Below are 461,373 nucleotides of genomic sequence, written 5' to 3'. Positions count from 1 at the left end.
TATGGTAGTATTTGATTTGCTGAATCTCCACCCGAAATATCAAAGATGGCTTTAATGTTTTTATTTGTAAAAAGCTTCATTAACTCATGTGCTCTCTCCTGTGCTGTTCCACTAAGTTCTGCCTGTACTCTAAAAATCGTTTTAGCTAACTCTATTTTTAAACCTATATTGCTTAATTGCTTAATTACATTTGTCAATATGATTCTTTGATTTTCCTTCATTCCGTCGGAGCAAGCTATTATGCCCACTGTGTCTCCTGTTGTTAGTAGTGGCTTAATCATAAATTCCCCTCCATTAATTAGGTATTTGTATTGTAGCATACAACAGGAAGCTTGAAACCAATAAGGTTGAACTGACTTTTTGAGTGGGAGGTTCTTTACTATAATTTCAAGTAGTTCAAGACACAGGCGAACACGAGATTCGCCCCTACAAAGTTGTGCCTATGACTTACTACAAGCCTTAAGGAAATACATCTTGAGGCTTATGGATTAACACAGCCTTGTTAATAATTGTAATATAATTCACAATTCACTAATATTTTTAATTATAATTGCTAAACATAAATAGCTGCGTTTTTATCTTAGCTTGTAAATACCTATTCAGCCCGTCTAGTTAATTCCTCCACTAGTTGAGGTAAAAAATCATCTATGGCTAGATATTTATCTCTGTCTTTTTCATAATTACTTAGCATGTTATAAATTTCACCTAATCTCTCAAATCCCCCAAATTCAATTTCTTTATTAATAATTGTTTTTTTAGCATATTCCTCCCCAAACGTTTGACTGTAGATTCTACCTTCAATAGCTCTCACTATATATTCATCTATCTGTCTAGTTAGTGGCATACTACTATACATTTTGTTATTAACGATACTAGTATAGTATTTGCTTATATCTTTGCAATTACTGATTGTTATATTATATATTGGTTCGTTTATGTATGAATGAAGAAATTCGTGAATGACATTTTCAACGAAATTGCAAATATCTAGTTTGTATGGGTTTTGAGAAATATCATTTGGTGATTGAAAAGATATTATTTTAAATCCATTCTTTGTCTCATATGAATAAAAACTTGCCATTGACGGTCTAAAAATTGTTAGTACTGTTTCATACGCTACAGGTAATTCTCCAAAGTATTTATTTTTAGTATTTACATATTCTTCTGTAGATTTTATTAATTCAATTATTTTACTCTCTTTAGTATTCTTTTGAATATAGGTTTTTACTTTTCTATCCAATGCTTTATTACAACTAAAAAATTTATTTGCATTGCTATCTTTATAAAAGTCTTTAAGACCTCTTATAAAAATTTCAATGTCTTTATCTTCCTTAAATAAGTACCTTTTATACTTATCATCAACATTATGTAGTTTATTTAAAGAGGCTGTAGGACTATAGGACAATAAAACTCCAATAACATCTCCATTCACATCGCCATTATTAACATATTTATGCATAGACTTAATAAAACTGTGATTTTTATATGGTATAAAGAATTCTTTGGCTTTTTTATAGATTGAATGTTCTTCGGTATTAGGCAGTATTATTCTACTATCAAAATCCAGGTATAATGCGCTAGCAATAATATACGTATCTATCATTTTATTAATGCTAATTGTGTAATTAACTTCATCACTACTCTTGCTAGTTTGAAATAAGATAGTTGGATTTATATCTTTACTAGATGTAGCAGAGTAGTTGATGTTATTAGCTACAATCACTAATAAAACTATAATAATGATTATTGCTCCGATAACGAATTTCTTATTAAACATTTGCACACACTCCTTAAATATAAAATATCCCTAAAGTGAATAATTTAGGGGTTGTACTGTTCAAAATTTTTCCTAAGCAATTTGTTTATTACAGATAACTATTTATGATACTCTAAGAGTTCTATTATGTATTTAATTAGTTTATGCTCTACAAATATTGGCAAGAAGCCATTAAGCCAGTTGCCTTTGATAACCATATTAGTGTATTTCAACTTAACTTTTATTTAAGATATTTTTCTATAATTTACTAATCATTTAAACATAACTAATGATTTTATGATGCACAGTTCCTCGGCTCAAAAGGCTAAAACCAATAGTAAAAAACCCCGTAACTATATAGTTTCGGGGTTTTGTTATATTTGAAATCTTAACGCTTAGAGAACTGTGGAGCACGACGAGCCTTTTTAAGACCAGGCTTTTTACGCTCTTTCATGCGTGAATCTCTTGTTAAGAAGCCAGCTTTTTTAAGAGGCTTTCTATAACTCTCTTTGTCAGCTACAATTAACGCACGAGCTATTCCGTGACGAATTGCACCAGCTTGACCAGAGAATCCACCGCCATGAACATTAACAAATACATCATACATACCAGATGTTTTTGTTAACTCTAATGGTTGACGAGAGATAACTTTTAATGTCTCTAAACCAAAGTAATCATTGATATCTTTGCCGTTAATAACAATTTTTCCACTACCAGGAACTAAACGAACTCTAGCAACAGCTTTTTTTCTTCGGCCGGTTCCCCAATATTGTAATTGTTGTGCCATTATTAGCTTCCCCTCCTATCCTATTGTCGACGCAGTTCCCAAGCTTCGGGCTGCTGCGCTTGGTGAGGATGCTCCGCACCAGCGTAAACTTTTAATTTTTTAATCATTTTGCGACCTAATTTGTTCTTAGGTAACATACCTTTTACTGCTTTTTCTACTGCTCTTTCAGGTGTCTTTTCCATTATTTCAGCATACTTAATTCTCTTAAGTCCGCCTGGATATCCTGAGTATCGTTGGAATTCTTTTTGCTCTAACTTATTACCAGTTAAAACAACTTTATCTGCGTTAATTACTATTACAAAATCCCCAGTATCGATATGGGGGGTATATTCAGGTTTGTGCTTGCCGCGTAAAATAACAGCAATCTCACTGGCCACACGACCAAGAGTTTGCCCGGCAACGTCCACAACATACCACTTATGCTCAACCTCAGCTGGTTTAGCCATATAAGTACGCATGGTCGTCCCTCCTTTATTTCTTCAATTATATTTTCACTACAATTGCAACGGGGCAAGTAACAATTGCAATAAAAGACACTCCAATTATTTTAATAGAAACTTGAGCTCACGTCAAGTTTTTTTAACGATTTTTTGTTACAATTATAAATCTTTTTTATATTAGTTTTACAAAGCACCTAAAATTAGATTAGCTATTATGAACTATTTACAGTTACATTAATCAATAGCGGCATCACTTAGTCCACTGCTATATCTATTTATATTCAATATTCTTTAGGCATAATCCCTTGGCAGGGGCAGTAGTCGTGGCATTATCTCTACACTTAGAGAGGATGATATTAGGTAAATCGGTGGATTTAATTTTGCCTAAACCTACATTCACTAAGCTACCAACCATAATTCTTACCATTTTATATAAAAAACCATTGCCTTCAATTGTAAATTTCAATTTATTGTTTTCTATTACAGTCAGTTCAGCTTTAGAGACAGTGCGAACTCGATTTATGACCTTGCTACCAGCGGCACAAAAGGTTGAAAAGTCGTGTTCACCTATAAAATAGCTGCACGCCTTTTGCATTTCAGCAATATTTAGCTGTTGTGTTATATGCCAACAATATCTTAAATCTCTTATGTCTATGGCTAAGCTATTTTGAATAAGGTACTCATATTGTTTACTTTTTGCCTCATGGCGAGGGTGAAAATTTATGTCTACTTCTTCACAGTTTGTAATTAAAATATCATTGGGAAGTTCGGCATTTAAAACTAACGCAAATTTATTGGTTGGTATATTGCAGATTGTTTTAAATGTTGCCTTTTGGTCAAGGGCATGAACTCCTGCATCTGTTCTACTGCATCCTGTTATAGTGACTTTTTCCTTACATACTCGGCTTAAGTTATCTTCGATAACTTGCTGAACAGTTCTATCTTTGCTTTGCCTTTGCCAGCCACAAAAATCAGTGCCATCATAGCTTATAGATATTAATATACTTCTCATATAGCATACGATTTCAGATAGAGTATTAAGGTACATAAAGCTATCATCACTGCAAACGAAACAAAATCTATAAATCTTAGCTTTAGGATCTTCATTCGGGTTCTACCCTCTCCCCCTTGGTAACACCTTGCTTCCATAGCCATTGCCAAATCATCTGCTCTTCTAAAAGCGCTCACAAAAAGTGGCACTAAAAGTGGTATTAAGGCTTTGGCTCTTTCAACTAATTTACCTGTTTCAAAATCTGCACCTCGAGACTGCTGGGCTTTCATTATTTTTTGAGCCTCTTCTAACAAAGTTGGTATAAATCTTAAGGCTATGGTCATCATCATTGCTAGCTCATGAGCGGGTAAACCAATGCGTTTAAATGGCGATAACAATCGCTCTATACCATCAGTTAAAGCAATCGGTGATGTTGTAAGTGTTAACAGTGAAGTAAAGGTTATTAGTAGTATTAATCTGCTTGCCATTAGCAAACCAAAGTAAAGACCCTCGGAGTATATTTTAAGAGGACCAATGCTCCATAATAGCTCACCATTTTTATTAAATAAAGCATGTAGTATTACTGTTAAGCCAATTATTATAACTAAAGGCTTTAAGCCCTTTAGTATTACTTTTATACCTACCCTTGAGATTGCTATAATTGCCATTGTAAAGAGCGCAATAGTTAAGTACGAATAAAAACCCTTGGCAATAAATAGAACCACTACAAAGAAGATTGTTAGCAGTATTTTCACTCTAGGGTCAATTTTATGCACAGCTGAATTACCGGGAATATACTGTCCAATTGTAATATTATTCAGCATTGCTTTTCACCCCGATATTCTTTAGTATTATTTCCTTAGCCTCGCTAATGGTTAAAGGTAGCTGTGGTACTTTATAACCTAGCTGCTTGAGCTTGTAACACAAAAGGGTTACAGGAGGTACATCCAAGCCTAACTCTTTAAGTTCATTTATGTTTTTAAATACCTCTCTTGGTTTTCCGTCGTATACAATAGTTCCGTTATTCATTACCACCACTCTACTAGCATAAGCTGCGGCCTGCTCCATATCGTGGGTAACTAAAATAATTGTTATTTTATGCTTTTGGTGTATTTTATTTATCATTTGTAATATAGCATGTCTGGCCTTTGGGTCAAGCCCAGCAGTAGGCTCATCTAACACTAATATTTTAGGACTCATAGCTAACACTCCAGCAATTGCAACCCTTCGCATTTGCCCTCCGCTTAAATCGAAGGGTGATTCTTCAAGTAAGTCTTCACTTAATCCTACAGCTTTAAGAGAGCTTATTACAGCCTTTTCAATTTCGTTTTTACTCATACCCATGTTTGTGGGTCCAAAAGCTATATCTTTAAATACAGTTTCCTCGAATAGCTGATGCTCAGGGTACTGAAATACTATGCCAACGTCTTTTCTTATTTGGCGTCTATTTTTTTTATCACTCATAGCTAGTTGATTTACTGTAACTGAACCAGAACTTGGCAATATTAGTCCATTAAAATGCTGTATTAAGGTAGATTTACCCGAACCTGTTTGCCCAATTATGGCTACATAAGAGCCATCACTTATTTCTAAATCTATTTCTTTTAAGGCATATACTTCAAAGGGTGTTTTGGGGTTATATATACAGCTTACGTTTTTTAGTTTAATTGGCATAAGGCATTTACCATCTCTTCTATAGTTAGGATTCCTGTATTAATGTTTAAGCCGTTCTCTTTTAGGCTTACTGCTAAGGATGCTATTTGGGGCAAATCTAAACCATAATTTTTTAGCTTTCGACCTAAGCTAAATACGTTTACAGGGTTATCATCTATTTGAATTTCTCCACCAGACATCACTAAAACTCTATCTGCATTTACAACCTCATCCATATGATGGGTTATTAAAATAACGGTTATGTTTTTTTCTTTATGCAATTGTTTAATGGTCTCCATTACTTCTTTTCGTCCATTTGGATCTAACATGGCTGTTGCTTCATCTAGTATTATTACCTGCGGGGTTATTGCTAACACCCCTGCAATAGCAATACGTTGCTTTTGACCACCCGACAATAAATGGGGTGCATGCATACGGTAATTATACATACCCACTGTTTTAAGTGATTCGTTTACTCGTTCTCTTATCTCTAGTGGAGGTATGCCTAGGTTTTCAGGACCAAAAGCAACATCTTCTTCTACTATAGTTGCTACTATTTGGTTATCTGGATTTTGAAAAACCATACCAACTTTTTGCCGTATCTTTTGAGTATTTGCTTCGTCGCTAGTTTTATAACCTACTACGTTCACTTCACCGGAATCTGGCAATAGCAAAGCATTAAACATTTTAGCTAAGGTTGATTTACCAGAGCCATTTGCTCCAACTATACAAACAAATTCACCCTCATTAATTGTAAGATTTATGTTGTTAAGAACTTTGTTCTGTTCTTCTTTATCGTATTTAAAGTTAATGTTTTTACACTCTATAATTAAATTGCTCATTTTTTTAACCCCTATTATTTAGCTCCTAATTAAACATTATATATTATAAAGAAAATTTGTTTTGAATACAATTTTTAAATTGTTTATATTTGTGGGCAGAAGTATTAGTGTAAAAATCATTGGGAGTAAGTGTTTGACATACCGATTGCTAATGCCAATGTTCGCTGCTGGGACACATCATTCGGATTGTGGCTCTCACAACGGTGCAAAGTATCTAACCGTATCATGCAAATTGTTCCCATGTAGGGGATGGCCTTGTGTCATCCCGTATTTGTTTTTATGGAAACCCATCATAAAATCCTCGTTTTGACTAACACAGAGTATATTGAAATATATTCCGCAAAGCCTTTGGCTTGCTGGTTTTTAAGTAAGCAACGGTTTGCAAATACCAGTGTGCGACGCTGGAACATATCATTCGGATTGTGGCTCTCACCACGGTGCAAAGTATCTAACCGTATCATACAAATTGTTCCCATGTAGGGGATGGCCTTGTGTCATCCCGTATTTGTTTTTATGGAAACCCATCATAAAATCCTCGTTTTGACTAATACAGAGTATATTGAAAATCTATTCCGCAGAGCCTTTGATTGCTAATGTTTGCGTAAGCCACGGTTGCGATTGCCAGTTTTAAATACAGGACACATCATTCGGTTACAGCCTCCTACCATGGTGCAATGTATCTAACGGTTTCATACAAATTGTTCCCATGTAGGGGATGTCCTTGTGTCATCCCGTGTTTGTTTTTATGGAAATCCATCATAAAATCCTTGTTTTGACTAACACAGAGTATATTGAAATCTATTCCGCAAAGCCTTTGGCTTGCTGGTTTTTAAGTAAGCAACGGTTTGCAAATACCAGTGTTCGAGCTGGAACATATCATTCGGATTGTGGCTCTCACCACGTGCAAAGTATCTAACCGTATCATGCAAATTGTTCCCATGTAGGGGATGGCCTTGTGTCATCCCGTGTTTGTTTTTATGGAAACCCATCATAAAATCCTCGTTTTGACTAATACAGAGTATATTGAAAATCTATTCCGCAGAGCCTTTGATTGCTAATGTTTGCGTAAGCCACGGTTGCGATTGCCAGTTTTAATACAGGACACATCATTCGGTTACAGCCTCCTACCACGTTGCAAAGTAAAATTAACATAAAGCTGTAAATTTACTTAGCCTTTTTCAAGTCAAGAAATGTCCCGACTTAGTGTTTGGCTTGGTGTTTTTAGTGTGAGCTTTTAAAGATACTATCAGCTGGCTACTTGAACGACACAGAGGTCGTTCACTACACTTAAATCTTGTATCTAGTAAACATCAACCCCAAACGTCTGGCTAACCTCACAGTGGGGTCTGGCCTCAACAGGGCTACCTTTCTCTAAATCAATTAGTTAAGTTTACACTGAAAGCAATAACTTTCTTACAAGCAAGAGGCCTGACCCCTGTTGTAATTAATGTGGAAATTAGCTAACAGAATCTTATGTATTAAAAAAGTGGCTTCTCAGTATTCGTGAGTAGCCACTTATTTATTTATACTAACTCAATAATTGCTCTAGGAGCTGAGTCACCTCTACGTAAATTACCTTTAATGATACGTGTATATCCACCATTTACTTCTGCATATTTTGGAGCAATTTCCTCGAATAAACGAGAAACTACTGCTTCATCATAAATATATGCTAAGGCTTGACGGCGAGCGTGTAAATCCCCACGTTTGCCTAACGTAATCATTTTTTCTGCTATTCGACGTAATTCTTTAGCACGTGTTTCAGTCGTTTCAATACGACCGTGTCGCAAAAAGTCAGTTGTTAAATTTCTTAACATAGATCTACGATGCGATGAACGACGCCCTAGTTTACGATAGCCCATGATCACTTACCCTCCTTTTTGCTTTACTCCGAATCACGCATGCTTAAGTTTAATTCAACTAGCTTGTGTTTTACTTCGGTTAAGGACTTCTTACCTAAGTTTCGTACCTTAAGCATTTCATCTTCAGAGCGCTGTATAAGCTCTTGTACTGTATTTATGCCTGCTCGTTTTAAACAATTGTATGATCTAACAGAGAGATCAAGTTCTTCGATTGGCATTTCAAGTACACGATTCATTGTATCTTCTTCTTGCTCCACGAGAACTTCTGCGTCTCTTGCTGTATCAGACATATTGATAAACAATGCTAGGTGCTCACTCATAATGCGTGCGCCTAAACCTAAAGCTTCATCTGGAGATAATCTTCCATCTGTCCACAATTCTATTGTAAGCTTATGTTTATTAATGTCTTGCCCAACACGAGTGTTTTCTACGTTGTAACTTACACGTCTTACTGGAGAGAAAATTGAGTCAACAGGAATAACACCAATTGGTTGGTCTTCAGCTTTGTTCATAACAGCTGATACATATCCTCTGCCCATCTCAACATCTACTTCCATGAATAAACGTCCACCACGCTCAAGAGTTGCAATATGCAGGTCTGGGTTGAGTATAGTTATATCACTATCTGATGTAAAATCATTAGCTGTAACTACCCCAGGACCTTCGGCTGCAATATTGATACGTACAACGTCTTCAACTCCATGTAAATGCAAACGCAATTGTTTTAGATTCAGCATAATTTCTGTAACGTCCTCTACAACACCTTCGATTGTTGAAAACTCATGAAGCACACTATCAATACGAACTCTAGATACTGCTGCTCCGGGTAAAGAAGACAGTAATATCCTACGTAAAGAATTGCCTAATGTTGTACCATAACCTCTCTCGAGTGGTTCTATAACATAGCAAGCGTAATTTTCTTCAATATTTTCATTCACTTTGGTAATAGACGGCTTTGTCATTTCAATCACAGCATACCCTCCTGAATCACAATATGTGTTGCCTACCAATGTGAGGGTGTTAACACATTAACGTGAATAACGCTCTACAATGAGATGTTCTTCCACAGGTATGTTAATTTCTGCGCGTTCTGGCAAGCGTACTACCTTACATGCCAACTGTGCCTTGTCAACATCTAACCATTCAGGAATAGTTCTATCCTGAAGAGCCTCGGCAATATCTTTCATTATTACAGAACTTCTGCTCTTTTCACGTACGTCAATTACATCTTCAGCTTTCATACGATACGAAGGAATGTTAACCTTTTTACCATTTACTGTAAAATGTCCATGTCGTACAAGTTGTCTAGCTTGACTTCTAGAGGCGGCAAAACCAGCTCTAAATACCATATTATCTAAACGACTTTCGAGAATCTGTATTAATACTTCACCAGTAACTCCACGTACCTTAGCAGCCTCTTCATAATAAGCACGGAACTGCTTCTCTAAAACACCATATATGCGACGTGCTTTTTGTTTAGCACGAAGCTGTAAACCATAATCACTAACCTTGATTCTGCCTTTTCCATGTTGACCTGGGGCATAAGCACGTCTTTCAAAAGCGCATTTTGCTGTATAGCAACGATCACCTTTAAGATATAACTTTGTGCCTTCACGTCGACATAATCGACAAACTGGTCCTGTATATTTAGCCATTGTTAGCCTCCTTAATTACACACGGCGTCGTTTAGGTGGACGACAACCGTTGTGTGGAATGGGAGTTACATCAGCAATGGAATTAACTTCCAAGCCAGCAGCCTGCAAAGATCTAATTGCAGCCTCACGACCTGGTCCAGGGCCTTTAACGCGGACGTCTACAGTACGCATTCCATGCTCCATTGATGCCTTTGCTGCCACTTCTGCAGCTACACCTGCAGCAAATGGAGTCGATTTTCTAGAACCCTTAAAACCTTGAGCTCCAGCACTCGACCAAGACAGAGCATTACCAGATTTATCTGTTATCGTAACAATTGTATTGTTAAATGTCGATACGATATGCGCTATACCTGAGTCGACATTTTTGCGTTCGCGTCGACGTCGACGATTATTTCCTCGACTTCTTCTTGCCATAACACCCTTCCTCCTTACTTTTTACGTCGAATGCCTACAGTCTTTTTATGACCTTTACGGGTTCGAGCGTTTGTTTTTGTACGTTGTCCACGTACCGGTAAACCACGTCTATGACGTAAGCCACGGTAGCAACCAATTTCCATTAAACGCTTTACGCTCTGCGTAACATCACGCCGTAAATCACCTTCAACAACATAATTTACATCTATAAAATCACGTATTTTATTAACTTCTTCCTCAGTTAAATCACGTACGCGAGTAGAAGGATCTACTCCTGTGCTTTCTAATATATCCTCAGCACGAGATCTACCAATACCATATATATAGGTAAGACCAATTACAACCCGCTTTTCACGTGGTAGGTCAACCCCTGATATACGAGCCATTCTTACACCTCCACTTTAACCCTGGCGTTGTTTATGCTTTGGGTTTTCACATATAACCATTACCCTACCTTTACGGCGGATAATTTTGCATTTTTCACAAAACTTCTTTACCGACGGTCTTACTTTCACCGACAGCACCTCCTGTGACGTTACTACTTGTAACGATATGTTATCCGACCTTGTGTCAAATCGTAAGGCGATAATTCAATCTTTACACGGTCCCCTGTAAGAATACGAATATAATTCATTCTTATTTTACCTGAGATTGTTGCTAATACTTCATGACCGTTTTCTAGTTTTACTCTAAAACGGGCATTAGGCATAGCTTCCACTACTCTACCTTCAACTTCTATTGCTTTTTGATTAGCCATTTTACATAACCCTCCCCTGGATTCTCTCATTTAACTTCCGAAGCATCAGCGTTTTGTCAGGATTTCTGCCTGACCCTCGCGAACACATATGGTATGCTCAAAGTGAGCGCAGAGACTTCCGTCGACTGATACAACAGTCCAACCATCATCAAGTTCTTTAACACGATAGTCACCTGCAATTACCATTGGTTCGATTGCTAACGTTAGCCCAGGCTTTAGTTTTATACCTCTACCGGGTGGACCGTAATTAAGAACCTGGGGATCCTCATGCATTTCTTGACCAATACCATGCCCTGTATATTCACGTGGTACAGAGTAATTATGACTCTCTACTTCAACCTGAACGGCATGTGATATATCTGATAGACGTGCTCCGGAGGTAGCAGCCGCGATACCATCCATTAGCGCCTTTTCAGTAATCTGTAATAAATGTTTAGCTTCATCTGTAATATCGCCTACTGCAAAGGTTTTAGCGGCATCTCCATGATAACCCTTAACTTCTGCACCAACATCAATACTACAAATATCGCCTTCACGCAGTATTTTATCTCGCCTTGGTATGCCATGAACTAATTCTTCATTAACTGACGCACAAATTGCGGCGGGAAAACCTTGATACCCTTTGAAAGAGGGCCTAGCCCCTACTTTTTCCATAAAATCTGTAACGATATCGTCCAGTTCTTTTGTGGAAATTCCGGGTTTAACATTCTCTTTCATTAAGTCTAAGGCTTGTGCGACCACTTCACCAGCTTCACGCATATATGATAATTCACGTTCTGATTTAATAGTGATCACTACTATTATCCCTCCAAGACTTCACAGATTTCTTCGAAAACTTTAGCTAGGCTTTGTTCGCCATTAATGTCTCGAAGTAAGTTGCGTTTTTGGTAATAATTTAGTAATGGCTCAGTCTGCTTTTTATAAACATTAAGCCTATTAACTACTGTCTCTTCGTTATCATCTTTTCGTTGTACTAACTCATGACCACATATGTCACATAAACTATCCTTTTTAGGAGGGTTAAATAACATATGGTATACAGCTCCACACTCAAGGCAGGATCTGCGTCCGGTTAACCGAGCAACTACAACTTTATCTGATGAAGATATATTAATAACATGATCGAGTTGGCTATTCCATGATGTTAACAACTTTTCAAGCGCATCTGCCTGAGCAATTGTGCGAGGATAACCATCTAACATATAACCATTTTGGCAATCTGCTTCTGATAATCTCTCTTTTACTAAACCAATAGTTACATCATCAGGAACTAATTCTCCTCGATCCATATATAATTTAGCTTTTTGACCCATTGGTGTTTGTTCACGTAAAGCTTTACGGAACATATCTCCAGTTGATATGTGAGGTATATTATATTTTTCTGCGATACTCTTTGCTTGAGTACCTTTACCGGCCCCAGGGGGACCAACTAAAATTATTCTCATAGTTGTTTACCTCTTATTTAAGAAATCCACCATAATGGCGCATCATAAGCTGATTTTCAATCTGTTTAACAGTGTCTAACGCTACACCTACCATAATAATTAAACTAGTACCAGCAATTCCAATTTGAATATTGAAAGCACTACTTATAACTATAGGAATAATTACTAATGCACATAAGAATGTAGCACCTACAAATGTTAACCTTCCTGAAACTCGTGATAAATAATCTGTTGTTGGTTTACCAGGTCTAATACCAGGTACAAAACCACCCTGCTGCTTTAGATTATCTGAAATATCACGAGGATTAAACTGTACTGATGTATAGAAATAGGTAAATCCAAAGATGAATAACATGTAAAGTATGGTATGCAACCAACCACCCATTTGTAAAGCTTCGCCAACTTTCTTTAACCAAGCAGCCTTACTAAAAGTAGCAATAGTGGCTGGGAACATTAAGATTGATGAAGCAAAAATTACAGGGATAACACCCGCTTGGTTAATACGTAAAGGAATGTGGGTACTCTGTCCACCAACAACTTTACGACCAACTACTCTACGAGCATACTGCACTGGAATTCTTCTTTGTCCTTCTTGTATTAAGATAACTGCTGCAATCATTACTACTACACCTAAAACAATAGCAATTACAGTAAAGATACTCATTTCATTTAGCCTAACTTTACGAATCATATTCACTACAGACATAGGCAAACGTGAAATAATACCTGTGAAAATAATTAAAGAAATACCATTTCCTATTCCATGCTCTTGTATCTTTTCACCTAGCCACATTAAGAACGCTGTACCAGCAGCTAATGTTAAGGCAATGAGTAGATATGATGACCATGATTGTTTTAACAAGTAACTGCGAATACCTAATGTAACAGCTAAAGCTTGAATAAACGCTAAAATAACAGTTGCATATCTGGTATATCGCATTTGCTTTTTACGACCCTCTTGGCCACCTTCTTTAATCATTCTCTCCCAAGAAGGAATAATTAAAGTTAATAGCTGAATTACAATAGATGCCGTGATATAAGGTGTTACCGACATTGCAAATATTGTAAAGTCTTTAAGCGCACCACCTGCTACTACATCAAAAAAACCAAGTAGATTGCCTTGACTAAACAAATCTTTTAATGCCTCATTATTTACTCCAGGCACAGGTATATGAGCACCTAGCCTGAATACAAATAACATCCCTAGTGTGAATAAAAGACGTTTACGTAAATCAGGAATCTTCCAGGCATTGCGTAATGTCTTAATCACTTATATCACCTCTGCTTCTCCACCAGCAGCCTTTATAGCTTCTGTGGCAGATTTTGAGAATGCGTGAACCTTCACTGTTAACTTCTTATCAAGTTTGCCTCTGCCTAAGATTTTCACCCCATGCTTTACATTCTTGACCAAGCCACTAGATTTTAATACCTCAACATCTACAACAGTGCCATTCTCAAAGATGTTTAGTTGATCTAAATTAATAGCAGCATATTCTTTACGGAATATATTTGTAAACCCACGCTTTGGTAACAAACGTGATAGTGGCATTTGACCACCTTCAAATCCTACTGATACTCCACCACCTGAGCGTGAATTTTGACCATTCATACCGCGTCCAGCAGTTGTACCATAACCTGAACCAGGACCTCTTCCAACACGCTTTTGCTTGCCACGAGAGCCCTTAGCAGGCTTTAACTGATGTAATTTCATCGTTTACACCTCCCGCTGCTCTAGTTAATCTCTTCTACTGTAACTAAATGAGCAACCTTGTGAATCATTCCGCGAATCTGTGGTGTATCATTATGAATCACAGATTGGCGGATTTTTTTTAAACCAAGTGCTTTTACAGTATCTTTTTGTTTTTGTATATTACCAATCAGGCTACGTTTCAGCGTGATTTTTAATTGAGTTGACATATCACTACCTCCCGCTATACCTTAATGTAAACTCTCAATATCTTTATTGCGAAGTGCTGAAACTTGCTCAGCAGTTTGAAGTTCTTTCAAACCTTGCATAGTTGCATACGCAATATTAATCTTGTTAGGTGAGCCTAGAGACTTTGTTAAAATATCTCTTACACCAACTAATTCTAAGATAGCACGAGCAGCACTTCCGGCAATAACTCCTGTACCTTCAGAGGCTGGTTTTAAGAGAACTTTTCCTGCACCGTAAACACCTAATACCTGGTGAGGTATTGTGGTACCAACAAGTGGGATAGCCACCATGTTTTTACGAGCAGTATCAATTGCTTTACGTACAGCATCAGGTACACCACGAGCTTTGCCTAAGCCAACTCCTACTTTACCTTTACCATCACCAACAGCAACAATAGCGCTAAAGCTTCTAACTCTACCACCTTTTACGGTTTTAGATACAGGCTTTATCTCTATAACCTTTTCTAAAAGATCACTTTTAACTTTATCGTTTCTTCTACGTTTATTTTGGCGCTTTTCCATCTTATATCCTCCCGCTGTTAAAACTCAAGACCAGCTTCGCGCGCAGCACTTGCTAGGTTAGCTACACGACCATGGTATTTATATCCACCACGATCAAATACTACTTTGCTCACACCAAGCGCTACAGCTTTCTCGCCAATCAGTTTACCTACCATACGGGCTGCCTCTACGTTACCACCATTATTACATACAGACGCAATTTCAGGGCTTAATGTTGATACCGATAATAATGTTTTACCTACTTCATCATCGATGATTTGAGCATAGATATGTTTATTACTACGGTATACATTTAACCGTGGACGCTCAGGATTACCGAAAACGCGATTGCGTATACGATAATGGCGCTTCTTACGAAGTTTATTACGATCCGCTTTTTGTAGCATAATACACTACTCCTTTCCGTCGCCACGGATTAATTAGCCAGTCTTACCGACTTTTTGACGTACATACTCACCTTCGTAACGAATACCTTTGCCTTTATATGGCTCAGGTGCGCGTACGGAGCGAACTTCTGCCGCAAATTGGCCAACTACCTGTTTATTTATTCCTTTTACTACGATCTTTGTGTTAGATGGAACCTCAACTTCAATCCCAGCTGGTGGATCCATTTCAACTGGATGAGAGTAACCTACTGTTAAAACAAGTTTTTTACCTTGTTTAGCAGCACGATAACCAACACCTCTTAGCTCTAGTGATTTTTCGAAACCTTTTGTAACACCTTCAACCATATTAGCAATTAAGCTTCTTGTTAAACCATGTAAAGCACGGTTTTTAACTTGGTCATTAGGACGTTTAACTGAAATTATATTCTCTTCAATAACAATCTCCATATCAGGGTTAAATGTGTCTTTTAGAACACCTTTAGGTCCTTTTATTTCAAGTGTATTACCATCTTTTTTAACCTCTACACCTTTTGGTATGGTGATAGGTTTTCTTCCTATACGTGACATATCGACACCCCCCTACCAAACATAGCAAACTACTTCTCCGCCTAAGCGAAGTTCGCGTGCCTTATTGTCTGTAACTAAACCTTGAGATGTTGATATCAAAGCTATACCTAAGCCACCAAGTACTCTTGGAATTTCATTTTTACGACTGTAAATTCTTAAGCCAGGCTTAGAAATTCTTTTAATTCCGTGAATAACCTGAGTACGGTTAGGTCCATATTTTAAGGCAATACGAATAGTGCCTTGGTTGTTATTATCTAATACTTCAAAACCCTTAATATATCCTTCTTGTAACAGTAGTTCAGCTATCGCCTTCTTCATGTTTGATGCAGGAACATCAACACTATTATGAAGAGCAGAAGCTGCATTACGTATTCTAGTTAACATATCAGCAATAGGGTCAGTCATTACCATGGTAACAGCCTCCTTTTCTATGCTCCTACCAACTGGCCTTTTTCACGCCAGGGATCATACCCTGATGTGCCAGCTTACGGAAACAGATTCGGCAGATACCGAATTTACGCATATAACCACGCGGTCTACCACATATTCTACAGCGATTGTATTCCCGGGTAGTGAATTTTTGCTTACGCTTTTGCTTGGCGATCATTGATTTCTTAGCCACGAGTCTACCCCCTTATCTCTTAAACGGCATACCCATTAAGGTTAACAACTCATGAGCTTCCTCATCAGATTTCGCTGTAGTTACGATTGTAATATTCATACCTTGTACATGTTGTACTTGATCGTAACGGATTTCTGGGAATATGAGTTGCTCTTTTACACCAAGAGTATAGTTTCCTCGACCATCAAAGGCCTCAGGAGAAATACCACGAAAATCTCTTACACGTGGTAAGTTAATACTAATTAGTTTATCTAAAAAGTCATACATTCGCTTACCGCGAAGTGTAACTTTACATCCAATTGGCATACCAGCACGAAGCTTAAAGTTTGATACAGATCGTCTTGCATTGTTAACAACAGGTTTTTGACCAGTGATTGTTGCTAAATCTGCAACAGCATAGTCAATTAACTTTTTGTCTTCAACAGCTCTACCTACACCCATATTTACAGAAATCTTTTCAATCTTAGGAATTTCCATAACATTGTCGTAGTTAAACTTCTCTTGCATTGCTGGTTTAACTTCAGAAATATATTTTTCTTTTAGCCTAGACACGGATGATCCTCCTTTCCGTCATTTACTACTTATCAATCGTTTGACCGCATTTTTTGCAGTAACGTACTTTGGCACCATCTTCTAGGATTTTCATGCCTGTGCGACTAGCTTCTTTGCAGCTAGGGCAAACAAGCATAACGTTTGATACATTTAGTGGAGCTTCTCTTTCAATAATTCCACTATCTTGACCCATTTTACCTGGTCAACAATAACACGGTTCTCTGCTGGCACTTTCAACAATAACACGGTTCTCTGCTGGCATAGCTTTTAACACTTTACCAGATTTGCCCTTATCTTTGCCTGCCAAAATAAGAACTTTATCATCTTTTTTGACATGAAGTTTTTTCTGACTCATCGCTTTCCCTCCTAGCAATTAAAATACTTCGGGGGCGAGTGAAACAATTTTCATGAAATTCTTTTCTCGAATTTCACGTGCCACAGGCCCAAATATACGTGTGCCACGTGGGTTATGATTGTCGTCAAGAATAACGACTGCGTTATCGTCAAATCTAATTAGACTTCCGTCTGTTCGACTAACACCGTACTTAGTACGGACTACAACCGCCTTAACTACTTCACCTTTCTTAACAACTCCGCCGGGTGTTGCTTCCTTAACGGTAGCGACAATAATATCACCGATGCTTGCGTACCGACGTTTAGAGCCTCCAAGTACACGAATACATAATACTTCTTTAGCTCCGGAGTTATCTGCAACACGCAGTCTGCTTTCGCTTTGAATCACAGCGTGTTCCTCCCTTCAACCTACTCGGCTTTTTTAACAATGCGGACAACACGCCAACGCTTAGTTTTACTCAATGGTCGTGTTTCCATTATTTCAACTATATCACCTTGACGACAAACATTCTCAACATCATGAGCATGATACTTCTTACTACGCTTCATTTTCTTGCCGTACAAAGGATGACGGGTAATCCGTTCAACATTGACAACAACGGTTTTATCCATCTTATCGCTTAATACAACTCCCTGTCGCACCTTACGATTATTTCTTTCCATTATCGGGTCGGCCTCCCTTCAACTACTGGTTGATTCCCAGTTCACGCTCGCGCATAACAGTTTTAATACGAGCAATAGACTTTCTCACTGTGCGAATGCGCATTGGGTTTTCTAATTGCCCAACGGCTGAACGAAACCGTAAATTGAACAATTCCTCTTTTAAATCATCAAGTTTCTTTCCTAGGTCTTGATCACTTAATACGCGAATTTCATTTACTCGCATTATTCTTCACCACCCAGTTCTTCACGTTTAACAAACTTACACTTTATTGGCAACTTATGAGATGCCAATCTAATCGCTTCGCGAGCTATCTCCTCAGGAACTCCGCTTAGCTCAAACATAACTCTGTTTGGCTTAACAACAGCTACCCAGTACTCTGGAGCACCCTTACCACTACCCATACGAGTTTCAGCAGGTTTAGCTGTAACAGGTTTATGAGGGAATATATTTATCCACACTTGACCACCACGTTTTATGGATCTAGTTAAAGCTACACGAGCTGCCTCTATTTGACGACTGGTAATCCAACCAGGCTCTTGAGCTTGTAAACCATATTCACCATGTGCAACAGTGGTTCCGCCTTTGGCTTTGCCTTTCATGCGGCCGCGGTGATGTCGGCGATACTTTACGCGTTTTGGCATTAACATAATGGCGACCTCCTTTTTTGAAGCTACGGTCTTTTATTTACGAGGTAAAACCTCACCTTTATAAATCCACACTTTGATACCAAGTTGACCATATGTGGTATATGCAGTAGCCACACCGTAATCGATATCAGCGCGTAAGGTCTGTAGGGGAATACGTCCCATACGATCCCACTCACATCGAGCTATTTCTGCACCATTTAATCTTCCAGAAATCATAACCTTAATTCCTTGAGCATTAGCACGCATAGCTCTAGTCATAACTTGACGCATTGCTCTTCTATAAGTAATGCGACGCTCAAGCTGACTAGCAATATTCTCTGCTACTAAAGCGGCATCTATTTCTGGTTTTTTAATTTCTACAACATTTATGAAAATCTGCTTACCAGTCATTTTGGTTAACTGCGCGCGAAGAGCATCTACTCCTGCACCATTTTTACCAATAATCATTCCTGGCTTAGCTGTATTTAGAGAAAGTCTAATAATATTAGCTGTTCTCTCAATTATTACTTTTGCAATTCCAGCATCGTAAAATGACTTCTTAACAAATTTACGAATTTTATCATCTTCTACTAAATAGTTAGCAAAGTCTTTTTCTGCATACCATTTAGAATCCCAATCACGAATAATGCCTATGCGTAATCCGTTTGGATTTACTTTTTGACCCAATTTTTTGCCCCTCCTTATGAACGCTCTTTAACTACCACTGTGATGTGGCTGGTTCTCTTTAGTATCGGATAGGCGCGTCCTTGAGCTCGTGCTTTAAATCTTTTTAATACCGGACCACCATCAACGAACGCCTCAGCAATATATAGGCTGTCTTTGTTCATTTCAAAGTTGTGCTCAGCGTTTGATGCTGCAGAGGCAACCACTTTATAAATGATGTCGGCAGATTTACGACGAGTAAAGCGTAGAACGGCCAGGGCTTCGGCAACATCTTTGCCACGAATTTCATCGATAACTTGACGCGCTTTTCGTGGAGTAACGCGCACGAAACGTGCTTTAGCTTTTGCTTCCATGCTGCTATACCTCCCTGATTTATCTTACCGAACTGCTACGGCCGCTTTTATCATCATGGCCGCGGTATGTTCTAGTTGGTGCAAATTCACCTAATTTGTGACCAACCATATCTTCGGTAACGTATACAGGTACATGTTTACGACCATCGTGAACTGCAATTGTATGTCCAACCATTTGTGGAAAAATTGTTGAAGCTCTTGACCAAGTCTTAAGTACCTTTTTCTCGTTCTTTTCATTCATATCTTCAATGCGTTTAAGCAATTTAACATCTACAAAGGGCCCTTTTTTGGTAGAACGACTCACCTTGTGGCCTCCTTTCCTTGTGAAGCAAAATTATTTATCATGCCTACGTCGCACAATATATTTATCGCTTTGCTTACGCTTACGTGTTTTAGCGCCAAGCGCTGGTTTACCCCATGGTGTCATTGGTGATTTACGTCCGATAGGAGCGCGACCTTCACCACCACCGTGTGGGTGATCTACTGGGTTCATTACACTACCACGTACTGTTGGGCGTTTACCTAACCAACGATTACGTCCAGCTTTACCAATAGATATTATCTCATGCTCTACATTACCAACCTGACCAATAGTTGCTCTACACTCTAAGTGAATTAAGCGAACTTCGCCACTTGGAAGACGAATATGAGCGTAACTTCCTTCTTTAGCCATAACCTGCGCAGATGAACCAGCAGATCTTACTAATTGGCCGCCTTTTCCAGGCTTTAACTCTAGGTTATGAACAACTGTACCTAATGGTATATCCTTAAGCTTTAAAGAGTTTCCTGGTATAATGTCTGCTTTAGGGCCAGACATAACCATTTGACCAACTTCTAAACCTACAGGTGCAATAATATATCGCTTTTCTCCATCAACATAGTGTAATAACGCAATTCGAGCTGAACGATTTGGATCATATTCAATATGAGCAACTCTTGCAGGAATATCGTCTTTACTACGCTTAAAGTCAATTATTCTATAACGGCGCTTATGTCCACCACCACGGTGACGTACTGTAACACGACCTTTATTGTTTCTGCCACCAGTCTTCTTTAGTGTAACTGTTAAAGACTTCTCCGGTGCTGTTCGTGTAATTTCTTCAAAAGTTGAAACCGTCATAGTACGACGACCTGGAGAGGTTGGCTTAAACTTTTTAAGTGCCACGGTAGTTTCCCTCCTTTATCTAAGAGGCTTATACGCCTTCAAAAATCTCAATAGTTTTACTGTCTGGGGTTAATGTAACAATTGCTTTTTTCCAGTCAGCTCTGCGGCCAACGTGAACGCCCATGCGCTTTTTCTTACCTTGCATGTTCATTGTGTTTACGCTTGCTACTTTAACGCCAAAGACTTCTTCTATTGCATTCTTAATTTGAATTTTATTAGCGTTCTTTGCCACTTGAAATGTGTATTTGTTTTCTTCCATTAACTCAGATGTGCGCTCAGTTACGATAGGTTTAATTATAATGTCGCGTACATGCATTATGCGAACACCTCCTCAACCTTCTGAACTGCTTCTTTTGTCATAACTAGTGAATCACAGTTTAATACCTGGTAAACATTCACCATTGAAGCTGCCGCTGTGTAAACACTAGGAATATTACGAGCTGATAATACTACATTCTCATGGCCAATTGGAGTTACCACTAATACTTTTTTACCAGCCTTAATGTTTTGTAAAACTCCAACCATTTCTTTTGTTTTTGGCTTATCAAATTGTAGTTCATCTACAACGATTAACTCGCCAGCTGCTACTTTAGCAGATAAAGCTGAACGAATTGCTTGACGTCTGGCTTTTTTGTTCATCTTCTTAGTGTAATCGCGTGGAGTTGGTCCGAATACAGTACCACCACCGGTCCAATGTGGAGCACGGATAGTACCGATACGGGCACGACCTGTTCCCTTTTGTCTCCAAGGTTTACGGCCGCCTCCCCTTACTTCACCGCGTGTTTTTACACTTGCAGTGCCACGACGCTGTGCTGCCAAATACATAACAACAGCTTGATGCATTAAACTTTGATTTACTTCTGCGCCAAATACAGCTTCTGTTAAATCAACATTGCCGATTTGGTCCCCTTTAGTATTGTATAAAGCCACTGCAGGCATTTGCTACGCCTCCTTCCTGTACACCAACAGGTTAAACAAGGCTTTTAACCGCGTTACGGATGCATACCTTAGCACCGCGTGGACCCGGAACTGCCCCTTTAACTAAGATAAGGTTTTTATCGATATCAACACGAACGATAGTTAAGTTTTGAGTAGTGATACGCTCTCCGCCCATGCGGCCAGCCATCTTTTTACCCTTCATAACATGACTAATTCCAGCTGAAGCTCCTAATGAACCTACTCCGCGGTGGTACTTAGAACCATGTGACATAGGTCCTCTTGAGAAACCATGACGCTTAATTGGTCCTTGGTAACCCTTACCTTTAGAAGTAGCTGTTACATCAATAAAATCTCCCGAACTGAAAATGTCAGCTTTCACTTCGCTACCAACTTCGTAACCTTTGATATCATCCAATCGAAATTCTGTCAGATGACGCTTAGGCTTAACTCCAGCTTTTGCAAAATGACCTTTTAATGGTTTGTTAGTTTTGCGTTCTGGCATATCAATGAAACCTACTTGAATGGCGTCATAGCCATCATTCTCAACTGTTTTCACTTGAGTGACAACACATGGACCAGCCTGAATAACTGTTACTGGAACTAAGCTGCCATCTTCAGTAAACACTTGGGTCATGCCTATCTTTTTTCCAAGAATAGCTTTTTTCATTGCACTGGCACCTCCCGTCTATCCTTTACAATTTTATCTCAATGTCTACACCAGCTGGTAAGTCAAGGCGCATTAAAGCGTCAACTGTTTGTGGTGTAGGCTCGATAATATCTATTAGTCTCTTGTGTGTGCGCATTTCAAACTGCTCACGACTGTCTTTACTCTTAAATGTTGATCTTAAGATTGTAAATAGGTGTCTCTCTGTCGGTAGTGGTACTGGACCAGAAACCGAAGCACCAGTTCTTGTTGCAGTATCAACAATTTTAGTTGCAGATGCATCTAACACTGTGTGATCAAATGCTTTTAAACGAATACGAATAACTTGTTTAGGCATTTTTCTCCTCCTTGTCCTTAAGTGGGACTATGCTCCACAGAAATTCCCCACAAATAAAGGGTGGCAACCTTCTGCTTCATAGCATTTAGGTTAATATGACTCAAATTTGAGCCTTAGTAGAGTTATTACTACTCAATAATAGAAGTAACAATTCCAGCACCAACAGTTCTTCCACCCTCACGGATAGCAAAACTTGTACCTTGCTCAATAGCGATTGGTGTGATTAATTTAATTGTCATTTGTACGTTATCTCCAGGCATAACCATTTCTACGCCTTCTGGCAATTCAATAATACCTGTAACGTCTGTTGTACTAAAGAAAAACTGTGGACGGTATCCTGCGAAGAATGGCTTATGACGTCCGCCCTCTTCTTTTTTTAATACGTATACCTCTCCGTTAAAATGAGTATGAGGATTAATACTACCTGGTTTAGCTAATACTTGACCACGCTCAATCTCAGTACGACCAATACCACGTAATAAACAACCTACGTTGTCTCCAGCCATACCTTCGTCCATTAATTTACGGAACATTTCAACACCTGTACAGGTTGTTTTGCGAGGCTGATCCATCATACCTACGATTTCTACTTCATCACCTACGTGAACAATTCCACGTTCGATTCTGCCTGTAGCTACTGTACCACGACCTGTAATTGAGAATACATCCTCAATTGGCATTAAGAATGGCTTATCTACAGCACGCTCTGGCAATGGAATGTAGGCATCTACTTCATCCATTAATTTTAGAATTTGACCACACCACTCACAGTCACGACTTCCACAACCACATTCTAAAGCCTTTAAGGCTGATCCTGCTACGAATGGAGTGTCATCTCCTGGGAATTTGTATTGGTCTAATAATTCACGTACTTCCATTTCTACTAATTCAATAAGCTCTTCATCATCTACCATGTCTGCCTTATTCATAAATACTACGATATAAGGTACGTTTACTTGGTGACTTAAAAGAATGTGCTCACGTGTTTGAGGCATTGGGCCATCAGCAGCTGATACTACTAAAATAGCTCCATCCATTTGGGCTGCACCTGTGATCATGTTTTTAACATAGTCAGCATGGCCTGGGCAGTCTACGTGGGCGTAATGCCTGTCAGCTGTTTCATATTCAACGTGAGCTGTGTTAATTGTAATACCGCGTTCTCTCTCTTCTGGAGCCTTATCGATATCTTCAAATTTAACTTCTTCTGAAGTTCCAGCTGCTGCTAAAACTTTTGTAATTGCAGCTGTTAAAGTTGTTTTACCGTGGTCAATGTGACCAATTGTTCCGATATTAACGTGTGGTTTATTACGTTCAAACTTCTGTTTAGCCATTATCGTGACCTCCTGAGATATTTTTCATCAAATATGTTTGATAATTTTTTCAGCTACTTGGGTTGGCACTGGATCATACTGAGCAAACTCCATACTATAAGATCCGCGTCCTTGTGTGCGTGATCGCATGTCTGTGGCATAACCAAACATACATGCTAAAGGCACCATTGCATTCACTACTCTTGCGCCTGAGCGTTCGTCCATTCCTTCAATTCGACCACGTCTAGAGTTAATATCTCCAATGACGTCACCTAGATACTCTTCAGGAACCACTACTTCAACTTTCATAATTGGCTCAAGCAACTGTGAGTGAGCTTTATGCAATGCATCTTTAATAGCCATAGAACCAGCAACTTTAAAGGCAATCTCAGATGAATCCACCTCATGATAGCTACCATCTATTAATGTTACCTTTACTCCGCTTACTGGATATCCTGCTATACTTCCGTTAACCATTGCGTCTTGAATACCTTGATCAACTGCTGCCCAGTATTCTCGTGGTATTGCTCCACCTACAATTTTAGACTCAAATTCATAACCAACATAACCTTCAATTGGCTCAACATCAATAACTACATGACCATATTGACCACGACCACCACTTTGACGAGCAAACTTTGCTTCAGCCCTTGCTGGCTTCATAATAGTCTCTCTATAAGCTACCTGTGGTTTACCAATACTAGCCTTTACACCAAACTCTCTTAATAAACGATCTGCAATAATTTCTAAGTGCAACTCACCCATACCCGAGATAATTGTTTGGCCTGTATCATGGTTTGTATAGGCCTTAAATGTTGGATCTTCTTCAGATAACCTAACAAGTGCTGCTGTCAACTTGTCTTCATCATTTCGTGTTTTAGGCTCAATTGCCTGCTCAATTACAGGCTCAGGAAACTCCATTGACTCTAAAATAACTGGATTATCTTCCACACAAAGGGTATCACCCGTTGCTGTATTTTTAAGTCCTACTATAGCAATTATGTCTCCAGCTGTTACCTTACTTATCTCTTCACGGCGATTAGCATGCATTCTTAAAATTCTTCCTACACGCTCACGCTTTCCTTTGGTAGAGTTATAGACATAAGAACCTGACTCCAACACACCTGAGTAAACTCGACAAAAGGCTAGTTTACCTACATAGTTGTCAGCCATTATTTTAAACGCCAATGCTGCAAAAGGTTCATCATTATCTGCTTTGCGAACAACCTCTTCACCACTATCTGGAGATGTACCAGTTACAGGTATTACTTCCAGCGGAGAAGGTAAATAATCTACAATAGCGTCTAGGATTAACTGTACACCTTTGTTTTTATAAGATGAACCGCAAAAAACTGGTACGATCTTGCTAGCTAAAGTCACCTTGCGAATTATATCTTTAAGAACTTCTTCAGAAACTTCTTCACCCTCGAGATAAGTCATCATTAGCTCATCATCGAACTCAGCTACAGCTTCGATCATCTCGATTCTTCTTATTTCTGCTTCATCTTTGTATTCTTCAGGTATGCTGATTACTTCAATTTCTTTACCAAGATCATCTTTATAAGAAATCATCTTGTTAGCTACCAAATCAATAATACCAGAGAAACTGTCCTCAGCACCTATTGGCATCTGTAAAGGCACTGCATTAGCGCTTAGTCGGTCTCGCATCATTTCTACTACATTGTAGAAATCGGCTCCTAGTGTATCCATCTTATTTACATAAGCTATTATTGGAACATTATATCTAGTTGCCTGTCGCCATACCGTCTCTGATTGAGGCTCTACTCCGCCTTTAGCACAAAAAACAGCTACGGAGCCATCTAGTACGCGCAACGAACGTTCTACCTCTACAGTAAAATCCACGTGTCCGGGTGTATCAATAATATTTACTGTTTTCCCTTTCCAATGACAAGTAGTTGCAGCAGAAGTTATGGTAATTCCTCTTTCCTGCTCTTGAACCATCCAGTCCATAGTAGCAGAACCTTCATGCACTTCCCCTAATCTATGAACGCGTCCAGTATAAAACAAAATACGTTCAGTTGTAGTAGTTTTGCCAGCATCAATGTGAGCCATAATTCCAATATTTCGAACATTATTTAGTGCATTACTTGCAGACATACAGAAGCCCCCTTTCTCTTAATATTTATTTATGTTTAATTTATACTACCAACGGTAGTGTGCGAAAGCTCTATTTGCTTCTGCCATACGGTGAGTATCTTCTCTCTTCTTAATAGCGCCACCTTGGTTATTAGAGGCATCTAAGATTTCACCTGACAAACGCTCGACCATGGTTCTTTCACCACGCGACCGGGCGTACGATACTAACCAACGAATAGAAAGCATTAACTGACGGCGAGAACTAACTTCTGTTGGTACCTGATAAGTAGCACCACCAACACGACGAGATTTTACCTCTAGAATTGGAGAAACGTTCTTGATTGCTGTCTCAAATACTTCTAAAGCAGGTTTTCCGCTTTTTTGCTCTACTATTTCCATAGCACCATAAAAAATGCGTTGAGCAACACCACGTTTACCATCAAGCATTAATTTATTTATAAAACGTGTCACCAATTTGCTCTTATAAATTGGATCTGGTAATACATCGCGTTTTGGAACGGGACCTTTACGGGGCATTTTGCAACCTCCTTTACGATAGACTACACAATTAATCTTTTACTTAGGGCGTCTAGCACCGTATTTAGAACGGCTTTGCTTACGTCCTTCAACACCAGCTGTGTCAAGAGTACCTCTTACGATGTGAAAACGTACACCAGGTAAATCTTTAACACGACCACCACGCACTAAAACTACTGAGTGCTCCTGTAAATTGTGACCAATTCCAGGGATGTAAGCTGTAACCTCTTCACCATTAGTTAACCTTACCCTAGCAATTTTACGAATCGCTGAGTTTGGTTTTTTTGGATTCATAGTACGGACCTGAACACACATTCCCCTACGTTGTGGAGAACCACCTAACTTACGAGAAGCAGACTTCTTCTTTGAAGTATGACGTCCTTTACGTACTAATTGATTAATGGTCGGCATCATTGCACCTCCCTCGGTTGTACCGAATTTCTTTTTAGCAATAGAATATGACCGCGCGGCAACGTCACCCGGTCAAAAAGCCACATTTTCAATGTGACTACAAGCAGCGTAAATACATTGTAGTATTTTACAGACTCGCTCATTTTAACACTATAATAACGTTATGTCAACAATATTTTTAAGAATTTTTTGTTAAGTACAGTAACAGACGTACAAGCATTAGTAAGAATGAAAAAATGCAGTGTTTTTAGCTGTTTGATACTTAAAATTATTATCTTAGTATTTATTTTTGCCTTTTGGGTGTGATTTTACTCATAGATGATGATATGAGTAGTAATTAAACCCCTCACCCCTAGGCTTTTTGCATACTCGGCTAGTTTAACAGGTTAGGTTTAGATAGTCAACAGTTTTTTTTAGTTTGTAGTTTTTTCCACCGATTGAACAAAGTTGACGTTTTATCAAATTCATTTTTAAATATCGTGTGCCTTAATTCCTAGCGCTTTGATTGTAACAGGGGTCAGGCCTCTTGCTGATTGAGACTTATTGCTTTCAGTTCTATGTTAACTAAATAATTAAGCCATAGTTAGTCATGTTGAGGCCAGACCCCACCGTGAGGCTAGCTAGGCGTTTTTGTTGGAGGTTTTTTACTAATTTGACGTTTTATCAAATTCTTTTTTAATTATCGTGTCCCTTAATTCCTAACGCTTTGATTGTAACAGGGGTCAGGCCTCTTGCTGGTATGAAACTTATTGCTTTCAGTTCTATGTTAACTAAATAATTAATTCATAGTTAGTCATGTTGAGGCCAGACCCCACCGTGAGGTTAGCCACACGTTTTTGTTGGAGGTTTTCTACTAAGTAGACGTTTTATCAAATTCTTTTTTAATTATCGTGTGCCTTAATTCCTAACGCTTTGATTGTAACAGGGGTCAGGCCTCTTGCTGATTGAGACTTATTGCTTTCAGTTCTATGTTAACTAAATAATTAATTCATAGTTAATCATGTTGAGGCCAGACCCCACCATGAGGTTAACCAGACGTTTTTGTTGGAGGTTTTCTACTAAGTAGACGTTTTATCAAATTCTTTTTTAATTATCGTGTGCCTTAATTCCTAACGCTTTGATTGTAACAGGGGTCAGGCCTCTTGCTGGTATGAAACTTATTGCTTTCAGTTCTATGTTAACTAAATAATTAATTCATAGTTAGTCATGTTGAGGCCAGACCCCACTGTCAGGTTAGCCAGGCGTTTAGTTGAAGAATTTTTTTGGTAGATTTATGTTATAACAGACACAGGCGAACACAAGGTTCGCCCTACGAAAGTCGTTTTTTACATAATACACAGGATTCGTCCATAGAAAAGGTTTAGCCGTGAGTCTATGTTGTTACCTTTAAATAGTAAAAAAATGCCTTACAGAGCGAATTTAAAGGCATACCGTTACTACATTTTGTTACATATATGTAATTTATTTTAAATTATATCATTTGCAGTATTTTACTTGGCTATAAGTACTGTCTATCGAAAAAGCTCACCCTATTAGGTAAGCTTTTTGACTTTATAGATTTTAGGGTTATTTAATAGGCACATGAAAATACATGTCTTTTTTACCGGTCTCTTCAAAATCATAATTACTACTAATTATTAATCCTTCTTTAGGTAGAACTTCTTTATATATATGTTGAACTATATTATCGTAATTAGGATACTCATTATAGTTCTCAATTTTGAATATTGCATATTTATTAGCAGGGATTTTTATTAGATCCATTCCAGCCGGAACGCATGAATCATCTGCCACTTTAACTGCTGCATAATAGGTAAACTTGCCATTGGTATTTATCTCTGCTGTCCAAGTATCATATCCATAGTGAATATCCACATCAACTCTATTTCTTATTTCTCCAATTCTGGCTACGAAGTTATCCCAAAGTTTTCCTATTTCATTTGAGTTATTCCCGTAGTACTTCATACCAACTAACATAAAACCCTTTTTCTCTCCAATTGTATAGTTCATACTATCGTCTCACTTTCTTAAGATTATATCTTAATTATGTAGGAGTAATACTGACAGCAGTATGTCATGGTTAACAGTTTTTACTTAGTCCCTTATTTAGTCTATCTTTATATTCTATTTTAAGGTGAGATGGCTCTATTATCTCAACATATGGGGTTAGTGAAAGTATAGTTGCAAATAACCATTCATCCAGTTTTGCATTTATGTTTATTAGTATATAGTCCTCTCGTATATCACAGGTATGGTATTTGAATATTTCAGCAACCCTACCAAGCAGGTTTATGTCAACCTTTAGAATGATGCTTTCTAAATCACTATTTCCTTCACCACTTGTCTGCCAAGGTTTCACCTCAGGCAGTTCAATTTTATTAAATTTCTCTTTCAAGACTTCAACTGAGATAATTCTATTGAGCTTAAATAATCTAAAGTCTTTTCGTAGTTCACAATACGCGTATACATACCATTTTGTAGTAGTCATAAGCAGTGTGTATGGATTAATTATTCTATGAGTCTCCTTAAAATTAACATCATAGTATTTAATGTGTACCTTATTCAATGAATCCCTAGCTGAAGACAGGCATTTAAGGTTTTCTTTAAAGAACTCATCACTGATTAAGGGGTTTAATTGAATAACCAGCTTTTCATCGTCTTCAATACTATTTGTAAGTTGGATTTTATTGTAAATAGAACTGATTTCTTTTGATGCACCAATGTTACTGAGGTCTTCTAAGAATTTTATAAGTATATTTGCTTCATTTTTGCTGAGAAAGCTTTTATCAAGTCTATAGTTATCAAGCAGTGCATAACCACCATTTTTTCCAACATCACCGTACAGCGGAATTCCAGCCATATTAAGTGTCTCCATATCTCTATGAATAGTTCTTACAGATACCTCATAATAATCTGCCAATTGTTTAGCAGTAATCTTTTTTTTGTTTATTAGTTGCATAAGAATTCCTAGAAGTCTATCTATTTTCATTATTTCACCTCTTTTTATAGTATACCATGTAAGGCTGATTCAATCAGAAAGTATAACATTGTTGGTGGCAGTTATATTTCGTTGGACTTTTAGTCGGGACATTTCTTGAGGCATTAACTTACGCGTCTTTACAACTTATTGTTTCATTTAACTTTACACAGTGGTAGGAGCTATAAACCGAATGATGTGTCCCAGTGGCAAACATTGGCATTAGCAACCGCTGATTACCTTAAAAATTAGCAAGCCATAAGGCTTGCGGAGTAGAGTTTTGATTGAGCAGTGATATGTTAAGCAAGTATAACCAAAACCTTCTTAATGCCTAACGGTTTAATTATAACAGGGGTCAGGCCTCTTGCTGGTAAGAAAGTCACTGCTTTTAGATTTATATTATACAAAGAATACAGATATTGCTTATTATGTTGAGGCCAGACCCCACTGGGTGGTTTACCAAACGTTTTGAATGGGAGGTTTTTTGTAGGTTTAACACCTAACACAGAATGGCACAAAGCCATCCCCTACGTTAATTATTATGAAAAGTACATACTAAAAAAGACTCACTCTTACGAGTGAGCCTTTTAATTATTTTAGTTTTCTTCAAGAGATACTGCTATAGCATCATCTTCAACTTCTAGTATATCTTCTTCGATATTACTTACTACTAAATCGCGGTACTTAGCTAAGCCTGTTCCGGCTGGTATTAGCTTACCGATTATTACGTTTTCTTTTAGACCTAATAATGGATCACGTTTACCTTTTATAGCTGCGTCTGTAAGAACTCTTGTTGTTTCTTGGAATGAAGCAGCTGATAAGAATGAATCGGTAGCTAATGATGCTTTAGTAATACCTAGCAACACAGGTCTTGCGGTTGCTGGCAAGCCACCTTTCATTAAAGCCTCTTCATTTGCATCCTCAAAAGCAAAGATATCTACTAAACTACCAGGAAGCAATCTTGAATCACAGGCCTCTTCGACTTTAACTTTACGTAACATTTGACGTACAATAACCTCAATATGTTTATCATTAATGTCTACACCCTGCATTCTATATACTTTTTGCACCTCACTTAATAGATAAAGCTGAACAGCTCTTAAACCACTAATATCTAATAATTCATGTGGATTAATTGAACCCTCTGTTAATGGCTGACCTGCTTCGACCTCTACATTTTCTTTAACTTTTAAGCGCATACTATATGGAACTTTATAACTTTGAGCCTCACCCTCTTCTGTTATTACAGAAATTAAACGATGCTCACGTTCTTCTTCTATATGAATTCTACCATCAACTTCAGTTATTATTGCTTGACCCTTTGGATTACGGGCTTCAAATAATTCTTCTACACGTGGCAAACCTTGGGTAATATCATTACCAGCTACACCACCAGTATGGAATGTACGCATTGTTAACTGAGTACCAGGCTCACCAATTGATTGAGCAGCCACAGTACCAATAGCCTCACCAACTGTTACATGGTTACCTGTAGCCATATCACGACCATAACACTTAGCACACACACCCTGCTTACTACGGCAGTTTAGTACAGTTCTAATATATACGCCATGAATCAAGCGACTTGTTAATTTATCTCCAGCAGATACTTCATCGTTATTTTTTACTAAAACTTCGTGATCTGGTGAAATATATCTTATTTCAGTACCACCGTCACCTTTAATTTCTAATCTATCTGCTTTAACTTTAATTTTTCCTGATATAGGAGCTTTGATGATACCAAATGTTTGAATTAACTCTGCATCTGCGTAGCTAACCATTTCATTCTCATCAACAATAATCTTTTCATTATCGTTAAGCTCTCCTGTAATAGGATCAACATAAACTGGATAACAAATATCTTCAGCAGCTGTTCTACCTTGAATACGCTCACTTATAGGAACAATTACGGTAGAGTCACTGTATATATCCTCAGTATAAGTTCCACTAGTTGTATTACAGTCTATATCTCTTACAATTACATCTTGAGACACATCTACTAAACGTCTGGTTAAATAACCTGAGTCAGCTGTTCGTAAAGCTGTATCTGCAAGACCTTTACGTGTTCCGTGGGTTGATGTGAAATACTCTAATACATCTAGTCCCTCTCGGAAGTTGGCTTTTATTGGCAACTCAATTTCTCGGCCGGATGGGTCTGCCATTAGCCCACGCATTCCGCCCATCTGAGTTAACTGAGATATGTTACCCCTCGCACCTGAGACATGCATAATACCTAAAGTATTAAACTCAGGTATAGCGCTCTGTAAAGCCTTAGTAACATCAGCTTTTACACCATGCCATATTTCTATAATACGCTTATAACGTTCTTCTTCACTTAAAAGACCACGTCTAAAAGCACGTTTAATTCTTTCTACTTCAATATCGGCTTTCTCAATAATCTCGTGTTTTTCTTTAGGTATAATAATATCATTAACACCAATTGAAATCCCAGATAACGTTGAGTTCTGAAAACCTAAACGTTTTAAATCATCAAGAACACCAGCTGTAATAGTATTACCATGACATCTGTAACACTGGTCTACTATTTTACCTAGTTGCTTTTTGGCAACCTTAAAGTTTATTTCTGGTAAACATTCATTACTCGGAATACTACGGTCTACAAATCCTAAATCCTGAGGAATAAACTCATTAAGAATTAAGCGCCCAATAGTTGTATCCACTAACTGACGTTTTCCGTTTGCTTTTAAATAAACTTTAATACCAGCCTGTAAACCAATATTATTTGTTTGGTAAGCCATTAAGGCTTCTTCATATGAACTAAAGATTTTACCCTCGCCTAAATCACCAGGTCTTAACATAGTCATAAAGTAGATACCCAATACCATGTCTTTGGCTGGTACGGACTCAGGGCTACCATCCTTAGGGTTTAATAAGTTATGGGCTGATAATAGAAGTATTCTACACTCAGCTTGTGCTTCAGCAGATAATGGTACATGTACAGCCATTTGGTCACCATCAAAGTCAGCATTATAACCAGAACACACTAGTGGATGTACTTGTATGGCTTTTCCTTCAACCAACTTTGGCTCAAAGGCCTGGATACCTAATCTGTGTAAAGTAGGTGCACGGTTTAACAGCACAGGGTGATCTTTAATAACATACTCCAATACATCCCATACCTCATCATGCATCCGCTCTACTTTCTTTTTAGCTGATTTAATATTTGTGGCACTGCCATTTTCAACAAGCTCTTTCATTACAAAAGGCTTAAATAGCTCAAGAGCCATTTCTTTAGGTAGCCCGCACTGATACAACTTTAGCTCAGGACCAACTACAATAACTGAACGACCAGAGTAGTCAACACGCTTACCAAGTAGGTTTTGACGGAAACGACCCTGTTTACCTTTAAGCATATCACTTAAAGACTTTAGAGCACGGTTTCCGGGACCTGTAACAGGTCTTCCTCGACGACCGTTATCGATTAAAGCATCTACAGCCTCTTGTAACATACGTTTTTCGTTACGTACAATTATGTCTGGAGCACCTAAATCTAATAATCTCTTTAAACGGTTGTTTCGGTTAATTACTCTTCTATATAAATCGTTTAAATCGCATGTAGCGAATCTACCACCATCTAATTGAACCATTGGTCTTAAGTCAGGCGGTATAACAGGAATTACATCTAATATCATCCACTCAGGATTATTGCCAGATTTTGAGAAGGCATCGATAATCTCCAGTCTTCTCATGGCTCGTTTTTTTCTTTGGCCTGAGGTATCGGCTATTTCTTGTCTCAAAGCGGTAGCTTCTTTGCCTAGCTCCACTTCACTCAATAATACTTTAATAGCCTCTGCACCCATGCCAACAGTAAATGCTTGACCATATTTATCTCTGGCTTCGCGATATTCTACTTCGGTTAATACTTGTTTTTTTGTCAACGCTGTATCACCAGCATCTAGTACAACATATGAAGCAAAATACAGCACTTTTTCGAGCAAACGTGGAGACATACCTAATACATATCCTATACGACTAGGAACCCCTTTAAAGTACCAAATATGCGATACTGGAGCTGCTAACTCAATATGTCCCATTCGTTCACGGCGCACTCGTGATCTTGTAACTTCAACGCCACAGCGATCACATACTACACCTTTATATCTAATTCTCTTATATTTTCCACAATGACATTCCCAGTCTTTTTGTGGTCCAAATATACGCTCACAAAACAAACCATCACGTTCCGGCTTAAGGGTTCGGTAATTTATTGTTTCAGGCTTCTTTACTTCACCTTTTGACCAAGATCGAATCTTCTCTGGAGAAGCTAATCCTATTAACATTGCATCAAATTTGTTGTGGTCTATCAAAAGGGGCACGCTCCCTTCAATTTTTTAGATACTAATTCATCCATATTTTAGTTTAGATCATCTCGTGGTCTAATTAATTCACTAAGTTTGGCAATTCGCTCTTCAAGAGTCATTTCTTTATCTTCAACTTCACTTTCAGCACTTGCTATAGCAATAGCCTCTGATTCTGCTTCATCTTCATTAGAATATGCTTCACTTTCATCATTCTCAGCTTCATAATCTTGTGGATCCTGTTCTTGAGTTTTAGGCTCTGGAGTAGGAACATTCTTTAGCTCGTTTTCAATCTCTACATCATTGTTGGCATTATCTTCGAACTCTGCTTCTACCACATCTTCACCTGAAGTAATTCTAACGTCTAAACCTAAGCTTTGCATTTCTTTTATTAGTACCTTAAACGATTCGGGTATTCCAGGCTCAGGTATGTTTTCGCCTTTTACAATTGCCTCATAGGTTTTAACACGACCTACAACGTCATCTGACTTAACAGTTAACATTTCCTGCAAGGTGTAAGCCGCACCATAAGCCTCTAATGCCCATACTTCCATCTCACCAAAACGCTGTCCACCGAACTGCGCTTTACCACCTAGTGGTTGTTGGGTTACTAAAGAGTAAGGACCAGTTGAACGCGCGTGAATTTTATCGTCTACTAAATGGAATAACTTAAGCATATAAATGTATCCCACAGTTACTTCATTTTGGAATCTTTCACCAGTACGACCATCATAAAGTACTGTTTTACCTTTTTCGGGTAAGCCAGCTCTTTTAAGCCATTCTCTAATTTGATCTTCTGTAGCACCATCAAAAACTGGAGTTGCTATATGCACACCTAACTCACTGGCTGCCCAGCCTAAGTGGGTCTCAAAGAGCTGACCAATATTCATACGAGAAGGAATTCCTAGTGGTGTTAACACTATGTCAAGTGGTCTTCCATCTGGTAAGAATGGCATATCTTCTTCTGGTACAATACGTGCAACAATACCTTTATTACCATGGCGTCCAGCCATTTTGTCACCAACAGAGATTTTACGCTTTTGAGCAACGTATACTCTAACTAGTTGGTCTACCCCTGGTGGCAGTTCATCACCGTTCTCACGGGTAAATACGTTAACATCAACAACCATACCCTCAGCACCATTAGGTACTCGAGTAGAGGTATCTCTTACTTCACGAGCTTTTTCACCAAAAATGGCTCTTAACAAACGCTCTTCAGCAGTTAACTCTGTTTCTCCTTTAGGAGTAACCTTACCTACTAAAATATCTCCAGACTTAACTTCCGCACCAATCCTAACTATTCCACGTTCGTCAAGATCTTTTAAGGCATCTTCACCTACGTTAGGAATGTCTCGAGTAATTTCCTCTGGACCTAGCTTAGTGTCACGGGCTTCAGCCTCGTATTCTTCTATATGAATAGATGTTAATACATCGTCTTTTACAATGTTCTCATTAATAATGATAGCATCCTCATAGTTATAACCATTCCAGGTTAAAAATCCAACTAACATATTACGACCTAAAGCTAATTCTCCCTTATCTACAGAAGGACCATCAGCAATAATGTCACCTTTATTAATTTCTTCATTAAAGGCTACTAAAGGTCTTTGATTGATACATGTACCTTGATTAGATCTCTCAAATTTCTTTAGTTTATATTTATCTACTCTACCATTCTCGGTAGTTATTTCTATTCTTCTGCCAGAAACATAGCTTACTCTGCCTTTATTTTTAGCAATAATAACATGGCCAGAGTCTTTTGCGGCTTTATGCTCCATGCCAGTACCTACTATAGGGGCCTGGGGCACTAAAAGCGGTACAGCCTGCTTCTGCATGTTTGCTCCCATTAGGGCTCTACTCGCATCATCATTCTCTAAGAATGGTATTAAGGCTGTGGCTATACTAAAGATTTGCTTTGGTGAAACATCAATAAAGTCAACTTTATCAGGCCTCACTGCCCTTACGTCTTTATTTACACGAACTGGCACCTGCTCATCTAAAATACGCCCTGTTTCTGAATCTAAGTTTACATCTGATTGACCAAAGAAATATCCTTCCTCTTCATCAGCTGTAAAATACCTTATTTCATCTGTTACGGAATGTGTCTCTTTATCTACTACTCGATAAGGAGTTTGCATAAAACCGTACTCATTAACTCTAGTATAGGTACCTAAACGGCCTATTAAACCAATGTTAGGACCCTCAGGTGTTTCAATTGGACAAATTCTGCCAAAGTGTGAGTGATGTACATCACGAACGTCAAAACTTGCCCGATCACGATTTAATCCACCAGGACCTAAGGCACTTAGAGTTCTTTTGTTAGATAACTCTGCTAGTGGGTTTGTTTGATCCATAAATTGACTTAACTGACTACTGCCAAAGAATTCTTTAACTTTAGCAACTACAGGTCTTATATTTATAAGCGCCTGTGGTGTTACAGATTCAGTATCCTGAATGGTCATACGTTCTCTTACAACACGCTCCATACGAGATAAACCTGTACGGAATTCGTTTTGTAATAGTTCACCTACACAGCGTAGTCTTCTATTACCTAAATGGTCTATATCATCAAATCTACCTATTCCCTCAAGGAGGTTAAAGATATAACTAATTGTAGCAATGATATCTGCTTTTACTAAACACTTGGCATTATTAGGCAAATATTCATCTGCCAATACTACTTGTACTGTTTGTTCCTTCAATGTTTTCAATGTAACTAAAGCACCATATAATTCTTCTAAATTACTTTCTACGAGCTTTAATTGGTCTTCATCTATATAAGTATTTTTAGGAATAATTACTTCATCGTTAACAAGAATAGGCTCTGTAATAGTTCTTTTTAAGAGCTTATCTTGCCATGTTTTTTTATCAAAGCCATTACCAATAATTCTTATAATTCTATTATCCTCTAAAGTCACGCATAAACTGTTAATTCCAGATTTTTGTAGTTTAATAATAATCTCATCAGTAATCTTTTGACCCGATTCAACTAAAACTTCACCTTTGGCAACAATTAGTTCTCCAATTTGAGAAATAATCTCACCTGTATCTTGATTAACAACCGTTTTTCCTTGGTAAATATCTTCTGTAGCTAATATTGTTTCAGCTGAGATACATCCCTTAATGCGTTTAGATAGAGCAAGTTTTTTATTAAATTTATATCTTCCAACCTTAGCTAAATCGTATCTTTTATTTTGGAAAAACATAGCATTTAACAAAGATTTAGATGTTTCAACTGTGGGTGGCTCACCTGGTCTAATTTTACGATATACTTCGAGTAAACCTTCTTCTTCACTCTTAGTAGAATCTTTTTCTAATGTTGCTGCCACTCTAGCACCCTGACCTAATAAATCATAAATCTGGGCATCTGAACCATAACCTAAAGCTCTAATAAAAGTGGTTACTGGTACTTTTCTACTACGGTCTATTCTTACCGTAACAATTCCACGTCTGTCATAATTATATTCTATCCATGCACCTCTATTAGGTATAACCTTTGCTTCAACTAGTTGGTTTCCATTTTTATCAACAGGATTCTTGTAATAGGCTCCTGGAGAACGCACTAATTGACTAACAATTACTCGTTCAGCTCCATTGTAAATAAATGTACCTGTTTCAGTCATTATTGGGAAATCTCCCATAAAGACCTCTTGCTCTTTAACCTCACCAGTTTCTTGATTAATAAGTCTAACCTTACCTCTTAATGGTCTAGAGTAAGTTACATCTCTTTCTCTGGCTTCATCAACAGAATATTTTGGCTTACCAAAATAGTAATCTAAAAACTCAAGCTTTAGATTTCCTGTAAAATCTTGAATTGGAGAAATACCATCAAATGCTTCTCTTAATCCTACCTGTTCAAACCAACGATAAGATTCTCGTTGAATTTCGATAAGATCTGGCATTTCCAAAACTTCTTGTGTACGAGCAAATGTGTGTCTGGTACGGCGTCCTAGCCTAACCTTTTGGGTCGTCATACAGATCTTCACCCCTTGGTTGTTTTTTTTCAGCAAAAGCAAAAAAGAGGGAATCCCCCTCATCAGCAAACGATTGCTAATTCGACAATTTTCTGCCATATATTATGAATCTCAAACGTTAATCAACCTGTTTTTAGACTCATTTTCATAAACACTATAATTAGCTTTAATCGCTTGTCTTTACAAAATCATAGCAATAAAAAATGATAACAAATTATTGATGATTTGTCAAATTATTTGATAAAAAAAAAGCACTTTAAGTGCTTTTTTATTTTTTTTATACTATTACTTAAGTTCTACTTCAGCGCCAGCTTCCACTAGCTGCTTCTTGAACTCTTCAGCTTCCTCTTTAGAGACAGCTTCTTTAATTGTAGATGGGCACTCGTCTACTAATTTCTTAGCATCAACAAGACCTAAACCTGTGATTCCACGAACAGCTTTAACTACAGCAATCTTCTTAGCACCAAAGCTCTTTAAGATTACGTCAAATTCTGTTTGCTCTTCAACTTCAGCAGCAGCACCAGCACCAGGCATAGCCATAGCCATAGGAGCAGAAGCAGAAACACCAAAAATTTCTTCCATCTCTTTAACTAACTCAGATAACTCCATAACAGTCATATTCTTAATAGCTTCAATAATTTGCTCTTTATTCATAATTGTACCTCCACAATTTTTTTTATTTTAAGATGCTTGTTCTTTCTGTTCACGAACAGCATTTAATGCATATACTAAACTTGAGATAATACCGTTTGATGCACGTACAAAACCAGTAATAGGAGCCTGCATACCACTTAAAACCATAGAAAGTAATACCTCTCTTGATGGAAGGTCTGCTAAAGCTGTAACACCAGCGGTATCAATTACTTTACCTTCTAAAATACCGGCTTTAACAACAGGTAAATTGTTTTCGTGGTTTTTACTGAAATCACTTAAAATTTTAGCTGCTGTAACAGGATCATCATATCCAAATGCTAAAGCTGTTGGGCCTTGTAAAGAGTCTTTTATTTCATCAACCTCTTTACCCTCTAAAGCAATTTTAACTAATGTATTTTTCAATACCTTATACTCAATACCTGCTTCACGTAATTGCTTTCGAAGTTCAGTCATATCCGCTACGTTAATTCCACGGTAATCGGTTAGAATTACTGATTTAGCTTTCTCAAATCTCTCACGAATTTCTGAAACTTGACGCTGCTTATCTTCACGCATACTCATTTTTCCACCTCCTTAACAAATGTGCGATTTGTATAATCAAATTGTTACGATAAAAATTTATATAAATTAAAAAGCCTCTATGGTATAGACATAGAGGCAGGTATAACAAACGCATCATAGCGTAATTAATTAACCTAAGAACCTCGGTAGGATATTAAGCCAAAGGCTCCTACTGTCTACAGCCAAAAAGTATTTTACTATATAATTTTTAATCTGTCAATAAATAATTTTACAATAGTGTTTATTAGGTTAATCGGTTATTAATGCAATTACTCTGAAGCTTTTTGTTGGTTAATCTTGATGCCAGGTCCCATTGTAGATGATACAGCTACGCTTTTAACGTATTGACCTTTAGCAGCCGCAGGGCGAGCACGCATAAGAGCTCCCATTAAAGCATTAAAGTTTGATTTCAAATCTTCTACGCTGAATGACGCTTTACCGATTGGAGCATGTACAATACCAGCACGCTCAACACGGTACTCAATTTTACCAGCCTTAAACTCTTTAACCGCATTAGCGATATCAGCAGTTACAGTACCAGCTTTAGGGTTAGGCATTAAACCACGAGGACCCAATACTCTACCTAAACGACCAACTACTCTCATCATATCTGGTGTCGCTAATACTAAATCAAAATCCATCCAGCCGCCTTGAATTTTTTTAGCTACTTCTTCGTCACCGATCATATCAGCACCAGCTGCTTTAGCTGCCTCTGCCGCATCATCTTTAGCAAAAACTACCATGCGTACTGTACGGCCTAAACCAGCAGGCATTGTTACAGCACCACGAACTTGTTGATCAGCATGACGTGGGTTAACACCCAGCTTAACAGCTAATTCAATTGTCTCGTCAAATTTTGCAGTAGCATTCTTTTTAACTAATTCTAGCGCTTCTAGTGGATCATACAAACGATCACGATCCACAAGCTCTTTAGCTGCTGAATAGCGTTTTCCTTGTTTTGCCATTTCTATACCTCCTAGTGGTTCAAACGATAATTCTCTCCCACATTAAATAATTCAATTAGTTTTCTTTAACTACGAATCCCATGCTGCGAGCTGTACCTTCAATCATACGCATAGCTGACTCAATGTTAGCTGCGTTTAAATCAGGCATTTTTTGCTCAGCAATTTCTTTAACCTGTTGTTTTGTAACAGTTGCAACTTTTGTTCGATTAGGCTCACCAGAACCAGACTCAACGCCAGCCGCTTTCTTTAATAATACTGCTGCAGGTGGTGTTTTAGTGATAAATGTAAAACTTCTATCCTGATATACAGTAATTACTACAGGAATAATTAAACCATTATCCTTTTGAGTGCGGGCATTAAACTCTTTACAAAATTGCATTATGTTAACGCCAGCCTGACCTAATGCTGGTCCAACTGGAGGAGCTGGATTAGCTTTACCTGCAGGTATTTGCAATTTAACTAAATTAATAACTTTTTTAGCCATGTTTGCACCTCCTTAAATCCTTTAATTAATTTTTTTTACTTGATTAAAATCGAGTTCCAAAGGTGTATTTCTACCAAACATAGAAACACGTACTTTTAGGCGTTGTCTTGGAGCTGACACTTCTTCAATAACTCCACTAAAGTTTTTGAATGGTCCGTCTGTAACAACAACGACTTCACCAACTTCATAACTAACCTTTAGCACTACGTCTTCTAATTCAGCTTCGCCCAATAAATTATCCACCTCGTGATCCTCTAATGGCACAGGACGTGATCCTGGTCCAACAAAACCAGTAACACCAGGCGTGTTACGTACAACGTACCATGAATGATCTGTCATAATCATTTGCACAAGAACATACCCAGGAAATATTTTACGTTCGACAGTACGGGTTTGCCCGTTCTTGACTTCCGTAACTTCCTCAGTAGGTACCTCTACGCGAAAAATCTTATCAGATACTTCCATAGACTCTATACGTTTTTCCATATTAGTTTTTACCTTATTCTCATAACCAGAATAAGTATGAACGACATACCATCTTTTATCTGACATTCTTACCGGTTAAACCGTTCCCTCCTCGTTACTCATTATAAAACTAGTTGTAAGAGTTGAGAGAAAGCAGAATCAAACAATAGTACGAGCATAGCTACACCCGCTACAGTTGCTATTACAACTCCTGTAGCTGTAACTAACTCAGATCGTCCAGGCCAATTAACTTTTCTTAACTCGGCACGAACTTCCTTAAAAAACTTAAATCTCGACTTCTTTTTTTGGGGTTGAGCTTTTGTAGACATAAGTGACACATCCTTTTTTATTGCCTATCTGGTCTCCCGATGCAGGGTATGCTTTCGGCAAAACTTGCAATATTTGTTTAACTCAATACGGTTATTATGGGTTCGACGGTTCTTACTTGTCCTATAATTACGTTGCTTACACTCTGTACAAGCCAAAGTAATTCCCACGCGCATAACGGGCACCTCCATCTATATTTATATCTTAAGGTATACTAAACCTCGATGCACTCATAAGGGTACCCAATAAAACTACCACATATTAAAATACATGTCAATAAAACTATTTTAATTTACAATAAAAAAAGCTGTAATTAAAGCCGAAAACAAGCTCAAGGCTTTTTAACTGCTTTGTACAACTACCTTAATGCCAAATTGCATTACTAATTCGCCCTCATAGTTTCATGAAATTAGCCTTAATTTACATAGGTATACTTTGGAATAATACACCTATGCATATTATTATTTACCTAATTTAATATACCTTTAAAGTCAAATGAATATTATTGCTAATGTATATTGGTATATTGAGTTGTGTTAACAACTCAATATACCTATTATTTTAAATTGTTAGTTATTTTGCGATTTACTACTCAATAATAGAAGTAACAATTCCAGCACCAACAGTTCTTCCACCCTCACGGATAGCAAAACTTGTACCTTGCTCAATAGCAATTGGGGTGATTAATTTAATTGTCATTTGTACGTTATCTCCAGGCATAACCATTTCTACACCTTCTGGTAACTCAATAACGCCTGTAACATCTGTTGTGCTAAAGAAAAACTGTGGACGGTATCCTGCGAAGAATGGTTTATGACGTCCGCCCTCTTCTTTTTTTAATACGTATACCTCTCCGTTAAAATGAGTATGTGGATTAATACTACCTGGTTTAGCTAATACTTGACCACGCTCAATCTCAGCACGACCAATACCACGTAATAAACAACCTACGTTGTCTCCAGCCATACCTTCGTCCATTAATTTACGGAACATTTCAACACCTGTACAGGTTGTTTTGCGAGGCTGATCCATCATACCTACGATTTCTACTTCATCACCTACGTGAACAATTCCACGTTCGATTCTGCCTGTAGCTACTGTACCACGGCCTGTAATTGAGAATACGTCCTCAATTGGCATTAAGAATGGCTTATCTACAGCACGCTCTGGCAATGGAATGTAGGCATCTACTTCATCCATTAATTTTAGAATTTGACCACACCACTCACAGTCACGACTTCCACAACCACATTCTAAAGCCTTTAAGGCTGATCCTGCTACGAATGGAGTGTCATCTCCTGGGAATTTGTATTGGTCTAATAATTCACGTACTTCCATTTCTACTAATTCAATAAGCTCTTCATCATCTACCATGTCTGCCTTATTCATAAATACTACGATATAAGGTACGTTTACTTGGTGACTTAAAAGAATGTGCTCACGTGTTTGAGGCATTGGGCCATCAGCAGCTGATACTACTAAAATAGCTCCATCCATTTGTGCTGCACCAGTAATCATGTTTTTAACGTAGTCAGCGTGACCTGGGCAGTCTACATGAGCGTAATGCCTGTCAGCTGTTTCATATTCAACGTGAGCTGTATTAATTGTAATACCGCGCTCTCTCTCTTCTGGAGCCTTATCGATATCTTCAAATTTAACTTCTTCTGAAGTTCCTGCTGCTGCTAAAACTTTTGTAATAGCCGCTGTTAAAGTTGTTTTACCGTGGTCAATGTGACCTATTGTTCCGATATTAACGTGTGGTTTATTGCGTTCAAACTTCTGTTTAGCCATTTCCTGACCTCCTTAGAAATATAATTACCATTGGATTTCATCGACATTTTACCAGTATGTACTTAGTTAGTCAATAATATATACTGTAGTAACATAATTTTTGTTATACTTTCTTTCCACTGACGCTTTCATAATTGAGCTATCTCTTACTGTAGCTTAAATCCTGACGGGTTAATTGTAACAGGGGTCAGGCCTCGTGCTGGTAAAGTAGTTATTTCTTTCAGCCATATGCTTACTAAATGATTAAGGTAAAATTAGTCCTGTTGAGGCCAGACCCCGCCGTGAGGTTATGTCATGCCGTTTGGGGTAGGAGTTTTTTGGTGGGGTTACATAATGTCAAACACAAGCGAACACAAGGTTAGCCCCTACGTTGGTAATTTAATGCACAAAAAAACTGCCTAAACGGCAGTTCTTTATATGGAGCTCTCAACCGGCGTTGAACCGGTGACCTCGTCCTTACCAAGGACGCGCTCTACCTCCTGAGCTATGAGAGCATAATTTATAGGTAAAAAAAAACACCCCATTTAAATAAATGGAGCGGGTGAAGGGAATCGAACCCTCATGACCAGCTTGGAAGGCTGGGGCTCTACCATTGAGCTACACCCGCGTATTGGTGGAGAGAACTGGATTCGAACCAGTGTAAGCTTCGCTAACGGATTTACAGTCCGCCCCCTTTAGCCACTCGGGCATCTCTCCTAAACACCCTATGGATTCAGGACGCGTAATAAATTATATATAAGTCACCTGCAAATGTCAATAGCTTTTTAGTTTTTTTATTCTCTATCTTCCAAGTATTTTTCTAGCTTTCTTTTTACCCTCTGTAAAGCGTTATCTACAGACTTAACATGTCGGTTTAAATCTACAGCAATTTCTTGATACGATTTACCATCAAGATAAAACATTAACACTTGCCATTCGAGTTCACTAAGAATTTCTGTTAGCTTATGTTCTATGGCTTGATAGGCTTCTAAGTTTATCACTAATTGCTCAGGATTAGTTATTTTACTTCCTTTTAACACATCTAATAAAGTTCGGTCTGATTCTTCGTCATATACGGGTTTATTCAGTGATACATATGAGTTTAATGGTATGTGCTTTTGGCGTGTTGCAGTTTTTATTGCGGTAATTATTTGACGAGTAACACACAGCTCAGCAAAGGCTCTAAATGAGGCAAGCTTATCTGTTCTATAGTCACGGATAGCTTTATACAAACCTATCATTCCCTCTTGAACTATATCTTCTCTATCTGCTCCTATTAAAAAGTAAGAGCGCGCCTTAGCTCTAACAAAGCCTCGATAGCGACTAAAAATAAACTCATATGCATAATGGCTACCATCTTTTGCTGCTTCAACAATCTTCTCTTCGGGTAGAAACTCAAACGGAGATGCTACCTCTCTTTGGCACATCATATCCACATATATCGCCCCCATTATACATAATTCGACCTGTTACAACGTAACTAATATTATACTGGTATATTGTTTAATCGTCAAATTGGGGGGTATTTTCTTTCCACGGACGCTTTGGAAATTGCTTTTTATGCTTACACATATCTTAATACCTAACGGGTTAATTGTCACAGTCCTAAAGTGTGCTTTAGCACATGAAGACACTTCGCAAATGAAGTACCTCTTAGGGATGAAGTATGCTTTACGGCATATGAAGTGTGCCTTTGGTACATAAGGCGTATTGCCATACGCCGCTACGAAGACTGATGACCAAACGTACCGACAGCCTGAAACTCGGGACATTTCTTGAGGCAATATCCTACGTAGCTTTACAGCTTAAAGTTTCATTTAACTAACAAAGTGGTAAAAACCACAACCCGAATGATGTGTCCCAGCAGCATATACTGGCATTTGCATACGGTTTCTTACTTAAAAACTAGCAAGCCGTAAGGCTCTGCGGAATAACGTTTGATTAAGCTGTGATGTGTTAAACAGGTTTTATCAGAGCTTTTATTAATGCCTAACAGTTTAATTGTAACAGGGGTCAGGCCTCGTGCTGGTGATATAGTTATTTATTCCATCCAAGAGGGTTTTTGGTGGGTTTGCTTTATATTAATCATAGGATGGCACAAGGCCATTCAGTGGCGAACATTGGCAGTTGAACCATAGCTTACTTAAAAACTAATAAGACGTGAGCTCTGCTAAACAAACTGTTTATTTCAAGTAAGCTTGTTAAATACGCATGCAAAAAAGACACAATGCGTGAGAACAATTACCTTGTAATCGTAAGGTATTTTCAAATTTATAATAAATGTTGTTAGGAGTGATTTATGTTCTAACATTAAACAGACCTACTTCCTATTACCTACTATTTTATCAAATATCTTTTTCTTGTTGTTTGCCTCCATAAATAAAGGAAAATACAAAGCGTAATACTCACCATTAAATGAGTAATTTTCATAATACTTTTCCCAAGAATAATCATTAGTTTTTACTAAATCTAAGCCATTGAAAATCATACTATCTTCAATTTTTGGAAATCCATTATTAGTTAAATAACTATTTACACCAGAGAATGAAAACTCCTTAAGTTATCTTTTGCTAAATCATTAGCTAATACATAGTTGAAAGAAATTATGTCACCATTAAAATTTTCACCGTCAAAGCTACTATCCTTAATAAACACCCATTCTTCATAAACCTTTCTTTCTGGAAATTTATGTAATATTTGATATCCTGCAACTATTGCATCTGCTATTTTTTCTTTAATCATTATATTAAGAAACTCATTATTCATTCCCTTAATATCACTCATATATTTACTGAAAATATTGAGAATATCTAAATCATCTATGTTCATTTTCACTAACTCTTTTTTCAAAGGATTTTGAATACCCAAATGGTCATTTAAATATTCATTCTTAGAAAGTAATATATTAATTCCATTTTTATTTTTAAGTATCGTAAATGCTTGATGTCCTGTATGTTGACAATAATTTCTCATATTATAAGTTAACCTATATTCAAAACTAGAGTCATAAATTTTCATTGTTATTTCCAAATATATTTTCTCACCTTCTTTTATGTTCTTATTTTTCGTTCTTTTTATAATGTGAGAAGGAGTAGGTATCTCATTGGGAAATGTTTTTATTAATATTCTTTTAACCTTATCCAGATATTTCTGAGATGATGATAAAAAGGAATTTAATGTATTAATAATATCATGTTTTACTTGCATAGGCTTTTTATAGTTACTTTGCTTTATATTTTCAAGAAAATGACTATATGAACGACATATTAATTGATAAGGTTCATTCATACTTTTGAAATCTGTTAATATTTCATTATATGAGTATAATTCTTTAACTAATAATTCACTGATATCTTTTACGTCAAAATGATTCTCTCTGGTTACTGTTGCGATTTTCAATAATAGCACCCTCTTTTATATGAAATATTAAATAAATACAATATGATATATCAAATATGTAATCAAACATGTTCAATTATTCAATCAAAGTTATATTATCTCCTAAATAGAAACTTCAGAAATATACATCAACCAAGGCACTAGCAATTTTTATATAACTAGCAAGCAATTTGTTAATACTCTAATGTGGTAAAATCAAACTCAAATCTATGTTGACTCGAATTTCTTGAACATATAAAATAGTACTTATCTTCATTCTCGTTATAGTAAAAATTTAGCTTACCGCCACAATTTTGTTTTGGACAGCTACTAGCTATCTTTAACCTAGCTACTGTCCCATCTTTAAACAACCCTAATTGAAAGCCAAATATATACTTTGAAAATATGCTAACTATTCTTTTTTTCCTCAATTTAATACTGAAGAATAAAACTAGTATTCCAATGAGTAATGAAATAAAATAATAATTACTAATGGGGGTTAACTCCAAAAATTGTCCGTCTTTTATACCTCCAACTATTGTAAATATACTTGATATAAACCCTAGTAATCCTACTAAAGAGAATGACCCACCTACTATTGAAATCACATTTTTGTTAAGTCTTAACTTTCCTTGCTTTATTTCATATTTAATTTCATCTTGCTTTTGAGTTGGATTATTAATAATTTGTGTGCCAATTACAAAGTTATCAATACTTTCTTTATTTTTTATGTCTCCTTCAAAAATATTTATAGTATTACTCTCACCTTTAATGTCTCTCATATCTCACCTCTACATTTTTACCTATATTTTAACATATAATTTAATAATTACTCAACAACACTGACATCTTTTTGCAAATGGTTTATTATTGCCTAACGCTTTAATTGTAACAGGGGTCAGGCCTCGTGCTGTAAGATAGTTATTTCTTTTAGCCATAATGTTTACTAGATAATTAGGTAAAGTTAGTCCTGTTGAGGCCAGACCCCACCTTGTGGTTAGTCACTTGTTTTTGGGGAAAGTGTTTTTGTTGGGTTTAACTTTATAATTAACATAGGATGGCACAAGGCCATCCCCTACATTGGGTATTGCATTTATGCATTAATTATCATGTAAATTGTACATACTGATATCTTATTGCCTAACAGTTTAATTGTAACAGGGGTCAGGCCTCGTGCTGGTGATATAGTTATTTCTTTCAGCCATAATGTTTACTAGATAATTAGGTAAAGTTAGTCCTGTTGAGGCCAGACCCCACTTTGAGGTTGGTCAAACGTTTTGGGAGGGAGGTTTTTTGTTGGGTTTAACTTTATAATTAACATAGGATGGCACAAGGCCATCCCTTACATTGGATATTGCATTTATGCATTAATTATCATGTAAATTGTACATACTGATATCTTATTGCCTAACGGGTTAATTGTAACAGGGGTCAGGCCTCGTGCTGTAAGATAGTTATTTCTTTCAGCCATAATGTTTACTAGATAATTAGGTAAAGTTAGTCCTGTTGAGGCCAGACCCCACCTTGTGGTTAGTCACTTGTTTTTGGGGAAAGTGTTTTTGTTGGGTTTAACTTTATAATTAACATAGGATGGCACAAGGCCATCCCCTATATTGGGCATTGCAGATACATAAGACAACAAGAGGCTGCTCTATCGAACAGCCTCTTGTTGTCTTACTACCTCAAACATACAAATCCCTGCCGCTACTGAGGCGTTTAGGGATGATACGTGTCCTTTCATGGGTAGCTTTACTAAAAAGTCACACTTGTCTTTTATAGGTTTACCTAATCCTTTGCCCTCACTACCTATTAGCATTACTATGGGCATTTTTAGGTCTACATCATAAATCATTTTATCGGTATTGGCATCGGTACCAACTACCCAAAAACCTTGTTTTTTAAGGTCTTGAAGTACATTGTTAAGCTTTGTTACCTTTACAATTGGTACGTTGGTTATTGCACCTGCACTAACCTTCATTACTACCTCGGTTATGCCAACACTTCTGCGGTGTGGAATTATTATACCATCTACTCCAGCAGCATCGGCAGTTCTTATTATAGAACCGAAGTTATGGGGGTCATTTAAGTGGTCGAGCATAAGTAAAAATGGATAACCATCTTTTTTGGAGCATTTTGTCAGTACATCATCTAATTCGCTATACTGCCATGTTGGTAATATAGCTATGACACCTTGATGATTATTGGTTTTACTTATGGAATTTAGTTTTTGTCGCTCTACCCTAATTATTGGTACCCTTTTATCTTTAGCTAGTTTGTATATTTCATTAATTATATCGCCCGAAGCATTTCGTAACATTTGTATTTTTTCAATTTGTTTGTTTTCCTTTAAGGCACTTATCACTAATTGTCTGCCTTCAAGTTGCATATGACTACCTCCTTAGACTGCTAAAATAGTTTGCTCTCTGCGTTCTACAAACTTCCACAACCAAAAACATACTAATGTACTACCTTTGCCTGTAAAAGTTTAGAGCCTTAACAGCAAACATTTTAATTGTCTATTAAATATTGATTAGTATTACTTCACTATTTTAGCTCGTCCACAGGTTAATTTACCCTCATAACATACACCCTCTGTTACACATGAGGGTCCTGCTACTTCAAAAAGATTGGGTGCTACTTCTTTAACTAAAGCTAACATTTTGTCTGCCAGTTCTCTTATTTCTGTTTGGGCTCTTAAGCAGCAACGTTTGCTAAAGAAATGCAATAAAGTACGAGCATTCATTGTTACTACTATTTTAGTCTCTGTAGCATTAGGCAATACATAACGGGCGTCTTCTTTATGGACTAATTGCATTAGTTTAACATATGATTCATGTGCTGATTGCATTTGTTTTTCATAGATTTTTAGGGCTTCTTGGTTTTCAGCAATTGCCTTTGGCACTATATACTCAAAATCCTTTTCGGTTACATAACGCTGAGATTTTTGGCTATAAGAGGCTATTCTATGACGAACTAATTGATGAGTTAATACTCTACTTACTCCCTCTATGGCAAAGGTAAATGAGGCATGCTCAAAAGTAGAGGTGTGTCCCATTGATCCTAGTTTTTTTATTAGGTTTTTCACTTGTTTTTCAGATAAGTCTTTGTGTAAATCTTCAGCACCAACAGCTGAATAACACAAACGTGCAGCTGCTGCTACTGTTCTCTCTGGGTTGGGGGTATGAGCAAGCAAGTTAACTTTTATCATTTTAGTTCCTCCACTTTATTTTTTTTATTTTCTATTAAGATGTTTATAAGCTCCTCTAAACGTTCCATATCTTCACTAAAATAAATATAACCAATAAGGGTCTCTAGTCCTGTGCTGAATCTATAGCTTACTGGATCAGTGTTTTTGGGCACATTACCACCCCTTGAGTTTCTACCCCAGCGCCAAACATCATGCTCTTTTTCAGTAAGCAAGTGCATATTATCTTTAATCATTTGGGCTTGGGCTTTAGCTGACACAAATTCTAAGGCTAATTTTTGGAGCTGGGCACCTTTCTTTACTCCCCTTGATAAAAGATACCTTCTTACATAAAGCTCTAAAACAGCATCACCCATATAGGCAAGTGCCATAGGAGTTAATTTTTTATAGTCTACTTTATAGTCTAGTTTTTTTTTATTATTTGTTTGTTCAAATATTGTTACAGTAGCCGTTGCCATTATGCCTTCTTTTCTACCTATAAAACCTATTTTTTCAGCAGTAGTTGCTTTAACACTAACAGAGTTAAAATTTACTCTTAATAGACTAGCTAGGTTCTCTCTTATTGCAACAACATAAGGGGCAATTTTAGGCTTTTCAGCTACTATATTTATATCTATATGGTTAATTATATAGTTTTTTTGGCCGAGGGTATTTACAACTTCTGTAAGTAAAATTGCACTATCAATATCTTTATATTTATCATCTGTATCTGGAAACCACTGCCCAATATCACCAAGAGCCGTAGCACCTAATAATCCATCTATTAGCGCATGAATTACTACATCTGCATCTGAATGTCCATATGGTCCAATATCTGAGGGTATTTCAATTCCCCCTAAAATGCATTTTCTACCTTGCTTTAGCTGGTGAATATCTATGCCAAATCCCGTTTTTACCATTTTAGATGTTCAACCTTTCTTATAACTGCCTCGGCAAATAAAAGATCCTCTGGAGTAGTTATTTTTTTATTATAATAACTTCCAGGAAAAATTGTAACAGGGTAATTACCCTCAATTAATGAAGCGTCATCAGTTACAGCTATTTGTTTGTTTTGATGTATTAAAAATGTTTTAAGTTTAAAAATTTGTGGGGTTTGTACAGCATAGAGTTTTTTCCGCTCTAAGGTACCTATAACTTTATTGTTTTCAACCATTTTAATTGTATCTTTCACAGGTAACGCAGGTATCACAGCACCTGTTTCAATGGCTTTAATTAGTATATCATTAAGAAAATCAACTGATATAAAGGGGCGTGCCCCATCGTGAATTGCTATATATTCACAGCTGTTATCTACGGCTTTTATTCCGTTTTGAACAGACTCTTGGCGTGATTTACCTCCTAAAACATACTTTACTGGTTTAACAAAGTTAATTTCTTTGAGACTTTCTATTAAATGTTTTTTTTCATTTAAGGCATGTACAATTATTATTTCGTTTATTTTTTCGGCTTTATTAAAAATATTAACGCTATAAGATAAAAGAGAATGTCCACCAAGAGTTAAGAGTATCTTATTACTCGAGGTGTTCATTCTAGTTCCTTTACCAGCTGCTAATATTATTGAGCTTACATTCATTATTTTTTAACTCGCTTTCTCAGAGAGCTTTGTAAATATCATACGTCCAGCAGCTGTTTGCAATACACTTGTTACAACTACTTTAACAGCTTCATTTATGAACTTTCTGCCACCTTCTACTACAATCATAGTACCGTCATCGAGATAACCAATACCCTGACTGTTTTCTTTTCCATCTTTGATAATTAAAACCGACATCTCTTCACCAGGCAATACTACTGGTTTTACCGAGTTGGCTAATTCGTTAATATTAAGAACCTCAACACTTTGTACTCTACATACTTTATTAAGGTTATAGTCATTTGTAATTATTGTAGCATTTAGATCTTGTGCTAAGCTTATTAGTTTGCTATCTACCTCAGTTATATCTGGATAATCTCTCTCAAATATCTTTACTTGGGTCCCAAGTTCTTTTTGCATTCGATTTAAAACATCTAAACCTCTACGTCCACGGTTTCGCCTTAATGCATCTGCAGAATCAGCTATGTATTGAAGCTCCTGCAATACAAATATAGGTATTCCTATTGTGCCTTCAATTATTCCAGTACTACAGATGTCTGCGATTCTTCCATCAATAATTACACTAGTGTCTAGCACTTTTATGGCAGCCATTTGAGCATTTTTTGATGTAGATCTATTTTTATTTAAGGCCAATAAAATTGCCAGTTCATCTCGTTTTCGCCAAGCTATCATCAAGCCCAAGTAGCCAAGTAACACATTAGCTACTACAGGCAGATAAGATCCTATAAAAGGTATTTTCACTAATGGTATAGTTAATAAATTAGCTAATATAAGTCCAGACACTAAACCAACTATACACACAACTATGTCTTGAGCAGGGGTTTTCTGAAAACGAATATTCACTGAGTCAACATAGTATACCATTCTACGGAAGATGTAGGGAGTAATAATAAAAAATATAATTGCAAAGATTAAGCTACTAAATATTGTTATGATATTTTGTGTTGATTTATCAGCTGTAACGTTAAAGAAATTAAGCACTGTTGGCAAGGCATCAAATGTTAACTGATACCCAATTAAAAGTGCTACTATGGCTATTACCCAACGCATTAATTTCACTAGCTACACCCCCCTCTTTCGTATACAATGCACATTATAAAGTATCTACGCCAATAATTAAAGAGTATTCATTAATATTAAGTTATAGTTTATATTTTAACATAATCTTATAGTTAAAAAAAATTATTCTGTTAGTGTAATTAAACAAATATATCTTTATACATATATTTAAAAAGTCCACCTTAAATTATCAAAAATTCTACACATATGATACATATTTTAGTTACTTTACACACAGCGACAAATTTTATTTAATTTTTATTCAAATAAATTTGACATTATACAAGATAGATAAGTATAATTTTAGTGTGAAATTGAGACGAGAGGTGAACGGCATGGAAAATTCACAATTCTCTAAATTCCAGGAGTCTGTTGATGAAAACTTAATACGTCACCGCAGTATTCTGGATATTACTTCTAAACTTCAAGAATCTAATGCCCGTCTTAACCGTGCCATTGCTAAAGCAGTGACCAGTTGTGGCTGTGTAACTATTAAGGGCGAATGTCAAAACATACCTAACAATATTACATCATACCACGAAGTTAAAGAGCACATGAGCAATCACCTTTCTGGTGAGTTATGTAACTCTTGTAAAGATGCTATTGAGAACGAGCTTGGTAGATGTCTATTCTATATGTCGGCATTATTAAATATTTTTGGATTAAAATTAGATAATATTATTGCAAAAGAACAAAATAGAATTGATACTTTTGGTATTTACAGATTATCGTAGTTACGTATTATTATTATATTATTATGGTTATTTTTTAATGCTGACCACTTAATTTAGTGGTCAGTTTTATATTTTTCGTAATGCCTCATTAATATTTTTAACTGCAATAACCTCTATTACATATTTTTGTTTAAGGTTTTTTAGGCTTTGTTTAGGAACTATTATTGATTTAAAACCCATTTTTTCAGCCTCTGCAACCCGTAAAGATAACTGAGAAATTGCCCTTACTTCTCCTGTTAAACCTACCTCACCAACCGCCAAAAGGCTTGGTGATACTTCATTATTGTTTAAGCTAGAGTAGATTGATAAACAAATAGCTAAATCTGCTGCTGGCTCATTAACTCTTATACCTCCAATAGCGTTTACATAGGCATCTTGCTGACTTAAATAGAGGCCTGCTCTTTTCTGTAAAACGGCCATCAACATTGCTGTTCTATTATAGTCTACGCCATTAGTCATTCTACGAGGTGTTCCATAATTAGTGTCTGTTAGCAGTGATTGAATCTCCACCAAAACAGGTCGAGTTCCCTCCATTGTTGCAGTTACAACAGATCCTATGGCAGAAGACTCTCGCTCTCTTAATAAATGAGCAGAGGGATTACTAACCTCTTCTAAACCATGACCTTCCATAGTAAATACTCCTATTTCATTAGTGGAACCAAAGCGATTTTTAACTGCCCTTAATATTCTAAAAGAGTTATAATTATCTCCCTCAAAGTATAATACACAATCTACCATGTGCTCTAGTACCCGTGGTCCAGCAATTGAACCCTCTTTAGTAACATGACCAACTAAAAATACCGCTATTTCTTTGGCTTTAGCTATTTTTAGTAATCTACCAGCACACTCTCTAACCTGACTAACACTACCTGGAGCTGACCCTATCTCACTAGTTACTAAAGTTTGGATAGAATCTATGATAACTATTTGCGGATTAATTTGATGGATATTTTGAATTATTAAATCCACATCTGTTTCAGCCATTAAATAAATATCTTCATTCTCTCCAGCTAATCGTTCAGCTCTCATTTTAACCTGCTGAACAGATTCCTCACCCGTAACATAAAAAACCTTAATTCCATTTTGGGTAAGTTTAATGGCCATTTGTAGTAGTAGGGTAGATTTACCTATGCCTGGATCTCCTCCTATAAGAGCCATTTCACCAGGAACTATACCACCACCTAATACTCTATTAAGCTCCTTAATACCACTGCTAAATCTAATTTCATTTCCTGAAACAATTTTATTTAATAAAACTGGCTTACTTGTTTGACCAGCCATATGCTTATTAGTAGATGCCTTACTTTTTTTATTGACTATAACTTCAACTAAAGTGTTCCATGCTCCACATGAGGTACATTTACCAGACCAACGCGGGGTCTCGGAGCCACACTCATTACAAACAAACACTGTTTTATTTTTAGACATACCTTCACCCTCTTTTCTCTATTATAGCTAAAAAAGAGCTCTTGTTAGTGGATCTATTGAGATTTTTACAAAAATTTATATCTTTTTACTCAATTTTTATGGTAGAGAACAAAAACAGAAATTAGCTTACAGCACATCTTGAGTTTAACTCTTAGCTATATTTCTGTTTTAATAGATATTTTTTTGTTTTAATATTATAACCCTTGTAGAGGTGCACCAATAGGTACACCTGGCTATGTGGAGGAAATATCGGCTTTTTACATTTTCTCTACAAGGGTATAATTCTTTGTTAGTTTATTTAACTAATTATGCTTAAATAGTTTTTATACTCATCCTTAGTGCAATGAACATAATGATTAGTAGTTATTTCTCTTAGTTCACTAGCCATATTTTCATTTTCTAAGTGTTTATAAGTTATTCTCTTACGTTTTTTTTCATAGTCTGGATCTGGCACTGGAATCGCTGATAATAGTGATTTTGTATACGGATGTATTGGGTTACTGTACAGTTCATTAGATTTAGCTTTTTCAACAATTTTTCCTTTATGCATTACTGCTATTGTATCGCAGAAGTATTTAACTACTGATAGGTCATGGGCAATGAATAAAATAGTTAATCCTAATTTACGCTTCAACTCATTTAACAAGTTTAGAACCTGAGCCTGTATTGATACATCTAAAGCAGATATAGGTTCATCTGCAATTATTAATTTAGGCTTTGAAATTATTGCCCTAGCAATTCCAATTCTTTGTCTCTGCCCTCCAGAAAATTCGTGTGGATACCTTGTGGCATGTTCTGAGGTTAAGCCAACTAACTCTAATGCTTCATATACCTTTTTATCAATTTCTTGTTTACTATCACATAGCTTGTTAATTTTTAATCCCTCAGCGATTATTTCTTTTACAGTCATTCTGGGATTAAGTGACGCTATAGGGTCTTGAAAAATCATTTGTATTCCACTAGTTACTAATTTACGTGTTACTTTATTTAATTTTGAAGATATTATCTCTTGTTTAAACTCTACCGTTCCAGAGGTCGGCTTGTATAGTCTAATTATAGTTCTACCTGTAGTTGTTTTACCGCAACCAGATTCTCCAACCAAACCAAATGTTTCACCTTTTTTAATATCAAAACTAATGCCATCCACAGCTTTAACGGTTATTTTTTTCTTACCTCTGCCTGCGGAAAAATATTGCTTTAAATCTGTTACAGATAACACAACTTCATTGCTTTGCTTATTATCTATAGTATTTTTATAGTGCTGTTTAATTGGTTCTAACTTTCGTGTTATTCTATCTTGCAATATTTTAGGCATTTCAACTTTTGGAGCATAGTCATGTAATAACCAAGTTGAGGCATAATGGGTATCCGACACCTTAAACATAGGTGGTTCTTTTTTATAATCTATTTCTAAGGCGTATTCATTTCGCGAAGCAAATGCATCGCCTATTGGTGGATAAAGCATATTAGGAGGTGTTCCTTTTATTGTATAAAGATCTACATTTGAGCTCATATTAACATCAGGCATTGAAGATAGTAAGGCCCAAGTATATGGTGATTTTGGGTTATAAAAAACCTCTTTTGTTAAACCTTTTTCAATTATTTTTCCAGCATACATAACACAAACTCTATCTGCTATACTAGCAACTACTCCTAAATCATGAGTAATGAAAATTACAGACAAATTTCTTTTCTGCTGTATATCTTTTATTAGGTCTAGTATTTGGGCTTGAATTGTTACATCTAAAGCTGTAGTAGGTTCATCACAAATTAAAACATTAGGATCACCAGCCAAAGCTATGGCAATTACAATTCTTTGTCTCATGCCACCAGAAAATTGAAAAGGAAATTGCTCAAATCTTTTTTCAACTTGATCGATTCCTACGGATTTCATTAATTCTATAGCTTTTATTCTTGCTTCTTCCTTACTACACTCTTTTCTTAAGATTATTGCCTCAGTTATTTGTTTCCCAATTTTCATGATAGGGTCAAGCGATGACATAGGATCTTGAAAAATCATACCAATTTTAGAGCCTCTTAACTTGACCATTTGATCTTCACTATGTAATAAGATATTCTTATCTTCATATATAATTTTACCATTTTCAATATTCGCATTTTTAGCCAGTAGTCCCATTATAGTTTTTGCTGTTACCGATTTACCAGACCCTGACTCACCTACAATTGCTAAAGTTTCACCCTCAAAGAGATTAAAGCTGACATCTCTTACAGCTTTTACTACTCCCGAATATGTATTAAATGTTATATCTATGTTCTTTACTTCTAATATTTTCTTGCGGCTCATTATTCAACACCTCTTAATGTAGGATCAAACGCATCTCTTAAACCATTACCAAATAAATTAAATGAAACCATTAGCAATGATATTAAAATGGCTGGATATATAGTCATAAATGGATATTCTAAAAGAACTTCCTGACCAGCTGCTAATAATACACCAATTGATGGCTCTGGAGCCTGTAGACCTAAACCAATATAGGCCAAAAATGCTTCACTAAAAATAGCCCCAGGTATCGCCAAGGTAGTCTTTGTAATAATTGGACCAATTGCGTTTGGTAATATATGCCTAAAAATTAAGAGCTTATTAGAGGCCCCCATAGTTCTTGAAGCCAAAACATATTCCATATTTTTATACCTAAAAAACTGGGCTCTTATCATTCTACTCATTCCTATCCATCCCTTAATAACAAAGGATAAAGCAATAGGCACTATACCTGGCCCAACATAAAAAACAAACAAAACAACAATTACTATTCGAGGTATTCCGTTTAAAATCTCAATAAATCGTTGCATAAAAAGATCAATTGTTCCCCCAAAATAGCCGGAAATTGAGCCATAAGTTACGCCAATACACATATTAACACTTACTGCTAACAGTGCAATAATAAAAGATATTCGTGCTCCCCTCCAGAGCCTAGTCCATTGATCTCTTCCTAATGAATCGGTACCAAACCAAAAATATTTACCTTCTGCACCTTTATACTTATACATATCAAGTTGAACTGTTGCCATTTCTTTGTTCTTTTTAGTATATTCCTTAATAACTTTAACAATTGAACCTTTATATTTAGTTTCCATATTACTCTTTAAAATCTCTTTGTTTGCATAACCATTAAACCATGGCGTTTTTTCTAACATTTTAATTTTAGGAGGTAAATAAGACCACTCAACATTCTGTTGCCTAAAAGTATAGGCATTCATACTAGGTCCAATTAAAGACATTAATACAATAAATGATATAACACAAAATGCTATTATTGAGGCTTTATTTTTAATAAATCTTTGTAAGGCATCTCTAAAAAAACCTATCGCTTTACCTTGCATCTTGTCATCTTTAATCTCATTCTTTCTTTCTACAAGCTTAAAGTCACTTTTATCAATTTTATATTCTGGAATTGTGTTGTTACTCATTTTTACTACCACCTATTCTAATTCTAGGATCAATTACTCCATATGATAAATCTACAATTAAAACTGTTAATAAGGTAATTAACGAATACCAAAATAATATACCTACAGTAACTGAATGGTCATTGGTATTAATCGCTTCAATAAGAAGACCTCCCATACCTGGTACTCCAAATATCTTCTCTATAACTAATGAACCTCCCAAAATTGAAGTAAACATTGGAATTATTATATTAGCTAAAGGAATAAAAGAATTACGTATTGCATGCCTAACCACAGCTTGAAAATTAGAAAGTCCTTTAGCTCTAGCTAATAACATATATTCAGAATTTATTGCATCACATAGTTCCGCTCTCAAATACCTCGTGATTACTGCAATACCCCAGAATGATAATGCTAAAACAGGTAGTATAATTGAATAGAGCTTATTCAATGTTAAGCCCGGATCTGTTGATAGTAGTATTGGAAACAATTTAAGTTTAAATGCTAAAAAGTATTGTAATAGGCTTGCGAAAATAAATGATGGCACTGATATAAACAATATAACCATAATAGAAATCAAATGATCTGGTATTTTGTTCTTTTTTATCGCAGCAATAATGCCAAACAATATTCCAAATGGTATAGTAAGTAATAATGAGAATATATTTAACTGCATTGATACAGGAATTTTCTTTTTTAATATTTCATTAACAGGTACTTTCTTTTGGATTGCTACAGAAACTCCAAAGTCTAATTTAATAAAGTCTTTTAGAAAATAACCATATTGAACATAAAGTGGGTCGTTAAGATGATACTTATCTTCAATAGCCTTTTTAACATCCTCAGTCATTAGGGGGTCATCAATAAAGCTTCCCGGCATAAATCTAATTGTAACAAAAGCTAAGCTAACAATAATTAATAAAGTAATGCCTAAAGCAATGATTCTCTTTAATAGGTATCTACCCATTTTTCTCCTCCTGTTTATTTATAGGTTCATAAAAAAATCATTTACGGCTGATAGTTTAAATTTCTATCAGCCATAATTGTATTTATTAATTTATTTTTAAAACTAATCTAGTTCAGCAAAATCTGATTGTAAAACACCAAAGCCTACGCCAGGAACATATCTGCCATCGGTTATCAGTGTTATTCTGTCGTGAATCATACTTGCATATCTATCTTCATATATAGGAATCTTAGGTAACTCACTTAACATAATTTTTTCTAATTCTGCTAAAGCCTCTATTCTCTCTTGAGATTTAAGTAATAAATCACCAGTAAGACATCTTTCTAATAATAAATCGAACTCTTTATTTCTCATTCTATCTAGTTTTCCTGTATGGTCTGAGGTATGAATTGTTAAGAATGACCAAGGATTAAACCTTCCAGCATTCCATCTACCAAATGCCATCTCATATTTACCATCTCGCATGTTTTGATACACACTACTTGTAGGAACCGCTCTTAACTTAATATCAAGCTTGTCTGGTCCAAATAAATTTTGGAAACTTTCTTCAACATACTCCGCCATATTTTTCATAGAGTCACTGCCTTCAAAATACTGTAACTCTACAACCATTTGTTTACCATATTTTTTGTAAGCTTTATTAAAATACTCTACAGCCTTATCTTGATTAAATCCATTGTCTTGTACTAAAACACTCTTTGCAGGTTCTGTATCTCGATATCTTAAACCATTATCAATATCAACTATGCCACCTGTTGCTATTATGTATGTAGCTGGTATAGCTGTTTTATAAATATTCTTAGCAATTGATTCACGATTCATGGCCCAAAACATAGCTTGTCTAAAGTTTATATCAGTCAAGAATGGCTTTTCTTGATTCTCCATATTAATATACATACATCGAACACCTGTAGCCTCAGAGAATATTACACGAGGATCATCAGAGTATTTATCATAATTTTTACCACTTAGAGATACATAATCTGTCTCATTGTTCTCAAATAGTTGAAGTTTTGTAGATGAAGAATTAACAATTCTTACGGTAACTTTATCTACTGTTATATAGTCACTTAAAGGTGTTTTTAATCTCTTATCAAACTCTTTATTTTGATCTCTTATCCATTCTGTCATAACAAATATACCAGAAGACGATATAGTTTCTAAACTTGTAGCATAGTTGGTTTCTGTTTTATCATCATTCATACCACCACTATATAATCGTTCATTTACTGGTGAAAGTGGTCCTGAGTATGAAAATGCACTCATCACATCTATTTTAGGAGTAGGATATTTAAAAGTTAGTTGAAGTGTATTGTCTATAGCTTTTATTCCAACTTTGTCCCACGTTACTTCACCTTTCCAGTACTGCTCTGCATTTTTTATAACTAAAGCTCCACCAAATAAAGAAGTAGCACGAGAGTTTTTAAGCTTAGGATCTAATAACATTTTATATGAATATTCATAGTCATTTGCATCTAAAACATCTCCATCTTCCCATAAAAGATCTTTTTTAATTTTAAATGACCAAACACTAGAATCCTCATTAATTACAGGCTCTTCTGCTGCATCATACGGCACAAATTTTAAATTTTTAGTTTCAGGATCTACAATAGCAAAGTATAAGCTACTATAAATTCTATCCATATCAGTTCTTTCAGCAGATAACTGGTATACATGTGGATTTAGGGTAGAAATCTTACTACCAGTTGTTCGATATACAACAGGTTTGTTAACATCGTTATCTGCTGGCTGAACATTAGATGAACATGCAGTAAAAAAAACAGATATTAACGTAAGCAATGCAACAAATAAAAAAACAGGCTTTTTCAACATCATTTTTCCTCCTAATATTTATATAATAACGTAATAATTATATTGTATTTACTATTCCATGTAAAGCATTTACTATATTAATATATCCATAATACACGTTTTAAAATAAAAAAACTCCCAATTTTAGAAATCTAAAGTTAGGAGTTTTCCTATTTTATACTAAATTAAAGTTTATTAATAACAATCATGCAAAAAGCTATTAATTACTTGGGCTTTCTTTTCAGTATTTTCAAATCTATCTTTTATAACTATAGCTAAACTTGATATAAGTATATTAGCTAATGCAATTGGGGGATTCATAGAGTTATAAAAAACTGATGTATCTGTTATACAACGAAAGGTTACAAAGCTATTCTCCGCTATTGGAGATGTTAACTTATCCGTAAATGCTATTACTTTAACTTTACGCTCTCTTAAATAGTTAAACACCCTTACAGTTCTCCCTGAGTATCTCGGGAAACAACTAAGAATAAAAACATCATCTGAGTTTACATCTAACAATTGGTGGCTTATATCTGTGTAAGTCGATAGATCATATGTTATTGCATTGATGCCCAAACTTCTTAACCTGACTTGCAAATATTTTACTACAGTTTTAGAAACCATATCTCCAACCAAGAAAATTCTTGGGGCATCTCTAATACACTTAACAGCTCTATCTATATCATTTACATTTAATAGCTTGGTAGTATTAACAAGAGCTTGAATCTCTGAATCTATAATTTCTAAATAGTTATCTTTTACATCTTTTTTAATATCTTTTACAGCAACAACAAGCCTTTCATTGGGTGAAAGTTTATTTTGAATATATTTTTGTAGCTCTTTTTTAAGTTCTAGAAAACTAGCATATCCAAGTTTCTTAGCAAATTTGAGTATAGTAACTTCTGTAACATTAACTTTTTCGCTCATCTCTTTTAGGGAGCAAAAACATGCTACTTCTGGTTTATTAATAATAAAATCTGCAATTGTTTTTTGAGTTTGACTCAAGTTTTTAAAATTATATTTTATATTATCTATTACAGACAACTTCATCATCCTTTACATTCATTTAATAATATAATTATACCTAAATATATTATTAAAATAAAACTGTTAGTTTTCTGTCTGCTTTTAGTGCAAAAACAAAACTACACACTAACATGCAAAACATGCTAATGTGTAGCTATTAGATTAAGAAAACTACAAACTATTTTAACCTGTTTAACTGCTTATTACTCATCTGTAGCTAATTAGTCATTACTATTCTGAAATACTTTAAAGGTAAATTGGTTATCTCTTGCACCAACGGTAACCTTCATGCCAGACTCAATTTCCTTACTAAGCAGTTTTTCAGATAATTCATCTTCTATGCTTCTTCTTATAACCCTACGCAAAGGCCTTGCACCATACTCCGGGTCATATCCAAGGCTAGCTAATAGTTTTTTAGCATTAGCTGTAAACTTAATTGTAATAGACATATCGGCCAAACGCTCTATTACCTCTTTTAACATAATGTCTACTATTTCACTAATATGCTCTTCATTAAGAGAATGAAAGACTATTGTTTCATCAACTCTATTTATAAACTCCGGCCTAAAGGTTCTACGCATTTCAGCCAATACATTTGTTTTCATTTCTTTATATTGACTTTTACTATCTTCTTCACCCGACTGGAATCCTAAACCACCTTTTTTATTCATAGCTCTAGCACCAACATTAGAGGTCATTATTATTACAGTGTTTCTAAAGTCTACAGTGCGACCCTGTGAATCTGTTAAGCGACCATCATCTAACACCTGTAGTAAAATATTAAACACTTCTGGGTGAGCTTTTTCTATTTCATCTAATAATACAACTGAATAAGGTTTGCGTCTTACACTCTCTGTTAGCTGACCACCCTCATCATAACCTACGTAGCCAGGGGGGGCTCCCACTAAACGAGATACATTAAACCTATCCATATATTCTGACATATCTATTCTTACAACTGCATCTTCATCGCCAAATAATACCTCAGCTAAAGTCTTTACTAGCTCAGTTTTACCAACACCAGTAGGACCTAAAAAGATAAATGAACCTATTGGTCGGCTAGGATCTTTTAGACCTGCTCTAGCTCGCCTTACTGCCTTAGAAACAGCGCCAATGGCTTCATGCTGGCCAATAACTCTTTCATGTAATACTTCTTCTAATTTTAAGAGTCTTTCACTTTCACTTTCAGCCAATTTATTTAACGGAATACCTGTCCAGTCGGAAACAATGTCTGCAATATCTTCTGCACCAACAACCACACTACGTGAGAATTTTTCTGTCTCCCAGTCTTTTTTAAGATTACGTTGTTTTTGAATTAGCTCAGTCTCTTTGTCTCTTATATTGGCTGCTTTTTCGAAGTCTTGCTCTTCTATTGCCGCCATTTTTTCTGCTTTGTACTTCTCCAGCTTTTGCTGAATACCTTTTAAATCTGGAGGCAGTATGGCATGTTTTAGTCTTACCTTTGAGGCTGCTTCATCTATTAAATCAATAGCTTTATCTGGCAAAAATCGATCTGAAATATATCTATCAGATAAAACAGCTGCCTGCTCTAAGGCTTTATCAGAAATTTTAACCTTATGATGAGCCTCATATTTATCTCTAATACCTTTTAGGATAGCAATTGTTTCTTCTACAGAGGGTTCATCCACATCTATTGGCTGAAAACGTCTTTCTAAAGCAGCGTCTTTTTCTACATACTTACGATATTCATCTAAAGTTGTTGCACCAATAACCTGTAGCTCACCTCTTGCAAGGGCTGGTTTTAACATGTTTGAGGCATCTATTGCGCCTTCAGCACCTCCAGCACCCACTATTGTGTGTAGTTCATCAACAAATAAAATGGTATCCTTTTGCTCCGAAAGTTCCTTTATAACATTTTTAAGACGATCTTCAAACTCTCCTCTGTATTTAGTGCCAGCAACTAAAGAACCCATATCTAATGAAAAGAGTCTTTTATTCTGTAATAGTTCTGGGACTTTTCCATCAACTATACTTTGAGCTAATCCTTCGGCAATTGCTGTTTTTCCAACTCCGGGTTCACCAATTAATACTGGATTATTTTTTGTTCTACGTGTTAGTATTTGCACTACTCTTTGAATTTCTTTACTTCTACCTATTACAGGGTCTATGTCGCCTTTACGAGCTAAATCAGTAAGATCTCTGCCATACTGCTCCAGTACATCTTTTGATCCCTCATTATTGCCTGTTTTAGAACTCATATTTTTATTATTTGGTGAATTCTGTAAAAGCTTTAGTATTTCATTTTGAATCCTAGTTTTACTTAAACCCAAATCTACAATAACCCTAATAGCAACACCTTCACCTTCTCGTATTAAACCAATAAGCAGATGCTCTGTTCCTATATAGTTGTGGCCTAAGTCTCTAGCAGCTATCATCGCTAATTCAATAATACGCTTAACACGTGGTGTTATAGCGACAGATTGGGCTGGTAAGTTTTGAAGCATTTGATTTGGCATTGGCTTTACTATTTCAGTAATACGTTGCTTTATTTTTTCAGAACTTAAACCAGCATTCTTTAATGCCTTAGCTGCTAGTCCTTCATCTATAGCTATTAATCCTAAGAGCAGGTGTTCTGTACCTACTAAATTATGACCTAAATCAATTGATTCTTCTTGGGCTTTCATAATAGCTTTTCTGGCTGTACTTGAAAAACGATCAAACATATAAAATCCCCCCTTATTATTGTAAACGCTGTCTCAATATTGTTGCTCTCATAATATCTCTATTATCCGCATTTAGTCGTTCATTTACAGTATGCTGTAATGAAGCAGGTTGTATCTCTAACATTATTTTATTTAACTCTTGAGCAGTAATTTTAACAACAAGATCTCTTTCTGCCCCTAATCTTAAATTAGACAATAACTTCATTGCTTCTTCACTGCTCATTTTACGAGCTCCAGTCATTATGCCCCAGGCTCTACCAATGCTATCTTCTAGCTCTAATTGATAATGTTCTACTAAATATTTGCGAGCATTTATTTCATAATCTACTAATTGTTTAACAAGGTTAGAAAGACTATTAATAATATCTTCCTCTGACCTACCAAGCGTTATTTGATTACTGATTTGAAACATGTTGCCTAGTCCCTCTGTTCCTTCACCATAAATACCTCTTGCTACAAAACCAAACTTAGCAGCTGTATCAAAAGCTTTAGCAATATTCTTGGTTTTAACTAAGGCTGGTAAGTGAAGCATAACTGATGCTCTCATTCCGGTACCTATATTAGTAGGGCAAGATGTTAAATAGCCTAATTGTGAATCGTAAGCATAATTTAACTCTTTTTCAAAACTCTCATCTATTTCATTAACTTTGTTATAACACTCATTTAAGTTAAGTCCAGGTAAAATACATTGTAGCCTTAAATGATCCTCTTCATTTACCATTATGCTAATACTACCCTCATTATTAATTAAAACAGCTCCATCTCTATTAGTCACATTAGCAAACTGAGGGCTAATAAGATGTTTTTCTACTAAAACTAGTTTAGATAGGTTGTTTAAATCAGATAATTTATAGTAATTAAACTGCTCATTTTTAGTAATTATTTCTTTTAGTTTATTCACTACTTTTTGGGAGTCTTGCAAGTTTATATTTGTAGGAAATACAAACTCTTGTAGATTACGTGCTAACCTAACCCTACTACTTACAACAATATAGTCTGTGGCTTTGGCTTCATTAATCCAAGCACAATTAATATTATTAACTGGCTTATTCATTTTTAATACCCTCTATTTCGTGTTCTATTGTTTTTATTTCATCTCTAAATTTAGCGGCATCTTCATATCGTTCTTCTAGTATTGCCTCTTGCAATTTTATTTTTTTATCTTTTAATTGCTTTTTCTTGAGCAAATCAGGTTGTTTTGTTTTAGGTATTTGCCCTTGATGAAGAGCATTACCATGCATTCTTCGAATTAACGGTAAGAGCTGATCTTTAAATGTGTTGTAACATTCACTACATCCTAATCTACTATGCTCCTGAAAGCCTCGCCATGATAAACCACATTTACTGCACTTTAATTCGTTATTCTGTAAGGCATTAAATTGTGGTGTTGAAAAACTTGAACTAAAAAAGTCAGAGATTAAATTAGACAAGTTAAAACCCTGCTGATTAAAGGTTAGATCTCCATGATTTTTAGCACAATCCTCACATAAATGGATAACTGTTTTTTCACCATTAATAACCTTAACTATTTTTACATTGGCTTCTTTTTGACCACAAACATTACATTTCATTTTATCACCCCTTCTACTTTACTAACATAATGTTAAACAAAGATCTCAATAGTCTACTACGCAACTTGTCTGCTTCCGTACCACTAAAGCCAAAGGTATGATTGCTTGTAGTGGTTCTTAATATTAAATGTTGCTCTGTATCTATATATCTTTGATTGTATAGTGAATCTATTAACAACTGAGCTGATTTTTCACTAATAGCATCTTCAATAATAGGTAAAGCTTTATGATCTACTACTCTTTTAAATATCCGAATATATCCGCCTCCACCACGAACACTAACTACGCGATAACCATTTCTCGGCGTGAAACGAGTTTGCAGCACATATGTTATTTGAGAAGGTACACAATCAAAATAATCTGCTAATTCTTTTCTACTAACCTCTATATAATTACTACTATCTTGCAACTGTTCCTGTAAATAAATGGCTATAATGTCTGCCATACTAGCCATATTATCACCTCACTATTTGACCTTAACTAACTTTTTGACCTTCCTTGACATTATATTAAACAATGATTTAATTGTTGTCAATAGTATTTTTGACTTTTCTTGACTATTATGCACTTTTAGTTCCTGAGGTATACGTCTCTTTCTATGGACGCTTTCATAATTGCTTTTAAGTGAGCTGCTTCTTATGCCTAACGGTTTGATTGTAACAAGGGTCAGACCTGTGCCTTAATTTTTAGGGTTGCCTATGTAAAATTGATTTAACTAAATAAGTTAGGTCAAGCTTGTGTAAAAGAGGTCAGACTCCACCGTGAAGTATGCCCAACGTTTGGAGGTTTTAATGTGGTTTACGTTGTTCCAGACACGGGAGTATTGCCATACGGCCCTACGAAGGCTGCAACCAAAACATATCTTCAAGCCTCTACGGAGGGACACATCTTGAGGCATTTACTTCAGGTAACTTTACATCTTTCAGTAAATCTTTCTTTGCACAGTGGTGGGTGGCTTTACCCGAATGACATGTCCTGTTATAACAACTGGCATTTGTAAACATGAGTTACTTAAAATTAGCAAGCCGTGAGGTTTGCGATATCGATTATTTTATTAAGCGTTCTGTTTCTTAAACACCTTACAAAAAGACGCGCAATGCGCGCCCCTTGGGAATTTGGGTTAAAAAAAAACGCCCAGTGGGCGTTCACACTAATTATAACTTATTTTACTCAAACTGGAATAATGGACACTTTTTCTTCCATGGGCAGAATGGATCTGATTGAATTTCAGACTTAGGTAATTTTATAAATGTCATACTATTTCACCACCTTAAGTTTTCTTACTACAAAACAATTATACAACAACACCAGTAAAAAATGTCATATCATTTCATAAAATGACATTTTGGTTTTCTCAAGCTATTTTTCATGCTCAATCTTCCACTTTGGATGAGCGAATTATTGCAATGATATAACCAAAATCTTAATAGATATTATTTAATCATGATCACCCCTATAAGGGGTTGATACGGACAAGCTCCTTAAGACGCTGGCTTTCACTCAAGCCACATTATCTTTAACACTTGTGCAAACCAGACCCTAAAGAGGCTTTATGTTGTCAGCTGTGCAGTAAAATCATTACCTTAAAAATATCATTCTACACTTAGAGGTAAGTTCTATTCTCTGTATAACTTTCGTTTCCTCGCCGCATAGTGGGTGGTTTATTATTTCGTAGTTCCACGTTCTCAACTGGCTAAAGCCAATAAACCAAAAAAGCGCCCAATGGGCGCCTATACAAGGAATTAGTGTTTATACTATTACTCATAATCTGCTTTAATTACCTTACCTTCTTCTACTTTATACTCTTTCCATTCTTTCTGTTCTTCACCCTTATATAGTACAGTGTTGCCTACAATTTTATACTTTAATCTCCATGCTTCAGCTATAAATTTAAACCTCTTTTTATTAGCATCGTATATATGTAGATAAGTTGGATATTCCCTGAATTCATTACCATTTGTTATTATGTAGTAATCAACCCATACGTCATTGCCTTCGGTAAAAATCATTGATTCATGAATACTTGTTTTAGATAGTGAAGTCTCCATATATTGCCAAGATGTGTATATAAAATCATTATAAACAGCTAGCAGAAAGCAGTTATAAGATTCATCAATTGGTATCATTGTTTTATCTAAAGGACTATATTTAACTAAGAAATCACTATAATTAAAGTATAAATAATCTTTATGCCATATGAAATCACCACCATCAAAAGTATCAATTATTTTAAGTGTTTTTTTATTAATTATTTTAATTTCTTTACTATTTTTAGATGCTAAAGCAATATAATTATCCCCTAACTCAAATTTTACTGGTAGATTCTTTAGTTTTAGTTGAGAGGATGTTCCTGCGATAATATCGTACTTTATTAGACTATTTCCATCGCTATTAGTAACGGTAAAATAGGCATAATTATCTTTGAGCACTAAATCATGTACTAGGCCTTCACTGTAAAGGGTAGTTATTCTTTGCTGATTATAATCATAAAAGTACAATAATGACTCTTTTCCATAACCAGAAAACAAAATTCCTTTTTCAGATATATCATATACCCTTATTGCCATATCTATAGGTTTAGTAACTGCGTTTTCAGTAATTTTTACAAGTTGATTTGTTTCAAATTGTTTTATAACAGTATGAGTAGGCATTTCTTTACAATCAATAACATTAAATACCCCATAATCCGATTCATATTGAACAAACTTATAGTCAATTAATTTAAAATCACTTTCGTCCTCATCAACATAACCGTCCTCATCCAAACAACTGTAACCTTCAACGTACATTACCCCATTTAATTTAAAATAATTAAATGGCATATCAGTTTGTTGATAATAAGGCTTAAAGCACAGAGTATCTTCATTAAAAACATACAGCAACTCAGGTACAGAATCCTCTTTGTAATAAACCCCTAACTCATTAACAAAAAGACTATGTTCAGCTGTAATAGTATTCCATACTTTATTAGCAAAGCCATAATAATATATAGTACGATTATTACCTTGGCCTAGCAAGGCTACTCCTTGATTACTTGCATAGAATATTATCCATTTACCAGTGGAATCTTCTTGAATTGTATCTTTCCACTTATCTCCAGGGATATTTAACACCAGCTGTTTGTTTCTATTCTCATCAATACTGTACAAGGCTTTTTCTTGCTTATTGATGTAGTAAAGTTTATTATTATTTGGGTTTTTAAAAATCTCCCCAAAGCCAATAGATTCTCCCATAAATTGCTCATTTAGAACCTCATCTTGATAGTTAGGGTCAATATAACATATTTTATTTTCCTCATTTAATCCTACATAATAATCATCTATCTTTAAATAATCATAAACATCATTACTCTGCTCGGTAATAAAATAGGCTGTATTATACACTAACGCAGTTTTAATAATAAAATCATTAGTCGTTCTATAATAGCCATATCCTAAGTGTTTTTCTAATTGAATATCTTTATAAATACCATTTTCAAAGATTAATTCTCTATCGTAGATGATATAATGCTTTTCAAAAAGTGGATTGTACTTAGATTCTTTATTTTCTACTACTGTATGACTAAATAATTTGTTATAATTATTTTCTTGAGGTATCAAGCATTTTTTTATAACATTATCTGCTGCACTATAATACATATGTAAAAACGACTTGTTTTTATCTTTATCTTGGCAATACTTTATATCTAAAATTTCATAATCTTTCTCTAAAGAGATTATGTCTAAAGCAGCTAACTCCTTGTTCACAATATCTAAATAATGTTTATCTCCATTTTTTCTTTCTAGAAAAATAGTATTTTTGCTAGAAAAAATATTTACCACATCAGCTCTCAGTTTATTTCTTTGTTCTAAAAGTACTTTGCTAATCTCACCATTGCTAACTATCTTAAATGTATCTACATAATAATTATTATTTAGCTTATAGGTAAGGTATAACTCATCTTTATCACTTACTATTATTTTATAGTCAGTACCTAATTCATAATTATCAAATTCATCACTTGCTATTTTTTTATAATCAGTGCCTAATTGATAATTATCAAACTCATTAATACTATATTTAACTCCATCATACCTATGTTTAACTTCAGATGAGCTCTTATAAGAGTCAAATCTTAGTTTATTGTTAGCATATGTTACAAGAAAAACATCTCGATAATTTACAAAACCTGTTAGTAAACTTTCATTTACATTTATATCATAGTTTTTTTTAGGATTTGCAAAATCAGTTCCATATACTAAAAAAGCTCTATTGTCTTTACCAATATGTAGTGCAATATCATCATAAACAATTGTTTCTTTTACCTTAAAACCAGTTGGTAACTTTATATTATAGTTATTATAAGGCTTGTAATCATCAACAACCTCTCCATTTTGCATATTAAGTTGTTTTGTTGCTGTTAAGGTAGTTACCTCAACAGCTTTTTCTTTATTAAATTCACAACTGGTACAAAAAATTGTGCAAAAAACTAAAAAAATACACAGAAAAATAGTCTTACTTTTAAACATAAAAACCTCCGAATTAGTGTAATATTCATTATTTTATAGTATTAAATAAACCTAAACAATTTTCAAAAAAAATCCCATTTATTCAAAGTACTTTTACAAATTTTAAATAATCAATTAGCTATTCTTAATTTCTTAATTACTTTTTCTTTTTCTACTTTATAGTTATGATTTATCCATTTGCCAAAATATTGATTTTTTACTTGATACTTAATAGTATTTTTATCAATTTGATATTTTATTTTTGTACCACTTTTGATAAAATTCAATCTTTTATTGTTAATATCATAAATTGATAAATCTGCTAAAAAATCTGTTTCTGCTTTAATAATATAAAAATCTATATTTTTTTCTTGTGGTAGCTTAATTTCCTTTATATCATACTTAAGCAAAGCCCATCCTGCATCACCAGGAGAATAACAACAGTATAAACTATTCTGATGATAGACACAGGGATATGAATACTGCCAAGACCTAAGTATAATGGCAGTTTTACTTTGGGTACTATACTTTACTAAAAGGCCTCCACAAGCATAATATAACTCATTATCATGCCAAGTAAAATCAGAACCATCAATTGTATCAACTATTTTAAATTTGTTTATATCAACAATATCTATTGTATAGCTATTTGATAGGCTAACTGCTAAATAATTACCTGAAAGTTTAAACTCAGAAGGTACCTCTTTTATTTTTAACTGCAATACTTCTCCAGTATTAAAGTTGTATTTATTGAGGTAATTATCTCCTTTGTATAGTGAGGTGAAAATTGCAAAATTATCATTTAAGGCTAATTCTGTAATTAAACCCTTGTCACTTAGAGTAGCTACTTTTTTTGTGTTGTAATCATAGTAATACAAAATAGCATCTTGTTTATAGCCAGAAAATAAAATGCCTTTTTTAGATACATCGAATAATCTAACCGACATATCAATGGGCTTAGTTATACCTTCATTGGTTAGCTTTATAAGCGTATTAGTTTGGTATTCTTTTAACACACTGTGATCTTTTTCATTTTTTGCATCAGTAATATTATAGATCCCGTATTTTGAATTATAAAGTATATATTGCGAATTACATATTTTAAAGCTTGAGTCATTTTTTATGTTGTGATGATAACCATAAACATATAATATATTATCTAATATAAAGGTATTAAAATATTTTTGATTGTTTATATAACAGGGCTCAAATGAGAGAGTTGCTCCATTAAAAATATAAACTAATTCTCCTATGCCATTATAAGTAAGTCCTAATTCACTAATATATATCTCTGATTTTTTAGTTATAGTTTTCCACTCTTTTTTATGTAAGTTATAATAATGCATTTTATGAATGTCATTTTTCCAATCAGAATTTCCTATTATGGATACTGCATTATTATCTACATAATATGATATATGTTCACCATAACCCTTTTTCATTGCATCTTGCCACTTATCCTCTGGTATCTTTAACACCAACTGTTTGATTCTATTAGCATCAATACTGTAGAGTGCTTTTTCTTGCTCATTAATGTAGTAAAGTTTATTATCATTTGGGTTTTTAAAAATTTCCCCAAAGCCAATAGTTTCTCCTATAAATTCCTGATTTAGAATCTCATCTTGATAGCTAGGGTCAATATAACATATTTTATTTTCCTCATTTAATCCCACATAATAATCATCTATCTTTAGATACTCGTTAGTACCATTACTCTGCTCTGTAATAAAATAAACAGTTTTAAATTCTAAATCAGTTTTAATAATAGAATCATCAGACATTCTATAATAACCATACCCTATACTTTTTTGCAACTGAGTATCTTTATAAACTCCATTTACGAATACAGATTTTTTGTCATAAATAAGATAGTGTTTTTCATAAAGAGTATTATATTTAAATTTTTTATTTTCTATTACAGTATGACTAGCTAAGCTTTTATAATTGTTTTCTTGTGGTATTACGCATTTTTTCACAGTATTATTTGCTGATTTATAGTACATATGTAATAAAGATTCATTATCTTCTTGAGAGTAGTTTAGTTTTAAAATTTCATTGTCTTCTTCTAAAGAAATAATATCTAAAACAGCTAGTTTTTTATTGAGGATATCGAGATAATGTTTATTACCATTCTTTCTCTCTAAGAATATGGTATTTTTATCAGCGAATATCTTGACCACATCTGCGCGAAATTTATTACTCTCCTCTAAAATAACTTTGTTTTCTGCTAGTTTAAATGTGTCTATATGATAAACATTATTTAGTTGATAGGTAAGATAAAATTGATTTTTGTCTTTAGTAATTATTCTATAATCACTGCCCAAATTATAATCTTTAAACTCACTAATAATATGTTTTGCTCCATCATAACAGCTGTAAGAGTTAAATCTAAGTTTGTTATTAGTATATGTTACAAGAAAAACATCTCGGTAATTTACAAAACCTGTTAATAGGTTTTCATCTATTTTTAGATCATAGGTTTCTTGAGGGTCAGTAAAGTCAGCTCCAAATACTATAAAGGCTCTATTATCCTCCCCTATATGCAGTACTGTCTTATCATCCATTTTCATATCTTTTACCTTAAAACCAGTTGGCATCTTTATATTATAGTCATTATAAGGCTTGTAATCATTAACAAGCTCTCCATTTTGCATATTAAGATGTTTTGTAGGTTTTAAGGCAGTCACCTTAAAGCCTTTTTCTTTATTAAACTCACAACCCGTACAAAAAATTGTACATAAAACTAAAAATATACACAGAAAAATAGTCTTACTTTTAACCATAATAACCTCCGAATTATGTATGTAATATTTTTTTAATAAATACTAACAAACCCTTTATAACGTTATAAGACAAAAAAAACATTCTAGGGACGGTTCTTTTTGTGCTAATTTAATTAATGTTTAGACTTACTAGGTCAAAATATTATATCATACGATTAGAAATTATGCTTCTATTTAAATCTTAATACCATACTGGAGCCTTGTGTAATAACTTAGATTAATACTTATATTTATTTATGATGCTAAAAAGTAGACATGATTTTTTCATGCCTACTTTTATTCTACTACTTACTAAAGTTGTTTTTAGTTAAATTTATTCAATTATTATACTGTTTCAAATAATGGGCACTTTCTTTTCCAATAACAAAATTCAAGAGTAATTGGATTCTTGTTAGGTAATTTTAAAAATGTCATAGTATTGACCTCCTTGAATATTAATTTCATTCAAATTATATCATAAACTTACACAATATTACAATATTTTTATAAATTAAAATTTATGTTATTTTATAATTTCAATACATTATTTTTAATTAATCATTTACTAATTAAAATTGCTATAAATTTTTTCTCATTGTTTACATTTAAATCATTACACTCTTTACTTATCTTTAAGTTAATAACACTAATATTACTAATTAAATTAGCTAAATGCATTTCCTATTTCTTTAATCACTTAATAAAAAAATCTAGAAAAATAGTTCTAACTATTTTCCTAGATTAAATAAGTTGTTGTACTACCTTTAATAAATATCATTTATTGATGCTTCTTTGATTACTTTATTGCTTTCAACCTTATACTCGTTCCATTCTTGCTGCCATTTGTTATTTTCGTAGTCATATTTTTTGTACTTAACACAATTGTTATTAATTTGATATTTTATTCTAGCACCACTTACAATCAAATTAAGTCTGTTGTGATTATTATCATACATAATTAAATTTGATGTGTAGTTTGTATCAGACTTAATTAAAATATAATCTACATCTTTAACTATTGGTAAATTAATTTTATTAGTTAGGGAAATTTTGCTTATTGGTCTTTCCTCTTTACCATTTAAGTAGTAATAGACGTTTTCTTTGTGGATAACAAAGGGACTTGCGTGTCCAATATGTTTAATTATTATCATTTGTTTAGTTAGTGGATTATAACTAACTAAATATCCCCCACATTCATATATTAACTTATTGTCATGCCAAATAAAACTATTCCCATCTATAATATCTGTAACAGCAAATTCATTGATATCTACTATTTTAATTTTGTTATTTCTCATGCTAGAAATTGCAAGATAGTTACCAGCTAGTTTAAAAGTGATATCTTTATCATTAATCGGTATTTCTAAAGACTTACCAGTAGTTATGTTAAGTTTTATTAGCCTCTTATTTTCTGCTAATGAAACAAAATAAGCATAATTATCTTTTATAGCTAAATCAGCTATTAAACCCTTATTATATAATGTTGAAACTTCAGCAAATTTAAAATTATAGTAATATAGAATAGCTTCATCACCAAATCCTGTGTACAAAATACCATCTTTAGATAAATCATATGCTCTTACCGCAGTACTAAAAGGATTTACGAAACCGCTGTTAGTTAGGTTTAAAAGTTGAGCAGTGTAATACTGCTTCATTACTGTATGAGATTCTGTTTTTTTTATATCAATAATACGATATGTATTATTGTTTGTTTTATATTTAACATAGTTTGCTTGCATATCAATATTCTTATCATTTTCATAACAGACATTGTTATTTACATATAAAATATCGTTTACGATTAAGCTTTTATAATACTCATGGTATTTGCGATAATATCGCTCAAACTTATTGGTTTTAGGGTTTAATTTATAAGATACTCTACCTTTGTTATACAATATACCCTGACCTTCTTGGTAATAAATTTCAAAATCACTAACAATGTAATGCCAACTTTTAGTTTTTAGATTATAGTAATTAATGCTACTTTGAATTGTATCGAATGTATTTAATAGTACAACCATATTATTATCAGCAAATATTAATGAGTTTGTATTTTCATTTATTGTTTTTTGCCAAATATCAGAAGGTATTTGGCTTACTAATTGTTTATTTCTATTACTATCAATACTATAAACTGCTTGATCTGCTTTATTTAAGTAATAGAGCTTATTATTTTGTTTATTAACAAACACAAATCCGTTTTCGAATTTCTCACCTAAAAATTTTTCATTTAAGACTTCTGAACTAAATTTTGCATAAACATCACATATCTCATTGTTTTCATTGAGTCCAACATAATAGTCATTTACTCTCATAAACTTATCTACATCAGCATTATTTGTTAATAAATAGCTTACATCATAGTTATGATTAGTAATAATATAGCCACATGATTCAATTTTATAAAAATTCATTGTGCTATAACTATCTTCGTAAACATCGTCATATTTTAAGTCACATTTTATGCCATTCTCAAAAATACCATAATAACTATCATAAATAACAAAGTGTTTTTGATACCTATCATCTTGTTTTATTATTTTGCTTTCAAGAATGGTGTGGGTGCACAGCTTATAGTAGTTATTTTCTTGCTTTATTTCATACTCTTTTATTTTGTTTAACTCTCTTAAGTAAAGCTTAAGCTTTGATTCTTCTCCGTGACGCTGATATTTAATAGCAGAGATTTCAGCATTCTTATTTACTTTTAAAATATCAATAACTGCAAGCTGTTTGTTTGTTATATCTAAATAAAAGCCTTTGTTAGTTTTCCTTTTTAAAAATATAGTACTCTTATCACTTAAAACTTCTACAATATCTGTTCGAAACTTATTTTTTTCAACTAAGGTAATACTTTTATCATTTATTTTAAATGTATCAATATGTATTTGATTATTAAGTTTGTAGGTTAGGTAAAAGGCATATATATCACAAGAAATAGTTTGATAATCTGTAGCTGATACATGATTAAACTTGTATTCAGCCCTTTTATCACCGTAGTAGCTATAACACTCAATTATTAGTTTATTATTATCAGCTCTTGTTATTAGCAGTACATTATTACTATCATATATATAGCCAGTTAAGATAGTATTAGCTGTTGTTATTTCTATGTTTTCTTTTTGATTATCTAGATTAGTGCAAAAAGATATAATGGCATTATTTTGCTTACCAATAGCCAAACTAAGATTAGTAGTAGTATAATATCCATGCCAATCAATCAAAACATTATTTTGCTTAATAAGCTCTTTAACCTCAAAATTTTTAGGTAAGCTTGGTTCATTTATAGTTTTTGTAGCATCACCAACTATATTTCCTTGACTTAAATCTATCTCTTTAGTTGCCTCTAAAGTAATTACATTTTTAAGTGTTTTATTTTCACATCCAGTTGTTAAAACTAAAATAATGATAAGTAAACAGGCAATAAGATACCTTTTTTTCATAAGCCTAACTCTCTCCCTTATTTTATAAAACTATTTTTATATTTGCTGATTATACCACATTAAAAGAGTATATACCGATTAATTTTATTATAGTGGTAATAAATCTAATAAAACCACCTTAAATAATGTTGATTTTCATAAATACCAGAAGAGTTTAATAGTACCAATACTCTAACAAACCTAGACATACTAATATGTTAATATACAAAGACGCCCACTGGGCGCCCCTACATGCTTTAGTAAAGTATTTTATGGTATTTGTATTATTGAGCAAACTATATCACATCTATATAATGGACTAACTTTTACAGGTGGTTTAAGAAATTTCATTTTGCACCTCCTTTTTTACTCATATATAAATAATACCATAATATTATTTTTTTTCATATATTTAACATAATAACTTTATTTGCCTAAGAATAATACTTATCGGTCTTGACCACAAAGTTCGCCCTACAACAGTATTACTTTGTAACATGAAGTCACTTTGTTAATACGCCGATCCAAAGAAAACTGTTATTAGTCAAATACCTTAATAAAAAAAGACGCCCACTGGGCGCCTTAAGCTAAGTTCGGTTATATTAGTATTCTTTAGTTCTTGATAAATCCTTTTTATCTACAATGGTAATAACACTACCCTCTTTTAGTTTTAGTTGTTGCCAGTCATTATTTTCATTATAACCCTTACCTTTATAGTGAATAGTGCTTCCCTTAATTTTATAATCAACACTTCTACTACAAATGATTTCAGATATCCGCTTTTCTTTAACATTATAAAGCAATAATCTTTGAAGATAATCTGTTTCCATCTCAATCAATAAGTAATCTGTTTTAGTTCTTGGTAAGATAATTTCTTTATTTAGGTTTGTTCTACACAAAGGTACGTCTGCATCGTAAAAACATAGATAATAGAGATAATTATCTTTTATAGTTAAGGTAAATGGATAAGTTATATAATCAATTAAAGTCATAGTTTTTTTTAAGGCATTATACCTCACTAAATATCCACCACAGCTATAGTATAATTTATCTTCTGACCAGATAAAGTAAAAGCCATCTATAGTATCCACAAGCTCTAAATCACTCAAGCTAAATATCTTAATATAATTAAAATCTTTTGAACTAAGTGCTAAATAATTATCGCCTATTTGAAAACTTAACTCAGTATCACTGAGCTTTGATACTTGTTTTTGACCATTAGTAATATTAAGCTTAACTAGTTTATTTTTATCCTCAATGGCTATGAAATAAGCAAAGTTATTCTTGAGAGCTAAATCATACACCAAACCCTCGTATAGTATATTTAACTGCTTTGTCTCAAAATCATAATAATACAGATTAACATCATTTTCAAATCCAGTGTATAATATTCCCTGCTCAGAAATGCTATACCTTCTCACTGCTGTATCAATAAGCTTTTGATAACTGTCATCTTCAATACTATAAATGTTTGCTGTTTTATATTGCTTAACTATAGTATGATTAGCTATTGTCTGATAATCAGTGATTTTGAAATTCTCATTACCAATTTTATACTCTATATATGGAGAATTATATAAGATACAATTTGAATCGTTTTCAATACTACTATATTCTGCATCTACATATATCTTATCGTCTATAGTTAAACAGTTATAGTATTCTTTACCCTGGAAGATCATAGGCTCAAATAGCTTTGTCTCTTGGTTAAAGCAGTATTGTAAATCTCCAATCTCATAGTATATTTTGCTTTTATCCTTTCTTATTTCAGTATCTTTTTTAAAAATCTGCCACTTCTTTGTAGTAAAATCATAGTAACACATTCTGTATCCATAGGTGTTCTCAGTTAATAAAGCTACTCCTAGATCATTAGCAAAAAATTTATATGGCATAGTTTTCACATTAACTGCTAACCTCCAAATATTATCTGGAATATCTAAGACTAGCTCAGTTTCTCGACTACTATTTATACTATATAGATACATAGAATTATTCTGGATCTTAAAGTAATATACCTTATTAGTTTCTTTATTGAAAAAAACCTGACCAAAAGTTAACTTCACACCAATAAAAGTTTCATTTAATATGCAATCTTTAAAATCTGGGTCAATATAAGTTACCTCATCTTGCCTATTTAAACCTATATAGTAATTATCTATTTTTAACATTTTAGCTATATCATTATCTTTAGCTATCAATAAAGAACAATAATCATATTCTTCGTTTGTTTTTACAACTTTACCATTTGGAAGTTGTAAGTAGTTTATATCACCATAATTGTTATCTAAGATAAATGGAAAATTCATCTCTACTATACAACCATTTTCAAAAACACCTCTATAATAATCAAAAACTATGTAGTGTAGCTCATTTTTAGAATTGTATTCAAGCTCCTTATTCTCGAATACTGTATGGGTATAAAGGGTATTATAGTTATTGCGCTGAGGAATGGTTTGCTTCATTACCTTATCTTCATTTTGCAGGTAGATATTTAAGTTGCTAACACTTTTAAAATCATTCTTTGTATCAAACTCATACTTAATATCAAGTACCTCATTATCACTACCAATCTTTACTATGTCTAACACAGCTAATTTTTTATTTAAGATATCAATACAATCCCCTTTCTTAGCTTGCCGTTGCAGAAAGATTGTGTTTTTATCGCTAAAAATATTAACTATATCTGGCCTAAGTTTATCTCGACTGATAAGGCTTAATTCTTGATTATTGATTTTAAAAGAATCAATATGTATTTGCTTATTGAGACTGTAAGTTAAGTAAAAGCTATCTACATCACTGGCAATAATTTTATAATCTTCACCCTGTTTAAAATTATTAAACTCATAATTCTTTGTGTTTTTACCAAAATAATTATAGCTTTTTAATAGAAGCTTATCATTAGCGTGGCTAACTAAGAATATGTTATTTTCATCATAAATATAGCCTGTCATTATAGGGTTATCGCTTTTCAATGTATGCATAACTCTATCCTGTCGATTACGAAATGACAATATTGCTCTACTATCTTCTCCAATCAATAGTTCTAGTGAACACCTATAATCCCTTCCATCCCACTCAACACGGGAATTCTCCTTTTTAATTACTTGTTTTATGGTAAAATCTTTAGGTAAATCAAACTGCTTAACTTTGGGTGTGGGTGTGACTGCTTCCTCACTATTACGAAGATCAATAACTTGTGTAGCCTCCATAGTTATTCCTGTAAATGCGTTATTAGCGCATGATAACATTAGAACTGACATAATCATAAGAGTTGTTAATAGTATTATTTTTTTCATACTTACACCTCGTCTCGCTATTAACCTTATTTTACTATGTTTTTCAATTTAATAATATGCTAAATCTTATTATTCTGGCTAGAACATTGTATCATATGAACTTAATAGTTTAATACTTTAATAAAATAATCATAAAATAAAAACAACTCCCTAAATAGGAGTTGTTTTTTTATCATAATATTTAACTATTTACTCTTCTTTTTGACTCTCTTGAATAATCTTTTCAGCTAACATAGCTGGAACTTCTTCATAACGAGCAAAATTGGCTTTAAATAAACCTCTACCTTGAGTCATAGAGCGTAAATCTGTAGCATAACTTGACATTTCAGCTAATGGAACTTGAGCTTTAATGATTTGTTTGCGTCCTGATGGTTCCATACCCATGATGCGACCACGTTTTTTATTTAAGTCACCCATGATATCTCCCATGTACTCTTCAGGAACAGTTACCTCTAAATCATAGATAGGCTCTAATAATATAGGACTAGCATTTAAGAATCCTTTTTTAAATGCATAACTACCTGCAATTTTAAATGCCATCTCTGAAGAATCTACGTCATGGTAAGAGCCATCTTTTAAGTTAATTTTCACTTTAACTACAGGGTAACCAGCAACAGGACCCTCGCCCAATGATTCTTGAATTCCTTTATCTACTGCAGGAATATATTGACGTGGAACTGAACCACCAAAGATAGAATCTACAAATTCGTAGTCTTTATCTTCACTGTGTAAAGGCTCTAAATCAATTACTACATGACCATATTGACCTTTACCACCTGATTGTTTCTTATGTTTATGCATTGATTCAACTTTTTTCTTAACTGTTTCACGGTAAGGAATCCTTGGAGCCTTAAGTGTTACAGCTACTTCAAACTTGTCAGCTAAACGACTTTTAATAACTTGTAAGTGCATATCTCCCATACCAGAGATAACTGTTTCACTTGTTTCAGTATTACGTTCAGCAGTAAATGTAGGATCTTCTTCTTGTAGCCTAGCTAAGCCAGTACCTATTTTTTCTTCAGCACCTTTAGCATCTGCCTCTACAGCCCTAGAGATGATTGGGTCTGGGAATTGAATAGGGTCAATTATAAAATCAGAGCCCTTAACAGATAAGGTATCATTGGTGTCTGTATCATTGAGTTTAGCAACACCACCTATATCACCTACACATAATTCTTTAACATTTATTTGGTTTTTACCACATACCAAGAAAATTGAACCTAAACGCTCATTATTTCCTTTATTAACATTGTAGTATTGTGTATCGGCAGTAATTCCACCAGAGAATACACGGAAAATGTTGATTTTACCTACATATGGGTCAGCCATAGTTTTAAATATTAAGGCAGCTGGTTGACCATTGGCATCTTCATTAGCTACTGGTGCTGGCAATAAATCAACAATTGAATTCATAATTGGCTGAATACCAATATTTTTTGTAGCAGCCGCTGCTAATACTGGAACAACAGAGCCAGCCTTAACACTTGATTGTAAGCCACTAATTAAATCCGCATCGGGAATTTCTTCTCCCTCAAGGTATAACATCATTAGCTCATCATCTTGCTCTACAACAGCCTCAATAAGCTGTGTGCGGTATTCTTCCATTTGATCTATCAAATCGCTTGGAGCCTCAATTTCTTTAACCTCACGGCCATTTCCACTAAACTCATAAGCTTTATTAGTTAAGATGTTTAACACACCATTAAAATTATCTTCTTTTCCTATAGGAACATAAAGTGGAGCTACGCTTGTTCCAAACTCATCACGTAATTGCTCAACTACTTTAAAGAAGTTTGCATTTTCACGATTTAGTTTATTAACTATTACAATTTTGGGTAGTTTATTCTCATTAGCATATTGCCATACTAATTCAGTACCTACCTGAATTCCTGAAACACCACAAACTACTACTGCTGCAGCATCAGCAACTCTTAAAGCAGCTTTAACTTCACCAACAAAGTCAAAGTAACCAGGGGTATCTAGCACGTTAATTTTTTTACCATTCCATTCACAAGGCACAATTCCTGTGTTAATAGAAATAGTTCGTTTTGTTTCTTCAGAATCAAAGTCAGAAACTGTATTTCCATCTTCAACTCTACCTAGTCTAGTTACAGCTCCTGTATTATAATACATAGCTTCTGCTAAAGATGTTTTTCCAGCACTACTATGTGATATTAGAGCAATATTACGAATGTTTTCTGTGGAATAATTCTTCACTCCGTTTGCCTCCCTTTATTCAATAACAGATAAAATACATACCTATTTATTTTCAACAAACTTTGCTTTATTCCTGCATGATTTTTTTAGTAATTAAAATTAGATGCTGTAATTTGGGGCTTCTTTGGTAATTTGAACATCATGTGGGTGGCTTTCCCTTAAGCCAGCTGCTGTTATACGAACAAACTTAGCTTTTTCTTGCAGGTCTTTAACTGTTTTACAGCCGCAGTAACCCATACCAGCTCGTAAGCCACCAATAAGTTGATAAATTGTATCTGAAATAAGACCTTTATATGGTACCCTTCCCTCAATTCCTTCTGGAACAAATTTTTGGGTATCGTTTTGAAAATAACGGTCTTTACTACCCTCTTTCATGGCTCCTAATGAACCCATGCCACGGTAAACCTTAAATGTTCTACCTTGGTATATAACTGTTTCCCCAGGACTTTCTTCAGCACCAGCTAATAAGCTACCTAACATTACGGTATCTCCACCTGCTGCTAAGGCCTTAACTACATCTCCACTATATTTGATTCCACCATCTGCAATAATAGGTACTCCATGTTTATGGGCCTCTTGTGAACAATCAAAAATAGCTGTAATTTGAGGAACCCCAATACCAGCAACTACTCTGGTTGTGCAAATTGAACCTGGGCCAATGCCAACCTTTACGGCATCAACACCCGCCTCAATTAGCGCCTTTGTTGCTTCAGCTGTAGCTACGTTACCAGCAATAATATCTACCTCTTTAAATAAACTCCTGATATGTGCTACTTGATTAATTACGTTTTGGTTATGGCCATGTGCTGTATCAATAACTAAGACATCAACACCTGCCTCTACAAGTGCTTTAGCTCTTTCTAATGAATCTCCACTAACGCCAATTGCAGCTCCTACACATAACCTACCTTGTTTATCTTTTGTTGCTAGGGGATATTTTTTAGCTTTTTCTATGTCTTTTATTGTAATTAAACCTTTAAGATTATAGTCCTCATCAACCAAAGGTAGTTTCTCAATTTTGTTGGTTTGTAGTATTTGTTTAGCTTCAAGTAGTGTCGTGCCCATTCCGGCAGTAATTAAGTTCTCTTTGGTCATAACATCAGAAATAAGCTTGCTCATATCTTCTTCAAAACGCATATCACGATTGGTTATAATCCCTATTAGCTTTTTACCCTCAGTAATAGGAACGCCTGAAATTCTATACTTACTCATTAACATCTCAGCATCTCCTAAAGTATGCTCAGCTGTTAAGTAAACAGGGTCAACTATAACACCATGCTCAGATCGTTTCACCTTGTCAACTTCTTCTGCTTGTCTTGCTATAGTCATATTTTTGTGAATTATTCCCAAACCGCCTTCACGAGCCATAGCAACTGCCATACGTGAAGTGGTAACTGTATCCATTGCTGCACTTACAATGGGTATATGCAGTTTAATATTTCTAGTTAAACGCGTAGTAGTAACTGCTTCATTTGGTAATACCTCCGAGTGATCCGGAACTAATAATACATCGTCAAAAGTTAATGCTTCTTTACCAAATTTATCATTAAAGTTCACCTTTACATGCCCCTTCCCTGGTTAATTGATTTATTATAACACAAACAATAACAACGACAAATAGTAATTATATAGCAAAATGTCGTAATGTTACCCCTGCTTCAGTTAATAATTGTTTGGATAATTCGTCTGTGTAGGTAGTTAAGTAGATTACCTCTTTTATACCTGCATTTATTAACATCTTTGCACAAAGCACACAGGGATATGTTGTAGTATAAATTGAGCTATTGTTAATACTAACACCAGCTAAAGCTGCCTGAATAATAGCATTTTGCTCTGCATGAAGCCCTCTACAGAGTTCATGCCTTTGCCCAGAGGGCACATTTCGTTGCTCTCTAATACAGCCAACTTCACTGCAATGCTTTAAGCCCGATGGAGCACCATTGTAGCCAGTAGCTAATATTCTTTTTTCTTTAACCAGTATTGCCCCAACTTTGCGACGTAAACAGGTACTTCTTTTGGCAACAAGTTGAGTTATCTCAGCAAAATAGGTATCCCAATCTGGTCGATTTGTCATTATTTTGTTCCAAATAAACGATCACCAGCATCACCTAAACCAGGTACAATATAACCATGATCATTTAACATTTCATCTACACATGCCACATAAATCTCAGCTTCTGGACAGGCCTCATTTACTGCTTTAATGCCCTCAGGAGCTGCAATTAAACACATAAGTTTAACTGATTTTGCTTGCAATTTTAGTAATTCTTTAATGGCTGCAATAGCTGAGCCACCAGTAGCTAACATTGGATCTACTATAATAAAATCTCTTTCAGTTATATCTGAAGGAAACTTACTGTAATAGGTAACTGGCTGTAGGGTTTCAGGGTCGCGGTACAGCCCAATATGTCCAACTCTAGCATGTGGAACAAGCTTAAGTATGCCATCTACCATACCAATACCAGCCCGTAAAATGGGTACAACTCCCAGCTTTTTACCAGCAATAACTTTTGTTTTTGCCATTGACACTGGGGTCTGTACCTCATGGTCTTTAAGTGGCAAATCTCTTGTAACTTCGTATGCCATAAGCGTTGCTACTTCATCTACCAATTCTCTAAAATCTTTATTGCCTGTATTAATGTCTCTAATATATGTTAGCTTATGTTGAATTAAGGGATGATTTAGTACATGAACTTTCATTTAATACACCTCTTTTTAGTTATTAATATAATACCCACCATAGTATGATGGGTATATTACTACTATTTACAGTTACATTATAATTAAAATTGTTGCAATATATAAGTTAGTTTAAGTGCCTAACTATCTTAATAGCCCACCTTACAAGGTGGGCTATTTTAGATTATTATTTTAAGCATACAATGGGAAACGAGCACATAAATTGCTTACTCTCTTAGAAACGTTTGCTAAAGCAACACTATCATCTAAGTTTTCTATAGCATCTGCAATTAAGTTTGCAACTTCCTTCATTTCTGCAACACCCATGCCACGAGTTGTAACTGCAGGTGTACCAATTCTAATACCACTAGTTACAAATGGACTCTCAGGGTCGTCCGGAATAGTATTTTTATTTACAGTAATACCAACCTGATCTAGGGCTTTTTCAACTACCTTACCAGTTACACCTTTACTACGAAGATCAACAAGCATTAAGTGGTTATCTGTACCATGAGATACAATATTAAAGCCACGCTCCATTAACCCCTCTGCTAAGGCACTAGCATTATCAATTACACGTTGAGCGTATTCTTTAAACTCTGGCTGTAATGCCTCTTGGAAACAAACAGCCTTGGCTGAAATTACATGCATTAAAGGACCGCCTTGAATACCAGGGAAAATGCATTTATTAATTTTTTTAGCATATTTCTTTTTGCATAAAATCATACCACCACGAGGGCCTCTTAATGTTTTATGGGTAGTTGTAGTAACAAAATCAGCATACTCTACTGGATTTGGATGTAAACCAGCAGCTACTAAGCCAGCAATATGAGCCATATCTACCATAAAGTAGGCTCCAACTTCATCCGCAATATCTTTAAACTTTTTAAAATCGATTGTTCTTGAATAGGCACTAGCACCTGCTAAAATCATTTTTGGTTTATGCTCTAGGGCTTTTTCACGTACATCTTCGTAATCAATCATACCAGATTCTGGATTAACACCATAAGCTACAATATTGTAAAGTGTTCCAGAGAAGTTCACTGGAGAACCGTGTGTTAAGTGTCCACCATGGTCTAAGCTCATACCTAAAATTGTATCACCAGGCTTTAATACAGCCATATACACGCCCATGTTTGCTTGAGAACCAGAGTGAGGCTGAACATTAGCAAACTCAGCTCCAAACAGTTCTTTAGCACGATCTCTTGCCAAGTTTTCAGCTATATCTACTACTTCACAACCACCATAATATCTTCTTCCGGGATAACCTTCGGCATATTTGTTGGTCATAATTGAACCTTGAGCCTCTAAGACTGCACGACTTACAAAGTTTTCTGAAGCAATTAGCTCAATGTTTCCACGCTGTCGATTTAGCTCCTCTTCGATTGCCTTAGCAATAGCTGGATCTACTTGTTGCAAAATACTCATTTCATAATCCTCCCTGTTTATAATAGTTTAGTTTTTTGATTCTAATGCCATTATTTTATCAACTCTTCTTGTATGCCTACCACCTGCAAAAGAGGCATTTAAAAATGACAGTATTATATCCTTAGCTAACTCATCACCTAAAACTCTTGCACCTAGGCATATTACATTACCGTTATTATGTTCTTTAAACATTCTAGCTGAAAAGGTATCTGAAACATTAGCAGCTCTTACACCCTTTACCTTGTTGGCAGAGATTGCCATGCCAATACCTGTTCCACATATTAGTATACCCAAGTCAGTCGAGCCTTCAGCCACAGCTTTAGAAACTTTTTGGGCGTAGTCTGGGTAATCTACAGATTCATCACTGAATGTGCCATAATCTTCTACTTGATAGTTTATACTTTGTAACCACTGGATTATCTTTTTCTTTAATATAATTCCTCCATGGTCACTACCAATTGCTATCATATCTTCACCTCGGTTAAAGATTTCTTTAACTATTAAAAATACGTGTTAATTATAACGTAAGTAATAGCTACAGGCAAACCTAGTTAATTGTAAATTTTTAATTTTTTATGCCATATTTCAGTTAAATATTTTTTTAATTGAGTAGCAGTATCTCTGTATATTTGCAAAGAACCACCATATGGATCAATAATATCTAAATCCTGCTCTTCTCCAGCAAGCTCTTTTAGGGTAAATGTTCTATCCTCTAGTTCTTTATTATAACCTATTAACATTTGTTTGTGTCTATTAGTCATGGTAATTATTAAGTCAACTTTTAATATATCTGGACTGATTTGTCTACTTTTATGTTTTAGTAAGTCAAGTTCATGCTCTTTCATAATCTCAATAGCATTTTTTGCAGCAGGCATTCCAGCTATAGCAGCCAATCCAGCTGAAGATATCTCAAATTCACTGCTTAAGCCATTTTCAGCAATTATTTGTTTCAGTAATACCTCTGCCATACTACTTCTACAGGTGTTTCCTGTACACACAAGTAATACTTTCACCTATGTTCCTCCTTACAACACTTGGTTTGCAGCCTTATTTATTCTATTCATTAAGGCCAGTCCCATATTTTTTATATCTACCTCATGTAGAATTATATGGTCGATGTTTTGTTTATCACAGTCTCTAAAAAAACTATACAAACGCTCTGCGTAGCTGCTAGTGTTTTCTTTTTTCTCGATCATTATTGCGCCTTTAATCTCTGTATCTGTTAGCACATTTGCTAATCCTAATACTGCGTAATTAGATAAATCATTAGCTAATTTTTTTAACTTGTGTTTAATTATAGTAGCTGTTTGACCCTTTATTAGTATTACATTTGCATCTGGCTTATAATGAGGGTGCTTCATGCCTGGAGATAATACCTTTCCATCGTTAAGGTTAGTAGCTATTTCTACCTCACAAATCTCACTTAACATTTCATAGGTTACGGCACCGGGCCTAAGTATTTTAATTGGGGTTGATGTTCCATCTATAACGGTGCTTTCAAGTCCAAACTCACAGGTATCTGCCTCAATAACTGCAGAAATCCTGCCATTAAAATCTCTAATAACATGTTCAGCTTTAGTAGCGCTGGGTTTGCCAGATATATTGGCACTAGGGGCCGCAATTACACAGCCTGACTCGCTTATTAAGCTTAAAGCAATATCATTATTAGGATATCGAATTGCAACGGTATTTAAGCCTGCTGTTACAATTTTAGGAACACAAGGTTTAGCGTTTAAAACTATGGAGATAGGTCCTGGCCAAAACTTTTCTATTATGCTCTTAACACATTCACTAGGCTCATAAACTAGCTTATGCAATTGGTTAATATTAGCTATATGAACTATAAGGGGATTATCTGCTGGTCTATTTTTGGCAATAAATATTTTTTTACAGGCCTCTTCACTTAAAGCATTTGCCCCCAAACCATACACTGTTTCTGTGGGAAATGCTACCACCTCATTATTAGCTATTAATAAAGCTGCTTTTTCTATTCCTTGTTTGTTTGCTCTATATATATTAGTTTTCATTTTATGCACCCAAATATTTCTCTACTTTTTTATTCTTACTGATACATCTGCTGCAAAGACTGTTTTAAGCTCATTGTTTAAGTCTTTGATTATTAGAGCTCCATTTTCATCTATATTTATGGCTGTACCTACATAGGGTTCTTTACCTGCCACAGGATATACATCTACAGTACTGCCTAAGGTTATATCGTATTTACGCCACTCATTTAGAGCATCTGCTTCATCCGTTTGTAATTTTTTTAGATTAAGCATTAAATTTTCAATTATTAATACTAGTAGACTAGCTCTATTGTGCTGTTTACCTGTTTCATTAGTGATACTTGTAGCTATATCTTTAACATCTTTGGGTAAACAATTTGTATCAACATTAACGTTTAAACCTATTCCTAACAATATCCAGGGCTTAAATTTACTATCAAAAACTAAATCTAAGGCTATTCCACAGAGTTTTTTATTGTTATACAAAATATCATTAGGCCATTTTATAGAAACTGTTATACCTGTAATATCTTTTATTGCTTGCACCACAGAGACTGCAGACATCAAAGCAATTAAAGGGTTTTTACCCGCTGTAAGGGGTGGATTTAGTACAACTGTAAACCATAAACCGCCACTTGGAGAGGACCATAAACGTCCTCTTCTACCTCTACCACCTTGTTGATGTTCTGCTAGAATTACATCTCCATGATCCGCTTTATTATTTTTCACTAAATCCTTACCTATATCCATTGTAGATGAAGCATTATCGTAATAAAAAAGTTGGCTACTTAATTTCTGATTTTGCAGCTCTTTTATATACTGGGGTACTTTTTTTTGATCTTGTACATTTAAAGTTAGTATCATTCTTCATCTCCATAGGCTATGTCTAGGCTTATATCAAGTGATTCATAACTATGTGTTAAGCTACCTAGTGCTATATATTGAACACCAGTTCTCGCTACGTCTACCACCATATCTTCTGTTATATTACCAGATGCTTCGATTATTGCTTTATTACCTATTAGTATAACTGCTTCTTTTATATCTTCAAGTCCCATATTATCCAGTAATATTATATCAGCAGCAGATTCTAGGGCATCTTGAACTTGTGGTAAGGTAGTTGCCTCAACTTCAATTTTTACGGTATGGCCTATACTTCTTCTAGCCTTAGCTACAGCAGTTTTAATACCACCACATATTTTTATGTGATTATCTTTGATTAAAAGGTTATCTGCTAAGCTAAATCTATGGTTTACACCACCACCAACTCGTATGGCATACTTTTGTAAATCTCTGAGTCCAGGAGTTGTTTTACGCGTATCAGTAATATGGCAGTTGTAAAACTGAAGCATGTCCACCATTTTTTTTGTTTTGGTTGCAATACCCGATAAACGTTGAATAAAATTTAGCGCTACCCTTTCTCCAGTGAGAATTGCTCTGGCTGGTCCAACTACTTCTGCTACAGTTGTTCCAGCTTTAACTTCACTACCTTCTCCTTGTAAAATTTTAACTGTTATTTTGGGATCTAATAATTGATATACAAGTTTAACTACCGGCATACCTGCTAAAACACCATCTTCTTTAACTCTTATAACTGCTTTTGCCCTCATATCGACTGGTATACATGCTGTAGTTGTTATATCTAAATTACCAATGTCTTCATAAAGAGCCCTTTCAACAACTGGTTTTATCATAAAATTATTTAATTCCATTTTATCCTCCTAAATTATATCAAAATACTTTGTTTAAATAGTTATCTTACTAATTGTTTGCTTTACTTATATTATTATCAAGAAAATTGTTTTTTTGCAACATATAAGTAAAGATATTAGTGTAAATACAAAAAATTTACGTTTATCTGTTTATTAGGTTATGTTATTTGTAATTTTCTGCAAAACATTTTAGCATACCTTTGTATAAAGTCAATTAAACTAATTATAAAAATTTTTTTTACGTTTTTTTTTATTAACTTTAAGTAATTTGCAGGAAAATTGCATATGTTCTCGAATTTTCCCATTTGATAATTAATAAGGGAGAAAACAATTGCTAGTTAAAAGATGTTTAAGTCTAAGACAAACTCTAATTCTTATTGCACTCACATTATTTTTATTGATAACTGGTACTATTTTACTATTATTGCCTATTTCAGAAACCGGCTATTCACGAGAGCAAATCACCCTAGATACACCACGCCATTTTTCTGACTTAACTTACACTATAGATAATAATAATGTTTCATTTTCTGATGGTGGTTATTTAGTACCAATTTTACATAAAAGTGAACCTATGGCACTTGCTATTTATGGTTACGGCAAAATTGTAACTAAAGGCAGTGTGTATGAAACAAAAGACTGTTTGTTAATAATGCCCCAAAGTATGTATTACGATTTAATGAATCAATTATATCTGCAAACTAGTGACGAAACTGTATTTATAGATAAAACTAATGATGCTTTAACAAAAATGTACAATTACATGCCTTTTATTGTTACACCTACAGGAAAGAAATTTTTCTCTTTTCCAAATAATTTTAAAGCTATTATGTTGTTAGATAATAATGCCCCCATAAAGGGCTTAATTAAAAACAATAGCCATTCTTTAAAGTCTTTTAGTTTTGCTTTAATAACTTTAGGCTATTGTATGATATTCTTAGCTGTTTTAGGAATTATTATTTTATTGACAAACAAACGACATCAAAAAGTTGAAAAAGAAAGTTTTTATTTTTGCAAACCATCTCCTAGTGACTTTAGATTTCATATGGCATTTATAATTTTAATTTGGATAGGTTTAGCCTGTACAACTACTGATAGTTATATAAAATCTGCCTATTTAGTTGGTTCATTAGTTTATAGTTTAGTTTATTTATTATTAAATAGAGATATCTACTCAGGTCATTTAAGGGTTCAGTTCAGTAAATTTGTTAAGTATTTGCCCTTAAATGCTTTATTTGGTTTAATACTTTTTATCATAAGCACCACAGCTTTACCTGTTAAATATAATAGTTTTAGTTCCTGGTTTAATGGCAATATAATCTATAAGTATGTGTTAATCATATGGATTAGTTTTTTAGTATTTTCTTACTTGTTGTATGAAATTGAAAGACATTTATCAATGAAAAAGTGTTTAATAATATTATTAGTTTTAAGTAATATAGCTATGTTTACAATTTTATATATAAGCGGTGTTACACTTGCATTTAGTATTCTTAACGCCTTGTTATTTACAAGTCTTTATTTTGTAATTGCAGCGGCTTTGGTTCTACGCACAGGCAATGCTTTTTCAGTAGCCTTTGCTTTAATTATTGCTTTAACGTTAACAATGATGTTTTTGTAAAATAAAAATGAGTCTTCGGACTCTTTTTTATTTTGTGGTGGGCTCGTCGTCATCTCGCGGTTTGGGTATTTTGCCTTGCAAAATACGGGGTGGGCTTCATTTCATTTCGTGGGTGGGATACCTGCGGTATCGGAGTATATACATTGCGCTATGCTTACGTGATAGTCCTGTAGTGACTTAGGCAATAAACCACAACGGAGCGAACTATACGAGCAAAATGAGTACCCCACAAAAAATAAGCTTTAAAATCTAACAGGCTCACCATCACATTATGCAGTGGCTTCTAGAGTTGAGCTTAGATAAAGGCGGAGAGAAAATCTGCAACAATGATAATACGATATAGTATATCTTTGAGAGATTTTACTCGTATGACGCAGCAGATGGGTTGGATTCTAAAAGCGTCCGTGGAAAAAAAGAAAAAAGCACTGATATCTCATCAATGCTTTTTGATTAACTTATTAGAATAAGCCTACAATAGTGCCGTCTTCTAAAATATCCATATTTTCAGCAGCAGGTTTTTTTGGCAAACCAGGCATAGTCATAATATCACCGGTTAAAGCTACTACAAATCCTGCACCAGCTGAAACTCTTACGTCTCTAATTTTTAGGGTGAATCCTTCTGGAGCACCTAATTTTTTAGGATCATCAGAGAACGAGTATTGAGTTTTAGCCATACAAACTGGGAAGTGGCCGTAGCCCATTTCTTCGTAATTTTTTAGTTTACGGCGGACTTTTTTACTAATAACAACTTTTTCAGCTCTATAAATTTCTTTAGCTACTGTTTCAATCTTTTTACGTAAAGATAAGTCATTAGGGTATAGTACGTTAAAATTAGCTTCGCCAGCTTCAACAACTTCAATAACCTTTTTAGCTAACTCAATTCCACCGTCTCCCCCTTTAGTAAATACCTCAGATAAAGCAACACTAGCTCCATATTCGTTGCAACGCTCTTCAAGAAGCTTTAATTCTGCTTCTGTATCGGTTGGGAATCTATTAATAGCTACTACTGGTTGAATACCAAACTTCTTTATATTCTCAATGTGACGAGCTAAGTTAACAAATCCTGCTGCCAAAGCCTCAATGTTTTCAGCACCTAAGTCTTGCTTTTTAACTCCACCATTCATTTTTAAAGCTCTTATTGTTGCCACTAACACAACTGCATCTGGTTTAAATCCTGTGAAACGACATTTTATATCAAAGAATTTCTCTGCCCCTAAATCAGCCCCAAAACCAGCCTCTGTTACAAAATAATCAGCTAATTTAACGCCAAAACGAGATGCCATTACACTGTTACAACCATGAGCAATATTAGCAAATGGACCACCATGAATAAATACAGGTACATGTTCAAGAGTTTGTACAAGGTTAGGTTTAATTGCATCTTTAAGTAATAATGCCATTGCACCTTGTGCATTTAAGTCTCCACAAGTAACAGGGTCTCCATCTTTATTAAAGGCAACAATGATTCTACTTAAACGTTTCTTTAAGTCTTCTAAATCAGTTGCTAAGCAGAAAATAGCCATAACTTCGGATGCTACTGTAATATCAAACCCATCTTCTCTTGGTACACCATTGCCATTAAGACCTACAACAGTACTACGTAAAGCACGTTCATTCATATCCATAACTCTTCTAATAGCAATACGTCTGGTATCAATATTAAGTTCGTTGCCATGGTATAAATGATTATCTACTAGTGCACATAAAAGATTATGAGCTGTTTGAATTGCAGGAATATCACCTGTAAATTGGAGGTTGATGTCTTCCATAGGAACTACCTGAGAATATCCACCACCAGCAGCTCCTCCTTTAACTCCCATACAAGGGCCTAAAGAGGGCTCTCGTAAAGCCATTACTGTTTTTTTACCAAGCTGTGTTAAGGCCTGTCCTAAACCAACTGTGGTTGTTGTTTTACCTTCACCTGCAGGTGTTGGATTAATTGCAGTTACTAGTATTACTTTAGCGTCTGGGTTATTCTTTACTCTATCCCATAATTTTAAATCAACCTTAGCTTTGTGGTTACCATATAGCTCTAGTTCTTCAGGCTTAATACCTAATTTAGCCGCGATATCTACAATAGGTTGCATTTTAGCTTCTTGTGCAATTTGTACATCACTCTTCATAAGTTAAATCCTCCTTATATTGCTTATCTGCCAAAGTTATTATAGCATGTTTAAGATAGCTGTAAAACATATCAGTTTACCAACTAGATATTATAACTATAATCATTCCTAAAAGAATGCCTGCTATATACCAAGTTCCACACCAAATAACTTTGTTTTCTCTCAATTATTTTCCACCTTACATTTTTCGAATTATGCCTAATGGGGTTTGCTCATCAGTTTGACCCAATGGATTATCATCAATAATCTTTTCCACTTTTTTTCGGTCAACATCGCTTGAAGCTCCAATAACCCAGGCTCCAGCAATATCATTAACATCTACAATACAGGCATTTGCTCCTGCTGCTGCTGCCATTTTTGCAGCTACCCCTTCTGGATCTTTTGGCCCCAATACCACCATTTTATTAAAAGGTGGCAGAGCATACTTTACAGGTCCATCAATTAAAGCTGCTTGCATACCTGCAACGCGATAAAAGTCGCCTTCTCGCCTTAATATGTATTTACTTATTACATGAACACCTGCTGCAAAAAGTATTCTTAGTAAACCACACTCACGTATTGCCATTTCCATTGTATAAGGGCTACCTAAACCAATACCCCAAGGAACTTTTTTTACATACTTTGCTAAAAACTTAGCCCACCAACCAGGGTTTATATCTTTTAAGTGATATGCTCTACCTTGGCTTGCCGCAGTAGCTTTTTCACTAACAAATATAATATCATCACTTTTTATTATGTCTTTTGTGTATTTCACTATTACATCTACAATATCGTCCTGTGGAGATATTAAATGTGTTTTAATAGGAATTCGAGCATACTGCTCACCTTTAACTTCAACTGTAGTATATTCTAAAGACAAAGCTTTATCCATGAGTTCACCTCATTGTTGTTTTATAATGAATATATATATTATATCAGAATATCCTACTAAGATTAAAACTAGTCGTAAATTTAATATTTTTTTTATTTACATAGGGCTGGACTCACCTTTGGTATCGCGGCTTGAATAATTGCCATTACAAATTTCATAAGGTAACGATTTTATTCCACTACGTTATATAAAACGTATAAATTATGGTGTGGGTAACAATTTGGGTTACAGGATGGGCTAACGCGGATTTTATGATAAATTAACGTTATAAAGCTATGTTAAAAAAAGCGTCCAAACGGACGCTTTTTGCTAATCTTGTAGATATTTATTTTGAATTTGAGGTCTTTCTCCTACTAATTCTCCAAACTGTTCTGCTTTAAGAGTCTCTTTATCAAGTAACTCTTTAGCAACTGCATGTAATTCATCAATATGGTCTTGAAGTACTTTTTCGGCTTGTTTATAACCTACTTCTATTAACTTGTGTACTTCATCATCTATTAATGCTGCTATATCATCACTATAATTAGGGTCTTTAGCAATGTCTCTACCTAAAAATACTTCTCCGCTTCGATGACCAAAAGCAATTGGTCCTAATTTTTCACTCATACCGTACTCAGTAACCATACTTCTGGCTATAGCACTTACTTGTTTAATATCATTACTAGCACCAGTTGTAATATCATCAAATATAATTGCTTCAGCTATTCTACCACCTAAAGCAAATGCTATTCTTTCTAACATTTCTGTTCTGCTGTAGAAAAAGGTATCTTCTTTTGGTAAAGCAGCTGTAAAACCACCTGCAGCACCTCTAGGAATTATTGTGACTGTATGAATAGGATCCATATGGGGCATATAATGGCCCACTAAAGCATGCCCAGCCTCATGATAAGCAGCAATTCTACGAGATTTTTTGCTATCAACACGAGCTTTTTTAGCTGGACCAGCTAAAACTCTGTTTATTGCCTCTTCTAAATCTACCATTTCAATTAGGTTTTTATGGTAACGGGCAGCAAACAAAGCGCCCTCATTCAATAAGTTCTCTAAATCTGCCGCTGTAAATCCTGGGGTACTACGAGCAAGTATTTCTAAATCTACATCATCAGACAGTGGTTTACCTCTTGAATGAATTTTTAGAATTGCTTCTCGTTCTTTAATATTTGGTTTACCAACAACTACTTGTCTATCAAAACGTCCAGGTCTTAGTAATGCAGGGTCAAGTATATCTGGTCTATTAGTAGCTGCCATTACAATGACTCTTTCTGTCATTTCGAAGCCATCCATCTCCACAAGTAATTGGTTAAGGGTTTGCTCTCTTTCGTCATGCCCTCCACCTAAACCAGCTCCACGATGGCGTCCTACTGCATCAATTTCATCAATAAATAAAATACATGGGGCACTTTTTTTTGCGTTCTCGAACATATCCCTAACTCGAGATGCACCTACACCTACAAACATCTCAACAAAGTCAGAACCACTAATGCTAAAGAATGGTACTTTTGCTTCACCAGCAACTGCTCTTGCTAAGAATGTTTTACCAGTACCTGGAGGTCCAAATAAAAGCACTCCTTTAGGTATTCTAGCTCCCATTTGAATAAAACGACGAGAATCCTTTAAGAACTCTACAATCTCAATTAACTCTTCTTTCACCTCTTCGTAACCCGCAACATCATCAAATGTTACTTGTTTACGATTTTGCTCGTGGAGCTTAGCTCTACTCTTGCCAAAAGACATAGCTCTATTGCCACCACCCTGGGTTTGGTTAAAGAAAAAGAACCAAATACCTAGGATTAGTGCAAATGGTATTAAGTATGTCAGTAAAGCAGTCCACCAAGGTGCAGTAGGAACAGGTCTATATTTAAGGTCAGGTATATGAGCCTTCATTAGCTGTCTTAATTCTTCGTCCTCAGCAGGAAGAAAGATTTCAAATTTTGCTCCATCTGCATACTCACCTTTACCATTATTACCCTCTACGACCAAAGATTTAACCATACCGCTTTCTACCTGTTTTTGAAAGGTATTAATATCGGGTTTAGCAATCTGATCATCGCCATTGGAGAAGTAACTAATTAATGATAAAGCAATAATAATTAGTAATATATAAACACTGGCTGCGCGTACACGTTTATTCAACCACGTTGGCCTCCTCTCTGCTGCCAAAAAATCATATTATATTGTATCATACGTTTTTAGTGTATTCAATTACATCTAGAAAACTATTCCAGATTATTGATATACCTCTGGTTTAAGAACCCCTATATAAGGCAACTGCCTATAATATTCGCCGTAATCCATGCCATATCCTATTACAAATTCATTAGGTATTATAAAACCAGCATAGTCTGGAATTACATTAGACATACGTCTTTCGCGTTTATCTAATAAAGTACATACCTTAACGGATGCCGGATTACGCTGCTTAAGCATGTTAATTAGATATTGAAGGGTAAGTCCACTATCAATGATGTCTTCTACAATAAGAACATGTACATCTTTAATAGTTTCATCGAGGTCCTTTATTAATCTCACTACACCACTTGATTCTGTAGAGTTTCCATAACTGCTTACGGCAATGGTATCTACCTTTACAGGAATACTTATTTCTCTAATCAAATCAGCAGTGAAAATTATTGAACCCCTTAATACACATACGAGTAATACATCTTTGCTTTGATAATCAACACTTATTTGGGCTGCTATCTCGCTTACTCTTTTTTTTATTTGTTCTTCGCTGTACATTACATACTTAATACTATTGTCCAACTATTCTCCCTCCATTATCCTCAAAGCCAAAACTTTTTTAGTTTTATTGGTTATTTTTGCATATTGGCTTCTTCTTAAACCTGTTATCCAAAGTATTTTACCACTATTATCGACAATTAAAACCAAATGATTACGTGAATTTTTAGGTATTTTTTTATCTATAAAAAAATCTTTAAGCTTTTTTTTACCAGGCGCCCCCTCCGGAAAGAATTTATCACCATTTTGTCTAGTTCTTGCTATTATTGGCATAGCAACTTTATCTAAATCAAAATAAGCTACATCTCTTAGTTTAAGCTTATATGCCTCACTATGATTATAGTCTTTAATTTCAATTTTAAGATATTTATTGTCTGGCAATTCTATTGTTGTTGGGGATTCAATAGCTATGCTCGATAAGTTAACGCTTTCATTCCAGTTGTCTTTATAATATAAATATAACCTATCATACACTTTCTCACAAGTAACCTCTTTGGGCAATGATATTGAATCACCATGGCGAGAATTTATTAACTTACTAAGTTTTAAACTATGCTCAAAACTTAGGTTGTCTGTTGTGCCAGTTAATAAACGATAAGCATATCTCATTACTCTAGTACATAAAGCTAAGTGGATTGATTTCAATATTTCAATTTCAACTACTACTGCTTTTGGTGTTTCTTTTAATGCTCGTTGAGCAAGCAGTAAAGCCTGTTCATTTAAGTAGTCTTCATCCTGCTTAAGTACTTTGCTCATATCTGAAATTCTATCAATTACTTGTGGATTATAGTTATCCTCGATAAAAGGTATTAAATTGTGTCTAATATGGTTTCTCTGGTACTTATCTGTTTTATTTGAAGCATCCTGTCGATATGTTAACTGAAAAGCATCCAGCATTTCAAGTATTTCACCCCTAGTTTTTTGAATTAAGGGTCGAATTATTGCTAATTTGTCGTTATTTTTTTCAATTATTTGCATTCCAGTTAATCCTGCAAGACCACTACCCCTAATTAAGTGCTGTAAAATAGTCTCAGCTTGGTCACCTTTATTATGGCCAAAAGCTATGCCAAAGGCTTTAACTTTTTTAGCAACTCTTTGCAAAAATTTCATTCTCACATCACGACATACCTGTTGCATAGATCCCTGAGTTTCTTCGTAAATGAGATTAAGATTAGCTTTTTCTATAGTGTAATCCCATTTAAACATGTGTGCTAATGATTTCACATACTCGGCATCTTTATCCGAATGCTCACCCCGTAAACAATGGTCGAGATGTGCTAAGTGCAGTTTAAAATCATGATTTAGGGCTAAGTCATGCAAGACCCTCATGGCACAAGTAGAATCAGGACCTCCACTTATTGCTACTATTAGGGTCTTACCACTTGGCCACTGATATGTATTTGTTAGCATTTTAATGAATTCATGATACTTATGTGTGGACATTACTTCACCCCTTTTGTTGTTTATTATATTATCTACTTTATTATGCTAAATCAATACTTTATTTAATTAAAAAATCTGCTAAATTAAATAGTTGGCTTATAATCTCCTCAAAACAAAAAAAAAGGCACCCTTATGGTGCCAAGTATGGAGGAATGAGCTATCAACGGAATACCGTTATAGTCAAAGATTAAACAATTTTAAGTACTACTACGGTCATGTCATCTTTTATTTCAACATTACAATGACGCTTTGCTATTTTAATTATGTAGTCTGCTATTTCATTTGCAGTAATTTTAGGCAATTCTTTTATAATGTTTATTAGCCATTTTTCGCTGTCTACAATTCTTTGATTATCTACAATACCATCAGATAACATTATTAGAATATCATCTTTTTGCAGACTTATATCATACTGGTCTATATCTATCTCTGGAAACACTCCTACTGGCAAGGTTGATGATTTCCAAAGTTTAACATCTCTATCTCTTTTTAAACAGGTGTAACTTGCACCAATTTTTATTAATTGAGCACAGCCTTTAAAGCAATCTACTAAAACACCATCTATTGTAACAAAAGAGTCCTGTTGTATTCCTAAAGCTAACGCTGTATTTAGTAGTTTAATAAGGCTTTTAATATCTAAGCCTGTTTTAAGGAGTTTTTGCAGCAAATCTATGGCGTACTTACTATCTTTACGGGCAACATATCCGCTACCCATACCATCACTTAATAACGCTATAAATCGTCCATCAGTTAAATGATCTAGCCAGTAAGAATCACCTGATATACCACTAGGAGATAAGCTAGCTACTCCATACTCAACCTCCACTGATGGGGCATATTCTAGTTCGCAACTACATGATAAGCTTTTAGTATGTTTAGAGCAGTTATACAAGCTATTTACAAGTTTTCCACCTATAATTTTGTTTACTGTAGGTACTATTATATTAGAACAAGATTTATAATCATAACAAGAACCCATAGTTAAACTTATTATCCTCTTTCTATTGTTACAGCGTATATTTATTTTATTAAGGTTAACTGCTTGTTCCTGTAACTCTCTTTTTATTTGAGCTATTAATTCTTTTTCAAGCTCTTTTTTTTGGTTTGAACCGGTGGCTAAAGACCTTGCCATATCAGAAAAATCACTTAATCTATCAACAGCTAGGCTACTACACTCTTGTAGTTTATTTCGCCAAAAAAGTTCTACTCTAATTAAGTTTAAGTGTTGATCAAAGACATCAACAAGCTTATTTTTACTAGGACAATGTTGAGGCAATACCTGATAAATACTATTGATATTATCTTTATTTTGATCGAGACTTATTAAAAAGTCTTTCCATTTATGATAGGTTAAAAATAAATCCTGTGACCAACATTGCTCATAATACGCACAGTTTTGACATAAAGATACCCCTGTCCATTCAATTATTTGTAACAGATGGGTGTTTTCTATAGGCTCATATTCAGAAGTGCTTAAAACTACAGCAATTTCATCACATACCTGCGCTATTTGCACCCAACTATCTTCTACTTTTTGGGGTTTTTCTTTAACAGGTATAGGGCTTGTTTTAAAAGGCTCAAAGATTAAACTCTTAGGCATAAATTTTTTAATAACTAGCCAAATAATACTAGCTAAAGTCATTTCTAATAGGGAAATTTTTATATCCATAAAACTACCTTGATTCAACCATATTATATTGGAGGCTATAGCAACTGCTACGTATGTAAGTTTAGAGTAATCCTTACAAACTCCCAAGATAAAACCTAAAAAACAGGCTTGTCCTGCAGATATTGCATTAAATGATCCAGATAATAATCCACTTCCTAATACTATTCCAAGCAAAGCTGCAGGATAACAACCTGCTTGAGCTACAATCATAATACTTAGGAACTTAATAATATTGACCACAGAAAGATTTAAGATTACTAGGGGACCTACCCCACTTATGGCAGCAGCTAAAAATATTATTTTGCATATTAAACGCCAATCATTATTGCTGTATTTAGTTATTTTAAGAACACTATCGTTTAGAGCAATAAAAAAAATTTGAGTTAAAAATAAAGTTGATAACACATAAATAGGAAGATGAATTACATGAATATCACCCAAAACTTTAATAGAGTATGCAATTACGGCACTAACAACTACTAAAAACGCTTTTGGGATTGATTTTTTTTTTATTTTAAGCTTTTTTAAAATACTAAAGCACATGCAAAATGCCCAAAAACCGATTATAGCTTTGGTATTACCAGTACTACCTAAACCAATTGAAGCCCCTAAGAAAATAGGAATTAAATATTTGTACTTAAGAATAACCAAGGTTGCCCAAAGAGCACTTACCATTCCTAAGGTAGCTGTGAAGCTTTCATTACGGGCTATTAGAATAGCACCAATAAAAATAATGAAATCTGTATATGACACAGTTGATACAACATTTTTATTGAGCTTTATAAAGGGTTTCATATATTTTTTAAAGAAGTCTCTTTTCCTAAAGTTATGACTAATTTGATTCAAAAACCTCAACCCCTCCAGAGCCTCTTTTATTACATTTTCTGTATTTTGATTATAATACCGCATATATGCACAAGGTGTTGAAATATGTCTTGGCTGGTTAAGAAGATTTCGACGGATTTTGCAAAATCACTTTAGCACTATGTAGCAAAGTCGTTTCTGCGGATTAGATTTTGAGTATGCTCTGTGTTTTAACAAACATCTATTACAGCAGGGTTCAGATCTCTTGCTGATAAGATAGTTATTTCTTTCGCCTTAATGTTACACTAAGATTAAGGTGGAGTTAATCAGATTGAGGCCAGACCCCACCGTGAGATAGGCCAGACTTCTTTTGTGAGAGGTATAATGGTAGGTTACGTAATGCTAATCACGGAATAACACAAGAACATCCCCTACATGGATCTTTTCTGTGAAATACCGTTTAAACAAAAAAAGAATTGCAACGCAATTCTAACATATTTACAATAATGTTCTTTATTTTCTTCGAAAAAAAGCTATTGTTATTTTTTAATTCGTAATTAAAAAAAACTTGCCAAAGCAAGTATTGTGGTGGTGGCGACTGGAGTCGAACCAGTGACCTTTCGGGTATGAACCGAATGCTCTAGCCAGCTGAGCTACGCCACCTTGTTTTTGGTGGCGGGGGCAGGACTCGAACCTACGACCTCCGGGTTATGAGCCCGACGAGCTACCAACTGCTCCACCCCGCGATGTTTTATGCCCATCAGCGTTACGCTTTCAGTGACGAGTTATAATATAACATAGGATTATAGCCTTGTCAATAATTTATTTAATAATTTTATCAAAAATCACACCTTGCAATAAAGAATTGTCTCTAATCTCTAACTCACTCTGCTGCCAATACTCTAAGGTTGCTAATAAAATTGCCGTTCCCGCAACAATTATTTCGGCTCTCTTTTTAGATTTTAAGCCAGTTAGCTTTAACCGTTGTTCTACAGTAAGATCATTTAATTTATTATATAAACCCAAGATTTGATTATAAGTTAATGATGAACCGTTTATTCTGTTTGGCTCATATTGCTCCATTTTAAGCTTTATAGCAGATAATGTAGTTATTGTACCGGCAACCCCTATAAAACGGCTTATAGGCAGTTTTTTGTTATTCCAGTAACTATGCCATAAGTCTTTCACATATTGTTTGAGTTTTAGAAATTCGTTTAGCTGAATTTGCTTGTTATTATCAGCAAACATATTGGTTAAACGCACTGATCCAGCTTTTATACTAGAGCTAAGTATTTTTTCTTTAGTAGTTATGGCAACTTCGGTACTGCCACCACCAATATCTAACACTGCTACACCTGCGATTAGCTTTTTGCTTTCTGTTGCACCACAATAACTGTACCAAGCCTCTTGTTCGCCTCTAATTACTTTAATATTTATTCCTGTTTTAAATGATACAGCTTGGCAAAAGTCTAAAGAGTTACTAGCAGACCTTAAGGCACTTGTACCTACACAATAAATCTCCTGACAGGCATAGTTTATTGCCATATTTTTAAACTCTTGTAGTGCCAAAATGCATCTTTCTTCAGTGTCCTTATTAATAATGCCACCAGAGGCTGTTAAATCAGCTCCTAGCTGAACCATCTTTAAGTCTCTATATAATTCCACTATTTTATTATTTATTACCTCTACAACTACCATTCTAAATGAATTACTTCCACAATCTATTACACTATATCTCATATCTTTATCTTTCTTTTGAGGTTCTTGCTGGTACAAAAACTTTATCTTCTTTGCCTACCATTCCATACTCTTTTCTGGCAACGATCTTAATATATTCGGGATCATCGAGTTTACTAACCTCTTGATGAAGCTCGGCTGTATTTTCTTGTATACCAGCTATTTCAGTCTCTAACTCTTTCTTTTGAGACAATAAGGAATTCAATTGTGTCCTTTGCATTAAGAACATTTTTCCACAGAATAAGATAGCCACCAGAATTACTCCTGCAGCTAAAATCCTTTTATACTTATTTTTTGGTTTCTTTGATTTTTTTAATCCAGAGACCTTTTGTCCCCTTAACTTTGCCCGTGAATAAACTTTTTTGGGGCGAGAATTTTTCTTTCGCATTTCATATCATCCTATGTAGTATTTAGCTAGTTATCTCTTTATTTTCATAATACAGGTAAAACCATTAGCAATGCAAGTAGTAATTTTAAAAACTGCCTCGAGGGGCCAAGTTATTATTCGACCTATAACGTAACAAACTCTCACTATAAAGCCAACAATTTTAAAGACCACTCTCTTTAACATTATTATAAATCTCTTAAGAACATTTTGAATCCTCTTACCCCAAATTAAATAATAGAAAATAATTCCAACAATAATTGAGATAAGATAGATAGGCCTTAAAGTTCCTGATGTTAACCAAACCATAACAGCGCTTACAAAAATAAAAACTACAAAGGCAAAGATAATTTCTGCAACAGCAAATACAATACCTTTAATACGCATTGCTTTGATAAGTGCTCTATAAATATCATGTATAAATGCTACTACTAATCCGGTAACTAATAGGCTTATGATAGAAATAAATTGCCATGCTGTATCGATGCTAATCACCTGCTTTATAAAGTTTTGAAAATCAGTATATTATTATATGCAATATTTATTACAGTAGTGATACATATCAAAAAGATTTTTCTCATATACATAAGTGAGCCAATGGCTAAAAGGTTTTTAGCTATAAAATCAAGGAGGGGACAAAATGGAACAAAACAATAAAGAGCATCGCATGATTATTACTAATAGAGAGCAACTTCTAATACAAGGCGTTCTTCATATTAGTAGCTTCAATGATGAAGAAATTATTTTAGAAACTGACTTAGGCATGTTATTAGTTCAAGGTGAAGAGCTACATATAAAGCAACTAAATTTAGACGATAGCCACATAGAAATAGAGGGTGTAGTTAAAACTCTTGATTACCTTGAAGATGTAGGTCCAGAGGGCTTTAGTCGTAAAAAACAAGGTCTTATTGCTAGATTATTCAAGTAGACTTGTTTTATAGAACAAAATAATCTTAAAAAAGTAGGGTAATTTTACCCTACTTTTAATCTTTGAACTTATAACTAGTTTTTTATTTTTAGGTAAGTTAAATTTAAACTGACCTTTTTACTGCCACATTTTAACTAAGGTAACGTCTTTAAAAAAGTACTTTACTATTTCTTCTGCATTTTTTCCAGAGTCAGCCATTGACTTTGCACCCCACTGTGACATTCCTACCCCATGACCATATCCTTGTCCTACCATTTTTACAGTATCTCCTTCTACTGTTATGCTTTTAAAAAAAGTTGATTTAACAATTTTGCTATCAAGCGCTAATCTAAATTGAGCAGCTGATACAACAACTCCACCTATATCAACTTTAATAGCCCTGCCAGATGGACCACTCTCTGCTATTTTTATTTCGCTAAAATCTGGTATTGTAGAGCCTGTTTTGGCACTTACTTTTTCTCTTATAGTTGCTTTTTTAATAGCTGCATTCCAGTCACTTATCTCTTGGGGAACTATTGATTTTCCAGGATCCTCTACGGTCTGTATATAGGGTGTTGGTACTTTATCGTAATCTAAACCCTCTATTGCTGTAGCTGTATAGCCACCACTATAAGCATGAAACCAAGATTTTATGAACTTATTATCATTAGCTAATACTTGTCCTCTTGTTTCTTCAACTGCTTTTTTAACACTGTCATTTACTTTACTAACATCGTATGCTTGAAACTCTTCTATAAGGGTTGAGGCATGGGCACCTCTAGCTGGAACTCCTCCAGTATCAGCAATTTTCTCTAAGGTAAAGGTTCTAGCTAAAATGGCCTGAGCTTTAAGTGCCTCTACTGACCAGTTTACATCCATTTCAGCAGCTACAACACCCTCTATGTATTTCTCGAATTTAACGTCTGTTATTTTTCCAGTTTTATCATCATACAACTTAATTGTTGGCTCAGTATTGTCAGCTGTTTTAATAGCCTCAGGGATTTCAGGCTTATTAGATTCAGCACCATTAGAGCAGCCAACAAACAGCAAACACATTGCTATAAAAACTATTATTGTTTTTCTCAACAAAAAAACCTCCCACTTTTTCTTAGTATCACCTACGTGGGAGGTTTCATGTATTATATTACGTGACTTTCTTTTAAAACCTCATACATTGCTGAGGCATCTGCCTTATTAGCATGAGCTAAAATTTGCAAAACTTTAAACGTAACTATTTTACTACCAAAATCAATCTCCAAAATATCTTCCAAAGTCACATCACTACCTGCTTTTGCGGGTCTGTCGTTTATTTTAACTCGACCTTGATCACAAATTTCTTTAGCTAATGTTCGTCTTTTAATAATTCTAGAAATTTTAAGGTACTTGTCTAGTCTTATTGTTGCTAGTTCATTATTCAACTGTCTTTTTAACAATCTCCTTTAAGTTTTTACCAGCTTTAAAAGATGGTACATAGTGTGCAGGTATATAAACCTTTTCCTCAGGTTTACGAGGATTATGTCCCTCACGACCACGTCTAATTCTTCTTTCAAATGTTCCAAAACCAACTAAACGTACGTTAACGCCATCTGCAATAGATTTAGAAATCTCATCTAAAAACATTGATACAACCTTGTCTACATCCTTGTTTGTTAACGCTGTTTTCTCTGCAATAGCTTTAACTAATGCGCTCTTGTTAATAACAGGATTTTTCATTTCCATTCCATTTTTGCTCATAAGAGCACCTCCTACAGTCTATAACCTATTTTTTTTAGCCTCTTCCCAGAAGGCATCAAGTTCTGATAGCGTAAACTCAGTTATCTGTTTTCCGCTAAGTTCAACTTGTTTTTCAATATATTTAAACCGTCGTTTAAACTTTTGCACAGTTTGCAGTAGCGCTACTTCACTATCTACATCCATAAAGCGTGACAAATTAACAACGGCAAAAAGCACATCACCAAGTTCTTCTGCTTTTTCAGTATCACCTTTTGCTTCTTGTAACTCATTTATTTCTTCAAATAGTTTGTCCCATACTTGGCTTATATCATCCCAATCAAATCCTACTCGTGCTGCTTTCTCTTGTACTTTGGCTGCCTGCATTAATGCTGGCAGGGTGACTGTCACATTATCAAGTAAGCCAATAGGACCATTTTGTTTAGATGATTTTTCTTTCATCTTTATTTGTTCCCAATTATGTAGAACTTCACTAGTATTATTGACAATTTTATCAGCAAATACATGCGGATGACGTCTAATCATCTTCTCATTTATGCTTTTTATTACATTTTTTAAACAAAAATCGTTATTTTCTTTGGCAATTTGAGAATGAAAAACTATTTGCAATAATAAATCTCCCAGTTCTTCACATAACATATCCATGTTTTTTAGTTCTAACGCCTCTAAAACTTCATATGTTTCTTCAAGCAATGAAGTTTTTAAGCTACTATGAGTCTGCTCTCTATCCCATGGACAACCATGGGGTGACCTTAGTATTTCAAGTATATCCTCTAACCTACTTATAGCATTTAAAGAAGCGCTTTTATCTGCAGGTACATATACAGAAGTAAGATGATCAAACTCATGCCAATCTAATTGATATAGGGGAACATTAATTACTGTTTCAGCACTGGCTATACCAATAGATTTAAGTATTTTTATTTGATGTTCTGCGTCATATTCTTCTAATAATACTAATTTTAAATCACCAGCTGTTAGTTTATTATAAACTTGCGTAATTAGCAACTCTTTACCTGACCAAATTGATTTAGAAGGTAAATTTAAGGCATCTAAAGCAATAATACCATTTGAAGGGTCTGTTTTTAGATAGCTATAGATTACATCTAGTGAGCTAATACCAGATACAATTTCTACCTCTATCTCTTTCTCTCTACATAATTCTATTAACTGCTTAACTGTTTTCTCTAAAACTAATGGATGCCCTGGTACAGCATAATGTACCAAGTTATTATCCTTAAAGTTTGATATGACATGCTTACATATATTATCATAAACATCCGTAAATGTGTTAACTTCGTCATAAAAATTATCACATGTACTAAATTTTATTCCTTGTTGTGACATGGTTTTTACCATTGGATGATGTTTGGTTCGTAAAATAAGGCACTTACTATTCTCTACTTCATGCTTTGCTTTTAGGGTAAGTTGATTCCAAGACCCTGGTCCCAAACCAATTATTCTTAGTTGATTACTCAATTTAATCTCTCCTTAGTAGCCTTAGTTTACCTGCAACTCTTATTATAATTGGACCAACATAAGGTATTGACTCTAATTCTGACTTTGAAAAACATTTAGTTAGCAACACAGCTATCGCATAACAAACTACACCAATCATAACAGAAGCCAAAGCCGATATCGAATTAGCAAACTCTGCCTTTACAAATACACTGTAACTTCCGTATACAAATATTCCCATTATTCCGGTAGCTATTAACGGTCTTACAATCATATCAAATATGTCAAATCTTAAGCCAGTGTGTTTACATACTGATCTTACATTTAAGATAGAAGCTACTGCATAGGCCAATACACTTGAAATTGCAGCCCCTCGTATATTGAGCACTGGTATTGCTATTAAGGTATAGTTAAGTACAATTTTAACCACGCCACCTATTAACAGGTTTCTTACTGGTAATCCAGTATACCCTAAACCCTGTAAAATACCTGTACAACATTGGTGCAACGTTAAAAAGATAACAGCAAATGCTAATATCTGCAACACCTTAGCTGAATTTGTAAAACCGAATAACATTCCTGTAACAGGTGTAGCAAGTATACTTAATCCTAAAGCAGCAGGCAAACCAATCATTAAAATTAGTTTTATTGCCAGTTTAGAACGCGATCTTACCTCTCTCCACTTACCAGATGAACTAGCCATAGAAATAGCCGGTACTAAACTTGCAGCTAAAGCGTAGGCTAACATAGATGGTAGGTTGATTAAAGGGATAACAGTAGTTAAATCACCATATAAGCTAAGAGCCTCTGTTGATTCAATTCCTGCATCTAACAATCTACTTTTTACTAATACTGTATCAATACCGTTCATTAATGGTAATACCATAGCTCCAATAGTAATAGGGATTGCAAAAACTAGGATTCTTTTAATAATTTGATTTGTTGATCTTTTACTTACTCTTGGGCTTTGCCTTGTTAGCTTATTAAGAAAAGGTTTGCTTCTTAAATATATAAATATTATAACAATCAAGCCAACTAATGATCCAATCACAGCACCAAATGAAGCTCCAGCGGCTGTTATTTCAAGCTTAGAATTAATGCTCACTAAATACCAAGATAATACTAAAACTGTTATTATTCTACCAAATTGCTCCGATAATTGAGCAATTGCTGTAGGCCACATCATTTGTAAACCTTGAAAAAATCCTTTTATTGAGGCCATCAGGGCTACAATAAATATAGCTGGAGCAACTGCTAACATTGGATACAAGGCCCTCGGTTCTTTAACAATTTTATTTGAAATGAATGGCGCAGTTAACATAAAACCTACTGTAAAGACTAGGCCAATCGAAGTTAATAGAATTGTTGCAACCTTAAATATACGCCTTGCTTCACCCATTCTGTTTTTAGTAGCTTCTTCTGAAACTAGTTTAGAGATTGCTACGGGTATTCCTGTTGCTGATACAGCAAGCAATAGAGCATATATGCTATAACCCATTTGGTATAGACCCATACCTTCTCTACCAATTAATCTTGTTAAAGGTATTCTATAAATCGCACCAAGCATTCGTGAAAATATACCAGCAAAAGATAATATTGCTGCGTTTTTTACAAAAGAGGCTTGTTTTTGTTTTCGCATCTTAATCCCCACTTTCCGACAACGACATTAATTATTATAACAAATAGTGCTTATACTTAAAACAAAAAAATAAAAAAAGAGCTGTAATATAATTCAATACAACTCTTTAAACTACTATAAATATTTAGTTAACTCATTTTTTAGTGCATGTTACTCTTTTCTTAGCAGTTTTAGCTTACTAGCTATAGCTATTATCGTATTTCCTACATACGGTATCATATTAAGTTCGGACTCTGTAAAACACTTTGTTAGAATAACACCTATTCCAAAAAAACCAACCCCAAGCCCCACAGATAATAATGTAGCTATAAGGTTTGATATTCCTAAAGAAGAGACATAATTATAACTAAATGACGTTACTAATGTCATTAACGCTGTTGCCAATAGAGGCCTTATGATCATGTCTTTCCACTTAATTTTCAACCCAACCATTTTAGTAACAGACCTAAAGTTTAATATAGAGGCAACACCATAAGCTATAATAGTTGATATTGCAGCTCCTTTAATATTAATTGCAGGAATTGCTATTAAAAAATAATTAAGTACAAGCTTAATAATGGCACCAATTGTTAGATTAATTACTGGAATTTTTGTGTGACCAAGGCCTTGTAATATACCAGTACAGGCCTGTTGCAGTGTTAAAAATACTACAGCAAAGGCAGCTAATTCTAAAAGTATGCCAGGAGCAATATTTTTATATAACATCATTGAAATAGGTTTAGATAATAAGCTTAGGCCTGCCGCAGCAGGTAACCCAACTATTAAAATTAGCTTAATTGCTAGCTCTGATTTAGCTTTTACTTCTTTTTTTCTACCATGCAGATTAGCAATTGAAATAGCAGGTACTAAGCTTGCGGCAAGCCCATTAGCTATGGTAGAAGGCAAGTTTACTAAAGGCATGGCTCCACCAGATAAGTTTCCATACATTTTAGTAGCATCTTTTATAGTATATCCAATACTAATTAGTCTATTTTTAACTAATATAGTATCAATACCGTTCATTACAGGGATTATCATTGCTCCTAAGGTAATTGGAATGGCGTATGCTAAAATTCGTTTAATAAGTTGTTTGTTTGAGAGTTTACTTGTTTTAGGGTTGCCTTTAATTCTTTTATTAATTTTAGATTTATAAACAAAATAGATAACTACTATCACAATAAGTCCAAATAGCGAACCTATAGTTGAGCCAAAAGTAGCAGATGCGGCTGTTATCTCTATACTGGAATTTAGCTTAATGGTGTACCATGCCAATAATAGCACAGCTATAATTCGTACTACTTGTTCTACAATTTGGGAAATTGCAGTTGGCCACATAATTTGCAGACCTTGAAAAAAACCTCTTATTGATGCCATTAAAGCCACTAAAAATATCGCAGGGGCTATTGCCACCAAGGGATAGACAACTCTGGGGTCTCCATTTAATTTTGCTATTAAAGGAGCAGTTATTATGAGTGCAATTGTTACTACAAAACCAATCGTGGTTATTAAAATTGTGGCTAAGCTAAATATTCTTTTTACTTCGCCCATTCTGTTTTTAGATGTCTCTTCTGATACTAACTTAGAAATTGCTACAGGTATACCCGTTGCTGAAATAGCAAATAACATGGCATATATACTATATCCTGTCGCATACAAGCCAATACCTTCTGCATTGATAAGTCTATATAAAGGTATTCTATAAAGAGCGCCCAATACTCTACAAAATAACGCTCCAAATGATAGAATAGCTGCATTTCTTACTAGTGATTTTTTTGTTTGTTTACTCAAGCCTCACCCTCCCTTATGGTTATTGACTTATTATAGCAATAATCATATGTTAAATAAAGTAAAAAATCCCTATAAAAAATAAATAGAGGCAGTACAAAGGTACTACCTCAAGTATATGATGCAATATTAAATTTAATTAGTTAATCGGCCATTTGTTTTCCTAAAAATGCTGCAGCTGTTTCGGCTAATTTAAGTTCAATTTCAGTTAGTTGACTTTGTTTATCTCGGGTAAAGAAAATTACTGATCCAACAGGTTGTCCTTGTGAGACAATAGGTACTAATAATGCTTGGTAGTATGTATACTCATTACTTACATGTTGTAGTAAACCACCATTAAACTCATAGGCATCATTAGCTACTTTTATCTCTAGTTTTTTTCTGTTCTCCATAGCTGCATCGGCCTGTGGACCTATTCGTTTACCTTTTAGGTCTTTAACTCCACCTGCTACAGCAATTACAGAGTCTCTATCTGTTATCATAACTGGCTTACCAGTTGTTTCAAATAATGCCTCACCATACTCTAATGAAAATTCAGATAATTCGCCTATTGGTGAGTATTTTCTTAAAATTACGGATCCTTCTCGATCTACAAAAACCTCTAGAGGATCTCCCTCACGAATACGCATGGTACGGCGAATTTCTTTAGGAATAACTACCCGGCCTAAATCATCAATACGACGTACTATCCCAGTTGCTTTCATTAATATCCCCCTTTTGCCTTTCCATTAAATGTTCAGCGCCAAACAATTATTCTTGTTTTAGCACGAAGTTGAGTAATATATTCTTTCCATTTGCTAATTACATAGAGCTCTTTTATGTCGGCTTTAACTATATCTTTAACTGCCTCAAACTCCAGCAACTGTGATTTAACTACATTCTCAACTTTAATAATATGATACCCTTCACCTGTGGTAACAATTCCTCTTTTTTCTCCTATCTCCATGTCAAATATTGCCTTTTCCAAATTAATATCAAGTTGACCTTTCTTAACCCATAGTTTTAGAGTATTATCTGCTAAGGAAAATTGCTTATTATACTTAACTAAAACTTCAAAAAAATCACTGCCACTTTTGATATCATTCCAAACTATTTGAGCTTGATCTTGATTTTTAAGAGTAATTATTACTGCTTGAACTTTGGGGGGAGTTATATATTGATTTTGGTTGTCAATATAGAATTTATGAGCCTCCTCGTCATTAACTTGCTTTTCACCAAGCATGTTTTTAGCTAATCTTAAAATTGCTTGTTTATGCAAGCATGATTTTAATTCATCTTCATTAGTTTTATGTTTTTTATATAAGTCCGTTAACTGTATATTTTTTCTTTTAGCTTGTTCCATAACTAATAAAAATAATTTTTCTTGTTCATTAGTAATTTCTTTTTGGGATAATAGATTATTTGCAATAGTGTCCGCTTCTACCAATATAGAGTTAAGATATTCCTGAAATATTTGCACAGTTGTATCTCTTTTTTGGTTTATAGGATCTTTAAGCAGTAAATCATAAAATACGTTATAGCATTTTTCGATACTTTGTCTATTAGAGCGACTTATTAATAAGCCTCCTAAATTTAGTTGCTCATCATGAGATTTAGTATAGGCTACTATATCATTATTATTAATATAGGCAACCCATTTAATTCCCATAATTAAAGATACAATAACTAGCATAAGTAAAATAGCCGTTAATGTTAAAGCTATAATGTTCTTTTTAGCAAAATCTATTATCATTACAGAGTCCTCTTTTATTCTTCTTTCTCAAACTCAATTAGCTTATATAATATTCGACTTAGCTCTTTAAGCTGTTGTTCCGGTTCTTCTGATTTGACACATAATTTTAATATTACTGTTGAGCCGGTAGTTAATTGTATTTGAGATCCATATGTTTTCCATAAATTTTGGAAAGAATCTGGTTTTATTGCAGCATTATTGGCAAATACAGCCTTAAAGGTATTTTTTGTTCTTTTAAGTGATTGTATTTTTAGTATCTCTAGTAGTGACTTAATCTCTGTTATTAATAAAAGATTTCTAACAGGCAATGGTGGATTACCAAATCTATCTAAAAGTTCATCAGTGATATCATGAATATCGTTAACATGCCTGCAAGAAACAATTTTTTTATACATTTCTATTTTAAGCTTATTGTCTTTAATATATCTATTAGGAATATAAGCATCTATAGCAACCTCAATTTCGCACTCGAACTTTTGCTCTGGTAGCTCTCCCTTTAATTCTCTAATAGACTGTTCTAATAGGTTAACATACATGTCATAGCCTACCTGCATCATAAATCCACTCTGTTCCGGCCCTAATACATTACCTGCTCCCCGAATTTGTAAATCTCTAAGCGCAATTTTAAAACCTGCCCCTAACTCCGTAAATTCCCGAATTGCATTAAGACGCTTCTCAGCTATTTCACTAAGTACCTTATCTTTTCTATAGGTTAAATAAGCATATGCCATTCTATTAGCTCTCCCAACCCTACCTCGCAATTGATATAGTTGTGATAATCCAAATTTATCAGCATCTTCAACTATTAGGGTATTTACATTAGGGATATCTAAACCACTCTCTATTATGGTTGTACTTACTAAAACATCGTACTCGTGATTAAAAAAATCTAACATAATCTGCTCAAGTTTTCGCTCTGACATTTGCCCATGTCCTACAGCTATTCTGGCCTCTGGTAATATTTTTTGTAGCTTTTCGGCGGTGTATTCTATATCTTTGACTCTATTGTGTAAAAAATATACCTGACCTTCACGCTCAAGCTCTCGTTTTATACATTCAGCAATAAGATTTGCTTCATATTCTACAACATAGGTTTGAACTGGATAGCGATTTTCTGGGGGTGTTTCAATTAAACTCAAATCTCTCATACCCACCATAGACATATGTAGGGTTCTTGGGATTGGAGTTGCACTTAAGGTTAATACATCTACATTAGACTTAAGCTGTTTGATTTTTTCTTTATGGGCTACCCCAAAACGCTGCTCTTCATCAATAACCAATAATCCTAAATCTTTAAATTTAACTTTATCTTGTAATATTGCGTGGGTTCCGACTACAACATCTACCAATCCTTGATTTAATCTTTCAATAGTTTTTAAGTTCTCTTTACGAGACCTAAACCTACTTAACATAGCCACATTAAGTGGGTATTTTGTTAATCGTGATTTAAATGTTCTATAGTGTTGATGAGCCAAGATAGTTGTTGGAACTAATATAGCTACCTGTTTACCAAACATAGCTGCCTTAAACACTGCCCTCAGTGCTACCTCAGTTTTGCCATAACCTACATCACCACATAGTAGTCTATCCATTGGGGTATGATTTATCATGTCTTGCTTAATATCATGGATTGCCTTTAGCTGATCTTCGGTTTCATTAAATGGAAAAGCATTTTCAAATTCATCTTGCCATTTATCATCTGTAGGGTAAGAAATACCACCTACAGCTTCTCGTTTGGCATAGAGCTTTAGCAACTCACTTGCCATCTCCTGAACAGAAGCCTTTACTCGCTTTTTAACTTTTTGCCATTCACTATTTCCTAGGGCATAAAGCCTTGGAGCATTACCCTCAGAACCTACGTATTTTTGAACTAATTGAATTTGATCTACAGGTACATAGAGACGATCTTCGCCCTTATATTTAATTGTAAGGTAATCACGATGTACATTATTAATCTCCATAGTTTTTAAGCCTTGGTAAACACCAATACCATGAGAAACATGTACTACATAGTCTCCTACATTTAATTCTCGATAATCTAGTAGTTTTTTACGACTATCTTTTTGTCCAGTAGTTTTTCTTCGGGCTCTTTTCACTGTTCCAAAGATATCATGCTCGGTTATCATTATGAGCTGTAGTTCGGGTATTTCAAATCCTTTTTTTAGACTGCCTTGGGTTAACAAAACCTGACCTCCAGCTAAGTTATCTGGAAATTTATCCACAACTAAGGATTCAATACCACAGCCTTTTATTTGATCTGCTAAAGCCTTAAGTTTACTGCTGTCATTACAGGTTATTAAAACCCGATAGTTTTGCTTTACTCTATGTTTTATTTCCTCAATTAATAAGTCTATTTGGCCATGAAATACTGGAACTTGCCTTGCTGCAAAAGTATGTAAGGCAGTTGGTTTATGGGGCTTAACTTGTCTTGATAATAGTGATAGTGTTAATGATTTTTTAGTTTTAGTTGAGTCATCAACCAAACTACTATAACTATGTAAAGTAGCCTGTTGTCTTGGTAACAAGTTATTATCGTTAAATATTTCTGTTAAGAGTAATCTAGCCCTATCTGCTAATCTAGCTGGTTCATCCCATATAATAAGTGGTTGTTGTTCACAGTAACTTAGTAGTGAATAATTGAGTGAAGTAAAATATGCTGAATACTGTTCATAACCAGCTACCCCATTGCCTTGCTTTAATATTGCCAAATCCTCAAGCCATCGATTTTTCATTTGACTATCTGGAATAGCTTTTATATTTCTATTAATATCTGACTCTAGTAGTTTAAGTCCACTGTTCATTTTATTCATATTAAAGCTATACTCAGATGCAGGCATCAGGGTTACGTTATCTACTACTTTTACGGTACGTTGATCATTTACATCAAAGTACCTAATAGAATCTACCTCATCACCAAAAAACTCTATTCTTATCGGGTATTCATGTAGCAACGTAAAAATATCTATAATATCGCCTCTGACACTAAACTGGGCGTATGCCTCTACTTGATTGGTCCTTTTATAACCAGAAGATATTAATTCTTTAATTAAATCGTTCTGATCAATTATTCCGCCACTTTGTACTTTAATTGCTAGTTGCCAGAGTGATTCTGGTTTAGGTAATGCCTCCATTATCGCCTCTATGGTAGTTAAAACCACAACTTGATGATTAGTTTTTAGAGCTTGCATTACCTGTAATCTTAATTTCGTTGCATCGTGGCTATCTGCCAACAATAAACGCTGTAGCTTGATATCCTTTTTAGGATAAAAAAGAACATTATAATCAGGTAAAAGTGTTTGTAAATCTTCTTGCCAGCTTAGGGCTTGTTTCTCTTCACTAGCAATTATAATTGATGCACATTGTAAATCATTTAGTAGTGAAGATATTAAAGCAGTTTTTTGGGTTCCCATTAAACCAAAGGCCGCCTGCTCACCTTTACTGTTATTTAAGTTATTTTTTAAGTCATCATAAGCAGATAGTTTTCGAATATGTTCTAGCAAATTATGCATATTATCACCTCACATTTAAAACGAGAAAAAGCCCCAATATTGTAATGGGGGGTCCTCTAAACTTATTTTGTTAACATAATTTTATTATAAATCATATGAGCTACTGAGCTTGCTGCAAGTGACCATAATAGCCCTAAATGACTATAAACATAGGTTGCTAATAAACCAAAAAAAGTGTGAGAAGCTATGCTAAGTATAGCAGCTAATTTTTCACCAGCGTAAAAATCTGTTATAGCTTCTACAATACCAAATATTAGATGATCATAAAGTATTGGTATATTAAATTGCACAGCAGAATAGGTCTTTAAAAACTCTTCTATGATAGGTATTAAATCAGTTAAAACAGCCAGCCCTATTTTTCTTATAATAATTGAGTTGAAAACATAGGCTAAACTCGCTGCAAATAATGATACTAGTATAATGCGCAAGTTTGTCCTCCTATTTTCTTTTTAGTATACCCAAAATTTAAATTGCCCTATTCTATATTAATGTTAAATTTATTCATTGCTTTATCAATACCTTCTTTAGCAAAACATAGTATACTATTAACAGCCTCTTCTATTACCTTATCAATGATTATCTGTTCATCCTCACTGAATTTACCTAACACAAAATCTATTTGACTATATCCTGGTTTATCTATACCTATACGTAATCTAGGAAAATCACTACTTCCTAAACTATTTATAATTGATTTCATACCATTATGACCACCAGCACTGCCTTGCTTTCTAAGTCTCATTTTACCAACCTCAAAATCAAAATCATCATATACAATGAGAATATCACTTAAATCACATTTATAAAAGGATTTTAAAGCAGCTACACTAAGACCACTATTATTCATAAATGTTAAGGGCTGTAGTAATACTATATCTTCACCCTCGTAAACTGTTTTTGCAAATAATCCTTTAAATTTCTGCTGGGTGGTTTTTACATTTAATCTTTCAGCCAATTTGGCAATAACTGCAAAACCTAAGTTGTGGCGTGTATTTTCGTATTTACGACCCGGATTTCCAAGCCCTACAATATATTTCATATAATCACCTTAAAGCATAATTTTTACCCAAAATTACAAAGGGGCTACTCTAATAGACTTAACCTATTTGAGTCACCCCTTATAGTATGTTTTTCTCAGTGGACTGCTAGGGTTAGCTATCTACTAATATAGTTAAGACTAGTCCAAGTTAAATAATTCTGAAACAGAACGGTGCTCATAAATTCTTTTAATAGCCTTAGAGAATAAATCTCCCACAGATAATACTTTAATATTATCTAATGCTCTGGCTTGCTTAGCTAGTGGAACAGTATTAGTAACAACTAATTCTTTTAAAACACTAGCAGCAATTCTATCTACAGCTGGGCCTGAAAGGATTGGATGTACACAACCTGCATAAACCTCTCTAGCTCCCATCTTCATTAGTGCTTCTGCACCGCGTGTAATAGTTCCTGCTGTATCGATAATATCATCTGTCATAACAGCAATTTTGCCTTCTATTTCACCTATTACATTCATTACTTCCATTTCATTTGCTCTTGGACGTCTTTTATCAATAATTGCCAAAGGAGCATTTAATGCAACCGCTAAGTGTCTAGCGCGAGTAATTCCGCCATTATCTGGAGATACAACTACTATATCATCTCTACCTTTAAAACCAAGGCTTACAAAATATTCAGCTAAAATATTATTAGCTTCTAAGTTATCAACTGGAATATCGAAAAAGCCTTGAATTTGCCTTGCATGTAAGTCCATTGTTAAAACTCTATCTGCGCCGGCAACAGTAAATAGATTAGCTACCAATTTTGCTGTAATAGGATCTCTGGCTTTAGACTTTCTGTCTTGTCTAGCATATCCAAAGTATGGTATAACAGCAGTAATTGAACGAGCAGATGCTCTACGTAAAGCGTCAATATAAATTAACACTTCCATAAGATTCTCAGCTGTTGGTGAACAGGTAGGTTGAATAATAAAAGCATCACAACCGCGAACACTTTCATCTATACGTACAGATTTTTCACCGTCACTAAAAACAACCAAACTACTTTCCGCTAAAGATGTACCACATGCTTTAGCAATCTCTTCAGCTAACTCTACATGAGCTGAACCAGTAAACAGCTTTAATTTGCTCATTTCCTCCATGATAAATCCTCCCCTGTAGTAACTCTACTAGTGCTTATTTGTACTTTCCTTAACTCTTTTTCGGCGTGATACCCAATCTTCTTTATTAATCTGCCTACTTCTTGCAATAGCAAGTGCGTTAGATGGTACATTATCTGTTACAGTAGAACCTGCTGCAACATATGCTCCTTTTTCTATTTTTACAGGAGCAACAAGGTTTGAATTACAACCTACAAAAGCATTATCTTCAACTGTGGTACGATGTTTATTTACTCCATCATAATTCACAACTATAGCACCTGCTCCGAGATTAACCTTTTCGCCTACATCTGTATCGCCAACATAGCTTAAATGATTCACTTTGCTTTCTTTTCCTATGGTAGAGTTTTTAACCTCCACAAAAGTTCCTATTTTACCTTTGGTTTTAACTAAGGTATTAGGACGTAAATAAGCAAACGGGCCTATTTTAACATTGCTATGCACCGTTGAATCGCGTAAAGTTGAACGTTCTATTACAGCATTATCTGCAATTTCACAGTTCGTAATATGTGTATATGGCCCTATTACGCAATCACTACCTATTGTACTATTTCCGGTTAAATAAGTAAAAGGTAAAATTGTAGTATCGCTTGCAATTTTAACGCTTGGCTCAATAAAAGTTGTTTCTGGACTAACAATTGTTACTCCGTTTTTCATTAATTTAGTTAATGTGTTATTATTTAAATATTTTTCAGCCTCAGCTAATGATACTCTATCATTAACATTAAGAGTTTCTAAATCGGTTAATGCTTTTACAGCAGACACTACTTTTTCTTTTTTTATTAAGTATTTAAAGGTATCAGGCATGTAATACTCACCTTGGGCATTGTTGTTATTTAATCCCTTAAAGCTCTCTAATAAATCCTCTGCTTCGTAACAACAAATACCTGCCCATACTTCTTTAATAAGTTTTTCTCGTTCATTAGCATCTTTTTCTTCAACAGTGTAAGCAACTCTACCGTCTTCGTTTCTAACTATTCTGCCAAAGCCAAATGGTTTATCTTTAATAGAAGTCATAAGTGTTGCACTCGCTCTATCTGTATAGTGTTTATGCAATAACAACTCTAATGACTCTTTAGTTATTAATGGTCCATCTGCTAAAAATACTAATATAGTACAATCTCTATGCTGATGTATAAAATCATTAGCTTGTAATAAGGCATGACCTGTTCCTAACAACTCTTTTTGATAAATATAATTATATCCCTCACCTAAGTTTTGCTTAACTTTTTCAGCATCATTTCCTATTACAACAGCTATATCTTTAACATTAATTTCTTTTACTGTATCTATTAAATGGTTTATTATTGGTTTCCCAGCTAAGGGATGTAGATTTTTTATTAATTTTGACTTCATTCTTTTACCCTTGCCAGCGGTAAGAAGAATGGCAACTAAATCTTTATTCATGGTGTTCCCTCCTTATCGGAACTAGCTACTTTGATGTTAATATATTAACATGTTACATGCAAGTTAATTTAATATTATTATACTACCCATTATAAATAAATTTGTTCCAATAAAACAAAAAAGAGAGGATTCCTCTCTAAAAATACCCAAAATATTAAATATGTAGACACTACTTCGTAACGCTAATAAAAACACATAAAAGGGTTAACAGAAATTAACTAAAGACTAATTATGAATCACCAATATGTATGTATATAATAATATAATTTCTTAAAATTTGTGGTGATTTATTAATAGCTTTTACGACTACAATCCTAGGGGTAGAGTACCACCCCTACTCTTATGCACTTTTACTGCTCTGAAGCATTCTCACGTTCATATTCAGCCATGATCTGATCATGAATATGTTGCCTCATTTCGGTACAAATAGGATGTGCAATATCTTTGAATTCGCCATTAGATGTTTTACGACTTGGCATTGCAACAAATAATCCATTGTTACCTTCTATGATTCGCAAATCATGAACCACAAACTGATCGTCGATTGTTATAGAAGCTATTGCACGCATTCTGCCTGTATTATTTACCCTGCGAATTCGAACTTCTGTAACTTGCATGAGGACACCTCCTTCTTGATGCTAACGTTTTAGCTGTTCAATTCTTCTATGTAAAACGTATTTTTCCTGCCTAAAAACGTGATTTTATAACAATTTTTTAATTATTTTCGCAAAAAGGGGATACATTCATGATTATTTTATTATTTACAGTATCAACATCTTCTAAAACTAACATCGAAATGTAGTTATTTATTAATTTTTTAGTAGGACTAGAAGTTGTTAATAATACACCTACTCCTACAACTGTAGCCTCAAATTCTGACATTAATTCCTTTAATCCTTTAATAGTACCACCAGCTCTCATAAAGTCGTCAATAATTAAAATCCTTTTTCCTGGTGATAATGAGCGTCTTGCCAATGACATGGTTTGAATACTTCGGGATGAACCAGAAACATAATTAATACTAACTGATGTTCCCTCTGTAATTAGATGATCTCTTCTCGCTGCAATAACAGGAACATTTAGATAGTAGGCAGTTGCCATAGCTAAGGGAATACCTTTTGTTTCTACAGTAACAACAGCATCAGGGGCATTATCATAAAAGTAAGAAGCAAATATTTCACCAAGTATATTGCAAACTTTAGGGTCATATATACAATCAGTCATATAAATATAGTTTCCTGGCAATATTCGTTCAGGATTAGTAAGTTGTTCTCTTAGCCTATTTAAAAGCTCTGTTCTACGCCATTCTGCTACTTCTGGTAAATATTTAACTCCCCCTGCTGGCCCAGCAATAGTTTCGATATGTCCTCTTCCTATTTTTCTTAAAACCTGCCTAGTTAAAGTTAAATCCTCACTAATAGTTGACCTAGCAGCATTAAAAAAATCTGAGAACTGTCCTAAAGAGAACAACTTGCCTGGAGATGTTGTAAGCATTTCAATTAATGCCCCAACTCGCTCACTTCTTTTCCATTTATCTGTGTTCAAATCATCAACCCCTGTGCTTCAAAATAATGCTTATTTTACTTTTTTCCTTGATTGTTACGTACTACGTTTAACAAACTATCTTCAGCATTTGCAATATGCTCTTCTACTAAACGCTGTGACCTATTGTCATCTCTTTCAGCAATTGCTTCTAAGATTTGTCGATGCTCACCCAAAATAAGACTTTGTCTACCTAAAGTAGAAAGGCTAGCTCTTCTAAATCTTTTTATTTGCTCTCTTAACAAACTTATCATTTGAGTTAATCTTTCATTACGACTAGCTCTAACTAAAATATCGTGAAATTCTTCATCAATGTCTATGAGTTCTGTTAAATCACCACTATCAATACACTTACTCATTCTAAGCACTGTTAACTCCATCGCTTCTAACTCATCTGTTGTAATTTTTTCAACAGCTAACTTAGCTGCCAAACCCTCTAGTGCTGCCCTAATTTCAAATGTTTCTGAGATATCTCTAACACTCATACTAGCTACATAAGCACCTCTTCGGGGAACCATTACAACTAGTCCTTCTAGTTCTAACTTACGAATAGCCTCTCTTACAGGAGTTCTACTCACACCAAGCTCCTCAGCTAACTGGGTTTCCATTAGCCTCTCACCTGGGGCAAAACGACCGTTTAAAATAGACTCTCTAATTACTTCAAAAACTATCTCTCTTAAGGGTTTATAACTGTTTAGTTCTAAATGAAGTTTTTTTTCTGACATATTAATACCTCCGATACCACTCTATTATATATTAAATACTTTTTGGATAATTCCTTTATATTGTGTAAAGTTTTGCTTTAGGCAATATAGGCAGTAAATTACAAACTATTACCTTACCATTATAATATTTATTAAGTTTTATTATATCATTTTCAGAACTAAGTACTAGATACAAAGTACTACCACTACCAGTCATTTGTACATTTAGCCCATAATTTCTAAGGTTTTTTAGTATAGTTAGAAGGCTTGGTTCTATACTAGATACTGCAAGTTCTAAAGAATTGCCAAGTTTTTCATTAAGTTTTTTTACATCTTGTTTTAAAATTGCCTCTTTTATAGCACTTACATTTATATTTTGCTTTATTTTCAAGTTATCATACGCCTTAAATACAGCTGCGGTATTAAAAGACCACGGTTGAGGCAAAATAGCCAGCTTTAGTGATATATTGCTATTAATAGAAGTTAATTCGCTACCAATACCTTGCCCTCTTTGGATACCACCTATATAACAATACCAAACATCAGCTCCAAGAGACAGGGCTATTTGTTTCAATTGTATTATATCAACATTTATATTCCACAAAAGTGGTAAAGCACGCAACACAGCGGCGGCATTAGAGCTACCCCCTGCCATACCTCCACCCACTGGAATTTTTTTGTCTATAATTATTTCAACACCCTTGTTTACTGAGTATTGTTTTCTTAATAGTTCAGCAGCTTTATAGGCTATGTTATTACTATCATTAGGAACCAAGCAGTGTTTACATTTAACTGATATTTTATCACTTAATGTTAATTTAATACTGTCGTATAAATCTACCGATATAAAGATTGTATCAATTGTATGGTATTGATTTTCTATTATCCCCGTAATATTTAATCCCAAATTCAGTTTTGCTGGTGCTTTAATGTTTACATACTTAGCCATTTTTCTACCTCTTTTTTGCTGCTACCGGTTATTATTTGTGTTATTAAATTAATCATAAAATATTAACTATTTTACCAACTTATAAGTCAATCACGTTATTAGTTTTATAAGTTTATAAAATTATGGTTATAACATAAACAAAAAACTAACTAAAAGGGGCATACATTAACTGTGGTTAATGTACAGCCCCTAAAATTATAACATAAGCATTACCTTTACTCTATGCACCTGCTATTAAGTTTTTTTGCTTTTTATCATAAATACGGTTATACGCGATATTGATAGACTTAAGGCAATCTGCCAATTTTTCATAATTAATAATAATTAAGTCGTTTTTACTAGCAAGGTTTATAGCATGCTCTATTGCTTTTGTCTCCTCTTCAATGATATTAGCAAATCCATTTGGCTTCTCTAAATAATACCCTTCAAGTAGTAAAGCAGCTGTATCGCCTTGTTTTCTACCTCTATTATCCTTATCTTCTTTAAATACTACCTTATCGAAGCCCTTAGCAACTATTCTACCCATTTCAATCAGCTGTTCTGCCGTTCTATCTCCTGGTCCACAAATAACACCTATTATTTTATTGTAATTAAGGTTTTTAGCAAAACTAGCAAGTGATTCTAATCCAAGCTGATTATGAGCGTAGTCAATCATTATAGTTTTACCATCAGGCATTTCAATAATAGTTTGCCTACCAGGATTATTGATTATATTTGGTTTAAAGCTGCGAATAGCCTTTATCATTTCTGTATCTGTTAAGTTTAATGATATACCAACGGCTACAGCAGCTAAAATATTAGCAATATTGTGTTTAGCTTTTCCATTAAACGTAATCGGAATGCTCTTAACATCTACCAGAGTTCTCTCTTCTCTATTACTATAATAAATGATTTTATTATCCTTTACAATTACAGCTCTTTCACCACAGTTTATATGTTCTACAACAACACTGTTATTAGATTTGAGACTAAAATATATTATTTTACACCTACTAGATTTTGTCATAGTAGTCTCAAAAGCATCATCGGCGTTAATAACTGCATAACCATTTTGATTAACAGCTTCTAGTGTCAATGCTTTTAAGTCTGCTAACTCCCAGCGTGACAGGATTCCATCTTGCCCAATATGGTCATAACCTACATTGGTAACAACAGCTACATCACTATAGTCATAAGCCAAACCACCTCTTAAAATACCGCCTCTAGCTAACTCTAGTACTGCTGCATTTATTTCCTTGCGTTCTAAGAGGTTTTTTGTGCTGATAGGGCCCGTTGTATCTCCAGTAAGAATCCGCTGTTCATTAATATATATTCCATCAGATGTTGTATAACCAACTTTGTCATATTTATTAGCTAACATATGAGCAATTAATCTTACTGTTGTTGTTTTACCATTGGTACCCGTAACAGAGACCAAGGGAATTCTACCTGTTTCTTTATTAGGAAATAAGTAATCAACTATAGCCGAAGCAACATCACGAGATTCACCTTTTGCTGGGTAATGGTGCATTCTTAAACCTGGGGCTGCATTTATTTCAATAATAGCCCCTCCATACTCTTCATAGGAGTTTTCTATATCATCTAATACAATATCTATTCCTGCTACATCTAGTCCAATAATTTTTACAGCGGATTCTACTAATCTCTTATTATCAGGGTGTATCATATCAGTTACATCATAAGCGATGCCACCAGTACTTAGATTAGCATTCTCTCTTAAAAAGACCTGCTTACCTTTTTCAGGAACACTTTTAATGTTTAGCTTTTGTCTTTTAAGTACTTGTTTTACAATTGGATCGTATTTTAATTTAGTAAGTGGTTTTTCATGGTAATTACCTCGCAAAGGATTAAGATTTTCAATATCTATAAGCTCTGTTATACTATGTAGTCCGTCTCCAATAACATGGGCTGGTATTCTCCATGAAACAGCAATAAGTTTTCCATCTACAACTGCACATCGATAATGATTGCCCTCAATATACTTCTCTACCAATACCTCATTACAGTATTTTTTAGCTAGTTTAAAAGCCTCAGTAATAGCTTGACTAGTGGTTAAATTTAGGCTGACCCCTTTACCTTGATTGCCATCAACTGGCTTAATAACAATAGGCTGTAATAGATTATTATGAAAATCTAGAGCTTGTTCAACATTCTCACACACAGCCCCATAAGGAACAGGTAATCCAGCATACCTTAAGCGTTTTTTTGTAAGGTCCTTATCACAAGCAATATCCACAGCAATACATGAAGTTTTTTCTGTTAAAGTAGCCTGAATTTTAACTGATTTAGCCCCATATCCTAACTGAATTAAGCTATTATTATCTAAACGAGTAACAGGAATATTGCGTTTTTGAGCAGCAGTAACTATTGCTTTAGTACTTGGCCCTAACTCTGTTTTTTCTATAATATCCTTTAACTCGTTTATAATGTTATTAATATTAGGTTCATCATTTTTTAACAGTCTCTTAACAATGTCTACTGAAACATAGGCTATTTTTTCGGCAGCAACGGCAGCTTTATACTCATATATAATATTATAAATACCTTGTGAGACTCTTCTGGTTTTACCATAGTAAGTACCCACACCTAACATTTCCTGCAATTCTAAAGCGATGTGTTCAACAACATGGCCTAATAGAGTACCTTCTTGTAGCCTTTCAACAAATCCACCTACATAACCTTTACTGCATTTATGTTCATTTAATCCTGGTAATAGCTTTACAAGCCTATTAATGAAGCTGACACCAATATCTTTAGTTGTAACCTCAGCATATTCCTCGAGATTTAGTTGCATAACTACTACTGGAAAATGGCTATCTATGTTCTTTCCTTCAATTAAAGAAACTGATTCAATCCTCACTAGTTATCCTCCTTCAAATGCCTAGTATTAATAGCTTTTCGTGATCTTAGATCAAAATGATATTTACAAGGTAACGTGTAAAGTTTACAACCAGCAACTGCCAAGGTTTGACTTGCTGATACTGTTGCTACATTTGAAAACTCAATGTCTTTACCATCTAAAATTGTCACAGCACCCTCACCAATAACTTTCATTTCACCACTAACATCATCTACTATTACCGCTGTATTTTCGTCTATCCCAATACCTAAAATATGGGGGTTATAGGCTACAATCGATAATAGGCGACCTAATCGCCCCCTTTGGGCGAAATGTTGATCAATTACAATTCCCTCTAACAGACCTAGTCCGGGAGATAGACTTACTGTTTGTTTTGTTGGAGGTTTATCACTCTCACCATCCAATATCATTATCTCACTCATTACTGAGGCACCTGCACTTGTGCCGGCAATAATAGTGCCTTTGGCATGTAGCTCATGTAATGCATAATAAAGGTTTGTTCCTCCTAACATAGTTGTAATTCTTAGCTGGTCTCCACCCGTAATAAAAATGCCATCTATATGCTCTAATTCACTTTGTAAGTCATAAGTATTAGCATCACTTCTATCTAGAATATGAAGGGCTTTGCAACTTCCCGCACCAAGTTTTCTAAATATATGACTATACATATGCTCTGATCTTAACTGGTTTTGGGTAGCAACTGCTAAAATAGCAATATTAGCACCTCTACCCCCTGCGAGCCTAATAAATTCTTTTAAAATAACGCACTCACCTTTGTGGTCTTCCGCACCACCAATAATAAGCAACAGTCCACTATCGTTCATATTGATATCCTCTCATTATGTGTAAAAATAATCTCTATTTCAGTATTGACAGATATACCTAGAACTTATACAATTTTATGCTTAATGAATACCATAATAACAAGTTTTGCATATGATGTAGAAACACAGCAAGGAGAAGTGATGTGATGGTAATAGTTGCTATTAGAAGCTGGCGGCGTTTATACGTTTACATAGGTAACAAGATAACGCAATCCTACCCAATAGCTGTAGGAAAGCCTAGTACACCAACACCTTTAGGAGTTTATAGAATTATAAACAAAGCAGAAGATCCTGGTGGACCATATGGATCTCGGTGGATGGGTCTTAGTATTAGTGGTTATGGCATTCATGGCACAAATAATAATACCTCTATAGGAAAAAGTATTTCTATGGGATGTATTAGAATGTACAATACTGATGTAGAGTATTTATATAATTCAACGGCAATTAATACAAAAGTTGGTATAATAAAAACACCTGAAGATTTACCTTCTGGTTATGAAATGCCACCAGGTCAACCCTATAGGGTAAAATCTGGTGATACCTTGGCTTATCTAGCTAATAAATTTAATACCACAATAGAAAGCATAGTCACTTATAATCATTTACATAACACTAAAAATGAAATTTACGTTGGTCAGTCACTCATCATAGTATAGGAGATGAACCTCTTATACTTATTTTTTTATAGTAATAAACAAAAAAAAGACCGAATGGTCTTTTTTGTACCTACTAATTATCTAAATATTCTAATTCAATACTTGATGTCAATATGTCAATATAACTATACGATACGCGGGGAATAGATGAATTGTTTTCATCCAAACGTACAGTGAACACATGCGGGTAGGTTCGTTCTAGTATACCTTCGCGAACTATTGTTTTTTTACGTCCACGATTTGCTTTTAGTTTTATCCTGCTTCCTAGATGGTTTTCTAAATCCAATCGTATGTCCTTAAGTGCCATAGCCAAATACCATCCCCCCTGTCCAGAATATCATTATTATTATAACACAAATGAAACCCAATGGCAAAAAAATACCATCACTGTAAGAAAGAGATACTTAATATTATTTAATTAGTTGTTGAAGCCTATTTACATAATATGGGGCTACTTCATCACTACTTAAAATGACTAATACAGTATTGTCTCCAGCTAAAGATCCTAATACAGTGTTATCCTCTAAGCTATCTAAAGCCTCTGCTGCTGCATTAGCAGTACCTGTAATAGTTTTTACTACTACCATATTCCTCACATAATCAACACTAATTATTGAGCTTCTTAATAATCTCAGTAATCTATCAGTTACATTGCCTGGTTGCTGGTCAGTTACTTGTGAGTAGTAGTATCTACCCGTACTTCCTTTAAGTTTTACTAAACCTAACTCTTTAATATCTCTACTTACAGTTGCCTGAGTAACTATACAACCTCTATTATGTAACTCTGTTAATAAACCTTCTTGAGTTTCAATTTCTTTTTCTCTTATTATCTCTAAAATTGTTGTTTGCCGTTTGCCTTTCACCTTTAATCCCCCATAAATATTAGTTTTGTGAACTAGCCACACATTTTGCTAACTCTATAAACTTATCTACCGTAAGTTGCTCGGCTCTTACCGACTCTTCTATATTACATTGCAGAAAGATATTTCTCCATAACTCTTTTGTAAGGACTAATTCTCCTTTAGTAGATAAGGAGTTAAATAATTTTTTACGTCTTTGAGAAAAGGCCTTTTGAACTACAGATTTAAGCAATTTAAAATCTAGTTGTGGGTCTAATAGCTCTTTTTTGGGCTCAATAACAATTATAGCAGAATCTACCTTTGGACGTGGTATAAAACAACCAGGTTTTACAATTCCTGAAATAAATACTTTAGCTCTTGCTTGAATATTAACCGAAGATGCACCATATAGTTTTGATCCGTGTTTAGCTGCTAATCTTTCAGCTACTTCTCTCTGAACTAAAAAAACCATTCTATCCCAACTTATTTCACTCTCTAACAATCGAAAAATAGTTGGTGTCGTTATATAATATGGAAGGTTTGCAATAACTTTTAATGGTTCATGTGATGAATAGCTTATTAACCCTCTTAAGTCTGTTTTTAAAATGTCTCCTAAGTGAACTTTAACATTATTGAAATCAGCTAATGTTTCAGCTAATATGGGCATTAATCGCTGGTCTATTTCAACAGCATATACCTGTTTTACCTGTTTACATAACTCATTAGTAAGGGTTCCAACACCAGGCCCTATTTCTAAAACAATGTCTTCCGGCTGGGGATTGGCACTCTTAACTATTTTTTGTAAGGCAGGTCTATCCACGAGAAAGTTTTGCCCCAAACCCTTACTAAACTTCATCTCATGCCGTTGCATTAAATCTTTTACAGTGTTAATAGACAATAAATTAGGCATTAATTTTTTCATCCAATCTAAAGAGCTTATAGGCATTTTCTGTAGTATTACTTGCAACTGCATCAAGTTCTATGCCTTTTATTTGAGCTATTTTTTTTGCTACTTCTAAAACATATACAGGTTCATTTCGTTTACCTCTATAAGGAACTGGTGCTAAATAGGGACTATCTGTTTCAATTAATAGTCTATCTAGCGGCACAAACTTAACTACGTCTGGTAACTTACGTGCATTTTTAAAGGTAAGTGGTCCAGCTAGAGAAATGTACATTCCTAAATCCAATATTTGTTTAGCCATTTCTACAGAGCCAGAAAAACAATGCATAACTCCAGTTATTGGTTTTTGCCTGCTGTTTAGTATCTTAATCATATCTTCATGAGATTCTCTATTGTGTATAATTACTGGATATTTATACATCTCTGCAATATCCAACTGAGTTATAAATGATTCTCTCTGTTTACTTCTAGGTGAAAAATCATAGTGGTAATCAAGACCAATTTCTCCCCAGGCTACTACTTTTTTATTTGGTAATAGCTCTATTAGTTCTGTTAGAGTTTCATCATTTGAGCTACTTGCACTATGAGGATGTATGCCCACTGCTGCATAAACACCACAATAATCATTTGCTTGTTTTACTGCGAGTTTAGAAGAAAAAACGTCTGAGCCAACATTTATCATATGCTTAATGCCAGCACCCTGTGCTCGCTCGATTACTTCCCTAACATCGCCTTGAAATCTTTTGTCGTTTAAATGTAAATGAGTGTCTATTAAAACCATGTTTTCACCTTTTTATCTTTATTATTGACTGCATTTCTTGTAATTGACAATACAAACCATGTACTTCCTTTTCAGTAAAAGGATATTGACACATCTTGTGATACGATGTATAATTATGTCGAGATTTGGTTAATTAGCCAGAATTAAAGGAGAGATTGACATGAAAGCAACAGGAATCGTTCGTCGTATTGATGATTTAGGTCGTCTAGTATTACCAATCGAATTACGTCGTGTTATGGGTATTGAAATTAAAGACTACGTTGAAATTTACGTAGACGATGAGAGCATTATACTTAAGAAATACGCTCCAGCGTGCATCTTCTGTGGTTCTGCTGACAACATGGAAAACTACATGGGTCGCAGAGTTTGTAAAGATTGTATTGCTAAGATGTCTGAAAATCTATAAGATTTTTTATAAAGAGCTAATCCCTAGGGTTAGCTCTTTTTACATAACCTAGTTTTTAAACAAAATATCATATACTTCGCTTCGCTTTAATGCTCTATCTTTTGCAACCTGCTTTATGGCTTGTTTTCTCTCCATTCCCCTATTTATATAAGACTCATAGTGGTCTAACACAGTTAAGTTGTTTAAGGGATTTTGCTCTATATCTGTTTTACTCTCTAAACTACCTGATACAACTAAACAAATTTCTCCTTTAGGCCTGTAATTCAAAACAGCTTCGCTACCAATTTTATCTCTTAAAAATGTTTCATATACTTTTGTTAATTCTCGAGCCACAACAGCATCTCTTTGTTTATCCCAACATTTCACAATATCTTTTATCACATCATTATAGCGATGGGGACTAACATAAAAAATTGTTGTATACTCATTGTATTTCAACTTGCTCAATAGCTCTTGTCTTAATTTAGATTTTCTTGGTAAAAATCCAGCAAAGAAAAATCCTTCTGTGTTTAATCCAGAGGCTATTAAGGCTGAAGTAAATGCTGTAGGTCCAGGTATAGGAATAATTTTTATTCCGTTAGTTATAGCTGCTTTTACAATAACTGTTCCTGGATCACTTATAGCAGGGGTTCCTGCATCACTAACAACTGCTATATTTTCACCATCTACTAACTTGCTAATTAATAAATCTACTCTGTCACGCTCATTATGTTCATGGTAACTTAATAATGGGGTTTTTATATCATAGTAATTGCAAAGTTGTTTGGTTCTTCGGGTATCCTCGCAGGCAATAAGATTAACTTCTTTTAATATTCTCAAAGCCCTAAAACTAATATCTTCTAAATTACCGATTGGAGTTGCTACTAAATAAAGTTGACCATCACTCATTTTTATCCTCCGAAAAACATAGCTTTTTCATTTGGTCTGTATAATTCTCACCATCATCATATATAACTAGGGTTGGTAAAATCTTGATACCAGATTTTGCACCCTTTACAGCCTCTACTAAAAAAATATGTGATTCAGAATTCTGGCGTGATTGTACTAGTTGTAATCGTTTAGGCTCAAGCTTATGCTCTCTTAACATAGTAATTAACTCTACCAGTCTTGAAGATTTATAAACAAAGTTAACCTTACCACCATATTTTACAACTGCTTTACTCGCTTTTACTACATCACTTAAGGTACAATGCACCTCATGACGAGCAATTGCATATGAATTTTGAGGAGAAATATCTCCAACACCTAAAGGCATATAAGGAGGATTACTTACAACTACATCAAACTTTTCATGACCATATAGTAAAACGCTATTTTTTAAATCCTCATTAACAATATCTATTGTTTGGGATAAATTATTAAGTTCAACATTTCTTAAAGCTAAAGCAGCAACTTCAGGTTGAATTTCTAAGGCTTTAATCTTTAAATGAGTTTGCCTAGTACTTAACATTAAGGGGATAACCCCTACTCCTGTACCAAAATCAACAACTTTATCTCCACGCTTTAATCTTACAAACATAGATAGCAAAACGGCATCTATACCAAATGAAAAATACTTATCATCTTGTATAATGTTTAAGCCAGTATGCATTAAATTATCTATTCGTTCCATTACTCTTTAGTACTATTTTCATGGCAATTTGTTTTATGAGCACACTTATTACCATTTTTTTTCTTTATCTCTTTAAGTAAATATTCTTTACGAACATTATCATCTTCTAACTCTACAAGTACATTTTCTTTTATAGCACTACTAGATATAACTTTTCCTGGCCCATCTGGAGTGTATACGTACTGACCAATATTGGGTATTATTTTTTCCATGGCCTCATAGTGTTCACTCTCATATCTTAAACAACACATTAATCTACTACAAATACCAGATATTTTTGATGGGTTAAGTGTTAGGTTTTGCTGTTTTGCCATTTTAATTGATACTGGGGCAAAATCCCCTAGATGAGTAGCACAACACAGAGGTCTGCCACATGGACCAATTCCCCCAAACATCTTGGCTTCATCTCTAACCCCAATTTGTCTTAACTCTATTCTAGTTCTAAACACTGTTGCTAAATCTTTAACTAACTCTCTAAAATCTACTCTACCATCAGAAGTAAAATAGAAAATAATTTTACTGCCATCAAAGGCATATTCAACATTAACTAAACTCATATCTAGCTTATGATTCTGTATTTTCTCTTCGCAAATTTTTGTTGCATCTGCTTCTTTTTCTTTATTTTTCTTTAAAACTAAACAATCTTCTTCAGTTGCAATCCTCATTACTTTGCGTAATGGCGAAACTATTTCTTCATCTGTTACCTCTTTAACAGTAGAAACAACTTCGCCGAATTCCAAACCCCTTGCAGTTTCAACTATAACAGCTGTTCCTAATTCAGTTTCTATATCATTAGGATCAAAATAATAAATTTTACCTGCAGGTCTAAATCTTACTCCTACAACTTTAGTCATTTATGTCCTCCAATATATATAACAGTAACGTTTCCAAAACAAGCTGTTTGTTTTGGTACTGTTGAATTTGTTTTTGAGCATTAATAATATGTTTACAATCTTGTTTTAAAACCCATATAGGTCTTTTCATTATTTTTGCGCTATTATCTATTATATCATTAATTCTATTGTCTTGCCTTAAAGCCATTGCCCAAATGGTCTCTAACATTAAAAGAATTATTTCAACTTCGTTTTCTTTTTTTATAATATCTGCTACAACTACAAACATTTTATCAATATTATTATTATTTAACAAATCACATATTTTATTTAGCTGATCTCTAACTTGCTTTATATCTAGCTTTTCGTTTAAACTAAGTGCTTGTCCTGGGCTACCTTTAGTTAAGTAAAATAAAAACTTGAGTAGCTTGTCATCAGTAATCTCAGAACATAAAATTTTTTCAAAGCTATTAGCCTTTAAATTATTAAATCTTACTTTTCTACATCTTGATTGAATAGTGGTTAATATATTAGATGTATCACAGCAGGTGAGAATAAAAACAATATTAGATGGGGGTTCTTCAAGCAGTTTTAATAAAGCATTTTGAGCTTGTAAAGTAAGTTTTTCTGCTTCATCTATTATTGTAACTTTATAACTTGCTAAAGTAGGGGGTAACCATAAGTCTTTTTGCCAACTTCTTATTTCTTTAACACTAAAGCTTTTTTTTTCTGTTTGCCAAATTCTTAAGTCAGGATGAATAGCTTTTTGAACTCTTTCTTCACAACTTAAAGGTTGTATAGTTTTTAAATCGTCTTTACAAAGCACCTTTGAAGCAAAAGCCCTAGCAACTAACTTTTTACCTATTCCATGTGTGCCAACAAAAAGATAGGCATGGCCTATTCGACCTGCCTCTATTTGATGCATTAGAGAATTTTTAACATCTTGATGCCCTTCTATCTTATCCCATAACATAATAAAACCTTAAGCTCTATGGAAGTCTTCTACATTCAAAACAAAAATTGTAGCTCCCCCTACAACAACTTCTACAGGGTACGGTAAAAATGACTCTGAACCTGATGTACCTATAGGAGACATAGGTGTAACTAGCTGCTCACGTGAATGACAGGTTTCTTTAATAATATCAATAACTGTGTTTACTTTTTCCTCTTCCACACCAATTAAGAGAGTAGTGTTACCAGCTTTTAAAAAACCGCCGCTACTAGCTAGCTTGGTTGCTCGATAACCTTGCTCAATAAGACTCTCTATGAGTCTTATACTGTCTTTGTCTTGCACAACAGCAACAATCATTTTCATATTTAACACTCCTTAATGAAGTAACTTTAATATACTATTTTACAATTTTAATATACAGTTTGTTATCAATTAAAACTAGTCCAACAAAATTACTGCCATGATACTCTTGTAGCAGATACTCTATTATCTCGGAAGTTAACTTTTCCCCAGGTAAAACTATTGGTACCCCTGGAGGATATTTAAGAACTGGCTCAGCGGCAACTAAAGAATGTGACTCACTCACTAAGACTAACTCTTTATTCATATAAAGTATTTCTCTTGGTTTATAGATATTTTCCCCATTTTGGGGCAATTGTAACACAGCTGAATCATCATTAATTATACTGACTTCATTTTGCTGTTTAGAGTATGCTAATAACCCGTTAAATAACGCCTTTAAACTGTTTTCTGTTGTTCCTAGTGTAGCTAAAAATAAAAAATTATTTCCGTTACTTTTTTCAAACATTATACCATATTTTTTTAACGTATTTACAAAATTAGTAGTACTATTAGAGTAAATATTACAATTTATCTTTGTAAAATCAAGGTTTTTAGTAGCTAGCTGTAAAAACCTTACTGCTTTTAAATCCTTTATATTATTATAAAACTGGTTTAAAAGACTATATAAATTATTATACTCTCTTATTGCATTATTGTATAGAAACTGCTGAACTGCATCAAGAGAAGCCAAAATTAAATATGATGGACTACTAGAGTGAACTATTCTTCTAAAGCGCTTTAGCTTTTCAACACTCACTAACTTACCCTGCTGATGAAGATAAGCTCCCCCAGTGATAACGGGTAAGGTTTTATGTGCAGACTGAATAATTAGGTCTGCGCCAGCATCAACAGCTGAAAGGGGTAAGTGCTTACTAAAATGCCAGTGAGCTCCATGAGCCTCATCTACAATTAGCGGAATATTATACTTGTGTACACAGTCAACAATCTTCCTTAGTTCACCAGCTAAACCTTCATAGGTTGGATTTTGAATTATCACAGCTACTGTATCTGGATGTTTCTTTAATTTAGCTTCTATTTCACAACATGCTACGGGCTCTGGTATACCCCATATATTATATGTATTAGTTAGCCAAACAGGGTTAGCTCCACTTAAAATTAAAGAATTCCATACCGATAAATGAGAATTTCTTTGTACTAAAACCTTCTCACCAGGCTTTACACAAGCCATAATCGCAATTTGAATACCTGCTGTTGAACCCTGGGTTAAATAGAGAGTATGAGCTACAGAATACAACTTTGCGGTCAAAGATTGAGATTCTTGAATGACACCTGCTTCGTTTAGTAGATTATCTAAACCATTCACTTCAGTAGCATCATAACTCCATAAATCTTTTGTCCACTTTGTTAATGCTTGAGGGGTTATATAACCTCCTGCATGCCCGGGAGTATGGTAACGATATTTATATTTAGCTTTATATAAAGCCAAAGCATCACATATTGGAGTTTGCATATTATAGTTTTTCCTTAGTTATTTACTAATATAATTATACAATACAATAGCCCTAAATTAAAAATCACCTAAATTTTATGTGTTAGTAACAAGAAATATAATTTAACTTGCCGCTACGTTAATTGATTATATAAATTATAACAAAATAAAAAACCTAACATAATCATTATGTTAGGCCTAATTAAAAGCTATTGCTGTAAAGTGGAATATGTTTGTAAAAAATCGTTTATTTGTTGTACTTCTTCCCAAAATTTTCATGAATCTAAAGTCATATCTAAACCCTCAGTATCTGAGCTAATCCAAATTTGCTTAAGACTTTCTTTAATGATGTTATAGTCTGGGTGGTCTACTGTAAGTGCTACAATCTTATCTTCACACGCTGGGCATATGTATTTTTCTCGTACCATTATACCGTTTGGGTTATGTTGTCCACAAACAATGCACTTGTTGATATTATTCATTAGCATACCTCCTCGTACATTATGATGTCCAAAACTGAAATTAGCTATACCTTATTGTACGCTAAGGGTTTGTTTAAGGTTCCAAAATTGTTTATTATAGTAAAAACCAATAACAAAAATAATAATTGATAATACAGCTAATATAAGCTGTATTATCAGTATCCACTTAAACTATTACATGTTTTTATGCTCAGAAAGACTAAAATAATGAAACTCAATGATATATTATTAATTAGAGATATTTTGGGGTAGGTCTTTTTAGATAATAATGAAATAAACTCTCTAACGATTCTCCACAAAAATAAACAATAATTGAAATTACCATAGCTTTATAAAATGGCACACTACTAAGAAAATTATAATAATAAGAAGCCAAAAATAAGAGTCCAAAAAGCAGAAGTGTGAAAATAGAAACGCGTGAATTTTGGGTGTTTGATTTAAGCTTTAGTTCTGTAAACCAATAGAAAAAACAAGCCAAAGCATAAGATATAAACAAAAATGAACTAACAGGTACACTTTTAGATGAAATGAAACCTAAAGGTAAGGCAACCACTGTGAAAGCAAATTTACTAATATTACTCTTATTCATTTTACACCTCATTAATTAAATTACTATTATATTAATTATACATATTGAATGAATAGTTGAAAAGAAAAGAAAAGAAAAGAAAAGAAAACAACTGCAGTGATAGCTTTATAGATTTTAGTCTGGCTCTTTAAACTAAATTTAGTATGACAGCACCCTAAGCCAGTTGTTTATAAGACCCATTTTAGTTATGCCAAACAACGGGACGCATGCAATGCGTATGGAAGCGTAATTGTTGTTTTGCTTTATAAGGTAAGATATTTTGTTCCAAAAATCATTCGTGGGAATAATGAAAAAAGAGTATTAGCATATGCAAATACTCTTTTAAGAAATTTAATATGGCAGCGTCCTACTCTCCCAGGCCGTCACCAGCCAAGTGACCATCGGTGCTAAAGGGCTTAACGGGAATCACTGAAAATGCTCTCTCTCTTCGTTGCAATAAAATTTATCAACTGCACGCATACGCTATGTATTACGCACAGCTGTTAAATTTTAAGCGCCTTGACAGAAAACATTTTCAGCAATTCCCACTTTTCAATTGCTAATACTATTTTAGAATGTATAGTTTAAATTGGATACAAGTATAGATTGTTGTTCTTAGGATACTTGGTGGAGTAAAAGCAGGTATTACGGAGTAGAGGTATTTAATTTATAGTAGTTTTCGTAATGCCTAACAGCGGTACGCATGCAATGCGTACCCTACCTTGTTTGTTTAATCAATATAAAAAAGAACTGTGCAATATTGCACAGTTCTTTTAGAAATTTAATATGGCAGCGTCCTACTCTCCCAGGCCGTCACCAGCCAAGTACCATCGGCGCTAAAGGGCTTAACTTCTGTGTTCGGTAAGGGAACAGGTGTGACCCCTTTGCCATCGCCGCCATAAACTTTATTCATACTCTGTTTATCAACAGAGCATTCAAAACTACATAGATCTTTGAGGTCAAGTCCTCGGCTTATTAGTACCAGTCAGCTGAATGTGTCACCACACTTACACCTCTGGCCTATCTACCACGTCTTCTTCATGGTGCCTTACCCTTTCGGTGGGAAAACTAGTCTTAAAGGAGGCTTCACGCTTAGATGCTTTCAGCGTTTATCCCTTCCGAACTTAGCTACTCAGCGGTGCCTCTGGCGAGACAACTGATACACCAGCGGTTCGTCCATCCCGGTCCTCTCGTACTAGGGACAGCTCTCTTCAATTTTCCTACGCCCGCGACGGATATGGACCGAACTGTCTCACGACGTTCTGAACCCAGCTCACGTACCACTTTAATGGGCGAACAGCCCAACCCTTGGAACCTGCTTCAGCTCCAGGATGTGATGAGCCGACATCGAGGTGCCAAACCTCGCCGTCGATATGGACTCTTGGGCGAGATAAGCCTGTTATCCCCGGAGTAGCTTTTATCCGTTTAGCGACGGCCCTTCCACTCGGTACCGCCGGATCACTAAGTCCAACTTTCGTTCCTGCTCGACCTGTATGTCTTACAGTCAAGCTCCCTTATGCCTTTGCACTCTTCGCGCGATTTCCATCCGCGCTGAGGGAACCTTGGAGCGCCTCCGTTACTCTTTAGGAGGCGACCGCCCCAGTCAAACTACCCACCTGACACTGTCCCCTGCCCGGCTTACGGACACGGGTTAGAATTTCAGCACTACAAGGGTGGTATCCCAACATTGACTCCACTAAGACTGACGTCCTAGCTTCACAGTCTCCCACCTATCCTGTACATGTAGTACCGAAACCCAATATCAAGCTGTAGTAAAGCTTCACGGGGTCTTTCTGTCCAGTCGCGGGTAGCACGCATCTTCACGTGCATTGCAATTTCACCAGGCCCCCTGTTGAGACAGCGCTCAAACCGTTACGCCTTTCGTGCGGGTCGGAACTTACCCGACAAGGAATTTCGCTACCTTAGGACCGTTATAGTTACGGCCGCCGTTCACTGGGGCTTCAGTTCTGTGCTTCGCTTACGCTAACACTTCCCCTTAACCTTCCAGCACCGGGCAGGCGTCAGCCCCTATACTTCAGCTTTCGCTTTAGCAGAGACCTGTGTTTTTGGTAAACAGTCGCTTGAGCCTCTCATCTGCAACTCTTTCTTGCTCCATTCGCTAGGAACTTCACAATATTAGAGCACTCCTTCTCCCGAAGTTACGGAGTCATTTTGCCGAGTTCCTTAACAGGGGTTCTCCTGCGCGTCTTAGGATTCTCTCCTTGCCTACCTGTGTCGGTTTACGGTACGGGCACCTTCTATCTCACTAGCAACTTTTCTCGACAGCGTAGGATCAGGCCGTTCGCTACTTCATTTCGCTCCCCATCATGCCTCAGCATATGTGACTGCGGACTTACCTGCAATCACTGCCTACACATTTGGACGCACCTCCAACAGTGCGCGGTCCCTACCTTCCTGTGTCATTGCTTCACTCAAACAATATTAGGTGGTACTAGAATCTCAACTAGTTATCCATCGCCTACGCCTTTCGGCCTCGGCTTAGGCCCCGACTTACCCTGAGTGGACGAGCCTTCCTCAGGAAACCTTGGGCTTTCGACGGGAAAGATTCTCACTTTCCTTCTCGCTACTCATACCGGCATTCTCTCTTCCATGCGCTCCACCATGCCTTACAGCACAGCTTCTCCGCCCATGCAATGCTCTCCTACCCCAGATATTACTATCTAGCCACTGCTTCGGTGCATAACTTTAGCCCCGTTCATTTTCGGCGCAGGATCACTTGACCAGTGAGCTATTACGCACTCTTTAAATGTATGGCTGCTTCTAAGCCAACATCCTGGTTGTCTATGCAATCCCACCTCCTTCTCCACTTAGTTATGACTTGGGGACCTTAGCAGGTGGTCTGGGTTGTTTCCCTCTCGACTACGGATCTTATCATTCGCAGTCTGACTCCCAATCTAAAGTCAGTCGGACTTCGGAGTTTGACAGAAGTTGGTAGACGGTGAAGTCCCCTTATTCCATCAGTGCTCTACGCCCCTGACTCACCGATTGAGGCTAGCCCTAAAGCTATTTCGGAGAGTACCAGCTATCTCCGCGTTCGATTGGCATTTCACCCCTACACACAACTCATCCCCTGAATTTTCAACTTCAGTGGGTTCGAGCCTCCACGTACTCTTACATACGCTTCACTCTGGTCATGCGTAGATCACGCGGTTTCGGGTCTACCACCAATAACTCTATTCGCCCTATTCAGACTCGCTTTCGCTGCGGCTCCAGAACTTTATTCCTTAACCTTGCTATTCATGGTAACTCGCCGGTCCGTTCTACAAAGTACACTCTCACACCGTAGTGCTCGAATTCATTGTAAGCATATGGTTTCAGGTTCTATTTCACTCCCCTCCCGGGGTGCTTTTCACCTTTCCCTCACGGTACTGCTTCACTATCGGTCGCCAAGGAGTATTTAGCCTTGGGGGTGGTCCCCCTGCTTCATACAGGGTTTCACGTGTCCTGCACTACTCTGGATACTCCACTCTTGCTTCCTCTTTCATTTACGCGGCTATCACGCTCTACGGCTGGGCTTCCCTTCCCATTCAATTAGATTCCACTCGATTATTGGAGTCCTCAACCCCAAGTACAAGTACTTGGTTTGGGCTCTTCCCCTTCCGCTCGCCGCTACTCAGGGAATCGATGTTTCTTTCTCTTCCTCAGGATACTTAGATGGTTCAGTTCTCCTGGTTGCCTCCTACTAAGCTATTTTGTTCACTTAGCGGTAGTGGGCCTTCTACCCACTGGGTTTCCCCATTCGGAAATCTGTGGATTTAACGCTTGCTTGCAGCTCCCCACAGCTTATCGTTGCTGGCTACGTCCTTCTTCGACTCTTGGCGCCTAGGCATCCGCCATATGCTCTTTTTTACTTGACCTCTCTATGCAGTTTTCAATGTTCTGTAAAATAAAGAGGGTACAACCCTCAGAATTAAATAGTGTAGAATAGTTTTCTTAGTCTCCTTAGAAAGGAGGTGATCCAGCCGCACCTTCCGATACGGCTACCTTGTTACGACTTCACCCCAATCGCTGATCCCACCTTAGACAGCTCCTTCCTTACGGTTAGGTCACCGGCTTCGGGTGTTACCAACTCTCGTGGTGTGACGGGCGGTGTGTACAAGGCCCGGGAACGCATTCACCGTAGTATTGCTGACCTACGATTACTAGCAACTCCAACTTCATGTAGGCGAGTTTCAGCCTACAATCCGAACTGAGATCTGCTTTATGAGATCCGCTCCACCTCGCGGTTTCGCTTCTCTTTGTACAGACCATTGTAGCACGTGTGTAGCCCAAGGCATAAAGGGCATGCTGATTTGACGTCATCCCCACCTTCCTCCGGTTTGTCACCGGCAGTCTGTCTAGAGTCCCCAACTTAATGATGGCAACTAAACACAAGGGTTGCGCTCGTTGCGGGACTTAACCCAACATCTCACGACACGAGCTGACGACAACCGTGCACCACCTGTCTCTCTGCCCCGTAGGGAAACCTATCTCTAGGTACGTCAGAGGATGTCAAGCCTTGGTAAGGTTCTTCGCGTTGCGTCGAATTAAACCACATGCTCCGCTGCTTGTGCGGGCCCCCGTCAATTCCTTTGAGTTTCAATCTTGCGATCGTACTCCCCAGGCGGAATGCTTATTGCGTTAACTGCAGCACCGAAGGTATCTAAACCCCGACACCTAGCATTCATCGTTTACAGCGTGGACTACCAGGGTATCTAATCCTGTTTGCTCCCCACGCTTTCGAGCCTCAGTGTCAGTTACAGCCCAGTAAGCCGCCTTCGCCACTGGTGTTCCTCCTAATATCTACGCATTTCACCGCTACACTAGGAATTCCGCTTACCTCTACTGCACTCAAGTTATACAGTTTATCTAGCTTACATCGGTTAAGCCCATGCCTTTTACTAAATACTTGTATAACCACCTACGCTCCCTTTACGCCCAGTGATTCCGGACAACGCTTGCACCCTACGTATTACCGCGGCTGCTGGCACGTAGTTAGCCGGTGCTTGCTGGTGAGATACCGTCACTTTCTTCGTCTCTCACATCAGAATTTTACGACCCGAAGGCCTTCATCATTCACGCGGCGTCGCTGCATCAGAGTTTCCTCCATTGTGCAATATCCCCGACTGCTGCCCCCGTAGGAGTCAGGACCGTGTCTCAGTTCCTGTGTGGCCGTTCACCCTCTCAGGCCGGCTATTCATCGTCGCCTTGGTAAGCCGTTACCTTACCAACTAGCTAATGAAGCGCGAGTTCATCCTTCAGCACAATGCTTTTCATCTGTCCGCCATGTGACGGTCAGATAATATCTGGTATTAGCAGCAGTTTCCCGCTGTTATCCCAGTCTGAAGGGCAGATTACTCACGTGTTACTCACCCGTTCGCCGCTAAGTCATTTGGTAGCAAGCTACCAAATCCTTCGCTCGACTTGCATGTATGAGGCACGCCGCCAGCGTTCGTCCTGAGCCAGGATCAAACTCTCCGTTAAAACTTTTAACGTTACTGACTTTGTTACTTTTTTAAGAGCCCTATTCTACTACTATTTAATTCTCAATGTTCTACTCTCTTTTTTCGTCCCCGCTTTCGGCGACTTGTATATAATATCACCCGCCACCACTATTGTCAAGGATTAATTAATGTTTTTTATAAATTAATTCATATAACCTTAAGTTAACCTGAATTATGTTTATATCACACTGGTTTAGCTTAATCTATAGGCAATAATATTTGGCTATTCTATACTAGTATTTGTTTAAGATTAAGAAATTATTTATTTATAATTTTTAATTATTATCTTTAAGGGGTATGGGCTATTATAAGCAGTTCACTATTATATAAACTATAGCTAATTACCTACTATATAAGCTAGTCTCTTATAATATAACAGATAGAGTATAGAGATTTCATTACCAACTACAAAAGGTTATGTTTAAAAACACATTAGCAGTAGCTTAATAGTACTAAGTAGAGATAACAGAGATAAGACAGTAATCTACAAACTGCCTTGTCTATCATTCTCAAATAATACTTTTACAAAATCCCTTCTACTATGAATTACTCTATAAATAGAAATAAACTCTTTTTCTACTTTATAAAACAGTAAATATGACCCTGCCACTAAATAACGATAATCTGTCGCCATATCTATTTTGGCTTTTAAGCTATTACCCATTAACGGCAAGTTCTCCAATAATAAGGCCTTGCTTAAGATGTTATTTAGAGTTTTGTTAGCAACACGCTCATCACAGGTATCTTCTATTATATATTGATTAATCTCGTTTAAATCTTTACTAGCTAGTGGGCTAAAGCGCAATTTAAGCATTTTAGACCTCTAAGTCTTTTTTTACTTGATTTAATGTTAACCACTCATCACCATTCTTTACTGATTCTTCGCTCTCTTGAAGCATAGCCAAGAGCTTAAGCTTTGCCTCTTGTTTTTCATATTCTTTTATATCAACAATTACGTAACGACCTCTGCCATTTTTAGTTAAAAAAACAGGTGAATCTACATCTACATTTTTTAATACATCGGTATAATTACGAAGATCAGATACAGGCATTATATTAGGCATGTTAAATCCCTCCTCTTTATTTATATTATATACAAACTTGCTGTAAAATAAAACGTTAAATTTTACAGCAAAATGCATAACATAAGATTCGGTAACTGATATGTTTTCGTAATATCTGAACTAGGCTGGTTTTTCTACGAATGTAATGTATTTAGGACATAGCTAATATTAGCATAGTTGCCGTTATACCAGACAACATAACTACACAAGCTAACTACCTAGAAGTTCTATATGCATTATATTATTATAATCTGGAGGGAGCCCCCCTTTTGTGTTAACTAAACAACATGACTTATGGCTGACTATTGATTAAAAAAATTATATCACGAGGAGAAGTGTTTTCTTAAAGCTGTGAAGAAGCTACTATCTAAGGTAAGTCCTCATAAAATGTACCACCAGAGAGGTATAGGGATGTTCTTTTGATTAGCTCCTGCTTGGTACGTTTAGGTAATGCCAAACATGGAACGGCACGGAGGCACATTCCCTACATAGGTACAGTTAGTATGGTATTTCTATACTCTCAACAGCCTTAAAGCTATCATTATGCGATGACTTACAAGCTAGATTCAGGAATAGAGAGAATTCTCTACAAAGATTATACGTTGCAGTATTTTTTAGAAAATTAGCTCGTATGACGCAGAGCTAGCGTTAATTATAGATGGGTAAAGGTAAGATATTTTGTTCCAAAAATCATTCGTGGAAATAACGAAAAAAGAGTATTAGCATATGCAAATACTCTTTTAAGAAATTTAATATGGCAGCGTCCTACTCTCCCAGGCCGTCACCAGCCAAGTGACCATCGGCGCTAAAGTACTTAACGGAAACCGCTGAAAATGCTCTCTCTCCGCGTTGCAAAAAAATTTATCAACTGCACGCATACGCTATGTATTACGCACAGCTGTTAAATTTTAAGCGCCTTGACAGAAAACATTTTCAGCAATTCCCACACCAGAGCCAACTAGAAAAAAGACTGCACATATCGTACAGTCTTTTTCTAAATTTAATATGGCAGCGTCCTACTCTCCCAGGCCGTCACCAGCCAAGTACCATCGGCGCTAAAGGGCTTAACTTCTGTGTTCGGTAAGGGAACAGGTGTGACCCCTTTGCCATCGCCGCCATAAACTTGTTAATGCTCTAAGTTGAAAATTGTTGAAAATGTATGCTGTCAAGGCGCTAGATTGTTTATGAAATAAAGCTATACAAGTTGTATGCTGAATGAATAAACAATCGTACAACGCAGAGAGCGTGCATTTTCAGCGGTTTTCATAGAACACTGAAAACTACATAGAAATTTGAGGTCAAGTCCTCGGCTTATTAGTACCAGTCAGCTGAATGTGTCACCACACTTACACCTCTGGCCTATCTACCACGTCTTCTTCATGGTGCCTTACCCTTTCGGTGGGAAAACTAGTCTTAAAGGAGGCTTCACGCTTAGATGCTTTCAGCGTTTATCCCTTCCGAACTTAGCTACTCAGCGGTGCCTCTGGCGAGACAACTGATACACCAGCGGTTCGTCCATCCCGGTCCTCTCGTACTAGGGACAGCTCTCTTCAATTTTCCTACGCCCGCGACGGATATGGACCGAACTGTCTCACGACGTTCTGAACCCAGCTCACGTACCACTTTAATGGGCGAACAGCCCAACCCTTGGAACCTGCTTCAGCTCCAGGATGTGATGAGCCGACATCGAGGTGCCAAACCTCGCCGTCGATATGGACTCTTGGGCGAGATAAGCCTGTTATCCCCGGAGTAGCTTTTATCCGTTTAGCGACGGCCCTTCCACTCGGTACCGCCGGATCACTAAGTCCAACTTTCGTTCCTGCTCGACCTGTATGTCTTACAGTCAAGCTCCCTTATGCCTTTGCACTCTTCGCGCGATTTCCATCCGCGCTGAGGGAACCTTGGAGCGCCTCCGTTACTCTTTAGGAGGCGACCGCCCCAGTCAAACTACCCACCTGACACTGTCCCCTGCCCGGCTTACGGACACGGGTTAGAATTTCAGCACTACAAGGGTGGTATCCCAACATTGACTCCACTAAGACTGACGTCCTAGCTTCACAGTCTCCCACCTATCCTGTACATGTAGTACCGAAACCCAATATCAAGCTGTAGTAAAGCTTCACGGGGTCTTTCTGTCCAGTCGCGGGTAGCACGCATCTTCACGTGCATTGCAATTTCACCAGGCCCCCTGTTGAGACAGCGCTCAAACCGTTACGCCTTTCGTGCGGGTCGGAACTTACCCGACAAGGAATTTCGCTACCTTAGGACCGTTATAGTTACGGCCGCCGTTCACTGGGGCTTCAGTTCTGTGCTTCGCTTGCGCTAACACTTCCCCTTAACCTTCCAGCACCGGGCAGGCGTCAGCCCCTATACTTCAGCTTTCGCTTTAGCAGAGACCTGTGTTTTTGGTAAACAGTCGCTTGAGCCTCTCATCTGCAACTCTTTCTTGCTCCATTCGCAAGGAACTTCACAATATTAGAGCACTCCTTCTCCCGAAGTTACGGAGTCATTTTGCCGAGTTCCTTAACAGGGGTTCTCCTGCGCGTCTTAGGATTCTCTCCTTGCCTACCTGTGTCGGTTTACGGTACGGGCACCTTCTATCTCACTAGCAACTTTTCTCGACAGCGTAGGATCAGGCCGTTCGCTACTTCATTTCGCTCCCCATCATGCCTCAGCATATGTGACTGCGGACTTACCTGCAATCACTGCCTACACATTTGGACGCACCTCCAACAGTGCGCGGTCCCTACCTTCCTGTGTCATTGCTTCACTCAAACAATATTAGGTGGTACTAGAATCTCAACTAGTTATCCATCGCCTACGCCTTTCGGCCTCGGCTTAGGCCCCGACTTACCCTGAGTGGACGAGCCTTCCTCAGGAAACCTTGGGCTTTCGACGGGAAAGATTCTCACTTTCCTTCTCGCTACTCATACCGGCATTCTCTCTTCCATGCGCTCCACCATGCCTTACAGCACAGCTTCTCCGCCCATGCAATGCTCTCCTACCCCAAATATTACTATCTAGCCACTGCTTCGGTGCATAACTTTAGCCCCGTTCATTTTCGGCGCAGGATCACTTGACCAGTGAGCTATTACGCACTCTTTAAATGTATGGCTGCTTCTAAGCCAACATCCTGGTTGTCTATGCAATCCCACCTCCTTCTCCACTTAGTTATGACTTGGGGACCTTAGCAGGTGGTCTGGGTTGTTTCCCTCTCGACTACGGATCTTATCATTCGCAGTCTGACTCCCAATCTAAAGTCAGTCGGACTTCGGAGTTTGACAGAAGTTGGTAGACGGTGAAGTCCCCTTATTCCATCAGTGCTCTACGCCCCTGACTCACCGATTGAGGCTAGCCCTAAAGCTATTTCGGAGAGTACCAGCTATCTCCGCGTTCGATTGGCATTTCACCCCTACACACAACTCATCCCCTGAATTTTCAACTTCAGTGGGTTCGAGCCTCCACGTACTCTTACATACGCTTCACTCTGGTCATGCGTAGATCACGCGGTTTCGGGTCTACCACCAATAACTCTATTCGCCCTATTCAGACTCGCTTTCGCTGCGGCTCCAGAACTTTATTCCTTAACCTTGCTATTCATGGTAACTCGCCGGTCCGTTCTACAAAGTACACTCTCACACCGTAGTGCTCGAATTCATTGTAAGCATATGGTTTCAGGTTCTATTTCACTCCCCTCCCGGGGTGCTTTTCACCTTTCCCTCACGGTACTGCTTCACTATCGGTCGCCAAGGAGTATTTAGCCTTGGGGGTGGTCCCCCTGCTTCATACAGGGTTTCACGTGTCCTGCACTACTCTGGATACTCCACTCTTGCTTCCTCTTTCATTTACGCGGCTATCACGCTCTACGGCTGGGCTTCCCTTCCCATTCAATTAGATTCCACTCGATTATTGGAGTCCTCAACCCCAAGTACAAGTACTTGGTTTGGGCTCTTCCCCTTCCGCTCGCCGCTACTCAGGGAATCGATGTTTCTTTCTCTTCCTCAGGATACTTAGATGGTTCAGTTCTCCTGGTTGCCTCCTACTAAGCTATTTTGTTCACTTAGCGGTAGTGGGCCTTCTACCCACTGGGTTTCCCCATTCGGAAATCTGTGGATTTAACGCTTGCTTGCAGCTCCCCACAGCTTATCGTTGCTGGCTACGTCCTTCTTCGACTCTTGGCGCCTAGGCATCCGCCATATGCTCTTTTTTACTTGACCTCTCTATGCAGTTTTCAATGTTCTGTAAAATAAAGAGGGTACAACCCTCAGAATTAAATAGTGTAGAATAGTTTTCTTAGTCTCCTTAGAAAGGAGGTGATCCAGCCGCACCTTCCGATACGGCTACCTTGTTACGACTTCACCCCAATCGCTGATCCCACCTTAGACAGCTCCTTCCTTACGGTTAGGTCACCGGCTTCGGGTGTTACCAACTCTCGTGGTGTGACGGGCGGTGTGTACAAGGCCCGGGAACGCATTCACCGTAGTATTGCTGACCTACGATTACTAGCAACTCCAACTTCATGTAGGCGAGTTTCAGCCTACAATCCGAACTGAGATCTGCTTTATGAGATCCGCTCCACCTCGCGGTTTCGCTTCTCTTTGTACAGACCATTGTAGCACGTGTGTAGCCCAAGGCATAAAGGGCATGCTGATTTGACGTCATCCCCACCTTCCTCCGGTTTGTCACCGGCAGTCTGTCTAGAGTCCCCAACTTAATGATGGCAACTAAACACAAGGGTTGCGCTCGTTGCGGGACTTAACCCAACATCTCACGACACGAGCTGACGACAACCGTGCACCACCTGTCTCTCTGCCCCGTAGGGAAACCTATCTCTAGGTACATCAGAGGATGTCAAGCCTTGGTAAGGTTCTTCGCGTTGCGTCGAATTAAACCACATGCTCCGCTGCTTGTGCGGGCCCCCGTCAATTCCTTTGAGTTTCAATCTTGCGATCGTACTCCCCAGGCGGAATGCTTATTGCGTTAACTGCAGCACCGAAGGTATCTAAACCCCGACACCTAGCATTCATCGTTTACAGCGTGGACTACCAGGGTATCTAATCCTGTTTGCTCCCCACGCTTTCGAGCCTCAGTGTCAGTTACAGCCCAGTAAGCCGCCTTCGCCACTGGTGTTCCTCCTAATATCTACGCATTTCACCGCTACACTAGGAATTCCGCTTACCTCTACTGCACTCAAGTTATACAGTTTATCTAGCTTACATCGGTTAAGCCCATGCCTTTTACTAAATACTTGTATAACCACCTACGCTCCCTTTACGCCCAGTGATTCCGGACAACGCTTGCACCCTACGTATTACCGCGGCTGCTGGCACGTAGTTAGCCGGTGCTTGCTGGTGAGATACCGTCACTTTCTTCGTCTCTCACATCAGAATTTTACGACCCGAAGGCCTTCATCATTCACGCGGCGTCGCTGCATCAGAGTTTCCTCCATTGTGCAATATCCCCGACTGCTGCCCCCCGTAGGAGTCAGGACCGTGTCTCAGTTCCTGTGTGGCCGTTCACCCTCTCAGGCCGGCTATTCATCGTCGCCTTGGTAAGCCGTTACCTTACCAACTAGCTAATGAAGCGCGAGTTCATCCTTCAGCACAATGCTTTTCATCTGTCCGCCATGTGACAGTCAGATAATATCTGGTATTAGCAGCAGTTTCCCGCTGTTATCCCAGTCTGAAGGGCAGATTACTCACGTGTTACTCACCCGTTCGCCGCTAAGTCATTTGGTAGCAAGCTACCAAATCCTTCGCTCGACTTGCATGTATGAGGCACGCCGCCAGCGTTCGTCCTGAGCCAGGATCAAACTCTCCGTTAAAACTTTTAACGTTACTGACTTTGTTACTTTTTTAAGAGCCCTATTCTACTACTATTTAATTCTCAATGTTCTACTCTCTTTTTTCGTCCCCGCTTTCGGCGACTTGTATATAATATCACCCGCCACCACTATTGTCAAGAACAATTTTAGTATTTTTTAATATCTTTTTATAATATTATGATAAACATTGTTTATACAATATAAATCTTAAACTAGAGTTGGTATAGCCCTGAGTTTTGGCATGTACCCAATGTTAATAAGCTGTTTTACCAGTTCATTACTATATACATAATACATAGCTTGAGTAAAGTAGATTTTACTTACTATACCATTCTTCATAAGGTTAGTATATGCTTGCTGGCTAACTTTTGCTATTTGCTCAATTGATTCTACACCTATAATACTTAAGTCTACTAGATCATGTTTTAGCTGCTTTATTATATGAGGGGTAATACCTGGTTCAGCTAATAGTAACCTACTCACAGGGTTGTTTGGGTCACTCGTTAATTGTGCTATTTTAAGTGCGGTAAGCTTTTCTCTTGCATTGCCATAAGGTATCATACTTCCATCTTGTTTAATTGAATGAAAGGTATTCTTTACATGTTTATCACCAAAGGCAATGTTAAGTTGTTTATTATTTTTTTGCAAAGGGGTTTTGGCCCATGTTATATATGAACCTAATCCAGGACCAATTCCGTCTATATATAATGTAGGGTTATTTTCACACTCTCTTAATAACACTATACTTCCAGTGGATCCTGTCTTGCATTTTCTATTGAGAATAGCCTGCCATAAGTAACCAAGTGTAATATTAATTAGTAAAGTAGCACGATAAGACTTAGCAATTTTGTCACCTAGCTGAGCCGTTATTTTACTTGCTGCTTCTTGACAGTATTTTTTTATATAACTTGCTATTTTGTTACCCAATAATGGAGTTAGGATTGGAAAAGTTGGTACAAAACCTGTTTCACATTCTATCAATAGATCACTTTTTTGTAATGCACTAATGATTTCAATGCGAAGAGCTGTTGCTGTATTAGGTAAACCTGCTACAGCCTCAAAATCTTGCTGATTAATATTTAAAGATAGAAGGTTGTGATAGTTGCTTAAAAAGCTTTTTTTATTATATATTTGATATATGAATCTATACATTCTTTATCGCCTTTCTTTATATTACTAAGTTTTACATATCTGTTAAACTTACATTTTTATAAAGTAAACGAGTAGTTAGCTCATTTAAATATGGAACTGCTACAAAATCAGGTATACAATCATTGCAAATAAGGGCTTTAACTATAGCATGTTTTATTACAAAGAATGAAGCCTGTAAGTAATCCTCCTGATATACACAATCAAGTCCTATATAGCTGGTTCTGTTATTTTTATTAAGTATTTTTATTAGGATTTTTAACTGGTTATAACCAATTACTGATACTTGCTTTAGTACTGATAACATTTCTGTAATCATTTTTTTGTTTACTATTGGTATTGTTAATTTAAAATAGTCCTCAATACTACCCTTTATTTTCATTCTCTTTACAAGATTCATTTCCATTAATATGAACTCTTGTTGGTCATATGGATAAACTAACCATGAATTATCTACACTACAGAGTAGCCTTATCATATACTTGTTGTTTAATTTATTACACATCATTTTGTTATTGTGTTGTAAAGACGTCTCTCCATATAACATAATCAAATTATTATTAAGTACTGCGATATTAGTGAATAGGGCATTAAGCTCGTGTTCTTCTTTAACTAGTACAATGCATCCCTTTTTAACTGGTTTAATGATTTTCAACCAAAGTTGTTGCCACAAAGAATCTAAAATTATATGCAAAACAATGTTATGAATATAACTACTATATTGGTTTTTTAAGAGATCTTTAAGTTCGCTAAGGCTTTTACTAAGTAGCTCAATTGTAGTTGGTAACCAGTCTTCAACTCGTTTTTCTATAGCAATGCAATTGTTTGTATCTAGTATTGGAAATGTAGACTTCACAATGTCATTCTCTTTTGTTAGCCATCCATGCTTTGTAAATAATTCTACTTGTTTATTATTTAACTCGGAAAAATCATTAATTTGAGATAGTAAGCGTTTAAAGTTAGGGCATAGTAGCAGCTTTTTATTTGTGTTATAGAATTCATTACCTTTCATACAAAATAAATTTAGTTTCATAGCATCAACTCCTGTTATTTTGGAAAAATTAGTATCTCCGGTCGTATAGCACCTGCTCGTATATGAGTTGTCCCATTAATAGAACATTCACAGTTATTGTAGTTTTGCAATTCACTGAACACTTCTTTATTTAGCTCACTTATGTTAAACCCTTTTAACAACACAACCCCTGTAGTGATATCTTCACTACCAGTTATACCAGGTATAAAGTTTTTACCTGCATATTCTCTAAGGGTAGCCAAATTACAGCTTGATGCAATAATAGCAGCTACACCTATCTCTTTAGATTTTAATAATACAGCTTTAGTTATAAACCCTTGTGTAAGTATTATTTTGCTTTTATCTTGTTCAGTTAGCTGTTCTACTGTTAATTTTGGGCTTTTTATTATTCGTAATTGACCGCTTATTTCTCCACCTAGACCATATACCCCAGTTAGTTTATAGGCCTCCGATTTAATTGTAACAGACCAGTTAGGCTCTATCTCAGTTACTGTTCCAGATAAATAAGCATATTTTTTTGGGCTTTTTTGAGAGTTTTTGATGGTTATTATATTATTCTTTATTTCAACCACAGTACCAAAGAGATTTGTTGTTACATATTTTATTTTAAATCTGCCTTTTGAGTACATTAAGTTAGCAATAATCTGACCAGGCGATACTGAGTCACCAACATTTACTAGGATACTCTTTTTGGCAAAACGAGAGTTTGAATCGAGTAGTTGCTCAATATTAAAAACTTCATAAGTATTGGTGTTGTACTTGATTAACTTTCTTAAGTACACAATACCTAAGTGTCTAGATATCATACCAATGATTCCACTCTGGGGGGCTTTCATAAACTGTGCTCTGTGCCATCTAGAGTTAAATGCAATTAACTCCCCTTCTTTAACTAATTTTCCTTGTTCTACGCATATAACATCGATAAGCTTTTGAGGATTTATTGATAGGGATTTAGCTACATTTAATTTTTTAACAAGTCCTGGAAAATAGTTCATTTGAGCAACTAAATCTGTATTGCTAACTTGTTGCCCCAGTTCAACCATTACTGAACCAGCATAAGGTAGTTTGCGTTTTCTAGTAATCTCTACTAATTTCATTAGCTAACCTCCTCGCTTCATTTATTTCAGCCTGGGTAAATGCATTAATCGCTAGCACATGTTCTTCATTAGTATTTGCAGTTAGATTTTGTTGACAGCAATCTCTCATATCTATAATAAGACCCACAACATCACCTAATACATTAAGAACTTGCTTTTTGTCTTTCCCGATAGTCACACCTTTATAACACTCAATTTTTAACTCTAGATTACAAGCATTAGTCAATTTTATACACTTTAGCTCTCCTGCATTTACAATCTGTTTAAGAGGTTTGCCACTTATTTCGCCTGAAACTACCGCTGCTTTTTCTCCTTTTTTAAGGTTACCTGTGCCACTGATTACCGTACCTAATGGTATAAAGCAATCATCATTTAAAACTTGTAGGGCTATCTCGGGGTGGTTTTGAGCTAAAACACCTAAGTGAGGCATCATAAACACACTGTCAACAGCTAAACGGGTTACCCCTTGGGGTTTGCAAGAGTCTATGAGCATTAGAGCTGCCTGATTACGCTTAGGAGCATGCGACAATACTCCTCCACTTCCAATAATTAAGCCTATATCGCTCATATCTATTAGGCTTTTAGTTTCATGCCATTTTTCTTTTTTTCTAGATTGATTCAGTAGTTTTTTTAATCCTCTATCTCTTTTTTGAGGTAGTTCTCTAATTAAATCACTGTGATGTTTTACTGATAATTTTATTGCTTCTCGGGCAACTGCTTGCTCAACCATTAAATGCAATACGGTGTTAGGCAGGCTAGTTGGATATAGCATTTTTTGGCCAATTATATCCTCTAACACTACATTATCAATTTCAAAAGGTAACCATCTTTTTATGTTTTGAATACCACATTGCTGCATAACATTAGCCACACTATATGACATACCATAGTTAGCACTAACTGTACGATTAAAGTTATTGTTAATCACAGAGAATATATCTGTTGTTGCACCTCCTATATCCATTGATAATATATTTACTTTTTTTTGTCTACTGAGCTCGGATATTATGTAGCCAAAAGCCAAAGGAGTAGGCATTATATCGGCCTTAACAGCTTTAGTTACTTTAGGGTAGCCTGGTGCCTGTTGCATAACATGGCTTAAGAACAACTCATGCAGTTCTCTACGGGCCGGCTGGAGGTTCTCTAAATCCATTTCCGGACGGATATTATCTGTTATATGTAAATCGAAGTTATCTCCTAAGGTATCTTTAATTAGGGGGATAGCGTTTTTATTACCTGCAAATATTACAGGTAATTTTAAGGTCTCCCCAAAGCGTGGTTGTGGGTTTGCAGAGTTTATAACATCTGAAAACTCAACTACAAAATCGGTATCGCCTCCGTCTAATCCACCAGTTAATAAAATCATGTCTGGACGAATTTGACGTATTATTTCTATTCTTTCAAACAATGTTCTTTTATCATCATTAGAGATAACATCAAGCAGTATTGCCCCTGCTCCTAAGGCTGCTTTTTGAGCACTTATAGCAGTTACTTTACTAAATAGACCAATGACTAATACTTGTAATCCTCCTCCAGCGCTACTAGACGAATAGTATTCAACAGTTGGCACTACTATGTTGTTGCTATCTTCAAATTGCTGATTACACTGTTTCTCTAGTTTTTTTAATGCTCTACTTACCCCAATAGTTACGTCTTCGTAAGGGGATTCTACTGTTGTTGGTGATTCTGCCCTTCCTAACAATCTATATCTGCCATTTTTATTAGCTATCCATAACGCTTTAGTAGTTGTACTGCCAATGTCGGTAATTATAAATGATTTCATTTTTTCTCTCCTTCCTAAAATCTAGTTTAATGATAGACATATTGGTTTATTCTTTACTAAATCTCTAATAATCAGAGCTATTAACTATAGAAACAATTACAACAAAAGCTGTAATATTTAAATTAACATCACAGCTTTAAACAGCACAACTTAAGTAACTTAAGTTATTACTCTAAAATTTTTATTTAAGTTTTTTGAAGTAAAAGGATGATTTTTTGCTGAGATGATATACAATAAGATTGCAAATAAGGTCTTAAACCAGACATTGAAAATCCCTCCCATTTTCTCTAGTCACGGTGAAACCAAAACAACTTTTTTATTATAATTTTAACTAGTTGTTTGCATTATTAAGTTTTATGTATATTTCTCTTGAAGTGTTCTTAACAATTTCTAGCTATTTTGATATGGTATTGAACTAAAAAGGCTTACTAAATTTACATATAATTCATATTATTTTATGAGAATATATATTTATAATATCATGAAGCACCAAATTTACCAAATAAATAAAGGTTTTGCATACAGCAAAACCTTTATTATTATTTTGTATCCATATATTCAGCAATATAGCGAGCTTTAACACCAATGATAACACTTAAAGCAAAAAACACTACCGCAACCAATAAGATCAAGCCAAAACTTACATGATGAATACTTAGTATATTTTTTATGTTTGGAAATACAATTAACCAAAAAGCAAATAGTATTATAGTAGATAACATACTAGCTAATAAAGAATACATTAGGGGGAAGAGTTCTACTTTCTCTTCAGATACACCAATTACTTTAAGGGCAAAGTATTCTTTCTTTTTATTTATCATATCTACTACTAACATATTTAATTGAAAAAGGGTAGCCGCCAAGACAATAAGCATAGTCATTGCCGATACCAGTATTTCTGAACGAGTTTTAGGTACTTTCATTCCCTCAAATTTATCTTCATCATTGGGGTTTAAGTTATTAACTGAAAAATAGCGCATTTCGCTCATTACAGCATTGTAGTATATAAACATTGACCCAGCAAAAGCTAATACTATGGCTATTAGTATTATTTTTTTCCATTCCTGCATTGCCATTTTTAGTGCTAAACTAGCCATTGCTGATCACCTCTAAATGACCATCATTTAATTTTACAACCCTTGTTGCGTATTGTGTTAGTTCGGGGTTGTGGGTAACCATTAAAATTGAGGTGCCTATTTTTTTCGGTAAACTAGCAAGAGTTTGCACTACACTATGAGCTAGTTTTTGATCGAGGTTGCCTGTAGGCTCATCTGCTAGTATAACTTTGGGATCATTTGCTAAAGCCCTCGCTATACCGACTCGCTGTTGCTCACCACCAGACATTTTACGTGGATAATGATTTAATCTTGATTCTAATCCCAATAAGGTTAGTAACTTAGTAGCTGTGTTGTGGGCCTCAGTTTTATTTTTACCAATTGAATATAAAGGCACCATTACATTTTCGAGAGCTGTTAAGCCTTGTAGTAACCTAAAATCTTGAAACACAAAACCTATTTTTTCTCTTCTCAGCTTTAGTATTTGATTTTTGTTACACTTTTCAACATCGGTACCACAGACTTCAATACTACCCTTATCGACTGGGGTAAGCCCTGCTATTAGATGAAGTATTGTTGATTTTCCTGTACCAGAGGGACCTAACATCATTACAAATTCGCCTGGCTCTAAACTTAAATCTACGTTTTTTAATATCTCTATTCTGCTTTCATCTTCTCCATATGCTTTATATACATTTTTCATCACTAGCGATTTATTCATAACGTAAAGCCTCCAAACATTGTTTACTATTTGGTAACATAAGCTGTGTTACTATTACAGTTATTATTAAGTTAAAGGGTACTATTAAAAAGAATCTGAGCATTTTTTGAGACTGCATCACAATAGAGCCACTCCGAATTAATGATAATAACATTGGTATTAAAGCCCCTGCAAGAACTGATAAAACAGATACAATAAAAATCTCAATAATTGCTATCATAGCTAAGGTACTTCTATTTATTCCTAAAGTAATTAGCTGTACATCTGAAGCCCTTCTATTACGTAGCAATAATATTAAAACACAAGTTACCATTAAAGATCCGATAAAATAAATAGAGTAGATTAATAAATCAGCATGTTTTTCCAAGCTATTTAGGTTTTTAAAGGTACCAATAAACATATCTGTGGTTCTTAGCCCATAAAAGCTATTATATTTTTGACTAACGCTATCAGCTAGCTTAAGCAGCTCTTCTTCTGAGGTATTAGCTAGAGAGATTCCGGCTCTATTAATTTTTGAACCAGCACCTGTTAGATGCTGTAATATATTAAGCGGCATTACTACAATGCTTTCTCCTGCGGTTCCTAATCCATCTCTACCTACAGCTGCTATTGTACAGGATAACCAGTGTCCTTTATCATAACTTAGGTAGTCCATATCTACGGTATCTTTAGGTAACATTACAGTATTAGCGGCACCCTTGAGATTAAGCACCCCCCCAGACTCTATTACAGCTGGTATAAATAGCTCAAACTTATCACCAACTTTAATATAGTCTCTGATTTCAAGAGGCATTTTATCTGATATTAATACAGTAACTGGTCTACCCTGTTTCTCCCATTCAGCAATATCAGTTACAGTCGGTAGCTTTCCCTTTTTTATTTCCCATGGTGGAGTATTTTCAGTATAGTTTCTTCCTAGTATTTTAGTGTCCATCTGGTGTAAAAAGCTATGTTTTCCCCAGATGTTTAAGTCATATGTGATTGTATTCAAATCAGCTATTCCCAAAATATCTGAAGGCTCAAACAGCTGAGTATACCACTGTTGGGCTACGCCAGTAGCACCTACCGCAAATTTGGCCTTTTTATAGCTTTTATAAACACAAACTTCACCTGCAAACTCTTTAATAGCAGGATCACGAGACTCTTCCACAAATAGATTCCCCGAAACCGTAGATGCAGAGGTTACTAATACAATAATTACTATGGTCACAAAAAAGGGTATTAGCATTTTAAAGTCTAGTTTTAAAGAGTTTTTTAGTAAATGTGTTATTAATCTCATATTTCACTCTCCTCAAAAACAAGCATTTTTAGATAATACTAAAATAATAATATTGATTTAAACATAAGTCAATTCAAATTAGGATATGGATTGAATCAGTGTTTTTATAAATGTGAAATATTGAATTGTTAGGTATATTTTTTATATAAAAAAGAGCTCTACATAAACATAAGCTCTTTATTACTTGTATAAATTACTTTACTACAATAAATTACAACATTACAAAAGCATCTTTAATTCATAATACTTTCATTTATTATGCTATTTGTGTAATATTAGACATCAAAAATTATATTACTCTCGCCACAGCCTAAGGGTTAAACATCTTAAACTACCTCCACCAGCTAAGAGATTCTCTGGGTGGAAGTCTATTATTTCTACAGCTCGCTGTTTAAGATATTTGCGCGTATCTTTGTTTAAAGAGAAATCGTAATGTACTATTTTACCAGGTTCTATAGGTACAAATGAAGACCAGGTTCTATAGGTACAAATGAAGACCCCCAATACAATTGCTCCCGAGTATTCATTGCTATTAATTCAACTTGATTTTTTTCCATATGGGTTTTAAAATCTATTGTTTTATGTCCATTCTTTGTGTATAACAATACGTTTTTATAAGCAGGTGGAAAGTACAGTGCTAAGTTTTTGGTGACACGGTTAAATATCATATCTGGATGCATAAAGCGACGCTCTTGTGGTATATCTACATAGATTACTTGCTCAAAGATGCCTAACGCTTTAGTTATAAACCGCTTTATTACGTAAGAGGAATGTCTCTCTGTATTGGCTATTAACATGGTAGTTGGAGAAATCAATAAACAGCCTTCAAAAGCCTCATCTTCTTTAAAATGATGAAAAATTGGTATTCCTAAATTAACTAAGGCTTCTTTAACAGCAATGCTCTCGGCATTACGGGCTGGGGTAGACATACTAGAAACGATAGCACCTTTACTACTCACAGCAGCTGTATCGTGCATATAAGCTAAGTTTGGGAGATAGTTTAAGAGTTCTTTATTTTTTTCAACAAGTTTATGTACTAAATATACTTCTATACCTAAAGATTCTAGTAGTTTTTGATACTCTTCATGTTCTTGTAGGTATTTATCTATATCGGGAACTGTATCCCATAAATAATCGCTATAATTGTTTTCTCTTATCCGTTTTAAGGCATTATACGGTCTATTTAACAAAACAGCTTTAAGCTTCCCAAAATGTTCTGTGCCATATCCTGTGATTTTTGCTTTCATAAAAAAACACCTCGCTTCAACTATATGTAGTTAATATTTGTTGAAGTGAGGTGTTTTATTCTAATTTAAGTATTCTATAATTAGTGTATCTGTGTCCAGTTTAGCTTGTCATCAATTATTACAATATCATTAGCTCTAATAAAATCATAATTTTCTAGAGTCTTCATTGTAACTATGGAGTATGGTATTGAATTATGTTCCATAGTATCTTCAGTACTATATTTTTTTCTGATAACTATTTCAAAGTGCCCTGTATTTGGTGATTTAGGTTTATGATATGTAGAAATATCTTGCCAATGTACTGCTTCAATAACGGCTCTAAAAGGAGGCTCTCCTTGTTTTCCCGTAATCAGGATACTTGTTGTATCACTATACTCAGAATTAGTTAACTCTTTTGTAACTCCACTTTCAAGACTGTTTAATAAATTTATATACTTAGGCATTTCGTGTTCGCTCCTAATAACTTTACATACCCAATCTTTTGATTGTATAGATGTTTGACCAGCACTGCTCCAATGATTTATATTTATTGCTTTTTCACAATTAATCTTAAGCCAGTAATAGTTTATATCGCTTTTAATTCTATATACAATAATAGGATAATTACGTTTTTCACTATAATTATATGCAATTTTTGATTGTTTTTCATCAAGATTAAATTCATAGAACCCATATAAAGATGAATGACTACCATCTTGACGTACAGGCTCTGAACTATTTGAAACTATAGACACATATTTAACTGATTTTACATCTACATCATAACCAGCACGAAACTCATTACCCCCACAAATAACTAAATACGAATCACTTCCTGTAAATTGATTTGAAAAAAAATATATGCCTCTTTGCAAATTAACCTTATCTAGCTCTTGTTTAACAACCGCTGGTATTTGTGAGGATTTTGTTAATTTTTTATATGTGAATGTATTTGTTGTTTGTATCATCCCTATAATTACAATAAACATAAAAACTACTCCAACAAAAAAAACTCCCATTTTTTTTTTGCTCAAAAAAACTCCCCCTTTGTATTAAATATATCATATATTTATCTTTCAATGTATAATAAATATATTAAGTATAATCTATATTAATTAATCCATACATTAACATCTTTTTAGATTAAAATAGTTACATTATAAGTTCATAAAAAACATTTAATGTAATTTAATCAATAAATATACTGTATTAAAGAATTATTTTATGATATTAATTATACTAATTAATGTGAATACTGCATCTAATTCTAAGTTTGATGATGATGGAGTTTTCTATAGTGAAAGACTGTCCTCTTTTACTTTAAGGTAATACTTATGTTACTTACTTAAGAATATTTCTATCGCTACTTACAAGGTCATTTAGTTTAGGTACCTAAGCATCGGGAAAATCAATTATCATCTCGGTTTACCCGTGACTTTGATAACTATATTTGTGAGGAAAACTATAGATAAGTATTTAATAATCCAAAAATTATTATATTTTAGCATAAATTAAATTGCCAAAATCATTGTGTTTTACACATAAAATCTTTGATTTTGGCAGTTCTATATTTAAATTAGTTTCTCGTTGTTATTGTTGCTAGATTTTCAGAAAATTTATTTAGACACAAAAACATTTCCAGTTTTTAATGTAATAATTTTTTACAAAAAAGAGAATAAAAAAAATAGAAATCTTTTACACTACTCTTTATAACCAAATATAACTAATTACTTCATTTTCCAATTAACCCATGAGGCACAATATCCAGATGATAAGTTTTTTATTTTGCCAGTTTCTTTGTTATAAAGCTCTATACTATTCAGTTTTTCGCTCATGATACATAAAATAGCGAAGTTATGATCTGCTGTAAGTTGATAGTATTGATATTCATAAAACTCTTTTGGCACTGGTGGATTTACAAATATTAGTTCGTTAACTTTATCTGTTATGTTGTCATCTTTACCACTAATAAGGTTAAGCCTATGAATCTGTTCTTCTGCACTTTTAACATTAAATCTTCTATACGCTATTTCATTTTCAGCTAGCCATTTTAGTGACCTATAAATTACTTCTTCATTACCTTCAAGTATTGTTTTAAATTCTTTGTCCGCAACATCATAAACAATTAAGGTGCTCGAATTTCCGTTATCAAAGGGTATTTTATTCTGTAAATGCTGGGGAATATGGGCTAAAATTCTGTTACTATCAACATTCCAAGTTGGCTCAGCTATGGATGTAAGTTCACAGCTCACTCTTTGAGTAACAAAGTTATAAATTAACGCATTGCCCCAATTACCTATTTGGGATTCATATTTCATTAGGTAACAGCCATCACCTGACCAGGTTATTACAGGCATTTCTGACTGTACACTACTGACCTCAAAATGTTGATCTTTACCCCAATCATATATTTTAAGCTGTTTCTCTTTATTTTGGTTTTCTTTAGTTGTATAGGCTATAACTTTCATGGTAGGGTTAGGTATAATAAAATCAATTACCTCTTTAGGCTCATAAACAATCCAAGATTCATTTGTTTTTATGTTTTTTAAGTAAACCTTATTGTCATTTATATAAATAACTAAGTAATCTTTATTATTGATAGGTTTTGTTGTTTGAGGGGTTTTATTTGTAATATTACAACCAGCCAATACTACTAAAAGTATTAGAATTATTAGTTTATTTTTTGTTTTCATAGTTATCTCCAAGTATATTTACGTATGTGTTTTTTATTATAACTATAAGTCTTATTTGTTTAATTATTCATTAATAAAACTAATATTTAATATGTATTCTATTATAACAGTAATAATATTTTTGTTATATAGTTTTTGCTAAATACCATTATTTGCTGATACCTTATGTAAACTGTTTGCGGTCATGCTAAAGAATTCATCTCCCCTATAAATAAAACACCCCTATTCCTAGACCTAACGTCTTGAAATAGGGGTGTGATACTCTTTATTCTCTAAATTATTTCTTTTTCCAGTTGCTTTTTAAAGACACAATTTTATTAAATATGATTTTATTATTATCATTTTTTTCAATTACATAGTAGCCATCTCTAATAAACTGATATCGATCATTAATATTTATGTCTTTATAACCCTTTTCAATACATGCATTTGGTAAAACTATACGAGACTCTGGGTTGATTGCTTCGTGTAAATTGCTATTATTTTCTTGACCTTCTTTAAAGAGGTTATTAAAGATACGAACCTCTATCTCTTGGCAACTATCTGCATGCACCCAATGTATGGTGCCATTAGGTTTTCGATCTTTAAAGCCAGAACCACTCTTGGTTTGTTTATCATAGGTACATAGTAGTTCTATCACTTCACCTGTATGGGGGTCTTTGACAACCTCATTACATTTTATGAAGTAAGCATGCTTTAGTCTTACCTCTAATCCTGGTGCCAACCGTTTATATTTTTTAGGTGGATTTTCAGTGAAATCTTTCCTATCAATATAGATATTTTTACCAAAGCTTATTTGTCTTTTGCCTAGCTCTTGATTTTTAGGATTATTATCTCCCTCTAGTTGCTCTGTTACTGACTCTGGATAGTTAGTTATTGTTACTTTTAGGGGTCGTAAAACTGCCATTACACATGGTGATTTTTGTTTTAAGTCCTCCCTAATTTCATACTCTAACATGCTAAAGTCTACCACGCTATCTGCTTTAGCTACTCCGGCTGCTTTAACAAAGTTTAATAAAGCATTTGCTGTATATCCCCTACGTCTTAATCCCGATACAGTTACTAACCGTGGGTCTGTCCAGTCTTCTACTAAACCTAGTTCTGTAAGTTGCTTTATTTTACGCTTACTTGTTAAGGCATTTGTTACATTTATTCGCGCAAACTCTATTTGACGGGGTTTATGTTCTACGCCCGAGTGATTTACAAACCAGTTATATAAAGGTCGATGATCTTCGTACTCTTTTGAGCAAAGTGAATGGCTTACACCCTCAAACGCATCTCCTAAAGGGTGTGAGAAGTCATACATAGGATAAATACACCATTTATCTCCTGTACGGTGGTGTGTAGTGTAAGAAATACGATACATAACAGGATCCCGCATATTAAGGTTGGGGCTTTGCATATCTATTTTAGCTCTTAAAACACATTGACCCTCGCCAAATTCACCATTTTTCATTTTATTAAAAAGCATTAGGTTCTCTTCAACTGAGCGATTACGATAGGGGCTATCTATACCTGGCTTGGTAAAAGAGCCTCTGTTTTCTCTTATTTCTTCTTTGCTACAGTGGTCAACGTAAGCATCTCCGTTTTTAATCATATTAACAGCTATTTCGTATATTTGTTGAAAATAATCTGAGCAAAAATACAAACGATCTTGCCAGTCAAAACCTAACCAATGAATATCATTCTTGATTGATTCTACAAATTCATCGTCTTCAGCATCAGGGTTTGTGTCATCAAACCTTAAATTACACATACCTTGGTATTTTTTAGCTGTACCAAAATCAATCATAACAGCCTTGACATGTCCAATGTGTAAAAAGCCATTTGGCTCGGGTGGAAAACGGGTATGTATTACATCGTAAACACCGTTTTCTATATCTTCATTAATAAACTTTTCTATAAAATTAGAGGCCTCTATGGGTTTTGCTTTTGTCACTTTTATGCCCCTTTCGTTTTTGTTTATTTTAGCACATATTATATCTTAACAAAAGTTATTTAGTAAGCTAATTGTCAAATCGTTACCTTATGGAATTAAGAAATAGTATTTAATTATTAATTGGTGTATTATTATAAAGGTATTCGTGATTATTTGTTAAATGGAGTTTAAACATGAAATTAAAAAAGATTGAAGTATTAGCAGTTAACTTACCTGAGACAGAGTATCTTCAAGAGATGAATGATTATTTGTTTGTTGAGGAAGACTCTTTAGAGCAATGCATATTTAAAAATAAGGAATTTAATGATGTTAATGAGCGTTTAATTATTATAAGAAGTGCTATATTTGAAAATTGTGTATTTGAAAACTGTAAATTTAATAGGCTTGACTTAGGTAATGTTAGTTTTATTAACTGTGACTTGGCAGGCTGTGAGTTTGAAGATGCAGTTTTTAATAAAGTTGAGTTTATGAACTGTAGGCTTATTGGCACTAGCTTTCCAGAGTCTACTTTTAGAGATGTTTATTTTGGTAAATGTCAGGCAGATTATTACGCCTCACGCTACATAAACATGAAAAATGTTATTTTCTCTCATTGCAGTATGGCTGAAAGCGATTTTTCTAGTGGCAAATTGCATAATGTTAATTTTATTGAGTGCAATTTAGCTAGTAGTGATTTTTCTAATATACGATTTAATAATACTGATCTACGAACATCTATTATTGAAGGATCTGCTTTTAGTGTGGAGTATTTAAAGGGACTTATAATTGAAACCGTACAATGTTTAGATTTCGCTAAACTATTAAATTTACGTATTTTGTAAATACTATAATTAAGACTTCTCTTGACTATAAAGGTATATATATGTAGTAGGGCCATTTTTAGTTTATAGTCATTATGAGAAAGGAGAGTTCTTAATGAAAAAACGGTTTTCTTTTTGGGGTACTATTATTATCTTTGTTTTAGCTGTGCTCTTGCATAGTTTGTTTGATATTACAAAGCTTGAGATTTTTAAACCAATTAGTCCTGCAAATGAGAGTGTTTGGGAACACATGAAGATGATTTTTTTTGCTGGGTTACTGTATTATTTGTTTAGTATTATATTTAGCGGAGGCAAAAAAAATCGGTATTTAGTTGGCTATGCTGTATCTTTAATCGTTATGGTTTTACTAGTACCTATGATTTTTTATACCTATACTAATATTATTGGCAAACATCTTATGGCGGTAGATATTTTAATTACTTTAGTAGCTGCATTTAGCGGTGAATTTATTGCCTACAAACTTAGGCCAAAATACAATACTAATCCTAATTCTTTGGCTTTGTTTATAGCTGGTTTTGTTATATTATTAATGATTTTTATGTTTGTATATTTCACATACTATCCTTTAAATACACCTATTTTTATTAGCTCATGAGATTCTGTTTGTTACATAAACATTAAGTAACTATAATTATTTTCATTAATATAATAGGCAATTATTATATTGCCTATTATATTTTTAATTATTAGTTATTACTAAACTCAGTTATTAAGTCTGCGTAGCCAAATACCGATGGTGATCCTCCTGTATGGATTATGCAGGTTGGTTCATGTTTTTTTAAGATGCCTCTTTTTACTAAACCAGCTAATCCAGCTAATGTTTTAGCGTTATAAACATGATCTGCTATTATTGCTTCTGTTTTTGCTAAGTTATATATCTGTTGCATAGCTGACTTGGTTGGTACAGCCCATCCTTCACCCATATAGTCGTCATAGGTAAAAGTATTTTTTAGGTAATCGTGAATAGGATTAACTCCGGTAAGCTGCTTCAATTGTAAAGTTTTGCTTTGTATTAGTTGATCTAGTTTTTCTTTTTTATACTCTACACTTATAACATGGGTTGTAAAAGGTTTTGGTAACAGGTTATTCCCATAAATAAAGCCACTAGAGGTAAACGCCATTGCCCCTACTATTACTATGTTTTTGATGTTTAGCTTATTTTTTTTATTTTGATAATAAATTTCCTCTGCACACTCTGTGTATCCCAAGGTTCCAATAAACTCATCATTAATAATATAGGGTTTATAACCCTGTGCAATTAAGTTATTAAAAAGCTCTTGGCTCTTAATATTTCTTTCGTCTTCGCTAATATTGCCATAGTAAAGTGATTCAACAGCAAATAGCTTATTTAGTAAGGTATTTCCCTGCAAGCTTTCAGGTTTAGCAGAGTTATGTATTGCTATGCATTTTAAACCAATTTTAGCACAGGCAGCTGCTGTAAGTCTTACTAAGTTAGATTGAGCACCTCCAGCCACCAAAATTGTATCACAATTTTTTTGTAATGCCTCACCTAACCAAAACTCTAATTTTCTTAGTTTATTGCCACCAAGTCCAACTAATGAGATATCATGTCGTTTTCATGTATAAATTATTTAAACCTATTAGTTCACCATATCTTTTTAGTTTATGTATTGGTGTTGGCCATAAATCTAACTCTACCCTAGGAAATTGTTCTTTAAACATTATATCTCTCCTCTTTTTTATATCTTTACACTAATTGTTAAGCCATCTCCAACTGGCACAATTGTGCTATAAAATCTTTGGTCAGCAAAAATGGCTTTGTTATAATTATCTACCGCTTTTCTGATGCTTAGGTATTTATTCGTTACAGCTAAAAGCGTATCATCAGCAATTATCAATCCCGATGTTTTTGTTAAACGATAACATTCATTTATTAAGGGTTGGTACAAATTTTTTTGACAATCCTGAAAAATTATATCATACTGCTTGGCCAAACACGGTAATACCTCTGTTACGTCAGCACATACCAACTCTACAATGTGCATAAGACCTGCTTGTTTTAGGTTATTACGTGCCTGCCAATAAAGATTTTCATCTTTTTCTATTGTTAATAGTTTACCACCTGTTAGTTTCAAGGCCTCTGCCATCCAAATTGTAGAATAGCCTAAACAGGTACCTAGCTCTAAGACCTGTTTAGCAGACTTACCGAGTATGATATTGTGTAAAAGGCTACCTGTTTCTTGTTCAATATGAGGCAATGCATGAGGCATTGATTTATATTGTTTAGATACTATATTTAAGGTGTTATTTGGTAGATTAATATAGCGATGAATGTAGTTTGATATTTTATTTTTCATGGTTAGCTTCCTATTCTTGTTTTACTTGCCCTATTTTTTTTGTTAACATTAGGTTAAGAAGATTGGGGTATATGTTATGAAAAAGAACTTTTTTTCAGAAATAAAATTCAAAAATAAATACATAAAAGCAATAATTACCTTTTGGCAAAAGATATACGAAGATGAACTGTTTTCTTTGGGAGCTCAAACTAGTTATTATTTAATTTTAGCGATGATTCCATTTATAAGTTTGGCTGTTTTTATTACTAGTTCTAACCAAGATGTGATAGATGCCACTCTAAAGTTTCTTTATTTTTTATTGCCTGCAGAGGCCTATAATTTTATTTATAGTTTAATTAAAGAAACTATTAATGCCTCCACTAGCACGCTGTTTTCAGCGAGTGTTATAGTCGCTTTTTATTTACCGATGCGAGCAGTAGTTGCTATTATTTATGTGTTAAATAAGGCCTATAAGGTTAAAGAAACTCGCTCAATTTTTACAGTATGGGGTTTAGCTTTTTTTATTACTTTGTTATTTATTCCATCTATAGCTGTTGTTTTGTCTACTCAGGTTTTTGGTAGGCTAATAAGCCTACATGTATTCTCTTTAATTGGTATCTCTCAATGGTTTAATCCCTTTTGGAATATTATTAGGTACGTTTTTTCAATTGTTATTTTACTACTATTTTTTATGATTATCTATAGGTATTTACCTAATCACCATGTTGCTTGGCGGGAAACTATTCCGGGGGCTTTTTTCTCTACCTTTGGCTGGTTAATCGCCTCATTAGGATTTGCTTATTATGTTAATAATTATAACAATTATGATGTAGCATATGGAAGTTTGGCAGGTATTTTCATTTTGCTAATTTGGCTATATATGAGTAGTACTATTATTTTATGTGGCGGAGAGTTGAATGCTTTGATTTCTAAACGAAAACAATCGGTTAATAAAATTTAGTATTTGTTTTTGACTATTACAACATCAAGTATGCGTAGTGCATACTTGATGTTTGTCGTAGTCTTTATTTTTGATAAAAATATTAATTAGAATTACATTTTTTTTCATTAAGGAAACTCTGACTATAAAAGTTAATTAACAGTTATTGAAATTTTATCTTTAATTCCACGTGAGCCCTCTACGAAAGTTTTCGGATGTAGCCTTTTAGTTTATCACTTCGATTAATACGAACCCGAGATAGACTTAAAATTCCTTGATCTAGCTTTGAATAACCGTAATTGGTAGTTACAGCTATAATATGTTCTGAATTTTTGACAGCTTCAATAACTTTATCATTGTATTTTCCAGCAGGATAACAAAAAGAGGTTATTTCAGCACCAGTTAACTCTACTAATTTGGTTTTAGCTGTTTTAGTCTCTGTGATTAAAGCTGTATCATTAACTCTAGTTAGTTCTCTATGATAATAGCTATGGTTTCCTATCTCCCAGCCATAATCATACATTTCTTTAACCTGCTCAATTGTTACATTGTTACCTCTATTAAATTTATCTGCATAGATAAATAGTACTCCTACAAAACCATGTTTTTTCATTTCTTGATAGGCTACCGTGTAGTTATCTAGGTAGCCATCATCAAAGGTTAAAACAATTGGTTTTGTTGGTATTGGACTTTTGTTATTCCAGTGTTCGTATAACTGCTTTAGCGTTATAGGACTATAGTTGTTGTCTGCTAACCATTGCATTTGTAAAGCAAAATCCTTAGGAGAAACACATAATTCGGAGTTTGTTTCTGAAAATGCATGGTACATTAATATAGGTATTTTACTTTGGTTTTTAACAATTATTTGCTCAATTTTTTTTTGGTGTTTACTTATTATTACACTTTGTTTAATATAGTTTGTGTTAGTTGATTGTGACATTACCAAGGCTGTAACAAGCATTATTATTACGGCTACTACTACAAGCTGTTTACTTTTCATGCTTTTTAGTCCGCAGTGGTGATTCAGTTAGGGTAAATTCTATTCTTCTATTTTCAATGCTTACACTATTTACTACTACCTGTACTTTATCCCCTAGTCTAAATATTCGACCACCTCTTTGCCCTATAAAACGAAATTTTTCACGTTCAAGTAGGTAGTAGTCATCTACTAGTGAGCTTACATGCACAAATCCTTCTATAGTATTAGGTAGTTCAACAAAAAAGCCTGCAGTTACTACTCCACTTATTACACCTGTATATTCGTTACCTATGTTACCTGCCATGTATTCAACTTTAAGTAAGTCATCTATATCACGCTCAGCTTCATCTGCTATTCTTTCTCGCTCTGTTGATTGATATGAGGCATGATCCACAAATTCCTCAAGTTCTAAACGCTCGTTCTCGGTTAATTTACCTTTGCTTTTAATAAGCTGTTTAATAATACGATGAATAGTCAAGTCTGGGTATCTCCTTATTGGAGATGTAAAGTGACTATAGAACTTGGCGGCTAAGCCAAAATGACCGTCACATTCGGGTTTATACTCTGCTCTTTGCATAGACCGTAATACTACTGTGTTGATTAATTGCTCTTCTTTTTTACCATTGGCTTCATCAAGTACTTGCTGTACTGCTTTAGGATGAAACTGCCCACTCTGCACTCCCTTAACGTAGATACCAAAGTTATTTAAAAATCTGTTTAGTTCTAGCATTTTTTCTAGGTCAGGTTCATCATGAACTCTATAAACAAAGGGTGTTTGCAGCCAGTAATAATGTGAGGCTACTGTTTCATTAGCTAACAGCATAAATTCTTCAATAATGCTGTCGGCAAAGGTACGCGAACGGGGTTTAATTTCTACTGGTCTTCCCGAATTTTCATCTACTTTAATTTTAGCCTCAGGAAAATCAAAATCTATGCTACCTCTATTAATTCGTTTAGATCTCAATATTTTAGCTAACTCACCTGCTATTTTTAATAATGGCACTAGTTCTTGATACTTATTTATGGTTTCTTTGTTTTCATTTACAAGGATTTCATTTACTTCGGTATAGGTTAATCTGGCATTGCTATGAATTATGGATTCTACTATTTCATAGTCTTTTACTTTACCTTCATTTGTTACTTGCATTATGGCACTTAAGGTTAATCTATCTACCTCTGGGTGCAAGCTACAGATGCCATTAGATAACTCTGTTGGTAACATTGGCAAAACTCTGTCTGGAAAATAAACTGATGTTCCTCTTTTTAGAGCCTCTATATCCAGCTTTGTTCCTCTTTTTACATAGTGGCCAACATCTGCAATATGTACCCCAAGTTTGTAATTACCATTTGTTAGTTTTTCTAGGGTTATGGCATCATCTAAGTCTCTGGCATCTGCACCATCTATGGTTATTGTTTGTACATCTCTTAAATCTTTTCTCTTGGCAATTTCTTGTTTATTAGGCTCTTTAGCAACTTTTTTGGCCTCTGCCAATACGCTTTCTGGAAACTCTAAAGGTAAATCATATTGATGGATAACAGATAAGGTATCAACCCCTTTATCTCCTTCTTTACCTAGTATTTTAGTTACTTTAGCCTCAGGGGCGCGACGTTTCATTGGCCATGAGGTTATGTCAGCAACTACTTTATCGCCGTTTTTGGCTCCGTTAAAGTCACTTTTTGCTACATAAAAATCTCTACCAAGGCGTTTACTGTCTGGAATTATGAAGCCATGATTACGTTTAATTATTTCCATTCTACCTACAATTGAAGTACGAGCACGTTTAATTATGCGAATTACTTCACCTTCACGTTTCTTTTTACCCTCTACTGGCCAGTAAAGCCTAGCAATAACTTTATCACCATGCATTGCGCCATTTAGTTTTTCGGATGATATAAAGACATCCTCTTCTTCTCTATCGGATAGTAAAAAGGCATAACCACTTTTATTGCCCTGTAATTTACCAAGTACCAAGTTCATTCTATGGGGAAGTCCGTATCTACCATATCTTGTTTTTATAACTAAACCTTCACTCTCAAGTTCAGCTAATAGCTGTTTTAAGTCAGCTTTTTTGGTGTTTTTAAGCTCTAGTTCTTTTATGAGCTCTTCTAAAGTTTGTGGTTTGTAGTTTTTTTCATCCATTAAAATAAGTAATTCTTTTTTATTAATCAAGTTTTCACCACCGAATTTTTAAGTTATCTACTGCGGATTTTTTAACCCTATATTACAGCCTACTTATATTATCACATGTTTTAAGTTATTTTATTTATAAACCAAGTTTTTCTGTAATTTTTAACATTGAACTATATGATTTATTAACACCTACTACAGCAGTAGGTAAGTCATGTAAGCTTTAATGCTTCGGTTCTATGACATATTGGGTCTCTGATTGTTTTATTGTAATAGTGAGCTAAATAGGCAAAAGACTGTTTTAAGTTCAACATTTAATAATATTAATTTTTCTCAACAGCAATCTTTTATACTGCTTTTTGAATGTTTTATTTAATTAAGTGTAGTTAATTGAATCAGTTTATCATATTAGTTAATAATAACCAAATGTTTTTAAGGGATGTGAGTTTAGTGAATCCACGAAAAACGTTTTTTTCTAGCTTATTTGCTATTGTATTAGGTTTAACTATATTAGGATTACGTAATGTTGAAGGTATTAGTGTTGCTTTTATTAAAACTCAGAGTTTTTTTTATATTCTTTGTGTTTTTTTAATAATTAATGGGGTATTTTACTTATTCAGCTTGGCTGTTCTGATGAGAAGAAAAATTGGACCAGCTTTAGCGGAATTTTTTTTCTGGTTAACTTTGGGTATTTTACTTGGCAGTTTCTCATCAATTTTTCCCACAGGGTTACCCAGAATTTGTTATTATGTGTTACTAGCTGTTGCATTAGCTACCTCTGCCAGAATTGTTGAGAGATAAAGTTGTTTTTTTTTCAAATCACACTTGTTACAGCCCTAAAAATAATTGCTCCAATATTTTACCTACCCCATCATTATCACAAGTATCTGTAATTAAATTAGCAACCTCTTTAACTTCTGGCAAAGCATTACCCATAGCAACACCACAGCCTGCCCACTCTAACATATCTAAATCATTTAAGTTATCACCAATAGCTATAATCTGCTCTTGAGCTATATTATAGTGTTCACTAAGCCACTTTAAACCAAATGATTTTTTTGCTGCAATAGGGTATATTTCTAAGTAATAGGTATTGTTAGGATCTTTTGTTTTAAGCCATAAAACTCTATCGTCAATAAACTGCTCTCTTAAGCTATCACAAGATTCAATATGGGCTTCATAACCAAATGTTTTTATACATAAGGGTTCAAAATGTAGCTTTCCTGCTAAGTCTTGATGTTTTTTTATGGCCTGTTTTTCATGTTTAAAATAGCCCCTAATTTGGTGATGATCACTGTCATTTTGATTATATACATCGGGGTCTTTTAATGTGGTTTCATAGGCAAAGGTTGGCGCCCCTGTTTTAACCCATTCTTTAATAACTCTCTTGGCATAGTCTTTGGGCAGCGTTGAGCTGTGAATTATTTGCTCTGTTTTGGTATTAATTATCATGCCACCATTAAAACAAATTAAAGGTGCTTCTAATTCTATTTTTTGGGCAAATTCTAGGGCACTTTTATAACGTCTACCTGTTACTAAGGATATAACAACGCCTTTTTCTTTTAGTTTTTTAAGTATTGATAAATTATAATTACTAATTTGGTGGTTTTTATTTAGTAACGTACCGTCTAAATCTATGCAAACCATTTTATATTTCATTTAGCTTCTCCCACTGATATTTTTTACTTTCATATAAAAAAGCCTAACATTTAACTTAGGCTTTTTCAACTTTGAATTAAGATTAATTTTACTTTTTGCTTATTATAATAGTAAAAAAAGACCACCCACTTTATATGAGCAGTCTTTTGTGTTATTTATTACATAAACAATGGTGCAAATACTAAAGCAACAATTGTCATTAACTTAATTAAGATATTAATAGATGGTCCTGAGGTATCCTTAAATGGATCACCTACTGTATCACCTACAACTGATGCAGCATGTGTTTCTGTACCTTTACCACCATGGGCTCCGCCCTCTACATACTTTTTAGCGTTATCCCATGCACCACCAGCATTAGCCATCATAATAGCCATCATTAATCCAGCAACTAAAGCACCAGCTAATAAACCACCTAAAGCCTCAGCTCCTAGAGTCATACCTACTAAAACAGGTACAATTACAGCCAATAAACCAGGAATAATCATCTCTCTTAAAGCGGCTTTAGTAGAAATATCTACACAGCGAGCATAGTCTGGTTTACCTTTTCCTTCCATGATTCCAGGAATTTCACGGAACTGACGTCTTACTTCTTCTATCATATCAAAAGCAGATTTCCCTACAGCCTGCATGGTAATAGCTGAGAATAAGAACGGTAACATACCACCAATAAATAAGCCAATGATTACTTTTGCGTCTAAGAGGTTAATACCTTCTAAACCAACTGTTTTGGAGTAAGCTGAGAATAATCCCAATGCTGTTAAAGCAGCAGAACCAATTGCAAAGCCTTTACCCATAGCAGCTGTTGTGTTACCTACAGCATCTAAAGAGTCTGTAATTTTTCTTACATCTTCACCTAACTCGGCCATTTCAGCAATACCACCAGCGTTATCCGCAATAGGACCATATGCATCTACTGCAACTGTAATACCAGTTGTAGCTAACATACCTACAGCAGCTAAAGCAATGCCATATAATCCAGCAAACTCAAATGAGATGTAGATAGCAGCACAAATAATTAAAACAGGGATAGCAGTACTCTTCATACCTACAGACAAACCTGTAATAATATTGGTTGCAGGACCAGTTTTAGAGGCCTCCGCAATAGACTGTACTGGTTTGTGTTCTGCACCTGTGTAATACTCGGTAACTTGTCCAATAACAATTCCACCAACTAAACCAGCTACAATAGCCCAAAATACATTGATATCACCAACAGTTTGAGTAACTGCAAAGTAAGAACCTATTAGGGTTAAAGCACCAGCAATATATACACCATTGTGTAATGCAGATTGAATTTTACTGTCATCATTTGTTTTTACAAAACGGCTACCAATGATACTGGCAACAATACCAATTGCAGCTATTAGTAATGGTAAATATACACCATTCATATTATAAACAGTTGTTCCAATTGCAATAGCAGCAATTAAAGAACCAACATAAGATTCAAATAAATCAGCACCCATACCAGCTACATCACCCACGTTATCACCAACGTTATCTGCGATTACAGCAGGGTTACGAGGGTCATCTTCTGGAATACCAGCTTCTACTTTACCTACTAAGTCAGCACCTACATCAGCGGCTTTAGTAAATATTCCACCACCAACACGAGCAAACAAGGCAATTGAACTAGCACCAAGGGCAAAACCGTTTACTATAGTAGCATCACGATAAATATAGTAAAGAACACCTAAACCCAATAAACCTAAACCTACAACAGACATACCCATTACAGTACCACCTGTAAAGGCAACTTTTAAGGCAGGGTTTAACCCCTTACGAGCTGCACTTGCGGTTCTAATATTAGCCCTTGTAGCTACATTCATTCCTATGTAACCAGCCAATACTGAACATAAAGCACCCACTAAAAATGCAATACCAGTTTCAAGTTTAATTTTCCATACAATAACACCAAAAACGAGAACAACGAATATTGCTAAAGTACGATATTCACGTTTTAAAAACGCCATAGAACCATCTTGAATTGCCTTACCGATTTCAAGCATGCGTTTATTTCCGGCATCTCGCTTATTAATGCTTGAAGATAGAATTAGGGCGAATCCAAGCGCTATTGCTCCAAGTACTGGAGCGAGCCAAAGAATCATTTTCATATCCATTATGTTTCCTCCGGGATAAATTAGTACATAATAAATGCCCCTAACCCGTGGGGTCGAGGCATAATCCGCCTACTGCAAAACGGTTATCATTAGTGTGCTTATCATAAACAAAACAGCGGAAGCAGTTGTGACCCTGGAAAATATTCGATCAAGCTTTTCTCCCTGACCAAAAAATTGATCTGCTCCTCCACCGATAGCGCCCAATCCTGCTGCGCGTCCTGATTGTAGTAACACACTAGCGATTAATACTAATGCTGAGGCGACAAGAACCACATGTAATACGATATTCATTTACCCACCTCCTAAGTTTGTTTACAGGTCTGTATTTTAACACAACTATCTTAAAGTGACAATAAGTTTTACTATTTCAAATTATAAAATGTTGATTTTCCTGGATAAATTGCTGAAATATCTAAATAATCTGCAATTCTCATTAATTGATTGTACTTAGCAACACGATCTGTACGTGATGGAGCACCAGTTTTTATTTGCCCTACTCCAGTAGCAACAGCTAAATCTGCTATGGTTGTATCTTCTGTTTCACCAGAGCGATGAGACATAACACAGGTGTAGCCAGCACGCTCAGCCATTTTTATAGCCTCTAGGGTTTCTGTTAAAGTTCCTATTTGATTAACCTTTATTAATATTGAATTAGCTACACCTAGCTCAATACCCTTTGCTAGTCGCTCAGTATTAGTTACAAATAAGTCATCACCAACTATTTGAATTCTATTACCCAAACGCTCTGTCATTAGTTTCCAGCCAGACCAATCCTCTTCACTCATACCATCTTCAATAGAGATAATTGGGTATTTATTAACTAGTTCTTCATAGTAACTTACTAGTTCCTCAGCAGTTCGAGAAACGCCTTCACCAGAAAATTCATAGGTTTTTGTATCTTCATTATAGATTTCGGTTGAGGCAACATCAAGTGCTAACATAACCTGTTCGCCAGGTTGATAGTTGGCTTTCTCGATAGCCTCAATTATTACCTGCAAAGCCTCTTCGTTAGAGCCTAGGTTAGGAGCAAATCCACCCTCATCACCTACAGCAGTATTTAAGCCTTTGGCTTTTAAGACCTTTTTTAAGTTGTGAAAAATTTCTGCACCCATTCTAACCGCTTCATTAATTGAAGATGCTCCTACAGGCATAACCATAAACTCTTGAATATCTACGTTATTGTCGGCATGTTCTCCACCGTTTAAGATATTGAGCATAGGTACAGGCAGGGTTCTGGCTTGTACACCACCAATATATTTATAAAGAGGCATATTATAAGCATCACTAGCTGCCCTAGCAACTGCCAATGAAACCCCTAATATTGCATTAGCTCCAAGCTTAGCTTTGTTGGGGGTACCATCTAAATTAATAAGCACTTGGTCTATTTCTACTTGATCAGCAGCATCTCTACCAATTAATTCAGTAGCAATAATGCCGTTTACATTATCAACTGCTGTTTGAACGCCTTTTCCTAAAAAGTACTCAGGATCCCCATCGCGTAATTCCACTGCCTCAAAAGCACCAGTAGAAGCTCCAGATGGTACTATGGCTCGTCCAATAGCTCCACCCTCTAAAATAACCTCTACTTCAACAGTTGGATTACCACGTGAATCTAAAACCTCACGAGCATATATATCAAAAATATTAGTCATTGTTTGAGTCTCCTCATTTATCCTATTTGATTTGTCACAAGTGAACTGCCTGTCATTAGCTTTGGCTGGGGTAACCCCATTAGCTTTAATACTGTAGGTGCAATATCAGCTAACCTACCAAACTGCTCTACCTCAGTTACACGGTTATCAATTATAATACAAGGCACATCATTACGGGAATGTTTAGTGCTTATTTTACCATCAATTTGCAACTGGTCAGCGTTACCATGATCAGCCGAAATTACAAAACTGTATTTTGTGTGATCTATGGCCTTTAGAATCTCTCCAACACAGCTATCTACTGTTTCTACAGCTTTTATGGTGGCCTCTAAAATGCCAGTATGACCAACCATATCACAGTTAGCGAAGTTTACTACTACTAAAGCAGGTTCTTCTTTTTGCACATACTCAATAAGTTTTTTGGTAACCTCTGGGGCACTCATTTCAGGCTGTAAATCATAGGTAGCAACCTTAGGAGAGTTTACAAGTATTCTGTGTTCTCCAGTAAATTCTTCTTCTTTGCCGCCATTAAAAAAGAAAGTTACATGTGCATATTTTTCAGTTTCGGCAACCCGTAATTGTTTTAAACCTGCGGCACTTACCACGCTACCTAGGGTATCTTTTATTTCTATAGGAGGAAATATTATTGGCATATTAAGGCTTTCATCGTACTCAGCCATTCCAATTACATTCACCCCGTATTCTAGTAGCTTCTTGCTTATTTGACGAGCTCTATCTGCCCTAAAGTTAATAAAAATTGCTGTTTCATTAGCTGCCATTTTACCTTTAGCTTCGCCATCTTGCTTTACTACTACTGTTGGTAAAACAAACTCATCACTGGTATCTGCTTGATATGACTTTTCTACTGCCTCTGCGGCGGACTTAGCTTTTAAGCCCCTACCTTTAAGCAATGCATCTAGGGCTTTATTGGTACGCTGCCAGCGTTTGTCTCTATCCATAGCATAGTAACGACCACTAACTGTAGCAATTTCTGCAAAGTCGTACTCGCTTATCCATTGCTCTATTTTTTCGATGTAGTTAAGTGCGCTTTTGGGGGGCACATCTCTGCCATCTAAAAATAGGTGCATTTTAACGGGCACAGGGCCGTTTCTTCTTACCAGCTCTAATACCGCGTAAAATTCTTGAATATGGCTATGCACTCCACCATCGGATGCTAAGCCCATTAGGTGTAAAGCTTCATTATTTTGCTGAGCTTTTTTTACTGCATTGATTAAAATATGTTGATTAAAAAAACTATCTTCTTCAATACTTTGTAGAATACGAGGCAACATCTGCCACACTACTCTGCCTGCACCAATGTTTAAGTGACCGACATTACTGTCACCCATTTGTGACTGCATTAAGCCTACATCAATTCCACAGGTTTTTAGCTTGGCATAAGGATATTTCTCTAATAATGAATCTATTATGGGGGTTTTAGCTAAGGCAATGGCGTTATATTCATAATCTTCACCTAAAGCAAAACCATCTAGTATCATTAGTATTGCTGATTTACTCATTGAATTTAACTATAGCAGTAAAGTCAGCACTTTTGAGGCTAGCTCCACCAACTAATGCTCCATCTATATCGATTTCACTCATTAATTGTTTTACATTGGCTGGCTTAACGCTTCCACCATATAAAATACGAGTATTTTCAGCTAGTTTTTTTCCATACATGTTAGCTATTTGCTCTCTAATAAAGCTACAGCCAGTATTTGCATCATTAGGGGTAGCTGTTTTACCAGTACCTATAGCCCAAACAGGCTCATAAGCTACTACTAGTGTTTGCAGTTGTGCTTCTGTTAATCCTGCCAAGCTTCCCTTTAACTGATTCTGCAATACTTCATTTGTTTTATGCTGTTCACGCTCTTCACTGGTTTCACCAACACATAATATTGGTTTTAAACCTGCATTTAAGGTTGCTTTAATTTTATTATTTACTATTTCATTGCTTTCTTGGTATATGTGACGACGCTCTGAGTGTCCACATATAATCCAATCACAGCCAATTTCTTTAAGCATAGGCGCTGAAATTTCACCGGTAAAGGCTCCCTTTTCTGCTTGATGAACATTTTGGGCACCTAATTGAATATTGGTGTTTTCTGTTGTTATCTTAGCAATAGCTAAAGATGTAAAGGGTGGGCAAATAATTATTTCTACTTGCCCATAATTAGCTATGTTATTTTTGAGTTCTTTTAAGAGTGATTCTGTTTGTGCAGGTGTTAAATTCATTTTATGGTTACCTGCAATTATTGGTTTTCTCATTATTTATACTCCTATTTATCTGCCAATGCGGCTAAACCTGGTAGCACTTTGCCTTCCATCATTTCTAAAAAAGAGCCCCCACCAGTTGAAATATGGTTCATTTCATCTCCATAACCAAATTGTTTAACAGCTGCGGCAGAGTCTCCACCACCCACTACTACCTCTGCATCATTTACTGCTAAATGGGCAGCTAGGGTTCTAGTTCCTACCGAAAATGGATCTAGTTCAAACACGCCCATTGGACCATTCCATACTACTAATTTAGATTCTTTTAAAATGGCAGAGTACTCTTCACAGGTAGCTGGTCCTATATCTAATATCATTTCATTTGGGGGTATATTATCTACATCAAAATAATGGGGTTCGGCTGATTCTGAAAACTCAGTTGCTGTAATAACATCTACTGGCAAGTAAATATTAACACCCTTTTCTTGGGCTGCAACTAACAGCTCTTTAGCTAACGCTACTTTATCTTCTTCTACAAAAGATTTACCAACCTCATAATTCATAGCCTTTAAAAAGGTATTTGCCATACCACCACCAATTATTAAGTTGTTTACTTTTAATAATAGTGACTCAATTACTTTAATTTTATCACTAACTTTTTTTCCACCTAATATTGCTGTAAATGGTCTGTTAGGGTTTTCCAGAATTTTTGTAGCATAGTCTATTTCTTTTTCGAGTAAAAATCCTGCTACAGCTTTGTCTGCCATTAATTTAGCTAATGCCTCAACCGAGGCATGGGCTCTATGGCTAACCCCAAAGGCATCGTTAACATAAATATCTGCATACTGAGCTAGTTCTTTAGCAAACTGTAAGTCATTTTGCTTTTCTCTGGAATCAAACCGAAGGTTCTCTAAAATAAGTATCTCTCCACTGGGTAGTTTTTTTACCTGTTCTTTAACCTCATCACCAATTGTTTTATTGATAAAACTAACTTTGGTATCTACAAGCTTACTTAAGTGCAAAGCTACGGGGGCTAAAGAGTAGTCGATATTTACTTTTCCTTTTGGTCTTCCTAAATGACTAATTAGTATTAATGAGGCGCCCTGTTCAATTATATATTTAATTGTTGGTAATGCCGCTTGAATACGAGTATCATCGGTGACTTCACCTTCTTTTAAGGGAACATTAAAGTCTACTCTCATTAATACTCTTTTATTTTGCAAGTTAAGATCACTAACTAACTTTTTTTTCATTAGATACTCCTAATATTGGGTTATTTTTGGGCAACAAATACGGCAAGGTCAATCATTCTACTAGAATAACCCCACTCGTTATCATACCAAGATAAAACTTTTAACATATTATCATCGTTAACTGTTGTAGAAAGTGCATCTACAATTGATGAACGACTATCGCCAATATAATCTACTGAAACTAATGGCTCATAGCTAATACCTAATACACCATTCATTTTGTTTTTGGCTTCTAGTTCAAACGCTTTGTTAACTTCTTCAGCTGTTACGTTTTTATTTAACTCTACTGTTAAATCAACAATTGAACCTGTAGGGGTAGGAACACGCATTGCCATTCCACTAAGTTTGCCAGCCAACTGAGGTAAAACAGTGCCTATAGCTTTGGCAGCACCTGTTGAGGTAGGTATTATAGAGACAGCAGCAGCACGAGCACGTCTAAAGTCTTTTTTATGGGGGCCATCTAAAATTTTCTGGTCATTAGTATAGGCATGAATAGTTGTCATAAATCCGCGCTTAATTCCAAAGTTTTCATCTAATACCTTAGCTACTGGAGCTAAGCAGTTTGTTGTGCAAGATGCATTAGATAAAATATGGTGTTCTTCTGGTTTATAGCCTTCATCATTTACACCTAACACTATTGTGTAGTCAGCATCTTTACAAGGAGCAGAAACTATTACTTTTTTAGCACCTGCTTCAATATGCAAACTGGCTTTTGCCTTATCACGGAACATGCCTGTGCACTCTAGTACTATTTCGGTGTTTAACTCGCCCCACTTTAAATCAGCAGGATTACGCTCTGAGGTAATTTTTATTGCTTTGCCGTCTACTATTAGGTTTGTTCCTTCTACCTTTACTTCTGCATCAAAAGAACCATAGTTGCTGTCATGCTTTAATAAATAAGCCATTTGATCGGGTGAACCTAAATCATTAATTGCCACAACCTCAACTTGGGGGTTAGCGTGAGCAACTCTAAATACTTGACGACCAATACGACCAAAACCATTAATTCCTACTCTTACTGTCATATCTAATCCTCCTAAAAAGTAATTCATTTGAATTGATTTTAAACTATTTATTCAAATTGTTATGTATATAGCAGACTTTTATCGTTTATTTGCTATACACTGCTATTATAAACTTCTTTATATAGTGTACTATTAATTTATCCTAAACTCCACATTTTTAGTTTATTCTTTGCCTTTTAAATTTGATTCAAGACTGTCTGCCAACTGTTCAATTTTGCGCAGCCTGTAATTCACAGCAGATTTACTAATTGGTTTTTTCATTAGCAGGGCCAGCTCTGAAAGACTGAGCTCTGGATTATTTACCCTAAGCTTAGCTACCTCACGTAAAGATATTGGTAAAGTGCTTAGTCCTACAGATTTATCTATAATCTGTATTTTTTCTGCCTGACGCCAAGCCGCCTTAAGGGTTTTGTTAAGGTTTGCTGTTTCGGAGTTAACTAAACGATTAACTCTATTACGTACCTCTCTGTATACCCGAGCGTTTTCATAGTTTAAGGCTGCTGATGTTGCACCTATTAGATTTAAAAGAACTGTTATTAAACTGCTATCTTTAAGGTATAAAACTATATCATTTTTTTTCTCAACTTCACCCCATTGTATACCCTCTATTGATGACAGGTGTTTTAAGTGATCCTTATGAATGCTGTCGTGCGTTAATAATTCACAATGGTAACGCCCTCTTTTGGGATCACTAACTGCTCCAGATGCTAAAAAACTTCCTCTTAAGTATGCTCTTCTACAACACTGAGAATTCATAAACTTGCTACTTACACCTGGTATAATAGCATAGTTTTTATCCATAATACCTAGCTGGATAAGCAAATCATGGGTTTTAGTAGATGGACGAATACTTACCATATAGGTATAGTTTTTGCGTAGCTTTACTTTACGGCGTACAAATACATTTGTATCTAGGTCCATTACAAACTTAATAAGTTTGTACATACGCCTTGCAGTGGCTGGGTTTTCAGTACTCATGCTAATACCTAATTTACCAGCTCCAGCTAGCTCTAAAACACCATTAATTCTGACAAAGGCTGCTAATTCACTAAGAATACAGCATCGGTCTTTCATTTCAAGACGTGCACATTCTTTTTTAGCATCGGCAGTAAATGTCATTTGCATCAATCCCATCATAAAATCTCATACTTAAAAGCTAATCTATATTTTACCCCTATATATTATAATAGAACGGCTTATAAACCAACCTTTTTAAACAATTTTTTTGGTTTGCACTTGTTTTACATCGTAGCCCTTTGGAGCTGAGTGCTTTGGCTATCCCTTTGGGTTACGGGGTGGGCTTCGCGATATATAATAAACAAAAGCTAACCTTAAATACGGTCAGCTTTTATCGTTATTTTTCTTTAACCTCTTTTGTGTATATTAACCCCTTAAATTCTTGTAGTTTGGGGCTTGTTGTAAGGGCGTTTTTAAGTACCATCATTTGGCCTACACCACCTAGTATTGCCGCACCTTCGTATTCGTTAAAGTTTGGAATTAGCTCTTCTATGGCAAATCCTAACTCAGTTAATACTCTTATTACGGCATGGTTATCCTGGGGAGACTTTTGACCGTAGGAGAAAAATACGGGTAAATTAACTTGGGTCTTTAATAGCTGTTTAACTCTGGTTAAAAACAGCTTAGCACCCTCTGTTGTATAGGGTGGATCAGTAAAGGCCACCTCAAATTTATTTAAGTGTTCTGTCGCTATAGCGTTTTTGGCATCATAAAATACCGTGTTTATCTCAATTTCTAGCTCATCAGCAATGCTTTCAATATAATCAAGTAGCCTTTCATCTATATCAAAAACAGTTATTTTAGGTGATTTTTGATCAGCATATATGAGTTTCCATACCAACATTAGCGCTACTGAAACTAAGTCATCGTCACCAAACAAAGCTATTTCTCTATTAAAGAAGGCATCCTTTTCTAAAGCAAGTACAGCCCTTCTTAGAGCAGTTATGGGTTTTCCATGAGCCTGATCTAATGTTACATCAACCTGTGGTCGCATTGATAGGTAAAGCTTTAAACGCTCCATTACTTGCTGAAATTCTTGAGGTATAACATACCGTAAACCACTACACCTTGGGCATACTAGCTCTGTTTGTTGTTTTATACCTAAAACTTTTTCACAAAACTCAACACCCTGTTCTGTTAGTTTCATGGTTGCACCATCAACTATTAGGTTAGCTTTAATAGCTTCCTTTTTTAGGGCAGCTGTGATAGGTAATGGTAATCGAATATTTTTAGAGCAGGCTTTAGTAGAAATTCCCTGATTAAGATACACCTGTCGTAAAAAGGTTCTTACCCCTTCACTACCCTCTCGTAGGGTTACAGCTGTAGCAATATGTACAAGGATATCTTTAGTTAGCATTTAATCAACTCCAATTTTTCTAAGTATCTATTAAAAGAATGAGGGTAACTTTTTTATAAGCAACCCTCATTTAGTATAACAAACTAATTAAACAATAAAACTATTATCTAAAATTATAGCTTGTTTAGGTGTATTTTAACTATGAACACTTAGTAAATCCACAGTTTCGACAGATATAACAGCCGTCTTGGTGCACTACTAATCCATTACAGCCAGGCTCAGGGCAAATTTCAGCATTACGAGGTCCACCAATATAGTCTAGCTGTAAACTGGCATAGCCTTTTACAACCTTCTCAATTGATTGAGCTATGGCATCTGGACAAGATAGTACATCTGTATCATCGTCTACAATACAGCCTACACACCGAATACCCTTTAGTTGGTTTAAGATTGATTCTATATCAATTCCAGCTCGTATGGTAATACTAATTAAGCGAGCTAAAGCATCGGCAAGTGCCTCACAGCCCTCACTGCCAGTATTAGTAAACACCTCACAAATACCGTTTTCATCTTGGTTTACGGTAACGTATAGTTTACCACAGCCGCCAATGTTATACTTTTTAGTAATGCCAAAGGTCTCTTCTGGTCGTGGTCTTGGGGTAATATGCATACCTGCATCTAGGGTCATTTGGTGACCCTCTACTACGGCAGGCTCACTTTTAATTCCAGCACTTAACACCTGTTGATCTCTACTACCATCACGGTATATTGTAACCCCTTTACAGCCATGATCATACGCTAACTTAAATACCTTAGCTACATCCTCACGGCTTGCTTCGTTAGGAAAGTTAACTGTTTTAGAAACAGCGTTATCTACATGATTTTGAAAGGCAGCTTGAATACGCATATGCCAATAAGGTGTTATATCATGGGCTGTTACAAACACATCTTTAGTCTCTTGAGGTAGGCTGGTGTTATGAAGATTACCGCTATCAGAAACCTGTTCCATTAAAGACTGAGAGTAATAGCCTTTTTCTTTCATAATATCTTCAAAGGCAGCATGAACCTCAATTAGTCGATCATTATCTAATACATTTCTAACAAAGGCATAAGCAAATACAGGCTCAATTCCACTTGAGCAACCAGCCAAAATGCTAATGCTTCCGGTGGGAGCTATAGTTGTAATTGTGGCATTACGCATTGGCTCTCCATTTTTAAATATACTTTTATCATAGTTAGGGAAAGAGCCTCTAACTTTAGCTAGCTTAGTTGATGCTATTCTGCCCTGTTCTTGAATAAACTGCATTACTTTTTCAGCCATTTCAACTGCTTGCTCTGAGTTATATGGTATCTCCAGCTTTAATAGTAGATCAGCAAATCCCATTACCCCTAAACCAATTTTACGATTGCTTTTTGTAGTTTCATCAATTTGTTTTAAAGGGTAGTTATTGGCATCTATAACGTTATCCAGAAAATGAACAGCATCAAACACTGTTTGGGCTAATTCACTCCAGTTAATTTCTTTATTAGTTACGTATTTAGATAAATTAATTGAACCTAAGTTGCAAGACTCAAATGGTAAAAGTGGTTGTTCTCCACAGGGGTTTGTGCTCTCAATTTCGCCAATCTCTGGTGTTGGATTAGCGGCATTTAAACGATCTAAAAAAACAATTCCTGGTTCACCGTTATGCCACGCCCCACTAACTATTTTTTGCCAAATATCTGTAGCAGATAGCTTTTTAACAACCTCTTTATTGTGAGGGTTAATCAACTCATAGTCTGTATTATCTTTAAGTGCTTTCATAAAAGCATCTGTTATACCTACTGAAATATTAAAGTTAGTTAACTCTGTACTATTCTCTTTACAGGTAATAAATTCTAAGATATCTGGATGATCAACTCTTAAAATAGCCATATTGGCTCCCCTACGAACACCACCCTGTTTAACGGCCTCGGTAGCAGCATTAAATACTTTCATAAAAGATACAGGGCCACTAGCTACTCCACCAGTACTTTTTACTGTAGAGTTTTTAGGTCGTAAACGAGAAAAAGAAAAACCTGTTCCGCCACCGCTTTTGTGAATTAAAGCAGCGTTTTTAACTGTATCAAAAATGCTTTCCATGGAGTCTTCTATGGGTAAAACAAAACAGGCAGATAGTTGTTGTAGGTCTTTGCCTGCATTCATTAAGGTAGGTGAATTAGGAATAAATTTTTGTGTCCATATTAAATTAAAAAATGTTTGCTCTGTTTTTTTAACTTGCTCTTTATTTGCTCCGTAATTTTTATCTATAATACTAATATTTGTAGCAACTCTTCTCACCAATTGCTCTGGTGTTTCATTAACCTTGCCGTTTACTTTGGTTAAGTATCTCTTTTCTAAAACAGTTTTAGCACTGTTGCTTAATCTCATTATGACACGCCTCTCCGTTTTTAGTAATAAATTTGGTTTATTTTGTAATTTTAACTTTTATAAAAATTGATTGGAATCAATTATAACACCTGAATATAGAGTTTTTCAACAAAATAACACAATATATAGTGTGTTATTTTTAATAAATACACAACATATAGCGTTTATAATTCTACAGATACGCCTTCTCTTGATATTTTAATAATTTTTATGGTTCCTGATATTGAATGTTTTGCCCAAATATTTTGCCATATAGTGCGTAACTCTGTTAATCCCTTTTTTTCTCCAAAGGCAATTAAGGTGGAACCACTGCCACTTAGTGCAGCTCCATAATTATTGTTGCAGCAGTTTGCCATAGCTAACATTTCTTTAGCTCCCGCCATTATGCCAATACGATAAAACTGATGTAAACGGTCCTGCATTGCCGTTTTAAGTAAGCGATATTCTCCAGATGTCCATGCATAAACCGCTAAGCCAGTTCTACTGTTATTATATACAGCGTCTCGTAGGGTAACTTTACGAGGCAATACTGCCCTAGCATCTGCCGTACGCATGCGATAGTTGGGGATGGCAACAAGTGCTAAGGGCACATGTTGTTTAAGGGGTAGCTTAATAACCTGATAACCCTCTTTATTAACCATTCCAGTTAAAATCAGTCCTCCATAATAAGCGGCAGCTACATTATCTGCATGACCCTCTATTTCACCGGCAATGTTAATGGCCTCTCTTGAACTTACTCTTTTATTAGCTAGCTGAGAAGCTATTTTTACAGCTGCAACTGTTACAGCTGCACTGCTGCCCAAACCACGTGAAAGAGGAATTTCATTATTTACAAAAAGATTGATGCCTTTAAGAGGTGGCATTTGCCATTTTCGCAAAATAGCGTTAATGGTTCTAATGAAATAATTGCGTTCATTTTGAGGTAAATATTCTCCACCCTGCCCTGTTGTAATAACCTTAATATCTGGGGTATTATATTTTGCCTCAACATGTAGCCATAGGTCAAGTGCCAATCCTAGGCAATCAAATCCAGCTCCTAAGTTTGCAGTTGTAGCTGGCACCCGTATTTTCATAGCTATAGATTCCTTTCAATAAAGGTTTTTAGATCACTTTCACAGGCATTTATGCTAGCTATTTTCATGTTTAGCATCTCTGCCATTTGGGGGTCTTTTAAGCCATGACCAGTTAAAACTGCAACAACTGTACTTTGGGGTTTTAAAATCTTTTGAGCATGAGCTTTTAATAGCCCTGCAAAACTTGCACATGACCCCGGTTCAGCAAAGATACCTTCTGTATAAGCCAATTTGCGGTATGCAGTGGTTATTTCTTTATCGGTTACAGTATTTATATTGCCTCCAGATTCGTCTCTGGCTAAAATAGCTTTTTGCCAACTTACTGGGTTTCCAATACGAATAGCTGTAGCAATGGTCTCGGGGTTTTTAATGAGTTTATTCTCTACAATAGGTGCCGCTCCGGCCGCTTGGTAACCCATCATTTTTGGTAATGTGTTTATTCTTTGAGCTTGGTAATATTCTTTAAATCCCTGCCAATAGGCAGTAATATTGCCAGCATTACCAACGGGTATAAAGAGATAGTTTGGAGATTTTTTGAGATCATCACATAGCTCAAAAGCGGCTGTTTTTTGACACTCAATTCTATAGGGGTTTAAAGAGTTCACAATAGTTATGTTAAATTTTTTTGCTGCATACTGCACCAGCTCCAAAGCTTGATCAAAATTACCATTAACTTCGATAACTTTAGCTCCATAAACAAGTGCCTGCATTAGCTTGCCCTTAGCTACTTTATTTTTCGGTAAAACTACCAAACACTTAAGCCCCGCCCGAGCAGCATAGGCTGCTGCTGAAGCAGAAGTATTGCCAGTAGAGGCACAAATAATTGCCTTAGCACCCTGTTCTTTGGCTTTGCTTACAGCAAGTGTCATACCTCTATCTTTAAACGAACCGGTAGGATTTAAACCCTCGTATTTAAAATAAAGATTTATATTTAGTTCTTGACTTAAATTGGCGGCATATATTAGGGGTGTATTTCCTTCATTTAGACTAACAATGGGGGTTTTAGAGGTTACTGGCAAAAACTCTTTATACCTTGCTATAACGCCTTTGTACATAATATCACTGCTCCCTTGTAGAATGTAAATTCTTTGTATTTCTCAATTTTCCTGCGAGTTTTTTTGGCTAATTTAATTTATTAAAATAAAAAGCCACTCTATTTAAGAATGACTTAGATTATGTCTTTTATTTTAGGTATTAATTGGTTATCTCAGTAAAATCATTTATTCTACTTAATACTCTTTAAATAAATATTTAGTAGACAGCTTATGAGATGTAAAAATAGAAGCTTAAAATGATTAAATTAGAACTTATGTAGATATACAATTACCTTATTATGTTGCCATCTTTATCATAAAATAAATACTCACCAGTAAAATCATACTGTGGATATTCAAAAATAGTGATAGAAGGATTTATATATACTTTCTTTATTGTGATATTATCTTCATTTTTAATTTCAAAGGTTATCTTAGCAAGGTTAGCATTTTTACTAAGTACAATTAAAAACATCGTACTGGCGGTATTCCCCGTTTTAACAAAACTAAAGTTTGATACTACTATATCTTGTGCTCTGGAAGTCATTTTCTTGGAATATATAACACTATTTATTTGGTAATAGTCTGTATCTACCTTCTTAAATACAGCATAAGAACATCTTTGCGACTGTACGGTATTACCAATTAAATAGCCTACAAAGCGATAATCTTCAATATCCGTAGTGCCAAAAATGACTACTGACTTTTTTGTGTTAAGTTGCTTAACTATTTCATTTTTATAGTAGACATCATTCATTAATACTTGTTCTTTTTTAGTATTTTTAATAACTGAAACTATTACTATAGCTAAGATAATTAATGCAATTAGAAAGCTATGCTTTTTTTTCATGTATATTCTCCTACACTTTTTTAATCTAAAAAATACGACTTTTAACTATAGTTGTCTTAGTATTATAAGTTTATTATACATTAGAAAAACTGAGTTTAAATCAATAAAAATGTAAATAAAGGAAATAAACAAATATATGATGCAAAATTATTAGGTTACTAAAAAAGTATTAGTTATTTTTTACTAATACTTTTTTACTATAACTATACAATTTTACTGCATGCATTATGAAATCACATTAATATCATCATACATACTACCATCTATTGTAATTATAAATGTCTCTTGATAGGTTAATTCTAAATCCTCACCCCTAATTACATTACCCTTACTATTAATATACCATGTGGGATATTTCACTCCGTAAAATTTAACAATACAGTCATATTCTCCATCTGTTAATTCAACAGGGCTATAGATTTTACGGGCCTTAATATTGCTATCGTTATTGGGCTCTAACGTAAACTCACAGCTATCTATAGGGCCACTAATCCATTCCATAGAATAGTTATTAGCCACCTGGTAGATATTATTGTAGGTCCACTCATAGGGTTTGTTTTCAAGCCAAATGACCTGCATTTGGGGTGTGCCACTGAGCAAGTTTTTGTTATAGCCTACCGTAATATTAGCTAAAGCATTTATATTTATTCCGTAACCACTGGCAATAATATTGCCAGGTCTCAGCCTTTTGCCACTAAGTGTTATGTTTATTTTTGCCTCAGTTGTTGCTACAAAGTTATAGTTAAACTCAATAGTTGTTTTAGGACGTTGGTAACTTACCCTAGCAATCTTTGAGTGAGCATCTGCTAATTTATATAGTGGATTAAAATCTCTGGCATAAAAGGTTTTAGTTTTGCTAGGTATTCCTTGCATTATTTCTGTTATGGTCTCGCTATAAAACACCTCATTATTACAAACATAGTTAATGGTATATTCAACCTCTACAGGTGGGTTTGCTTGTAAGCTAAAGTTAAAGGACTTTACATCACTCCATACTGCAAACACATCTTTTACACGATACTCTAGCTGATAACTACCAACATCTAAGGTCTCAGGTATTTTATAAGACCAAGGTTTACCTACTTTTCTAAACCTTATTTTACGGTCAATAATGCCTTTATCTGCTCTGCTAAATTGAAAATCTGGATCGTAGCTTTTGTCTAACCAAGTAGTGTCGTAGACTTGGGTGTTGTAGTTATATAGCCATTGTAAATCAAAGTCTGCTATGGGCTTTTCATGTACTAAAACCTCTAATTTAGGCTCATTGGAATGCAAACCTTTGTTTTCATGATCAATAGGTTTATCTGTAATCTTTCTATAAACTAGGTACTTACCTTTTTTAGTAAAGTTAAGGTCTAGGTTAGATTTACTTATCTCCTGATAGTTACCATCACTATAACTACTATTGGCAAAACTAGCTATACCTGTGTTGTTATCAAAAACATTTGGGTCATGTACAACCTGGTATGTTAGTTTGTCTAGTGGGTCATTTTCAGCATCAATATCAGCAAACTTAATATTTAAACTATTATTTAGCAGTAAGGTATACTGAAGCTCATAGGGATTTTCATTTTTAATTATCTCTAGGGCTTCAGCTAAGATTGAATCTACATTGCCTGTATATTCAATAAAAAAGTCATGCTGAACATTATTCTTGTTAGCTACTGAACTGGAATAAATAATCTTACTATCGCTTCTATTTTTAAGCATACTTAAGTCACTGTTACCGGTAATGCTCCCATCGGCAATATAGATTATGTATTTCTCACTGGTGTCTCTAAAGATATCGTTAAAGGGTTGTTTTACATGTTTATAAACTGTTCCACGATAGTATCCTGTGTAATCGTCATAGCTTACCCATTTTGCAACCCATACCTCATAGGTTTTGGTTACAGTGCCACTATAATAACCTCTATAATATTGATACTGTGTTTTTGAACCATCACTATGCTTTACAGTTTTAGATCCAAGTTTTTTAACACTTGTTTTATAAAGAGTACCACTATAACCACCTGAGTTGTAGCTAATGGAATATGTACCTGGGGAATAGGAATCTACCAAATTGCCATCGGCATCGTATTCCGACCATGCTGTTGAGCTGATTGAACCAGTAGCAGTTTTACTATCCGTTTTAGTTACATACTTACCTCTATCCACCTTGTAATCATCGTTTACCGTTCGGTACTTATGTAACGTACCACTATAGCCATTATTGCTATAGCTAATGCTTGATGAAGGGTAACTACCACCCGTGTTTCTTGTTCTAGTTACCTCTTGAGAATAAACATAGGTATGTAAATCCCAAATATTAACCTCTGGTACAATGCTACTCTGTCTTAAATTATTAACTATATCTATACGTTTACCCTTAACCTCGCCAATTTTGTTAAGGTTTAAGTTGGGGTCAGTTAAAATATAAATATCTGCTTCTGGAAATTCTAAAGGGATATCTACATACATCTTGGTCATAGGGCTTAAGTTTTCAACATGAAACTCCCGTTTTTCGATAGTAAATCGTTCATCTTCTGGTTTAATAAACTCTAACAAGGTATCCTGTCCAAAATCCTCATGTACCTCATAAACCATTTGATAACTGCCTAATTCTGTAGGGATATATCCATCGTAATTTTTGGCATTATCATAGCTCTTAAGCTCTGTTTCAAACTCTCCATCTTCGTCTTTATCATAGAGTATTTTAAGGCTTTGAGTGGTAATAATATCATCATCTAAGCTGACAGCCTCTACCGTAATATGGAGCTGTTCATTACGAGCCAATACATTATTCCAAACATTAAAGATAACTGCTGGATTATAGTCTTTATAAATAGGTATATCTATTGAATAGGGGTCACCATCTCGCAAGCCGTTATTGCCTTTAAGGGTAAAGCGATACAGCCCCTCTTTTTTAGTTAGAAATACTTTTTTATTTACATTATTGGTGTAGCCTGCTCGCATTTTTAGGTCTGCCATATCGCCCTCAAGGGCTTCTATTTGCCAACTATAGCTAATGGGGTACTTGTTTAAAACATAGTCATCATTACAAGACTCCGATACATTAGTCAGCTCTATTTTTCTATTTACTTTAGTAGTGCCAGAAATACTATAATCCAAGCGTGGTTTACTAGTGTACACATAAACCCAAGTTGTAAAATGACTCTCTTGATTATCTATACTTTGATAATTAACACTAACCTTCACGAGCTTGTCGTTTGCACCTAACAGACCAATTGTTTCGCAAAAGGTATAGTTTCCTGAAAAAAATCTATTGTAATCCACCTCTCTACCATCTACAGTAACACTCTTACTCATAGCTTCGCTTAAATCTGTATTATCTGAGGGTTTAAACGCTACCATATCAATTGCCTTTTTGGGGATACTACAATCTGGTACTACAATAGCAGGTGGCTCTAAACTTCGGGTAAAGTTAATTGTTTGTTTATAGCTATTACTCATTCCCTTATCATTAGAGACTGTTTGTGTTACTTCAAAGCTACAGTCTGCTTCATTAGCTTGAATGTAGGGATTAGTAAAGTTAAATATCTCTTTTTCCACATTGCTTGTTATTGCAATGGGGTAATTAAAGCTATGTTGCTCTAAAGTGGTCATGTTTACAATTGTCCATTCATATTTAGCTATATCTCCTACCGAAGCGTCTTGATAGTTAAGCGCAGAAGCCGAATAACCTTGTTTTTCTATTATGTTAGTAATCTCAAAATAAGAAAAAAGGCTTGCTTTGGCTGTAATATCGGCATTATCCATAGCTGTTGCTGTATTACTTTTTTCTTTGGTCTTATAATCTATAAACAATGAAGCATGGAACTCTACTGTACCCGAATCCACTAAGTCTCTACTAAGCTCCACGTAAAAAACATTTTTAACACCATTGATACCATTGTTGCTTTTTTTAATAGCCTTTAAGGCTTGTCCACCCGGGGTGTTAAGGGTAATATTCCATTCTTTAATATCTTCTCTACAATAGTTTACTGAACGCTCATAAGCATCTACTTCTTTACCACTATACATTCCATAGGAAACATTATCGTAAAACTCTTCGTCTTTTAGTAATCCTATAACCTCTACTTTTGCAATCTTTTTTTGCTCTCCAGTATCGTAAACTAATTCATTCTTATTTAGTATGGTACATCTTGCCTCTATTGGGGTTTGGTTTTTACCCTTTACAGCTGGAATACTAAACGTCCAGTAATAGTCTTTATTACGTGAGTAGGAATGATTTATCATTCTGCCTCGTCCTGGGTGTAATGCCGAAGGTGGCGAGTCTACGTTGAAAAAATAAAATTTTTCTAATCCCATAATTTCATTTGATTTTAATTTTTGATTATTACGTCCATCAATAGCTCTATTTATATACCAATCTAAGGAATTATTTATATACTCTATTGCTTTATTACTATTAGACTTATATGCTATTACTTCTTTATTTGTATAACTAATTTCTCTCATATAATGCTTTCCCAACCTCCAAGGGTAGGAGTACCAAGTTATATCCTCTGGGGGAATATCTGTACGGTAATCTGCTGGGAACTTAGGGTTTGGGAATTTATTACCCTCTCGTGTATAACCTAAATAGCGATACTCACACTTCTTACCCTCACTATCCCTAAAGTAATAGGACTCTAAGTTATTGGGGTCATCTTCGTGGTAGTACTTAACGTTGGCTGATCCATAGTTAACCGTGCTATAGTCTCCGTAAACTACTAGGTGTTTATCTTGCCATAGCTCTGTATTAATTGGCATGTTTTTAGCGTTATACTGGGATATACCTATGGGCAACTCTTCTTGAATAGAGCTATAGCTTATTTGAGCAGATATGCCTTGATATACATTAGGGTTATTACTGGCACCTATTACCACTCTTGGCGTGAGAGCATTTATTAATAAAACAAGTACTAATAGTACTGTTATTTTTTTTCTCATGCTATTTCTCCAATTTAATTATACTTGTTTAATTTCGATATTAATAACTAAAATACCATCAGAACCTACTTTAAATATCACCTTTCTGTTATTAAGGTAAAAATAGTCTGTTGTAAACTCAGATGAGGATTTTTTGCTATGTTCAATAATCTTATTCAATAATACATCTGCTTCTTTTGCAAATAGGAACTCGCAGAGTTCTTTAATAGTATCCCAGTGATACTTTTTTAACATCTGCCAATGGGGGTTTAACTTAAACTCATAAATACAGCCATTCATGTTATCTCTGTTATCTCTTATTGGACTATTTCTTAAATACCCCATGTCCATACTAAAATCACCAAATACTGTGTCTTTTAGATATTCATTGTTATCCAATGCAAATTTGTAATCTTCATAACTTTCAGAAAAACTAATTGATAACATTCCATTTTTATTATTATACGAAAACCTTCTATATCCACCTTCAGCATAGTTATGCATTTCAGCGGAAGCCTTCTCCATTATTTTAGCTAACTCAAAGACCTCATAAACCACCTTATCTTCTAGCCTGTAGTAAGGGGCATATAGCGTCATTGGTTTATCTGGCTTCATAGTGGCTATAGTGCTACCATTCTCCCAGGTCGGCATATAGTATAAATGTTCTAACTGAATTGATTTATCTTCAAGCCTAAAGGGATTGGCTCTATTTGGCTCTAATAGCTTCATCAAAACGGTTGTGGTTTCAGCTCTCGTAATTGGCTTTTCTGGCTTAAAGGTATTATCTCCATAACCCCCAAAAAACCCCTGTATATAGGCAATTTGACACTGTAGAGGGTACTCCCAACTATTGTGAATATCTTTTACTTTATCGTAGATATAGCTAAAAAAGAGTCTATTTGCCTCGGGGAACTCGTCCTTAAAGTATCTGGCAGCTCTCGTAACACAGTAGGCTACTTCACCCCTGGTTATAGGCTGGTAATAGTCCTCTTTGTTTAAATACAGCTTCTTTTGCCCTATACCCATGTATGGTAATATACCTAGCCACTTACCCTCTTCTATGGCTTGTTTCGCCCAATAACCGTTTGGCAAACTTAACTTTGCATAGTCCTCATAGTAACTCTGCAGACTCATAGGAACGCTTAATTTATATAATGTTGTATCATGTTTTGTTGAAGAAACTTGGTATTTTTCTTCACCCATTTTATGTTTCATTATTCTAGTTAGCCAAGCAATTAGTTCTGCCCTACTTACTGTGGCATCTGGTTTAAATGTACCATCGGAATAGCCACTGATCATGCCGTATTTGTTTAAATCTATAATAGATTGTTTTGCCCAATGGCCGCTTATATCTGAAAACTGCTTTTCTGCATATGTAATATTAGTGTTAAAAAACCCAGTTGTTAACATAACAATTAGTATAACTATTGCTTTAATTCTTTTCATAAGTTCTCCTTTATTACCTCAATAGCCTATATGTTGAGTACGTGACTTTGCTTTAAACGGTAGCTTAACTTTTACATTTTTAACTATGCTTTGTTGCAATAAAAATGGGCTTGCGATAATCTCTCCCTTTACCTCTATTGTAGGAGGCTGTTTAACTATAATAAAACTAGTGATATTAAGGCGATAATCATCACCAAAACTATTATCAGCATTTAAACCAAGCTCTGTTATCAATAAGGTATTAAAAACTTCTTTAGCCTTTGCTTCATTTATTACGGCAAAGTCTTCTCTGGTATCTTCTGAGATAGCTATGCTTACTGACATATTCACTAAACGTTGCATAGTATTTTGTACAGTTCTATGTAGCTCATAGTCCCGATAAATTTCTAGTACTAAAACCACAAAAATACCTATAATAAGTATTAACTGCAGATACATAAAGCCAGCGTTGTTTTTTTTATTAAAAGATTTTCCAATAGACATGTCCTACTCCTATCATCTTTTTACTTATAGGAAGATTAATTACAATACTATTGGTAAAAGTAGGCCGATAAATAACTAGCTTAACTGTATCACTTACCTGCACTGAAAATTGGTTTTTAAGCTGTATTCGTCTCTCACCATTTACATCTTTAAATGGCCCCTCTATATTAATAATTGGTTCAATATTATAGGCATCTTTAAGATCCTTAATTAAACTCTCTACATGTTCATTAACAGCACCATTGCTTTCAATACTGTGCACAATTGTTTCACACATATGGGTTAACTTTATATACTGAATAAATGGTTTTGGCAAATAAATAAATGACATTATAAGGCTTAAAGCAATTACAATTTTAAATAAATCGGAGATATACAAACCACCTCGTTGATCTGATTTAAGCTTTAATAAAGTATGCATGTTATCTCTAAGGTTGTCTTTATTTTTAAAATTAGCTTAGTGAATAAATCAGGAATTGCTGTTTTTAATACCACTAATACTAAACCACCAACTATAACTACTAAACCAATTTTCATTACAGTTTCAGCAAAAACCCCACCTCTATTGCAGAAACTAGCTATCCATTTTTTTATAAAATTTATTGGTTTCATTTACTTTCTCCTTATTTATTCTAAGAATTTTAAGCTTGTTATTATATTAATTATTAAGGGATACGTTAGTATTACTATAAAGCTTATTGCGATGCCTGTAGTTGCAATTTTAATTTTGTTAGGCCTTTTTTCTAGGGCTTTGTTTAGGTTTTTAAGAGATAACATTTTTATGTCTCTCTCTAGTATGTAAAAGAATACCTTTTGATCAATTCCCTTAGCAGTACCTATTAAGCCAGAAACAAAAGAAGTGACTATTGGAATATTAAGCCTTTCATCAAACTTGTAAAGCGCCTCTTCCATGTTACCTGTTTTTAAATCAGTTATTAATACGTCTAGGTCATAACTAAATGCTTGTCCACAAATTTGTCGATACTTTTCCAATATTTTAATAATATCTTTTTCGCCCTCTAAGGCCTGGGAAAAAGACCTAATAAATTGAGGTAGCTCAAACTCAATTTGGCTATTGATTTCAGTAATTTTTTCAGGTAATTCATAGCCTTTATTTATCGTAAAGGCTAAGCCAACTAAGCCACAGCCTATGCTTACAATGTAGAGTCCTAAAATCCATATGCCTAGAGTAAGAGCCACAAAAGTAAAAGCAATTACAATAATTTCTGCTACATATTGCTGGCAGGTTTTATTTTTATAGCCTACTTTTTCGAGGTCTTTTTGCAGTTTTTGAGCTGTAAACTTCTCTAAGTAAATATACTTACTTAAATATTTAGCTAAATATTCTACATACTTTGTAAACAGGCTTCTTTCATCTTTGGCTTTCATTAGCTTTATCATTTTAACTGCTCGGCTTTCGGTTGTTACAATTACAAATGTTAAGAGACTATAAAATCCAAAAGCAATTGTAAAGAAGATAATTATTTTTAGTAGTATTGTTATCTAAATCACTCCCTATAAAATGCTTATTGGCTTACTTAATTTTAATACATAATAAGAGCTAATAAACATTATTGTTATGGTTATAGCAACTATTATTTTACCTAAAGGGGTGTTCATTAAAATGTTATACCAATTTGTATTCAAGACTCTAAGTAACGGAAAACTGACTAAGGTTAGCAGTAAAACACTAAAATAGTCTTTATATACAGCATAAATCTTTGTGTCGTACTCTGCTTGGTGTTTTCTTACATCAGCCATTTCTGTAATAATAGCGGGCAAGACATTTCTGAGGTCTCGATCATCTTGGCACTGAATTAAAATATCACACCACCTATAAAAGTATTTATTGTTTATTTTGGCTCTCATATTAAAAATTGCTTTGTTTATATCAGGGTTTATCATTTCTATATCTGTAATAAATTCGAGCAATACTTGCTTTAAGGGCTCATTTACTCTCATTACATTTTGCTTAATAGAGCTTACTAAATCCTCAATTTGCACATAGGTATTAGTTACCAAAGACAATCCTAAATTAATGCTATCATTTAGTGCTTTTAGATATCTGTATTGCAGGTATTGAATAAACTGGTAGGGTAAAAAAAAGAACCCTAAGCCTAGTACAATAGCCAACAATAAATTGCCAAAGTACATTCCTAAGCCTACTCCAAATAACAAAAGAATAATTGAAATTTGAATTACGGTGTCTGCTTTAAGCTTAATGTTGGCTGATAAAAGTGCTTGTTCTACTTTATAAAGATACTTTTTAAGCCTACTAATCGATGAATTATTTATCATTAAACTGTGACTGGTTGTTGTAAGCTGAACTGCTTTTGACCATCTTATTTTGGCTAGTTCTTTAATAATATCCGAAATAGATATGCCAAATAAAATAGATATTCCTACAAATGTAGTAAAAAATATTATATACTTCATTTTTAGTTTACCTCTCCAGCATTCCACTGCGGGTTTGCATATTTTTTTACAAGCTTTAGGTCGCAGCCATTTGTAATTAGCCTATTAGCCAAATCATTACTTATTTTATTTAGCTGTTGATGTTTGCCAATCATTCTTATTATTTTTGAACTGTCTTCACTTAACACTCTACCCTCAACCAAATATTGAAATAACATATTACCTGTTAAAATATTAGTAACAGGATTAAATTTTAAGGCCTCAAATACTTGCATATATTTGCGAGAGCTATCTGGCAATTGGGCTTTAAAAACCATAATGGGGAATGCGCTAATAATTAATCTCATAAGTAACTCTTCAGAGAGTTTAGTGCCAGACATCATACACATCTTTAAAGTAAAAAACTTATTATTATTTCCTGTGATTTACTACAACTATAAAACGTTGTAATTACAATATATTTTGAGGGTTAAAAAATTTATCACAATTTATTATAGTCTGTAATATCTGTTGAAAAACCTATTCACCGTAGGCAAAATGTCGGCAAAAAAGGGTAAAAAAAAAGAGACATCTAAGAATGATGACTCTTTTGCATTTTACCAAATTTTTCTTTATTTATCATATTATTAATAATATATTCATTATGGGGGTAATCAAAAAGTTTATCAGTAACATAATCTTCATATGCTGCTAAATCAGATAAATATTCCTCCTCACGTCGTGCCATCTCTTCTTCTAATTTTTCCACCTCGGCAATTTCGATACCAAAAACATCTTTTACAGTCTTATAAAAATAAGGAGAATAAACTATATTATCATTTAAGCCAGCCAAACTAATACTATCTATAATGCGATTATGAAGTTTTTCCTTATTATCACTGTCACAAAAATCTGAGTAATTTCTAGTTATAAAGTACAACTTATCCCTTTTATCAAACTCTGGTATTAGTTCTTTAATGTTTAAAATAGTTTCTAATATCAATCCATCACCGAATTCCGTTTGCTTCTTGTGGAATGGGGGTAATTTATGCATTCTTCTCATCATTACCTTTTTAGTAAGTAAATCATTGGTTCTTACCGTAATAGAATTTGCATTCTTAAAAATATTAACTCTAAACCATTGTTTCATTTTATTCTCTATATCATCAAATTCATTAACTAATAAAACTTTAAGCTTTTTCAGATACTTTTTAATACCGTCTATTTCTTGCTCATATGTATTAATAGGATAGCTAGAATATTCTACCCAATAACAACTCTTTAATAGTTCTCTAGTGCTACCTAAATTATCCTTAGCTATACTTAGTATTGAATCAACATTTCTTACAAATTCATGTATTACAACTTCGGGTATAACTAACTTACAGTTATCATGTTGTAACAATTTAAGCAAAATATCTTTGCACTTTTTGTTGATACTTACAGATCTGTTTGAGACCAAATCTAAATATAAATTTGTATCTAGCAGAATATACTTCAATATTGCTACCTCCCTAAATATTTCTTACATATCTATTACACACCAAACTTCCAAATCCTGCATATAACAAAAAAGAGCCTAAGCTCTTAATACATTTATGACAGAAGATATTTAATAAAATCATATTCAACCTCAAGAGCAGCTTAGCTGATTGGCTTTGCTGGTCTTTAACTATAACTCAACATCTTTTTTTCCAATTTTCTTTAATACTTCAGGAACATACAGTCCCATTTTATTGGCACACCCAACTATACATTGAACCTCATTATAAATAAGCACATAATTCCCAATAATAAAAAGAGTACCTTTTGGCAAATAATCTTCAGAAATAACAGGAGATAAGATAAAAAACGCACACAGTAACAAGTATGTCCAAACGAGTTTTACTACTGCATTCCCTGTTGCTACAGCTTTATCCTCCCCTAAACGAAATGCTTTCATTACTCTTGTTATAAAGGTAATTATTGAAAGACCGATTAAAGATCTAACAGCAATAGGGAAGCCATTAAATGCCATAGTTAAAGTGGTTAATACTGTTACAAAAAAGCATTTTAAAGGAGTTAACCTAGTAATAGATTTTAATGAGTCTTCCATCTCTCCAACTGACATGTAAGGAATATCAGAAAAAATACCACTCATAATAAATCCCGCCTTTTTAGGTATATACTTCATTATACTCCCAAAAGGATTATTGTAGACACTTCTTTCAGATTTACTTACGATTACTTCTTTTCGAGTTAGCTCTAGGTATTCTTGAGCTTTTTCTAAAACTCCTAATGATTCTTCTTCAATTTGCTTTTTTACTATATCTGGCATGTCAAACATCGCCTGATATAGTAGTCTTGAATTATTCATACAATTTTCAATATCATAAATTAATGATTCTTTTATTTCCGCTTCATTCTTATTTGCTAGAGCTTTAGTACTATAAACTTTATACAACATAGCGTGTTTCGACATAAGTAAAATTTTCCCTTCTAAAAACTAGATATAAATTTCTGGATATTCCCATTCCACAACTTATTGAATTCTTCATTAAGTAGTTCTTTTTTACTAATAAGTAAACTATTCAATTCATTCCTATCCTGTAAACTTTTTTTTAATTTATTGCTGATTGAATAGAATACATAACTTTCACCTATACCGATTTCTGTTTTTAGATCGTTATTATTATTCTTTCCATTAATAGTTATAGTTAATTTATTAATTTCATCAAAGTATTTGTGGTTATCAAATCCAGTCAAATTTTCTAACTCATCAAAATATACTAACTCTATTTTATTAAGACTACTAAATTGGGCTGATTCTATTTTATAATTAATGGTTTCTAAAAATTTTGACACTAAAATTAATTTATCATTATCTTTATCATCATTTATGTAATATAAAAAGATTAAAAATTGCATCTTCTCTTTTGTAATAGCTACCTTACTTACTGGTGATCCTTTTTCCATCACTATATTATCTTCGTTTAGCTCAACTGATTCAAAACCATACTCTTCTTTTAACTTACTTATACACTTCTCTATGCTTTTTAGATCTATATCTGATAACTCTAGACTAATAGATACCATCTTTGGCACTAATGTATTCATTCCAGCACCTCACAAGTAAACTTTCAATTTATAATATGTACATATACCAATTTAAGATTACATTATATTGGAATATTTTACAAGACCTTTTTATGTACAAAAGATAACCTATTATAGTATTTTATAAAAATAGTAAATAAAATCCTCTCTTCAGCAAACCAAAAAAAGAGCCACCCGCTAAGGTGGAATCTCTTAGAGTTACTTAATTATTATTTTCATACTCCATTACTTCAAAGCATATAAATACTTTAAAATAAAAAAAGAGCCATCAATTAAGATGACTCACTAAGTTTTACTATTCTATTAAACATTTCAAGTTGAAACCACGCAGGTAGAGGTTTATATAAGTTTTCAATCTGCTCCGGATTTGCTACTAACCCTCTATCCACTAACTCATTTAATGCATTTTTACCAATCTCCACTCGCCAATCAACTTGTACTCCAAACATTTCATTAACAGCATCTACTATAGTAATTGCTGCTATTTGCCTAAAGCTATCAGATTTTAATATTTTCAAATCTTCCGGGTTAGACATAAATCCATGTTCAATTAAAATAGCTGGTATACCAGCCCTATGAGTTTCACGTGTCATATAGAAGTTTGGCCACTTCCCAAGATTGCATTCTCTAAGACCTCTGGCTGGATGTGGAAAATGCTTTGTTGCGTGTCTCTCCCATATCTCAGCAAACTGTTTACCCTTCTCACTTTCATGCCAATAAAAGCCCCAAAAACCACGTGGATTAGGGCTTTTATTATAATCAGCATGAATACTAATAAGTAGGTCAACATCGTTCTTAATAGCAATATTTAAACGCTCAGATAGACTTACTGTATTAGCATGTAGTGGTTGGGTTAGTACAACCTCATAGCCAGCTTCGGTAAGTAACTTTTGAGCATAACCGGCAACGGCAGAATTAAACTCGTACTCTGTCATTCCTTGGCCACCATTCTTGCTATCAAGGCCGTGTCCTGGATCTAGTGCTATTTTAATCATTGTCTTTATTCTCCGGTAATGGTGGGTTTGCATTCTTTTGTAAAAGCTCAATTATCATATTTAAGATTTTCGGTGTCTCTAAGCCCATGCGGTTAACGTTCTCTAAGATTGATATTATTTCATTAGCTATATAGAATGAAATAATTGCACTCCTTAAAATTGTAAATCCTAAAAGTATATCAACCTGGTGCCCTATCACTACCAACATCAATATTAATACTTTTTTAGCTACACCTTTAAAGCCAACCTTACTGCTAAGCTTATGCTCTATTATAGAAGCTATCATACCGCTAATATAATCTAAAGCTATGAATATTAGTAGTATCTTTACCATTGAGTCATACCCACCAATTAAGCTTGTGAATGCTCCTCCAGCAATTGTAACTAGCCACATAGCTGGGCTATCAGCGTTCTTAAATACTTGCATTAAAAAAGTTTTCATCTTAACACCTCAATATTATTTAAATTAAAAAAACACTCATTTAGAGCGTTTGAGCCTCTTGTTCAGTTATCCAGTTAAGTGATATGGCTTTTTGTTTCATGGCTTCAGTTAATAATCCTTTTGCTGATAGTCGTTGTAATACTTCGTACATTATATTATCCCCCTAGATTGTTAGAATTGCGAGTGCCAATTGATCTACTTGATTTTTAAGTTTATCTATCTCACTTTTAGGTGGTTCTGGTGTATATTCTACCCAGGTGTCATTCTCAGTCTTAAGATATTTAATCACACCTTCAAGTTCTAATTTGATATCAGTTAAATTAGTTGTATCTACTGTAAATACACCCTCTGTAAATTCACCAATTTTATTTGTATCATTTAATACATAACCAATTACACTATTATCACTTACGTTAACCTCATACTGCTTATTCTCTAAGCTAAATTCTAGTGATTTAACTTTAATAACGCTACCTTCAACCGATACGTCTTTTTTAGTCACAAACCCATAATGTACGTATGCATTGTCATCTGTACCAATTAATATTTCATTTTCTATTATTTTTAACACATTTTCACCTACTCATAATTATATTTTACACTAGAACTAAACGAATTTACATTTGAACCTGTAGCATTTGCTCTAACCGTGAACGAAGAATTAAAAGTTAAATTAACGGGCAAATCGTAACCATGAACTCCATTAAATGAAGTGGAACCTGCTAATCCTTTTCCTAGCGCATAATTAGTAGCAGTTGGTCTACTTATCTGTTGCTCTACCCCTCCATCGATTGAATAATAAATATTATATGCTCCACTTATTTGAGAGGTATTAGTTGCCACTATCTCTCTAATAATTCCGCTTCCTGTAAAGCTTGCAATGGTTGTTAATGCTGTAGGTAATGAACTTGCTTCAAAATTAATTACATTAAATTTATTATACACAGATGCTCCTACTCCTTTCCAAATAGTTCCATCAGAACTTACCTCTAAAACATTATTATTAAACCTTATATAATTACTGCTAACTTTTAAATATCGACCCGCTGCAATATCACCATCAGGGTTAGTTTTAACAATCTTGTCTACTTCACCTGTAGTTGATACCATAGAGTCTAATCCTATTTGTTCAGCAGTTACATTATGAGGATTATTAGTTAATGCTATATGCTCATGAGCATCTGTTATACCCTGTTCAATCTTTTGCATATTTGCAGGGCTTGCTGCTGTTCCCCCTTGGGTCACATCGCCCTCAATTAGAGTGAAATCATAAGTATCTGTCGTGCCTGGCACTAATGTTAGCTTGTACCTAAGTAAAAACTCCCTTAACCTTGGGAGCCATTGTGTAGGGTTATACAACTATAATCACCCTCTCTTTATCGTATTTTTTGCGTTAAATCTTAGTGATTCAAGTGTAGTTTTATCTTTTGAGTAGATAACTCTAGATATTAATGTTCCACTATTAACTGTATCTGTACCACCAGCAATAAAACCAACTTCACGTATGTTATAAGCTCCGTCACTATCAAGTAATTCAGCAACCGTATCTAACACACCATCATTAGATTTTGAGCGTGAAGTAATGGGAACTCTCTTTAATTCATTACCTAATTGAGTTTCATTACCTGTAACTGCAGTAGTATCATCACCTATAGCTATATAATTAATTTCAGCATTTACGCTATCACCATTCAATGCATCTCTTAATAAGTTTAATGCGTTTGTTGTAACCATTACTTCTCCCACCTCTTCCGAACTTCCTATACTTGTGTATAAATCCATACCATTAACTGAGGTAAACGTGTTATTATTTAGAGTCTTGTTCTTAATAAACTCAACCGTTAACTCTTGCGAAAACTTCCATGTCTCTGAAAGAGATATAAGAAGTATAATAACCTCATTTTCAGCTATAACAAATTCTCTTTGTCCTTTAAGTAAGTCCTTAAAGAACTCTTCCCATCCGCCTAAAGCAGCGCCGTCAAGGGCTGAAATATCGTACTCTAAACTGCTTGAACCACTAGCACGTATATTTACACTCTCTATTAAAAAATTTTCATTTAAACCGTATAAAGGCTTATTTATTGCTAGTAATTGTCCAGCTTTTAACCCATTCACATTAGTTCTAAAAGTAGTTCTATCTGGTACATTCCCATACTTAGATATTAGACCTTCTGCAAACTCGACAGCTTGATCGCCAGTATCCAGTGATGTTTCTGTTACCAACTTCTCATAGATTCCACTAGTACCAGGTTCTTTTGCCTTACGCTTCTCAATTTCTTCCGGACTATCTACAACTACCATGATGGGATAAAGACCTTTATAACTAACCTCTATTACATCACTAGATATTAGGACAGGTTCAGATTGATCTTGTGCTATTACGTTGCTACCATAGCTAAAGTAAAATTTTCTGTCTTTGTCTAAGCCATTTACACCGATATCATCTTCTGCAACTTGCACAGAATTTATATAGATATCTGGTTTTTCAGCTATTGGGAATCTAACAATAAAGCTTTTTGATACCCCATCTGGCTGAGGTGTTGGTTTTCTTTTTACTTGGGTAATAGTCTTTCCTTTACCTGCCCTAATATATTGTTTATTCCTGTACTGGCTCAGTGATCTTTTACGTCGAAAATCAACATGTTGCACTGCTTTACTTAGTGTAAAAGGAGCTAAGTTATGAGAACGGTCAAAGAAATGCAGCTTCTTATCATTATCAATGTTCCAGTTAAGACCAGTTACATTCTTCAAGTAGTTTAATGCATCTGAACATGGTATATAATTAAATACTACCTTTTTCATTATTGGGCCATTTACTATATTGCCTGCTGTAACATTCTCTTCACTTAAAATAGGAAGAATAATATTTTTAACAACATCTCCTGCATATATGTCTACAGCTGAATTAGCTACTGTTCTTTTATCTGCTAAAGCTGAGTTATCTACTGCAGTTATTGAGTAGTTTAATATCCCCGTATAAGGCTCAAAATCTTCTATATCATTAATAATTCCAGCAAATATTTTTGTGCCGTTTTGGGTAACTACAATGGTATCACCGTCACTAATACTGACTAACTCTCTTAAGTCAATAACAGTACATGATAAAGTAGTTCTAGCATTTATCTTATCGCTAATACCCCATCCTGCTTCTACTAGAACAACCTTGTCATTAATTCTAAACTTTCTCATCATGCAGTCACTACTCCCAGTGTTCTAAGCCTATTAACAAATAAATCACCTAACTTATCAGCATCACGATCATTGAATAGTTTAGGGTTGTTTATATTCACTGTTACGCCCCCCATTTTATTCAAAGGGGTAACCCTAGCTCCAGCTTTAAGGTCTAGTATTTCAGGACCTTTCTCGCCCACAAGCACACGACCAGAACTTACTATGTTTCCACCAGTCGCAAGACCTGGTATATTACTTGGTGTATAACTTGTACTTGGTACCGAACTTGAACTCATTTTGCTTTTACTTGATTTCCAGAACATTAGTTTATCTTTGAGCCAATTGAGCTTATCTGTAATCCAGTTATAGATACCAGACCATACAGACTTTATACCTTCCCATAATCCCTTCAAGAGTGCTTTTCCAGCATCGAGCATCATAGGAACGAATCCCTTAATTACATCTATAACTAAGTCTAATGCCTTGCCCGCAATATCCTTTAACCCGTTCCAGATATCTGAAAAGAGTTTCTTAACACCTTCCCAAAAACCTTCCCAATCTCCGTTAAAAAGGTCTCTAAAAATGTTAAAGATATCTGTTATTACATCAAAGGCTGTTGAGAATATGCTTTTAACAACTTCAAAAGCTGAACTTAATACAGTCTTAATATCTTCACCATACTTAGTCCAGAATTCTTTAGCGAAGTCAATGAATGCAGTAATGTACTCTCTTACAGTATTGAAAAGTGAATTAAACTTTTCTACTATGTAATTAATAGTCTCTTGATTCTCAGCAACCCAATCTTTTAGCCAGTTTATAATTAATCTAATACCTTCAATAAACCCAGATACAAATCCCCCAATTATAGTAAATGCGGTGCTAAATACCGCTTGTATTTGAGGCATATTAGTTATTACCCATTCACTAAAAGATTGAATCATTGGCATTAATGCCACGCCTATCTTAGTGAATACAGCGCCTATGGATCTCTTCATTGTGTCTAATGTATCAGTAAGCTTTACTCCAGCGTCTACGGCATCATCACTTAAGACCATACCCATTTCATTAGCTTGCTGTTTTAGCAATTCTGTAGCCTCAGAACTACTATTAAGAAGCGGTAACAATTCTTGGCCACTTCTTGCAAAAAGTTGTTGTGCTAGATCTGCCTTTTCTATGCCATCAGACATTTTTTGAAATGAACTAATCGCTTCATTAAATACTTGCTCTTGTGACTTTATTTCTCCGTTAGCATCCCTAACAGAAACACCGAGCTTATTAAATATTTCAGCACCTGCTCCGGTTCCCTCTATTGCATCACCCATACGCTGGCTAAGAGTTTTCATACCGGACTGCAAAGAATCTATGTTTACACCAGATTGGGACAAGGCATACTCCCACTCTTGAAATCCTTTTCTAGACAAGCCTAGTCTTTGACTTAATTTATCTATTCGATCAGTCGTTTCAGCCGATTTAGAGGCAAGTTTATATATTGTAGCACCTGCTACTGTGGCCATTCCTGCTACAGCTAATCCTACCTTACCAGCTGACTTTACGACTTTAAGAAATTTACCAGCTACCCCCTCAGCCTTTTTATCTGTTTTTGATAAGCTTTTATTTGCTTTATCGTTATCAACAAATATAGAACCGAACAGCTTAAAGATTTGCACTACTAACTCCCCCCTTCTCGTATGCCTCAACAACTTTTAGCATTTCTTTCTCAATTTCTTTGTAAGATTTTTGTGAGCATTTGCGCTGTGGTTTAATTACTTCTTTTTTGAAGTCCTTAAATGACTTAAAGGGTAGAAAACCACAAGCCATAAACGGGTAGGAGTTAGACCACAGCTCCCATGAAGCTTGTTCAATTTCCTTTTCTTTTGCTTTAATAAGTAAGCCTGTTAGTTTATTAGCTGGTACTCTTAATATAAAATCTAAAGAATAAAAGCTATGTAAAAGGCTTAGAGTTTCCTCATAGCCAATTGCATAGCTTATTTGAAAAAATCATGTAATTCTTTATCCTTGGCGATATCCATAAATGTTTTAACTGTTTTAATGTAAGATTGCTCTTTAATCTCTTGAACTGTTTTGCCTTCTACCTTAGCAACTACGTTAAAGAATTCATCTTTTACTTTATGAGCATTCCGTATAACATACTTAAAAGTATCTATCCCCAATTGAGTTGCATCTACCTTTTTGCCTTCACACTTCTTAGTTACTTTCTTTCTATATTTATCTAAGTCTAACTTATCATATATATCAAGCATATGTGGTAATGCATCAAATAATCGTTCACTTGTTATCATTTTAATTACCTCCAAATTAAAAAAACTCTAGCTAATACTAGCTACAGTCTCAATCTTAAATAAGTCTTTTGTATCATCGGTTGCTGTCCAATGTGCGCTGATTTCAAGAGCTATCTCGCCCTCACCCTTCGGAGCTGCTGCAAATGTTAATCCATTTTCAGCCATGGCTTCATATAGTGTTATCTTCCGATATTCACCCTTAACTGTTCTTGCAAACATAGTTATATTTTTTAGATAGCTGCTATCTTGTATAGCTCCAATATTACTTGTTTTACCTGTTAAAGTATATGGTGTTGTATCTCCATCACCTTCCAAGGTACAGTACGGTAATGCAAGGGCTAGTTTATCTACAGATGTATCCATAATAGTTACATTAAGAGCTGCGTTCATATCATCTATTACTTGCAATCCTTTGGTTTTACCCTTGGCTCCATCAAATTCTATGTCTCTTACCGTGGCAGTAACGCTAAACTCCCCACCACCACGTACGGGGTTTAAACGTTCTTCATCAGCTTCACCATAGTTTTTATATATAATTCCATAATCGATTTGGATATTTTCAATTTGCTTTTTAGTTATCAATTTAATCCTCACCTTTACTTAAAATAAACCCTCATATCAATTGTAATTCTTACTCTTGATATTGAAGGCTCGGAATCAGGAATGTTTAATCTACTGCTGTTATAAAAAATTACGCTTAATCTTTCATTGTTTATTACAGTTCCATCAAGTGCATTTTCTATATTATCCGCTAATGTTTCTAATGCTGTTTCATCTTTTGATTTATTCCAAACATCAATATCAAGTGAGTAATCTTTGCTTGGTCTACTATCGGTACTAGTCCAGTTATATACAACATAAAGAGGAAACTCATTTGCTGAAGCTTTTTTTGGATACACGTGAGAGTGCAATTCTTCTAACTTTTGTTGTATAGCTTCACGTAATGCTATGGTATCAACCATCATCAGCAATCTCATCCTTTTCATTTATTAATTGGAGAGCCTTATGCTCATCCTCAATTGCACTTAGATATTGAGCTTGAATTGTTTTGATCGTTTCTATATTTTCTAAAACTGTAGGCTTTATAAAAGGTCTAGCTGGCATTTTTGATGTGCCAAACTCAAAGAACATTGCATAGAACGCATACTTTAAACCCTTTTTCTTAGCCCTTGATCTATCGTAAACTCCAATCTGCAAATGAGGTATGCCATCTTTACTTCTACGTACCCAAGATCCTATATTTTTATTTAGATTTCCTTTACCTTTTGGGGCTCTTGCTTTTATTCTTTTCCTTAAGAATTTGGCTACATCACGTAATGCTGCCCTACACAACTCTTTAATTGTATACTGTGCTCTATTTACATTGGAGATATATTCAACACCATTCTTCTTTACTTTTACTACGGACTTTGGAGTAGGCATTAAATCACCTTCTTACAAGTTAATTCTATCTCTTCAAATCCGGTAGCGTATGCTCTTAAAACTCTATACCGGTTACCTTCAAACTCTACTTCTTTTTCATTTTCATATTCATAGCCATGGACAATAAAGACTATTTCTGGATTCAACCCTGCCATTGCAGCACTATAAAACTCACGCCTTGTAATAGACTTTTTCTTGCACAAAATAGTCTTTCTTACTTCAATAGGTATTCTATTGCCTATTGCATTTTTGTTATTGTCATCAACACTTATTAAAGTAATTTCATGGTCATACATTACTAGTCCCACCTACATGAATAATTAAGTTGTGGAGTCTAAATTGTAAATGCCGAGGCATAGAAATATGACTATCTTTGTTCTTGTATCTCCAAATCGAATAATCAACAATAAACATAAGATGATAAGGGTTAGCACTATCTAGCACTAACCCTTTTTCATCTTCTAACTCTTTAACTACACCAGATATTATAGCTTGTAAATAAGTGTCTCTTACAGTAGTACTGATACTAAGCCCAGCCTTTACTAGTGTTAATATTTGTGCTTCGTTCATAGACTCACAACCTTATGACTTAGTTACAGTAGCAGTATAAATTTTAGTTGTAGTACCGTATTTAACAGTTGCTTCAACTGTGTTTACACCTTCTTGCCATGTAGCTGCTGTACCATTCTCGTGAACTACATCGTTTACTTTAACCACAACTGTTACTCCTTGCTTCAATGGTGTTGCTGTAATTGTATTTGAAGCATTGGTTGTATCTGCTGTATATGCGTATACATCACCAGCGAAACTAGGTGATAACGCTAACGCCCCTATCGCCAGCCCAGATAAGGACGCGCCTACGGGTTTGCATTATCCGCTGCAAAAGGAACAGAGGTGGTTGGTGCAATATTATTGATATTTATTACAACAAAACCTTCTCCTCTTGCAGGTGCTCCATCATATCTAGCGGTACCCTTAAATACAGTTTGATCTTCGATAAATCTTACATGCTGGCTTGAAGCTAGTTGTGCTCCTGCTCTTTCAGCTAGCAAATACAATGAGCCAAATCCACCGATAATATCGCCATCTGGAACAAAATCTAACTCTACAATATCTCCACTCTCTACTGGCATTGTACTTAGCTGAGATGACACAAGTGCTCCTGCAGCGTTGAATGAAAGGGCTTTTGATAATAATGTCATTTTTGTCTGACGATTCATTGCCCAGAATGTTTTACCATTACTGTATTTTGGTTCAGCTACACCAAGCTTCAATATTAACGCCGCATAAAACTCTACAGCGGTCATACTGCTTGCATCAATTTTTAATAGATTTTTTGTGTGTAGATCAGTCCATGGTGGTGCATCGCTTCCCCAGTTAGTTGGCTCTGCAGTCTGAGCAAGTCTTTTGGCTATTCCTAAAGGCATCTTTACACCAGTACCATAACAAATGGCTTTATCTACTGCTAATCCAATTGCTTGGCCCAGTGCCTGCAAAATCTCATTAGCAAGGTTAAGTTCACTATCCTCAAGAATTGAATTAGGTATCGGAATAAATCCTCCAACCTTATAGCCATCAACCTCAACTTGGTTAAACTCAAGTTTTAACTCATTTAATTTCCCTATGGCTTCTGTCCAGACACCTTCAGGAATAGTTCCGGCAATGTTTTGGCGAGCCTTACCTGGTACAGGCTTTAATCTTACCTTACTAATTAACTTACTATACTTATGTAAATTATCTCTTAATAAATCAAGCATAACCTCAGGTATAGTTAGATCCGCACCTGTTATAGCTCTTTTCTGACCTATTAAACTTCTTGTACGTTCAAGGAAACTTTTTACTTCCTCTCTATGGACAAAGTCAACTAAAGCTTCCCTTGTCATACCTCCGAAAAACTTTCCTGTTCTCATATATGCTGTTCCTCCCTGTGCTTTCTTATCATTGCTCCTTTCATTTGGAGCAGGATCATTAGAGTTCAATTTCTCTAACTCACTTTCTAAATCAGCTATTTCACTTTCAAGCTTTGTTTTTGACTTATCAAGTTCTTTTTGGTCAGCTTCAAGTTTTTCTGTTTCTTCCTCAACAGTAGCAATTTCTTCATCGGTCTTTGCCTCATCAATAGCGACCTCTAACTCTGATGTTCTTTTATCTAGGTTGGATTGCTTTTCTAATAACTCAGATAAACTCACATTTCTTTGCTCAATTTTCTTAGCTATCATTATTTGTCTTAGTGCCATAACTTTGTAACCTCTCTCTCAATTGTGATTTTCTTTGCTCCAGCTGCCTTTGCTTATATTGCTCAACCTCTTCATGCCTTGCCTGTACTCCCGTTTCCTCATAAGCTGGAAAAGTACAAACCGAAACTTCTCTTAAATCAACTTTTTCAAGCGTCCACTTTACTGATCCATCATCACGCCAGTCAGTAGTCTCTTTTTCAATATTAAATCCAAAAGAGCATTGATCTACATCACCGCGTTTTACCCTTTCATATAAGTTAACTGCATCAGAATCATTAGGGTTAATTCTTATCTTGCCCCACAGACCTCTTGAGTCAATTTTCAATTCAAGGGTTCCGGACTTATTTCTACCTAATACAAGTGAGGTATCATGATTAATTAAGGCTCTCACATCATTGCCCATTGTTTCATCAAAAGCTCCAGGCGCAATTTCTTCGAATGCACCTGGCCATAACTCTGTTTGCTTATTAAACACAGCGAAATAGCCTTCTATAAACATTTCATTATTTTCTTGTTCTCGTGTTTTAAGTTCTGATAACAAACTTCTTATCTGCGTTTTAGTCCGTTCCATCACTCTCACCACCTTTCAGTTTCTTTTGATCTCCTATCATCCCAGCGGGTATATAGTTCTCTAAAATAACCCTTTCATCTAGTCCATCAAGTGGTGACATTCCTAGCCAATCTCTAACTTCATTGCCCAGCATAATACCTCTTACATACATATTGCCTCCCACATCTGCCAGCTCCTTAAGATCGTAGGCATACAGACTTCTTGGGTTAAACTTGAAGTATAAGTCTGGACTGTACAAGAGTTTCCTTGTTAACTCCTGCTCTATACCCTTTGCTAATGGGAGTATAGTAGTGTTAATGAAGTTGTTATATTCATCTTTGTTATAGCTGCCAACTCCCAAGAAGAAAGCAGGTATACCGAATATACCTGCTACTGTCTTTTTATCAATTTGTACAGTTTCATTTATCGCAATATCTTTTAGCGATAGGGGTTTTACCTGCTGTACCTCTAATAATTCTGCAGGTATGATCCACGGTTGCCCTGCGTTAGCGGTTTTTAGATAATTATTGTAAACCGATTCCCTACCTTCTTCGCTCGAAACCTCTGCCGTATTAGCATCAACCTTTACAATGAGCGATGGCATATATTTACCACTCATAAATGATTTTTTAGTTGCTGTTGCTTGAGATAAGTTATTAATAATCTCTTTAAGAACTACTCTATAACCCTGCCCCTTATACGGTTTTTCTGGATTAGGGTTAATTATGAAATGCAAAACCTCATTATAGCTATAAGTTTTATTATTATAAGCTATTGAATAACCATTATTTGCATCTACAATTCTTACCTTTGAAGGTCTCAGTGGAGTAAGTTCATCAATCAAACCTTTAGAGTCGATTTTAGGATAAACAATGCTATTGCCTTCGCCGTCTAACAATAATGTGTAAGCAATGTTATATATCCATGTTTTACGAGTCATATAGCTACAAGGATTAATATCTATCTTTTTTGATAGCTCGTTTTTGACTCTTATATCTCCACTATCAGTGTTTTTCATAAGATGTATTGTCATTGAAGATATTAAATCGGATATTTTATGTACAGCCATTTTTACTTCGGGGTTATTTGACAGCTTGGTATAACCCGATAAAACTAACGAGTCATATGCAGTTGTTGTTAAGAACCAACTTTCTGCAGGTGTTGGCTCTGCTCTTGTTTTCTTCAACCAGCTAAATACACCCATTTATCCACTACCCTTCAACCATTTACTTGCTGTTCCGGACTTCTCCATATTTTTTATAAGCCTAACAGCACTAAATACACTTGCATCAAATAAGTCAATACGCATTGTTGTTTCAACCTTTTCATACTGGATCATATCATCAGTCTTCTCAATTGCCCGTACGTTCTGTAGACAATACTCATATGCTTGCGAATGTAAATAATAGAGATCTCCGTCTTTTGCTTTTTTCTCTATGCGCCTAAAGCCTTGGGATTTATTTATGTATAACTGTGGTTCGTCCACAATGCTAAACCTAGCTCTTTTCATCCCTAAATAAAACTCTTGGCCAAACTTCCTATCAAAGCCAACCTGTTTTATTTTGAAGCCCATTGTTCTCATGTTTATAAACCAATTGATTATGTCACTATAATTCACCGTAGGATTATTACACATAGTTAACCAGCCATCGTCTTGCCAACCAAACAAAGGTATATTATCCTCATCAGCTTTTATAGCAGCCGCCACAATAGGGAACCACGCATGTGTGATTACAATATCCACGTCATGCCATTTATTTTCACTATCTTTATAGACATTTTTTAAAGTTCCATATAAGGCACTTGCAGTTAAATCATGTAGCTTAGATAGATCTGCACCACCATACCAGTCTATAGGCATCTTTGCTAGTTCCTCTATGGTCCAATTAAATTTCTTATCGCTATTTCTAAATTCATCAATATTGAAATAAGCCTTTAATGCTGCTGTATAGATGTTTAGACTCTTAGCAAAAAAATCTTTTCTCTGCTGTGGGTCATTCTGAGCCTGTAATGCATCGTTCATTATGTCATCAGGTCTTATAGATACTCCATACGCAGGATTAGCCATTTCATGAATGATAGGGTTTGTATAATCTACATTGCCTTTTTCATCTCTATCAGCTCTACATATGAAAATAAAATAAGCTTCGTCCTTCACAATACCTTCAAGTATTTTAATGCAGTATTGTAATCTGTTATAGCAAAATGAATTCATCTTGTCCCCAGCTGTTGAAATCCCAATCATTAGTTTGTTGGTGTAAGCCTTCATTGCTTCTTTTATAATGTTATACTGCTTAGGAGTTTTATAGGCATGTATTTCATCAGCTATAGCAATGTTACAGTTTAACGAGTCCTGCCGATCCGGATTAGCTGCTAAGGCTTGGATAAATAAAGACCCGTCACCTAAGTCCCCACTGATACTATGCTCTTGGTTATTGTCAATTACTCTAAAGTTATCTTTCTCCCCCATTTGCCCCAGGTTAAAATTTATAAAATTAAAGCTCTCAAGCGATTGTTTTAATGCTGCTGCTACTATATAAACTTTTGAACCGCTCCGCCTGTTCAAGAGGCCAAGCGCCCAGGCTAAAGCTGCAGCAAATGAGGTTTTTATATTTTTCCGTGGAATAAAAATAAACGCTTCCTTAAAGCGTCTGATCTTAGTTCCTTTATGATAAAAACCCAGCAGGTTATATATTTGAAATTTATGAAAGGGCTCTAATAAAAACGGCGTACCTCTTAACGGAGCGCCGTCTAGTCTTTCCCCTTGAGCATGCACAAAGGTTTTTTCTATTATGTTTATTACAAACTCTGCATCTTTTGGGTTAAAATCATATGATGGGTTCTTTAGGTCATTTATAAACCTTGTGCAACCTAGTATTAGTTCTCTACATCCAATTTTTCTACCTTCAATTATGCTATTAACGTATTCAAATACTACATCATAGTTATTAAATTTTTTACTCAAGTTTACTCAACACGCTTGCTAAAACTGATTTCTTATTGCTATCTGCTGTGACGGTTTCTAACGATTTTGGGTTGAGGCATAAGCGGTCAGAATACGCTAATATATCTTTTCTTAAGGTCTCTAGGGTTGCAACAATCGGGGCTTTTTTTACACCACCTTGAGCAGTGAAAACCTCATATTCGTAACCGTCTTTTTCAAACTTATCATTGATCGTTAAATACTGATAGACTAAATCGGCATACAAAGTAATTAGGCGGTTATACTGTTTTTTATGTATCCCAAGCTCTCTCATAGCTGTAATAGTTGATCTTTTTATTGTCTCCCTAGTTGGTATAATTGCCATGCTCTCACCTCCCAAAAAAAGTTTTCACAGTTCGCTCTATTGGAAAAGCCCCTACCCCCCCGGTCTTCAAAGGTTATAATTAAGACTTCGATAGGAGGGGGGATACTTTATTCTTCCAATACAATCCAATATAGGTTAATTGGTTATTTGTTCTATCATGCATCTTGTCGTGGCATTTACTACACAGGCTAATAAGGTTATGGCTATTAAGCTTTAGACTATTATCTTCTTCGATTGGTACACAGTGATGAACAGTGGTAGCAGTAACACTCTTGCCATATCTCCTGCACTCTCTGCACAGATAATTATCACGCCTTAGTACCTGGGCTCTTTTCTTCTTCCATTTCTTTGATTTGTAGATGTTAGCCATTAATCACAGTTCTATCCTTACCACTCGCTAGGTCAACACCTATATGCTCAGCAAAACACTTGCTTAAAACTTCATCAATATAAGACTGAGGTAAAACACTATTGCATTCTTTACATACAAAATCTTTACCAACTGACTTCACATTAGGCGAATTACACTTGTTGCATAACAGGTCTTGAATAGTCATATCATCACCCCACAAACTTAACTAAATCACTATCTATTAAATCTTGGAACTTATCTTTATGTGCATCAATAAATGCTGCAAACCCGTTAGGTGTTACAAGTTTCAATTCCTTAGTATTCTTCAAAACTATTAAATAAACAGGGTGTTTTACCACTCTGTAATAACACGGCTTTTTGAAATAGGCACACTTAAAATCTCTATTGAAACCATAATCTAGTAGTTTATTTACATTGGATATAAATGCACTGGGTGTTTTCATAACATCACCTCAATTGATTTTTGGTATATAAAAAACCACAGCTCTCGCCATGGTCTTATATATTATATATTTTATTATTACAAAATTTTATCCAAAAGTGTCCAGTAAAAATGCTACCTATCATATTATACTTTTATATCTCTAAATACAGTCCAGGAACATCTTTTTTATCAACTTTCATTGGTTCACTAGTTACATATATCTTTATAATAAGATCTTCTCCTGGTTTAAAAGACCTAGGATGTGTAACTGATATAGTAAAGTTTAGTTTATATGTCTCTCCTAACACATTTCTAAATACCAAGATGCAATGTATAGATATTTCTTTTCTTATATCTACTTTTAACTTGTCAAAACTAAGAATTCCCAATTCCTTTAAATTCCCTATTGGCATAAGAAATGACTTTTGTTCTTTATCATTACGTTTCCACTCCCATATCCCATTCTCAAGAATTTTTTGAGTTTCATAACGTGCTATTCTTACATCTATAACGGGTATACTTCTTATGTTTTTAATGATTAAATTAATTGATTTTTTTTCCCTATAATCATTTCTTGAGCATTTTATTTCCCTTACTTCACTATTATTATCTTTCAAATAGACATCTAAACAAGGTTTAAATTGGCTTTCAAGCTGTTTATCATATCTTTGGAGTATATCCTTTGTGTTCATTCTTTCAGCCTCAATCAGTTTAATTGTATTAATCTTCTGCTCATTAATAGTTTTACTCAGTACATATAGAGTGATTAGTCCACCAATTATTGCACCAAATAAACTCCCAAAGAAACCAATCCAAACATCCAGATTACCTGTCGGTACTGTTAACCAGTCTGGAAGGGTGTAAGCTTCTATTTTGCTGTTGTAGACAATTATATTTAGAATAATAGTAATTATGATTATACCTATTAACGTTATAATAAATACATATAAAAATAATCTGGCTTTTCCTTGCTTGTTCTTATGTTTTTCTTTTGACAATGCTATATAAACTTTTAAAGCTCCTCTAATATACAGTAATCCAATGACGACTAATGACATAACCCAAATTGTCGTACCAATCATATCAATCCCTCCTAACCTAACTTAGATATTCCATATTATAACTTAGTTTCCTGCTTAGGAGGATTCAAAAAAGCCACAACTCCCACAGAGCCATGGCTTTTGATACATTTTTAACTATACCAATTATAACTCATACTTTGTGCAAAAGAGTGCAAACTTTTAGATGATCTTCTTTTCATCTATTTTTTTAAGGTAATTATAGACTGTTCTTTTTGATACATGGACTGCCTTAGCTATCTTCCAAGCTGGCATTCGAGGATCTCTCATATGGTGCATAGCAATCTGTTTCTCTACATCACCTAATCCGTTGACTACTCTTTCAAGCTCTTTTCGTTGATTAACAGCTTCGTTCAAATCTTCTTTTAAGCAATCAATGTCAAAGCTCAGTTCGTTTATTTCTCTGGCTACATCCATAATATTAGCTTGCTTAGCAGTGCCTCTTATATTATCGTGACTATAATCAATTGCTGTTATCTCCATAGGCTTATAAATATCTCGTAATCTTCTAAGGTGCCTTTCCTTTCGTGCAATTTCAGATTTTAATGCTGCTATCTCTTGTATGAGTTTTTTATATTCTTCGATGATTTTTATTTTCAAATGCTTCTCCTCTGATAATTTGCTAACTAACCATATAATCTTCAATACTCTTATCAACCCCAAACAACGCTCTGGCAACCTTCTCCAAGCCACGTTGTGCAAGTTTCTTAGACCAACGGTCACTAAAATATATTCGCTGTGATACTTTAAACCACGATAGATTATCTATGTACCGTGCTTTTACAGCTTGGTATTCTGCCTCATCTAATAAGCTCAAAGACGAATTAACGCATTTAACAATTTTCTGAGTTGCTACTAGTCGTTTATCATCAGCTGGAGCTGTAACTAGTAGTGATTTAATTGCCTGTTCATTGGCTTTATGGTTATATAAAAGTTCTTTAGTTTCTTTGATTATGTCTATGGTATTTCACCTCTAATAATTTGCTTATGCAGATAAACTGCAAATCTCTTTATACTTCTTAACTCTAGCCTTAACAGCATTCATTAAAGCATCTTGTCCAGCTTCTTTATTCATCAAAGCCTTAAGTACATCTTCGTCAATTGTGCCTTTAGCTATTAAGTGATGTATAATAACGCTATGTGTTTGGCCTTGTCTATCTAACCTTGCGTTTGCTTGTTGGTATAGTTCAAGACTCCAATTTAAGCCAAACCACACAATTATGTTTCCACCAGCCTGTAGATTAAGCCCATGGCCACAGCTTGCAGGGTGTGCTAACATTAATTGTATTTTGCCTTTATTCCAATTTTCAATATCATCATTATTCTCAAGCTTTTTAGGCTTGTACTTCTTAAGATGCTTCATAATCCGATTGTAATCATGCTTAAAGGAATAGAATACTAACACTGGTTTACCATTAGCACACTCAACTATCTCTTCAAGGGCATTAAGCTTTTCTTTGTGAAGCTCTTTAACTTCTTTGTTCTCGTTATATACTGCTCCGTTTGCAAATTGTAATAGTTTATTACTAAGTCCTGCAGCATTGGCTACAGATATCTCTTCATCGTCCATAAACTCAAGTACCATCTTCTTTTCAAAGTCGTCATACCTGAATCTATCTTTTTCAGATAGTCGGATATCTACATTACGATTTATTCTTTCTGGTAATTCTAAGTAGTCTCTAGCTTTCATGGATATACAGATATCTGAAATCTTGTTGTAAATGGCTTCTTCGCTTGTCTGTTTTAGCTTATAGTTATAAACGACATGTCCATTAGTTTGTCCTGGTATAAAGTAGTTACGTCTGTAATGCCCTATAAACTTACCTAATCGCTCTCCCATATCCAGTAGATATATCTGACTCCATAGATCTATAAGGCTATTTGGTGAAGGTGTACCTGTAAGTCCTACAACTCTGTTGATAAGAGGCCTTACCATCTTTAGAGCCTTAAACCTTATTGACTTTGCACTCTTAAAGCTTGATAATTCATCGATAACTACCATGTCAAAAGGAAAGGCACTTCCATACTGCGCTATTAACCAGGCTACGTTCTCACGATTGATTATGTAAATATCTGCTTTAGCTTTTAGAGCTGCTTTTCTTTTAGCAGCTGAACCTAAGACCTTGGAATACTTGAGATGTCGTAAGTGATCCCATTTCTCTATCTCTGCACTCCAAGTTGAATCAGCTACTCTTAAAGGTGCTATTACGAGAACCTTGTTAACCTCTAATTCTTGATACATGAGATAGTCTATAGCCATTAATGTAGTAACAGTTTTACCCTAAGCCCATTTCTAAAAATAATCCGCAATAAAGATTATTGATTATATGTTCCAATGCGTGTTGCTGATAACCGTATGGCTTAAATCTCAAGGCCCACACACCTCCTCTCATTCCCTAAAAAGTCATCATGTTTTGAGTGCCAAGCAGCATGCTCCTCTTGTGAAGAAAACACCATTAAGTTATCTGGCGAATTATTTAATTTATCCCCATCAATATGATGGACCACCTCACCTTTACGTAGCTTGCGCCCTAGCTTCTTCTCAGCTACTACTCGGTGCTCATGCCGCCCGTAATACTTTCTATATGATTTACCTTCGCCTTTACCTAAATGACTAATTCTTAATTTTGCTCTAACCTCTTTCGTCATTCTGAAAGGGTTCAGTTCCTCATTCATTGTTTTCATGTGGCAACTTCTACTACAAAAATTACGCTCACTTTTTTGTGAAGGTGATTTTGTAATAGGCATACCGCATCTAAAACAATACCCCCGTATTTTATTTCTACCCTTATACTCGAAATAGCATTTTTTACTGCAAAAATTTCTTTCTTTTAACTTGCTAGGTCTAATGTTGAACCCTTTACCGCACCAATGACATTTAACCAACACTAGCCTTTACCTCCTCAATAAACTGGTCTAACTTCTCTTGCGTATCAACTTTATAAACCTTAAATCCTAATTTCTCTAGTTGCTTTTTTCTTGTTCTTTGTCTTGGCTTTAGGTCATCGCCCGTACTTTTAGTTTCAACCCAATAAACTCTAGCACCAGGTAATAAAACAATTCTATCTGGAGCTCCTACCCAAAAGTAAGGCAGAAACTTTAGGGCTAAGCCTCCCATATTTTTAACTGCTTCTCTCAGTTTTTTCTCAATCAGTTTTTCTCTCAATTTAACACCTCAAAATATCCGAGGTAACAAAGGTAACAAAAAATTCATAAATACTATATATACGCGTATAGGCGGACACAGACGCCTATTTTACGTATATTTCCCCCTAATACATAAATATAATTAAAAGGTAAAAGTTTGTTACCTTTGTTACCTCAAGTATGAAAAACGTTACAGTTATAATTATTATGGTAGGTAACAAAGTGGGTAACAAACTATTTTCTTTGTTACCTTTGTTACCTTCACTTTGTTACCCATTAAGTGGTTTGTTACCACTTTGTTACCTACTTTGTTACCCTTTCGTAACCTCTTTGAGGTCCATAGCCTTTTATCTTCATCAGACCACCTTTATTACCGCAGATACGCCATCCTTTTAAAGATTTCATAATATTATGCAGCTCAGTAGACTTACGTCTATCCAAGTCCTTTTTAGGGGCTCCAAAGCATTCTCTCCATATCTCTATAACACTGATTTTATTTCTCAACATAGTGCCTTCCCTGGAGGTATATTCATTACCTTGAAAGTAAAATGCTCTACTATCAATATCCATGTCGTACCAGTTATCAGGCACTAAAGTATCTAAGTATTCCTGAATTACCCCCGCCCTATCATCCACTTTACTATGCTGCTCTTGAACCTTTCTGGCTTCTGTTTCTAGCGCGGGATCCAAGAATAACTTCTCGCCTTTGTTATAAACCTCTTGTGCTTCTGCCCAAACTTGGTCTATTTCGTATTGGTCTAAATCTTTAAACATATTTTTAGTAGGTTCTTGAACTAATGTATCGACAGCCCAAAACCTACGATTACCTGTAACATCGTTAAGAAAATCACTATTATTAGTAGTACCGAAAAACACACATTGTCTTGGAAATTCACCTGTTCTTCTGCCGTATGCTACTCTAAAAATGTCTGTTTGCTTGCTGATGAAGTGTTTGATCTGCTCCGTTTCAGCTTTTCTAAGTCCTGCTAATTCACCCATTTCAATTAGCCAATACCCTTGAATTTGCTCTGTAGCTTCTTTACCTTGAACAGTAGTAAAGCTATCACTAAACCACTCTTGGCCTAACTTTCTAAGAATAGTACTCTTACCTATACCCTGTTTACCTACTATAGTGAGAACATAATCGAACTTGCATCCTGGTCGCTTAACTCTAGCCACACAAGCCACTAATGACTTTCTAGTTACTGCCTTGGTATACTCTGAATTCTCAGCGCCCAAGTAATCTATAAGTAATGAATCTATTCGTTTTTTACCATCCCAAACTAAGCCATCAAGGTACTCTCTAATAGGATGGAATGCATTATCTTGAGTTACATTGGATACCGCATCATCAATCTTAGCCTTAGTAAAAGCCCCGTACTTTTCAAGAAAACTTCTTAGCCTAGCATCATCTGAATCTTCTAAAACTGCATCCGCCGCAATTCGTTTATCTATCTTTCGCCAAGGTAAATCTCTCAGAGCTACATCTTTTTGACTGAATTTATTCCTGGCCAAACATCCTTTAATCCTCTGTTCATTAGAAAGAATTAACTCAATGTTCTTGATGGTGTTTTTATAACGGCCTTTACTGTCCATATCAACGTTTTCAGTCCAGCTGATATCCTCTTCAATAACCTCTGCAAAATCGCCTAATGCAGCCTCGATCTTTTCCTTACCTAGTAATTGCCTAACGGCTTTATCCTTACTACAGAACTCAACCATGGCTTTATAAGACGGTAACCGGTTACTAGGTGTATTTGCTTGTGCATCTTCATCTTTGAGCCCATATAAGTGAATACGAACGAGGTCAAATGAGTTACACAACTTACCACTTGATAGGTCTGTTCCATGGTGACTGTAAGCATATTTATCCTCATAAGTTACTAATCCAGCTGCAGTACTACCTTGTTTATAGGTGTACCTACCTTCAATGCTACAAGCCTCATAATCGTCTTTAAGAAACTTCTCTATAGCTTCGTGTATGTCATAACACCTGCAGAATGCACCTATTAAGCCTGGCTTCTCTAGTGGATCACCTTGTTTTTTTATACCTCTTGCTATGATCTTGTCCACCCTATCAGAAATTGGCCATGCGCTGCTGTCCTTCCAATCAAAGTAGGTGTTTAAGACTTCATCAGCGTTTAACCAAGGGGCATCTATCTTCTCAAATAGGTATTCGGCATCTTTAGAAGTACTTGGCCAATACATCAATCTAGAGGGCTGGAATGTTGTATCATCAAAATCATTGATACCTAAATCCCCTGCTATCCGCCTCGATATAGCCTCATATTCATCTGAATACACAGGTCTATTAACAGGGACTACAAGCCTTAATTTAGGGTTTTTAGAGCTATGGGTGTGGGTGCTATACATAACAGCAGCACACCCATAAAGCATTTCAAAACTATCAAATATACAGCTATCTTCTTTGGCGTGATCGATGTCTAAAGTAATAACTTGCCTATTAACTACACTGTCAGCTTTCCTTACCCCTTGACTTAGATAGCCACCTACAAAGGCTCCTACGTCTTTAATTTCGTCCCTTCTGCTCTTAGGACTACTCAAGTATTCGTTATGCGTTTCAGCAGTCCGAGTTGTTTCGCTAAGCTTCTGAACCAACTCAGACCAAGTTATATCTTTGTTTTTCCATTTTGTTTCCCAACGGCTTCTCCCAACCGCAATGGCTAATTCACCATCATAATTCACTGTCTCACCACCTGGTGTTTACAATTTCTTTCTCTCGCTAATTTTTTGATGTATTTTTGCAATTGTGATTCCCGTCTTAGTTAGGTCTGCATCTTTTTGAATTAACCCTTTTTGGTTTAATATCAATAACTGATGCTTAGATACACAAATTAGATTGCTAATATCGAAGTTATATCTATCACTATCACCGAATAATATTACGTGACCAGAAGGCACAGGCCCGTTACATTCTTCCCAAATTAAAATGTGCTTCTGCTTCCACTTATTTGGATCAGCAATCTTTATATAAACATAACCGTCGCCTTTTTTAGCCTCTGTACCAACGGGCAGATAATTAGCAGGCCTATGACCTTTCTTGAATTGAGTAGTTTTCCCACCAATGCTAAGTCCTTTTTTACCTTTATTAAAAGGAATATGACCTTTCTTGAAACATCCAGTAAGGCCGCTATTAATTTTTCGGTTTGCGTAATATGATTTCATCTGCCTTACAGTGTAGTTCGTACCAAACGTTTGATTTAGTAACTTTGCCATTTCTTTAGGGCCTACACCAATATGATTTTTTGTAATAAATTTCTGTATTCTTTCTGGGTATAGTTTAGTTGCCCTTCCAGCTGGTACTCCACTTGGCGTTTCACTTCTTAGTTTGTTTCTAGATTTATAAGACTTCATTTTTGATCCAGTAAACTCTGTTCCAAATTTGCTGTTTACAAGTTCTACTAAATCCTTTGTTGTCGTACCTGTAACATTATTTGCAATGAAATCTTTTAATTCTTTTGAATATCTTTTCATCGGTCTTTAGTAACTATCAGCAAAACCTAATTTACTAATCTGTTCTTTTCTAGATTTTTGTGTACGGTTGGGTTTGCTTTTAAGTTCTTCCTTAACCCCTGTCAACATTTTTGGTAGAGCTGCATTTGCATCCATTCGACCATCCATAAACTTCTGGCCTTCTAAAACTAATTTGCCATTAGCTATGATTCTGGTTGCTACATCATTAACTGCCTTAGCTCTACCGATTTCCTCTCTTAGAGATTCTCCTGTTAAATCCTCATCACTTAATCTTTCTAATTGAGCGAATAAATGATTATTTAAATCTCCTAATGTGTTTTTCAAAATTTACACCACCTTAATCTTTAAGATAAACAGATTTCTGTTCAAGTCTGTACGGCATAATTAGTATTGAATCGCTTTTATTAGTAACGTATATTCCAGATACACGTTTATTTTCGCAGTATATTTTCAAGTCCTTAGCTTTCCAATCTATTAGATCTACATAATCTTTATCTATAAAAATATAGTCACTCTCTGTTTTAAAGATAGATAATAATTTATTTGATTGATGTTTTAAACTCGATCTTTGCAGTAAATCAGTTAATACAGCGGTCTTGCTATCAGTTGGAATCTTAAGTAGCTCTATAATTGTTACATCTTTGGTTGGGCTAGAAGTTTTATTATTGAATTTACAAGTTAAAACTTGGTCTTTTTGTGGTATACCCCCTAAGATTTTTACTAAGGTAGTCAGTGCTGTGCCTGTTACCTCTTTGTTAGTCTCTAATATAAAATGATCTGAAACTATATAATTACGGTTGTTTCTTTTTATCCATTGAACGGTATCTTTATTTCTAAGTGCCTTTGATAAATTTCTATAGTTAAACATGTTATCACCTCAATCTTTCAAGTAATATTTAGTTTCATACCCATCACCTTTAAGTGGCAATCCAGGTGCCCAAACAATAGGTTTTTTCATTATATTAAGAACATTTTCCATGTTTAAATCGCTTTTATAAGGGGTATCAATTATTACTTCATCATGTACATGCATAACGGTTTTGAAGCCTAATTTTGCAATTTGCAGCATAGTTTCCATTAAGCAGTCCCTTGCTATAGCTTGTACAATATTCTCCGTCAACTTGCCTCCGTATGTATGGATTCTTTTCCATTGTTTACTGGTCTGATCCATGCCTTGATAAACAAGTTGTTTACCGTATTCACCTTGTTCAACCGAAGCTCGCATATAAGCTAAATCACGTCCGGAAGGTAGTCTTATAAATAAGAAACCTTTTCTATAGTAGAACACTATTCCGTGTTGTATTTTTACTGGTGTTTTTGTATCAACGGCCTTAATGGCAGCTTTTCCAATTGTGCGCCATAACTTTACTATCTTCTTGTTGGCACTTCTCCAAGCATCAACTATGTTCTGCAACTCGTCCTCTTCAATACCCATATCTAAAGCACCCATAGCGATTAATGCACCAGGCCCACCCTGATAACCTAAAGCCAACTCCGCTACTTTACCTTTTTGCCTAAGCGGACTACCTTTGTGAATTTCTTCAATAGGTACATGGAACATCTGTGAGGCTGAGGCCTCGTATATCTTGCCATGACCGTTGAATACATCTAATCTCCATTGCTCACCAGCTAACCAGGCTATTACTCTGGCTTCTATAGCTGAGAAGTCTGCTACTATAAATCTTGAATCATCTGAGGCTATAAATGCGGTTCTTACAAGCTGTGAAAGAATACTAGGCACATTGCCATATATAAGTTCAAGTGTTTCAAGGTCATCCTCTAAAACAATATTACGAGCTAGATCTAAGTCGGGTATTTTATTTTTAGGTAGATTTTGCACTTGTACGAGCCGCCCTGCCCATCGCCCTGTTCGGTTTGCACCATAAAACTGTAATAGACCTCTTACTCTACCATCTTTACAAACAGCTCTATCCATAGCTTCGTACTTCTTAATAGAGGTTTTAGCAAGCTTCTGTCTAATTTTTAAGACTTGTCGTACTTCTTTACTATCAGTCTGTGAAAGCAAATCCGGTATTGTATCTTTAGATAAGCTTTTAACTTCTACACCTGTAGTATCAAGAATCCACTTTTTAATTTGAGCTACACTATTGGGGTTATTTACGGCTGTGATATCTTTCATTTCTTGCGTTAGTCTATTGGCATAAGTCTCATTAAGGTTTATAGCATTCTTAACTAATCGCATATTTAACTTAATACCAGTGTCGTTAATTTGTTGGTCTAAATACCACAGTTGTTTCTCTTGCTCTGGTATTTCAAAGAAACTTATCTTTTTACGAATAGCCATTTCTACTTCAACATCACGCTTACAATATTCTCTGAATTGCTGCCATTTATCAAGGTCATCGTACTTAGTATTCTGAGTACGCCCCCCATTCGTTTTGGTAGGCTTACATGGTTTTGAGAAGTATTTAATGAGGTTTTTACCTTTAGTATCTTTTTGTACATCCAACTTAAGTACATCTGCTACTTTACTAAGCCCCAGGGGCATACCCAGCATTGAGGCTTTAACCATTGTGCATTCCCACTGACCTATTGGAATAGGATCAGTATTCGAGTAATTACCCCTTCCTCTTTGACTTTTCAAGTGAGCATTTAAACATACTCTTTCAAACTGGGCGTTGTATGCGGTTTTTAGTACGTTACTATCGTGTAAAGCTTCTACAACTTCATCAGGCAATAATAACGGATATACTAAATCAACAACTGTAACTGGTTCATCATCGAAGGCATAAGCAAAGAGCAGAATAGTAAAATCAGGGGATTCTACATATTTGTAAATCCCCGATTTTGATAAATCTACACTGCTATATGTCTCAATATCTATTGAGAGAGTACGCATTATAGTAAATCATCATCGTCATCTTGCCCGATGAGCTCAGCAAAATCACTCTCAGCTGTTGATCTACCACCTAAATACTCGCCTTCTTCTTTTTTCATGATGTTATTTAATCCGCAAGCAATACCTTTGTTACCGTTTACGTTGAAGGCATAGAAGTTTATGCTTGCATGGCCATAGCAACCAGAGTAAATTTCTTCTTGGTCTAATATTCTGTTACCTGATCTATCAATAACACCTGGTTTAGTTTTACTTGTTGCATTAAGGAAGTAGCTATTTTCGTATGCTTCATCGTCTCTTTCCTCGTCCCCATCACGCAATGGTGTTTTTAAGTTAGCTGGTAACTTACCATTAAACTTGCTGGCTTTTCCTGCTAGTTTAGCGTTTTCTATAGCCTTTTCAATTTTTTTTATAGTCTTTTTATCTGATTTAGGAATGATTAAAGATACAGAGTATTTTGGATCCTGCCCTTCACTTGCAGCTCTTGGCTCCCAAACATTCAAGTAGCTAAATCTCACTAATCCAGTAGTAACCTTTGTTTCTTGCATTTTATTTGTCATATTTGTTTCTCCTTAAAATTTATATTTAACCAATAAGGTCCTGAAAGTCTTTAACTGCATCATCTTCTGAACGCCATTCTGGACGTTTATCACTAACTGGTACCAACGAGGGTTTGCCTTGAGGCTTTATAACTAAATCAGCAAGTAAAGTATTAAATTTCTTTTTACCGACATGCTTTTCCATAGCTGTAATACCAAGAACCTCTTTAGGTTTGTACAGGTCTTTACCCTCAAAACCATTCATTATTAGTTTTACAACTGCTTTATCTTCATCAACATATTGCCTATTACTTCTACCCTCTACTAGCTTGTATCCTGGGTATTCTACTTCATGATTTACAGCTTGGTCTAGTGCAAAGGCTTTAACGGCTTTAAGCCATTTATCAAAATCAGAAGCCCTACTTAATATATCTGCTATTTCTTTCTCAACTAAAAAAGCAGGGTCTCTAAACTCATATTTAGCTAGTTTTAGTTGTTCATCAGCGTAAGCTTTACACTTAGCTTTTATCTTGCAGAAGCGACAATGTGAGCCAGCTTTGAACTCTCCTTCACCGTTGTATGCCAGCTTAGCGGTTTCTCTTATTAATTCACCCCAACCAATTAGCGTATCAGTTTTAATGGTGAATTCTGATATGTTTTCTAACCTAGGTTGTACTATTGTTAAATGTGCTTCTTGAATGTCATACAACATTTCATACTCGCTTAAAGCACCTAATCCGTATAGCATCATTTGTGAATTGCTTTCTGCCGAAACTTGTACACCTTTGCCGTACTTGAGGTCTATAACCTCAATACCATTATCTGCTATTATTAATGCATCACCTGTACCAAATCCATCTGGTACGTATTCTGAGAAGTCTAATCGTTGTTCAATAATAAGTTGTGCATCTGGTGTTTTCTTTTTAGCTAATAGGTATCTTTCAATTACATAGTCAACATAGACTTGTACATAAGTCAGCATATCTGGTGCAAACAGCTCATGCTTTTTAAGCTTGTTTAGCCTTAAAGTATGAGTTCTTTTGGTTATCTCTCCTACATAAAATCTTAAAGCCAGCTCACCTATTTCATGTGCTAAAGTACCCTCTCGGGCATATTCGCTGGTTGTATCTTGTTCTTTTTCTTCCAATCTAGCGGAAGGTGGACACGCAATCCACCTGCTAGATCCGGAAGCACTTAATAATGCATGAGCCATTATAAAAGCTCCTCCACTTTGTCATAGAAAGCTTGGTAGTGCTCTTCATCAAGAGCCGTTACGCTCTCAGCTCCGAACTCTTTAAGTAAGCTCTTAACTGCTGCCTTATCCTTCTTAGCTGCCTTTTTAACAAGTGCTCTTACTTCTACAACTGTAAGAGTTGGCTCGGTAGTTGTTTGTTCTTTTTCTTCTTTTGTAGGTTCAACGTTTTCGATAACTTGATTCATCATTTCAGACATGCTGGAAATTGCTTTCTCCGCTAACTCCACCTTTGGTGAATTACTCTTAACTACATTTACGGATTTAGCTTGTCCAAGATTGGTAGCCAATAAGGTTATTGCTTGAGCTAACTCCGAGGCGTTTATATTGATATTAATTTCTAACATTTGAGTTTGTCCTCCCAATTAAAATTTCACATATGTGCATTTGGTTTTCTGGATGGTTTCTTTGTAATCTGTTTGTTTCTTGTTCTAACTCTTCTGATAAAACTTTTATAGAGTTTCTTATTTGTTTAATTTCGTAATCTAAATCGCTTAATAAGTGGTTGCATTGATTTATTTTTGCTATTACGCTATCTCTATGATTAAGGCAGTCAATAAGCCTATTTTTATAATCTTCCAGCTGTGTTTTGGTTGAGTTTTTAAGTGTATATATTTGCCTAACCATAGTAACTAAAACCTTTTGAATAGCGATTCCGGTAATTTCTTTTGTATCTTTTTCTTTGTTCTCGCTCTCGTATTATGTATTGACGACTTTTTCCACACACCAGGCACTTTGGATTGCCTGTTTCTTTTGCGAATATATGCTTTTGTTTTTTCATAGATTTCCACTCCCAATCTAAGTAGTAGAAGTATTAGTAGTAATGCTGTTAACAGTACATATAATATAAATAGATTATCCATTTACAGTTCCCTATTAAGTTCTCTGATCACGTCACCAAACCAAAATCGGTCAATAACTTCGTGTATAGGTTCCGGCAAAAATTCAACGTCCTCCAAATACATTTCTGTACCATTTACATACGTAGTTCTCTCAGAACCTGTTGAATCAAGCTCTTCAACCATTTCAATTTCATTGCCTTTTACGTTGATTTTTGTAACGCTTTGTTTTGCATCTATATCAATTTGAATATTAATTTTATTCATGCTTTTTGACTCCCTTAGAATTTTGCGATATAATCGAATTGCTAGAGACGATTATCGCTTAAGCTTTTTGCTGGGCGGTTTTCTACTTTTAAAGTAAAATTGACATCAACGCTAAATGTGTGTTCTGTTTTACATTTAGGACACTCTATGCAAAGCTCGTCTGTATCCAACGAAATATGAAAAAGCCCATGGTGTTGATAATAAATTGGATCACCACAATTTCCACAGGTTACTACTAACCACATCTTGCTACCTCCTCTCCTTTCTTAAAGTAAAGTTCATTCAGTATTAACAACCCATCTTGGAGCTTTATGCATTCAATCTCCTCTGAGAGTTTTACATATACAGTGCGCTCTATTGTCACTTAGCCAACCTCCTTGTGTATATCAAGTTCTATGATATTATCTAAGTCGGTTAGGTCTTTACCTTCGTACTTCTCTAAGAAGTTAACTAATGTTACATGCCTAACTTTCAGCTGCCCTAATTTAAGTGCTGGTAGTAATCCTTTCTTGATTAGCTTGTATGTAGAGCTTGTGTTGCATTTAATAATTTCTGATACTTCTTTAACTGTGTATAGTAGTTTAGTCATTAGCTATTACTCCCCAGTCTATATCCTCAAAGATCTCCTTTAGTACTAACAATGTTTCGCTATCCTCTGTAAAAGCCGCTATAGGGAAATTCTTATTATCGTATATCCTAATAACCCCATCATCTAGACCAAACATAATACAGCCGCCGCTTGAAGTAGTCATACCTTTGTCAGTTATTACTTCAGCTTTATTCTTAAAATTAGTGTCTGAACAATCTTCGATGTAGTGTACAATTTTCCAAAATACTTGTTTTGCTTTTAATCTAGTCATGGCTTGTCCTCTTTCTTAATTTTTTGATACTTTATCTACTAACTCTTGAAATGTGTCTATATAATAATGTGGCTGCGTTTCTCTTTGATTACTGGGTGAAATAAGATTTTTACCATACTTAAGCCCCTTATCAGTTAATCTCTTAAAATTCTTAAACCCACTAGGTGCCTTAGTTGACGGTCTTGTTGCAATTTCTACGATCCCAGCTTTAATTAATTTGGTATTGAAGCTTCTAGCCGAATGCTCAACATTGAATTGCTTTAGCAAATCAGTTAACGATTTCGTAAGTTTCTCCTCTGAGTATGCAGGAAGAAAAGATGAATCTACATTGTTTGCTTTACACGCCTTTTGATACATAAGTATTCTTGATCCTTGATTTACTTTTAGATCATCCGCGACAAACTTAACTCCTTGTAATTGATCCAGATATTTAACATCCTTTGATATGTATGATCCTGTTTTTCGGATTGACGGTAATACTTCATGGGTTACCCAACGCTTAAACTTCTTAGCTTCTGGTTTTCTGCTACCTAATATTAAGTTATATAACCCGTACTCATTTACAGCAGATTTATAAGGATTACCAATACCCTCATTTAAAATGATAGTATTCTTTTCATCTTCATCTAGCCTATTTAATGCCTGTGATGGGTTACCTACTCCTAAACACTTACATATATCACCAGCTACAAACCATGGCTCGTTATCGATCACCAAACTACGAACTTGTCCAAACTCACTATTGTTAAAAACTTGTAAACTGTTCATTAAACCTCTCCTTATATATTTTGATTTTCAACTCTGTATCATGGATTAATAAAATAGTGTCCAATTAAAACCTAGAACAGCTGCTATTTTTTTAGCAGTATTTACACCTGGATTTCTACCCCCTGTCTCTATGCAACTATAGAAATTTTGAGATATACCAACTTTTTTAGCTACTTCTTGCTGAGTTAAACCCTTCCTAAATTTTACAAGCCAGTACCGTTTCATCTAACACCCTCCTCTCTTTTTCGCTGTTTACTCGCTTTCAATCCCACAATGAGATATTATCACGATATGGTTTTAAGGTCAATCCCTTTATGGGATTTTTGTTGACTATTATCCCTATTTGTGATAATTTAATCGATAGAGGTGGTTATAATGATACAATTAAAGATTTTAAGAGAAGGTGCTCGTCTGAGCCAAAAGAAGTTAGGGGAAATATTCAACGTAGCCCAGAATACAATTTGCAATTGGGAAAACGGAACCAGAGAGCCAAGTTATGAAATGCTTCTTAAAATATCCAATTATTTTAGTGTGTCAGTGGACACACTCTTAGGTATTGAGGGAGATCGAGTAGGACATGCTTTGAAAGAAGAACGAGAAAGTCAAGGACTAAGCATAAAGGAACTCGCAAATTTCCTTGAAATATCCTCAAAAGAACTCTTACAATATGAATCAGAAGAAAATGAAGTAAGGATAGATGTAATAAATAAATTCGAAGAAATTCTTGGATTGTCCTATTATGAGTTTTTAGATAAATACGGATTATATGATGAACAAATACCTTCACATTTTGATGGGGATGTAAATAAATATGAAGCCTATAAAAGAGCTGTTCATGAAGATATGATAAAAGAAAATAATCAATATCTTGATACAAGTCCTGGGCAATTTATAATTGCAACAAGAGATGCTAAAAATATGAGTAAAGAGGAACTTGCTAAAAAAGCTGGGATTAGCATCAAATTACTTAATCGTATAGAATCTGATAAACAGCCCCCAAAAATGAGTGATCTTAGAAAAATAGCTAAAGTGTTCAATATTGACGTTTGGGAAATTGCAGGGTTCTCTAATGTAATCTGGGATGATTCACCAGATATAAAAAACCAAAGCGATGATTTCGACCCCCAAATTCGAGCTATCGCACGTGGTATGAAGAACTTAAATCCTAGCCAGCGAGATCTATTAAAGAATTTAGTAACAATTTTGCAGCAAATACCGACAAGCGCTAGGTACTACTATGTTCTAGAAAAAGCAACAGATTTTCTCGCTAAAGAACATGTTTACAGGTTTCCATTGGACCCATTTAAGATTATAGAAGATAACAATTGGGATGTGTGTAGCTATTCGCAGTATGCAGAAAAATATCATGTAACTATACATGATATAACAGAAGCTTTTGGTTCAGAAGATGGTTATACGATATTTAATGGTAGAAATTACTCAATAGCTTATAATGATACGAAACCACAGTGTAGAATTCTATTCACATTAATGCATGAAATTGGACATATAATCTTAAATCATTTAGCTGATTTTGATATCGCGCTATTAACAAGAGGAGGAATACCTACTAAAAAATACAGAGTGCTGGAGAAAGAAGCTAATTCATTTTCCAGAAACGCCCTTGCACCAATAGTTATCGCAAACGAATTGGAATTAAACACTCATGATGTTCAAGACATTTTCCATATGTCTTATCAAGCCTCTCTAAATCGATTACGATTCCGAAGATCTGATAATTACTGGATTAGTGATATTTGTCTTCATAAACAGCAAAATCAATTTAGAGAGTTTGTTTACATAAAGAAAAATATAAAAAAATGCCAAATTTGCGGTTTTGTATCTTGTAAAGAGGTACTTAATTTCTGCCCTGTATGTGGAGGAAGTAGTCTGTATAGAGACTACAATGAGGAGGTAAATGAAATGATATACAATGGAATAGGGCTAAATGAAAATAGCAAAGCAGTTATTTGCCCAGTCTGTGGTAATGAAAAAACTAATATCGAAGGTGAATTCTGCCAAATATGTGGTAAGCATATAGTTAATAGATGTACCAACAAATTCGATTGTGGAAAACCACTCGCAGGTGATGAAAGATACTGCAGCATATGCGGAAGTGAATCTACCTTTTTACAGAATGGTATATTAAAACCTTGGGATTACACCGAAGAAAATGAAGCCGCTGCAACAAGCTTAAATGATGATGACCTCCCATTTTAAAATAAAGGAGATGTATATAAATGTCTGGCTCACTAAGAAAGAGAGGTAACAAGTGGTATTTTAGCTTTGAGGCTAGTACTGTAGATGGCAAACGCAAGCGTATTGAACGAGTTGGTGGTAGGACTAAAAAAGAAGCATCCGCAGCTCTTAGAAAAGCACTAACAGAATATGAAAATGCAGGTTTAATCTTTGAATCTAGTGATATATCGGTCTCTGACTATATGGATTACTGGATGGAAAACTATGTGTTAATAAACTGTAGACCTAATAGCATTAAAGAGTACTCAAGAATAGTGAATCAATTTATAAAGCCTACATTTGGTAATTACAAATTAAAGTCCTTAACTCCAGAAGCTTTACAAACATTTATGAATGACCTCTTTAACAGTCGATATAGTAATAACTACCTTAGAGGTATAAGAAATGTTTTAAGCGGATCATTGAAGTATGCTGTATTCCCTTGTAAGTTCATTAATGGTAATCCTATGCAATATGTTAAAACGCCAAAGAAAAAAGACTATGCAGAACAGGAAGAAAAGAAAACACTTGAATTAAGTGAGTATCAAAGAATTTTAGATAAATATCCTTTTGGGCATAAATACCATATTGTTTTGCAACTTGCTTTTTATACAGGTATGAGGGTTAGTGAAGTTTGTGCTCTTACGTGGGATAATATAGACTTCCAAAATAAAAATATAAGTGTTAAAAGAATTTTATATAAAGAACGTTCTGATAATAATTGGTATTTTGGACCAACCAAAACACAAAGCTCTATGAGGGATATTTCAATTGGCAACACATTATTGACTCTTCTAAAAAAGCATAAAAAGTGGCAACTAGAGAACCAATTAAGGTATGGGGAGCACTATAAAAATTACTATTCAGATAAATCTAAAAGAATCTATTTTGCCAGTGATTCAAAAGACGAGTTAATACATTTTGTATGTACTCATGAGAATGGAACATTAGTAAATAATGAAACTATGGGTGACTGTGGCAAGACTATCAAAAAGAAACTTGGTATTAAATTCAAATTCCATTTGCTTAGACATACACATGCAACAATGCTAATTGAAAATGGTGCTAACATGAAAGATGTTCAAAAACGCTTAGGTCACTCTAAATTATCAGTTACTATGGACACTTACGCACACGTAACGCAGAAGATGTCTCAAGAAACAACAGACATATTTGAGAAGGCAACAAGTAGCATTTTGTCGACAAGCTAAAAATTACGTAGGCAAACCGTAGGCAAAATGCTCTTTTTTAGCTTTTATTGATACTAAATACGTTGTAATTACAACGATAATTAGATTTATCCTTGACATCATACACATAGTTAATATTCTGTCATAGGCTTCTATAGCATTATTAGCATGTAATCCAGCTAAAATTGTGTGTCCTGTTCTGCCTGCCTCAACTGCCACCATCGCCACTTCGTCACGCATTTCTGCAGGAACAATTATATCTGGATGATACCTCATAGCTGCCCGCAATAAATCTGAGGCACTTATATTTCGCTCTTCCTGTAAATTGGGTCGGGTTTTGGTGTATATTACTCTATTACTTATTTTACCTTTTGTAGCTTTGTTTATTGTTATCTCTCTAGTATCCTCAATAATGTAAATTCTTTTACTCTCATCTACCGAGGCTAACAGTGAAGTTATGTCGGTAGTTTTACCAGATGAAGTTGCCCCTGCAATGCCTATACTAACACCATGGTTTAAACACATTTGCAAAAACTCAAACTCTTCTTTGGTGCATGTTTCATATTTAAGCAATTCTTCTTTTCTAAAAATACGTGTTTTTTGTTTTCTTAAAGAGAATACTGCACCCTTTTTTTCATCAATAATTGGCGGTATCATAGCCGAAACTCTTATACCAGTTGAAATATAACTCTCCCCAATAGGCTTTTTTTCATCGAGTGTTACTCCCCCAGCTCTCATCATTTTTTTTATAATATCAATGGCATTTTGGGGGCTGGCAAAAGACTCTTTAACTTTATGCCATTTATTTGAGTAAACAATTTCTATGTCATTCCACGCATTGCCATTAATCTCTTCTATGTTTTCATCGAACAAATACTTGTTAATAAAAGCATAGCCTGCTAAATCATCATAAAATTTATTTATTAACAGTTCATATTGCTCGCCCTCTATAAGTACATCATTATTGTGAATGTACTGTCTGATTAAAGCTTTTATGCGATCACTTGCGCTTTCGTCTCCTATTGTTTTAGCTAGCTCAGAGGCGTGTTGAGATGATAAATAGTTTCGCAGACTATTAAGGTGTTTTTCATAAGTCACCTCAGTAATTATTATGTTCTTTTCTTTTGCTAAACTCTTTGAATCTACATTAATTAATGATTGGTCATTAATTACTTCATGAATTGATCTTTTTAACATGGCATTACCTTTCATTAACTACTAAGCAAAAATTCTGCCAAAGAATAAATCTTTTTGAGATACTTGTTTTCATCCCAGCTACTTGCACCTGATATAGTAAGGGGGATACCAGTAACTGCACTTTTTTGAATACTTACACACATAGGTAGCTTTACAAGAATATCTGTTTCAACCAGTTTTTTAAGCCTACTATATTCAATCATCTTTTGATCTTTGTTAATAACAAATGAGGTTTTTGGCAATAAGCCCAAACGCTCAATTAAAACTTTGTGAGACAGTGTAAACGATATGCCCTCTAAAGTAGGCTGAAATATGTTAATGATTTTTGTACAGTAGATTAGTGCTGCCCTCGTTATAGGATTATTAAAATTAGTTGAACAATCAACAACTACTACTTCAAAAATACTGCTGGCAATTTCCAGTAGTTTCTCTGCCTGTTTATCGCTGGTATCTTCCTGCTGTAAACAGTCATCTTGAGCTGCTAAATCCAGTAAAAAAAGGTTCTTGTTTTTGGGATAATTTATAACGTTATCTCGAATATTATCCGGACCATTTAATACATTTTTTAGGGATTTGTCGGTCTCGGACATACCAAAGTTGTGCTGAACTGAGCTGTGAGTTAAAGCACCTGCTATTACCAAGGTAAATTTGCTTTTAGCAATTTCTGAGCTTAACATAGTTGATAGTGTAGTTTTACCTGCTCCGTTAGCACCCCATATAGCAACTATCAATCTTAATTCACCTCCAGCTTAAATGAGTTAGATTTATTTCTATAGATAATATGTACTTGCCCTCTATTCGCTAACTCTACCAGCTTTAATGATTGCTTGATGTCGCAAATAAATATTACTGAACTTGGGATAATATTTTGTGCAGTAATAGCAGAAGTAACTATATCGAGAGCCTTGTTGCTCTGCTCATAAACACTAACACCATCATTATTAATAACATCTGCCACAGTTATGAACTGAAGTTCTGGTGGAGCTATTACTTGTGACTCACGTTTATCATAAGCCACAATGCTAACAACATCGCCGGGTCTTATTTGTGCAGCTAAAGAGGCAGAAAGGTTTGGCATGTTAATGGCAACTGCAGTAGCATTATTATCTGCGCCACTTAAATAGCCTTTTTCTACTTTTTTTGATGTTATTTTTATTGGATTTAGGTAGTCATCAGCAAAAATTGGAACCTTAGCAAATTTACCTATTACTTGCTGTTTATCTGTAATTGCGTTTTTAGGTACTTCTGAATAACGTACTGATTTATTTACTAACATACTCTCTACTATTAGGGTGTTGGTATTTATATTTTTATTTAACATCACTACCTTAACTGATTTATTAATGTAGTTTTGATATTGAGGTGTAACCACAAACGTAAAAAATAAAGCGATTAAAATACATATTGATGCCAAAAAGAGTTTATTTCTTAAAAGCCACATAATATTACCTCCTTAAGTTGAAAAATCTGTTTTTTCTACTGACATTATGAAATACTGAAGGCGGCAATAATAGACTTACTAGTTTTTGCATGGGTTTATGTAAAGCCTCTTGCACTTCAGTTCTACTATATGGCGTTTTACAGGCATACGCCGATTTATAAATACTAGCCTGATCTATTTGAGGTATATATACATGTGGTTTAACATTTATTAGCTTAGCAAAATCCTGTTTTGATAGACCTTTTGACCACTTATTGGCAGCAAATATTATGTTACAGCCACTGCTTTTTAAGCCCAAAAGCTTGTTAATATTATTCTTAGCTTTTATTATTTGAGCAGGTAGTGGGTCAATTACAGCAATTACTAAATCTACAATAGGAATAATAGATTCAAGGTATGCTTTATTTAAATTACTTCCACCGTCCACTATTAAAGCACCAGCCTCTTTACAGCAGTAAAGCAACCTCATCATTTTGGGGTAACTCCAATCTGTTATTGCTTGTAAACGCGAATCAGGTACCAACCAAATAATATTCTCTTTAATAGTCTCTTTGCCTATTTCAGGCTGTTTTTCACTATTAATTATATGAGGATAGCTATAAAACTTATTTATGTTATTCTCTAACAGTCTTAGTCCAAGTGAATCAAATAGATAAGGCTGGTGGGGCATTTCAATAACCGCTGATCTAATTTTATATTTATTTATGGCGCCCGCTAAAGAGGTTGCTAACATAGTTGAACCAGCGCACTTGGTTACATTTACAATAAGGGCTGTAGTTACTGGTATTGTGGTTATTTTTTCAGTTTTATTATTTAAACTAGATACATCCCACCTAGCTACATCAGCATAGCTGGCTTTATTGCCATAAATAATTTTCTGTAAGTTATGGGTTATAAGATTAATATTCTCATCACTATTAGGGCTGAAAATATCGTATATTCCTTTAGTAATTAAACTAGAAATTAGCGCATCGCCTGGGCTAGTGTTTGCAGTTATAAATATTACTCTTAAATGAGGTCTTAGTACCTTTAGAGTTTTAAGAGAGTCATTTAACTCTTTATCTTTGGCAATATCTCTATGTAGTATTAAAACACCAATATTAAGCCTGCTGATTTCTACTAACTTTTCACTAATATCCACAGCTCCATAACTCTCATAAGCTATTGTTTTTATATTACCTATAGCGGTTTTAATTATTTGTTTATATGCTTCATTGGCCATAACTGCAAACAAAGTTAACACCTCTATTAATTATTTAGTTTTATTCACTTTAGAATCAGTAAAAACTGAATTATAGTTTATAAATTGCTCATAGTTATATCTACCGTTTTGATCTGCTGTTTTAATATTTATAAAATCAAAATAACTTGCGAACATAAGTAGAGCTAATATTGTGAAACAAACTACTGTTAAGGTTATTAATACAATAAGTAACTCTATTTTTAAATTGACTCTTTTGTTCATTTTATAACCTAAAATAACAGCTCTAACTCTAAATCTGTAAACTCAAGCTTGGTTAAAACTCGTTTAGAGCCTGCTACAATTAGGGCCTCTCCTCGTGTACCATTACTTAAAATATCTATTTCAGCTTCCTTAAAGTTCATTAACTTAGTTAAAGTGTTTAAATCGTTTTCACCTTGAGCCATAATTAGCTTATAGCTAGGGTTATCTACAACAGCTTGTCCATATTGCACAATATGAGGGTCTAAAAAATCATTGATGTTTTGAGAAATTGTTATTAATGAACCATTATATTTTCTTATTCGTTTAGCAGTATCCCTTAAAAACTGTAATGCTTGAGGGTTATCTTTATCTGCTAATAAATAGGCCTCATCTATTGCCAATATTACTCTATTATCTGTTCTTATAATTTCATTCCATAACCAAGTCAATATATTATATAAAAGAGCTCTACGGTTCACTATGGAACTCTGCTGTAAGGAGAAGGTATCTATAACTACAAAATCGTTATCAGTCACTGCAATATTTGTGTAGCCATTATAGAGTTTAGCGTCTGCTCCAAGTGCTAACTTTCGTAATAAGGTTACAAGTTGCTCATGTTCTTTAGTGGCGTTTTGAGCAACAATATTATAAACATCTATAAGTTTTGGCCACTTATCATTGGCTATTTTTGAGCAATCTGTATTATATGTAATATTAAAATTTTGGTATAGCTGCTCTAAACACTGCTCTAAAAATGCCTCCTGAATACTAGTTAAACCCTTAAAGCAAATACTAAAGAATGTTCTTAAAGTGTTAAAATGACTAGCTAAGCTAAAGTTATTAGCTGTTTCATTTTCTGAAGGTACATTCTTTACTTGCAAGGGGTTAATGATTGCCCCACTACCTATATTGAGGTAACAACCATTTAGCTTTTGACAAAGTTTTTGGTACTCTCGCTCGGGATCAATTACAATTACTTTACAACCCTGAGCATAGTTATTGAGTAGTATTTTTTTAACAGCAGTGGTCTTACCTACTCCAGATTTGCCCAAAACCAGCCAATTAGAATTGGATCTATCGTCAGCCTGATGCCACATATCAATTAAGGATATGCCACCATTATTATCTCTGCCAAGAATCACACCATTACCATCATTAATTCCCGATGAAGTAAACGGCAAAGAGGCAGCAATTGTTTGTGACAACATATTAAAGCCATAGTCTTTTGCAATATCTGACGGTAATAATGCATATGGTGAGGTTGCTTTTAAGGCATCTTCTTGCCTATATACCAATACTCTACCCCTCATGCCTAAAGATGCTAAACAGGTTTGCACATTTTTCACTTGTACTTCAAGCTGATATTCAGTAGTTGCAACTACCCTTATTAATACTGTTGTTTTAAATACCTTTTGTTTCTCATACATAATTTTATTTAAGATAGCTTTATTATTAGTTATTTGCTGTTCAAAATGATATTTGCTTAGCTGGGTTTTACCTTTTTTAGATTCTGTTGTTATATCATTTAAGCTATTTTGCAGTTTTGCAACTAAGTTATCTGCCGAACTTGGCTTAATATGAATACTAATTGAAACATTAGGCAGCTTGGTAATAGAAGCAAGCCAAGCACTTCCTACCTTAGCAGGAAAATCGCTTATCACTAAAACACTGGCAAATTGCTCACCAAATACAATACTTTTTGACTCAAATTTTAAGGCAGTAGGCGAAATAATATTGTTTAGTCCTGAAATATAGTTATCCATATGTTAACCTCCTAATATCGGCGAGAGGTAGTCATCATATTTATTAGGTTGTTTTTCAAAGCTAGAGTGTATGGGGTTATTGAATGTAAACAGTAGTTCAATAATCTGCTGGTCATCACAATATTCAGCTTGAAGACCTAAAGCTGTTAAGCTATTACATAACTCTATAGATGTATTTTTTGCTAGATACTCAATGCTATTAACACTCTCAAACTCTAATAGCATGTAACAATGTTTAGTAAGGGCCGCTCCCCCCAAAGCCATTTCTACTGCCTGTTTCATGTAACTTTTTAACAGTTTTTTTTTATTAATATCTAAAGTTTGTTTAACTAAACTCTCGAGATGACTCATGTAAGAATCCAAGTCAACAGGCTTGTTTAAAGTCAGCCATTGCATATTTAGTAAAAAGCCATTTAAGGTTTTTGTTAAACCCCTTATTATGTTTTTTATTTCCTCTTCACTTAGTAGCTTAAGGTTAATAGGTTTTAAAGAAATTACAGTAGTTATGCAATTGTCTTTTCGATAAATAATTCCATTATTAATATCTGTTATAGGCATCCAATCTTGTACTGAGTTATTTTTTTTATCTTTTTTACGTTTAAAGAATAACTGTTTCATTATTATTTGAGCCTTTCTCTGCTAATAGTTTTCTTTGATAAATATATAGTTGCTGGTTGTTTCTCCAATTTAGATAATATTTTAAAACCCTAAAAATACTTACCGAATTTTTTTTGCAAAGCGCTATAAAATATATAAATACTGTTAACATTGTTATTAATAAGGCAATATTAGTTTTAGCTATATAAAAACAGTAAATAGCAGTTGATGATAAAAATAGCACCATAAACAGCAATAGATTAAGGCTTAAAAATGATTTTTGTTTTCTTTGCTCAGGAATTATATACATTGCTCACACTCCAGCATTTTGGTTTTCACATACAATACAAGCTGTTTATTATCAAAAAAATACTGTTTATTTAAGTTATGTAAAAGATAAGCTACTAACACAGTTGAGAAATTAAATACTATCACAACTACTACTATATTTAACTTGAGAACAATTAAACAATATTGTAGGAAGAATATTACCAACGAACTCGCTACTAAGCTTATAAAATAGTTTAATAGTGTATATACAAATATCCTAAAATAGTTAGTAGAGCTTACCCCCTCTCCCTTTAAGATATTTAGAAAGACAAACGGGCTAATAACAGCTAATATTAGTAAATTTACCAATCTCCGAATAATGTTAATCAAGATATACAGGCTTAAAATCATAGTAATTACTAATAAGATAAATACAATTAGCTCATTACCTATTTCTAAAGCAAATTCTTTATTTAGATTTTGATAATTCAGCTCTAAAAGAAATTTATTGATATCTATAATATTTATATCTGTCTTTAAATAATCTGTAATAGCTGTCCCAACTTTAATTAAAGCTTTATGTTGAGTGACTATTAATATCAATAAACAACTAGCTACTAATTTTTTTAACATAATAGTAAGAGATTGCTTATATTGTTTTTTTATATTATTATATGGTGTATGTATTTTGTAAAAAACAAACTTAGTTATAGATAACAAGCAAAATAATAAAATAAAATACCAAAAAATACTTTGATAATATTTATTATTAAAGATGTAATTGGGTATATTAAACATAAACTCATATAAATCTAATATAATTTTTATAAAATCATTATTAATATGAACAAGCAACTGTGTAAAGTACTCTATAACTGAATAATCTGCTCTTAATAAAGGCTTCATTATTACACTACTCTCTTATATTTACTACAAAAAATTAACAGACAATTATAATTAGCAAATAAATTTTAACATGTACATAATTTACAGACCAAGCATTATCGCTAACTATGCTTATTATTTATGTTTAAAGAAAATATATGGTAAATTAAAATAAATTTATATAATATTATAATACATATATTATTAGTTTTAAACCTATTTTCACAATTTTTTAAGTTTTTTTTAAGTAATATAATTTAACCCAAGTTTAAAAATGGAAAAAGCATTTGCTTTTAACAAATGCTTTTTCCATTCTCTAATCCTTTTTTGAGCTTCGCTCTGCTTATGCGTGAACTTTTTATATCACAAGGCTGCATATAGCAACAATAGCTATCTAAAATAAATATATTTTATGTGGTAACTTAGCTACCATCTTTTGTATTCTTGTTGTTATATTTATTATGCCAAAAAAAAGCTATCGTGTTGTGGGTATTTGCCCAAGAAAGTGTGAAATAAGTGTGAAATTATTACACATATTAATTTTGCTAATATAATCTATGGTTTTTTTAGTCTTTTTTTGATTTTAGCACCTCTTTAAAGAAAAAAAGGTTACCGTTAAATTACGATAACCCTTTGGTTTACTGTTGATTTTTCATTATTTGATCTATAATTCTCTTTTCAAATGCTCTTATTTTACGTTTTTTATTTCGTTTAATAAATACTACCACAGCAATAAGTAACACTAATCCAGCTACTAAACCTATTAGAATCTTTTTCAATAAAGGTGTGCCATCTGGCTTTTTATCCTCTGGCTCTTCCTTATTTCTATAATCATCCCAATAATTTACGCAGGTTGTATCAAAAGATTTTTTCTGTTCATACTGTTTACCAGTGGCATCTTCATAAGTTAAAGTTAGAATACCACTTAGTTTACCCTCCGTCATGGCCATTATTCTAGTGTCGAAACTTTTACCATTGTACTTACCTATACCACCTAAATAATATGATGTTTTAAGAGGTTCAAGATTTTCACCCTCAATTTTAATCAGGATATTATATACATCAACACTAGTATTGTTATATATATATACATCAAACCAAGACTCCTGCTTTAAACCAACTTGCTCCTCAAAATAAAAGTGATCCATCTTTAAATTAGCCTCTTGTGATACTCTAATATAAATCTCTTCTGTAGCTTTATACTGCTTACCACTGCCATCTTCATACTCCATATTAAGTACCATTACATAGGTTTTTGCCTCAGCAAATTTAGCTACATTAAACGCTATCTGACAGTCTGCTGAGGTTCGAGGCTGTAATTCCTCTAAATAAACTACGTTAGTGCCATTAACAGGTGTAAAAATATTTTTAGTTGTTACATTTGGATCATCTGATTCTTTCATTGTCATTGTAATTTTTATATTTTTTACAGCTGTTTTATCATTGGTGTTATAAAATGTTGCATCTAAGTTAAAGTTAGCTCCCGACATTACTATCTTTGGAGTAGTTTTATATTTAGATAAGATTATTTTAGGAATAGTCTCATTACTATCACCCTCATCATCTTTAGCTAATATAGAGGTATAAAACTCAGATTCACTATTATATTCTTTACCAAACTCATCTTTATAAGTAATTTTGTAACTTATAGCCTGAACGCCAGTGTGCATTTCTTTATTGGCAATTATAGTATAATCAAAAGTAGCACTTTCACCAGCTTTAAGCATATTTAACGTTCTTTTATTTATGCCATTATTGATAGTAAAGCTTTCAGCAGTTAGACCTTGTAACAAAAACTCAATATCACTGGCTGTTCTTTCTCCTGTGTTAGTAATTGTTACCCTGTACAAAGCCTCTTTCCCTGCTTTAGGATGTAAGGGTGTTACTATTACTGTTTCGACCTCTATTTCGGGCTCATCTTTGCCCTCTATTACCCTAAAATAAACTGTTCTTGAGTTACTAAAGCTGCTATTTGCAGCATTTTTGAATTCAATATTAAAGGTTATGGGATATACCCCAGGCTTTGCTGTTTCTTTTACTCTAAAGTTAAAACTTACTGTTTCGTTTTTATTACAGCTTAGTTTTTTTACTTCATGAAAGTCTAACAAATCACTAAGCTCTAACAGCTCTGAATCTAGCTGCGGGCTTATCTTAATTTCTTTGGCAAAATATTTGCTTTTATTAGATAGATTTACATCTAGTGTAAATGTCTCACCTACTGAACCAATAGCTAATTCACCATTTTCAATAAAAATTATAGGTTCCGTGGGTCTAGCGTTTACTATTTTTAAATTAACAGATGTTATTAACACTGTAATCAGTAATAGGTTGATAGTTAAAGTTTTTAGCTTTTTCAATTTTACACCTCCATTTAATTTTTCAGTAAAATAATGTAGTTTACTCTGTTTTTATTGCCTCTAAAGCACTTATACGCATTGCTTTAACCGAGGGATATAAACCAGATGCCAGTCCTACAATGGAGGTAAAACCTAATGCTAATAGAATTAGCCAAAATGGGATAACAGAAATAGGAGCTCCTTCTGGTAACTCTCGACCTAATAAACCACTTCCCATAAAGGTATTCATTAATTTAGAAATACCATAACTTGTTCCAATTCCCACAACTCCACCTACCAAACCAATTAAGGCAGATTCCACTAAGAATAAACGACCAATATCGCCAAGTCCTGCTCCTAACACTTTCATAATACCTATTTCTCTGGTTCTTTCATATATAGACATTACCATGGTATTGGCAATCATTAAGGCTGCTACTAACATTGAAATAGCACCAATTCCACCCAAGATCATTCTAATGGTTTTAGTTGACTCTTCCATCTCCTTTAAGTGGGTACTCATACTACGAGTATGTAGCCCTAAAGCTTCTATTTCTTCACAAATCTTGATAGCAGAATCTACATCCTTAGCTCTAATTATAATAGTATCATACTCAATTTCAGATTTAGAATCTCTATCTCTTTGTCTATCATACTCTTTTTTTAGCTTTTTAACCGTTTCAATGTTCATGATAGTTTGTTCTGCAAGTTCACTGTTATTATCTTTAGACAAAATGCCAACAGCCGCTGCCTTATAGATTTTAGGCCTAACAGAATCAGCACTGCTATCTCTACGGCCAGCAAATAAACGTACTTTGTTAGTCATTACATCAATAGGGGGTTCTTCGTCTTCTTGCTCTCCACCTCTACCATAACCATAACCATAACCATAACCACCGTAAGAAATCCTACCCCCAGAGCCTGATCTTTTGGGTTTTTCAAATCTCATAAGGCTTCTTTTAGTAAAGATAATGCCCATTTCATCCTCTTCTGTTAAAAACCTTCCTTGTTCTAACTCAACTCCAAATACGGGTAGGGCATCGGTGTTAAGACCCACCACCCACTCACTAAGTTCATATTTGCCACACATAAATGTAACAGAAGTATTTAAAATAGGAGTGGCAGCCTCAATGCCTTCTATCTCCATAATTTTTTCATACATCTCTTCATCTAGTTTAATATCTCCTTGTTCGCCACCGTAGTTAGCACGGACACGGATGTTATTTAAATCTCCATAACCTTCAACTTGTTTACGGGTTGCGACCTGTATGCCTATACTTAAAGAAATCATTATTACAATGGCTGATGCTCCAATGACAACACCTAACACAGTTAATAGGGTACGCAATTTACGTCTCCATAAATTGCGTATTCCCATTAGTAATATATCTAGTTTATTCATTGAGGGTTAGTTCCTTAATTAGGGCATCTTCTAAAGCGTTATTTTTCTTTTTTCTGCGATAGAAAAACCAAATTACTAACACCAACAAAGCAGCTATTCCAACCCATGTAAGGGGTCTCTTAAACAAAGGCTTTTGCTCCTTGGGTTCTGTTAAATCTGGATTACCTGGCATAGTTGGTTTACCAGGATCTATTGTCATACCAGTGCCACTATTAATATCTCCACCGGGTTCATTAGGGTTTTCAGGAGGTGCTGCTTGTGCTTCTGCTATGAGTTTAAACTCCTGACGTACTTCCATTGCTTCACCAGTAGAATCTTCGAATTGATATAAAATTGTACCACTCACTTCGCCTTCACCAGTAGGCGTAATACCAGTATCAAAGTATTCACTACGACCCGAGTCGAAGTTACCAACATACTTACTTGGGGTATCTACATCTGCATTTTCACTTTCAACTTTAACTAGTAGATTATAAATAGTTGTTCTACCCATATTATAAAACTCTATCTCAAGAGGTAAAAACTCGCCAACCATAATTTTTTCAGGTATTTTGGGAGTATTGGCTTCTAAGCGAGGCTTTTGAATAACCCTAATACCAATTTCCTCAGTTGAAGTGTATTCTTTACCAGCTTTATCTTCGTATTCAAAATTAACAATTACATTATATGTTTTAGGTTGGGCATCATTAACTGCATGAAATAACATTTTACGTTTGGCAGTTGCTTGAGGATTTAACTCATCTATAAATAAAGTATTACTGCTATTAACAGGTGCAAAAATATTACCAGAAGTATTAGACTTTTCGTTTACACCCAAAGAAATTTTAATGTTCCTAACAGTTTTTAACTTACTTGTATTGAAAAAAGCCAATGATAATTCAAACTCAGTACCGGCATTAACAACCTGAGGCTCCGTACCGTATTCTGTGACAATTATTTTAGGCACAGTTTTGCTATCATCATCTTCACTCACATCATCTTTTGCCAAAACAGCAATATATAAGTCTGCTTCTCGTGAGTACTCACGATTAAACTTATCTTTAAATTTAACGGTATAAGATAATTTATGACCACCTGTACTCATTGAATCATCGGCTTTTAGCCTATATGTAAAACTAGTACTTTCTCCACCAGCAATAGATTCTGCTGTTCTGCTACTAGAGTCATTATAAATAGAAAAACCACTTGCAGAGAGTCCATTTAAAATTAGCTCTATCTCTTTAGCCTCTTGAACACCACTATTTTTAACAGTTAAAGTTATGTCAGCAAACTGGCCAGCTTTTACTTTTTGAGGCTCAACCTTCATTGTATCGACGTCTACCTCGGGTAAACCTGGCGTATCAACAACCTTTAAGTAAATTGTTCTTACTCTATCACCACTTTGTCCGTAATAGACTTTATACATGTTTCTATAGGCAAGTTTAAACTGTAAGGCATAAACACCTGGCTTAGTTTTTTCACTAACCCTAAATTTAAAGTCAACTGTTTCGCTTTTATTAGCCACTATGCTAATTAAATCTTTGGTAGTCATCATTTCACATGACTCAAAAGTAGCTCCATCTAATACAGGGGTTATTTTAACCTCTTTAGCTGTATAAATACTATCATTTTTAATTAATAGGCTTAAATTAAACTCTTCACCTATAGTTATTTCAGGTAAATCTTTGTTGCCAATATACAAATTTGGTTCTTTTGATTGAGCATTTACAAAAACAGTATCCGCACTAGCCACTTTAACAAAAAGTGGTGAGACAATTATAGTCAACATTAAAACTAAAATCTTTAAACACCTTAATTTATTGTTCATTATTAACCTCCGACTTATGTGTTATATCAAGTATTTCTCCATCACGCATAGTTACAACGGTGTCCGCATAATCAGCTGTTTCTTTATCATGCGTTACAATAATTAAGGTCTGACCTAGTTTACGGGCCATTCCTGTAATTAGCTCCATTACCTCTATTGATGTTTTTGTATCTAAGTTACCAGTTGGTTCATCAGCAAAAACAATTTTGGGATGACTTACAAATGCTCTAGCAATACTTGTTCTTTGCTGCTGTCCGCCACTCATTTGAGTTGGTAAATGTTTTGCTCTTTCACCTAATCCTACTTTATGTAACATAACTTTTGCTGCTCTTCTTCTCATTCTGGTAGAGTAACCTCTAAATGTTAAAGGCATTGCCACATTCTCCCATGCTGTTAACTGGTTTAATAAATTGTAGGACTGAAAAACAAATCCAATGTTTTCTCTTCTAAACTTAGCTAGTTTACTCTCTCCCATTTTAACAATATTATCTTTATTAAAATAAACAATGTTTCCCCTTGTAGGTTTTTCTAACCCTGCAAGCATGTTTAGTAGAGTAGATTTACCTGAGCCAGATGTACCCACAATGCAGTAGATTCTGTTTTCATGAAACTCAAGGTTTATTCTTTGTAGAGCTATAACTGTTTCTTTACCCATTAAGAATATTTTGCTTACATCGTTTACTGCAATTATTGGTTTACTCATAACACACCTCCTTAAATGAATAGTACTATTTATGCAACTTACAAAAAATGTAAGTGTAGGATGAACCTAATAATTTAAAATTTAGTTTTTCAAACATCCAACTAACGATAATAATTAAATTACTACCTAACTTTGATTATAAATATGAGCAAATTATATTTACCCTCAAGGTAGACTCAAGCAGTTCAAAGTTTGTTCCCAATTCTAAATATTTTTTTGCCAGAATTTTGAAATATTAATATTCTAGTAGCGAAAATGTGTTTAAAAAAAATAAACACCATTTAAATTATATAGGTGTACTACGTCTATTAGTACAGATAAGGTAATATTAAAACCATAACTCTTATTTGTCAATAAGAATTATGGTTTTTAATTAACTATATATGGTATTATGATACAATTATATTCTTGAGTAAAGCAAAATATCAATAGTAGTAGAAATTCTTCATAATTTATTAAGAAAAACGTTAGATAGTTAGTTATTTATATTGGTTGATGGCATCAATAATGTTTAAATTACTGTTACTTACTGGGGCCTGATTCATCTTATTAATATAATCATTTTTATGTTCATTAAGGTCATAAATGTTCATTAACAAAGTATTAGGATTCATATCTTCTTCTTGAAGCACTAAGCTGAAACCCTGATCTTTAAAAGACTGCGCATTTTCAATTTGATCTCCACGGCTTACTTTTTTAGATAAAGGTATTAATAAGTTGGGCAGTTTTAATTGTAATACTTCAAACAAGGTATTGGCACCCGCTCTTGCCACAAGCATATCTGCTATAGCAAAAACATGGGGCATTGCTTCGTTAATATATTCAAATTGAGCATAACCTTTGGTGTTTTCTAGAGAATTATCTAAGTGTCCTTTACCACATAAATGAATAAGCTGAAACTGAGTAAGGAGTTCCGGTAAAATCTCACGAACACAGTCATTTATGGCCTTAGATCCACTACTGCCTCCCATTACCATAATAATTGGTTTATCTTTAGTAAAGCCACATAGTTTTAATCCCGAATCTTGATCTCCATTAAGAATTTCTTGCCTTATGGGAGTACCTGTATAAACAGCATTGTATTTCTTTAAATATTGAGCAGTCTCCGGAAAGGTAGTAAAAATTTTATCGGCATATCTTAAGGCAATTTTGTTAGCTAAGCCTGGTGTTAAATCGGATTCATGTAAAATAATAGGTATTTTTAATTGTTTAGCAGCTATAACAACTGGTACAGGAACAAATCCTCCTTTAGAGAATATCAGCTTTGGCCTTATTCTCTTTAAGATTTTACGAGCTTGTAAAATGCCTCTAGTTACTCTAAAAGGATCAGTAAAATTTTTAAAATCAAAATAGCGCCTTAATTTACCTGTTGAAATTGGATAATAAGGTATATTTAAATCCGTAATTAACTTTCTTTCTATGCCATTGTAACTACCTATGTAGCGGATATCCCAGCCCTTTTTTTGCAGGTCCGAAAACAACGCTATAGCAGGGTTTACATGGCCCGCTGTTCCACCACCTGTAAATACAATTGTTGCCATTGTACTACTCCTTTTTACTGCTCAATTTTTTTACTATTGTTAGTATTTCACTAAAGCTGGTTATTGTAAAGTCTTGACTAGTTATTTCCGAACTTTGACTAAAACCATAGTTACAGAAGATAGTTGGGATATTATTTATATTTCCTGCTTCTATATCGTGAAATCTGTCGCCAACCATAACAGCATCTTTATCTTCCTTTATTATCCGTTTTAGTATTTGGGCTTTAGTTTCATTAGCATACATACTTGCACAATGTAAACCTGTAAACAATGGTCTTAGGTTAAAAGCATCTATAACTGTATGTAAATAAGCCTCATTACAATTACTTAGGGTATATAGTTTGTGACCAGCTGCCTGAAGCTTTGTAAGGCTTTCTTTTACCCCAGGAAACAACTTACCATCACCATTATTAATCATCTGTGCCTCAATTTCACCCATATATACTGAAATTTTATCTTTATCATCATTACTTAATTCTGGCAGAAGCATCTCCCATATTTCAGATATAGGATAGCCTAAAGTATTTAACAAAATACTATCACTAGGAATATCTTTATTATAATGTTTTAAGACCTTTTTAAATGCCGGTAATGCAACTGTACGGGAATTAAAAAGTGTTCCATCTATGTCAAAAACTATTTTCATTGTTTTCTCCTTAATTGTTATATGTTTATTCTATCTTTTTAGGGTAAGCAGGGCAAGCATATTGTTTATTATGTTATAATTTACAGGATAAACTTCATGGAGAGATTAATATGAAAAAGTTAAAATTATATTATACATCGGATGTACATGGCTATGTATTTCCAACTGATTATAGAGATAAACAGTTCAAAAATATGGGATTCTTACAGTTAACAGGTGATTATAAAAAAGACGAAAACACCATAATAATAGATGGTGGTGACACAGTTCAAGGTAGCCCATTTACCACTTTTATTAGCAAACAAAATCTTACAACTCATCCCTATTGTAGCGTGATTAATAATTTCGGTTACGACTATGTAGTTTTGGGTAACCATGATTTTAATTATGGTTATGATTATTTAATGAGCTATTTACAAAACCTTAAGGCAAAAGTGTTAACTGCTAATGTCATTGACAAAAAAGATAATGCTTTAATTTTTCCTTATGATATAAAAACCCTAGATAATGGTCTTAGAGTAGGTATTATCGGTCTTACCACAGATTACATAAATGTATGGGAAAAGCCCGAGAACTTAATTAATTTTGAGATTTTAGATAGCTATGCTACTCTGCAAAAATACTTTAAAAAGGTAAAAGATAATTGTGATATTTTAGTAGCTGTTTATCATGGAGGATTTGAAAATGATTTAGACAACAAACAAAAGTTATCTGATACAAGTGAAAATATTGCCTATAAAATATGTGAGGATTTTGATATTGATATTTTATTAACAGGCCATCAACATATGGCAATTATTGATAGATATGTGTGTAATACTTATATTGCTCAAACCCCTGCTAATGGCACTAAATATGCTGAAATAGACGTCGAATTTAAACATAATAGCATTACTAAAATCGATGGGCAACTTAAAACTGCTACAATAAAACAGGATTATAACGTTAGTAATGAACTAGTTAATTTAGATAAACAAGTACAACAATGGCTAGACAAACCTGTTGGTTATTTAGATACAGCCTTAAAACCGGACAGTCATTTAAGCATGGCTCTTAATGGCACTCTTTTAGCAAACTTCTTTAATCAAGTGCAACTTAAAAACTGCAATGCAGATATTGCGTGTACATCTTTTGCTAACTCTATAAAAGGTTTTAGTAAAGAGGTTACTGTTAGAGATATTGTATCAACATATATTTATCCCAATACCCTTATTGTTAAAGAGGTTTCTGGAAAAATACTAAAGCTTGCTTTAGAGAGGTGTGCTAGTTACTTTGAAAATAATAACGGCGAAATATCTGTCTCTAGTAGATTTTTAAAACCTAAAATAGAGCACTATAATTACGACCATTACGCTAATCTTAACTATGTTTTTGATTTAACTAAAGATGTAGGCAATAGAGTTGTTAGCATAAAATTTAAAAATAAAGAAGTTAAAGAGAATGATGTACTTAAACTAGTAATGAATAACTACCGTTCATCTGGCACAGGGGGATATGACTTTTTTAAGGATTTAAAGGTAGTTGAAGATATTCAAATAGATATGACTGAATTGATTATTAACGAGTTTTTAGAAAATAAAATAGTTATAGTAGATAAAACAAAGTATCTTAAAGTTATAAAATAATTATTGCAAAATATTAAAAGGTTCGCTTTTTGGCGAACCTTTATTTTATCCTCTGGCGAGTTTGTTTCTAATTTTTGATGAGAAATACTCAACAATTAAAACAAAGACTATTAATCCAATTAATAGTGACCCTGCCTTTCTCCATTTATAGCCACTCATTGCAAATAACAATGGAGCTCCTATACCTCCTGCACCAACTAATCCTAATACAGAAGCATTTTTTAAGTTTATTTCTACCCTATATATTGATGTTGAAATAAAATCAGTAGAAAGCTGGCAATATATACCGTATCTTATTTTTTCAAAAGTATTGCATCCTGCTGCATCAAGTGATTCTAATATTCCTCTATCCAAATCTTCTATTGCTTCAATATATAATTTAGCAATCATACCAATAGAGGTTATTGACATTGTCAAAACTCCAGCAAATGGACCAGGGCCAGTCATACGAATAAAAATTAATGCATATACAAACGATGGAAATGTTCTAATTGCTGCAATTGACAAAGCTCCTATTCTACTAATAACCTTTGGAACTATATTGCTTGATGATAAAAATGCCAACGGAATTGCCAAAATTGAACCAATTATTGTTCCTAAAAAAGCTATACACAGTGTCTGAAGTAATAGGTATGGTACTCCTTGGGATGTTAGTGTGAATAAAAACTTTAAATCAGGATTTAAAAATCCTCTTATTATATTTTTAGCTACTATTACTCCATTTTGAGAAATACCCTTATACTCTATAGCAGTATATGACCAATATAAAAGTACTAAAACTGAAAAGACTACTACAATCTTTTTGAAGGTTAACTTTGGCTCTCTCTCGAGAGCTTCTTTAATGTTATATTTCATATTATGCCAACCTCTTTCTAAAAAATCTGCTTAGTCCTTCAATAATTAAAACTGTAATAAAAAGCATAAAAATAACCATACCAGCACTACTATACTCTCTCCAACTTAGTTTTTCATCAAGTAATATACCTATTCCTCCTGCACCTACATACCCCAGTATTGCAGCATGGCGTACATTAATTTCCAAGCTATATAGAGCTATAGATAAATATGTTGGTAAAATTTGTGGCATAATTGCACCTACAAAAGCCTGAACTTTACTAGCTCCTAAAGATTCCATTGCCTCAAATGGCCCCATATCTACTGTCTCTATTTTCTCATACAACATTTTTGCAACAATAGCAAAAGTAAAAATGCCTATTGCCAATGATCCAGCAAAAGTCCCCAAGTCAAAAATATATGTGGCAACTAATGCAATAATAAGTGTTGGAACAGTTCTTATAATACTAAGAAAGAACCTAATTAAACTTAATAGAAATTTATTGCCATTAATATTTGTAGAAGATAAAACAGCAAATGGAATAGCAAAAAAAGATCCAAACATAGACCCTAGTAGTGACATTTTTACAGTATCTAATAGAGGATCCAATACTGTGTTTGTATAACTCCAATCGGGTGGAAACATTTTCTTGATAATAATAAAAAACTGATTAAATTTAGTAAAAACTACCTTAATATCAAACCCTGTAATAACAACAGATACATAAGTAAAAGCAAATAATGCTATTAGAATATAAGGGGCGATAGGTCTAGGTGGAGTTACCTGTTTTTTATTAGATAAAGTAATCTTATCTGGAACAAATATTCTTTTGATAAAACTCATTATCTCATACCCCCATTACGTCATTCTCAGACAATTGCCCACCATAAATCTGCTCAAGCACTTCATCATTTACACCTGAGGCTACACCATCATAAACAATTTCTCCTGCTCTTATACCAATAACCCTATCAGCATACTGTAGGGCTAAATCAACATGATGAATGTTTATTATTATAGTTATATTCATCTCACGGTTAATTTTTTTAAAGTCTCCCATAACCTGCTTTGCTGTAACTGGGTCTAAGGCCGCCACTGGCTCATCTGCTAAAATAATCTCAGGATTTTGGGCTAAGGTTCGTGCAACAGCAACCCGCTGCATTTGTCCCCCAGATAGTTGGTCTGCCCTTATATAGGCTTTCTCTAAAATGCCAACTTTATCTAAGGCGTTTAGAGCTACTATTTTGTCTTGTTTAGAATATAAACCTAAAATAGACTTCCAAAGTGGCATATCTGGCACACGAGAGGCTAGTACATTTTTTATTACTGTAGTTCTGGAAACTAAATTGAAAGACTGAAATACCATGCCAATTTTTCTGCGGAATCTGCGAAGCTCTCTGCCTTTTAAATCATTTACTTCAAAATCATTAACATTAAGAGATCCATCTGTTATATCATGCATTCTATTTATGGTTCTTATTAGAGTAGATTTTCCTGCCCCTGAAAGACCAATTATGGCAATAAACTCCCCCTGCTCTATTTCTAAAGTTACGTCTTTTAAGGCATGTAATCCACCCGGATAAATTTTATTGACCTTATCAAACTTTATCAATTTAACTTCCTCCTAATACCCAATTATCTATTAATATAACTTACACCTATATAAAATACTCATGGTATAAAACACAAATGTCAGAGTATTGAAACAGAACTATTTCAATACTCTAACATTCATGCCGTATGGCATGAGTGTTTAAAATTACTTTATAGATTTTACAAACTCTTGAGCTTGACGATGACTATCATAATCCTCTGATTTTGCTACTTTGTAACCAGAATGACTATAAATTTTAAGAACCTTTGCACCTTCTTCATCTTTAACTATATTTTGAAAAGCTTCTTGTAAAGCAGTTATTAACTCAGGAGTAACTTCTTCATTGGTTTTAGATACAGATACCGTATCATTATATACCTTTTCAGTTACAGCTATAATGCCAGTTTCTTCCCAGATAGATTTCTCACGTCCAAAATCGGATGTCCATTCTTTTATATAATCACGACGTGCATCAGCGTATGCTGTAACAACATCAACTTGACCTGAAGCTAATCTACCCAATTTATCTCCATAAGATTTAATTTGAACTTTATTTGGTATATCAGATACCTTTAAATCGTAATTATTATATAAATAAGCTGCTGGATAAATATACCCTGATGAAGATGATGAATTACTAAGAGCCCAAGATAACTCTTTTAACTCTTCAGCTGTGATAGCTTCACCATCATTAACTTTTTTTAATAAGGCCTGTCCTTTTTCTGAAGGACCTACAATAAATAAACTTCTATAATATGTTACCTGTTCATCTATACCTTCAGTAGGTTTTCCATCATTCCAGTCTTTAGCATTCTCAGAATCTTTATTTAAACCAGCACGAGTAGCTGTTAAAATAACATCTACATCTTCATCATATAGTACATATGTACCTCCAGGTATAAAGCCAACATGTGCTGATCCTGCGCTTAAAGCATCTCCAACTGCCTCGTAGCTTGATCCTACCTGTATATCTACTTCACCTACATTAATATCATGTTTAGCTAATTCATCTTTTAATAATTTTTTTAATGGACCAGTTGCATTAGTAATTGATTCTGGATTCCTAGATGGTACAAATAATACCACTAACTTTTCAATATCAAATTCTTCTGCCTTTGGTGTGCAACCTACAAGTAATGATGATACTAATACTAAAATAATAGCAATGGTAAATAGTTTTTTCATCAACGGTTCCTCCTAAATTTTTGCTTTAATAAGTTAATATAAAAAGCCACTCAAATTATAACATCATTAATTAGGTGTATCAATAAATGTTAGTTTGATATATCTCTATTTTAATAGTAATTGTACTTTTTTTATATAATTTCTTAAAAAATATATAACAAAAGCAAAAATCACGTTAAACTTAACGTGATTTGTAATGTTATATAGTATAATTTATATTATAATTGCCATTGATAAATACAGGTATAACGCTCTCCTACTTTATATAACTGATGGTTAGGTGGCAGTTTTGCTACCCTAATTAGCACTGCTCCTATTTTATCACAGATTTTTCGCGAGGCAATATTGTTGGGATTATTGGTTATTAATAGTTTATTAAAACCTAGCTGTTTTGCTATTTTTTTAATCAATTTACAAGCCTCTGCAGAATAGCTTTTACCTCTAAAGGCTTGATAAATTTGATAGCCAATATGTCCACTATAATATACTTTATGATTAAACCCTACCTTAAAATTAAGTTTACCTATACTATCTCTGCCGTTCAATATTCTTATATCATATAGGTAATTAGTGACATAGTCTTTTTCAGGCACTGCATGTAACATTCGTTTACATACTAGCTCTATATTATTGCCTTTAATATTTTTCATGTTATCATAGTAAATATTAGCAGGGGCTTTAAATAAATCTTGTTTTAATAATGAATAAATACAGCAGTCTCGTAACTGTCCATTTATGATAATATTTTTTCTTAGAATACCCTCGTGTACCATTTCAGCTTTATTAAGTACACAACCAGAAGCAATATTTTCAATATCATGTTTTGCCTGAATTCTATTAACATTAACATCAATAAACATAAAATGGCTTACGGCTTTGAGTGCCTCAGTTGCATAACCTTTATTCCAATATTTTTTGCCTATACAATAAGCAATTTCTACGCAACGAGTAGATTCCCAAATATCTGTAATTAAAATTGTGCCTATTAACTCTTTACTTTTTTTTAAGGATATTACCCAATTATAACAATTCAGTTTTTGATAACATTCCAGCCAATTGCTGATTATGTTTTTGGTATGATTAATTGAGAAATGAGGATTCCATGATAGGTATTTACAAACATCTTCATCTTTAGACCAATTATGAAATACTAATTCTGTATCTGAAATGGTAAATTTTCTTAATATAAGTCGGTCAGTTTCAATTTCCTGTGTTCCTATATGAGTAAGATTCATTTAATCCCTCCCATAGTAAAAAGCAGTAATTACTAAATAGAAAATCGTTTCTCTCACCTTAATATACCAAAAAAATATAAAATATGTCAAAGAGTTCGTTTTTAATGGGCATATCGTTACAAACTAATTTTCTCATCTTATACTTAAGGTTTAAACATGTATTACAAACTATAAATTATATTTGCCATTGATAAATACACTTAAAGCTTTCACCTTGTTTTCTCAACTCATTGTAAACAGGTAATTCAACTACTCTAATAAAATCTGCTCCAATTTTTTCACATACTTTTCTCGAAGCTATGTTTTCCGGATTATTTGTTATTAATAGATTTTTATAGCCATGCTGTTTAGCTAATTCTTTGATTAATAAACAAGCTCGAGTGGCATAACCTTTATTTTGATATTTATCATCAACAAGATACCCAATATGACCACAATAATAAATTCCCTCATTAAATCCTAACCGTAAATGAATAACTCCAACTATGCTGTTTTGCTGAATTACTTTAATGCTAAAAACATAATAAGGAAGATGTTTTTTTGCAGTATTTGCTGGCACATGGTTAGAACAGCGTAGTTCTATTACTGAATCGCTATAAATAGGGGTTTTAATAAACTCTTGTTTAATGTTTTTATTAAACAAATCTTGTTGTAGTATGGAATATATTATTTTATCACTATTATCTTCGGCATATTTTCGAAATAATCCCTCATATTGCATTCCTGCTTTTGACATTACTTTGCCAGAGTTTTTATATAGGGGGTAAAACATGGCCTCAACTCTGTTAAAATTAATATCAAATAGAGCATAGTGTATTACAGCTTTTAAGGCCTCTGTGGTATAACCTTTTCCCCAATAATCCTTACCAATACAATAACCTATTTCACAGCGTTTGGGTGTGTTTTGAATATTCATAATAGAGATTGTTCCTATAGCTTTTTTATAATCTTTAGGAACTATGGCCCATTGGTAAAAGTCGTGTTTTTCATAACACTGAATCCAATCTGTTATAACAGAGGCTGTTACCTCAATAGAGCTATGTACTGGACATGATAAAAATTTAACAACTTCTTTTTCTGTTACCCAATTATTAAATGCGTCTTTTATATCCTGTTTTTTAAACCTACGTATAAATAAATTACCTGTTTCTATAGTTTGAGTACCTATATGGTTAAGCATAGTAACCCTCACCCTCTTTGTTGAACTAATGTTTTATGTAAATTTTCATGATTCTACAAGATATATTTGAGATTGTCAATTTTATTAACAGCTAATTAAACCATAAGGCATCTTCTTTTTACCTAACATAAAAATGACGATTTCCGGGGAAATATTGAATCTTGTGTCGCTAAATCAATTATGTACCTAGAACAGAATAAATCTCAAAATAATAAACGGTAAGTTATAATATATATTTTCATAACTTACCGCTAAAATATTTATTTTATTATTTTTAGTTCCTTAATCTTTCCACATTCTTGATAACCAGCTTTTTTGTAAACCCAATTAGAGATAGGGTTACTTAAGTCGGTAAAAAGAATAGGAGTGAATCCATTGTTCAATATTTTTTGGCTTAGTTCAGCCGTTAAAGCTGTAGCAAAACCTCTGCTCCTTTGCATGGGAGGAGTATAAACATTATTTATTCTACAATGTCTTGGGGATTGATGGGCTAAATTCGCCATACTTACAACCCTTTCATTGCATTGCCAAACATAGAGTTTTTTGGATTCAATTAACCTGGTAGCTGAATTTAATTGGCTATCTCTGGTAACAGTTTTACCGAAACCATCTAAAACAAAACCAACACAAAAATCTACTATAGTTTCTAAATCATCTTTTTTAGCTAAACGCATCTCACCATTAACTTTTTTCAACTCATTAACCTTGGGGCAATAATAAGACATTAAATCCATTTTAGTTTCGTAATTAAAACCACTGCCTTTTTTAAAAAGCTCTGCTAAATAAATAGCATTACTAGGTTCTGCTGTAATAACAGGTATTTCACAATCACTAGTATGTAAGTATAATTGCTTTAGCAATTTTTGTTTTTCTGCTTTAGGTAAACTAGTGTTTAGCCAAACGACCATAGGATGACTTTTGTTCTGTAAAGCTATTAATTTATCTTTTACATATAAAGCTACTGCTAGTTCTCCTTCTAAAATTCTGTGCAGTAAGTTAAATTTAACCTCGTCTTTTAAAAATGGTTGTTGATTTAAATAATTTAGCTCTTTTGTATAAGTGGTTAACATAATTAGCCTCCTCTATAAGACTGTAATTTTTTATAATCTCAATGTCACTAATGTCACTAATGTCGCTAATATCACTAATCATGTCACCACCACCTTTTCCGTATTTTATTGATTATAACACAAATAATACTAAATTTGTTTATAGTAACAAAATAGTTTTATGTATAATAATATATTAAATGTAGGCAATTATTAATTTATTATTTACTTAGTGTTTTTTTACTACCATTTTTAAATACTTCTCGTAACATTCTGTTGAGTAAATCCATTTATTAAAAAACTCTTTTAAAGCTGGCTTTTTACATAGTTTTATAAAGAGGATGATAATATAAATTAATAAAATTTCATTTTAAACCACAATTATAACTATCCTAAAGACTCTTCGTGCCCTTTGTACTATTATTAAAAACTACTATTATTTGATTTATTAAATTTATCAACGTACTATAATCCATTTAAATCTTTCTTATCTAAGACTTAACTTAATATAAACATGCCTTTTTTACTAAAAGCATGTTTATAATTAGTTTACTTAGATCTTTACTTTGTAAAATTAGTATACGTCTCCTTTTAAAGTCTTACTCTTTTGTAACAGGTATCCACAATTCTAAATAAGCAGAATCTGCATTACCACCATATATCTCAAATTCAGGGCCATCTACCTTTATATAAGTTGAGGTAGGCAACCATTCACTGTAAAAGCGCTTATTTAACGAAGAAAAAGCCTCACTTACTTTACTCCATGGTGTCTCCTCCGACCTAAAAATTGCCCAAGTTTGAGCTGGTATTGTCACTTTTTCAAACCCATTTGAATCACTGTTTACACTAACAAAACTGCATATCATATAAGGGTATACGTTTTCGGATACTTTTCGATAATTCATTACAGCATGCACCTTACATAAATCCTGATTTACAAAGCCAGGTAAACTTACAGTACTATTAAATAGCCTCTCATATTCACCATTTTTATGGCTTTGCTGCCATAGCTCTGCTGCCTCTCTTAAATATTCACCTTTACCAGTTGTTGAAACCAGCCCCTCTATACCATAAACCTCAAATGCATCTTTGTGTTCTATTCTGTAATCCATACCTTTTTCTCCTTTTATAGAAATTTGAAAGGATAAACGTGGATAGGCTTTAAGGTTTGCCCCGTCTTTACGTGCTTTACTAGGTGTTACCTTATGTAAAGACTGAAAGGCTCTAGAGAATGATACAGGAGATTCATAGCCATATTTTAAGGCTATATCTATTATTTTAACCTTAGTATTAACAATATCAAATGCTGCTAAGGTTAACCTACGACGCCTTATATAATCAGCTAGTGACACATCGGTTATAAATGAAAACATTCTCTGGAAGTTATAGGACGAGCTACATGCCTTTTGAGCTACAACCTTAAAATCAATATCACTTGTTAAATTGTGTTCAATATACTCTAAGGCATCATTCATTTTATTAATGAAATCCATAAACACCTCTCCTTTCACTTAAATTCTATAAAAGATACGGATATATATCTCAACTAATCTTGTCCAAAACTGTGTGTTTTTATAATTATATCTTACTACAAGTAATAAAAAAACTGGGTTAAAATAATGACCCAGTTTTTTTATTAAAGAGATTGTTATTATTAAAAATCATCGTTTTCAGAGTTTTTTTGCAATTGACGTTTCCAAGCATACATACCTAAAGAGAGGGCAATTACGCCGTATGCAACAAATGCCCTAAAAAACTCTCCTAATTGAGCGTCTCCCATTAGGTTTCTGCCAGCTAATGGAGATAACATAAACAGGGTATGAAATAAAATTGCACCTAAAATACCCTGCCCTACAGTGGCTTTAGTTACAGAGGCACCCCCAATTAGTATTGCCGCGATAGCAAATATCCCTACCTGCCCATGGCTACCGTAGGTATTAAGATTACCTAGGTTTTGCAAAAAAATTATTTGGCCCCAAGAAGCTAAAACAATTGATATAACAATGGCTATTATTCTTGTTTTATTCACATTAATACCAGCAGCAGCAGCTACATGCTGATTCATACCAATTGCCCTAAAATCCTGCCCTAATTTGGTTTTAACTATTATGATATTAAATAGACATAGTATAGCGATAGCAATAAATGTTACAATAGGAACAAACACGGTATTAAGACTAGAGTTACTATTCATTAAAGTATAGCCCCAGACAGCTATTATTATTGCCAATAAGGAATATATAAGAGCCTTAGTAGTAGATATGATTTTACCATGTTTACTATAGTATTTTTGATACACATAAATTAAGCCAATTAGCACACACACAGCAATTCCACCCCAAAAAGCGGTTACGGGAAAAGGTACTTTCCAAACACCATCAAGGGAGTACTTTAGACCACCCGTTAAATCTACCGTATTTTTTATACCATAACCCCTACTTAAAATAAGCTTAGCATTGCTTAATGGTATTACAGAGCCAACTAATATTAATAATGCAAACTGATACACTCCATTGGCAAAAAAACCTAAAATAAGGCTTGTTATCATCTCTTGCCCCTTGGTTCTATTTAATAATTTTCCTATTAAGTAACCAAATAAAAGGGCAAAAGGCAAAGCACATAACAGGCATAACAAAAATCCTGGAAAACCAGGTACTCCAAAATGGGTTACCATTATTACAGCTATTTGACCTGCCATTGCTCCCAGCACAATAGCAAAATTTAAACCCATTCCAGCCAAAACAGGTATTATTAATGCTAATATTAAAAATAAATTTCGGGATAATCTACTTAAAATATCCCGTACATAAAAAGTAACACTCATGCCAGATAGTTTAAAACTAAGCAAACAAATTATTACAAATATAATTGTAACTATTCTATTAAGTAAAAAGGCTTTTAAAGATGTACCAATTTGCTTTTTACTTAATTTATGTTTAATTTCAATCATGACTTAACACTTCCTTTTCGGGCCTGCGTTAAGGCATATAATATTACTCCGTTACTTACAATAATTCTAGTTATTTCAGCTAAATTTCCTTGTGCTATTATTTTGTTAGCCACCGGTAAAGAAACAACTAATAAACCTTGAAACAAAAATGTTCCCAAAATCACATGAGATATTTTTGCTGTTTTAACCGTAGCTCCCCCTATTAAAATAGCTGCAACTGCATGAAAGCCCATATACATGGGAGCCTTGTATAACTGTAAATAAGTAAATGATTGAGCGTAAACTATAATACCAATGGCACCCAAGATAGTAGATATCATAGTGCCTATCAGTCTATTTTTATTAACATTAATACCTGAGGCAGCTGCAAAACGGGGATTTATGCCACTCGCTTTCATAGACATACCAGCTTTACTTCTCAAAAACAACCACATTAAGCCACACAAAATTAAAAAGAATAGTAATAATCCTGTAGGTATCTCTAGCTTACCTAGATTAAAAGATAATAAATTATTTAAGTATTTTCCCATACGTTCTTGAATAGACACCGTAACCCTTAAACCACCACCAATAAACCAAGATGACTCTGGGCTTTTAAAGGGCAAAACTAACCAGCCTATACACATGAAAAATACTGTTGAAAAACCTACATAGGTTGCGATCATCATCTCAGACCCCTTAACTCTGTTAAGCAGAATTCCATATCCCAAGCCTACAATAGCAGCCAGTGGCAAGGCTACTAACATGGCCCCAAATATTGCTACAAAGCCGACTAACTTTAGTTCAATAGCTACTAAAGCACCTACTAGTCCACATACAATGCCTAATGGTAAACCAAAGTTTGGACCAATGCCACATAATATTGCTGGAACCATAGCTAATACTAAAACTCCATTCATTCCTAACCTCACAAGGCTATCACTTAAGAGTCCTATAGGAGAAATCCCTACAGCTAAAGCCACTATTAGGAGTGTGGTCAAGAATAAAACAATAATAATTCGAGCTGTACCAAAACTTTTGAGTAGCTTATTTAGGTATTCCACACTAACTAGCCCCCTTATTATTTAAATAATTATACTCACCAGCCATCATTAAACCAAAGTCAACATCGCTAGCATCGGGGGGTAATATTCCTGCTTTTTTGCCCTTATGCATTATCATAATACGGTCACAAATAGAGCGTAATTCTGCTAACTCACTTGAAGTCATAATTATAGTAATGCCCTGCTCGCGATTAAGCTTAATTAGGGTTTTTAACACTAAGTGTTTTGCACCCACATCTATACCACGTGTTGGCTCTGAAACAAATAATACTGAAGGATTTAAGGTTAGGGCTCTAGCTATACAAACCTTTTGCTGGTTACCTCCACTTAGCCTTTTTACTATTTGATTTATTCCTGTACATCTAATATCTAGGCTACTAACACATTGTGTAGCATGTTTATTTATTTCTTTACTGTTTTTTAGTTTAAACAGCTTGTAATCACGTAAAAAATCTCCGTTTATATGCATTGCTGTCATAATTATATTTTCAGCAATAGAGGTGTTTAATAACAAGCCAACTCCTCTGCGATCTTCACTCACCATAGCTAAACCAGATTTTAAAGCCTTGTATGGATCATTAAGATTTAGGGGGTTACCTCTAAAAAATACCTTTCCTTTAGCAGGATATAACCCCATAATTCCATTGGCAATACCCATTTTTCCTTGCCCACCTAAACCACCAATACCAAGGATTTCTCCTTGTTTTATCTCTATATCTATACCCCTTACCATTTCACCAGGCATCTTTACTCTTAAATTTTTAATAGATAAAACACTTTGTATATCTTCGTTCACTTCTCGACGTTCTACTACTCTAGTAACCTCTCTGCCAACCATTAACTTGGCTAATTCAGCTACGTTTGTCTCTTGTTTATTTAAGCTGGCCACTAATTCTCCATCTCGCAGTATTGTTATTTGATTTGCAACCTCTATTACCTCATCTAAACGATGAGTAATAAATAAAATTGAAATACCTTTTTGGGCTATCTGTTTCATTGTTTTTAACAAACCCCGAGCCTCTTCTTCTGTTAAAACTGCGGTGGGTTCATCAAAAACTAGTAACTTTATTCCTGTTTTATCGAGTTCACGAGCAATTTCAATAAACTGCTTATAACCAACTGGCATACCTTGAACTGGTAGCCACTCGTCAATACCTAACCCTACCGTGTCAAGTGACAAACGGGCATCTTTTTTCATTTTTTTCTTGTTTAGTGATTTTAGTCTGTTAGGTAGTAGCTTATTTAAAAACTTATTGCTTAGGTCTTCTCTATTAAGCTTAATATTTTCTGTCACTGTAAAACCCGGTAATAACATAAACTCTTGGTGTACCATGCCAATGCCCAAAGTCATTGCATCAGCTGGAGTCATGATGCGCTGTGTTTTACCATTAAAGATTATTTCACCTTCATAACCTCCAGTGGTATGAATAACATCCATACCAAACAAAATATTCATTAGAGTTGATTTACCAGCACCATTTTCGCCTAAAAGGGCATGTATTTCTCCCTCTTTAACAGATATATTTATGTTATTAAGTACCCTGGTACCACTATATACCTTACCTATTGCTTTTAATTTTAAAAGGTAATTATCCAAGTTATATCCCCCCTTTAGTAGCACCCATAAACAAAATTACTGTTTATTTAACTAGCTTTAGTACCCAAGTATAAAGGCTACTCAAACTCTAAAAGAATTTGAGTAGCTTTGCCAATGTTTATAATAGAGTTACTATTTAAATTTCTCTATTCTTTTTGTGTACCAAATGTGTAATAATCAAGGTGTAACATTAGGTAATTATCTAATGGTTGATCTGTAATAGTGCTTACCCACTTATTTAGGCTAATACTAACACCAGATATTTCTTCAAATAATGCTTTTATTTTTTCAACATCTAGCTTACCATCGGTTTTGCCTTCGCAGTACTGAATGCCATACTCTACTCCAACTTCGGTCGACAACATGCTTACAGGTACCGGCCAAGTAGCAACCCTACCATCTGCTTGTGTTCCTTTTAATGTATTATCAATCTCCGATAATAGCCATTTAACATCGCCTTTTTTATCGTCAGGTATTTTAATACCTAAAGCACCTGGTAAGGCATGGTAAGGAGATGGACAACATTGCACTGGGAAAATGGCACCATAAGCTACAGATTGTTTTATCATGGGCTCCATCATGGCACAGTTTGTGCCAAAGAAGGCTGTATCTTTACCATATTGTTCAACTTTACGTGGAATATCTTCCATAATAAATTGCTGAGTTCCTGATGTACCCGCATCACTAGTTGGGTCAGGAGCATCAGACTCAATAAACTCAATACCTAAATTTTCAGCTGTTTCTTTAAATATTGCTAACCGCTTAACAATAGATTCATAAGATAAATGACGTGCAAATGAATAATGTACAAACTTTTTTGCTCCCATTTTATGAGCCTGCTCTATTATTGAAGTTCCGCGTTTTATAGTGTCTGTTGTTAAAATGATATCTGCTTTGGATGAAATTACATCTGGATCTTCAGCAGCATGGGCTAAAATAAATAGCATGTCTGGTCTTATTTCTCGAACTCTGTCAATAGCAGCTGCTGCACCAAGAACACCCTGATTCATAATAATGACTTTTACCTTTTCATCCATTGCCATGGCAACCATATTAGATATTGTGGTTTCTTGTTCAGTATTAAAGTTATCGGGAAAAGTAGTGGTAATAATCATATCACCATATTTTTCTTTCATTTTTTCAGCTGATCTATATTCCTCTTCATTTTGAGATACCGTACCAGTCATAATACCAATTTTATAGGCTGGTTCTTCATCTCCGTCATCAACAACAGGGGCTGGCTCAACAGCTTTGTTACACCCAGTAAAAACAAGCATTAAAACTAATAGTGGTATAAAAATAAACAGTCTTTTTTGCATATACTTTCTCCTTATATTAATAGCCTCAATCGACAGCAACCAAAATGTATCTTGAATCACCCCTTAATATAATTTTTTTGTGGTTAAAAATTTAACTAACCTAAATAACATCATTATTTTTATTTTTAAAATAAGTATGTACATGCTAAGGTATATAGAACTTAGTCAACAGATAATAAGTATGTTTATTTTGTTTACAAATTAGTGAAGTATTTTGGGCTTAGATATGGACTTTAATGTGAGTAGCAACCCGTATAATCTCAGTAAAGTTAGTTAAGCTAAAAGCGTATTTAATAACTATGAATTTAAAGTAATTTATTACAGTTAATAATGTTACAATATTCTTCCTTTACTTAAAGCTGCTAAAAAGATATGTTTATATATAAGAGCAAAGCTAAAGTTGAAGTTAAGTATAGTAATAACTATAACTACAGCTTCATTGTACAGGCAATGCCTTAATAAATGTGTTGAAACATGACGATAATTATTATAATTACAACAAATATTATTAATAATTGACCACTGTGAACTTTATCCTTAAAATAATGTTATATAAAATGTTTAAAGAGAGGGTATTTTTATGATATTATCTGGCAAAGAAATTAAAAGAAAAATAGGCAAGGATATTTTCATTGATCCTTTTTATCAAAGCAAAATTAACCCTAATAGCTACAATTTGAGTTTACATAACGAGCTTTTAGTATATGAAAATAGTGTACTGGATATGAAAAAACCTAACCCCACAAACAAAATTATAATACCAGAAGAAGGTTTATTATTAGAACCAGGAAAATTGTATTTGGGAAGAACTATTGAATACACCAAAACAGATAAATATGTGCCTATGTTGGAGGGAAGATCTTCTACAGGCAGACTAGGTTTATTTATTCATGTAACGGCTGGCTTTGGAGATATTGGTTTTGCAGGTTATTGGACTCTGGAGATTTTTTGTATTCAGCCTATTATTATTTATCCTAGTGTTGAAATATGCCAAATCTATTACCACTCCATAGAGGGTGATTATGAACTCTATAGGAGTGGTAAATATCAAAACAATCAAGGCATACAAGCCAGTCTTTTGTATAAAGACTTCAAAAATAATTAAGAGAGGGCTAACGAACCTTCTTTTGTACTTTGTTGATAATGATCAACTTTTTTCAGATTCGTTTAGATATGCTTTTACATTTAATAGCTCTGCCACATCCACTAAACTAAAGCCTTGCTCAGTTAATTTTTCAATTATAGCTGGCAGGGCTTTTACTGTTTCGGTAGTAAATGCAACGCTATGTAACAATACGATATCTCCTGATCTAGCATTATTTAAGGTGTTTTTAATGATATTATCTGCCTCTTTTTGAGACCAATCTAGGCTATCAATGCTCCATAGTATTATTTTATGGTTGATATCTCTGGTAACATTAAATATTTTGTCATTAACAACTCCATATGGGGTGCGAATTAAAAGCGGTTTAACAGCAATAATACTGTTAATAATATCTTGGGTTTTTAAAATATCAGTTTTAATTTGCTCAGCAGTTTTATACTCATAATTAGCATGATTATAGCTATGGTTAAGTACTAAATGGTTCTCATTATACATTCTTTTAACTAATTCCGGGTACTTTTCTGCCTTATCACCAACAACAAAAAAGCTAGCTTTTACATTATACTTTTTTAGTATATCTAAAATTTTAGCAGTATTTTTTTTGTCTGGTCCATCATCAAAGGTTATAGCAATCTTCTTTTTTTCACTCTCACCATTAATAAATAAATCTTTAGCATTATAACGGGCTTTAGCTACTGTAACACTACGCCAATTTAACATGCTCTGCCAGCTATTTGGAGAGAGTTTATTTGAGTCTCCTAAAATTTCATGTATCTTTCTACTATAGTTATAAGACCTTGTTATTGATGAATCTTTATTAATTACTAAATAGCTAATATTGTTATTTTGATCCCAGCTTAACAACTGATAACTTTGATTTGCTGCAGTTTTAGTGATAGTTTGAAATTCTTTAAAATCACTATAGAAGATTTTTAAAAACATTTCACTTTCATTTTGAGTTAATACAGCAAAGATATTTTCAGTTGGTGACCACATAGGGGTATTTAATGTAACAAGTTGTTTTTCACTTACCTGACCAGTTATGGTATTTACCAAGTGTGACCTGACTTCATTGCCTATTTGTTCACTGATAATAAGATTTTTGTCATGTTTACTATATGCAAAAGCTACATATTGACCAGTAAAATTAAGTAACTCCATAGCACCTAGCTCATTTATTCTCCATAAATAACTTGTTACTTTACTATCAGCTTGTTTATTATAAACTAGCATTTTTTTATTATGAGATATAGTGATATTACTAACACCAGTCTCTTGACTTAATCGCTGTTCAATCTCAGTTATTGTTCGAGGTGCTACTAATACAGCAGGTTGTGCTATTTTTGAAAAATAAAATACATAAGCCACACCTAATAAGATACCTATTGTTCCTAACATCAAAAGTATTTTTTTATTTTTTTTCATGAATATCTTCCTTACAGCACTTATTATTTTATGAGTTTTATTTTTTGCAGTACCTTGTCTATTAGCTTAATTCTTTTATTAAGACCAGCTGAAGGTTCTTCATTTTTACTATTCAATAATGGACCAATCACCCTAAATAAACAAGCCTTTAATAAAAGCACATTAAATAATAGCTTATTTTGATTTTTTATTTGGCTGTTTAAATAAAGGAAAAGTACCTTATTAACACTATCGTGATTATAGTCATTTTCTTTATATAAAAAGTTCCAATAATAAAATTGACATAACGAATAATATTCATGTTCATACTCTGGAGTAAAGTCGATTATTGATACTACTTCATCTTCATTAAATAAAAAATTATCTATACCTAAATCACTATGGATTAGTTGTTTTTGGCTATTAGCTAAAAGCTGTTTATGGAATGCTAAATAATCTAAAGCGCTTATTAAAATATCCTGAGTTTCTTGTTTGTTTAGGTAAAAATTAAGCTCTTTTCTAAAAATGTTTAGCATATAGTTAAGTGATTTAGCCAAATCCCAATTATTTACCTGTTTAATTTCACTCTCACAAAAATCAAGGCTCTTTAAAGCAATATTATAATGTTTGAGATATTGCAAAGCATTTTTAAGTTGTTTATTATTAAAGTCTGTTATGGTTTGACCAGCTATCATCTCATATAAAACATAGTTGTTAGCTGTTTTTAGCTTTTTATCTTTAGTTAATACTATTTTACTTTGCCTAAAACCCTTTTTAGTTAAATGTTTTTGAGCCTTATTATAAACTGCTACATAGTCATCTCTTTCATTCTTTTTTAATACATACTTACCGCTAACTGTTGCTATTAATAAGGTATTACCACTTCCTGTATTGGGCTTAGTTATTGAAGTTATATTTTGTACATTATATTCATCTTTTAGTATTTTCATTATTTGCCTTATATTTTATTAGTTTTGGTTCATTAAAATTATTGTTATCTATAATAAAGTCACTTTTGTGTTTGGGTTTGTATTTTTTAAGGTATTTTTTTTGAATAGGAATATACTTATTTTTATATTTAGCTAAAAACTTTACTCCATATTTAGGTACATCTCTTATTTCAGCTCTTTTTAACACCTCGTTGAATGATATATCTATGTAAATCTTGATATTGAGATATTCTTCTATAGGTTCTCTATATAAAAGCACACCCTCAATAATCACTATTGTATTCATATCTATGTCTATATCTTTAACATTCGTATATAGGTCAGAATCTAAATCCAATAGTTTTAACTGCTTTTTAACTACTTGTTTATTTTTAAGGGGCTGAAGTATTTCCTCTTTAAGCAAATCAAGGTTAAAGGCATTATCAATATAGCTATCAATAGGATTATTTCCACTATTACGTTTCTTACTGGCGTTATGAAACTCATCAATACCAATACTTTGAACTTTATAATTTTTATTTGTTAAAAATTTAACTAAAAACCTAGCAAAAGTAGTTTTTCCACTTGTATCTACACCATTAATACCTATTACTTTACTTTGATTTTGGGGTAATTTTAGAAGCCTAGCTTCAATGTTATAAGCTATTTCAAGTTTACATACTAAGGGAAATAGCTCCGATATTTCATTTATACCAAAATCAGCATTTACTTCACTACCAAGTTGGTATCCATAATTGGCTGCCACACTTATAAAATTGTTGTCTACAGCTGCTTGTATGTCGTGATAACTATCCCCCACAACTATTACAAACTCAGTATTAAGATTAATAGCTATCTCTTTTACCTGATCTGATTTGCTTTTGTTAATTTGTTTATGTTTAATAACAGAAAATAGCTCTTTAATATGATGTGCATATAAAATCTTCTCAACATATTCTTTGCTCCCATTAGAGCATAGAGCCAACTGGTAATCATTTCCCTTTAATTTTCTAAGGGTGCTAATAGTATTTAAATAAAGCTCTCCATGTTCTTTTAGCAGTTCTTTTTCATAATAGCTAATTTTTTCAATTATCTTTTGCTTATTTATGTTTTCATAACCATTTAACAACTTATTAAAAAAGTCCTCAGATTTTTCACCTATTAATTTTAAAATATTATTCTTGTCTGGAGAGCTTAAATGCATGTCATTAAAGGCCTTTTCAATAGCTTTTAATAAGACAGTATCAGTTTTATAAAGGGTTCCATCTAAATCAAATATAATTAGTTTTTTCATTTATCGCTACCTTTCTTGTTTTAAAATAAGTTTAGCATAAACAGTAAGTAAATTGGTCTGTTTATGCTAAATACTGTAATTAAATCTTGATTTTAAATTATTTTAGTACTTCAAAAATATTATCTTATAGCTTAAAATTTTGTTAAAACCACATTTCTCAGCTGTTTTCACTGAGCCCATGTTACTATCCCAGCAATCCCAATGAGCAGTGAGTTTTTTTTCTTTACACATCTTTAACAGATTACAGGCATTATTATAGGCTATACCTTGTTTTTGATATTGCTCTACTGTTTCTATACCTATACCACAGTTTTTATCACTAACATACTCTGCAGTACACCAGCCAGTAATCGTCTGATTGTCTACAGTACATGAGCCAAAGCCATTATTTAAAAAACCTGCTACTGATCCCCACATGTAGTTAAGTTCTGCTACTAAACCAGCTTTATGTTTTAATTCTTTTTGTAGTAATTGTTTATCTATAGCTACAATATTATAGTTACAGGCCTGTTGCTTTGGTATATTTTCTAAACTGTGTTGATATAAATTGTAATTAACCAATTTTATATTATAACTACTTAATTTACTTAACAATAAGTTTTTCCATTTTAAAGAGCTAAAGAATATTTTAGCTATATGATATTTATGGGTTCTTTTTTCTACTAAGGTATTAATATAAAAATCAATAACCGCTTGGTATTCAGATTCATTTTTACTAAAACCACCAAAGTAATAAGCCACTCCCTCTTGAACTATTGATAAACAGTTATCATTATTGTTATTAACATAAACCTTAGCTGGAGTTAAGCCTTGAAATATTGAATCAAAGATAAAATCCCTTTTTAATGAAGTATAATTATTTTTTAAGTTTTTTTGGTTATATTTAATTTCTATCATTTATATTATTCCTTTTTATCTTTTTTTTAATTAGGACCACCCGTTAAAGTGGTTTACACTACCCCTATAAGGGGTTGATACCGACAAGCGCCTCAAGACACTAACTTTCACTATGTTCAAGCCACATTGTCTTTAACCGTTTAAACTGCATTCTAAATGTAGTAGTAACAGGTTCTTCCTATAAAGCTTAGCAGTTGTCTTAAGACTATATTGTCAGCTGCTATCGCTCAAGTATATCTTTTCTCAATTGTTACGTTCTTTGTTTAACCACAAAGCACACGAAGAGAAAAGAAGGTATCATTGCTGACCGTCAATTCCGTGCCTCAGCACCTTCATCAATAGTCCATTCATGTTTTTTAAAAAGTGTAAAAGATAAATAGATTACTGAATGTACTACCTTAACTGGCTAAAGCCAACAAAACAAAAGTGGGTTTTGCCTATTAGCAAAACCCATTCGTTTTATAGTTTTAGTTATAGGCTACTTACACAGCCTCATTAAAGATTAAGTAAATAATAGTTAGACTTAATTTATTACAAAAGGCTGTGAACATTTATTTAATTGTATGTTAAAATGCACGTTAGTTATTACAATAGTTTTTAATACGCACATTGTTCACACCCCCTTTTAACTTTTAATGTATTAAGAGTAACATATATATTTATTTCTGTATATACTGTATTTTTAATAATGGTTATTTAGTGCTCCACGTTTGGATAAAATATACCTAGTTTTATTAAGTGGATCAACTTTAGTTTTAATTCTGGTATGTTTTATATCGGTTGGTGCATCTGCATAAAGATAATATTTAGTTATAAATACACCTTTTCCTGCTGTGTATGATCGCACCTCTAGGTCGTATTTGCCACATAAATCAGCTGGTATAGTTCCCTCAATAAGATAATAATTTTCCATTAGTTTAGGGTTATTAAACTCTGCTTTCATTCTGGCTAAATCAGCAACAGCTTTGCCAATTGCAAAAAAAGGCACCTTTAGCTTAAAGCTAAATAAAGGCCATTGAAGTTTAGTTTGGGCATTTGCTACTGCTTCTAATAAAACCATAGGTGTTAAATTTCTAAAATCGGCAGGAGTACTATTAACGCTACAGTAATCTCCATCTACTAAACATATTTTTATGTCATTAAGCTCCCAACCTTTTAAACCCTGTGTTTTATAATGATTTATGCCATCTACTATGCCATTTTGAAAAGTTTGAGGCAAATGACCTGTAGGAACTTGTGATACAAACTCTACGCCACTACCCAGTTTTGCTGGTTCTACCTTTATGCCAACTGTAGCATAAAAGGGATTTCCTTTGCTATATTTTCGCATTACTGCATATCCTGTACCAATAGGCGCTTCTTTATAAATCGTTTTAGCATCACTAAACTCAACTTTAATGGAAAACTCATGCCATAACCTATACTCAATAATTTCCATTTGAATCTCCCCAAAAATACTTAAAAAAATAGAGTGTTCTATTTCACTTATTTCGTACTGTAAAAAGGGATCTTCTTCTGAAATAATCACTAAAGCTTTTAACAGGCTATGTCTTTTTTGGGTGTTAATTGGTTTTATCTCCACCTTAACAGTTGGGGTTGCTAACTTAGCATTTAGTTTTTTACTTAAAGAACCAAAGCTGTCTCCAACTCTAAAACTATTAACACCATAAATAATACCTATATCACCTGACTTTATGTTATCTTTGGCAACTTCTTTGCCAGCTATTAAGTTTTCTATTTTAGTTATTTTTTCACCATTAACATAATCTCTAACCTGTAAACTTCCTGTATACTGCCTAATATATATTTTACGTTCATTATTTTTATTGCGTTTAATCTTAAATACAACTCCGCTGGAATCCTGCTCTGTAGCACGCAAGCTATTAGGAAGTAATAGCTCTATAGCGGTTTTTAGCTCACTAATACCAATACCATGTAATGCGCTACCAAACAATATTGGGTATATAGTATTATTTTTTGTAAGCTTTATTATAGTAGACCTTATTAAATCCTTACTGGTTTCAATTCCCTCAATAATGTTTTTTAACATTACATCATTATAATCTGCTAGAAACTCTACTGTTTTTAAGCAGTCATAATTAAATAATTCGCTTACAAAACAGCGTTTATTTGCCACCCTCTTTACTGTTTGAATTGGCAAAGTCTTTTTGCTTAAGTTCTCTTTAATATCCTTTAATACATAAGAGATATCTACCCCAATTCTATCTATTTTATTAACAAAGATAATTGTGGGTATACTCATTCTGTTTAGGGCTTCAAACAATAAACAGGTATGAGACTGCACTGCCTCTTTAGCTGATATTACTAATATAGCACCATCTAATACATTCATAGAGCGCTCAACTTCTGCCACAAAATCTGCATGGCCGGGGGTATCAATTAAATTGATTTTTGTATCTTTAATTTTAAAAGATACAGGAGCAGCTTGAATTGAAATACCTCTTTTTTTCTCTAGTTCCATAGAATCGGTTTTGGTATTTCCTGAGTCTACTCTACCTATTGATTTAATAACCCCCACACTATACAACAGATTTTCAGTAATTGTAGTTTTGCCTGAATCTACATGAGCATAAATTCCAATATTTTTTATTACCATTAACATCCTCCATTAATTATAGGATGATAATTAAAGTTATTTTGTTGTTAATTGTTTACCAATTATCATCCTTTACCCAAGTTTCTTTTCCTGTTTTTATTAGCTTTGTTTTTAACATAAAATATTCACTCCTTAAATTTTTTGAAACACCTGAAGCTGATTACTTACAACAATTTCAATTAGATAATCTAGTAAAGAAAATCGTTACTTTCTTTAAAAATAAAAAAAGACACAGAGAATTACCCTGTGTCTTTAGAGACTTTTAATAAACTAACTAAACATAAATATATGTTTAATAAGTATCTAGAAATCATTATAAGTAAAGCACTACAGCATAATAGCTCTTTTAAAGAGCAACATTAACAGAGCATCACAAATGTGAGGCTTTTAAAACTGTTTATGTTAAATATAAAATTTATAAAATACTGTTTGCCTTTCTCATAAGAAATCACTCCTATTATGTTTCTAGATTATTATATCATCTTTAATTATTATCTGTAAACGTTACCATCATAGCTCAATATAATTTATGTAATTAAATGACAAGATACAAAGTGATTCTTAGCTATTTCAACTGTAGCTGGCTCTTGCATTTTACATATATCCATACAATGCATACACCTTGTGTGAAACCTACATCCCGAAGGTGGATTACAGGGACTAGGAACATCACCCTTCAGCAATATCCTTTGCTTTTTTAGGTCGGGATCCGGCTCTGGTATCGCAGACAATAAAGCCTGAGTATAGGGGTGAGTCGGCTTATTATAGAGTTGTTTGGCGGCTGCTATTTCAACTATTTTACCTAAGTACATTACGGCAACCCGATTACTAATGTGTTTAACTACACTTAAATCATGGGCAATAAATATATAAGTAAGCTTATATTCAATTTGCAATTTTCTTAACAGATTTAAGATTTGAGACTGAATTGAAACATCTAGGGCAGAAACAGGCTCATCACAAATTACTAGCTCAGGCTGTAAAGCTAATGCTCTCGCTATGCCAATTCTCTGCCTTTGGCCACCGCTAAATTCATGAGGGTAACGTTTAAGATGCCTTGTAGTTAACCCTACTATTTCAATAAGTTGCTTAACACGCTGGCTTCGTTCATTTTTTGTTTTCCAATGATGAATATCTAAAGGCTCTTTAATTATTTGCTCAACAGTTAAACGGGGGTTTAATGATGAATAAGGGTCTTGAAAGATAATTTGCATATGTTGTCTATACTGTCGCATCTCTTTATTTGTTAGCTTTGCTATATTGGTATTTTTATATTTTACTTCTCCACCAGTGGCTTTATGTAGCCGTAGTATTGTACGTGCCAAAGTTGATTTGCCACAACCACTTTCACCAACAACTCCTAAAGTTTCCCCCTTATTAACATGAAAACTGACCCCATCTACGGCTTTTACAAAAGAGGTGTTTTTTTTAAACCAATTTTTTCCTTGAGGAAAATACTTATAAAGTTTTTTTACTTCTAAAAGGGTATTACTACTCACTTTTACTACCTCCCTTTGTTAAGTTATGTGGATACCAACATCGATAACTTACATCATTAGCTATAGTTATTAAAGGAGGCATTTCTGTTAAACATTTTTTGGTAACATATTTACATCTAGGGTTAAATCTACAGCCTTTAGGCATTAGCAGGGGATCGGGCACATTACCATCAATAACTTCAAGCCATTCATTATCTTGATCCATTTTAGGAATAGATTCAAGTAGCCCTATAGTATAGGGATGGATTGGCTTTTTAAACAGTGACCGTATGTCGTTGACCTCTACAACCTGACCAGCATACATAACCACAACCCTATCTGCCATGCCTGCAACTACCCCTAAATCATGGGTTATTAACATAATACTCATAGTAAATTTATCTTTTAAGCGTTGCATCTCTGCTAATATTTGAGCCTGAATAGTTACATCTAAAGCAGTAGTTGGCTCGTCGGCTATTAAGAGGCTTGGTTTACAGGCCAATGCCATAGCAATCATTACCCGTTGGCGCATGCCACCCGACAACTGATGAGGGTACTCATTAATTCTTTGTTGGGGATCTGGAATGCCCACTATTTTTAGCATTTCAACTGCCTTCTGCAAGGCCTTTTTTTTATTTAGCCCCTGATGCAATTCTAGGACTTCAGCTATTTGCCTTCCTGCTGTATGAACTGGGTTTAAACTTGTCATTGGCTCCTGAAATATAATAGATATTTCGTTACCTCTAACCTTTTGCAAATCTTCGTTTTTTAACTCTAATAAATTTTTACCCTTAAAAAAAACTCTGCCTTTTTCTATTTTTCCGGGTGGTTGAGGAATTAATCTTAGTATTGAGAATGCAGTTTGGCTTTTTCCAGAACCACTTTCACCTACTATTGCTAAAGTTTCTCCTTTATAAACTCTAAAAGAAACCCCATCTACGGCTACTATATCGCCAGCAATTGTTTTATAAACAGTTCGTAAATCTTGCACATCTAACAATATTTCATTCATAGTTGCACTTCTCCCCTATCTTTTTAGGTGAGGGTCTAAGGCATCACGTAGACCGTCTCCAATATAGTTAAAGGATAAGACTGTTAAAAATATAATAAATCCAGGTATTAAAGTAATCCAAGGGGCTGACCTCATATGAGACCTACCTGAGTTAAGCACAGCACCCCAACTAGGAGGATTCACAACACCTAACCCCAAAAAACTTAAACCCGATTCGGCTAAAATAGCTCCCCCTACTCTTAGGGTGGCATTAACTATAATAGGAGCCATACAGTTAAGCAACATATGCCTAAGAATTATTCTTTTATGACTAGCTCCTAAGGCCTCTGCTGCCTCAACGTAATCCATTTCACGCAAAGACAAAAACTGCCCTCTCACTATTCGAGCCAAGCCAGTCCATGAGGTAAAACCAATTACTAACATAACATTTAATATACTCCTATCAACTACAGCAATAATAGTTAGTAATAGGAATATGACTGGAAAGGACATTACCATTTCAGTAAATCTCATTAAAATATCATCAACTATTCCACCAAAGTAACCAGCAAGTGCCCCAATTACAGTACCAATTGTCACGGATACGGCCGCTGCTATAAAACCAACACTTAAACTAATTCTACTGCCCCGAACTATTCTACTGAATATATCTCTGCCTATTCTATCTGTTCCAAACAGATGCTGAGCTGAGGGAGGCTTTAAGATATGTTCCGTATTAATCTGCTCATAATCATAGGGGCATATTAGGGGTGCAAATATAGCAATGAAAGATATAAATACTAAAAAAACTAAACTTATAAGGGCTAATTTATGTCGTTTAAACCTTCTCCAAACCATTTGGGCATAGGTCTCTTCTAACTGTGCCAGCATTTGTTTGTTTTTAAATTTAACTATTTTGAAGCCCCCCTAATTATACTTTATTCGTGGATCGGTAACTAAATAAAGCATATCAGCAATAAACATTCCGATTACTGTCATAATGGCACCCATAAGATTAAACGACATAATTACTAAGTAATCTCTTTGGAATATTGAGTTAATTGCTAATAATCCAATGCCTGGCCACGAGAAGATGGTTTCTATTATGACTGAACCACTAAACAGTATTGGTAACTCAAAGCCAATTAAAGTTACAATAGGAAGCAATGCATTACGCATAGCATGCCTTGTTATAACCTTTTTTTCTGGTAAACCTTTAGCTCTTGCTGTTCGTACATAGTCTTGATGAATTACATCTAACATGCTTGCTCTCATAAAACGAGTTATGCCAGCCATTCCACCAAAGGACAGTACAATTAGGGGTAAAATTATGTAACTTAGTCTATCCTTTAGAACAGTGAAAAATGGTAGCTGACCCCAGTTAACCCCATAGGTAGTCATGCCAGAAATCTCTATACCCTCAACTTTCATGCCAACAAAATAAACTAACAATAAAGCCAGCCAAAAAGCAGGCATTGCTCTAACCAAAAATGCTAAAGTTGTAGAGATATAATCAAACCATGAGTACTGCTTTAAGGCAGATATCATGCCTATAGGAATTGCTAATACATAGATTATAATCATTGCCCAAAAATTGAGCCATAAAGTTGCGGGTAAAGTTGCGGGTAAACGCTCTAATATCATTCTTAATACTGGTTTCCCAGTGATAAATGAATGGCCAAAATCACCCCTAAACACCTTACTGACCCAGTTAAAATACTGCTCAAGAACAGGTCTATCTAATCCGTATAGTTGTTTTATATGTGCCTTTTGCTCGGGAGTTGCTGTACGGCCAGCTAAAATATCTACAGGGTCACCGGGAGCAAGTTGCATTATAGTAAATGAGATAACTGTTATACCTATAATAACAATTATCATTTGCATAATTCTTCGAGCAATATATTTTCCCATATAAATTCTCCTTGTGTATAATAAACATGTGGCAAGCTAACTCGCCACATGTTTATATAAAATTACTCTTCTATGCTCCACTTATGAATCCACATAGGACCTAATGGTGACCATACATCATTGTTTATTCTCTTATGCATTGCCTGTACTGAATCTGTTGTATATAAGAATATATATGGTAACTCTTCATTAAGTAACTCTTGAACCTGATGGTAAATTACCTTACGCTCTTCAATATCATAGATAGAACGGCCTTGATCCAATAAGCTATCTAGTTCTTCATTGTAAATTTCAACATCATTAAAGCCTGCAGGGTTGCCATCTTTATCTCGTCCACTGCTACTATGGAACATAGATGAGCAATCTGGATCTAGCCCTAAATTCCAACCCCAAAAATAAGCATCGAAGTTAAAGGCATCAAGATATTTTTCAAATAATACTGAAGTCTCCATTTCTTCAACTTCCATTTCAATACCTACTTCTTTCCACTGCTGTTTAATCATTGCTAACATATTAGATCTCTCTTCATTACCAGAGCCGGTTACTAGAGTAAAAGAAAATCTCTCGCCACTTTCGTTAACACGAATTCCATCATCGCCAACAGTAGACCAACCAGCTTGCTCTAATAAACGAATAGCCTCAGCTGATCCACCGTCATATAATTTAGCTTTTGGACTATATGACCACTGAAATGGAACACCAGCTGAGTTAATCATTGTGCCATAACCTCTAAAGATTGTATCAATAATGATTTTTCGATCTAAAGCATGCATCATAGCATGGCGTACTGTTTTATTTTTAAAGATGGGATGGGTTTGTTTTAGGCCGATGTAATTATACTGTAAGGCAGGAGTTCTCTTAAACTGCATCTCATCTTTTAAAGTCTCTTGAACACGGTCCACATCATCTTTGGGAATACTGCCAAAGTAGTCTAAATCTCCATTTTCAAAGGCCGCTAACATTACCTGAGAATCCTGATACACTTTTTCTAGTATTGTTTTAATTTGCGGAGCACCATCGTAATAGTCTTCATTTGCTTCTAATACAATTCGCTGACCAGAGGTATATTCTTTAAATTTATAAGGACCAGTTCCAATTGGATCCCAACTGTTTTCATGTTCTTTTATTTCAGCAATTGCAGTATCCTCAAAGATATGTTTAGGCATAATACCAAAGCTTGAACTAGCTACCGAAAACATTAAAGCTGCATCTGGTTTAGTCATATAAATTTTAAAGGTATGATCATCTACAGCTTCAACAGAATCTACAAATTTTAGGTCTTCTTTTCTTACACCAGCATAATCATCATGCAAAACCACATTATAAGTAAACTCTACGTCATCAGCATTTAATTTTTCCCCATCATGAAAATAAACATCGTCTCTTAGGTAAAAAGTTAATTCTAAACCATCTTCAGATATATCCCAAGTTTTAGCTATTTGGGCTTTTATCTCTAGGTTTTCATCTGTATCTAATAAACTATCGAACAATAAATTTATTATAAAAGATGATCTAGCATCGGTTGCAAAAACTGGACTGAAGGTTGTTGGTTCACCAATGGAACCAATTCTGTACATATTTCCATACTTAGGCGTAGTATCTTTGTTGTCAGTTGGAGTTGTGCTTTTTGTACAACCTGCAAAAACTAATAATATTATTAAAGCAGTAATAATTACTATAGAATATTTTTTCACAAAGTTCTCCCCCTACAAAAATTAATTTTAACAACAGTTCAAACTGACTAATACTTACAATTAGTTTATTTTTTATCACCTCATTTTAATTAGATATTTTTGCATGGTAAAGAGCCTAACAATTTGTTATAGCAACTTCTCAGATATAACTTAGTATTTTTGTCTTATATAAATATATATACAAGCACTCTATTTTTCATTCTATATTTGCATTTATTTTTGCTATTATTTTTTAGTTAAAAGTCTTAAATCTTGCTTATATTTATCATGATATTAAATAGTTCTCTTTTGCTGAAAATACCGTAAATAAAAAGACTGCACACTAGTTTAGTGATGCAGTCTTACTATTATTTTATTAGTTGTTATAGCTAGTTTACTTATTTATATGGCAAGCTACTAGATGATTTTCAGCAACCGGTTTTAATTCAGGCATTTGTTTAGTGCAAATTTGTTCACAACTTACACAGCGAGTATGAAAACTACAACCATTAGGTGGGTTTGTAGGACTAGGTACATCACCCTTTAAAATGATTCGCTGTTTTTTTACCCTAGGATTAGGCTCAGGTATAGCAGATAATAAGGCCTTAGTATAGGGGTGTTTTGGGTTTTCATATAACTCTTTAGCATCTGCAATTTCAACTATTTTGCCTAAATACATAACCGCAACTCTATCACTAACATGTTTAACAACACTTAAATCATGGGCTATAAATATATAGGTTAGGTTTAAGCTTTTTTGTAACTTCTTTAATAAGTTTAGTATTTGTGATTGAATAGAAACATCTAAAGCAGATACAGGTTCATCACATAATAATAGCTTAGGATTTAAGGCTAAAGCCCGGGCAATGCCAATACGTTGACGCTGACCACCACTAAATTCATGGGGATATCTTTTTAAGTGCTGTACTGTTAAACCAACTGTTTCTATTAGTTCTACCACTCTATCTTGTTGCTGTTTTTCGCTACCTAACTTATGAATCTCTAAAGGTTCTTTAATAATTTGCTCTATAGTTAAGCGGGGGTTAAGCGATGAATAAGGGTCCTGAAAAATAATTTGCATTTCTTGCCTTATAGCTCTTAGCTTATTACCTTTAAGTTTTAAGATATTTGTATTGTTATAAAGAACTTCTCCAGCCGTTGCCTCGTGTAGTCCTAATAGAGTACGAGCCATTGTAGACTTACCGCAGCCACTCTCCCCCACAATACCTAGTGTCTCTCCCTCAAAGACTTCAAAACTAATGCCATCAACTGCTTTAACTGACTTTTTATCTTTACTAAACCAACCACCACTAATTGGGTAGTGCTTTTTCAAGTTATTCACTTGTAAAATTTTATTCTTCATAAGCTATCACTACCCTTGTATATTTTGAGGATACCAGCACCTAACACAGCTATTATTATTTAACTCAGTAATAGGTGGTGAGGAAGTTTTACATTTCTCTTTAGCGTATACACACCTAGGGTGAAACTTACAGCCCTGTGGTTTCTGCAATGGATCAGGAACACTTCCTTTGATTACTGCTAGCCATTCTTTTTCGTCATGTAATGTTGGCATGGATTTTATTAAGCCAATGGTATAGGGGTGTTTGGGAGACTCAAATATCTCAAAAACACTACTCACCTCAACTACCTGACCAGCATACATAACTACTACCCTATCTGCCATTTCTGCAACTACACCAAGGTCGTGAGTGATGAGCAAAATACTCATATCTAGTTTCTGTTTTAGTTTATCCATTTCTGCCAATATTTGAGCCTGTATAGTTACATCTAAGGCTGTTGTGGGCTCATCGGCTATTAATAGCTTTGGCTTACAAGCTAAAGCCATGGCAATCATTACCCTTTGTCTCATACCACCAGACATTTGATGAGGGTATTCCTTGACTCTTTTTTGAGGATCAGATATACCTACCTGCTTTAATAACGTTACGGCTTTTACTAGAGCCTGTTTTTTAGTTAATCCCTGATGAAGTATTAAACCCTCTGCAATTTGTTTACCTATTGTTTGAACAGGATTAAGGCTTGTCATAGGTTCTTGAAAAATAATTGAGATTTCGTTTCCACGAATCTTTTGCATTTGTTTATTATTTAAACTTAACAATTCTTGATTTTCGTATTTAACACTGCCAGCAATAATTTTGCCCGGCTGTGATATTAGTTGTAAAATAGAAAAGGCAGTTTGACTTTTACCAGAGCCACTCTCTCCTACAATAGCAAGAGTTTCGCCTCGTAATACATTAAACGAAACATTATCTACAGCCACTAGCCTGCCATCTTCAGTATCATATACCGTTTTTAAACCCTGTACCTCTAATAATTTATTCATTATTATCTCCCCCTAGCGCTTTAAGTGTGGGTCTAAAGCATCACGCAAACCATCACCCACATAGTTAAATGCTAAGACAGTTAAAAATATCATTATGCCCGGAAAAATAGTTATCCAAGCTGCGTTACGCATGTAGTGCCTACCAGAGTTTAATATAGTACCCCAACTAGGCGGATCAGTTATTCCTAAGCCCAAAAAACTTAAACTACTCTCTGCTAAAATAGCACTACCTACCCTAAGGGTTGCATTTACAATAATAGGAGCCATACAGTTTAATAACATGTGTTTACAAATAATTCGTTTATGTCCTGCCCCTAAGGCCTTTGCAGCCTCTACATAGCCAGTTTCACGTAGAGACAAAAACTGACCTCTAATTAAACGGGCTAACCCTGGCCATGATGTTAAGCCAATTACTAACATTACGTTAAATACACTACGTTCAACAATAGAAATAATAGTTAATAACAAAAATATAACTGGAAAAGACATTACCATTTCAGTAAATCTCATTAAAATATCATCTACTATACCACCAAAGTAGCCAGCTATTGCCCCTATTAAAGTTCCTACAAAAACAGAAACAGCAGCAGCAACTAAACCAACACTAAGGCTTATTCTGCTACCCCAAACCATTCTACTAAAGATATCTCTACCGATTCTATCTGTTCCTAACCAATGAAGTTTACTGGGAGGCTGCATACTATGTTCAACATCTGTCTCTTCATAACTATAACTAGTTATAATAGGAGCTAAGATAGCTAAAACAATAATAGTGGCTAAAAAAATCAAACTAACTAAAGCTAGTTTATGGCGCTTAAAGCGCTTCCACACCATTTGAGCATAGCTTGTATTATTATTAATTTTTGCTTTTTTTGTTATTTTAAACACCATGCTCACCTCTACTTTAGCTTAATTCTTGGATCTACAACAACATAAAGTAAATCTGCTAAAAACATACCTAATACTGTCATTACAGCCCCTAACATATTAAAAGCCATAACCACCATATAATCGCGCTGAAATATGGAGTTAACAGCCAATAAACCTATACCCGGCCATGAAAAAATAGTTTCGATAACAACAGATCCGCTAAACATAATGGGCAGTTCAAAGCCAATTAGAGTAACAATAGGTAATAGCGAGTTTTTAAAGGCATGTTTTGTTACAACCTGCTTTTCTGATAAGCCCTTAGCCCTAGCTGTTCTAATATAGTCTTGATGTTTAACATCTAACATGCTCGCTCTCATATAACGGGCAATACCAGCCATACCACTAAAGGTTAAAACAGTTAAAGGCAAAATCATATACTTTAATCTATCCACCACTACTGCTAAAAAACCAGATTTAGCAATAGTAACTCCGTAGGTAGACATTCTGGAAATTTCAATAAAGTCAAATCTCATACCTACCAAGTAAATAAGCATTAAGGCAAACCAAAATTGAGGTAGTGCTTTTCCTAAAAAAGCAATTGTTGTCACAATTTGATCAAACCACGAGTATTGCTTTAAAGCAGATAACATACCTATAGGTATTGCTAATAAATAAATTAAGATCATAGCCCAAAAATTTAACCATAGGGTTGCAGGAAGACGATCCATAATCATTTTTAAAACAGGCTGTCCAGTTATAAATGATGTGCCAAAATTTCCTCTTAACACCTGGCTAATCCAATTATAATATTGAACTAGTAGGGGTTTATCTAAGCCATAGAGTGATCGAATATGGGCTTTTTCTGCTGGTGTTGAATTTCTATCGGCTAATAAATCAATAGGGTCTCCTGGTGCTAGTTGCATTATAGAAAAGGAGATTAATGAAATCCCAATTAAAACAATTATCATTTGAAAAATACGACGAACTATATACTTACCCATACACTTTCACCTCACTTTGTCTTTTTTCTTGACCTAGGACCACTTCTTTAAGTTAATCTCTAGGGGTCAGATTAATTTTCTAACCTGACCCCCAATTTTTAATGGAATGCTGGATCTATATACCACTTATTAATCTTAATTGGCTCAAGTGGTGACCAAACTACATTTTTAACTTTATTATTCATGCCCTTAACTAAATTGTTTGTATAAAGAAATACATATGGTAATTCTTCATTTAGTTTTTTAGATATTTTAGCGTAAATTGCTTTACGCTGCTCAATATCAAAGGTTTTACGTCCATCTACTAACCATGTATCAATATCATCGTTTTTATATTCAACGTCATTAAATCCTTGTAATACTCCATTTTCATCTAAAGCACAATCACTATGGAACATTAAATAAGAATCAGGGTCTACCCCTAGGTTCCAGCCCCACATATAGGCCTCAAACTTACCGACATCTAAATATTTACTAAATAATACTGAACGCTCATAGTATTCAACTACTACATCAATACCAATAGCCTTCCACTGTTCATCTATCATAGAAATAACATTTGAAATATCTTCATTACCAGTAGCTGACACCATAACAAAAGTTAGCTTATCACCTTTGTTATTAACACGAATACCATCTGATCCAACTTTGTCCCAACCAGCTTCTTCTAGTAAGCTAATTGCTTTATCTTTATTTTGCTCATATTTATTAACATCATCAGAATAAGCCCATGAAAATGGCACGCCATGCGAGTTAACTACTGTACCATAACCCTTAAAAACAGTATTAATAATTGTGTCACGATCAAGGGCATACATTAATGCCTGACGAACTTTTAGGTCACCCAAAATTGGATGATTTTGTTTAAGACCAATATAGTTATATCTGTTTTGAGGCCCTTCTTTAAATTCTACGGTATCTTTTAAGGAGCTTTTAACATGCTCTATATCATTAACAGGAATTTCATCAATATAGTCTACATCCCCGTTTTCAAAAGCAGCTAATAATACTTGAGTATCCTGATAAGTTTTTACCATAATTGTTTCAATATATGGACCGTCACCATAGTACTCGGTGTTGGCTGTTAAAATTGTGTGCTGGCCTGGTTTATACTCTACAAATTTATATGGACCTGTGCCAATTGGGTTCCAACTATTTACATGCTCTTTTAAATCTTTTACTGCTGTATTTTCAAAAATGTGTTTAGGCAAAATTCCTAAAGCTGAACCAGCTAATTTAGTCATTAAAGGTGCATCTACTTGTTTGAGATAAATTTTCACTACATACTCACTAGTAGCCTCTACTTTTTCAACATATTTTAAGTCCTTTGCTCTAACCCCAGTATAATCATCGTGCATTACTACATCGTAGGTGTATTTTACATCTTCAGCAGTAAATTTTTCTCCGTCATGCCATTTTACATCCTGCTTCAAATTAAAAGTCAATACCTTGTTATCTTCTGAAATAGTCCAGTCTGTAGCTAACTCAGATGCAACCTCTAAATTCTCATCGATAGTAAGCAAGCTATCATAAACTAAATTTGTAATACCACTAGTAGCTGAATCTGTTGAGAAGATAGGATTAAGGGTTGTAGGTTCACCCGTAATGCCATAGGTATACTGCCCGCCAAATACCGGCCCATTAGTATCACTTGGATTATTTATGGGTCCAGATGCGGAATTACAACCTGCCGCCAACACTGATACTATTAACAAACATATTAAAAAGCCATATTTTTTCATTTGTTATCCTCCACTTTATTTTTAAATTTTATCTATAGAATTTTGCTAATTTTCTATTTTTAAGTTTAATATCTTGGTAACATGGGTAGCTTGTTTTTGATCCGTAACTTATCGCACCTTAAAAAGCATATTTTTTTGATATGCTCATATCGATCACAAATAACAACCACCCCCTAATTTTTTCTTAACACTTTTTTGTGTTGTGTATAAATATACATCATAATTTATAAATATGCAATAGGAAAAATAAAAAAACACAAAAATAAGCTTATTTTAGGCTGTTTTTTGTGTTTTAGTAAATTTATTAAACTTTTTTATACATAAATTATGTATATTTAACTCTGATTATAAGTAAAAATTTTAAGTATTATTTTTTTTCATAGCCAAATAAAGCTAATAGGTGTTAATTGCTTTGTTAAAATCTATACCTAAATCATTTTTCAACTACAAAATAACTTCTATTGAATAAAAAAGTTTTGTTATTCCAAAGCTCTAAAAACTTTTCTTCATTTAAGGTTCTATTACCTGGTTGTTCATTGTTTGTATCGCTATGTTTATTGGGGTCATAAAAATAAAGCTCTTTTAGATATTTATCATAACCAATTAACACCATATAATGTTGCCACTTTAAACCGTTGCCTACTTGCACTATAAGAGGTATTTCATTAGTAAGAGTAGTTCTTAATGATGCCAAGTTACCTACATAAATTTTCATGTTATAACCATAAGATTTAAACATTTTTATTATGCCTGTGTAAAAAACATAACCTCTCCAGGGTGGTAAACTAATTTTACCACTTATATTTTCATAAATAGTTGCTCCATCTACACTGTGTCCTAAGTGTCTTAAAATAAAGGCGCTACTAAAAGCAGAACACTGATTTTTGCCTTGCTTTGGAAAGCTATTATTGTGGGTATTAATTACATATCTATCTACTGTATCACAAGGATTTGTGGCTTTAATAGGTAAAGGATTAAAAATTAGTAAAAAGGTAAAGAAACAAACTGCCAGTATGCCAATAAAAGCAACTAGCAGTTTTTTGTTTTTATTTGTCATGAATTAAGCTGTTGTTGGGGGTGTAAAGACTCTAGTAGCTGCCTCTTTATCTAGCTGATAAATTTCAGAACCCTTACTCTCTATTCTACGAATCACTGCCAATAAGCCAGAAACAGTGTCTTCTTCTTCGCGTTGTTCATCAATAAACCAATTTAGTAAACTGATTGTTCGGTACTCTCGTTCGTCATGAGCTATATCCATTAAATTATATATTCTTGAGGTAACTTCTTTTTCATGATCAAGTGCCGCTTCAAATACCTCTGTTAAACTCTCATATTCGTTCTTGGGATCAGGCATACCAGTTAAAATTGGACGCTCGTCCATCTCTGTTAAAAATCCAAAGAATTTCATACCATGAAATCGCTCTTCTTGTTCTTGTACTACAAACCAATTAGCGAAACCTGGCAAATCATTTGCAGCACACCAAGCAGACATAGCAACATATACGTGCCCAGAATAAAGCTCAAAATTCATTTGATCATTAATAGCTTGGGCTAGTTTTTTAGATAACATAACTTTCACCTCTTTTTGACTTTGTACTGCTTTTTACATTACTATATTACATATAATAATCTATACTGTACTATCACTATTATACCATGGGAAGAGATATAAATGCATATAACAGAAATTAAAAACAAATTACAAAATAGAACAGAAACCTATGCTTACAAACATAAGCACTATTCAGTTCTTGTGCCTTTAGTTGAAATCAACAATAAGCTTCATTTATTATTTGAAGTAAGAGCAGCCACGCTCAAAAACCAACCCAGTGAAATATCTTTTCCGGGCGGAAGAGTTGAGAATAAAGAGACTTGGCAAGAGGCCGCTATAAGAGAGTCTACTGAGGAACTAGGCATAGCTAAAACCTGTTTTAATTGGATTTGTGAGTTAGATATTGTCTCTGCTTCTCATACTAAAACTATTCATACCGGTTTGGCTGAAGTAAACTGTAGTTTAAATGATATGCACCCAAATGCAAGTGAGGTATCTGAAATTTTTACTGTACCTTTACATTTTTTTATTAACACACAGCCAGACACCTATTTAGTAGCTGTTAATTGTCACCCCGACGAAACCTTTCCATACGACCAAATACCCAATGGACGTGAATACACTTGGCATAGGGGGAATTTTGACGTACCCTTTTACTACTATCAGCATCGAATTATTTGGGGGTTAACTGCTAGGATTATTATGAATTTTATTTCTTTACTGAAGTAAAACACAATACAAAAGGCTGGTACAAGACCAGCCCCTTGTATAATTAAGATATAAAAAATGAATAAGGATTAAAACGAATAATAGTTAGGTATTCAGAAGTATTGTTTGTGATTGAATAGAAGTTCAACCACTTAACCTTACTCTAAATTCATAGTAACATAATGCTATGAGAGATATACGTACGCCCCTTGAATGACTCTTAAGAGTTTATATTCGTGACGTAGTCTGTAATTATGTGAGTTTCATTGGTTTAGCTGGTTGAATTTCTCTTGATCATAAGCAAGAGAACTATTCGGGTAACGAACAAGGTTAATGACTCACAATATTACTCTCATTTTGGATAGAAAGGAACTTACTATGGCTAATTATTATAACGTACCTGTTGCTGGAATTGATGTTGCTGCAAACTTCTCAGTTGTTACAATTCTATCTCCTAATGGAGATATTTATAAAAAAATTTGAAGTTTCATCATAATCTTGATGGACTAACCAAGCTTGTAAATCTTATTAATAAAATAGAAGAAGAGTTTGGTGATAGTCCCAAGTTATTTTGTGAAAGCACGGGAATATATCACTTAACTCTTCTTCATTTCCTTAGAAAAAACCAGAAGGATATATCTGTGATAAATCCTCTGATATCTAATTCTAACAGGAATTTTAATATTAGAAAAGTGAAAAATGATAAAAGAGACTCTCTTTCTCTTGCAAAGCTTGGTAAATTCGACAATGTTAAAACTTCAATGGATATTCCAGAAGATTTTTTGCACCTTAAATTTTTAGTTAGAGAATATTATAACCGGATAGATGATAGGGCTAATGTTAAAAAAGAGTTTTCTAATTCCTTGAATGTTTATTACCCTGGGTTAAAGAAAGCTTTCTCTAATATATGTTCTAAGACAGCTCTCGCTTTTTTTGAAAACTATCCTACTCCTCAAAGTTTTATTGATGCAGTGCAAGATGATGTAATTCATTTACTAAGAACAACTGCAAAATGTGGCTTAGAATGGTCTAACAAAAAGTATCTAGAACTACTTCAAATAGCTAATGAGGCTCTTTTTTAGGCATTAACTCAATTTTTTTGCTCGTAAGGTTACACGTTTTCTTGCTAGTTATAAGTTCCATACTGAACTGATTGATGATCTTTATGCTGAAATTAATGTTTATATTAATGATGCTGATTTTGGAGCTAAATTCCATGAGGATTTAGACCTATTATCTTCTTTTAAAGGTCTAGGTTCAATGACTGCTATTACCTTACTTTCGGCTATAGGCTCTATTGATAATTTTTCTAAACCACAGCAATTAGTTGCCTTTTTTGGTGTTGATCCTAGTGTTAATGAATCTGGTAAGTTTAAAGGTGACAAAAATAAGATGTCTAAAAGAGGTACTTCTATTGGTAGAAAGGTATTATATTCTTTTGCTCTACACTGTATTAGAAAAAGCCCTAACCAAAAACCTGTAAACTCTACTCTTCATCATTATTACCATGAGCAATTAAAGCATAAGAAAAAGAAAGTTCGCGTTGTTGCTGTTATGAATAAGTTACTTAGATATGTTTTTTCTGTTCTTAAGAATAGAAATCCTTATGTTGTTAGAGACCCTAAAATTCATAAAAGGATGTTTGTTGAAAACAATTCTAAGAAAAATATCTTAGCTGCCTAATACTATACTTCATTTTTTATTGTTCGGCTTTTTCGGAAGCCTTATTAAGTGTACTCTTATACCTACTCTTATTTTTTTTATTTCTTATTGACTAATGCTAGCTGGACTACGAAGATACAAGAAATCTTTGGGCAAAAACTATTCTTTTACCCTACACAATACCCTAGAACCTAAGAATACGGCCCAAGCTTTATCTTTGCCCTCTTTTAAGTAAAATTTTATAGTATTTTTTATTTTTTTCTCGTTAATTGCTAACATAGTTTCACTTAAAGCGTACAAAGTGAAATGCTCATTATTTGAAACAGCTTTAATATTTTTGCCATCTCTATATATAAGTATGTTGCCACCTTCATCTGAGGCATAATAACCTGTTAATTTATCTACTTGCTCATTTGTTAAGTTAGTTTTAGTTTGTTTTAATGGTTTAAAGTCTATATCTAACCCTAAAACAGTATTTACTGCAGCTGTGAAAATACTATTAGCAGGTGCACCCGATACATTACTTAAAACTGCTACCACTAGTTTTTCTTCTGGTACAAAACCAAAATTAGATGCTACACCCGGCTGGGAACCACCATGTTCAACAACTGTTACTCCCGCATAAGCTGGTGTAGATTTTAAGGCATAACCATAGTACTGCCCTTTACTCACCTCATAAACTGGTTGCCACATCTTTTGCAAATATTCCTTTGGAATAATCTCTTTGCCCTTAAAAAATCCATTATTAACATACAGCTCGCCATAATTCAATAAATCTGTAACACAGGAGCGAACTCCTCCGCCAACCTCAAAAACTCCCAGCTGTGGCCAATTACAGCTTTGCCATTCTGCTAAAGCTTTACTATAGGTATAATTCTCTGTAACATCATTAAATTTGTCTAGTTCTTCTATATAATAAGTAGAGCGATTCATTTCTAGTTCATCTAAAAGCTGGGTCATGGCTCTGTTATAAAGCTTGCCACTGTATTTCTCTATAATAGCTCCTAACAATAAAAAGGTATCGTTAGCATAACTAAAGTACTGGCTAGGTTCGCCCAATGGCTCTGTTTTGTAATAATTTAAATACTCAATGTGACAATCAAAAGACTTGTGATCCTGATGACGTTCAATTGGTGGTAAACCGGTTGTATGCGAAAGAAGATGATGAATTTTAACCTTATTCATCTCCATATTAGGCAACTTTAATTCTGGTAAATGCTTTATAACTAAATCATCTACACTCAATATACCTTTAGCTGCTAATCTCATAATCTGTAGTGCAGTGAAAGATTTACTTACTGAGGCAATTCCCATAATGGTATTAGGGGTAACAGGTAAACCTTTTTCTACATCACGCTGACCAAAGCCTTGCTGGTATATAATTTTGCCATTTTTGCTAATTGCCACTGCAGCTCCAGCTATATGTTCTTCCAGCATTAAACCCTTAACATAATCTTCAAATGTATTCCACTTATAGCTCATTACTCTCCACCCTTTCTTTGTATATGAGTTTATTCAATGCCTATACTGGCTTTCCTGCTATTTAGCTTATGTAATAATCAATTCTTTTACTCCATAGTAATTTTTGCTGTTATAATAATAATCAATACGGTATAATTATTTTAAGTCAGCTATAGGAGGTTATTATTATAAAATTAAGATTTAAGGTGTTTGGTGGCTTAACAGATAGATTTGCAGAATTAATAGAGCAAGAATGGTTTGAGTTTGAGCCAGGTAGTACTTTAGGTGACTTTTTAAGCCAACACGATTTTCCACCCAAAGCCTATTGGATAGCCACAGTTAATAAAACTGTAGTACATGATAACTATCAATTGAAAGATGGAGATACTATTGAGATTTTTCCGCCAATAGCAGGTGGGTAGTTATCACTTTTATTCTACAAACGTTTCCATACTTGATTTATCTCTATCTTGTACGCAATAAATTTCCTCATAGATATACATATGTAAATCTATGAAGTAAATTTTTGCTAGAGCATTTTAAACTCATTTGCGACTATGTCTTCCTGTTATCTCTTCTATACTTAGCTTCAACATTACAATTCTCGCTATGGAATCTCCAATTTTCATTATTCTACTGCGTTGGGGCTCTGGATTACTCTCTAGTTGTTCTACCATTAATAAAAAGGCTTTTCTTATTTCTGCTACACCGTTAACGTATTCTAGTTTACCCCTTATTACCACAGATGAGTATTTTTGATCACATAAACCCTCTAAGTAACCTTTATCTTCAATTACTGTAGCACATACTGCTGGATTTTCATTAATAAAATCTAACTTTAAACCCTTTTGAGCACAATGCATATAAAGGGCATTATCTTGTTCACTATAGGCGTAGCTCATGGTAACAACATAAGGCTCATTGTTTCGGCATAAAGCTAAGGTTGTATATTTGCCCTGTTTTAGAATTTTTACTAACTCACTTTTACTATCTATTAGCAAGTCTTTTCTACGCATATGATATTTGCTCATGTTGATTTCCTCCATTGTATGTTGATCCATTTCACCCTTTAGGCACTACTTTTAAATATATTTCTATTATGAAGAAAATACTTTTATATGTATACATATGTTATTCTTTGTTTATTGGTTTTAGAAAGTAAAAGTTAATTTTTGTAAAATAACACCTGTTCAATATAGAATTAAACAAGGGTTTAATGAGCTCTTTTTGGTGTACCTTATAATGTTTTCTACACTCAAGGCTCCACCTTTTACTTTATTATAATAATTTTCAATCAGTATTGAAGTTTTAGAAGGTTCATTTTCAATTACCTCTGTTTTTGTCACAATCCAATTATCATCAATAAGTCGATAATTAATAAGCAGAGAACGTGCGTTATTAATTAAATGTTCGCTTAAAGCTAAATCTTCTCCTGTAAATATCAAAGATAAAAACTTGTCAATTTTCAACACATCTTTTTCAGTACTATGACCTTCCTTAATATCCGTAAAATCACTTAAGAAAAAAATACGATTACAAGTCCATGAATGCCATAAAACATCAGTACTTTTATTAAAAAAGATAAACTGTCTTGCCATATCTTCTTTATGATATATTATATACGATAAATCATTACAATCACCAATTTCATCTGGTTCACCGTTTTGCTTGATAACATCAGCACGTTTAAGCGTGAAACTAGTAACTGTTCGTAATTCAAAAGGCATATTATAATAATCATCAACTGCTTGATATTTACTTTTATCATGATTACTATTTATATTAAAAACATTCATTGCCACAAATACTATCACAACAACAGCTACAAAGATTATTAATATTTTTTTTACCATTTATTATCTTCGCTTAGCTCAGAGTATTTTTGTATACTGGAATAAATATCACCAAGATATACCCCAGTTTATGCCCATCGCTATTTAAGATAAATATATTTTTCTTCAAAATTAATCTCCTTCGATTGTAATATAGTACCTAAATTTGTTCTATTACAAAAAAACATGTTCTTAATTTACTTTGATTAATAAATTTAACACTTTACTATAAAATAACCTATATAGTATTTATTATCAATATATCATAACTATAAATACTTATTTTCTGTTAAAATCATCTGTTTAATTTGAAACTTTAAATTTATGTACATTAATTGTTCCTGTATTATCAAGAGACCATTTAATATCTATTTTATCTTCTCCAACGTTATTTTTACACAATTTTTATTCATATAGTCATTGTATATTAGAGTTTATAAAAAAAATAGAAAAGATTTATCTTTATAAATAAATACTATTAGGCTTTTTTCTAACCTTTAACCATCTTTACTCATAGTATGTTAATGAGAAATTAGAGAGGGGGACAGTTGTGAAAGTCTTCGGTAATAAAAAGAACGATAAAGAACTAGCTAGAATATACATAGTTTATCAAAAAGCGAATAGAATTTTTCCTGCTGCTGAGGCCTTAAATAAAGGTACTGTTTTTCCGGAGTTATATCGACCCTATAAAATAAAGAAAGGATAGAGGATTTAAGTAAATGGATAGAATGGAAATGCTTAAAAAAGTAATGGAACTTAGCTTTTGTTTGTTAGATTTAAACCTCTACCTAGATACCCATCCCCATGACAGCAAAATGCTAAAAAAGTTTGATGAAATAAACAAACAGCATACTGAAATATACCAAAAATATGTTATGGAATACGGACCATTAATGTATACAGATGTAACCTGTGATTATAGCAAATGGCAATGGATTAACGACCCTTGGCCTTGGCAATTAGAGAGTTAAAGGAGGCATATATATGTGGATTTATCAAAAACATTTACAATACCCAGCTAGGGTTGATCGACCTAACCCTCAGCTAGCAAAGGTTATAATTGCTCAATATGGTGGACCAGATGGAGAGCTAGGAGCCTCACTACGTTATTTAACCCAACGATATACCATGACTATGCCAGAGGCCCGTGGTGCTTTAACAGATATTGGTACAGAAGAGTTAGCTCACATGGAGATAATGGGAACATTGGTTTACAATCTACTTAAGGGTGCCTCGCTAGAGCAAATTAAAGAAGCTGGTATGGATGGTTATTACACCAACCACGGCAGAGGTGTATTTTATGTTGACCCTAATGGTATACCTTGGTCAGCCAGTGGTATTCAGTGTAAAGGCGACCCAATTGCCGACTTAACAGAGGATTTAGATGCAGAAGAAAAGGCACGTGCTACATATGATTATTTACTAAATTTATCTGATGATGCTGGAGTAACAGATACTCTCAGATTTTTACGTGCTCGCGAAGTTGTACATTTTCAACGTTTTGGTGAGTTATTGCAGTTGTTGTATGATAAGAAGAATAGTAAAAGTGTCTGGTAGTGCTTGGAGGTCTTTTCGAAGGACGCTTCCATAATTAATCACATCTCTGCGTCATACAAAAAAACATTTAAAAAGATATACGCACCTTGTATTATCTTTGTAAATGTTTTTTTTAGTTCCTTAATCTATGATCAATTTTAAAAGCCACTACTTAATTAAGGCGTTACAGTATTTTATTATTTTAGGCACTTATTACACCGCTTTATTTAATCCTAAATTCAAAAAAAGAGCCAATATAATGACTCTTAACGAAATGATTAATTAATAAATAATCACATGCTCCATATAACTTCAAAAGAAAACATATCTTACTCTTTTTATTGGTGGCTGTTAGGTTTTTTTGTGAAACAGTAAGAGTGTTTCTCATAGCCATTTATTTCATAAAATGCATGAGCCTCTTTTCTCTCAAAACCACTGTTTAAAATTATACTTGATAGCCTTCTTTCACAAGCATACTTTTCAATATAATTAAGCAGTTTTGTACCGATCCCTTTATTCTGAAAGGCTTGAGATACTGCTAAACCACAAATCCATAAAAAACCAACTTCATTCCCTATTGATAGTGCTTGTAATGTTGTGATAAAAGCCACAACCCTATTCTCACATACTGCAACAAATGTTCTATAATTATCGTCTTTGTTCATTTTAGTCATCACACTGGTTATGTTTTCTTCATTAACATTTGGATTCCCAATTTCATTACGCCAAAGTAATACTACTTCCGTATAGTCTGATGGTGTAATTTTCCTTATTATAGTTTCCATTTCAACCTCCTGTGATAAATAATAAAGAATATAAAGGCATAGCTAGGTTTTAATTATGAAATCGTTTGCAAAAAAACTTGACCTAACCAACTGAACGCCCCATTATGCCGTGGCTTTCAGAATTGAGGCTAGTTTAAGGAATAGGGAATTTTATTGAAATAGACAATACAGGGTGGTATGTCTATGAAATAAAATTCCTGTATGACGCCGAAATAGCTCAATTATGAAAGCGTCCGTTGATTAAAATGCTAATGTTATACTCTAATATTCTTCCAACTACCCTGCCTAAACCGCAAAGCTAACAATGCGCCTCTTACAAACCAGTCAAATACCATTACAAAATAAACACTCCATAAACTCCAATGAAAAACGTTTATGAAGAGCCAAGTTAATCCTAAACGAATTACAAAGTTACCAAATGAGCTAATGTATAATACAGCTTTTGTATCTCCTGCTCCTCTTAGTCCTCCACTTACAGCAAAGGCCACTGCCTGAGGCACTTGAGCTAACCCTAGTATTCTTAATACTAGCTTACCACCAGCTACTACATCTGCTTCGTTAGTATATATTCTAATAAATACCTCAGGTATCAGTATAAACAAGGCACCCATTATTCCCATAAGCAACATTGCCATTTTTACAGCTGTCCAGCCACTCTTTTCAGCGTTAGCTGGATGTTTAGCACCTAAGTTTTGGCCTACCAATGTTCCTGCAGCTACTGAAAATCCAATGGCCGGCATAAAAGATAATTGCTCTATATTGCCACTTAACGTAGTTATAGCTACGGCAGTAGTACCTAAGGAGGCCACTATTTTAGTTGTAAACATTAACGCTACACTTTGGGTTAACCGCTCAAAAGCTGCTGGTATTCCTATTTTAAATAATCTTTTTATTACAGACGTTTTTATAATGAAAAAGTCTTTTAGCTTAATGTGTAAACCTGCTTTTCCTTTTACTAAGATATACATCATAATAGATAAGCTTACTAAACGAGCAATGCTTGTGGCAATAGCTGCCCCTAATACCCCAAAAGCAGGGAAACCAAACTTACCAAATATTAATATATAGTTTCCTATTACATTAACAAAGTTTTCAACAAAACCTGCAATAAAAGGAGTTTTTGTATCACCTGCACCCCGTAAGCTGGCTGTTACAAGCAATCCAATAAAGGCAAAAAACATACCCGGACTATAGCCTTTTAAATATAAAATTCCGTTATTAATAACCCCATCTTCCGCTCCCATAAACAATATAATTTGCTTGGCCGCAAAAAAAGTAAATATTGCTAATACAAAAGATATCATTGTTCCTGTTATAATTGACTGAGTTGCAGAATCACGGGCTTCATCTTCTTTATTTGCTCCTATTGAGCGAGCAACGAGAGCCGTAGTGGCAGCACCTAAACCCAAAAAGATTGACATAGCTACAAAAAGTGGTCTAAAACTTAGTCCAATACCTGCTATTGCCTCAGATCCTAACTTACCCACCATAGACATATCTACAATTTGAGCAAGAGTTTGTAGTAACATTTGTGCCATTACAGGTGCAGCTAACATAAATACAACTTTATTAAGTGGCAAGTCACTACTAATTAAATTGCGTCTTGTTTTTTGTTTTGCTCTATCTTGCTGAGACATTACAATTTCCCCCCTTTAATGCTGTCATTATTATTTGCTAGTTAGTAAACAAACATATATAATAACAACAAATATATTTATTTATTTCAGGGAATAGTGTTATTGAAATACAATATTTCGTGTATAGTACTATTAAAGCCTGAGCTTCATTATATCATAGATTGAAGGTAAGACATTATGAAATATAAAAATGTTTATCAACTAATTTTATTGCTTTTAGGTATGGGAGTTTTTATTTTGGTAGGATTTTCTTTGGTTTTTAGGTTGATTAAATAGATTTCTACTATAAATTTTGTAGAACTACTTATAAAGTAAATAAGTCATTAAATTAATATTTTATATAAAATAAACTTAGATTATATTGCACATAACATACGTTTTCTAATATAAATTGAGGCTGGCACACGAACTTTTTAATTTTGCTAATGTACCAGCCCTCTAAATAAAATTTTAATATTCAAGATTATTTCTTATCTTATAAAATGCCACTCTTTTTGCCTACCACCTAAAAAGTGTACTTCATTATTGGTATAAATAATAGTTTGTTCTAACGCTATCATTACTTTTTGATTATTCCATTCAATAATATCTTTTTTAATGTTTAACTCCATTGCATATGCTGTATTGTTGTTTAGTGGATAATCTCCTCGTCCAAGCACGCCTTCTTGATGATCATATAATCCAATTGTTGGACCTGCTCCATGACCGTGATAACCAATTGGGTGCGAATATACACAGGGCTCAAGCCCCGCTTGTATTGCATTTTTTCTTATGTTTTGCAGTATTTGATTTCCTGTTTTACCTAATATCATTTCTTTAGCATGGATATCTTGAAGCAGGTTAGCACAAGCTAAAGCCTGTTTTAATCCCTCTGGAGCGTCAGTTTCACCTAGCTTTAATACATAGGCATGCTGTTGAGTATCGGTACATAAACCAAGGTATTTTATGCCAACATCACAGTGAAGGATATCTCCCGCAAGTATAACTTCATCTTTAGCAACGCTTTTTGTGCCTTGTCTTTGAATACTAACGGATGGCATAAACCAAGTTTCGAGTCCTAGGTCACAAATTTTTTGCCTTATCCACCAGGCAACATCTAAAGCAGTAGTAACACTTGGTAAAACTACTCTGCTAGAAAAAGCCTCTGCTATTATGCCATGTGCAATTTCATTTATACCAGAGTAAGCCATTATTTCTTGCTCAGTGCGGTACTCTAACCAACCAATGCAAAGCTCAATAGAGCATTTTAAACGCTCTAAGTATTTATCGGGTAGCGATTCTACTAAATTAATATACTCTCCATGGGCTAATCCGTCTCCAAAGCTAAAGTCATGATTAACATTTATACCAATTGTTTTTGGATCACGCTCTGTTATAATCTCGGCTAGCCTAACATACTGATCTATACTATCATCAGTCCAAACTGCTTTGTAGAGTTGCTCTAAAGCAGGAACTGGCCGAGATAAAGTTAAACACTCAACAGAGTCATCTTTTTGCAAATAAAATACCAATATTGTTCTTCTTCTAGCTGAGAATTGCTCAGCAGGCAATAAGGACATCATTACTGGATCCTCATTATACTCCCGAGCAGTTATAATCCACATATCTAATTTGGCTCTTTTCATGAGCATAGGTAAAACGTTTTTTAAACGAAACTTAAGCCATTTATTTTGAACTTTAGCTCTACTGCGTAGTGGAATTATCTTGTTGGCAAAATGTGATACATTGCCTAAACTAACTTGCTCTTTAACGGTAACCTCTCTCATGTTTTAATACCTCCTATTTATAGTTCTACAATACCAATATTATTGATAATATTTATTTTAGTACCAAATGGTGCTGAAAGTTCTCTAATTCTATTTAGTATTCTCTCTCCTTCCTCATCTTTTGCCAACATGGGCCTTCCTCTGACTGTTCTTTTTTTACCAAATCCTAACGTTATAGGATAGAGTTTTATTTCTACAACCTTGCCATTATTGAATCTACACCACGGCAATACTGTTTGCCAAAATCTCTCTTGAGTCGGAAACCCTTGTTGATCGTTATTGCTTCTTTTATTATAATAATCAGCTGGGGTAGCATCATAACCTAGCCCGTTTAAATCATATACATCTTGAGGTAACTTAAGAACTGTTTCATTTTGAAAGATAAAGTTACCTAAACCATGGAATATAGGTTTATTATTATATATTTCAATTCCCCTTATATAATGAGCTCCATGAGCAATAAAAACATCTGCCCCTGCATTTATGCATTCGTGAGCGAATTTTAATTGAAATTCTGCTGGCTTCCAAGGGTTCATTGCATCACCTTGGTGGAGATGAAGACTATATACTACAATATCTGCTTGGTCAGAAGCGTCTTTAATCCATTTAATATTACCAGCTCTATCCTGATCATTAATAATGGTATGTATTCCGGGATTATTTCCTTTAATAAACTTTAGATTTTCAAGTTTACAAACCCCACTTGGTTCTGATTTTAGCCATCCCATTTTAAAATACCTCTGTTTCTGACTCTTAATTCCGGTATGTTTCTCTAACTCTTTTATCATGTTATAGTGTTTATCATCAACCTCTATGTAGGAATGAAACCTAACTGGATTCAAGCCTGGTCTTCCTATAGAATCAACCCTCGCATGTCCAGCTCTGCCAAAAGAGGCAAAGGTTGATGAAGCGGCTATTAGCGCCACCCTTCCGCAGTTTAAATCTAAATAACTGGCGGATCGAGCGTCTGCTAAATTAATACCTGTACCGGCATTTACTAACTTATGTATTTTTAAAAGCTGTTTAGTATGCAGCATCGCCTTTATTCCGTAATCTAAGGAGTGATTATTAGCTAATGAATACAGGTTAAAACCAGCAAACTGCAAGTCATTAAATACCTCTGAATCTACCTGAGTATAGGTTCCACCACTCTCCGCTACAGGATAGCCATTAAAATCATGCACTAACATTTCGAAATTAGTAAATTTTATATCACTGTTTTTTAGGATATTCCACATCTCTAAATAGGCAGGTTCATTATAAGGTGTTAGCCTACGCGTTATAAATATATCTCCAGTAGCAGTTAAGGTAAATTTTTTTAACTGATCATTATATCTCAATAGTATTCCTCCTTTTTTTACTGTGTAATGAATTAATTTGATACTTATGTATTGCTTTCCTGCATATATTTCGATTACAGAAAATTTTTTTATAATATGATTGACCTTTATAAGGCAAAACTATAGAATACAGTTAGTTAGGATGGGTGAAGGATGAAAAATGTAAATAGCATCAAGAATGATGAAAGCAATTTATTACCCGATATTTTAAGGTTTTATGTGCCTTTAGGTATCTACTCTATGATAATGTTAACAAGTCATAGTGTTATTAATGCAGGTGTCAGTAGAACAAACAGTCCTCAAATTGCTTTAGCTGCCTATGCTTTAACAATGAGTATTATGAATATGTTTGCATCTCCCGCTTTTACAAGCAGGCAAATGTTGGTTGCTATGGCAAGAGATAAAAAGAGTTTTAGACTCAGTTTATCTTTAATGATTAAGCTAGGAATTGCCTCTTTAGCTATTTTAGGTCTTTTAGCTTTTACCCCACTTGGAGAGTTTGTATTTTTACAGGTATTTAAAGCACCAACTAAGCTCTTTCCAGAGATTAAGTCTGCCGCTAAGTTTTGTTTACTACTACCCTTTATTTATACCTTAAGGGCATATAGTCAGGGAGTCTTAATGGTACAGAAGAAAACAAAATACCTTACTTACTCTGTTGTGGTAAGAATTATATTTATGGTTTTCTTGGCTTCATTTTTACCTAAAATTAAGTGGCTAAATGGGGCTGCTGTAGGTATTTTAATTTGGACTCTGGGTATGTCTTGTGAGGCTATTCTAAATTTTTTATGGTCAATACCTCAGTACAAAAAGCTACCTGAGCAATCTGAGACTGATACCGGTAAGTCTTTTAGTGTAAACAAAGCCTTCAGTTTTTTATGGCCACTTATGTTGATGTCTTTTGTATGGACTTTAGGAAAACCTCTTATCAACTTTGGTTTATCAAAAACTACTGACCCCGAAAAGGCTCTTGCTACATTTCAAGTGGCACAAAGTTTTGCTTGGATTCTTATGGGTTTCTTAGAGAATAATATTAGGCAAGTTAGTTTAATATTTGGTACTACCAAAGATAGAATAAAGTACTTAAAAAAGTTTACGCTAGTTATTAGTATTATCTTAGCATGTTTACTTTCTTTATTGGCTTTAACTCCATTAGGTCAATTTACTTTATTAAATATAATTAAGGTTAGTCCAGAGTTAGCTTCAGCGAGTAAGGGTATTTTAATACTGCTTATAGCATCACCACTTATTTTAGCTTGGAATGAGTTTTACATTGGCTTATTGATGACCCTTAATAACACCAAAATACTAAGTGTAGCTAAAATTACTAATATGACTACAGTAACTATTACAATATTAACGTTGGCAGCTATAAATCCAGCAATAGGAGCTATTGCTGGGGCTATTGGTACCTTAGTTGGTTTATTGGCAGAACTGATTGTGCTAAGATTTGCTTACCTTAAATTAGCTAAACTAAAAGAGCTTAAGCAAGTTTCAAAATGATTACTAAAAAATAAACTAAAAATATAAGCCTACTTTCTGTATCTTAGTGAAAGTAGGCTTTTGGTTATCTCTATTTAATTTCTAGCTTATTATATTTTTTTACGGCATTGTTTAACAACATAAATCCTAATCCACCCAAAATAAGTGCCATAGCTAACAAGCTATATGTTAAGGCATATATTCCGGCAACACTTACAATAGCTTTAACTGCTATAAATACTACTACTCCTAACAGAGCTTTCCAGGCAAGGGCAGCCAAGATATTCATATTGTTTTTCATAGCATGGGTTGGGTTACTCCATGTTAGAATTGGTCGTGCTATATCTATACACATATCAATGGCTAACATACCATACACTGCAGGAATAGCAATCAATAAAGACCAAACAATATCTATAATAGTAATTGGCAAAAAGTAAACTGCAAAACCCAATATAACTAATATTGCTGCCCCAATTAAAACTGCACAACTTATAATGCGAGCATTAATATCGTTTTTTGCGCTTATTGGCATTATTTTAACTTGCCATAAATACTTACCCTCACGAGTAATTGCTGTAGCACTTAGCGCTCCCATTAATACTGGTGCAATAAAAGCAATAGTTAGTATAACGGGTCGATAAGGTGCTGCACTACTAGAGCCTAAGGAATCTAGCAGCATTGCTATACCTTTCGCGCTATCTGGGTTAGATAACGAAGTAATTGCAACCATGATAAATGGAAACAATAATAACATTAAGGTGTTCATTAAAAATGCTGGTGTTTTATATATAATTTGAATATTTCTTCTTACCAATGCCCCTATTTGAGAACGCCCTTGGTAAGATGCTTTTTTAACTATTACCTTTGATTCAGCCTGATTAAAGTTTCTTAGTGTTGTTTTAACTAAAGGCTGAGCAATTATATTAAACAATACTATTAAACCTAAATTAAGAACTATAAATAGACCTAAATGCAGTAGTGAACCCGCAATCATTTTTGTGGCCCACACTACAGGTGGAAACTGTAAGCCAATATACTTTAAAACTCCATCCTGAGAGTTTAAAATATTTAATAAAAAATCATTCGATTGAGCAGATCGAGAAACAATTATATTAAAGCTAAATACCAAAATCATAACCAATATACTTATTACTACAGACATTGCTCTTCTATTAATGGATCTACCAACTGTTTTCATTAATAACACTACTATAATTGAAGCAATTAAAAGTGGCACAATGGGCATGGTTACAACTGCCACCAAACCACCTATAAATCCAACTAAATTAAAACCAGCTTTACTAAAATACACAAACAAGGTAGGAACAATAAATAAGGCAGTCATAAAAAAGCTGAATATATACTGAACCGCTAGTTTAGACAAAATAATACTATTCTCTTTAATTGGAAGTGTTAATAAAAAACCGGTACTATCTGAATAATAAAAGAGGTTTATTAACGCCGTAATAGATAAAACCATTACCCCTAATGAAACCATAATATAGGGCAACGCAAAAGATAATTCTGGAATGCCCATTTGGGCAGTAACATCATAGATAGTATTCGCCATCTGAAAGGCCATCATGCCAAATACAAATACTAGCCAAATTAATGCTAAAGACATTAAGCCTTTTCTCTTGCCCGAGCCCATGTTTTGCATGGTTTTAGTCCAGTAATTTTTAAGCTGAACTTTTGTTAATGACCATAGTTTATTCATTTTCTGTTAACTCCAAGAACATTTCTTCTAGTGATTCATCTTGATCTTTAATTTGATCAATTGTGCCTAATGCAATAATTTTGCCATCTTTTATAATAGCTATTCTATCACAAAGATTTTCTACAACCTCTAATACATGAGATGAGAAAAAGACTGTACCACCCGTTTGACAATGCTCTCTCATAATATCTTTAAGTATCCTGGCAGACCTAGGATCTAAACCAACTAATGGTTCATCTAAGATAAATAATTTAGGATTAGGTAATAATGCTCCACTTATTAGTAGTTTTTGCTTCATACCATGAGAATAAGAGCTAACTGCCTTACCTAGGCTATCATAAATCTCAAAGGTTTTAGCATACTTTTCAATTCTTTGCTGGCGTATATCTTGGTTTATTCCATAAATATCACCGATAAAGTTTAAATAATCAAAGCCACTTATAGAATCAAATATCTCTGGATGATCAGGAACAAAAGTAAATTTATTTTTTGCTTTTACAGGCTCTTTACTTATATCTACGTTATCTATTAATACCTGTCCCGATGTAGGCAATAACATTCCGGTAATCATTTTAATAGTAGTAGTTTTACCAGCACCATTTGGTCCTATAAAACCAAATATTTCACCATGATTTACTGATAAATCAATACTATCAACAGCCAATTTTTTTCCATCATAATTTTTAGTTAAGCTACTTAGTTTTAACACTCGAATCCCTCCCATTTACAGCTAACACTATAGTTTTACCCATTTTTTTTAGGTTTAAACAACTTCGAGAATCAAAATATGTTATACTAAACCTGTTTTAGTCTACAGAAAGAGGTATGAGAATATGCTCAAGAATGATTCATTGTACTATCCTTACCCCGCGCGAAGAAGAGCTGTATTTGCTCGTAACGGTATGGTTGCCACCTCACAGCCTCTAGCTGCACAAGCAGGGCTAGATATTTTAAAGAGAGGTGGAAATGCCATTGACGCCGCTGTAGCTACAGCTGCATGTTTAACTGTGCTCGAACCAACTTCAAATGGCATTGGAGGAGATGGTTTTGCTTTAGTTTGGACCAAAGGCAAGTTACATGGACTTAACTCAAGTGGGCCAGCCCCTAAAAGCATATCCATAGAAGCTGTAAAAGCTCTTGGCTATGAAGAAATGCCAACTTATGGTTTTATACCAGTAACTGTACCAGGTATTCCTGCTGCTTGGGCTGAACTTAACAATAAGTTTGGTAAATTACCACTTAGCGAAGTATTACAGCCAGCTATTGAATATGCCAAAAATGGTTATCCAGTATCTCCAGTAGCCTCATACTATTGGAATCGTGCTTATCATAATTTTAAACAAAAAACCGAAGGAACACAATTCGATGAATGGTTTAAAATATTTGCGCCACATAACAAAACTCCTAAAGCTGGTGAAATGTGGTCATCACCTGATCATGCACGAACCCTAGAGCTTATTGGCAAAACAAATGCAAAGGCCTTTTATCAAGGTGAACTAGCAGAAAAAATTGCTGCCTTTTCTAAAGCATATAATGCTTTTATTAGCTATGACGATTTAGCATCTTTCAAGCCTGAGTGGGTAGACCCTATTGGCGTGGATTACCATGGTTATAAAGTTTGGGAAATACCACCAAATGGACAAGGGTTAGTTGCTTTATTGGCTCTAAACATTGCTAAGGAATTAAAAATGGACGGAAGAGACGATGTTGAAACCCTTCACAACCAAATTGAGGCTATTAAACTAGCCTTTGCCGACGGTCAAAAATATATAACAGAACATAAAGACATGCGTTTTACTACAGATCAATTGTTATCTGAGACTTATGCCAATAAACGTAGAGCTTTAATAAAAGATACAGCACTTAAGCCAGAAGCTGGTGAGCCTAAGAGTGGCGGAACAGTATATCTATGCGCTGCTGATAATGATGGGAATATGATTTCATATATTCAAAGCAATTATATGGGATTTGGATCAGGTTTGGTTGTACCAGGAACTGGTATTGCTTTACAAAATAGAGGCAAAAACTTCAGCTTAGATCCTAACCATGATAATCATTTGGCACCTAATAAAAGAACTTACCATACCATTATTCCTGGTTTTTTAACTAAAGGTGATTTACCAGTAGGTCCTTTTGGTGTAATGGGTGGATTTATGCAGCCCCAAGGGCACATGCAGGTTGTAATGAATGCCATAGATTTTAATCTTAATCCACAAGCGGCTTTAGATGCTCCTCGTTGGAGATGGGACAAAGGTATGGAAGTAAGCATGGAAATGGGATTCCCTCAACATATTATAAATGCTTTAATTCGTAAAGGCCATAAAATAAAAGTTCAACCTAACACTGGAGGTTTTGGAAGAGGTCAAATAATTTGGCGCGACCCAGAGTCTGGTGTTTTAGTTGGAGGAACTGAGTCACGTACTGATGGAACTGTAGCTGCTTGGTAAACTATACTATTAACTTTATATAAAAAAACAAACCTGCTTACTAGAGCAGGTTTTTTACATAAATTGCACAAGGATTACCCTCACCCCACGGTTCGTAGGGGTCTATTATTTCACGAAGCTCAAATCCATTTTTTTCGTAAAATTTTCTTGTAGTTTCATATGGCTTATATGCTACTGTTGGAGCTAAGGTTTTAACACATATTTCTGCTACATCAAGTTCTTTTAGACTATCTATTAAAAATTTAACTAAATCTGTTCCATAACCTTTTTGTTGAAAATTTGGATGAACTGCCATCCAACTAATTTCTGCTTTTAAATATGATAAAAAATAAAATGATATAAATGCTATTATTTGTTTATTGTAATTATATGCATAAACTTGATGACTTTTTAAATCTCTCTCCATGTCTATAAGACCATTTTTATTAAAATAGTTGGGTAATTGCTTAGCTATACATAAACAGTCCTGTGTTTGCTTGTTACCTAATTTAACAATCATTTTGTTTGTGAAATACCTTTCTTGCATTAGGGCTTAAATACTGCAAAAATTCAAACATATAATTTCCTGGCCCTTTAACAAAAAAATTTTTCAACTGTAAGTCTTTACATTCAGCGACCTCTTTAAGAATTTTTACGTCTTTTTTAAGCAAGTGGTTATACCACTTATCAACATTTTCCACACACAGTGTTACAACTACTGCATTTTCACCTTTTGTTCTAACTATTCCTTTATTTTCGTCAACAACGCCTATGAAAGAAGTATCATTGATTTGGTAAACTTTAGCCCAACCTTCATCTTGGGCAAGTCTTAAGTTCATTACATCACTAAAGAAATTCTCCGCCTCTACTAAGTCTTGATAATAGAGAAAAGTTATTTGCGACGAAATGTCTAGAACCATAAAAACACCTCCATACACACATAATATTATGTGCCGGAGGTGATAATTCCTGCTTAAATTATTAAAAAATTACTATTAAAAGTGGAACTAGCTTAAGAGATGTTATTAATGCTATACAACCACCAAATAGTACATCACTTGGATAATGAACTCCAAGATACATTCTTGATATGCCAACCAGTACTCCTAGAACAACAAATGCATACGATATTGAGTTTGGCAATGACTGTGCTAATATTACACTAATAGTTAGGGCTGCACATGTATGACCCGAAGGAAAAGAGTTTTTATCTTTTGGTATTAATCTAGCCCTTATATCCTCAAACATGGCACATGGACGAGGTCTTTGAAATGCAATTTTAATGGCAAATACTATTAGTGAGCTACAGAATAAGCCAATGGCTAAACTTAGTCCTAGACTATGAACATGATATGAACGTGAGCAAATTAATATTAAAGGTAACGATAAAGCAAATCCAAATGAGCCTAACTGGGTAATAATCATCATAATTGGATCTAAAAAGTCTTTTTGTAATCTGTGATTAAAAAAATAAAGCAAATCAACATCTTTAATTTTGAGATATCGATATAATTTTGTCATTCTATGCACCTCCATCCTTAATTTCATTTTAGGACATAAGGCAAATTAAAGTATTAATATTCTTTTAAGATTTCCTTAAGAAATGTAAAGATATTAATTTATTTAGCCTAATAACAACATTAATCATCTTACACTACTATATACCACTTTAAATCGATAATTATTCGCAATCTGGTAAAAATTCTATAAAAACTTGATTTGCAAGTGGTATGGCTTTAGTAGATAAACAATATTTATTACCCGTATTTAATAATAATTGATTATTTACAAGCTCTAACAGCTTTTCACCATAAACATCTTCTATATTAGTATTAAACTTATCCTTAAACTGGTCTTTGTTTAATCCTTGTTTAAGTAACCTCAGTGATAAAAAGCAGTATTCTGCCATTTGCACCTCACGCTTATTACTATCTAAATCAATATTAACACAACTTGCTACTAATTGCTGGGCATATTGCTTTAAACTAGCACTATTACTCCACCTTATATTATTATAAAAAGAGGCAGCAGCTGGGCCAAAACCTAAATAAGGCTCATAATGCCAATAACCCAAATTATGTTTACTTTGGTAACTAGGTAAAGCATAATTAGCAATTTCATAGTGATTAAATCCTTGCTGTTCTAAAAACTGCTTTGCCATAAACATCATTTCTACAACAGTGTCTTCATCTGCAACTTCTAACTCTTTGTTATCTATTTTGTCTGCTAGTTTAGTATTCTCCTCTACTTGCAATGGATATGCAGATAAATGAGTTATATTAAATTTTCTACAACAATTTAGAGTATCTTGCCAGTCATTTATAGTTTGATATGGTAGACCATACATTAAATCTATATTTATGTTATTTATTCCTGCTAACTCTAAGTAGTTTAAGGCCATTATGGCTTGTTTTTTATTATGTCTTCTACCAATAGCCTGTAGTATTCGGTTATTGGTAGACTGAAACCCCATGCTTACTCTATTGATACCAATTTTTCGCCATTGCTTAGCCTTTTGCAAAGTTACGGTATCGGGATTTACTTCCAAAGTTATTTCTGCATTTTTTGTTAAATTAAATTTTTTAGTTACTAAACTTATTATTTTATCTAATATGTGAGTTGATAAAATAGATGGTGTTCCACCACCTAAGTATAACGTTTGGGCTGCTAAGGGATATTTATTAGCAGCTGTATTTATTTCTTTAACTAAACTACTATAATAATCCTCTATTAATAAATCATTTACTGGCACTGAGTAAAAATTACAATAATAACATTTACTTAAACAAAACGGAACGTGTATATAAATACCACCATTTATCATTTTTTATCGTTTTCTTTAACCTGTAACACTGCCAAGAAAGCCTCTTGAGGTATCTCAACACTTCCTAATTGCTTCATACGCTTTTTACCCTCACGTTGTTTTTCCAGCAGCTTTCTTTTTCGAGATATATCTCCACCATAACACTTAGATAAAACATCTTTACGTAAAGCAGATATTGTTTCACGAGCAATAATTTTTTGACCAATTGCTGCCTGTAATGGTATTGCAAATTGTTTTCTTGGTAAAAGTTTTCTTAGTTTTTCAACTACCTTTCGACCACGATAATAGGCAGTTTCTTTATGGCAAATCATTGATAATGCATCAACATTTTCGGCATTTACTAAAATATCTAACTTTACAAGGTCGCTTACACGGTAACCTATAAACTCATAATCAAAAGAAGCATAACCTCTTGTTTTAGATTTTAATTGGTCGAAAAAGTCATATAAAATTTCAGCTAATGGAATTTCATAAATTAATGTTACTCGTTTACCATCACTACCGTATTGCATATCTTTAAATATACCTCTCCGGCTTCTGGTTATCTCCATAATATTTCCTATATAGTCATCTGGAGAGTAAATTGTGGCCTTTACATAAGGCTCTTCTATGCTAGCTCGCTCTTTTACTGGTGGCATTAATGACGGATTTTCTATTTCTTTTACATCACCATTTGCCATATTAACTTTATAAGCAACGCCCGGAGCAGTGGCAATTAAACTTAATTGATACTCCCTCTCTAAACGTTCTTGAATAATTTCCATATGCAAAAGGCCTAAAAAGCCACATCTAAAACCAAATCCTAAAGCAACTGATGTCTCTGGCTCGTATATTAAAGATGCATCGTTTAACTGTAGTTTTTCGAGTGCATCTTTTAAAAATTCGTAGTCTGGACCCTCTGTTGGATAAAGCCCACAATAAACCATTGGAGTAGCTTTTCGATAACCAGGTAATGCCTGAGGTGCTGGATTATTAGCATTTGTAATAGTATCACCAACACTCATGTTTTTAATCTCTTTAACACCCGTTATTAAATAACCTACTTCACCAGCTTTTAGGGTCTTTACTGGTTTCATTTTGGGAGTAAATACACCAACCTCACTCACTTCTTGGATATCATTAGTTGCCATCATTTTAATTTTTTGAGAGGCTTTTACTTCGCCATCTACTACTCTAATATAAGCAATAACGCCTCTATATGAATCATAGTGGGAATCAAATATTAATGCTCTTAATTCTTTATCTGATGTTTGCTCGGGGGCTGGTATTTTTTCAACAACTGCCTCTAAAACTTCTTTTACACCAGTACCTACTTTAGCCGATATTAATAGTGCCTCTGAGGCATCTATACCTATTTCTTCTTCTAGTTGTTTTTTTACTCGCTCTGGATCTGCTCCTGGCAAATCAATTTTATTGATAACCGGGATTATAGTTAAGTCGTTTTCTAGGGCTAAATAAACATTAGCTAGTGTTTGTGCCTCTATACCTTGGGCTGCATCTATTACCAATAAAGCACCCTCACAGGCTGCTAAACTACGAGAAACCTCATAGCTAAAGTCAACATGACCGGGTGTATCTATTAAATTAAGTACATATTCATTTCCATTTTCAGCAATATAAGGCATATTTACAGCCTGTAGCTTAATAGTGATTCCACGCTCTCTTTCAAGATCCATGCTATCCAGTAACTGGTTTTGCATATCCCGTGTTTCTACTGCGCCTGTTAACTCTAAAATTCTATCTGCCAATGTGGATTTACCATGATCTATATGAGCAATAATGCAAAAATTTCGTATGTTATTCATTTATCTCACCTGCAACTTTAATATCTTAATAACAGCAGTAATTATAGCATAGAATACCTTATAAGTATAATAATCTACAGTATTTGAGAGCAAAATGTGAATTTTTAACATGAAAAAATACTATCCTCAAAGTAACTTTAAAGATAGTATTTTTATTCATTTATTGTTTATTAACTTTTTTGAGATAAATCTTCTAAAATTACCTCTGCTAAAAGCTTTGCTAGTATATCTGTACTCCTACGGGCTTCCGCTAGCGAGTTTTGATAACCACCCATTTCAATCAATATTGAGTTATTAACTAAATGCTGGTTATAGCGAGCTGTTTCTTGTAGTAAGATACCTCTAGATAACCCCGGATAACGTTGCTCTAATTTGTGCTGTAATCTTAGCGCGAATTTATAGTTTTTTTGCCACTTTGGATTTCTTACACGGTCTGAGCCTACTACAAAATAAATTCTAGCATACTTTTTTTCGTTTATTTTTACTGTAGTTAACTCTTTACCTACCCCATCGTTATGTATATCTAAAACATATTTTATAGAATCATGTTTATTTAAGGTTTCCTCTAGGGTTTGTAAACTATGAGAATAAGCGGCCCAAAACGGCTCCCAAATATGGTTTTTTTGAGAGTGCAGTACTGGAATATCATAATCGTCTTTTAGAATACTAGCCAACTGAATACCGGGTTGTACTACTGTGCAATTATTACCTTTAGTTTGGTATCTTACACCACTATCGGGTAAATAGGCCTCAGTATTATGAGTATGATAAATAAATACAAGAGGTTTGTCGCTATTAATCGTTTGTGTTTTAGAAACATCTACTTCTTGACCAGCACCATTTTCTACCCCAGACTTATTTATAGTTGGCCCAGCTGATTCAGATACTGTATTGTCCACAATATCACCTTCTATAGAGGGGCTTGTTATAACATTAGTGCTATTAAACCACTGAAATTGACTTTGTAAAAATGTTATAGGGCGATATAAATCTATGCCTGTTAAAACATAACCAAGTGCAATAATATTGCTAGACTTGTTATTATTAATTTTTACTTGACTATTAATAATACTATTCCATACTTGGTTATCGCCCAGCAAAACTTCCCTTACACGAAACTTAACTGATGTGCGATGGTCGCTATAAACTGCGTTGCCTACTTCACTAGGACCTTGCATTGCCCAAGCAGTTAAAAATAAGAGTGATACAGATAAAAATATACCAACAACAGCTAATATAACTAGTTTAGTAAAAATTAGCTTGTGGATATTTTTATTTTTAATACTCCTCACCCCAATCTTTTTTAATGGGTTTCATTTTTACATTATGCGTATATATAATTATTATGCATGATGATCGTGAAAATAATTGTTAAATCCATTAGAAATTACAGCTGCAATATCTTCAATTAATACATCTACCTCTTTTGGAGTTACTACTAATGCCCCTACATATGGATCTAATGTTCTCCTAATAACATTGTCATGGTCTGGACCAAGATCCATACGTCGTTGATTTGCTATTAAATTAACGGCATTACTAATTAAGGTTATGGCATGCACAACTGTTGGCACTCCAATAGCTATAACAGGAACACCCATTGATTCTTTACTAATTGATTTACGCTTATTTCCAACCCCCGAGCCTGGGTGAATGCCTGTGTCGGCAATTTGGATTACAGTGCTTAGGCGATCGATATTATTGGCTGCTAATGCATCTACACAGAATATAACATCTGGCTTAACTTGATCTACTACACCCTTAATGATATCTCCAGTCTCAACACCAGTTATGCCTAAAACACCTGGAGCTATGGCTGCTACATTATGCGCTGTTTTTTCGAGCACCTCGGGCATGTAGGTATATAAATGCCTTGTTACAAATAATTCACTGACAACCTTTGGTCCTAGTGCATCGGGAGTAACATTCCAGTTACCTAAACCTACTACTAAGGCAACAGTGTTAGGATTAAGGTTATACAAACCCCTAAGTTCTTTGGCAAAAACATAACTAATTTTGTCATTAGCCTCAAAATCCTGCATACGTATTTTAGGCACTTCTAGGGTTATGTATCGGCCCGGCTGTTTACCTATAGCTCTGGCACCTTGTTCGTTTAAAACTGTGGTTCTGTGAATAATAGCATGTTCAGTTTTTATGGTTTCTGTTTGAACACCTTTTATATTACCCCGTACCCCTTTAGTTACCATTTCTTGGGCCTCTAAAGCTAAATCACAACGCTGCAACAAATCACTAATGTTAATACTATTCATAAAATACCTCCTCCTTAGTAAATATTGTTGACAAACTAATAAAATTTAAACTCATTTATGCTTGCAAGGTTGCAATAGTAGTTAGTACGTGATAAAATAATTGGGATTTTGCAATATCCGAGATTTGCCCCTAATTATAAATTTAAACTAAGGTGGAGGTGAAGGAAATGCCTAACAATAAATCTACTGAAAAAAGAGTACGTCAAGATTTAAAACGCACAATTCGCAATAGAACAGTTAAGTCTCAAGTTAAGACTGCTGTACGTCGTTTTGAAGATTTACTACCAACAGACAAAACAGCTGCTCAAGATAAATTAAGAGTTGCTCTTAAAACAGTTGATAAAGCAGTTACAAAAGGCGTTATTCATAAAAATAAAGCAGCAAGACAAAAATCTCGCTTAATGAAAAAGTTTAACAACCAGTAATACGTTAAATAATACAATTACGTATTAAAAATTAATACAACTGATATGTGCACATAACAGTAATATTAAAAATTATCTATAAAATAAACGACCGGGTGTGGGTCGTTTTTTTATTTATTGCTTTTTTCCACGGACGCTTCCACAATTGCTTTATCTCTGCGTTGTGCGCAATAAATTTCCTCATAGATATACCATACGTATTATCTATGTAGTAAATTTTTGCTAACGCCTTGATATAAAACAATTCTGTAAGCCACGTAGTACCTAACTGGTAATTTGTTAGTTCCACGGATACTTCCATACTCCATCTGCTGTATATATGATTTGTTTCTTTTGGTATGATGTTTTACTATCGTTACAAAGAAAATTTTCTCAAAGACATACCACTTGAACTGACCCATTGAAAGTAGACAATAAATAAAATCAAATAGGTGCTTGTCTTCTAAACTCTAAAGGAGCTAAGCACCTTAGCTTTTTTTGAAACCTTTTCTCATTGTAAAACTTAATATAGCTAATAATCTTAGATTTTAACTCTTCTAATGAATTAAACTTTTTACCATAGAACATCTCTGTTTTAAGTATGCCAAAGAAGCATTCCATTGGACCATTGTCAATACACTTACCAACACGTGACATACTTTGAATCATCTCAGAATCCTTAATTCTTTTCTTAAAAAGACTTGTAGTGTATTGAAAACCTCTATCGCTATGAAATATTGGTTTAGCATTAGGATATTTTTTTATCGCATTATCAAACATGCTAAACACTAGTTGGTTATTATTCCTAAAGGATAACTTATATTCAATAATGCTATTATCATATAGATCCATTATAGGACTCAAAAGAGTTTACGACTGTCATTAGGAATACTAAACTCTGTTACATCAGTGAGCCATTTTTCATTTGGTTTTTCTGCTTTAAAATTCCTAGCTAACACATTATCCTTAGTGTAATTGGGTTCAACTATTTTGCGACTTACTTTCTTCAACCTAATTCTAGCTTTGATGCCTAGAAATTTCATTAAGCGATGAATATATCCCTTTGAATAAGACTTATGGTTAAGCCTATTTATAAACATGGTCATTCTTCTATAGCCCAGAATACCGTCAAAGGTTGAATGGTACTCTTTTATTAAAGTACATACTAATTCATCGTTCTTTTCTTTTATAGATTTTTCTCTATTCCTATGTTTGTAATATGCACTTCGTGAGATTCCTAAGACATTACAGATTATGCTTACTTTATAACCCTTTTCACTGTAATATTTTACTGTTTTGTAACTAGATTCATTTCTTACTTTTGAGAGAGTATATTTTTTTGAAACTCCTCTTTTTTTTGAGTACTTCAATCTCAAATTCTCGTCTTTTTCTAAGCTCTCTCTCCATTTTAAGCTCAAGCTTTAATCTCTCTACCTCACTTAGTTTAGATAAATCTATGTCTTCTAATTTTTTTGGACCACGCTTCTGATGTCTAAGTCCATCTGCACCATTTTTTAAATAAGACTGAGTCCAATTGTATATATTATGGTAGGCATTATTAAACTTCTTTGTAGCCTCTTTATAGTTCATTCCATTCTCAATAACCCACTTAACTATTTCTAACCGTTCATCAAAGGTTGTTTTATGAGATTTCATGGTACAGATTTCTCCTTTAGTCTTATAATTTCTTAAATCTATACCATTATAATACTTACTGATCCACTTAGAAATAGTTGTAGATGTTATATCGTATTTTGCACTTAAATCCTGCAGCCCATATTCTCCTGTTTGATATTCTTTAATTACTGATTCTTTGAATCCTTTTGTATACTGTCTATTCTTTTCTTTAGGATCGAATGCTTTTTCTCCATGAATCTTATACGTCAAACACCACTGTCTTAGCATCATATGGTTACAACCATACTCCTTGGCTACCCCTCTGTATCCCATGTTTCCTTCAATGTATTTTTTACATGCTGCTATTTTTTCTTCTTTACTATATTTATATTTTCTTGTCATTTTATAAACCTCCCATTGTAGTCTTGTAATTTTAATTAATTACGTGTCTACTTTGGGAGGATCAGTTCAACTCGTATTGTCTTTGTTAAAAATTTCTTCTATTCCATGAGCTGGGCATAATTCTGTAAGCCACGTAGTGCCTAACTGGTAGTTGGTTAGTTCCACGAACGCTTCCACAATTGCTTTATCTCTGCGTTGTACGCAATAAATTTCCTCATAGATATACCATACGTATTATCTATGTAGTAAATTTTTGCTAACGCCTTGATATAAAACAATTCTGTAAGCCACGTAGTACCTAACTGGTAATTTGTTAGTTCCACGGATACTTCCATACTCCATCTGCTGTATATATGATTTGTTTCTTTTGGTATAATGTTTTACTATCGTTACAAAGAAAATTTTCTCAAAGACATATCACTTGTATTGTCTTTGTTAAAAATTTCTTCTATTCCTTGAGCTGGGCATAATTCTGTAAGCCACGTAGTACCTAACTGGTAGTTTGTTAGTTCCACGGAACCCTTTGTAATTGAGCTCTTTACTGCTTTGCGTACTTTTATGATTTTTAGTAACCGTTAAGTTAAGCTTTAGATTTTATTACAACAGAGGTCAGACCCCACCGTGAGGTATGCTATATGTTTTTTAGTAAGCGTGTCTTTTACTATAACTCTAACTAACATATTCTTAAATTCAACACATGCAAATTACGTGTTTGGGGTCAGGCCTATATTAAGTAATTTAGTTTGTGCTTTCAATCATATTTCAACTAAAAAGCTTTGTTGTGGCAGTCATGTTGAGGCCAGACCTCACCGTTAGGTAAGCTATACGAGCTAGTATGCTGAAGTTGTAAATTTTCGTACAACGCAGAGCTACTTCGTAATTCTTAATTTGCTGTATTAAGCAACCACGTTTTAAGACCTAACTTCGCTTCTAACTTACCTGTTTTTATTTTGTATTCTGTTTCATTTAATGAAAGTAATAAGGTTTTTAATTCATTAACTGTAAATTTGCTTGTTTGTTTGTAGATTTTTTTTACGACGAACTCAGGTATGCTTAGCTCCTTCATAATATAAAAAGTAGAGAATTCTTGTTCTTGTAAGAGCTTTGTTCTTAATATTAGTCTTATTTGTCTTATAAACATTGCCAATATTCTAAGTGGTGGCTCACCATTTTCAATAAGTACTTTAAGCTGTAGATAAGCAGTTTTAATATTTCTTTGACCTAGGGCATCTACACAAGCAAAAATACCTGCTTCAACAGAGGGAATTACCACCGTGTCTATATTTGCTATTGTTACAGTTTTATCACTAGCACAATATGCAATTAGTTTATGGATTTCACTAATTAAATTATGCATGGAGGTACCCACTTGAGAAATTAAGTACTCAATAGCTTGTTTATTTATTGCTGTTTTATTTCTTTTAAATTCTCTATTTATCCACTGAATGAGCTCTGCAGTGTTCATTTCATTACACTCAATAATTAGTCCTAGCTTTGCAATTGTTTTATAAACTTTTATTCTTTTATTTGGTTTTTCATTATCTATTAATAACAGCTTTGTTGTGTTAGGAAGTTTTTTAATGCTATCATTAAAGCTCTCTCTTAAAGAGCTATTACTCCATACCTTTTCAAAATCATCAATAACGATAACTCTGCTCTCTGCAAACATAGGGGGCATATTTATAATATTTTTTAGGCTGTCTTCAATTGCATCGCTGGTGGTTTTAGTAAAGTTTATATCATTATTATTAAGTATCTTATTTACCTTTAAGTATTTACTTACAATCTCCTTTATGAGCATTGACTCTTCACCAAAAACTAGTATAACATTAGGGTTTTCTTTATTTAATCTTTTAAGGGCAGCTATTGCAGTCATATTAGCCATACTCTTCACCTACTTATTTTTATTACCTAAATAACTTTTAATTTTTATATTATAGCCGTTACTATTAATAGTAACAGCACCGTTTTTATCTGTTCTCCAAAAATCTATTTGTCTTTTACTATACCTTTCTACAATACTTTTATGGGGGTGTCCAAATCTGTTATTTCTACCCAAAGAGCATACTGCGATTTCTGGCTCTACTTGTTCTAAAAACTCTGGTGTAGAACTAGATTTACTACCGTGGTGAGGAACTTTTAAAATTTGTGATTGTAATAAACTTTTATACTTTGTTGTTAAACGTAATTCTGTTTCTTTTTCTATATCGCCCGTAAATAAAACCGAGGTTTTGCCATAAACAACTCTTAAAACTATGGAGGTATTGTTGTTATCCTCTGTTATGCTATCTATAGGACTATAAACCTCTATATAACTATTCGCAGCTATCTTTATCATATCATTTTCAGCTAAATGTTCAATTATTGTACCATTTTTTAAACAAATCTCTACTATTTTTTCAGTAAATTCATTACCTTTATAATAGGCTTGAGGAGATATATATAGGGTATCTATTTTAAATTGCTCCGCAACTGTTAATAATCCACCAATATGATCATTATCACTATGGCTTACTACCAGGGCATTAATTTTGTTTATTCCTGATTGACGCAAATAGGGCACTAAGACTGACTCTCCATAGTTTTTAAACTCATTATTTTGACCACCATCTATAACCATAACATAATTATCTGCCCATGTTAAAACAGCACTATCTCCTTGTTCTACATCTAAAAAGGTTATCTCCAGCCCCTTATTACTCATTATTGAGGTAAAGACAGAACATATAATTATTGTTAACATAACCGCTATAACTGCTTTATTTTTATGTAATTTTATCAGTGCTAAAATTGTAAATAAGGCTATAATATAAAAGATTGTAAAGGCTAAAGACCATTTTTTAAGAGATATTTGAGCCATTGGTAACTGACTAAAAAACTTTGCAATTACAAGGCTTATCTTAAGCATAAAAGATAGTGGATAAAGCATGACAACTCCAATATAAGGCACAAGAGAGAGAACCCCTAAAACCAAAATTATTGTGACAAGTGGAGATAATATTAAGTTTGCAGGTATAGCATATAAAGCAAACATATAAAAGCTATTTGCAATTACTGGTAAGCTAATTAGCTGAACAGCAATTACTGAACCAACTAGGCCAACAAGTTTATGACAGCCAAAAAACTTATTGATAATTGGCATTATTATTAGTATTCCAGCTGTAGCGCTAAATGAGAGTTGAAAACTTAAATTGGTTATTATTAGGGGGCTAGCTATTATCATTACAACTGCTACAAAACATAATGTATTTATGGGTTTATGTACTTGATAAAGGCTTTTAGAAAGTAAAAAAATTGTTAACATTAAAGTAGCTCTTATTATTGAAACAGAAAAGCCTGTAATTAAAGCGTAACACCATATAAAAAAAAGAGTAATAATTATAGTAAATTTTTGTTTTACTTTGAGCTTGTTTAAGAGATAAAGTAAAGACATTGTTAGTAGACTTAAATGCAATCCAGAAATAACAAGAATATGGGATAACCCAGCTCCTTGAAAATAGCTATACACTTCTTTATCTATGCCTGCTTTTTCTCCTAAAATCATGGCGCTGTACAAGTTAAAAATAGGTTGAGATAATTTATCTTTTGCTGGCTGTAACAGTTTTTTTCTATAATTAACTAGCACTTTTTTAATTGAAAAAGTACTAGAGACACTAATAATTTTTGGTTTGTAACATATGTAATTGATACCCTTGTTATTTAGATAAGTTTTATAGTTAAATTGACCGGGGTTAGTTGCTATATTAGGCTCTTCTAAATTAGCTTTAAATATTATTTTATCTGCAATACTAAGTTTATTGTCTGAATAAATTCTTACTCTAGCAGCAGGAAATAAGGACTTTTTATTATAGGTTTTAATTTTTACATCAATATTTTTACCTTTTACATTGTAAACTGTTCCACTAAAAATATTAGTTTTATTGTTAAAAGGAATTATGCTAGGGCATAGTACAAAGGTTACTGCTGAAATAAACATTGCTAACAACACTAATCTCTTTATCTTAAATAGTTTATCATTAAGAATTTTATCTACAACAAAGGCAAGTAAAAGCAAGATACTTGCTGTTATCATAAAGCTTATTTTAGAAGATAGCTGGCTTGTTAAGATTAATGGAAACAAACAAAGCAATAAAACCACAGACTGATTACTATAAAGTAAATCACTCAATCTATGGTTAATTTGCTTTTTAATTGTATTGTTACTTGTGTTAATCATTACTTCTAGTGTATATGACAGCTGCTATTAATGCTGTTAAAGGTATACAACAAATTAAACCAATGCTACCAGCTAGTGACCTAACTATTTCACTAACAACCAAATCCATATTCAATACTCGTAACAGTGGCATTTTGTCAGCTCTAAATAACATTAATAAAGGTAAAGAAGTACCTGCATAAGCTAATATTAAGGTATTAACCATAGTACCCATTACATCTTTACCAACATTTAAACCTGCTCTATATAGCTCTCGAGTTTCTAAGTGAGGAGCCTGTTGTTTAATTTCATGCATAGATGATGCAATAGACATACCAATATCCATAACAGCACCCAGTGCACCTATAATTATTCCAGAGAGCAATAAACCCCTAAAGTTATAGGCTATTTGCTGGGGAGCATAGGTTAACATTTGAGCCTCATCCATACTTAAGCCAGTTAGTTTTGCTGCTTGGCTAAAGAACATAGCCAACAGACCGCTTAAAATAATACCACCAGCTGTACCCAAAATAGCTGTAATGCTTTTCTTATTTATGCCTCCCACAATAAAGAATGTACAGATCACCGCTACAATAGCTACAATTACACTCACAAAAACAGGGTTAACACCTTTTAAAGTAAACGGTACAAATACAAACCATACTAAACATACCGTAAGAATAAGTGTTAATAATGAACGAACGCCTTTCCAGCCCCCTATTAAAATTACTAGAAAAGCAAATAGGGCAACCAAAATATAAACCATGGTTAATCGGTGATAATCATCTAAATAAGCAACCGATATTTTATCACCATCGAACTCAAGTAGTAAGATAATTTTATCACCTTTTTTAAGGGTAATATCAATAGCAGGGTTTCCCGAAAAAGTATTTTCTATTGTATACTGCTGACCTTTATATTTTCCGTGTGTTATTTTAACAAGAACCTCTTGTATACCCTTAATATCAAAAGTAGGTTGCACCTCTATATTTTTTACACTGAGAACTACAGCTCTAGCTCTGTTCTCTTCATAATTCTCCCACATGTCTTCCTCAGCATTTGCAATATTTGTAAACAGGGTAAATGCCAAAATAAAAACAGTTGTTAATACAATTATTTTATTAAACCTTTTTATCATTTTAAATATTTCCTCCTAGTTTTAATAATTTTTATATAAACCAATACTATTTATATAAGTACTAAAATACTCATTGAGCTAGATATGAAAATTAGATTTAAATTAAAACTTAGTACCTTAAATCATAAATTTTTTGCAAATTCTCAGTTCTTATTGTATAACTGCGTGTATATAATCTATAACAAAGATAAGTAACTTACTGTTATCATAGCTTATTTAAGAAGATAGCTGTCTTGTTATAATTAATGGAAGCAAACAAAGTAATAAAACCACAGATTGATTATTAAATCACTCAATCTGTGGTTAATTTGTTTTTTAGTTGTTTTGTTACTTGTGTTAATCATTACTTCTAGTGTATATGACAGCTGCTATTAACGCTGTTAAAGGTATACAACAAATTAAACCAATACTACCAGCAAGTGACCTAACTATTTCACTAACAACCAAATCCATATTCAATACTCGTACTAATGGCATTTTGTACGCTCTAAATAACATTAATAAAGGTAAAGAAGTACCTGCATAAGCTAATATTAGGGTATTAACCATAGTACCCATTACATCTTTACCAACATTTAAACCTGCCCTAAATAGCTGTCGAGTTTCTAAGTGAGGAGCCTGTTGTTTAATTTCATGCATAGATGATGCAATAGACATACCAATATCCATAACAGCACCCAGTGCACCTATAATTATTCCTGAGAGCAATAAACCCCTAAAGTTATAAGCTATTTGCTGGGGAGCATAGGTTAACATTTGAGACTCATCCATACTTAAGCCAGTTAGTCTTGCTGCTTGGCTAAAGAACATAGCCAACAGACCACTTAAAATAATACCACCAGCTGTACCCAAAATAGCTGTAATGCTTTTCTTATTTATGCCTCCAACTATAAAAAATGTACAGATAACTGCTATAATAGCTACAATTACACTCACAAAAACAGGGTTAACACCTTTTAAAGTGAATGGTACTAATATAAACCACACTAAACATACCGTAAGAATAAGTGTTAATAATGAACGAACACCTTTCCAGCCCCCTATTAAAATTACTAGAAAAGCAAATAGGGCAACTAAAATATAAACCATGGTTAATCGGTGATAATCCTCTAAATAAGCAACCGATATTTTATCGCCTTCGAACTCAAGTAGTAAGATAATTTTATCACCTTTTTTAAGGTGAAGATCAAAAGCAGGGTTTCCTGAAAAAGTGTTTTCTATTGTTAACTGCTGACCTTTATATTTGCCATGAGTTATTTTAACAATTGCCTCTTGTTTGCCTTTAATAAAATCAGAAGGTTGCACCTCTATATTTTTTACACTGAGAACTACGGCCCTAGCTCTGTTCTCCTCATAATTCTCCCACATATCTTCCTCAGCATTTGCAATATTTGCAAACAAGGTAAATGCCAAAATAAAAACAGTTGTTAATACAATTATTTTATTAAACCTTTTTATCATTCTAAATATTTTCTCCTAGTTTTCAATAATTACTTAATAAACTATTACTATTTTCATTAGTTTTAAAATACTCATTTTTAAAACTAGCTTATAGTTACAAAATTCAATATCACTAATAATAAATCCTTTAGTAACTTTATAGTTTTTAAATGGTAAATGAGTCTATTCCATTATACACTTAAACTAACTTCTCAATAATATAGCTATATTAATTAATGCTTATTTACATTTTATTATCACAATACCTCACCTAATAAAACTTCATCTTGGTACCCTATATTTAGTTATTTAACTATAATTACTGATTTTATTTTATCATATGTTGATTCACCTATGCCTTTAACAAGCATAATATCTTCAGTTTTTTTAAACGCTCCATTTGTTTTCCTATACGCTATTATATCCTTAGCTTTGCTATCACCAATACCAACCAAATTTGTTAACTGATCAGCAGTAGCTGTATTAATATTTATTTTAGAGTTTACATTATTTGGGCTAGAGCTATTAGTGTTATTTATAGTTATGTCCTTTGCTATTTCTCCCTTTTTGGGTACATAAATTTTAGTCTCATCACAAACATTTTGGGCTAAATTTAATACACCTAAATCAGCAGTATCTAGTGCGCCTCCAGCCTTTTCTATTACCTCAAAAAGACGAACTTGCTCTGTAAACTCGTACACCCCTGGTTTTTTTACTGCCCCAGTAATATGTATTATTGTTTTTTCTTCCTGTTTACTAGTTTGCTCACCAGCTATATATTTCTGTAATCTAGACTGTTCTGTTTGCAATAATGTTTCAGTAACATGCAAAATATTTTTATACTTACTTAGCTTAATAACCATAAAAACATTAAGTATTAGGCTTAGAGTAAATAATGCTACAAGTATTCTTGTTAATATCTCTTTTGGGCTATAAAAAATCTCTTCTTCCATTCATTTACCCCCTATGCTGTTTTAGGTAACTTAGTTATTAAACACATGACAATCATTTCCTGCTAGACTCAATCCTATTTTATAAATAGTTTATTTTGATTTTTATAACCATATGGCAATAATGATTACTACTACAGCAAAAATCAATTAAAAATCTAGTTAAAGATATATTGATTACTATACTAATTTTGGGTAAGCTAATAGATATACATCTTAGAAAATGGTAGGTGGTACTATGAAAAAATTTTGTAAAGCATTACCCGGAATCCTTTTTTGTGCAACTTTAGCATATATCTCAAAAACCCTCGCTAATTATTTACCTATAAATAGCTTAACAATAGGTATTATTTTAGGAATTTTATATAACAATACAGTTGGCTTGCATAAACACTTACAAATTGGTACTAAATACACAGTTAAAAAGCTTTTAAAATTAGGCATAATCTTATTAGGGGTAGAGCTTAATTTTGTGGCTTTATATCAGGCAGGACCTAAAATCATTGTTTTAGCTTTTACAGTTGTGTTTTTAGGGGTGTTTGTGGCCCCTGTTATTGGTAGATTTTTAGGGCTAAGTTTTAAACTAGCTACTCTACTTGGTGTAGGATCAGCAATATGCGGCACATCGGCAATTGTAGCTGTTGCTCCTGTTATAAAGGCCAAAGAAGATGATACCGCTCTATCTGTTGCCATTATTAGTTTATTAGGTGCTGTTGGGGTATTAATTTTTCCGTTATTAGGCAATGTTATAAACTTTAGTGATACCCAATATGGCTTTTGGACTGGTAGCTCTTTACAGGGGGTAGCTCATGCTTTGGCTGCCGCTGGTGCTAGGAATAATGTTGCTCTAGAAATGGCTACCTATGTAAAAATGGCTAGAGTAGTATTAATAGCACCCGTATCTGTTTTTCTTAGTGCACATTTTAATAAAGGTAGTGCTAATAAAAGCCACGCTAAAATTCCTACCTATATTATATTGTTTATTTTGGTTGCAGTTGTTTCTTCAGTAGGATTATTAAACTTTAATATTTATGGATTAGCTACTAAAAATATCTTAAAAATAATAAGTAAAGAGCTTATTTTATGGTCGATGATAGCAATGGGCTTGGGTGTTAATTTTAGTAATATTAAATCCTTTGGAGCCAAAGCTGGTATCTCTGCTGTAGTTATTTTTGTTGCAATAAGTGTTGTGGCTGGGTTATTTTGTTTCTTTTCTTTTTAGATAAATATGTATTAACTACTATTTGACTTAATATATCATTTTCTTATTTGATACAAAAGAGACGTCAAAGTGACGTCTCTTTTAAACTAATAAAGTAAATCTGAAATATTATTTTAATATAATCAATAAGGATAATATATAAAATTATTCAAATACTTTACAAATAAAGATATGGAATGTAAAATATTGGTTAAATAATCTTTTTAGGAGTATGTGTATGACCACAAAAAAAATAGTTACTATAATAGGTATTTTATTGTTAACTGTCAGTATCTTAGTAAATGCTTATGGTTATTATCAGTTATCATCTGCTAAAAAAGCTGTATCGTCTTTATCTTTCAAACTAAATGCTATAAAACCACATAGTAATAATCTTTCAGAAAGTGAAGAGATATATAATTTGATTGATAATTTCATTAGTTATTTTAATGAACAAGATTTTGAAAATATTAAAAAGCTGTGGCTAAATGTTGAAGTAAAAATTGAAGATGAATTTATTGTTTTCTGTAAAACTTCAGATTCATGGGAATGGATGCTTCGTAAAAATATTTTTGATTATGCCCATAGTCTCCATTATTTTTCATTTAATGAATCAGAATCTTTCTTATCTTTAGTATCTATAGGTGAATCGAGTGTTGGATACCTTACCTTTTACCTCAAAAGGGACTCAGATAATAATTGGAAAATAGATTTTTTTGAAACAGATATCTAACATAGGAAAGGAGGTTTTATCATAAATAATATTAAACTTAAATATATAATTATCTTACTTATTTTAAGTGTCATACTAAATATTTTTATTTTTAATAAGTTAAATTTGCTACAAAACAATCAAGCTACTTTACTAGCTATACTCGACAGTTCCATACCAGATATTAAGGATTTTGATAGACCTGTAGAGGTATTTGTGTTAATAGAAAAATTTATTAACTATTATAATAGTGAAAACTATGAAAAAATTAAATCATTATGGTTAACAAAGGAGATTAACGACGAATTTGATGTATCTCCTGCAAAAGACAATGTTATTCTTACTTTTAATCACAGATACGGTCCGAGAACAGTTCATTTACCTAAAGATTGTTTTAAAGAAATTAAGTTCAATTCATTCGTATTATATAAAACTGGATTTTCTTCTATTGGTCTTTATACAGACTATAATAATGAGCGAAAATATCTCTTATTTGATATTACTAAAAATAAAGAAGATAAATACTGTATTAACGGCATTGAGGTAAAAGATGATACTAAGCAATAATATAACTTGGGGATAAGCATTTAATGCTATATCCCCTTTTTAGTTACTATAAACTTGTTACAATATCATTAACTACACTAGCTGCTTTATTTGCCGAAAAAGTCTCAAACTCGTCATAATCGAACTTGGCGTTATCATCGGCGTTATCTGAAATACAGCGTATAACCACAAATGGCACTTTGTTTACGGTACAAACATGAGCAATTGCCGCACCCTCCATTTCTACACAAAGTGGGTTGTAGGTCTCTTTAATGCTATTCTTTAAGGTATTATTTGCAACAAAGCAGTCACCAGTAACAATTCTACCAATATGGTATTCAAAATTACCTTCACAAGCGTTTTTAGCTAATGATACTAGTTTAGTGTCGCATTGAAAGCTTTCACAGAAAGGAAACAGTGATTTCATTTGGTTAGCCCTAACATCATGGTAGGTGATATCATTAGCAATTACTAAATCTCCTCTATTTATATGGCTAGCCATTGCACCAGCTATACCGGTATGAATAACAAAATCTATCTTAAATTTATCTAGCATTATTTGGGTATAAATAGCGGCATTTACCTTGCCAACACCACATGCAAATAAAACTAACTCTACCCCATTTAGTAAGCCTTTATAATACTCAACACTCGCATACTTGTAGTTCTTTACATTAATCATTTTTTCCTTAATTAACTTTATCTCTAAGCCCATTGCCCCAACAATACCAATAGCCATAAAAACACCCCCTAAGATTTTTGTAATTATAACACAATTACGCATATGTATGATATAAAAAAGAACTGCTAAAAAGCAATTCTATCGTAAATTTTATTTGGGTTAAATTAAACTAAGATATTAACACAAAGCATGCTATAAATATAACGTTATTAACCATGTGAGCTATTATTGGTGTATATAGTGTTTTAGAGCGTTTATAAGTAATGCTAAAACACAATGACATTACAAACAGCCCTGGTATTTGGTACAAATCAAAATGGCTTATTGAAAATAAAAATCCACTTCCTATAACCCCTAATAGCGGTGAGGTATACTGCGATATGGTTCTTTGAATAAGGCCTCTAAAAACTAACTCTTCGTATAATGGTGCTATAAAACCCACAAGTATTATTGCTGGTACAAATAGTTTATTAGATAAAGAATTAAGTAATAGTGAGGCTGATTGCGGCTCAGGATTGACTGCGATTAGGCTATATATTGTGTATGTTAACCAATTTGTCAGCCATCCAGCTAAAAACGCTGTTAGACCCCATTTTAAGCCACTAAATATTACCTTAATATTTAGGTTTTGTTTAAATAGTTCATTGTAAATTTTAGTTGGATTATATATTACGCAAACACCTAATATAAAGGTAGCCGCAGTAATAAAGTTAATGATTAGTTTACCAGCAGGTGTTTTCATAAAGGTTGAGTTAGTTCCTAGAACCGAGCCAATTAATACTACAATAACAGCCTGTAATAAAAGAGCGTAAACAATAGTGAATAGTATCTTTTTAACAGTAAACTTAACCTTAGGTTTCTCGAACTGGAGCTCCATATCTTTTTTTAACTGAAGCAATAATCTCCCCCCTTTATTAAATAATACTATATGTATCATAATATATTATTTAGGCTACAACAATAGTATTAATTTACATTTTAGGGCTAATATCTATAATTATCTAACGTATGGCTAGCTTTACGGGAGTATGGCCTCAACATGACTGTTATTGCAAACAATATTGGTAAAGCACATGCTAAATTACGAATAAGGGGCCTGACCCCTTACTCGTAATTTACATTTGTTGATTATAAGAAAATGTTAGTTAGAGTTATAATGGCAATTTACGTAATGCCACACAACGAGATGCATAAAATGCATCCCCCTACATGGGGACAATTGATATGGTTTACAACGTGTTATTGTAGCTGATTATTTAGGTTAAGAATGTTCGCTGTCAAGGCACTAGCTAATTTTTTAACGCAGGTGTACAAGCTGTGCTCCGGAGTTCAAAAATTTGCGTATAACGCGGAGAGAGAACATTATTCATTAATAATAAGATTTTTGAGATTGTTCTCTGTCAAGACACAAAAAAAATTGCGGCTGAAGCCATACCAGTAGTATGCTGAAGTCGCAATTATTTTAATTTTATTATTACCTAAAAGTCCTAAAAATTTCAATAATGTTCTCTATCAAGGCACTAGCTAATTTTTTAACGCAGGTGTACAAGCTGTACTCCAGAGTTCAAAAATTTGCGTATAACGCGGAGAGAGGGCATTATTGTAATTTTTAGCGGGGTTTTGCTGGCTCTATATTGATCGCATTGCCACGAATTTTTGAATTATTCATTATTTTAAGTACCTCGCGAGCGTGCTCTCTTGGCACCTCTACAAAGGTAAAGTTATTATGAATTGATATTGCCCCAATTACTTTTCCTGGAATTCCTGTTTCACTAGCTATTGAACCAACAATATCTCTAGCTCTAATGTTATCTTTTTTACCAGCATTTATAAATAGTCTTACCATGCCTGGTTCAGCACCGGTATCAGCTATTGTTGTTGTTTCTATGTCATCTTTATTTTCATTAGGCTGGGTAACCATTTTTAATAATGCTGCAGATACATCTAAGAGTGAGTAATCTTCTTCTTCTAAGAAGGTCTCAATTACTTTAACTTGGTCTTTTAAATACCCATTATCCAATACTTCTTTTATTGATTTCATTAATTTAGCTGTTCTGGCCTCTTCAATGTCTCCACGAGAGGGAACATCTTTAATTTTAATTTTTGTTTTTGTATAACGCTGTATATTTTTTAGCTTATAAATTGATTTTCCTGCTACTAGAGTAAATGCTGTACCATCTCGGCCAGCTCTACCTGTTCTACCAATACGGTGTACATAATATTCTTCATTTTGAGGTACATCAAAGTTAAATACTGCCTCTACATCATCTACATCTATACCACGAGCAGCAACGTCTGTTGCAACTAAAATATCTATAGAGCTGTTTCTAAATTGCTCCATTACTCTGTCTCGTTGATTTTGGCGCATATCACCATGCAAACCATCAGCAAAGTAACCACGTCCCTGTAGCTGACTAACTAATTCATCTACTCTTTTTTTAGTATTGCAAAATACTAATGATAATTTTGGATCATGCATGTCAATTAAACGAGTTAGTACTTCTAATTTATTACGCTCTTTAACTTGGTAGTAGTACTGCTTAATATTTGGTACAGTAAGTTGTTTATGAACTACTTTAACAAGCTCAGGGTTCTTTTGATATAACCTTGTTAATTCTAATATTGCTCTTGGCAAGGTTGCAGAAAAAAGAGCTGTTAAACGCTCATTGGAGGTATCTTGAAGTATTGTCTCTATATCTTCTCTAAAACCCATATCTAGCATTTCATCTGCTTCATCTAGTACTACAAATTTTATGTCGTCTGTCTTAAGGGTTTTTCGTCTCATATGATCCATAACACGACCTGGGGTACCTATGATTATTTGTACTCCTTTTTTAAGAGCACTTATTTGTCTTTGAATAGGTTGTCCACCATATACAGGTAGAACTTTAATACCCTTTTTATATTTAGCTAGTTTAGATATCTCTTCAGATACCTGTATTGCTAATTCTCTTGTAGGGCACAAAATTAATGACTGAGGTTTTCTAGCTTTGGGCTCTATCATTTCTAATAACGGAATTCCAAATGCTGCTGTTTTACCTGTACCTGTTTGTGCTTGACCTGTTACATCTCGTCCTTGCAATAAATATGGTATTGCACTTGCTTGTATAGGGGTTGCTTCTTCAAAGCCCATGTCTTTTACGGCTTTAACTATATCTGATGATAAATTTAAATCTTCGAATCTCTTTGTTTCCATTAAACTTTTCTCTCCTTCATGCATAACAACCATTATAACCGATGTTTTCCTTTATGTATAACATTTTTCCCGATTTTTTAAATCTTTTTTAGCTTTTTTAATAGTTTGACTCATAATATTAGTTTTTAACCGCCAATATAGCCAGCTAATTACTTAATTATGCACTAAATATTACTGTTTTACGGTTTTTCTATTAAAGCTAGTCCCAAAATAAAAGCTTGGTTAAATAGATAATACAAAGTCATATATTATCTATTTAATAAAACTACATTTAAACAATAAAATAGCTCAATTATGAAAGCGTACGTGGAAAAAAGCAATACCAATATTATTATTACCTGTCAGTCAACCGTCTAAACATTTCCCAGATAACCCAAGCTGGCAAAGGTTCTAACAATGTTTCACTAAATTTATCTTTACTAGTTATTAAACCTTCATTTACTAAATAATTAAGGGCTTTTTCTCCTATAGCTACTCGCCAATCTTGCTCTACGCTTTTATCTTTAAAGTATTCTTTAATTGTAAAAAATAATACCTCTGCACATTGATTTTGAAATTGCAAAGACCTAAGCAACTCATAATCTGCTTTATTGGTTAAGTAACCATGTTTAATAAGAATAGTGGGTATATTATGTTTATTGGGTCTACGAATATGAGAAAAGTCTGTCCACTCTCCTGGTCTGCTAGCTCTTATTCCTTTTGATGGATGCTCGAAAACATGGGTGGCATGTTTATTCCATATTTGGGCTAAAAGTTTACCTTTTGAGCTATCGTGCCAATAAAAGACCCAATGCCCTCTAACCTGAGCATTAGAACTATAACCTGTATCTATACTTATATATAAATCAGCTTTATCACTTACTAATACATTATTATTTAATTGCAACTCAAAACTATCATTTATATTAGTGAAAATAACATTATAGCCGTCATTACTTAGTCGGCTTGTTAAGATATTTAAAACTGCTGTTTTGAACTCAAACTCCTCTGTTTTATAGCTTAAATTACAATTATCTAAATTACTATAACCTAAGTCTAAAACAATAGTGTGTTTCATAAAACCACCTCTATTTAACATAAGTAAGAGGCTGGTAACTTGTGCAAACAATTTGTGTATATCTTAAACATTAATAAGCTTAATAATAGTTTACTAACATCTATATATTATTGATACATATATAGATAGCAGCAGTATTGAATGGTAAATTATTTTCTTTTACTTTTAAATGTTATCCTAACACCTTAATAACCTCAACCAAAACCCCCCAAGTCCGATGTTATAAATATTAATAGTATTATTAAAGCCATAAAAAAGCCAACACCTGCGATCTTTTTACTATAATCATTTATAAACATGTTCCACTCACTATGGATTTTTATGGCATTAAGCTCTAATCTCTTTATTATTGTATTGTTCAAAATAAGTAGTATAATTACCGCCATTATTATTAATACTGTTTCTAAATTTAATGAGAAAAAATCATTTATACCTAAAACAGCCTCTACATCGCTAAGTATAAAGGTTATTAATAGAGGTAGTATAAAAACCTCTATTCCACGAAAAATATTCAATGTATAGCTTATTTTAAAATCTAAACTTTTACTTTCATAGTAGTTATAAAAGTTTGATCTAAATGAAATTAAATAAGCTATAAATAAATTTGGGATAAATACTAAACAAATTTTTAATAATATGCTCAAAGCGCAAAATGCCAATACCCCAATGACCCCATAAGACATTATTAAAATAATTAGTATAGCTATTATTATGTAGTTAATAATTTTAGTACTAGAGTAGTTGGCTGTATGATTATTCTGATAGTCTGCATACAATTTTGGGTATTTAATAGGTAGTATTTTTTTACAAAAGAAATTGTAAAAAGAATGTGTTAGGTACATAGCTAAAGTAATTAATGCTACATATAAAACTCCACTAAAACCCCCAGCTATTATTATTAATAATAGTCCTAAAACAATAAAAATCATAACTATGTATTTCATGAATGTGGGTATTTGATTTTTACTTGTATTTTCAAAGTCAAAACTTTTAAGCTTTTTAAGGCTATATTTTCTCAAAATATTTTCGCCAATTATTATAATTATTATTAACAAGCTAGTTAGTAACATTAAACTAAAAGCACTTATTTCTTTGTTTCCTTGATGTAACATCAAAGGCAACACTAATAGCATTACTACTAATACATAAACTATATCTTTAACTTTAAGTAGACTATTACTATAAATTGGTTTGTATAAACTACTTTCTCTTTTCTCCATCTAAAAGCTCCTCTATAAATGTACCTGTAATTTAATAATACACTACAAAGGATATTATGAAAACTATTATTAATAATGAAATTAACCTAAAATAACTAGAGGGCACCTATTTTTAACAAGTTTCCTTTAGTATATAATCACAACTATTTAAGTTCATAAATTTGCGTAGTGATAGCACGCAGATACTTACAGCAGTTCTAAGTCAACAAAGTGAGCTTACCATAATTAGTAAAATTATTGATTACACACCCACTATACCTAAAAGGTTAGTACAATAAAAAATGGAGCTGTAATAACAGCCCCATAGTGAATATATGATGTATCTATTTGCTTTCACACATTTGTTTATTTATTTAACCTATATATCCTGCTTTTTTAAGAATTTCTTCTGTTTTATGGGCATCTTCAGCTGCTACTAAGATAACAGGACCAGTACATCCCATTCCTGTCTCTGCATAAATACCAGCTTTCCAAACAGCTTTTGCAGCATCATCTAGGTCTAATATTTCTATTCCAGGAATCTCTTCATCAACTATTTTCTTTGGTGGAACTACTACTTCTTCTTCCTGTGCTACAGCAACTTTTTTAGTAGCTGTAACTTCTTTAAGACCAGCCTTATTAGCAGACACAAATAATTCTCTTGCTAAACTTGGCAGATTTCCTCTAGCAACCTCAGCAGCATACTTAATAGCATTAGCTGCAACAGGAGCACCTGAGGCTCTTGAAAGAATCAATATAATTCGGTCATAATCTTCTCCTACACCTGGTCCATATCCAAAGCCAGAAGCCTCGTAGCTACCACCAGTGCTGAACGAAGAAAATACCTTCATCATTACATTACCTGTTAATGAATCCATAACTATAACATCTGGAGAAGCTGCTAAAAGGTCATTACCTCTCATAACTGCCCCACCATCTGCTCTTAAAGACTCAGCCCAAGTAAACTCAAATCCGTTGTCCTTCATTTTATTAAGAGCACGCTCAACAGCACGTGCACCCTCAACATTAAGGATACCAACTGTAGGCTCTTTAATACCAGTAGCTTTAGCTGTAGCAATACCATAAATAGCATTGCGAACCATAGCTTCAATTCTTTCTGTAGCAGATGTTCCTGTTGTAGTAGCAATAATTAGCTCTTTACCATTGGCAGGAGCAATTACTTTACCAACTGTAGAAACACCAATTGGGAAACTGTAGTGCATTGTTACACAGCTACTAATCTCTTTACTATCAAGAAGCTCTTCCATTACCTTATACTGCTGTTTTTCATCAGCTGCAGGGTAAATTTTAAGCTCTGTATCCATCTCTGGACCAATACATACTACTTCAATATCTGGGTTTTGCTTTTGAGCTAGTTCTGCACCACGTAAAAGCTCTGCAGGACCATGCTCACTACCTAACAGAGTTATGGCAACTCGTACTTTGTTACCGAACTTACCTGTTTCTATAGCATCAGCAACTTCATAAAGTACGTTTTGTAATAATTGTTGTACGTTTTTAGACATAAACGGACACCCCGCACTATTCTTCGCTAACAACTAGGTTATCGCCTAGTTTACGCATAGCTTCAGCAATCATTTTTCTAATATCTTCTTTAGCAACCCCAGCTTCAACTGAACCTTCACCAGAGTTCTTTTCAACGATAAATGAAACACCGTCAAATAAGTTTGTCATTCTGCCTAAGAATAAACTACCTTTACCAATAACCATAGCACGGGTAATATCACCCTTTACAATAGCTTCACGAGCAAACCCTAAGAAAGGAACCCCTGAAGGAATATGACCTTGAGTTGGAGCCCAACCAGGCATACCATGATTTTTAACAAAGTTCATAATTTCTTTGCGATCCAAATCTCCACGTTTAACTCCTAAAGCACCAATCATTTTATAGTTAGCAGTAGGAACATCACCAGCACCTGCTGGCTTAGTAATCTCTGGATTTTGCATCTCTACACTATATTTATCAACATCAGTAATTTTTAAACCAACTCTATCTAGTGGATCTGTAACAATAGCTGTAGTAACAGCTTGTGGAGAAGCACCAGAAGAGATCTTATGACGACCACAAGCATCAGTTCTAATTACTGGGTTTATGCCATCATCTTCACCAACTAAAATTGCAAACGCACCTAAGCAGTTCTCTAATACTGGAACACCTTTTTTGATGTGGTCGCGAGAGTTCATACCTAATTTAGCAGAAGCTCCACCAGCAACAACAACAACATTTTTGTAGATTCCTGAGCTAACTAGAGCTGTAGCATTAATTAAACCATGAACAGGAGCTGCACAGAAACCACGAGTATCTGAACCACTAGCATTAATTAAGCCACCTAATTCACCAATAGCTTTAGCAAAATTGCCACCGCCACGTTGGTTCATATCACCACAAGCTTCCTCAGATGTTTCAATAACATATTCAATATCAGCTATATCAATATCTGTCTTAGCTATTAAATTACGTAAAGCTACAACACCAGATGCCTTAACAACTAAGTTCTCAAACATAACATGAGAGTTTAGATTTACATCTGAATCATGAGCTTGTTTAACGCAACCAACAGTTTTACCACTATATACTAATGGGTCTGCTTTATGTTCAGCTAATAAAGCCTCAATAGCTGATAACTCATAACCATCTCCAAAGCTAGCAATTTCTTCATCTGTATAATATGGATGCTCTGTTAAGGCAGCTTTTACATTAGTCATAAAGTTTTTTTCTATCATAACAAGATTAAAAGAATCACTTAAACGCATTGCACCAATAAACTCATTAAGTGGCATGATTTCTCCATACTTACCAAAGCGGCTAGCACCTTCAATACTATTCTCATACCAAGGGGTAGCCATTTCTTTAAGCTCATCAGGAGTTACACTACCGATATAACACTGGTTTGGTGGATATGCTACAGTTTGTTCAAAACTCTGAACATTATTTAATACTTCCTTCAATAAATCTGAATCAGGGTTAGTTGCTCTCTCAGCAGTTAAAGTTGTGCCGTGAGTTAAAATCATGTCATTGGCATGAATTAAAGCATAACCTGCCCCTTTTATTACAGCTTTAGGCATTTACATTTACCTCCAGTATTTCCATTCTATTTGAAAAAAGTAATGAGCAGTGCTGCCACCGCCCATTACCTTTTTTTGAACAATATATTTTAGTTATCAAATACGGTTTGGCCGTTAACTTCAGTTTTTAGTGCTTCTAAAGCTTTTTCAACTAACTCACGACGAAGCTTTTTCTCATCTTCAGCAGGTAATTTTGGATTACCTAGTGGATATGGAATAGCTATTGTAGGAACAATTCTGTTAGCTCCTACTGTTAGTGATATAGGTACAATTGTACACATATGAACTACAGGAATACCAGCTCTTTCAATCTCTTTAACCATCGTTGCACCGCAACGTGTACAGGTTCCTCAAGTACTGGTTAAAATTACTGCATCCACACCATCAGCAAGTAATTCTTGAGAATATGTTTCAGCAAATTTCTTAGAACTAGCAACAGCTGTTCCGTTACCTACAGTTGTATAGAAGTAACGATGTAACTCACCGATTAGACCTTCTTTTTCCATATCACGTAATACATCAACTGGTAATACGCGGTTAGGATTTGTGTTTGCATAAGTTGGGTCATATCCACCATGAGCTGTTTCATGATCAGCTTCTGATAATTCGTTAAAATTAGCAATATCGTATTTACCATATTTAGAAGCAGAAGAAGACTCAATGTGATCTGGGTTATGCTTTGGTACAATACCACCAGATGTAACTAATGCAATTTTAGCTTTACTTAAATCTACAACAGGCTTATTTGGTTCAACTCTGTCAAAGTTAGGCATTGGATATTCTGTTTCAAATTCTTCGCCACGTAACTTTTTCATTAACATATTTACAGCACGTTTAGAACCACGTTCTTCTGCAAAAACGTTAACTCTAACTCCACGAGCCATGTAACCCTCTTCTGCAGGTGTTCCCATAGGCTCTCCTGATGCTACTTTAAGAGCTAGTTTAATAATAGATGGTAAAGCCTTACGCATACCGGCAGCACTATTTGTTGTTTCTACCATGTAAGCGTATTTTTTATACATATCAACACCAGGGTTCTCTGGATACATACCAGATATAACTGGGATATTTAATTGCTCTGAAACTGCTTTTGCAACTGCACCACAAGCAACTCCATAACGTCCAGCGTTAAATGCAGGACCAGCAATTACAATATTAGGCTGTAAACTAGAAATTAACTCAACAACTTTATCTGAAGCAGCGTCAACATTCTCACCAAAATATGTGTCTCCGCAAATTACTGTGCCAACAACTTCAGCTCTATCTCCAAGTAATCTACCGGCTCCAGCAGCTGGACCAATGCCACCCTCATGTTTTTGGGGTGGAATATCTGCTTTATCCTCACCGCCGATTTGACCAAAGAATTGGTTTAAATACCAAACTACTCTGATTTTATCGATCATAGTATAGTCCTCCCTTCGCATAACTACCCTTACTTAATGGTAAGAGTATAATTTATTACAGGCTATATTTACTTCCTTGATCGCGGAATTGCTTTACTTCAGCTATAACTTCTTCAACGTCAAGAACCATTTCCATCATACTAATTTGCTCATCCCATACTGCTTCATCAACAATATCTTTAAGCTCTAAAATATGATAAACGCCAATACCTAATTCTACGCCTGCTAAAGGTCCTGCAAAAGTAGGATCTCCAACTGTAACTGTTTCAGCAGCTAAACCAGAAGCCTCAGCTTCTGCTCCACCTAATACAACAACAACGTTCTCTGCTCCGTGCTCCTCAACGAGGGCTTTAATGCGAGCTTGGTTCTCCAAGTCCATCGCACCTGCGGCTGTTCAGACAAAACACTCTGTTGTTGAAAATACTACTTCTCCGCCTACAGTTTTAACACATTCTTCTATAGCTGGACCTGGAATACCATCACGGTCTCCAAGGATAGCAATTTTTTTACCTTTAATATCCATGAAAAAATCCTCCTTATTTATTAGTATCCACGAGCTGTTAGCTTATTAAAGCCCAACTCGTTTGTAGCGCCTGTAATAGCTTGTATTTCTACTGTTATGCTTCCGTCAGCTTTTAAGCTGCCGTCAAATCCACCGGCAATTGTGTCTGCAGGCTCAGCATAGCCAATTAACTTTTTCATTGGTGGTAATGTAACTACTTCATTTGCATTACCAGCTGTAATTACTGCATCAGCTAATTTATCAGCATCAGCTAATGATTGAGATGCGCCATCACGACCAGCATATTCATCAGTTACTAAAACTGTTTTAACGCCTTTTTTCTCAACCTTTGTGCAGTTCATAATTAAGTCAGCATCAGGGTTTCCAAATCCTTCTTCAGAAATAACAGCACCATCAGCACCTAAGAACTCTACTAATTTAGCTACCATGTTAGAAGAACGCTGTTTGTCACCTAATGTAACGTTTTCATTTGTAACAACACAGCCTAAGAAACAAATTTCTTTGCCGTGTTTTTCCATTAAATCATAAATAACTGGGCTATTTAAGTGATGGAATGTTGTATTTTTATCGCAAGCAGATACACAGTTACCACTAACAATTGCACCATCCATAATTTCTGTTGGATACATTAGTGTTGGAACCATCTGTTTAACGTCTATGCCATAGTAGTATGTGTCATGTAATAAACCTTGGCTTTGTAACATGTATACATAAACTACCTTAGGTAAGTTTGGATACTTAGCAACATTCTCAAATAATGGTGCTACTTCGTATGTTTTTACTTCATCTGGCTCAACATTTCTACCAGCTTCAGCAATATAAGTTGCAGCTTTGAATCCCATGATACGTAAAGCAGCCTCATGACCATGTTGTTCTAAACCTTCAACTGGGTTAGCAACAATAACAATGTTATTTGTATGAGCAAATGGTGTATAGTCAGCAGCAGGACCTGTCATATCAATGATACCTTCTTGGAATCCTACAACTTTACCTGCTGTAACAACAGCAGCACCTTTTAACACATGGGTACGACCTGAACCAACTTGGTCAAGCTTACTAATAAATCCTGGGAATAAACCACCTGGACCTTCAACTTTAACACGTGGTTCTATAACGTCTTTAACTGGCATAATTCTTACTGATTCACCCGGACGGGCTAATTCAATAGATACACTAGCAAGACGCTCATCTTCACTTAACAAAGCGATAAGCTCTTCCTTATTGACATACAGCGTGTGGTTTTTAACCTCAGTGTTAGAACCGAATTGTACATCTTCAATTCGGATATTACCTAGCTCCAAACGCATGACCTGTCACCTCCTGTATAATTATCATAAGATTAACTCTTATGATACTCGCTATTAACCTAGCAATTCATTTATTTTTGCTTCAACTTGCTCAGGTGTAATTCCACCAGTAAGCTCAGCTTTCTTCTCTCCGTTTAAATAAAAAGCTACTACAGGTAATCCCATAACTTTTTGACCAATAGCTACTCTACGTGCTTTAGTAATATCTAAACCACAGAATTTCATTTGATCTCCGTACTTTTCACCTAATTTTTCTACATGAGGTTTTAACTCTTTACAAGGCTCGCATTTTGGGCTCCAAAAATCAACTACAACCCAACCATTACCTTCTAATACTTCTGCGTTAAAGTTGGTTTTGTCTAGTGCTAGCATTTGCTACACCTCCTTCTCATTTTTATAATAACCTGCATTTTTTTATTAAATCTCGTGGCATACCACAAGAACTAAACAATATTTGTTCAGCTACTTCTCTTAATAACTAAATGGCTAAAAAGCATATTCATTACACTTTATTCATTAACCTAAAAGTTCAAAAAACTAAAGAGTATTAAAATTATTAGAGTTTTTGAAAATGTTTGCTGTCAAGGAGCTAGAAAATTTATGGCTGAAGCTATACGATTAAGTATGCTGAAGTCAGAAATTTTCGTACGACGATGAGAGCAATAATTTTCAGAAATCTCTATAGAGATTTAACTTTTGCTACTAATGCAGCTGTATCAATAGCTTCAGAATTAATTGTTTCAACAACTTTACCTTTGTTAAATAATACAATTGTAGGTATATTAGTAATGTTGTAACGATTAGATATTCTTTGATTTCTGTATGTGTCAATTTTAACTAATTTAACACTATCACCAAGCTCTTCAACAGCGCCTTCAATTTTAGGCATTGCAGCCATACTAGCTTCACTAGCTGGGCTCCAGAAAGCTACTAATACAGGAACATCTACTTCAATTACATCTTCTAAGAAGTTTTCTTCTTCGTGAATATATTTTTCTGCAACTGTAGCAGCTGTAGCTCCATCACCAGCAGCAGTAACAACTTGACGTAAATATTTCTGGCGACAATCTCCAACAGCAAAAACACCGTCTTTATTACTAGCCATTGTTTGAGGGTCTACCATTAAGTAACCTCTTTGATCCATTTCTAAAACGCCTTCAAAGGCTTGTGTGCGTGGAACTGTACCAACAAATACAAATACACCGTTTGTAGCTACATCATTAACTTCACCTGTATTAATATTCTTAACTTTAACCCACTCAACAATACCATCTCCACCAATTTCAGAAATTGTAGAGTTCCAAATCCACTTTAATTTATCATTTTTAAATGCACGCTCAGCTACTACAGGTGTTGCATCAACTTTACCTTCTTCGTGAATAACAACAATTGTAACTGTTTCGGCAAATTTTGTTAAGTACATAGCTTCTTCAATAGCAGCATCACCATTACCCAATACTACTACGTCTAATTCTTCATAAAAGTCAGCATCACATGTAGCACAGTATGAAACACCTTTACCTCTAAACTCGCGCTCACCAGGAATACCTAATACTCTTGGTTCTGCACCTGTAGAAATAATAATAGACTTAGTTTTGTATTCGCCCTTACGGCCTTTTATTGTTTTTACAAAACCCTCTGTTTCAATTCCAACAACATCTTCTCTAACAAACTCAGCACCAAACTTCTTAGCATGCTCAGCCATAGCTGCTGTTAAAGCAGGACCAGTTGTATGAATAGTTCCTGGCCAGTTTTCGATTTCTTCTGTTGTAGCCGCTTGACCACCAACTTGACCTTTCTCTAAAACAACTGTAGATAACTTAGAACGGCTAGCATATAATGCAGCTGTTAATCCACCTGGGCCACCACCAACAATGGCAACATCATAAACTTTAGACATGTGTAATCCTCCTACAAGTTAGTTGTTTGATTTGTTTTAACAAACCCTAGTAATAAAACCTTCCGTTAGTAAACCGATAAGCTTTTTAATGCCGAATCAAGCAAGCTTTGATCAATTACTTGAAAATCTTGTTTTATTCGCTCATTCCACTCTGGTAACGGGCGCTCCTCTAACATCTTTTTCGCTACTTTTAATGAACCTTCTATTACCGATAATGACTCATGATCTAAACCTGTTATTTCTTTACAAACTATAACTGATTTATAGGGAGTCTCGTTTGGCTTTACACTTCCCACTAACGGATGTGTTAGTAGTTTATGACCCAAATGAATATAATCACGTGCGGTATTTAATACTGCAAGCAAATCACCATTTACTGCTTCAACTTTATTATAGTTAGCAATAATGGCTGGATTATTACTTAGAATAAAAAACTCACCATACATTAGCATTCCCAAACCTTTCAATTTATCGCATAAAACTTAAAAAAATAAAAGACAGAAATAGCATAACCATATGCCACTCTGTCTTGTTTACCTGAGAGATTAATCTCCTTCGGTGTTACTTTAGTAACTCTCCAGAGGACTGTCCCTAAGCGGTCCTTTTGCCTGAGAGTTTCTAATTATTTTGGTAAAAAAACAATTATTGCTCCTTCGGCGCTTCTTTACGAAGTCTCTCCCGTTTAGCTCAACCAGCCTATTAAATTATATTATATCTATATTATACTAAACGTGTTTATCATCTGTCATCATTCTATACAAAATTTCTGCTCCTTGCAAGGTCAAATTAGGCATAAAAACATCTATTTCAGTTAAAAATTCATGTAATAGTTTACCAATTCCACCTGTTAATATAACAAATAGGTCTCCTTGCTCTTTTTTTATCTTTTTAATAAGGCCATCTACCAATGCGCAGTAACCATAAAAGATCCCCGATTGCAAACAGGGTACTGTTGCATTATTAATTATTTTTGTCGGCGCGTCAAGTGTTATTTCAGGTAAAAGTGGTGCTTTTTTTACTAAAGCATTAAGTGAAAGCTTCATACCTGGTACAATAGTAGTGCCTTTATACAATCCGTTGGCTTCAATAACACAAAATTTAGAGGCAGTTCCTAAGTCAACACTTAAACACCGTTTTTTAAATAAATGCAAATTAGCAACAGCATTTACATACAAATCTGCACCAAGCTCTTGAGGCTTAACTCCATTTTTTTCAAAGAATATTCCACCTATTTCTCTGGTGTTACTACAAAATATTTGTTGAGTAGTAATTTTTATTGATTGTAAAAACTCCCTTAACATAATCTCTATTTTAGGAACAACAGAAACTATCATAACTGCGCTAGGCCTTTCTAATGCTGTTATTTGCTTTTTCCATGTTTCTGTATCATATGTTTCAAAGCGTAGGGTTCGTGTCAATTTTTGATTTTTAAACAATCCCAAAACAATATTCGAATTACCTATATCTACTGCTAATAACACAATAATCTCCTAACTACTCAACTGTTATTGCTTTATTGCCTCTGGGTAACACCTTACCAATAACAGCAATAAAGTTTTCATTTTTATTAAACTCATCAATTATTAATGGTAGCTCGTTTACGTCCACAGCTGCCAATAAGCCACCCGAAGTTTGTGGATCAAATAGCACATCGTGCATTATTTCGGGCACATCACTATTAAATTCAATTCTTTCCCCGGCATAAGCTAAGTTATTATAGCCACCAGCTGTTAACAAGCCCATTTCTGCCATTTCAACTGTTTGAGGTAATAACGGAACAGCTTTAGCTGTTATTGAAATTGTAACATTACTAGCCTCGGCCATTTCAAGGCAGTGTCCCAACAAACCAAACCCTGTTATATCAGTAACGCCTGTAACATGATAGTTTTTTAAAATATCAGCTGCATATTTATTTAAGGTAATCATATTTTCGTGATATACATCAATGCTTTTTTCATCCACTAAGCCACCCTTTACTGCTGAAGCAATAATACCTGTGCCAATTGATTTGGTTAAGATAAGTATTTGACCTTCTTTAGCGGCAGCATTACTCCAGTATTTTTGTGGATGCACTATGCCTGTAACACTTAGTCCATACTTAGGTTCTTGATCTTCTACTGTATGACCGCCAAGCAGCGATACTCCTGCTTCAACAATTTTACTTGCACCACCATCTAAAACTGCTCTAAGAACTCCTGAATCAACACAGTTGATGGGAAAGGCCACAATATTAAGGGCTGTAAGAGGCTTTCCTCCCATAGCATATACATCACTTAAAGAATTAGTGGCGGCGACTTGTCCAAATAAATAAGGGTCATCTACTATTGGGGTAAAGAAATCTACTGTTTGCACCAACGCTTGCTCTTCATTTATTTTATAAACACCAGCATCATCGGCAGTCTCTAAACCCACTAATACATTTTTGTTTTGCATTTTGTTAATTCCATTTAATACATTTGATAAGGCACCCGGCCCAATTTTGCTTGATCAGCCTCCGCCCTTTGTCATAGATGTTAACTTAATGTCTTTAATCATTCTATTTCCCTCCATTCAGTAAAAGCTGCCAAAATGCACTGCCAACTCTACTTCTGTCACATGTATTTTTTACTATGGCATATAGAGTTCTTTCAAGAGGCATTTCTTTGATGCTCACAATTTTTACAAGCTGTAAATCAATAGATTGTTTAGCTGCAGCATAAGAAACAAATGCTAAACCACTACCAGCTACCACTGAGTTTATTTGTGGAATAACACTATTAACCTCACTTAATACATTAAGATGCTGAACATTAATATTATTTTTTTTCAAAAAACCATTCACTGTTCTAAAGGTTGCTGAGCCTTGCATTCTTCTTATTAACGGATATTTTTGCTTCTGCAAGTCTTTTAAACAGCTTATTTGAGAAACATTTAAGTCTTTTGGAGCAATTAAAACAATTTTATCTTGTTTTATAGGCAAGTACTCTATACAATCATTATTTAATTTTTCACCTGTCGCTGCAATATGAACATCTCCAGATAATAGCCTATCTACGGCCTTTCTGGTATTTTGAATCTCTAACAATACCTTAACTTTAGGGTGATATTTTTGAAACTCACTAACATAGTGAGGCAATATATACATGCCAGGAATATTGCTAGCTGCAATTTTTAGTACACCATCTAACTCTTCCTGCGCCTCTGCTACCGAGTTTTGAGTATCTAAAATTGATTTTTCAAATTTTTCTGCTAACTCTAACACATGCTCTCCTGCATCAGTTAAGTCTACACCACGTGCTGTTCGGTATAACAGTTTTGCACCAAAATATTCTTCTAGTGAAGCTATTTGCATACTAACTGCAGGTTGACTTAAACCCAATACCCTTGAAGCTGCTGTTAAGCTACCACGCTCCATTACAACTTTAAAAGTCTTTAAAACCTCTATATTCATAAAATCACTCCACCATATTTTATAATCCACATTTAAGATTTTTTTCTTTTAGCAAAAGCTAATATACAACCCAATGCAATAGATAATCCTGCTGCTACTAATACCCTGTATTCTTCAGGAAGTAAAAAAGTAATTGTATGAGCCGGTATCCAAAATATTGGAATAGTCTTTAATACTACAAAAGAAACAAAGCCATTCCAATCTATGGCTAAAGTCACTTCTTTTAAGCTTATTTTACCGCCTTTTGCATATTTTAAATCAATAAATGTATCTGTACATCTGTGAAAAGCCATAAAAGAAGGCCCAAAAGTACAGTTCATTATTGATGCCACAAAAAATGCAAATAAAAGCTTAGAATTACCACCAGGTAGTACCCCATTGCTCATTGCTAAAGTAATTCCCCCACCATATATTTTAAATATTAGAGTTATTACCATACCTAAAAAACCCCAAATAAACATTTTATAAAAAACACCAACTGGCATTACCCAATTTCCTTTAGTTATTCTTATAGCTAAAAGTTCACCCATTGTTGCTAAAATTGCAAACTTAATGAACCCACTAATAAATGGATGGGCTAAGGTAAATGACATAAAAACCTTATGTGTAGATGGCACTATTAATATAGCTGCAAAGAGCACTAAAACTGCCCCCCATAAAAAATCCCCTTTTTTCATATATATCTCCTCATATATAAAATTTATCTTTGATATAGTTAAATCAAATATCTTCATTTATTCTAACATACCCGATTAAATGAAGCCATTAATAATAAGCCAAATTTTGTATTATATTTTTAAGTATAATTCCTACAACTGAGAATTTACTTATTCTTATAAAGTAAAAAAGAGTTCATTTTTATGAACTCCAACTTTATTTTTAATTACTCAAATACTTGTATATCTTTAGCAGACACTATAGTTCCCTTAAATCCTTGTTTTATTTGCTGTATCATCTCTTGCTCTCTTGTGATTAGCGCTTGCCCATCTCCTGTTTCATTTTCATCAACCATAAATAATTGGTGATATAAAATCAATAATCTTGGATTAATTTTGTTGGCAATTTGTCCTAAGTCTAGGCTCGATGTATGAACAGTACTATGGTATTTATGCCATTTGGCATCTCTTTTTTTAATACCTGTACTGGAATATACCTCATGAACTAATATATCACAGCCTTTAGCCTGTTTAATTAAATTATCACATGGAGCTGTATCACCAGAAATTACAATGGTTTTGTCTGGTGTAATAAATTTGTAAGCATAGGCCTCAAAGGGTGGATGATTTACTTTAATAGCCTCTACTTTTACTAACTCATCTTCATATATTAAGCCCTCTAAAATTTCATGAGAATCTACTTGTATACCAACTTTATTCGCCTGCTCTAAACCATTTATACGGGCATTTATATCTACTTGATAAGCGTTAAGCAACATACGTGTCATCTCTTTTGTTCCTTGAGGACCAAATACTATCAGTGGCTCTGATCGTTCTAAAACCCATGGGGTTAATATTAAGTCAGCAAATCCCAGCGTGTGGTCTGAATGTAAGTGGGTAATAAATGCTCTTTTTAAATTACCTACCTTTAAACCAGTAATTCCTTCTTGAACCGCCTTTTGAGCCTGACGGGTTACCCCTGAGCCAATATCTACAAGATAAGAGCTTTCACCTACAACAATGGCAACACAAGGGCCTGAACGCTCTGGTACTGGGTTAGGCGTGCCTGTACCTAACATTACTACTTTTGTTTTCACAATCTTTAACTCCTCTAAAAGAATTTCTTTAAATTTATCATATATACCTAACTTGCAATGTAGTTATCGCTACACAACGTTTAATTAAATTAATGTTTGTAACCTAAATATTTTAAAATATATGTAGAATATACTATACTTATTTTATAAAACCAAGGGAGAGTCTGAAATGAATGAAGGATTTAGTTCCTGCTCTTTATTACCCTGGCTTGATAATAAAATAGATTTAAACACTGTTGAAGAAATATTACCCTATGGTATTAAAAAAACATATTCAAAAGATAGTTATATTATTAGTCAAGGTAATATAGTGGATTCGGTTTATTACCTTGCTACTGGAAAGGTAAAAATTATTACTGTAACAATAAACGGCAAAGAAAAAACCTACTGGCATACCTTGGCAGGAAATATAATTGGCGATACTCCCTATTTTCATCAACTACCTAGTAATGCCTCTATTATAGCTACCGAAAATTGTGTAGTATATGCTTTTAAAAAAAGCTTATTTGAGAGATTACTTGCTGAATATCCATCATTACATAAATATATTACTACAACCATGGCCAACAAAATAAGGGTACTGATTAACCAAATACAAACAATGTCGTTTTGCAAACCGCTTGTTCAAGTATGTAAATTTTTATACTTTTTTGCCTTAGATTTTGGTAAACAAACAGAGAAAGGTTTGTTAATACAACAGGAAATAACTCAGGCCGAAATTGCCTCTATCAACTCCTTACATAGGATAACTGTAACTAAAGCAATGAATCAGCTAAAAACAGCTAATATCCTTGATTATAAAAATAAACTATTAACTATAAAAGATATGGATAAGCTCTATGAATTGGCTTTTGGTGAATGTTTTCAGCAGTAAAGGGTCACTTTATAACATAACATATTAGTAAAATAATGAAGTGTTACTTCGTAACATGAAGTATTGCTTTGCAATATGAAGTGACTTTGTCGGTGAAGTAAAGTTTGATTTGGCAAACTTTATAAAAAAAACTCAGCCTTTCGGCTGAGTTTTTTTATGGCGGGAGTATGTGGGAATCGAACCCACCCCGGATGCTCTTAACACCCGAAGCTGGATTTGAAGTCCAGTAGGCACACCAGCACCTATCTACTCCCATATTGGGCTGTTACATTTAGAATCTTATTATAGCAAAATAAATTCAATTGTCAACAAAGCAATAAAATAAATTTTTGCTATCTAACCACCTTATTACCATATGACTATTACGTTAAAAATTAATTTAAACAAACTACCCATAATGACCCTTAATTGTAATTTAATTTAGATTAATATTAATTTAAAAAAGCATTCCGAAGAATGCTTAGCTTAATCTTTTTTTAATAGAATTAATACCCTTTTTACGTAAATCTGAATACCTAATTTTCACTTTACCTTTAGCCTGTAAGCTTTTGTCCTGCTGAAGCGAAGCTATTATATTTTCAGTTTCTTGTGGTACAAATAAACTACCACATTCACACTCGTATTGGGGTACATCTTGTATTACAATTGTACCTTTACCAGCCTTAATGCTAACCTCAACGGTACTAACATTAACAGTATTACCACATGCAGGACATGGTACAAATTTAGGATGCTCTAACAAACGGGCCATATAACCACCTCATAAAAAACGTTTTATATATTATAACTCACCTTTAGTTTAAATCAAAATATCATTACTAAGTTATTGCAATAATTAGATTAATGACAACGTTATTTTATCATCTAGTTATTTAAAATCAAGAGTTATGATAAAAGCTATTTTATAAACTGTACATTTTTAATTCCTATAAGTGTTAAAAATGAATAAGGTTAACAAGTTACAATATAATCACCCTTACAACATGCTATAATAAATAATAAATTCCATTATTTTCACTCAAGATTATTGAGGTAAAAGGAGTAATTATGAAATCATTATGTAAATATTTACTTATTATGTTGGCATTTTTCATTCTATTGACAGGATGTGAACTAGTTCAAAAATCTCAACTAAAGAATAATGGTTACCAATTCACCCATGAAGACTTTATAAATAGTATTAAAATGGGTAATAAAAAAGTAGTCTCTATTTTTGTTGAACTAGGAGCTGATGTTAATAAGTTAAGCAATCATGATAAAAGCCCTTTGTATTATGCAACTAGTGTACAAAATCCTGAAATAATGCAAATGTTAATAGATAGTGGAGCTAATGTAAACTCTGCAGATAGTCCGTTAGTAATAGCCTGCAAAAGAAATAACACAATTACTATTGATTTATTACTAAAAAATGGAGCAAAATTAAGCAATAATCCTATTCCCCTATTAGTTGCAGTAGAGTCCAGAAGTATTTCTACAGCCGAGTTTTTATTGAAACAGGGGGCTAACCCCAACATAGCTAACTCGCCTATGCCTATTCAGTTAGCTATTGAAAATGAAGATATAGACATGATAAATTTACTAACACAATACGAAACTGATATTAATAAAATTAAAGCTTTAGCTATAGCAATCACTACTGAAAATTTAAATGTTATAGAAACTCTTTTAAAAAATGGAGCTGACCCAAATTGTTGCAAAGAAGTTTTACCACTACAGCTCGCTATTGATATTGGTGATTTTGAAATCTTTACACTATTAGCAGAGTATGGTGCAAACCTAAACAATATAGCTAATAATGGCTTTTTTCACAAGCAGTTATTTAAGCTTGGATATCAGAACAACAGTAAAGGCTATATAGCTAGCTTAGAAGATGGTAACTATGATGCTATAGAGATTTATTTAAAAGAAGGATTTGACCCCAACTTAAACATTAAGTTTGATAACTACCCTCTATTAATTGTTGCTAGTCATAATGAATTTAATTTAATAAAACTACTTATTGAACATGGTGCTGACCCTAATGTACATAGTGAATATAATCTTATTACAGCACTTTCAATTGTAATAAACAAAGGAAACTTAAAAATTATTGATTATTTATTAGTAAAGGGTGCTAACCCTAGCTTTGCTATTGCCAATGCTGTAGCTGGTAATGACATAGCCTTAGTTAAATACCTTATAAAGCATGGAGCAAGTGCTGATGCGGGTTATCCCAGAGAGGCTTTTATAATAGCTTGTGATAATGAAAACTATGAAATAATTGATTTACTACTAAATAATGGTGCGAATATAGAATGTCAGGCTGAATTTAACTTTGGACCTTATTCCACTTCCTTAGAAATTGCAACCTATAACAGCAATTTAAAACTAATGGAATATTTAATAGGCAAAGGTGCTAATTATGATAGATGTTTAAATTACGCTATAGCTGGCAACTCCCTAGAAGCAACAAAGTACTTATTAGCTATTGGTGCTAATCCAGATGTAAAGAATGATTTATTTATACCTATCCTTTTCTCCGTACAAAATAATAAATTAGACTTCGTTAAAGTTCTAATAGATTATGGTGCTGATATAAATATCCAAAACAATCAAGGCAAAACAGCCTTAGATATTGCTATCGAAAATAATTATCATGACATAATAGAATTACTTAAGAATACTTAACTAATTAGCAGTCTTTTATTTAATTAATACTCTAGTTTCTTTTTAACGAAATTGTCTCTATTACTTTCATAGGATAAAAAGTACACAAACATAACTCTACTATTTCAGCGTTAAAAGCTGTAAAGTTCTCAGAAATAACTTCAACAGCCTTTAAGACTTTGTCTTTTTCACTAACCACTAACGAAGCATGGGGCACATATTCACCAGAGTGTAAGCTATAATGATAACCTAACTCACCATATTTATTATCGAACTTTTCATGAACCTTTTTATGCAAATTTAAGAGCTTTTCGTTTGCTTTAGGAGCTAAGAATAAAACATTTAAACCAAACAAACCTAAATGATTAAAATATATGGGTAGTACTTTTTCATTTTGAGAACATTCTATAAACCATTCTTTTAATGGCTCTAAATCAATATTTTCATAAATAGCCAAAGTAATATGAGGCGGTAAATCTAATCTTTGAATATCATTTTCTTTTAATGCTGTTTTTAGTTTACTAAATTTATCATTAGCTTCTTTGTTAAATAAAGCAATTATTCCATAACATGTATTTGGCATTTCTTTAACCTTCCTTGCTGTTAATAAAATTAATTGTTATGATATTATCATAAACATTATAGGAGAAACTAATATGATTGAAAATAATTATGATTTTCCACCCGAACAAAATAATAATAAAATGTCACTGTCATATAAAAATCTAATAGTTGTTATTGGTTTAGCTCTCATATTTGAAATACTGACAGGCTTTGCTATTGGCATAATTAAAGGTTCGGATACCCAAGCCTTTATGCAATCTTCTATTGGTACTATTATTTTATCACTTGCCTCTAATCTTGGCTACATGGCTTCGATAGCCATAGTATACGGTTTTAGAGAGACTATTTATGATCTATTTAAAAAATCTCAAAGGGTAATTTTAACTGGGTTAAAATGGGGCGCAATTGGCATCGTTTTAAACTTAATTATTGGAGTAACAATGAGCTTTATTTACGATTTAGTTGGTATAACACCAACTGAGCAAAACATAACCCAAGTTCTTAAAAACCTTAGTGGCATGCAATTAATTATGACCATGGCTTTTGCCTCTTTTATTATACCAGTATTTGAAGAGATTATATTTAGAGGGGTTTTACAGCGCACTATTCAACATAATACTACCCCAATTAAAGGTCTAGTTATTGCCAGTCTTATTTTTGCTATAATTCATTTCGACTGGTACCAGCTTCCTAGCTTATTTACACTAGGTATGTGTTTTGGTATTGCTTATAATAAAACTAAATCTATTTATGGTGCCATGGTTGCTCATATATTTAATAATACCTTTGCTATGCTCATGATGCTGATAGCAACATATGCAAACTAAATTTTTTAAGCAATTGTTAAAAGCAATTGCTTTTTTTATTTATTGTGAATTAATTAGGTTACCATTGGCTTTAGCTAATCGTTTGATTTAGATTATTAGCTACTATTTTAATAAAAACTTGACACTGTGGTTAGGCTTTGTTACCTTTAAGTGAAGAAAATATTATCGTTTATTTACCATGCTTTTATGGAAATAATACTTTATAAGAAGTCCTACTATTTTAATCACTGCCTTATAAGCTACGATAGTAATATAAAGGAGTAATAACTATGAATTTTCAAGAGTTGGTATTAACCCTAAATAAATTTTGGGGAGAACAAGGTTGTATAATACACCAACCTTATGACATAGAAAAAGGTGCTGGAACAATGAACCCTACTACGTTTTTACGTGCTTTGGGTCCAGAGCCTTATAAAGCTGCCTACATAGAGCCTTGCAGACGACCCACTGATGGTAGATATGGTGAAAATCCTAACCGAGTACAACATTATTATCAATATCAAGTTATTTTAAAACCATCACCTGATAATATTCAAGAAATTTATTTAGATAGCTTAAAAGCAATTGGTATTGACCCCACTAAACACGATATTCGTTTTGTGGAAGACAACTGGGAGTCACCTACGCTAGGTGCATGGGGACTTGGTTGGGAAGTATGGTTAGATGGTATGGAGATTACTCAATTTACTTATTTTCAACAATGTGGCGGACTAGACTGTACACCTGTTAGTGGTGAAATTACTTATGGATTAGAGCGTTTATGTACCTATATTCAAAATGTAGACAGTATTTTAGATCTTGAATGGGTCAACGGCCTAACATATGGAGATATTTATAAACAAAATGAGGTAGAGTTTTCACACTATAATTTTACCTATGCTAATACAGATATCCTGTTTAAAATGTTTGATTTACACGAACAAGAGGCTATTAATTTAGTAGGCCATCAGCTAGTACTGCCTGCTTATGACCAAGCCTTAAAATGCTCTCACACCTTTAACCTATTAGATGCTCGGGGGGCAATAAGTGTAACCGAAAGAACAGCCTATATTGGTAGAATAAGAAACCTAGCACGTTCGTGCGCTGAACAGTATTTTGAATCACGCCGAAATCTTGGTTTTCCGTTAATTAAAGATGAAGCACAACGCCAGTATTGGTTGAATTTTTATAACAAGGAGGAAGAATAATGACAAAACTACTATTAGAAATTGGTACAGAAGAGATCCCAGCAGCGTTTATTCCTCCTGCACTACAACAGCTTAAAAATAACGCTGCAAAAATGTTAACTGAGGCTCGGTTAACATACAAAAACATTAATACCTACGCTACACCCAGACGATTAACTTTAATGGTTAATGAGTTATCAGTTAATCAACCTAATTTAACTGAAGAGATAAAAGGTCCACCAGCTCGAATCGCCTATGATGATGACGGAAACTTAACTAAAGCTGGTTTGGGGTTTGCTAAAAAGCTTAAATTAGATCCTCAAAACTTAATCAAAAAAGAGCTAAAAGGTCAAGAGTATATTTACGCCATTAAAAAAACACAGGGTAAACCTGCAAAAGAAATTATACCACAACTATTAGTTACTTTAATCTCAAAATTAAACTTTCCTAAGCCTATGCGTTGGGGTAGCAATAGCATAAAATTTGCTCGCCCTATAAGATGGTTAGTTGCTTTAATAGATGATGAATTAGTTCAAATTGAATATGCCAATGTTAAATCAGGATTTTATTCACGTAGTCATCGCTTTTTAGGAAAAGGTTCAATTAAAATTGATAATGCCAGTAATTACCTAAACATACTCAAAGATAACTATGTAATTGCTGATATGAATGAAAGAAAAGATTTAATTTTAAATCAAATTAAAGAAATAGAAAACAATAAAGGTGTTAAGGTGTTAGTCGATGAAGACTTATTAACCGAAATAACCTGTTTAGTTGAATACCCAACAGCATTTTTAGGTAGCTTTAATAATGAGTATTTAAAAATGCCAGAAGAGGCTATTATTACACCTATGCGTGAGCACCAAAGGTACTTTCCCGTACGGTACAGCGATAATAGCTTAGCAGATTACTTTGTTGGTGTACGAAATGGAGTAATTGAACATATTCAAACAGTTATCTCTGGTAATGAAAAGGTATTGGCTGCTCGCTTAGCAGATGCTCGTTTTTTCTTTGAAGAAGATAAGAAAAATAGTTTAGAGTTTTACATGAACAAACTCAAAACAGTAGTTTTTCAAGAGCAATTAGGTACTATTTATGAAAAAAGCTTACGTATTATTGCTTTAAGTCAATTTATTACTGAAGCGCTTAAGCTCAATGAACAGGAAGCCAAACAAACTATAGCCGCTGCAAAGTTGTGTAAAGCTGATTTAGCAACCAACATGGTATATGAGTTTCCTGAGCTACAAGGCATTATGGGTGAAAAGTATGCCAAGCATGAAGGCTACCCAGTTAATGTAGCTAAAGCAATTAGAGAGCATTATTTGCCACAGGGTGCTGATGACGATTTACCAGAAACAACTCAAGGTATAGTGGTGGCTATTGCTGATAAAATAGACACCATAGTTGGCTGTTTAGCTGTGGGACTTAAAGCCAGTGGTTCTCAAGACCCCTATGGATTAAGAAGACAAGCTGCTGGAATTTGTAGAATTGTTATTGATAACAAAATATCATTATCCTTAAAGGCTCTTGTGAAGGCAGTGGTAGAGAGTTTACAGCATTTAAATAAAATTAGCGACTGTATTTATGAAGATGTTAACGATTTATTTGTAGCTAGGTTAAGACATTTACTACAAACTACTATGGGCTTTAGTTACGATGTAGTTGATAGTGTATTAACAGCTGAGATTGATGATATTTATGGTAGCTACTGCAAAGTATCTGCTTTAAGTAAAATCAAAAAAAGTAAAGAATTTAGCTCACTAATAACAGCCTTTAAACGGGCCAATAACTTATCTCAAAAGGCCAGTAAACAAAAGCTTGACCCTAGTAAATTTATTAGTGAGTACGAAACAAAGCTATATGATAAGTTTATATCATTACAAAACAATTATGATAAAGCTGTAGAGGATAAAGACTATACTACTGCTTTAACACTATTTGCAGATTTAGAGCAAGAGATTAATGAGTTTTTCGATAACGTAATGGTCATGGATAAAAATAATCAGATTAAAAATAATAGATTAGCCTTGTTACAGCAGATAGTAACTATGGCAAATAGATTAGCTGATTTTACAAAAGTTGTAGTAGAATAAATTAAGAGGGGCTTTGCATAAATAAAATTTGCAATAGCCCCTTATCTAGTTATTATATCTATTAACCGTTCTATAAATTTTGAGTCTCACCCATATAAATTCAATCCTAAAATTATAAGTAATAATAACCTTTATACTACATAAAAATATATTAAAATTTACCATAAATGTAACAAAAAATATCAACCTTGACCTAATATTATTAATTTTAAATTTTAATTTAATTTTTCTTAGCGTTTAATGTTGAATTGTGTCGAGCATAAGGGTAAAATTATTTTATTGTAAAATACTGTATGAGGTGAACTATTACTATGAATAGCGAACTATTAAAGGGTTTATTATCTAATACAATGTTATTGCTTGCTTTAAGTGTGCTGTATTCAATTATGCCACTTAATACAGTTAAATATATAAAAATACGTAAAGCTATTATGGGTTTTTTATTAGGGATAGTAGCTATTGCTATACTGTCTAATCCCTTTCAGTTTGCTCCTGGAATTCAGTTTGATACACGAGAGGTATTACTCTCAATTACAGGTATGTTTTTAGGTTTTATACCAACTGCAGTATGTGCCTTTATTGCTTCGGCGTATCGACTATACATAGGTGGAATAGGAGCGTTGCCAGGTGTTTTATCAATATTTTTCTCTGGAGCTTTAGGTCTACTATTTCATAAGTACTACTTCCCTAAAATATTAGCCCATAAAAAAAATGGTATTAAAGAGTTGTTGATCTTGGGTTTAGGTGTTAGTTTAACTCATATCCTAACCACCTTTCTTATTCCTCAAGATGCAAAGCTTATGTTATTTAAAAATCTTTTTTTACCTGTATTTACAATTTTCCCAACTGCAATAATCCTGTTAGGTCAGCTAATGCTTAACCAACACAATCAATTACTCACTTATATTAGCTTAGCAGAGAGTGAAAATAGGTATAGAAGTTTATTTGAAAAAAATCATGCTATTGTTTTACTAATAAATCCTATAGATGGTGTAATAAATGATGCGAATCCAGCAGCTTGTAAATACTATGGCTGGAATGAAGCAGAATTAAAAAGCATGACTATTTATGACATAGATGTTAATTCAGACCTAGTAATAAAAAGTCATATTGATGTAAAAGGCCCCCAACTACTAAGATTTCACTTTAAACATCGCTTAGCATCTCGAGAGATTAGGGATGTAGAGGTTTACACTTGCCCTATTGTTATTAAAAATCAACGACTAATTTATGCTATTATTCACGACATAACAGAGCAAATGATTGCCTTAAAAAAACTCACAGAAAGTGAAGAGCGTTATAAGGTTACTTTACTATCTGTTGGTGATGGTGTAATAACTACCGATAAAGCAGGTAATATTACCATGATAAATAGGGTATGTGAAGATATATCTGGTTGGAAAGAAGAAGAAGTTATAGGTTTACCTATTAAAAAGGTTTTTAATATCATAAATGAGTATAGTAGGCATCCTGTAGAGGATCCAGTTGAAAAAGTACTCTCTACAGGTAAAGTAGTAGGATTAGCAAACCACACCTTGCTAATCTGTAAAGATGGTACTGAAAAACCAATAGCAGACAGTGCTGCTCCCATTAAAGATGATACAGGAGATATTAAAGGTACTGTTTTGGTGTTTAGAGATGCTACCGAAGAAAAACGTACTCAGCAAAAAATAACTTATATGGGTTACCACGATAGCTTAACAGATTTATATAATAGAAGATTTTTTGATGAAGAGCTAAGACGTACTAATAAGATTGAAAACCTACCAATTACAATTATTATTGGTGATGTTAATGGTTTAAAGTTAGTAAATGATGCCTTTGGACATCTTGAGGGAGATAAGTTACTAAAACAAATGGCCAGAGCAATTGAAAAATCTTGTCGCAAAGGAGATATAATTGCCCGTTGGGGTGGCGATGAGTTTATTGTTTTACTGCATAACACTAATTCAAAAGAAGCAAAAGCCATTTGCGAAAAAATTAAACATAATTGTTCTCAGGTTAATATATCTGGTACAGAATGCTCAATATCTCTGGGCCATGAAACTAAAATTCACAGCTCTCAAAACATTAACGCCATAATGATAAAAGCTGAAGATATGATGTATAGAAATAAACTCATAGAACGCCAAAGTCGTAAGGCTAATACAATTAACATGATTTTAACTACCCTACATGAAAAAAACCCCAGAGAACAATCTCACTCTAATAGGGTAAGTAAATTATGTGCTGAAATTGGAGTAGAAATGGGACTAAGTGATAAAATGATCAACGAACTTAGCCTAGCAGGTTTAATGCATGATATAGGTAAAATAGCAATTAATGATAGTATCTTAAATAAAATTGAACCCTTAACACCAGAAGAATGGAACGATATAAAACGCCATCCAGAGATAGGTTATAGAATATTAAATGCTTCACAAAACATGTCCCATATTGCAGATTTTGTACTTGCTCATCACGAGCGACTAGATGGAAGTGGTTATCCCAAAGGTATAAAAGACAACGAGATACCTATTCAGTCTAAAATACTAGCGGTAGCTGACGCTTATGATGCCATGACTAGCGATAGACCATATAGAAAAAGCATACCCATACTAACTGCCATATCTATACTAGAAAGAGATGCAGGAAGCAAATTTGACCCCGTAGTGGTTGATATATTGCTTAAAATTATTAATAAAAAACATAGAAGAAAATAAAAATTGGCGCTTTTAGTAGCGCCTTTTTATTTTGGGGTGGGTGTTTCATAAATGAAACACGGGGTGGATTCGGTTTCACCTCATGGTATGGGCTGCACTTCGTTTCGCGGATTGGGCTAACGCGGATATTAAGTGATGTGGTAGTGTGAATACTAAACCGTTAACCAAAGTTTAAAAAAGCTGCCACATTCGCATTTTTATTATAATGTGACAGCTCCCTCTATTTAATTATAAGTATGTAGCTATAAAATAACTAATATGGTTCAGTCTCTCTGATTATCTCACACTTAATAAAATACCAATTATAGACAACTCTCTTCTTAAAGCTACCTTTTGGAGAATCTCCAGTAATTTTAAATGTAGTAATAATATAGTCATGCATGCTATTAGCATCCTTAGTTAGCACAGCCCCTTTAATATTGCTAAATTTACTTTTTACTGAATCAGGTATTTTACCAAACCAAGGAATATCCCTAGCTTCACCCCTATAAAAATGGGTCTCGATTAATTCCATATCATAATAATCATCAATTTCTACTTCCTGAAGTGCTAATTTACCATTTTTTGGACCATGAATTACATGTACTATGTTAACTAGATTGTTATCTTTTTCAGTCACACCAGGATGTTGTGTTAATCCTACCCAGCTTATAAGAACCTGTTTATTAGCATAATCTTTTAAGCTATTATAGGATAATATACCTATAATAGAGATACTAATTATGACAACGACTATGATAATACGTTTATTTTGTTCTTGTAGCATACCAAATGTCTCTACCTGCATCTGGTTTGAATACTGTGTATTCTACACCTAGTGCATCATCGTTTCTATGAAATATCTCTGATGAGGATCCGTAAGCAACTTTATTCTGCATTGAAGCACCTCCATAAGTCTAGCCTGCTGTATACGTTACGCTTCCAGACATCCGTTCTTTTCTATCTCCTCCTTTTACTAATAATACTTTAGTTCCTTGAGGTGTTTGACCATTGATTTAAGCTAATCATTGTTAGTTCTTTTGCTTTATTTATACTCTGTTTATCAATACTCAATCTACTAAATCTATTTTCAAGATTACTTCTTTTCTCTGACCAGTCATATGATATTAAGCGTTTACCTGTAGCAAAAGCTTTCAGGTTAAAGTGTACATAATCACTATCTCCAATTTTATTGAAATCTATCAAACTATTATTTAAATAGTATGCCCCGTATTCATTTTTAATAGCTTTTCCAATTTCAATTATATTACCATTACTATCATACATATAGAATTGGCAATCAATATCCTTTATTTCTACTCCATCAGTATCAACAAACCTAAATTCAGCAATATTTTGAACTTCCAAAGCATGAACATTATTTACGTGTAAACATAATAGGCTTACGATAAGTAATGATAACAGCATAAACTTAAAAGAATACAATTTTACAATTTTATTAATCATTTTTAAACTCCTCAGTTATATTTTTAATGTGTTTAGAACAACGTTGATTATTTCTTTAATTGTTTTTTATCTTACTAATATATCACCGAACTACTGATGTATGAATACCATAACTAAATTTTTATTTTCTTGTAAATAACCAAATTACCTCCATATATATTGGTATTTTACTATCTTTAAACATATTCGTGTAAAATATTTTTCAATTGGTCATTTTTAAGACCTAATTGGTAGCATATAAATTAATTTATCCACTGTTTATTTCTATAACTACTATTCAAAATGTAACACCTTTTATTAATATTCTGTATTCATCAATTAAATTATTGATATCCTTTGTAATCAATCGCAAGGACAATACAGATAAGTATGCTTTTGTATAAAAAAATTGTAATAAAAAATATGGCAAGACTTTTATCTAGCAGGCTTAGAGGCTAAATGCGAAATGTTATATTAGAATAGGGTTAAAATGAAACATTACTTTTTTTTGGAGAGAGTTTATAAAACAGGGTGGATTCGATTTCACTTCATTGTATGGGCTGCACTTCGTTTCGCGGATTGGGCTTACGCGGATATTATGTGATGTGGTATCGAGAATACTAAACCGTTAACCAAAAGGTTAACCCACTCCGTGAAGAGCTTTAGCTCAAGCCCACACCGTATGCCATGCATACCCACCCCGCCATATGAAATGAGCCCAAACCAAAAGGGTTGCTACCGAGCAACCCTTTTCTTTTTATCTTCAAACATGTATTTTGCCAGTGCCCAGGCTAATTTTTCTGGACAGTGGCGCACATTTTTTTGATTATTAATTTCTAGTAAATTCGCATATATGATGTGAGGGTTTAAGCTAGCTAATTCTGCTTTATCCACTATAGCTAAATCCGCACCTTCTTCATGATACAATTCTCTTATATCATCACTAATAGTTGTTGTGTTTACCACCACTGCATCTAGTACATTTTCTCCAATATGTTTCTCTACAGCTTTAATATGATCAGCTACAGAATGATTAAGGCTTTCATTTGCCTGTGTCATAATATTACTTATATATACTACTTCTGCATTTGTATTTTTTAAGGCAGCTATCATGCCGTTGGGCAACAAGGTAGCTATTATACTAGTATATAAACTTCCCGGACCTATTACTATTAAATCTGCGTCACCTATAACCTCTTTAACCTCTTCAGTAACCTTACAGTCAGTAGTTAAAGATATCTCCTTTATTTTATCAGTTGTTTTACCAATTTCACATTCACCAGTAATTATTTCACCGTTTTGTAGCTCTGCTTGTAAATGAACACTGCTACAATCTGTTACAGGCAAAACCTTACCTTTAACTGCTAATACTTGGCAAGCAAGTTTTACAGCCGAAGGAAAATCTCCTGTTATTCTAGTTAAAGTGGCTAAAAATAGGTTACCAAAGCTGTGCCCCTCTAATCCCTCAGGTACGTTGTCATCGTTTTCGTATCTATAATTAAATAAGTCATACATGCTATCTCCAGCAGAAGCTAAGGATAATATACAGTTACGAATATCTCCTGGAGCAGGTATATCCATTTTTCTTAATCTACCCGAGCTACCACCATTGTCTGCTACTGTAACAACTGCAGTAATATTTGTGGTTATTTCTCGTAAACCACTTAGTAAATTAGAGAGCCCCGTTCCTCCACCAATGGCAACTATTTTAGGAGCATATTTTAAAATATTTTGTTTAATTAATACATCTATAACCTTACCATGTTGATGCTCATAGTCCTCTTCCAGATAGGCCTTTAAAACAGATTTTAGTAATTGTTTAATAGAGGTTATCAACACAACTAGCCCTATAACTAACATTAGTATTGCATAAACAATCATATAGTCATTGCCAAATTTAACACTAATTATTTGAGGCCAAATTATTGATGCTGTATACAGCAAACCTTGGGTAAAGATAAGAATGCCTAGTATAGCTAATAAGAACCATCTCTTAACACCTATGCCGGGTAGTAACCATTTTATGAAATCCATAAACTCTACCTTTCTACATTAATATCTCTATGTTTTACACTTACTGAATATTGTTTATGTAATAATATGTTATAAAGCTTATCTGCTACAGCTACAGAGCGATGATGCCCGCCCGTACATCCTATAGCAATGGTTAGTTGGGTTTTACCCTCTAATTCGTACTGAGGTATAGAAAACAATAAAAGATCAGTTAGTTTTTGTAAGTATTCGTGTGCAAGGGGATGTTTCCAAATAAACTCTTGCACATCTCTTTCTATTCCTCTTCGGCTTCTTAACATTGGGTCGTAATAAGGATTAGGTAAAAACCTTACATCAAATACCAAATCAGCATCTAAGGGAATCCCATTTTTAAACCCAAAAGACATCACCGAAATTTCCATCATTTTGCCGCTACGATATACATCTAAATAAGAGAAAAGTTTATCTTTTAATTGTAATGGTCTTAAACCTGTAGTATTAATAAGTATATCTGCATTAAGCCTTAAGGGTAATAATACACTTCTCTCTCCATTAATACTGTCTAATAAATTATTATATTGATCATTTAAAGGGTGTAATCTGCGAGTTTCTTTAAACCTATTTACTAACACCTCGTTATCTGCTTCAATATATACAATTCTATAGCTTACTTCTTTTTGCTTTACGGCAGTTAAGGCGTTATCTAGGTCACTAAAAAAACGCCCCCCCCTAATATCTATGCCTAAAGCTATTTTATTTAAATCATCAGAGCCTAAACATAAATCTATAAAAGTAGGAATAAGCTTGGGAGGTAGATTATCTACACAGTAATAGCCTCTATCTTCTAAAAAATCTAATGCTAAAGATTTTCCCGCACCCGACATCCCTGTTATTATTAATACCTGTAAATTAGACATCTCATCACCTACTTTTTTAATGATTATATCATAATTTAGTTTATTTATTTAACCTGTAAAGGTTGATAGGCAACTTTCCAAATATTTAGTTTATTTTTTATTAATCTAAAGCTGTAATTTATCTCTTGCTTTTTGTTTGTAGACTTATTCACTACCTTGCAACTCCAAGTCACAGTGGCGTGAACATTATCATCATCAAAAAAAACAGCTAAACTTTTGCAATTTTTAAAGCTATTAGTTACATCGTCTTCAAAAAACATGTACTCATCTATAAACTGATCTTTTGTTGGTAATAAGTAATTATATTCTAAATCCTTGTTAAATAATGCATAGCAGGTTTGGGCGTCGTGGAAATTTACTGCGTTTAAATAAAGCTTAACAGAGAGAATTGGATTTTTATCTACTAGGATAGTATCGTTATAATCTTTTATGTAGCTCTCATAAATGGCTAGTTCGCTTTGGCTTAATGGTAACAAACAGTTTTTTACACAAAAAACTTGGCGTATAGTTACAGCAATAAAGGCTACAATAACTACAGCTAAAAAAATTAGTATTTTTTTACTCATAATACCCTCTTTATGCTATATATTTTATAATTATTACCAATATAATACCATAAAATAGTTAAGAAATATTTAATTATTACTATATTAAAGTAATAATTAAAATAATATAAAATATAATTAAAGTAATTTTTTGTTTAAAATAAAAAGCCTAAACTTATGAGTACAACCCATTGTTTAGGCTCAAAAATAATACTATTAGTTTTTATTAAAAAGTTAACAAGGCTTTCATTACGTTTAAGCCATGTTCAAGTGATTCATCTGCAGGATAAAACTGAGGGTGATGTAAACCTACATCTACAGAGTCAGGATTTTTACTTCCTAACCAAAACATTAGGCCAGGTACTCTCTCTAAAAAGAAGCCAAAGTCTTCACTTGCCATAGTATGTTCGCACTCAACATATTTAATATTGGGTAGTGCTTCAACTATTTCTTTAAACCTAGCAATTTTCTCTTTATTGTTTACTACAGCTGAATAACTAGAACCAAAATCTAACTTATGTTTTGCATTAAAACCACGTGCTATACCCTCTACTAAATCTGTAATTCGTTCTTTAATAATAGGCAAATCTTGGGGATCCATAACCCTAATAGTTCCCTCAATACGGGCATGATCACTAACTATATTTAAGCGAGTTCCTGCCATAAATTTACCCACAGTAACCACAGCACAGTGTGAGGCATTTATATTTCTACTTATAATGGTTTGTAACTGATTAACTAAGTTCATACCAGCTATAATCATGTCATTGCCTTCATGTGGTAATGCTCCATGGCATGACTTGCCATATAAATCTACAAACAACTCACTATTACTTACAAATAATGTTCCTGGCTTTGTTGCCACTGTACCTACTGGAAAATCTGGGCTAATGTGAAAGGCATATACTTCGTCTGGATTATACTTTTCTAAAATTCCAGCTTCTATCATAGGCATAGCGCCACCAGGACCTTCTTCTGCTGGCTGAAAAATGATCAATACATCTTCTTCACAGGGGTTTTCAGTAACATACTGTGCTAAACCTAATGCAACAGACATGTGAGTATCATGTCCACAGGCATGCATAAAGCCTTTATGTGTTGATGCACAAGGGGCACCTGTTTGCTCTTCCATAGGTAGGGCATCTATATCTGCTCTAAATGCTACACATTTATTACCTACTGTTCCTTTACGATAAGCAACTAACCCAGTTGCTAACGGCTGATCAATAGCCCAGCCTCCCATATCAATGAGTGTTTGCAAAAGATAAGCTGTAGTTTTAAACTCTTTATTCCCTATTTCGGGAATACGATGTAATGCATAGCGGTGTTCTAACATTTTATTTACCACAATAAATCCCCCTTTTCTTTTTACAATTAATAACTAATAAAAAATAGTTTTTAAAGAATCTATTTTAATTATCATTAAGCTTTCTTAGGCTTTCAATTAATTGAGTTTTTGTCTCTGTTTTTTCATCTTTTTGCTTAATAACTCTAGCAGGAGTACCGGCTACTACTACCCCTGGTGGTACATCTTCGGTAACTACTGCACCAGCAGCAACTACAGAACCTTTACCAATTCGTACTCCCTCTAAAACCACTGCGTTTGCTCCAATAACTACATCGTCTTCAACTATAACTGGAGTAGCACTAGGTGGCTCAATTACACCAGCAATAACAGTACCAGCACCTATATGACAATTATTTCCTATAGTTCCTCTGCCACCAATAACTACATTCATATCAATCATTGTGCCAGCACCTATAACAGCCCCAAGATTAATAACAGCTCCCATCATAATAACTGCATTATCACCAATCTCAACCATGTCTCTAATAAAGGCACCTGGCTCTATACGGGCATTGATTTTTTCGTAGTTTAGTAGTGGAATAGCAGAGTTTCTTCTATCATTAAATACCTTTGTTTTTGTAAATTTATTCTGGTATTTTTTATATAACTCTTGCCACTCATTCAGTTCACATAAAAGTGTACCAAATTCGTTGTTGCCAAAAAAATCTAAGTTACTAAAATCAACTTCTTTTAAACTACCTGCTAAGTGAACAATTACAGGCGTTTTTTTAGTGCTTTCACTAATAAATCTTATTAAATCGTATGAGTTCATCCACATTACCTCTCTTGCTTTAGTTTACCGCATGTAACGGCGGCTTGTTATTTATAACTTGCCATAAGTTTTTTACAGCAAGCTCTACCATTTTATGTCGAGTTGCTAAAGAACTACTACCAATATGGGGCAATAAAATAGCATTGTTTAAATTAAGCAAATCTTCATAAACGGTTGGTTCCTTTTCAAATACATCTAGCCCTGCACCTGCTATTGTACCATTTTTTAAAGCTAAAGCTAGTGCTTTCTCATCAACAACAGGTCCACGTGCTGTATTTATTAGTATTGCACTGCTTTTCATGCTTTTAAGGGCATTTTCATCTATTAGGTGATGGGTACTTTGTAAGTATGGAACATGTAAACTAATAAAGTCACTCTCTGTTAAAACCTGCTCTAAACTAACCTTAGTTGCTTGTTTATTTTGTTTATCTTGACTATAATCATAATAAATTACCCGCATATTAAAACCACTAGCTCTTTTACTCACAGCTTTGCCAATTCTACCCATACCAATTATGCCCAAGGTTTTACCATAAACATCTAAACCCATAAATAAATCTGGTTGCCAACCAGTAAATTTTTTATCCCTAACATATTTATCTGCTTCAACAATTCTACGAGCTGTAGCTAATAATAAAGCAAAAGCACAATCCGCTGTAGTTTCTGTTAAAACACCGGGGGTATTACAAACCTTTATGCCTCTTTTGGTACAATACTCTACATCTATGTTATTGTAACCAACTGCATAATTACTAATTACTTTAAGTTTTTTACCTGCATCTATAATTGTTTTATCTATTTTATTTGTCACAAAAGTTAATAAACCATCATAGGTATGTACTACAGCTAAAAGCTCACTGTATGACATAAATTTATTAGGCCCATCATAAACCGTTAAATCACATTTTGTAGACAGCCAATTAAGGTATTCACCGGGTAATTTACTTGTTACTAATACTTTTTTCATAATTATCTCCTTTATCTAAATAACCCTTTATATCCTCACATATTTTATATGCTGTATCATACACAAAAAGTCTTTTATACTCACTTAAATCTTCCCAAGTTATTAAAGAATCATTTGCTCCATCTTCAAAGGTATAGTCTGGCATTTCTCCCTGCCAATCTGTTATTAAATACACATAAAAGACTATTTTGACTTGTTCTGCAAAAACCTCATTTAAATAAACGTATTCTTTTATTTTGATATTATCCCTAAATTCCTCTTTCACTTCACGAAATAAAGCCTGTAGTTTATAGTCTTGTTTTTGATAATAATCTTTGCTCTCAATTGAGCCACTAGTAAAGAACAACTCTACATTATTACCTACTTTGCGATGCTCAACTAGTATTTTAGTGTTATCCTTTTAAAAAACAAAAGCAACTCCCTCACGGTATCCGTTCTTGTAGGTATAGGCCATTTTAATAATTGTCTCCATTCTAGTTTATAACTAAGTGAATTCTAATACTCTTTATTTCGTACTTATTTAGCAATTTCCTGTTAAAAATATAATTATTTTTGCTATCAAAACTTGTTAATAGAAATTATTATTGATACTATATAATAAATTTTATATTTGGGGGAGTTATAATGATTACTATTATTAAGAATGGTAAAGTTTTTACTGGTTTAAATGATTCACTAGAGGATTTAACTATTGTATTAGATGGCAAAACTATTAAAGAGGTTTCCAATAAAGTAGATTTAACTAAGTATCAAGACGCTACAATAGTTGATGCTAAAGGCCGTACTGTATTACCAGGTTTAATTGATTGTCATGTTCATATCGACAGTGAGGGCGATGCAGATATGTGGAGATCTGCAAGCGATGCCGTTCCTCGTAAAACACTTAGGGCTCAAATGATTGCTAAAAAGATTTTAGATGCAGGATTTACCACAGTTCGTAACCTAGGTACAGACGGTGGTATAGATATTGAATTAGCAAAAGCAATTGATCAAGGTATGGTGCAAGGAACAAGAATTATTCCTTCGGGTAGAGTTATCTGTATGACTGGTGGACATGGTTGGACAATGGGAAGAGAAGTTGACGGAGCAGATGAGGCTCGTAAAGGAACCCGTGAAGTATTACGTTCTGGAGCTAAAATTATTAAAATAATGGCTACAGGTGGTGTTATGACAGAGGGTGTAGAACCTGGATCACCTCAAATGACCATTGCAGAAATGAGCGCAGCTGTAGAAGAGGCTCATAAAGCTGGTTGCAAAACAGCCTCTCATGCCCAAGGAACAACTGGAATAAAGAATGCTATTAAAGCAGGCTTAGATTCTATTGAACACGGAATTTTCCTAGATGAAGAAGCTATTCAAATGATGTTAGACAATAATGTTGCTATGATACCTACTTTAGTGGCTCCTTATAGAATTAATGAGGGCGGAGTTGAAGCTGGTATTCCTGAATATGCTGTTAAAAAATCTATGAGAGTAGCAGATAGTCATATAAAAAGCTTTAAAATGGCTGTAGATGCTGGTGTTAAAATAGCCATGGGTACTGACTCTGGCACACCACTTAATAGACCCGGAAACAATGCCTTTGAGCTTGAGCTATTTGTAAGGTTTGGTATGACAGAATTACAGGCTCTAAAAGCGACTACAACAGTTGCTGCTGATGTTTGTGACATGGCCGATAAAATTGGCTCTCTTGAGTGTGGTAAGTATGCAGACGTAGTTATTTTTGACGGAAACCCCCTTAAGGATATAAAATGTTTACAACAAACCCCTTACCTAGTAATTAAAGAGGGCAAAATTGTTAGATAAATGTTTTGCGGTAGCAAAACATTACCTTAAACATTTACAACAATAACACGTTCTGCGGTAGCAAAACGTTACCTTAAAAGAATAAAAATAACACGTTCTGCGGTAGCAAAACGTTACAAAAGGTAAAACACTACCTTTAGTATAGAAGAGGTGAATTAGGTGAAAATAGTACTGGTTGATGTAGCAGCAAAATATATTCATACTGGTTTGGCAGTGCGTTATTTATATCAGTGCTGTGTTAACACCTTTAAAAACACAGTTATATTAGAAAAAACTATAAACGAACCGTTAGATACTATTTTAGCAGATATCTATAGGGAGAAACCGCAAGTTGTTGGTTTCTCCTGTTACATTTGGAATATAACTACCATACTACCCGTATGCAAAACCCTTAAAGAAATTATGCCTAGTGTTAAAATTGTGTTGGGTGGACCAGAGGTATCTTTCGATTCTCAAAATGTTTTACAAGAAAACATAGCCATTGATTTTGTAATAAGTGGCGAGGGAGAGGGCACTCTACCTAAGCTTTTAGCTGCAATTCAAAATAATAACAATTACGCAGATATTAAGGGTCTTAGCTACCGAGATAAAAAAAACATTATAGACAATAGCTCTTATGAGTGTTTAGATTTAGCTACCCTTCCTATTACTTATGACGAAAAAACTCTTAAAGATACTAAGCATAGAATTATTTATTATGAGTGCTCGAGAGGCTGTCCTTACAGATGTGCCTATTGTTTATCAGGTTTAGCTGGTAAGGTACGTTTTTTGCCTATGGAAAGAATAAAAAAAGAGCTTTATTACTTGGCTGTAAAAAAACAGGTTAAGCAAATAAAGTTTGTGGATAGAACTTTTAATCATAATAAGCAGTTTACTATTGAAATTTTTGAGTACCTAAAAAAATTACCAGGTGATACTAATTTTCATTTTGAAATTAGAGCAGATTTACTCGATGAAGAGGTTATTGAGGTTTTAAAAGACCTGCCTCATGGTAAGTTTCAGTTTGAAATAGGTGTACAAAGTACCAATAAAGAAACATTAGTAGCTATAAACAGACCCCATAATTGGAAAAAGATTATTGATAATGTTAGGGCAGTTAAAAGCCTAGGAACTATTCATCAGCATTTGGATTTAATTGCTGGCTTACCACATGAAAACTATAACTGTTTTGTAAAATCTTTTAATGATGTGTATATACTACAACCAGAGATGTTACAACTAGGATTTTTAAAGCTTATAAAGGGCTCAAAGCTTTGGCAAAATAGAGCCAATTTTGGCTTTAAATTTAGGCATTATCCGCCCTATGAAGTATTAAGCACTAAGTGGATTAGCTATGATGAAATGTTAAAGCTTAAAGACATTGAGGCGGTATTGGAGCTATATTATAACAGCGGTAATTTTGTAAACACAATTAATTATGTTGTTAATGTAAATAAAGGATTTAGCTTTTATGAGTCATTGGCTAAATGGTTTAGAGTAAATGATTTATTTACTAAAAAACACAGTTTAGAGGCACTATTTGAGCTGCTATTTAACTACTTAAAAGAGTGCAGTGACAAACAACAGCATATATATGTAGCGCTGTTAAAGTTAGATTTTTTAAGCCACTTTATGCACAGAAAACTACCCAAGTATTTAGAGCATGTTGAAGTGAATAATTATAAATTGTGGGTATATAATATCTTAAAGAAACCTGAGGTTTTAAATCTTTTACCTCAACACCAGCGTGATTTACAAGCGCGCCAAATAATAAAGTTCACTCATTTTGAGGTATTTAACATTAATCCGCTAAAAACAAATGACAAATTAGCTTTACCCAAAAAAACAGTGTTAATGTTTTACTATAACCACGTTAATAAAAATTGGCATTCTCGCAAGGCTAGGGTATTTGATATAAGTAATGTATGATTTTAAATTGTATTTTAAAACTATTATTGGTCATACTTATCTATGAGTAAGTAATTGTGAACAAAATAATGAAAAGCATTGATATATCTCGATATTTTAAATATAATATAGAGAGTAAAATGTAAAATTATTACTGACATTATTGGTACACTATTGTATAATAAAATAAAGAAGCGCTGTGCTGGTAACACAACGCTTCCCAGCGAAGGTGCTTACCCTACGCTCCATTAGTTGTTAATGTAAAAAAGAATTAACAAGCTCTGTTGCAGCAGGGCTTGTTTTCATTTATGTAATATTACTTCTTTTTCAAAGCTGCTATTACTAACCCTATGATAGCTATTACTATCATCAATATCTGATAATCACTCATAGCTATCACCTCCTTTTAGGAGAATAGGGCAAACAAACCATCGCCATTTGTATTCTATCAAAAATATTACTTAATTTCTATAATATTTATAGAAATTTACTTTTTACTTCCATTGAAAAATTTATTAATAGATTTGTTATTTATTAAAGAAATATTATAATTAGAGGTAGGTATACATGGTAAAAAAGAGATATTTTATTATATTATTATCTTTGGTTTTAATAAGTATAATTTTATGTGCTCAGTATAATAACCTAATGAAATTAGTAGGTTTAGACTATAAATCAAAACTTGAATACTTACAGACAACTTTAGAACACAGTTTAAAAATCTTAGATATTGATAGTTTAGAATTCAATTACAATAGTATAAGCTTTTTGTTTAATAATTCTGCAAAGCTTTTCAATAAACCGTTAGATAGTATAAACTACTGTTTATGTGAGGCTTCAAAAGAAATTCAATCTATAGATTCAATGCAGGATAGAATTAATTGTCGCAAAAAAATTACAGAGTTTTATAAAATAATTCAAAGTATAAATAATGCTATGGACCAAAATACTCCCATACAAAACTATAATTACATAAATAAAGTCAATGATTCTATTATAGAAAGTAACCTAATAGAAATATTTATTAAATAAATTTCAATTTTATATTAGGTTACTAATTACATTTGCAAAGCAAATACACCACACGCAACCGAAGGTTAGTACACTACGTATTTCACTAGTGAAATGCTCACCACACGACGCTTCTAAAAAGCGAGTACACTACGGAGCTAAAAGCTCCATTACTTATAATACTCTGTAACTGTTTTACCCATTTTTTTGAGTTTATTAACTATTAAATTTACTATAGTTTTACGGGGTAATACCCCTAGTTGTTTAAAGGTTATTTCTTTATGTCCAGGGTTTACGGCTCCCCCAATGTAAAATTTAACAATATCTGCTTCTTTCATTAGCTCCGCTATTACACTTACACAGCTTTCTTTATTATAGGTGTCTTCGCTCTCTTCGAGTATATTATAAACTTGGTTTAAAGTAACTGCGCCTTCTGTTACTATATCTACACCCTCAATATCGTATTGTGGGGGCTGATCAAAAGATGGTGATATTTTAACTACTTCTACTGGTTTATTGAGTACCCGTGATACTATTTCGGCTGTGGTAGACCCACAAACAATTTTATGTCCACCATTATTTATAAAGGCATCTATTAGCTTTTTGTCGTCTCTTTTATAGGTTGCAGGACCCGTTAAAATGTTTAGAACCTTGGCCTGATTACAGGTTAATAGCGCCATAGAAATATCATCTCTATGAATATTTTCGGATAATTCATAAACTCTATTAAAGGTACCTTGCATTATTTCTTTAACATCTTGAGTTGTTTTTAATTTTGCATTTAAATACCTCAATAGTCCCTCTGTACCCCAACCTAAACCTTTAATAATCCCTAAACCTGCTTGGCTAACTCCATCACTAACTAGTACAATAGACTGATTAGGCTTTAGTAAACCAGCAACCTCACTGACAACCTCTTTACTTAAAGTAAAAAATCTTTGTTTTAGTTGTTGTGCTTCGGTACCCTCTATTAGTATTGGAGCTGGGCTCTCGTATGAAAAAATTGTATAATTACCATTGTTTAATATTTTGGCTATGGTAAAAGCCGCAAATGGTATATTGGTTGTACGGGCTTTATGCATCATTTCTACTACTTTTTCACAGGCTCCTAACAGGGAAATCCCTGATTGTATTAAGGTTAACAATCTATTTGCACACATAATAGCGGCAATATTAGCTTTAATGCCAGAGCCGATGCCATCTGTTAAAATAAAAATAGTCTGTTTAGCAGTTCGGTGTATTAGGTAATAATCACCACAAACATTTTGATTATATTTTTTTTCTTGCATAACCTCACAGTTTATATGAATTGAATCTAGTCTACTAGGATCATAAGGACATACGCTTTTTAGAGCGTGAGATGTACTGTTATTTTTCATAAATCTTCATCAGCCTTTCCACTAGAGCCTCGCCTTTAGCTGTGTTTTCACCCAAAAATTTGGCCATAGTCATAGCCATTTCAATTTGATGGTTAAGCAATTCTTGAGCCTGTTCTACTGTTTGCTTTTTTATATTATTAAGCTTCTCTTCGGTTAACTTTAAGCCACTTATATCGTTGTAAATTCCAACATACTGTTTTGCAGTTGGTATATAATAAACTATTTGCTGATATTTTTTACCATATCTATTAACTACTACTTCTGAGTTCTCGAGTGTTTTTGTGGCAACTTTTTCGTATTCTTCTGCATCAAGCAAATAGGATATTTTTCTACCCAATAAGGCCTTACCACAGGAAAAATAATTGCAGAAAGCAGGATTCATAGTTATTATTCTCATTTCCTCATCTAGTATAACAATGCCATTAGGGCTTCTTTCAAGTATTTTATCTGTACGTAAGTCAGCTAGCTTACGCATATAAGGCATACACATTTCAATTTCGGCCATGCCCCTAATAACTGCTTTCGCTTTTTCTCGGCAACTTGAATAACCACAGGCACCACAATCTAATCGAGCCTCGGGGTTAGCTTTATCGGTAAGTCGGTATACCTCTTCTATTTGTTGCTCTGTTATATTATCATTATTTACGTTTAAACCGCAATTAAACTCAGTTAATAAATCAATCTGAGTTTTTTCCTCGACCTGATATGGTTTTTTAACCTTACGATTAGCATACTCTATTAAATCTGCCCTACGCTGAAATATGTTCTTTTCAGATTTTAATCCAGGGCCATTAATACAACCTCCATCGCAAAATAAAGGTTCAACTATTGTAAAATCTGTGTTAGTATTTAATACATCAAATAAATTCATAATATTATTAGCCCCACTAATATTAATAACTTCATTTTTAATGCCGTCATCAACAATTCCAGCAGTCTTTAGCATACCACCAGGAAGAGCAAAAAGCTTTGAGTGTCCTAAAGATATGGCATTATCGAAATCACTTTCGGGGCAATTGTTTAAATTAATTTCATGTTCTTGTAGCATATTATTTAACTCAGTAAAGGTTAAGACAGCATCAATTATTCCGCTGAACTCACTACGCTCAGCTTCTTGTTTTTTTGCTATACATGGGCCAATAAAAACAACCTTAATGTCACCATATCTTTGTTTTAGTAGTTTGCCATGAGCTATCATAGGCGAAACTACTGGCAAGAGTTTATCAATAAATTCAGGCCTATATTTTTCAACATAGTTCACTACGACAGGGCAAGCAGTACAAATGCCTGCTTTATTATTGGGGTTTGACAATAATTCTATGGCTTTATTTGTTATAATGGTAGCACCTTCTGAAGTCTCACTGACATGAGCAAACCCTAGTTTGCGTAGGGCAGAAGGTAATCGTTTAGCAAGTGCCCTGTCGTAAATAGAACTAAAGGATGGTGCTATACTCGCAACTACAGTGTTATTCTTTAAGATAGAGGTTACTTTTTCGGTATCATCTCTGTAGACCTTTGCATTTTGGGGACATTCTCTAACACAGGTTCCACAATTTATACATCTATCAGTATCAATGTAGGCCTGATTATTTTTAATACCAATTGCTTTAACTGGACATACTCTTACGCAACGGTAACAGTCTCTACATTTAGCTGATAGTGTTCTAAGAATACTTGCAGTTGTTTTCATAACACCCATCCTTTTTCAACTATAATTTACTATCTATAACCTCAATAGCTTTCTCCACAGTACAATGAGTTATAAGCTCATCACCTATTTTTACCACTGGGCCACGTTCACATTTTTCATAACAGAAAGTAGCTTTAATATCTACATACTTCTCTTTACCTGTTATTTTAAGGTGTTCTGTAACTGCTTGCAAGATGTTTTGCGCACCTCTTATAAAACAAGATGTACCAAAACAAATAGACACTGTTAATTGCTTTTCTGTTGCATTTAATTCTTTCGAAATAGAAACATCGTCAGTTTGTATTCTTTTTCGTGGCTGGTAATGAGTGTGTAGTAATTTATGGGCTACATCACTGCCAGGCTTTTGTAATAAGTTTTCATAAACCTCTGTAATATAGGGGTTTTCTTGTGATTTATGAAGCTGTAACATTGTATCATTATCGTATAAACCGGCCGTACGTTTTTCTTTTGTTTGAGTGCAATGAGAGGTAGGCTGTCCGCCACCATTTATACATCCACCAGGGCAAGCCATAACTTCAACAAAGTCATAGTCTTTTTCACCACTTTTAATTTGTTCAACTAACTTATGTGCATTACCCAAACCACTTACAATTGCTAGGCGGAGAGTTTTATCGCCAACAGCAATATTGGCTTCACGCAATCCCTCAGTGCCTCTAACAGTCTTAAACACATAATTATCTGTACGCTTACCAGTTAGTTTTTCACTCGCAAAACGTAATACCGCTTCTGTAACACCACCAGAGTTACCAAAGATTACTCCACCACCAGTTTTAAATCCAAATGGCAAATCAAATGAATCCTGGTCTAGGCTATTAAAATCAAGCCCCATTTCTTTAATCATGGTTGATAATTCAATAGTAGTGATTACATGATCAATGTCTTTACCCAGTTCGCTTTCAAACTCAGGGCGTTTAGCTTCAAACTTTTTAGCTGTACATGGCATAATAGAAACCATTACAACATTATCTTTATCATTCTTGTGATTATTTATTAAATCATTTTTACTAACCACACCAACCATTTGTTGTGGTGATTTGCATGTTGAAAGATTTGGTAAGTATTCTGGATAATACTGCTCAGCATACTTAACCCAACCAGGACAACATGAAGTAAATTGTGGCAACTTTTCATTGTTTTTAAAGCGTTCAATAAACTCATTTGCTTCTTCTAAAATTGTTAAATCAGCACCAAAAGATGTATCGTATACATAATCAAAGCCCATTCTTCTTAATGCTCTAACGATCTTACCAGTTGTTATAGTTCCTGGCTCTAAACCAAAACTTTCACCTAAAGCAATGCGAACTGCAGGAGCTATTTGAGCTATTACCACTTTGTTTTTATTGTGTAAATCTTTCCATACTTTATCAATTTCTGTTTTTGGAAGTAATGCACCAGTAGGGCATACCCGTACACATTGTCCACAGTAAACACACTCAACTTGAGATAGCTTTTTATCAAAACACGGCATAACTGTAGACTCAGCACCTCTAAAAGCAAAATCAATTGCTCCAACATGCTGAATTTCATTACAAGCACGAACACAGTCACCACATAATATACATTTATTAGGGTCTCTAATTATTGCAGGTGATGAATCATCAACTGGCCTGTCAATATAAGAGTTTTTAAATCTAACTTTTTTAACACCTAAACGTTGTGCTAAGCTTTGTAACTGACAATCAGATCCCTTTTCACATGATGGGCAATCTACTTCGTGGCTAGCTAATAAAAGTTCAATAATCATTTTGCGTAATTCTCTTACTTCACCAGTATTTGTTCTCACTACCATACCGGCTTCTGGCAAAGTTGAACAAGCAGGCTGTAAACCTCTGCCTTCAATTTCTACCATACATAAACGACATGCACCATAAATACTCATCTCTGAATGATAACAAAATGTTGGCAAATCAATATTAGCTTTGCGAATTACTTCTAGTAAATTGCGCTCATCGCTAAATGATACTTGTTTGTTATCTATTGTAATCATTAAATTGTTCATCATAGCATATCTCCTTATTGTAAATGATTAAGATTTAATGGCCTTAAACTTACAAGCCTCTACACATGCTCCACACTTAATACAAGTATCACCATCAATAACATGAGGCTGTTTTCTTTCACCAGTAATAGCATTAACAGGGCATATACGTTTACATAAACCACAACCAATACATTTATCTGCTTGAATCTCAAAAGACTTTAAAGCCTGACATTCGCCAGCAGGACATCTCTTATCTTTTACATGGGCAATATACTCATCCATAAAGTATTTCATTGTAGATAATACAGGGTTAGGAGCAGTTTTTCCTAAACCACATAGTGAACCTTTTTTAACGACATTAGCTAACTCATATAGTAAATCAAGTGTGTCCATAGTAGCTCTACCCTCTGTGATATCAGTTAATAAAGCCAGCATTTGTTTAGTACCTTCACGGCATACTACACATTTACCACAAGATTCATGTTGAGTAAACTCCATAAAATAACGAGCTAATTCAACCATACAAGTTCCATTATTCATAACAACTAAACCGCCAGAACCAACCATTGCACCTACAGATGTTAAAGAATCAAAATCTAAAGGTAAGTCTAGGTGTTCTTGAGTTAAACATCCCCCAGATGGGCCTCCAATTTGAACAGCCTTAAAATCTGTTCCACAATAGTTACCATCTTTATCGATAACTCCACCAGCAACTTCACCCACTATTTGCCGTAAAGTTGTACCAAATGGCACCTCAATGAGCCCAGTATTAGCTACATGACCGGTTAAAGCAAATGTTTTAGAACCACTTGAATTTTCTGTTCCATATTTTTTAAACTCTTCATGCCCTAAAGCTAAAGCTAAAGGAATAGTTGAGAGAGTCTCCACATTATTTATAACAGTTGGTTTACCATATAATCCACTTGTAGATGGGTACGGAGGTTTTGGTAATGGCATACCACGTTTACCTTCAATAGAGGCAATTAAGGCAGTCTCTTCACCACAAACAAAGGCACCAGCACCCTCTTTAACTCTAATGTTAAAATTAAAGTTACTGCCAAAAACGTTTTCACCTAATACCCCTGCTTCTGTAGCATCATCAACAGCTCTCTGAATACGTTTTACAGCTAGTGGATACTCTGCACGTACATACACATAACCCTCATCTGCACCAATTGCTTTAGCAGCAATCATCATACCTTCGAGAACGCTATGTGGATTACCCTCCATTAAGCTTCTATCCATAAAGGCACCTGGATCACCTTCATCGCCATTACAAATTATATATTTTTTTTCATTATTCTCTCTGCGAGCAAACTCCCACTTTAGACCAGTAGGAAATCCTCCGCCACCTCTACCTCTACCTCTAACACCACAGTCAGAAATCTCTTTGCAAACCTCTTCCGCTGTCATGTTAAAAATCGCCTTTTTAGCAGCCTGATAACCACCCTTAGCTATATACTCATTAATATCTTCTGGGTCAATAAAGCCACATTTTTTGAGAACAAAACGATGTTGCTCTTTGTAAAATGGAATATCGTCAATTGTTTTACAGACATCGTTGGTTACAGGGTGTTTGTATAACAAACGCTCAACTACATCATCTTGTAATACTGATTTCTCAATGATTTCTTCAACATCTTCTATTTTTGTTTTGCAGTACATAATATTATCTGGCATTATTGTAACTAGGGGTCCCATTTGGCAAAAACCCTGACACCCACTATCTGATACCTGATAACCCTTTTCTTCTTTTTTTAATTTAACAATGGCATTAAGACCGCGCTCATTTATTAAATCAACAAACCTTTTATGAATTTTTAAGCTACCATTAGCTACACAGCCAGTACCAGCACAGATAATAATCCGCTTTATTACACCTACTTTATATTTATCGTAATTAGCTTTTCTTTGAGCTATAGTTAATTTATTCATTTTTTGCAGCCTCCTTCTCTTGTATGTCTATTAACAATTGAACAGCAACTTCTGGTGTTAACAAACCATGAACTTCATCGTTAATAACCATTGCTGGAGCTAAGCCACAGGTACCCAAACATGAAACAGTTTCTATTGTAAACATCATGTCTTTGGTTGTAGTTTCCTTTGTATCTAAATTTAAATGTTTTTTTAATGCACCTAAAATATCTGTTGATTTTTTTACATGACATGCTGTACCATCACAAATTTTAATAACATATTTTCCTTTTGGTTGTAAAGTAAAGTGAGAATAGAATGAAGCCACACCAAAAACCTTTGCAGGCGAAATGCCTAATGAGGATGCAACAAAGGTCATTACTTCTTCAGGCAAATATCTGTATTCATCTTGTACAGCTTGAAGTATAGCAATGAGATTTGTTGGTTTGTGATCAAATTTTTGTAATATTTTGCATACTTGCTCAAAGCTTCTTTGTTTATCCATGAGATACACCCTTTCAACTTCTTTTACTTTCTAGTAACTGCTTTGATAATACCGCTAAGGAAGATGTCATATTTTGATTTTGAACAATAATATAATCAGGAACTTTAAGACGAACAGGTGCAAAATTCCATATCGCTTTTATACCCGATTCTACCATTAAATCACATACCCTTTGCGCCACATTAGCTGGGGTAGTGATTATACCTATTTGGATTTTTAACCGCTTTGTTAGTTTGCTAAATTTTTCTAGGTCATAAATCCTTTTTCCTACATGCATTTTTCCAATCTTTTCAGGATCAGTATCAAAACCAGCAACTATATTAAGCCCATACTCTTCAAAACCTTGGTAGCCAAGTAGGGCTAACCCCAAGTGACCAGTTCCAACTAACAAGGTATCTTTAACATTGTTGTAACCTAAACAATTCTCGATAGCAGTTATTAAAGTCTCAATGTGATAGCCTATTTTAGGTTTTCCTATTGCTCCAGTTACTTGCAGATCCTTTCTTACTTGTATCGACTTCAATCCTAACCCTGAGGCTATAGTTGTAGTTGATACATATTGGTCTTGTTCCTTAAACTTCATTTTTAAAAACTTGTAATAAATAGGTAATCTACGAAGTGTTGGTTCTGGAATAGCAATTAAATCGCTCTTGCATTGATCCTTTCCTACCATCGTTTTCCCTCCTTAAGTACATTATGTACCTAAATAGATATTTTTTTATCGATAAAATTGTATCCATTATAATTTAGATAGTCAATAGTCTTTTGGTAACTTTTTAAGGCAATTGTACTAGTAGAGTTTTCATAAAATGCTCATGTCAAAGTTTGCTGGCTATAAAGATAGCAAATATTTTACAATTAAGATTATTTTTTTGAACTGCTGTTACCTGAACATATAGTATAAATTGCTCATCAGTAGGGAATCACCCTCTGTGGGATTCCGTTGTGGATACTTAGGTGAAGTGTATTAAATATAGTTTATTGAGGTTGATCTATGTAACAAAAAAGGAGCAGTCAGTAAACTAAAAAAATCCATTTACCCAACTGTGCCTGTAGCTATATTCTGGTTTATAGTTTAAGGCAATACTACTATAGCAATAGTGTATATTTAATTGTATTTACTTATTTTAGCATTATTCTCATTATCACTCTCTAAAACATTACAATTACAATAAATTTAACCTATTTTTTATATTAAAATTTGGTACATAATATTAAATTATTGTACCTATGTGCTATACTATTTATGTATAAATATACATTAACGGAGGATAAGCATGAAAAAATCTTTAATTATTTGTTTGTTAATTTCCTTAGTAGCATTAGTTGGTTGTACCCCTAAAGCTACTCCACAAGAGCCTACTATCTATGATTTTACTGCCGAAACCATTAAAGTGAGTTCTCGTGATATAGAGATTCCTGCAATTGTAACTATGCCAAAAACAGATGGAGAAGAAAAGTTTCCTTTAGTTGTAATGGCTCACGGTCATGGAGGAACTAAAGACGAAGCTGGCTCATACCAAACAGTTGCTGAAGGTTTAGCTGCAAAAGGTATTGCTACAATTAGAATGGACTTTCCTGGTTGTGGTGAAAGCACCGAGGAATTTGTTAATAATAACGTAACTAATATGTTAGCTGATATAAAGTCATCATTAAAATACATGTTAGATTTAAACAAAATAGATGAAGAAAAAGTTGCAATTTTAGGCTACAGCATGGGCGGTCGCTTAGCAACATTATCTCTAGAAAACCCTATTTATAAAGCTATTGCAATGTGGGCTCCAGCAGCTACAAATGGTGCAGATAGTTTACAGAGTTTCCTAGGTGGAGAAGAAAGCGTTAAAAAACTATTAGCTGAAGCAGAGGAGAATGGATCTGCCAAGTTTACAACCCCATGGGGACAAGAGCAACTATTAGGTCATAAATTCTTTACAGATATGCAAGAAACAAAGCCATTAGAGCAACTAGCTAAATTCGAGGGTCCAGTAATGGTTATTTATGGAGATAAAGATGATATAATTACTCCAGAGGTTTCTGAAGCTGTTGTTAGCGCCGCTGCTAAAAGTAGCGATGCTAAAAGCCATAAAATTGAGGGTGCTGACCACGGCTTTGGTTTATTTAGTGAAGAGCCAGAGTTAAGTAAAAACCTAACTGATACAACTATTGAATTCTTTGTTAATTCTTTAAAATAGCCAAAAAAGGTTTGTTACATTAATCTAATGTAACAAACCTGTGGTGTATTCTTGCTCACTAATATTGCGAGAATAAGGCAAATAAAATTTAAGGCTATTGTGCTAATAAAATAGTACAATAGCCTGAGTTTTTTAAAAAATATTAACTTACATACTTCTTTTATATATCTCAATAATATCTTCTTGGCTTGCTTTTTTGGGGTTAGTTGCACCACAGGCATCCTTTAATGCGTTAGTAGCAAGGGTATCGAAATCCTCTTCTTTAGCCCCCAACTCATTTAATCCCGAGGGAATACCTATATCTTTTGAAAGCTTTAAAATAGCTTCTATGGCTCTTTTAGCTCCATCTTCGTCACTCAAGCTATTAACGTTTTCACCCATTGCTATAGCAATATCTTTTAACCTACAAGCCTTAACATCAAGGTTAAACTCCTGTACATAAGGTAAAAGAATAGCGTTACATACACCATGAGGCAAGTCATAAAAACCACCTAGTTGATGAGCCATAGCATGAACATAGCCCAAACTAGCGTTATTAAAAGCCATTCCTGCTAAATATTCAGCATAAGCCATTTTATCTCTAGCATTTTCATCATTGCCATTTTTAACAGCTGTTCTTAAGTATTTAGACACCAAGTTAATAGCTTTTAACGCACAGGCATCAGTGATAGGAGTAGCTATTGTTGACACATAAGCCTCTACGGCATGAGTTAAAGCATCCATTCCGGTAGCAGCCGTTAATGATTTTGGCATATTTATCATCAATATGGGGTCGTTAACAGCCATAATTGGGGTTGTATTTTTGTCTACAATCGCCATTTTTATGTGTCTTGATTCATCTGTAATAATAGCAAATCTAGTCATTTCACTAGCTGTACCTGCTGTTGTATTAACCGCCACTAAAGGTAGTTGAGGTTTGTGAGATACATCTAAACCTTCGTAGTCCTTAATACTTCCTCCATTGGTAGCCACTAAAGCAATGCCTTTAGCACAGTCATGAGGAGATCCTCCCCCAAATGAAATTACAAAATCACACTTTTCGTTTTGTAATAAAGCAAGTCCATCTTCAACATTTTGTATAGTTGGATTTGGCTGAGTTTTATCAAATACTACAAAGTCTATATTTTGCTGTTTAAGAACATTTGTAATTTTATCTACAAGTTTTATTTCTACCAATACCCTATCTGTTACTATTAAAGCCTTTTTAAAACCAAGCTCTTTAATATCTTTACCAGCTTCTGCTAATGCGTTTGGTCCCATTACACTAACTGGAGGCATATAAAATTTATAAATACCCACTTGCATTACTCCTTTTTCTTATATTTCACATACTAGTATTAGAGTTAGGGTATTTTACTATTCATGTTTAAGCTATTAGCTAGAGCTATTGTATCTATAGTTAAAATAGCAAAATAATTCAAGTAATTAGGTATTATCTTTTATTAATAATGGAATCTTAAAAACAACCCACTAAAGGAGTAGTTATTATGTTATTAGATTGTAGCGACTTTTATGAAACCGAAACTTCATTTTTATCTAAAAACCTCAATTACCATGACCTCGAACTAAACAAAGCTCAATTGATTGTTAAAGGTTTTGAAAAAGAAATATCTACTCTTTATAATGACCTTATTATAGCTAGAGTTCACAGAGATAATAACTGCTCTTATCCGTTTTCTAAGATAGATTTTTTATCTCATAAACTGCAAGAGATAATTTATCCTCAGTGTGTTCCTAAAATTCATTTTGGGATATTCGACAATAAAGAAGAGCCTATGTTTATTTTAGAACGAGTTCCACTCGATAAACTTCACATAGCTTATAATATTAAAAGACAAAAATACTATCAAGACAACTCTAAAAATTACTATTTTAACAGTGATTTTTTTACATTGTCAGCAAACGATGATATTGATAGATTAGCAAAAGAGCATAATATAAGGGTTACAAACATGCAACATGAATATGCCAATTTTGTAAATAAATATGGAATTGCATTTGATCACTCTCATGTGAATATTACTTGGAACAATAACATCCCAATTTCGGTTGAGGTACATAAATGTCGTAGAGATTATTTATTTAACTTTAACAATTGTTTAAACTATATAAATAGTCTGCCTCAAGATAAAGAGCTAAAAAAAGAAGCACTAACTATTTTAAACAGAATTGAAGAATTACTTTAAAAAAATCCATAACAAAAAGGAGTTCCCTTAACAAGTTTGTTAAAAAAGCTCCTTGATTTTTAGTTTTAGTTGTTTTGAAACATAAAAATATATTTTATGCATTTTTTTTGGTATTATTTATAAAAATTTTAAATAAAGACGTTTAACAATGTCTATCTCGGGAATAATAATACTAGCCGTAACTCTGATTGAGTTACCCTCTCAACCTCCGTTTTACTTTGGGCGCCGTTTAGCGCCCACTTTTTCTTTTAAAAGGTTATTAGTTTAGTATTACTCTTAAGAATAGCTGTTAGTGGTTTACCCATATAAAGAGTTTCTACTCCTAGTTCTTCAAGTTTATCTGTTACACCATAACTATTAGAACATGCTTTACATGCTACAACTTTAACATCAGCCTCTAACATTTTTTTAACATAGTTTTGTAACTCTGGGTCTTCAGCTAATAGCCTTGAAGATGGTCCCCAAATTATTAGCTCAACTTCATCCCACCACTCATACAACTTGGCATTATAGGTGTACATAAACACCATTTTAAGAGCAACTTCACGATCAGCACTAGTCCATAAAACTGCTAATTCGTTATTCATACGTATTCTCCTTAATTGCCATTATGTTAAACAATTTATTTATCTTAATAATTTATTGTAAACGATAGTTTTCAATAGCCTTTTCTAATGCCTCTGTAGCTAAAATAGAACAGTGAACTTTAGGCCCTGGTAAACCACCAAGTTTTTCTGAAATATCTTTTTTAGTAATCTTTAATGCATCTTCAATAGTTTTACCCTTAACCATTTCAGTCATTACACTACTACTGGCAACGGCAGCTGCGCAACCAAATGTTTTAAAAGATACATCTTCAATAACCTCATCTTTATTCACTTTTAAATAAATGCGCATAATATCTCCACATGAAATACTGCCCACTTCACCAACCGCATCTGCATTTTTCAACTCTCCTACATTACGAGGATTTTGGAAATGATCCATAACTATCTCTGTGTACATTATAAATTCTCCATTTCTTTAATGTTTTTTATATATAAAGGTGACATCTCACGCAACTTATTAATTATTGGTGGTAATTGCTGTAAAACATAATCTATATCTTCATCTGTAGTGCCTTTACCTAAAGTCATTCGTAAAGACCCGTGTGCTTGCTGATGATCCATGCCCATACTCATTAAAACATGTGAGGGATCTAACGAGCCAGATGTACATGCTGAACCACTAGATACCGCAATACCAACTAAATCTAAGCTTAAAATAATTGATTCTCCTTCAACATACAGAAAACTCATGTTTGCATTTCCCGGTAGTCTCTTTGTGGCATGTCCATTAAGAATAACCGCAGGAATACTTTCTTTAATGCCAGTAATTAATCGATCTCTTAAACCTGTTAATCGGGCTTGAGTTTCATTTAACTCTTTAACTGCAAGCTCTAAAGCTTTAGCCATACCTACTATTCCAGCCACGTTTTCGGTACCAGGTCTTACTTTTCGTTCCTGTCCTCCACCATGTACTACAGGTTTTGGCCTTACACCTTTTCGAGTATACAAAGCACCTATGCCTTTTGGTCCATAAAACTTATGGGCAGAGAATGTTAACATATCTACACCTAAATCATCTACATTTACTGGTATACTACCAACAGCCTGAACAGCGTCAGTATGTAACCAAACCCCTGCTTCTCTAGTATACTTGCTAATTTCTTTTATTGGCTGAATAGTGCCAACTTCATTATTAGCAAGCATTAAAGTCACTAAAATTGTATCTTCTCTTATGGCATCTTTAACATCTTGGGGGTTAACTAAACCAAATTCATCTACGGGGATATATGTTACATCAAATCCTTGTTTCTGTAAATAATGGCAGGTATCTAAAACACCATGATGTTCTATTTGAGAAGTAATAATATGTTTGCCTTTATGCTTTTTTGCTTCTGCCGTACCCAATATAGCAATATTATCTGACTCAGTACCACCACCAGTAAAAAATAACTCTCTAGCATTTGCTCCTATTAAGGTAGCAATTTGCTCTCTTGCATTTTCTACAGCTATGCGAACTTCACGCCCCCATTTGTGAATACTACTGGGGTTTCCCCATGTTTCTGTATAAAAGGGAATCATTGCTTCTAGTACTTCTTTACGAAGTGGTGTTGTTGCACTATGATCTAAATATACATTTCTCATTTTTACTTACACTCCTATTCATTGGCCATTTCTACCATGTTTGCTAATGTAGTTTCGTTAAGAACATTTAACATACTATCATGAAGTTTAGACCAAACCTTACGGGTTACGCACTGACCAGATCTTCCACATGCCTCATTAGATGATAAACAACTAACTGGGGCAATTGGTCCTTCTACAGCTCTTATAATATCTCCTACAGATATCTTTTCATTAGAATACCGCAATAAGTAACCTCCATGGGCACCCCTTACGCTTTCTACTAAACCTGCTTTTTTCAAATCCCTAAAAATCTGTTCTAAATATTGTTCTGATATACCTTCTAAAACTGCTATCTCCCTAATTGGTAGAGGTAAACCTCCACTGTTTAGAGCCAATTGTAGCATCGCCCTTGTAGCATATTGTCCTCTTGTAGATAACTTCATTGAATCACTCCAATACCGTTAATTCATATCGGTTTAGTATGAATTAGATTCAAAAAAAATAATCCCGACTAATTAACTATGCTTTAGTAGTATTATAATTGTTTTGTATAGCCAATGTCAATATTTAAAGGGCATTAAAAATGAACAATTTATAATAATTTGTTATGGTACAAATAGCAACTTTTATCTAATAATTTAGGGCTATGGCACTAACTTAATTTGCTTGTGCCATAGCCTCTTCATTTTTAATCTTTTAGATACTTATTAAACCAACTAAGCAATACCTCTAACCACTTAACTTTATTACGGGGTTTTTTTAAACTATGGGCTTCTCCTTTAAACAAATACATAGCTGTATCAACACCGTATCTTTTTAAGGCTGTGTACAGTTGAACAGCCTCAATGTATAAACACCTATAATCCTCATCACTATGCAAAAATAAGGTTGGTGTTGTCACATTTTTACTGTGTTTAAGAGGTGAGTGATTCCAAGTCCACTCAGGGTTTTCAATAGGATCACCATATACCTGCATAGAACAACCTAGCCCATTATCTGTGCCAAAAGCTTTAGTAGTAAAATTAGATAATGATGCACTAGATACTGCAGCTTTAAATCTATTGGTTTTAGTAATAATGTGATTGGTCATAATACCACCATATGAGTGCCCTGTTACCCCAAGCTTATCGGCATCTAGCTGCGAATACTGCTCTAAAACTTTATCTGTAAACACCATTAAATCTTCATAGTCAATTTCTCCATGTTTACCAAATATACTAGAAAACTCATTGCCTCTGCTGGCGCTACCATGGGGATTTGTAAAGAAGCAAAAATAACCTTCATTAGCTAAAACCTGCATTCTGTGCTGATAAACTTTGCCATATAAACCCCTGGGGCCTCCATGCATGAACAAAACCCCTGGGTATTTTTTATTCTTGTTAAAGTTAGTTGGCTTAATTACGTAGCCTTTTATTTCATGACCATTACTATTAAACTTAATGACCTCTATTGGTGAAATTGCTTTTTCTGCTAAGTAATTGTTATGATTAGTTAACTGTATTGCCTTTGTATTATATAAATATATTTCTGACAAACAAATATCTGTTATTTGCTCTAATATTATTTTATTGTTATAAATATCAAAGCCAGTAATACAATCAAAACCGGTTGTAAGATATTCAATATTACCATCTATATCTATACTTGCTAAACACTCAATAGAATTATCACATAAAGTTAAATATAGCTTATTATCTGCTTTTAAATACTTTGTACCAGTAGCAAGCTTGGTATCTGAACCACCACTCTTATTAATATCCATAGTATTGTGATAAATATTTTTTACTGTACCATCTTTTAATCTATACAGCTGAGCATTTTCACGTGCGTGTGTATGCCTTAGGTCGTACCCAGTAAAAATAACTCCACTAGGTAAACAGTGCAGGCTACTTATGTTATATGTGCCACTATTTAAGATACTTTCAGTTTGTTTAGTGTTTATATTGTATTTGTATAAACTCATTGTTGAAGCCATAGGATTATTGGTATCTACTTTCGAGAACACAATCTGCTCGTTATTGAAATCAAAAGTACCTACATTCATATTAGCATTACTAATAAGAGTTGAAGTAGCACTGTTTACATCGTACAGGTAAAGCCTTGTTCTTATACCATTTATAATGCCTTCTCCATTATTTCTAAACTTAACATCATCAAAAAAATAATAATCAGCTAGTAGCGCACTCTTAGGAGTGCCATCATCATAATTTTCAACCTTAAACTCAGTTCTATCATATAAAGTGTTATATTTTGTTGAAAAAATAAAGACTTTTTCTGTTATTTTTAAAAGCTTTTCTACCTTATAATCAATAACAAAAAATTCACTTTCCTCACCTGTAGCAATATCAATTTTATTTACATAAGTTTTATCACTATCTTTTCGTTGTACTAAAATTGTTTGCTCATCGTACTTAAGATAGTTTGTTGTTTTTTGATCAGTAGTTAGCTTGCTACTGAGTCCTTTTTTAAAATCATACACATACAAATCAGCAATGTTTTTATTCTCTTTTAAACTCATTCTTGTTACTTTATACAATAAACTTGCACCATTATTAAAGAATTTTGCATTAGACACACTTTTATATAGTTCATGATCTCTTACTGATAATTTTTTCATTTTTTCTCCCCTAATAATAAATATATATAATCATTTATAAATTAACTATGTAAAATCGCCTTTTTAATACTGTTTAAGAGACATCACTGCAAAAAAAGACTATTCAAGTCAGAATAATCTCTTTTAAACAACTATTCACTTGCAATTGCTTGTTCTAATACAAGCTGTAATTTTTCTTTAGTAGGTACTCCTTCATGTACTTTTTTATCATCAATATAATAAGTGGGTACGTAATAATAATCATATCTATCTGCTATATCCGAATGTTTTTGCTCATCTATCATTTTAATTTCAATATTTTTAAACTCTTCTTTTAACATCAGCTGATCCATTATTTTTATTGCTCGTTGACAATGGGGACAGTTCTTTAACATAAACATTGTTACTTGCTTCACTTAAAATCAAACCCTTCTGTAAAAGCTTTAGATTACACTTATATTATACACATATTTAGTTAAAAATCCATACGCATTATAATATATTCTTATATTAAATATAAATAATTTTTATTATTCCAAGATACTATTTAAATTAAGATGAACTTCTTTTACAAACCTTTCACTTAATTTATTTATACCATAAAAGGGTACTAAAACAACTGAATTTTTAACATAACTTAATGTATTTTCATATGCTTTTCTTAGCTGTTTAAGACTAAATACTATCCACTGTAGATGTTCTTCAGTTGGGTTATCTATATATTCCTTAATTTCTTCAACAAGTCTATTAATAATTGTAAAATAGTAACTGGAGAAGAGTTTATTTTTAATACAAAATACCTCCATTGAATTACTCTTAATATCATACAGTAATTTAATCACATAAGATTTATTGATAAATGAATTAATATCCTGACTAGCTATAGCCTTATTTTTTAATAATATACTGATATTATTAATTTCTGCTATGGTATTGTGTAAATACAGTTTTTGTAATCTGACTTGTTTAAAATGTAAACTAAAAATAACTTGAATTAAAATAATAATTACAATTATACAAACTAGTTTTTTTAATTTATAACTCATAATTAGCACCCACTAATAATCTTTTTTTATTCTGCCTAAACTCTTTAAAAGACGATTATATACTTTATTAAATTGTATTTTATTTATTAATGGTAAACGCTCAACTCTACCATCTAGGCTTTCATCAAAAAATACTTCATAAATGTAAAAATTAGAATTGGTATGATTTATGTACTCTTTTACAAAGTTAAATTTTTTAGTATCTTTAGTTAATAAAGCTTGCTTTAAATTATTGCATATGTAATCTAAGTGCTTCTTTAAACCACTACTATCTCTATTAACAATAGCAGCTAACTTGTTAAAGCTATGGTCTACTATTTGCAATTGATTTTCTATAATTAATAAGGTTGTTTCAATGTTTTTTTGGGTAGCATTATTTAAATCAAATTTTTGTGTTATTATTTTTATAGATCCAAATCTATAATAGCTTTGTTGATAGCTTTTTTGTAACATATCAACATATTTATTATTACTAGAGCCAATGATAATCATCAATATTATTATTACAGTATAAAAAAGCTTAATCTTTAACTTGTTATTTAATTTAAACACCGCAACCCCACCTTTACTAAATTTAACTATATCATATTTTAGATACATTTATAGTCTTTAAAGTAAAAAGGAGTTGTAACTCAAAAATTGAGCTACAGCACCTATTTAAAAACACATCCATTGTTAATTAGCTTTAAAGTTATATATTGGCTTTATTTGATCAACTATTTGAATTGTTTCTGTTATAAAGTCTGTTATTTGATTAATTCCTTTATATGCCATAGGGCTCTCATCCAGTGTTTTTTTACTAATAGAGGTTGTAAAAACATTTCTCATTTCATGTTTAAATTTATCTAAACTGAGCTTTTCTTTGGCGGCTTTTCTAGATAAAACCCGTCCAGCTCCATGAGGGGCAGAATAATTCCAGTTTTCATTACCCTTGCCTATTGCTATTAAAGAACCATCTCTCATATTTAAAGGAATAATAACTTTTTCATTGTTATGAGCCGATATTGCTCCTTTTCTAATAATTTTATCTTTGAGGTTTATATAATTATGAATTGTTGTAAATTTATCTAAATCAGAATAGTTAAGTTGCAAAAAACCAACTATTTTTTTACTCATTATCTTACGGCTAAAGTCAGCAAACTCAATTGCTACTTGCATATCATGCAAATAATTACTCATGTCTTCACCTGTTAAATAAGCCAACTCTTTTGGTAAAATATTGTTTTTAGTTAATCCTTCACATATATGTTTTGCTTTTTTTTGGTGATACTCAGCTACTTTTAAACCAAAATTACGGCTTCCACTATGAATAACAAGATATTTATTTTTATCTTTACCTTTAGCAATTTCAATAAAGTGGTTTCCGCCACCCAAAGTCCCTGCAGATTTTAAATCGCGCTCATAACTAGATCCTATTCGTTCTGAGACCTCTTTAACTCTCTGCTGTAGGCCTTTTGGCCATTCTATGGTTGGTTTCTTATTTACAGCAAAACCATGTGGAATGCTTTTTCTAATATAACTATCAAGCTCTTTGAAGTTAATTTCTATTTTACCCAAATTAGTTACCTGCATACCACAGCCAATATCTACCCCTACTATATTAGGTACAACTTTATCTATTAATTTGGCCGTAAAACCTATAACACAACCAGCACCAGCATGAACATCGGGCATAATGCGAACATGACTGCCTTTAAAGGCTTTTTGACTAACAAAAGTACTAATTTGCTGCTGTGCTTTGGCATCAATTTTTGTTGTAAAAACGATTGCTTCATCGTGCGATGTTTTTATTATTTTCATTAAATTCATTCTCTCTTAAATACCGTTAAAATCTATTAATGGGCTAAATATGCCACCAAAATACCAATAACCAAACCTAAAGCAGTATATAACTTAGTTTGTTGCCAGGCCTGTGGAATAAGCTCATCAACAACTATATATGTCATTGCTCCAGCCGCTGTAGCTAATGATATACCTATAAAGGACTCGCTAATTGTAAATAATAGCATACCTATTATTGTACCTATAGGCGTAAATATACCTGCAAGTAAACATATAAATAACACCTTTAAGGGTTTCATTCCACCAACACATAGTGGCACAGATAAACCCAAACCCTCTGGAATATTGTGTAAGGCAATGGCAAGTGCAATTACTGCTCCTAGCTCTGGTGCTGCCTGATAACCAGCCCCAATTGCTAAACCCTCTGGTAGGTTATGAAGGGCTATACCCAATGCCACAAACAAACCCATTTTTAAATACTCGTTAGAATCACAAACTTTTGGACTCTTGTGCAAATGAGGCACGAGGTACTCAAGCGTTACCATAATTAAAATACCTATAGCAAACCCTGCAATAACTCCAATAGTATTAGTATATGCTATTGCTTCTGGTAATAAATCTAGTAAAACTACCGATGCCATAACCCCAGATGCCAAACCTAACATCAATGCAATATAGTTTTTGCTTTGTTTTGATTTAAAACAAATGGCCAATAAACCACCTATTACAGTTGACAATCCTGATAACGTACTAAAAATTAGTATTTTCATTTTTTCATCCTCAAGCAAGCTCTTTTTAAATAGTAAGTATATTATCTTTGCAATTAATACTGATAATTATTACTTATTAGCCTACTAAAATATTATATCATACGTCATATAGCTATTGTATAAAGTATTGCTCAAAATAAAAGGTACTGTTGCACAAAAAAAATGCCTCAGTACCTAAATTTTAGGAGTTATTTTTCACTAGTTATTTCTATAATAACTCTATGTTAAAACATAACAGCAATATTCTTAATTACTTAATTTTTATAACTAACACTCGTTATTTTTATCTTTTAATCCTTTATGAACCATAATATCTAATATTGTTTTGTCTGTATTAATCATACCAGGGTTACTAATTGCACCAATATTTTCAATACACTCTTCGGCAGTTCTACCAACTATACCATTAGAGCAAGGAACACATAAACCATTCATTATCATTAGGGCATGTCTCACAGCAGTCGCGACCCCGCTGGCAACCTTTAAGGCACAACCTGGTTTAGCACCATCACAAATAGCGCCAATAATATCTGCTGTTAAGCTACTAATAAGCTGTTGCATCTCAAATGCGCCGCCACCTAATAAATAAATGATACCTGATGCAGATCCAATTGGAGCTGCAATGGTACAGGAACATAAAGCAGACAATAAACCTATTGATGATTTTACTTTAATAGTTAACGCTTGGCTTATCGCCAATGCCCTTAAAAGTTTTATGCCATCTATGCCAAGCTCTTTTGCGGCAACATATACCGGAATAGTGGCAGTTAGTCCTTGATTACCACTTCCGTTTGTAGTCATAACGGGTAAAGATAAGCCCCTCATTCGAGCATCAGAGGCGGCGGCTGTATACAAAGAAGTAATGTTTGCCAAGTCTTTACCTAACTTGCCACTATCTATTAGCTCTTTCATATTAGCGCCTACACTTAATCCACAATCACACTCTAAACCTTTTTGAGCAACTTTATAGTTCATTAAAGCACCCTCTAATAAAAAGGCTAAATCCTGCTCATTATAACTCTCAATAACACCAACTATTTCATCAATACAGTGTTTATCTAATACACAAACATCTTTTTTACTTTCACTTAAAAAATTATAGTCTTTGTTTAATAAAACTTCACCATTTGCTTCTAACCTTATTAGATTCTCGTGAGTTTTAACAATCTCAGCTAAACCAGTTCCCTTATCGGTTTCCACCTCAGCAATTATATGCAATAAGCCTGGTTCACCAAGTACACTAACCTCTACATTACCCGAGTCAATTAATTTATTCATAAGCTTAATGTGCTCTTGATTAATATCCTTTAGCACCTCTAAGCCAACCTGAGAGTTACCCCCAACAGCACCAATCGCGGCAGCAACATCTAAACCAATTTTACCGGTATTTGGAACATAAACACCCATGCCGTTCTTATATATATTAGGGTCAGTCTTAACCTTAACTTTTTTAACAGTTCCGCCTACTGCATTAACAGCATAAGCAGTTGCTAATGATACTGCAACTGGCTCCGTACATCCCATAGCAGGGGTTGTCTGTTTTTTTATCAGCTCTAACAGTGTATTCTCTAAACACATATTCTCACCCTCAATATTAATTATAGCTTTCTAAAAACGCTATAATTATAACATATATATATCATTTTGTACCTGTACAATTAACAAAAATACAACATTATAAATTACCAATTAAGATAATTTTAGAGTTTTTTAAGCTAATGAGAGCTAATATTTTGCTACATACGTGTATTAATTGGAATATTATTAATTTTTTATGGTAAATATCCATATATTCATTATTTATAATAACGCTATTTTAACACCTAGTTAGCAAGTAATAAAATATACCAAAATCATTGTTAATAGATATCCCTATAGGGGGCAAGGGCTTATTCACTATACACATAAGCAACCAAAAAACAAAAAGAAATTATTAAAAAGGCTGATCACATTAGTAGTGAAACAGCCTTTTAAGTATATTAAAACCAAAGCACCTTAATACCCAAATAGGGAATATAATTATGCTAGATAATAATTATTTTTGTATACAGCCAACAGTTATCTTTTAAGATTTTACTGGTGTGGCTTGATTAAACTCACCAGATTAGCATAGGCAATACCTAATTCCTCTAATGTTTCAATCTTTGGAATACCTTGCATTGTCCAACCTCGGCGTTTAAACACTGCGTCACATAAAGCTTGATAACCTTCATCACGAAGTTTACGTGTTAAAGCTATTTTTTCTTCTGTGCTTTTACCAGTTGGGTCTACCCCGTATTTATCTTTAAGTTGAGTATCATAACGTTCTACTCGTGACTCATACTCTTCTACTGTTACAGGACCTAAGGCTCTGTATGGTGGTTGATCATGTTCTCTTACACCAAAACCACAACGTAGATTAAAGATTCTTTGTAAATTATAAACACGTGCAGACTGTTTTACTAACTCATCTAGGTCTATATTACGGCCTGTAACACCATTAAACAAATCAATGTAGTTTTGTACATGACCAATAATCATAGACGGCTTTTCTGTTTCGGCATTATCAGCTGGTTTTATATCATTCCAAGGAAGTTTACACAATCCTACTAAACTGAACCAGGTTCTAAACAATGGAAAATAATATAAAGCCTCTGCTTTGTCTTCGAATGTTGGCATAAGGTTATGAATCATGTCATCAAATATTAACCAAGCCTCATCGTGCTGTGGCCCTTTATTTGTTAAGCTATATCCACCCTGTTGAGCTAATGACTCTTTAGGAACATACTCCGAATACTCTAAACCCTTACATTCCATACAAACATCTTTTATAAACTGCTGTTGCTGCGCTGTAAATCCACCAACTTCGGTTAAGAGCCAGTTTTTAACGTAACGAATACCTTGACCTACTATTGCACCAAAGCTTTCATTGCGAGCTATTTGATGCAATAACTCCAAAGCAGAATCTGTTCTACCAAAGCTTATATTTAAACCACCAGTTAACTCGTCTGTTAAAATACCAGCCTCATATAACTCCATTATATAGGCAACGCCCGTACCAAATGAAATTGTATCTATACCATAGGTATCACAATAAAAGTTATTTTCAATAATATAGTCGGCATCAAAAATACCACAGTTAGATCCCACACCTGCTATAGTTTCATATTCTGGGCCATCTACTAAAACTTTTTGTCCTTTATAGGGACCAGTTGTTAGCTCAAAACCTTCTACTACTTTGGCACAAGCTAGTGTACAGCCAAACCAACAACCATCACAATCACTTAAAGTGAATTTTTTCTTATAAACTTTATCGTCAATATTAGGGGTATCTGGATGGCTACCATATTTAAAGTTTTTAACGGGTAAAATATCAAAGTGATCCATAATAGACACTAAGTAAGATGTGCCACGTTTACGCATTTGGTTTTGAACATCATCATAATCATGCACTTCTTTATGAACTTTAACACCAGCATCTTGAATTAAACCAAGATCAGCAGGGTTATTAGAGTCGCCTTTTAATCCTTCATATTTTACAATTAAAGCTTTAACTTTTTTATCACGAAATACTCTACCTATTCCACCACGACCAGCTTGCTTTAAACGAACCATTTTTCTTCTTGGATCATAAAAAGAGAAATTCAACATACCCCAATTACTGTAATCTGCGGCAGTACCAGCAGATACTACAGAAATATGTTTTTTATCTTCTTCATTTAAGGCATACATTTCAGTTAATACTTCAGCTAAAATGTGGCTATCTAGTGGCTCCTGAGGAGCCTCATCAATAGATACAGTACCTTTATTGCCATCAATGTAAATAACAACATCTTCTTTAGCTTTACCTTGAAGCTCTAAAGCATCAAAACCTGCAAACTTTAAATAAGGTCCAAAATAACCACCCACATTACTATCAATAGGAGCATGTGTTAGGGGAGATATTGTACATACATATGATTTACCTGCACCAGGATATTGAGTAATACCTGCAATAGGACCAGCAGCAATAACTATTTCATTTTCTGGGCTATTCCACTTGCTGTTTTCATTTGTAGACTGGTATAAATACCACATACCATATCCACGTCCACCAACAAATTTTTCTTTTATCTCGGGCTCAACTTGTTTTTCATTTACCTTGTTGTTAGTTAAGTCAACATGTAACACGCGATCAGTATAACCACGCCATACTTTACCTAAGTCATAACTAAATTTACATAAGTTATTATGAGCCTGCGCCATTTTTGTTATATTCACCAATACTCCACCTCCTATTTCTCTAGTGTTAGGGCCCCTGTAGGACATGAGTTTGCACACAAGCCACAAGCCACGCATTTAAAAGGAACAACTTCATCATGATGATAATACATAGCTAAGTAATCACAAAAACCAACACAAGATAAACATCCAACGCATTTATTCTTATCAATACGTATTACACCATTTTTATCTTGGCTTATTGCATTAACAGGGCAAATATCTATACATTTTCCACACTGAACACATACAGTAATTTTATTTTCACCATTCTCTTCAGTAACTCTAATAGCTGACTTCTTGGCATCCTCTACTTTAAAAAAGGCTTTTGAACAAACTATTTCACATTGTCCGCATCCAATACATTTACTGCTATCTACTTTAAGTTTACGCAATAATTACACCTCCGTTTTAGCGACTTTATCTTAATAAACACTCTTTAATTTTAATATAAATTTAAAAATAAATAAAGCAAAACAGTGTTTAATTATTACATATATTATAATTATTTTTATTATAATTATAATAATAACTTAAATTAACTTATTTACTTTTTATAAGTTGTTACACATGTAGTGTAAATAAGACAAAAAAGACTCTAAGTAACTTTTAAATTTACACATTAAGTAATAATTTAAGAGATTACTTGAGCCTTAATAAATTAGGCATTTATTATTTTTTGGGTTTTATTAGTTCCTCCATACGAGACATGGGCTCTCGTATACTAAAATGGCCAGCTAGGGAGTCATATTTTTCACCATTAATTAATAATTGCACTTCACTTATTTCTTTTAATTCAGTTAAAGAATTTACAATTGCACCTAAGGTCATTATCTCACCTGTACTTCCACCCGGGTGATTTTTAATGAAATCATATGATAAATTTACCGTTGCTAAACCATTCTCTATTTTTATTTTTGGTTTTTCAGTATATAAAGGAAGTAAAACTGTTCCCTCAGGTATGGGGTTAAAAAATCCTTCTTTGTTGGGTCCTTTAATGAGTTCTTCCATTATCATATCTGCTTTTAGTGTTTTATCTACTTTTAGTACTCTGCGTTGCTCACACTCTAGCCATTCACCATTAGAATCAGGATAATATAAACAGATATGCTCATAACTTGCCATTTTTAATCCTAGCCATAATCCAGCTACCACAAAAAGACATATTGCAATCCATTTATAACACTTTTTATTCATAATACAACCCTCCCTTATAAGGTTTACGCTATATAACTCTAGGAGATTCCATAATTTTATAAAAATCATTATATTAGTTGTTTATAAACCAAACTATAATGATTCTTAATTATTTTAAGCTTGCTAAGTGCTGGTGCTTATTTTTTTGTCTTACCATAAGTAAAAATACCGTATGTTATATTACTCTTAAAATATTTAATTAAAATAAGTTAATGAATATACAAATAAAGGGGCAAACATTATTTGCAATAATGTAAAGCCCCTTACTTTTATTATGCAATTTTAGTCTTAACTATTAATTTCTTGGTTATTGTCTCTTTCAACTTCGTTTTTACTGAAATTAAGATACTTATTACCTCTAATCAAAATTAATCCTAATATAGATACAAAGGCAACAAGACTCAAAGTATTAAAGCCAGAATACAATACTAGAGCCAAACAACCACAGAATAAACTCATTGAATATAAAATGCCTACAGCTTGTTTTTGACTTAATCCCCTATCCAAAAGCTTGTGATGTAAATGTCCTCTATCAGCATGAAATGGTGATTTACCATTTAATAATCGTCTTACAACGGCTATGCTAGTATCAAATAAAGGTAATCCCAATGCCAAAACAGGAACAGCAATTGCTATAGTTGTTGCACTCTTCATTAAGCCATGAACACTAACTGTTGCCAATATAAACCCTAGTGGCAATGCCCCAGTGTCACCCATAAAAATTTGAGCAGGGTTAAAATTATACTTTAAAAATCCTAAGCAGCTACCAACTAAAGCGGCTAATAAAACTGCTATTGCTAAAGTATTTTGTTGCATTGCTACTATTAATAAAGTAGTGGAGGCTATTCCTGCAGTACCTGCAGCTAGTCCATCTAAACCATCAATAAAATTTAAAGCATTTGTAACACCAGTAATCCAAAACATTGTAATAGGTATTGCAAATACACCAAATCCAATATAGATTGAACTAAATGGTAATCTTATAAAGTTAATTCTTACTCCACCCATTATTACAACTAATGCAGCAGTTCCAAACTGAATTATTAACTTTAGCCAGGGAGATAAGTCTTTAATATCATCTAATAAACCCATAAGTGCAATAATGCTTGTCCCAGTTAAAATCCAAATTATTTCTTTATTAAGTTCTCCAAATAATAATACCCCAATAAAAAAAGATATGATAATACCTAATCCACCTAATGAAGGAATTGGTACTTTATTTATTCTTCTACTGTTAGGATGATCAACAGCCCCTACCCTAAAGGCAAATTTTTTAACAAACGGAGTTAAAACAAGTACCATTATAAAGGAAACTAAGCCAGCAAAAAAAACATTGCTATTAGCCATTTTTACTACCTGCCTTCTAATCTTGTAGTATCTACCTATCTAATTACGCTATATCTATCTAAAATTTCTTTGTAAAACGTTGCTCTTTCTATTCTATCAAAAAAAAGACTACAGTACCAGCAGTCTTTTTTGCATATCAAACCAACATATTGAAATATAACATTTACTTTTCAACTTCATTATCGGGCTTAAAAACCTTTTTAGGTTCTGTTTTAAGCATATCACAGTTACCTCTAAATAATGCCCCATCAGAAATTTGTAAACCTAGTGCAGTAACGTATCCATATAATTTACCTGTTGATAACAATTCAAGTGTACCTTGAACCTCTAAATTACCATGTACTTCACCACTAATAATCATATGCTTAGCGGTAACCCCTGCATCAACAAAGCCCTCTGCTCCAACTATAATAGTAGAATTTTCGGCAACAATTTTACCAGTAACTCTGCCATCTACCCTTACAACACCAGTACACTTTAGTACCCCGTTAAACTCTGTTTGGGGTCCTATAATTGTTTCCATCTTACCAGTTTTGCCTTTATAATCCGAACTTACGTTACTATTATTAGTTTTGCCAAACATCTTACACTCTCCTTATTTAGGTAAATAATTAATAGGATTTTTTCTCTGATTATTATAACGAACTTCATAATGCAAATGAGCACCGGTACTTCTACCACTATTGCCAGAATAGGCAATTATATCGCCCTTTTCGACTTTATCTCCAACCTGTACTTTAAACTTACTTAGGTGAGCATATAATGTTTTAAAACCCATTCCATGATTAACTATTATATGATACCCATAGCCATATGAATATTTAGCAGTAATTATAGTACCTGGGGCAGTTGATTTAATAGCGGTATTGTATCCTACTCCTATATCTATTCCATAATGATAATCTCTACCAATGCCAAAAGGTGACCTTCTGTAGCCAAAAGGTGATGTTATTATTGCTCTAGCTGGCCAAATATCTGGAGTAGCAGCTAGCGTTTTTGTATAAATAACAACCTCTTCCTCCAAATTTTCGAGGCTATCACTTTGCACTGGCACCTGGTTTGTTAATACATTAAGATTTTTGCCTAATTCAGATAAAGTTCTAGAAAGAACACTTCTGTTACCTAATGTATATCTGCTAGCATTAATATTAAATACAGATGCAGCTGTGGTTATCTCATTTTTTGATGTAGTAAGAATTTTTGTATTTGATTTATATGGAACAGCAGATTGGGGTTGTGGATTTTTGGCATCCATTTCCAGCATGTCTCTAATGGAACTATCAAAACTCTTCATATTGTTAACTTGCTCTTTTAAGCTCTCTGTAACCGCAGCAAACTCTAAAACTTGGTCTTGCAGAACCTTATTGTCTGCCAAAACTCTTTCATAATCATCTGCATAAGATTTATATTGTAAGTAACTATTTACGCCTACAAATAGAGTTATAACAAAGCAAACTAACGCAACTAGGGCTATTTTAATTGAAGCATATGTAATATTAATTGATATAGGCTTGTCTCCAGAGAACGGAGCAATAATTAAGGCAAAGCCGTTCTTATCTTTACTCAATAAGATATCCCCTTTTCTATGTTAATTTACTCAAGCTATTTAATTCGATAAACAAAACTGAAATCCTGCTACTTAATTTAACTTCTTTAAGATAAGTTTAAAAAAAATTCAAAAATTTTATACATATTTCCCAGGAAATATAACAAGCTTTATTACTCCTATAATATCTTTATTATTAATAAAAAATCAACTACGCTATTATCTTTACCATACTTAAACAAGTAAAGTGTAATTATTAAATCTATTTTTAAAATTGCTAATCGTGTTTTAACCAAATTCTAACTTTTTTCATACGGAGTTTTTACTTAAACTACGTAAAATATAAGTATCAAATTAAGTAATGAAAAATATATAGAACAAGATAAAAGATAGGAAGTGGTTTTTATGGCAACTCAACTATATCGCTCACGGTCTAATAAAAGACTAGGTGGCGTATGTGCGGGTGTTGCTGAGTATTTTGGCATTGATGTTACTCTAGTTAGGTTAGTAACACTATTATTAGTATTTTGGGGTGGTGGCTTTATATTTTATTTAATAGCTTGGATAATTCTACCCGAAGAATCAGCTTATCATCATAATGGCGATCCAATGTTAAAAAGCGCTCACTCGGGAGATAAAAAATATCTTTTAGGTTGGGGATTAGTGATTTTTGCATCTTCAATGATATTTAAAAGATATTTACCTTATATACCATTTAAACAATATTTATGGCCAGTTTTACTTCTTTTTATTGGTTACTGGTTGATAACAAAAGGCAAAAGCAATAATAAATATTAAAATACAAGGAGGACATAATTATGTCTGTAACAATTGATAAAATAGATTTATTAAGAGAAAGAACAAATATATCATACAGTGAAGCCCAAGAGATTTTAGAGAAATTTGATGGCAATGTTGTAGAGGCTTTAATTAGCTTAGAAAATAATAATAAAACGCTAAAAGTTAGTAACATTAATAACAATACTAATAGTAACTATCAATACCAGCAAAAACAACATAAACAAAGACATTATCAGCAAAGACAGGATTATAGCAGACATAAAGACACAGCTATGAAGTGGCTAAAAAAACTACACACAACTTATTTAGCTATTAGCAAAAGAGGCAGTAGTATTATTAATTTACCACTTACCATTGCTATACCATTAATCTTATTTACACTTCCGTTTTCAGTGTTTGTGTTAATTGGAGTAGCTATTACTGGTCATAGTATTTCTATTAAGCGAAATAATGGCATTAACTTTACAATAGACGAGGTTATGGATATAACCAAAGATTCTAACAACCAAACAAGCAATCAACAGCACCAATACAATAACAATAACAATAACCAACAATAATTAATAATAGTAAAAGGAGGGTTATTATGTCTATAAATATTGAAAAAGTAGATTTACTAATGGAAAGAGCCAATATTGGCTATAAAGAGGCTTATGAGCTTCTACAACAACATAATGGTAGTGTGATAGAGGCTCTGGTTTATTTAGAAAAAACCGAAAAAACTAAACCATGTTATCAACATCAAACTGGTAATAACGAACCAAGTACCGTAGATAACATTCAGAACTTTATTAGCGAAACTCATCAAAAAAGATTTGTAGTTAGTAATGAAGAACGTAAGGTTGTAGACCTACCATTAACAGTGGCTGGAATTGCTGGTGTTATTGCTTTTCCAGTAGCTGTACCACTTATTGCACTAGGCCTTGTTACAGGACATAAAATTGACATTAAGAATAAAGCTGTTAAGGTGGATGAAAACTGTAATGAAACTTGCACAGATAACAATATAACAAGCCAAATTTCAGTTCAAAAATAAAAATCTTAATAATTACTATAAAGTTTGCTGTTAAAAAGTTAACTTTTGGTAATGCAAAGTTCACCTTTTATATATAACTGAGGGTCGCTATGTTATGCGACCCTTAGTTTGATTTAACAGCTTTACGAAAAGCTATTATGGTTTTATTTAAAACATTCTTATTTTTCAGTTATAATAACCATAGTACGTATTAATGAGGTGTAGTAATGAATAGAATATTGATTATTGAAGACGATATAAAAATTGCAAGATTTATTGAGCTTGAGCTAAAACATGAAGGATATGTAACTAAGTCTGTACACGATGGCAGACAGGGATTAAATGAAGCTCTAGATAATGAACACGATCTTATTATTTTAGACCTAATGCTGCCGGGGCTAAATGGGCTAGAAATATGCCGCAGGGTTAGACAACATAAACAGGTGCCAATAATTATGTTAACTGCCCGTGATGATACCATGGATAAAGTTATGGGATTAGATTTAGGCGCAGACGACTATATAACTAAACCATTTGCTATCGAAGAACTGCTAGCTCGTATAAGAGTACTTAATAGAAGAATGAGTTCTCAAAATGCCAGCAATAAATCAAGTTTAATTGTGTGTGGCAAGCTAAAAATAAACACAGCGGAGCATACTGTAACTTTTAATAATGAGGTAATTGAACTAACCAGAACAGAGTTCGACCTCTTATATTACTTAGCCTCAAATAAAAATATTGCGCTAACTAGAGACCAAATTTTAGATGCAGTTTGGGGAGAAGACTATTTTGGAGGTCACAAAATTGTAGATGTATATATCCGTTATTTAAGAAGTAAAATTGATGATGTTTACAACACTAACTGCATACACACAGTACGAGGGGTAGGTTACTCATTTAGAAATGAAAAGGCAAAATCTCAAAACTAAAAAAACAAAACCCAAAAAGCCTGCTAAAAAACCTAAACAAAAAAATAATAATCAAAACAGTGCTTTTGACCATTTTATTTCATTGTTAAGGTTTAATATTCGTTTTAAACTAACCCTAGGCTATGCCCTAAGAATAGCTATTATATTAGTAACCATTAGTGCCTTTGTTTATTTTGGATCCTGTTATATTGTTTATAGTGCCTATAATAATATATTTGATAGTTCCTCTAAAAATATAGAATTTTTGTTTAACCAAGGCTTAAACTATGACTCTAGTGTAATTACTAATACAGTTAAAAATAATAATATAAGCTTATATGTTTATACCAACGAATATCAAAAACTATACAGTTTTCCAGATGATGAAGCCCAAAAATACAATGAGACTGTTTTTAAAAATACCTATCGATGGTGGAATGGACATAATTTTGAAGATATTTACTATACTACTAGTAAAAAAAATATCCATGGTGATGTATACAAAATTGTCTTAAAAAAATCCTTACTTAGTGCCTCATCTTTATACAAAATAATACTAACTCCAACTATAATAGCTTTAATCATAATATATTTAAGTACAGTTATGTCTGCTAGTAAGATGGCGACAAAACACCTAGATCCTATTCATACAATGACTGCTAAGGTTCGCCAAATATCTGCTAAAAACCTATCTACCAGGTTAGATATTAGGGGTACCAAAGATGAACTAAAAGACCTTGCTCATACCTTTAATGTTATGTTAGATGGAATAGCTCATAGTTATGAGCGAGAGAAACAGTTTGTTTCTGATGCCTCACATGAACTCAGAACACCCATTGCTGTTATAAAAGGTTATGCCTCTTTAATACAGCGCTGGGGTAAAGATGACCCCGAAGTGTTAAATGAAAGCATTCAAGCCATTGTTAGTGAAACAGATAGCATGCAAAGCCTCGTAGAGAGTTTACTATTTATTGCTCGTAAAGATAGAGGAACCTTAAAAATGGACTTTGAATACTTCTGCATCTCTGATTTAGCTAATGAAATAATAAGAGATACTAATTTAATCGATAAAGAGCATACCGTACTTCATGATATTAAACCAAACTTAATTCAACGAGGCAGTGCCGACAAATTAAAACAGGCTTTTAGAATACTAATAGATAATAGTTTGAAGTATACCCCCACTAAAGGAATTGTGCAGGTTGACCTAAAATGTTCGGAAAAACATAACATATTTATGATATGTGATACTGGCATTGGAATAAGCCAAGAGGATTTACCCCATATTTTTGACCGTTTTTACAGAGCAGATAAATCAAGAACCAAATACAAAGAAAAAGAAAGTACCGGTGGAACTGGCTTGGGTTTATCGATAGCTAAAATAATTGTAGAGCAGCATGGAGGGCGCATTTTGGTAGAGAGTGAAATAGATGTTGGCTCTAAGTTTACAATATTTTTACCAAAAGAGGCTGTGCTAAAGTCACCAACTAATAGTAAAAATCAAGTTAGTAAAAAATAATATACTAGTTGTAGTAGTACGCAGTAAACAAGGCTTTAAACGTAAACTTATTACAGAGTTATTTATTTTTTAAAGCCTGACCCCATTTTTTAATAATTATAAAAGGTAGCCCTAAAATTGAGCTACCTTTACTGTTAAAAAATATTTTCTTGTAGTGTTGGCTTAATTAGTATCATAAATACAAATGATATTATTAGAGGTACTGCTATACCTGTATAGTATTGATTTGTATTTATTTGTTTAAGTATAAAGGGTAGTACTTGGGGGATTATCCTTAGTAATGTGGCGACTACTAAGCTAACAGTAAAGCCTTTTAGTTTAAACAATCTTGTTATTGAGCCAAAGGTTAGTTTACCTTCATTAACAATAGCTACTAAGCTTATCATGTATAAAATTCCTGATATCATAAGTAGCAAGTTAATACTTATGTCATAGGCAGTAATGGCTCCCGACTTTAAAATTAGGCTTGCTATATAAGTAATTAATAAATCAATAACTAAAAATGTCACTAAAGATAAGATAACGTATAACAACATTTTTAGTGCATTAGCTTTACCCTTATCTCTATTGCGCTTTATTGTAAATAAGAAAAACCATACAATAACAATATAAAACACTGTATTAAGAGTTGATGTTCTGGCTGCTGCAACATCTAAGTTAATACTTAGGTTAAAAAATTGATTAACAAAAAATGACCTAATTATACTAAAGGGTGCCCCTATTGATTTGGTAACTAGTTGTATTAAAAAATATCCTCCTAATGAAAAAAACGTTAAAAATTTAGTGTTATTATTCAAAAACCACACTTCCTTATATCTTATTATGGAGCAACTATTTCTACACCAGCGCTCTTTAGACCTTTTTTTATAGCCTTTGCTAAATCTATAGCTGAAGGATTATCGCCATGTAAACAAACTGTGTTTGCTTCAATATTTAATATCTCGTTAGTATAGGTAACAACCTGTTTATCACAAACCATTTTAAGGGTTCTAGCCAAAACCTCTGATTCATCGTGTAAAACAGACTTAGGTAGTTTACGTGATACCAGGCTGCCATCGTTATTATAGGCTCTATCAGCAAATACCTCACCTACTACTTTTAACCCTAAGTCTGCACTAGCTAAAGCCAACATAGACCCTGGTTGGGTAAATACTTTAAGACTGCTATCGTACATTTTAATTGATTTGGCAATAGCTAAGGCAATGTCTTTATCTTTACTTGCCATATTATAAATAGCACCATGGGGTTTTACATGGTAAAGCTTAACATTATTTGCTTTACAAAATGCATCTACTGCCCCTATTTGGTATAACATATAATCTATAATCTCTGCACTACTACACTTCATTTCGCGTCTGCCAAAACCCCACATATCTGGAAAAGAAGGATGAGCCCCTATATGAACATTATGGTTTACGCATAATTCAACACTTTTGCTAATTAAATGAGGGTTTCCGGCATGAAAACCACAGGCAATATTAGCAGAACTCAGTAGGGGAATTAACTCGGAATCAAAACCTGCTCCTTCACCCAAGTCAGCGTTTAAATCAATTTTAAATTTGCTCATTTTTAAAACACCTTTCTCTATTTTTAACTAGCTCAATTGTTAAGCTGAAATATATGTTTTATTTGCTTAACTTAGTTATTTATTAATCTTGCACTTAGTGCTGTATAACGTTCTACTACTTTATTATTTTTTACTGCAATAGCCAAAGCCTTTTTAGTACCCACTAAAACAACTAGTTTTTTGGCTCTGGTTATACCTGTATAAAATAGGTTTCTTTGCAGCATTAAATAATGCTGAGTTGTTACTGGCATAATAACCACAGGGTATTCACTGCCCTGGCTTTTATGTATTGATACAGCATAGGCTAAAACCAACTGATTTAATTCTTCATATTTATATTCAACAACTCGCTCATATCTTAAGTTTATATATTTAACATGTAGGCTTTTACTATCGTTATTTATTTCTATAATTCTACCTACATCGCCATTATACACATTTTTACGATAATTATTTTTTATTTGCATTATTTTATCACCCTCACGCCAAACCATATTGCCTCTTTTAAGGCTCACTTTACTATTACCATGGGGGTTAAGAGCTTGCTGTAATAATAAGTTAAGGTTATCTACCCCAGTTACTGTTCTCCTCATGGGAGACAGCACCTGTATATCATTTATAGGGTGATAATCACCATATTGGGGCAGCCTTTTTTTACATAGACCCATAATAGTTTTTACAATAGCCTCGGGTTCTGCTCTAGGCACATAAAAAAAGTCTTTATCTTTTTCGGTTAAAACCGGAAACATTCCATCATTAATACGGTGAGCATTTACAACTATTAGGCTTTTTTCGGCCTGTCTAAATATTGTGGTTAGTCGCTCTACTTCTACAGCTTTAGATTCTATAATATCTCTTAAAACATTACCCGCACCTACTGATGGAAGCTGGTCTACATCACCCACAAAAATCAGCTGACAGGCAGGTGGTATAGCTATTAATAAATTGTACATTAATAAAGTATCTACCATAGAGGCTTCGTCTACTATTAAAACATCGGTCGTTAAAGGGTTTTGAGCATTGCGAGCAAAGCCCATGCCCTTATTTTCATCAAAGCTATACTCTAATAATCTATGAATCGTTTTTGCAGACTTACCTGTTGTTTCGCCTAACCGCTGGGCAGCTCTGCCAGTTGGGGCAGCTAAACTTACCTGTTTACCTAGCTGCTCAAATAGGGTAATTATACACTTAACAATTGTAGTTTTACCTGTACCAGGTCCACCAGTTATAACTGTTACACCGTTTTTTAAAGCCTTACTAACAGCACTTTTTTGCTTTTTAGCCAGCTTAATTGCCTGAGTTTTTTCGTATAAATTAATCTCCTCAGTTACATTACTTTTAACTAAGTTTTGCCACTGGGATATTCTGGTTATATTTTTAGCAACCCCACATTCTGCATAATACAATGGGGCTAAATAAACGGCATTATTAAATTTTTTATCTATTATAATATCTTTTTGAAGGCAGAGGGTTTGAATTGGTAAAGCAAACTTTTGCTTAGCTACTTCTAGTAGCTTACTTGCTTCTTCGTTTAAGATTTCGAGGGGTATATAGCAATGCCCTTCATCGCTATTTTGCTGCAATAAGTATTTTATACCAGCAACTAATCGCTCGGGGTGGTCTGTGGCTAAGCCATTGGCTCTGGCCAATTTATCAGCAGTTTTAAACCCTATTCCATGCACATCCTTAGTAAGTATGTAGGGGTTATTACGTATGGTAATTACGGTTTCATCACCGTAGTGCCTTATTACCTTACCGGCATAACCGGGGGTTAATCCTAAACCTTGTAAAAATATCATTGCCTCGTGGTTTTCGGCATTAGCCATACCAGCTATAATAGCATCTACTTTACTTTTACCTAAGCCATCTACCTCAAGTAGTTTTTGGGGGTTATTCTTGATAATTTCAATAACTTCAACCCCAAAATGGTCTACTAATTTTTCAGCCATTTTGGGCCCTATTCCATCAAACGATCTACTAGCTAAGTAGCTCTTTAGTCCCTTTTTATTTAAAGGAATTACAGCCTTATACCTATTAACCTTAAGCTGTTTACCGTGTTTGGGGTGTATAAACCATTCTCCATAAACAGTTATGGTTTCACCAACCTCTAACACAGGAAACTGCCCTGTAATTTTTATTTTTTCATTACTGTTTAAAGGCTCAAACTGAGCAACTGTGTATCCCATTGCTTCATCTCTATAGGTAAACCTTGTTACAATACCAGTTAACTCAATCATTAAAATCACCTCACTTAAACAAAACAATTAAACCATTGGAAACCCAATTTCAATTTTAATTTTACCCTTTTTTGTTTTACCTAAATCTTTAAGTACCACACATCGACCTCGTCCTCGGCATGAAATAACATCGCCCTCAGCAACTGTAGCTGCAGGTGAGTTTTGAGCTCTGTGGTTGACCTCAACTTTACCTTGTTTAATAAAGTTTGCAGCAGCAGATCGAGATAATTGAAAAGCCTTAGACATTACTGAATCTAAGCGAAGCGAGGCTAAAGTAAGTGCCAATGTTTGATACTGTGTTTCTGGTTTTTCGACCTCTGCAGTATCTATAATAGCTGTCTCTATGTTAACTGAGCCTATTTTTTGCAAGTTGTTCATTATAAAATCGGCAATCTTTGTGTCAACCATAATATTGGCTTGATCCTCTTCAACAATGATATCACCAATTACATCTCGTTTTATTCCAAGCCCTAAAATAGCACCTAAATAGTCTCTATGACTAACCTCTTTGGGTTCTTTAAGCTTTACATTAATAGCTGTTATATCATATATGGGGTCATACCAATCACAGTCTATAGGAGAAATAGCTAACTTTTTTCTCTCAGTAGATTCTACTCCACCAAAACCTTCGTATTTTACATCACCTAAACTGTTCATAACCATTTCGTATAATATAATGTCGTTTGGACTTAAAAAATGAGTTACAGATGGTGCACCACTCTTTTTAACTCTTTCAATTATATCTATTGCTCGACCAATAATAATTTTTTCATCATCATTTCGCGCCTGTGCCAATAATTTATCCTTTACTAACATAACTAACCCTCTCTCTTAACTATCAAAAACCAATCCTTACATGTACTTTACACTAATATTTGTTCGTTACCCTCTATTGTACCACATTTAAAAATGTTGGGCTATTGACAGCTATAACTAGCAATAACATTTGTTTAAAATAAAAAAAGCTGTAGCTTAGTATATAACAGCAAATTAATTAACACTATGTGTACTTTGCCATTATTATATACTTTACTACAGCTGGGCCGCTACAAGTGTAGTTACTATACAAACCTCCTACACCACTATATTAAATTTACTACTAAAAAATACGTTTTTTGTTTAACTTTAATTAATTTTTAAGCTTTTAATCTTCGTCTAAAACCTTAATTGAGCCATTACTGGTTTTAGCAACAATATCTAAATAGGGCTTAGTTTCATCAAAACCTTTTGTTGCTGCCGACATAGACTTTTTCATTGATCGAGTTTGGCTATTAGAAATATGCCAATTATTATCTACTTTTATAGTACCCATAGAGGTTTTGGCATTAAAACAAGCATTAGTTAGCTCTCCTGCAAATACCTTAATGCTACCGTTAGAAGTAATTAATTTTGCAGAACCATAGGCATTTTGGGGCAGGTATAATCTAATAGAACCATTGCTTGTAACTAAATCTGTTTCTTGAGCATTTACTTCTATTTGTAATGAGCCATTAGAAGATGCGGCTTTTATTTTTTCTACTTTGCCTTCTTCAACAACAATTTTTCCATTAGATGTACTTAATAACCAAGCTTTACCTTCGATATCTGCAATTTTAATTCTGCCATTTGTAGACTTAAGATAACAGTCGTACATATATTTTTTAGGCACAAACATATCTACAGATACAGTATGACGATTATTAAATTTTCTTTTAACCTCTAAATTTACAATATTACCTGCACATCTAATGTCTAATAAATCTGCGGCAACCTCTTCAATATGCTCTTTAGCACACTTAACTTTTTTACGTACCTTTACTAAAATATTATCTCTATCGTCTTCTCCAACAACTCTTATTGCTCCGTTTTGGAGATTTATATTTAAGGTTACATTTTCGTGTTGCTTTTCTGGTGAAAAAGTAAACTCTTCCTTAACTTCATAACCATCAAATCCCGAAAAACTAAAGCCGTCTATTAACTTGCTAATCATAGGTCCAATTTGACTTGTTGCCTGTGAAATTACCTCTCCCACATTTTGAAACTGATTAGCTATTTCGTCTTCTACCTTAGCATTATTATCAAAATGAATATTGAGGTCTTTACAGCGACGACGTACTTCTAAAATACGATTTTGAGCTCTTTCTGACTTTTCTTTAGCTTCGTTTAATAACACTTCTTTTTTGGCCATTAAATCTTTAAGCTTTTCCTGAGTTTCAGCAAGTTGATCTTTTGCCTCTTCGTCACTAAGCTCTTTACCTGTTCTTAAATCATCAATTTCACCTAAGTAGTCATTTAGCTCTTTAATTTCATCAGCTAAACCTTGCACCTCTTCATGTAAACCCTTAGCTTCTTCAAATTCACCCTCAGCTTCTTCCCACTCATTTGCCAAAGTAGAATTAACTGAACGTAATTGATCTATATTACTATTAAGTTTTCTGTTTTTTAGGGTTTCGCTTAAAGCCTTGCGACTTTCTTCAATAGCCTCTTTTACATTATCTTTAACAGATCTCATAGCCTCTTTACTTGCTAACTTAGCTTCTCTAATTGACTTTTTAAAATCATCGTTATCAAAATCAAACTCGTAACTATTTTTTTTAGATTTTTTATGAGCACCGTGGTCATCGTCATATTTTTTGTTATCACTTTTTTTATCCTCATCAGGCTTATTTTCTCCTAATGCATTTAATAACTTGGTAGCTTCTTCAACACTTATTTTACCTTCGCTCAACATATTAAGTATCATTTTACGCTCTTCAGACATTTTATTTACCCCCAATAAATTCTTTATTGATTGCATTATATGCTAACCTTTTATAATTGTCAACACTATCTTAGTAATATTTTAGGATTAACCTAAACTATTACTAGATTAAAGCTTAATATTATTAAGAACAACATTTAATTATTTAATTATATGAACTAAACCAGTTTATTATTACCTACTATATGTATTATTACTCTTAACCTAAAAGCAATATACACTTGTTAACTATTACTAAAGCATATTTAGTAGATTGGTTTTTATTTTTGTACAGCAGTGAACGTTTAATCTATAAAACGTTTTTTTTTAAACCGCAAAGAGCTCAAAGGGCACGAAGAGTTTGGTTATAGCTATTTTGGAAGTATCGTTTTCATTTTTACTCAGTGGTAAAAGAAACTTTGTTATTTACTGGTATTGCAGTATTAGAGCTAACATTTAGCTAACCACTATGTTTCTCCTTTGTGTTCTTGGTGTTCTTCGTGGTTAATTTAAAAATGTTTTTAAACCGCAAAGGGCACAAAGGACATGAAGAGTTTGGTTAAGGATATTTGAAAGTGTAGTTTTTATTTTTACTCAGTGGTAAAAGAAACTTTGTTATTTACTGGTATTGCAGTATTAGAGCTAACATTTAGCTAACCACTATGTTTCTCCTTTGTGTTCTTGGTGTTCTTCGTGGTTAATTTAAAAATGTTTTTAAACCGCAAAGGGCGCAAAGGACATGAAGAGTTTGGTTAAGGATATTTGAGAGTGTAGTTTTTATTTTTACTTGGTGGTTAATCCAAGATTTGAACGACACAGAGGTCGTTCACTACATTTTCAGCTATTTAATTAGCGATTTATTTTAAGGTAAGAAGCTTTTTCTTAAGAAATAATTACAAGTTATGTTTTTCTCTTGACATTTACTTAGTTCAAGTATAATATTGCACTAACCGTACTACTACTAATAGTACAGTACATACAGATGGAGGGATATTCATGCTGTTAATAAATGATTTATATAAAAGCTTAAATAAACAGCCAGTGCTTAAAGGCATTAACCTAAAAGCCGATAAAGGAAGTATTTATGGACTTATTGGCCCAAATAGGTCTGGTAAAACTACCTTAATTAAAACTATTTTAGGTATATATACAGCAGATAAAGGTTCAATTTTATTTAATGATGAACTATTAATTGATAGTTCACCACATAAACAGCGGGTTGGTTATGTGCCGGATTATTCTATATATTATCCGCACTATAAAATTAAAGACTTAATAGATTTATACCAACGCACCTATAAATTTTGGGATGAGCAAAGGTATGCTAAGCTAAGGGTGGAGTTTAATTTAGATCCCAAACAAAAGGTTAAGAATTTATCTAAGGGCATGAAAACCCGCTTATCTTTACTGCTTAATTTGGCACTACAGCCCCAGCTTTTATTGCTAGATGAGCCTACCTCGGGGCTTGACCCAATTATTAGAGATAGGGTTCTTAAATTACTAAAGCAAGAGGCAGAGCAAAATAGTACTACTATGATAATCTCCAACCATAACCTAGCTGAACTAGAGCAGGTTTGTGACCATATAGGAATAATTAGAGATGGTGTTATTACGCAACAGTCATCGCTAAAACAGCTAAAATCCGATATAACAAAGGTTCAAGTTTATTATGATAAAGAGTTTCCGCTGGAGCTGCAAAACCACCCAGATATTTTAAATATAAATAGGGTAGGTAAGGTGCATTATTTAACAGTAGCCAAAAACACCGAGCAGGTTTTAAAACTGGCTCAACACCATAATCCTGTTTTACTAGAAAAAATAGATGTTAGCTTAAATGAAATATTTACTCATAAGGTGGAGGGAAAATAAATGAAATCAATATTTAGCATAACCCTGTTTCATAAAGAGTTTAAAACCCTATTGATTGGTATGTTTATAGTTACTTTAATTCTATGTTTTACCTTACCTTATGCCCATGTTAGCTTTGTAAAAACTAAGGCCTACTTAACCGAAAGAAACAATGCCCCTAACATAGCTGATGAAGATAAATTTACCAAAGAAGAGATTTTAGAGTTTTCTGGTAATAAGCTTATCACCAATATTAAAAGAGGTAACTTTATTCAGCTAGCTTTGGCTTTATTATTTCCGTTAGTAATCGGCATAAGCCTATTAGGAAGTGAGCGCAAACACAATACTATGGATATGTTAGTAACCATGCCCTACTCTCGTTTGCAAATTATTATGAGCAAGGTTTTGGCTGGTTTATTAATAATTATTCTACCTTATATAATTGTTTACGCTATTACTTTTATTCAACATGAAACCATAGCAGATGTAAGCGCTGTGTACAGCCTTAATCAGCTATCTCAATGGTTTTTTGCTAGCATAACTCCACTGTTTTTAATTTTTGCAGTAGGGGTATTTGTTTCAACATTAGTAGCTCCGTTTATGGGCTCATTATTAATAGGAACGATTGTATCTATTTTTGGAATTGGTTTTGCAACTATTTTAGGCTCTAATCTTAGGTTTTTTACTATAAGCAGCTCAGCACTTGATTCTATATATAAGGTTTTATTTACCTTATCACCTATAAGCTATATATTTGTAAAATCACCACTGGACTTACTTGGCAATTTCCATTATAGCTATAACCAAATACTAATATTTAGTTTTATATTTGCAATATTGTTATTAGGACTAGCGATATTTTTATATAAAAGGAATCCACTAGAAAACAACCATGAATTACTGCTTTTTCAGGGCTTGAATCCAGTCTTTATTGCAGGCATGACTATTTGTATGGCATTAACGCTAGCTCCTATGTTACAAGCAAGCTTTGGAGGCGGTACATTCACCCTATTTATAGGGCATTTAATCGGCGGCTTAGCTGGATTCCTTTTATCGAGGTACTATATTAAAAAGGTACGGGCTAGTGTTTAACTGTTAGGTAGAGGTTTTAGAATGAAGCTTTAAGGTTATTGTTTGAGTTTTTTTTAACCGCAAAGGGCGCAAAGGGCACGAAGAGTTTGATTATGAGATATTTGGCAGTGATAGTTTTTATTTTTACTTTGTGGTAAATGAGATTTATTTTTGTATTTAAGTTAACATTTAATTAACATTGGTGGTTAATCCAAAGTTTGAACGACACCGAGGTCGTTCACTACGATGGTAGGTTTAAATTTTTAATTGTTCGTCAGTAGGGAATCACCTCTGTGTGATTCCGTTGTGGATAGTTAGCTAACGTGTATAAATTAAAGGAGAATAACTATGAAATTTTGGTTTAAGTCGATAACAAAGCTTGCTCTTGCTTTAGGTTCGGTATTTTTAATTAAAACGATTATTACTAGGGGTCAAAGGGGTTAACTTATGCCTTCATGCCTCTTTGATTACTTGCCTTTTCAATTAGCAATTAACAGCTAGTAGTTAATTGCTAATTGAAATTTTTTACAATAAACTAAATTAATATAAGAAGAATAGTGTTTAATTATCCACTATTCTTCATACTATATTATTATCTTAATAAATAGGTCAATAATTATTGACACTAATTTTTAACCTAACTATACTATTAAAAGTAGTTGACATTAAAGGTTTGGAGGTGAAGAGTTGATAACAATAGATCCTCGAAGCAGCACCCCCATTTATCAGCAAATTGTTGATAAATTTAAAGAAAACATACTGCGTGGAATATTGCTTCCTGATGAAAAAATACTTTCAGTAAGAGAGCTAGCACGCCTTCTCACCACTAACCCAAATACTATTCAAAAAGCTTATCGTGAGCTAGAACGTCAAAAAGTTATCTACTCTATAAGAGGCAAAGGCTCTTTTATTTCGGCAGATTTTAAGAGAAAAATGGATGAAGAAAAAATGCAAGAAATAACCTTAGCCCTAAAGCGGTGCATTGTTGAGGCCCATTATTTAGGTATAGAAGAGAATAAAATGATGCAAGTTATTCAAAAAATATATCAAGAACTAGAGGTGAATAATGATGCTACGCATTAATAATTTGTATAAATCGTTAGGTCAAAAACAAATCCTTAATAACTTATCTTTACACGCTAAAGAGGGCAGTATATATGGCTTGGTTGGCCCTAATGGTGCCGGCAAAACTACTCTTATACGTACAATAGCGGGCATCCTTATTGCCGATAAAGGTGAAATATTTATTAACAATACCGCTTTAACAGTTAATTGCGCTAAGGCCAAATACCGCCTAGGCTATGTTACAGATAACCCCTTGTATTTTCCACATTACAGAATTAAAGATTTGTACAGTATGTACAAAAATGTCTATAGCTCTTTTAGTCATGAGCGTTATAAAAGATTAATTAAGGTGTTCGACCTAAACCCAAATTCACGTATGAAACATTTATCTAAAGGCATGAAAACAAGGGTTTCGTTGCTGCTCAATTTGGCACTAATGCCTAATTTACTATTGCTAGATGAACCCACCTCGGGGCTCGACCCTGTTATACGGCAGGAGCTCTTAAATTTGCTGATAGAAGAGGCCTACGAGCATGGCACAACCTTATTTATATCAACCCATAATTTAGATGAATTAGAGCGAATTTGCGACTATATTGGCCTAATTCATAAGGGCAGAATTTTAACCGAAAGTGAACTAGATAGTCTTAAGCAAAAAATAAGAAAAATTCAAATAGTACTAAATGATGAGCTGCCACTTGAGCTCAAAAATCACCCCGATGTTTTAAACATAGAGCAGGCAGGCAGGGTTTATAGAATAATTGTAAAACAAAACTTTGAGCAAGTACTCACCATTGCCAAAAAGTACAAACCCTTAGTACTAGAGACCATAGACATGAGCCTTAATGAAATATTCATTAACCAAATAGGAGGTGAAGGATATGTCATTAAAAAATAATAGTTTTTTTAACTTTATTCTATATAAAAAAGAAGTAAAGTTACTAATTTCGGTAACCGTATTAGCCACTTTATTTCTAATGTTTACGTTACCTTATGGCTATTATGTTTACTCAGAGATTAAAGGTACTATTACCCAAAAACTACTGGCAAACCCTAACACCAGTTATATATATGATGGGCTTGCTGTAAAAGACTTAACAAACAACGATATTATAAACGTTTGCAGTAAGTATTTAATGGGTCAGTTAAAGCGTTTTTCTTTTACCCAAATAATAATAATGTTTATACTACCTATCACGGCAGCAGCCTTGGTAATGGGACAAGATAGAAACAATAAAAGCATAGATTTAATTGCCTCTATGCCCTTTACTCGTAAACAAATATTTTTTAGTAAGGTAATTGCTGGCTTAGCAATGTGTATAATACCTTATTTAATAATCCTTATAGTGGCTAGTATGTTGCGAGGCATGTTTTCAGAGTTAAGTATAGTGTTTTCTTATGGCTTAATATTTAGGTGGTTTATAACCTCTATCTTGCCTATAGTATTGCTTTTTATAGCCAGCATTTTTGTTGGCACCTTAGTTTCACCACCGCTTGGCATAATGAGCATAACACCCATATTCTTGGCTTTTCCTATTGGCTTAGGATCTTTAATATACTTGAATTTAATAATTTTTAACATACCGTTTGAGTATGGATTTGTAAACTTTTTTGCTGAGTCATTAATACTAATGAGTCCGGCCTACTTTGCGGTGTATCCAGTAACCCGACACACTGTATCAATTACCTTAATGTCACCAACTATGCATACTATAATAGCTATTTTATTTACAATAATTCTGTTAACTTTCAGCTATTATTTATACAAAAAACACAAAATGGAGTATAGTAACGAGCTACTAATTTATCCCCAGCTCGAGCGAATATTTATAATAGGCGTTTCGGTATGTTGCGCCTTAATTACAGGCCCCTTAATGTATTCATTGTTCTTTAACAGCCTATTGGCAGTTATACCAGGTTACGCCTTAGGTGCTTTTATTGGCGGCTGGTTAGCCAGGTATTTGGTGAAGATTAAAAAAACAGGGTAAGTAGTATAACTAGTAATTTATTATCTATCAATTTTAATGTGTTATTCATTAAAATCACTATTCAATAATATTATCTTATAAATTCAATATAAAAGGGGTTGTCGGGAAATACAATCCTAAAAAGCAACAATACTCGAAAGAGTAGAGTTGCTTTTTTTAATATGAAAAGAAAAAAGATGGTCAAAAAAGACCATCTCGTTCCCGCTACATTGTATAATGTAACTACTCATGAAACAAGAATATTATAATCAATTTTTCAAAAAAGGACAACTAAAAATAAACTTAAAACTATCAGAAATAGGATTGCCAGCCAATGACCCAGTCTATACCTTAATAAAAATATTGGAGGAATTAAACTATACTAGCCTGTTAGCTAGATATAAAAATAGAGGAAGAAAAGGCTATAATCCAATAATGATGTATGCAGTTATGGTGTATGCGAACATGCAAGGGGTAAGTTCGGTAGATAAAATAGTAGAATTATGTGAACGAGATATAGTATATATATCACTAACTAAGGGGGAGACTCCAAAGCGAGATGCTTTTTATCAGTTCTTCAATAATAAATTGACAGTTGAAATACTAGAAGACTTACATTATCAATTTATAAGAACATTGCAAAAAGAAAACTATGTTACTCTAAAGCAATTGTATATAGATGGAACTAAAATAGAGGCAAATGCTAATCGTTATACATTTGTTTGGCGAGGTAGTATTAACTATCACTTAGCAGGGCTATTAGATAACATAGATAACTTATATACAAGATATAACACCTTTATTAAAAAAGGTGGCTATGACCAAAAATACAAATTGGCAGATGCCATTATGTTTAGTATTCAGGGAATGGACAAAGTAAAAAAAATAATTGCCCAAAATCGTAAACGCAAAAATAAAGGGCAAAAGAAAAGATCAAATAACACTATCATAGAAATTGACAATACCTCACCAATTAAGCTATTAAAATTACAAGCTAATCTTATAAAAATAGCTAAGGGAGAAGGAATTACTTTCACAAGTGGTAAAGGTAAACCAAAAAATGAGCTTCAAAAGCTATATGAGCAACTAGAAACCTATAGTAAGCAATTACTAAAATACAAAACACATTTTAAGATTATGGGAGCTGACCGTAATAGCTACTCTAAAACAGATATTGAAGCAACCTTTATGAGAATGAAAGATGACCACATGAAAAATGGGCAATTGAAACCAGCATATAATGTTCAGATAACTGTAGAAAATTACTTTATTATTCATAGTTACATCAGTAATGACCGAACAGACTATAATACCCTTATCCCAATACTTAATAAACATAAAACACATTTTGGATATTATCCAGATGGGACAACTACAGATAGTGGCTATTGTAGTGAAAAAAACCTAATTTACTTACATGAACGTAAAATACAAAGTTTTATAAAACTACAAGAACATGAGAAGATGAAAACAAGAGCCTATTTTCAAAATATCGGAAAACACTATAACATGAAAAAAGTAGATTGTGAAAAACCTTATTATATTTGTCATAATAACCGCAAGCTTTTACATAGTCATAGTGAAAAACATAAAGAAAATGGATACACAAAAACCTTTGAGGTTTATGCCTGTGATGATTGCAGTGGCTGTCATCTCAAACCACAGTGTTTATATAAATATAATGAAGAAAAACATGCTCATAAAAATAAAATTATGAAAGTTAATGAACTATGGGAGACCTTAAAAAAGAACTCATATACTAATATACAAAGTGAGAAAGGTATCTTAAATAGACAAATACGCTCAATCCAAACGGAAGGTCACTTTGGAGATATAAAAGGCAATCAGAAATTTAGACGCTTTAATTACCGCTCTTCAGAAAAAGTGTATAAACAGTTTCTATTATATGTTTTCTCTAGAAATATTAATAAATACCATCGTTTTCAAAATGGTAAATTACATAAATATGAAGGTAAAACAGTAGGTAATGTTGCTTAATTGAAAAAGCTTCTCTTTAGCCACTGTACCTTTATTTGTTATACCCAAAATTCAATAGTAGACCATAAAATAAGAAACCTACTAGGCCATTTACACTGTTCTTTAGTGTTATACCTAGCAGGTTTTTATTATTTCTTGTTTTTAGGGGTTAAAATTCCTATTTCACGACAGCCCCTTTTTGATTTGAGTTATTTTTATTTACTTCTTAAATATTTTAATTGGTTTGTCATTGCCCTTCCACTCGGTATTAAAACCAAGCTCTCTAGCAATCATTCTTACAGGAACCATAGTACGTTGTTGAGAATTTAAGTATGCTGGGGCATCCATTAATACGTTTACTCCATTTACAACTGCAAATGATTTACCAACTGTTACCTTAACTACTTTGTCACCTAAAGAATAGGTTACTGTTCTGGTAGTGCCATCCCAATCGAATGAAGCACCCAAAGCCTGTGCAAAACGTACCGGAACCATAGTTACACTATTCTTAAGAACAGGCACACCATACTCTGTACTCTCACCAATTGTAAATGTTACAGAAGCAGACGGAGTTGGCGTAGGTGTTGGATCCGGTGTTGTTGGGTCCGGATCTGGTGTTGTTGGATCAGGATTAGGCGTTGGTGTTGTACCAGCATTAGGATCATAGCTTGGATCGTAAACAATTGTTATATCAGTAGTACTAAACTGTTTATTAATATCCATAGCTTCAACAGTAAACTTATTTACACCTTGTTTTAACTTAACAGGGTGGTAAGCTCTTCCCATTGGGATTTTAATATCTACTTTTTCTACTCCTGCAGTAGTGTAAACATACGCTAACTCAACACGTACATTATCTTCAATAATAATCATAGCACTACTTTTATTTGTTTTTGCTGGAGCTGTTACCTCAGGTCCCTTCATATCAATTACAGACTTAAGTTTAGCTTCAGTTAAGATAGTATCCTTATTTTTGTCACTTGGGTCTATAATATCACTATTCTCATCATTAAAGTCATCTGTCTTAGCCTTAAATATATGACTTACCCCACCAACTGACGCAGCATTAAAGAATACTCGACCCATTTCATCAGTTTCACCTAGGTCTTCATCATTAACTTTAACTTCGTATCCCTCTAGTGGATTTCCATCTCCATCAACGTAAGTAATAGTTACAGCAGCTACTGTGCCAACAACTATTTCACTAGGATTACATTTTAATTCTGGCTTTTTAACAGGTATATCTAACATTTTGATATCTGTTGCACCATTTTCAATATATAAGCCAATTGTAGGTATATACTCTTTGTCTTCAGCTTTATCCCAGTCAACATCATCAACTAATAAAGTATAGATATATTCTTCATCTGAATTAGGCTCTTCTGCACTGCTTTTACCATCACTAATATTAATATAGTCATTATCCTCATCTTTGAGTGAGAAATCTACATATTTATCATCAGTTTGAAAGTATACTTCTTTATCTAAAACACTGTTATTACGTGGATCAATAATTTTGAACTTAAATTGTGCCTTAATGTTCTCAGTAGCACTACTTGTTTTCTCCATTACAACTTTTGGAGGTTGAACATTAAAGGTTATTTGTCCCATTTTTTTACCACCATCAGTAACTGCTCTAATAATCATTTTTGCTTGATTAAAGTTTGGTAATATATTTAGTCTAGCAGATTCTTTTTCACCATCGTTATCAAAATCTTTATACGCACCACTTGTAATTGAAATTGGTGTTGATTTATTTCCCTCTGCATCAATATCTATACGTTCGAATCTTGGGAATATAACATCACCACTCTGATCAATAGTTGAAACATATACTTCTTCTTGGGCACCATTTACAAGTATGTTGGTTTTACTATTTAATGAATACACCTCTTTACCAGTTACATCAATTGCATCATTAAAACTAACATCTATCCAATTACCATGATGATATCCACTTACATTAAGGGTTAATTGACCTACTTCACTAAATAGATTCTTTTCATCATCTTTATAGATGTAGGTACCATTACTAATATTTGCTGTAGATCCACTTACTATTGTTTTAGTACCGAGTTTAATAATTGCATTATTTACAGGATCATCATTTTCATCTCTTACTGTAACAATAAAGTCTGCAGTTGTATCTACCTCAATCGCATCTCTATTAAATGTAATATTATAGCCAGTAATATTAATTGTTTTCTTAAACGTTTCGTTAGGAGATTTATCATTTTCATCCGAATATACCTTAATAGTAAAATCCATTTTTCCTGTTTTTGTAGGTGTAATAATACCAACATTATTTTTAACTGTTGGGTTATCTCCATAGTTTCTTAGTATTTTATCTACTCCACAACCCTCAGCTCTTACCTCAACATATTTACAAACCTTAGGTGTAGTGCCACTTTCATACTTTTTAATTTCAATATTTTGAACTATATTTGTGTCTCCAGGAAAAGTACCTGATAACATACTGGGAAAACCCAAAACAATATCACCAACACTAACTTCATCTAAACCCCATCCCATTAAGGTGTAGGTATCTGGGTTAACTATCTTTAGTTCAAATGTACTTGCCATTATAACTTTGCTATTTTCTCTTAACTCAATAATTAAATTAACATCAGATTTACCCCAATCATTACAAAACAATTCAAAAGAGGCTGTTTGCTTATTTTTATCAATAAACTTGTTGTTTGTACTTCCATTACCAACAACAGATATATTTTCATGTTTTCTATTTGAATCTTTATCGTAAGCTTGAGCAGTAATTGTATACGGGCTCTCCATTTTACTACCACTTATATACTTATCGGGTAAGTTTAAGTCTATTACAATAGGTTGATTATTTAATGAATGAGGTACTCTTTTGGTGATTAAGTTAACAGGTAAATCAGCTGGTGCAAGATTTCCTTTCATCATTAATACACCGGCACCACCATCTTTTGGGTAAGCGAAGATACCTATTTCACCTGTGTGACTCATATAAGTACTATCCATTAAAAAGCCAAAAGTTTTACCGTTAGATATAGCAGTTGCTATATGAGTCTGCATATTATCAGTACCTGTTTGTATATAACCAATTTTTAAGATATATTTATCTCCATCTTGATTTGGAAAATATCCTCTAATAATTGGCTGAGTAGGTACTGGAAAGTTCATATTCAGTGAACCTTCTGAAAACTCTATTTGAGGAATAACCCTAAACTCATCCTCATCACCATTTATCCACGAGTATTCAGTACAGCTATCAAACTTTACTGTATATGTACCAGCTGTTAACATACTCTCAAAAATTTTTATATCAAATCTTCCGTTTGTAAAAGGTACTTTATAACCTATAATATTCGCACCTGAGTCCTGAATATAAGCATAACCACTAGCATTTACTGTAGAATAATTACTTACTACACGACCAGAAATAATAACATTACCACCACTATTACCGTTTAATTCAACGACTTTCCTATCTAATACTACTTTAGCATTACCTTCAGCTAAAGCTACTCCGCTAAACATGCTTACTATTAGAGCTACTATGGCTGTTATTGATAATATGCGCTTCAAAGAAACTCCCCCTTAATCTTGTATTTTTGCTTTTGCAAAAATCAACTTAATCTAGTTTTAATTTTAACACAATTTACCCATAAAGATTAGACTATTTTTCTTACAAAAAGTTTCATATTTTGTACTATTAAAATAAAATAAATTAATAATTATGGCATAGCTACGCTTATTATATCATTAGCTTAATATAAATGCCATATTGGTAATTATAATTTAATAAACTAAATTATTCTTTTGCTAAAAACTTATACACATTAATATGTAATATAAAAATAGGTGGCTGAAAAATTCAACCACCTATTTTTATTGTAACACCAAACTATTAATTTAGCTATAATTATTCAATAACTATTGGAGCACTATTAGATGTCCAGTTTACTGTAAAACCTAATTCTTGAGCAATCATTCTTAAAGGAACCATTGTTCTGCCAGCTTTGTTTAGGTATGGTGCAACTGTAACTTGAACATTTTCACCGTTTACAGTTGCAGTTTTGCTACCTAAAGTCATGGAGATTTTAGTTTCACCTAAGTAATAGGTTACGGTACGAGTTGTGTTGTTCCAATCTACTGTAGCACCTAAATCTTGAGCAAAACGTACTGGAACCATTGTTACATTGTTATTAAGAGCAGGTGTGCCATACTTTGTTTCATTACCTATGGTAAACTTAACTGGCTCTGCTTTTTGTGCTGTTACAACTATATTTGTTTCTACATAGTTATGTTTAGAGTCAGCTGCCTGTACAAAAAAGGTATTTTCACCTGGTTTAACATCTGCTTCGTAAGTAATCTCTGGTCTTGAGAAGTACATATCTACTTTTTTACCATTTACATATACAGCAGTTACCATTACATTATCTTTAATTGTAATTGTCACTTTATTTCCAATCACTGTTTCTGGAGCAGTAACTACAGGTGCTAGAGTATCAGCAGTAGATTTAACTTTTAGTGTTGTGTAAACATTTGTTACATCTGTTTCAGCCTTAAACTCTAAAGACAATGAGCTTATTGAAGAAGCTGCATAAACAACTTGACCCTCTTCATTTGTTTCACCAACTACATCCTCCCCAAGCTTAACTTCACGCTCAGTTAAAATGTTGCCTTCTGCATCAGTATAAGTTAAAACAATGTTTGAAGCAGAGCCAATAATAATTTTATTTGGAGTAGCAGTTAATGTAGGTTTAACTACTTCTATAGTTTGCAATTCAACATCACCAATAACTAACTTCACTTCAACTGTTTTTTCATCTTTTTCAGCTTTTTCGTAGTCAACACCACTAATTTTAACTTTAGCTGCCCACACACCATCATCATTTAATGCTAAGTTAGCATCTGTAGCATAGTCAATACTGCCATCTGCTAAATAAACAGCCTTTAGTTCCACTGTATCATTCATTACAGAATTATCTCTAGGGTCAAGTACCTTAAACTCTAGCTCTGTATCAATATTATGGGTTAATTTTGTTCCTTTAGTGAATACAACTTGGGGCTTTTTAACGTCAAGTTTTATTTCACCCATTTTTTTACCGTTATCTGTTGTGGCACGTAAAATTAAAGTATGCTGGTCAGCTGTTGCAGTAACTTTAACTTTAATAGCCTCTTTAACTCCGTCGCCATCTAAGTCTTTACGGGTTGTAACTGTTGGATTAGTACCTGTTTGAGTATCGTCTTTACCGTCTACTAAAGTTACATCTTCACGTACAAAGCTAGGATAAACTACATTGCCTTCTTCATTAAGAACGGTAATATACATTTCTTGCTCTTCACCATTCACTAATACAGCTATATCAGAAGTTACTGTATATACCTCTTCACCTTTTACTTTAATTTCATCTGTTAAAGTTACTTCTGCTAGTACTTCATCTTTTTTAAACGCTGCCACTGTTACGTTTTCTACAGTAGTAAATTCTTTATCGAAGGTATAAATACCACCAACAATATTCTCTGTTGTTCCATCTACAGCTGTTTCTGTTGTAGAGCCAAAGTCTAATTTAACTACTGCATTGTTAACAGGATTACCATTTTCATCGGTAATAGCAACAGTAAATTCTGTTTCAATATCCACCATAGCTGTTTGGGGTGAAACCTCTATGTTCCAACCCTTAACTTCTATTTCCTTAGTAGCAAATGTATAATTAGCTTCATCATCGTTTGCATATTCATCACCAAAAACCTTAACTGTAAATTTCACTGTTCCGGTTTTGGTTGGTTTAATATTAAAGCTTGAATCTGTAACCGAGCTATCATAACCAGGAAATCTCTGAGTTGTTTTTTCTATTCCAGCACCTTCATAGGTAACTTCAAGAAAATTGTTAGCTGTAGCAATACTATTTTTATATTCTTTAACAGCAATATCCGTAAAGTTAATGTTGTTATCGCCAACTTTTAACTCGTCGATATTAAATGTTACTAGGTTATATCTAGCTGGTTCAATTACACGTAAGTCGAGGCTTTTTTCTAATACAATAGTTGTATTATTGCTATCATATAGCTCAACAGCCATAGTATAATTACCCTTATCCCAATCATTACACTCTAGTGTAACTTCAACTTGTTCTTTATTGAAGTTTAAGCCTGTAATAGCTACATTTTCTACATTGGCATTTGAATTATTTTTAGCAAATTCATCATCAGAATCTTTAACTGAATAACGCAGTTGCAAATCAGTGGCTAAGCCATCTTTAGCACTGTTTAAATATTCATCTGCTAAGCTAAACTTAAGAGTTACTTTTTGGTCTTCTAAAGCCTTTACAACCTCATTGTTTACTAAAGAAACATTTAGGTCTCCGGCTTTAACTCTACCACTTACAGCTAAAACACCATTTACATAAATACCAATGTCACCAACCTTGGTAAATAAATCACCATTAAATAAAAAACCAAATGACTTTTCATTGTGAAAGTTAGCTGTAACAATTGCTGATATAGGGGCATCTTTATAAGCAATAGTAATTACATCGCTATCTTTATCAGCATCTTCATTAACAAATACGCCTTGAACTACCTGTTGGCCAGTTACTGGGTAGTTAAACTCTAAAGTATTTGGCTCAGCTAACTCTGTTTTATAAACAATTGTAAAGCTATCTTGAGCTTTAGCTGCTTCACCATCTACTTCAAAATCATACTCATCAGTTACGTTTGTACCAACAATTATATAGTTAGCAACACCAGTCTTTGATGAGTCTGTTTGTATTAAAACAGAAAACGATCCGTCTTTAGCGTTTATGGTTGTTACTAAATTAGCAAGGTCAACAGAATCTTTATATACCTTTAATTCTGCATCTAATTTTTCTAAAGCATTACTTGTTGAGTTGAAAATTTTACCACTTAAAGTTACAGTATTAAAATCTTTACCGTAATCTAAAATATCATTATCTACTTGTACATAAACCTTTTTATCAGCAGCAAATGCTACCCCACTAAACATGCTTACTATCATTGCAATCATGGCAAATATAGCTAAAAATCGCTTCATAAATATGGTTCCTCCTCATATGATGTGTAGAAGCTTACAATGAGTAGGTAACCATTCATATTTTATATCAAACACTAAGGATATAATAAATAATTACCTTACGTTAAAAACCTACGCTAAAATTAGCCGGCATACTTCTTTGCGTAGACTTTATTAATATTTTTGTTACACTTGGTAAACATTTAATATGAATGGATAACCTACCTACATTGCAACAATATACTACTTGAGGAGCAGTAATATTTACAATAGCTTTATATTGTTTGTAACACAAACGTAATTATTGTTATAGTGATACCAAATTTTATAATATATTAGTTAATTATTTTATTTTAAAGTTGATTTTTATTTAAAATATCAACTTATATATTATTTACCATGGCTATGTAGGTAATTTATATGAAATGTTAAGTATGGTGCAAGTATATAAGTATATATTTGGGTTTTTATACATGGATGTTTGTGGATGTTAAGGAGTTAAAATAAAAAAAATAGACATTTTAATATAATTAAGTAGTTTAACTTATTTTGCAATAAATAAAGCCTATTGCCAGTGGCAATAGGCTTTTTTATTAGGTTAAGTTTATGACTTATTTAGAGATAATGATTGGAGCATCATCAGATGTCCATTTTACATCAAATCCTAAGCTTTGACCAACCATTCTTACAGGAACCATAAGTCTACCTTGTGCGTTTAGGTATGGAGCTTCAGATAAAGGAACATTTTCTCCATTAACAATACCAGTTTTGCTGTCTACTGTTAATTTAACTGTTGTTTCACCATAGGTGTACTCAACTGTTTGAGATTCTGCATCCCAAGCAAATGAAACGCCTAATTCTTCTACTAAACGAGCTGGAACCATAGAAGTTGTACCAATTTTAACTGGTGTACCTAAGTCTCCAACTGCATTGTTTAGAGTAAATTCTACTTTTTCAATTACAGGAGCTTCAACTTCAATTTCAATTGTTTGCTCTGTATAGTTAAAGTTTGTATCAGCAGATAAGAATTCAACCTTGTTGATTCCAGGTACTAAACCTGTAACTACGTGAATAGCGTCAGCTTTAGGGAATTTCATTTCTACTAATTCGCCGTTTATATATGTTACATGTAATCTTACATTATCAGTAATCTTTAATGTAGCAGATTTACCATCTTTAGATATACTTAATACTTCAACTTTAGGACCTTCTGTATCAGCTTTAGATGATACTTTTTTACTTACTTTATCAGTATCATAATCAGTTTCAGCTTCGAATACTAAAGCTAAAGAACTTGTTGCTGATGATGAGTAAAGAATTTTACCATCTTCATCTGTTTTACTAACTTCGTCACCATTTAGTTTAACTATACGATCAGCTAATGGGTTTCCATCACCATCTGTATAAGTTAAAGTAATGTTAGTTGCTTGACCAATAATTACATGCTCAGGAGTAGCTGTTAAAGTACCTTCTACTATAGGAATAGCTAATACTTTAACGTCTACAGAATTGTCACCATCCATGATAACATCAGCAACTAATTCTTTTTCATCTTTAATAGCTTTTTCAAAATCTACTTCTTTAGTGTAATATGTGCCAGTCCAAACTTCTTTGTTTGAATCTAAAGTTTCGCCAGCTTTTTGATCAAATGTAGGTACATATGTTACTAAAGCACCAGCTACTTCAACTTTAACATCATTAGACATTACACTATTATCGCGTGGGTCAATTAATTGGAACTCAAGCTTGTTATTGAAACCATTTGTAATAGTTTTAGCACCTGTCATTGATACAACTGGCTTAAGAACTTCAATTTTAGCTTCGCCCATTTTTTTACCAGCATCTTCAATTTTAGCTTCGCCCATTTAATAATCATGTTCTAGGTCTGATCAGCATTTCTGGTTGATCAGCATTAGCAGTAACTGTAATTTCTATAGATTCATTAATACCATCGCCATCAATATCTTTACGGCTACCAACTTTAACAGCTGTGTTTGCATTTTCATTACCATCTTCATCAATATCATAACGCTTGATATTTGGGTAAACAACATCACCGTTCTCATCTAATACTTCTATTGTGAACTTCTGCTCAATACCATTTAATAAAGCAGAAACAGATGGAGTTACTGTAAATACTTCTTTACCAACTACAGTAATACCAGAAGCTTTTGTAACCATAACATCTGCGTTACCGTCAGCGTCATCAACACAGAACTCTAAACCTAGAGGTTCAACATTATCAAATAAGTCTAATTCATCTTCTTTATATGTGTAAACGCCACCGTTGATATTAGTTTTTCTACCATCAACTAATATTTTTGAATGGTCACTCATTAAACGAATATAACCATTATTTACAGAGTTACCCTCTTCGTCAACGATTTCGAATACGATATCTTCTTCACTTTCAACTGTAACCTTTGTTGAAGAAATTGTTACATTCCAACCTACAATTTTAACTTCACGCTTAAATGTAGCAGCTGGTTTGTCATCATCTTTCTTTTCATAAACATTGATTGTTGCTTCTAAAATACCTGTTTCTTTTGTAGAAATAGTAAATGTATCTTTACCTTTGTCAGTATCGATATCTTTAGATTTTATTTTTTTATTATCTAAACCACAGCCATCAAAAATAATTTCTGTGTATATTTCTTCGTCACCATCGCTATTTTTTACAAAAATGTTTTGATTTACATCAGTTGTTCCATCAAATGCAAATGTAAAGTCACCAACTCTGTGTTTAGTTTCTTCTTCCCACTTTAGTAAGTTATAGTTGTTAGCTTTAACAACTGAGAAATTAGCAGTAGAAGTTAATTGAGTAATAGTACCCTTCTTAAGCTCTAAATCTACAGAATACTCATCACGTGGGTATGTTGTAGATGTTTTTTGCAAGTCAAGCTCAATTTCTTTAATCTGACCTTTTTTATCAAATGCTAAAAACTCACCTGTAGGACCTACAGCAACCTTATCCTCGTCACCAGTCTTGTAAATTTTATAAGTAACTTTATAACCAGCTACAAGATTTAATGGTGTAACTTTATCAAAATATTTAGAAGGTAAGTTTAATGTGAAAACAAGATTTTGTTTACCTAATTTTTCAGGTAATTCTTTTGTTAAGCTTGTTTCGAATGTATCAACAGTTATCTTACCAGATTTTAATAATAAGTATTTATCAGGACCCTTTGCAATTTTTAAGAAAATACCAATTTTACCACTTTTGTAAATTCTTGAGCCATCAAATAAGAAACCAAAAGTTTTATTGTTAGAGAAGCTAGCTGTTGCTATTGGAGTGTCTCCTGCACTATCACTATAATCATGTAATTCTCTATCACCATTAGCATCTACATAAGCCAAGGTTAAATCTGTATTTGGTAAATTCTTTGTTGTATCACCATATACTTTTTTAGCATCTTCGTTATTAAATACACCCTGAACAACAATTTGACCAGCAATTGGGTATTTAAATTCTAAGGTAGCAGGCTCAGCTAATTCCATAGCATACTGAACTGTAAATTCAGCAGTTTCTTTATATTCAGCATCTGTAAATGTGTTAGTACCCTCAATTTCGAATTGACCAATATTTAAAGCAGAAGGGTAAACTTTAAAGTTAAACTGACCATCTTTATAACTAATTCCATAACTAGTACCTTTTATTACAAGATCTCCATCAACTTTAACTATAGCTTTAGAGTCAAAATCAATAATTTTACCAGGAATAGAAGCAATTAAATTGTTTTCATTATAAGTAATTTTAGTTTCGTCCAAAACGATTTGGTAAACTTTATTAGCTGTTAATGTGCCTAAAACAATCTTAGCATCATCAGCTTCAACATAAGTATCGCTACCATTTAAATCGATGTATTGGAAGTCTCCACTAACTTTTAAACCATGAGTACTTCCACCATGTGTAGCAAAATCAAGTTTAACTGTGTAAACTCCTTTAGCTAAAGCATTAACGTCATCTTTTGCTAGTGTAATATTACCGCCTGCAACATTTACGAAAAAGTCTGTATTATCAGCTTTTTTTTGTAATGTTCCATCAGTACTGTATACACCAACTTTATAACCATCTAAGTCTGTAGCGGCAGAACCACTACCACCAGTAGCAGTTATACCTAATACTATATTAGCAGCAGCATCACTTCTCTTAAATCTTTTATTTTCAATTGTGTATGTTGCACCTTTTTTTACAGGAGCAACAGCTACAACTAAACTAGCATTTTCTACTTTTGCATCATTTGCTCCTTCATATGTTGAACCGCTAGCGTTTAAATCTATAAAATTGAAACCGGTATCAGCATATACATTAGTAGGAGCTACATCAAGTTTAATAACATATGTAGCTGCAGCTAATTTCTCTACATCAGCTTTAGCTAATGTAATTTTTCCGTCAGCAATAGTAACGAAAAAGTCTGTTGTACCATCAGCCTTTTTTTGAATTGTAGAGCCTGTAGAATCATAAACACCAACTTTATAGCCATTAAGCTCTGTGGCAACAGGATCTGTACCACCAGTAGGTGTAATGTTTATTACTACATCACTAGTTACCTGTGATAATGTAGCATTAGTTGTAGCATCAATTGTATATGTAACGCCAGCTTGAGCTTCTGCAAAAGCAACGCCACTGAACATACTTACAACCATTGCTAAAATAGCAAAAATTGATAAAAATCGCTTCATAAATATGGTTCCTCCTTAAAATTTTTATAGAAGCTTGCATTGATGAAAAATTGTTTGATTACCTGTAACTCTCCTGCGCAATTTTCTGAGATGTTTGTTATGTAGGTTTTGCGAACTTGGTTATTAATAATAGTTGCTTAAGAACCGCACTCTTCTTTACTAGCAACAATAATGAGAATAAGACCTTTTCAAGGAAATAGTTTCATGTAAACCAAATACTTTACCATCATTGCTCTTTAATTCTACTGCAACCAGTGGAGATAGGCAATACATTGTAACGTTTTGTAACATTACTGTAATGTTAGAGGATAAGCTATTGAAGTGTTTTAGATATGGATTTTTAGTAAATACATTGTATTAACAACATTAACTTAAATTTTAGTGGAAATATTTTTATATTAAACCATGGGTTATATTAACTTTAAAGCTGTAATATTTAATATTTTGTTACTTATGTTACAAAATGAAATATTATTTAATGTTACGTGTCAAGCAATTTTACCATATATAGCTATGGAAGTTAATGCTTTTATGAAGACATTAATTGGGTTTTAAAAAAATAAAAATAGCTTGAGAGTCGGTTTTAAGTGTTGTTTTAAACTCTTTTTGCCAATTATTTTTAGGTTTAGGTGGCTTTTGCTGTGTTATTTATATCGGTTGGTTTGGGGGATTTTTTTAGTTTGCTTTTAATGGAAAGGGCATACTATGAACACAAAGAAAAGTCTTTATTTTTTTAAGTTTATAATAGGTATAAAACTGTAGTTCTAAACTTTAAGGTTTAAAAATCAAGCAATCAGAAATAACTAAGCTTTTATTGATTGACCACGAAGGACACCAAGAACACGAAGAGAGACTGTAAATATTTCTGTGTCTAAATAAGTTTGATTAAAATCTGACAACAAAAACAAATAAGAAACTAATTTAAATATAGAATTGCCAAAATCAAAGATTTTATGTGTAAAAATAAATGATTTTGGCAATTTAATTTATGCTAGAATGTAATATTTTTTGAGTTATTATATAATTACTTATCTATAGTTATTCTCATATGCATAACAATATCCTGTTCTGTGTACTCATAAATCTGGTCATCTACAATTGCATGAGAACCAAGGTCAAATAGTAACTTCACTTCAATATACTTAGGATAAAGATAAAATGACCTCTAAGTAACTTTTAAGATATTCTTTAGTAAGCAACATAAGCTCATCTTAAAGCAAAAGCAGCAAGCCTTTCGCCATAGAAAATCATCAGCTGATTAAGGACATTATCCCAATCCCTATATCTGGTAGTCCATTTTTCCATAATATTTTGACTAGCCAAATAAAGCATTTTTTCAAGTGATTTATTAGTTGGAAAGACTGACTTAGTTTTAGTTACTTTTCTAAACTGTCTATGAACACCCTCAATAATATTGGTAGTATACATAATTCTTCTAATTGCTAAAGGAAACTTGAAAAATGGAGATAGTATATCCCAATTTGACTCCCAACTAGTTATAGCGTATGGGTATTTCTTGCTCCACTTTTCACCTAGCTCACTAAGAGTTTCAAAAGCAACTTCTTCATTGACTGCTCTATATACTTGTTTGAAATCTCTAGCAAACTCTTTTCTATCCTTATAATTAACAAATTTAAAGGTGTATCTTAACTGATGTATAATACATCTTTGCACTTCAGCGTTTGGATATGAGGCTTGTATGGCTTCTTTTAGACCTTTTAACCCGTCTATACTAAAGATTAGCACATCTTTGACTCCTCGGTTCTTGAGTGAATTAAGTATTGTTAGCCAGAACTTTGAAGATTCATTTTCACCTATCCAGATACCTAGTATGTCTTTTTTACCATCAATTGTTACTCCTAATACTACATAAGCTGCTTTACTCTTAATTTGACCATCTTCTCTCACTTTATAGTGAATTGCATCCATAAATACAAATGGATAGATGTCGTCTAAAGGTCTATTTTGCCATTCATTTATTTTAGGAATAATTTTATCTGTTATTTTACTAACCATTTCTGCTGATAATTTTATACCATATATGTCTTTTAGCTGGTCATGTATATCTCTTGTTGACATACCTCTAGCATATAGTGATATTACATTTTCTTCTATACCTGAAATATCTCGCTTATGCTTAGGTACTACCTTAGGTTCAAATTCTCCATCTCGATCCCTAGGTACTTCAATTGCTAGTTCTCCATATTTTGTTTTTACTTTTTTTGAGGTATAGCCATTACGTTTGTTCTTTGTTTGTTTATCCTTACGCTCTCTTTTTTCATATCCTAAGCTTGTCTCTAACTCTACTTCAAGCATTTCCTGTAGGGTATCTTTGAATAGGTCTCTTAAATAGTTATGCACATCTTCTGATGTTTGTAGTTTACCTTCACTAATTATCTCTCTTAGCAATTGCTGACGTGCTGTTTTCATTAAAAAAACTCCTTTTCTGGCTTCTCTTTGCTAAGTATTGCCAGATTAGAGTTTCTTTAGACACAAAATTTTTTACATACCTCACGAAGAAGGAACTTTGGGGTTATTTTTATTTTGTGTTTTTTATTCAAGCATATCTAAGTGATAAACTTATAAAAAGCATTTCTTAAATACTAAAAGTATCATTTATAAAACTCTAAATAGAGCTAAACTGAAAACCCTTTGTGTCCTTCGTGTCCTTGTATAATAAAAGAGTGGTTAAGCTATTAGAAATATAGCGTATAATCAAAGTAACAGATGCTGTGGATTATTACTTGTGTTCTATAGCTTAGACTATTTCACAAAGACCATAACCACAGCTTTATGTTACAACTATTAATTAGTTAGATAACGCGCTGGGTAAAAATATGCAGTTCTCATAAAATATCTATTACAAGAATCCTAAGCTGTACGTTTCCAGAACTAAAGCAAAATTTCCCTTCAATACACCAAAAATCAATGTATGAAGCACTAAAGGAATACCCCTCTGCTGAGTCTCTAAAAAAAGCACACCTCACTAAGTTAACCAATATATTAACCAAAAATTCTAATGGGAAATATACCAAAGATACAGCTATAAAAATAAAAAAACTAGCTCAAAACTCTATTGGTGTAGTTTGTAAGTCGCATGAGATGGACTTAGTATATAGCATAGAAGAAGTACAAGCATGTCAGAAAAGAATCAAGAATATCGAGCAAGAAATTAAAGGCATGATGACAGGGCTTGATTCACCAATACTCTCAATACCAGGGATATCAATTGTGTATGGCTCTATCATATTATCTGAGATAGGCTCAATTCATAACTTTAGTTCACCTTCTAAACTTTTGGCCTATGCTGGTTTAGATCCTTCAACCAAGCAATCTGGAAAATTCAAAGGTAATGGCAAGATGGTTAAGCGAGGTTCTACTTATCTTAGAGCAGCTTTAATTATTGCTGCTAGATCAGTTGCTATGTATGATTCAGTGTTTAAAAATTATCTTAATAAAAAATTAAATGAGGGTAAGCATTATTTCGTTGCTTTATCTCATGTTGCAAGAAAATTAATTAGAGTAATATATCACTTACTTAGAAATAATGTAATATTTAAAGCTAGTTAGAAACTAAAATACTATATAAAAAATAAGAGTAGAAATCTACTCTTATTTAAGTGTGTGTTCAAAATTATTTTAATTTAACACTTGACTTAACATAGTTAGTCTTTGTGGTTTTACTAAAGAAGTAACTTATATTATGTAAGTAACATTTTTAAAGCTGTAATTCTGAACTTTTAGGTTTAAAAATCAAGCAACCAGATTAAATATAACTTTTTTGATTGACCACCAAGGACACTAAGAACACAAAGAAAGAACTTTGGGGTTATTTTTATTTTTAATCAAGCATAACTGCAAGTATCGTTTATTAAGCTGTAATTCAAAGGCAAAACAGGGCTTGCGCCCTGTTTTGTTTATTCTCTATTTATTTAATTGTTATTGGTTTATCGTTACCTTCCCAGATTACTTCGAATCCTAAATCGGTGGCTATTGTGCGGATAGGAACCATTGCACGACCTAGTTCGTTTAGATATGGTATTGCTTTAAGTTTTACGGTATTACCGTTTACGTTGGCAATATTGCTGCCTACAGTCATAGATATTACTTTTTCATCTAATATATAGGTTACTGTACGGCTATCGTTGTTCCAGTATACTTTAGCACCTAGTTGTTCTACAAAACGGACTGGTACCATTGTTACGTTGTTTACTAGCTTGGGGGTACCATATTTTGTTGATTTATTTAAGGTGAACTGTACGGGTTCAGCAACTGACTCTACATTTATTATTAAGTTCTCTTCTATATAGTTATATTTAGTATCAGAAGCCAATATTGGTATAACATTAACTCCGTTTTTAAGGTTTGGAACTACATGGGTAACAGTAGCCTTTGGAATTAGCATTTTAACCTCTTCGTTATTGACCATTGCCATGTAAATTCGCACGTTATCTGTTATGGTTATAATGGCTGTATTACCTCTTAGTACATAACTTACCTTAGGTGGCTCTACATCGAGGCTAGACTTAACCTTACGCTTTACTGTGATTTGATCGGGTTCATAGGTATCACTAGAGCTATTACCGTTTACTAAAGTTGAGTTAGTTACTTTAGTATCGTCGGTAAAGGCCGTAAACGCTAAAGATGTTGAGCTATAAGCTGATGCTGAATAAAATGCTTTACCACTACTATCGGTTTCACCAATCTCCTCACCCGCTAAAGTAATTTTGTAATCCTTTAGTGGTTTACCCTCAGCATCAAGATAAGTTAGGGTTATATTTGTGGGTTGGTTCATTATTACATGCTCTGGGTCTGTAGTTAAGCTTGCCTCTCCTATAGGTATATTGAGCATTTTAATATCAGTATTTCCTACATTAATCATAAGTGATACTACGGGTAATTGTTCGTCCTTTTGGAGCTTTTTAAAGTTCACATCATCTATATAGACTTTACATTTATAGGTTCCATCATAAGAAGATATATAACCCGATTCTCCATCAGAGTTAACACCAATATCACTGCCATTGTCGTCTTTAACCTCGTAAGCTACATGTTCATCACTTGCCACAAAATACACGTCTTCATCAATTACAGAGTTATCTCTAGGGTCTACTATATAAAACTCTAACTCACGCTCAAAGTTTTCGGTTAGTTTTTTAACTGATCCTAACACTACTTGAGGTGGTTGAACATTAATTTTAAACTCACCCATGTTTTTACCGTTATCGGTTGTTGCCCTAATTATTAAGGCATGTTGATCGGCATTTGGCTTTATTTTAAGTCTCACAGACTCGTTTTCACCGTTATTATCCATATCTTTACGTTGACCTACTTGAGAAATAGCTCCATTTACGGTGTAAACCTCTTTACCATCTACTCTTGTTACATCAATACGCTCAAAGTTAGGATATACTATGTCACCTTTATTATCTAAAATAGAGACATAAATGTATTCCTCAAAGCCATTTAAGAGTGTTTTGGTATATGGCTCTACATAGTACACATTTTTACCTATTATACTAATGCCATTAACTAATGAAACCTGAGTATCGTTGCCCTTAATTGCCTCAACTTTAATTTCTTCAACTGAGGTGAATTTTTTAGAGAATTTATATACACCACCAATTATATTATGGCTTGTGCCATCTACAATATAGGGTGATTTTTCTCCGTTTAAAGAAATTCTGGCATTATTAACTGGGTTACCATTTTGATCTGTTACTGTTACTCTGTAATCTGTAAGTGTATCTACTTGAACCTGTTTAGGGTACACAGTTATGTTCCAGCCATTTACTTTGATTGTTTTTTCAAATGTTTTATTTGCTATGGTATCTGTTGGACTACTGTATACATATACTGTTACTTTTAAGGTACCTGTTTCAGTTGTTTGTACTTTAAATTTATCTACTCCATAGTTAGGATCATAGTCTTTGGTTTTAAATCTTTCATTTACACCACAACCCTTTATGGTAACTTCTAAATGTTCTTGCAGACCACTGCTAGTCATATCGGTACGTACAACTATGGCTTGATTGGTATCTGGATGTAAGCTACTCTCCTTATTAAACTCAAACTGTAGCTCTCCTACCTTACTGGTTTCGTTAAGATTCCAGTTCATTAGGTTATATTTAGCTGGCTTTACTACTCTAAACTCTCTTGTAGACTCCTGTAGTATTACTGAACCATGATATACCCTTACTTTAACTTTATAATTACCTGTTGGGTAATGAGTAAAGTTTATACCACTAACTGCTTTTATTTGAGCATTAGTTTTATCGAATGCCTCATTAGCATTAATTACAGTACCAGATGGTAAGGTAATTGTTTGTGATGGTGACTGAATACTTTGTATAGTTTTGCTGTCGTCATCATCGGTTATTTCATATGAAATACGGTAGCCTGAGGCTAAATATAATGTTGATCCAGTTTTATTTATATAATCATCATTAAGGTTAAAGTTAAATACTAGCTCTTGCTCTCCTAATTTATTAACTATTTTATTAGTAACATTAAAGCTTAACTCTCCATGAGTTATGCTACCTCTTATTAGTAATATGCCATCGTAGTATAGACCGATGGCCTGAGTGTTATTTAGCTGTGCTCCATCGAATAAAAAGCCAAATGATGAGCTATTAGCAAAAACAGCACTTTGAATTAAGGCACCCATTTTATCGTTACTATTAATAAAGTTAAGTGTTAACTTTTGAGCAGTTTCATTTGGTGGTGTTCTTATTTGGCTATCTTCGTTAGGGAATCTACCCTGTAAGGTAGCCTGACCAGACTGTGGGTAAGTCCACTCTAGTCTATCTTTATCTATTAGCTCTACCCTTGGTACGATTCTAAATATATCATAACTATCGGTTAAGCTATTATTAAACTTTGCATCTGGTCCAGAATCACCAACTACTATTATTTGTGCTATTCGAGTAGTAACTGTTTTAAATGAAAAAGAACCATTGCTAGCATATTGAGTCTCTAATTGGGTATCTCCTGAGTCTAGTATGCCATCTTTATTTTCATCTATATATAGCTTAATAGTGCAATCAGCACTTGATACCATATAATTATTATTGTAGTCTAGTATTTTACCTGAAATAGTAGCATAACCAAATGTACTGCAGTGCTCAATTATATCACTGGTATCTAGTTTTATTTTACATACTGGTATGTTTTTAGGTACTGTTATAAACACAGTTAGGGTTTTGCTATTACTACCACATTTTAAGGTAAACACTACATTGCCTGTGTTTTGGTAAGTGCCAAAGGTAGCTATACCCGTATTATTAACAGAGCTGTTATAGCTTGAAACAGTATTATTTACATTTACACCAGTTATACCAGTAGCAGTTACCTTGTTTGTTAGCCAAGCAACAAGGTTTTCACCACTTGAAGTAACAGTGTAGCTTGTTGGCATTTGATTTTTAACAGTCTGTAGCTTTTCATCATCTGTTAAATTTCGGGCTGTAATAGTAACGTTTTTACTAAGCGCCTGTGATTCATTAACACCTAAGGCATTAGAGGTTACTTGAAAATTAACAGAACCACTCTCATTAGTTACTTGCTGTGTTACCACACCTGTAATACTACTAATAGCATTATGAGTTACACTGTTTAAAGCCACTGTAACCTGCATATGATCAACTAAGTTTTGTGCCCAAATTAGTATATTTTCATTAGTTACTAAAGCATTTGCATTGCCGTTAGTTATAGCAGTTACAGCATCGTTTACTCTTTCAGCACTTGTTTTTAGTAAAACTTCAAGTGATAGATCAACCGTAGCTGATAATAAACCTGATGTAAGTTTAAATGTTACTGTTTCGTTGTTATTTGTAGCATACCTATTTATACTTCCATCACTATTTATTACTGAATGATTTTCGTTTTCAATTTCTACAGTAATACTGGAGTTACTTATTATATTATTTGCCCAACTTATTATATTGTCGCCAAACTCCTTTGAGCTGGTTTCAATAGTATTATTTTGGTCTTCTAAAGCTATTTCAGCGTTATCTAACTCCGTTTGTTCGGCACTTGCTTGAACTGCTGCATTAAATGTAATGTTCTTTTTATCTTCTTCAGAAGCTGTTATTGTAAATACCACTTCTCCGTCTGTTGCAATGCTTTTCCTGCTAATATCTCCGTTAGCTCCTATTGCAACATGACTTACGCTCAAAATTGTTATTGTGACATCACTAACCCTATTTTGAGCCCATTCTAAAATGTTATCACCAAATTCATAGTTTGACTCTGCAAATGTATCACCCAAGGCTGTTTTTGCTTTTTCTATTTTCCCTAAATCATCATCAGGTTGAACACCAGCTGTAAACTCATGCTCTTGCGACTCTGTGCCTGCTTCTATAACAAAGGTTAATACATCTGTCTCTATTACACCTGTACGAGTTATAACACCATTAGTCGCAATTGCTGAGTGGCTATGTCCAGCAGATTTAATAGTAATTGATACATCAGTAGTTTGATTATTGGCCCAAGTTAATATGTTAGTGCCAAATTCTTTTGCAACTGTTTCAGTAAGGCTATTGCCTAAAGCTGTTTTTGCTATTTCTATTTTAGCTAAATCACCATCTGGTTGAACTCCTGCTTCAAATACAAGCTCTCTGGTATTGCCAGGTGATGCAGTTAGAATAAATACTAGGTTTTCTTTAGCAAGTATTCCTTGACGATTTATAACACCATTAGTTTCAATTGCTGAATGGTTATGACCATCAGCTTTAATAGCAACAGTTACACCTGTAATCTGATTTGTAGCCCAAGTTAATATGTTATCTCCAAACTCTTTTGCTACTGTTTCAGTAAAAGCTGATCCTAAATCATTTTCAGCATCGCTTAGTTTTTCATCATCACTTTTTACAGGAACAGTTATTTTAATTGTCTTAGTATTGCTATAGTTTTCACAGCTTAATTTAAAAACTACATCACCTATTGATTCACTGCTTTGTCTTCTTACTGTTCCATCATCTTCTATAGCAGCATTTAATGATGGAGGCTCAATATTTACAGTTATTAAAGGATTATTATTAATTAATGTTTTAACCCAATCTTTAATATTCTCGCCTGTATTTAGGTCTGTTGTATGAGTATTAGGTAACTTTAGTAGCTCCTGTTCAGCATTGACCTTGTCAATAAGGTCATTTTGTAACTGGTCAACTGTTAAAACCTGTGAAGCTAACTCTGCTTTATACTGTTCTAGCAAATTACTTTGATATCTTAAAAAATTTGCTGATATAAAATCGGATTCCTGTATATTATTGTCTACCTCAGTTTGATTTCCGGAAGCATCTGCTAGAGCTGTTTTAGCTTGGTCTGCCCCATAGGTTATATTGATTGTTGCTACCTCTACTATTGGGTCGCCCTCATCATAGTCAGCTGAGCCAATCAGGTTAAAATACTGGTTTTGGCTACCCGTTATGGTTCCATTAACTGAACCTGGCTCTGATACAATTTTTATATAGTAAGTACCCCTTGGCAAGGTCTCTATGTCAGTTGCTAAAAATTGACATGCACCACCCACTATTTCCTGGGTAATGTCTACTCCATCATTTTTTACTAACACATCACTATCTTTAGCAAAAAAGGCTAAACTTAAGCCATCTAATTCTTGTGTTGTTGCAATAGGCGTTGCCCCAGACTTACTAACCTTTATATCTATCTTTAGGGTTTCTAGTGAGCCTTCATTAATAGTAGTTTTTTCTGCCACTATTTTATACACATCGTTTTGTTCTTTTTCGGCGTATGTTACACCACTAAACATGCTTACAATTAGTGCTACTATACTAAATATTGATAATAATCTTTTTATGATCATGACCTCCTCATAACGCATAATATTTTTTCACCTTGGTCTTTAAATAAGCTTTATCTATATACTTACGATTGTTAGACGCTTAAAATAGGTAAATGTTTCATGTAAACCACTTATTTTACCATTATTCTTTAGAGTGAAAACATGTACTTTTTTGTACTTGCTTTATGTATATACTTATACTTTATTTTTATGTTGTTTTTTGGATAATTAAGATTTTTAAATGTAGGGGAGGTTGGTTTATTTTTTGCTTTTAGAGGTGTTTTTTTTGGTTTGGATTAATGATAGGCATTTGAACGGCACGGAGGCCGTTCACTACAATGGGAGTTACATAAAATACACCTTACAATAACAAAAGGGTAGTTGATAAAATATCATTTATCAACTACCCTTTATAGTTTATTTAAATATTAGCTTGTCGGCATATTGAATTAAGTAAAATATGCCATAAGAAGCAATGCAAATTAGTATGTTTAAACCATTTTTGGTAAAGTGACCAAGCCTTTTGTTACGAAATAGCTTAATGTTTTCAAAGGATAATAAAAGACTAACTAAACCTATTATAAAGCTACCTAATATACTGGGGTCGTAAAGAGCAGAGGCGTATACACCTATACCAAAAGGTAAATAGCCAAATACATAATCGAGTATTGGTAGTTTGGGGGCAACAGGAATTTCTTTATCACCATAAAAAACAGTTAATCCAAAGTCTATGGCTTTAGGTGCTAATCTCATTTTTTTAGTTGTTGTTTTACTATGGGGTATTTCGTAGAGCTTTTTGTATTTATCTATTGCTTGTATTTGTTTTCCATCAACAAAAACTTTATGTTGACCTGTAAAATAGGCAATATTAACCTCTACAGTCGACTTGTTTTTATTGGGAATTTTAAAGGTATATTTCATTAGTTATCCTCCATTTTTACTCTCTGCACAATATTGCGATTTATATTAAGCAATTTAGCAATTGTTCTAATAGATAAGCCATCTGCTTTAAGCTTACTAATAATTTGGGCTCTTAGAGGCTTGTACTCTTTTATGTTAAGTTCATATAACATTAGCTGTTTTTCTTTAAGAACTTTGGCTATATATTGTTGTGCTTTGCTTTCTATTATAGTATTTAAATTTATATCTAGGAATAGGTAGTTAGTATTTAGGGGTTCATTTAGCTTTTTTTTAGGTTATTTATGATAAAAGCTAAAAAGTTAGTGTCTACTAATTGAGTGTTATTGCTTTGATATGAATTAAAACTGGTATAGTTATTAAAGCCATTTTCATAATGCAGGTATTTTACACATTCGAGTAAATGGTTAGGGCTATTAATTATTTCACTCTGATACCTACCCTGAAATAGGTGTCCTTCTCTGTTATATTTATGATTAAAATAACGGGCATAACTAATATTGATTGCCTTAATAATGTTTGAGATTGGCTCTTGCTGCTGTTTTATTATAAGATGTACGTGATTACCATTAAGGCTATATCCGTATAGCTCAAAGGCTTTTGTTTGTTTTTGGTTATGCAGTATTTGCAGGTATTTATTATAGTCTTGCTCATTGTTAAATAAGTTAGTTTTATTATTGCCCTTTGTTAATATATGATAAATATTTGCATGGCTTTGTTTTTTTGTTGTTATAGTCATTTTTACTCACCACTATAATTATAAGGTGTTAAATAAGTATAAGCAATTATGTTACTATATTGTAATAGTCATTTAAAGCAAAAAAGGGCTTACAGCCCTTTTTTAAGATTATTTTATTGTTATTGGTTCAGTATTCGAGCTCCATTTTACCTCAAAGCCAAGTTCTTGGGCAATCATGCGTAACGGAACCATGGCTCTTTCCTGTTCATTTATATAAGCAGGTATAGGCAATTTTACCTGTACGCCATTTACTAAAGCATACTCTTCACCAATAGTAATAGAGATAATAACATCATTTAATTTATATGTTGCTGTTAGGGTATTTGGAATCCATTCTACAGTTGTGCCTAGTTTTTCTACTAAACGTACAGGCACCATCGTTACATCAGATACCATCTCTACAACGCCATACTCAGTAGTTTCACCAACCTTAATTATTAAAGGCTCTGGAGTAAATTCTACATTTACAGTAACTGTTGTATCTAAAATATTATTGTTAATATCCATAGATTGAACTACAAAGGTATTTTTACCTGGCATTAAGTTATGAACTATATGAGTTGCTATAGCTTTAGGGAACCTCATATCTACTTCTTCACCATCTACATAAGATATGTTTAGTCTTACATTATCCTCAATGGTAATAATAGCAGAAGTACCAGATTGACTTAATTCAATTGTAGCTTTAGGAGGCTCTATATCTGGCATAGACTTAACCTTTGTTTCAACAAATTTATCACTAACTTGGGTTGCAGCCTTAAACTTTTGAGTTATTGATGTTGATGATGATGCAGCGTATACTACTTTGCCTTCTTCATCTGTTTCACCGATGCCCTCATCTACTAAATATACTGCTTTTTCTTTAATTGGAATAGCCTCAGCATCAACATAGGTTAGGGTAATGTAAGCAGGAGTATTTATAATTAAGATATTAGGATCTGCTGTTAATTTTGCTGTAGCTACAGGAATTGTTTCTACAATTACATTTGTGCTACTATCGCCGTTCATAACAACGTGCATAATAACGTCTTTTTCGTCTTCTGCTGCTTTATTCCATAAAACATCTTCAACACGAACGTCAATTGCATAAACTTCATTATCGTAATCGTATTGGAAGTTTTCTGCTGAAGACCAAATAAAGTAATCACTATTATCTACTAAGTTAAATTCTTTATCTAATAAAGCATCTGTACGTGGATCAATTAAGGTTGCCTTAATTTTACCTGTAAAGTATTCAGTTAGGGTTTTTACACCTGTTAAAACTACCTTAGGTTTTTCAATATCTATTCTTACCTCGCCCATTTTCTTTCTGCTATCTGTTGTTGCTCTTATAATTACAGCAGATTGATCAGCGCTAGGTAGTATAGTAATTCTACGAGCCTCTTTACCATCTACACCATCATCATCAACATAGGCGCCTAGGTCAGAACTTGAGATTTCTATAGGATCAGATTCTACTCCATCGGCATCTACATTAATTCGGTAATAGGTTGGGTAAATAATATCGCCATTTTCATCAACTGAGGTTACTAAAATTGTTTCTTTAACGCCATTTAATAAGGTAGCTGTTTTAGAAGTAACTGTGTAAACCTCATCACCAATTACATTAATTCCACTAGCTTTGCTTACCATATACTCACCACTACTACCTTTATCATGCTCTGTTTTAGTCCAAAATGTTACAGGCAAAGTTTGCACTGCTTTAAATTTATCTTCTGCGTCTTCAACATAAATATAGGTACCAGCAGAGATATTTGTTGTTGTACCATTTGCAACAACTTTGTCACCAATCATAATAATTGCGTTGTTAATTGTATCACCATTTTCATTGGTAATAGTAAATACAATATCTTCTGTAGAGCCCACAACAATAGTTGTTGGTTCAATGGTTACATTCCAACCAACTATTTGGAGATTTTGTGTTACTGTATATATTGGAGAAGTATCTGTAGCTGTTTTGTAAACGTTAATTTTTACAGTCATATCTCCTGTTTGAGTTGGTGAAATTGTGTAAACTCCATCGTAATCTGTTGTTTTTATGCCATTTTCATCAAAAGACTTAAACTTTTTATCTATTCCACAGCCTTTAATTATTATTTCAACTAAGCCGCATTTAGCTATACTGTGATCTTCACCAATATGGGTGTATTTTTTAACTTTAACCTTTTGAGTAGCATTACCATATTTTATTTCGTCACCAACTAGCTTTGGTAAAGCAAAACTAATGTCACCAACATTGTGTTTTGTTAAACCCCATTCTACTAAGTTATATTTTTTAGGATTAATGACCTCAAATGTTAGTGATTTTTTTTGAATAATGTTATCTACATCATTTTTTCTTAGTTCAAAGACAATTGTATATTCACCTAATGGGTCATTTTCGCTAAAGGTAATAGCAAAATCTTTTTGCTGGGTAGACATTTTTGTAAACTTTTTACCACTTGGGTTTAATAATACTTTAGTATCATAACCTGTAAGAATTGTTTCATCTGGTTTATAGATAGTGTATTGTACTCTGTGTTTTTCAGCCATACATGATTCGTCTGTATTTAAGTAGCTTTTCGCAAAATTAAAATCAGCTGTAAACTGAGTTTCACCTAAAATTCTTACTGCTTTTTCTGGAACAAGGTTTACATCCATAGTATTTGCAGAAATTATACCTGTTTTAGCTAAAATTCCATTTACAAATAACCCAATTTTGCCAGACTCTTTAAAGTTTTCACCATTAAATAAAAAGCCAAACTGTTGGTGACTAGTAAATGATGCTGTAGCCACAGTAGGAACACCATTATCTTCTAAATATTCAATTGTTAATATATCTGATGAACTTGCATCTTCATTAACAAATGAACCAGAAACCTCTACTTGACCATCTACAGGAAAAGTCCACTCTAGTTTTTCTGGGGTTGCTAACTCTATTTGGTACATAATGGTGAATTTATCGTAAGCATCGCTAGCAAACTCAAAGCCTGTGCCATTAGTTCCAATTACCAAATACTCTCCTAAGCCAGTATCTTCTGTACCAGTAATGATTGTAACTGAAAACTCTCCATTTACAGCACTACAAGTATCAATTAAGGAAGTAGGCCCATCATCAGCCACACCATTTTTGTTTATGTCTTTAAAAATTGCTACCTCTGTATCTACCTGATATAAAGCCTTAGTGTCTTTAGAAAAAATTTTGCCTGAAATAGTTGCCTGTGTAAATCCTGCACCATAAGTAACGTTGTTATTGTCAAGTGAAATATATACCTGATGAGCTGTTGTAGCAAAAGCAACATTATTAAACATAGAAACTACTAACGCCAACACTGCAAAGACCGCTAAAAAACGTTTCAACTATGTTACCCCCTATTTTTTTATAACAACTTTGTTAAATACAAAACTTGCTTGATCTTTACTGAGATTTTTAGCTGTGTCGTATTATGGTGCATTTTTATTTAAATATTTATATCTAACTTATTGTTTGTTTTATATTATTAATAGAATTTGAATTTATCATTGAATGGAATGTTTTGTAACATAACTGTAATATAAGTGATAGTTAGAATTGTTTTTAAGCTTTTTTTAAGTAGAATATTTAAATATACTATATGCTAAATAGAATATAAAATACGTTTTAATAACACGATAAAAAGCTATAACAACTTCGACAATAATTATTTAAAAAAACATGCTTTATGTAGTAATATTAGTATTAATGTTACATTTCACTACACTTTATTTACCAAAGTTAAAAGATTTTAATACTTAGTGTTGATAGGTGTAGCTTGATGGAGAATGATTAAAAATTGTAATATAAAAAAAATAAAACTCAAAATATATATGAGTTTTATTATCTTAACTTATTCTTTTATTATAGCAATTTGATTTTATTTTATTATTATAGGCTGATTATTAGAAATCCACTCAACACTATAACCTAGTTCATTAGCTATTAATCTTAATGGAACCATAACATGCTGTTGTTTATTAATATAAGCTACTTCTGGTAACTCAATTTGCTTACCATTTACTAAGGCATATTTTTTGCCAATAGTTATAGAGATATTTTTATCATTTAAAGTATATACAACAGTATGATTTTTTGAACTCCAGTTTACTGTGGCACCTAATTTTTCAGCTAACCGTACAGGTACCATAGTAGTATCATTAACGAATTCAATTAAGCCATAACCAGTTGGCTCAGCTTTTTTAATAACAAGGGGTTTAGGCTTGTTAACAGTTATCAATATTTGAGTATCTAATATATTATTGTTTATGTCCATAGCTTGAATAACAAAGCTGTTTTCACCTGCAACTAAATTTGTAACTTTGTGAGTAGCGATATGTTTCGGAAATGGCATATTAACTAACTCACCATCAACATAAGACATTAAGAGCCTTACGTTATCTGTAATTGTTATTAAAGCTGAGTTTGTACTCAGTAACTCAATAGTTGCTTGTGGTGAGTTTATATCTGGTGTTGCTCTAATTTTTAATGGTGTATAAACATTATCTATTTCAGTGGTAGCTCTAAAATTAAGTGCCCTAGAACTTGTGGCAGAAGCAGCGTATAATACCTCACCCTTATCATCAGTTTCACCTACATAAAAATCTTCTAGGTATACAGCTTGTTTGGTAATAGGTTTATTATCTGCATCTTTATACTTTAAGGTTAAATAAGTTGGAATATTTATTACCAGCTTATCAGGGTTTGCTATAATTTTAGCATCTGCTATTGGAAAACTGTGTAAAATAACATCCGTACTATTATCACCCTGCATTACAAGATTAAGAACTACATCTTTTTCATCTTTAGTGGCTTGAGTATAATTAACATTTGTTATTAACACTTTTTTAGTATATGTTTTATTTTTATCATTATAATGCCACTCATTATCTTTGTTAATATCATAATATGAATCTACTTTTTGTAGTTCATAATCATACTCTAATATACTATTATCTCGTGGGTCAAGTAGCTTTAAAGTTATTGGCTGATTAAAGTTTTGGGTTATGGTGTTTAAACCTGTAATCTCAACTTTTGGTTTTTGTACATCTATTTTCACTTCACCCATTAACTCTTTATTATCGGTAGTGGCTCTAATTATAACTGCTGTTTGGCTACCGTTGGTATGCACTTTAATTGGTCTTTCCTTTTGACCATCTTCTGTATCAGTAAATTCTCCTAAACAAGTAGCTGGTATTTTAACAGGGGTTGATTTGTTACCTTTAGCATCTATATCTATTCTGTAAAAGCTTGGATATACTGTGTCGCCATTTTCAGCTGTTGTTCTTACTTTAATAGTTTCTGTTACGCCATTTAATAAAGTTACTTTATTACTTTTTACGGTATATACCTCTTTACCAATAACATCTATAGCATTGCTTTTTAAAACTTCATAGACCGCAGTGTTACCTTTTGCATATTCAGATAAAGTATATAAACTCACAGGTAAAGTTTGAACAAGTTTAAAAATATCTTTTAAGTCTCCTGAATAAATATACCTACCATTTTCTATGTTTGATGTTGTACAATCTACAATTTTCTCATCACCTATTATTACTAAAGCATTATTTATAGGTTGGTTATTTTCATCTGTAATTGTAAATACCACATCTTCAGTAGAGTTTACAGTTAAGGTATTGGGTTCAATTTTCACATTCCAACCATAAATATTTATGGATTTTTTTTCTGTGAATAAGGGCTTTGTTGCAGTCTCATCTTTATAAACATTAATTATTATTTCTAACTCGCCTGTTTCACTAGTGTTGGTTGCAAACAAACCATCATAATCGTCATTCATAGGTTTTAAACCGTTTTCATCAAAGGTTTTAAACTTTGTATCTACTCCACAGCCATTTAATATAATTTCAATATACTCCATGTGATTCATTGTTGAATCATTTAGATACTCAATTACATAAACGTTATTACGATCTATATGATAAGCTGAATTTGATAGGGCAAATTTTATTTCACCAATTTTATGCTTGTTTATATTCCAGTAAACTAAATTATACCTATTGGGTCTTGATACTTGGTATTCTATAGTTTTTTCTTTAACTATAAATGAGTCTTTGAGTACTGGAGGAGTACTGCCTGGAGGTAAAATATGTTTTTGGTCAAAGCAAAGCTGATAAGTTACCTTGTTTGTTCCCAGCTCTTGAAAAGACATAAAAATTTCATGTTGTAAACCCACAAAATTGGTAAAAGTATCGTTATAATCCATTAGTATAGTTGAATCTGTATCACCATTGGGTTTAGTGATTATTGCTTTCAACTGGTAATCCGCACCCAAAGATTGATTTACAGAATCTAAATAAGCTGCTGGTATATTTAAATCTACTAAAAAAAATTGTGGTATACATTTTTTAAATTTGTTAGGGGTTGTAGTTATAATAAGCTCGTCTGGTTCTATTAAACCTTTAACAGCTTTTATTCCGTTAACATAAATTGCTATATCCCCAGTTTTTACAAATTTTTGTCCATTAAATAAAAAACCAAATGATTCTGAGCTACTAAAGTCTGCTGTTGCAATAGAGGTGTTATCTCTATCATCAAATTTAAACTTATCTGTATATGCTAAATGTATCTCTGGAGTTGCCCCTGCATCATTATTTTTAAAGGTACCCCTAATAACTAATTCACCACTCACAGGGTATGTATAATTTAAACTATTGGGTTCAGCTAACTCAATTTCATACATTATGTAAAAAATTGTTGCTTTCCCTAAAAAAGTAAAGGGCTTAGAATGACTATAATCAGTGTCACAGGCTGAATCTACTCCTATTACCCAATACTGTGCTACACCAGTCTCTACAGTATCAGTGTATATTTTATGACTAAACTCTCCGTTTGAAGCTCTTACTTGAGCCACCTGTATATCTCCAGAGTCAACTACACCATTTCCATCATCTTTTAATATTTTAATTAATGAGTTAACCTCGTATAAAGCCTTAGTACTTTCAGAAAATATTCGCCCTGAGATTTCTTCCACTTTAGTACCAGAGCTATATGGAATTGAGGTTCTATTTAATGTTATTGCAACCTGATGAGGCTCTATTGAGTCAGCTAAAGCAGTATTACTAAATAAACCAAATATTAACATTATTAATGTAAATAAAGATATTAAACGTTTCACCTACACTACCTCCTATTTTATTTGCAATATGGTTAAATATTATTTATGTACTTTTTAGTAGCAAAATATATCTCCTATATATTTAACCAGTTGCATTAGCATTATCACTTATAATCATAAGTGAAATTTATAATAAATTTTGTTGTAAAATAGGGAAAAATAACTGATTCATAAGCCTTATTTCATTTGTAGTCTTTTTATTACGAAACTTTTGTAGGATTTTGTATATATATGACGAAAAGGAGCTACCTAAAATAGGTAACTCCTTTTTTCACATTACATATTAATCTACAACACCCTCAACAACACTAACTCTATGGGTTTTCCATTTGCCTTTTTTGAAAAACCAAATTAATATTATGGCCTCGGTTATCTCTGCTGCCACGTAGCTAAATGCAGCCCAGATATAAGGCATATGCCATACTTTTACAGTTAAGTATAGCCAAGGTATTTGAATAATCCAGCGAGCTATAATGCTAGATACCACAAAAGGAAAATTGTAACCCGAACCTCCAAAAACACACGCCAAACATAAGGCTATGCAAAAGCCAGTAGCTCCTACCATTAGTAGTGGTAAAATAATTCTACCAGAAGCAATTGCTAATGGGTCTTTTATAAAAGCTCTTATAATATTGGGAGCTAAAAATACCGAAACAAGGGTTAAAGTACCTAAAACTACAAAGCCTATTTTTGCTGCAACATAGGCTGTTTTTTCGGCTCTATCAATGTTTTCGGCACCCAAGTTTTGACCCACTATGGCACCTCCACCATTGCTTAAACCCATCATCACCGTAAAAGCAAAAGAGGTTAATCTAAAGGTAATGCCAAAGGCAGCTATTATGGGAGTACCATAGGTTGCTAAGAATTTCATTATTACTATACCTGCAACCTCGCGGGCGGTCATTTCTACCCCTACAGGTAGGCCTATCATAACCAATTGGGTGTCTATTTCTTTATCTAGCTTAAACAAGCCTGCTAGTTTAATTTTAATATTGCTATAACCACCTAATAAAATTATAAAGCCATATACAAACATTACTAAGTTAGAAATTGCAGTAGCCACAGCCGCACCCTTAATGCCCATTCCAAAACCCGATATACCAATAAAAGGTACTGTTTTAAACATAAAAATAGGGTCTAATATTACGTTTAAAAAGGCACAAACTATTGATATTATCATTGGTCTTTTGGAGTCACCAACGCAACGCATAGCGTTTATTAAGGTAGCTGAAACAAAGGATATGGGTAAAAATATTACTCTTATTAAACCATAATCTAAGGCGTACTGAACTACCTCGGCTTCATCGGATAAAAACCATAATAGGGGCTTAAGAGCAAAGTACATAATAGCCAAAGTAACAAAAGCCATTAAGGCTTTAAACACTATGGTTTGTTCTATAACCTTTGCTGTTCTTTTTTTATTGCCAGAGCCAAAGTTTTGAGATATTAATGAAACAGAACTAATACCAATAATGCTACTTAATACCCATACTAAAAAGAATACTGATGAAAATACAGTTACAGCTGCCACTGCTGTAGCAGATATTTTACCAATCCAAAACATATCTACTAAGCTATAAATTGTTTGGGCTAAAGAGCCCAAAATAGCTGGAATAGCCATGTACATTAAATTTTTTGATATGCTTCCTTTGGTTAGGTCTCGTTTCATATTAATACCCCCAGTACTGCTGAAAATTCTGCTCTCCATTTTACTTTTATAATAAACTATGTTATTGGTATCACAAATATTTTCAACAGTCTTTAAATATACTCGTTTTATTTTGTTTAGTTGCTTTTTTTAGTTTTACATATACTTTTAGCTTTTATCAACTACTAAGTCATTACGCAGCCTTTTCAACTACTCTGTGGTGTTTCCATGAGCCTGCATGGTAAAAAATACTTATTACCGCGGCTTCAGCTATGTCTGCTGCCAAATAGCCCAAAGCGGCATAAATAAATGGTAAGTGTAAAACCTTAATTGTGATCCAAAACCAGGGTATTTGTACTAACCATCGTGCTATTAAACTAGCATACATATAGGGTTTGTTATAACCTGAGCCCGAAAATGCACTTCCTCTACCAAAGGTAATACTTACAAAACAGGAGCAAATAGCTACTACCTTTAGCATTTTTGCACCCTCTGTAATTACCTCGGCTTCGTTGCTAAACGCCCCCACTATTTGCTGAGCAAATAATACAGATACTATTAAAAATGCTATTGTAGAGATAAGACCTAAACGTACCGCTGAATGAGAAGTCTGCTCTGCTCTTTTTACTTTATGAGCCCCTAAGTTTTGACCAATTATTGTTCCTGAGCCATCACCTATACCTACCATCATCATAAAGGCCAGACCTAGTAGTCTAAAACTAATACCAACGCCTGCTACTACACTAGTACCAAAGCCTGATATAAGTTTTAGAATAATAATGCCAGAACCCTCTCGAGCAAGCATTTCTATACCAATTGGCAAACCAATAAGCATTAATTTTTTATCTATTTCTGGGTTAAGTTTTAGCAGGCCTTTAAAGCTAATCTTAACATTAGATTTACCACTTATTAAATAGTAAAAGCCTAAAAGAAAGGCTACACTACCGGCTATGCAGGTAGCTAGGGCAGCTCCCTTTATTCCTAATCCAAATCCTTTAATGCCTAATAAAGGAACTTTATTAAACATTAAAATTGGATCTAAAACTATGTTTAATACTGAAGACACTAACATAATAATCATGGGTCTTTTTGAGTCTCCTACACAACGCAATGCTGTTGATAGGGTTACTGAAGAAAACATTATGGGTAAAAACATTAGTCTTAAATAACCATACTCTAAAGCCTCTTTAATAACCTCTGTATCTGTAGATAAAAACGATACAAAGGTCTTTAATAAAGGAAGAATAAAAAGCATTGTTATAAGTGCTACTAAGGCTTTAAATACTATGGTTTGCTCAATAACTTTTGTGGCTCTCTCTTTATTGCCAGATCCATAACTCTGGGATATTAATGATATTGAACTAGTACCTATAATTGAACTTAATACCCATACCATAAAAAGTATTGAGGTAAATATTGTTACACCTGCAACAGCTGCAGATGATATTTTTCCTATCCAAAACATATCTACTATATCATATAAGGTGCGTGCCATTTGCCCCATTATAGCTGGCAAGGCCATAAAGAGCAGATTTTTTGTAATGTTACCTTTTGTTAAGTCACGTTTCATTGACTTCACCTCACTATTTTTTTATTTTTTTCATATTAAAAAAAGCTATGCGTTGGCATAGCTTTTTAAAGTCAAATTAATTATATATTAAAAAGGATAATTATTTTGATTTTATTGCTAGGCCAAGTTAATCGACCTCAATAAAATCAGTTTATGTTAGCACGAACTGATCAAGGGTCGGGATCTATTATTAAATACAGCACAGCCAAAGCCACTGCTGAGTATAAATGCACAGTTGAGCAATCTTCTGCTTACATTATTATCTGTCCCGTTGATCATTATCGCACCTCCTTAAATTTAGATTTTAGACTACTGTATTATAACATAATAATCCAATGGTTTTATTACAATTATGTTACAAAAGTAAAAAATACCCTATATAATACTACCCAAATTTACTTATTTTATCAAGTCTATTGGTGAACTTAATCTTTTCTATATTAAATAGGTTATCTTCACCCTCTATGGGGTGAGTTACTATATAATAATTTTTACTGTACTTTACTATAATATATTCTTCATAATTATATGTGAATACCGCTGTATCGGTGCCATTGCCCCCATAAATATTGTCATTACCTAATCCACCAGCAATAGTATCGTTTCCGTTTTCACCATAAAGCTCATCATTATCTTCATTACCGTACATTTCATCTTGCCCATTAAATCCATAAATAATGTCTTGGCCTTTGCCTCCACTAATAGTGTCGTTTTTATTACCACCATCAATAATATCGTCACCATCTTCACCGTATAGCTTATCATCACCATTGCCACCATCTAGGTAATCGTTGTTATTGCCACCGTATATTGTATCGTTATTATTGCCCCCACTGAGGTTATCTTTACCATTGCCACCTTTTATAGTGTCATTACCATTGTTACCCATTAAAACATCATCACCGTCTTTACCCATAATGGTATCATCACCAGCTAAGGCATCAATTACATCATTATTTTTTGTACCAATAAGGTAGTCATCTTGCGGGGTTGCTGTTCCGGTTGGTTCATCGCCTGTTCCCCCCGAGGTTTCTCCATCATCAGGAAACTCTATAAACAACACCTCTTCAAACTCACTTTTTTTATATAAAATGCCACCACAATCTGGTTTTGTGCAGGATAATAAGTAATCTCCGTTTTCATTTTGAGACCAAATAAAGGGTTTATGGCAGCTTGTTTCGTTCCAGTTTAAATAACCAGTTCTCACAAGCTGACAAGTAGCATCAAGTGGTTCTCCACTTAAAAACTCAATACTATGATTACCTGTTGTTGTTAAAAATAGCTTTTCGGCAGCTACTACCAGCGCCATTTTATTATTTCGAGTTGTTATATGTAGTTTTTTTAAGGAATTTTGAAATTTTAGAGTAAGCAAAGAAAAGGCTATAGCTATAATTGCTAAAACCGCTAATACCTCTAATAACGAATAGCCTTTTTTATTCATGGTAACCTCTCACTGCAAAAATGTTTTAGTTATAGCTAATTATAAATTACTTTTTAACTAAGGTATATATGTTTTAGGCAGTTTTGATGAAAAAATTATATTACTCTTTATTGGGTTGCATATGCTTTGTTTGTTTATACAATTGTTTATAATGTTGAATGTCACTACTTACTGTTTTTATAACAAAGGATAAAATAGCGGCATCATCTATTAAACCACCAGGTAAAAAATCTGGTAAAAAGTCTAGCGGATTAACAAAGTATATAATAGCCGCCATTATAATAATTACTGATTCAAAATTTATTTCTTTATAGTCACCACTAAAATAGGATTTTAACATTTTAATAAGCCATTTAAGATTATCTATGGTGTCACTAATTACTCCACCCTTTTTTAACCTAGGCAACTTTTGTAATGCTTTAGCAAACAAGGTTTGTCTTTTTTGCTCACTTTGGGCTATTTCCTTTGCTTTTGGTCTCAATTTATGTAGTATTTTTGTTATACACTTAAACATAATTACCACCTCACTGTTTTATTTTATACCCTTAAAGCTGTTATAATATCCATTAACAATACTACTTATGTTTGTTTTTAATTGAAAGGATATAACTTTATGATAAAAATTTATATAAATACGGTAGGTAAAATAAAAACAAAATATCTTACTCAGGGCATAAATGACTATGTTAAAAGAATTAGCCCCTACGCTAAGGTTACCATAAATGAAGTAAATGACGAACATATACCTGAGACTGCAAGCAAAGCAGATATTGAGAATGCTATAGAGTTAGAGGCCAAAAGACTCGAAAAACTAATACCAAGTGACTGTTATTTAATTGTTTGTGATTTAGATGGAGTACAAAAAAACTCCGAGCAGTTTGCTGATGTTTTTGCAAAACAGGCTCTTTATGGTAAAAGTAAGTTTTGCTTTTTAATAGGGGGCTCTTATGGGCTGGCTCAAAGGCTAAAAAAACAAAGTGATTTAAGGCTCTGTTTTGGGAAAATGACTTTTCCGCATCAATTAATGCGTTTATTTTTAGTTGAGCAAATATATAGGTGTATGAAGATTAATAGTGGTGAACCGTACCATAAGTAACGCAGGTTTTAGTTGGGGATTTCACAGAAAAGAGGACAAATAGAATGTATGCCAGATAAAAATAATAGATTGTGTTATAGAATTATTTTGTAAATCAATGAATACTCGTTATGTAACTAGGAGATGAGAAGTTAGATGAAGATAAAATTAAGAAGATTGACCATGATATTTGGCATAATAGCTGGGATAATTGGAGCATTAGTGCCACTTGTTGGAATTTTTATTTCAGGTAGTATTGGTATAGTATTGTTAAAAAGTGTTGTGGTGTTTTTTGTACTTACGATGATATTTATGATGGGTTCTATGCTTGTGGATTCAAATATTATTATTAAATTAACAGTACTGCCAATTACTTATTTAATTATAATGGTTGGCTACATAATTTATCAGTTAAAAGTGCATGTGTTTTTTATTGGTGCTCTTGGTGGCGATATAGGGAATGCGACAATGGAGATTGGTGAAGGTGTATCAGTTGCCAAGCTGTCTATGATGTTACAAGGCGGGACACTTATCTTGTGTATTCCACTAATTATAGCTATAAATGTTAAATTAATGAAATTGAACAAACGTAATAATATTGATTTTTCTACGTATGATGCAACTGAAGGAACCATTTCAAATATAGTGGATACCCATACGAAAATCAATAGGGTTAAGTCTTATAAGATTACGATTGATATTCCATATTATCGAGGTGAAGCTTATCAAGTAACAAAAGATTTCTTAGTGCCAATGCATATAATTCATACTATTGCACTAGGTAAAAAAGTTACTGTAAAAGTGAACCCTAAGAAAAGAGAAGAAGTTTATATTAAAAGTGAATATGGCATTTTATAAGTGATGCTGTTTAGATTATACGTTTATAAGAATAATAATGATGAAAAATTAACCTCACTTAAATACGGTACGCTGAACCGTATCATAAGTAGCTAATAAATTGGTAATAAGATATTAATAACATAAGTTTTAACTAAATATAAATATTGTGTTTTATTTATATAAATATTCTCACTTTAGTTGATAAAATCTCATCATATATGTACTGGTTAGTTTTAACTGGTAAGTTTATTATTGATTTAGTAAAATCTAAATTAGTAAAAGGAGAAAAGATGAAAGTGAAAATAGGCGAAAGGATTAAGAGATTAAGAATTAAAAGAGGCTTAACACAGGAAAATCTATCAGAAATTTTAGATATTTCACCTCAGGCAATAAGCAGATGGGAGAATAATCTTACTTACCCAAACCTAGATATGATTGCTTCGATAGCCACTTTCTTTAATGTATCTGTAGATGAACTTTTAGCCATGGATGAACTTAGAAGTAAAGAGCAAATTAGCAAGATACATACATATATTCATAGATTAATTGAAGAAGGCAATGTTGATGAAGCAATTGATGAACTACGTAATTCCTTAAAATTATATCCTAATGATTATGGATTCATGTGTGAATTAGCATTGGCTTTAACTTTTAACAAAGATTGCGATATATCATCAAAGATTGTAGAAGAGGTAATATACATATCTGAACGCATTTTAGATAGCTGTATTTATGATAAAATTAGAAGTACAACAAAAGCTAATCTATGTTTTGTATATTTAAAATCTGGAAATGAAGAAAAAGCGATTGAACTTGGCAAAACACTACCTCATGTTTGGGAATCACAAGAATTTTTGATGCCTGAAATTACTAGTTTAGGAGTAGATAATAAAAAGTTTAAACAAGGAATTATGACAACTCTAAATGTTATATACTCTAAAGTAAATTGTATAAATGATAAGAGTAACACAGGAAGGATGTTGGTATTAGGTCCTCAAGATTATAAAGACATCAATCTAAAAGATAAAATTAATGTAATTACTGATTATTTATATCAAAATTAATGAAAACATACTCAAGCTTTATATGAAATAAGCCTTTTATTAGTTAAAAATTTAGTAGCAGTATATGTTTATAAAAAACTCCTTTTGTATCCATCGTTTCATTTATAGAATAGAATTTTTTAAAACCTTCCTATTTTAAAATTCCACTAATCATAATATGTAATGGGTTACTCCTAATAAAAAAACAGCTGTAATTTAAATTAAACAATAAAAGGTCACTAAAATTAATTGTATTTTTGTATTGTAAAAAAACTCAAAACAAAAATGAGCAGAGCAGAACTTATTGAAGAAAGAAAAAAAGAAAACCTAAATTGAAATTGATATTTATTATATAATGTAGTTATATAAAATAAGACTAATTATTAATGGTGCTAATATGAAAATAGGTGAATTTGCAAGTGAAAATAAGGTTAATAAGGGTACTATATTGCAACCGTAAGTAACTACATTTTTTTGATATAAATGAAATTGAGGTGAAACGATATTAAAATTGGAAAGTTTGCAGAAGAGAATAATTTAACAATAGATAGTATTAGATACTACATGGAGTTAGATTTGTTACTTCCTGATAAAAAGGGTAGTCAATATTATTTTGATGAACAATGTAGTGAGGATGTTAAGGATATTATAGAACTAAAGAAATATGGCTTTAAACTAATTGAAATACGTGACATATTATACATAAAACGCTTAGCATATCCAATTACATATAAAAAAAACAATTATTATAAAGAAAATTATATAAATAAGCATAAAGAAGTGTCAAAGCAAATAGCTGAGTTAAGAAATGTTAAAAACAGATTGAGCAATAAAATTGATGAAATTTCAGCAGCTAAATTGCCACATAGGGAAAATATGGGAATAGATGTTAATGCACTTAGTCTTTTGGGATGTCCTATATGTAATAGGAATTTAGTTTTAAAAGAATGCGATATAAATGGTACCAAAATTTTATCAGGAATTCTCAAATGCAAATGTGGTAAATCTTATTTAATAGAAGATGGTATCATAGTTTCAAATAAAAGTGAGCACATGGAAAATCCTTTTGGAAATGATATAGAAAAGTTTTTTTTAGATTATTCTAAAAAAAGTAATTTAGGATTTATAAATATACTTACTAAAAATCTTCGGTGGCTAAGTAAAAGATTTAGCAAAGAAATTAATGAAGATACAATAATATTAGAGCTTGGTGTTGGTTATGGTGTTTTTCTAAGAAATGTTTATGAAAACTTGTTAGATAATAATATATATATTGCTGTTGATCATAATATTAGTGTTTTAAAATCTCTAAGAGAAATGCTCAAAACAATAGATCCTAATAAAATTGTCATTCTTATATGTTCTGATGTTTTAGATATCCCACTAAAACAAGATACCGTTGATTTTATAATAGATATTGGTGGACATGCAACTAACAATAGCTTTTTATTAAAATATATAGACAAGTATGCTAAAGTAAATTCTGTGATATTTGGAAGTTATATTATAAGCAATAACCTTCTAAAAAATGATTTAATACAAGGCATAGATACTAATAATTTTATATTAGAAAATGTTAAAACCAATTTTAAAAATATTAAGTATGATATTATTGAAGAAAAAACTTCAAAGGAAATTTCTGATATTGGAGAATATGAGCTAGAGTTAGATGAAAATTGCAAAATAAGTAATTATATTTGTTTTCTAAAAAGATAGGGGTAGCCCTATCTTTTTAATTTTTTTATCAGTAAAATCCTACAATTAGTATATGCAATTAGAGTATCATCATAAGTCTTATAAAAGTTTTCTAGTAGATAAAAATATTTCTTTAGAAACAACAATACCTAGCCTCTTTACTTATAATCATAATGAAATAAAAAATTACATATTTACATTGGGTTTACACCATAAAGTAAACTATTATTGCAAAGTTGTTCATACCCAAAAACTTATTGCAAAATAATAGAATGGAGTAAACTATGAAAAATTTAAAAAAGTCTATATTTTCTACTAGAACACCCAAAATAAAAAGTAAAGGAAAAATAATTTCAGATAGTATTACAGAAATTAAAAAAGTTAAGATAGGAGGAGTAGAACAAGCGATTCTTATAAGGGGACATAACAAGAATAACCCAGTAATACTATTCTTACATGGAGGTCCAGGGCAGAGTGAAATTGGATATATAAGGCAGTATCAAGAGAAGCTTGAAGAAAAGTTTGTTGTTGTAAGATGGGATCAACGAGGTTCCGGAGCATCTTTTTCAAAAGACATACCACAGGAAACCTTTACTATTGAACAATTTTATAAGGATACAGACGAGATTACAGATTATCTTAGAGAAGAATTTAATCAGTCTAAGATATATATATGTGGACATTCATGGGGAACAGTACTAGGTACACTTGCAGTAAAAAATAACCCAGAGAAGTATTTAGCTTATATTGGTGTTGCACAGATGGTAAATATAAAGCAAAATGAAAATATATCTTATGATTTTGCATTAAGAAAAGCAAAAGAAGCAAATGATAAAAAAGCAATAAAGAATTTAGAGAGCATGAAAGTAACGCATACCTATAAAAATATACTGCGTTATAGAAAGTATGTAGAGAAATTTGGAGGAGTGATCACAACAAAACCCAAAAAAGGGATAGGATTATTATTATTAATGTCAACAGAGTACAAGTTATTTGATAAACTAAATTATCTACAAAGATTATTGTACTCAGGTAAATTAATGCATTCCCAAATAATTAATATTAATTTTATGCAGGATATTAAAGAACTACAAGTTCCAACATATTTTATAATAGGCAAAAATGACTTTACCACTGCTTATCCACTCGTTGAGAAATTCTATAAACAGTTAAAAGCTCCTAAAAAAGAATTAATTGTATTTAAAAACTCAGCACACCTTCCTCAATTAGAAGAAAATGAGAAGTTTAATAATACCATTATACGGATTATGGAAAACTTATAGGGAATTATTATTATATCAAAATCCCTGTTATACTATGTACTACTGTATTATAAGTAATAGAATTTCTAATAACAGAAACAGATGTACTATAAAATTAATCAATAAAAGGTCCCTAAAATTAATTGTATTTTTGTATTGTATAAAAAGTCGTAAAAAAACTCCCATAACTTGGTACATAATAAATCAGTGTATAGTAATATAGATAATTTATAATTAAACCTAAAGAATATTTAAATTTAGTATTAGAGCAACTGTTAAACAGGAGTATATAAAATATGAAAAATGAATTGGGTTCTATTATTTCTAATTTAGATTTTGCAAAAGACAAAGAAAAAATAAATTTATTAATAGAAAATTATCAGCCTTTTATACTAAATACCATATCAGATTTAAAGAATGAATATATTCAAATAGAAAATGACGAAGAGTTTTCTATTGGGCTAATGGCCTTCACTGAAGCAATGCAAAGATATGATTATAATAAAGGCAGCTTTCTGGCTTATGCCAAATTAGTTATTACGAGTAGAATCAAAACTTATTGGAAAAATGAACAGAAAAACAAACATTGCTCTATAGATGAACAAGAAAATAACATTTTACAAAGTAGTTCTTATGAAGAAGTTAACTTACAGGAGGAGATTTTGCTTTTTGAAAAAGAGTTGAAAAAATTCCGTATTGATTTTGAGGATTTAATAGATACATCACCTAAACATAGAGATACAAGAAAAAGAGCAGTTGATATTGCTGTAAAAACAAGTAGTAAAGAAGACTTAGTAAGGCATCTTTATGAAAAAAAACGATTGCCAATTACTAAAATTTCTAGGCGATTTTTAGTAAGCGCTAAAATAATTAAAAAAAGCAAACTGTTTATTACTGCAATCATTATTGTAATAGTTAATAATTATTCGGGAATTCTTTCTTGGATAAAAGATTCAAAAAAAGGCCTGCAAAAGTGATTGTAATTTTGTATATTATGTAAAGGTAAAAGAGGTGAGTTAGCATGTATTATAAAGGTATAGTCATGAAAGTAAAAAAGAAATATGCTATTGTTTTATGTGATAATAATGAATACAAGAGCATAAAGCTAAAAAATAATATAGCTGTTGCCCAAAAAATTATGTTCACTAACGACGATATTATAGATAATAATAAAATAAACATTAATAAAAAACTAATAGCTGTTGCGGCTGTTATTTTGATATTTGTAACAAGTAGCATATTGGGTATTAATAATTGGCTGAATCAAAGAGAGTTTGCTAATGTTGTGGCATTAGTTACTGTGGATATTAATCCTAGTATTAAAGTTTCTGTTAATTCAGCTAATAAAGTTATAAAGGTTGAGGCCTTAAATGAAGATGGAAAAAATTTAGATTTATCTAGTATTATAGGCATTGATGTAGATGAAGCTATAGAGACAATTGTTAGTAAAGCCAGAATTGGCGGATTTATAAATAATGAAGATTTAGAAGATGATTTTGTTCTTATTACTATGATACCTGTGGAAAAAAAGATGAAAGTAGCAGAGATTGAAGATTTAATTCATAAAAAGATAGGTAAAAGCGATGAGTTACAAAATGTAAACATTGCTATGATAGAGGCTACTCTGGAGCAATTATCTGAGGCAGAAGAAAAAAGTATACCTGTAGGCTTATTGGTTATTAATGAAGCAGGTAATATAGATTCTGAAGATGTTTCTGTTAAAGATTTTTTTGCAAATGAAGAACAGCTTGCTGTATTTGCCAATACTGGTGAAATTATAGAACAAGATTTAGAAAAGAAAATAAAATTGGTAGAAAAATATTTAAACGTATTAGAGTCAAAAGATATTAATGTTGAAAATTTAAAGACTGCATTTGAGCTCTCAAAAAAGAATTTTTTGAAGCTAAAAAGCTTTTTGAATTAGCAAAAAAACAATATCAAAAGGCCCTTGTTACTGGTAATGAACAAGAAATTGCTTCAGCAAAGCTGGTGTTAAAAGAAGCTGAAAAATATAAAGATTTAATGGAGCAACATAAAGATGCCGTTGAATGTATTAAAGAGCAAGTAAAACATCAGTTACAAGATTCACAAACTAAAGTGGATTTAAAAAAAGACTCAAAACAAAAAGAACAGCATACCGAGCAAAAACAAGAAAAAGAGCAACTTAAGCAAGAAGAAAAACAAAAGCAAGAAGAGGAACGCAGCAAGAAAAAAGAAAAACACCTAGAAGAAAAACAAAAACGAGAAGAAGAACAACGTAAGCAGAAAGAAAAGCATTTGGATGAAAAACAAGGTAAGAAAAATAACAATAAGAAAGATAAATAGTAGTCTAAATTAGATATAAGATATGTAAAAATTGATATTTATTATATAATGTAGTTAATGATATAAAATAATTATTAATGGTGATAATATGAAAATAGGTGAATTTGCAAGTAAAAATAAGGTTAGCAAAGATACCATAAGGTATTATATGGATTTAGGCTTAATTATCCCTGAAAAACAGGGAGGTCAATATTTTTTTGATGACAGGTGTCAGAATAAATTGGATGAGATATTTAATTTAAAAAATATGGCATTCACCTTAAACGAAATAAAAACAATATTTGTGTTTAGGCTACTTGGCAATCTTACTCCCTACCAACAAAATGAATACTATAAAACACTTTTTGTAAATAAACATGAAGAAATATTAAATAGAATAGAGAATCTTACAGCTATAGGCGGTGTCCTGAAAAACAAAATAAAAGATTTATCTCAATATGAATGTGACAAGAAGTTTACATGGGGTATTAATGTTAACATGTTAAATATTTTTAACTGCCCTAAATGTAACGGACAGTTTGTTATACAAGATGGCATAATAAAAGATAATGAAATTATAAATGGAAAATTAAAATGTCGTTGTGGAAAAGAGTATATTATAGAAAATGGTATTTTAATAGCGAATAATTGTAACAATGAATCTCAATTTAATTTTGATTTTAATTACATTACCGAGTATATTAATGTAACGGACTACAATTATTTAGATAATATTTATAAAGGCATAGACTGGGTACATAAAAAAATAGATTTTAGTGATTTAAAAAATAAAGTGCTTTTAGAGTTAGGTTCGGGTTTTGGATTTGCTTTAAGAAGTAATTATAATAAACTTCCTAATGATTGCATTTATGTAGCTGTTGATCACGATATTACGAGGCATAAGTTCCTTAAGAACATGCTTGAAATGGCCGATATTAAAAAGAATGTTGTTTTTATTTGTGCAGATTTTTTAGAAATGCCCATAAAGCATAAGTCTATAGATATTCTTTTAGATTTCTCTGGCACTAGTAATTATAGCTTTGAACATGATGAGTTTTTGTTGGCTTTAATTGATAAGTATGTAAAGGAAAATGCCTACATAATTGGCTCCTATATTCTGTTTAAAAATTTTAATAACAATAGCTTAATAGCTGAAAGATTTAGAAATAACTTTATTTTAAATAAGGTAAAACAAGAAATTGCAGAGCTAAAGTACAAGGTTATAGATGAGAGAGTATCAAATTACGTAGAAAATGGCGGAAAATACGAAGATTATTTTGTAAATGGAGAAAAAATTTATAACTATGCATTTTATGGCAAAAGATAGGGTTAACTCTATCTTTGTTTATTTTTAAACGTAAAAATAATAAATAATGCTCTTGTCATTGGCTATAGCCTATTTTTTATAATGAAAATAGGAGGTATTAAAATGACAAATAAAACAACAATTAACGTAACCTCAAAAAATAAAAAGGAATTTAATAATTTGCTTTTGTTTTCGCTAGGCCAATTCATATCTGTATTTGGTACATCGGTATACACTTTTGCTATTGGTCTTTATGTTTTAAAGCTTACTGGTTCGGGTCTTAGTTTTGCAACAACTCTGGGTTTTGGCTTAGTGGCTACTATAATCTTTAATCCTATTGCAGGAGTTATGGCAGATAGATTTAGTAAAAAGAAAATGGTTGTCATTATGGATTTATTAAATGGACTTTTATTTATAGCTCTATATTTTGTAAGTTTAGAATACGGGCTAAATTTAATAGTTATTTATTTAAGCACTTTTCTTACTACAGTATTTACCACTATATTTTCCATAAGCTTTGAAACAGCAAAACCAAATATTGTCTCAGCAAAAAAACTAATGAATATTAATTCAATTAGTAGAATAATAAATTCATTATCTAAAATTGCAGGACCACTTGTAGGTGGCTGGGTATTTGCTTATATTGACATTCAAAGTTTTATTATTATAAATGGTATATCGTTTATTTTCTCTGGTATATCGGAGATATTTATTGATTTTAAATATAACTATCAAGCAAAAGTTAAAGAAGTAAAAGCAGGTTTTATTAAGGATATAAAACAAGGCTTTTTATATATAATTAACAGAAAGGCTATTATGGCAATATGTAGTGTACTTATCTCTGTAAACTTTTTTATTAGTTTTTCTGTTACAGTACCTTTACCTTATATTATTAACAATGTTTTAAAGCTTAGCTCAAA

At 33.8% G+C, this 461,373-nt stretch carries 416 protein-coding genes, 6 tRNA genes, 6 rRNA genes, 2 pseudogenes, 1 riboswitch and 1 other annotated feature (2 of these 432 cut by a window edge); of the genes and pseudogenes, 60 read left to right on the top strand and 370 right to left on the bottom strand.

Annotated elements, in window-relative coordinates:
* The 69 genes and pseudogenes from IMX26_RS14210 to IMX26_RS13880 all read right to left on the bottom strand — a co-directional run.
* On the bottom strand, window positions 1-281 hold the beginning of the coding sequence (locus tag IMX26_RS14210; RefSeq protein ID WP_195159030.1) for an LD-carboxypeptidase. The gene continues 595 nt to the left of window position 1, outside the view; 281 of the gene's 876 nt are visible here — the first part of the coding sequence; it begins with the start codon at window positions 279-281; its stop codon lies off the left edge, out of view.
* A gap of 314 nt (window positions 282-595) precedes the next feature.
* A complete protein-coding gene (locus IMX26_RS14205; protein WP_195159029.1) occupies window positions 596-1,777 on the bottom strand; it encodes a DUF4932 domain-containing protein in 1,182 nt (393 codons plus the stop codon).
* A gap of 367 nt (window positions 1,778-2,144) precedes the next feature.
* Window positions 2,145-2,543 carry a 30S ribosomal protein S9 gene (gene rpsI / locus IMX26_RS14200; protein ID WP_195159028.1) on the bottom strand — a complete coding sequence of 133 codons (399 nt, stop codon included), beginning with the start codon at window positions 2,541-2,543 and terminating at the stop codon, window positions 2,145-2,147.
* 20 nt (window positions 2,544-2,563) lie between these two features.
* Complete coding sequence (rplM, locus tag IMX26_RS14195; RefSeq protein ID WP_195159027.1) at window positions 2,564-3,001, bottom strand: 50S ribosomal protein L13; 438 nt, start codon at window positions 2,999-3,001, stop codon at window positions 2,564-2,566.
* 253 nt (window positions 3,002-3,254) lie between these two features.
* Window positions 3,255-3,995: a tRNA pseudouridine(38-40) synthase TruA gene (truA, locus tag IMX26_RS14190; protein ID WP_195159026.1), complete on the bottom strand. Its 741-nt coding sequence runs from the start codon at window positions 3,993-3,995 to the stop codon at window positions 3,255-3,257.
* Entirely contained in the window at window positions 3,992-4,798 is an 807-nt protein-coding gene (locus IMX26_RS14185; protein WP_195159025.1) for an energy-coupling factor transporter transmembrane component T, read from the bottom strand. Before IMX26_RS14185 ends, truA begins: the two co-directional genes overlap by 4 nt.
* Complete coding sequence (locus IMX26_RS14180; protein ID WP_195159024.1) at window positions 4,788-5,648, bottom strand: energy-coupling factor transporter ATPase; 861 nt, start codon at window positions 5,646-5,648, stop codon at window positions 4,788-4,790. The genes IMX26_RS14185 and IMX26_RS14180 overlap by 11 nt, the downstream gene beginning before the upstream one ends.
* Entirely contained in the window at window positions 5,633-6,469 is an 837-nt protein-coding gene (locus tag IMX26_RS14175) for an energy-coupling factor transporter ATPase (RefSeq protein WP_195159023.1), read from the bottom strand. The genes IMX26_RS14180 and IMX26_RS14175 overlap by 16 nt, the downstream gene beginning before the upstream one ends.
* Window positions 6,470-7,992: 1,523 nt before the next feature.
* Window positions 7,993-8,334 carry a 50S ribosomal protein L17 gene (gene rplQ, locus IMX26_RS14170; RefSeq protein ID WP_207729355.1) on the bottom strand — a complete coding sequence of 114 codons (342 nt, stop codon included), beginning with the start codon at window positions 8,332-8,334 and terminating at the stop codon, window positions 7,993-7,995.
* Window positions 8,335-8,354: 20 nt separating this feature from the next.
* A complete protein-coding gene (locus IMX26_RS14165; RefSeq protein ID WP_195159021.1) occupies window positions 8,355-9,302 on the bottom strand; it encodes a DNA-directed RNA polymerase subunit alpha in 948 nt (315 codons plus the stop codon).
* 57 nt (window positions 9,303-9,359) lie between these two features.
* Window positions 9,360-9,986, bottom strand: a complete 627-nt coding sequence (gene rpsD, locus IMX26_RS14160) for a 30S ribosomal protein S4 (protein WP_195159020.1) — start codon at window positions 9,984-9,986, stop codon at window positions 9,360-9,362.
* Between the two features lie 15 nt (window positions 9,987-10,001).
* Complete coding sequence (gene rpsK, locus IMX26_RS14155; RefSeq protein ID WP_195159019.1) at window positions 10,002-10,400, bottom strand: 30S ribosomal protein S11; 399 nt, start codon at window positions 10,398-10,400, stop codon at window positions 10,002-10,004.
* Between the two features lie 14 nt (window positions 10,401-10,414).
* Window positions 10,415-10,786, bottom strand: a complete 372-nt coding sequence (rpsM, locus tag IMX26_RS14150) for a 30S ribosomal protein S13 (RefSeq protein ID WP_195159018.1) — start codon at window positions 10,784-10,786, stop codon at window positions 10,415-10,417.
* 15 nt (window positions 10,787-10,801) lie between these two features.
* Window positions 10,802-10,915 (bottom strand): 50S ribosomal protein L36, encoded by a 114-nt coding sequence (gene rpmJ, locus IMX26_RS14145; protein WP_195159017.1) that lies wholly within the window; start codon window positions 10,913-10,915, stop codon window positions 10,802-10,804.
* Between the two features lie 23 nt (window positions 10,916-10,938).
* The gene (gene infA, locus IMX26_RS14140) at window positions 10,939-11,157 is read right to left on the bottom strand and encodes a translation initiation factor IF-1 (RefSeq protein ID WP_195161416.1); all 219 of its coding nucleotides are present in this window, start codon (window positions 11,155-11,157) and stop codon (window positions 10,939-10,941) included.
* A gap of 45 nt (window positions 11,158-11,202) precedes the next feature.
* Entirely contained in the window at window positions 11,203-11,952 is a 750-nt protein-coding gene (gene map / locus IMX26_RS14135) for a type I methionyl aminopeptidase (protein WP_195159016.1), read from the bottom strand.
* Window positions 11,953-11,957: 5 nt separating this feature from the next.
* Complete coding sequence (locus IMX26_RS14130; RefSeq protein ID WP_195159015.1) at window positions 11,958-12,602, bottom strand: adenylate kinase; 645 nt, start codon at window positions 12,600-12,602, stop codon at window positions 11,958-11,960.
* A gap of 13 nt (window positions 12,603-12,615) precedes the next feature.
* A complete protein-coding gene (gene secY / locus IMX26_RS14125) occupies window positions 12,616-13,872 on the bottom strand; it encodes a preprotein translocase subunit SecY (RefSeq protein WP_195159014.1) in 1,257 nt (418 codons plus the stop codon).
* The gene (gene rplO, locus IMX26_RS14120; protein WP_195159013.1) at window positions 13,873-14,313 is read right to left on the bottom strand and encodes a 50S ribosomal protein L15; all 441 of its coding nucleotides are present in this window, start codon (window positions 14,311-14,313) and stop codon (window positions 13,873-13,875) included.
* A gap of 20 nt (window positions 14,314-14,333) precedes the next feature.
* On the bottom strand, window positions 14,334-14,519 hold the full coding sequence (gene rpmD / locus IMX26_RS14115; protein ID WP_195159012.1) for a 50S ribosomal protein L30: 186 nt from the start codon (window positions 14,517-14,519) through the stop codon (window positions 14,334-14,336).
* A gap of 21 nt (window positions 14,520-14,540) precedes the next feature.
* The gene (gene rpsE / locus IMX26_RS14110; RefSeq protein ID WP_195159011.1) at window positions 14,541-15,059 is read right to left on the bottom strand and encodes a 30S ribosomal protein S5; all 519 of its coding nucleotides are present in this window, start codon (window positions 15,057-15,059) and stop codon (window positions 14,541-14,543) included.
* Between the two features lie 17 nt (window positions 15,060-15,076).
* Entirely contained in the window at window positions 15,077-15,445 is a 369-nt protein-coding gene (rplR, locus tag IMX26_RS14105) for a 50S ribosomal protein L18 (RefSeq protein ID WP_195159010.1), read from the bottom strand.
* A gap of 33 nt (window positions 15,446-15,478) precedes the next feature.
* The gene (gene rplF / locus IMX26_RS14100; RefSeq protein WP_195159009.1) at window positions 15,479-16,012 is read right to left on the bottom strand and encodes a 50S ribosomal protein L6; all 534 of its coding nucleotides are present in this window, start codon (window positions 16,010-16,012) and stop codon (window positions 15,479-15,481) included.
* A 12-nt stretch (window positions 16,013-16,024) separates the two neighbouring features.
* On the bottom strand, window positions 16,025-16,423 hold the full coding sequence (rpsH, locus tag IMX26_RS14095; RefSeq protein ID WP_195159008.1) for a 30S ribosomal protein S8: 399 nt from the start codon (window positions 16,421-16,423) through the stop codon (window positions 16,025-16,027).
* Between the two features lie 25 nt (window positions 16,424-16,448).
* The gene (locus IMX26_RS14090; protein WP_195159007.1) at window positions 16,449-16,634 is read right to left on the bottom strand and encodes a type Z 30S ribosomal protein S14; all 186 of its coding nucleotides are present in this window, start codon (window positions 16,632-16,634) and stop codon (window positions 16,449-16,451) included.
* A gap of 12 nt (window positions 16,635-16,646) precedes the next feature.
* Entirely contained in the window at window positions 16,647-17,186 is a 540-nt protein-coding gene (rplE, locus tag IMX26_RS14085; RefSeq protein ID WP_195159006.1) for a 50S ribosomal protein L5, read from the bottom strand.
* Between the two features lie 25 nt (window positions 17,187-17,211).
* Window positions 17,212-17,379, bottom strand: a complete 168-nt coding sequence (gene rplX / locus IMX26_RS18190) for a 50S ribosomal protein L24 (protein ID WP_279324866.1) — start codon at window positions 17,377-17,379, stop codon at window positions 17,212-17,214.
* Window positions 17,380-17,388: 9 nt separating this feature from the next.
* Window positions 17,389-17,541: a KOW motif-containing protein gene (locus tag IMX26_RS18185; protein ID WP_279324865.1), complete on the bottom strand. Its 153-nt coding sequence runs from the start codon at window positions 17,539-17,541 to the stop codon at window positions 17,389-17,391.
* A gap of 18 nt (window positions 17,542-17,559) precedes the next feature.
* Entirely contained in the window at window positions 17,560-17,928 is a 369-nt protein-coding gene (gene rplN, locus IMX26_RS14075) for a 50S ribosomal protein L14 (RefSeq protein ID WP_195159005.1), read from the bottom strand.
* Between the two features lie 20 nt (window positions 17,929-17,948).
* Window positions 17,949-18,206 carry a 30S ribosomal protein S17 gene (rpsQ, locus tag IMX26_RS14070; protein WP_207729354.1) on the bottom strand — a complete coding sequence of 86 codons (258 nt, stop codon included), beginning with the start codon at window positions 18,204-18,206 and terminating at the stop codon, window positions 17,949-17,951.
* 19 nt (window positions 18,207-18,225) lie between these two features.
* Window positions 18,226-18,426 carry a 50S ribosomal protein L29 gene (gene rpmC / locus IMX26_RS14065; protein ID WP_195159003.1) on the bottom strand — a complete coding sequence of 67 codons (201 nt, stop codon included), beginning with the start codon at window positions 18,424-18,426 and terminating at the stop codon, window positions 18,226-18,228.
* Window positions 18,426-18,851, bottom strand: a complete 426-nt coding sequence (rplP, locus tag IMX26_RS14060) for a 50S ribosomal protein L16 (RefSeq protein WP_195159002.1) — start codon at window positions 18,849-18,851, stop codon at window positions 18,426-18,428. The genes rpmC and rplP overlap by 1 nt, the downstream gene beginning before the upstream one ends.
* A gap of 33 nt (window positions 18,852-18,884) precedes the next feature.
* The gene (gene rpsC / locus IMX26_RS14055) at window positions 18,885-19,517 is read right to left on the bottom strand and encodes a 30S ribosomal protein S3 (RefSeq protein ID WP_195159001.1); all 633 of its coding nucleotides are present in this window, start codon (window positions 19,515-19,517) and stop codon (window positions 18,885-18,887) included.
* Window positions 19,518-19,531: 14 nt separating this feature from the next.
* Window positions 19,532-19,867 carry a 50S ribosomal protein L22 gene (gene rplV / locus IMX26_RS14050; RefSeq protein WP_195159000.1) on the bottom strand — a complete coding sequence of 112 codons (336 nt, stop codon included), beginning with the start codon at window positions 19,865-19,867 and terminating at the stop codon, window positions 19,532-19,534.
* Window positions 19,868-19,886: 19 nt separating this feature from the next.
* A complete protein-coding gene (rpsS, locus tag IMX26_RS14045) occupies window positions 19,887-20,171 on the bottom strand; it encodes a 30S ribosomal protein S19 (RefSeq protein WP_195158999.1) in 285 nt (94 codons plus the stop codon).
* A gap of 30 nt (window positions 20,172-20,201) precedes the next feature.
* Window positions 20,202-21,032 carry a 50S ribosomal protein L2 gene (rplB, locus tag IMX26_RS14040; RefSeq protein WP_195158998.1) on the bottom strand — a complete coding sequence of 277 codons (831 nt, stop codon included), beginning with the start codon at window positions 21,030-21,032 and terminating at the stop codon, window positions 20,202-20,204.
* A 28-nt stretch (window positions 21,033-21,060) separates the two neighbouring features.
* Window positions 21,061-21,348 carry a 50S ribosomal protein L23 gene (gene rplW, locus IMX26_RS14035; protein ID WP_195158997.1) on the bottom strand — a complete coding sequence of 96 codons (288 nt, stop codon included), beginning with the start codon at window positions 21,346-21,348 and terminating at the stop codon, window positions 21,061-21,063.
* Window positions 21,348-21,971, bottom strand: coding sequence for a 50S ribosomal protein L4 (rplD, locus tag IMX26_RS14030; protein WP_195158996.1), 624 nt, complete (start codon window positions 21,969-21,971; stop codon window positions 21,348-21,350). Before rplD ends, rplW begins: the two co-directional genes overlap by 1 nt.
* Window positions 21,972-22,002: 31 nt before the next feature.
* The gene (gene rplC / locus IMX26_RS14025) at window positions 22,003-22,638 is read right to left on the bottom strand and encodes a 50S ribosomal protein L3 (RefSeq protein ID WP_195158995.1); all 636 of its coding nucleotides are present in this window, start codon (window positions 22,636-22,638) and stop codon (window positions 22,003-22,005) included.
* A gap of 25 nt (window positions 22,639-22,663) precedes the next feature.
* A complete protein-coding gene (rpsJ, locus tag IMX26_RS14020) occupies window positions 22,664-22,972 on the bottom strand; it encodes a 30S ribosomal protein S10 (RefSeq protein ID WP_195158994.1) in 309 nt (102 codons plus the stop codon).
* Between the two features lie 128 nt (window positions 22,973-23,100).
* The gene (gene tuf / locus IMX26_RS14015) at window positions 23,101-24,303 is read right to left on the bottom strand and encodes an elongation factor Tu (protein WP_195158993.1); all 1,203 of its coding nucleotides are present in this window, start codon (window positions 24,301-24,303) and stop codon (window positions 23,101-23,103) included.
* Between the two features lie 27 nt (window positions 24,304-24,330).
* Complete coding sequence (fusA, locus tag IMX26_RS14010; RefSeq protein WP_195158992.1) at window positions 24,331-26,400, bottom strand: elongation factor G; 2,070 nt, start codon at window positions 26,398-26,400, stop codon at window positions 24,331-24,333.
* A gap of 45 nt (window positions 26,401-26,445) precedes the next feature.
* A complete protein-coding gene (rpsG, locus tag IMX26_RS14005; protein ID WP_195158991.1) occupies window positions 26,446-26,916 on the bottom strand; it encodes a 30S ribosomal protein S7 in 471 nt (156 codons plus the stop codon).
* Between the two features lie 39 nt (window positions 26,917-26,955).
* Window positions 26,956-27,327, bottom strand: coding sequence for a 30S ribosomal protein S12 (gene rpsL / locus IMX26_RS14000; RefSeq protein ID WP_195161415.1), 372 nt, complete (start codon window positions 27,325-27,327; stop codon window positions 26,956-26,958).
* A 1,566-nt stretch (window positions 27,328-28,893) separates the two neighbouring features.
* A complete protein-coding gene (locus tag IMX26_RS13995; RefSeq protein WP_195158990.1) occupies window positions 28,894-29,337 on the bottom strand; it encodes an effector binding domain-containing protein in 444 nt (147 codons plus the stop codon).
* A 70-nt stretch (window positions 29,338-29,407) separates the two neighbouring features.
* Window positions 29,408-30,316: a YafY family protein gene (locus tag IMX26_RS13990; protein WP_195158989.1), complete on the bottom strand. Its 909-nt coding sequence runs from the start codon at window positions 30,314-30,316 to the stop codon at window positions 29,408-29,410.
* Between the two features lie 584 nt (window positions 30,317-30,900).
* Window positions 30,901-34,632, bottom strand: coding sequence for a DNA-directed RNA polymerase subunit beta' (rpoC, locus tag IMX26_RS13985; RefSeq protein ID WP_195158988.1), 3,732 nt, complete (start codon window positions 34,630-34,632; stop codon window positions 30,901-30,903).
* Window positions 34,633-34,679: 47 nt separating this feature from the next.
* A complete protein-coding gene (gene rpoB / locus IMX26_RS13980; RefSeq protein ID WP_195158987.1) occupies window positions 34,680-38,597 on the bottom strand; it encodes a DNA-directed RNA polymerase subunit beta in 3,918 nt (1,305 codons plus the stop codon).
* A 285-nt stretch (window positions 38,598-38,882) separates the two neighbouring features.
* A complete protein-coding gene (gene rplL / locus IMX26_RS13975) occupies window positions 38,883-39,251 on the bottom strand; it encodes a 50S ribosomal protein L7/L12 (protein ID WP_195158986.1) in 369 nt (122 codons plus the stop codon).
* 27 nt (window positions 39,252-39,278) lie between these two features.
* A complete protein-coding gene (gene rplJ, locus IMX26_RS13970; protein WP_195158985.1) occupies window positions 39,279-39,812 on the bottom strand; it encodes a 50S ribosomal protein L10 in 534 nt (177 codons plus the stop codon).
* A 58-nt stretch (window positions 39,813-39,870) separates the two neighbouring features.
* Window positions 39,871-40,012 (bottom strand) — a sequence feature (ribosomal protein L10 leader region).
* A 69-nt stretch (window positions 40,013-40,081) separates the two neighbouring features.
* On the bottom strand, window positions 40,082-40,777 hold the full coding sequence (gene rplA / locus IMX26_RS13965; protein ID WP_195158984.1) for a 50S ribosomal protein L1: 696 nt from the start codon (window positions 40,775-40,777) through the stop codon (window positions 40,082-40,084).
* Window positions 40,778-40,832: 55 nt separating this feature from the next.
* Window positions 40,833-41,261, bottom strand: a complete 429-nt coding sequence (gene rplK, locus IMX26_RS13960) for a 50S ribosomal protein L11 (RefSeq protein ID WP_195158983.1) — start codon at window positions 41,259-41,261, stop codon at window positions 40,833-40,835.
* A 21-nt stretch (window positions 41,262-41,282) separates the two neighbouring features.
* Window positions 41,283-41,813, bottom strand: a complete 531-nt coding sequence (gene nusG, locus IMX26_RS13955; RefSeq protein WP_195158982.1) for a transcription termination/antitermination protein NusG — start codon at window positions 41,811-41,813, stop codon at window positions 41,283-41,285.
* 35 nt (window positions 41,814-41,848) lie between these two features.
* Window positions 41,849-42,055: a preprotein translocase subunit SecE gene (gene secE, locus IMX26_RS13950; RefSeq protein ID WP_195158981.1), complete on the bottom strand. Its 207-nt coding sequence runs from the start codon at window positions 42,053-42,055 to the stop codon at window positions 41,849-41,851.
* Window positions 42,056-42,079: 24 nt separating this feature from the next.
* Window positions 42,080-42,244: a 50S ribosomal protein L33 gene (gene rpmG / locus IMX26_RS13945; RefSeq protein WP_279324864.1), complete on the bottom strand. Its 165-nt coding sequence runs from the start codon at window positions 42,242-42,244 to the stop codon at window positions 42,080-42,082.
* A 397-nt stretch (window positions 42,245-42,641) separates the two neighbouring features.
* Window positions 42,642-43,844, bottom strand: coding sequence for an elongation factor Tu (gene tuf, locus IMX26_RS13940; protein WP_195158979.1), 1,203 nt, complete (start codon window positions 43,842-43,844; stop codon window positions 42,642-42,644).
* A gap of 418 nt (window positions 43,845-44,262) precedes the next feature.
* Window positions 44,263-44,338 (bottom strand) — tRNA-Thr (locus IMX26_RS13935).
* 39 nt (window positions 44,339-44,377) lie between these two features.
* Window positions 44,378-44,451, bottom strand: a tRNA-Gly gene (locus tag IMX26_RS13930).
* Between the two features lie 4 nt (window positions 44,452-44,455).
* Window positions 44,456-44,540: transfer RNA gene (locus tag IMX26_RS13925), tRNA-Tyr, on the bottom strand.
* Window positions 44,541-44,617: 77 nt separating this feature from the next.
* Window positions 44,618-45,259 carry an RNA polymerase sporulation sigma factor SigH gene (sigH, locus tag IMX26_RS13920; RefSeq protein ID WP_195158978.1) on the bottom strand — a complete coding sequence of 214 codons (642 nt, stop codon included), beginning with the start codon at window positions 45,257-45,259 and terminating at the stop codon, window positions 44,618-44,620.
* A gap of 884 nt (window positions 45,260-46,143) precedes the next feature.
* Window positions 46,144-46,311, bottom strand: a complete 168-nt coding sequence (locus IMX26_RS13915) for a hypothetical protein (protein ID WP_195158977.1) — start codon at window positions 46,309-46,311, stop codon at window positions 46,144-46,146.
* 44 nt (window positions 46,312-46,355) lie between these two features.
* Window positions 46,356-47,222: a hypothetical protein gene (locus IMX26_RS13910; RefSeq protein WP_195158976.1), complete on the bottom strand. Its 867-nt coding sequence runs from the start codon at window positions 47,220-47,222 to the stop codon at window positions 46,356-46,358.
* 173 nt (window positions 47,223-47,395) lie between these two features.
* Entirely contained in the window at window positions 47,396-47,983 is a 588-nt protein-coding gene (locus tag IMX26_RS13905) for a hypothetical protein (protein WP_195158975.1), read from the bottom strand.
* A gap of 869 nt (window positions 47,984-48,852) precedes the next feature.
* A complete protein-coding gene (rlmB, locus tag IMX26_RS13900) occupies window positions 48,853-49,587 on the bottom strand; it encodes a 23S rRNA (guanosine(2251)-2'-O)-methyltransferase RlmB (protein WP_195158974.1) in 735 nt (244 codons plus the stop codon).
* A 150-nt stretch (window positions 49,588-49,737) separates the two neighbouring features.
* Entirely contained in the window at window positions 49,738-50,406 is a 669-nt protein-coding gene (gene thyX, locus IMX26_RS13895) for an FAD-dependent thymidylate synthase (RefSeq protein ID WP_195161414.1), read from the bottom strand.
* Window positions 50,406-50,762: a ribonuclease III domain-containing protein gene (locus IMX26_RS17975; protein ID WP_243259364.1), complete on the bottom strand. Its 357-nt coding sequence runs from the start codon at window positions 50,760-50,762 to the stop codon at window positions 50,406-50,408. The genes thyX and IMX26_RS17975 overlap by 1 nt, the downstream gene beginning before the upstream one ends.
* A gap of 72 nt (window positions 50,763-50,834) precedes the next feature.
* Window positions 50,835-51,305 (bottom strand): annotated as a pseudogene (gene ispF, locus IMX26_RS17970) (2-C-methyl-D-erythritol 2,4-cyclodiphosphate synthase); the annotation flags it as partial.
* Window positions 51,299-51,979, bottom strand: coding sequence for a 2-C-methyl-D-erythritol 4-phosphate cytidylyltransferase (gene ispD / locus IMX26_RS13885; protein WP_279324863.1), 681 nt, complete (start codon window positions 51,977-51,979; stop codon window positions 51,299-51,301). The pseudogene ispF and the gene ispD, both read right to left, overlap by 7 nt.
* A gap of 6 nt (window positions 51,980-51,985) precedes the next feature.
* The gene (locus IMX26_RS13880; protein ID WP_195161413.1) at window positions 51,986-53,050 is read right to left on the bottom strand and encodes a PIN domain-containing protein; all 1,065 of its coding nucleotides are present in this window, start codon (window positions 53,048-53,050) and stop codon (window positions 51,986-51,988) included.
* Window positions 53,051-53,394: 344 nt separating this feature from the next.
* Between IMX26_RS13880 and IMX26_RS13875 the strand changes: the two genes are divergently transcribed.
* Window positions 53,395-53,793 carry a DUF1573 domain-containing protein gene (locus IMX26_RS13875; protein ID WP_195158971.1) on the top strand — a complete coding sequence of 133 codons (399 nt, stop codon included), beginning with the start codon at window positions 53,395-53,397 and terminating at the stop codon, window positions 53,791-53,793.
* 66 nt (window positions 53,794-53,859) lie between these two features.
* Here the strand turns inward: IMX26_RS13875 and radA are convergent, their stop codons facing one another.
* The 24 genes from radA to nadC form a co-directional block, all read right to left on the bottom strand.
* On the bottom strand, window positions 53,860-55,221 hold the full coding sequence (radA, locus tag IMX26_RS13870) for a DNA repair protein RadA (protein WP_195158970.1): 1,362 nt from the start codon (window positions 55,219-55,221) through the stop codon (window positions 53,860-53,862).
* Window positions 55,222-55,519: 298 nt separating this feature from the next.
* Window positions 55,520-57,526, bottom strand: coding sequence for an ABC transporter ATP-binding protein (locus tag IMX26_RS18180; protein WP_195158969.1), 2,007 nt, complete (start codon window positions 57,524-57,526; stop codon window positions 55,520-55,522).
* Window positions 57,526-58,653, bottom strand: coding sequence for an ABC transporter permease (locus IMX26_RS13860; protein WP_195158968.1), 1,128 nt, complete (start codon window positions 58,651-58,653; stop codon window positions 57,526-57,528). Before IMX26_RS13860 ends, IMX26_RS18180 begins: the two co-directional genes overlap by 1 nt.
* Window positions 58,646-59,599 (bottom strand): ABC transporter permease, encoded by a 954-nt coding sequence (locus IMX26_RS13855; RefSeq protein WP_195158967.1) that lies wholly within the window; start codon window positions 59,597-59,599, stop codon window positions 58,646-58,648. The genes IMX26_RS13860 and IMX26_RS13855 overlap by 8 nt, the downstream gene beginning before the upstream one ends.
* 102 nt (window positions 59,600-59,701) lie before the next feature.
* Window positions 59,702-61,435 carry an ABC transporter substrate-binding protein gene (locus IMX26_RS13850; RefSeq protein ID WP_195158966.1) on the bottom strand — a complete coding sequence of 578 codons (1,734 nt, stop codon included), beginning with the start codon at window positions 61,433-61,435 and terminating at the stop codon, window positions 59,702-59,704.
* Between the two features lie 171 nt (window positions 61,436-61,606).
* Window positions 61,607-62,458 (bottom strand): MurR/RpiR family transcriptional regulator, encoded by an 852-nt coding sequence (locus IMX26_RS13845; protein ID WP_195158965.1) that lies wholly within the window; start codon window positions 62,456-62,458, stop codon window positions 61,607-61,609.
* 203 nt (window positions 62,459-62,661) lie between these two features.
* Window positions 62,662-65,124 carry an ATP-dependent Clp protease ATP-binding subunit gene (locus IMX26_RS13840; protein ID WP_195158964.1) on the bottom strand — a complete coding sequence of 821 codons (2,463 nt, stop codon included), beginning with the start codon at window positions 65,122-65,124 and terminating at the stop codon, window positions 62,662-62,664.
* A gap of 16 nt (window positions 65,125-65,140) precedes the next feature.
* Window positions 65,141-66,178, bottom strand: coding sequence for a protein arginine kinase (locus tag IMX26_RS13835; protein WP_195158963.1), 1,038 nt, complete (start codon window positions 66,176-66,178; stop codon window positions 65,141-65,143).
* Complete coding sequence (locus IMX26_RS13830) at window positions 66,171-66,695, bottom strand: UvrB/UvrC motif-containing protein (RefSeq protein ID WP_195158962.1); 525 nt, start codon at window positions 66,693-66,695, stop codon at window positions 66,171-66,173. Before IMX26_RS13830 ends, IMX26_RS13835 begins: the two co-directional genes overlap by 8 nt.
* Window positions 66,696-66,708: 13 nt before the next feature.
* The gene (locus IMX26_RS13825) at window positions 66,709-67,140 is read right to left on the bottom strand and encodes a CtsR family transcriptional regulator (RefSeq protein WP_195158961.1); all 432 of its coding nucleotides are present in this window, start codon (window positions 67,138-67,140) and stop codon (window positions 66,709-66,711) included.
* 1,312 nt (window positions 67,141-68,452) lie between these two features.
* Entirely contained in the window at window positions 68,453-71,203 is a 2,751-nt protein-coding gene (locus IMX26_RS13820) for a hypothetical protein (protein WP_195158960.1), read from the bottom strand.
* 110 nt (window positions 71,204-71,313) lie between these two features.
* Window positions 71,314-73,965, bottom strand: a complete 2,652-nt coding sequence (locus IMX26_RS13815) for a hypothetical protein (protein ID WP_195158959.1) — start codon at window positions 73,963-73,965, stop codon at window positions 71,314-71,316.
* A 743-nt stretch (window positions 73,966-74,708) separates the two neighbouring features.
* On the bottom strand, window positions 74,709-77,387 hold the full coding sequence (locus IMX26_RS13810; RefSeq protein ID WP_195158958.1) for a hypothetical protein: 2,679 nt from the start codon (window positions 77,385-77,387) through the stop codon (window positions 74,709-74,711).
* A 581-nt stretch (window positions 77,388-77,968) separates the two neighbouring features.
* On the bottom strand, window positions 77,969-80,662 hold the full coding sequence (locus IMX26_RS13805) for a hypothetical protein (RefSeq protein WP_195158957.1): 2,694 nt from the start codon (window positions 80,660-80,662) through the stop codon (window positions 77,969-77,971).
* Between the two features lie 189 nt (window positions 80,663-80,851).
* Window positions 80,852-82,879: an elongation factor G gene (gene fusA / locus IMX26_RS13800; RefSeq protein ID WP_195158956.1), complete on the bottom strand. Its 2,028-nt coding sequence runs from the start codon at window positions 82,877-82,879 to the stop codon at window positions 80,852-80,854.
* Window positions 82,880-82,978: 99 nt separating this feature from the next.
* Entirely contained in the window at window positions 82,979-84,436 is a 1,458-nt protein-coding gene (guaB, locus tag IMX26_RS13795; RefSeq protein ID WP_195158955.1) for an IMP dehydrogenase, read from the bottom strand.
* A gap of 67 nt (window positions 84,437-84,503) precedes the next feature.
* On the bottom strand, window positions 84,504-84,953 hold the full coding sequence (locus tag IMX26_RS13790) for a cytidine/deoxycytidylate deaminase family protein (RefSeq protein ID WP_195158954.1): 450 nt from the start codon (window positions 84,951-84,953) through the stop codon (window positions 84,504-84,506).
* Window positions 84,953-85,579: a uracil phosphoribosyltransferase gene (gene upp, locus IMX26_RS13785; protein ID WP_195158953.1), complete on the bottom strand. Its 627-nt coding sequence runs from the start codon at window positions 85,577-85,579 to the stop codon at window positions 84,953-84,955. The genes IMX26_RS13790 and upp overlap by 1 nt, the downstream gene beginning before the upstream one ends.
* A 171-nt stretch (window positions 85,580-85,750) precedes the next feature.
* Window positions 85,751-86,986 (bottom strand): serine hydroxymethyltransferase, encoded by a 1,236-nt coding sequence (glyA, locus tag IMX26_RS13780; protein ID WP_195158952.1) that lies wholly within the window; start codon window positions 86,984-86,986, stop codon window positions 85,751-85,753.
* A 27-nt stretch (window positions 86,987-87,013) separates the two neighbouring features.
* Window positions 87,014-87,454 (bottom strand): ribose 5-phosphate isomerase B, encoded by a 441-nt coding sequence (rpiB, locus tag IMX26_RS13775; RefSeq protein ID WP_195158951.1) that lies wholly within the window; start codon window positions 87,452-87,454, stop codon window positions 87,014-87,016.
* An 83-nt stretch (window positions 87,455-87,537) separates the two neighbouring features.
* A complete protein-coding gene (locus IMX26_RS13770) occupies window positions 87,538-87,999 on the bottom strand; it encodes a low molecular weight protein arginine phosphatase (RefSeq protein ID WP_195158950.1) in 462 nt (153 codons plus the stop codon).
* Window positions 88,000-88,011: 12 nt separating this feature from the next.
* Entirely contained in the window at window positions 88,012-89,013 is a 1,002-nt protein-coding gene (locus IMX26_RS13765) for an L-threonylcarbamoyladenylate synthase (protein ID WP_195158949.1), read from the bottom strand.
* A gap of 21 nt (window positions 89,014-89,034) precedes the next feature.
* Entirely contained in the window at window positions 89,035-89,856 is an 822-nt protein-coding gene (locus tag IMX26_RS13760; RefSeq protein WP_195158948.1) for a biotin--[acetyl-CoA-carboxylase] ligase, read from the bottom strand.
* The gene (gene nadC / locus IMX26_RS13755; RefSeq protein WP_195158947.1) at window positions 89,853-90,704 is read right to left on the bottom strand and encodes a carboxylating nicotinate-nucleotide diphosphorylase; all 852 of its coding nucleotides are present in this window, start codon (window positions 90,702-90,704) and stop codon (window positions 89,853-89,855) included. The genes IMX26_RS13760 and nadC overlap by 4 nt, the downstream gene beginning before the upstream one ends.
* Window positions 90,705-91,035: 331 nt before the next feature.
* On the opposite strand from nadC, the gene IMX26_RS13750 reads away from it, so the two are divergent.
* Window positions 91,036-92,325, top strand: coding sequence for a hypothetical protein (locus IMX26_RS13750; protein ID WP_195158946.1), 1,290 nt, complete (start codon window positions 91,036-91,038; stop codon window positions 92,323-92,325).
* 458 nt (window positions 92,326-92,783) lie between these two features.
* Here IMX26_RS13750 and IMX26_RS13745 read toward each other — a convergent pair whose 3' ends face one another.
* From IMX26_RS13745 to yabQ, 11 genes are all read right to left on the bottom strand, one after another.
* Window positions 92,784-94,448, bottom strand: coding sequence for a formate--tetrahydrofolate ligase (locus IMX26_RS13745; protein ID WP_195158945.1), 1,665 nt, complete (start codon window positions 94,446-94,448; stop codon window positions 92,784-92,786).
* Window positions 94,449-94,626: 178 nt separating this feature from the next.
* The gene (locus tag IMX26_RS13740; RefSeq protein WP_195158944.1) at window positions 94,627-95,319 is read right to left on the bottom strand and encodes a coenzyme F420-0:L-glutamate ligase; all 693 of its coding nucleotides are present in this window, start codon (window positions 95,317-95,319) and stop codon (window positions 94,627-94,629) included.
* A 309-nt stretch (window positions 95,320-95,628) separates the two neighbouring features.
* Window positions 95,629-97,449 (bottom strand): ATP-dependent zinc metalloprotease FtsH, encoded by a 1,821-nt coding sequence (ftsH, locus tag IMX26_RS13735; RefSeq protein WP_195158943.1) that lies wholly within the window; start codon window positions 97,447-97,449, stop codon window positions 95,629-95,631.
* A 93-nt stretch (window positions 97,450-97,542) separates the two neighbouring features.
* Window positions 97,543-98,055 (bottom strand): hypoxanthine phosphoribosyltransferase, encoded by a 513-nt coding sequence (gene hpt / locus IMX26_RS13730; RefSeq protein WP_207729352.1) that lies wholly within the window; start codon window positions 98,053-98,055, stop codon window positions 97,543-97,545.
* A gap of 24 nt (window positions 98,056-98,079) precedes the next feature.
* Window positions 98,080-99,498: a tRNA lysidine(34) synthetase TilS gene (tilS, locus tag IMX26_RS13725; protein WP_195158941.1), complete on the bottom strand. Its 1,419-nt coding sequence runs from the start codon at window positions 99,496-99,498 to the stop codon at window positions 98,080-98,082.
* Between the two features lie 187 nt (window positions 99,499-99,685).
* Complete coding sequence (locus IMX26_RS13720) at window positions 99,686-102,013, bottom strand: SpoIIE family protein phosphatase (protein ID WP_195158940.1); 2,328 nt, start codon at window positions 102,011-102,013, stop codon at window positions 99,686-99,688.
* Between the two features lie 544 nt (window positions 102,014-102,557).
* Window positions 102,558-102,634: transfer RNA gene (locus IMX26_RS13715), tRNA-Met, on the bottom strand.
* A gap of 7 nt (window positions 102,635-102,641) precedes the next feature.
* Window positions 102,642-102,717 (bottom strand) — tRNA-Met (locus IMX26_RS13710).
* A gap of 76 nt (window positions 102,718-102,793) precedes the next feature.
* On the bottom strand, window positions 102,794-103,747 hold the full coding sequence (locus tag IMX26_RS13705; RefSeq protein WP_195158939.1) for a Ppx/GppA phosphatase family protein: 954 nt from the start codon (window positions 103,745-103,747) through the stop codon (window positions 102,794-102,796).
* Window positions 103,716-104,096 (bottom strand): septum formation initiator family protein, encoded by a 381-nt coding sequence (locus IMX26_RS13700; protein ID WP_195158938.1) that lies wholly within the window; start codon window positions 104,094-104,096, stop codon window positions 103,716-103,718. Before IMX26_RS13700 ends, IMX26_RS13705 begins: the two co-directional genes overlap by 32 nt.
* A gap of 30 nt (window positions 104,097-104,126) precedes the next feature.
* A complete protein-coding gene (yabQ, locus tag IMX26_RS13695; RefSeq protein ID WP_195158937.1) occupies window positions 104,127-104,588 on the bottom strand; it encodes a spore cortex biosynthesis protein YabQ in 462 nt (153 codons plus the stop codon).
* A gap of 145 nt (window positions 104,589-104,733) precedes the next feature.
* Here yabQ and yabP point away from each other — a divergent pair, with 145 nt between their 5' ends.
* Window positions 104,734-105,021, top strand: coding sequence for a sporulation protein YabP (gene yabP, locus IMX26_RS13690; RefSeq protein WP_195158936.1), 288 nt, complete (start codon window positions 104,734-104,736; stop codon window positions 105,019-105,021).
* Between the two features lie 117 nt (window positions 105,022-105,138).
* Here the strand turns inward: yabP and IMX26_RS13685 are convergent, their stop codons facing one another.
* The 19 genes from IMX26_RS13685 to IMX26_RS13595 all read right to left on the bottom strand — a co-directional run bounded on the left by IMX26_RS13685 (window position 105,139) and on the right by IMX26_RS13595 (window position 127,277).
* Window positions 105,139-106,086, bottom strand: coding sequence for a SpoIID/LytB domain-containing protein (locus tag IMX26_RS13685; protein ID WP_195158935.1), 948 nt, complete (start codon window positions 106,084-106,086; stop codon window positions 105,139-105,141).
* A gap of 53 nt (window positions 106,087-106,139) precedes the next feature.
* Window positions 106,140-106,397, bottom strand: coding sequence for an RNA-binding S4 domain-containing protein (locus tag IMX26_RS13680; RefSeq protein ID WP_195161412.1), 258 nt, complete (start codon window positions 106,395-106,397; stop codon window positions 106,140-106,142).
* A 13-nt stretch (window positions 106,398-106,410) separates the two neighbouring features.
* A complete protein-coding gene (locus IMX26_RS13675; protein WP_195161411.1) occupies window positions 106,411-106,698 on the bottom strand; it encodes an HU family DNA-binding protein in 288 nt (95 codons plus the stop codon).
* A gap of 54 nt (window positions 106,699-106,752) precedes the next feature.
* Entirely contained in the window at window positions 106,753-108,210 is a 1,458-nt protein-coding gene (gene mazG / locus IMX26_RS13670; RefSeq protein WP_195158934.1) for a nucleoside triphosphate pyrophosphohydrolase, read from the bottom strand.
* 1 nt (window position 108,211) lies between these two features.
* Window positions 108,212-109,828 carry a polysaccharide biosynthesis protein gene (locus tag IMX26_RS13665; RefSeq protein ID WP_195158933.1) on the bottom strand — a complete coding sequence of 539 codons (1,617 nt, stop codon included), beginning with the start codon at window positions 109,826-109,828 and terminating at the stop codon, window positions 108,212-108,214.
* A gap of 150 nt (window positions 109,829-109,978) precedes the next feature.
* Window positions 109,979-111,595: a polysaccharide biosynthesis protein gene (locus IMX26_RS13660; protein ID WP_195158932.1), complete on the bottom strand. Its 1,617-nt coding sequence runs from the start codon at window positions 111,593-111,595 to the stop codon at window positions 109,979-109,981.
* A gap of 140 nt (window positions 111,596-111,735) precedes the next feature.
* Window positions 111,736-112,296 (bottom strand): stage V sporulation T C-terminal domain-containing protein, encoded by a 561-nt coding sequence (locus tag IMX26_RS13655; RefSeq protein WP_195158931.1) that lies wholly within the window; start codon window positions 112,294-112,296, stop codon window positions 111,736-111,738.
* 32 nt (window positions 112,297-112,328) lie between these two features.
* Window positions 112,329-113,324 (bottom strand): peptidyl-prolyl cis-trans isomerase, encoded by a 996-nt coding sequence (locus IMX26_RS13650; protein WP_195158930.1) that lies wholly within the window; start codon window positions 113,322-113,324, stop codon window positions 112,329-112,331.
* A 14-nt stretch (window positions 113,325-113,338) separates the two neighbouring features.
* Window positions 113,339-116,833, bottom strand: a complete 3,495-nt coding sequence (mfd, locus tag IMX26_RS13645; protein WP_195158929.1) for a transcription-repair coupling factor — start codon at window positions 116,831-116,833, stop codon at window positions 113,339-113,341.
* Window positions 116,834-116,895: 62 nt separating this feature from the next.
* On the bottom strand, window positions 116,896-117,261 hold the full coding sequence (locus IMX26_RS13640) for a hypothetical protein (RefSeq protein WP_195158928.1): 366 nt from the start codon (window positions 117,259-117,261) through the stop codon (window positions 116,896-116,898).
* 47 nt (window positions 117,262-117,308) lie between these two features.
* On the bottom strand, window positions 117,309-117,872 hold the full coding sequence (gene pth / locus IMX26_RS13635; RefSeq protein WP_195158927.1) for an aminoacyl-tRNA hydrolase: 564 nt from the start codon (window positions 117,870-117,872) through the stop codon (window positions 117,309-117,311).
* A 138-nt stretch (window positions 117,873-118,010) separates the two neighbouring features.
* Window positions 118,011-118,973, bottom strand: a complete 963-nt coding sequence (locus IMX26_RS13630) for a ribose-phosphate pyrophosphokinase (protein ID WP_279324862.1) — start codon at window positions 118,971-118,973, stop codon at window positions 118,011-118,013.
* Window positions 118,974-119,000: 27 nt separating this feature from the next.
* Window positions 119,001-120,398 carry a bifunctional UDP-N-acetylglucosamine diphosphorylase/glucosamine-1-phosphate N-acetyltransferase GlmU gene (gene glmU / locus IMX26_RS13625; RefSeq protein WP_195158926.1) on the bottom strand — a complete coding sequence of 466 codons (1,398 nt, stop codon included), beginning with the start codon at window positions 120,396-120,398 and terminating at the stop codon, window positions 119,001-119,003.
* Window positions 120,399-120,748: 350 nt separating this feature from the next.
* The gene (gene spoVG, locus IMX26_RS13620) at window positions 120,749-121,015 is read right to left on the bottom strand and encodes a septation regulator SpoVG (RefSeq protein WP_195158925.1); all 267 of its coding nucleotides are present in this window, start codon (window positions 121,013-121,015) and stop codon (window positions 120,749-120,751) included.
* A 97-nt stretch (window positions 121,016-121,112) separates the two neighbouring features.
* Window positions 121,113-121,943 (bottom strand): pur operon repressor, encoded by an 831-nt coding sequence (purR, locus tag IMX26_RS13615; protein ID WP_243259165.1) that lies wholly within the window; start codon window positions 121,941-121,943, stop codon window positions 121,113-121,115.
* A gap of 35 nt (window positions 121,944-121,978) precedes the next feature.
* On the bottom strand, window positions 121,979-122,665 hold the full coding sequence (locus IMX26_RS13610; protein WP_195158924.1) for a GntR family transcriptional regulator: 687 nt from the start codon (window positions 122,663-122,665) through the stop codon (window positions 121,979-121,981).
* Between the two features lie 55 nt (window positions 122,666-122,720).
* Window positions 122,721-123,593 (bottom strand): 4-(cytidine 5'-diphospho)-2-C-methyl-D-erythritol kinase, encoded by an 873-nt coding sequence (gene ispE / locus IMX26_RS13605; protein WP_195158923.1) that lies wholly within the window; start codon window positions 123,591-123,593, stop codon window positions 122,721-122,723.
* A gap of 220 nt (window positions 123,594-123,813) precedes the next feature.
* Window positions 123,814-126,453 (bottom strand): cyanophycin synthetase, encoded by a 2,640-nt coding sequence (gene cphA, locus IMX26_RS13600; RefSeq protein ID WP_195158922.1) that lies wholly within the window; start codon window positions 126,451-126,453, stop codon window positions 123,814-123,816.
* A complete protein-coding gene (locus IMX26_RS13595) occupies window positions 126,453-127,277 on the bottom strand; it encodes a cyanophycinase (RefSeq protein WP_195158921.1) in 825 nt (274 codons plus the stop codon). The genes cphA and IMX26_RS13595 overlap by 1 nt, the downstream gene beginning before the upstream one ends.
* Before the next feature lie 146 nt (window positions 127,278-127,423).
* Between IMX26_RS13595 and IMX26_RS13590 the strand changes: the two genes are divergently transcribed.
* Window positions 127,424-127,936 (top strand): L,D-transpeptidase family protein, encoded by a 513-nt coding sequence (locus tag IMX26_RS13590; protein WP_243259362.1) that lies wholly within the window; start codon window positions 127,424-127,426, stop codon window positions 127,934-127,936.
* 73 nt (window positions 127,937-128,009) lie between these two features.
* On the opposite strand, the gene IMX26_RS13585 is transcribed toward IMX26_RS13590, so the two are convergent.
* From IMX26_RS13585 to IMX26_RS13570, 4 genes are all read right to left on the bottom strand, one after another.
* Window positions 128,010-128,243, bottom strand: coding sequence for a Veg family protein (locus IMX26_RS13585; protein ID WP_195161408.1), 234 nt, complete (start codon window positions 128,241-128,243; stop codon window positions 128,010-128,012).
* A 103-nt stretch (window positions 128,244-128,346) separates the two neighbouring features.
* Window positions 128,347-128,799 (bottom strand): arginine repressor, encoded by a 453-nt coding sequence (gene argR / locus IMX26_RS13580; protein ID WP_195158919.1) that lies wholly within the window; start codon window positions 128,797-128,799, stop codon window positions 128,347-128,349.
* Window positions 128,800-128,818: 19 nt separating this feature from the next.
* Entirely contained in the window at window positions 128,819-129,697 is an 879-nt protein-coding gene (rsmA, locus tag IMX26_RS13575; protein WP_195158918.1) for a 16S rRNA (adenine(1518)-N(6)/adenine(1519)-N(6))-dimethyltransferase RsmA, read from the bottom strand.
* Window positions 129,678-130,460 carry a TatD family hydrolase gene (locus IMX26_RS13570; RefSeq protein ID WP_195158917.1) on the bottom strand — a complete coding sequence of 261 codons (783 nt, stop codon included), beginning with the start codon at window positions 130,458-130,460 and terminating at the stop codon, window positions 129,678-129,680. The genes rsmA and IMX26_RS13570 overlap by 20 nt, the downstream gene beginning before the upstream one ends.
* 160 nt (window positions 130,461-130,620) lie before the next feature.
* Here IMX26_RS13570 and IMX26_RS13565 point away from each other — a divergent pair, with 160 nt between their 5' ends.
* Window positions 130,621-130,866, top strand: coding sequence for an AbrB/MazE/SpoVT family DNA-binding domain-containing protein (locus IMX26_RS13565; RefSeq protein WP_279324861.1), 246 nt, complete (start codon window positions 130,621-130,623; stop codon window positions 130,864-130,866).
* Window positions 130,867-130,914: 48 nt separating this feature from the next.
* On the opposite strand, the gene rsmI is transcribed toward IMX26_RS13565, so the two are convergent.
* The 28 genes from rsmI to IMX26_RS13430 all read right to left on the bottom strand — a co-directional run bounded on the left by rsmI (window position 130,915) and on the right by IMX26_RS13430 (window position 163,472).
* Window positions 130,915-131,754, bottom strand: coding sequence for a 16S rRNA (cytidine(1402)-2'-O)-methyltransferase (gene rsmI / locus IMX26_RS13560; RefSeq protein WP_195158916.1), 840 nt, complete (start codon window positions 131,752-131,754; stop codon window positions 130,915-130,917).
* Window positions 131,747-132,478, bottom strand: coding sequence for a tRNA1(Val) (adenine(37)-N6)-methyltransferase (locus tag IMX26_RS13555; RefSeq protein WP_195158915.1), 732 nt, complete (start codon window positions 132,476-132,478; stop codon window positions 131,747-131,749). The genes rsmI and IMX26_RS13555 overlap by 8 nt, the downstream gene beginning before the upstream one ends.
* Complete coding sequence (locus IMX26_RS13550) at window positions 132,478-133,332, bottom strand: stage 0 sporulation family protein (RefSeq protein ID WP_195158914.1); 855 nt, start codon at window positions 133,330-133,332, stop codon at window positions 132,478-132,480. Before IMX26_RS13550 ends, IMX26_RS13555 begins: the two co-directional genes overlap by 1 nt.
* Window positions 133,325-134,284 (bottom strand): AAA family ATPase, encoded by a 960-nt coding sequence (locus tag IMX26_RS13545; RefSeq protein WP_195158913.1) that lies wholly within the window; start codon window positions 134,282-134,284, stop codon window positions 133,325-133,327. Before IMX26_RS13545 ends, IMX26_RS13550 begins: the two co-directional genes overlap by 8 nt.
* Before the next feature lie 9 nt (window positions 134,285-134,293).
* The gene (locus IMX26_RS13540; RefSeq protein ID WP_195158912.1) at window positions 134,294-134,626 is read right to left on the bottom strand and encodes a cyclic-di-AMP receptor; all 333 of its coding nucleotides are present in this window, start codon (window positions 134,624-134,626) and stop codon (window positions 134,294-134,296) included.
* Between the two features lie 34 nt (window positions 134,627-134,660).
* The gene (locus IMX26_RS13535; protein ID WP_195158911.1) at window positions 134,661-136,076 is read right to left on the bottom strand and encodes an aminotransferase class I/II-fold pyridoxal phosphate-dependent enzyme; all 1,416 of its coding nucleotides are present in this window, start codon (window positions 136,074-136,076) and stop codon (window positions 134,661-134,663) included.
* Between the two features lie 254 nt (window positions 136,077-136,330).
* On the bottom strand, window positions 136,331-136,537 hold the full coding sequence (locus tag IMX26_RS13530; RefSeq protein ID WP_195158910.1) for a sigma factor G inhibitor Gin: 207 nt from the start codon (window positions 136,535-136,537) through the stop codon (window positions 136,331-136,333).
* Window positions 136,538-136,769: 232 nt separating this feature from the next.
* Window positions 136,770-137,126: a hypothetical protein gene (locus IMX26_RS13525; RefSeq protein ID WP_195158909.1), complete on the bottom strand. Its 357-nt coding sequence runs from the start codon at window positions 137,124-137,126 to the stop codon at window positions 136,770-136,772.
* Between the two features lie 763 nt (window positions 137,127-137,889).
* Window positions 137,890-138,006 (bottom strand): 5S ribosomal RNA (rrf, locus tag IMX26_RS13520).
* A 54-nt stretch (window positions 138,007-138,060) separates the two neighbouring features.
* Window positions 138,061-140,983: ribosomal RNA gene (locus tag IMX26_RS13515) — 23S ribosomal RNA — on the bottom strand.
* Between the two features lie 89 nt (window positions 140,984-141,072).
* A 16S ribosomal RNA gene (locus IMX26_RS13510) occupies window positions 141,073-142,589 on the bottom strand.
* The 16S, 23S and 5S rRNA genes sit together here, the layout of an rRNA operon.
* 504 nt (window positions 142,590-143,093) lie before the next feature.
* Window positions 143,094-143,423 carry a type II toxin-antitoxin system RelE/ParE family toxin gene (locus IMX26_RS13505; RefSeq protein WP_195158908.1) on the bottom strand — a complete coding sequence of 110 codons (330 nt, stop codon included), beginning with the start codon at window positions 143,421-143,423 and terminating at the stop codon, window positions 143,094-143,096.
* Window position 143,424: 1 nt separating this feature from the next.
* Window positions 143,425-143,673 (bottom strand): type II toxin-antitoxin system prevent-host-death family antitoxin, encoded by a 249-nt coding sequence (locus tag IMX26_RS13500; protein ID WP_195158907.1) that lies wholly within the window; start codon window positions 143,671-143,673, stop codon window positions 143,425-143,427.
* Window positions 143,674-144,676: 1,003 nt separating this feature from the next.
* Window positions 144,677-144,793: ribosomal RNA gene (gene rrf / locus IMX26_RS13495) — 5S ribosomal RNA — on the bottom strand.
* Window positions 144,794-144,967: 174 nt separating this feature from the next.
* Window positions 144,968-147,890: ribosomal RNA gene (locus IMX26_RS13490) — 23S ribosomal RNA — on the bottom strand.
* 89 nt (window positions 147,891-147,979) lie between these two features.
* Window positions 147,980-149,497, bottom strand: a 16S ribosomal RNA gene (locus tag IMX26_RS13485).
* A gap of 207 nt (window positions 149,498-149,704) precedes the next feature.
* Window positions 149,705-150,649 carry a hypothetical protein gene (locus tag IMX26_RS13480; RefSeq protein WP_195158906.1) on the bottom strand — a complete coding sequence of 315 codons (945 nt, stop codon included), beginning with the start codon at window positions 150,647-150,649 and terminating at the stop codon, window positions 149,705-149,707.
* A 31-nt stretch (window positions 150,650-150,680) separates the two neighbouring features.
* Window positions 150,681-151,679, bottom strand: a complete 999-nt coding sequence (locus IMX26_RS13475; protein WP_195158905.1) for a hypothetical protein — start codon at window positions 151,677-151,679, stop codon at window positions 150,681-150,683.
* A 14-nt stretch (window positions 151,680-151,693) separates the two neighbouring features.
* Window positions 151,694-152,776, bottom strand: coding sequence for a hypothetical protein (locus IMX26_RS13470; protein WP_195158904.1), 1,083 nt, complete (start codon window positions 152,774-152,776; stop codon window positions 151,694-151,696).
* Window positions 152,754-154,559: a glutamate mutase L gene (locus IMX26_RS13465; RefSeq protein WP_195158903.1), complete on the bottom strand. Its 1,806-nt coding sequence runs from the start codon at window positions 154,557-154,559 to the stop codon at window positions 152,754-152,756. Before IMX26_RS13465 ends, IMX26_RS13470 begins: the two co-directional genes overlap by 23 nt.
* Window positions 154,560-155,098: 539 nt before the next feature.
* Window positions 155,099-155,656 carry a hypothetical protein gene (locus IMX26_RS13460; RefSeq protein WP_195158902.1) on the bottom strand — a complete coding sequence of 186 codons (558 nt, stop codon included), beginning with the start codon at window positions 155,654-155,656 and terminating at the stop codon, window positions 155,099-155,101.
* Window positions 155,649-156,335, bottom strand: coding sequence for an ABC transporter ATP-binding protein (locus tag IMX26_RS13455; protein WP_195158901.1), 687 nt, complete (start codon window positions 156,333-156,335; stop codon window positions 155,649-155,651). The genes IMX26_RS13460 and IMX26_RS13455 overlap by 8 nt, the downstream gene beginning before the upstream one ends.
* Window positions 156,328-157,614, bottom strand: coding sequence for a hypothetical protein (locus tag IMX26_RS13450; RefSeq protein ID WP_195158900.1), 1,287 nt, complete (start codon window positions 157,612-157,614; stop codon window positions 156,328-156,330). Before IMX26_RS13450 ends, IMX26_RS13455 begins: the two co-directional genes overlap by 8 nt.
* A 294-nt stretch (window positions 157,615-157,908) precedes the next feature.
* Window positions 157,909-158,118, bottom strand: coding sequence for an arginine deiminase family protein (locus IMX26_RS17955; RefSeq protein WP_243259161.1), 210 nt, complete (start codon window positions 158,116-158,118; stop codon window positions 157,909-157,911).
* Window positions 158,067-158,861, bottom strand: coding sequence for an arginine deiminase family protein (locus IMX26_RS13445; RefSeq protein ID WP_243259156.1), 795 nt, complete (start codon window positions 158,859-158,861; stop codon window positions 158,067-158,069). The genes IMX26_RS17955 and IMX26_RS13445 overlap by 52 nt, the downstream gene beginning before the upstream one ends.
* 80 nt (window positions 158,862-158,941) lie before the next feature.
* The gene (locus IMX26_RS13440) at window positions 158,942-159,874 is read right to left on the bottom strand and encodes a hypothetical protein (protein ID WP_195158899.1); all 933 of its coding nucleotides are present in this window, start codon (window positions 159,872-159,874) and stop codon (window positions 158,942-158,944) included.
* 693 nt (window positions 159,875-160,567) lie between these two features.
* The gene (locus IMX26_RS13435) at window positions 160,568-161,533 is read right to left on the bottom strand and encodes a hypothetical protein (protein ID WP_195158898.1); all 966 of its coding nucleotides are present in this window, start codon (window positions 161,531-161,533) and stop codon (window positions 160,568-160,570) included.
* Window positions 161,534-161,810: 277 nt separating this feature from the next.
* Window positions 161,811-163,472, bottom strand: a complete 1,662-nt coding sequence (locus tag IMX26_RS13430) for a glutamine--tRNA ligase/YqeY domain fusion protein (RefSeq protein WP_195158897.1) — start codon at window positions 163,470-163,472, stop codon at window positions 161,811-161,813.
* A 173-nt stretch (window positions 163,473-163,645) separates the two neighbouring features.
* On the opposite strand from IMX26_RS13430, the gene IMX26_RS13425 reads away from it, so the two are divergent.
* Both IMX26_RS13425 and IMX26_RS13420 read left to right on the top strand, forming a co-directional pair.
* Window positions 163,646-164,293 carry a pentapeptide repeat-containing protein gene (locus IMX26_RS13425; protein WP_195158896.1) on the top strand — a complete coding sequence of 216 codons (648 nt, stop codon included), beginning with the start codon at window positions 163,646-163,648 and terminating at the stop codon, window positions 164,291-164,293.
* A gap of 94 nt (window positions 164,294-164,387) precedes the next feature.
* A complete protein-coding gene (locus IMX26_RS13420) occupies window positions 164,388-164,888 on the top strand; it encodes a DUF6512 family protein (protein ID WP_195158895.1) in 501 nt (166 codons plus the stop codon).
* 91 nt (window positions 164,889-164,979) lie between these two features.
* Here IMX26_RS13420 and IMX26_RS13415 read toward each other — a convergent pair whose 3' ends face one another.
* Both IMX26_RS13415 and IMX26_RS13410 read right to left on the bottom strand, forming a co-directional pair.
* Complete coding sequence (locus tag IMX26_RS13415; protein WP_195161406.1) at window positions 164,980-165,858, bottom strand: pyridoxal-phosphate dependent enzyme; 879 nt, start codon at window positions 165,856-165,858, stop codon at window positions 164,980-164,982.
* A gap of 135 nt (window positions 165,859-165,993) precedes the next feature.
* Entirely contained in the window at window positions 165,994-166,611 is a 618-nt protein-coding gene (locus IMX26_RS13410; RefSeq protein WP_195158894.1) for a class I SAM-dependent methyltransferase, read from the bottom strand.
* Between the two features lie 76 nt (window positions 166,612-166,687).
* Here IMX26_RS13410 and IMX26_RS13405 point away from each other — a divergent pair, with 76 nt between their 5' ends.
* The gene (locus IMX26_RS13405) at window positions 166,688-167,551 is read left to right on the top strand and encodes a YihY/virulence factor BrkB family protein (RefSeq protein ID WP_195158893.1); all 864 of its coding nucleotides are present in this window, start codon (window positions 166,688-166,690) and stop codon (window positions 167,549-167,551) included.
* A gap of 178 nt (window positions 167,552-167,729) precedes the next feature.
* On the opposite strand, the gene IMX26_RS13400 is transcribed toward IMX26_RS13405, so the two are convergent.
* Window positions 167,730-168,530 carry a polysaccharide deacetylase family protein gene (locus IMX26_RS13400; RefSeq protein WP_195158892.1) on the bottom strand — a complete coding sequence of 267 codons (801 nt, stop codon included), beginning with the start codon at window positions 168,528-168,530 and terminating at the stop codon, window positions 167,730-167,732.
* The gene (gene rnr, locus IMX26_RS13395; RefSeq protein WP_195158891.1) at window positions 168,520-170,679 is read right to left on the bottom strand and encodes a ribonuclease R; all 2,160 of its coding nucleotides are present in this window, start codon (window positions 170,677-170,679) and stop codon (window positions 168,520-168,522) included. Before rnr ends, IMX26_RS13400 begins: the two co-directional genes overlap by 11 nt.
* Before the next feature lie 348 nt (window positions 170,680-171,027).
* Between rnr and IMX26_RS13390 the strand changes: the two genes are divergently transcribed.
* A complete protein-coding gene (locus tag IMX26_RS13390; RefSeq protein WP_195158890.1) occupies window positions 171,028-171,438 on the top strand; it encodes a hypothetical protein in 411 nt (136 codons plus the stop codon).
* Window positions 171,439-171,465: 27 nt separating this feature from the next.
* On the opposite strand, the gene IMX26_RS13385 is transcribed toward IMX26_RS13390, so the two are convergent.
* The 68 genes and pseudogenes from IMX26_RS13385 to IMX26_RS13050 all read right to left on the bottom strand — a co-directional run bounded on the left by IMX26_RS13385 (window position 171,466) and on the right by IMX26_RS13050 (window position 231,127).
* The gene (locus tag IMX26_RS13385; RefSeq protein ID WP_195158889.1) at window positions 171,466-172,296 is read right to left on the bottom strand and encodes a Cof-type HAD-IIB family hydrolase; all 831 of its coding nucleotides are present in this window, start codon (window positions 172,294-172,296) and stop codon (window positions 171,466-171,468) included.
* A 158-nt stretch (window positions 172,297-172,454) separates the two neighbouring features.
* Window positions 172,455-174,413: a sodium-translocating pyrophosphatase gene (locus IMX26_RS13380; RefSeq protein WP_195161405.1), complete on the bottom strand. Its 1,959-nt coding sequence runs from the start codon at window positions 174,411-174,413 to the stop codon at window positions 172,455-172,457.
* A gap of 75 nt (window positions 174,414-174,488) precedes the next feature.
* The gene (gene secG, locus IMX26_RS13375; RefSeq protein WP_195158888.1) at window positions 174,489-174,710 is read right to left on the bottom strand and encodes a preprotein translocase subunit SecG; all 222 of its coding nucleotides are present in this window, start codon (window positions 174,708-174,710) and stop codon (window positions 174,489-174,491) included.
* 71 nt (window positions 174,711-174,781) lie between these two features.
* Window positions 174,782-176,071: a phosphopyruvate hydratase gene (gene eno, locus IMX26_RS13370; RefSeq protein WP_195158887.1), complete on the bottom strand. Its 1,290-nt coding sequence runs from the start codon at window positions 176,069-176,071 to the stop codon at window positions 174,782-174,784.
* 17 nt (window positions 176,072-176,088) lie between these two features.
* Window positions 176,089-177,591, bottom strand: a complete 1,503-nt coding sequence (gpmI, locus tag IMX26_RS13365; protein ID WP_195158886.1) for a 2,3-bisphosphoglycerate-independent phosphoglycerate mutase — start codon at window positions 177,589-177,591, stop codon at window positions 176,089-176,091.
* On the bottom strand, window positions 177,584-178,339 hold the full coding sequence (gene tpiA / locus IMX26_RS13360; protein ID WP_195158885.1) for a triose-phosphate isomerase: 756 nt from the start codon (window positions 178,337-178,339) through the stop codon (window positions 177,584-177,586). The genes gpmI and tpiA overlap by 8 nt, the downstream gene beginning before the upstream one ends.
* An 11-nt stretch (window positions 178,340-178,350) precedes the next feature.
* The gene (locus IMX26_RS13355) at window positions 178,351-179,538 is read right to left on the bottom strand and encodes a phosphoglycerate kinase (RefSeq protein WP_195158884.1); all 1,188 of its coding nucleotides are present in this window, start codon (window positions 179,536-179,538) and stop codon (window positions 178,351-178,353) included.
* A gap of 20 nt (window positions 179,539-179,558) precedes the next feature.
* Window positions 179,559-180,563 (bottom strand): type I glyceraldehyde-3-phosphate dehydrogenase, encoded by a 1,005-nt coding sequence (gene gap, locus IMX26_RS13350; RefSeq protein WP_195158883.1) that lies wholly within the window; start codon window positions 180,561-180,563, stop codon window positions 179,559-179,561.
* Window positions 180,564-180,725: 162 nt separating this feature from the next.
* Window positions 180,726-181,682, bottom strand: a complete 957-nt coding sequence (gene whiA / locus IMX26_RS13345; protein WP_195158882.1) for a DNA-binding protein WhiA — start codon at window positions 181,680-181,682, stop codon at window positions 180,726-180,728.
* A gap of 235 nt (window positions 181,683-181,917) precedes the next feature.
* Window positions 181,918-182,937, bottom strand: a complete 1,020-nt coding sequence (locus IMX26_RS13340) for a bis-aminopropyl spermidine synthase family protein (RefSeq protein ID WP_195158881.1) — start codon at window positions 182,935-182,937, stop codon at window positions 181,918-181,920.
* Between the two features lie 139 nt (window positions 182,938-183,076).
* Window positions 183,077-185,290 carry a vitamin B12-dependent ribonucleotide reductase gene (locus IMX26_RS13335; RefSeq protein WP_279324906.1) on the bottom strand — a complete coding sequence of 738 codons (2,214 nt, stop codon included), beginning with the start codon at window positions 185,288-185,290 and terminating at the stop codon, window positions 183,077-183,079.
* A gap of 161 nt (window positions 185,291-185,451) precedes the next feature.
* Window positions 185,452-186,360: a homoserine kinase gene (gene thrB / locus IMX26_RS13330; RefSeq protein WP_195158879.1), complete on the bottom strand. Its 909-nt coding sequence runs from the start codon at window positions 186,358-186,360 to the stop codon at window positions 185,452-185,454.
* Window positions 186,361-186,362: 2 nt separating this feature from the next.
* Complete coding sequence (gene thrC / locus IMX26_RS13325; protein WP_207729286.1) at window positions 186,363-187,415, bottom strand: threonine synthase; 1,053 nt, start codon at window positions 187,413-187,415, stop codon at window positions 186,363-186,365.
* A gap of 268 nt (window positions 187,416-187,683) precedes the next feature.
* Window positions 187,684-188,244, bottom strand: coding sequence for a hypothetical protein (locus IMX26_RS13320; protein WP_195158878.1), 561 nt, complete (start codon window positions 188,242-188,244; stop codon window positions 187,684-187,686).
* Between the two features lie 225 nt (window positions 188,245-188,469).
* The gene (locus tag IMX26_RS13315; RefSeq protein WP_195158877.1) at window positions 188,470-193,179 is read right to left on the bottom strand and encodes a hypothetical protein; all 4,710 of its coding nucleotides are present in this window, start codon (window positions 193,177-193,179) and stop codon (window positions 188,470-188,472) included.
* Between the two features lie 18 nt (window positions 193,180-193,197).
* Window positions 193,198-194,604: an S-layer homology domain-containing protein gene (locus IMX26_RS13310; RefSeq protein ID WP_195158876.1), complete on the bottom strand. Its 1,407-nt coding sequence runs from the start codon at window positions 194,602-194,604 to the stop codon at window positions 193,198-193,200.
* A gap of 18 nt (window positions 194,605-194,622) precedes the next feature.
* Window positions 194,623-195,087 carry a hypothetical protein gene (locus IMX26_RS13305; RefSeq protein WP_195158875.1) on the bottom strand — a complete coding sequence of 155 codons (465 nt, stop codon included), beginning with the start codon at window positions 195,085-195,087 and terminating at the stop codon, window positions 194,623-194,625.
* Entirely contained in the window at window positions 195,065-195,508 is a 444-nt protein-coding gene (locus IMX26_RS13300; RefSeq protein ID WP_195158874.1) for a DUF4320 family protein, read from the bottom strand. Before IMX26_RS13300 ends, IMX26_RS13305 begins: the two co-directional genes overlap by 23 nt.
* Window positions 195,493-195,699 (bottom strand): hypothetical protein, encoded by a 207-nt coding sequence (locus IMX26_RS13295; RefSeq protein ID WP_195158873.1) that lies wholly within the window; start codon window positions 195,697-195,699, stop codon window positions 195,493-195,495. Before IMX26_RS13295 ends, IMX26_RS13300 begins: the two co-directional genes overlap by 16 nt.
* A 15-nt stretch (window positions 195,700-195,714) precedes the next feature.
* Complete coding sequence (locus tag IMX26_RS13290; RefSeq protein WP_195158872.1) at window positions 195,715-196,476, bottom strand: hypothetical protein; 762 nt, start codon at window positions 196,474-196,476, stop codon at window positions 195,715-195,717.
* A 126-nt stretch (window positions 196,477-196,602) separates the two neighbouring features.
* On the bottom strand, window positions 196,603-197,523 hold the full coding sequence (locus IMX26_RS13285) for a hypothetical protein (protein ID WP_195158871.1): 921 nt from the start codon (window positions 197,521-197,523) through the stop codon (window positions 196,603-196,605).
* A gap of 2 nt (window positions 197,524-197,525) precedes the next feature.
* The gene (locus IMX26_RS13280) at window positions 197,526-197,885 is read right to left on the bottom strand and encodes a hypothetical protein (RefSeq protein WP_207729285.1); all 360 of its coding nucleotides are present in this window, start codon (window positions 197,883-197,885) and stop codon (window positions 197,526-197,528) included.
* A 188-nt stretch (window positions 197,886-198,073) separates the two neighbouring features.
* Complete coding sequence (locus IMX26_RS13275) at window positions 198,074-198,982, bottom strand: PIN domain-containing protein (RefSeq protein WP_195158869.1); 909 nt, start codon at window positions 198,980-198,982, stop codon at window positions 198,074-198,076.
* 171 nt (window positions 198,983-199,153) lie between these two features.
* Window positions 199,154-199,942: a phage holin family protein gene (locus tag IMX26_RS13270; RefSeq protein ID WP_195158868.1), complete on the bottom strand. Its 789-nt coding sequence runs from the start codon at window positions 199,940-199,942 to the stop codon at window positions 199,154-199,156.
* Between the two features lie 17 nt (window positions 199,943-199,959).
* A complete protein-coding gene (locus tag IMX26_RS13265; RefSeq protein ID WP_195158867.1) occupies window positions 199,960-200,577 on the bottom strand; it encodes a hypothetical protein in 618 nt (205 codons plus the stop codon).
* Between the two features lie 272 nt (window positions 200,578-200,849).
* Complete coding sequence (locus tag IMX26_RS13260; RefSeq protein WP_195158866.1) at window positions 200,850-201,572, bottom strand: N-acetylmuramoyl-L-alanine amidase; 723 nt, start codon at window positions 201,570-201,572, stop codon at window positions 200,850-200,852.
* Window positions 201,565-202,014: a phage holin family protein gene (locus tag IMX26_RS13255; protein WP_243259150.1), complete on the bottom strand. Its 450-nt coding sequence runs from the start codon at window positions 202,012-202,014 to the stop codon at window positions 201,565-201,567. The genes IMX26_RS13260 and IMX26_RS13255 overlap by 8 nt, the downstream gene beginning before the upstream one ends.
* Before the next feature lie 163 nt (window positions 202,015-202,177).
* On the bottom strand, window positions 202,178-202,585 hold the full coding sequence (locus IMX26_RS13250; protein ID WP_195158865.1) for a hypothetical protein: 408 nt from the start codon (window positions 202,583-202,585) through the stop codon (window positions 202,178-202,180).
* Between the two features lie 8 nt (window positions 202,586-202,593).
* Window positions 202,594-203,307, bottom strand: a complete 714-nt coding sequence (locus IMX26_RS13245) for a hypothetical protein (RefSeq protein ID WP_195158864.1) — start codon at window positions 203,305-203,307, stop codon at window positions 202,594-202,596.
* Between the two features lie 72 nt (window positions 203,308-203,379).
* Window positions 203,380-205,206 (bottom strand): hypothetical protein, encoded by a 1,827-nt coding sequence (locus IMX26_RS13240; RefSeq protein WP_195158863.1) that lies wholly within the window; start codon window positions 205,204-205,206, stop codon window positions 203,380-203,382.
* Window positions 205,203-206,852, bottom strand: coding sequence for a phage tail tape measure protein (locus IMX26_RS13235; protein WP_195158862.1), 1,650 nt, complete (start codon window positions 206,850-206,852; stop codon window positions 205,203-205,205). Before IMX26_RS13235 ends, IMX26_RS13240 begins: the two co-directional genes overlap by 4 nt.
* A gap of 318 nt (window positions 206,853-207,170) precedes the next feature.
* Window positions 207,171-207,485, bottom strand: coding sequence for a hypothetical protein (locus IMX26_RS13225; protein ID WP_195158860.1), 315 nt, complete (start codon window positions 207,483-207,485; stop codon window positions 207,171-207,173).
* Window positions 207,486-207,512: 27 nt separating this feature from the next.
* Window positions 207,513-208,067: a hypothetical protein gene (locus IMX26_RS13220; protein ID WP_243259148.1), complete on the bottom strand. Its 555-nt coding sequence runs from the start codon at window positions 208,065-208,067 to the stop codon at window positions 207,513-207,515.
* 14 nt (window positions 208,068-208,081) lie between these two features.
* Complete coding sequence (locus IMX26_RS13215; protein WP_195158859.1) at window positions 208,082-208,450, bottom strand: hypothetical protein; 369 nt, start codon at window positions 208,448-208,450, stop codon at window positions 208,082-208,084.
* A complete protein-coding gene (locus IMX26_RS13210) occupies window positions 208,440-208,907 on the bottom strand; it encodes an HK97-gp10 family putative phage morphogenesis protein (RefSeq protein ID WP_195158858.1) in 468 nt (155 codons plus the stop codon). Before IMX26_RS13210 ends, IMX26_RS13215 begins: the two co-directional genes overlap by 11 nt.
* Complete coding sequence (locus IMX26_RS13205; RefSeq protein ID WP_195158857.1) at window positions 208,907-209,203, bottom strand: phage head closure protein; 297 nt, start codon at window positions 209,201-209,203, stop codon at window positions 208,907-208,909. Before IMX26_RS13205 ends, IMX26_RS13210 begins: the two co-directional genes overlap by 1 nt.
* Window positions 209,196-209,477, bottom strand: a complete 282-nt coding sequence (locus IMX26_RS13200) for a hypothetical protein (protein WP_195158856.1) — start codon at window positions 209,475-209,477, stop codon at window positions 209,196-209,198. Before IMX26_RS13200 ends, IMX26_RS13205 begins: the two co-directional genes overlap by 8 nt.
* Window positions 209,478-209,489: 12 nt before the next feature.
* On the bottom strand, window positions 209,490-209,741 hold the full coding sequence (locus IMX26_RS13195) for a cadherin-like beta sandwich domain-containing protein (protein WP_243259361.1): 252 nt from the start codon (window positions 209,739-209,741) through the stop codon (window positions 209,490-209,492).
* 23 nt (window positions 209,742-209,764) lie between these two features.
* On the bottom strand, window positions 209,765-211,144 hold the full coding sequence (locus IMX26_RS13190) for a phage major capsid protein (RefSeq protein ID WP_195158855.1): 1,380 nt from the start codon (window positions 211,142-211,144) through the stop codon (window positions 209,765-209,767).
* Window positions 211,116-211,715 carry an HK97 family phage prohead protease gene (locus tag IMX26_RS13185; protein ID WP_195158854.1) on the bottom strand — a complete coding sequence of 200 codons (600 nt, stop codon included), beginning with the start codon at window positions 211,713-211,715 and terminating at the stop codon, window positions 211,116-211,118. Before IMX26_RS13185 ends, IMX26_RS13190 begins: the two co-directional genes overlap by 29 nt.
* Window positions 211,702-212,880, bottom strand: coding sequence for a phage portal protein (locus tag IMX26_RS13180; protein WP_243259147.1), 1,179 nt, complete (start codon window positions 212,878-212,880; stop codon window positions 211,702-211,704). Before IMX26_RS13180 ends, IMX26_RS13185 begins: the two co-directional genes overlap by 14 nt.
* 18 nt (window positions 212,881-212,898) lie before the next feature.
* On the bottom strand, window positions 212,899-214,659 hold the full coding sequence (locus tag IMX26_RS13175; protein WP_195158852.1) for a terminase large subunit: 1,761 nt from the start codon (window positions 214,657-214,659) through the stop codon (window positions 212,899-212,901).
* Entirely contained in the window at window positions 214,652-215,002 is a 351-nt protein-coding gene (locus IMX26_RS13170) for a P27 family phage terminase small subunit (RefSeq protein ID WP_195158851.1), read from the bottom strand. Before IMX26_RS13170 ends, IMX26_RS13175 begins: the two co-directional genes overlap by 8 nt.
* Window positions 215,003-215,081: 79 nt before the next feature.
* On the bottom strand, window positions 215,082-215,372 hold the full coding sequence (locus tag IMX26_RS13165; RefSeq protein ID WP_195158850.1) for an HNH endonuclease signature motif containing protein: 291 nt from the start codon (window positions 215,370-215,372) through the stop codon (window positions 215,082-215,084).
* Window positions 215,365-215,559, bottom strand: a complete 195-nt coding sequence (locus tag IMX26_RS13160; RefSeq protein ID WP_195158849.1) for a hypothetical protein — start codon at window positions 215,557-215,559, stop codon at window positions 215,365-215,367. The genes IMX26_RS13165 and IMX26_RS13160 overlap by 8 nt, the downstream gene beginning before the upstream one ends.
* 4 nt (window positions 215,560-215,563) lie before the next feature.
* Window positions 215,564-215,818 (bottom strand): hypothetical protein, encoded by a 255-nt coding sequence (locus IMX26_RS13155; protein WP_195158848.1) that lies wholly within the window; start codon window positions 215,816-215,818, stop codon window positions 215,564-215,566.
* A gap of 133 nt (window positions 215,819-215,951) precedes the next feature.
* On the bottom strand, window positions 215,952-216,881 hold the full coding sequence (locus tag IMX26_RS13150; protein ID WP_195158847.1) for a hypothetical protein: 930 nt from the start codon (window positions 216,879-216,881) through the stop codon (window positions 215,952-215,954).
* A 159-nt stretch (window positions 216,882-217,040) separates the two neighbouring features.
* A complete protein-coding gene (locus IMX26_RS13145; protein ID WP_195158846.1) occupies window positions 217,041-217,478 on the bottom strand; it encodes a DUF1492 domain-containing protein in 438 nt (145 codons plus the stop codon).
* A gap of 22 nt (window positions 217,479-217,500) precedes the next feature.
* Window positions 217,501-217,695 carry a hypothetical protein gene (locus tag IMX26_RS13140; protein WP_195158845.1) on the bottom strand — a complete coding sequence of 65 codons (195 nt, stop codon included), beginning with the start codon at window positions 217,693-217,695 and terminating at the stop codon, window positions 217,501-217,503.
* A 168-nt stretch (window positions 217,696-217,863) separates the two neighbouring features.
* Window positions 217,864-219,250 (bottom strand): annotated as a pseudogene (locus IMX26_RS13135) (DEAD/DEAH box helicase).
* Window positions 219,240-219,527, bottom strand: a complete 288-nt coding sequence (locus tag IMX26_RS17950) for an HNH endonuclease signature motif containing protein (protein ID WP_243259146.1) — start codon at window positions 219,525-219,527, stop codon at window positions 219,240-219,242. The pseudogene IMX26_RS13135 and the gene IMX26_RS17950 overlap by 11 nt, the downstream one beginning before the upstream one ends.
* A gap of 229 nt (window positions 219,528-219,756) precedes the next feature.
* A complete protein-coding gene (locus IMX26_RS13125) occupies window positions 219,757-220,044 on the bottom strand; it encodes a VRR-NUC domain-containing protein (RefSeq protein WP_195158843.1) in 288 nt (95 codons plus the stop codon).
* A 284-nt stretch (window positions 220,045-220,328) separates the two neighbouring features.
* On the bottom strand, window positions 220,329-222,644 hold the full coding sequence (locus tag IMX26_RS13120; protein ID WP_243259144.1) for a virulence-associated E family protein: 2,316 nt from the start codon (window positions 222,642-222,644) through the stop codon (window positions 220,329-220,331).
* 105 nt (window positions 222,645-222,749) lie between these two features.
* On the bottom strand, window positions 222,750-223,520 hold the full coding sequence (locus IMX26_RS13115) for an HNH endonuclease signature motif containing protein (protein WP_243259143.1): 771 nt from the start codon (window positions 223,518-223,520) through the stop codon (window positions 222,750-222,752).
* Window positions 223,521-223,526: 6 nt separating this feature from the next.
* Complete coding sequence (locus IMX26_RS13110; protein WP_207729365.1) at window positions 223,527-223,844, bottom strand: hypothetical protein; 318 nt, start codon at window positions 223,842-223,844, stop codon at window positions 223,527-223,529.
* A gap of 13 nt (window positions 223,845-223,857) precedes the next feature.
* The gene (locus IMX26_RS13105) at window positions 223,858-224,388 is read right to left on the bottom strand and encodes a hypothetical protein (RefSeq protein WP_195158841.1); all 531 of its coding nucleotides are present in this window, start codon (window positions 224,386-224,388) and stop codon (window positions 223,858-223,860) included.
* A 9-nt stretch (window positions 224,389-224,397) separates the two neighbouring features.
* Entirely contained in the window at window positions 224,398-226,380 is a 1,983-nt protein-coding gene (locus tag IMX26_RS13100) for a DNA polymerase (RefSeq protein WP_195158840.1), read from the bottom strand.
* A complete protein-coding gene (locus IMX26_RS13095; protein ID WP_195158839.1) occupies window positions 226,380-226,937 on the bottom strand; it encodes a DUF2815 family protein in 558 nt (185 codons plus the stop codon). The genes IMX26_RS13100 and IMX26_RS13095 overlap by 1 nt, the downstream gene beginning before the upstream one ends.
* Window positions 226,938-226,962: 25 nt before the next feature.
* Entirely contained in the window at window positions 226,963-228,129 is a 1,167-nt protein-coding gene (locus IMX26_RS13090) for a DUF2800 domain-containing protein (RefSeq protein ID WP_195158838.1), read from the bottom strand.
* Window positions 228,129-228,533 carry a hypothetical protein gene (locus IMX26_RS13085; protein WP_195158837.1) on the bottom strand — a complete coding sequence of 135 codons (405 nt, stop codon included), beginning with the start codon at window positions 228,531-228,533 and terminating at the stop codon, window positions 228,129-228,131. The genes IMX26_RS13090 and IMX26_RS13085 overlap by 1 nt, the downstream gene beginning before the upstream one ends.
* Entirely contained in the window at window positions 228,502-228,795 is a 294-nt protein-coding gene (locus IMX26_RS13080) for a hypothetical protein (protein WP_195158836.1), read from the bottom strand. The genes IMX26_RS13085 and IMX26_RS13080 overlap by 32 nt, the downstream gene beginning before the upstream one ends.
* 236 nt (window positions 228,796-229,031) lie before the next feature.
* Window positions 229,032-229,274: a hypothetical protein gene (locus IMX26_RS13075; RefSeq protein ID WP_195158835.1), complete on the bottom strand. Its 243-nt coding sequence runs from the start codon at window positions 229,272-229,274 to the stop codon at window positions 229,032-229,034.
* A gap of 41 nt (window positions 229,275-229,315) precedes the next feature.
* Window positions 229,316-229,519, bottom strand: coding sequence for a hypothetical protein (locus tag IMX26_RS13070; RefSeq protein ID WP_195158834.1), 204 nt, complete (start codon window positions 229,517-229,519; stop codon window positions 229,316-229,318).
* The gene (locus IMX26_RS18175) at window positions 229,510-229,638 is read right to left on the bottom strand and encodes a hypothetical protein (protein WP_279324860.1); all 129 of its coding nucleotides are present in this window, start codon (window positions 229,636-229,638) and stop codon (window positions 229,510-229,512) included. Before IMX26_RS18175 ends, IMX26_RS13070 begins: the two co-directional genes overlap by 10 nt.
* Window positions 229,639-229,863: a helix-turn-helix domain-containing protein gene (locus IMX26_RS13065; protein WP_195158833.1), complete on the bottom strand. Its 225-nt coding sequence runs from the start codon at window positions 229,861-229,863 to the stop codon at window positions 229,639-229,641.
* The gene (locus tag IMX26_RS13060; RefSeq protein WP_195158832.1) at window positions 229,856-230,134 is read right to left on the bottom strand and encodes a hypothetical protein; all 279 of its coding nucleotides are present in this window, start codon (window positions 230,132-230,134) and stop codon (window positions 229,856-229,858) included. Before IMX26_RS13060 ends, IMX26_RS13065 begins: the two co-directional genes overlap by 8 nt.
* 15 nt (window positions 230,135-230,149) lie before the next feature.
* Window positions 230,150-230,902: a BRO family protein gene (locus IMX26_RS13055; RefSeq protein WP_195158831.1), complete on the bottom strand. Its 753-nt coding sequence runs from the start codon at window positions 230,900-230,902 to the stop codon at window positions 230,150-230,152.
* A gap of 45 nt (window positions 230,903-230,947) precedes the next feature.
* Entirely contained in the window at window positions 230,948-231,127 is a 180-nt protein-coding gene (locus IMX26_RS13050) for a helix-turn-helix transcriptional regulator (protein ID WP_195158830.1), read from the bottom strand.
* A gap of 150 nt (window positions 231,128-231,277) precedes the next feature.
* Between IMX26_RS13050 and IMX26_RS13045 the strand changes: the two genes are divergently transcribed.
* Both IMX26_RS13045 and IMX26_RS13040 read left to right on the top strand, forming a co-directional pair.
* Window positions 231,278-233,122: a helix-turn-helix domain-containing protein gene (locus IMX26_RS13045; protein WP_195158829.1), complete on the top strand. Its 1,845-nt coding sequence runs from the start codon at window positions 231,278-231,280 to the stop codon at window positions 233,120-233,122.
* Between the two features lie 20 nt (window positions 233,123-233,142).
* Complete coding sequence (locus IMX26_RS13040; protein ID WP_195158828.1) at window positions 233,143-234,351, top strand: site-specific integrase; 1,209 nt, start codon at window positions 233,143-233,145, stop codon at window positions 234,349-234,351.
* A 3-nt stretch (window positions 234,352-234,354) separates the two neighbouring features.
* Here IMX26_RS13040 and IMX26_RS13035 read toward each other — a convergent pair whose 3' ends face one another.
* The 15 genes from IMX26_RS13035 to IMX26_RS12965 all read right to left on the bottom strand — a co-directional run bounded on the left by IMX26_RS13035 (window position 234,355) and on the right by IMX26_RS12965 (window position 250,362).
* A complete protein-coding gene (locus tag IMX26_RS13035; RefSeq protein ID WP_195158827.1) occupies window positions 234,355-235,527 on the bottom strand; it encodes an ATPase, T2SS/T4P/T4SS family in 1,173 nt (390 codons plus the stop codon).
* 14 nt (window positions 235,528-235,541) lie between these two features.
* Window positions 235,542-236,258 carry a ParA family protein gene (locus IMX26_RS13030; protein WP_195158826.1) on the bottom strand — a complete coding sequence of 239 codons (717 nt, stop codon included), beginning with the start codon at window positions 236,256-236,258 and terminating at the stop codon, window positions 235,542-235,544.
* A gap of 2 nt (window positions 236,259-236,260) precedes the next feature.
* On the bottom strand, window positions 236,261-236,968 hold the full coding sequence (locus IMX26_RS13025; protein WP_195158825.1) for an SAF domain-containing protein: 708 nt from the start codon (window positions 236,966-236,968) through the stop codon (window positions 236,261-236,263).
* Between the two features lie 4 nt (window positions 236,969-236,972).
* Window positions 236,973-238,202, bottom strand: a complete 1,230-nt coding sequence (locus IMX26_RS13020; RefSeq protein WP_195158824.1) for a hypothetical protein — start codon at window positions 238,200-238,202, stop codon at window positions 236,973-236,975.
* Window positions 238,203-238,220: 18 nt separating this feature from the next.
* Complete coding sequence (locus IMX26_RS13015; RefSeq protein ID WP_195158823.1) at window positions 238,221-238,433, bottom strand: hypothetical protein; 213 nt, start codon at window positions 238,431-238,433, stop codon at window positions 238,221-238,223.
* A gap of 8 nt (window positions 238,434-238,441) precedes the next feature.
* Window positions 238,442-240,175, bottom strand: a complete 1,734-nt coding sequence (locus IMX26_RS13010; protein WP_195158822.1) for a DUF87 domain-containing protein — start codon at window positions 240,173-240,175, stop codon at window positions 238,442-238,444.
* 3 nt (window positions 240,176-240,178) lie between these two features.
* A complete protein-coding gene (locus tag IMX26_RS13005) occupies window positions 240,179-240,793 on the bottom strand; it encodes a hypothetical protein (protein ID WP_195158821.1) in 615 nt (204 codons plus the stop codon).
* Entirely contained in the window at window positions 240,774-241,082 is a 309-nt protein-coding gene (locus tag IMX26_RS13000; protein WP_195158820.1) for a hypothetical protein, read from the bottom strand. Before IMX26_RS13000 ends, IMX26_RS13005 begins: the two co-directional genes overlap by 20 nt.
* Window positions 241,073-241,948, bottom strand: coding sequence for a hypothetical protein (locus tag IMX26_RS12995; RefSeq protein ID WP_195158819.1), 876 nt, complete (start codon window positions 241,946-241,948; stop codon window positions 241,073-241,075). The genes IMX26_RS13000 and IMX26_RS12995 overlap by 10 nt, the downstream gene beginning before the upstream one ends.
* Window positions 241,949-242,565: 617 nt before the next feature.
* Window positions 242,566-244,284 (bottom strand): hypothetical protein, encoded by a 1,719-nt coding sequence (locus tag IMX26_RS12990; protein WP_195158818.1) that lies wholly within the window; start codon window positions 244,282-244,284, stop codon window positions 242,566-242,568.
* A gap of 40 nt (window positions 244,285-244,324) precedes the next feature.
* Window positions 244,325-245,665: an ABC transporter permease gene (locus tag IMX26_RS12985; protein WP_195158817.1), complete on the bottom strand. Its 1,341-nt coding sequence runs from the start codon at window positions 245,663-245,665 to the stop codon at window positions 244,325-244,327.
* Window positions 245,658-247,472 (bottom strand): LPXTG cell wall anchor domain-containing protein, encoded by a 1,815-nt coding sequence (locus IMX26_RS12980; RefSeq protein WP_195158816.1) that lies wholly within the window; start codon window positions 247,470-247,472, stop codon window positions 245,658-245,660. The genes IMX26_RS12985 and IMX26_RS12980 overlap by 8 nt, the downstream gene beginning before the upstream one ends.
* A complete protein-coding gene (locus IMX26_RS12975) occupies window positions 247,462-248,175 on the bottom strand; it encodes an ABC transporter ATP-binding protein (RefSeq protein WP_195158815.1) in 714 nt (237 codons plus the stop codon). The genes IMX26_RS12980 and IMX26_RS12975 overlap by 11 nt, the downstream gene beginning before the upstream one ends.
* A 479-nt stretch (window positions 248,176-248,654) precedes the next feature.
* The gene (locus IMX26_RS12970) at window positions 248,655-249,716 is read right to left on the bottom strand and encodes an undecaprenyldiphospho-muramoylpentapeptide beta-N-acetylglucosaminyltransferase (protein ID WP_195158814.1); all 1,062 of its coding nucleotides are present in this window, start codon (window positions 249,714-249,716) and stop codon (window positions 248,655-248,657) included.
* A 4-nt stretch (window positions 249,717-249,720) separates the two neighbouring features.
* Window positions 249,721-250,362: an HAD family hydrolase gene (locus IMX26_RS12965; RefSeq protein WP_195158813.1), complete on the bottom strand. Its 642-nt coding sequence runs from the start codon at window positions 250,360-250,362 to the stop codon at window positions 249,721-249,723.
* A 110-nt stretch (window positions 250,363-250,472) separates the two neighbouring features.
* On the opposite strand from IMX26_RS12965, the gene IMX26_RS12960 reads away from it, so the two are divergent.
* Window positions 250,473-251,987 carry a bifunctional UDP-sugar hydrolase/5'-nucleotidase gene (locus IMX26_RS12960; protein ID WP_195158812.1) on the top strand — a complete coding sequence of 505 codons (1,515 nt, stop codon included), beginning with the start codon at window positions 250,473-250,475 and terminating at the stop codon, window positions 251,985-251,987.
* A gap of 45 nt (window positions 251,988-252,032) precedes the next feature.
* Here the strand turns inward: IMX26_RS12960 and phnE (IMX26_RS12955) are convergent, their stop codons facing one another.
* From phnE (IMX26_RS12955) to IMX26_RS12900, 12 genes are all read right to left on the bottom strand, one after another.
* Window positions 252,033-252,842 carry a phosphonate ABC transporter, permease protein PhnE gene (phnE, locus tag IMX26_RS12955; protein WP_195158811.1) on the bottom strand — a complete coding sequence of 270 codons (810 nt, stop codon included), beginning with the start codon at window positions 252,840-252,842 and terminating at the stop codon, window positions 252,033-252,035.
* A gap of 1 nt (window position 252,843) precedes the next feature.
* Entirely contained in the window at window positions 252,844-253,665 is an 822-nt protein-coding gene (gene phnE, locus IMX26_RS12950; protein WP_195158810.1) for a phosphonate ABC transporter, permease protein PhnE, read from the bottom strand.
* A gap of 4 nt (window positions 253,666-253,669) precedes the next feature.
* On the bottom strand, window positions 253,670-254,434 hold the full coding sequence (phnC, locus tag IMX26_RS12945) for a phosphonate ABC transporter ATP-binding protein (protein WP_195158809.1): 765 nt from the start codon (window positions 254,432-254,434) through the stop codon (window positions 253,670-253,672).
* A gap of 147 nt (window positions 254,435-254,581) precedes the next feature.
* Window positions 254,582-255,601: a PhnD/SsuA/transferrin family substrate-binding protein gene (locus IMX26_RS12940; protein ID WP_195158808.1), complete on the bottom strand. Its 1,020-nt coding sequence runs from the start codon at window positions 255,599-255,601 to the stop codon at window positions 254,582-254,584.
* A 218-nt stretch (window positions 255,602-255,819) separates the two neighbouring features.
* Window positions 255,820-256,836 carry a GNAT family N-acetyltransferase gene (locus tag IMX26_RS12935; protein ID WP_195158807.1) on the bottom strand — a complete coding sequence of 339 codons (1,017 nt, stop codon included), beginning with the start codon at window positions 256,834-256,836 and terminating at the stop codon, window positions 255,820-255,822.
* Between the two features lie 175 nt (window positions 256,837-257,011).
* A complete protein-coding gene (locus IMX26_RS12930) occupies window positions 257,012-258,016 on the bottom strand; it encodes a GNAT family N-acetyltransferase (RefSeq protein ID WP_195158806.1) in 1,005 nt (334 codons plus the stop codon).
* Between the two features lie 260 nt (window positions 258,017-258,276).
* The gene (locus IMX26_RS12925; protein ID WP_195158805.1) at window positions 258,277-259,086 is read right to left on the bottom strand and encodes a GNAT family N-acetyltransferase; all 810 of its coding nucleotides are present in this window, start codon (window positions 259,084-259,086) and stop codon (window positions 258,277-258,279) included.
* A gap of 578 nt (window positions 259,087-259,664) precedes the next feature.
* Window positions 259,665-260,558: an AraC family transcriptional regulator gene (locus IMX26_RS12920; RefSeq protein WP_195158804.1), complete on the bottom strand. Its 894-nt coding sequence runs from the start codon at window positions 260,556-260,558 to the stop codon at window positions 259,665-259,667.
* A gap of 161 nt (window positions 260,559-260,719) precedes the next feature.
* On the bottom strand, window positions 260,720-262,015 hold the full coding sequence (locus tag IMX26_RS12915) for an ABC transporter permease (protein WP_195158803.1): 1,296 nt from the start codon (window positions 262,013-262,015) through the stop codon (window positions 260,720-260,722).
* Window positions 262,012-263,058 carry an ABC transporter permease gene (locus tag IMX26_RS12910; RefSeq protein WP_195158802.1) on the bottom strand — a complete coding sequence of 349 codons (1,047 nt, stop codon included), beginning with the start codon at window positions 263,056-263,058 and terminating at the stop codon, window positions 262,012-262,014. Before IMX26_RS12910 ends, IMX26_RS12915 begins: the two co-directional genes overlap by 4 nt.
* 1 nt (window position 263,059) lies before the next feature.
* Complete coding sequence (locus tag IMX26_RS12905; protein ID WP_195158801.1) at window positions 263,060-264,655, bottom strand: sugar ABC transporter ATP-binding protein; 1,596 nt, start codon at window positions 264,653-264,655, stop codon at window positions 263,060-263,062.
* Window positions 264,656-264,801: 146 nt separating this feature from the next.
* Window positions 264,802-265,974, bottom strand: a complete 1,173-nt coding sequence (locus tag IMX26_RS12900) for a DUF3798 domain-containing protein (protein ID WP_195158800.1) — start codon at window positions 265,972-265,974, stop codon at window positions 264,802-264,804.
* 580 nt (window positions 265,975-266,554) lie between these two features.
* Here IMX26_RS12900 and dcd point away from each other — a divergent pair.
* The gene (dcd, locus tag IMX26_RS12895) at window positions 266,555-267,079 is read left to right on the top strand and encodes a dCTP deaminase (RefSeq protein WP_195158799.1); all 525 of its coding nucleotides are present in this window, start codon (window positions 266,555-266,557) and stop codon (window positions 267,077-267,079) included.
* 42 nt (window positions 267,080-267,121) lie between these two features.
* Here dcd and IMX26_RS12890 read toward each other — a convergent pair whose 3' ends face one another.
* The 17 genes from IMX26_RS12890 to IMX26_RS12810 form a co-directional block, all read right to left on the bottom strand.
* A complete protein-coding gene (locus tag IMX26_RS12890) occupies window positions 267,122-268,504 on the bottom strand; it encodes a polysaccharide deacetylase family protein (protein ID WP_195158798.1) in 1,383 nt (460 codons plus the stop codon).
* Between the two features lie 23 nt (window positions 268,505-268,527).
* Window positions 268,528-269,433: a phosphotransferase gene (locus IMX26_RS12885; RefSeq protein WP_195158797.1), complete on the bottom strand. Its 906-nt coding sequence runs from the start codon at window positions 269,431-269,433 to the stop codon at window positions 268,528-268,530.
* Window positions 269,414-270,706 (bottom strand): HAD hydrolase-like protein, encoded by a 1,293-nt coding sequence (locus IMX26_RS12880; RefSeq protein ID WP_195158796.1) that lies wholly within the window; start codon window positions 270,704-270,706, stop codon window positions 269,414-269,416. Before IMX26_RS12880 ends, IMX26_RS12885 begins: the two co-directional genes overlap by 20 nt.
* Window positions 270,707-270,808: 102 nt before the next feature.
* Window positions 270,809-271,603 (bottom strand): GNAT family N-acetyltransferase, encoded by a 795-nt coding sequence (locus tag IMX26_RS12875; protein ID WP_195158795.1) that lies wholly within the window; start codon window positions 271,601-271,603, stop codon window positions 270,809-270,811.
* A gap of 682 nt (window positions 271,604-272,285) precedes the next feature.
* Window positions 272,286-274,220 (bottom strand): TetM/TetW/TetO/TetS family tetracycline resistance ribosomal protection protein, encoded by a 1,935-nt coding sequence (locus IMX26_RS12870; protein WP_195158794.1) that lies wholly within the window; start codon window positions 274,218-274,220, stop codon window positions 272,286-272,288.
* A 527-nt stretch (window positions 274,221-274,747) separates the two neighbouring features.
* Entirely contained in the window at window positions 274,748-275,719 is a 972-nt protein-coding gene (locus IMX26_RS12865) for a dipeptide ABC transporter ATP-binding protein (RefSeq protein WP_195158793.1), read from the bottom strand.
* Window positions 275,712-276,710, bottom strand: a complete 999-nt coding sequence (locus tag IMX26_RS12860; protein ID WP_195158792.1) for an ABC transporter ATP-binding protein — start codon at window positions 276,708-276,710, stop codon at window positions 275,712-275,714. Before IMX26_RS12860 ends, IMX26_RS12865 begins: the two co-directional genes overlap by 8 nt.
* Window positions 276,711-276,725: 15 nt before the next feature.
* Window positions 276,726-277,580 (bottom strand): oligopeptide ABC transporter permease, encoded by an 855-nt coding sequence (opp4C, locus tag IMX26_RS12855; RefSeq protein ID WP_195158791.1) that lies wholly within the window; start codon window positions 277,578-277,580, stop codon window positions 276,726-276,728.
* A gap of 36 nt (window positions 277,581-277,616) precedes the next feature.
* On the bottom strand, window positions 277,617-278,600 hold the full coding sequence (locus IMX26_RS12850; protein ID WP_195158790.1) for an ABC transporter permease: 984 nt from the start codon (window positions 278,598-278,600) through the stop codon (window positions 277,617-277,619).
* Window positions 278,601-278,662: 62 nt separating this feature from the next.
* A complete protein-coding gene (locus tag IMX26_RS12845; RefSeq protein WP_195158789.1) occupies window positions 278,663-280,294 on the bottom strand; it encodes a peptide-binding protein in 1,632 nt (543 codons plus the stop codon).
* 373 nt (window positions 280,295-280,667) lie between these two features.
* Window positions 280,668-281,636 (bottom strand): dipeptide ABC transporter ATP-binding protein, encoded by a 969-nt coding sequence (locus IMX26_RS12840; RefSeq protein WP_195158788.1) that lies wholly within the window; start codon window positions 281,634-281,636, stop codon window positions 280,668-280,670.
* 9 nt (window positions 281,637-281,645) lie between these two features.
* On the bottom strand, window positions 281,646-282,620 hold the full coding sequence (locus tag IMX26_RS12835; protein WP_195158787.1) for an ABC transporter ATP-binding protein: 975 nt from the start codon (window positions 282,618-282,620) through the stop codon (window positions 281,646-281,648).
* A 12-nt stretch (window positions 282,621-282,632) separates the two neighbouring features.
* Complete coding sequence (gene opp4C, locus IMX26_RS12830; RefSeq protein ID WP_195158786.1) at window positions 282,633-283,511, bottom strand: oligopeptide ABC transporter permease; 879 nt, start codon at window positions 283,509-283,511, stop codon at window positions 282,633-282,635.
* Window positions 283,512-283,519: 8 nt separating this feature from the next.
* On the bottom strand, window positions 283,520-284,491 hold the full coding sequence (locus IMX26_RS12825) for an ABC transporter permease (RefSeq protein ID WP_195158785.1): 972 nt from the start codon (window positions 284,489-284,491) through the stop codon (window positions 283,520-283,522).
* Between the two features lie 98 nt (window positions 284,492-284,589).
* Window positions 284,590-286,233: an ABC transporter substrate-binding protein gene (locus IMX26_RS12820; protein ID WP_195158784.1), complete on the bottom strand. Its 1,644-nt coding sequence runs from the start codon at window positions 286,231-286,233 to the stop codon at window positions 284,590-284,592.
* Between the two features lie 433 nt (window positions 286,234-286,666).
* A complete protein-coding gene (locus IMX26_RS12815; RefSeq protein WP_195158783.1) occupies window positions 286,667-287,290 on the bottom strand; it encodes a C39 family peptidase in 624 nt (207 codons plus the stop codon).
* A gap of 3 nt (window positions 287,291-287,293) precedes the next feature.
* Window positions 287,294-287,803, bottom strand: coding sequence for a ferritin (locus IMX26_RS12810; RefSeq protein WP_195158782.1), 510 nt, complete (start codon window positions 287,801-287,803; stop codon window positions 287,294-287,296).
* Between the two features lie 102 nt (window positions 287,804-287,905).
* Here IMX26_RS12810 and IMX26_RS12805 point away from each other — a divergent pair, with 102 nt between their 5' ends.
* The 4 genes from IMX26_RS12805 (at window position 287,906) to IMX26_RS12795 (ending at window position 290,176) form a co-directional block, all read left to right on the top strand.
* Complete coding sequence (locus IMX26_RS12805; protein ID WP_195158781.1) at window positions 287,906-288,514, top strand: CoA pyrophosphatase; 609 nt, start codon at window positions 287,906-287,908, stop codon at window positions 288,512-288,514.
* Between the two features lie 336 nt (window positions 288,515-288,850).
* Window positions 288,851-288,976 (top strand): hypothetical protein, encoded by a 126-nt coding sequence (locus IMX26_RS18170; protein WP_279324859.1) that lies wholly within the window; start codon window positions 288,851-288,853, stop codon window positions 288,974-288,976.
* Window positions 288,973-289,575 (top strand): transposase, encoded by a 603-nt coding sequence (locus IMX26_RS12800; protein ID WP_195158780.1) that lies wholly within the window; start codon window positions 288,973-288,975, stop codon window positions 289,573-289,575. Before IMX26_RS18170 ends, IMX26_RS12800 begins: the two co-directional genes overlap by 4 nt.
* A 67-nt stretch (window positions 289,576-289,642) precedes the next feature.
* A complete protein-coding gene (locus IMX26_RS12795) occupies window positions 289,643-290,176 on the top strand; it encodes an IS110 family transposase (RefSeq protein WP_347707912.1) in 534 nt (177 codons plus the stop codon).
* Between the two features lie 138 nt (window positions 290,177-290,314).
* Here IMX26_RS12795 and IMX26_RS12790 read toward each other — a convergent pair whose 3' ends face one another.
* Window positions 290,315-291,637 (bottom strand): serine hydrolase domain-containing protein, encoded by a 1,323-nt coding sequence (locus tag IMX26_RS12790; protein WP_195158778.1) that lies wholly within the window; start codon window positions 291,635-291,637, stop codon window positions 290,315-290,317.
* Between the two features lie 185 nt (window positions 291,638-291,822).
* Between IMX26_RS12790 and IMX26_RS12785 the strand changes: the two genes are divergently transcribed.
* Entirely contained in the window at window positions 291,823-292,038 is a 216-nt protein-coding gene (locus IMX26_RS12785) for a MoaD/ThiS family protein (protein ID WP_195158777.1), read from the top strand.
* 123 nt (window positions 292,039-292,161) lie between these two features.
* Here IMX26_RS12785 and IMX26_RS12780 read toward each other — a convergent pair whose 3' ends face one another.
* Together IMX26_RS12780 and IMX26_RS12775 are read right to left on the bottom strand one after the other, a co-directional pair.
* On the bottom strand, window positions 292,162-292,647 hold the full coding sequence (locus IMX26_RS12780; protein WP_195158776.1) for a pyridoxamine 5'-phosphate oxidase family protein: 486 nt from the start codon (window positions 292,645-292,647) through the stop codon (window positions 292,162-292,164).
* A gap of 159 nt (window positions 292,648-292,806) precedes the next feature.
* A complete protein-coding gene (locus IMX26_RS12775; protein WP_195158775.1) occupies window positions 292,807-293,469 on the bottom strand; it encodes a hypothetical protein in 663 nt (220 codons plus the stop codon).
* A gap of 529 nt (window positions 293,470-293,998) precedes the next feature.
* Between IMX26_RS12775 and IMX26_RS12770 the strand changes: the two genes are divergently transcribed.
* From IMX26_RS12770 to IMX26_RS12760, 3 genes are read left to right on the top strand one after another with little or no spacing between them, the layout of a single operon-like run.
* Window positions 293,999-294,154: a spore coat associated protein CotJA gene (locus IMX26_RS12770; protein WP_195158774.1), complete on the top strand. Its 156-nt coding sequence runs from the start codon at window positions 293,999-294,001 to the stop codon at window positions 294,152-294,154.
* Between the two features lie 13 nt (window positions 294,155-294,167).
* The gene (locus IMX26_RS12765) at window positions 294,168-294,419 is read left to right on the top strand and encodes a spore coat protein CotJB (RefSeq protein WP_195158773.1); all 252 of its coding nucleotides are present in this window, start codon (window positions 294,168-294,170) and stop codon (window positions 294,417-294,419) included.
* 13 nt (window positions 294,420-294,432) lie between these two features.
* On the top strand, window positions 294,433-295,005 hold the full coding sequence (locus tag IMX26_RS12760; RefSeq protein ID WP_195158772.1) for a manganese catalase family protein: 573 nt from the start codon (window positions 294,433-294,435) through the stop codon (window positions 295,003-295,005).
* A 317-nt stretch (window positions 295,006-295,322) separates the two neighbouring features.
* On the opposite strand, the gene IMX26_RS12755 is transcribed toward IMX26_RS12760, so the two are convergent.
* The 4 genes from IMX26_RS12755 to IMX26_RS12740 form a co-directional block, all read right to left on the bottom strand.
* Window positions 295,323-295,769, bottom strand: coding sequence for a GNAT family N-acetyltransferase (locus IMX26_RS12755; protein WP_195158771.1), 447 nt, complete (start codon window positions 295,767-295,769; stop codon window positions 295,323-295,325).
* Between the two features lie 254 nt (window positions 295,770-296,023).
* Complete coding sequence (locus tag IMX26_RS12750) at window positions 296,024-297,406, bottom strand: MATE family efflux transporter (protein ID WP_195158770.1); 1,383 nt, start codon at window positions 297,404-297,406, stop codon at window positions 296,024-296,026.
* Window positions 297,407-297,876: 470 nt separating this feature from the next.
* Window positions 297,877-299,172 (bottom strand): M24 family metallopeptidase, encoded by a 1,296-nt coding sequence (locus IMX26_RS12745; protein ID WP_195158769.1) that lies wholly within the window; start codon window positions 299,170-299,172, stop codon window positions 297,877-297,879.
* Window positions 299,173-299,189: 17 nt separating this feature from the next.
* The gene (locus IMX26_RS12740; protein WP_195158768.1) at window positions 299,190-300,512 is read right to left on the bottom strand and encodes a CapA family protein; all 1,323 of its coding nucleotides are present in this window, start codon (window positions 300,510-300,512) and stop codon (window positions 299,190-299,192) included.
* A gap of 153 nt (window positions 300,513-300,665) precedes the next feature.
* Here IMX26_RS12740 and IMX26_RS12735 point away from each other — a divergent pair, with 153 nt between their 5' ends.
* Complete coding sequence (locus tag IMX26_RS12735) at window positions 300,666-302,015, top strand: hypothetical protein (RefSeq protein ID WP_195158767.1); 1,350 nt, start codon at window positions 300,666-300,668, stop codon at window positions 302,013-302,015.
* A gap of 70 nt (window positions 302,016-302,085) precedes the next feature.
* On the opposite strand, the gene IMX26_RS12730 is transcribed toward IMX26_RS12735, so the two are convergent.
* Window positions 302,086-303,714, bottom strand: coding sequence for a hypothetical protein (locus IMX26_RS12730; RefSeq protein WP_195158766.1), 1,629 nt, complete (start codon window positions 303,712-303,714; stop codon window positions 302,086-302,088).
* The gene (locus tag IMX26_RS12725) at window positions 303,707-304,423 is read right to left on the bottom strand and encodes an ABC transporter ATP-binding protein (RefSeq protein WP_243259140.1); all 717 of its coding nucleotides are present in this window, start codon (window positions 304,421-304,423) and stop codon (window positions 303,707-303,709) included. Before IMX26_RS12725 ends, IMX26_RS12730 begins: the two co-directional genes overlap by 8 nt.
* Window positions 304,424-304,547: 124 nt before the next feature.
* Between IMX26_RS12725 and IMX26_RS12720 the strand changes: the two genes are divergently transcribed.
* The gene (locus IMX26_RS12720; RefSeq protein ID WP_195158764.1) at window positions 304,548-306,161 is read left to right on the top strand and encodes a gamma-glutamyltransferase family protein; all 1,614 of its coding nucleotides are present in this window, start codon (window positions 304,548-304,550) and stop codon (window positions 306,159-306,161) included.
* A 40-nt stretch (window positions 306,162-306,201) separates the two neighbouring features.
* Here IMX26_RS12720 and IMX26_RS12715 read toward each other — a convergent pair whose 3' ends face one another.
* The 7 genes from IMX26_RS12715 to gpr form a co-directional block, all read right to left on the bottom strand.
* Window positions 306,202-306,660: a GNAT family N-acetyltransferase gene (locus tag IMX26_RS12715; protein ID WP_195158763.1), complete on the bottom strand. Its 459-nt coding sequence runs from the start codon at window positions 306,658-306,660 to the stop codon at window positions 306,202-306,204.
* The gene (locus IMX26_RS12710; protein WP_195158762.1) at window positions 306,650-307,060 is read right to left on the bottom strand and encodes a VOC family protein; all 411 of its coding nucleotides are present in this window, start codon (window positions 307,058-307,060) and stop codon (window positions 306,650-306,652) included. Before IMX26_RS12710 ends, IMX26_RS12715 begins: the two co-directional genes overlap by 11 nt.
* A gap of 61 nt (window positions 307,061-307,121) precedes the next feature.
* On the bottom strand, window positions 307,122-307,661 hold the full coding sequence (locus tag IMX26_RS12705; protein ID WP_195158761.1) for a phosphatase PAP2 family protein: 540 nt from the start codon (window positions 307,659-307,661) through the stop codon (window positions 307,122-307,124).
* A 160-nt stretch (window positions 307,662-307,821) separates the two neighbouring features.
* Window positions 307,822-308,964 (bottom strand): radical SAM family heme chaperone HemW, encoded by a 1,143-nt coding sequence (gene hemW, locus IMX26_RS12700; protein WP_195158760.1) that lies wholly within the window; start codon window positions 308,962-308,964, stop codon window positions 307,822-307,824.
* A complete protein-coding gene (gene lepA / locus IMX26_RS12695; RefSeq protein ID WP_195158759.1) occupies window positions 308,961-310,769 on the bottom strand; it encodes a translation elongation factor 4 in 1,809 nt (602 codons plus the stop codon). Before lepA ends, hemW begins: the two co-directional genes overlap by 4 nt.
* 170 nt (window positions 310,770-310,939) lie before the next feature.
* On the bottom strand, window positions 310,940-312,061 hold the full coding sequence (locus IMX26_RS12690) for a stage II sporulation protein P (protein ID WP_195158758.1): 1,122 nt from the start codon (window positions 312,059-312,061) through the stop codon (window positions 310,940-310,942).
* A 51-nt stretch (window positions 312,062-312,112) separates the two neighbouring features.
* On the bottom strand, window positions 312,113-313,039 hold the full coding sequence (gpr, locus tag IMX26_RS12685; RefSeq protein WP_195158757.1) for a GPR endopeptidase: 927 nt from the start codon (window positions 313,037-313,039) through the stop codon (window positions 312,113-312,115).
* A 167-nt stretch (window positions 313,040-313,206) separates the two neighbouring features.
* On the opposite strand from gpr, the gene rpsT reads away from it, so the two are divergent.
* A complete protein-coding gene (gene rpsT / locus IMX26_RS12680; protein ID WP_195158756.1) occupies window positions 313,207-313,464 on the top strand; it encodes a 30S ribosomal protein S20 in 258 nt (85 codons plus the stop codon).
* A gap of 423 nt (window positions 313,465-313,887) precedes the next feature.
* Here the strand turns inward: rpsT and IMX26_RS12675 are convergent, their stop codons facing one another.
* From IMX26_RS12675 to IMX26_RS12640, 8 genes are all read right to left on the bottom strand, one after another.
* Window positions 313,888-314,295, bottom strand: coding sequence for an IS3 family transposase (locus IMX26_RS12675; protein WP_195158755.1), 408 nt, complete (start codon window positions 314,293-314,295; stop codon window positions 313,888-313,890).
* A gap of 8 nt (window positions 314,296-314,303) precedes the next feature.
* Entirely contained in the window at window positions 314,304-314,813 is a 510-nt protein-coding gene (locus IMX26_RS12670; protein WP_195158754.1) for an IS3 family transposase, read from the bottom strand.
* On the bottom strand, window positions 314,752-315,462 hold the full coding sequence (locus IMX26_RS12665) for a helix-turn-helix domain-containing protein (protein ID WP_195158753.1): 711 nt from the start codon (window positions 315,460-315,462) through the stop codon (window positions 314,752-314,754). The genes IMX26_RS12670 and IMX26_RS12665 overlap by 62 nt, the downstream gene beginning before the upstream one ends.
* Window positions 315,463-316,345: 883 nt before the next feature.
* Window positions 316,346-317,347 (bottom strand): DNA polymerase III subunit delta, encoded by a 1,002-nt coding sequence (holA, locus tag IMX26_RS12660; RefSeq protein WP_195158752.1) that lies wholly within the window; start codon window positions 317,345-317,347, stop codon window positions 316,346-316,348.
* A 9-nt stretch (window positions 317,348-317,356) separates the two neighbouring features.
* A complete protein-coding gene (locus tag IMX26_RS12655) occupies window positions 317,357-319,678 on the bottom strand; it encodes a DNA internalization-related competence protein ComEC/Rec2 (protein WP_195158751.1) in 2,322 nt (773 codons plus the stop codon).
* Window positions 319,671-320,795: a YibE/F family protein gene (locus IMX26_RS12650; protein WP_195158750.1), complete on the bottom strand. Its 1,125-nt coding sequence runs from the start codon at window positions 320,793-320,795 to the stop codon at window positions 319,671-319,673. Before IMX26_RS12650 ends, IMX26_RS12655 begins: the two co-directional genes overlap by 8 nt.
* Before the next feature lie 336 nt (window positions 320,796-321,131).
* A complete protein-coding gene (locus tag IMX26_RS12645; protein WP_195158749.1) occupies window positions 321,132-322,256 on the bottom strand; it encodes a YibE/F family protein in 1,125 nt (374 codons plus the stop codon).
* A 284-nt stretch (window positions 322,257-322,540) separates the two neighbouring features.
* Complete coding sequence (locus IMX26_RS12640) at window positions 322,541-323,188, bottom strand: helix-hairpin-helix domain-containing protein (RefSeq protein WP_195158748.1); 648 nt, start codon at window positions 323,186-323,188, stop codon at window positions 322,541-322,543.
* A gap of 235 nt (window positions 323,189-323,423) precedes the next feature.
* Between IMX26_RS12640 and IMX26_RS12635 the strand changes: the two genes are divergently transcribed.
* The 3 genes from IMX26_RS12635 (at window position 323,424) to IMX26_RS12625 (ending at window position 325,665) form a co-directional block, all read left to right on the top strand.
* A complete protein-coding gene (locus tag IMX26_RS12635) occupies window positions 323,424-324,407 on the top strand; it encodes a putative sulfate exporter family transporter (RefSeq protein WP_195158747.1) in 984 nt (327 codons plus the stop codon).
* A 217-nt stretch (window positions 324,408-324,624) separates the two neighbouring features.
* Window positions 324,625-325,119 carry a hypothetical protein gene (locus IMX26_RS12630; RefSeq protein ID WP_195158746.1) on the top strand — a complete coding sequence of 165 codons (495 nt, stop codon included), beginning with the start codon at window positions 324,625-324,627 and terminating at the stop codon, window positions 325,117-325,119.
* 105 nt (window positions 325,120-325,224) lie between these two features.
* The gene (locus IMX26_RS12625) at window positions 325,225-325,665 is read left to right on the top strand and encodes a hypothetical protein (RefSeq protein ID WP_195158745.1); all 441 of its coding nucleotides are present in this window, start codon (window positions 325,225-325,227) and stop codon (window positions 325,663-325,665) included.
* Between the two features lie 46 nt (window positions 325,666-325,711).
* On the opposite strand, the gene IMX26_RS12620 is transcribed toward IMX26_RS12625, so the two are convergent.
* The 18 genes from IMX26_RS12620 to IMX26_RS12535 all read right to left on the bottom strand — a co-directional run bounded on the left by IMX26_RS12620 (window position 325,712) and on the right by IMX26_RS12535 (window position 345,181).
* Window positions 325,712-326,383, bottom strand: a complete 672-nt coding sequence (locus tag IMX26_RS12620; RefSeq protein WP_195158744.1) for a 5'-methylthioadenosine/adenosylhomocysteine nucleosidase — start codon at window positions 326,381-326,383, stop codon at window positions 325,712-325,714.
* A gap of 112 nt (window positions 326,384-326,495) precedes the next feature.
* Entirely contained in the window at window positions 326,496-327,224 is a 729-nt protein-coding gene (locus IMX26_RS12615; RefSeq protein ID WP_195158743.1) for a type II CAAX endopeptidase family protein, read from the bottom strand.
* Between the two features lie 711 nt (window positions 327,225-327,935).
* Window positions 327,936-329,522, bottom strand: a complete 1,587-nt coding sequence (locus IMX26_RS12610) for a DEAD/DEAH box helicase (protein WP_195158742.1) — start codon at window positions 329,520-329,522, stop codon at window positions 327,936-327,938.
* Between the two features lie 334 nt (window positions 329,523-329,856).
* Window positions 329,857-330,579 (bottom strand): N-acetylmuramoyl-L-alanine amidase, encoded by a 723-nt coding sequence (locus tag IMX26_RS12605; RefSeq protein WP_195158741.1) that lies wholly within the window; start codon window positions 330,577-330,579, stop codon window positions 329,857-329,859.
* A gap of 194 nt (window positions 330,580-330,773) precedes the next feature.
* Window positions 330,774-331,799, bottom strand: a complete 1,026-nt coding sequence (locus IMX26_RS12600) for a hypothetical protein (RefSeq protein ID WP_195158740.1) — start codon at window positions 331,797-331,799, stop codon at window positions 330,774-330,776.
* 353 nt (window positions 331,800-332,152) lie between these two features.
* Window positions 332,153-333,304 (bottom strand): glycine/sarcosine/betaine reductase complex component C subunit alpha, encoded by a 1,152-nt coding sequence (gene grdD, locus IMX26_RS12595; protein ID WP_195158739.1) that lies wholly within the window; start codon window positions 333,302-333,304, stop codon window positions 332,153-332,155.
* A gap of 16 nt (window positions 333,305-333,320) precedes the next feature.
* Window positions 333,321-334,865: a glycine/sarcosine/betaine reductase complex component C subunit beta gene (gene grdC / locus IMX26_RS12590; protein ID WP_195158738.1), complete on the bottom strand. Its 1,545-nt coding sequence runs from the start codon at window positions 334,863-334,865 to the stop codon at window positions 333,321-333,323.
* Between the two features lie 89 nt (window positions 334,866-334,954).
* Window positions 334,955-336,265 (bottom strand): glycine reductase complex selenoprotein B, encoded by a 1,311-nt coding sequence (grdB, locus tag IMX26_RS12585; protein WP_243259360.1) that lies wholly within the window; start codon window positions 336,263-336,265, stop codon window positions 334,955-334,957.
* A gap of 58 nt (window positions 336,266-336,323) precedes the next feature.
* The gene (gene grdA, locus IMX26_RS12580) at window positions 336,324-336,791 is read right to left on the bottom strand and encodes a glycine/sarcosine/betaine reductase complex selenoprotein A (protein WP_195158736.1); all 468 of its coding nucleotides are present in this window, start codon (window positions 336,789-336,791) and stop codon (window positions 336,324-336,326) included.
* A gap of 20 nt (window positions 336,792-336,811) precedes the next feature.
* Window positions 336,812-338,098 carry a glycine/sarcosine/betaine reductase component B subunit gene (locus tag IMX26_RS12575; protein WP_195158735.1) on the bottom strand — a complete coding sequence of 429 codons (1,287 nt, stop codon included), beginning with the start codon at window positions 338,096-338,098 and terminating at the stop codon, window positions 336,812-336,814.
* Between the two features lie 54 nt (window positions 338,099-338,152).
* Window positions 338,153-338,470: a thioredoxin family protein gene (locus IMX26_RS12570; protein ID WP_195158734.1), complete on the bottom strand. Its 318-nt coding sequence runs from the start codon at window positions 338,468-338,470 to the stop codon at window positions 338,153-338,155.
* Between the two features lie 307 nt (window positions 338,471-338,777).
* On the bottom strand, window positions 338,778-339,998 hold the full coding sequence (locus IMX26_RS12565) for an FAD-dependent oxidoreductase (RefSeq protein WP_195158733.1): 1,221 nt from the start codon (window positions 339,996-339,998) through the stop codon (window positions 338,778-338,780).
* 65 nt (window positions 339,999-340,063) lie between these two features.
* Complete coding sequence (locus IMX26_RS12560) at window positions 340,064-340,444, bottom strand: GrdX family protein (protein WP_195158732.1); 381 nt, start codon at window positions 340,442-340,444, stop codon at window positions 340,064-340,066.
* A gap of 140 nt (window positions 340,445-340,584) precedes the next feature.
* Window positions 340,585-340,689: riboswitch (glycine riboswitch) on the bottom strand.
* Between the two features lie 34 nt (window positions 340,690-340,723).
* Entirely contained in the window at window positions 340,724-341,479 is a 756-nt protein-coding gene (locus IMX26_RS12555) for a type III pantothenate kinase (RefSeq protein ID WP_195158731.1), read from the bottom strand.
* Window positions 341,480-341,492: 13 nt separating this feature from the next.
* Window positions 341,493-342,533: a selenide, water dikinase SelD gene (gene selD / locus IMX26_RS12550; RefSeq protein ID WP_195158730.1), complete on the bottom strand. Its 1,041-nt coding sequence runs from the start codon at window positions 342,531-342,533 to the stop codon at window positions 341,493-341,495.
* 1 nt (window position 342,534) lies between these two features.
* A complete protein-coding gene (locus IMX26_RS12545; RefSeq protein ID WP_195158729.1) occupies window positions 342,535-343,428 on the bottom strand; it encodes a LysR family transcriptional regulator in 894 nt (297 codons plus the stop codon).
* A gap of 32 nt (window positions 343,429-343,460) precedes the next feature.
* The gene (locus IMX26_RS12540; RefSeq protein ID WP_195158728.1) at window positions 343,461-344,105 is read right to left on the bottom strand and encodes an Mpv17/PMP22 family protein; all 645 of its coding nucleotides are present in this window, start codon (window positions 344,103-344,105) and stop codon (window positions 343,461-343,463) included.
* A gap of 206 nt (window positions 344,106-344,311) precedes the next feature.
* Complete coding sequence (locus IMX26_RS12535; RefSeq protein ID WP_243259138.1) at window positions 344,312-345,181, bottom strand: MBL fold metallo-hydrolase; 870 nt, start codon at window positions 345,179-345,181, stop codon at window positions 344,312-344,314.
* Between the two features lie 169 nt (window positions 345,182-345,350).
* On the opposite strand from IMX26_RS12535, the gene IMX26_RS12530 reads away from it, so the two are divergent.
* Window positions 345,351-346,055 (top strand): Crp/Fnr family transcriptional regulator, encoded by a 705-nt coding sequence (locus IMX26_RS12530; RefSeq protein ID WP_195158727.1) that lies wholly within the window; start codon window positions 345,351-345,353, stop codon window positions 346,053-346,055.
* Between the two features lie 157 nt (window positions 346,056-346,212).
* On the opposite strand, the gene IMX26_RS12525 is transcribed toward IMX26_RS12530, so the two are convergent.
* Window positions 346,213-346,309 (bottom strand) — tRNA-Sec (locus IMX26_RS12525).
* 206 nt (window positions 346,310-346,515) lie between these two features.
* A complete protein-coding gene (locus tag IMX26_RS12520; protein WP_195158726.1) occupies window positions 346,516-346,806 on the bottom strand; it encodes a YgiT-type zinc finger protein in 291 nt (96 codons plus the stop codon).
* A 296-nt stretch (window positions 346,807-347,102) separates the two neighbouring features.
* Between IMX26_RS12520 and IMX26_RS12515 the strand changes: the two genes are divergently transcribed.
* Window positions 347,103-348,722, top strand: a complete 1,620-nt coding sequence (locus IMX26_RS12515) for an ankyrin repeat domain-containing protein (protein ID WP_195158725.1) — start codon at window positions 347,103-347,105, stop codon at window positions 348,720-348,722.
* Window positions 348,723-348,753: 31 nt separating this feature from the next.
* Here the strand turns inward: IMX26_RS12515 and IMX26_RS12510 are convergent, their stop codons facing one another.
* On the bottom strand, window positions 348,754-349,284 hold the full coding sequence (locus IMX26_RS12510) for a 2'-5' RNA ligase family protein (RefSeq protein WP_195158724.1): 531 nt from the start codon (window positions 349,282-349,284) through the stop codon (window positions 348,754-348,756).
* 73 nt (window positions 349,285-349,357) lie between these two features.
* Between IMX26_RS12510 and IMX26_RS12505 the strand changes: the two genes are divergently transcribed.
* From IMX26_RS12505 to IMX26_RS12490, 4 genes are all read left to right on the top strand, one after another.
* Complete coding sequence (locus IMX26_RS12505; RefSeq protein ID WP_195158723.1) at window positions 349,358-350,092, top strand: type II CAAX endopeptidase family protein; 735 nt, start codon at window positions 349,358-349,360, stop codon at window positions 350,090-350,092.
* A gap of 269 nt (window positions 350,093-350,361) precedes the next feature.
* A complete protein-coding gene (gene glyQ, locus IMX26_RS12500) occupies window positions 350,362-351,279 on the top strand; it encodes a glycine--tRNA ligase subunit alpha (RefSeq protein ID WP_195158722.1) in 918 nt (305 codons plus the stop codon).
* Entirely contained in the window at window positions 351,279-353,351 is a 2,073-nt protein-coding gene (gene glyS, locus IMX26_RS12495) for a glycine--tRNA ligase subunit beta (protein ID WP_195158721.1), read from the top strand. The genes glyQ and glyS overlap by 1 nt, the downstream gene beginning before the upstream one ends.
* A 311-nt stretch (window positions 353,352-353,662) precedes the next feature.
* The gene (locus IMX26_RS12490; RefSeq protein WP_195158720.1) at window positions 353,663-356,053 is read left to right on the top strand and encodes an HD domain-containing phosphohydrolase; all 2,391 of its coding nucleotides are present in this window, start codon (window positions 353,663-353,665) and stop codon (window positions 356,051-356,053) included.
* A gap of 253 nt (window positions 356,054-356,306) precedes the next feature.
* Here the strand turns inward: IMX26_RS12490 and IMX26_RS12485 are convergent, their stop codons facing one another.
* From IMX26_RS12485 to IMX26_RS12445, 10 genes are all read right to left on the bottom strand, one after another.
* The gene (locus IMX26_RS12485) at window positions 356,307-356,819 is read right to left on the bottom strand and encodes a hypothetical protein (protein ID WP_195158719.1); all 513 of its coding nucleotides are present in this window, start codon (window positions 356,817-356,819) and stop codon (window positions 356,307-356,309) included.
* On the bottom strand, window positions 356,800-356,931 hold the full coding sequence (locus IMX26_RS18165; protein WP_279324857.1) for a hypothetical protein: 132 nt from the start codon (window positions 356,929-356,931) through the stop codon (window positions 356,800-356,802). The genes IMX26_RS12485 and IMX26_RS18165 overlap by 20 nt, the downstream gene beginning before the upstream one ends.
* An 88-nt stretch (window positions 356,932-357,019) precedes the next feature.
* Complete coding sequence (locus IMX26_RS12480; RefSeq protein ID WP_195158718.1) at window positions 357,020-357,499, bottom strand: hypothetical protein; 480 nt, start codon at window positions 357,497-357,499, stop codon at window positions 357,020-357,022.
* A gap of 714 nt (window positions 357,500-358,213) precedes the next feature.
* The gene (yvcK, locus tag IMX26_RS12475) at window positions 358,214-359,512 is read right to left on the bottom strand and encodes a uridine diphosphate-N-acetylglucosamine-binding protein YvcK (protein WP_195158717.1); all 1,299 of its coding nucleotides are present in this window, start codon (window positions 359,510-359,512) and stop codon (window positions 358,214-358,216) included.
* Between the two features lie 5 nt (window positions 359,513-359,517).
* On the bottom strand, window positions 359,518-360,387 hold the full coding sequence (gene rapZ / locus IMX26_RS12470) for an RNase adapter RapZ (RefSeq protein ID WP_195158716.1): 870 nt from the start codon (window positions 360,385-360,387) through the stop codon (window positions 359,518-359,520).
* 44 nt (window positions 360,388-360,431) lie between these two features.
* A complete protein-coding gene (locus IMX26_RS12465; RefSeq protein WP_195158715.1) occupies window positions 360,432-360,953 on the bottom strand; it encodes a hypothetical protein in 522 nt (173 codons plus the stop codon).
* A 205-nt stretch (window positions 360,954-361,158) separates the two neighbouring features.
* Window positions 361,159-362,280 carry an N-acetyldiaminopimelate deacetylase gene (locus tag IMX26_RS12460; RefSeq protein WP_195158714.1) on the bottom strand — a complete coding sequence of 374 codons (1,122 nt, stop codon included), beginning with the start codon at window positions 362,278-362,280 and terminating at the stop codon, window positions 361,159-361,161.
* A gap of 64 nt (window positions 362,281-362,344) precedes the next feature.
* Window positions 362,345-363,058, bottom strand: coding sequence for a 2,3,4,5-tetrahydropyridine-2,6-dicarboxylate N-acetyltransferase (gene dapD, locus IMX26_RS12455; RefSeq protein WP_243259136.1), 714 nt, complete (start codon window positions 363,056-363,058; stop codon window positions 362,345-362,347).
* 13 nt (window positions 363,059-363,071) lie between these two features.
* On the bottom strand, window positions 363,072-364,019 hold the full coding sequence (locus IMX26_RS12450; RefSeq protein WP_195158712.1) for a D-glycerate dehydrogenase: 948 nt from the start codon (window positions 364,017-364,019) through the stop codon (window positions 363,072-363,074).
* Complete coding sequence (locus IMX26_RS12445; protein WP_195158711.1) at window positions 363,994-364,365, bottom strand: hypothetical protein; 372 nt, start codon at window positions 364,363-364,365, stop codon at window positions 363,994-363,996. The genes IMX26_RS12450 and IMX26_RS12445 overlap by 26 nt, the downstream gene beginning before the upstream one ends.
* 278 nt (window positions 364,366-364,643) lie before the next feature.
* On the opposite strand from IMX26_RS12445, the gene IMX26_RS12440 reads away from it, so the two are divergent.
* From IMX26_RS12440 to IMX26_RS12430, 3 genes are all read left to right on the top strand, one after another.
* Window positions 364,644-365,825, top strand: a complete 1,182-nt coding sequence (locus tag IMX26_RS12440) for an amidohydrolase family protein (protein WP_195158710.1) — start codon at window positions 364,644-364,646, stop codon at window positions 365,823-365,825.
* Window positions 365,826-365,984: 159 nt separating this feature from the next.
* Window positions 365,985-367,733 (top strand): B12-binding domain-containing radical SAM protein, encoded by a 1,749-nt coding sequence (locus tag IMX26_RS12435; RefSeq protein ID WP_195158709.1) that lies wholly within the window; start codon window positions 365,985-365,987, stop codon window positions 367,731-367,733.
* Window positions 367,734-368,279: 546 nt separating this feature from the next.
* Window positions 368,280-368,744: a hypothetical protein gene (locus IMX26_RS12430; protein ID WP_207729283.1), complete on the top strand. Its 465-nt coding sequence runs from the start codon at window positions 368,280-368,282 to the stop codon at window positions 368,742-368,744.
* Window positions 368,745-368,893: 149 nt separating this feature from the next.
* On the opposite strand, the gene IMX26_RS12425 is transcribed toward IMX26_RS12430, so the two are convergent.
* Genes IMX26_RS12425 through IMX26_RS12400 form a run of 6 tightly spaced genes read right to left on the bottom strand, consistent with a single transcriptional unit; the run spans window position 368,894 to window position 376,886 of the window.
* A complete protein-coding gene (locus tag IMX26_RS12425; protein ID WP_195158707.1) occupies window positions 368,894-370,102 on the bottom strand; it encodes a SpoIIE family protein phosphatase in 1,209 nt (402 codons plus the stop codon).
* Window positions 370,092-371,792: a [Fe-Fe] hydrogenase large subunit C-terminal domain-containing protein gene (locus IMX26_RS12420; protein WP_195158706.1), complete on the bottom strand. Its 1,701-nt coding sequence runs from the start codon at window positions 371,790-371,792 to the stop codon at window positions 370,092-370,094. The genes IMX26_RS12425 and IMX26_RS12420 overlap by 11 nt, the downstream gene beginning before the upstream one ends.
* A gap of 19 nt (window positions 371,793-371,811) precedes the next feature.
* On the bottom strand, window positions 371,812-373,812 hold the full coding sequence (locus IMX26_RS12415; protein WP_195161398.1) for an NADH-dependent [FeFe] hydrogenase, group A6: 2,001 nt from the start codon (window positions 373,810-373,812) through the stop codon (window positions 371,812-371,814).
* 27 nt (window positions 373,813-373,839) lie between these two features.
* On the bottom strand, window positions 373,840-375,729 hold the full coding sequence (locus tag IMX26_RS12410) for an NADH-ubiquinone oxidoreductase-F iron-sulfur binding region domain-containing protein (protein WP_195158705.1): 1,890 nt from the start codon (window positions 375,727-375,729) through the stop codon (window positions 373,840-373,842).
* Window positions 375,722-376,213 carry an NAD(P)H-dependent oxidoreductase subunit E gene (locus IMX26_RS12405; RefSeq protein WP_195158704.1) on the bottom strand — a complete coding sequence of 164 codons (492 nt, stop codon included), beginning with the start codon at window positions 376,211-376,213 and terminating at the stop codon, window positions 375,722-375,724. The genes IMX26_RS12410 and IMX26_RS12405 overlap by 8 nt, the downstream gene beginning before the upstream one ends.
* Window positions 376,214-376,226: 13 nt before the next feature.
* Complete coding sequence (locus tag IMX26_RS12400) at window positions 376,227-376,886, bottom strand: redox-sensing transcriptional repressor Rex (RefSeq protein WP_195158703.1); 660 nt, start codon at window positions 376,884-376,886, stop codon at window positions 376,227-376,229.
* 604 nt (window positions 376,887-377,490) lie between these two features.
* On the opposite strand from IMX26_RS12400, the gene IMX26_RS12395 reads away from it, so the two are divergent.
* Complete coding sequence (locus tag IMX26_RS12395) at window positions 377,491-378,405, top strand: alpha/beta fold hydrolase (protein ID WP_195158702.1); 915 nt, start codon at window positions 377,491-377,493, stop codon at window positions 378,403-378,405.
* Between the two features lie 147 nt (window positions 378,406-378,552).
* Here the strand turns inward: IMX26_RS12395 and yiaY are convergent, their stop codons facing one another.
* Window positions 378,553-379,710 (bottom strand): L-threonine dehydrogenase, encoded by a 1,158-nt coding sequence (gene yiaY / locus IMX26_RS12390; RefSeq protein WP_195158701.1) that lies wholly within the window; start codon window positions 379,708-379,710, stop codon window positions 378,553-378,555.
* 182 nt (window positions 379,711-379,892) lie between these two features.
* Here yiaY and IMX26_RS12385 point away from each other — a divergent pair, with 182 nt between their 5' ends.
* Window positions 379,893-380,591 carry a hypothetical protein gene (locus IMX26_RS12385; RefSeq protein WP_195158700.1) on the top strand — a complete coding sequence of 233 codons (699 nt, stop codon included), beginning with the start codon at window positions 379,893-379,895 and terminating at the stop codon, window positions 380,589-380,591.
* Between the two features lie 248 nt (window positions 380,592-380,839).
* On the opposite strand, the gene IMX26_RS12380 is transcribed toward IMX26_RS12385, so the two are convergent.
* The 17 genes from IMX26_RS12380 to IMX26_RS12300 form a co-directional block, all read right to left on the bottom strand.
* Window positions 380,840-381,178 carry a DsrE family protein gene (locus tag IMX26_RS12380; RefSeq protein ID WP_243259131.1) on the bottom strand — a complete coding sequence of 113 codons (339 nt, stop codon included), beginning with the start codon at window positions 381,176-381,178 and terminating at the stop codon, window positions 380,840-380,842.
* 52 nt (window positions 381,179-381,230) lie between these two features.
* Window positions 381,231-381,596, bottom strand: coding sequence for an iron-sulfur cluster assembly scaffold protein (locus tag IMX26_RS12375; RefSeq protein WP_195158699.1), 366 nt, complete (start codon window positions 381,594-381,596; stop codon window positions 381,231-381,233).
* Window positions 381,596-382,780, bottom strand: coding sequence for a cysteine desulfurase NifS (gene nifS / locus IMX26_RS12370; protein ID WP_195158698.1), 1,185 nt, complete (start codon window positions 382,778-382,780; stop codon window positions 381,596-381,598). Before nifS ends, IMX26_RS12375 begins: the two co-directional genes overlap by 1 nt.
* Window positions 382,781-382,794: 14 nt before the next feature.
* A complete protein-coding gene (locus tag IMX26_RS12365) occupies window positions 382,795-383,205 on the bottom strand; it encodes an Rrf2 family transcriptional regulator (RefSeq protein WP_195158697.1) in 411 nt (136 codons plus the stop codon).
* Window positions 383,206-383,450: 245 nt separating this feature from the next.
* Window positions 383,451-385,379, bottom strand: coding sequence for a S9 family peptidase (locus tag IMX26_RS12360; protein ID WP_195158696.1), 1,929 nt, complete (start codon window positions 385,377-385,379; stop codon window positions 383,451-383,453).
* A gap of 131 nt (window positions 385,380-385,510) precedes the next feature.
* Window positions 385,511-385,774 (bottom strand): thioredoxin family protein, encoded by a 264-nt coding sequence (locus IMX26_RS12355; protein WP_195158695.1) that lies wholly within the window; start codon window positions 385,772-385,774, stop codon window positions 385,511-385,513.
* Between the two features lie 114 nt (window positions 385,775-385,888).
* The gene (locus IMX26_RS12350; protein WP_195158694.1) at window positions 385,889-386,404 is read right to left on the bottom strand and encodes a hypothetical protein; all 516 of its coding nucleotides are present in this window, start codon (window positions 386,402-386,404) and stop codon (window positions 385,889-385,891) included.
* A gap of 12 nt (window positions 386,405-386,416) precedes the next feature.
* Window positions 386,417-386,956 (bottom strand): hypothetical protein, encoded by a 540-nt coding sequence (locus tag IMX26_RS12345; RefSeq protein WP_195158693.1) that lies wholly within the window; start codon window positions 386,954-386,956, stop codon window positions 386,417-386,419.
* Between the two features lie 123 nt (window positions 386,957-387,079).
* Window positions 387,080-388,204, bottom strand: coding sequence for an RtcB family protein (locus IMX26_RS12340; protein ID WP_195158692.1), 1,125 nt, complete (start codon window positions 388,202-388,204; stop codon window positions 387,080-387,082).
* 35 nt (window positions 388,205-388,239) lie between these two features.
* Window positions 388,240-388,956 carry a ZIP family metal transporter gene (locus tag IMX26_RS12335; RefSeq protein WP_195158691.1) on the bottom strand — a complete coding sequence of 239 codons (717 nt, stop codon included), beginning with the start codon at window positions 388,954-388,956 and terminating at the stop codon, window positions 388,240-388,242.
* 267 nt (window positions 388,957-389,223) lie between these two features.
* Entirely contained in the window at window positions 389,224-390,534 is a 1,311-nt protein-coding gene (locus tag IMX26_RS12330; protein WP_195158690.1) for an L-serine ammonia-lyase, iron-sulfur-dependent, subunit alpha, read from the bottom strand.
* 495 nt (window positions 390,535-391,029) lie between these two features.
* On the bottom strand, window positions 391,030-393,195 hold the full coding sequence (locus tag IMX26_RS12325; protein ID WP_207729282.1) for an aldehyde ferredoxin oxidoreductase C-terminal domain-containing protein: 2,166 nt from the start codon (window positions 393,193-393,195) through the stop codon (window positions 391,030-391,032).
* 14 nt (window positions 393,196-393,209) lie between these two features.
* A complete protein-coding gene (locus IMX26_RS12320; RefSeq protein WP_195158689.1) occupies window positions 393,210-393,590 on the bottom strand; it encodes a 4Fe-4S binding protein in 381 nt (126 codons plus the stop codon).
* 277 nt (window positions 393,591-393,867) lie between these two features.
* Complete coding sequence (locus IMX26_RS12315; RefSeq protein ID WP_195158688.1) at window positions 393,868-394,392, bottom strand: GerMN domain-containing protein; 525 nt, start codon at window positions 394,390-394,392, stop codon at window positions 393,868-393,870.
* Window positions 394,393-394,680: 288 nt separating this feature from the next.
* Window positions 394,681-395,739: an MraY family glycosyltransferase gene (locus IMX26_RS12310; RefSeq protein ID WP_195158687.1), complete on the bottom strand. Its 1,059-nt coding sequence runs from the start codon at window positions 395,737-395,739 to the stop codon at window positions 394,681-394,683.
* Window positions 395,740-395,902: 163 nt separating this feature from the next.
* A complete protein-coding gene (locus tag IMX26_RS12305) occupies window positions 395,903-396,322 on the bottom strand; it encodes a polymer-forming cytoskeletal protein (protein WP_195158686.1) in 420 nt (139 codons plus the stop codon).
* A 12-nt stretch (window positions 396,323-396,334) separates the two neighbouring features.
* Window positions 396,335-397,306, bottom strand: a complete 972-nt coding sequence (locus tag IMX26_RS12300; RefSeq protein WP_195158685.1) for a M23 family metallopeptidase — start codon at window positions 397,304-397,306, stop codon at window positions 396,335-396,337.
* 384 nt (window positions 397,307-397,690) lie between these two features.
* Between IMX26_RS12300 and IMX26_RS12295 the strand changes: the two genes are divergently transcribed.
* From IMX26_RS12295 to IMX26_RS12275, 5 genes are all read left to right on the top strand, one after another.
* Complete coding sequence (locus IMX26_RS12295; RefSeq protein WP_195158684.1) at window positions 397,691-398,083, top strand: PspC domain-containing protein; 393 nt, start codon at window positions 397,691-397,693, stop codon at window positions 398,081-398,083.
* A gap of 20 nt (window positions 398,084-398,103) precedes the next feature.
* Window positions 398,104-398,646, top strand: coding sequence for a hypothetical protein (locus tag IMX26_RS12290; RefSeq protein WP_195158683.1), 543 nt, complete (start codon window positions 398,104-398,106; stop codon window positions 398,644-398,646).
* Between the two features lie 26 nt (window positions 398,647-398,672).
* Window positions 398,673-399,122 (top strand): DUF4342 domain-containing protein, encoded by a 450-nt coding sequence (locus IMX26_RS12285; protein WP_195158682.1) that lies wholly within the window; start codon window positions 398,673-398,675, stop codon window positions 399,120-399,122.
* 206 nt (window positions 399,123-399,328) lie between these two features.
* Entirely contained in the window at window positions 399,329-400,030 is a 702-nt protein-coding gene (locus IMX26_RS12280) for a response regulator transcription factor (protein WP_195158681.1), read from the top strand.
* Entirely contained in the window at window positions 400,005-401,528 is a 1,524-nt protein-coding gene (locus IMX26_RS12275) for a HAMP domain-containing sensor histidine kinase (protein WP_195158680.1), read from the top strand. The genes IMX26_RS12280 and IMX26_RS12275 overlap by 26 nt, the downstream gene beginning before the upstream one ends.
* A gap of 134 nt (window positions 401,529-401,662) precedes the next feature.
* Here IMX26_RS12275 and IMX26_RS12270 read toward each other — a convergent pair whose 3' ends face one another.
* From IMX26_RS12270 to IMX26_RS12250, 5 genes are all read right to left on the bottom strand, one after another.
* The gene (locus IMX26_RS12270; RefSeq protein WP_195158679.1) at window positions 401,663-402,325 is read right to left on the bottom strand and encodes a hypothetical protein; all 663 of its coding nucleotides are present in this window, start codon (window positions 402,323-402,325) and stop codon (window positions 401,663-401,665) included.
* A gap of 23 nt (window positions 402,326-402,348) precedes the next feature.
* Window positions 402,349-403,095 carry a 5-oxoprolinase subunit PxpA gene (locus tag IMX26_RS12265; protein ID WP_195158678.1) on the bottom strand — a complete coding sequence of 249 codons (747 nt, stop codon included), beginning with the start codon at window positions 403,093-403,095 and terminating at the stop codon, window positions 402,349-402,351.
* Window positions 403,096-403,166: 71 nt separating this feature from the next.
* Window positions 403,167-405,332 carry an ATP-dependent RecD-like DNA helicase gene (locus tag IMX26_RS12260; protein ID WP_195158677.1) on the bottom strand — a complete coding sequence of 722 codons (2,166 nt, stop codon included), beginning with the start codon at window positions 405,330-405,332 and terminating at the stop codon, window positions 403,167-403,169.
* A gap of 27 nt (window positions 405,333-405,359) precedes the next feature.
* On the bottom strand, window positions 405,360-406,148 hold the full coding sequence (locus tag IMX26_RS12255; RefSeq protein WP_195158676.1) for a YlmH/Sll1252 family protein: 789 nt from the start codon (window positions 406,146-406,148) through the stop codon (window positions 405,360-405,362).
* A gap of 328 nt (window positions 406,149-406,476) precedes the next feature.
* Window positions 406,477-408,072: a DUF4097 family beta strand repeat-containing protein gene (locus IMX26_RS12250; protein WP_195158675.1), complete on the bottom strand. Its 1,596-nt coding sequence runs from the start codon at window positions 408,070-408,072 to the stop codon at window positions 406,477-406,479.
* Between the two features lie 975 nt (window positions 408,073-409,047).
* Between IMX26_RS12250 and IMX26_RS12245 the strand changes: the two genes are divergently transcribed.
* The 6 genes from IMX26_RS12245 (at window position 409,048) to IMX26_RS12220 (ending at window position 416,000) form a co-directional block, all read left to right on the top strand.
* Window positions 409,048-409,920, top strand: coding sequence for an ABC transporter ATP-binding protein (locus IMX26_RS12245; RefSeq protein WP_195158674.1), 873 nt, complete (start codon window positions 409,048-409,050; stop codon window positions 409,918-409,920).
* Window positions 409,921-410,991, top strand: coding sequence for an ABC transporter permease subunit (locus IMX26_RS12240; protein WP_195158673.1), 1,071 nt, complete (start codon window positions 409,921-409,923; stop codon window positions 410,989-410,991).
* A gap of 666 nt (window positions 410,992-411,657) precedes the next feature.
* A complete protein-coding gene (locus IMX26_RS12235; RefSeq protein WP_195158672.1) occupies window positions 411,658-412,053 on the top strand; it encodes a GntR family transcriptional regulator in 396 nt (131 codons plus the stop codon).
* Entirely contained in the window at window positions 412,037-412,933 is an 897-nt protein-coding gene (locus IMX26_RS12230) for an ABC transporter ATP-binding protein (RefSeq protein ID WP_195158671.1), read from the top strand. Before IMX26_RS12235 ends, IMX26_RS12230 begins: the two co-directional genes overlap by 17 nt.
* Window positions 412,917-414,023, top strand: coding sequence for an ABC transporter permease subunit (locus IMX26_RS12225; RefSeq protein ID WP_195158670.1), 1,107 nt, complete (start codon window positions 412,917-412,919; stop codon window positions 414,021-414,023). The genes IMX26_RS12230 and IMX26_RS12225 overlap by 17 nt, the downstream gene beginning before the upstream one ends.
* A 228-nt stretch (window positions 414,024-414,251) precedes the next feature.
* Window positions 414,252-416,000, top strand: coding sequence for an IS1182 family transposase (locus tag IMX26_RS12220; RefSeq protein WP_195158669.1), 1,749 nt, complete (start codon window positions 414,252-414,254; stop codon window positions 415,998-416,000).
* Window positions 416,001-416,198: 198 nt separating this feature from the next.
* On the opposite strand, the gene IMX26_RS12215 is transcribed toward IMX26_RS12220, so the two are convergent.
* The 5 genes from IMX26_RS12215 to IMX26_RS12195 form a co-directional block, all read right to left on the bottom strand.
* Window positions 416,199-419,549 carry a copper amine oxidase N-terminal domain-containing protein gene (locus IMX26_RS12215; protein ID WP_195158668.1) on the bottom strand — a complete coding sequence of 1,117 codons (3,351 nt, stop codon included), beginning with the start codon at window positions 419,547-419,549 and terminating at the stop codon, window positions 416,199-416,201.
* A 337-nt stretch (window positions 419,550-419,886) separates the two neighbouring features.
* On the bottom strand, window positions 419,887-423,021 hold the full coding sequence (locus tag IMX26_RS12210) for a stalk domain-containing protein (protein WP_195158667.1): 3,135 nt from the start codon (window positions 423,019-423,021) through the stop codon (window positions 419,887-419,889).
* 590 nt (window positions 423,022-423,611) lie between these two features.
* Window positions 423,612-424,865: a copper amine oxidase N-terminal domain-containing protein gene (locus IMX26_RS12205; RefSeq protein ID WP_195158666.1), complete on the bottom strand. Its 1,254-nt coding sequence runs from the start codon at window positions 424,863-424,865 to the stop codon at window positions 423,612-423,614.
* Between the two features lie 7 nt (window positions 424,866-424,872).
* Window positions 424,873-427,683 (bottom strand): hypothetical protein, encoded by a 2,811-nt coding sequence (locus IMX26_RS12200; protein WP_195158665.1) that lies wholly within the window; start codon window positions 427,681-427,683, stop codon window positions 424,873-424,875.
* A gap of 1,206 nt (window positions 427,684-428,889) precedes the next feature.
* Window positions 428,890-430,113 carry an IS256 family transposase gene (locus IMX26_RS12195; RefSeq protein ID WP_195158664.1) on the bottom strand — a complete coding sequence of 408 codons (1,224 nt, stop codon included), beginning with the start codon at window positions 430,111-430,113 and terminating at the stop codon, window positions 428,890-428,892.
* A gap of 498 nt (window positions 430,114-430,611) precedes the next feature.
* On the opposite strand from IMX26_RS12195, the gene IMX26_RS12190 reads away from it, so the two are divergent.
* Window positions 430,612-431,253, top strand: coding sequence for a transposase (locus IMX26_RS12190; protein WP_195158663.1), 642 nt, complete (start codon window positions 430,612-430,614; stop codon window positions 431,251-431,253).
* A gap of 358 nt (window positions 431,254-431,611) precedes the next feature.
* On the opposite strand, the gene IMX26_RS12185 is transcribed toward IMX26_RS12190, so the two are convergent.
* The 10 genes from IMX26_RS12185 to IMX26_RS12140 all read right to left on the bottom strand — a co-directional run bounded on the left by IMX26_RS12185 (window position 431,612) and on the right by IMX26_RS12140 (window position 451,442).
* Window positions 431,612-437,524 (bottom strand): copper amine oxidase N-terminal domain-containing protein, encoded by a 5,913-nt coding sequence (locus IMX26_RS12185; protein ID WP_195158662.1) that lies wholly within the window; start codon window positions 437,522-437,524, stop codon window positions 431,612-431,614.
* Between the two features lie 378 nt (window positions 437,525-437,902).
* The gene (locus IMX26_RS12180; protein ID WP_195158661.1) at window positions 437,903-438,406 is read right to left on the bottom strand and encodes a hypothetical protein; all 504 of its coding nucleotides are present in this window, start codon (window positions 438,404-438,406) and stop codon (window positions 437,903-437,905) included.
* On the bottom strand, window positions 438,406-438,558 hold the full coding sequence (locus IMX26_RS12175; RefSeq protein ID WP_195158660.1) for a helix-turn-helix domain-containing protein: 153 nt from the start codon (window positions 438,556-438,558) through the stop codon (window positions 438,406-438,408). The genes IMX26_RS12180 and IMX26_RS12175 overlap by 1 nt, the downstream gene beginning before the upstream one ends.
* A gap of 107 nt (window positions 438,559-438,665) precedes the next feature.
* On the bottom strand, window positions 438,666-439,142 hold the full coding sequence (locus IMX26_RS12170) for a transposase (protein WP_195158659.1): 477 nt from the start codon (window positions 439,140-439,142) through the stop codon (window positions 438,666-438,668).
* Between the two features lie 108 nt (window positions 439,143-439,250).
* Window positions 439,251-442,481 (bottom strand): copper amine oxidase N-terminal domain-containing protein, encoded by a 3,231-nt coding sequence (locus tag IMX26_RS12165; protein ID WP_195158658.1) that lies wholly within the window; start codon window positions 442,479-442,481, stop codon window positions 439,251-439,253.
* A 533-nt stretch (window positions 442,482-443,014) separates the two neighbouring features.
* The gene (locus tag IMX26_RS12160; RefSeq protein ID WP_195158657.1) at window positions 443,015-446,269 is read right to left on the bottom strand and encodes a copper amine oxidase N-terminal domain-containing protein; all 3,255 of its coding nucleotides are present in this window, start codon (window positions 446,267-446,269) and stop codon (window positions 443,015-443,017) included.
* 283 nt (window positions 446,270-446,552) lie between these two features.
* Complete coding sequence (locus tag IMX26_RS12155) at window positions 446,553-447,938, bottom strand: MATE family efflux transporter (RefSeq protein WP_195158656.1); 1,386 nt, start codon at window positions 447,936-447,938, stop codon at window positions 446,553-446,555.
* A 172-nt stretch (window positions 447,939-448,110) separates the two neighbouring features.
* A complete protein-coding gene (locus tag IMX26_RS12150; RefSeq protein ID WP_195158655.1) occupies window positions 448,111-449,487 on the bottom strand; it encodes an MATE family efflux transporter in 1,377 nt (458 codons plus the stop codon).
* 385 nt (window positions 449,488-449,872) lie between these two features.
* A complete protein-coding gene (locus IMX26_RS12145; protein ID WP_195158654.1) occupies window positions 449,873-450,928 on the bottom strand; it encodes a prepilin-type N-terminal cleavage/methylation domain-containing protein in 1,056 nt (351 codons plus the stop codon).
* Between the two features lie 100 nt (window positions 450,929-451,028).
* Window positions 451,029-451,442, bottom strand: coding sequence for a DUF1232 domain-containing protein (locus tag IMX26_RS12140; protein WP_195158653.1), 414 nt, complete (start codon window positions 451,440-451,442; stop codon window positions 451,029-451,031).
* Window positions 451,443-451,541: 99 nt separating this feature from the next.
* Between IMX26_RS12140 and rlmH the strand changes: the two genes are divergently transcribed.
* From rlmH to IMX26_RS12090, 10 genes are all read left to right on the top strand, one after another.
* Window positions 451,542-452,024, top strand: coding sequence for a 23S rRNA (pseudouridine(1915)-N(3))-methyltransferase RlmH (gene rlmH, locus IMX26_RS12135; RefSeq protein ID WP_279324856.1), 483 nt, complete (start codon window positions 451,542-451,544; stop codon window positions 452,022-452,024).
* A 135-nt stretch (window positions 452,025-452,159) separates the two neighbouring features.
* Window positions 452,160-452,861 (top strand): hypothetical protein, encoded by a 702-nt coding sequence (locus IMX26_RS12130; protein ID WP_195158652.1) that lies wholly within the window; start codon window positions 452,160-452,162, stop codon window positions 452,859-452,861.
* Between the two features lie 200 nt (window positions 452,862-453,061).
* Window positions 453,062-453,907 (top strand): helix-turn-helix transcriptional regulator, encoded by an 846-nt coding sequence (locus IMX26_RS12125; RefSeq protein ID WP_195158651.1) that lies wholly within the window; start codon window positions 453,062-453,064, stop codon window positions 453,905-453,907.
* Between the two features lie 483 nt (window positions 453,908-454,390).
* Window positions 454,391-455,602 (top strand): MerR family transcriptional regulator, encoded by a 1,212-nt coding sequence (locus IMX26_RS12120; protein WP_195161394.1) that lies wholly within the window; start codon window positions 454,391-454,393, stop codon window positions 455,600-455,602.
* Window positions 455,603-455,865: 263 nt separating this feature from the next.
* Window positions 455,866-456,864, top strand: a complete 999-nt coding sequence (locus tag IMX26_RS12115; RefSeq protein ID WP_195158650.1) for an alpha/beta hydrolase — start codon at window positions 455,866-455,868, stop codon at window positions 456,862-456,864.
* Window positions 456,865-457,139: 275 nt separating this feature from the next.
* Window positions 457,140-457,820: a sigma factor gene (locus tag IMX26_RS12110; protein WP_195158649.1), complete on the top strand. Its 681-nt coding sequence runs from the start codon at window positions 457,140-457,142 to the stop codon at window positions 457,818-457,820.
* A gap of 44 nt (window positions 457,821-457,864) precedes the next feature.
* On the top strand, window positions 457,865-458,767 hold the full coding sequence (locus IMX26_RS12105; RefSeq protein WP_195158648.1) for an anti-sigma factor domain-containing protein: 903 nt from the start codon (window positions 457,865-457,867) through the stop codon (window positions 458,765-458,767).
* Window positions 458,768-458,832: 65 nt separating this feature from the next.
* Window positions 458,833-459,168 carry a hypothetical protein gene (locus IMX26_RS12100; RefSeq protein WP_195158647.1) on the top strand — a complete coding sequence of 112 codons (336 nt, stop codon included), beginning with the start codon at window positions 458,833-458,835 and terminating at the stop codon, window positions 459,166-459,168.
* Between the two features lie 88 nt (window positions 459,169-459,256).
* Window positions 459,257-460,474: a MerR family transcriptional regulator gene (locus tag IMX26_RS12095; RefSeq protein WP_195158646.1), complete on the top strand. Its 1,218-nt coding sequence runs from the start codon at window positions 459,257-459,259 to the stop codon at window positions 460,472-460,474.
* Between the two features lie 102 nt (window positions 460,475-460,576).
* A protein-coding gene (locus IMX26_RS12090) for an MFS transporter (protein WP_195158645.1) crosses the window boundary here: on the top strand, window positions 460,577-461,373 show its 5' portion. It continues 511 nt past the right edge of the window; 797 of the gene's 1,308 nt are visible here — the first part of the coding sequence; its start codon is at window positions 460,577-460,579; the stop codon falls past the right edge of the window.

It is taken from the genome of Clostridium sp. 'deep sea', from assembly GCF_014931565.1.
Taxonomy (GTDB): Bacteria; Bacillota; UBA994; order PWPR01; family PWPR01.
This window is presented reverse-complemented; position numbering and strand designations above follow the sequence as displayed.

Coding starts and splice junctions, on each gene's coding strand:
- IMX26_RS12925 (WP_195158805.1), bottom strand. CDS start 259,086: ATGTTAACCACTTATACAAAAGAGCTAAATTATTTAAATCAACAACCA.
- yiaY (WP_195158701.1), bottom strand. CDS start 379,710: ATGCAAGTGGGTATTTATAAATTTTATATGCCTCCAGTTAGTGTAATG.
- IMX26_RS13055 (WP_195158831.1), bottom strand. CDS start 230,902: ATGAACAGTTTACAAGTTTTTAACAATAGTGAGTTTGGACAAGTTCGT.
- IMX26_RS13150 (WP_195158847.1), bottom strand. CDS start 216,881: ATGATTGGTACGACAATTTGGGTTATGTCATTAGTCGTCATTGGATTA.
- rpsD (WP_195159020.1), bottom strand. CDS start 9,986: ATGGCTAAATATACAGGACCAGTTTGTCGATTATGTCGACGTGAAGGC.
- IMX26_RS12970 (WP_195158814.1), bottom strand. CDS start 249,716: ATGGCAACAATTGTATTTACAGGTGGTGGAACAGCGGGCCATGTAAAC.
- IMX26_RS12430 (WP_207729283.1), top strand. CDS start 368,280: ATGGTAAAAAAGAGATATTTTATTATATTATTATCTTTGGTTTTAATA.
- IMX26_RS13050 (WP_195158830.1), bottom strand. CDS start 231,127: ATGAAACGGTACTGGCTTGTAAAATTTAGGAAGGGTTTAACTCAGCAA.
- ispE (WP_195158923.1), bottom strand. CDS start 123,593: ATGGCTAAGTATGTAAACATTAAAGCACCAGCAAAACTGAATTTGGGA.
- IMX26_RS13525 (WP_195158909.1), bottom strand. CDS start 137,126: ATGAATAAGAGTAATATTAGTAAATTTGCTTTCACAGTGGTTGCCTTA.
- rplM (WP_195159027.1), bottom strand. CDS start 3,001: ATGCGTACTTATATGGCTAAACCAGCTGAGGTTGAGCATAAGTGGTAT.
- IMX26_RS13545 (WP_195158913.1), bottom strand. CDS start 134,284: ATGTTATGGGATAAGATAGAAGGGCATCAAGATGTTAAAAATTCTCTA.
- IMX26_RS12385 (WP_195158700.1), top strand. CDS start 379,893: ATGTTATTAGATTGTAGCGACTTTTATGAAACCGAAACTTCATTTTTA.
- rplA (WP_195158984.1), bottom strand. CDS start 40,777: ATGGCAAAACAAGGAAAACGCTATTCAGCAGCTAAAGAGCTTGTGGAT.
- IMX26_RS12150 (WP_195158655.1), bottom strand. CDS start 449,487: ATGAAACGTGACTTAACAAAAGGTAACATTACAAAAAATCTGCTCTTT.
- rsmA (WP_195158918.1), bottom strand. CDS start 129,697: ATGAAAAAATTAATGCCTAATTTATTGTCTATTAACACTGTAAAAGAT.
- IMX26_RS13700 (WP_195158938.1), bottom strand. CDS start 104,096: ATGCGAAAGAAAAATTCTCGCCCCAAAAAAGTTTATTCACGGGCAAAG.
- yabP (WP_195158936.1), top strand. CDS start 104,734: ATGGAACAAAACAATAAAGAGCATCGCATGATTATTACTAATAGAGAG.
- IMX26_RS13555 (WP_195158915.1), bottom strand. CDS start 132,478: ATGGAACGAATAGATAATTTAATGCATACTGGCTTAAACATTATACAA.
- IMX26_RS13015 (WP_195158823.1), bottom strand. CDS start 238,433: ATGAACAAAAGAGTCAATTTAAAAATAGAGTTACTTATTGTATTAATA.
- IMX26_RS12520 (WP_195158726.1), bottom strand. CDS start 346,806: ATGGCCCGTTTGTTAGAGCATCCTAAATTTGTACCATGTCCTGCATGT.
- IMX26_RS13355 (WP_195158884.1), bottom strand. CDS start 179,538: ATGAAAAAAAAGTTAGTTAGTGATCTTAACTTGCAAAATAAAAGAGTA.
- IMX26_RS13115 (WP_243259143.1), bottom strand. CDS start 223,520: ATGAAAAGATATTCAAAAGAATTAAAAGATTTCATTGCAAATAATGTT.
- IMX26_RS13040 (WP_195158828.1), top strand. CDS start 233,143: ATGTCTGGCTCACTAAGAAAGAGAGGTAACAAGTGGTATTTTAGCTTT.
- IMX26_RS12130 (WP_195158652.1), top strand. CDS start 452,160: ATGAAGATAAAATTAAGAAGATTGACCATGATATTTGGCATAATAGCT.
- tilS (WP_195158941.1), bottom strand. CDS start 99,498: ATGTCCACACATAAGTATCATGAATTCATTAAAATGCTAACAAATACA.
- IMX26_RS12465 (WP_195158715.1), bottom strand. CDS start 360,953: ATGAGTAAAAAAATACTAATTTTTTTAGCTGTAGTTATTGTAGCCTTT.
- IMX26_RS13065 (WP_195158833.1), bottom strand. CDS start 229,863: ATGACTAAACTACTATACACAGTTAAAGAAGTATCAGAAATTATTAAA.
- opp4C (WP_195158791.1), bottom strand. CDS start 277,580: ATGCTGGCACAGTTAGAAGAGACCTATGCCCAAATGGTTTGGAGAAGG.
- IMX26_RS12930 (WP_195158806.1), bottom strand. CDS start 258,016: ATGCTTAACCATATAGGTACTCAAACTATAGAAACAGGTAATTTATTT.
- IMX26_RS12485 (WP_195158719.1), bottom strand. CDS start 356,819: ATGCTACAAGAACAAAATAAACGTATTATCATAGTCGTTGTCATAATT.
- IMX26_RS12530 (WP_195158727.1), top strand. CDS start 345,351: ATGAATGAAGGATTTAGTTCCTGCTCTTTATTACCCTGGCTTGATAAT.
- IMX26_RS18165 (WP_279324857.1), bottom strand. CDS start 356,931: ATGCAGAATAAAGTTGCTTACGGATCCTCATCAGAGATATTTCATAGA.
- IMX26_RS12820 (WP_195158784.1), bottom strand. CDS start 286,233: ATGAAAAAATATGGCTTTTTAATATGTTTGTTAATAGTATCAGTGTTG.
- rplX (WP_279324866.1), bottom strand. CDS start 17,379: ATGGGTCAAGATAGTGGAATTATTGAAAGAGAAGCTCCACTAAATGTA.
- gap (WP_195158883.1), bottom strand. CDS start 180,563: ATGACAGTAAGAGTAGGAATTAATGGTTTTGGTCGTATTGGTCGTCAA.
- IMX26_RS13300 (WP_195158874.1), bottom strand. CDS start 195,508: ATGCATACTTTATTAAAGCTTAAATCAGATCAACGAGGTGGTTTGTAT.
- tpiA (WP_195158885.1), bottom strand. CDS start 178,339: ATGAGAAAACCAATAATTGCAGGTAACCATAAAATGAATTTAACACCT.
- IMX26_RS13225 (WP_195158860.1), bottom strand. CDS start 207,485: ATGATAACAAGTGAACGATTATTTGATGCATTACCACATATGCTTGAT.
- rplW (WP_195158997.1), bottom strand. CDS start 21,348: ATGCATGTACGCGACATTATAATTAAACCTATCGTAACTGAGCGCACA.
- IMX26_RS13165 (WP_195158850.1), bottom strand. CDS start 215,372: ATGGCTAACATCTACAAATCAAAGAAATGGAAGAAGAAAAGAGCCCAG.
- IMX26_RS12600 (WP_195158740.1), bottom strand. CDS start 331,799: ATGGAGAAAAGAGAAAGTAGTTTATACAAACCAATTTATAGTAATAGT.
- IMX26_RS12395 (WP_195158702.1), top strand. CDS start 377,491: ATGAAAAAATCTTTAATTATTTGTTTGTTAATTTCCTTAGTAGCATTA.
- IMX26_RS12620 (WP_195158744.1), bottom strand. CDS start 326,383: ATGGCTATTGGTATTGTTGGGGCAATGGGCTTAGAGATAAAGTTAATT.
- IMX26_RS12305 (WP_195158686.1), bottom strand. CDS start 396,322: ATGTTTGGCAAAACTAATAATAGTAACGTAAGTTCGGATTATAAAGGC.
- IMX26_RS12200 (WP_195158665.1), bottom strand. CDS start 427,683: ATGAAGCGATTTTTATCAATTTTTGCTATTTTAGCAATGGTTGTAAGT.
- IMX26_RS13285 (WP_195158871.1), bottom strand. CDS start 197,523: ATGAAGTATATAATATTTTTTACTACATTTGTAGGAATATCTATTTTA.
- IMX26_RS13595 (WP_195158921.1), bottom strand. CDS start 127,277: ATGAACGATAGTGGACTGTTGCTTATTATTGGTGGTGCGGAAGACCAC.
- rpsM (WP_195159018.1), bottom strand. CDS start 10,786: ATGGCTCGTATATCAGGGGTTGACCTACCACGTGAAAAGCGGGTTGTA.
- truA (WP_195159026.1), bottom strand. CDS start 3,995: ATGAGAAGTATATTAATATCTATAAGCTATGATGGCACTGATTTTTGT.
- IMX26_RS12425 (WP_195158707.1), bottom strand. CDS start 370,102: ATGAAAAATAACAGTACATCTCACGCTCTAAAAAGCGTATGTCCTTAT.
- IMX26_RS12750 (WP_195158770.1), bottom strand. CDS start 297,406: ATGTCTCAGCAAGATAGAGCAAAACAAAAAACAAGACGCAATTTAATT.
- IMX26_RS13170 (WP_195158851.1), bottom strand. CDS start 215,002: ATGGCAATTATACCAACTAGGGAGACAATAAAAAGATCAACTATTACA.
- IMX26_RS13860 (WP_195158968.1), bottom strand. CDS start 58,653: ATGAGTAACAACACAATTCCAGAATATAAAATTGATAAAAGTGACTTT.
- rpoB (WP_195158987.1), bottom strand. CDS start 38,597: ATGACGACCCAAAAGGTTAGGCTAGGACGCCGTACCAGACACACATTT.
- IMX26_RS12645 (WP_195158749.1), bottom strand. CDS start 322,256: ATGATAAAAAGGTTTAATAAAATAATTGTATTAACAACTGTTTTTATT.
- IMX26_RS13190 (WP_195158855.1), bottom strand. CDS start 211,144: ATGGCACTAAGACAAATAATGATAGCTAAGAAAATTGAGCAAAGAAAT.
- IMX26_RS12245 (WP_195158674.1), top strand. CDS start 409,048: ATGCTGTTAATAAATGATTTATATAAAAGCTTAAATAAACAGCCAGTG.
- IMX26_RS12560 (WP_195158732.1), bottom strand. CDS start 340,444: ATGTATGGTGAGTTTTTTATTCTAAGTAATAATCCAGCCATTATTGCT.
- IMX26_RS13315 (WP_195158877.1), bottom strand. CDS start 193,179: ATGAGAAAAAAAATAACAGTACTATTAGTACTTGTTTTATTAATAAAT.
- IMX26_RS13260 (WP_195158866.1), bottom strand. CDS start 201,572: ATGATTAAAATAGCACTAGATCCAGGACACGGCCTTGATAGCAAGAAT.
- rsmI (WP_195158916.1), bottom strand. CDS start 131,754: ATGAGTGATGGTCAACTTTATTTAGTAGCAACTCCAATCGGTAATTTA.
- IMX26_RS12230 (WP_195158671.1), top strand. CDS start 412,037: ATGATGCTACGCATTAATAATTTGTATAAATCGTTAGGTCAAAAACAA.
- IMX26_RS12365 (WP_195158697.1), bottom strand. CDS start 383,205: ATGAAGTTATCTACAAGAGGACAATATGCTACAAGGGCGATGCTACAA.
- IMX26_RS12710 (WP_195158762.1), bottom strand. CDS start 307,060: ATGGTTCTAGACATTTCGTCGCAAATAACTTTTCTCTATTATCAAGAC.
- IMX26_RS12985 (WP_195158817.1), bottom strand. CDS start 245,665: ATGAATAAACTAGATATATTACTAATGGGAATACGCAATTTATGGAGA.
- rplR (WP_195159010.1), bottom strand. CDS start 15,445: ATGCTACAAAAAGCGGATCGTAATAAACTTCGTAAGAAGCGCCATTAT.
- IMX26_RS12140 (WP_195158653.1), bottom strand. CDS start 451,442: ATGTTTAAGTGTATAACAAAAATACTACATAAATTGAGACCAAAAGCA.
- IMX26_RS13825 (WP_195158961.1), bottom strand. CDS start 67,140: ATGGCAGACATTATAGCCATTTATTTACAGGAACAGTTGCAAGATAGT.
- rpsI (WP_195159028.1), bottom strand. CDS start 2,543: ATGGCACAACAATTACAATATTGGGGAACCGGCCGAAGAAAAAAAGCT.
- IMX26_RS12280 (WP_195158681.1), top strand. CDS start 399,329: ATGAATAGAATATTGATTATTGAAGACGATATAAAAATTGCAAGATTT.
- rpsL (WP_195161415.1), bottom strand. CDS start 27,327: ATGCCGACCATTAATCAATTAGTACGTAAAGGACGTCATACTTCAAAG.
- fusA (WP_195158992.1), bottom strand. CDS start 26,400: ATGTCTGCAAGTAATGCACTAAATAATGTTCGAAATATTGGAATTATG.
- IMX26_RS14175 (WP_195159023.1), bottom strand. CDS start 6,469: ATGAGCAATTTAATTATAGAGTGTAAAAACATTAACTTTAAATACGAT.
- secG (WP_195158888.1), bottom strand. CDS start 174,710: ATGAATATCGTATTACATGTGGTTCTTGTCGCCTCAGCATTAGTATTA.
- IMX26_RS12415 (WP_195161398.1), bottom strand. CDS start 373,812: ATGAACAATTTAATGATTACAATAGATAACAAACAAGTATCATTTAGC.
- grdD (WP_195158739.1), bottom strand. CDS start 333,304: ATGTCTAAAAACGTACAACAATTATTACAAAACGTACTTTATGAAGTT.
- IMX26_RS13905 (WP_195158975.1), bottom strand. CDS start 47,983: ATGAGAGACATTAAAGGTGAGAGTAATACTATAAATATTTTTGAAGGA.
- IMX26_RS13270 (WP_195158868.1), bottom strand. CDS start 199,942: ATGTCGAAACACGCTATGTTGTATAAAGTTTATAGTACTAAAGCTCTA.
- IMX26_RS12860 (WP_195158792.1), bottom strand. CDS start 276,710: ATGAATGAAATATTGTTAGATGTGCAAGATTTACGAACTGTTTATAAA.
- IMX26_RS13385 (WP_195158889.1), bottom strand. CDS start 172,296: ATGAAATATAAAATGGTTTGCATAGATTTAGACGGTACGTTACTAAAT.
- rplJ (WP_195158985.1), bottom strand. CDS start 39,812: ATGAGTATGCGTGAAGATAAGCAGCGTCAAGTTTCAGAAATTCGTGAG.
- IMX26_RS13450 (WP_195158900.1), bottom strand. CDS start 157,614: ATGAGATTAATAACACATTTACTAAAAAACTCTTTAAAACTAGACTTT.
- IMX26_RS12095 (WP_195158646.1), top strand. CDS start 459,257: ATGAAAATAGGTGAATTTGCAAGTAAAAATAAGGTTAGCAAAGATACC.
- yvcK (WP_195158717.1), bottom strand. CDS start 359,512: ATGGATTTCATAAAATGGTTACTACCCGGCATAGGTGTTAAGAGATGG.
- IMX26_RS12420 (WP_195158706.1), bottom strand. CDS start 371,792: ATGAAAACAACTGCAAGTATTCTTAGAACACTATCAGCTAAATGTAGA.
- rpsK (WP_195159019.1), bottom strand. CDS start 10,400: ATGGCAAGAAGAAGTCGAGGAAATAATCGTCGACGTCGACGCGAACGC.
- IMX26_RS13320 (WP_195158878.1), bottom strand. CDS start 188,244: ATGAAAAAAAAGCATAGCTTTCTAATTGCATTAATTATCTTAGCTATA.
- IMX26_RS13060 (WP_195158832.1), bottom strand. CDS start 230,134: ATGACTAGATTAAAAGCAAAACAAGTATTTTGGAAAATTGTACACTAC.
- IMX26_RS13310 (WP_195158876.1), bottom strand. CDS start 194,604: ATGAAAAGAATTAAAGCAATAGTTATACTAATTGTTATGTTAACAACT.
- IMX26_RS12960 (WP_195158812.1), top strand. CDS start 250,473: ATGAAAAAGTTAAAATTATATTATACATCGGATGTACATGGCTATGTA.
- rpsG (WP_195158991.1), bottom strand. CDS start 26,916: ATGCCCCGTAAAGGTCCCGTTCCAAAACGCGATGTATTACCAGATCCA.
- IMX26_RS13500 (WP_195158907.1), bottom strand. CDS start 143,673: ATGCCTAATATAATGCCTGTATCTGATCTTCGTAATTATACCGATGTA.
- IMX26_RS12255 (WP_195158676.1), bottom strand. CDS start 406,148: ATGTTAGTAAAGGATAAATTATTGGCACAGGCGCGAAATGATGATGAA.
- IMX26_RS12110 (WP_195158649.1), top strand. CDS start 457,140: ATGAAAAATGAATTGGGTTCTATTATTTCTAATTTAGATTTTGCAAAA.
- rplC (WP_195158995.1), bottom strand. CDS start 22,638: ATGAAAAAAGCTATTCTTGGAAAAAAGATAGGCATGACCCAAGTGTTT.
- IMX26_RS12290 (WP_195158683.1), top strand. CDS start 398,104: ATGTCTGTAACAATTGATAAAATAGATTTATTAAGAGAAAGAACAAAT.
- IMX26_RS13760 (WP_195158948.1), bottom strand. CDS start 89,856: ATGATACTAACTTTAAATGTACAAGATCAAAAAAAAGTACCCCAGTAT.
- IMX26_RS13380 (WP_195161405.1), bottom strand. CDS start 174,413: ATGAAAATGATTCTTTGGCTCGCTCCAGTACTTGGAGCAATAGCGCTT.
- pth (WP_195158927.1), bottom strand. CDS start 117,872: ATGAAATATATTGTAGGGCTTGGAAATCCGGGTCGTAAATACGAAAAT.
- IMX26_RS13210 (WP_195158858.1), bottom strand. CDS start 208,907: ATGCCTACTCCAAAGTCCGTAGTAAAAGTAAAGAAGAATGGTGTTGAA.
- IMX26_RS12545 (WP_195158729.1), bottom strand. CDS start 343,428: ATGAATATAGAGGTTTTAAAGACTTTTAAAGTTGTAATGGAGCGTGGT.
- IMX26_RS13855 (WP_195158967.1), bottom strand. CDS start 59,599: ATGGGTAGATACCTATTAAAGAGAATCATTGCTTTAGGCATTACTTTA.
- IMX26_RS13460 (WP_195158902.1), bottom strand. CDS start 155,656: ATGGCTAGTTTAGCACTAAAAATGGCAATGCAGGAATGGAAAAAAATA.
- IMX26_RS12185 (WP_195158662.1), bottom strand. CDS start 437,524: ATGCGTTATGAGGAGGTCATGATCATAAAAAGATTATTATCAATATTT.
- IMX26_RS13185 (WP_195158854.1), bottom strand. CDS start 211,715: ATGGAACGGACTAAAACGCAGATAAGAAGTTTGTTATCAGAACTTAAA.
- rpiB (WP_195158951.1), bottom strand. CDS start 87,454: ATGATAGCAATTGGTAGTGACCATGGAGGAATTATATTAAAGAAAAAG.
- IMX26_RS13425 (WP_195158896.1), top strand. CDS start 163,646: ATGAAATTAAAAAAGATTGAAGTATTAGCAGTTAACTTACCTGAGACA.
- IMX26_RS12335 (WP_195158691.1), bottom strand. CDS start 388,956: ATGAAAATACTAATTTTTAGTACGTTATCAGGATTGTCAACTGTAATA.
- IMX26_RS13470 (WP_195158904.1), bottom strand. CDS start 152,776: ATGAAATTAGTAGAGATTACTAGAAAACGCAAACTACCTTATGCTGGT.
- IMX26_RS12975 (WP_195158815.1), bottom strand. CDS start 248,175: ATGAGTAAACCAATAATTGCAGTAAACGATGTAAGCAAAATATTCTTA.
- rpmD (WP_195159012.1), bottom strand. CDS start 14,519: ATGTCAACTCAATTAAAAATCACGCTGAAACGTAGCCTGATTGGTAAT.
- IMX26_RS13405 (WP_195158893.1), top strand. CDS start 166,688: ATGAAAAAGAACTTTTTTTCAGAAATAAAATTCAAAAATAAATACATA.
- glmU (WP_195158926.1), bottom strand. CDS start 120,398: ATGAATAAAGATTTAGTTGCCATTCTTCTTACCGCTGGCAAGGGTAAA.
- IMX26_RS13005 (WP_195158821.1), bottom strand. CDS start 240,793: ATGAAACAGTTATTCTTTAAACGTAAAAAAGATAAAAAAAATAACTCA.
- IMX26_RS12450 (WP_195158712.1), bottom strand. CDS start 364,019: ATGAAAAAAGTATTAGTAACAAGTAAATTACCCGGTGAATACCTTAAT.
- rplV (WP_195159000.1), bottom strand. CDS start 19,867: ATGGAAGCAAAAGCTAAAGCACGTTTCGTGCGCGTTACTCCACGAAAA.
- dapD (WP_243259136.1), bottom strand. CDS start 363,058: ATGTGGATGAACTCATACGATTTAATAAGATTTATTAGTGAAAGCACT.
- IMX26_RS12655 (WP_195158751.1), bottom strand. CDS start 319,678: ATGATTAACACAAGTAACAATACAATTAAAAAGCAAATTAACCATAGA.
- IMX26_RS13045 (WP_195158829.1), top strand. CDS start 231,278: ATGATACAATTAAAGATTTTAAGAGAAGGTGCTCGTCTGAGCCAAAAG.
- gpmI (WP_195158886.1), bottom strand. CDS start 177,591: ATGAGTAAATCAGCAATACTAATGATACTAGATGGTTTTGCTTTAGGT.
- lepA (WP_195158759.1), bottom strand. CDS start 310,769: ATGAATAACATACGAAATTTTTGCATTATTGCTCATATAGATCATGGT.
- IMX26_RS13765 (WP_195158949.1), bottom strand. CDS start 89,013: ATGAAAACTAATATATATAGAGCAAACAAACAAGGAATAGAAAAAGCA.
- IMX26_RS13875 (WP_195158971.1), top strand. CDS start 53,395: ATGGAAAATTCACAATTCTCTAAATTCCAGGAGTCTGTTGATGAAAAC.
- IMX26_RS12260 (WP_195158677.1), bottom strand. CDS start 405,332: ATGATTGAGTTAACTGGTATTGTAACAAGGTTTACCTATAGAGATGAA.
- IMX26_RS13835 (WP_195158963.1), bottom strand. CDS start 66,178: ATGAATAAGCCAGTTAATAATATTAATTGTGCTTGGATTAATGAAGCC.
- IMX26_RS12995 (WP_195158819.1), bottom strand. CDS start 241,948: ATGAAGCCTTTATTAAGAGCAGATTATTCAGTTATAGAGTACTTTACA.
- holA (WP_195158752.1), bottom strand. CDS start 317,347: ATGGCTAATATGACTGCAATAGCTGCCCTTAAAAGATTAAATAAAGAA.
- IMX26_RS12125 (WP_195158651.1), top strand. CDS start 453,062: ATGTACTGGTTAGTTTTAACTGGTAAGTTTATTATTGATTTAGTAAAA.
- eno (WP_195158887.1), bottom strand. CDS start 176,071: ATGACTAATATTTTTGATATATATGCTCGTGAGGTTTTAGATTCACGT.
- IMX26_RS12490 (WP_195158720.1), top strand. CDS start 353,663: ATGAATAGCGAACTATTAAAGGGTTTATTATCTAATACAATGTTATTG.
- IMX26_RS12240 (WP_195158673.1), top strand. CDS start 409,921: ATGAAATCAATATTTAGCATAACCCTGTTTCATAAAGAGTTTAAAACC.
- IMX26_RS12760 (WP_195158772.1), top strand. CDS start 294,433: ATGTGGATTTATCAAAAACATTTACAATACCCAGCTAGGGTTGATCGA.
- rplP (WP_195159002.1), bottom strand. CDS start 18,851: ATGTTAATGCCAAAACGCGTAAAGTATCGCCGACATCACCGCGGCCGC.
- IMX26_RS12510 (WP_195158724.1), bottom strand. CDS start 349,284: ATGCCAAATACATGTTATGGAATAATTGCTTTATTTAACAAAGAAGCT.
- IMX26_RS12195 (WP_195158664.1), bottom strand. CDS start 430,113: ATGAAAACAGCACGTCAGCAATTGCTAAGAGAGATAATTAGTGAAGGT.
- IMX26_RS12915 (WP_195158803.1), bottom strand. CDS start 262,015: ATGATTGAAATTAAACATAAATTAAGTAAAAAGCAAATTGGTACATCT.
- IMX26_RS12400 (WP_195158703.1), bottom strand. CDS start 376,886: ATGGTAGGAAAGGATCAATGCAAGAGCGATTTAATTGCTATTCCAGAA.
- IMX26_RS13745 (WP_195158945.1), bottom strand. CDS start 94,448: ATGAAGAGTGATGTACAAATTGCACAAGAAGCTAAAATGCAACCTATT.
- hemW (WP_195158760.1), bottom strand. CDS start 308,964: ATGATAAATGGTGGTATTTATATACACGTTCCGTTTTGTTTAAGTAAA.
- IMX26_RS12375 (WP_195158699.1), bottom strand. CDS start 381,596: ATGTACACAGAGATAGTTATGGATCATTTCCAAAATCCTCGTAATGTA.
- IMX26_RS13280 (WP_207729285.1), bottom strand. CDS start 197,885: ATGATGTCTGGCACTAAACTCTCTGAAGAGTTACTTATGAGATTAATT.
- spoVG (WP_195158925.1), bottom strand. CDS start 121,015: ATGCAAGTTACAGAAGTTCGAATTCGCAGGGTAAATAATACAGGCAGA.
- IMX26_RS12330 (WP_195158690.1), bottom strand. CDS start 390,534: ATGTGTTTAGAGAATACACTGTTAGAGCTGATAAAAAAACAGACAACC.
- IMX26_RS13480 (WP_195158906.1), bottom strand. CDS start 150,649: ATGTATAGATTCATATATCAAATATATAATAAAAAAAGCTTTTTAAGC.
- IMX26_RS12145 (WP_195158654.1), bottom strand. CDS start 450,928: ATGAATAAAAAAGGCTATTCGTTATTAGAGGTATTAGCGGTTTTAGCA.
- IMX26_RS13655 (WP_195158931.1), bottom strand. CDS start 112,296: ATGAAAGCAACTGGGATAGTACGTCGTATTGATGATTTAGGCCGGGTA.
- IMX26_RS12340 (WP_195158692.1), bottom strand. CDS start 388,204: ATGAAAATAATAAAAACATCGCACGATGAAGCAATCGTTTTTACAACA.
- rlmB (WP_195158974.1), bottom strand. CDS start 49,587: ATGCAACTTGAAGGCAGACAATTAGTGATAAGTGCCTTAAAGGAAAAC.
- thrB (WP_195158879.1), bottom strand. CDS start 186,360: ATGAAAATACGGGTGCCAGCTACAACTGCAAACTTAGGAGCTGGATTT.
- grdC (WP_195158738.1), bottom strand. CDS start 334,865: ATGCCTAAAGCTGTAATAAAAGGGGCAGGTTATGCTTTAATTCATGCC.
- IMX26_RS17975 (WP_243259364.1), bottom strand. CDS start 50,762: ATGGGTGATGCTGTTTTAGAGCTTTATGTAAGAAGGTATCTTTTATCA.
- IMX26_RS12640 (WP_195158748.1), bottom strand. CDS start 323,188: ATGGAAGAAGAGATTTTTTATAGCCCAAAAGAGATATTAACAAGAATA.
- rpsT (WP_195158756.1), top strand. CDS start 313,207: ATGCCTAACAATAAATCTACTGAAAAAAGAGTACGTCAAGATTTAAAA.
- IMX26_RS12875 (WP_195158795.1), bottom strand. CDS start 271,603: ATGATAGAAATTAAATATAACCAAAAAAACTTAAAAAATAATTATACT.
- IMX26_RS13255 (WP_243259150.1), bottom strand. CDS start 202,014: ATGAAAACTTTTTTAATGCAAGTATTTAAGAACGCTGATAGCCCAGCT.
- dcd (WP_195158799.1), top strand. CDS start 266,555: ATGATATTATCTGGCAAAGAAATTAAAAGAAAAATAGGCAAGGATATT.
- IMX26_RS12850 (WP_195158790.1), bottom strand. CDS start 278,600: ATGGGAAAATATATTGCTCGAAGAATTATGCAAATGATAATTGTTATT.
- IMX26_RS14205 (WP_195159029.1), bottom strand. CDS start 1,777: ATGTTTAATAAGAAATTCGTTATCGGAGCAATAATCATTATTATAGTT.
- IMX26_RS12965 (WP_195158813.1), bottom strand. CDS start 250,362: ATGAAAATAGTTTTTGACATAGATGGAACACTTTTTAATTCCCGTACA.
- IMX26_RS18180 (WP_195158969.1), bottom strand. CDS start 57,526: ATGAGCCGCAAGAAAATATTAGAAGTAAAGAACATAGATATAACATTT.
- IMX26_RS12720 (WP_195158764.1), top strand. CDS start 304,548: ATGCTCAAGAATGATTCATTGTACTATCCTTACCCCGCGCGAAGAAGA.
- IMX26_RS13295 (WP_195158873.1), bottom strand. CDS start 195,699: ATGAAACCAATAAATTTTATAAAAAAATGGATAGCTAGTTTCTGCAAT.
- IMX26_RS14180 (WP_195159024.1), bottom strand. CDS start 5,648: ATGCCAATTAAACTAAAAAACGTAAGCTGTATATATAACCCCAAAACA.
- rpsE (WP_195159011.1), bottom strand. CDS start 15,059: ATGGAAAAGCGCCAAAATAAACGTAGAAGAAACGATAAAGTTAAAAGT.
- rplL (WP_195158986.1), bottom strand. CDS start 39,251: ATGAATAAAGAGCAAATTATTGAAGCTATTAAGAATATGACTGTTATG.
- IMX26_RS13585 (WP_195161408.1), bottom strand. CDS start 128,243: ATGGCACTTAAGGACATACGATTGGATTTAGAAAACCATCTAGGAAGC.
- IMX26_RS12360 (WP_195158696.1), bottom strand. CDS start 385,379: ATGAAAAAATTATCAGTAAGAGATCATGAACTATATAAAAGTGTGTCT.
- IMX26_RS13215 (WP_195158859.1), bottom strand. CDS start 208,450: ATGATGGTTGATACCATAGCATTACGTGAAGCTATACAACAAAAGTTA.
- thrC (WP_207729286.1), bottom strand. CDS start 187,415: ATGTACAAAGGCGTTATAGCAAGGTATAAAGAGTTTTTGCCAGTAACC.
- IMX26_RS12210 (WP_195158667.1), bottom strand. CDS start 423,021: ATGAAGCGATTTTTAGCTATATTTGCCATGATTGCAATGATAGTAAGC.
- IMX26_RS13475 (WP_195158905.1), bottom strand. CDS start 151,679: ATGAAACTAAATTTATTTTGTATGAAAGGTAATGAATTCTATAACACA.
- glyS (WP_195158721.1), top strand. CDS start 351,279: ATGACAAAACTACTATTAGAAATTGGTACAGAAGAGATCCCAGCAGCG.
- IMX26_RS13400 (WP_195158892.1), bottom strand. CDS start 168,530: ATGAAAAGTAAACAGCTTGTAGTAGTAGCCGTAATAATAATGCTTGTT.
- IMX26_RS13445 (WP_243259156.1), bottom strand. CDS start 158,861: ATGAAAGCAAAAATCACAGGATATGGCACAGAACATTTTGGGAAGCTT.
- IMX26_RS13305 (WP_195158875.1), bottom strand. CDS start 195,087: ATGTCTATTGGAAAATCTTTTAATAAAAAAAACAACGCTGGCTTTATG.
- IMX26_RS12315 (WP_195158688.1), bottom strand. CDS start 394,392: ATGAATAAAAAGTGTTATAAATGGATTGCAATATGTCTTTTTGTGGTA.
- IMX26_RS13505 (WP_195158908.1), bottom strand. CDS start 143,423: ATGCTTAAATTGCGCTTTAGCCCACTAGCTAGTAAAGATTTAAACGAG.
- IMX26_RS12480 (WP_195158718.1), bottom strand. CDS start 357,499: ATGATTAATAAAATTGTAAAATTGTATTCTTTTAAGTTTATGCTGTTA.
- IMX26_RS12650 (WP_195158750.1), bottom strand. CDS start 320,795: ATGATAAAAAGGTTTAATAAAATAATTGTATTAACAACTGTTTTTATT.
- IMX26_RS13650 (WP_195158930.1), bottom strand. CDS start 113,324: ATGATAATAGATTTTGCTAAAAAGAACATTATAGCTTTAACATTAACG.
- IMX26_RS13205 (WP_195158857.1), bottom strand. CDS start 209,203: ATGTATGACCATGAAATTACTTTAATAAGTGTTGATGACAATAACAAA.
- IMX26_RS12775 (WP_195158775.1), bottom strand. CDS start 293,469: ATGGTAAAAAAAATATTAATAATCTTTGTAGCTGTTGTTGTGATAGTA.
- IMX26_RS12515 (WP_195158725.1), top strand. CDS start 347,103: ATGAAATCATTATGTAAATATTTACTTATTATGTTGGCATTTTTCATT.
- rlmH (WP_279324856.1), top strand. CDS start 451,542: ATGATAAAAATTTATATAAATACGGTAGGTAAAATAAAAACAAAATAT.
- radA (WP_195158970.1), bottom strand. CDS start 55,221: ATGTCTAAAAATAAAACAGTGTTTGTTTGTAATGAGTGTGGCTCCGAG.
- IMX26_RS13080 (WP_195158836.1), bottom strand. CDS start 228,795: ATGGTTAGGCAAATATATACACTTAAAAACTCAACCAAAACACAGCTG.
- IMX26_RS13880 (WP_195161413.1), bottom strand. CDS start 53,050: ATGCGTTGGGTAATAGCCATAGTAGCACTTTTAATTGGGTATCAGTTA.
- IMX26_RS12980 (WP_195158816.1), bottom strand. CDS start 247,472: ATGAACAATAAATTAAGGTGTTTAAAGATTTTAGTTTTAATGTTGACT.
- IMX26_RS12250 (WP_195158675.1), bottom strand. CDS start 408,072: ATGTCTGAAGAGCGTAAAATGATACTTAATATGTTGAGCGAAGGTAAA.
- IMX26_RS12205 (WP_195158666.1), bottom strand. CDS start 424,865: ATGGGCGAAGCTAAAATTGAAGATGCTGGTAAAAAAATGGGCGAAGCT.
- IMX26_RS12780 (WP_195158776.1), bottom strand. CDS start 292,647: ATGAGCAAATATCATATGCGTAGAAAAGACTTGCTAATAGATAGTAAA.
- IMX26_RS12880 (WP_195158796.1), bottom strand. CDS start 270,706: ATGAAAAAACTAATTATATTTGATTTAGATGGAACCCTTTATAAAACT.
- IMX26_RS13465 (WP_195158903.1), bottom strand. CDS start 154,559: ATGAAATCATTTATAATTACCGACATTGGCAGTACAACTACTAAAGCG.
- IMX26_RS13290 (WP_195158872.1), bottom strand. CDS start 196,476: ATGAAAGCCAAAGATGAAAGAAGCCTGTTTACAAAGTATGTAGAATAT.
- gpr (WP_195158757.1), bottom strand. CDS start 313,039: ATGAATAGTATTAACATTAGTGATTTGTTGCAGCGTTGTGATTTAGCT.
- IMX26_RS12220 (WP_195158669.1), top strand. CDS start 414,252: ATGAAACAAGAATATTATAATCAATTTTTCAAAAAAGGACAACTAAAA.
- IMX26_RS13025 (WP_195158825.1), bottom strand. CDS start 236,968: ATGTGGCTTTTAAGAAATAAACTCTTTTTGGCATCAATATGTATTTTA.
- IMX26_RS14185 (WP_195159025.1), bottom strand. CDS start 4,798: ATGCTGAATAATATTACAATTGGACAGTATATTCCCGGTAATTCAGCT.
- IMX26_RS12815 (WP_195158783.1), bottom strand. CDS start 287,290: ATGACAAATAAAAACAAAAAACTGCTAGTTGCTTTTATTGGCATACTG.
- IMX26_RS12565 (WP_195158733.1), bottom strand. CDS start 339,998: ATGTCTAAAGTTTATGATGTTGCCATTGTTGGTGGTGGCCCAGGTGGA.
- IMX26_RS13820 (WP_195158960.1), bottom strand. CDS start 71,203: ATGTTTAAAAGTAAGACTATTTTTCTGTGTATTTTTTTAGTTTTTTGC.
- IMX26_RS12380 (WP_243259131.1), bottom strand. CDS start 381,178: ATGAATAACGAATTAGCAGTTTTATGGACTAGTGCTGATCGTGAAGTT.
- IMX26_RS13570 (WP_195158917.1), bottom strand. CDS start 130,460: ATGGTTTTAATAGACACTCATTTACATTTAAACGACAAAAGATTTCAA.
- glyA (WP_195158952.1), bottom strand. CDS start 86,986: ATGAGTATTTTGCAACAAGTAGATCCAGCTATTGCTAAGGCAATCGAA.
- IMX26_RS12295 (WP_195158684.1), top strand. CDS start 397,691: ATGGCAACTCAACTATATCGCTCACGGTCTAATAAAAGACTAGGTGGC.
- IMX26_RS13090 (WP_195158838.1), bottom strand. CDS start 228,129: ATGGCTCATGCATTATTAAGTGCTTCCGGATCTAGCAGGTGGATTGCG.
- IMX26_RS12790 (WP_195158778.1), bottom strand. CDS start 291,637: ATGAGCTATAAGTGGAATACATTTGAAGATTATGTTAAGGGTTTAATG.
- IMX26_RS13010 (WP_195158822.1), bottom strand. CDS start 240,175: ATGGATAACTATATTTCAGGACTAAACAATATTATTTCGCCTACTGCC.
- IMX26_RS12190 (WP_195158663.1), top strand. CDS start 430,612: ATGTATGAAGCACTAAAGGAATACCCCTCTGCTGAGTCTCTAAAAAAA.
- IMX26_RS13805 (WP_195158957.1), bottom strand. CDS start 80,662: ATGAAAAAAATAATACTATTAACAACTCTTATGATTATGTCAGTTCTA.
- secE (WP_195158981.1), bottom strand. CDS start 42,055: ATGTCTACAAAAGCTCAACCCCAAAAAAAGAAGTCGAGATTTAAGTTT.
- whiA (WP_195158882.1), bottom strand. CDS start 181,682: ATGACATTTACTGCCGATGCTAAAAAAGAATGTGCACGTCTTGAAATG.
- IMX26_RS12900 (WP_195158800.1), bottom strand. CDS start 265,974: ATGCAAAAAAGACTGTTTATTTTTATACCACTATTAGTTTTAATGCTT.
- IMX26_RS12605 (WP_195158741.1), bottom strand. CDS start 330,579: ATGAAACACACTATTGTTTTAGACTTAGGTTATAGTAATTTAGATAAT.
- IMX26_RS13420 (WP_195158895.1), top strand. CDS start 164,388: ATGAAAAAACGGTTTTCTTTTTGGGGTACTATTATTATCTTTGTTTTA.
- IMX26_RS13075 (WP_195158835.1), bottom strand. CDS start 229,274: ATGAATAAAATTAATATTCAAATTGATATAGATGCAAAACAAAGCGTT.
- IMX26_RS13035 (WP_195158827.1), bottom strand. CDS start 235,527: ATGTTAAAAAGATCAATTCATGAAGTAATTAATGACCAATCATTAATT.
- IMX26_RS12175 (WP_195158660.1), bottom strand. CDS start 438,558: ATGTTATATGAACTTAACATAAAAGAGTACAAGCCTCTAAGAGCCCAA.
- phnE (WP_195158810.1), bottom strand. CDS start 253,665: ATGAGTTTTATCAAAAGAATATTTGTTCCAGATAAGATTACTTTATCT.
- IMX26_RS12575 (WP_195158735.1), bottom strand. CDS start 338,098: ATGCGTTTGGAGCTAGGTAATATCCGAATTGAAGATGTACAATTCGGT.
- IMX26_RS13340 (WP_195158881.1), bottom strand. CDS start 182,937: ATGCTAACTAAAGATATCCTTGTACATATTGCTACAGCTGTAACCCTA.
- IMX26_RS12935 (WP_195158807.1), bottom strand. CDS start 256,836: ATGAATCTTACTCATATAGGAACACAGGAAATTGAAACTGACCGACTT.
- IMX26_RS12350 (WP_195158694.1), bottom strand. CDS start 386,404: ATGAGTTATAAATTAAAAAAACTAGTTTGTATAATTGTAATTATTATT.
- IMX26_RS12610 (WP_195158742.1), bottom strand. CDS start 329,522: ATGGAAACAAAGAGATTCGAAGATTTAAATTTATCATCAGATATAGTT.
- IMX26_RS12825 (WP_195158785.1), bottom strand. CDS start 284,491: ATGGGTAAGTATATAGTTCGTCGTATTTTTCAAATGATAATTGTTTTA.
- upp (WP_195158953.1), bottom strand. CDS start 85,579: ATGAAAGTTCATGTACTAAATCATCCCTTAATTCAACATAAGCTAACA.
- IMX26_RS12755 (WP_195158771.1), bottom strand. CDS start 295,769: ATGGAAACTATAATAAGGAAAATTACACCATCAGACTATACGGAAGTA.
- phnE (WP_195158811.1), bottom strand. CDS start 252,842: ATGAAATATAACATTAAAGAAGCTCTCGAGAGAGAGCCAAAGTTAACC.
- rplD (WP_195158996.1), bottom strand. CDS start 21,971: ATGCCTGCAGTGGCTTTATACAATACTAAAGGGGACCAAATCGGCAAT.
- rplO (WP_195159013.1), bottom strand. CDS start 14,313: ATGAAATTACATCAGTTAAAGCCTGCTAAGGGCTCTCGTGGCAAGCAA.
- rpmC (WP_195159003.1), bottom strand. CDS start 18,426: ATGCGAGTAAATGAAATTCGCGTATTAAGTGATCAAGACCTAGGAAAG.
- IMX26_RS13000 (WP_195158820.1), bottom strand. CDS start 241,082: ATGTATATAATTCCTGAGCAAAGAAAACAAAAATCATTTTTAAGCCTT.
- IMX26_RS13790 (WP_195158954.1), bottom strand. CDS start 84,953: ATGACAAATCGACCAGATTGGGATACCTATTTTGCTGAGATAACTCAA.
- IMX26_RS13630 (WP_279324862.1), bottom strand. CDS start 118,973: ATGGAGGAAATGAGCAAATTAAAGCTGTTTACTGGTTCAGCTCATGTA.
- IMX26_RS12410 (WP_195158705.1), bottom strand. CDS start 375,729: ATGAATAAATTAACTATAGCTCAAAGAAAAGCTAATTACGATAAATAT.
- IMX26_RS13840 (WP_195158964.1), bottom strand. CDS start 65,124: ATGTTTGATCGTTTTTCAAGTACAGCCAGAAAAGCTATTATGAAAGCC.
- IMX26_RS18185 (WP_279324865.1), bottom strand. CDS start 17,541: ATGAGTCAGAAAAAACTTCATGTCAAAAAAGATGATAAAGTTCTTATT.
- IMX26_RS17950 (WP_243259146.1), bottom strand. CDS start 219,527: ATGACGAAAGAGGTTAGAGCAAAATTAAGAATTAGTCATTTAGGTAAA.
- IMX26_RS12805 (WP_195158781.1), top strand. CDS start 287,906: ATGCATATAACAGAAATTAAAAACAAATTACAAAATAGAACAGAAACC.
- IMX26_RS12635 (WP_195158747.1), top strand. CDS start 323,424: ATGAAAAAATTTTGTAAAGCATTACCCGGAATCCTTTTTTGTGCAACT.
- IMX26_RS12440 (WP_195158710.1), top strand. CDS start 364,644: ATGATTACTATTATTAAGAATGGTAAAGTTTTTACTGGTTTAAATGAT.
- IMX26_RS12665 (WP_195158753.1), bottom strand. CDS start 315,462: ATGACAAGAAAATATAAATATAGTAAAGAAGAAAAAATAGCAGCATGT.
- IMX26_RS13535 (WP_195158911.1), bottom strand. CDS start 136,076: ATGCAAACTCCAATATGTGATGCTTTGGCTTTATATAAAGCTAAATAT.
- IMX26_RS13240 (WP_195158863.1), bottom strand. CDS start 205,206: ATGATGAGAAAGTTTAGAATTAATGACAAGGTTGTTCTAGTAGAAGCA.
- IMX26_RS12765 (WP_195158773.1), top strand. CDS start 294,168: ATGGATAGAATGGAAATGCTTAAAAAAGTAATGGAACTTAGCTTTTGT.
- ispD (WP_279324863.1), bottom strand. CDS start 51,979: ATGAATGTAAGCTCAATAATATTAGCAGCTGGTAAAGGAACTAGAATG.
- IMX26_RS12285 (WP_195158682.1), top strand. CDS start 398,673: ATGTCTATAAATATTGAAAAAGTAGATTTACTAATGGAAAGAGCCAAT.
- IMX26_RS13160 (WP_195158849.1), bottom strand. CDS start 215,559: ATGACTATTCAAGACCTGTTATGCAACAAGTGTAATTCGCCTAATGTG.
- IMX26_RS12405 (WP_195158704.1), bottom strand. CDS start 376,213: ATGGATAAACAAAGAAGCTTTGAGCAAGTATGCAAAATATTACAAAAA.
- IMX26_RS13070 (WP_195158834.1), bottom strand. CDS start 229,519: ATGTGGTTAGTAGTAACCTGTGGAAATTGTGGTGATCCAATTTATTAT.
- nifS (WP_195158698.1), bottom strand. CDS start 382,780: ATGAGAAATGTATATTTAGATCATAGTGCAACAACACCACTTCGTAAA.
- IMX26_RS12265 (WP_195158678.1), bottom strand. CDS start 403,095: ATGAGCAAATTTAAAATTGATTTAAACGCTGACTTGGGTGAAGGAGCA.
- hpt (WP_207729352.1), bottom strand. CDS start 98,055: ATGTACAGCGAAGAACAAATAAAAAAAAGAGTAAGCGAGATAGCAGCC.
- IMX26_RS12745 (WP_195158769.1), bottom strand. CDS start 299,172: ATGAGAGAGGTTACCGTTAAAGAGCAAGTTAGTTTAGGCAATGTATCA.
- tuf (WP_195158993.1), bottom strand. CDS start 24,303: ATGGCTAAACAGAAGTTTGAACGTAATAAACCACACGTTAATATCGGA.
- IMX26_RS12835 (WP_195158787.1), bottom strand. CDS start 282,620: ATGAATAAATTATTAGAGGTACAGGGTTTAAAAACGGTATATGATACT.
- IMX26_RS13435 (WP_195158898.1), bottom strand. CDS start 161,533: ATGAAAACAAAAAATAAACTAATAATTCTAATACTTTTAGTAGTATTG.
- IMX26_RS12310 (WP_195158687.1), bottom strand. CDS start 395,739: ATGGCTAATAGCAATGTTTTTTTTGCTGGCTTAGTTTCCTTTATAATG.
- IMX26_RS12715 (WP_195158763.1), bottom strand. CDS start 306,660: ATGATTGTTAAATTAGGTAACAAGCAAACACAGGACTGTTTATGTATA.
- IMX26_RS12225 (WP_195158670.1), top strand. CDS start 412,917: ATGTCATTAAAAAATAATAGTTTTTTTAACTTTATTCTATATAAAAAA.
- IMX26_RS12885 (WP_195158797.1), bottom strand. CDS start 269,433: ATGAAAATACTAAAAGATGAATATAATGTACAAAATATAACTTCAATA.
- IMX26_RS13850 (WP_195158966.1), bottom strand. CDS start 61,435: ATGATGTTGAAAAAGCCTGTTTTTTTATTTGTTGCATTGCTTACGTTA.
- IMX26_RS12540 (WP_195158728.1), bottom strand. CDS start 344,105: ATGAAAAAAGGGGATTTTTTATGGGGGGCAGTTTTAGTGCTCTTTGCA.
- IMX26_RS12675 (WP_195158755.1), bottom strand. CDS start 314,295: ATGGATCTATATGATAATAGCATTATTGAATATAAGTTATCCTTTAGG.
- opp4C (WP_195158786.1), bottom strand. CDS start 283,511: ATGGTGTTTAAAATAACAAAAAAAGCAAAAATTAATAATAATACAAGC.
- IMX26_RS13590 (WP_243259362.1), top strand. CDS start 127,424: ATGGTAATAGTTGCTATTAGAAGCTGGCGGCGTTTATACGTTTACATA.
- IMX26_RS12890 (WP_195158798.1), bottom strand. CDS start 268,504: ATGAAAAAAAATAAAAAAATACTTTTGATGTTAGGAACAATAGGTATC.
- IMX26_RS13200 (WP_195158856.1), bottom strand. CDS start 209,477: ATGAACGAAGCACAAATATTAACACTAGTAAAGGCTGGGCTTAGTATC.
- IMX26_RS13990 (WP_195158989.1), bottom strand. CDS start 30,316: ATGAAAATAGATAGACTTCTAGGAATTCTTATGCAACTAATAAACAAA.
- IMX26_RS13455 (WP_195158901.1), bottom strand. CDS start 156,335: ATGAATAAATCGCTAGTGATGAAAAATGTATATAAAGCATATGGAGAA.
- IMX26_RS12810 (WP_195158782.1), bottom strand. CDS start 287,803: ATGTTATCTAAAAAACTAGCCCAAGCTATTAATGATCAAATGAATTTT.
- IMX26_RS12630 (WP_195158746.1), top strand. CDS start 324,625: ATGACCACAAAAAAAATAGTTACTATAATAGGTATTTTATTGTTAACT.
- IMX26_RS12115 (WP_195158650.1), top strand. CDS start 455,866: ATGAAAAATTTAAAAAAGTCTATATTTTCTACTAGAACACCCAAAATA.
- glyQ (WP_195158722.1), top strand. CDS start 350,362: ATGAATTTTCAAGAGTTGGTATTAACCCTAAATAAATTTTGGGGAGAA.
- rpmG (WP_279324864.1), bottom strand. CDS start 42,244: ATGGAGGTGCCCGTTATGCGCGTGGGAATTACTTTGGCTTGTACAGAG.
- IMX26_RS12705 (WP_195158761.1), bottom strand. CDS start 307,661: ATGACAAAATTATATCGATATCTCAAAATTAAAGATGTTGATTTGCTT.
- tuf (WP_195158979.1), bottom strand. CDS start 43,844: ATGGCTAAACAGAAGTTTGAACGCAATAAACCACACGTTAATATCGGA.
- IMX26_RS14130 (WP_195159015.1), bottom strand. CDS start 12,602: ATGAGAATAATTTTAGTTGGTCCCCCTGGGGCCGGTAAAGGTACTCAA.
- IMX26_RS13550 (WP_195158914.1), bottom strand. CDS start 133,332: ATGACTAAAGTTGTAGGAGTAAGATTTAGACCTGCAGGTAAAATTTAT.
- rpsJ (WP_195158994.1), bottom strand. CDS start 22,972: ATGCCTAAACAAGTTATTCGTATTCGTTTAAAAGCATTTGATCACACA.
- IMX26_RS12920 (WP_195158804.1), bottom strand. CDS start 260,558: ATGGATTTCATTAATAAAATGAATGATGCCTTAGAGTATATTGAACAC.
- IMX26_RS13105 (WP_195158841.1), bottom strand. CDS start 224,388: ATGTTTAACTATAGAAATTTATCAAAGGCACTTAGAAATAAAGATACC.
- rapZ (WP_195158716.1), bottom strand. CDS start 360,387: ATGTCTAATTTACAGGTATTAATAATAACAGGGATGTCGGGTGCGGGA.
- IMX26_RS13665 (WP_195158933.1), bottom strand. CDS start 109,828: ATGCGAAAACAAAAACAAGCCTCTTTTGTAAAAAACGCAGCAATATTA.
- rpsH (WP_195159008.1), bottom strand. CDS start 16,423: ATGGTAATGACTGACCCTATTGCTGATATGTTAACTAGAATACGTAAT.
- IMX26_RS12505 (WP_195158723.1), top strand. CDS start 349,358: ATGATTGAAAATAATTATGATTTTCCACCCGAACAAAATAATAATAAA.
- IMX26_RS13810 (WP_195158958.1), bottom strand. CDS start 77,387: ATGAAAAAAAGGTATCTTATTGCCTGTTTACTTATCATTATTTTAGTT.
- IMX26_RS13410 (WP_195158894.1), bottom strand. CDS start 166,611: ATGAAAAATAAAATATCAAACTACATTCATCGCTATATTAATCTACCA.
- infA (WP_195161416.1), bottom strand. CDS start 11,157: ATGGCTAATCAAAAAGCAATAGAAGTTGAAGGTAGAGTAGTGGAAGCT.
- IMX26_RS12735 (WP_195158767.1), top strand. CDS start 300,666: ATGAAAAATGTAAATAGCATCAAGAATGATGAAAGCAATTTATTACCC.
- mfd (WP_195158929.1), bottom strand. CDS start 116,833: ATGCATAATTTGCTAGAACATATTCGAAAACTATCTGCTTATGATGAC.
- IMX26_RS12570 (WP_195158734.1), bottom strand. CDS start 338,470: ATGCTAGCACTAGACAAAACCAACTTTAACGCAGAAGTATTAGAAGGT.
- IMX26_RS13815 (WP_195158959.1), bottom strand. CDS start 73,965: ATGGTTAAAAGTAAGACTATTTTTCTGTGTATATTTTTAGTTTTATGT.
- IMX26_RS13100 (WP_195158840.1), bottom strand. CDS start 226,380: ATGCGTACTCTCTCAATAGATATTGAGACATATAGCAGTGTAGATTTA.
- IMX26_RS13915 (WP_195158977.1), bottom strand. CDS start 46,311: ATGATTTTCAATGGCTTAGATTTAGTAAAAACTAATGATTATTCTTGG.
- IMX26_RS13610 (WP_195158924.1), bottom strand. CDS start 122,665: ATGTCAGAAAAAAAACTTCATTTAGAACTAAACAGTTATAAACCCTTA.
- IMX26_RS13265 (WP_195158867.1), bottom strand. CDS start 200,577: ATGAATACATTAGTGCCAAAGATGGTATCTATTAGTCTAGAGTTATCA.
- IMX26_RS12940 (WP_195158808.1), bottom strand. CDS start 255,601: ATGAAAAAACTATTTACCATTGCTATTATTTTAGTATTAGTATCATCA.
- rplK (WP_195158983.1), bottom strand. CDS start 41,261: ATGGCTAAAAAAGTTATTAATTTAGTTAAATTGCAAATACCTGCAGGT.
- IMX26_RS12180 (WP_195158661.1), bottom strand. CDS start 438,406: ATGAAATATACCTTTAAAATTCCCAATAAAAACAAGTCGACTGTAGAG.
- IMX26_RS12730 (WP_195158766.1), bottom strand. CDS start 303,714: ATGAATAAACTATGGTCATTAACAAAAGTTCAGCTTAAAAATTACTGG.
- nusG (WP_195158982.1), bottom strand. CDS start 41,813: ATGTCAGATAAAAGATGGTATGTCGTTCATACTTATTCTGGTTATGAG.
- IMX26_RS13155 (WP_195158848.1), bottom strand. CDS start 215,818: ATGAAAACACCCAGTGCATTTATATCCAATGTAAATAAACTACTAGAT.
- IMX26_RS13095 (WP_195158839.1), bottom strand. CDS start 226,937: ATGACAAATAAAATGCAAGAAACAAAGGTTACTACTGGATTAGTGAGA.
- IMX26_RS12155 (WP_195158656.1), bottom strand. CDS start 447,938: ATGAAACGAGACCTAACCAAAGGAAGCATATCAAAAAATTTAATGTAC.
- IMX26_RS13530 (WP_195158910.1), bottom strand. CDS start 136,537: ATGAATAATATCAACAAGTGCATTGTTTGTGGACAACATAACCCAAAC.
- IMX26_RS13830 (WP_195158962.1), bottom strand. CDS start 66,695: ATGAAATGTAATGTTTGTGGTCAAAAAGAAGCCAATGTAAAAATAGTT.
- nadC (WP_195158947.1), bottom strand. CDS start 90,704: ATGGAATTAAATAATTTTATGATAAAACCAGTTGTTGAAAGGGCTCTT.
- IMX26_RS12870 (WP_195158794.1), bottom strand. CDS start 274,220: ATGGTAATAAAAAATATTGGAATTTATGCTCATGTAGATTCAGGCAAA.
- IMX26_RS12105 (WP_195158648.1), top strand. CDS start 457,865: ATGTATTATAAAGGTATAGTCATGAAAGTAAAAAAGAAATATGCTATT.
- IMX26_RS13995 (WP_195158990.1), bottom strand. CDS start 29,337: ATGAACTATACAATTGGAGAGAAAAAGGGTTTTATGTTAGTTGGTATG.
- IMX26_RS12840 (WP_195158788.1), bottom strand. CDS start 281,636: ATGAAGAATAAAATTTTACAAGTGAATAACTTGAAAAAGCACTACCCA.
- IMX26_RS13740 (WP_195158944.1), bottom strand. CDS start 95,319: ATGGATAAAGCTTTGTCTTTAGAATATACTACAGTTGAAGTTAAAGGT.
- IMX26_RS13540 (WP_195158912.1), bottom strand. CDS start 134,626: ATGAAAATGATTGTTGCTGTTGTGCAAGACAAAGACAGTATAAGACTC.
- IMX26_RS13565 (WP_279324861.1), top strand. CDS start 130,621: ATGAAAGCAACAGGAATCGTTCGTCGTATTGATGATTTAGGTCGTCTA.
- IMX26_RS12170 (WP_195158659.1), bottom strand. CDS start 439,142: ATGACTATAACAACAAAAAAACAAAGCCATGCAAATATTTATCATATA.
- rplF (WP_195159009.1), bottom strand. CDS start 16,012: ATGTCACGTATAGGAAGAAAACCTATCACCATACCAAAAGGTGTAGAG.
- IMX26_RS12275 (WP_195158680.1), top strand. CDS start 400,005: ATGAAAAGGCAAAATCTCAAAACTAAAAAAACAAAACCCAAAAAGCCT.